Source organism: Achromobacter sp. 01N37, from assembly GCF_056399725.1.
Map to the genome: position 1 here is coordinate 1 of NZ_JBFTRX010000005.1, position 461,373 is coordinate 461,373.

Below are 461,373 nucleotides of genomic sequence, written 5' to 3' on the forward strand. Positions count from 1 at the left end.
CAAGACGGTATCTTCGGATTCCGTCGGGCGCATCGAGGTTGCGCGCCGTCAGGGCCACCGCGCCGACGGGCTGCCGCCGTCTTGGATCGGTACGCTGCTAGGGGGTGCCTTAGTGACGAGTGCTGCGGGGCCCGCCGAGTGCCGGCCGCACGGGCGGCCTTACTCGGCATACACGTTGGTGGTCGATTGGGCGGTGGTCGCTTTCGCGAATTTGTAGAGCTGTTTGCTAATGGTCCTCCCGCAGTTTTTTGGGGGGGGAGAAAGGTGGCGCGCAGCGCCCACTGTCTTGCGCATGCAGACCCATTGCGCGCCACGCACCGGGGTTCAAGTGCCGGCCATCATTCGTTGGATAGGAAATGCAGTCTGACTGCAGATCCACGTGAGGAACGGACTTTCGCCCTAGCTGCCAATAATTGCAGTCTGACACCGAAATTGAGATCCTCGAATAAATGCAGTCCGACACCAGAATTACGACGCTAAAAAACCCGAGCAACGCCGCCACACGCGAAGCGAACTCTGCGACGACGTGCCACTACGCGTAAGCTCCAAAAGGCCGCCCGCGCGGCCGGCATGGAGCGGGCCCCGCAAGATCTTTCACCCCCAAAAGTTCGTGGCGAGAACCCTAAGAAAACAAATCGCCCCAGCTGACGTCAGATTGCAACTGACGGAGCCCGTGGCGTCGGGGGCCTGGGGTGCGCGGGGCGTCGATAAGCCCGAGGGAATCTGAAGGAACCCGCCGCAGGCGGGTGACGAAGATGACGACGGGGCAGTCCGGAGCGAAGGCTCCGGACCGCAATCGTTGCCCCGCGCGCCCCAGGCCCCCGACGCCACGGGCGTCTCAAGAACCCACCACCACCGACAACAACAACAACAACAACAACAACAACAACAACAACAACAACAACAGAACCAAACCCTAAGCCGCCACCGCCCGAACCCAACTCACCGCATGGCACCGAACCTGCCGCCCCGCCACGACACTCACCTCTGGCACATCCGTGCGGCACTCATCTCTTGCGTCCGGACACCGGGGATGAAACGTGCATCCCGCTGGCGGTTGGATCGGATTTGGCACCTCTCCCCCCATCGGCTCCCGATCCCGTCTGGGATCTTCCAGATCGGGAATCGTATCCAGCAACATCCGCGTATACGGATGCTGCGGGGCATCGAATAGCTGATCAGCCGGCGCCTGCTCGACGATTCTTCCCAGGTACATCACCGCCACGTTATCCGACACGTGGCGCACCACCGACAGGTTGTGGCTGATGAACACATACGTCAGCCCGAACTCTTTCTGCAAGTCGCCCATCAGGTTCAGAATCTGCGCTTGCACCGACACGTCCAGCGCGGACGTGGGCTCGTCGCAGACCAGAAATTCCGCTTCCGTCGCCAACGCACGGGCAATCGAAATACGCTGTCGTTGACCGCCCGAGAACTCATGCGGAAAGCGCCCCGCGTCGCTGGCGGACAAGCCCACCAGTTCAAGCAGCTCGTCCACGCGGCGGCGCGTTTCGGCGGGCGTTGGCCGCAAGCCCAGCGTAATGATGGGCTCGGCCACGATGTTGCCCACACGCCAGCGCGGGTTCAGGCTGGCGTAGGGGTCCTGGAAAATCATCTGCGGGTGCAACACGCCGCCTGAACGGTTGCGGCCATACGCCAGCTTGCCGCGCGTGGGGGCAACCAGGCCCACCAGCAGCTTCGCAAGGGTCGACTTGCCGCAACCCGATTCGCCCACGATGCTTAGCGTCGTGCCTCTTGGCACGGCCAGCGATACGCCATCCACCGCCTTCAACGTTTGCGCCGGCTGCCGTGACAGCGTGCGTTCCAGCCAGGGCGGCGACACGTCGAACCAGCAGGCCAGGTCATCGGCCCGCAAGAGAAAATCATCGTTACGCGGCATGGGCGACTCCTCCTTGATGCAGCCAGCACGCGCTGACCGTCGCGCCGGTTGGCGATGGCGCGAGCGACGGGCGTGTCTGTGCGCAGCGCGGGCCCGCCAGCGTGCAGCGGGGATGAAACGCGCAGCCATCGGGCATGGCGTGCAAGCGCGGCATGGCGCCGTCGATCTGGTTCAGGCGCGCAGCGCGATGCCGCAAGCCCGGAATCGCATTCATCAAGCCCTGCGTGTAGGGATGACCGGGCCGGCGCAACACGTCCAGCACCGGGCCGATCTCCACAATGCGGCCCGCGTACATCACCGCCACGCGGTCAGCCGTTTCGGCAATCACGCCCATATCGTGCGTCACCAGCAGCACCGACGTGCCCTGCTCGCGGCACAGCCGGCGCAGCAGCGCGGTGATCTGCGCCTGCACCGACACGTCCAGCGCCGTCGTCGGTTCGTCCGCGACGATCAGCGCCGGCCGCGCGGCCAAGGCCAGCGCAATCACCACGCGCTGACGCATCCCGCCAGAGAACTGGTGCGGATAGTGATCAATGCGCTTGTCGGCAGCGGGAATGCCCACCGCCAGCAGCAGCTCCAGCGCACGCGCGCGTGCAGCCGCTGCGGATGACTTGTCGTGGTGGCGGATGGTTTCGACCAGTTGGTCGCCCACCGTGAACAAGGGGTGCAGGCTAGTCAGCGGGTCTTGAAAGATGGCGCCGATTTCCTTGCCGCGCAGCCGCTGGCGCGCCTTGGGCGGCAGGTTGTCGATGCGCTTGCCCGCCAGATGGATCTCGCCGCCGCCCAAGCGGCCGGGCGGCTCCAGCAGGCCGATCACCGCCATCCCGGTCAGGGACTTGCCCGCGCCGGACTCCCCCACCATGCCCAGGATTTCGCCGGGCTGGATATCGAAACTGATGTCGCGCGTGGCGACCAGCGTGCCGTGGCGCGTGGGAAATTCCACCGACAGGCCGCGCACGGACAACGTCGGAATACCTGCCGGGCCAGTCTGGGCCGGCGGCTGCGTGTTGTTGGGAACAATGGCCATCATGACGGGCTCCTTGCGGGACGCGGATAGCTTGAGGAAAAAATCTGCTCAACCGGGGGATGCCCCCAAGTGCGGTCGGGATAGCGTGCAACCAGGCCGTCGAACTGCGCCTGCGCCTGTTCTTGCGCCAGACGGGCGTCGAAGCCGGGGATATGGCCGTCGATCATGACGAAGCGTCCATCGATGATCACCTGCGACACATCACGGCCGCTGCCGCTGACCATCAAGGTCTGGATCGGGTCGATCATCTGGCCGTTGCGGTCGTGCGAGAAATCGAACACCACGATGTCGGCCTTGGCGCCTACGGCCAAGCGGCCCAGGTCCGGCCGCCCCAATGCATCGGCGCCGCCCACCGTGGCGGCGTCGTAATAGTCTTCGGAGCGCACGGCCTCGGTCGAACCGTCGGCCACGCGGCACAGCATCATTCCGACCTGCATGTTCAACACCATGTCGGGCGGCCAGGTGTCCGTGCCCATGCCGATGTTCACCCCTTGCTTGCGATACCGCGCGAAGGACTCCAACGTCGCGCCGTGGCGCGCCGACACCAACGGGCAATGCACGATGCTGGCGCCGGCGTCGCGGATGATGTCAAGATCACGCCCCGGGCGATCAATATGGCGCGACCCCGACACATACGTGCCATGCGGCAGCAGCGCGCGTTCGGACAAAAATCCCAGGCTTTGCAGCCATTCCGGCGGACTCATGCCGTGCTGCTCCACGACCAGGTCATATTCCAGGCGCGATTGGCAGCAATGCAGCCGGATCGGCATCTCCCGTTCACGCGCGGCGGCGGCTGACATGCGCAACAAGTCCGGCGTACAGGTTTCGATGCGGTCGGGAGACAGCATGGCGCGCACGCGGCCGTCGTGGCGCCCTTCGATTTCGTCGCAAAACGCCAAGGCGTCGGACAGGCCCGCCATGCCGCGCACCTCGTCGTAGTGGCAACGGATCTTGCCTTCGGCATCCACATACGTGTGCCCGCTGCGGTAGGCCGGCCCCAGATACACGCGCAAGCCCAGCTCGCCCGCGGCGTTGGCCGCTGACAGGAATTCTTCGCGGGTTTCACCCCATACGCGGTAGAACAGCGACGCAATCGGCAGCGCCGTGGTGATGCCGTTGCGGATCAGCTGCGCAAACGCGTAGCGCTTCTGAAACGCCAATTCGGCGGGGGTGTACATCTCATACGGCCCGCGCTTCATGTAGCTGTCGGGCCAAATCCGGCCCTTGCGCCACGCGGGCGAATTGTCAAAGCCCAGGATGGTGGTGTCCAGGTCAGACAGGGCGTCCAAGTCTACGAAGCCGGGCCCGATCACCGCGCGGCCGTAATCGTGGCGGCGCGCCACCGGCCCCCGATAGTGGTGGCCGACGTAGACGATGCGGTCGTCCTCGAACACGACTTCACCATTCTCATACAGGCAATGGCGGCCGTTCTCGTGGCCCACCACCCAACGGGCCGTCAGCAGGATGGGGCCTTCGGCGGCGGGCATCACGGCGCCTCCACCAAGGCGCGGCCATCGCGCGCGACCACGCGGCCGCGCTTGACGACCAGTTTTCTTACCGGACGCGACACGATGGCCTCGGCCACCGTCTCGGCTTGCACCAACACGAAGTCGGCATGGCAGCCGGGTGCCAGCCCGTAGTCGGCCAGCTTCATGACGCGCGCGTTGCCATAGGTGGCCACGTCCAGCGCCAGCGCCAGCTCGTCGTCGCGGCGGAAGTTGTTGCGCAGGCCCACCAGCATGGTGCGTTCCAGCATGTCGGGTTTGCCGTAAGGCCCCCAGGTATCGCGCATGCCATCATTGCCCGTACAGATCGTGACGCCCGCCGCACGCAGGCTGGCCACATGCGGCACCGGGCGCGACGCCGAGCCCGTTGTCATGATGTGCACGCCCGCCTTCAGCAAGCCCTCGGTCAGCGCCTGCACCGCCTGCGTGTCGGGCATGCCCAGACAGAACGAGTGCGACAAGGTGACCTTGCCCTGCATGCCCAGCGCCAGCACGCGGTCTATCGTCATCTGCATCGAAAACGCGCCCAGCTCGCCGGCCTCGTGCAGGTGGATGTCGATGGGCTTGCCATGCTTGTCGGCCAGCCCGAAGATGGCATCCAGATGGCCCTTGGGATCGCGGTCCATGCCGGCCGGGTCCAGCCCGCCCACCACTTCCGCGCCCATGCGCAGGGCCTCGTCCATCAGCTCCAGCGTGCCGGGGCGAATCAGCAACCCGCTTTGCGGAAAGGCGACGAGTTCCACGTCGATCTGGTCACGGTACTGTTCGCGGGCGCGCATCACGCCTTCGATGGCAGCCAGGCCGATATCCGTGTCCACATCCACATGGCTGCGGATATGGCTGGTGCCATCGGCGATCGACATCACGATCTGCCGCGCCGACTGCCTGTACGGATCAATACCCAGACGCTTCTTTTCAGCGCGCTCGTTGTCGATCTTGTCGATCAGCCGCGGCCCGACCTCGTTGCGATACCAGGGCATGCCGTACATCGTCTTGTCCAGATGCGCGTGGGCGTCGATCAGCCCCGGCAACATCAGCGCGCCGCCCCCATCCACCACCAGCGCGCCTTCCAGCGACGAGGCGCTCAGCGCCGGGTTGCCCTGCGCCGGGTTGACCATCGCCGGGTTGTCCCGCGCCGGGTTGCCCACCGCCGGGATGCCCCGCGCCGGGATGCCCCGCGCCAGAATGCGCCCGTCTCGCACCAGCACCGATGTCAGCTCGCCACCGGCCGGACGGACGTTCGTATACAGCGTTGCGTTTTCCATGCTTCAACCTTTATTCAACAGCGCGCCTCAGCGCAAACGGGGGTTCAGCGCATCGCGCAGCCAGTCGCCCAGCAAGTTCACCACCAGCACAATCAGGCTCAGATACAGGGCGGGAAACACCACCACCCACCATTGCCCCGAAAACAGGAACTGGTTGCCCAGACGAATCAAGGTGCCCAGCGACGGTTCAGTAGGCGGCATGCCCACGCCCAGAAAGCTCAGCGTGGCCTCGATCAAAATGGCCAGGCCCAGGTTCAGCGTGGCCGTCACCATCACGGGCGTCAGCGTGTTGGGCAGGATGTGCGTGAGCATGATGCGCATTGGGCTCACGCGGATCAGCCGCGCCGCCTGCACGTATTCCTTGCCGCGCTCAACCAGCGCCGACGCCCGCACCGTGCGCGCGTACTGCACCCAATTGGTCATCGAGATCGCCAGGATCAGGATCACCGCCGACAACGTTTCGCGCAGGCCCGGGGGCAGCAGCTGGCGGAACACCGCCGTCACCAGGATGGCGACCAGAATGGTCGGGATGCTGAGCAGCGTGTCGCCCAGGCGCATCAGCGCGTTATCGACCCAGCCGCCGAAGTAACCGGCCGCCAAGCCCACCATCAGCCCGATCGCCAATGACAACACCACCGTCGCCAATCCAATAACCAGCGACATGCGCGAGCCATACAAAATGGCCGACCACACATCGCGGCCCTGCGTGTCGGTGCCCAACAGGAACTGCGGGTCGGCGCCGTCCACCCAGAATGGCGGCAGCTCGGCATTCAGCAAGTCCAGCTGCGCCAGATCGTAGGGGTTCTGCGTCGCGATCCACGGCGCGAACACGGCCAGCAGCACCACCACCAGCAGCACGATGCTCGCGCCCATGGCCACGTAATCGTGCCGCAGGCTCCACCACAGATCGCTTTGCAGGAAGCGCGACAACCGGCTTTGCGCACCGCCCTTGAAGGGTTTGGTACCGGGCTTGGAGGCGGGTTTGGCGGCGGGTTTGGTAAAGGGATTAGTGAGCATTTGCGCCTCCTTTGACGTGCTGGCTGCGCAGGCGCGGGTCAACCACGCCGTACATCATGTCCACCAGCGTGTTCAGCGCCACGAAGATGAAGGACACGATCACCAGATAGGCGGCCATGACGGGAATGTCCACGAACATGACCGATTGGATGAACAACAGCCCCATGCCCGGCCACTGGAAGACGGTTTCCGTGATCAGCGCGAAGGCAATCAGGTTGCCGATCTGCATGCCCGTCACGGTGATGACGGGCATCAGACAGTTGCGCAGGGCCAGCCGGAAGTGAACGATGCGGTTCGGCAGACCGCGGGCGCGCGCGAACTTGATGAATTCCGTGCGCAGCGTTTCCAGCATTTCGGCGCGCACCAGCCGCATGATCAGCGTGATCTGGAACAACGCCAGGGTGATTGACGGCAGCACCAGCGCGGCCCGGCCCGATGGCGTCAACAGCCCCGTGGACCACCAGCCGATCTTCACCGTTTCGCCGCGGCCAAAGCCCGGCAGCCAGCCCAGCTGCACCGAAAAGATCAGGATCAGCATGATGCCGACCACGAAGCTGGGCAGCGAAATGCCCAGGATGGACACAAACTGCAAGGCCTGCGCCAAGCGGGATTTTCGGTAGATGGCCGTCAGCACGCCCAGCGGCACGCCGATCACCAGCGACAGCAGCGTCGCCATCATCACCAGTTCAAACGTGGCGGGAAAGCGTTCGGCCACCAGCGCGAACACGTCCTGTTGATTGCGGTACGAAATGCCGAACTCGCCTTGCGCGGCGTTCGTGACGAAGTGCACGAACTGCATGCCCACCGACGCGTTCAGCCCCAGGCGTTCGCGCAGTTCGTCGCGCTGCGTCTGCGAGGCCTGCTCGTTCAACATCATGTCGACGGGGTCGCCGACAAAGCGGAATATCACAAAGGCCAGCAACGCCACCGCCAGCATCACGCCAACCGCGTTGAAGACCCGTCTAACAATGAACGCCAGCATGTGTGGCTCCCTTCAAACCCGATGTCAGACTCTGGCGGCAGCGCCCGGCTTCAGACGCCGCCCCCGCTCATACGCCCATCACGGCGCGTTACTGCATACGCACCGTCCACAGGCGCGCCTTGTTGTCCGGCATTTGCAGCACGTCGCCCACCTTGTCGCCCACGGCCCAGGCCATCGGCTGTTGGTGCAGCGGCAGGAAACGCACATCGTCATGCAGGGTCTGCAACACCTCGGACATCATCTGGATGCGCTTCGGGCGATCCATCTCGGCGGCAGCCGCATCGATCTTGGCGTCAAGCGCGGCATCGCCCCACTGCCCCCAGTTGAAGACGCCGGCGGGGCCGGTGCGGCTGTGCATCACTTGCAGCAGAATCGACAAGGCATCAATCTGCGGCTCGTTGGCCCAGCCGTGAATGGTGATGTCGAACTCGCCGCGCGAACGCTTCGGGTTCTGCAACGAACGCGGCCCGCTGGCGAGCGACGCCTTCACCCCAATGCGCGCCCACATCGACGCGGCGGCCTGGCACAGTTCTTCTTCGTTCACGAACATGTCGTTCGAACACAGCAGCGACACCGTGAAGCCATCGGGATACCCGGCATCCGCCAGCAGCTTCTTGGCCTTCGCGGCGTCAAACGGCAAGCGCTCTTCCTGCTTGACCTCGTAGCCCGGAATCGACGGGGCCACCAGTGCGCCCGTGGTGCGCGACAAGCCGCGCATCACGCGCTTTTGCAACAGATCGGGCGACAGCGCCATGTACAGCGCCTGACGCACGCGCAGGTCTTTCAGCGGGTTCTTGTCGGTGATGTTCGAACCGACGAGCTTGTCGCCCAGGTTGAAACCGAAGTACAGCGTGCGCAGCTCGGTGGATGCCAGCACCTTCACGTTGGAAGCGGCGCGCAGGCGGTCCAGATCCTGCAACGGCGCGTTCTCGGTGAAGTTGATGTCGCCCGACAGCAGCGCGGCCACCCGGGTCGGCGCGGAGGCGATGGGCGTGAATTCGATGCGGTCCAGGTTGTGGCGGGGTTTGTCCCACCAGTCTTTGTTCACGACCAGCACGGTGCGCGTGTCGGGCCGGTACGACTCCACCTTGAACGGGCCGGTGCCGTTGGCGTTGTGCGTGGCGTAGCCCTCGATCTTCTTGGCGGCGTCCGTCGGCTTGGTGCTGTTGTTGTCCACTAGCCACTGGCGGTTGAAGATGAAGATGTTGGTCAGGTCGTTCAACATCAGCGGGTACGGGTGCGTCATTTCGATGTCGACGGTGAAGTCGTCCACCTTGCGCACGGCTTTGAAGGCGGGCAGGTTGCCCTTCAAGGGCGATGCGTCATCCGACACGCGGGTCATCGACGCCACGACGTCGTCCGCCGTGAACGGCGCGCCGTTGTGGAACTTCACGCCCTGGCGCAGCTTGAAGCGCAACACGGTGGGCGACGTGGTTTCCCAGGATTCGGCCAGCGCCGGGGTGATGTTGAATTTGTCGTCGTAGCGGATCAGCGCTTCGTACACATGGTTAAGAAACGCCAGGTTGAACGTGCTGCCGTAGGAATACGGGTCCAGCGAATCCAGGTCGCGCGCGGCGCCCCACTTCAGCGTGTTGGCGGCCGAAGCCCCCGAGATGGCCGACAACGCGATCACGGCGCCGGCTGTCCATTTGAGCAACGTCTTCATGGCTGCAACTCTCCCTTGTCTATCGGTTTTCAATACCGGTTTGATGTGGCCGGGGACAGGCCCGGCGCGGTGTGTGAAGTGATCGGTCCGGCTGGGCCGGGCTGGGCTGGGCTGGGCTGGGCTGGGCTGGGCTGGCCGTGCAGGTCTGGCCGGGCAGGTCTGGCCGGGTAGGTCCGGGGTTGGCCAGATCACGCCGGGGCGCACTGGCGTTGCGCGCGGTCCAGCGAGGCCAGCGCCAGCACTTGCGCAAGCGCCGCGCGGTAGGAATCGATGATGGGCACGGCGGGTTTGCGCGGCAGCACGGGCAGATAGCCCGCCAGCGCCGCGCCCGCCACGATCACCACGTCGGCGCCCTGCGCCACGGCGGCATCCAGCGCGCGGCTGACCTCGGCGGCGGACTCGGGCGTGCGCGACACGTAGTCCAGCGCGTTGCCCGGCAAGGCGATGATGCCGGCGCAGCGCGCGTCCAGGCCAAGCTGGCGGATCTGTTCGCGCAGCATGCCGGGCCAGCGCTGCCCGACGGTCACGATGGCGTAGCGGTCGCCGCGCTGCATGGCGGCCATGATCGACGCTTCGGCCATGCCCACCACCGGCACGCTCAAGGTTTCGCGCACGGCGCCAATGCCGGGCTCGCCAAAACAGGCCAGCAGGCAGGCATCGAACGGCGCCTCGGCCTGCGTCACTTCGCGCTCCACGGTTTCCAGCACGGCGTGGGCGGCCACGGCGGCTTCCACGCGGCTGGCGATATAGGCCGGGCCGAACACGGCGGTGACGGCATGCACGTGGGCGGCGCCGTCAAAGAACACGCGCGCCTGGTTGGCCAGACTGGTGGTCAGGTCGGACGTGGTGTTGCCGTTGACCACCAGCAGGYGGTAGGGCTGAAAGGCGGGCCGATTGATCGCGGGCGGATCAAGGACGATGGCGTCGTGCGTGGCTGGCATGAAACAAACCTCTGTCGGTATGTATACAAACACACGGCTCAACCCCGATAGATCTGAGCTATTTTGTATAAATGTTTGTATACGATTTATGCCGACAATGTACGCGCTTCAAATCTGCCTTCAAGCTATCGCTAACCCTTACCGTCAGCTGGTGTATGCTTGCCTACACCCCGCAGTGCGCGCCGGCAGCGAATGCCGGACCCCTCCCATTACAATGAAAATGCGCATGCACAGGAGCCAATAAGACGATGACAACCCTCGCGCCGCCGGCCAATGAGCCCGCCAAGAAAGACACAAATCGCAGCGAAATCGTATACATAAATTTGCGCCGCGCCATCATTGAGCAGGCGCTGCTGCCTGGCGACAAGCTGCCCGAAGACATCATCGGCGAGCGCTTTGGCGTCAGCCGGACCATCGTGCGGGGCGTGCTGACGCGCTTGTTCAGTGAAGGGCTGGTAGATTTACGGCCCAACCGCGGCGCGGCGGTAGCGCGCCCGAGCCTGGAAGAGGCGCACGACATTTTCGAAGCCCGCCGCTGCCTGGAACGCGACGTGGCGCGCCGGCTGCTGCAACACATCACCGAAGCCGGGCTGACGCGGCTGGCGCAGCATGTGAAAGAAGAGGAAGCGGCCCGCAAGCGCAACAGCACGAATGAATCCATCCGGCTGTCGGGCGAATTCCACATCCTGATGGCCGAGCTGTCGGGCAATGCGGTGTATGCCCGCTACGTGAACGAGATTGTGTCGCGCTGCTCGCTGATCCTGGCGCTTTACGGCCGGCCGCATTCAAGCGAATGCGCGGTCAGCGAACACATGGAAATCGTGGAAGGGTTGCGTGCGCGCGACGAGAAGCATGTGCTGCATCTGCTGGAGCACCATCTGGAATCCGTCACTGCGCGCGCGCTGCTCAGCACGGACGGCGCAGGCGTGCGTGATATCCGCAAGATCCTGGATCGATACGGCACGTAGGGCCGGGCCCGCCCGATGGGCGTGCCGGTTCCCCCGAGAATGAGAAAAGCGCCCGGTCGGGGCGCTTTTTCGTTCTTGGGCCTAGATTTCGCGTTCTTCCGTCTTGAGGTTGTTGTCGCGAGCGAAATCCACCACGAACTTGTACGCCAGCGGTTCCAGGTCGCGCAAACGCAAGTCGACCACGATTCCGCGCACGCCGTCGATAACGACGGGCAGCACATAAGGCGAATAGGTGAGGTGGTTACCAGCACAGCCGGCGGGCCGGAATTGTGCCATTACGCCAGCGAGCCGCTCCGCCCAATCGCTGGGGCGGAAGCGGCTACCGCTTTCGGTAACGCCATGAATTACGAATTGTCTGACGCGAGTTGCCATGAGTTCTTCACTACAGCGCGCCTTTCACGAAAGCCGGATCTTCGGCGTGATCAAACATGCGCCCTGCGCCGCGAATTGTATATGATTGATCCTTTGCCCTCTTTCAAAAGCCGTTTCCCCCAGGGAATCGCGTCTGAACCTATCGAAAAGAGGGCCGATTTTTTTGGTAATCCCCCAGGAGGATCCGCAATGACCTCGCCTCTGGCCAATATTTATGCCCGCCTGCCGGTTGCGTTCACGCACGGCCAGGGCGTCTGGTTGTGGGATGCCGAAGGCCGAAAATATCTGGACGCCCTCGCCGGCATCGGCGTGTCGTGCCTGGGCCACGCCCATCCGAAACTGGTTGCCGCCATCAGCGAGCAGGCCGCGCGCGTCATCCACACGTCGAACATCTACGAAGTGCCCCAGCAGACGGCCTTGGCCGCGCGCCTGACGGCCTTGTCCGGCATGCAGGAAGTTGCGTTCAACAACAGCGGCTCTGAAGCCAACGAGGCCGCCATCAAGCTGGCGCGCTACTACGCCTACCAGCGCGGCAACAAGCACGCCCACATCATCACCATGGACTCGTCCTGGCATGGCCGCACGCTGGCCACGCTGGCGGCCACCGGCAGCGACAAGGCGCGCAAGGGTTTCGAACCCCTGCCCTCGGGCTTCATCCAGGTGCCCTACAACCATCTTGACGCCGTGCGCGACGCGGGTGACGCCGAACCGCGCACCACGGCGGTGCTGCTGGAAGTGCTGCAAGGCGAAGGCGGCATTCGCCCGTCCGACATCGCCTATCTGCAAGCGCTGCGCCGTTTGTGCACCGAACGCGGCTGGCTGCTGATGATCGACGAAGTGCAGTCCGGCATCGGCCGCACCGGCAAGTGGTTCGCCCACCAGTGGGCAGACATCGTGCCGGACGTCATGACCTTGGCCAAGGGCCTGGCGGGCGGCGTACCCATCGGTGCGATGCTGGCCGCTGGCCCCGCCGCGGGCGTCTTCACGCCGGGCAGCCATGGCACAACCTTCGGCGGCGGCCCGCTGGTGTGCGCAGCCGGCCTTGCCGTGCTGGACACGCTCGAATCCGAAAATCTGCTGCCCAACGCCCTCACCGTGGGCGACTACCTGAAAGACAAGCTGGCCAGCGCCCTGTCAGGCACCCCAGGCGTGACCGAGGTGCGTGGCCGGGGCCTGATGCTGGGCATCGAGCTTGGGCGCCCCTGCGGCGTGCTGGCGCTGCGTGCGCTGGAAGCCGGCCTGCTCATCAACGTCACGCGCGACCGCGTCATCCGTATGCTGCCGCCCCTGATCCTGAACCATCAAGAGGCGGACCAGATCGTCAACACCCTGGTTCCGCTCATCCAACAGTTCCTGGCCGAAAAACCATAATCAACGTCCCGCCCGGGCCACGAGCCTGGCGAGACCCAATGACCTGCGACATCACCATGACTCCTCCCACGACTCAAAACGGCCCGTTGCGGCATTTCCTTCAGTTCAAAGATTTCTCGCCCGCCGAGATCGCCTACGTGCTGGACCGCGCGCGCCTGATCAAAGAAAAGTTCAAGCGCTACGAACCCCACATGCCGCTGCACGACCGCACGCTGGCGATGGTGTTTGAAAAGGCCAGCACCCGCACCCGCGTGTCGTTTGAAGCCGGCATGTACCAGATGGGCGGATCGGTCATCAACCTGACCTCGAACGATTCGCAGCTGGGCCGCTCGGAGCCCATCGAAGACACGGCGCGCGTCATCTCGCGCATGGTCGACATCGTCATGATCCGCACGTTCGAGCAGACCCGCATCGAGCGCTTCGCCTCGCATTCGCGCGTGCCGGTCATCAACGGCCTGACCAACGAATTCCACCCCTGCCAGATCCTGGCCGACATCTTCACCTACATCGAGCACCGCGGCCCCATCGCCGGCAAGACGGTGGCCTGGGTGGGCGACGCCAACAACATGGCCTACACGTGGCTGCACGCGGCCGAAATGCTGGGCTTCACGCTGCATGTGTCCACGCCGGCCGGCTACGAGCTCGAAGCCTCGCGCATCGGCACGCCGTCCGCCAAGGTGCTGCGCCAGTTCAAAGACCCCATGGAGGCGTGCAAGGGCGCGCACCTGGTCACGACCGACGTCTGGACCAGCATGGGCTACGAAGCTGAAAACGAAGAGCGCCGCGCGGCGTTTGCCGACTGGTGCGTGGACGCCGAAATGATGGCCGCGGCCGACGCCGAAGCCGTCTTCATGCACTGCCTGCCCGCCCACCGCGGCGAAGAAGTCACCGGTGAAGTCATCGACGGCCCGCAAAGCGTGGTCTGGGACGAAGCCGAAAACCGTTTGCACGTGCAAAAGGCGCTGATGGAATTCCTGCTGCTGGGCCAATTGAAGTAAGCCCGCTCGGCATGGAAAAGGGCCTGGATATCTTGCGATATCCAGGCCCTTTCTGTTTCTTTCGTTGCTTGGCGGCAGCGATCAGCGCAGCGTGCGTTCCCACGCGGCGATGGCGTCGGCCACCGCTTGCGGCTTCTCGGGCACCAATGCATGCCCTGCCCCATCAATCACCACTACCGACACCCGGCTACCGAACTCATCGCGGATTTCGTTGCGCGTGGCGGGCGGCTTGAACAAGTCCAGCTCGGCCTGCAAATCCAGCAGGGGTTTGTTGCCGCCCGACCACCAATCGGATTGCTGCGTCGCCTTGCCCGCCAGACGCTGGCTTTCGCTGACCTCGGGATACCAGCCATTGAGCCACACGCGCGCGTCGTTGGCCGGCGCGAAGAACGCGTACTGGATGGACTTCAAGCGTTCGGCGTCCGGCAGCGATAGCTCGGCGCTGCGGTCCACGTGTTCGCTCAAGCCCTTGGGATACTGCTTGGCTGCGGCGGCCACGATGACGACGCCGCGCACCAGTTCGGGGTGATCCACGCCCGTCGTGCGCGCCACCCAATTGCCAAAGGCATGGCCGACCATCACGACAGGCTGGCGCGCCACGTTGCGAATCACCGCCGCCTGATCTTCGGCCAGATCGTGCAGCGTGATGCCAGACATCGGCCCCGTGCTGCCGCCGATGCCGCGCGGTTGCGGACGCAAGACGCGGTAGCCGGCTTGCACGAAACGGTCGGCCAGCACATCGAAATCTTCCGCGCCACGGCCGCGCGACGGCAGCAACACCAGCGCCGGGCCCGTCCCCTGGTCCAGCACTTCGATGCTGGCGCCGTTGCCCACCACCACATTCACGCGCTTGGGCGCATCGGCCAACGCGGGGCTAGCGGCCACGGCCGCGCACGACAGCGTCAAGCCGCTTAGCAAGAACTTCATCATCATGTCTCCTCGGTTCGGGTCTGCGCCCGCTGCGTTTACAGGATTTTGCGGAACATCGTCCGGCGCGTATTGCGAAACGACGGGCGCACGCGGCTGCTCCAATCGGTGGCGCGCACCGCCAGCCACGGCGGGCTGCCGAAGGTTTCGCGCGTGTGCAGGTCGTAGCAGGCCAGATAGCGCGGCGCTTCGTCGCGGCATTCATACCGCATCGCGCGCACCGTGCCCGGCACGGATGCCAGACCCGGCAAATGCTCCTGGTCGTACCAGGCGTTCAGATCGGCTTCGGCCTCGGGCACGACATCGGTTTCAACGATGTAATGCCACGGCGCGTCCTGCCCGGCCGATGCGCCCGCCAAATCCAGCGTCTGATGCAGCACACGCGCCCGCGCACCGGGAAAGCTCTCGGCCAGACGCGCCTGAATCTCGGGCAACGCGTCCGGCGCGCCGCGCAGGTACACGTAGGTGTCTTCCTCTTCCAGCGCGGCGAACGCGCTGACGGACACGCCCGTCAGCCCCTGCGTCAAACGTTGGGCCATATCCGCCGCGCGCGCTTCGTCAAAGCGCTCGCCCAGCGACACCAGCAATACCGATTCCTGCACAGTCTTCTCCTTTCAGTGGCCGACGCGCAGCGCCACAAGGAAGCGCGACACCATGTTGTACGCCCCCACCGTGGCCGCCAGCTCGACCAATTGCGTGTCATCGTAGCGTGCGCGCAAGGGCGCGAACACAGCGTCCGGCACTTCAATGTCGCGCGTCATGGCGTCGGTCAGCGCCAGCACCTCGGCCTCGCCGGGCGCCAGCCCGTCGACGGCATCCGGCGCAGGGTTGCTGCGCAGCGCATCGATCACCTGCTGCGGCATGCCGCCCGCCAGCGCATGCGGCACGTGCGCATCGAATTCATAAGGCGCGTTGTTCAACGTCGCCACGCGCAGAATGATCAGCTCGCGCAAGCGCGGCGCCAGCGACGTCTTCTGGCGGATGGCGGTCAGCATGGCTTCCCAGCCTTCGACCACGGCGGGGCTGTTCAGCAGCACCTGATACAGCGGTGAAATCCGGCCGCGCGCGGCGCTGATGCGCGCCTCAAGCGTGGCCAGTTCCTGACGGGTGCCCGGTTCAACGGGCGCAACTCGGCTTGCGCTCATGTTTACTCCGGACGAATGTTCTTGCGCTGGATCAGCGCGGTCCACTTGTCGCGGTCGGACGCGATCAAAGCGGCCAGTTCTTGCGGCGAGCTGGGCGCAGCCTGCGCGCCGAATTTCTCAAGCTTGGCGCGCACGGCTTCGTTGCCCAATGCGGCGCGCACGGCCTGGTTCAGCTTGTCGACGGTGGCGGCCGGCGTGGACGCGGGCGCCACGATGCCATACCAGTTGTTCGACTCGACGCCCGCAATGCCCTGCTCGGCCAGCGTCTTCACGTCCGGCAACAGCGGGTGGCGCGTCGGCGCGGCAATGCCCAGCGGCTTCAGCTTGCCGCCCTGGATGTGGCCGATCAGGCCCGGCACATCGCCAAAGAAGCCGGCAACCTGATTGCCCATCACGTCGTTAATGACGGGCGCGGCGCCCTTGTACGGCACATGCAGCACGTTGGCCTTGCTGGCGTCGGCAAACATTTCCATCGTCAGATGCGGAATGCTGCCGATGCCCGACGACCCAATCGCCACCGACTGCGACGCGGCTTGCGACTTCTTCACGAAATCGGCGGCGTCGGTGGCCGGGTTGGACGGGTTCACGACGAACACGGTTGCGTTGTTCACGACCTTGGACACGGGCGCAAAGTCGCGCACCGGATCGTAAGGCAGGTCTTTGTACAGCGCCGGGCTGATCGCCACCGCGCCCACGCTCGTCAGAAACAGCACCGAACCGTCGCCCGGCGCCTTGGCCACGTAGGCCGCGGCGATGTTGCCGTTGGCGCCGGCCTTGTTTTCAACGATGACCTGCTGCTTGAGCTCCTTGCCCAATTGCTCGGCCAACACACGCCCCACCAGATCCACCGGCCCGCCGGGCGGGAACGCGATGATCAGGCGGACGGGGCCATCGGCGTGCGCCGCGCTGACCGCGGCCAGGCTCAGCACGGTGGCCGAGATGATTTTCTTGAACATGGTGTCTCCTCAATGAATGAATTTTTATGGCCTGACGAACAGGCGTCGCCGATTACAGAAATCCGTACAGCCGGGCCGGGTTGTCGACCAGCACGCGTTGGCGCAACGCGGCGTCGGGACACGCTTCGAAAAACGACTCCACCAATTCGCCGTCGTCGGGCATATCGCCCGCCACGTTCGGATGCGGCCAGTCGGTGCCCCACAAGGTGCGGTCGGGCATGGCGTCGATCAGGGCGCGCACAAACGGAATGCCTTCGGCGAAGGGCCGCTTGCCGGACGCGATGCGGTCAATGCCCGACACCTTGACCCACGCTTGCGGCACATCCGCCAAGCTGAGCAAGGCGCGCATCGCGGGGGAATCCAGATCATCGGCCGCCTTCAGCCGGCCCATGTGGTCCACGACGAACGGCACCGGCAACGCCAGCAGGCGCGGCAGCAAGTCGGGCAGCATGGCGCCGTCCACGTGCAGGCACAGATGCCAGCCCAGCGGCGCAATCAGCGACACCACATGGTCGAACACCGCCGGGTCAGGCGCGCCGCCCAGGTGCGGCACGAAATTGAATCGCGCAGCGCGCACGCCGCCGTCATGCAGCCGCTTGACGCTATCGGCCGAAGCGTCCGCGCCCAACAGCGCCACGCCCCGATAACGGCCGCCGCTTTGCGCCAGCGCATCCAGCAAGGCGCTGTGGTCCGACCCATGGCAATTGGCCTGCACCACCACCGCGCGCTCAATGCCCAGATGCGCATGCAAGGCCGCCATCTTTGCGTAGGGCGCATCAGGCGGCGTGTACGAGCGGCCCTCGGCATACGGGAACACGTCGCCCGGCCCGAAGACATGGCAATGGGCGTCGCACGCGCCAGGTGGCAAGGCGTGGCGGGGACGGGAAGGAGACGCAAGCGGAGGGCGGCAATCTGGCACGGGCGAATTCCTGCGGGGAAACCGACATCGTCCCGGATTGCGGGCTGACTAACAATGCTATATCTTTGATTTCAGATATAGAAAAACCACATATCAGATGGACCTCAAGCAAATCGAATACTTCGTCAGGGTCGCCGAGCGGCGCAGCTTCTCGCGCGCCGCCGAAATGCTGGACGTGGCCCAACCCACGCTCAGCCGGCAGGTGCGCCTGCTGGAACTCGAACTGGGCCAGCATCTGCTGTACCGCAACGGCCGCGGCGCGGAACCCACCGAGGCCGGCCTGCGCTTTCTGGAACACGCCCGCGCGTTGCTGACGCTGGCCGAACGCGCCAAGGAAGATTTGCAAACGCTGCGAGAAACGCCCACGGGCAAGGTCGTGGTGGGCCTGCCGCCGCGCATCGCGCGCGTGCTGACGCCGCCGCTGGTGCAGGCCTTTCGCCGCAGCTTTCCCGACGCCTCTATCGCGGTTGCCGAAGGCCTGAGCGCCCAGGTGCGCGAATGGCTGCTGGCGGGCCGTGTGGACCTGGCCCTGCTGTACGACCCCGCGCCCTCGCCCCAGCTGGCGTATGAATCGCTGTTTCGCGAAGACCTGGTGCTGGCCGCCGCGGCGGGGCATCAGCCGCCGCTGCCCGCGCGCGTGGCCGTGGCGCAGCTGGGCAATTACCCGCTGGTGCTGCCCAGCTTGCCGAACGCCATCCGCACCTTGGTGGAAAGCGTGTGCCGCGCGCAAGGCGTGCGGCTGAAGGTGGCAGCCGAGGTGGACGCGGTGCAAACCATTGTTGAGCTCGCGGCCCAAGGCGACGCCTATGCCATCTTGCCGCGCTCCGCCGCCCAAGGCCCGGCCGCCGAACACGCGCTGTCGCTGTGCGACATCGGGTCGCCCAAGATCACCAACAACCTGGTGCTGGCCAGCGCCCGCCATCGGCCGGCCACGCGGCTGGCCACCGCAACGGGCCAGATGATCCGGCAATTGAAGCTCGCGGAATTGTTCCAACCCGCGGGCCACGCGCGCCGGACGGGATAGCGACGACGGCTACGGCGGACACTGCGGTCGCTATGGTCACTGCGGTCACTGCGACCACTGCGGTCACTGCGGTCACTGCGGTCACTGCGGTCACTGCGACCACTGCGGCCACTGCGGTCACTGCGGCCACTGCGATTAATACGGCCGCTACGGCCGCGCCTCCACGCTGAACGCCACGCGCGTCGTGCCGCCTTCGCTGCTGGCGGACACCGCGCCCCCATGCATGAGCGCCACCGCCTTCACAATGGCCAGCCCCAGGCCGTGGCTGTGCTCCACGCCATCGCCCCGCCGCGCCGCATCCACGCGGTAAAAGCGCTGGAACAAGTGCGGCAGATGCGCCGGGTCGATCGCCGGCCCCGCATTGCTGACGGCCACTTCCAGGTGGTCGCCCTGGCGCTGAATGTCGATGCCGATTTCCGCGCCCGGCTGCGAATACTGGATGGCGTTTTGCAGCAGGTTTGTGACGGCGCGCCGGAACAAGGCGGTGTCGATCAGCGCGCTGGCGTCGCGGTCGCCGTCAATGCGCAGCCGCATGCCGGCCTCATCCAGCAGGAACTCAAAGAACTCCGCCGTCTTGCCGACTTCGTCCGCCAGCACCGCATGGACCCGTCCACTGGCGGCCTCGCCCTGATCAGCGCGCGCCAGGAACAGCATGTCGTTGATCATGGCGCGCAAGCGGTCCAGCTCTTCCAGATTCGATTGCAACACCTCTTGCAGATCGTCCGCGCTGCGCGGACGCGACAACGCCACCTGAGTCTGGCCGATCAGGTTCGTAAGCGGCGTGCGCAGCTCGTGGGCAACGTCCGCGTTGAACCCTTCCAGCTGGTTGTACGCGCCCTCCAGCCGCGCCAAAGCCCCATTGAACGACGTGGCCAGGTCTTCCAGTTCCACCGGCAGCTCGGCCATGCTGAGCCGCTGAGACAAGGCGCTGGGCCGCAGCGCGCGCGCCTCGGCCGACAGCCGGTTCAAGGGCCGCAGACCCAGGCGCGTCACCCAGAACCCCAACAGCGCCACCAGCAGAATGGCCGTCAGCGACAGGCCCGCCATCGCCCACAGCAGGTAGCGCAGCGTGTGCGCATAGGGCGCGGAATCCATGCCGACAATCAGCCGCACCGGCGGCCGCGCCAGATACGCGTCGACCGTCACCGTCAGCGTGCGCAGCGCGTAATCGCGCTCGGGCAAGGTGATCTTGCCAAAGCCGTCGGGGTGGCGTTCCAGGCTGCTGATGTCGGCCAGGCCCTTGCCATATTCGTAGGCGGGGTCGTCCGACAGCACCCAGAAGCGCAAGCTGCCATCGGCGGGCGTCAGGGTGTCGAGCTTGGTCTTGAAGCGGCCCCAGCGGTCAAGGTCGCCGCTGCGGGCCAGCGAATAACTGACCTCTTGCGCCGTCGTGCGCAGCGCGTCTTGCTGGATGCGGTCAAGCTGGCGGTCCAGCACGCCGTAGAGCGCCACCCCGGTCAGCGCAAACGTCACCGCCGCCGCTACCGCGTACAAGATGACCAGCCGGGATTTCAGTGACGTCTTCATGAAGGGCGCTTCATCGTTCACACCTGATCATTTGCCGATTCCGGTTCGCTCGTCCGGGTTCGTCCGGCTTGTCCGGTTCGTCCGGTTCGTCCGGTTCGTCCGCGTTCGTCCGCACCGCCCGCCCCTCATGGCGCGGCCGCTTCATCGCGCAGCTCCAGCACATAGCCCATGCCGCGTATCGTGTGCAGCAGGCGCCGGCCAAAGGGGGCATCCACCTTGCCGCGCAGCCGCTTGATGGCCACTTCCACCACGTTCACGTTGCTGTCGAAATTCATGTCCCAGACCAGTTCCGCTATCGCGGTCTTGGACAGGATTTCGCCCTGGCGGCGCGCCAGCACGGCCAGCAACGCGAATTCCTTGGCGGTCAGGTCCAGCCGGGTGCCGGCCCGCCAGGCTTTGCGGCTGATCAGGTCAATCTGCAAATCGCCAATGCGCAGTTGCACGGGTTCCTGCGCGCGGCCGCGCCGGGTCAGCGCCTGCAGGCGCGCCAGCAATTCAAGAAAGGAAAAAGGCTTGACCAGGTAATCGTCGGCCCCGTCGTGCAGGCCGCGAATGCGGTCTTCGACGCCATCGCGGGCGGTCAGCATGATGACGGGCGTCTGCCGCACCATGCGCAGCGATCGCAGCACCGCAAAGCCGTCCATGCCGGGCAGCATGGCGTCCAGCACGATCACGTCGTAATCGTGCTCCAGGGCCAGGTGCTGGCCGTCAATGCCGTTATGCGCAACATCGACCGTGCAGCCCTGCTCGCCCAAGCCTTTGCGCAGGTAATCCGCCGTCTTCAGTTCGTCTTCGACTATCAGGATTTTCATGTGCCGCCCCGCAAACGCTACGGTTGACCGCTATTTTGACTCAAGTCCGCCCGGCGCTGCGCGCCTTTGCCTGATTCGCCATCGTCACCTGCCCTGCCTTTCTTGCCGCCCGCGCCGCCTTGCGTTCCATGTACCAGTAGTGCGCCCGGTCCAGATACAGGTAGACGACCGGCGTCGTGAACAAGGTCAGCGCCTGCGACACGATCAGGCCGCCCACCATCGCATAGCCCAGCGGCCGGCGCAGTTCCGACCCTTGGCCGTGGCTCAGCATCAGCGGCAAGCCGCTAAGCAGCGCGCACATCGTCGTCATCATGATGGGCCGGAAGCGCAATACGCAAGCCTGGTAAATGGCCTCGGCCGGCGCCATGCCGTGCTCGCGCTCGGCGGTCAGCGCAAAGTCGATCATCATGATGCCGTTCTTCTTCACGATGCCAATCAGCAAGATGATGCCGATCAGCGCAATCACGCTCAGGTCATATCCGCCCAGCATCAGGATCAACAGCGCGCCTACCCCGGCAGATGGCAAGGTGGACAGAATCGTCAGCGGGTGGATATAGCTTTCGTACAGCAGGCCCAGCACGATGTAGACGGCGATCAGCGCCGCCGCAATCAGGTACGGCTGCGTCGACAACGAATCCCCAAACGCCTTGGCTGTGCCTTGGAACGCGCCCGTCAGGCTGGCCGGCGCCCCCATCTGGTTTTGCGCCTGCTGAATCGCCTGCACGGCGCTGCCCAGCGACGCGCCCGGCGCCAGGTTGAACGAAATGGTCACCGCCGGAAACTGCCCTTGGTGGCTGATCGACAGGTACGCCGTCTTGTTCGTGTCCAGCTTCACGAAGGTAGACAGCGGCACCTGCTGCCCGGTCAGCGGCGAGGTCAGGTAGAGCTTGGAAAACAGGCTTGGGTCTTGTTGCAGCTTGGGCGACACTTCCAGAATCACGTGATAGCTGTTGATCTGCGTGAAGTACTGCGCCACCTGGCGCTGGCCGATCGCGTCATAGATGGTGGCGTCGATCAGCGCGGGCGAAATGCCGAACGACGAGGCTCGCGCGCGGTCAATCGTCAGCGAAGCCGTGGCCGCGTTGTTCTGCTGGTCAGAGGCCACATCCGTCAATTGCGGCAACTTGCGAAACGCCGTCAACAGTTTCGGGGCCCAGACGTTCAGCTCGTCCAGATTGGAATCCGTCAGCGTGTACTGGTATTGCGTGCGCGACAGGCGCCCGCCCACGTTGATGTCTTGCCCCGCCTGCATGAACAGCGTCACGCCTTCGAGCTTGGCCAGTTGCGGGCGCAGCCGCCCGATTACCTCGTCGGCTGACGCCGTGCGGCCTTCGTCCTTGGGCTTTAGGCCGATATAGAAGTTGCCGGTGTTGTACGTGCTTTGACTGCCGTTGAAACCAAAGCTGGCGATGTCCGGGTCTTGCCGAATGACGTCGGCCATCTGGATCATGCGCTGGTTCATCAACGCGAAAGAAGAATCCTGCGCCGATTCCGCAAAGCCGAAGATAAAGCCCGTATCTTGCTGCGGAAAGAAGCCTTTCGGGATCACCAGGAACAGCGCCACCGTGCACGCCACCGTGGCCAGGAACACGCACAAGGTGGCGAACTGGTGGCGCAGCACCAGCTTCAGCCCGCGCTCGTAACCATGCAGCATGGCGTCAAAGCCGCGTTCAAACAGCTGGTACAGCCGGCCGTGGCGCTCGCCGTGATGGTTCTTCAAGTAGCGCGAGCACAGCATCGGCGTCAACGTCAGAGACACCAGCACCGACACCACGATGGCCAGCGTGACGGTCACGGCAAATTCGCGGAACAGGCGGCCGACGATGCCGCCCATCAGCAACAGCGGGATGAACACGGCAATCAGCGATACCGAGATCGACACGATGGTGAAGCCGATTTCGCCCGCCCCTTTGTACGCGGCTTCCAGCGGCGACATGCCGTCCTCGACGTGGCGGTACACGTTCTCCAGCATCACGATGGCGTCGTCCACCACGAAGCCCACCGAGATCGTCAGCGCCATCAACGACAGGTTGTCCAGGCTGAAGCCCACCACATACATCATGGCGGCGGTGCCCATCAGCGCCAGCGGCACCGTCACGCAGGGAATCAGCGTGGCAGGCACGTTGCGCAGGAACAGGAAGATCACCAGCACCACCAGCAAGATGGTCAGCGTCAGCGTGAACTCCACATCCGTGACGGAGGCACGGATGGTCTGCGTGCGGTCGATGATGGTGTTCACATGCACGGACGGCGGAATCGATGCTTCAAGCCTCGGCAACGCCGCGCGGATGCGGTCCACGGTTTCGATCACGTTGGCGCCCGGCTGCTTGCTGATCTGCAACACGATGGATCGGCCGTTGGTGATCGTGTTGTCAGGCGGCGAAGCCTTGCCCGCGTAGGCCCAGCCGGCCAGCTTGGTGTTCTCGGGCCCATCCACCGCCACGCCCACATCGCGCACGCGAATTGGCGCGCCATTGCGGTAGGCCAGCACCATGTCGTTCCACTGCGCGGCGGACAGCAACTGGTCATTGGTATAGGTCGTGAAGCTTTGGCGCGCGCCGTCGATGGTGCCCTTGGGCTGGTTGACGGTGGTGGTGGCGATTACGCCGCGTATGTCTTCCAGGCTCAAGCCCAGCGCCGACAGCTTGCCCGGGTCCACCTGTATGCGCACGGCAGGCTTTTGCTGCCCGCCAATGTTGACGAGCCCCACGCCGGATATCTGCGAAATCTGCTGCGCCAGGATGTTGTCGGCGTAGTCATTCACCTGGATCAGCGGCAGCGTGTCGGACTGCACCGCCATCACCATGATGGGCGCGTCCGCCGGGTTCACCTTGCGAAACGTGGGCGGGTTGGGCAGGTTGGCCGGCAACTGCCCGGTGGCGGCATTGATGGCCGCCTGCACATCCACCGCCGCCGAATCAATGCTGCGGTTCAAGTCGAACTGCAAGGTGATCTGCGTGTTGCCAATAGCGCTGACAGAGGTCATCTGCGACAAACCGGCGATCAGCGAAAACTGCCGTTCCAGCGGCTGCGCCACGTTTGACGCCATGGTCTCGGGGCTGCCGCCGGGCAAGTTGGCCTGCACCTGGATGGTAGGAAAATCCACCTGCGGCAACGGCGCCACGGGCAACAGCGGCCAGGCCGCGATGCCCACCAGCAAAATCGCCAGCGCCAGCAGCGAGGTGCCGATCGGCCGCTTGATGAAATTGGCCGAGATGCTCATTTCACATTCCCCACGGGGGCGGGGGTTGCGGCGGAGGTTGCAGCCGGGGTTGCGGCCGGGGTTACCGCCAGCTCACGCACCTTGCTGCCCGGTTTGATCTTGTACTGCCCGTCCACCACTACGCGCTGCCCGGCCGTCAAGCCGGTCTGGATAATCGCCAGGCCGTCCTGCATCCGCTCCACCGTTACCGCTTGCGGCTGCGCCACGCCGCTGCCGTCCACCGCGTACACAAAGGTGCCGGTCTGGCTGCGCTGCACGGCGGCCGCCGGCACGGTCAGCACGTTTTCATGCGCATCCAGCACCAGCCGGGCGTTCACATACAAGCCGGGCCACAGCCGATGACGCGGGTTGTCGAACCGGCCCTTCAACTGCACCGTGCCGGTGGTGGTGTCGATCTGGTTGTTCAGCAGCACCAGCGTGCCCGTTTCCAAGGGTTCATTACTGTCACGCGCATACGTCACGACCGGCAGAGGCTGGCCCCGATTCATAGCGGCGTTGATGGCGGGCACCGATTCTTCGGGCAGCGAGAACTGCACGGTGATCGGGTCAATCTGATTAATCACGACCAGCCCGTTCGCGTCCGCCGCGTGCACGATGTTGCCCGGGTCCACCAGCCGCGCGCCCACCCGGCCTGCAATCGGCGCCACGATGCGCGTGTAGTCCAGCTGCACGCGGGCATAGCTGATCTGCGCGTCGTCGGTCTGGGTTGCCGCCTCCAGCTGCGCGACCAGGGCGCGCTGCGCATCCAGCGTCTGCTGCGTGGCGGCGTCTTCGCGCTGCAAGCGGGTATAGCGTTGCAGATCAAGGCGGGCGTTCAGCAAGGTGGCCTGATCCTTCGCGCGCTGCGCCTGCGCCTGGGCCAGTTGCGCCTGCAACGCGCGCGGGTCGATGTTGGCCAGCACCTGGCCGGCCTTGACGTCCTGCCCTTCAACAAACCCAACGCTGTCCAGCTGCCCATCCACACGCGCCTTGACCGTGACACTGGCGGCCGCGGTTACGGTGCCGACCCCGGTCAGATAACGCGCGACGTCCTGCTGTTGCACCAGCACGGTCGCCACGGGCACGACGGGGTCCGGCGCGGCGGGCGGCGCGCCCCGATCGCGCAACAGCAGCCACACCGCCAGCGCGCACACCACGACGGCCAGCGCCGCAAGCCCGGCGCGCAACCCGGCGCGCCGATGGGGGGAAGTCAACACTTGATCCATGGACTCACTCGTTCTTGGTAGTTGTGCTTGCAGACTGCCCGGGGCCGGCCACCGCCAGCGCGGCGGCATCGGGCGTGTTCAAGGCGGCGGCGTTCCAGCCTCCGCCCACGGCCTTCACCAGCGCCACGCTGGCCACCAGTTGCCGGCCATGCAACTGCACGGCGGCGCGTTCGTTTGACAGGGTCAGCGCTTGGGCGACAGCCACGGTCAGAAAGGTCGTGGTGCCCGCGCGGTATTGCGCCAGGGCCAATTGCTCGCTCAAGCGCGAGGCGGCCACCGCGTCGTCCTGCACGCGCGCCTCATCGTCCAGCACGCGCAGCGTGGACAGGTTGTCTTCCACTTCCTGAAACGCGCCCAGCACCGTCTGCTTGTATTGCGCGGCGCTGGCCTCGAACACCGCCACGGCCTGCGCGTCACGCGCTTTGCGCAAGCCGCCGTCGAACACGGTTTCGGCCAACAGCGCGCCCAATGACCAGACCCGGCCCGGCGCGTTGAACCACTGCGCGAAACTGGCGGCGCCAAAGCCGCCGCTTGCCGACAACACCAGCGACGGGAAGTACGCCGCGCGCGCCACCCCGATGCCCGCATTGGCCGAGGCCACATTGCGCTCGGCCGCAGCGATGTCCGGCCGCCGTTCCAGCAACGCCGACGGCAGGCCCGTGGGCACCGGCGGCACCTGATACGTCCAGGGCTGGCCGGCCGGCAAGGCAGGCAGATCAAACTGCGCAGGCGTGCGCCCCGTCAGAATGGCGATGGCGTGTTCCAGCTGGCTGCGCGACGCGTCCAGGTCAATCGACTGCGCCTGTGCCGTCTTCAGTTGCGCTTCGGCCTGCGCTACATCCGAACGCAAGGCCACGCCCGCGTCGTACTGGCTCTGCGTCAGCTTCAGCGTGCGCGCATAGGCTTGCAGCGTGCGGGCGTAAAGCGCTTTTTCGCGATCCACGGCCCGCAATTGCAAATAGTCCTGCGCCAGCGCGGCCTGAATGCTGAGCCGGGCGGCGGCCAGGCTGGCCTCGCTGGCCTGGGTCGTGGCGTCGCTGGCTTCGACCTGGCGGCGCACCGCGCCCCACAGGTCGGGTTCCCACGACACGTCCAGCGCGGCGGCGTAGCCATTGGACACCGCCGTCACGCCATTGCTTTTCGCCCGCGCCCGCTGGGCAGAAGCGCTGACGCCCACCGTGGGCCAGAAGCCGGCCCGCGCAGCGTCAGCGGCCGCCCGCGCCTGACGGTACTGGGCCTGCGCCTGCTGAATCGTCTGATTGGCGGCGTTGGCCTGGTCGATCAGCGTGTTCAGCGTGGCGTCGCCATATGCTTCCCACCAGCGCATGTTGCCGTCGATCGCCCCGGGCTCGGCCGGCTTCCACGGGCCGGCTTCCTTGTAGGCGGCAGGCAGGTCCATCGCCGGGCGCGTGTAATCCGGCCCGGCCGCGCAGCCGGCCAATGCCAGCACGGCCGCCAACCCCGCCCCCGCCCAACGCGGCCCCATACGATTTCCCGTGTTCATGTCCCGAGCCGGGTCCCCGGCCACTTGTGGATAGGGTTCCACTGTAGAAAGGGGTCCCGGACCCCACGCTGTCCGCATCCTGACAAAACGGACAGGTTCGCGGGCGCGGGCGGCGGACAAGGCCCTCACGGGGACAGATGCGGCCGGCGGCCCAAGCCGCCCCGCCCGTCCCGGTCAAAAGAGTTAAAATGCCGGCTACCTTTCTTGTTTGGCGGCTTGCTGCTGTCAAAGCCTTTTGTCAAAGTCCTGTTGGCGTCTCACCTCAAACAATGACCACTATCCTCCCGAACCTTCCCACCGGCCAGAAGGTCGGCATCGCCTTTTCCGGCGGCCTCGACACCAGCGCAGCGCTTCTGTGGATGCGCAATAACGGCGCCATTCCGTACGCCTACACGGCGAACCTGGGCCAGCCCGACGAATCCGATTACGACGAAATCCCCCGCAAGGCCCTGGCCTACGGCGCCGAAAACGCCCGCCTGATCGACTGCCGCGCGCAGTTGGTGGCTGAAGGCATCGCCGCCCTGCAAGCGGGCGCGTTCCACATCTCGACCGCCGGCATCACGTACTTCAACACGACCCCCATCGGCCGCGCCGTCACCGGCACGATGCTGGTGGCCGCCATGAAGGAAGACGACGTCAACATCTGGGGCGACGGCAGCACCTTCAAGGGCAACGACATCGAGCGCTTCTACCGCTACGGTCTGTTGACCAACCCCGACCTGAAGATCTACAAGCCCTGGCTTGACCAGCGCTTCATCGACGAACTGGGCGGCCGTTCGGAAATGTCCGAATACATGCGCCAAGCCGGCTTCGACTACAAGATGTCGGCCGAAAAAGCCTACTCGACCGACTCCAACCTGCTGGGCGCCACCCACGAAGCCAAGGACCTGGAGCAACTGAACTCCGGCATCCGCATCGTCAAGCCCATCATGGGCGTGGCGTTCTGGCGCGACGACGTGGCCGTGAAGGCCGAAGAAGTCACCGTCCGCTTCGAGGAAGGCCAACCGGTCGCCCTGAACGGCGTGGAATACAGCGACCCGGTCGAACTGCTGCTGGAAGCCAACCGCATCGGCGGCCGCCACGGCCTGGGCATGAGCGACCAGATCGAAAACCGCATCATCGAAGCCAAGAGCCGCGGCATCTACGAAGCCCCGGGCCTGGCGCTGCTGTTCATCGCCTACGAACGCCTGGTCACCGGCATTCACAACGAAGACACCATCGAGCAGTACCGCGAAAACGGCCGCAAGCTGGGCCGCCTGCTGTACCAAGGCCGCTGGTTCGACCCGCAAGCCATCATGCTGCGCGAAACCGCCCAACGCTGGGTCGCCCGCGCCATCACCGGCGAAGTCACCATCGAACTGCGCCGCGGCAACGACTACTCGCTGCTGAACACGGAATCGGCCAACCTGACGTACGCGCCCGAGCGCCTGTCGATGGAAAAGGTCGAAAACGCCCCGTTCACGCCGGCAGACCGCATCGGCCAACTGACCATGCGCAACCTCGACATAGTCGACACCCGCGAAAAGCTCTTCACGTACGTGAAGACGGGTTTGCTGGCATCCAGCGGCACGTCGCTGCCCCAGCTGACGGACGCGGCGAAGAAGAAGTAATTCTTCAACGCCCAACAAAAAACCCCTCGACGATGTCGAGGGGTTTTTTTTGTGAGTCAGGGATTGATGGGTTGCGGCGATGGATCGCAGTCGTTCTTATGCGCGTATTCGCGCGCTTCACCCATCCTACGCGCGGCATTCGCAACGCCATATTGACCAGCGCATTAGCGAAGCGCCACCACCCCGACGCAAAACACCGCGCAAGCGCGAAGCGCCACCCCCCCAACGCAAAACACCGCATAAGCGCGAAGCGGCACCACCCCGACGCAAGACACCGCGTAAGCGCCAAAAGGCCGCCCGCGCGGCCGGCCTGGCGCGGGCCCCGCAAGATCTTCCCCCACCCACCACCGTAGGCGCGAACCCTAAGCAAACCATTCGCCCCAGCGCCCGTCAGGTTTCCACCACCCGAGCCCTGCGCGTCGGGGGCCTGGGGTGCGCGGGGCGTCGATAAGCCCGAGGGAATCTGAAGGAACCCGCCGAAGGCGGGTGACGAAGATGACAAAGGGGAAGTCCGGAGCGAAGGCTCCGGACCGCAATCGTTGCCCCGCGCACCCCAGGCCCCCGACGTGCAGGGCGTCTAAAGAACCCACCACCCCCGAAACACAAAAACCAAAGCGCCTACAACTCCACCTGCATTCCCATTTCCACCACCCGATTCGCCGGAATCTTGAAAAACTTCGTACTCCGCGTCGAATTCCGAGCCATGAACGAGAACACCGCCCGCCGCCATCGCCACAGCGCCGGCTTTCTCGCCGCCACCACGGTCTGCCGCGACAGGAAATAAGACGTCCGCATCGGTTCCAGATCCAGCTCGGGATACGCTTCAGCTACCAGCCGCAGCGCTTCCGGCACATCCGGATCTTCCTTGAAGCCGTAATTCACCGTCGCCGTCCAGCTCGACGCGCTCAGCTTCTTCACCACGAACCGCTCTTCCGGCGAGATATACGGCACGTCCGCCACCAGAATCGTCAGGAACAGCACGTGGTCGTGCAGCACCTTGTTGTGCTTCAGGTTATGCAGCAGCGCCGGCGGCACATTGCCCGAATTCATCGTCATGAAGATCGCCGTACCCGGCACCCGCGACGGGGGGTATTCCTCAAGCTGCTCCATGAATTCCTTGAGCGGCTGACGATCCCGATGCTGCATATCAGACAGCAGATGACGGCCACGGCGCCACGTCATCATCAGCGTGAACACCACGATCGCCACCAGCAGCGGCAACCAGCCGCCCTCATGAATCTTGAACACGTTGGCCGAAAACAGCAGCACGTCGAACAACAGCAACAGGCCCAGCACGCCAAACCACAGCATCCGCTTCACGCCCGTCGTGCCGCGCGGCAGCACCGCGAACGCCAGCACCGATGTCGTCAGCATCGTGCCCGTCACCGCAAAGCCGTAGGCTGCGGCCAGGTTGTCCGAATTGCGGAACAGCAGCACCAGCACCAGCACCGCGCACAACAGCAGCGCATTCACCTGCGGCAGATAGATCTGGCCCTTCTCAACGGCCGAGGTATGCAGAATCTGCATGCGCGGCCAGAAACCCAGTTGCACCGCTTGGCGCGTCACCGAATACGCGCCCGAAATCACCGCCTGCGACGCCACGATGGTTGCAATCGTCGCCAACGCCACCAGCGGCGCCAAACCCCACTCGGGCGCCATCATGAAGAACGGATTGCGGATTGCCGTCGGGTCGCGCAGCAGCAGCGCGCCCTGGCCGAAATAGCAAAGCGTCAACGCCGGCAACACCATGCTGAACCAGGCGCTGCGAATCGCCGGTCGGCCAAAGTGGCCCATGTCGGCGTAGAGCGCCTCGGCGCCTGTCAGCGCCAGCACCACCGCGCCCAGCAACACAAAGCTGATCAGCGGAAACTCGATGATGAAGCGCAAGCCCCACATCGGGTTCAGCGCCGCCAGCACTTCGGGCGTCTGCCAGATCTGCCACGCGCCCAGCGCCGCCAAGGTGCCGAACCACACCAGCATCACGGGGCCGAACAACTTACCCATCACGCTTGTTCCGTGCGACTGGATCGCAAACAGCGCCACCAGCACCACCAGCGCAATCGGCACCACCCAGGCATCCAAGGTGTGCGACACGATGCTGATCCCTTCCAGCGCCGATAGCACCGAAATGGCCGGCGTGATCATGCTGTCGCCATAAAAGAGCGCCGCGCCAAAAATGCCCAGCACGATCAGCACCCATCGCAATTTGCCGTCACGGTTGCGCACCGCCAGCTCCAGCAGCGCCAGCGTGCCGCCCTCGCCCCGGTTGTCGGCGCGCAGCACCAGCGTCACGTACTTCAAGGACACCACCACCATCAGCATCCAGAACAGGATGGACAGCACGCCCAGCAAATGCGCAGGTTCAAGGTCCGTGTGCACGCTCAGGCCGGTCAGGCAAGCGCGCAGCGTGTACAGCGGACTGGTGCCGATGTCGCCATACACCACACCCAATGCGCCCATGATCAGCGCCGCGCGCGACGATGGTGCATGCACCCCGCCTGCGTGAGCGCCTGACGGGGAAGGAACACCAGCCGAAGCTTGGCTCATGATGTCGGTTCTTGACGAGTAAGTTGAGCCCCTTTGCGGGGGCCGGGGAACACAACGGATAGCCGCGTTCCGGAAAAGTCGGGGCGGCTGGTGAGCTTCCACCAGGCGCCATGCGCGTGCGCAATCTCGCGCACGATCGCCAGGCCCAATCCCGAGCCGCCCGCCGTAGCGGTGGGCGACCGGTAAAAAGCTTCGAACACGCGGTCGCGTTCTTCGGCGGGAATGCCGGGGCCGTCGTCCTCAACCGTCAAGGACGGCGGGTTGGCGCCCACGATCAGCGTGATGCGCCCGGTTTCGTTACCGTAGCGCAAGGCGTTGTCGATCAGGTTGCCCAGCAGTTCGGCCAGCAGCAGGGGGTCGGCGTCGATCCAGATGGGCGCATCCGGCGCCACCAGATCCAGCTCATAGCGCGCCTCGCGCACACGCGGAAACCACTCGGCCCCATGCGCCCGCACCCATTCGCACAGGTCGATGCGCACAAAGCTGTCTTGCGGCCGTGCGTTCGGATCGGCGCGAGCCAGCACCAGCAACTGCTGGCCCAGGCGGATCATGCGGTCACTGACGGCCTTGATGCGTTCGGCACGCGCCCGCACATCGTCGGGCAAGGGGCGAGCCAGCATCAGTTCGGATTCCAGCCGCAGGCCAGACAAGGGGGTGCGCAGTTGATGCGCCGCATGGCCGATGAAACGGCGTTGCGCGGCAAGCGAGGCGTCCAGCCGCAGCAGCAGGTCGTTCGTGTGCGTCACCAGCGGCTCGATCTCGACCGGCACGCCCGCCACTTCCAGCGGCTGCATATCGTCGATGGAGCGCTGCCGGATTTCTTCCGACAAATGGTTCACCGACCGCAGCCCCGACCGCACGCCCTGCACCACCACCCAGGTGAACAGCGCGATCAGCGCCACCTGCCCCACCACCATCAGCCAGAAGAAGTCTTCCAGCATCCAGAGCGACATGTCGATCTTGTGCGTGATGACCCATGTGGCTGCAAGATCCAGCAGGACGAGCAGCAGAATCGGCGGCATCAGGCGTATCACCAGATGCCGCGCCAGCGAGCGTGAAGGGAGCAAGGGGCGTGAAGGAGTAAGAGCGGAAGGAGTGCGTTCGTGCGTCATGACGCGATACCCTCGCTGTGGCGGATGCAAGTGCGCAGCCGGAGCATGCCGGCCGCGCCCGGCCCGTCAGGCCGTTTCCACATCCAGCATGTAGCCGAAGCCGCGCACCGTCTGGATGCTGGCGCCCGTGCCTTCCAGGCGCTTGCGCAGACGGTACACATAGACTTCAACCGCGTTTTCGCTGAAATCGGCATCCCAGGCGGACAACGAGTTCACGATCTGGCGCTTGGTCACGACGCGGCCCACACGGGCCATCAGCATCTCAAGCACAGAGAGCTCGCGTACAGACAGCGACAGGCGTTGGCCATTGGCGCGCACTTCGCGGCCGACCGTATCGAACACCAGGGGGCCGACTTCGATCAGCGGCTGGGCCTGACCGGCGCGCCGCCGGCCAAAGGCGCGCACGCGCGCCGCCAGCTCGGGCAGTTCAAAGGGTTTGGTGACGTAGTCGTCAGCGCCGGCATCCAGGCCCGCAACGCGGTCTTCGATGCCATCACGCGCGGTGAGGATCAGCACGGGAACCTGATTGCCGTCTTGGCGCAATTGCCGCAGCACATCAAGCCCGCTCATGCCGGGAAGATTCAGGTCGAGCAGCATGAGGTCGTACGGCTGGCCTGCCAGAGCGCCCAGGACACGGTCGCCTTCTGTCAGCCAGTCGACCGCATAACCCTGGTCGGCCAGGAATTCCTGGAGCGCGTGGCCCAGGGTGGTGTCGTCTTCGATTACCAGTACTCGCATGCCGCGATTCTAGCGCGATCCGAAAAAAAAGGGGCGCGAAATGCGCCCCCTTCTAGCAGGATTCGTTCACCGGCCGGACGGTGCCCCGGCCGGAGCCGGCGTTGCGCCCCCCGGGGCACTGCCCGCGGCAGGCGCTTCAGCGGCGGCGGCCCCGCCTGTCGGCGGCGTCGTCACGAACCCGATGCGCGACATGCCCGAGCGGCGAGCCGAGGCCATGACCTTGGCCAGCGTTTCGTAGCGGGTGTTCTGATCGGCGCGGATGCGGATTTCCGGTTGCGGCTTGGTGCCGGCGATCGACTTGAAGCGATTGGGCAGGTCATCGATATTGACCGGCTTTTCGTCCCAGAACATTGCGCCGCTGGCGTCAATGGCCAGGTCCACCGTCTTGGGCTCTTCTTCGATCTGCTCGGCGGCCACCTGGGGCATGTTGATCTTGATCGAGTGCGCCAGAAGCGGCGCCGTGATGATGAAGATCACCAGCAGCACCAGCATGACGTCGATCAGCGGCACCATGTTGATCTCGGAAACCGCATGGCTTCCGGACCCTTTTCCCTCGAAGCTGCCAAAGGCCATTATTCGCTCCCGCGTTGAACCGCGGCGCCGTTACCATTCTGGCGACGCAGGGCGCGCACCTTGCCGTCGGACAGCGCAACTTGCTGGCCGGTGGTCAGGAACGCAAACAGGTCATGGGCAAAAGCATCCAGGCGCGACAGGAACACGCGGTTGTTGCGCACGAACGTGTTGTACGCCAGCACCGCGGGAATGGCCACTGCCAGGCCCAGGCCCGTCATGATCAGGGCTTCGCCCACCGGACCGGCGATACGGTTGATGGTGACGCCGTCGGACAGGCCGATACCCACCAGCGCGTGATACACGCCCCACACCGTACCGAACAGGCCGACGAACGGCGCGGTGGAACCCACCGAGGCCAGCACCGTCAGGCCGTTTTCCAGCTTGGCGGTTTCTTCGTCGATCACCTTGCGCATGGTGCGCGTGACGAAATCGGAGTTGCTGCCCGACTCTTCCAGCTTGGTGGCGCCAAACTTGTTGTGGTGCGCTTGCGCGTGCATGGCGTGGCTGGCCAGATGCGAGAACGGATCGCGCGCGCCGTGCGTGCTGATTTCGTGCTCAACCTGCTCCAGCGAGCTGGCGTTCCAGAACTTGTTCAGGAAGTCGGCCGAACGCTTGCGCATGCTGACGTTGCTGGCGGCCTTGACCAGGATCAGGTACCAGGTCACCAGCGACATCAGGATCAGGATGACGAACAGGGTCTTGCCGACGAAGTCGCTCTGGGCGACAAAGTGCAGAAAGCCCATGTCGGGAACCGCAGCCGGAGCCGGGGCTGCCGGCAGCGCAGCAGCGGCGCTGTGCAGCGCATCCGCCGATTGCTGGGCGACCGCGCCCGCGGTCGTCGCGGCTTGTTGGGCTGCGGGCGCAGCCGCGGCGGCGGCAGGCGCAGCGGCGCCCGCAGCGGCCGGCGCTGCCGGGCTGGTGGTCGCCTGCGCCACCAGGGTGGCGCTATGCAGTGCGTTGGACATCTCAGTTCCTCATTACGAAATCGAACGGAATTTTGGCTTTGGCGGCATAAGCCACGCCATTACGGGTATAGGGCTTGAACTTGGCCTTGCGGGCGGCGGTCAGCGCGGATTCGTCCAGCCTCGGGAATCCCGACGACGTGTCGATCGTGGCGCGGTCCACCAGCCCCTGCGTATTGATCTCCACCAGCACCAGCACCCGTCCCTCTTCCCGCATGCGGCGCGATGCCATCGGGTAGTTGGGCATGGGGCGTGCGCCCTGGAACTCAATACTCGACACCAGGACCGGCTGGTCAGGCGGAGGCCCTTGCTGCGGACTCTGCGAAGCCTGAGCCCCGTCCGTGGCGCCGGCGGGCGGCGTTTGCGGAGGCGGCGTTTCCGGCTTGGGTTCAGGTTTGACTTCCTGCTTGGGCTGGGGCTTGGGCTTCGGCTTGGGCTTAGGTTTGGGGGCCGGCATCGGCGGCTTTTCAACCACCGGTTCAGGCTCGGGTTCCGGCTCGGGCTTCAGTTCGGGTTCGGGCTCGGGTTCCGGCTCGATCTCGGGCTGGGGCTCGGGCGGCGGCTCCACCACGGGCTGCGGCACTTCCGGCGTGGGCTCGGCCTTAGCCACCTGCGGGATGGGCGCATCCACCAGACTGAYCATGACAGCCTCGGGTTCCTCCAGTTCAGGACGATTCGCAGGAGCCATGAAAATGGCGCCGATCACAGCCGCGTGAAGTGCGACAACCGCCAGGCCAGCGCCTGCGCGTATACCAAATGAAGACGGCGAAGAAGAATTCCAACCGCGTTGAAAACTAGGCATGAATCAGCCAGGGGTGCATTGACTTAGCCGGCCAGCCAGGGAAAGGACGCGCGCAAAAGGGGAACGTCGGCTGGCCGGTACAAGCCGAACATAATATCTTAAATGCGAATGATTCGCACGTCCTATTTCGTCTGGAGTAGCGTAACACTGCTGATTCTGGTCAAGCCAGGATGCACAAAACGCTTACGAAATTGCTTGCACACCGGCAAGAGCACGGGTAAGTGGGGGGGCGTGGCTGAGCGCCTAAGGAAGGTGCACGGGCGTCCCTGCGTGACGCGATGTGCAGCAGTGCGATGTGTCGCGATCTGCGCAGATAGGCACCGCTAAATATCAGCGCCCGAAAACAAAAAACCCGCCACGATGCCGTGTGCGGGTTTTGCATGGAACCTGCCGGTTCCGGACTTGCTGGGTGTATCGGCGGCCAGCGGAAAACCGATGGCGTCGATGGCTTTTGATGGTGGGTGCTACAGGGGTCGAACCTGTGACCTACGCCTTGTAAGGGCGCCGCTCTACCAACTGAGCTAAGCACCCGATCCTGACACTTCCGTTGCTGCCTCAATACGAGGTTTCGTGTGAAGCAACTGCCAACTCGGGGTACTCAAAAGCAATACGCGGGCCGGAGTATACCGGACCGCGTGATTGTCGGCAAATCGCGTGGGACCAGCCCCGCGACCGCCGTGCCGTCCATTAGTTGACGGCGTCCTTCAGGGCCTTGCCCGGACGGAACTTCGGCACCTTGGCCTTCTTGATCTTGATGGTCTCGCCCGTACGCGGGTTGCGGCCAGTGCGCGCAGCGCGTGCCGACACGGCAAACGTGCCAAAGCCAACCAGCGTGACCGTTCCGCCCTTCTTCAGCGTGGTCTTCACGGCACCGATCAGGGCGTCGAGCGAACGGCCGGCTGCAGCCTTGGAGATATCGGCCTTGCTGGCGATGTGATCGATGAGTTCGGTTTTGTTCATTCAGGTGTACCCCTCACAAGGTATTGAGTCTGGCGAGGCCGTGCGGTTCATGGCTGTCATGCAGGGACGCCACCAACTTACGCTAGGCCTGACAAACGACGAACAGACAGTGGATAAACTTTTTCTTGCGCTGCAAAGCACAACTTTTAAACTGCTGCGCCGCTTAGGATTTGATGGCATTGATGCCTTCAAACCGTCAGCGACGCAGAGATGTATTAGGCCTTGGCGTAGAGCGGCTGTCAAGCGAAAACCTCACCACAACCCGCGCCAATACTAGCTTTTAGCTGATTTCGCAATAAACAAAAACGCGCATTTCGGGGTTTGCACGACACCCCTTAACAACGCTTCAAGCCTGAATCAAACATCAGCCCAGCGGCGCAGCAAATTGTGATAAATGCCGGTCAGCTGCACGATCGATGCGTGCCCCGCGACGTCTTGATTCAAGCGCTGAATGGCCACATCCATATCCAGCAGCAAGGCGCGCTGACTGTCTTCGCGCACCAGGCTCTGCATCCAGAAGAACGAACTTACGCGAGCGCCACGCGTCACCGGATTCACCTTGTGCAGGCTCGTGCCCGGATACAGCACCATATGCCCCGCCGGCAGCTTCACGGCGCGCGGACCATAGGTGTCATCGATGACGAGCTCGCCGCCATCATAGGAATCAGGTTCGGAAAAGAACAGCGTGGCCGACAGGTCCGTGCGCACGCGCTCGGCCGTGCCTGCAATACCGCGCACCGCGTTGTCCACGTGATAGCCGAATGCCTCGCCACCTTCATAGCGGTTAAAGAGCGGCGGGAAGATCTTGCGCGGCAAGGCGGCGGACATGAACAGATTGTTCGCCGCCAGGCGTTGCAGGATCAGGTTGCCGAGTTCCTGCGCCAAGGGATGCTGTTCGGGCAGTTGCCGGTTGCGCTTGACCTCGGCCGACTGGTAGCCCGCCGTGACCTTGCCATCCACCCATTCGGACGCATCCAATCTGCGCCGGATATCAGCCGCCTCGTCGGGCGTGAATACTTCTGCGATCTGTATCAGCATGAATCTTGTCCTGGCGTCATCACAGCCGCACCCACGCGGCCTGCGTGCGCTTGTCGGATTATCCCTTCAGACACCCATTCAACGCCTGATCGAAATCAAACAGCAGATCGGCCTCGTCTTCGATGCCCACCGACACGCGGATCAGGCTGTCGGCAATGCCCATCTGCTTGCGGCGTTCGGCGCCCATCTCGTAATAGATGGTGTGCGCGGCCGGCAGCGCCAGGCTGCGCGTGTCGCCCAGGTGGGTGGCCATTAGCACGATGCGCAGGCGGTTCAGGAAATCAAAGCAATCCACGCCATCAGCAAGCTCTACGCCCAGCAGCCCGCCAAAGCGCGACCCGAACAGGGCTGCCGCGCGCGCGTGCTGCGCATGGCTGGCCAGACCGGGGTAATGCACCTTGGCAACGCCGGGGTGCTCTTCCAGAAAGCGCGCCAACGCCAGTGCGTTGGCGCAATGCTTGGCCATGCGCAGCGCGAGCGTTTCAGCGCCCACGGCAATGCGGTGCGCGGGTTCGGCGGCCAACGTGCCGCCCATGTCGCGCAGGCCCTTCTTCTTGATCTGCGTCAGGCCCCAGCTGGTGGACGCCCCCTTGCGATAGGCGTCGTAGATATTGGCGTAGTCCGCCCAGTCATACAGGCCGGTATCCGTCACCGCGCCGCCCAGCGCATTGCCATGGCCGCCGATGTACTTCGACAGCGAATTCATCACCAGCGACGCGCCCACCGTCGACGGGCGGAACATCCACGGCGAGGTCAGCGTGTTATCGACCACGTAGACCAGATGCTTTTCGCGGCAGATTTCGCCGATCACGGCCAGGTCAGCAACCTGCGTACCCGGGTTGGCGATGGTCTCGGTGAAGACCATGCGCGTGTTCGGCTGAATGGCCGCACGCACCTGCGCGGCGTCCGTCGCATCGACGAAGGTGATTTCAACGCCCAGCTCAAGCAGCGTGCCCAGCAGGCTGTTGGTGTTGCCGAAAACGAACTGGCTGGACACCAGGTGGTCGCCGCGGCGCAGCAGCGTCGTGAAGATGGCTGACAACGCCGCCATGCCTGTGGCGAAGCTGACCGTGCCCTTGCCGCCTTCCATATGGTTGATCTTCGCTTCCAGCGCCGTGGTGGTCGGCGTGCCTTGGCGCGCGTACGTAAAGCCCGCCTCGCCCTGGAACACAGCAGCCAGTTCGCGCGCGTCGTCGTAAGCGAATTCCGATGACGGATGCATCGGCTTGTGCACCGCTCCGTGCTCGACGGATTGTTGGCGGTCGGAATGGAGGATCGTGGTGGTAAAGCCGTTCTGGTGCATGATGGGCTGACGCGTAAAGGAAGATCTACAAACGAAGGGTTGAACCGGTCAGGCTTGGCGCTGACGCACGGTTTCGTACAGGCAGACGGCGCTGGCCACGCTGACGTTCAGGCTTTCCACCGAACCCAGCATGGGAATGTTCACGAGCTGGTCGCAGGTTTCACGCGTCAGGCGGCGCATGCCCTCGCCTTCCGCGCCCATGACCCACGCCATCGGCTGGCGCGCATCGATCTGGTGCATGCTGTCGGTGGCCTGGTCATCGGTGCCGACCAGCCACACGCCGCGGTCCTTCAGGCTGCGCATCGTGCGCGCCAGATTGGTCACCATCACATAGGGGACGGTGTCGGCCGCACCGCAAGCCACGCGCTGCACGGTGGCGTTCAGGCCCACGGCGCGGTCGCGCGGTGCGATCACCGCGTGCACGCCGGCAGCATCGGCGGTGCGCAGGCAGGCGCCCAGATTGTGGGGATCGGTCACGCCGTCAAGAATCAGCAGCAGCGGCGGGCCTTCAATGACGTCAAGCACTTCGTCCACGTCCACCGCCAACTGGCGTTCGTCAGCCAGCGCCACCACGCCTTGATGGCGGGTGCCGCGCGACAGGCCGTCAAGGCGCTCCATCGGGACCGGATGCAGGCGGCAACCCGCCTTTTCGGCCTGCTCGATGAGCGTCTGCATGCGCTTGTCGCGGCGCGACGCTTCTACATAGATTTCCTTGATCGACTCGGGCGCGTGGCGCAGCCGCGCGACAACCGCGTGAAACCCGGCTAGAACTTGGGTCGACGCCATAGATGCAATACCTTTAGATAAACGAATACCCGCCCCAGAGGGGGCGGGCCACCGGACCAAGCCGGCCATCAGCGCAATGTTACCCCTTATGGCCGCCCCGCCCTAAGACAGGGTGACCATAAAGCGCACACATCGGGCGGGATCAGTGCCGCTTGTGCGTGGCTTTTTTGGCCGGCGCGGCGCGCTTGGATGACCGAGGCGGCTTGCTGGCCTTCTTGGCGTCTGCCCGCCGCTCTTTGGCCGTTTGACCCTTGAGCGCAGCGGGCTTGGGCGCAGCCGCCTTCTTCACGCGGCGCACCGGCTCGTCCGGCCCACGGGCCGCCGCCTTGCGCAAGGCATCGAAACTCGTACCCTGCACCAAGCGGAATTCGATGCGGCGCGCTTCCAGATCGACGCGGGCCACTTGCACCTGCACCTTGTCGGTCAGGCGATAGCGCATGCCCGTGCGTTCGCCGCGCAACTCATGCAGCGCGTCGTTGAACTGGAAGTACTCGCCGCCCAGTTCGGACACATGCACCAGCCCTTCCACGTGCAGCGTATCCAGCGTGACGAAAATGCCGAAGCTGGCCACGCCGGTGACGGTGCCGCTGAAGTCTTCGCCCACGCGTTCCTTGACGAACCAGCACTTGAGCCAGGCTTCGACATCGCGTGAGGCTTCGTCGGCACGGCGTTCGCTGGCCGACAACACCAAGCCCATCTTTTCCCAGATGGCTTGCTCGTGTTCCTTTTGCGTGCGGCCGATGACCACCGCCTGGTGATCATCCAGGCTAGGCACATAACGCTGGCCAGCCAGCAACGCCTTGATCACCCGGTGCGTGAGCAGATCGGGGTAGCGGCGGATGGGCGACGTGAAGTGGCTGTAGCCGGGGTACGACAGGCCAAAGTGGCCCATGTTGTCCGGGCTGTACACGGCTTGCTGCATCGAGCGCAGGCACATGGTTTGCAGCAACTGGTAATCGGGGCGGCCGCGCACGGTGTCGAGGAAGTCGCCGTAGTCCTTGGCGGTGGGCGTTTCACCCCCGCCCAGGGACAAGCCCATCGTGCGCAGGAATTCACGCAGCGATTGCAGGCGTTCCGGCGTGGGCCCTTCATGGATACGGTACAGGCCAGGATGCTTGCTGCGCGTCATGAAGTCGGCCGCGCAGGTGTTGGCGGCCAGCATGCATTCTTCGATCAGCTTGTGGGCATCGTTACGCACCGACGCCACGATCTGTTCGATACGGCCGAGCTCGTTGCAGACGATCTTGGTTTCGACGGTGTCGAAGTCGATCGCGCCGCGCTTCTTGCGGCCCTGCACCAGCAACTGGAACAGCTCATACAGATGCTGAACCTGCGGCATCACGGCGCGCATCGCTGCGGCGGCGGGGCCGCCCGGCTGCTGCAATGCCGCCCAGACGTTCGTGTAGGTGGTGCGGGCATGCGAGTGCATCACCGCGTTATAGAACTGGTACGCCGTGACCGTGCCGGCCTTGGCGCCGGTTGCCGGAATGACCATGTCGCAGACCAGCACCAGGCGGTCGACATCAGGGTTCAGCGAACACAGGCCATTGGAGAGCGACTCCGGCAGCATCGGAATGACCCGGCGCGGGAAATACACGCTGGTGCCGCGTTCGATGGCGTCGTCGTCGATGGCGTCGCCCGGACGCACGTAATGGCTGACGTCGGCAATTGCTACCAGCAGGCGCCAGCCCGGGCGCTTGCGCTGTCCCGTGCCGAGTTCGACCGGCTCGCAATACACGGCGTCGTCGAAGTCGCGCGCGTCTTCACCGTCGATGGTGATCAGCGGCACATCACGAAGATCCACGCGGTCTTTGAGGTCGCTCTTGCGCACCACGTCAGGCAGGCGTGCAGCCTGCTTGCGGGCGGCTTCCGAGAATTCGACGGGCACATCAAACTTGCGCACCGCGATTTCGATTTCCATGCCGGGGTCATCAATTTCACCCAGCACTTCCGCCACGCGGCCCAGCGGCTGCGTGTGGCGAGTGGGCTGCTCCATGATTTCAACCGCGACCACCTGCCCATGCTGGGCGCCGTTGGTGTCGCTGGGCGGAATCAGGATGTCGTGCTTGATGCGCTGGTCTTCCGGCACAACGATGGACAGGCCATGCTCGTGCAGGAAGCGGCCCACCAGTTTGTTGGTGCGGCGTTCAATGACTTCAACGATGGTGCCTTCCGGCTTGCCCCGGTATTCGCCCGACGGCTTGACCAGCACGCGGTCGCCATGCAGCACCTTGAGCATTTCGCGCGGCGACAGGAACAAGTCCGGGCCGCCGTCATCGCGCAGCAGGAAGCCGAAACCGTCGCGATGCCCCAGCACCTTGCCGGCGACAAAGTCCAATTTGGTAGCGAGCAACAACACGCCTTTGCGGTTGGGCATCAATTGCCCGTCGCGTTCCATAGCGCCCAACCGGCGCTCGAAACCGACCATCGTCGCCGCGCGCTCGATGCCCATGCGCTCTGCCAACTCAACCGGAGACAGCGGCGAGCCTGCGGAACGCAGCGCCGTCAAAATGGCTTCACGGGACGGGACATCAGGGTCGAAGTCCGGCGGCGCTTCGGGCAAGGGTGTTGATCTGTTGTTTTTCGATTCGTTATTCGATCGTTTTGCCAAAGCTGAAATTTCCGTATATAATGCGCAGCTTCTGTGGTTCGCCCAAGGCTGAACACTGAAGCAGAAATGGTCAGAGGGGTCGAAAGACCCATTGTAAAACCAACTGCGCTCAGGACGCATGTTTTAGTTAAACGTTTTTAAGCTTTCAGGCTTTAAAAACACAAACTAAAGCAAAGCAACTAGAGCGGCAGCGTATCACATACTTCTGACACAGTATCTCTCAGTGCCCAGGTGGCGGAATTGGTAGACGCGCACGGTTCAGGTCCGTGTGCCGCAAGGTGTGGAGGTTCGAGTCCTCTCCTGGGCACCACGGAATTTAAGTCTGATTGGCTTTCGGGCGAGTCAGATAGTGAAAGGTAAAAAGTAAGAAGTCAGAGCCAACAGCTCTTTCTGTGCCCAGGTGGCGGAATTGGTAGACGCGCACGGTTCAGGTCCGTGTGCCGCAAGGTGTGGAGGTTCGAGTCCTCTCCTGGGCACCACCCGCATATAGGTCGAATCGGCACTTAGCTGATTGGATAGCAAGGCGAAAAGCCCCGAAGATCGAAAGATGTTCGGGGCTTTTGCTTTGCGCGCGCAATTCGTGAAACCTTCACGAGCCATTCACCTTCACGAGCCATTCATTTAAATGGCCCGCAGATTAATCACGCAGGATTATCTTCTGCGCGCCCTGCCCGACTGCAAACTCATCGCCATGGCACCTTGCGCTGCAAATGATGCCGCGCATAAAGGTCTTCACCCATCCCTTCTATCTGCCCGTCGATCAACGCTTCGAATGGCCGCAGCAAGGCATCGACATTCATCGGCGCCTCGATCGCATTCAACGCGTGCGTGACGGCTTCGATCGTGGACAGCGCACCCGGAATATCGGCATGACGCACGCGATAACGCGTGGTCAAGCCCGGCGACAACATCACGCGCGGCAACGCCGCCAGCTCGGGATTGATGTGCAGCAACTTGCGCGCATGCCCCCACGTGCCATCCGGCACTATCAATTGAATCGGCTGATCCAGATCCTGCCCATACCCCGGATGCAAGACCTCGGCGGCCGGCCCCGGAAACAACAAGCGAGGCGCGTAGCCAGGCGCGGCCCAATCGCTCGGCTCGAAGCGTTCACCCACCACCCGCCGCGCACCCGCCAGCCCCAGCACCGCCAACCGGGCGGTGTTCAAAGCGTGACGCGATTCACTGGGATGCTGCAACACCACGACGCGGGTGCGGCACGACAAGGACGGGATCAGCGCGCACAGGCAGTGCGATTCGGGGCGCAGGCAGCGCGTGCAAAGAGGGCGAGACATGGGGCGACACTATAGCGAAAGTGGGCCGCACGAAAAAATGCGGAAAGAGAGAAAAAAGATTCTCCGTCGCTTGCACACCTTCAAAAAAGTATGCATAATCTCGTTCCTCTGCTGCTGAACAAGAAACGAAGCGAAAGCGACGCAACAAGTGAAGCGACAGCGCCCAGGTGGCGGAATTGGTAGACGCGCACGGTTCAGGTCCGTGTGCCGCAAGGTGTGGAGGTTCGAGTCCTCTCCTGGGCACCAATTATTACATCACGAGGTACCTGCGTGATGCGCCAAGAAAAACCCCGTTCGTGAAAACGACCGGGGTTTTTTCTTTTGGCTTTTCGTGGTTTGCACGCGCCCTAGCCCTACTTCAGTTCGCGCGTCATCACCACATGCGGAATGCCCGCTTCCACGAACTCCTCGCCTTCCACCGCAAAGCCGTGCGCCTGATAGAAGCCGGCGGCGTGCGTTTGCGCGTGCAACACCAACATACGATGGCCATCGCCATGGCCTTGCTCGATCAGCGCATCCAGCAACTGCCCGCCCACGCCCATGCCGCGCGCTTTCTTGTGCACGGCCATGCGGCCGATATGGCCATCGGGCAGCAAGCGGYCGGTGCCCATCGGCGTGCCGTCCGGCCCATAAGCCACGGCGTGTACTGACACGGCATCGTCATCGTCCAGCTCAACCTCGGGCGGGACTTTTTGCTCGACGACAAAAACTTCGTATCGAACCGAGTAAGCGTCTTGGCGCAAGCGGTCCCACGTGCCGAGCGCAATACGCACTGCTGATTTTTTTGATGGTTTATTGGTCGACATTTCCATTCCCTCGCGTGCAACGGATCAACAATAAATATCCTACGCCGCATTCTCGCAAGGATGACACCGAGCCGAAAAGGGGTACGATCGCGGCTTGCCCACGTTGCCTGCACCCAACATGACGCCCGCCACACCCCCAACCTGGCTGAAAATCGCGCCCGCGCTTTTCCTGTTGTTGTGGTCCAGTGGATTCGTCGTGCTCAAGATCGGCCTGGCTTATGCCGACCCGATGACGTTTCTGGCGGTGCGCTACGCCTGCGTCGTGCTGATTCTGGCGCCCTTCATGCTGATCATGCGCCCGCCGCTGCCGCGTGGTGCTCGCGCCTGGGGCCATCTGGCGATGGTCGGGCTGTTGCTGCAAGCGGGCTATTTCTGTTGCACGTATCTGTCTTTGAAGCTGGGCATGTCCGCGGGCGGCCTGGCGCTGATCGCATCGCTGCAACCTATTCTGATCGGACTGCTGGCGCCGATGATCGCGCAGGAACGTGTCGACCTCCGGCGTTGGGCTGGCCTGGGCCTGGGCGTCTCGGGCGCCGCGCTCGTCATCGTCGCCAAGGCGTCGATTGATGTGCTGGCGCCGCTGGGGCTGCTGTTCGCCGTGGGCGCACTGCTGTGCATCACAAGCGGCACGCTGTACGAAAAGCGCTACGGCACCGCCACACATCCCGTCACGTCCAATCTGGTGCAGTACGCGGTTGGCCTCGCGGTCACCGCGCCGCTGGCGTTCTGGCTGGAACCCATGCATATCGAATGGACCGGCCCGCTGCTGGGCGCGCTGGCCTATCTGGTGGTGGGCAATTCGCTTATCGCCATCACCTTGCTGCTGACGATGATCCGGCACGGCGAAGCCTCGCGCGTATCCGCCCTGTTCTTCCTGGTGCCGCCCTGCACGGCGGTGTTCGCATTGATGGCGCTGGGCGAACCCATTCCCGCACTGGCTTGGCCAGGCATGGCGTTGGCCGCGTTGGGTATTCTGCTGGTCACCCGCAGCGCCCGCGCTCGCCAAGTAGAATGAGCGCCTTCCCGCGCCCTCGCCTTCGACCATGAATGCCGTCATCACCGCCGCCCTGCCGGTCTTTGCGCTGATCCTGACCGGATGGCTGGCCGCCCGCGCAAAGGTGCTTGGCCCCGGCGCGACCGACGCGTTGAACCGCTACGTGGTCTACCTGTCGCTGCCGGCGCTGCTGTTCCGGGCGATGACGCAGGTGGACTTGGCGCACATGGCGCACTGGGGTTTTGTCGGCGCATTTGCCGGCGGCATCGCCGTGACGTTTTTGGTGGCGTTTTTGCCGGGCCGGGGCGCTGACAAGAACACGCGGCGCGCCCTTACCGACCGCAGCATCGAAGGGCTGGCGGCGTCCTACGCGAATGCCGGCTACATGGGCATTCCGCTGTGCCTGGCGCTGCTGGGCGCGGACAGCCTTGCGCCCGCCACGTTCACCACACTGCTGACCGCCAGCGTGCTGTTCGGCTTCGCCATCGCACTGATTGAATTCGACCGCCAGCAAACCCCCAACGCCGCCGCCACGCTGATCAAAGTCGGCCGGGCGCTAACGCGCAACCCCTTGCTGGCCGCCCCCGTGCTGGGCCTGGCCTGGGCCTCGACGGGCGTCGCGCTGCCCGAAGGCATCGACCGCTACGTGGCCTTGCTGGGCGCGTCCGCCAGCCCGTGTGCGCTGGTCACGATCGGCCTGTTCCTGGCGCAGACGGAAACGGCCAGCGCAGGCCCAGGCGTACTACGCCTGGTGCTGGGCAAGCTGTTGCTGCAACCCGCCGTCACGGCAGTGCTGGCCTTCTATGTTTTTTCCATGCCCCCGCTCTGGGCCTGGACCGCCGTGCTGATGAGCGCGTTGCCCATCGGCACCGGGCCGTTCATGCTGGCCAATATGTACGGCCGCGATGCGCGCGTCACATCCCGCGCCATCCTCGTCTCGACCGTGGCCTCGGTGCTGACCGTCAGCCTGCTGGTGGCCTGGATCAGCGCCCATCCTGTTTCCTGACCGTCGTTGCTCGCCGCCGACTTCGCCGCAGCCTGGCGCATTGTCTGGAACGCCATCTGTGGCGGCGGCAAGAGACTCAGCTCTTAATAACTTTTAGTTATTATTCAAGCGGAATTTATTGGTTTGGGAGATTTGCGCTCCGCCTTAAACTTCCAACATTCCCACGGGCGCCCTCAATGCGCCCGTTTGCTTTGACGATACCCATCCCATCGGGATACCCATGAGCTCCAACGCCTCGACCCTGCCCCTGCCCTCTTCGGCCCTGCCGCCCATCCAGATCAACCGCAAGCCGCTTTGGATTGCACTGTTGCTGCTGCTGGCCGGCGCGCTCTATCTGAACCAGACCGTCAGCTGGCGCCAAGGCGCGCTGTGGGTGGTCGGTGCGCTGCTGGGCGTCACGCTGTATCACGCGTCGTTCGGCTTCACGCAAGCGTGGCGCGTGTTCGTGTCGGATCGCCGGAGCGCGGGGCTGCGCGCGCAAATGTTCATGCTGGGCGTGGGCGTGCTGCTGTTCTTCCCTTTCCTGGCATCGGGCTCGCTGTTCGGCCAGCCCGTCACGGGATTTGTCTCGCCGCCGGGGGTGTCCGTGGTGCTGGGCGCCTTCCTCTTTGGCATCGGCATGCAGTTGGGCGGCGGCTGCGCCTCGGGCACGCTGTTCGCAGTGGGCGGCGGCAATACCCGCATGCTGGTGACCTTGCTGTTCTTTATCATCGGTTCGGTGATTGCCACCGCCAACTTCGGCTGGTGGTCGGCGCTGCCCGCGCTGGCGCCCACGTCGCTGATCAAGACCTGGGGCCTGGCGCCAGCGCTTGCCGCCAACCTGGCCGTGTTCGCGCTGATCGCCTGGGTGGCCACCGCGCTTGAGAAGCGCCGCCACGGTCATGTGGTGTCGTTTGCATCGCGCACCGCGCGTCCGGTGTCGCTGCTGCAAGGCCCGTGGCCGCTGATCTGGGGCGGGGTGGCGCTGGTCGTTCTGAACTTTGCCACGTTGGCGCTGGCCGGCCGCCCGTGGGGCATCACGTCAGCCTTTGCGCTGTGGGGCGCCAAGGCCCTGAACGCCGTCAGCGGCGACGTGGCGACCTGGACCTACTGGAGCAAGCAGCCCTCGCTGGGCGCACCGCTGCGCCAAGACGTCACGACCGTCATGGACATCGGCCTGATGCTGGGCGCGCTGGCCGCGGCCAGCGCAGCGGGCAAGTTCGCCCCTGTGTGGAAAGTGCCCGCGCGTTCGCTGGCCGGCGCCGTCATTGGCGGCCTGCTGCTGGGCTATGGCTCACGCCTGGCTTTCGGCTGCAACATCGGCGCCTACTTCAGCGGCATCCTGTCGGGCAGCCTGCATGCCTGGCTGTGGCTGCCGGCCGCATTCGCTGGCAGCGCCCTGGGCGTGCATTTGCGCCCGGCTTTCGGGCTGGCGGTTGAGAAGACGCCGCCTGCGTCCAGCTGCTAAGCCACGCGGCTTAACCCCGGCACTGAAAAACAGTGTTCCAGAATCGGCCCCCTTAATTAAGGGGGTCTTTTTTTTCTGGGGGGTGAGCTGGTGTATGGTTGCTCCATTCCGCAATACGGAGAGGACTATGAGCTGGTTTGTCGGCCGCTACACGGCCTTTATATTGACCCTGGCAGGCGCGGCCATCACCGCCTTCCTGGCCATCACCAGTTCACTCTGGTGGCTATGGGCGGCGGTGCCGCTGGCGGCGTTGGGCGTGCTGGGTGTCTATGACCTGATCCAGACCCGCCACGCCATCCGGCGCAACTACCCCGTGCTGGGCAACCTGCGCTTCCTGTTCGAATTCATCCGCCCCGAGATCCGCCAGTACTTCCTGGAAGACGACACGCAAGCCGCGCCGTTCTCGCGCGCGCAACGCTCCATCGTGTATCAGCGCGCCAAGCGCGAGATCGACAAGCGCCCCTTCGGCACGCAGGAAGACGTCTACGGCGACCGCTACGAATGGATCAACCATTCCATGTCACCGTCGCACATCAACGATACGGATTTCCGCGTCACGGTGGGCGGGCCGGACTGCAAGCAGCCCTATTCGATGTCGGCGTTCAACGTGTCGGCGATGAGCTTTGGCGCCCTGTCCGCCAACGCGATTCTGGCGCTGAATGAAGGCGCACGCCAAGGCGACTTTGCGCATGACACGGGCGAAGGCGGCATCAGCCGCTACCACCGCCAACCCGGCGGCAGCCTGGTGTGGAACATTGGCTCGGGCTACTTCGGCTGTCGCGACGAGCACGGCGCCTTCTCGGAAGAAGCCTTTGTAAAGAACGCCTGTACGCCGCAGGTGAAGATGATCGAAATCAAGCTGTCGCAGGGCGCCAAGCCCGGGCATGGCGGCATCCTGCCTGCCGGCAAGGTCACGCCCGAGATCGCCGAAGCGCGCGGCGTGGCGGCCTGGCAAGACTGCAATTCGCCGGCCAGCCATTCGGCGTTTGACTCCCCCATCGGCCTGATGAAATTCGTGGCGCGCCTGCGCGAACTTTCAGGCGGCAAACCCGTGGGCTTCAAGTTCTGCGTGGGCCACCCATGGGAATGGTTCGCCATCGTGAAGGCCATGCTGGAAACCGGCATCACGCCGGACTTCATCGTGGTGGATGGCGCGGAAGGCGGCACGGGCGCGGCGCCCGTCGAATTTGTCGACCACGTCGGCACGCCGCTGCGCGAGGCGCTGCGCCTGGTGCACAACACGCTGATCGGCGTGAACCTGCGCGACCGCATCAAGCTGGGCGCGTCCGGCAAGATCATCACCGCTTTCGACATGGCGCGCGTCATGGCGATGGGCGCCGACTGGTGCAACGCCGCGCGCGGCTTCATGTTCGCCATTGGCTGTATTCAGGCGCAGGCCTGCCACACCGGCAAATGCCCCACTGGCGTCACCACGCAAGACCCGCTGCGCCAACGCGCGCTGGTCGTGCCAGACAAGGCGCAGCGCGTGACGTTCTTCCATCGCAACACGCTGCATGCGCTGGCCGAACTGCTGGCGGCAGCCGGCCTGACTCACCCTGGCCAATTGCGTCCGCACCATATCGCGCGCCGCATTTCGTCCAGCGAAATCCGCCTGCTGTCCGCGCTGTTCCCCGAACTGGCGCCGGGCGAATTGCTGCGCGGTGAATTCCGCCATCAAGTCTTCAGGGTGGGTTGGGCGATGGCGCAGGCAAGCTCGTTCCAACCCACGCAAGACATCACGACGGCGCTGGCGGAGCATCGCGCTTAAGTTTCAAGGCAACAGACAGCGGATGTTCAGCAGCGGATGTTCAGCAACGGCTAAGCGTACGACGGCCAACTGCGGCCAACGACGGCCCACTACAGCCCACTACAGCCAGCGCTCGAACATCCGCGAGAAGAACTCCATGAAGCGGTCGTCGGCGCCTCGGTTGCGCCAGGCTTCTGGCGTGATCTGCACCGAGTCCGCCACATCGCGCTGGAACAACGCTTCCATTTCGCCCGCGAATTCCGGCCCCAGCACCACTGCGTTGATCTCATAGTTCAACGCAAAGCTGCGCCAATCCATGTTGCTGGACCCGACCGTCGACCACACGCCGTCGACTACAGCCGTCTTTGCGTGCAGCAGGGCGTCGCGCCGTTCGTAGAGCTTCACGCCGGCGCGCAGCAAGTCGGTGTAATGCGAGCGCCCCGCGTTGAACACCAGCGACGAATCGCTGAACCCCGGCAGCACCAGCACCACGTCCACGCCACGCTGCGCGGCGCTGGACAAAGCATCGATGAAAGCCGGGTCCGGCACGAAGTACGCCATCGTGATGTGGATGGATTTTTGCGCGCTTTCGAACGCGGACATCAGCGTCAGGTAGACCGTGTAGCCGTCGCTGCGATCAGGCTGGTTGGCCAGGATGCGCACGCTGGTGGCGCCCACCGCCGGCGCAATGTTGGTGCCGCCGCCCTTGATCGGTTCGTCGGATTGCGACGCCCAACCCGCCTGAATCACCTGTTCCACCTGCGCCACCGCCGGGCCTTCAATGCGCAGATGCGTGTCGCGCCAGGGCGCAGCCTTGGCGTCGCCCTTTGCCTTGGTATCCGCGCCGCCGCCGCTTGCCCCGACCACTGAGCTCGATCCCGAGCCTGGCGATGATTCATACACGCTGCTGACGTTGATACCGCCCACGTAGCCGACCTTGCCGTCCACCACCAGCACCTTGCGGTGGTTGCGCTGATTCGGCGACCAGCCCGCACGGGCGCTTGCCGGATTCACAGGGTTGAACACGGCGACCTGCACGCCAGCATCGCGCAACCGCTGGAACAGCGCATCAGGCGTTTTGATGGTGCCCACGGCATCCACCATCAACGACACTTCGGCGCCCCGGTTGCGGGCGCCAATCAGCGCGTCGGCAAAGCGTGCGCCTTCCGCGTCGTCATCGAAAATATAGGTTTCCATGTGCACATACCGGCGCGCCTGCCGGATGGATTGCAGCATGGCTTGATAGGTGCTCGGGCCGTCGGCCAGCAGCCGCACGCGGTTGCCTGCCATGAGAGGTGTGCCGCTGACGGCTTGTTCAACGGCCAGGTGGCGCGCCAGAAAATCATCTTTGGGCGTCTTCGCATCCGCCGCAATGCCCTGCCCTTGGCGGTAACTGTCGCGGGCCGCATCGGCGGACAAGCCGGCTTGCGCCTTGCGCGCCTGACGCTCCTGCGCATCAGGCACGCTGGCGCAGGCGGCCAGCATGAGGGTGGCGCAGGCCAGCATCAGCGCCTGCGCCCAACGGCGTACGCCGGGCAGCGTGCCGGGCAACCCGCTGAGCGTGCCCGGCCCCGTTACTATCCGGCCCGCAGCCGGAGACGGCCTCATGGCAACGGCGGCTTAGCGCCGGCCGCTTGCCACCAGGCACCCCAGCAGGGCGCCAACCAGTGCCGCCACGCCAACCGACTTCCAGGCGTGCTCGTGCACATACTCATCGGCATAGGCCTTGGCGCGATACGCGCGTTCCCGCGCGGCGCCTTCCCAGTCGCGCGAGTGGTCGCGCGCTTCGGCCAACTGCTGCTTTAAACGCGCACGGGCCGATTCGATTTCGGAGCCGGTATAAGAAGCCGTCGAACGCAAAAGGTCTTCCGTGCCCGCAAGCAGCTCGTGAAAGCTGTCGTTGACCCGGTCGCGATGCAGAGCCATCTCGGCGCGTTGGTGCTTTCGATTCATAGTCGCTCCTTATGAAGTTGGGCCTTCTCAAGTGCCTGGCCGGACACATCGCTGTGTCCGGCCAGATGCTCGTTTGACCATGTCCCCATTGTGCCGATCATTCGGCGCTTTCGCCCGAGCTTTGGCAACCAGCCGTAATTCGATATTTCAGCGGAGCGAAACTTGCTAAGGGCAAGGCAAGACGTGCCGCCGCAACAAGCGTGACGACCGCCTCAATTTCGTAAAAGTCCATTGCATTCATTGGCTTAGCGCTTGACACCGCAACCCCCCTGGCCGCCACAATAGCCCCTTGCAATGCGCTTCAACCGCCTAAAAAAAGGAAATGAACGCATGGTTTCCCCTTCTGCAGTGCTTGCCCATGCCGCGCCGGCTTTCCTGGCGCGTGGTTCGCAGGCCCCGAGTCCCGAACAAGCTGAACTGCGGGACGGTCTGCTGGACGATCCCGCCCATATCGATCCCAAGTTCTTGTACGACGCGCTCGGTTCGTCGCTGTTCACCGCCATTACGCAGTTGCCTGAGTACTACCCGACTCGCTGCGAAGCCGAGATTTTCCAGCGACACGGCGCAGACATCGCCCGGCATGTGGGCGAGATCACGTCCATGATCGACCTGGGTGCGGGCGACTGCGTCAAAGCTGAAAACCTGTTCGCTCGTCTGCGTCCGCGGCATTACATTCCCATCGACATCTCGGCCGACTACCTGCAAGCCGCCGTGCGGCGGCTGCGCCTGGCGTATCCCGACCTGAGCGTGACCGCGATCGGCCAGGATTTTTCCCAGACGCTGGCGCTGCCTTCCAATGTGCCGGCCGACCACCGCCTGTTCTTTTACCCCGGCTCCAGCATCGGCAACCTGAGCCCCGACGACGCGCTAGCCATGCTGCAACGCATCCGCGCGCAATGCGACGGCGGCGGCTTGCTGGTGGGGGTGGACCGCGTCAAATCCAAGCAGGTGCTGGAACCCGCGTACGACGATGCCCTGCATCTGACCGCCGCCTTCAACCTGAACCTGCTACGCCACGTGAACACCGTGCTGGACACCGACTTCGACGTGGCCGACTGGCGTCACGTGGCGCTGTTCAACAGCCAGCGCTCGCGCATTGAAATGCACCTGGAAGCCCAACGCGCCGTCCGCGTGACATGGCCCGGCGGCGCACGCGACTTCACCGCTGGCGAACGCATCCACACCGAAAATTCCTACAAATTCACGCCAGACGCGTTTACCGATCTGCTGCAACGCGCGGGCTTTCGCGACGTGGTGCACTGGTCGGATGCCCGCGGCTGGTTCTCCGTTTTCAGCGCCCGCGCCTGACGCGGACCTGCCCTCAACGCCACTGGAGGATCGCCATGGAACCTGCCTGCCTGCTGACACACCCCGCCACCGGACCCTATGCCAGCGGGCAGGCCGGCCAGCACGATCGCTACGATGCCGTGCGCTCCACCAGCACGGCGCTTGCCGCGCCGCTCAGCCCCGAAGACTGCCAGGTGCAATCCATGCCGGATTGCAGCCCGGYCAAATGGCATCTGGCGCACACSACSTGGTTCTTCGAGACATTTCTGCTGACGCATTTCCACCCGCCGTACACGATGTTCCATCCGCAGTACCGCATGCTGTTCAACTCCTACTACAACGCCATCGGCGCCAAGCATCCGCGTCCGCACCGAGGCCTGCTGTCGCGGCCCGCGCTGTCTGATGTGCTGCAATACCGCCAGCATGTCGATGGCGCCATGCACGACCTGATTTCCCGGCTGGGCGGCAATGAACCGGCCTTTGACGCGTTGCTGGAACTGGGCTTGAACCATGAACAGCAACATCAGGAATTGATCCTGACCGACGTGAAGCACATGCTGTCCTGCAACCCGCTCAAGCCCGCTTACATCGCGCCGGGCTCAGCCGCCCTTCCCCCTGGCACGCCCGCCGGCTGGACCCGCTACGCAGGCGGCATCACCCGCATCGGTCACGATGGCCGCGGCTTTGGGTTCGACAACGAAGGCCCCGCGCATGAAGTGCTCGTCGCCCCGTTCCATCTGGCGGACCGGCTGGTCACGCAGCATGAGTTCCAGGCCTTCATTCGCGACGGTGGCTACAAGCGGCCCGAACTCTGGCTGTCCGCAGGCTGGGACCGCGTGTGCGCCGAAGGCTGGCGCGCACCGCTTTACTGGGAAGGACAGCGCGACGATTGGCGCATCTTCACATTGCGCGGCATGCAAGAGCTTGAGCTCCAGGCGCCCGTCACTCACGTCAGCTATTTCGAAGCCGACGCCTACGCGCGCTGGGCTCGCGTACGCCTGCCGCGTGAAGCCGAATGGGAATACGCCGCCCGCCAACTGGCCGACCCCGCATTTCCCGGCCGCGCCAACATGCTGGAAAACGGCCATCTGGACCCGCGCCCCGCCCCGGCCCGCAACGGCTCGGGCGGCCCCGTGCAGCTATTCGGCGACACATGGGAATGGACGTCCAGCGCCTACGACGCCTATCCCGGCTACCAGCCAGACGCCGGCGCGGTCGGCGAATACAACGGCAAGTTCATGTGCAATCAGTACGTGTTGCGCGGCGGCTCCTGCGCCACACCGCGCGACCATGTGCGCGCCAGCTATCGCAACTTTTTCCCGCCGGATGCGCGCTGGCAATTCTCGGGCATCCGGCTGGCGCGAGACGCATAAAACGCTTCTTAAATTTTTTGCGCCGCGCCCGCTTGCAAACGAAAAAAGTTTCATGCTAGAATTTCGTTCTTCGTTGCTCAGCACTACTAACAAGTAGCTACTAAACAGCGAACAAGGATTGGCGCATTAGCTCAGCCGGTTAGAGCGACGGAATCATAATCCGCAGGTCCCCTGTTCGAATCAGGGATGCGCCACCAAGAATTAAAAAGGCCCTCACTTCGGTGAGGGCCTTTTGCATTGCGGTGTGGGCAACATTGCGGCGCGGGCAACGACGCCACAAGGATCGGGGCGCCCCACCGAGGGGCACCCCATCACGGGACGCCCCATCACGGAACACCCCATCGTGGGACGCCCTTCACTACACATCCACAATTACAGACGGCGCAGCATATCCCGGCGCTTGCCGCCCCACGTAGCCGACAAGCTTGCCACGAAGGCGCCGATCAGCATCGAGGCGAAGCCCCACAGCGCGAATGCAGCGGCTGCCTTGCGCGCGGCATCGGCCGCTTCCTTGGCCTTTTGCTTGGCGTCTGCCGCCGCCTTCTTGGCGTTGGCGATGGTCTGCTCGACACGGCGTTGCGCCACGGCGGGGTCCAGGCCGGTTTGTGCAGCCACCACCTTCACGACGTAGTCGCGGTCTTCGGGCGTGATGTCGCCGCGCGCCAGGCTCATCGCCACGATGCGGCCCACTTCAGTCTTGGCCGCATTGCGGTCGCCGCCAGCATCGGGCCGGTCCGAACGCAGCAGCGTGTCGGTCAGGTATTCGGTTGCCCGATCCATGCCGCCGCCCCCTGCACCCGCAGCGCCGGCCGCCGCCGTGGCGGTAACCGCCGCGCCCGCACCTGCTGCAACCGTCGCGCCCGTTTTCGCGGCGCCGGAAGCCACCGTCGCAATCGCGGACCCCAACAGCGCGGCGCTGACCACCGCGCTCAGCGCCCACACCAGAAAGCCATGGGCAGTGTCGCGGAAATAGACTTCATCCGAATGCACGTCGACCCATTTCGTACGCAAGCGGCCAGCCACATAGCCGCCGATGCCGTAAGAAATGATCTGCGTGAACAGCATCCACACGATGATGCTGATGCCAACGGCGGGGGCCGACATGCCCTCGTCGCTCCACGGCGAGACCGACAGAAAACCCAGGCCCGTGCCGCCGGCGAATAACGCAAGCGACAGCGCGGCGGCAATCACCGCGCCCGCGAAAACGGCCGCCCAGGACACCGCCGACACCGCTGATTCTTGCGTAGGTACGCCAGCGACGTATGGCTGGCCTACTGATGATGCGTTTTCCATGGTGATTCCTTATTCATTGTTTTATCGCGCCGGCCTTCAGGCCAGCTTCAAGCCCAAACGCCGATGCGGGAAACGGCAGACACGTCAATGCCAGAAAAGCGCCAGCAAAATGATGATGGGAATGGGCACGCCAAGCAGCCACAGCAAGATGGAACGCATATCGGACTCCTCATGATTTGATGAATTGCGCGCGAGCAGGCAACCGCCGCTCAAGCCAGATCAATGGCGCCAGGCATACGCGGATCGGGCGCAGGCGGCGTGGGATCGTGCGACGGCGGATCGTCGGGCGGCTGATTCGGGTCCGGCAAGGGATCGTCGGGCGGCAAGTTGCCGGGTAGCGAAGGGTCGTCCGGCGACAGGTCGTCGGGCAAGCCAGGCTCTCGATGCGGGGTTGGGGTCATGTTCTGCTCCTCCGGCGCGTATTGCGCCGCTCAGGTGCACAGCAATTCGCGTTCCCGCCCCGCTTCGATATCGCACCGGCGCAAAAAAGCCCTCTGGCGAGGGCTTCATCTTGCGCAACATCAAGGGCGGAATCAGGGCTTGGGCTTCGCTTCCTTGGGGACGCTCGTGACATTTTTGCCATCGCTGCCCAGAAATTTCACAACGGCGGCCTTGCCCGCCGCAGAGGCCTCATCCTGGCTGCCATAGCGTCTTTCCGAATAATTGGTGCTGTGCACATTGCCGGTCTCAGGGTCGAGCAATGTGATGATCCATGCGAATTCGCCCGGCATGAGCTGCCTGACCTGAAGCGTGGCACGCGTGCCAGGGCGTAATTTCTGCGGCATGGGACCGCCTTTTTCTGTGATGGGATGCCGCCATCGTAGCGCAATCCCTACGCTGAAACGGCCTTATCGAACGCCGATTGAAATGCTGCGCGCGCACATGAAATTCATGCTGCATCCCCTGCGGCAAAACCGCCACATCGCAAGCGTTGCGCCTGGAAAACCCTAGGGTGCAGTCTGCCAATACAGGCGCACAATCAGATCAAACATCTAGACCGCAGCAGCGGCAGCCGCACCCCTTTAATCAGGCGAGGACGGAGACAACATGACTTACGTAGCAGTGGTAATCAGCTGTTTGATGGTTATGGGTATCGTCGCGTTGGTGATTCAAACGATTCAAAGTGCGGGGCCCGAGCCCTGGCTGAAGATATCGGCGGCGATTGTCAGTTCCACCTTTGCTTCGCTTCTGTTGATCCCGCTGGGCTACGCCGTGGCCCAAAGCATGTTGATCGACTAGGCGCGTTTTTCCCCCAAGCCATCCGCCCTGGGCTACCCGCCCCGGGCGGATTTGCCTCGCGTTGCCGCCCAGCACAACAACGAACCGGCGGTGACCATCGCCACGCCTTGCCAGAACGACACGGTCAGGTGGGTGGACAGCCACACGGCTGCGAAAAAGGTCGACAGCACCGGGGTGAAGTACGACGCCGTGGCCAGCAAGGTCAGGTTGCCTTTGAGTATCCCCACATTCCACAACGCATAGCCGGCCGCCATCGCGCCGCCGGTCACGCAGAGTTCCAGCGTGGCGGACGCGGAAAATGCCAGGGGCGGCTCGGGGCTCAGGAAGTATTTGATCCACAAGACCGCCGCGGTCAGCATGAAGAACAGCGCAACGCCATTTTTGCCGTCGGCGAAGCGCTTGGTCACGTTGCAATAAAGCGCCCAGATAATGGCGCCACTGAACGCCAATCCATAACTGAGGGGGTTGCTCGACACATTCGTGACGGTGCGCGCCCACGATAATCCGCCTGATCCGCCCACGACCCAGACGATGCCGCAGATGGAAAGCAATATCCCAGGAACGACCCAGGCGCTGGCCCGCTGCCCGTTGATGAAGATCGCCAGCACCACCGTCAGGCAAGGCCACAGGTAATTGACGATGCCCAGCTCAATGGCCTGCGCGCGATCATTGGCAAAGCCCAGCGAGAGCGACAAACAAATCTCGTAGGCGACGAACAACAGGCTGCCGACGACAAGATACTGCCGAGGAAATTGCCGTAATTTGGGAAACCCCAGCAAACCGACCAGGAAGATCGAACCCACCGTATAGATAAGCGCGGCGCCTCCAATGGCGCCGAAATTCTCACTGACTCCACGAATCAAACCCACGACCGTGCCCCACAGCACGATCGCCAGCAACCCAAGGATGGTGGCCGTGTTCCGGCCGGGAGAAATCTGCATTACTGTGTCTGCTTTTCTGTTGTCCTGCTGCCTGCACTTGAATCAGGCGCCGTGTAAGCGGGCGCCGTGCAAGCGGGCGCCGTGCAAGCGGGCGCCGTGCAGCCGGGCAGTGTAGCGAAAACCAAACGTTATCGTAGTGACCAGCCCGCACGGAGGAAAATCCGTGCCCGCAACCGCGACATACCCACCGAAACCGTGAAGAAGAGGGAGTAGCAGGCGCATGGCCATTTCAATACGCAGACTGAGTGATGTTCTTGCCAGCACGGAGTCTGGCCGGCTTTATCGGATAGAAGTCTTCCTGCAAGCGGACGGTCCGCCCACGCCGGACTCGCCGCCCCCGCCCGCCACGCGCTATATCCTTCGGACCTCCGAAGGGGAACAGGTGGACGCGCTGGGCGACAAGCAGTATCGGCTGAAATCAGGCGAAGTCCTGACGGCCCTCGCCCCTCAACAGCCGCCGCGCCCTGGTGTCTGAATCGCCCCCGCCACGAGGCGGGGCGGCGTGGCCACCCACATCACCGTTATAGGTCGGACGCCACGCGCCGCTTGCCCTGCCCCTTGGCCTGGTACAGCGCCACATCGGCCCGCTCCAGCAATTGCAGCATCGTGATGCCGGACTCCGGATACACCGCGATGCCGACGCTGGCAGACACCGATACGCGGATGCCCGGATAAGGCAAGGACAGGCTGTCGACCAAGGCCTCGGCCACGGGTTGCGCTTGCTCCTTGCCGACTCCCATCAGCAAGACGGCGAACTCATCACCCCCCAGCCGGGCCGCCACATCGGACACGCGGATGGCGCGGCCCATGCGGTCGGCGGCCTCTTTCAGCACGGTGTCGCCCGCGGCGTGGCCGTGCATGTCGTTGACCGCCTTGAACCCGTCCAGGTCGATCGCCAGAATGGCGAAGGGTTCGCCAGTGCGCTGCGCCACGGCCAATTCACGCAAGATCAGCTCGCCGAACAACACCCGGTTGCACAAGCCAGTAAGCGGGTCGTAGTGCGCCAGATGCTGTGCGTGCGCCAGCATGCGCGAGGCCTGCAACAACGCCGTACCGACTTCCTCGGCCTCTTTGACGCGGGTGCCGGCCAGTTCGACGGTACGGCCTTCGCCCAGCGCCAATGCCGGGCCGACCAGACCTTGCACCGCAGACGTCAGGCTGCTGGCCAATCGCAACGCCAGCCACAGCCCCAGGCCAAACGCGAACAAGGTGCCCAATGCCAGCCAGGCGATGGAACGGTACAAGTCCGTCGTCAATAAGGTCATCGGCGCACCGGCCGCGACGGTCCACCCAGACACGGCAGACCGGCTGAACGCGGTGTAGACGGGCGTGCCTTCCTTCGTGGTGGATTCCAATGCACCTTCGCCGTCCTGCATGACGGCGCGCGCCAGCGAAGGGACGGCCTTCTCGCCCACGAACTTGGACGCGTCGCGAGTGCGGGCCACGATGGTGCCGGAACTGTCCAGCACGGCGGCCACCCAGCCATCCGGCAAGGCGCGCCGGCCCAGCGCCGCCCCGATTCGGTCGGGCGAAATGCCCACGTTCAGGCTATAGGCGACCTCCCCCGCACGCAGAACGGGCACGCCGAGCGCAATGGTCGGCCTGCCGCTGACGCCGCCCGTGAACAAGCGGGTCAGCACAGGAGAGCGCGCGCGAAACACCTGCCTTAAATCTTCGGGCGCGCCGGAAAGCGGCAGGGGCGTGCCGTAAGGCACCAGCGTATTGAGGACCTGGCGGCCGTCTTTGTCGGTCAGCACATAGCTGTCAACGATCTGGAAACGCACTGACTCCCGCGCACGCTGATGAAAGCCCGCGAAATCACCGTTAAGAAGATCCGGGGATGACGCCAGCATCTGCACGCCCGCTTCCACGCCAGTCAGTTCGCGGTCGAGGATGGACGCCAGATTGCGGGCAAGGAAAATGGTGTCGCGAAAGATGCGTTCCTTTTGGACAACGTAGCTTTCGTACACCGCCACCGACGCCACGACCAGCGCCGGCGCAATACAGGTGACGACCAGGGCCAGCAAACCGGTCCGCATGGAATACCGGTGCTGCGGGCGCGTTCTCACGCCTGCCAGGCTTTCGCCGTCAGCCATTGATTACCTCTTTTGGACCCATGCGCCTCCCGATACGTCCGTCCCGATCATTGCGCCGGGTGGATCAAATTCAGAAATTATTGCAGAAGCCCGCAACCGCACAATCCGCGCACAACGGCCGGATTACGGGCTTAAGCCCTGATTAACCCCCATCATCGCGTCCCCAATTTACTCCGAAATATTGCGCTGCGCGATGACTTCCTGACAGACAGATACGGATGGCAACCCGTTGCATATACCGGCCAATGAGCGCGTTGTTACTATCGCCGCCATGAATAATCCGTCCCTTAAAGTACCCCCCGGCGGCGCTCTGAGCGCACCCGACAAAACCGTGCTGGTCTATGGCGTCATCGCGGCCCTGCTTGGGGTGGCCCTGCATGAACTCATGGCGCGCCAGGCGTGGCCATGGGGCCATCCCTTCGGCCTGTACTTTCTGCTGCAATGGCTGGCGTTGGCGCCGCTAGCCGGCGCTTTGCTGGCGGGGATGGCCAGCCCCAGGCGCTGGCTGATTGCGCTGGCCGTCTATGGACTGATCCTGCCCGCCCTCACCGCCTATGGGCTGACGGCCGCGTTTGGCGCGTTGCCGAATGAGCGCGGCGGCTGGCTTCGGGACAGCGAGATGGGCGTTGCCATGCTGCTGACCGGCACGGCGGGTTTCATCCTGCTGCCGGTGATTCAGGCGCTGGACGCCACGCGCGCGCAATGGCATTACCCGGCAGTATTTCGCGCCGCGTGGCGCAATGCCGTCCACCTGGCCCTGAGCTTTTTCCTGGCGGGGGCTGTGTGCCTGCTGCTGACGGCGGCGGGCGCCATGTTCAAGATGATCGGCATCGGCATCGTGCAGCGGATTGTCGAAAACTCAACGTTCCGCTACGCGGCATGGCCGATGATTCTGGCGGCATGCCTGGTCGGCGTGCGCCGCCGCCCCGCACTGACGGACACCATGCAACGTTCCTGGCTGACGCTCAATGCGTGGTTGCTGCCGCTGGTCACGCTGGTGGGCGTGGCTTTCACGCTGGCGCTCGCCGCCCGCATGGCGCTGGGCTTGCAGGCCGTGCAATTGTCGGCGGGCGCACTGATTGCGTTCTCGCTCGTGTGGATCAAGCTGATCAACGCGGCCTGGCAAGACCATGCGGACGCCGCGCCATTCGGCCCGCGCCTGGGCGCGCTGCTGCGTGCGGCCATGGTGTGCCTGCTGCCGCTGGCGGCCGTGGCCCTGTACGGCGCGATTGTCCGAGTCGACCAGTACGGCTGGACCGTGCTGCGCGCCTGGGGCGTGGCCGCAAGCGGCATCCTGGTGCTGTATGGGGCGGGTTACAGCTGGGCGGCCTTGCGCCCCAAGCATTACTACCCGATGTTGGCCGCTACCAACCTGATCACCGCCGCCGCCACGCTGGCGGTGCTGGCGGCGTTCATCACGCCCGTCGCCAACCCCTTGCGCCTGGCGGCCGAAAGCCAGTTGCAGCGCATGATCGACGGACGCCTCGATCCCCACGAGTTCACGTATTACCGTGTCGGTGAAGACTTTGGAAAGTGGGGCGTGGAAGCCGTACAAAAACTGGCCGATGGGGCGGCCAACGCACGAGACCCCCGCATTGCGGCCGTTGCCAAAGAAGCGTTGAAAAGTGGCTACTTCCGCTGGGCGGACAATGCACAGCAGCTAGCTCAGGACATGGCGAACGTGCCCGCCTTCACCACGATCCCCGCGAACACCAAGGTGCCGGCGTCATGGTGGGCGTACTTGATACAGACTTATCCCTCGCAAGCCAAAACGTGCGCCGCGCCAGCCAAGCCCGGCGCATCCACGGGGCTGTCCAGCCAAACCGCGGAACCCCGCTGCCAACTGGTCTTTGCCGATCTGACGGGCGACGGCCGTGATGACATCGTGCTGTACGTCACCCCGCCCAGCGATGTGCAGACCAGCACCGTTGAGCGCCTGCCCATCTATACGCCGGACGCAGCGGGCGAATGGAGCCTGCGCGGCCACCTGACCGCCATCAGCTTTTCGATGGACACCGCGGACGAGACGGGCGTCACGAATATCCAGCAGGCGCTCAAGCAAGGATTGGTGCGCACGCAGCCCCGCACCGACCGAGACCTGCGCATCGGCGACAACCTGTTCAGGCTGCGTTAGGCGTCAACGGCCAAGCGCGGCAGACGCCGCGCTATTTTTCTTCCAGGTCGGGCGTGCCCGCAAACTGACTCTTGAGCAAGGTCAGCGCGCCCTTCTCCGCCAAGGCCTCGGTGGGAAAGACGTTCTTGGTGTCTTCAAGAGGGGGGAATCCGATGATGCGTACCCGCGCATGAAACCCTTCGGGCACCTCGGCGAACTCAATATCGAAATTGCGTTCTTCGATCCAGCCTGATCGATGCAGTTTCCATTCCATTGCAACGCGCTCCTGTGTGGGCAAGCCAGCAAAGAAATTGCCGGCAGAGAAAATCGGCAATGCAAAAGGGCCGGCCTGTGAAGACCGGCCCTGCTACACGATACACCCGCACGGGCCTTACTTGGCGGACGGCGGCGCGTCTTCCGTGTTGCCGAGCAGCTCATCCGACGACGGCGAGAACAGGTCCCAGCAGGCCATGAACAGCGCGGCGATCAGCGGGCCGATCACAAAACCGTTCAGACCAAACAGCGCCATGCCGCCCAGTGTGGAAATCAGCACGACGTAGTCGGGCATCTTCGTGTCCTTGCCCACCAGAATCGGGCGCAGCACGTTGTCGACCATACCGATGACCAGCACGCCAAACGCGATCAGCACCGCGCCTTTGACGACGGCGCCCGTCAGCAGGAAGTAGATGGCCACGGGCGCCCAGATCAGGCCTGCGCCCACGGCGGGCAGCAGCGACAGGAAGCCCATGATCACGCCCCACAGCAGCGCGCCCTGAATCGACAGAATCGAAAAGATGATGCCGCCCAACGCGCCCTGCGCCGCCGCAACCGCGATGTTGCCCTTGACGGTGGCGCGGATCACGGTCGTGAACTTGCGAAACAAATGCTGCTTGTGCGCGTCGCTCAGCGGCATGGCGCGCTTGATGCGTGCCGACAACTGCGGCCCGTCACGCAACAGGAAGAACAGCAGGTACAGCATGATGCCGAAGCTGATCACGAACTGGAACGTGTCCTGCCCGATGCTCAAGGCCTGGGTCGCCAGGAACTGGCTGGCCTGCATGGCGCCCGCGCTGAGCTTTTCTTGCAGGCTCGGGATGTCGGCCAGATCAAAGCGCGCCAGCAGGTCGTGCACCGACGGAGGCAATGCCGCCATCGCCTGCTGAAAGTAGGCGCCGAAATTCAGCTCGCCCGACTTGATGCTCTGATACAGGTTCGCGCCTTCACGCACCAGCGACCCGCTGATGGCGACCAGCGGCAGAATGACCAGCAGCAAGACCCCCAACAGGGTGATCAGCGCGGCAAGATTGCGCCTGCCCCCCCACCGCTTGACCAGCCGGCGCTGCAAGGGCCCAAAGATAATGGCAAGAATGGCGCCCCAAAACACGGCGCCATAGAACGGCCACAATAACCAGCCGAATGCGATGGTGACGACGACAAGCAGGAGCAGAAAGGTCCTGAAGTGCAAGCTGGATGATTGACTCATATTCCGTTCCAGGCACGGCGAACGCCGCGAGACCCGCATTGTACAAAGCGCCTGCTACCGGACGCTTTCAAGACCCCCGGCCAGCCGCAAGCAGGATGGTTTCGCGCGCTTCGGCAAGGCCCGCCGACTGCGCATTCAGGCCCTGCAATCGCAAGTTCAGTTCCTGTTGGAGCGTGGGGGTGGCCACACGCGCCTGGCCATCCACAAGCTGAATTTCGGCGGCGTTGGCGGCGACGAAATCCGCGATACCTATTGCGTCGTGCGCCACGGAATCCATGCGCGTAGCAGCCTGCATCAGCTCGGCGGCGGGCGCGGTCACCGCATCGTCATAAACGCCGTCGTAGACAGGTGCCAAGTCGGCCGGCAGCGTCAGGCCGGCTCGCGCCTTGTCGGCTTTGGCGCGCGCGTCCTGAAGCTTGCCCGCGCTGTCGGCCAGGGTTTTGCGAGCCGCCTCGAACGCCGCTTTGCGTTCCACGATTTCGCCAACCGACCGCAGGGTCTCCACCGCCAGCACGTCGCGCAACGAGCCGGCCACCTTGGCCATTTCTTGCTGGAAATCGGTCATGACGCCGTACGCGTCGTCGTAGTCACCCACCGCTTCCTTCTCGGCCTTGGTCAAGGCGGCAAGCGGCAGCAGCGCGTCGCTGGTCACGCGAGATTGCAGCAACTGGATGAACGCCACGCGTTCCTGGGGTTCTTTATTGACGCAGGCCGTCATGAACAGCATTGAGGCCATTGCCAGGCCTGCCAGGCAGGCTCGCCACAGTGACATCCGTATCCTCTCCTTGCCCGCTGCGTGGATGGCGGGCGCATGGGGGCAGATTATCCCGAAGCGCTGGCCCACGGCCGCTTGCGGGCGGATTTTGTTGCGATCGAAGCGAGTTGACACAGGGACTAAGCCCGCAGCGGATAGGCCAGGGCGCAACGCCGTGCAGCATCGAAACCCGCATCCGCTTCTGATTGCAGACGGGCGTGCACGGCCGCCGAATACGGCGGCGCCAATTCCACAAAGCCCAGCCGTTGATAAAACGGCGCATTCCATGGCAGCTCGCGGTCGGTGGTCAGCACGACGGCCCGGTACCGGCCTGCGGCGTGCGCGTGCGCCAGTACGGCCTGCATCAACCCTCGCCCCAAGCCTTGGCCCTGCGCAGGCAAGGCCACGGACATTTCCACCAGGAACAGGTCGCCATCCATCGGTCTGGCCAGAGCAAAACCGCATACCTGCCCGTCACGCAACGCCACCCACAACAGGCCGCCCGCCTGGGCCGCGACCAGCTCGCCAAGCGGCAGCGGTTCCCCATCGGCGGCCCAGTCCATGGGCGTGCCGCGAAAGCGCTGCGCGGCGGAGCGTTCGATATCGGCCAGGCGGGCCAGGTCGCTTACTTGGGCAGGTCGGATCATGAGGTAAGACGGTCAGGGGGCAAGGAAGTATGCACGATGCGCCGTGCCGGCCAAACCGCTGCCGCGCCTTCCCGTAAAATGCCGGCTTATATTCAATGTCGGCCGCAACGGCCGCTAGTCACCCTGGCCTGGCTTCACCCATGACTCAACACGCTTCCCCGGCCCCTTGGGGCTTCACCCTGCCCGATTGCCGCGGCGCGGCCGCCCTGCTGTATTTCATGAATGATCTGGCGCGTGTCGTGAACCAGTATCTGGGTCAGGGCCAATTGTCGGACGACGCCTTGGCCGGCGCACAGAAGGCCGTGGACGCCTTGGTGGCGCGCTATGCCGACCTTGACGCCGCCCCCGAGGCATTCACGGACGAGCATATCGGCCTGGCGCTGGAAACCGAGCGCCAGCCGGACGGCTCGATGGGCGCGCAAGTGGCGCTGCGGATGTCGCCGCGTCTGGAAGGGCTGATCATCGAAGCCCAACGCCAAGCCCGCGGCGCGGAGCATTAAGCGCAAACGTGGGGTGCGTGGCCCCGGGCGCAAATCCGGCGCCCAGGCCCCAGGCCCAAAAAAGACTTGCAAAACCTGCCAACCAGCGATATCATCGTTAGTTGATGTGCCTTCACGCCGCCATATTTCCGAAAATAAATAGGCTGAAAGCACGGAAAGCACCCTGGAAGTACCCCTCCAGAGCTTGGCCGGCCCCACCCGCGAAAACCGCGAGCCGCCAGCCACCCGGAAATTCGATCCGGTTTGCGAAAACCCATAACGCGAAAACGCAAGCCGCCGACTTCCATCTGGAACACACGGCATTAGCCAAACACATCTTCACCATGCCGCCAGTCCGGTTTGGAAAGAAGCAACAAGACACGTTGCAGCCCGAGTCGTACCCACGACAAAGCTGCACAGCAACCGCCAGAGTCAACCCGCTCTGCGTGGCCCCCAGGCCTGAAGAGCGCATGCCCCAACATGCACGCCACTTGGCCTGAACCGATACCGTCCTGGACTGACTGACGACATCGGCCGCATCACCCCGTTACGCGCGCAAGCAAAAACATGAGAATGCGCAAACTGACGGCAACACTTGTGCGTTACTGTCATGCATGCCTGTCCGATATGTCTGAAAGACGTTACCCGGCCGGACATGGCAAACGCGAAGTCGCGAGGCGCTTTTGGTACGTCCGCCCCTTCGCGGCATGAACAAAACGCAGCTTTCTAATAACTAGAACTTAAGAGAACACACACCATGAATACTCGTTTCACTACCTCGGACCTGATCCGACGCCCGGCTCATACGACGCTGGACAACACGCCGATCCACATTGGCGACATCGTTTATCTGCAACCGGCCAACGGCCCGGCCATCCGCGCAACGGTCATCTTCAACGCGCCGATCAACGGCACCACGACCTACACGACGGAAGTCGTGCCTTGCGGCGTAACGTCGCAAAAAGCGCCCGGCCAGCGTATCCGCTTCCGTCACGAACACGTGCATCGCATCGAGTCCGTGCGCAGCAATACCACGCACTAAACGCAATACCCTGGCTCTTTGAGCCAGTTCAATCTCGCCGCGCATCATGCGCGGCGAGTGCTTTTTACGCGTGATAAAGTCGCAAGCACCTTAGTCCGGGCACGCTCACCATGCAGAACAACCGTCTCGCGATCCGCATCTGGGATCTTCCCACCCGCCTCTTTCACTGGGCGCTCGTCGTCTGTATCGTCGGCGCGTTCGTCAGCGTAAAGCTGGGCGGCCTGTATATGGATTGGCATGTGCGCTTCGGCTGTACGGCGCTGGGCCTGATCATCTTCCGCATCCTGTGGGGCATCATCGGCCCGCGCTACGTCCGCTTCACCCAGTTCGTGCGCGGCCCCGGCTCCATTGCCCGCTACCTGAAAGGCGCGGCCGCCCCCGCCGGCCACAACCCACTGGGTGCGCTGTCGGTTCTGGCGCTGCTGCTTGTCGTCGGCTTTCAAGCCGTCAGCGGGCTGTTCACCACCGACGACATCATGACGCAAGGCCCCTTGTTCGGCTATGTCAGCGAAGCCACCGCCGGCGCGTTGACCTCGTGGCACAAATTGAACGAGTGGGTGATCATTGCGCTGATCGCGCTGCACCTGGCCGCCGTCGCCTGGTACGCGGTGGTTCGCCGCAAGCGCCTGGTGCGCGCCATCATCACCGGCGATGTCGACGCCAAGGACCTGCCCGCCGGCACGCCGCCCGCACAAGACGGCATTGCCGTTTGGCTGCGCGCACTGTTGCTGGGCGCTTGCGTGACGGGATTGGTGTTGTGGATACGGTCGCTGGAAGTGGTGGCCGACATGTCCTTTTCCTGAACACGCTCGCGCAGGACAAAACAAAAAGCCCTTCGAATTTTCGAAGGGCTTTTTGTTTGCAGCGATCGAGGCCGTCCGCGAACGGCTCGCGCCTTACTTCTTCTTGCGGTAGGAATCGTGGCAGGCCTTGCAGCTGGCGCCAACATCACCGAAGGCAGCGCGCAGCTTGTCCAGATCGCCGGCGTCAGCGGCCGCCGACAGCTTCACGATGTTGTCCTGGAACGCTTGCTGCTTTTGCTTGAAACCTGCGGCGTCGCTCCAGATTTCGGGGCGGGCATCGCCGCCTTCCGTACCCGGACCGAAAGCCGTCCACGGCAGCGCCGACAACGTCTTCAACACTTCAACGTTGGCCTTGATCTGCGCGGCATCGTAGGGCGCCTGGCCCTTGACCACCGGCGTCATGCGCCCGAAATGCGAGGCCATCAGCGTCAGCGCCGATTGGCGGTACTTGACCGCATCTTCGGGCTTGGCGAACTGCGCCGACGCAGTCGTCGCCAACAGCGGCCCAACGGTCATACAGGCCAACGCGGCAAGCGTGGACAACTTCTTCATTGCAATCTCCCGTAAGAACAACAAGGATGCCGCGCGCATGACGCGCGCGGCATGGCGACTATACCGCCCGAGCCAGCTCGGCGGCCAGCCCGATGTACGAGCGCGGCGTCATCGCCAGCAGACGAGCCTTGGGTTCTTCAGGCAACGCCAGGCCCTGGATGAATTCTCGCAGGGCTTCTTCGGTGATGCCCTTGCCGCGCGTCAAGGCCTTGAGCTGTTCGTACGGTTGCGGCAGGCCATAGCGGCGCATCACGGTTTGAACCGGTTCGGCCAGCACTTCCCAGCACGCGTCGATATCGGCGTCGATGGCGGCCGTGTTGACTTCCAGCTTGCCCAGGCCGCGCATGCACGCGTCCCATGCCACCAGGCAATAGCCCAGGCCCACGCCCAGGTTGCGCAGCACGGTGGAGTCGGTCAGGTCGCGCTGCCAGCGGGAGATCGGCAGCTTGTCGGCCAGGTGGCGCAACACGGCGTTGGCCAGGCCCAGATTGCCTTCGGAGTTTTCGAAGTCGATCGGGTTGACTTTGTGCGGCATGGTCGACGAGCCAACCTCGCCTTCTTTCAGGCGCTGTTTGAAGTAGCCCAGGGCCACGTAGCCCCAGACGTCACGGTCCAGATCCAGGACGATGATGTTGGCGCGCGTGATGGCGTCAAACAATGCCGACATCCAGTCATGCGGTTCGATCTGGATGGTGTGGCGGTTCTGGGTCAGGCCCAGGCCGGCCAGCACGCGCTGGCTGAAGGCGGGCCAGTCGATTTCCGGATAGGCGGACAGATGGGCGTTGTAGTTGCCGGTGGCGCCGTTCAGCTTGGCCAGCGGTTCCACGGCTTCGACGGCGGCGATGGCGCGGTTCAGGCGCGCGGCCACGTTGGCGAATTCCTTGCCCAGCGTGGTCGGGCTGGCCGGCTGGCCGTGCGTGCGCGACAGCATCGGCTGGTCAGCTTGGGCCACAGCCATGTCGTTCAGCTTGGCGGCCAGTTCACGCAGGCGCGGCACCACGACCTGGTCGCGGGCGCGCGACAGCATCAGCGCGTGCGAGGTGTTGTTGATGTCTTCGGAGGTGCAGGCAAAGTGGATGAACTCGGCGGCGCGGGCCAGCTCGGCGTCATCAGCGACTTTTTCCTTCAGCCAGTACTCAACGGCCTTCACGTCATGGTTCGTGACGCGTTCGATGTCCTTGATGCGGCCAGCGTCGGATTCCGAAAAATCCTGCACCAGCTGTTGCAGGCGCTGGCGTGCGGCTTCAGAGAACGAGGGCAGTTCGGGCAGGCCGGCGTCGGACAGGGCGACGAGCCAAGCCACCTCGACTTCGACACGGTGCGCCATGAAGCCGGCTTCGGACAGCAGACCGCGCAGCGCGTCGCTCCGGGAAGCGTAACGGCCATCCAATGGCGAAAGGGCATTCAGTTGGCTCAATTGATCGGCGATTTGCATGGTCTGGAGAAGAAATGGCTACGGATGGGAAAACCCGACGATTTTATCATCCGAGGGCATGCAACATTGTGGCAAACTGGCGAAGATTCCGGCCGGCGGCCGGTTAGACCGTCATACGGCCTGCTATACTTCGGCCGCTTTTCGACTCCGCTTGTGACTCCATGAAACTGATCGGCTCGCTTACCAGTCCATACGTACGCAAAGTGCGTATCGTCATGGCCGAGAAAAAGCTGGACTACCGGCTTGAACTCGAAAACGTCTGGTCCGCCGACACGCAGATCCAAACGTACAACCCGCTGGGCAAGGTTCCCTGCCTGGTCATGGAAGACGGCGGCGCGCTGTTCGATTCGCGCGTCATCGTTGAATACGTGGACACCCTGTCTCCCGTTGCCCGCCTGATCCCGCAACAGGGCCGCGACCGCGCGGCTGTGAAGTGCTGGGAAGCCATCGCAGACGGCCTGCTGGATGCGTGCGTGGCCATCGTCAAGGAAAACCAGCGCCCCGAGGTGCAACGCAGCCCGGAATGGATTGAACGCCAGTTCAGCAAAATCCACGCCAGTCTCGACGCCATGAACAAGAGCCTGGGCGAAAACGCGCACTGTATGGGCATCAACTACAGCCTGGCCGACATCGCCGTCGGCTGCGCGCTGGGTTACCTGGACTTGCGCTTCGCCGAGCTTGACTGGCGTGCCAACCACCTGAACCTGGCCCGCCTGTACGACAAGCTGTCCCAACGGCAATCGTTCCTGGACACGGTTCCCAAGACCGCCTGACCGCCACAGACTGCCCATCCGCGATGGGCGCCTGAGAGACATCGGCCGCAAATGCGGCCGATTTTCATTGCTGCGGCCGGTAGATTCCGGCCGCGTATTGTCGAACCCGCTATTGGGCGGCGAACGTCTGCCAGGCCTTGAACAGCATGTAGGCGGCCAAGGCGAACAGCAGGCAGGCGAACACGCGCTTCAAGGTTTGCACCGGCAGGCGGTGCGCCATGCGCGCGCCCATCGGCGCCGTCAGCACGCTGGTGCACACCAGCGCCAGCAAGGCCGGCCAATAGATATAGCCCAGCATGCCGGGGCGCGACGCGCCCTCGTTCAGGCCCGACACCACATAGCCCACGCTGTTGGCCAGCGCGATGGGAAAGCCCAGCGCGGCCGACGTCGACACGGCGTTATGCAACGCCACATTGCACCAGACCATGAACGGCACGGACAGGAAACCGCCGCCCGCGCCGACCAGGCCCGACAGGAAACCGATGCCTGCCCCGGCTGCGCTGGTGCCGACCACGCCGGGCATCTGCCGCGCCGGCTTGGGCTTCTTGTTGCGCAGCATGCTCCAGCCCGAATAGCCCACGAACAGCGCGAAGAACAGCGACAGCCACAAGGTGCTGAGCGCGGCGAACACGGCGCCGCCCGACACCAGCCCGCCGATGATGATGCCCGGCGCCATCGCCCAAACGATGTTCCATTTGATGGTGCCCCGCTGCTGGTGCGCCCGGACGCTGGACACGGAGGTGAACAGGATGGAGGTCATCGACGTGGCGATGGCCGCATGCACGACCAGATCAGCCGGCATGCCCTGCCAGGCGAACAGCATTGTCAGGAAAGGCACCAGCAGCATCCCGCCGCCAATGCCCAGCAGCCCCGCGGCAAACCCCACCACCGCGCCCAACACCAGCAGGCAAATCAACATCGACACATCCACAACCGTCTCCTCTTGTTTTGTTTTGAATACTTGCTTCTCATGAACAAGGCCCCGCAGGGATCTCACCCGCGGGGCCTCGTCCGGACCCACACGCACCAGACGGCGTCCTTACAGGATGATGCCGCCGCCCAGGCAAACCTCGCCATCGTAAAGCACAGCCGACTGGCCGGGCGTGACGGCCCACTGCGGCTCGGTGAAATCCAGCGCAAAGGTATCGCCCTCGGCACGCTCCAGACGGCAAGCCGCGTCCGCCTGACGGTAGCGCGTCTTGGCGCCATAGCTGGCGATGGCAGGCGGATGCCCGGCCACCCAGCTGGCGTCTTGCGCCTGCAACTGGCCCGACAACAGCCACGGGTGGTCATGCCCTTGCACCACGTAGAGGATGTTGCGCTCCAGATCCTTGCGCGCCACGTACCAGGCTTCGGCCGTGCCATCTTCACGCTGGCGGCCCTTCACGCCGCCCACGCCCAGGCCCTTGCGCTGCCCCAGCGTATAGAACGACAGGCCCTCGTGGCGCCCGACCTTCTGGCCTTCGGGCGTCAGGATCGGGCCCGGCTCGGTCGGCAGGTAGCGGTTCAGGAATTCGCGGAACGGGCGTTCGCCGATGAAGCAGATCCCCGTGGAATCCTTCTTGGCCGCGTTGTGCAAACCGATCTCGTGCGCGATACGCCGCACCTCGGTCTTGTGGATCTCGCCCAGCGGAAACAGCGTGCGCGACAGCTGCGCCTGATTCAGCCGATGCAGGAAGTAGCTTTGGTCCTTGGAGGCGTCCAGCGCTTTCAACAGCTGGAACTGCGTGCCGCCCCCCTCGGCCGGCACCTCGCGCACCCGCGCGTAGTGACCGGTGGCGATGTGCTCGGCGCCCAAAGCCATGGCGTGGTCCAGGAATGCCTTGAACTTGATCTCGGCATTGCACAGCACATCCGGGTTGGGCGTGCGGCCCGCGGAATACTCGCGCAGGAAATCCGCGAACACGCGGTCTTTATATTCAGCAGCGAAGTTGACGAACTCGAAGTCCACGCCAACCAGGTCCGCGACGCTGGCGGCGTCAAGCAGATCCTGGCGGGTGGAACAGTATTCGGAATCGTCGTCGTCTTCCCAGTTCTTCATGAACAGGCCAACGACGTCATAGCCTTGCTGCTTGAGCAGCCACGCGGTGACCGAAGAATCGACCCCGCCCGACATGCCGACCACAACGCGGCCTTTCTTGGTGGATATTTGACTCATGATGGCGCTTATTTTAAATCGGACACGGCATCTTCCCGCGGCTGCGGCTCGGCCGCCCGCGAGACTTCCATCAGCCAGGCGCGAAAGGCCTGCAACGTAGGCAGGTTGGCCTTCTGCTCGGGATAGCACAGGTAATAGCCCATGCGCGCGCGAATGGGCAGCTTGATGGCGACGGCCAGCTTGCCGTCGCGCAATTCGTCTTCGATCAGGCAACGCGGAATCAGCGCAACGCCAAACCCCGCCGCGGCCGCCTGCGACAAGAGCGCGTACTGATCAAAGCGCGCCCCTTCCAGACTGCGCCGGGAATCGCATCCGGCCTGCTCGAACCAGTCGCGCCAGCCTTCCAGGGCCGACGTGTGGTGCAGCAGCGGATACGCCAGCAACGCTTCCGGCGTGGGGCAGCCGCCCGGGATCAGGCGCGGGCTACAGACCGGCACGATCTCCCGGCCAACGATGTAGTCAGACCCGCTGCCCGGCCACAGCCCTTCGCCAAAGCGCACCGCGGCATCCAGTTCCGGCGTCGAAAAATCGTAGCCCTGGCGATGCGGCAGAAACTCTACGTGGATGTCGGGGCGCAGGCGCATGAAGGCGGTAAGCCGCGGAATCAGCCAGCGCGCGCCGAAGGTCGGCATACAAGTCAGGTTGAGCGTGCCGCCCTGCCCCTGGTGCGCAATCAGCTCTACTGTCGCGGCCTCGATCTGGCCCAGCCCCGCCTGAATCTTGGTCAGATAGCTGCGGCCCGCTTCGGTCAGGACCAGGCCTTGCCTGATCCGCAGGAATAGTTCGACGCCGACGAACTCTTCCAGATGTTTCACCTGTTTACTGACGGCGCCCTGCGTCACACACAGTTCCTGCGCCGCGCGCGTAAAGCTGCTGTGCCTGGCGGCCACTTCGAAGGCCTGCAGATCGGTTAAAGAGGGACAGAAACGTCGCATGGTTCGCCCCCACGCATGGGTGGGGCTCCGGCCCGAAAGATCAGCGAACCGTGTCGGAAAAGTTACACAAAAGTAACGCCCGAACGGTACCGCCAACAGAGAGGCATGAAAAAAAGTCATAGCTTACGGAGAAACTTTCGTTTGCGCAAACCGCCCCGCCAGGAAAGAATCATTGCGTTTGCGTCTGCCTTTGCGCATCCGCTTTCCATTTATTAGGGGAATTCATGCAACGCCGTAATGTAGTCCTGGGCCTCTGTGTCGCTGCCGCGACCTTGGCCACGCCGCTGATCTCGGGTATCGCGCACGCTGAAGATGCGTATCCGAGCAAGCCCATCCGCCTGATCGTTCCCTTCCCGCCCGGCGGCACCACCGACATCGTCGGCCGCCTGTTCGCGGACAAGCTGGGCAAGGAACTGGGTCAGACCGTTGTGGTGGAAAACCGCGGCGGCGCCGGCGGCTCGATCGGCAGCGCATTTGTCGCCAGCAGCGCGCCGGACGGCTACGTGCTTGGCATCGCCACCGTCAGCACGCACGGCATCAACCCGGCCATCTACCCGAACCTGCCGTTCGATGGCGAGAAGGACTTCACGCCCATCTCGAACCTGGCAGCCGTGCCGAACATCATGACGATCAACCCGAAGGTGCAGGCCAAGAACATGGCCGAGTTCATCACGCTGGCCAAGAGCCAGCCGGGCAAGCTGACGTACGCATCGGCCGGCAACGGTTCGGTCTCGCACATGATGGGCGAACTGTTCAAGATGGCCTCGGGCACCGACCTGATGCACGTTCCCTACCGTGGCGTGGGCCCGGCGCTGAACGACGCACTGGCCGGCCAGGTCGACGTCATGTATGACAACCTGCCGTCCACGCTGCCGCACGTGCAGTCCGGCCGCCTGATCGCCATGGCCGTCGCTTCCCCGAAGCGCGTGGCCAGCCTGCCCAACGTGCCCACGTTCGCCGAAGCCGGCCTGCCGGCCGTGAACGACGCGTCCTGGTTCGGTCTGGTCGCCCCGGCCAAGCTGCCGGAGCCGATTCTGGCCAAGCTGAACGCCGCCGTGCAGAAGGTCAGCGCGGAAGCCGACGTCAAGTCGCGCCTGGAAGCGCTGGGTGCTGAACCCGCCGCCAACAGCTCGGCCGACTTCGGCAAGCAGATCGCCACTGAAATCGCCAAGAACAAGCGCATCGCCAAAGAAGCCAACGTGAAGATCGACTAAGCGATCTTCGGCCCCCGCCGCGCAAGCTTGTGCAGCGGGGGCCTCCGATTCACGAACGCAATACCTCCATATGCGAATTACCCAACCCCTGTCTTACCGGCTCGACCTTCCGCAGCAATATCCGGATTCGGAACCCTCGGCCCCGCTTGTGCTGGACTCTCCGCACAGCGGCACCGCCTACCCTCCCGATTTCGCGGCCGCGGTGGACTTTGGCGCACTGCGCACTGCCGAGGACACCTGGGTTGACGACCTGTGGGGCGACGCCATCGATATGGGCGTGCCGATGGTCGCCGCGGCGTTCCCGCGCGCCTACATCGACGCCAACCGCGCGCCCGACGAGATCGACGAACTGCTGCTGGACGAAGCCTGGCCCGATGCTATCAATGCATCGCCCAAGGTGAAGCTGGGCAAGGGCCTGATCTGGCGCATGCTGGATGACGGCACCCCGCTGTACAACCGCAAGCTGACGGTGGAAGAAGTGCGCCACCGCATCAACGCCTGCTGGAAGCCGTACCACGCCGCGCTTGGCCAAGTGCTGGATTCGGCACACAAGAAATTCGGCAAGGTCTGGCACATCAACTGCCACTCCATGCCCAGCGTCGCCGGCGCTTTCGCCACCGACCGTCCCGGCTTGGTCCACCCCGACTTCGTGCTGGGCGACCGCGACGGCAGCACCAGCGACCCGGCCTTCCGCGAATTCATCGCGGCCTGGCTGCGCGAACGCGGCTACAACGTGACGGTGAACGATCCCTACAAGGGCGTCGAACTGGTGCGCGCCTTTGGCCGCCCGGAAGAAGGCCGCCACAGCTTGCAGATCGAAATCAACCGCAACCTGTATATGGACGAAGTCACGCTGCGTCCGACGGAAAACTATGGCCGCCTGAAGGCCGATCTGCGCGACTTGACCGCTGCGCTGATCAACTGGACTCGCGCGCAAACGGCCTGACGCCGGACGTTTGCGTGCAGGTGCCGGCCAGCGGCGTGGTAAGACTGGCCGGAGCAAGTGGGGGTGCAAACCCCGAGCCCCATGGTTCGCCATGGGGCTTTTTTTTGGCCGACAACATCCCTCCTCCAAAAGAACCCACCAGCCCGCCACCGCTCCCCCCAAGGCGGGCTAGCCTCTTTGGGGGCAGCACGCGAATGCAATGAGCGCAGCTTGGGGACAGCATTAGCGTGTATAACTACGGCGAACCTTCTGAGGAGAGGCGTCGATGCACATCGGGATACCAAAAGAGACCCGAGACGGGGAAACCCGTGTCGCAGCAACACCGGAGACCGTCAAGAAGTACGTAGGCGGCAAACACACCGTTGTCGTGGAGCGTGGGGCCGGCACCGCCGCCCGCTATCTGGATGACGCCTATGAGGCCGCGGGCGCTACGCTCGGTTCCGCCCAGGATGCGCTGGGCGCGGAACTCGTCTTGAAGGTTCGCGCGCCCTCTCCCGCAGAATTGCCCCAGATGAAATCGGGCGCTGTCGTCATCGGCATGCTTGATCCCTTCGACGCCGAAGGCCTGGAACAGATGGCCGCGGCAGGCATCGTTGGGTTCGCGCTTGAGGCCGCGCCGCGCATTACGCGTGCGCAAAGTCTGGACGTGCTGTCGTCCCAGGCGAACCTGGCCGGCTACAAGGCCGTGCTGCTGGCCGCGCATCACTACGGCCGCCTGATCCCCATGATGATGACCGCCGCAGGCACCTTGAAAGCCGCGCGCGCCGTCGTGCTGGGCACCGGGGTGGCCGGCTTGCAGGCCATTGCCACGGCCAAGCGGCTGGGTGCGGTGGTCGAAGCCTCTGACGTGCGCCCCGCCGCGCGCGAACAGGTCGAATCGCTGGGCGCCAAGTTCATCGACGTGCCGTTCGAAACCGATGAAGAACGCGAGATCGCCCAAGGCACGGGCGGCTATGCCCGCGCCATGCCGCCCAGCTGGATGGCGCGGCAAGCGGCGCTGGTGTCCGAACGCTGCAAGCAGGCCGACCTCGTCATCACCACTGCGCTGATTCCCGGGCGGCCCGCCCCCACGCTTGTGTCCGCGGAGACGGTTGCGGCCATGAAGCCGGGTTCGGTGCTGGTGGACCTGGCGGTCGAGCGCGGCGGCAACTGCCCCTTGTCGGAAAAAGGCCTGGTGGTGGAAAAGCATGGCGTGACCATCATCGGGCTGACCAACCTGCCCGGCCTGGTCGCCACGGATGCGTCCGCGCTCTATGCGCGCAACATCCAGGATTTCCTGAAGCTCATCATCAATGCGGACGGCGCGCTGGCGATCCAGCGCGACGATGAAATCGTGGCGGCCTGCCTGGTGTGCGAAGGCGGCAATGTGTTGCGGAGAACCTGAACATGGAAGCGATCAACCCCACCCTGATGAACCTCATCATCTTCGTGCTGGCCATCTATGTCGGCTATCACGTCGTGTGGAACGTCACGCCCGCCTTGCACACGCCGCTGATGGCGGTCACCAACGCTATCTCGGCCATCATCATCGTGGGCGCCATGCTGGCGGCCGCGCTGACCGAAGGCGGCCTTGCGCGCGGCATGGGCGTGTTCGCCGTGGCGCTGGCTGCGGTGAATGTGTTCGGCGGCTTCCTCGTCACGCGCCGCATGCTTGAGATGTTCAAGAAAAAGGACAGAAAGCCGGCCAAGGAGGAAGCGAAATGATCTCGCTGAATCTGGTCACCCTGCTTTATCTGATTGCGTCCGTCTGCTTCATTCAGGCGCTCAAGGGGCTGTCGCATCCCACGACATCCCGGCTGGGCAACGCGTTCGGCATGGCCGGCATGGCGATTGCCGTGCTGACCACGGCGGCGCTGATTGTGGGGCTGGCGCGCGAAGGCACCGCCACGATCGGCCTGGGCTGGGTCGTGCTGGGCCTGCTGGTGGGCGGCACCGTCGGCACCGTGATGGCCCGCCGCGTCGAGATGACGAAGATGCCTGAACTGGTCGCGTTCATGCACAGCATGATCGGCTTGGCAGCCGTCGCCATCGCCGTCGCCGTGGTGGCGGAACCGCATGCGTTCGGCATCGTCGCGGCCGGCATGCTGATCCCCACCGGCAACCGCTTCGAGCTCTTCATCGGCACCTTCGTCGGCGCCATCACGTTCTCGGGTTCCGTCATCGCGTTTGGAAAACTGTCGGGCAAGTACAAGTTCCGGCTGTTCCAAGGCGCACCCGTCGTGTTTCCTGGCCAGCACATGCTGAATCTGGCGCTGGCGCTCGCGATGCTGGGTTGCGGCTTGTGGTTCATGCTGACGCAGGAATGGACGCCCTTCATCATCATGACGCTGGTGGCCTTCGTGCTGGGCGTGCTGATCATCATCCCGATTGGCGGCGCGGACATGCCCGTGGTGGTGTCCATGCTGAACAGCTATTCGGGATGGGCCGCGGCCGGCATCGGCTTTTCGCTGAATAACCCGATGCTGATCATCGCCGGTTCGCTGGTGGGTTCGTCGGGCGCGATTCTGTCCTACATCATGTGCAAGGCGATGAACCGGTCGTTCTTCAACGTGATCCTGGGCGGCTTTGGCGGTCAGGCGGGCGGCGCGGCGGATGCGGGCGATGGACAGCAGCGCAGCGTCAAGTCGGGCAGCGCAGACGACGCCGCTTTCCTGATGACCAATGCCGAAAGCGTGACCATCGTGCCGGGCTACGGCCTGGCGGTGGCGCGCGCCCAGCACGCGTTGAAGGAACTGGCCACCAAGCTCACCGAACGCGGCGTCACGGTCAAGTACGCCATCCACCCCGTTGCCGGCCGCATGCCCGGCCACATGAACGTGCTGCTGGCCGAGGCGGAAGTGCCGTACGACCAGGTCTTCGAAATGGAAGACATCAACAGCGAATTCGCGCAGACCGATGTGGTGCTGGTGCTGGGTGCGAACGACGTGGTCAACCCGGCCGCAAAGAACGACCCGAAGTCGCCCATTGCTGGCATGCCAATTCTGGAAGCCTACAAGGCGCGCACGGTCATCGTGAACAAGCGCTCGATGGCGTCCGGCTACGCGGGCCTGGACAACGAGCTCTTCTACATGGACCGGACGATGATGGTGTTCGGCGATGCGAAGAAGGTGCTGGAAGACATGGTCAAGGCGGTGGAATAAATTGCGCGGTCCACGAAGGCCTAGATCAGGCCTTCGTGGACTTGCCGTGTTTGAGACCTGACCCTAATCGCAACGCGGCGGCCTTACGCGACGACCGCCTTTTGCAGCTGCGCATCCACCACTTCCACCCAATGCCGCACCGGTGTGTCGGTGCCGCTTTGCAGATGGCCGATGCAGCCGATGTTGGCCGACAGAATCACATCCGGCCCGCTCGACGCGATGGCGCCCAGCTTGCGGTCGCGCAGCTCCAGCGCAATCTCCGGATTCAGCACCGAATACGCCCCCGCCGATCCGCAGCATAGATGCTGGTCGGCAAACGGCAGCAGCTCGAATCCCAAGTCCGCCAGCAAGCGCTCCGACAGCGGCCGCAGCCCCTGCCAATGCTGCAACGTGCACGGCGGATGAAACGCCGCGCGCGTCCCCGGCGCCAAGCGCGCACGCAGTTGTTCCGCATGCGGCGCGACAATTTCAGCCACATCCTTTACCAGCGCCACGATGTCCGCGGCCTTCTGCGCGTAGGCGGGATCATGCTTCAGATGATGCGCATATTCCTTCACCATGGCGCCGCAGCCCGACGCGTTCATGACAATGGCCTCAACCGCCCCGTCTTGCACCAGCGGCCACCACGCGTCGACGTTGGCGCGCATTTGCGCAAGCGCCTCGTCTTGCGCATCCAGGTGAAAACTGACCGCGCCGCAGCAGCCCGCCCCCGGCGCCAGCCGCGCGCCGATGCCCACGGCATCCAGCACGCGGATGGTGGCGGCGTCGATCGTCGGCATCATCGCTGGCTGCACGCACCCCGTCAGCATCAGCACTTGGCGCGGGTGAGCCGCCACGTCAGGCAACGCGCCCGCATCGCGGCGTTCCGGCACCTTGCGTTTGAGCGCATCGGGCAGCAAACCGCGCATGGCTTGGCCCACCCGCATCGCCGGCGCGAACAGCGGCGACAGCATGGTTCGGCGCAGCAGATTGCGCTTCGTTTTTTCCGCCCAGGAACGCGGCACGCGCTCGTCCACGATCTTGCGGCCAATATCAATCAAATGGCCGTACTCGACCCCCGACGGACATGTGGTTTCGCAATTGCGGCAGGTCAGGCACCGGTCCAAGTGTTGTTGCGTGGACTGCGTGGGCTCGGCGCCTTCCAGCACTTGCTTGATCAGATAGATGCGGCCGCGCGGGCTGTCCAGCTCGTCGCCCAATACCTGATACGTCGGACAGGTGGCCGTGCAGAAACCGCAATGCACGCATCGCCGCAGAATGGCGTCGGCCTCGTTGCCCAGTTCGGTGTCGCGGGCCCAGGATGCCAGGTTGGTTTGCATGATGCGCTATAGCTCCAGGACCAGGCGGCCGGGGTTGAACAAACTGGAGGGATCGAGTTCCTGCTTGAGCCGCCGCGTGATCAATGCAACGCCCGGCGCCAGCGGATGAAACACGCCATCGGCTGGCGGTTTGAGAGCGCCCGCCCGAAACAGCGTGGCATGGCCGCCCAAGCGCGCGGCGATCTCCCGCAGTTCCGTGGCGTCACGAGGACCGGTCAGCCAGCGCTGTCCACCGCCCCATTCGATAAGCGTGGGGCCCAACCCCAACGAGGCGGCCGTCGGCGGCAATGCCAGGCGCCACAAGGGCCGGTCTGGCGCAAAGAATTCGTGGGTCTGTTCACGCAGGCCACGCCACCAGGCTTGCGCGGCATCCGGGTCCATCGGGTCGCCGCCTACCACTTGCCGCGCGCTGGCGATGGCGGGCGGCGCGCCGGACAGGCGCACATGCATCGCGCCCTGGCCGTCGCCATCGTCGCCCGTCCAACTGGTGGCGGAAATGGGCAGCGGCTTGCCGCGCCACAAGGCAAAACTGGCCAGCGCTTGCGCCTGCGTGGCGGGCAGCACCAGCGTCAGTTCTTCCATCGGCCGCGGCACGACCTTCATCGACACATCAAGGATGGCGCCGAAGATGCCGTGCGATCCGGCCAGCAGCCGCGACACGTCATACCCCGCCACGTTCTTCATGACCTCGCCGCCAAACGACAGGATGCGCCCTTCCGAATCCAGCAAGCGCGTTCCTAAGACGAAGTCGCGCAAGGCACCGGCGCTCATGCGGCGCGGGCCGGACAGCCCTGCCGCCACACAACCGCCCACGGTCGCGGACTCGCCAAAATGCGGCGGTTCGAAAGCCAGCATCTGACCGTTCTCGGCCAAGGCCGCTTCCAGCTCGGCCAGCGGCGTGCCCGCGCGCACCGTCACCACCAGTTCAGAAGGGTGATAACTGACGATGCCGCGATACGGCGTCATGTCCAGCAGGCAGTGGCCATCTTGCGGCGTTACCGGGCGGTAATTGCCATAAAACGCCTTGCTGCCGCCACCCATCACAAACAACGGTTTGTGGCCGGCACGGGCTGTCATGACCTGGTCGCACAATTCCGACAGGACAAAATCCATAGGGGATACGTCCTAGAAACGGGCGAGATCGGGGAAGCGCATCTCACCCGCATGGACGTGCATCTTGCCGTATTCGGCGCAGCGGGCCAGCGTGGGAATGACTTTTTCAGGATTCAGCAGGCACGGCGGATCAAACGCCCGCTTGACCGCCAGGAACGCGTCGAGTTCTTCGCGAGAGAATTGCACGCACATTTGATTTATCTTCTCCATACCCACACCGTGCTCTCCGGTCACGGTTCCTCCTACCTGCACGCACAGCTCAAGAATGGCCGCACCGAATTTCTCGGCGCGCTCCACCTCGTCCGGCTTATTCGAATCGAACAGAATCAGCGGATGCAGATTGCCGTCGCCCGCATGGAACACGTTGGCGCAGCGCAATCCGAACTCGTCTTCCATCTGTTCAATGGCGCCCAGCACGCGCGCCAGATGGCGGCGCGGAATGGTGCCGTCCATGCAGTAATAATCGGGTGACACGCGCCCCGCAGCCGGAAACGCGTTCTTGCGGCCGGCCCAGAATTTCAGGCGCTCGGCCTCGGACGTGGACACCTGGCAGCGCGTGGCGCCGGCATCGCGAAACACCGCTTCCATGCGCGCGATTTCGTGCGCGACTTCTTCGGGCGTGCCATCGGACTCGCAAAGCAAAATGGCTTGCGCGTCCATGTCGTAGCCGGCGCACACAAACGGTTCGACCATGTGGGTCGCCCGGCGGTCCATCATTTCAAGGCCAGCTGGAATCATGCCCGCCGCAATCACTTGCGTGACCGCATTACCGGCCGCTTCCACGCTGGAAAAACTGGCCATGACGACCTGCGCACAGGCCGGCTTCGGAATCAGTTTGACGGTCACTTCAGTGACCACGCCCAGCATGCCTTCTGAGCCGATAAAGACAGACAGCAGATCCAGGCCCGGCGCATCCGGCGCTTCGGAACCCAGTTCAACGATGTCGCCATCGATCGTGACGACGCGCACGCGCAGCACGTTGTGTACGGTGAGCCCGTACTTCAGGCAATGCACGCCGCCGGAATTCTCGGCCACGTTGCCGCCGATGGAGCAGGCAATCTGGCTGGACGGGTCAGGTGCGTAGTACAGGCCATAAGGCGATGCGGCTTCGGAAATGGCCAGGTTTCGCACGCCCGGCTGCACAACCGCCGTGGCGCTGGCCAGATCGATATGTTTGATGCGGTTGAATTTGGACAGGCCCAACAGCACGCCTTGGCTGTGCGGCATGGCGCCGCCAGAAAGGCCGGTGCCTGCGCCGCGTGCGACGATAGGCGCGTTCAGCCGCTTGCAGATCCGCATGACGGCCTGCACCTGCTCTTCGGTTTCGGGTAATGCCACAACAGCCGGCAGCGCGCGATATAACGACAGCCCGTCGCACTCGTAGGGACGGGTATCTTCTTCGCGAAACAACACGCAGTGCGCGGGCAACGCGGCCGACAACGCCTCGATGAGCTGCTGCAACGAATAAGGCGCCTGCACTTGTGCCAGGCCGGTTTCGACCAGTGAATTCATGAGCGCAACAATAGCGCGAGCGCACTGTTAAAACAGGCCGGGATTTACCCGCATCCATGCAACGACCGGGGCGCAGCGACACGTAACCAGCCGTAATAGGTGCGATTTTTGTCGCTGAAAAGCCGCACGCAATCAGGCGGAATAATCCAGCAGCGCCAGTTTCCGGGAGATGGCCGCGCAGGTGTCGACCAGCGGCTGGATATAACTGTCCACGCGGTTTTCGCTCATGCGAAATGCCGGAATGCTCAAACTGACGCACGCCACCGGCTGACCCTGCTTGTCGGTAATGGCGCAACCGAAGCAGAAGATGTCCTTCTCGTTTTCTTCGCGGTCTTCCGCAAAGCCCTGGCGGCGGATCTGCTCAAGCTCTTGGCGCAACGCGTCCGGCGTGCGCAGCGTGGCCGCGGTGAACACCTTGAAATCCAGGGTTTGAATGATGGCGTCACGCGCATCCGGTTCCAACTGCGCCAGATACGCTTTGCCGACCGAACTGGAATACATCGTGACGCGGCTGCCCAGGCGCGAATTCATGCGCACCGCCTTCGGGCTTTCCAGCTTGTCGATGTAGGTCATTTCCGACCGGTCCGGCACCGCCAGATGCACGGTCTCTTGTGTGTGCTCTTTGAGATCGAACAGATGGTCTTTGCACAGTTGCCGGATGTCGGAACTTTCCAGCGCACGGCTCGCCAAGCTGACCAGCCGCGGCCCCAAACCAAAGGTCTGGCCGTTGCGCTGCTGCACGATCAACTGCTCGGCCAGCAGCGCATCGACAATGCGGTAAATGGTGGGCCGCGGGTAGCCCAGCCTGGCGCTCAGTTCGTTCACCGTCCATGCCGTTTCGCCGCTGGATGCAATCACATCCAGCACGCGCATGAACTTGGAAAACGAGGCCGTGCCGGCGACCGGTTTGGCGCCGGAGGCTGGGCTTGACGAAGGCTTGTCGCGAGCGATTTTCACGCGGGTCAGGTTACCATGTAGCCCCCGTCCACCGGCATCACCACCCCCGTCATGAACGCGGCCGCAGGCGAACACAAAAACACGACGGCTTGCGCCACATCCGCTGGCGTTCCCCACCGTTTCAGCGGCGTGCGTTCCAGAATGCGCGAGGCGCGTACGGGATCTCTTTGCAGCGCCTCGGTCAGCGGCGTGGCGATCCAGCCCGGTGCCACCGCATTCACGCGGATGCCCGCATCAGCATAAGCAATGGCCAGGGACTTGGTCAGTTGCGCCACCCCGCCCTTGCTGGCGCTATAGGCAGGCACCAGCCCACCCCCGAAGAAGCTCAGCATCGACGCCGTATTGACGATGCACCCTGCTGCGCGCGCCAGTTGCGGCTGCAAGGCTTCGCACATGCGCATGGTGCCCGTCAGGTTGATGTCCAGCACCCGCTCGAATACCGGCAGCTTGAACTCTTCTTGCCGGAAGATCACACCCGCGCAGTTGATGAGCATGTCCACGCGATCAAGCGTGGCGGCAAACGCCGCTACGTTTTCTGCGTGCGTGACGTCCACCGTCACCACCTCGACGCCAGCCGGCGGGGCTTCGGAAGAAGGCAAGCCCACCGCAATCACCCGCGCACCCAATCGCGCCAGCGCGTCGGCCACGCCATGCCCCAAGCCTTGCGTGCCGCCTGTCACCACGGCGGTCTTGCCCTTGAACAAGCCTGTCTGAAAACTCATGGCAATGCCCTCAGCGCACGAATTGATCGACGTAGTCCGCGCCCAGCCCCACGCTTTCGTAGTGCTTGCGGCACATGTCCAGCTTGGTGAACACGTCTTCGTATCCGGTATGGCGGCCTTCGCTGTCGCAGTAGTACATGACGCCGTTGACCTGGAACATGGTGATCATTTCTTCCACGTCGTCAGGCACATACAAGGTATGTGTTTCGCCGGGCGGCTCGAAGACATAACTGCCTTCGCGCGCAATCCAGTCATGTTCCAGATACCGCCACGATCCCTTGATGACGTAGCCGTGCACGGCTTGCGGATGGCGGTGGCAGCTCAGCACGCCCGACTTGCGCACGCGCAGCAGGTTCATCCAATAGCCCTGCGACACGTTCAGACAGAGCGGCCGGAACCAGACGTTGTCGGCTTGCGGCACCCAGACGCGCTCGTCATCCGGAATCACGCTTGGCACGACGATGTCGGGCAGCGCTTCCTTGGGATTGGGGTAACGGTATGGGGTGGGTACGGCGGATGTCGTCGTCATCGCGGCTCACTTGATGCTTAAGGTCTTCAGGACTTGGGCGTAATCAGCGGTCTCGGCCGCCATCTTCTTTTCGAAGGTGTCGCCATCGGCGTACACATAGCCCAGGTTCTGCGCCTTGATCGCCGAGATCAGTTGCGGGTCCTGCGCCACTTTTTCAAAGACTTCCTTCAGCTTGGCCACCGTGGCGGGCGGCATGCCTTTGGGGCCGGCGATGCCGCGCCAGGTGCCATAGGCCACATCCAGGCCCTTCTCTTTGGCGGTGGGCACGTCGGGGAATTCCGGCACGCGCTTGTCGCTCATCAAGACCAGCAGCCGCAGCTTGCCAGACCGCACGTATTCAGAGGCTTCGGCGGGGCTGGTCGCTACCGCATCCAGCTGGCCACCCAACAAGTTCAGCAACGCAGGCCCCGAACCGGGAAACGGAATATGCGTGAAGCGCGTGTCCGACTTCACTTCGAACGCGCTCAGCGCCACGTCGTAGATGGAGCCGGTGCCAGACGTACCCACATTCAAGGTGGCGGGCGCTTTCTTCGCGGCCGCCATGAATTCTTCGAGCGTCTTGTAGGGCGAATTGGCCGGCACCACGATGGCCGCCGGGTCGGCGTTCAACTGCACCAGCGGCGTGTAGTCCTTGTACGTGTGGTCGAACAGGCCAAGCAGCGGCAGGATCACGAATTCCGCGGTCACGACCGTCAGCGTGTGGCCGTCGTTCTTGCTGTTCAGCACATATTTCCAGCCCACCGCGCCGCCCGCGCCGGACTTGTTCAGCACCACCATGCCCTTCGGGAAATACTGCGCCGACACTTTGGCGAAGGTACGGGCCACGGCATCAGTGCCACCGCCCGGCTGAAACGGCACCACCAGCGTGACGGGCTGGTTCGGATAGGAATCCGCCGCCTGCGCATGCGCCGGCAACGATGCCGTCAAGCCCGCCGCAATCAGGCTGGCCACCATCAAGCCTTGTCTCATCAACATCCTTGTCTCCTTTGTCATGGCCGGGTTTTCTGTTGAAACCCGATCCGCTTTATGGAAGTCGCAGACGGTATTTTTATTTGTCCATATTATGGACAATTGTCTACGAAAATTCAGAATAAAGGATTTGGCTTGCCGTGTCACTGGAAAATTCGCGGTATCCGTTGCGATGCTCCGAGGGCAATCAGGCAAAAAAAAACCGACGGGCGATGCCGTCGGCTTTTCGGAAAAGCGTTGTAAGGCGCGCAGCATCATCCGCCACGCCCCTTGCCCTGGATGTTTACCAGGACACGATCTTGCCCGGGTTCAGGATGTTGTTCGGATCAAACGCGTGCTTCAGGCTGCGCATCAAATCCAACGCGTCTTCGCCGTGCTCTTCCGCCATGAATTGCATCTTGTGCAAGCCCACGCCGTGTTCGCCCGTGCAGGTGCCGTCGGCGGCAATCGCGCGACGCACCAGATTGTGGTTGATGGTTTCCGACTCTTCCCATTCCTGGGGATTGTCGGCGTCCAGCAGCATCAGCACGTGGAAGTTGCCGTCGCCCACGTGGCCAACGATGGTGTACGGGAAGCTGGCGCGGTCCAGTTCTTCGACCGTGTCGCGCACGCAATCCGCCAGGCGCGAGATCGGCACGCAGACGTCGGTGGTGCTGGCGCGGCAGCCGGGGCGCAGTTGCAGGCCGGCAAAGTAGGCGTTGTGACGCGCGGTCCACAGGCGGCTGCGGTCTTCGGGGCGTTCGGCCCATTCGAAGTCCATGCCGCCGTGTTCGGCGGTAATGGCTTGCACGGTTTCGGCCTGCTCTTGCACGCCGGCCGGGCTGCCGTGAAATTCGAACACCAGCAGCGGCGTCTCGCGCAGGGTCAGCTTGCTGTACTGGTTCACCGAACGCACGCTGGCCGCGTCCATGAACTCGACGCGCGCAATCGGCACGCCCATCTGGATGATTTCGATAACGCTTTGCACGGCGTCGTCCAGCGTGGGGAAGTTGCAGACGGCGGCCGACACGGCTTCGGGCTGCGGGTACAGGCGCACCGTCACTTCGGTGATGATGCCCAGCGTGCCTTCGCTGCCGATGAAGACGCGCGTCAGGTCGTAGCCCGCCGACGATTTACGCGCGCGCCCGGCGGTACGGACGATGCGGCCATCGGCGGTCACCACCGTCAGCGACATCACGTTTTCGCGCATGGTGCCGTAGCGCACGGCGTTCGTGCCCGATGCGCGCGTGGCGGCCATGCCGCCCAGGCTGGCGTCGGCGCCCGGATCAATCGGGAAGAACAAGCCGGTGCTGCGAATTTCTTCATTGAGCTGCTTGCGCAACACGCCTGCCTGCACGGTGGCGGTCAGGTCTTCGGCGTTGATCGCCAAGACCTTGTTCATCTGCGACAAGTCCAGGCTGATGCCCCCCTGGATCGCCAGGATGTGGCCTTCCAGCGACGAGCCCGCGCCGTACGGAATCAACGGAACGCGATGCTCATTGCACAGCTTGGCGACCTCGGCGACTTCTTCGGTGGTGTGCGCGAAGACAACGGCGTCCGGCAGCATGGGCGGATACGGCGACTCGTCGCGGCCGTGGTGTTCACGCACGGCGGAGGACTCGGACAGGCGGTCGCCAAAGCGCGCGCGCAGGGCATCCAGACAGGCGGCCGGCACCGCGCGGCGCAACGTTTCAGCGTGCAAGGGAGCGTTCATGATCAGCGTGTTCTCGGGTTCGTTAACCGGAATATTCTACGCCGCAACGCATGCTGCACCGCAAACCGCCCCAGGCAGGCGGCTTGCGGTGTGTCTTGCCTTACTTGCCAGAGGTCAGCGCGACCCGGCGGCGTTCACGCACCGCATGCGCCAGACGTTCCAGCACCGCCACCGACGCATCCCAATCGATGCAGCCATCGGTGATGCTTTGGCCGTATACCAACGGCTTGCCGGGCACCATGTCCTGGCGGCCGCCCAGCAGATGGCTTTCCACCATGACGCCCACCAGGCGCGCGTCGCCCGCTTCCATCTGGCGCGCCACGTCGTCGATCACGCGCGGCTGGTTTTCGGGGTCTTTGCTGCTGTTGGCGTGGCTGGCGTCAACCATGATGCGTTGCGCCAGACCGGCCTTGGACACGTCCTGGCAGGCCGCGTCGACACTGGCTGCGTCGTAGTTCGGCGTTTTGCCGCCGCGCAGGATGACGTGACAGTCTTCGTTGCCGGCCGTCGACACAATCGCCGAATGCCCGCCCTTGGTCACCGACAGGAAATGGTGCGGCTGCGACGCCGCCTTGATCGCGTCGACCGCGATCTTCACATTGCCATCCGTACCGTTCTTGAACCCCACCGGACACGACAGGCCGGAGGCCAGCTCGCGATGCACCTGGCTTTCCGTCGTCCGAGCCCCGATCGCCCCCCAGGAGACCAGATCCGCGATGTATTGCGGCGTAATCATGTCCAAGAACTCGCAACCCGCCGGCAGCCCCAGGCTGTTGATATCCAGCAGCAGTTCACGGGCCACGCGCACGCCCTTATTGATGTCGAAGCTGCCGTCCAGGTCGGGATCGTTGATCAGCCCCTTCCAACCGACGGTGGTGCGCGGCTTCTCGAAATACACGCGCATCACGATTTCCAGGTCAGCGCTCAGGCGGTCACGCACCGGCTTCAGACGCTTCGCATATTCGATGGCAGCCCGCGTGTCGTGGATCGAGCACGGCCCGATCACGACGATCATGCGGTCGTCCATGCCGTGCAGGATGCGGTGCATGCCTTGGCGGGCGGCGAAAACGGTATCGGACGCCTCTTTCGTGCACGCGAACTCGCGCATCACGTGCGCGGGCGGATTCAGTTCCTTGATTTCTCGAATACGAAGGTCGTCGGTATTGTGTGACACGGTACTGCTCCTGGGTTGCCCGCCAACGGGGTCCATCCCGATCGGTCTATTCCGATCCCGGCGGCACAAAAAAAGCCGCCAGTTCGCTGGCGGCTTTTTTGGGGGGGATTCTTTCCAAACTTCAGATTGAGCGCGTCCCTTCCTCCGCCAGCGGCTTCAGAAACTTATAAAAATAAAAGTAAAAGGCGGGGGACGCGAATTTCATGGGGATTGACTCTAGCACAAAACTTTTTGGCCGTCACATCGTTTTTTAAGGATGCGACGGCCTGAATTCACGCTCAGGCGGTGCCGCCCACGGTCAGGCCTTCCATGCGCACGGTCGGCATACCCACGCCCACCGGCACGCTCTGGCCGTCCTTGCCGCAAGTGCCCACACCCGAATCCAGCTGCAAGTCATTGCCGATCATGGTGACGCGGGTCATGGCGTCAGGGCCGTTGCCGATCAGGGTGGCGCCCTTGACGGGATAGGTCACCTTGCCGTCTTCGATCATGTAGGCCTCGGAGGCCGAGAACACGAACTTGCCGCTGGTGATGTCGACCTGGCCGCCGCCGAAATTCACCGCGTACAGGCCGCGCTTGACGGACGACACGATTTCTTCGGCAGGCTTGTCGCCGGCCAGCATGTAGGTGTTGGTCATGCGCGGCATCGGCAGATGCGCGAACGATTCGCGGCGGCCGTTGCCGGTGGCGGCGGTTTTCATCAGGCGCGCGTTCAACGTGTCTTGCATGTAGCCGCGCAGGATGCCGTCTTCGATCAGCACATTGCGTTGCGTGGCGTTGCCTTCGTCGTCAATGTTCAGCGAGCCGCGGCGGTCAGGCAGCGTGCCGTCATCCACCACCGTCACGCCCTTGGACGCCACACGCTCACCGATACGGCCCGAGAACACGCTGGAGCCCTTGCGGTTGAAGTCGCCTTCCAGCCCGTGGCCCACGGCCTCGTGCAGCAGGATGCCGGGCCAGCCCGAACCCAGCACCACCGTCATTTCACCGGCGGGTGCGGGGCGCGCTTCCAGGTTCACCATGGCTTCGTGCACGGCGCGTTCCACATAACCTTGCAGCATCTCGTCGGTGAAGTAGGCCAGACCCAGGCGGCCACCACCGCCGGCGTGACCCATTTCGCGGCGGCCGTTGCGCTCGGCGATCACGGTCAGCGACAGGCGCACCAGCGGGCGCACGTCGGCGGCCAGACGGCCATCGCTGCCGGCCACCAGCACCACATCGTATTCAGCGCCCAGGCCCGCCATGACTTGAATGATGTGCGGATCGCGGGCGCGCGCCATGCGTTCAATGCGTTCCAGCAGCGCAACCTTTTCAGGGGCGCTCAACGTGGCGACGGGATCAATGTCGGCATACAGGCTACGGCCCATTTCGGCTTCGACCTGCGCCGCCACCTTGACCTTGCCGGCGCCACGGCGCGCAATCCCGCGCACGGCATGCGCGGATGACAGCAACGCGTCTGCTGACAGCGAATCGGAATAGGCGAAGGCGGTTTTCTCGCCGCTCACCGCGCGCACGCCCACACCCTGGCTGATGGAAAAGCTGCCGGTTTTGACGATGCCCTCTTCCAGGCTCCACCCTTCGCTGCGCGTGTACTGGAAGTACAGGTCCGCGTAGTCGACCTTGTGGGTGAAGATTTCACCCAGTGCGCGCGCCATGTCGGCTTCGGTCAGACCCCAGGGGTCGAGCAGCAGCGATTTAGCGGTGGCAAGGGATGCAATGGCGGGATCAATGATTTTCATAGGCTCTATTCAGGGGGCATCGGCGCGGCACGGGTGCGCACATGCGTGGACGCTCAAGACCGTATCGTACCGCCGACCGGGGTCCGGCGTCCCGCTCAAGCGTCAAAAGAGACACACCTCGGTGGCAGAGGCCAGCGGCATCCTCAAGGCACGCGCTGGACGGCGATTGGCGGCAGCGGAAAATGCCGTCGATTATTCACAGGTGAATCAGATGGGGACGCAATACTGAGTATCAAGTTAAGCAATTACGACCAAAGATTGTTCGATCACATAACAGTTTTTTGCACGTGATTTGCTTACACATCGCTTACAAAGCCGCTTCCGCAATCTTGGCAGACAAGGGGCACCGCGTCCTGCCAGGTCGTCATACAAGTGGTAAGAAAATGCAGCCCCAATTTCCTGAGCACCACTTTTCCCTCCATATCATTCTCATAAACCAAGAATGCCAAAATGCATGACGGCGGCGCCCATCAGTACAAGTAGGGGCAGTTAGGTCGTCTGACCTCGCTTCTGAAAACGCGTTCTCCTCGTAGACTTTAAATCAGAGCAGCTTGCCCCCAAATCCGGTTCACGGCGCCTGCCCTCCTTCGATTCGCCCGCCGTATGAAACAAATATGCTCCGAAATGGGGCCTATGCACCGTCTTCGTCCGCCTTGTGAGCCGACGGCTGATTTGTTTCAATCCGTCCCAAATTTGGGAATATCCTTCCCAATACTTGTTCCAGAGGCATATCCGCGCGGCTAAAGGCTCTGCGTCTCTTTTGATACAAAGTAATTAGTCCGAAAATAGAGAAGTCAAGGCGTAACTTCTGTATTATGCGAAGCACAACAAATAAACATAACTTCGCCGGCGATTAAAGCAGTTCCATAATCAGGAATAAACCATGGCCCGAGAAACATACGCAGCACTGCAAGCAAAGATCGAGAAAGAAATCAACAAGCTTCAAAAGAAGGCAGAAGTCCTTCAAACGAAGCGCCGCAAGCCCGTGATCTCTTCCATCATTACCTCGATGCGTGAGTACGACATCACGCCCGAAGAAATCATCGCTGCCTATGGCGCCGGCAAGCCGGCTCGCGCGGCCACTGGCGGCCGACGCAAGGCTGGCGCGGCTGCCCGCCCCGCCACCGCCAAGCGCGCCGTAGCGCCGAAGTATCGCCACCCGCAAACTGGCGAAACCTGGAGCGGCCGCGGTAAAGCACCGCGCTGGCTCGCTGCTGAAGAAGCAACTGGCGCTACACGCGACAGTTTTCTCATCAAAGAATAAAAGCTATTCTGCAGTAAGAAATAAATCGGCGCACCAATTTGGTGCGCCGATTTTATTTATGAAACGTAGTCAGAAGGCAGTCAGACTTAGCGAAGCGGAAATTCAATCTCGCGTTCCGCTCCGTTATTTCCGGGAAAATTGTCAAATATTGCGCGCACCAGATAGGGCATTGTGCGCATGAAATCATCACCCTGGCTGAGTATGAAGGCCGTGGAACGATAAACCTCAGCCCCGCCCCGCTGGGTATCGCGGATCTTCAAGTTCAGCGTATTGCGCTGGACCGCCATGGGGACATCGACCCAATCCGGGCCCCAATAGCCGTAGCCCGGGCCCCAAGGCCGCCCACCGTAGTAGCCGCCATAGCCATAACCGCCATAGAAGTACGGGTCATAAGGGCGGCGCACCATGATCTGGGTTTGGCTGGTGCCGTACGTGAACGACACATCAAAGCGGCCCTTGGCCCCGGGTTGGGCTTCGATCAGCCCGGTTGCGCCGATGCCGGCGCGGACCATATCCTGATAAGACTGGTATTCCAGATTATTGACCTGGTTAGGGTCGGACGCGACGAATTGATAGGTCTGACCTTCAACGCCGGTTGGCCATTGCTGGAAAGAAGTGACCCGAGCCGACACCGTAGGGGCTGCGCAGCCCGTCAATGTCAGCGCCCCCGCCACGGCCAATAATCCGGCCCAACGGCCAACTTTGAACATGGACATTCTGGACATATTGCGACTCCTGTAGCGCGCGACGGCGCCATCATACTGAGCTTTGACTGGGGCCACGGCAAAAAGTTTGCCGTAGTCCGCACGCCCCAGCCTAGCGCTCGCGACCACCTACTACAATAGACTCCTCGTTCAACCAGGACTGCAACTCCATGCGCACCGACACGCCCATTACCGTTTATCGCAAGGACTACCAGCCCTACCCCTACGACATTCCCGAAGTCGCTCTGGCCTTCGATCTGGCGCCCGACGCCACCGAAGTGCGCTGCACGATGCACGTGCAGCGCAAGTCCGGCGCCAGCGCCGACGCCGCTCTGATCCTGGATGGAGAAGACCTGGAACTCGTCTCGGTAGGCGTCAACGGCAAGGCGCTGGCCGCCGACGGCTATCACCTGTCGGATCACAGCCTGGCCATTTACGGCCTGCCCCAAGACGCCACCGTGGAAATCGTCAGCCGCTGCAAGCCCTCGGCCAACTCCACGTTGATGGGTTTGTACGTATCGGGTGGCAATTTCTTCACGCAATGCGAAGCCGAAGGCTTTCGCCGCATCACCTGGTTTGCCGACCGCCCCGACGTGATGTCGCGCTACCGCGTGACGCTGCGGGCTCAGCCGCAATACCCGGTGCTGCTGAGTAACGGCAACCTGATGGCGTCGCGCCAGTTACCCGACGGCCGCAACGAGGTCGAATGGGAAGACCCGTTCCCCAAGCCCTGCTATCTGTTTGCGCTGGTTGCCGGCAACCTCACGCACCGCGAAACCACAGTCAAGACGGCCAGCGGCCGCGACGTGCTGCTGCAGGTATATAGCGACCCGGGCTCCGAAACCAAAACCGAATGGGCCTTGGATTCGCTGGTGCGCGCGCTGCGCTGGGACGAAACCCGCTTCGGCCTGGAGCTGGATCTGGACCGCTTCATGATCGTCGCCGTGCACGACTTCAATATGGGCGCGATGGAGAACAAGGGCCTGAACATCTTCAACGCCGCCTACGTGCTGGCGGACGCCGACAGCGCCACCGACGCCAACTACGAAGGCATCGAATCCGTTATCGGGCACGAATACTTCCACAACTGGACGGGCAACCGCGTCACCTGCCGCGACTGGTTCCAGCTGAGCCTGAAAGAAGGCCTGACCGTTTTCCGCGACCAGGAATTCAGCGCTGACATGATGGCGCACGGCATGGACGAGGCGGCAGCAGCCAGCGCTCGCGCCGTCAAGCGCATTGACGACGTGGTCGCCCTGCGCGCCGCTCAGTTCCCCGAAGACGCCGGCCCCATGGCTCACCCCATCCGGCCAGAGAGCTACCAGGAAATCGGCAACTTCTACACCGCTACCGTGTACGAGAAAGGCGCCGAAGTCATCCGCATGCAGCACACGCTGCTGGGCGAAGCCGGGTTCCGCGCCGGCATGGACGAGTATTTCCGCCGCCACGACGGCCAGGCTGTCACCTGCGACGACTTCGTTGCCGCCATGGAATCGGTCTACGTGCGCCAACACCCCGGCCGCGATTTGTCGGTGTTTCGCCGCTGGTATCGCCAGGCCGGCACGCCGCGCGTCACCGTCCGCCTGGACCATGACGCTGCCGCCCGCCGCTGCACCGTCACGCTGACGCAGGACTGCCAGCCAGTAGGCGTCGAAAGAAAAGCCGGCGCCGACTACGTCAAGGCGCCGTACCACATCCCGTTTGCCATTGGCCTGCTGGACAAAGACGGCCGAGCCCTGCCGCTGCGCCATGACGGCGCGGCCAAGGAAACCGCGCTGCTCGAGCTCACCACGCAAAGCCAGCAATGGGTGTTCGAAGACATCGCCGACCGCCCCGTGCCATCGCTGCTGCGCGACTTCTCGGCCCCGGTCATCGTCGACTACGACTGGACCGACGAAGAGCTTGCGCTGTTGTCCGCCCATGACACGAACCCGTTCGCCCGCTGGGAAGCCGGGCAGGAATTGGCCACGCGCCAGATCCTGGCGCTGGCCGAAGCCCGCCAAGCCGGCCGCACGCTGCACGCCGACGCCGCCTTCATCGAGGCCTGGCGCGCCCTGCTGACCGACCCGGTGATTGACGCCGCCTACCGCGCCCGCGCGCTGGCGCTGCCGTCCGAGAAGACGCTGGCCGAGCGCATGCAAGCGGTGGACCCGCCTGCGCTGGCCGTTGCCCGCGACTTCCTGCGCGCCGAACTCGGACGCCAACTGGCCGCCGAATTCCGTCAGGCATTCGAGCAGAACCAGACGCCGGGTGAATACAGCCCCGCCCCCGTGCCGGCCGGCATGCGTGCGCTGAAGAACCTGGCGCTCGGCCACCTGATGGCCGCTGGCGAGCATGATGCCCAGCGCCTGGCTGAACAGCAGTACGACCGCGCGGGCAACATGACGGACAGCATGGCAGCGCTGTCGGCCCTGATCAATTACGGCCAGGGCGACTTTCCGCAGGAAGCGCTGGCCGCGTTCTATGACAAGTGGCGCGACAATCCGCTGGTGGTCGACAAGTGGTTCGCCCTGCAGGCCGCCGCCCGTTCAACCACCGTGCAAACGGCGCGCGAGCTGATGACGCACCCCGCGTTCACGTTGCGCAACCCGAACCGCGCCCGCGCGCTGATTTTCCAGTTCTGCCTGAACAATGCGCGCGGCATGCATCACCCGGACGGCTCCGGCTACACGTTCTGGGCCGAGCAGGTGCTGGCGCTGGACGCACTGAATCCGGAAATCGCAGCGCGCCTTGCCCGCGCGCTGGACAACTGGTCGCGTTTTGTGCCGGCGCTGCGCACGCCCATGCAGGCCGCCCTGCAACAGGTGCGCGCGCATGAAGGCCTGTCGCGCAACGTGCAGGAAATCGTATCCAAGGCATTAGAATTCGCAGCATAGGGAGACCTTTTTGAAACGTAAAACTCTGACTCAATACCTGGTGGAGCAACAACGCTCCGCCCAAGCCCTTGCACCGGAAGTGCGTCTGCTCATCGAAGTGGTCGCGCGCGCCTGCAAGGCCATCAGTCACGCTGTCAGCAAGGGCGCCTTGGGCGGCGTCCTGGGCAGCCTGGAAAGCGAAAACGTCCAGGGCGAAGTGCAGAAGAAGCTGGACGTGCTGTCCAACGAAATCCTGCTCGAAGCCAACGAATGGGGCGGCCACCTGGCGGCCATGGCGTCGGAAGAAATGGAAACCATCCATCTCATCCCGAACCGCTACCCCAAGGGCGAATACCTGCTGCTGTTTGATCCCCTGGACGGCTCGTCGAACATCGACGTGAACGTGTCCATTGGCACCATTTTCTCGGTGCTGCACGCCCCCCATAACGTGTCGGGCGCCCCCGTCTGCGAGCAGGACTTCCTGCAACCGGGCGACAAGCAGGTGGTGGCCGGCTATGCCGTCTACGGCCCGCAGACCATGCTGGTGCTGACCATCGGCAACGGCGTGGTGGGCTTCACGCTGGATCGCGAAATGGGTTCGTGGGTGTTGACGCACGAGAACATCCAGGTGCCGCAAGATACCAAGGAATTCGCCATCAACATGTCGAACATGCGCCACTGGGCCCCGCCTGTGAAGCGCTACATCGACGATTGCCTGGCTGGGTCGACCGGCCCCTTGGGCAAGGATTTCAACATGCGCTGGATCGCCTCGATGGTGGCGGACGTGCATCGCATCCTGACCCGCGGCGGCATCTTCATGTACCCCTGGGACGCCCGCGAACCCGGCAAGGCCGGCAAGCTGCGCCTGATGTACGAAGCGAACCCCATGAGCTTCCTGATCGAACAGGCAGGCGGCGCGTCGATCACCGGCACGCAGCGCATCATGGAAATCCAGCCCGACACGCTGCACCAGCGCGTGAGCGTGATCCTGGGTTCGAAGAACGAAGTCGAGCGCGTCGGCCGCTACCACGCGGAAGAAGCGGCGAAGTAATCGTCGCCCCATTGAAAAGCCCCTTGATTTCTCAAGGGGCTTTTTTTATTGCGCGGGTTGCGCAGCAGGGGTTACTTGACCTCTTCAATGGACTTTACGTCGTCCTTGTTGACTTGGACTTTCTTGCCGTCCTTGTCGTATTCATACATGCCGGACTTTTTATCGTACGACGGCGTGTCGGGCGTTACGGTCGAGCTTCCGTCCCGATTCTGAATGACCGAGGGCGACGAGCATCCGGCCAGCACCCCAACTCCGGTCACCACCAGGGCCAACGTCATGGTCTTCAGGTTCATGGGCGTGTTCTCCAAGTGATTAGGTGGATTCACTGTATCGGTAATCCGGCCCCTAATCCGTGTCGGGTTGTGGTCAAAATGCATGAGAACGTAATCACGATGTCCCACATCGTAAAAAAACCCCACGCAGGACGGGCCTGGGGGGGGTTTTGCGCTTACAGAAACCGCAAGCGGTTACACGTTTTCGCCAGGCGGTTCACACCTTGGCGTTGGCTTCGATGAAACGGCGCACGGCGGCGACGCTGCATTCCATGACTTCCACGCGTTGCGGCAAGGATTCCAGATTCGCCAGATTGCCCGGCGGCGTGGCAGGACGGCCCAGCGCTTCTTCGATGGTCTCGGAGAACTTGGCCGGCAAGGCGGTTTCCAGGACCAGCATCGGCACGCCTGGCTCGACAAATTCGCGCGCAACCTTCACGCCGTCAGCCGTGTGCGGGTCAACCAGCACGCCGGTTTCTTCGTACACGGAACGAATGGTCGCCAGACGGTCTTCGTGCGAGCTCTGGCCCGACACGAAGCCGTAGCGCGATTCGAATTCCGGCAGCAGGTCGGACAGGTCGAACGAGCCATCCTTGGCCAGCGCGGTCCACAACGCCTTCACGCGGGCGGCGTCGCGGCCGACCAGGTCGAACACGAAACGCTCGAAGTTCGACGCGCGCGAGATGTCCATGGACGGGCTGGACGTGGCGTAGGTTTGCTCGGCCGGACGCGGACGGTAGATACCCGTGCGGAAGAATTCTTCCAGCACGTTGTTCTCGTTCGTGGCCAGCACCAGGCGGCGCACGGGCAGACCCATGCTGCGCGCAATATGGCCCGACAGGATGTTGCCGAAGTTGCCCGAGGGCACGGCGAACGACACCTGCTGGCCCGGCTTGTCGGTGGCGCGCAGCCAGCCGTGGAAGTAGTACACCACCTGGGCCGCAATGCGCGCCCAGTTGATGGAGTTCACCGCGCCCAGGCGGTACTTCGTCTTGAATTCCAGATCGCCCGCCAAGGCCTTGACGATGTCCTGCGCTTCATCGAACACGCCATGCACGGCAATGTTGTGGATGTTTTCGTCTTGCAGCGAATACATCTGCGCGCGCTGGAAAGCGCTCATGCGGCCGTGCGGCGACAGCATGAACACGGCCACGCCCTGCTTGCCGCGCAAGGCGTATTCCGCGGCCGAGCCCGTGTCGCCCGAGGTCGCGCCCACGATGTTCAGCGTGGTGCCGCGCTTGGCCAGCACGTACTCAAAGACCTGGCCCAGGAACTGCATGGCCATGTCTTTGAAAGCCAGCGTCGGCCCTTCGGACAAGCCCAGCAGCGACAGGCCGCCGTCCAGCGGACGCAGCGGGACGATGTCTTCGCTGTTGAAGATCTCTTGCGTGTAGGCCGCGCGCGTCAGGCGGCGCAGGTCTTCTGCGGGAATGTCGGTGGCGAACAGCGACAACACTTCGAACGCCAAGTCCGCGTAGGACAGGCCACGCCAGGATTCGAGCGTCTGCTCGGACACCTGCGGCAGCTGCTCCGGCATGGCCAGGCCGCCATCGGGCGCCAGGCCTTCCAGCAGGATGTCCGAGAATTCCAGGGCGTTCATGCCGCCACGGGTAGAGACGTATTTCATGTCAAGTTCTCCACGCGCAGTCGCGTGACCTTGGACCGCACGAACGGCAGGGACTCGATGCGCTCGATGGCTTGGTTGACGTTGCCTTCCACGGCTTCATGCGTCAGGAAGATGATGTCGGCGCCGCCGATGTGCGACGGCTGCTGAATCATCGACCCGATCGAGATGGAGCGGTCAGCCAGAATGCGGGCGATATCCGCCAGCACGCCGGGCTGATCATCCACGCGCAGGCGCAGGTAGTACGACGTGCTGACCAGTTCGATCGGCAGGATCGGGGTGTCAGACATGGCGTCCGGCTGGAACGCCAGATGCGGCACGCGGTTGCCCGGGTCGGCCGTGTGCAGGCGCGTCACGTCAACCAGGTCGGCAACCACGGCCGATGCGGTGGGCTCTTCGCCCGCGCCCTGGCCGTAGTACAGCGTGGGGCCGACGGCGTCGCCCTTGACCAGCACGGCGTTCATCGCGCCTTCCACGTTGGCCAGCAGGCGCTCGGACGGCACCAGCGCCGGGTGTACGCGCAGCTCGATGCCGTCAGGGCGGCGCTTGGTCACGCCCAGCAGCTTGATGCGATAGCCCAGGCGTTCGGCGTGTTCGATATCTTCGGCGGCCAAATTCGAGATGCCTTCGATGTAGGCGCGGTCGAACTGCACCGGCACGCCGAAGGCCAGCGAGGCCAGCAGCGTCAGCTTGTGCGCGGCGTCCACGCCTTCCACGTCGAACGTCGGGTCGGCTTCGGCGTAGCCCAGGCGCTGGGCTTCGGCCAGCACGTCGGCAAACGGCAGGCCGCGCGAACGCATTTCGGACAGGATGAAGTTGGTGGTGCCGTTGATGATGCCGGCCACCCACTGGATGCGGTTGGCGGTCAGGCCTTCACGGATCGCCTTGATGATCGGGATGCCGCCGGCAACCGCGGCTTCGAACGTGACCATGACGCCACGCTCGTAAGCGGCGGCGAAGATCTCGTTGCCGTGCTTGGCCAGCAGGGCCTTGTTGGCGGTGACGACATGCTTGCCGTTGGCGATGGCTTCCATCACCAGCTCCAGCGCCAGCGTGTCGCCGCCAATCAGCTCAACGACGATATCGATTTCGGGGTCGCGAACCAGCGCGTGCACGTCGGTGTCGACCAGAATCGAGTCGCCCACGCGGGCGCGCGCCTTGGCCACATCGCGCACAGCGGCGCGCGTGACTTCAATGCGGCGGCCAGCGCGGCGTGCAATTTCTTCCGCGTTGCGCGACAGCACGGTCCACGTGCCGCCGCCAACCACGCCGAGTCCGAGCAGGCCCACCTTCATGGGATTCATCGCGCTGCCCTCGGGGCCATGCGAGACGGGTGAGCGTAGGGGGGTATTCATTTCAGCAATCCGTCCTTGCGGAACATATCTTTGATGCCGCGCACCGCTTGGCGGGTGCGCTGCTCGTTTTCGATAAGAGCGAAGCGTACGTAGTCGTCGCCGTACTCGCCGAAGCCGATCCCGGGGGACACGGCTACTTTCGCATCCGACAGGACACGCTTGGCAAATTCCAAAGAGCCCATTGCCCGGTAGGGCTCGGGGATTTGCGCCCAGATATACATGGACGCCTTGGGAATTTCCACATTCCAACCTGCTTCGTGCAGACCGCGCACGAGCACGTCGCGGCGGCTTTGGTACTGGGCCACGATCTCGTTCACGCAATCTTGCGGGCCATCCAGCGCAGCGATGGACGCCACCTGGATCGGCGTGAAGGTACCGTAGTCGTGATAACTCTTGATGCGCGCAAGCGCGTTGACCAGCTCGCGGTTGCCGACCATATAGCCGACGCGCCAGCCCGCCATGTTGTAGCTCTTGCTCATCGTGAAGAACTCGACGGCGACATCGCGCGCGCCGGGCACCTGCATGATGGAAGGGGCCACATAGCCGTCGAACGTGATGTCGGCGTAGGCCAGATCATGCACGACAAGGATATCGTGTTCCTTGGCCAGCGCCACCACGCGTTCAAAGAATGACAGGTCCACGCATTGCGCGGTGGGGTTGCTGGGAAAGCCCAGCACCATCATCTTGGGCTTCGGGAAGGATTCGCGCACGGCGCGCTCCAGTTCCTCGAAGAAATCCACGCCCGGCGTCATGCGCACCGAACGGATGTTGGCGCCGGCGATGACAGCGCCGTAGATGTGAATGGGGTAGCTCGGGTTCGGCACCAGCACGGTGTCGCCGCGGTCCAGCGTGGCCAGCATCAAGTGGGCCAGGCCTTCCTTGGAGCCGATGGTGACAATGGCTTCGGAATCCGGGTCGAACTCTACCGCGTAACGGCGCTGATACCAGTCGCAGATCGCCTTGCGCAAACGCGGGATGCCCTTGGACACCGAGTAGCCGTGGGTGGTCGGACGCGAGGTCGCTTCCACCATCTTGTCGACAATGTGCTTGGGCGTTGCGCCATCCGGATTGCCCATGGACATGTCGATGATGTCCTCGCCCCGCCGACGCGCCGCCATCTTGAGCTCGCCGGTAATGTTGAAAACGTACGGAGGCAATCGCTCGATGCGAGAGAACTTCCTCATGGGGGATCCTTAGGGGTAAAACTCAAGGCTACACGCAGGGGTGACACGTAGGGGTGACAGGCAGGGATGACCCGCAGGGGCTGAACGCCGCGCCCGCACACGTTTGCAGCGCAACAAAACCCTGTAATCTAGCGCAACGACGCCTAGGCGGCAAATGGGGCGGAAAAACCCCCATTTCCCGAGTGGATACTGCGCAACATCAGGTCATCTTGATGCGCTATTATCAAGCCCATAAAGCCGGAGTTTTTATTGAAGCTGCATACCGATCCTGCGACGGCCGCTCTGAACACTGTCACCGCGTACGGTGAGGGTTATATCGAGGTCAACCAGGTACGTTTTTCCTCCTCGGTCGCTTTTGGCCCCGAAGGCGAAGTGTCCGAATGGCCCGTTGAGTCGCCGGCCGACATCACCTCTTCCCTGTTGCATCAGGCGGCCGGCTTAGTCGAGCCCGTCCGCGATCCCATGGCCTTTCTGGACGAACCGGAAGCCAGCCCCAGCCGCCCGGCCAATGCGCCCGAAGTGCTGCTGGTGGGCACGGGCGCCCGGCAACAGTTCCTGCGTCCTGAAGTGCTGCGTCCCCTGTTGACCATGGGCATCGGCGTCGAGATCATGGACACGCACGCCGCCTCTCGCACCTACAACATCCTGATGGCAGAGGGCCGACGCGTGGTCGTGGCCCTCATCCCCCCGAACGGAGAACCCCAGAAATGACGCCCAGTATCGGCAAGCCCGCCCCGATGTTCACCGCTGAAAGCACCATTGGTCCGATCAGCCTGGAACAATGCCAGGGCCGCGCCGTGATCCTGTATTTCTACCCCAAGGACAACACGCCTGGCTGCACCACCGAAAGCCAGGACTTCCGCGACCTGAACGCCGAATTTCTGGCGGCCAGCGCCGTGGTGATTGGAATCTCGCGCGACTCGCTGAAGTCGCATGAGAACTTCAAGGCCAAGTACGAACTTCCTTTCCCGCTCATCTCCGACGCCGACGAAACCGTGTGCAATCTGTTCGGCGTCATCAAGCAGAAGAATATGTACGGCAAGCAGGTGCGCGGTATTGAACGCAGCACCTTTTTGATCGACGCCTATGGCGTGCTGGTGCAGGAGTGGCGCGGGGTGAAGGTCCCGGGTCACGCCAAGGAAGTCCTGCAGGCCGCAAAAAGCATCGGTTAGCTGTACAGGAATACCCGTCAGGCGCTAAGCCGGCCCACCCTGGAGAGTGACGCATATGCCGCTTCCGAAGTTGCCCACCCGTCCCGCAGCCATCCTGACCTTCCCCTCGGGCGAAACCGCCCGGGCGCAGGCCCGCACCACCAAGACCGCCGCTGCGCGGTCCAACACCCAAGCCGTTCTTGCTGACGACGACGAGGACGAGCTTCTCGTCCAGCCCGAACTCGACGGCATGGCGTCTCCGGCCCGCAAGGCGCAGATTCCCGCGCCCGCGCGCCAGGTTCCACCCCCTGCTCCTGCTGCTGCCGCCCCCCGCACGGAAACGCGCCCGGCCAAGCCCGCCCCCGCCAAGCGCGCCAAGCCTCGTGCGCAGAACGAACCGCGCAAGCTGTTTGTTCTGGACACGAACGTGCTGCTGCACGATCCCAGCTCGCTGTTCCGGTTTGAAGAGCACGACATCTTCCTGCCGATGATGACGCTGGAAGAGCTCGACCACCAAAAGAAAGGCATGTCGGAAGTGGCGCGCAACGCGCGTCAGGTCAGCCGTTCGCTGGATGCGCTGGTGCAAGACACCACGCAGCTGGATGAAGGGCTGGAACTTGCCAAGCTGGGCAACAAGGACGCCACCGGCCGTCTGCTGTTCCAGACAACCGCCATCCACAGCACCCTGCCGTCCGACCTGCCCATGGGCAAGGCCGACAACCAGATTCTGGGCGTGGTGCGCGCTTTGCAGGAAAAGTACCCGCAGCGCGAGGTCGTGCTGGTGTCGAAAGACATCAACATGCGCCTGAAGGCGCGCGCGCTGGGTATGGCCGCGGAAGACTACTTCAACGACCACGTCCTGGAAGATTCCGACCTGATGTATTCGGGCGTGATGCAACTGCCCGAAGACTTCTGGAACAAGCACGGCAAGGATGTCGAATCCTGGCAGCAAGGCGGCACCACCTTCTACCGCATCCATGGCCCGCTGTGCTCGCAGTTTGTCGTCAACCAGTTCGTCTACTTTGAAGGCCAGATGCCGCTGTACGCGCAAGTGCGCGAAGTCAGCGGCAAGATGGCGGTGCTGGCGACCTTGCGCGACTACACCCACGGCAAGAACAATGTCTGGGGCATCACGGCGCGCAACCGCGAGCAAAACTTCGCCATGAACCTGCTGATGAACCCGGAGTGCGACTTCGTCTCGCTGCTGGGTCAGGCAGGCACCGGCAAGACACTGCTGGCGCTGGCGGCGGGCATCACGCAGGTGCTGGAAACCAAGCGCTATACCGAGATCATCATGACCCGCGTCACGGTGCCTGTCGGTGAAGACATCGGTTTCCTGCCCGGCACGGAAGAAGAAAAGATGCTGCCCTGGATGGGCGCGCTGGAAGACAACCTGGATGTGCTCAACATGGGCGAAGGCGAAGGCAACGGGGACTGGGGCCGCGCCGCCACCATGGACCTGATTCGTTCGCGCATCAAGGTCAAGTCGTTGAACTTCATGCGCGGCCGCACCTTCCTGAACAAGTACCTGATCATCGACGAAGCGCAGAACCTGACGCCCAAGCAGATGAAGACGCTGGTGACCCGCGCGGGCCCCGGCACCAAGGTGATCTGCCTGGGCAACGTCGCCCAGATCGATACGCCGTATCTGACCGAAGGCAGTTCGGGCCTGACGTTCGTCGTCGACCGCTTCAAGGGCTGGCCGCATTCGGGCCACGTCACCTTGCAGCGCGGCGAACGTTCGCGCCTGGCCGACTATGCGGGGGATGTGCTGTAAAGCACGGTTCTGCTTCGCATAAAAAAAGCCCCTTGATTGCTCAAGGGGCTTTTTCTTGCCTGAACACAACGACGCCGGGGATTACTTGTCGGCCGCGTTGGTGATGGCATTGCCGGCCCGGGACATATCCTTTCCCATGCCCGCAACGGTATTGCAACCGGCGAGCACGAATCCGAATACGACGAAGGCGGTCAGCACGATCTTGCCGCGCATGCTGTCAACTCCTGAACAAAATAGTGAAACGGGACTGTCTGGCGTCAGACGATCTGCACGCGCAGTTCGCCCAGGCCTTCGACACCACCCGTGATGACGTCACCCTGCACCACCGCGCCCACGCCTTCGGGGGTGCCGGTGAAGATGATGTCGCCCGGTTGCAGTTCGAACAGGCCCGACAGATAGGAAATGCTCTCCGGAATGTTCCACAGCATCTGCGAAATGTCGCTGGACTGCTTGCGCTGGCCGTTCACGTCGAGCCAGATCGCGCCCTTGTCGAGCGTGCCCACGACGCTGCGCGGGTGGATCGGGCCCATCGGCGCGGATTGATCGAACGCCTTGCCGATTTCCCAGGGGCGGCCCTGCTTCTTCATTTCGCCTTGCAGGTCGCGGCGGGTCATGTCCAGACCCAGCGCGTAGCCCCACACGCAGTCGTTGGCTTCTTCGACGGGAATGTCGCGGCCGCCCTTGCCCAGCACCACGACCAGTTCCATCTCGTAGTGCAGATTGGAGGTCTTGGGCGGATAGGCCATCTTGCCGGTTTCACCGTCGGCCACGCTCAGCACGGCGTCCGCCGGCTTGCAGAAAAAGAACGGATCTTCACGGCCGGTGAAGCCCATTTCCTTGGCGTGCTCGGCGTAGTTGCGGCCGACGCAGTACACGCGGCGCACCGGGAACAGCGCGGCGCTACCGGCAACAGGGGCCGCCACGGGCGGCTGGGGAGGCAATACGTAGTCCATGAGTGATCAACCTATGACAGATACGTGAAAAATCATCCGCGAGTTTATCCCTTTCCGGGAGGAACGCGCTGCGCTGTTTTGTTCAGGAAAACGTAGGGATATCCCCGTCAAAAACCACCAGGCGTTCGATGAAGTTTGCCATATAGGCCTTCATTTCCTGGTGCGCGGGCGAGACCTGGTAGCGGTCATGCGCCGGGCCGTCAGCAAAGGCCGCTACCACGGCGTGGGTCAGCCCGTCGGCGCGGCTGGCCTGGTTGGGCCGGAACGCGTAGCCCGCCACCCCCTCGCATTCGGCAAGGATGCGGTCGCAATAACCTTGGACGCGCGCATGGAATTGGGCGTCGGCGGCGGCCGACAGTTGCAACATCACGACATGCAGAAACATCAGGACTCCTTTTTCACGCGGGTCGCGGCAAGCCAGGCACGCGACACCAACCCCATCATGCCGTCTCGAAACAGCAGCACGCACAAGACGAAGATCACGCCCTGGACAATCAGTACCCAGGAACCCAGCGGCGCCAGATAGTTCTGCAGCGACACAAAGGTGAATGCCCCCACCAGCGGGCCGAACACCGTGCCGATACCCCCCAGCAGCGCCATCAGCACTACCTCGCCATTGGCGTGCCAGTGCACGTCCGTCAGCGAGGCCACGCCGAACACCAGCACCTTCAGCCCGCCCGCCAGACCCGCCACCGAGGCCGACAGCGTGAACGCCAGCAGCTTGTAGCGCGACGTCGAATACCCCAACGAGCGCGCGCGCTGCTCGTTATCGCGCACAGACCGGATCACTTCGCCAAAGGGAGAATTCAGCACACGCAGCACGAAGGCGTAGCCCAGCGCAAAGACGGCCAGCGTGAAGTAGTACATCGGCATCACGCCTTCCAGGTCGATCAGGCCAAACAGCTTGCCGCGCGGCACGCTCTGCAAGCCGTCTTCGCCGCCCGTGAACCCAGCCTGCACGGCAATGAAGTAAACCAGCTGCGACAGCGCCAGCGTGATCATCGCGAAGTAGATGCCCTGGCGCCGGATGGCGATGGCGCCGAACAGCAGCCCCAGCAGTCCGCCCGTCAACACGCCCGCCAACAGCCCCAGTTCGGGCGTGGCGCCCAGCAGCTTCATCACGATGCCCGTGGCGTAGGCGGCCGCGCCAAAGAACGCCGCATGGCCAAACGACAGCAGGCCCACATACCCCACCAGCAGGTTGAACGCCGCCGCAAAAAGCGCGAAGCACAGCACCTTCATCAGGAACGTCGGGTACACGAACCACGGCGCGGCCAACGCCACGACGGCCAGCACCGCCATGGCGATACGCATCGCGCGCCGGCTCAGTTGCACGGGCTCGCGCGTGGCTTCGGCGGCCAGCACGTTCTGCACTTGCAGTGGCTTGCCGAACAGGCCCGCCGGCTTGCACAGCAGCACCAGCACCATGATGATGAAGATCGCCAGATTCGCGGCCTCGGGATAGAACACCTTGGTCAGGCCTTCGATGATGCCCAGCCCGAAGCCGCTGACGATGGCCCCCATGATGGAGCCCATGCCGCCGATCACAACCACGGCGAACACCACCACCACCAGGTTCGACCCCATCATCGGGCTGACCTGATAGATGGGCGCCGCGATCACGCCCGCCACCGAGGCCAGCGCCACGCCCAGCGCGTAGGTCAGCGTGATCAGCAGCGGCACGTTGATGCCGAAGGAACGCACGATGGTCGGGTTCTCGGTCGCCGCGCGCAGCATGGCGCCCACGCGCGTTTTCTCGATCAGCACCCACACCGCCAGGCACAGCACCAGCGACACCGCCACCGCCCAACCGCGATACCAGGGCAGGAACATGAAGCCCAGGTTCACGCCACCGCTCAGCGCCTTGGGAATGATGTACGGCAGGCCCGACACGCCATAGGCCTGCCGCAACGCGCCCTCGATCAACAAGGCGATGCCAAACGTCAGCAGCAAGCCGTACAGGTGATCCATGCGATACGTGCGCGAGATCAGCAAACGCTCGACCACCACCGCGAACACCGCCATGATCAGCGGCACCAGCACCAGTGCGGCCCAGTAGTTCACGCCCAGATAGTTCAGCAGCATCCAGGCAAGAAACGCGCCCGCCGTGTACTGCGCGCCATGGGCGAAGTTGATGATGTTCAACAGGCCGAAAATCACCGCCAGCCCGATCGAGAGCAAGGCGTAGAACGAACCGTTGATCAGGCCAAGCAGGAGCTGGCCGAACAGTGCCGTGGACGGCACACCGAAAATTTCGAACACAGGCCTTCTCCTCTCAGACGCCCAGACGGCGCGCGATCCGGGCAGGATCGCGGCGCGCCTCATCCGCCGACAACTGGTCGACCACGCAACCGTGCTCCATGACGTAATGGCGGTCCGCCACCTTGGTCGCGAAGCGGAAGTTCTGCTCGACCAGCACGATGGTGAAGCCCCGCTCTTTGAGCGTGCGGATGGCCTGCCCGATCTGCTGCACGATGACCGGCGCCAGGCCTTCGGTGGGTTCGTCCAGCAAGATCAGTTGGGCGCCCGTGCGCAGGATGCGCGCAATCGCCAGCATCTGCTGTTCGCCGCCCGACAGGTTGCCGCCCGAGCTGTCGCTGCGTTCGCGCAGGTTCGGAAACAGCGTGTAGATCTCGTCCAGCGACATGCCGCCTGCCGCCAGGCGCGGCGGCAGCATCAGGTTTTCGGTCACGCTCAGGCTGCGGAACACCGCCCGTTCTTCGGGGCAATACACCACGCCCAGACGCGGGATACGATGCGGCGCCATGCCCACGGTTTCCTGTCCGTTCAGCCGGATCGAGCCGCGCCGTTTGTCCAGGATGCCCATGATGGCGCGCAGCGTCGTCGTCTTGCCCGCGCCGTTGCGGCCCAGGATGGTGACGAGTTCGCCCCGGTTCACATCAATGTCCACGCCATGCAGCACATGGGATTCGCCATACCAGGCGTTGAGGTCTTTGATTGCCAGCATCTCAGTGCGCCTCCTCGTCCGAGCCCATGTAGGCGGTGATGACGCGCTCATCGCGCGACACCGCGGCGTAGTCGCCTTGCGCCAGCACGGCGCCGCGCGCCAATACGGTGATGGTGTCGGACAGATCGGCCACAACGGACAGGTTGTGCTCCACCATCAGGATGCTGCGATTCACCGACACCCGCCGGATCAGCGCGGCGATACGAGCGACGTCTTCCTGCCCCAGGCCCGCCATGGGTTCATCCAGCAGCATGATTTCGGGTTCCAGCGCCAGCGTCATCGCAATTTCCAGCGCGCGCTTGCGCCCATACGGCAACAGCGCCGCCGTGGTGCTGGCCAGGTTCGCCAGGCCCACCGCGTCCAGCAGTTCCATGGCGCGATCGTTCAGGCGATCCACGCTGCGCCGGCTGCGCCAGAAGCGCAGCCCGTCGCCATGCTGGCGCATCAGCGCCACGCGCATGTTCTGCAGCACGGTCAGGCCCAGGAACACGGCCGAAATCTGGAACGAGCGGACGATGCCCAGCCGCGCGATCTCTTCCGGCGCCAACGCCGTGATGTCGCGTCCGCGGTAGTGAATGACGCCCGCGTCCGGCGTCAGAAATTTGGTCAGCAGATTGAAGCAGGTGGTTTTGCCCGCGCCATTGGGGCCAATCAGCGCATGGATAGAGCCTTCCTGCAGGGCAAGGGTCACGCCGTCGACGGCATTGAAGCCGCCGAACCGCTTGACCAGCCCCTGTGCGGATAAAACCGCTTGGGTGCTTGAGGTCATGGCGGGGTTCCTTACATGCGGGCCAGCAGGCCGCCGTCGATCGCCAGGACATGCCCGTTGACGAACGACGCGCCCGGCGACGCCAGGTAGACCACAGCGGGGGCAATGTCTTCGGGTGTCGCCCAGCGGCCGACCGGCACGGACGTCGACAGGAACGACTGGAACTGCGGATTGTCCTGCAAGCCCTGCGTGAAATCCGTGCGCACGAATCCCGGCGCCAGGGCATTGCACGTGACGCCGCTGGCACCGTATTCAACGGCCAGCGCACGCGTGAACGCGGCAATCGCGCCCTTGGCGGTCGCGTAAGCGGCGATGTTCGGCATGGTGGCCTGACCCGCCACGGACGACATCAGCACAATGCGGCCGAAGCCCCGCTTGCCCATGCCGGGCAAGACGGCGCGCGCGCAATGGAACGCGCCGTTCACGTGAACGTTTTGCAGCGCCTGCCATTCGGCGGGCGTCATGTCGACCACCGCTTTGCGATTCTGATTGCCGGCGTTGCTGACCAGCACGTCGATGAACAGGCCGGCCTCTTCCAGCTGGCTCACGGCTGCGGCCACGGCGGCGGCATCGGCCACATCAAAAGGCGATGCATGCGCCGTGATGCCGTCACCCGCCAGCCGCGCGCAAGCAGCATCGCAAGCGTCCTGCGACAGGTCGTTGACCACCACCTGCGCCCCCGCGCGGCCCAAGGCCTGCGCAATGGCGTAACCCAATCCCCTGGCCGCGCCCGTCACCAGCGCGACGCGTCCCGCCAGACCAAATGTCTGATCCAGATAGTCGTGTTTCAAGCTTGTCTCCTTGTCTTATATGCACCGGATCTCTAGGCCCGGCCTGTGTCGTCCCTGCTTTCCAGATGCAAAAACAAAGTTGACATCAATCTCAATATACGCGACTATTTTTAAACACTCAATAACAAGATTTTTGCTTTTTCTTCCATAACGAGTTCTGGCTAGGAGACATTCATGGCCCTCGAAACCCCCGGCTGCCCTGCGGCCAACGCGCTGCCGCCGCTGGCCTCACGCTTCCTGAAAGTGGCTGATCTGCCCTGGAAACCCACGCAGGTGGAAGGCATCGACATGAAGGTGCTGATGCAGGACAAGGAATCCGGCCTGCTCACCGCGCTGTTTCGCTGGCAGCCCGGCACGGAACTGCCTTTGCATGAACACGTTGAAGTCGAACAGACCTACGTCCTGGAAGGCTCCATCGTGGACGCCGAAGGCGAGGTCTGCGCGGGCGACTACGTTTGGCGCCCCCGCGGCAATCAACACGTGGCGCGCGCGCCCAACGGCGCGCTGGTGCTCAGCTTTTTCCTGAAACCCAATCTGTTTATCGACGCTTACGCCGGCCAGACGCTGGAGTAAGTCCGCCTGCCCCGGCAGGATTCGGCTTGAATCCGCAAGACCGCATGACCGCCCGGCACAGGGCGGCGCGCAAAAGAACCAAGACCCCCAAGGAGACACCCCCATGAAGACCCGTTTCAAGAACAGCCTTGCCGCCTGCGTGCTGGGCGCCGTATCCCYGCCCGCCATGGCGCAGGTGTCCGATGATGTCGTGAAGATCGGCGTGCTTGGCGATCAGTCCGGCATGATGGCGGACCTGTCCGGCAAGTTTGGCGTGGAAGCCGTGAAGATGGCCGTCGAAGATTTCGGCGGCACCGTACTGGGCAAGCCCATTGAAGTGATCTCGGCCGACCACCAGAACAAGGTGGACATCGGGGTATCCATTGCGCGCCGCTGGTACGAGAACGACAAAGTGGACCTGATTCTGGACGTGCCCAATTCGGCTATCGCCCTGGCCGTGCAGGACCTGACCCGCCAGATGAAGCGTGTCGTCATCTTCACCAGCGCGGGTTCGGCCGACCTGACGGGCAAAGCGTGTTCGCCCAACGGCATGCACTGGACGTACGACACCTACGCCTATGCCACCGGGGTGGCCAACGGCGTGATGGAAGACGGCGGCAAGAGCTGGTACTTCATCACGTCCGATTACGCCTTCGGCCACTCGCTGGAACGCGACGCGATGGCGGTGGTGAAAGCCAAGGGCGGGCAAGTGGTGGGCAGTGTGCGCCACCCCATCGCCAGCTCGGACTTCTCGTCGTTCCTGTTGCAGGCGCAAGCTTCCAAGGCGCAGGTGATCGGCCTGGCCAACGGCAGCGGCGACACCATCAACAGCATCAAACAGGCATTTGAATTCGGCATCATGGGCAGCAAGCAGCGCGTGGCCGCGCTCTTCATGAGCATCGTCGATGTGCGCAGCGTGGGGCTGGAATACGCGCAGGGGCTGAATCTGGTCGAACCGTTCTATTGGGACCAGGACGACCGCGCGCGGCAATGGTCCGAACGCTACTTCAAGCGCACGGGGCGCATGCCGTCGATGGTGCAGGCCAGCAACTACAGCGCCGCCATGCACTACCTGAACGCGGTCAAGGCTGCCGGCACGGACGCGTCCGAACCCGTGTTGAAGAAAATGCACGAGACGCCCATCAACGATTTCATGACCGAAAACGGCCGTATCCGTGAAGATGGCCGCGTCATGCGCGACCTGTATCTGTTCCAGGTCAAGAAGCCATCGGAGTCCAAGCGCGACTGGGACTACTACAACCTGGTGCGCAAGATTCCCGCCGAACAGGCGTTCCGCCCGCTGAAGGACGGCGGCTGCTCGCTGGTGAAGTCGTGATGGACGGCGCGCTTGCACTGCTGGCCGGCAAGCGCGCCGTTGTCACCGGGGGCGCAAACCCCCGGGGCATCGGCGCGGCGGTGGTGGACCTGTTTTTGGCGCACGGCGCCACGGTGGCGGTTCTGGACTACGCCTACCCCGAGGGCGGCGCGGGCGTGCTTGCCAACGGCCGTGTCGACCTGCACTGCGACGTGTCGCGCGGTGTCTCTTGCGAGGCCGCGATCGAGCAAGCCCGCTTGGCGCTGGGCGGSATCGATGTGCTGGTCAATAACGCGGGCATCGTTGCCGCCACGCGCATCTGGGACCTGCCCGAAGACGAGTTCCGCCGCATGATCGACGTCAACCTGACCGGCACCTACAACGTCACGCACGCGGCGCTGCCCGCCCTGCTGGAAAGCACGCGGCGCCCGGCCATCGTGAACCTGGGCTCCACCGCGGCGCTGCGCGGCGGCGGGCTGCTGGGCGGTTCGCACTACGCGGCATCCAAGGGCGGCGTCATCAGTTTCACCAAGGCCCTGGCGCGCGAATTGGGCCCCCGAGGCATCCGCGCCAACTGCGTCGCCCCCGGCATTATCGAAACGGACATGACGCTGGGGAAATTCGGCGAAAATTGGGAACAAGAACTCAAACAGGGCATTCCACTGCAACGTTTCGGCTCGCCCGCCGAGGTTGCCCAGGCCATCGTTTTCCTGGCCTCGGACCTGTCCTCTTATTCAACCGGCATCGTGGTCGACGTCAACGGCGGCTTCCACATTCACTAGGCACACCCAGAAGCAATGAGCACTCCCGATCGCATGCTGTCCATACTCGACCTCTTTCGCGACGACACCACCGCCGCGTTCCAGGAGGACGTCATGGCGCATCTGGAGTGCTCGCGCGCCACGGCCTACCGCTATCTGAAGTCGCTGACCGAAAGCGGCCTGCTGGCGCCAACCGCCGGCGGCGCCTATGTGCTGGGTTCCCGCATCATCGAACTGGACCGCCACCTGCGCCAGCACGATCCGCTGATGCGCGCCGCGCGCGAGGTCATGCGCGCAACCGGCGACGAACTCCATGCCAACCTGATGCTGTGCAGCTATTACGGCGACAAGGTCATGTGCGTGGACCGCTACTGGACCGACCATTCCATCGAATCCAGCTACGCTCGCGGCCGTCCGTTCCCGATGTTTCGCGGCGCCACGGCCAAGCCCATCCTGGCCAACCTGCCGCCTTACCAGTTGCGCAACCTGATGCTGTGGCACGCGGCCGAAATCCGCGAAGCCGGCCTGGGCGATGACTGGGATGCGTTCCGCGCCAACCTGAAACGGCTGCGCACGGCGGGGGTGTGCGTCTCGCATGGCGAGGTCGACCGCGGCTTGATGGGCATCGGCGCGGCGATTTTCAGCCCCGAACAAAAGGTGGTCGGCAGTTTGGTGTTCATTGCGGCCCAAGCGCACACGTCGCCTGAACGGCTGGACGTGCTGCAAGCCCGCATCCAGGTCGCCGCCGCCGAGGTCTCGCAAAACTTGCAGGCCCCACAAAGCAACGGCGCGGCGGCGATCGGCATCATGCCGTCGCGGCCGCGCCGCATCAAGGCGCCGGCCGGTTCGACACCGGCGCGGCCCAAAGCCTGATCAGGCCTTGTTGTAGCGTTCGACGCTGCTCACGATTTCTGCGTGAGCGGCATCAACGCCCTTCCAGCCCTTGACCTTGACCCACTTGCCCTTTTCCAGGTCCTTGTAGTGCTSGAAGAAGTGCTGGATACGCGCGACGTCTTCGGTCGGCAGATCTTCGTAGGACTTGATGTTGCGGTAGGGGGGGTACAGCTTTTCGATCGGCACGGCCAACAGCTTGGCGTCGCCGCCCGACTCGTCGTCCATTTCCAGCACGCCGATGGCGCGGCAGCGCACGACGGCGCCGATCTGGATCGGGAACGGGGTCAGGACCAGCACGTCGGCGGGGTCACCGTCGTCCGACAGGGTTTGCGGGATGTAGCCGTAGTTGCACGGGTAGTGCATGGCGGTCAGCATGAAGCGGTCAACGAAAATCGCGCCCGTGTCCTTGTCGACCTCGTACTTGACCGGGTCGGCGTTCATGGGGATTTCGATGATGACGTTGAAGTCTTCCGGCAGCTTCTTGCCAGGGGAGACGCGATCAAGACTCATGATTCAACCTTGTTGTTTGTCTGAAGAAATGTTCAAAGCGAGCCGTCGTCCTTGAACGGCGGCTTGGTCGCCGGCACCGGCGCCGCGGCAGGCGCGGGCTTCGGGCTGGCGGCAGGCGCCGGCGAGTACGTGGGCACGGGCTCATCGAAAGCGGCCGCCGGGATCGGGGCGCTGTCGAAGTACTCGTCGATATCGGACGTGCCGCCGGCAAGCGGCGCATCTTCCGGCGCCAACGCGCGAGCATGCTGATCCTTGCTGACGCGCGCATCGGGGTCCAGCACATAGTCGGAAGCCGATGCCGCCACCGAAGGCGGCAGCGCCGGATAATCGCCGCCAACGTCGGCGTCGCCGTCCGTGTCCGACAGACCCACCGCATAGCCGCCTTCGGCGTCCACGCGATAGGGATCGGAACCGGTGTCGGCCGCGGGCAAAGCCGCATCCACCGCCAGCACCGGCAAGGCCATGCTGGCCGCCGTGGCCAGACGCCAGTGGCGCACCGCGTCGGCCGGGCGATCCAGGCGGTCATACAGGCTGCCCAACAACGCATGCGTTTGGGCATCGCTGCGGCGGCTGAGACTGCGCAGCAGATAGCGCTCGGCCTGCCCCCACAACTGGCCGTTCAGGCACAGCATGCCCAGCGCGGTCAGCAGATCGGGATCGGTGGGGCGCTGTTGCAGCCACGTCTCGGCCTTGGCCAGACGGCGCGACACCTGTTCGGCTTCGCAGCGGGCATAGGCCGCTACCAGCGTCGGGTTGAACTTCACGGCAATGGCGGCTTCCAGCACGCGGGCCGCCTCATTGGCTTCGCCGGCCGCATCAAAGGCCGCAGCGCCCGCCAGCGCCACATCGGGCAGCAGGCGCTCTTCGGCCTTCAGGTCTTTCCAGATGGCGCGCCAGGCATCGCTGTTGGCCGAGCTGGCCGCCGCACGCAAGCGTGCCGCGCCCGAGGCGTCGATCAGCAGATCGGCTTCGCTGCGGGCCAGCGCATTGCGGCGGACCAGCCCGCGCGCCAGCGTGAAGACTTGCTCGTGGTGATGCAGCGCGGTGTGGGCGCGCAGCAGCAGGCGCATCGTGTGCAGGTGGCGAGCGCCGCCGTCAGCCAGCGGCGCCAGCACGGCCAGTGCGCGTTCGGCACGGCCTTGGTCCAGCAGCATGTCGGCCGAAACCGTGGCCGTGGCTTCCACCAGACCCGGGTCGGTGCCGGCGTGTTCCTGTGCGGTGGCCAGCAGGCGGTCGCGGCGGTCGAACTCGCCCAAGCCATGGGCAGCGCGCGCAGCCGACAGCGCGGCCAGCACACGGCGGGTCTGCACTTTGGTCTGCTCAAGCAGCTTGGTCAGATCTTTTTCGGCGTGGGTGTAGCGGCCTTCCAGCAAGCCGATCCAACCGCGTTCGAGCAATTCGTGATCGCGCGCTTGCGCACGCTTGCCACGCCAGACGCGGACTCGATCAGGAATGGCCAACAGCCACGCCAGCACGCGCAAGCCCACGTACAGCACGATGAAAGCCGCAACAATCAGCAGTACGGCGAGCGTGAGCGACATTCCGATGCGCCACGGCCAGACCAGCAACAGCACGTTGCCGGAATGCGAGCGCAGCACCACCGCCAGGGCGACGGCGATGACGGCGAGCAGCAGGGTCCAGAACCAGGTACGCATAAGGCTCAGTCCTGCCCGCTAGTCTTGAAACCCGCAGCCCGCAAAGCGGCGACAGCGTTCAGGCTGTCGGACACGTCCGGCATGCGCACGGCGATGTCGGTCTGCGCCAGTTCGCGCGCCAGCGTCTGGGCGGCGACGGTATCGGGGGAACGGTTATCGAAATACTTGGCGAGCGTGACGCCGACGTTGTCGAGCTCGCTCTTCCACACGGCGGGCTGACGCATCAGCATGGCCAGTTGAACGGTCAGCAGGCGTTGGCGCAGCGTGGCGCGCACCTGATCGGCCTGTTCGGGCGACAGCAGCAACGCGGCGGGTTCGTCCACACGCTGGATCGTGATCAAGCCACCCAGTTCCTGCGCCAGCGCCGAACCGGCGCGGCCAGGCCACGAGACCACCTCGGCGCGCCAGCGCTGCCACCAGGGCGCGTCGGCGGGCAAGCCGGCCTGCGGGTCCACGGCGGGCGCGGGGGCCACGGCGGGGCGCGGCTCACCGGCGGCGACCACACCCGGCGCGGCGGCGTCAGGCACCAGCAAGGGCGCCTTGCCCACCATTGCCACCAAGCGTTCGATACGGGCGGATTGCGCGGGGATGTCGACGGTGGAAACGGCGCGCAGACGGTCCAGGTCGCCGTTGATGGCTTGCTGCAAGCTGGAGAAGCGCGGGCGGTCGGCTCGCGCCAAACGGGATTGCGCGGTTTCCAGCGCGACGATGGCGTTGGAAACGTTGCCGGCCAGACGCAGTTGCTGGTTGGCGATGGTCAGCAGGCGTTCGACGTCGTTGGCCAGCAGTTCGTCGCTGGCGCTGTCGTTGAAGTTCTGCCACGCCTGTTGCAGCGCGTTGTATTGGCTTTGGGTTTCGCGCACGGTGTCTTCAAGCTCGCCCACGCGGCCGGCCTGCGCTTGCGCCAGGGCCAGCGCTTCACGCGTGTCCTTGCGGGCCTGCGCCACGTCGGAGGTCAGCGTGTCGATACGCGACGCGACCTCGCGTCCGGCGGACACGAATTGCGTGCGCTGCTTCCACAGGGCATAACCTAAGCCCACGGCTAGCAGGATGACGATTATCAGGGCGGTGACCAATGGGCCATTGCCGCGCTTGGCCGGACGGGCCTTGACGGGATCGGCCGGGGCCGATGCGGGCGCGCTTGCGCCCGGGGCGGCCGTGTTAACGACCGGATCGGTAGCGGGAGTCTTGTCTGTCATGACGCGATTGTATTCGGTGTCAGTCCGATGCAACGAATCAAGCAGCAACAAAAGCCTGGAATATCGACTCGTCGTTGGGCAAGCAGATTTTTACCATTTCTGTCGCGCCACTGTCATGACAGCCTGGCGGCACGCGGCGCGCGAGCGAGGGATGCGTCAGCACGAAGCGGCAGCGCGCCCACCAGGAAGACAGGCCGGCGGCGTCCACACAGGCCCGCACGGCATCGGCGCCTTCGCCGCTGGTGATGAGCCAGGTGGCCGGCACGCCCGCATCTGCCCATTGCCGCAAGGCGGCAAGCGCGGCATCGTCCCAGAGGGCCGGGCTCCGCAGATACGCCGCGTGGCGCGTGACGGCCGCGCCCTGCGCTTCGAGCGTGTCGCCCAGCCAATCCCTGCCCTGCGTGCCTCGCACCAGCAGCACGCGGGCGGGCAATTGCGGCAGGCCGCAAAGCACGTTCCACAAGGCTTCGGAATCGTGGCTGGGCGCATCATCGCCAGGATGCAGGACTGTTGTATTCGCGCCAAAAGCGGGCGCCTCGCGCAGCGCCTGTGCGCTGGCGGGGCCGACGGTTGCGGCGATCACGCCCGCCGGCCAAGCGGCTTGGCCATCGGCGTGCGCGAGCTGATCCAGATACTGTTTGGCCGCATTGCCGCTGACGAACACCACCATGTCGAAGTCGGCCGGCCGAGGCAAGTCCGCTGCGGCCACTTGCAGCGGATGGATTGCCAGCGCCGGCAGGATGCAGGCGGACCAGCCGGCGTCGGTCAGACGGCCGGCCAGCGCCTCGTTGCGGCCCGCGGGCCGCGTCAGGATGGCGACTCGCGGCGCGGTGGACATCAGTCCGGCCGCGGGTCGGCTTGCAGCAGTTCCTGGAGGATGGCGGCAGCGCCACCGTCCAGCAATTCCTGCGCGGCCGCCACACCCAGCGCGTCAGCATCGGCCGCGGGGCCGTTGCGCGTCGTGCGGACGATGCGGACACCGTCGGTTGACGCCACCAGGGCGCGCAACGACAAGGTGTCGCCCGAGAGTTCGGCAAAGGCCGCCAGCGGCACCTGACAGGAACCGCCCAGCGTGCGGGACACGGCGCGTTCAGCTTGCACGCAAGCCGTCGTGGCGCTGCTGATCAACGGCGCGAGCCAGGCCCGCATGTCGTCGCGGTCGTCGCGGATCTCGATGCCCAAAGCGCCCTGCCCGGCTGCCGGCAAACTATCGGCGGGGTCCAGCAAGCTGCGGATACGCGCGCCCAGGCCCAGCCGATCCAGACCGGCCGCGGCAAGCACAATGGCGTCATATTCACCTTTGTCCAGCTTGCCCAGGCGGGTGTCCAGGTTGCCGCGCAGCGGCTTGACCACCAGTTCCGGGTAGCGCGCGCGAATCTGGGATTCACGGCGCAGGCTGGACGTGCCCACGACGGCGCCCGCTGGCAGTTCTGCCAGCGTTGCATAGCGGTTGGACACGAAGGCATCGCGCGGGTCCGCGCGATCCAGAACGGCGCAAAGCTCGAACGGGGCTTGCAGATCCACCGGCACGTCTTTCAACGAATGCACGGCAAGATCGGCACGCCCGTCGAGCAGCGCGTTTTCGAGTTCCTTGACGAACAGTCCTTTGCCGCCAACCTTGGACAAGGTGCGGTCGAGGATCTGGTCGCCTCGGGTCGTCAGGGTAAGGAGCTCAACCGCGCACGCTGGGTACAGCGTGCGCAGCCGGTCGCGCACATGCTCAGCTTGCCAAAGGGCAAGCCGGCTGGCGCGGGTCGCAATGACCAGGCGTTGCGGTAGAGGCACGAGCGGTCATCAAACGAAATTAGAGACGATGACCGTCGCGACTATCCCGAGGATGGCCAGGACGAAAAGGCCCTGAAGGAGGCTCAGGCCCGATTCGGATTGCTGGGGATCGACGGATCTACGCAGACTCATGTGCTGATTCCTTGGAAGCGGTTTTGCGGCTTGCCAGCCACCGTCCAAGGACAACAACGAGCAAGGCGCCAATAATTTCTGCACCGATTTTAACCGTAGTGGGCTGAACACCGAATTGACGTTCGACAACCACATCGGTAATCAGCATGCCACCGGCGATCCAGCCTAACAGCGCAGCGCCCAGCGTAATCACCAGCGGGTACTTGTCGATCAGCTTCAGAACCAGCGTGCTGCCCCAGATGATGATCGGCACACTGACGATCAGGCCAAAGGCGACCAGACCGATCTGATGGTCGGCGTGGGCGTTCTGGGCCGCGCCGGCGATAGCGATCACGTTGTCCAGGCTCATCACGAAGTCAGCAATGATGATGGTTTTGATGGCCGCGGCGATGGAGGTTCCCCCCTTCACGTTGCCATGCGCATCGTCTTCGGGGATCAGGAGCTTGACGCCGATCCAGACCAGCAGCAGGCCGCCAACGACCTTCAGGAACGGAATCGACAGGAGCGTCAGCGCGAAAGCAATCAGCACGACACGCAGAATGATGGCGCCTGCGGTGCCCCACAGGATGCCCTGCATGCGCTGCTTGGGCGCCAGGTTGCGACAAGCCAGCGCGATGACCACAGCGTTGTCGCCGCCGAGCAGGATATCGATGAGGATGATCTGGAATACCGCTGCCCAACTCAGCGTCTGGAAAAACTCAAGCACTTTTAACCCCCGAAGGCATTTATGAAAAGAAAGGCCGGTCCCGAGCCGGCCATCCTGCCGCGCCATGCGCGGCAGGATCATTCGAACAACTAATTATTGTAATTCAGCTTTCATTCAGCTTTCTGGCGCATCAGCAAAACTTTACCAATTGCCAGCACCAGCAGTGCGCCGAGCACGCCCGTCATGAGCTCGAACGTGTGGTGAGTCACACCCAATGCCGCGTCAATACGCGCCACCGGTTCCTGCAAGGCGGGATCTCCCACCAGCAATTCACCTGCAATAAAGCCCAACAACGCAGCTCCGACCCAGACAATGACCGGGAAGCGCTCGATGACCTTCAGAAGCAGCGTGCTGCCGAAGATGACCAAGGGGATGCTGATGGCCAGACCCAAAACCAGCAAGGTCGTGTCGCCCATCGCCGCAGCGGCAACCGCCACCACGTTGTCCAGGCTCATGACCAAGTCGGCAATCATGATAGTGCGAATTGCGGTCAGCAGATTACCTTGCGTCTTGCCCGCGCCGTCGTCTTCGCCTTCCGGCAACAGCAGCGTCACGCCGATGTAGACCAGGAGCAGCGCGCCGATCAGCTTCAAATACGGCAGCAGCAACAGCTTTGCCGCCACCAAGGTCAGCACGATACGCATGATGATCGCGGCGGCGGAGCCGATCGTGATCGCTTTCTTCTGTTGCGCCGGCGGCAACGAACGCGCTGCCAGCGCAATAACCACGGCGTTGTCGCCTGATAGCAGAATGTTGACCCAAATGATCTGGAGCAACGCTATCCAGAATGCCGCTGAACTAAGTTCCATGCCTCTCTTTCCCAGGTGATGATCCCCCTAGGACAAACCAAATGAATGGATGATGAAAACGAAAATCGTACTGACCGTCTTGGTGCGAGCCCGACGGCATTCTTGCTGGGTACGTGCGAAATTTCTTTCATTATAGTTTCGTTCAGCTTTCCGTATGTTTTGACGACCGCGTTATGGACACGGGATTTCCCTAGGAAAGCCGTAGAAATTTCTGCCTGCCGTGTCACAAGCACGCAAAAAAAAAGCCCGCCGAAGCGGGCTTTTTTGCGCAATGCTGAAAGACTTACAGCACCGACTTGAGCAGCTTGCCCATTTCGGAGGGGTTGCGCGTGGTGCGGATGCCGCAAGCTTCCATGACTTCCAGCTTGGCGTCGGCCGTGTCGGCGCCACCGGAGATCAGGGCGCCAGCGTGGCCCATGCGCTTTCCAGGAGGAGCGGTGACACCAGCGATGAAGCCGACGACCGGCTTCTTCATGTTGTCCTTCGCCCACTCAGCGGCGTTGACTTCGTCCGGACCGCCGATTTCGCCGATCATGATGACGGCGTCGGTGTCGGGATCGTCATTGAACATCTTCAGGACGTCGACGTGCTTCAGGCCGTTGATGGGGTCACCACCGATGCCGACGGCGCTGGATTGACCCAGGCCCAGCTCGGTGACTTGCGCCACGGCTTCGTACGTCAAGGTGCCCGAACGGCTGACGATGCCGATGCGGCCCTTGCGGTGGATGTGACCGGGCATGATGCCAATCTTGATTTCGTCCGGCGTGATCAGACCCGGGCAGTTCGGGCCCAGCAGCAGCGTCTTGCTGCCCTTGGCCTTCATGCGGTTCTTCACTTCCAGCATGTCGCGGACGGGGATGCCTTCGGTGATGCAGATCACCAGATCCAGTTCGGCTTCAACAGCTTCCCAGATCGCAGCAGCGGCGCCAGCCGGCGGCACGTAAATGACGGACACGGTCGCGCCGGTGTCAGCCTTGGCGTCTTTCACCGTAGCGAAAATCGGCACGCCTTCGAAGTCTTCACCCGCCTTCTTGGGGTTCACGCCGGCCACGAAGGCGGCTTTGCCATTGGCATACTCACGGCACATACGGGTGTGGAACTGGCCCGTCTTGCCCGTGATGCCCTGGGTGATGACTTTGGTGTCCTTGTTGATCAGAATCGACATTTGTGAATCCTTGGCAATTTCTTTTACCGCCGAGCCGTCCCAAGGTGGAAAGCGCCCCCTTGGGGGGCAGCAAGCCACAACGGGGCGCGGCGAGGGGGCATATTTACTTGACGGCGGCTACGACGCGGGTGGCCGCTTCGGCCATCGTGTCAGCGCTGATGATCGGCAGACCGGAGTCGGCCAGCATCTTCTTGCCGAGTTCTTCGTTGGTGCCCTTCATGCGCACGACCAGCGGCACGTTCAGGTTGACGGCCTTGCAAGCAGCGATCACGCCTTCGGCGATGACGTCGCAGCGCATGATGCCGCCGAAGATGTTGACCAGAATGGCCTTCACGCTCTTGTTCGCGAGCATGATCTTGAACGCTTCGGTGACCTTCTCGGCCGTAGCGCCGCCGCCGACGTCCAGGAAGTTGGCCGGCTCGCCGCCGAACAGCTTGATGGTGTCCATCGTGGCCATGGCCAGACCGGCGCCGTTCACCAGGCAGCCGATGTTGCCGTCGAGCTGGATGTAGGCCAGGTCGAACTTGCTGGCTTCGATTTCAGCGGGATCTTCTTCGTCCAGGTCGCGGTAGGCGACGATTTCCGGGTGACGGAACAGGGCGTTGGGGTCAAAGTTGAACTTGGCGTCCAGGGCGATGATGTTGCCCTTGCCGTCGCGGTTCAGCGGATTGATTTCAACCAGCGACGCGTCGGTTTCCATGTAGCACTGATACAGCTTCTGGAAAACGTCCACGGCTTGGGCGGTGGAGTCGGCGGGCAGGCCGATCGCGTTGGCGATCTTGGTGGCTTGCTCAGCGGACAGGCCGGTCAGCGGGTCGATGTATTCGGTGATGATCTTTTCGGGAGTGGAGTGAGCCACTTCCTCGATGTCCATGCCGCCTTCGCTGGAAGCGATGAAGGCAACCTTTTGCGTGGCGCGGTCAGTGACCAGCGACACGTAGTATTCCTTCTGGATGTCGGCGCCGTCTTCGATGTACAGGCGGCGAACCTTCTGGCCTTCCGGGCCAGTCTGGTGCGTGATCAGCTGCATGCCCAGGATTTCCGAGGCCAGCTTGCGGACGTCGTCCAGCGAGCGCGCCAGCTTGACGCCACCGCCCTTGCCGCGGCCACCCGCGTGGATTTGTGCCTTGACGACCCACACCGGTCCACCCAGCTTTTCAGCGGCAGCCACGGCCTCGTCGACGGAAAGAGCGGGAATCCCGCGCGGCACCGGGATGCCAAATTGCTTCAGCAGTTCCTTGCCTTGATACTCGTGGATTTTCATGTGTTACCTGTCAGGACGTATGAGAAAGAGAAGGTGAATCGGAGGACGAATCGGCCGATGCCTCAGCGCTACCCCCGGTGTACCACTTGGGATAGTGCTCAGCCACCACCGGGCCGTCGGTGCTTAGCGCATGACAGCCATCCAATTGGAATGGACGCCGGTTCGGGTTGGTTTCCTGCCGCCGGCGGTTAGCCATGGTCTGGACCGCCGCGGTGGGAAGCACCTGCGACAGCTCGGTCATGTGCGTACAGCCCTCTACATGCCCGAACCGCTCCTTGACCTGGCGGCGGAATCCCTTAAGCAGATTCATGCCGATCAAATCAGTGTAAGCCGGCTCGATGGCCATGCAATGACGACCGTAAGGGGCCGCATCATAGACAGCCTGCGCCGCCAGGATCGAGTAGTTCTCGTCGATGGTGATGCGCAGATGCATATGGTGAATGGGCTGCCCGGCCTTGAACATCTCGCCGTCGCTCTTGGGGAAATCGTACGCCTTGACGTCGATCAGCTCGGCTTCCAGATCCCAGTTGCCGTCTTCGCGCGCATACGACTGCACGCGTATGGAACGCGTGTGCAGAGGTTGGCGAGGGTAATCCGGCGGTGGCAAGGGCATGCTGGGGGCCTGCGGGGCGAAGATGGCCTGCGCATGGTGCGCGGCAACAAAACCTTCAAAGTATAGCGCAGGCGGCCCGCGATCAACCGTCTTGATGGAGCCGCCTGCAAGGGGACGCAACGTCAGCGCAGGCGATCATGCCGTCCACGGTGTGGCCGGACTGCCCATCCAGGCCTGCCCTGCCGGGATGCTTTCCCCCTTGAGCACCAGCGTCAGCGGCCCCAGCCGCGCCCCGTCCTCGACGTGGGTGTCATACAGGATGGTGCTGCGCGGCCCAACATTGACGCCGTTGCCGATCCGGACCTGGCCGATCTTCATGACGCGGTCCTCGAACAGATGGGTCTGCGGGCCAGAGCCTGCGTGCAGCACCGCGTCGTCGCCGATCGACACGCAGTCGTATTCGGTGATGTCGGTGGTGTCCATGAAGACGCGCTTGCCGATCCGCGCGCCCATGCAGCGCAGGGCCAGCGGCAGCCAGGGCGTCGCCCGCAGGAAGTTGAAGAAGTTCGGCACGGCGATCGACTCGTACAAGCTGGTGACGGCTTCGCTTTTCCAGACAAACGGCGTCCACATCGGTTCGGCGCGCGGCTGGTAGCGGCCCACCAGGGCCCACTTCAAGAGCACCAGGAACAGGAAAGTGCCAATGCCGTAGAGCACGCCCGCCAGCATCAGTTCATCGAACGCGCCCAGAAAGCCTTGGGCCACGGCGATCGGGATCACTTTCATCACCGTCAGATAGCCCACTGCAATCACGACCGCCAGCGGCAAGATCATGCGCATGCCTTCCACCGCGCCCCGGGCGATCTTGCGGGCGAAGCTGGGCCGGAACGTCAGATGCGCGGGGAAGCCCGCCGTCTGCTCGCGCGCGGGCAAGGCCAGCGGCGGATTGCCCAGCCACGTCTGCCCGCTGGCCATGCGGGCGTTTGAGGGCGCGCGGCTCTGCACGCCGATCAGCACATCGTCGGGCAGCACCGAGCCATCGGGCACATACGCGCCGTTGCCAACGAAGCTACGGTTGCCGATGATGGTGGGCCGCATCGTCATCCAGCCCCGGTCGATTTCTTCGTCGCCCAGCATGACGCCGTCGGCAATGAAGCTGTCGCGGCCAAGCGTCAGCATGTCGGGCACGATGCCCATCGCCGTGGAAATTTCAGTGCCGCGCCCCACCTTCGCGCCCAGCAGCCGATACCAGGTGCCAGCGTAGATGGACGCATACAGGCCGTGCAGCACGCTCAGGCTGGATTCCTGGATCTGGTTGGTCAGCCAGCGGCGCAGGTAGATCTGCCCGTACACCGGCCAGCGCCCGCTCGACAGCCGGGGCAGCAGCGCCCAGCGCAGCATGGCCGAGACCAGCACCGTCAAGAACAACAGCAACGCGCTGGCGGGCAACGCCAACAGCAGATAGCAAAGAAAGGCGTAAGGCCAGGGCGTGCGGGCGCTCATCAGGTCGAGCCAGCGCGCATCGATCCAATCAATCAGCACAAAGCTCGGGAACACCGGCATGAAGAACAAGGCGGCGATCAGCGTCCCGCCCGTGGCGTAGGCCAGCACATCCAGCCGGCGCCAGCGGCTCGCACGCTCGGGCCGCGGCGGCAGATCAGCCGCCCGCGCGTCAGGGTCATGCTTGGCCGGTGCGCCGGTCCAGACCTGCCCGGCCGGCACGCGCGCGCCCGATGCCAATGACGACAAGCCTTCCAGCCGCGCGCCCTCGCCCATCGACACATCGCCTTGCAGCACCGCATACGAACCCACATAGGCGTTGTCGGACAGCGTGATCGGCGCCACGTCCCACACGCCGCCCTTCACCGAGAAATTCTCCAGGTTGACGGCGGCGCCAACGCTGACGCCATCGCCTATCGTCAAGAGGTCGGGCGCGCGAACGGAAACGCGGCTGATGGCGGCATTGCGGCCGATGCGTGCGCCCAGTGCGCGCAAATACCAGACTTGCAATGGCGAACCCGCCAGCAGATGCGCCGGCGGAATATCCAGCACGCGATCCACCAGCCACCACCGGTAAAACAGCCAGCCATACAGCGGATAACGGCCGGGTTTGAGCCGGCCCAGAATGCCCCACTTGCACGCCACAGCGACGCCGAAGCTCAACAGGTTGCAAGCCAGATAGGCGGCGATCGACATCGCCACCGCGCGCCAGACCGAATCGCCCTCGTCGCCCGTCCAGTAGTGATACGTGAAAAACGGCGTCAGCCAGATCAGCATGCGCACGCCAATCAACAGCGGCAGCGCGGCCAACTGCGCCAAGCCACAAGTCCAGCGCCGCCATTCAGGCGCACGTTCGATGGCGGCATCGGGTGGGCAGGCGCCCCCGCCTCGCGCGTCACCGTGTTGACCGCCTTGCCGGCTGGCTGACTCGTTGACGCGGTCCGGCGTGCTGGCCACAGCCAGCGCATCCAGGCGCGCCGCCAACGCTCCCACACCGGGATGCTGATAAAGCTCGTGCATCGTCAGTGCGGAAAAATGCGGATGCTTGCGCAGCGACGACACCAGCCGCGCGGCCAACAGGGAATGGCCGCCCAGGTCGCGAAAGAAATCGCTGGCCAGCCGCAGCGGCTGTCCGGGGAACAGCGGGCGCAGCGCGTCGAACAATGCCCGCTCACCCAGCGTGACGGGTTCGTCGTCTTCGCCACTGGGCTCGGACACCGTCTCTAATGGTTGCGCCTTCAGCGTCTTGCGGTCGATCTTGCCCGAGGTCAAACGCGGCACGTCGCTCACGCGTTCAAAGCGGGCGGGAATCATGTAGGCCGGCAAGTCCTGCGCCAGCGCTGCACGCAATGTGTGGAGATCCAGCCGGGCCTCGCCTTCCGGTTTCAGAAAGGCCACCAGTTGCTCGATGCCAGCAAGGTCGCGCAAGACGACTGCCGCGGCCCCCACGCCGGGCTGCCGGTACAGCGCAGCTTCGATTTCGCCCAACTCAACGCGAAAGCCACGCACCTTGACCTGATCGTCGCTGCGGCCCAGGCACTGGATCTGCCCCTGCTCGTCGATGCGGGCAAGGTCGCCACTGCGGTACATGCGCGTGTCGTGCTCGCCGCTGGGCCGGGGGTTGGCCAGAAACTTGTCGGCAGTGAGTTCGGGACGGCCCAGGTAGCCGCCCGCGACGCCAGGGCCGGTAATACAGAGCTCGCCCACCTGCCCTTGCGGCAGCACCGCGCCATCGTCGCCACGGATCAACATGCCGTAATTGGGCAACGGCGTGCCGATCGTGACGGGCTGGCCCGGCAGCAATTCGGCCAAGCTGGCCGACACCGTCGTTTCCGTCGGCCCGTAACTGTTGAACAAGCGCCGGCCAGGCGTGGCCCAGCGCGGCACCAGGAAGTCCGGGCACACTTCGCCGCCCAGATTCACAATGCGCAGGCCGGGCACGTCGTGCGCGAACAGCGCCAGCAGCGTCGGCACCGCGTGCAGCACCGTGACGCCTTCGCGCACCAGCGCGTCGGGCAGGCCCTCCGGGTCCGTCGTCAACATCTTGGGCGCCACCCACAAACTCGCGCCCACCAGGTAGCTGATCCATATCTCTTCGAACGACATGTCGAAGGCCACCGAGAACCCCTGGTAGACCTTGTCGCCATGGCGCACGCCCAGCACTTCATTTTCGCTACGCAGAAAATGGCAGATGCTGGCCTGGCTGATGGGCACGCCCTTGGGCTTGCCCGTGGAGCCGGACGTGTAGATGACGTAAGCGGGATGCTCGGGCAACAGCCCTTCCCGCTTGCGCAATGGGCCGTCCGCAGGCGCCGACAGCGCCCACGTCGTCCACGTGATCATTCCGTCTAACCGGACTTCCGCGCCCGCAATCAACCCATTCGCGCCCGCGTCTTGCAAACAGACCAACATGCGGTCAGGCGGCGTGTCAGATTCAAACGGCAGCCAGGCGGCCCCGGCCTTGGCGATGGCCGCTTGCATCACCAACAGGTCGGCGCCGCGCGGCAAACACAGGCCCACGATATCGCCAGGCCGCACGCCAGCTTCGATCAGATGGTGCGCGGCCACGTCGGCGCGTGCGCCAAGCGTGTCGTAGGTGAGGGATTGATCCAGCCAGTGAATGGCGATGGCGGCGGGATGCCGCAGGATCGTGGCTTCCAGAATATCGGGCAGCGTTTCCGCGCGAAGCAGATCTGGCCGATAAGGGCCTTGGAGAATCATAGGAACGGCAACAATCCGGCTGTGAGGATTTTTGCTTATGGACCGGCGCCGCAAGAATTCGTTCAAGACTTCAATAAAAAAAGCCCTCGTGATGGGCATCGCTTGCACACCACGAGGGCTTTTGATGAAGCCCTTTTATGCGGACTGGCGCAACGCGCGAGCGGCTTGCACCATGCCGATCAACGCGGCTTCGGTTTCCGGCCAGGCGCGCGTTTTCAGACCGCAGTCAGGATTCACCCACAGCCGTTCCTTGGGCAGGCGGGCAGCCGCCTTTTGCATCAAGCCCACCATCCAATCCACGTCCGGCACGTTGGGCGAGTGAATGTCGTACACGCCCGGGCCAATGTCGTTCGGGTAATCGAAGTCTTCAAACGCCTTGAGCAGCTCCATGTTGGAACGTGACGTTTCAATCGTGATCACGTCGGCATCCATCGCCGCAATCGATTCGATGATGTCGTTGAATTCCGAATAGCACATGTGGGTGTGAATCTGCGTTTCGTCGCGCACGCCAGCGGTCGACAAGCGGAAGCAGTCCACCGCCCAATCCAGATACGCCTTCCAATCGGCACGGCGCAGTGGCAAGCCTTCGCGGATGGCGGGTTCGTCGATCTGGATGACGTTGATGCCCGCCGTCTCCAAGTCCACGACTTCATCGCGCAACGCCAACGCCAGTTGGCGGCACGTCTGTTCACGCGGCTGATCGTCACGCACGAACGACCACTGCAGAATCGTCACGGGTCCGGTCAACATGCCCTTGACCGGCTTGTCAGTGAGCGACTGCGCGTATGACGACCAGCCCACCGTCATCGGCGCGGGGCGCGCCACATCTCCAAAGATGATCGGCGGTTTGACGCAACGCGAGCCATAGCTTTGCACCCAGCCGTGCTTGGTGAACGCGAAGCCGKCCAGCWGCTCGCCGAAGTAYTCCACCATGTCGTTGCGTTCGRRYTCGCCGTGCACCAGCACGTCCAGGCCCACCTTTTCCTGGAAGCGGATGACTTCCTCAATTTCCTTGCGAATGGCGGACTCATAACCGGAATCCGTCAGCGCGCCGACCTTCCAGTCGCGACGCAGCGCACGAATTTCAGCCGTCTGCGGGAAGGAGCCGATGGTGGTGGTTGGGTAAGCGGGCAAGCCCAACTGTTCTTGCTGGCGCACAATACGGCCGGCAAACGGCGCACGGTCGCGCGACACCGACTCGGCGGCGGCCATGCGGCGGCCCACCGCCGGGTTGTGAATACGGCGCGACGCTCGGCGGGCGGCCAAGGCGGCGCGCTGCCTGATCAGGCCATCTTGCAGGGACGGCTCGGTTGCGCTTTCCAGCGCGCGGCCCAGCAGGCTCAGTTCTTCGAGCTTTTGCGCGGCGAACGACAGCCAGCTGATCAGTTCACCATCCAGTTCGGTTTCGTTGGCCAGGTCCACCGGCACGTGCAACAACGAGCACGACGGCGCCAACCACAGGCGATCGCCCAGTTGCTGCTTGACCGGCGCCAGCGTGGCGATGGCGGCGTCCAGGTCGGTACGCCAGATGTTGCGGCCGTTGATGATGCCGGCGGACAACACCTGGCCAGCACGCAGGCCGGCCACGACGTCAGCCAGTTGCTCCGGCGCGCGAACCAGATCCACGTGCAAGCCTGCTACCGGCAGCGCTTGCGCGGTGGCCAGGTTGTCTTTCAAGCCGTCGAAGTAGGTGGCGACCAACAGCTTGACGGGGCTGGCGGCCAGCGTGCCGTAGACCTGCTTGAACGCATCGCGCCAGGCTTCTGGCAGGTCCAGCGCCAGGATCGGTTCGTCGATCTGCACCCATTGCACGCCCTGTTTGGCGAAGCGGGCCAGCACGTCTTGGTACACCGGCAGCAACGCTGCCAGCAATTGCAGCTTGCCTGCGTCGGCAGCGCCGCCGGCAAAGGCGTCGCCCTTGCCCAGGTACAGCCAGGTCAACGGACCCGGGATCACGGGCTTGGCGGCGTGGCCCAGCGCTTGCGCTTCCTGCACCTGCTGAAACAGCGATTCACGGGCGATGCGGAAGGTTTGGCCCGGAACCAGTTCCGGCACGATGTAGTGATAGTTGGTGTCGAACCACTTGGTCATTTCGCAAGCGGCGGCGGGCTTGCCCGTAGGCGCGCGGCCACGGCCCATGCGAAACAGCGTGTCCAGCGAGACCGGCTCGCTGTCCTTCTGGCCGAAGCGGACCGGCACGGCGCCCAGCAACGTGGACCATTCCAGAATCTGGTCGTACCAGGCGAAGTCGCCCACAGGCACGAATTTGAGGCCGGCGGCGGCTTGCAGTTTCCAGTGTTTGGCGCGCAGTTCACGGCCGGTTTCTTCCAGCGCTTCGGCGGTCAGCTTGCCAGCCCAATACGCTTCCACCGCGCGCTTGAGTTCGCGCTGCGCGCCAATGCGAGGGAACCCAAGATTATGAATAGTCGTCATGACAATGCCACCGTAAGACAAATTTTGTTCAAGTGATGGCTATTGTGCAGGCTAATTTATATGAATCAAAATCAATGTCTACATTTATAAGATGAGGAAATCTCATACAATAATTCCTCATCCAGACCGCCCCTGAGCCACACCCCCCCCCGCCCCATGCTAGAAATTCGCCATCTTGAAACGCTGACCGCCATCCGCGAAGGCGGCAGCCTGCAAGAAGCCGCCGAGCGCCTGCACCTGACCCAATCCGCCCTGTCGCATCAGTTGCGCGACCTGGAAACCCGCCTGGGTACGCCGCTGTTGAACCGCCGTACCCGCCCCGCCCGCTTGACCACTGCCGGTTTGCGCGTGCTGGCGCTGGCGGACGAGGTGTTGCCGCGCATTCGCGCCACCGAACGCGAATTGCAGCGTCTGGCCGCGGGGCGCACGGGGCGCCTGCATCTGGCCATTGATTGCCATTCCTGCTTCCAATGGTTGATGCCGGCGCTAGACGCTTTCCGCGTGCAATGGCCGGACGTGGCGCTGGACTTGTCGGCGGCCTTCTCGTTTGCGCCGCTGCCCGCCCTGGTGCGCGGCGACCTCGATCTGGTGATCACGTCAGACCCGCAGCCGTTGGATTCCGTGGAGTATCTGCCGCTGTTCAAGTACGAGTTGGTGTTGGCCGTGTCGGAATCGAATCCGCTGGCGGGCAGCAAATTCATCATGCCGGACCAACTGGCCGATCAGACGCTCATTACCTATCCGGTGGACAAGCAGCGCCTGGACGTGTTCACCGCCTTCCTGGACCCGGCGGATGTTGAGCCCGCCGCCATCCGCAAGGCGGAACTCACGCCCATCATCGCGCAGCTGGTTGCCAGCAACCGCGGCGTGGCGGCGCTGCCGAACTGGGCGCTGACGGAATACATGAATCAAGGCTGGTTGCGGTTGTGCCGGCTGGGGCCGCAAGGGGTATGGCGCACGCTGTACGCCACGGTGCGCAGCGAAGACACCGACACGTCGTACATCGATGAATTCCTGACCATCACGCGCGACGTCTGCTTCAAGACGCTATCGGGCATCAAGTCGGCGAAGTGATGCGGGAAGGCTGAAGCAAGCAGGCCAAATACCGCAAGGCGGCCGGATCAGTCTTCGTCGCTGTCGCCCAAGATGCGGCGGATGACGTCGTGCGCAAAGCCGCGGCTGGCCAGAAAGCGGGCCTGCTTGGCGTAGGCGGCGCGGTCGGCCGGTTTGGCATCGAAGCGCTTCTTCCAGACTTCCAGCGCGCGGTCGTACTCCGTGGCGCGAAGCTGGTCGCGCAGTTCGGCGACCTGGTTATCGTCCACCCCATGCTGGCGCAATTCCTGCACGATGCGGGCCGTGCCTTGGCGCGATGCGCGGCGATGCACCAGGCTTTGCGCAAAGCGCTCGGTGGACAGCCAGCCTTCTTTTTCCAGCGCGTCCAACACCGCTTCGACCTCGTCCGCGTCGTCGGCATAGGCGGCAAGCTTGCGGGCGAGTTCTTCGCGGGCGTGTTCACGCCGCGACAAATACCCCACGGCGCGCATCTTCAGCGACGGCCCTTTGCGTTCGGGCTTGCCATCGGCCGTTGCGGCGCCTTCGATCGGGTCCGATCCTGTTTCTGATCCAGCCTCTACGCCCGCTCTTGCGTCGTTACGCGCCGTGCCACGGCCGCGCGCGGAGCCGCGTGTTGCCGCATTGCGTGTTTCCGAGCTGCGCTGCCATACGTCAGGCGCGGAGGCGGATGCGTCTGCGGCCGCGTCAGCTTCTTTTTCGCGGCGCGCGTCGGAAGTGCGCCGCAAGCCCTGGGGCTTGGCGACGGTTTCAAATTCGTCATCCAACTTGGCGCGAAGACGGTCGGCTGACGCGGGAGTCGATTTCCAGCTCATGCGCTTCCTGCTTTCTATGCAAAACGGCAGGCCCGTAGTGGCGCCTGCCGCATATATCGCCAGGCCGAAGCGCTGGCGGCGTCCGAATTGCGTTATTCGGCGGTGTCTTCCGCCGTGGGCACGAATTCGGCGGCGCGGCTGACGATGCCCTGGTTCTCGCGAACGCGGTTCTCGATCTCGATCGCGATTTCCTTGTGCTCTTTCAGGTATTCGCGAACATTGTCCTTGCCCTGGCCAATGCGATTGCCGTTGTAGCTGTACCACGCGCCGGACTTGTCCACCACGCTGGCGGCCACGCCCAAGTCAATGATTTCGCCTTCGCGCGAGATGCCGGCGCCGTACATGATGTCGAATTCAGCCTGCTTGAACGGCGGCGCGACCTTGTTCTTCACAACCTTGACGCGGGTTTCGTTGCCAACGACTTCATCGCCCTTCTTGATGGAGCCRATGCGGCGGATGTCCAGKCGCACCGAGGCGTAGAACTTCAGCGCGTTGCCGCCSGTSGTGGTTTCGGGGTTGCCGAACATSACGCCGATCTTCATGCGGATCTGGTTGATGAAGATSACCAKGCAGTTGGTGCGCTTGATCGTGGCGGTCAGCTTGCGCAGCGCCTGGCTCATCAGACGGGCTTGCAGGCCGGGCAGCGAGTCGCCCATTTCGCCTTCGATTTCRGCCTTGGGCACCAGSGCSGCMACCGAGTCGATSACGATCAGGTCRACCGARCCCGARCGCACCAGCGCATCGGTGATTTCCAGKGCCTGYTCGCCSGTGTCCGGCTGSGAGATCAGCAGGTCGGTCAGGTTCACGCCCAGCTTGTTGGCGTATTGCACGTCCAGCGCGTGTTCCGCGTCGACGAACGCGCAAGTGCCGCCGATTTTCTGCATTTCAGCAATGACTTGCAGCGTGAGGGTCGTCTTGCCCGACGATTCCGGGCCGTAGATTTCGACCACACGGCCGCGCGGCAGGCCGCCAACGCCCAGAGCGATGTCCAGACCCAACGAGCCCGTGGAAACCACCTGGATGTCGTGCGAGACCTCGTTGTCGCCGTAGCGCATGATCGAGCCCTTGCCGAACTGCTTTTCGATCTGCGAAAGCGCGGCGGCAAGCGCCTTGGCCTTTTCCGAAGCGGCGGCCTTGGAGGTTTTGTCGTCCATGTAATGTCCTGTCTGTAACGTATCTGGTATCTGGTGGTTGCGGCTGGGGCCTGAACCGCAGCATTGCTGTTTTGAATCAGGTTCAGATTATGGCATCGGATTGTACTGTACAAAAAACCAGTGTGCCAGAGTTTTGCACGTATTCCCTGAGTGGGCAAGCCCGGCCGCCTATGACAGAATCGAAGCCGACCCCGGCGTTTCGTCCCTTTTCCGCCGCCGGGCCGCCCACAAGGCGGATAGCCCCCCATAGAGGGGTGGCCAGCGCGCAAAGCGCCGGCGCCACAGGGACCCCTTCATTTGCAGCCCATGCGTATTCTGATCGCTGAAGACGACAGCATTCTGGCCGACGGTCTATCCCGGTCATTGCGCCACAACGGCTATGCCGTGGACGCCGTGCGCGACGGGCTGGCCGCCGATTCTGCCCTGGCGGCCCAAGCCTTTGACCTGCTCATCCTGGATCTCGGTCTGCCGCAACTGGCCGGGCTGGAAGTGCTGCGCCGCCTGCGCGCCCGCAACTCCGCCCTGCCCGTTCTGATCCTGACCGCGGCCGACAGCATCGAGCAGCGCGTCAAGGGCCTGGACCTGGGCGCCGACGATTACATGGCCAAGCCTTTCGCGCTGTCCGAGCTGGAAGCGCGCGTGCGCGCCCTGACCCGGCGCGGCGCGGGCGGCGGCGCCACGATGATCAAGCACGGCCGGCTGCTGTTCGACCAGACGGGCCGCGTGGCCATCGTTGATGACCAGACGCTGGACCTGTCCGCGCGCGAAGTCAGCCTGCTGGAAATTCTGCTGACTCGCAGCGGCCGCATGGTCAGCAAGACGCAGCTGGTGGACCACTTGTGCGAATGGGGTGAGGAAGTCAGCACCAACGCTATCGAAGTCTACGTGCACCGCTTGCGCAAGAAGCTGGAGCCCAGCGGCGTGAAGATCGTGACCGTGCGCGGCCTGGGCTACTGTCTGGAGCGGGACCAGGGTGCCGCGTACCTCGCCAGCTGAGCCTGCAGGACCTGAGCCGCTCAATCAGGAAGCGCTGGATATCATGCAAGCCGGGTCCAAGGGCCCGAGCTTCGCGCCGCCCCAGCGTTCGCTGCTGGGCGAAATTCTGGACTGGATGCTCGCGCCGCTGTTCCTGCTGTGGCCCATGAGCGTCGCCATCACGTATGTGGTCGCGCAGAACATCGCCAACGTGCCTTATGACCGGGCGCTGGCCAATAACCTGCATGTGCTGACGCGCCAGGTTCACGCGCAAGATGGCCGCGCGGTACTCAAGATGACGGACCCCGCACGCGATGTGCTGCGCGCCGATGAAACCGACAGCGTGTTCTGGCTGGCGCTGGGCAGCCGCGGCGAATACCTGGGCGGCGACCGCGCGTTGCCCCTACCCGCCACCGTGGGCCAGCCCCGCCCCGGCGAGGTCCAGTACGAAGACGACACCATGCGCGGCTTCGGCATCCGGCTGGCCTTCACGTGGGTGGACCTGAACCTGCCCAACACGCAGCCCGCGCTGCTGATCGTGGCCGAGACCGTCGAGAAGCGCACCCAGCTGGCCAACGACATCATCAAAGGCGTGATCATTCCGCAGTTTGTGGTGCTGCCGATTGCCGTGCTGCTCGTGTGGTTCGGGCTGTCGCGCGGCGTGGCGCCATTGAATGCGTTGCAGCAGCGCCTGCGCGCGCGCCGTCCTGATGATCTTTCGCCCATCGATGAGCGCGCCGCGCCGTCGGAAATCGCGCCGCTGGTGGCGGCTATGAATGACCTGCTGGACCGCTTGTCCGCCAACGTGCAGGCGCAGCGCCGTTTCGTGGCGGACGCGGCGCATCAATTGAAGACGCCGCTGGCCGGCTTGCGCACGCAGGCCGAGCTGGCGTTGCGCGATGCCAGCCCCGAAGAAATGCAGTCCAGCCTGCGCCAGCTGGTGACGGGTTCCGAACGCGCCACACGTCTGGTCAACCAGCTGCTGTTGCTGGCGCGCGCGGAAAATCCCAGTGCGATCGGATTGACCCGCACCGATCTCAACGCCATCGCCTACGAGCAAGCGATGCACTGGGTGCCGCAGGCGCTGTCGCTTGCCACCGATCTGGGTTTCGAAGGGTCGGACGACCCGGTTGAGATCAGCGGCAACCCGCTATTGCTTGCCGAGCTGCTGAACAACCTGGTCGACAACGCCTTGCGCTACACCCCCCGCGGCGGCCACATCACCGTGCGCGTGCAGCGGGTTGGCGACGAAGCCGTGCTGGAGGTCGAAGACTCTGGCCCGGGCATTCCCCCCGAAGAACGCGAACGCGTATTCGACCGCTTCTACCGCGTGCTGGGCACGGCGTCCGACGGCAGCGGCCTGGGGCTGGCCATCGTGCGCGAAATTGCGCAGAAGCATCAGGCCACGGTCCTGATCAGCGACCATCCCACCGCACATTCGGACCTGCCCGGCACCCGCATCCGCGTGGTGTTTCCGATGTACGCCGACCACCCGGATTTGCTGGAAAGCTGAGCGCAACCCTGCCCGCAGCGGGCTAAGGACTATCCCTAGCCCCGCACGCAACGCTTACATAATGTTTCAATTTTAAGATTCAGGTAAGGGTTACGTCAGAACCTCGTCAGCCTCGCGCCTCAATGTTGCGTATAGCTCGATGTCGGCTCGCCGGCAAAGGGCCCAGCACGGCGGACAACCGCTGGCCAAAAAAACGAGGAGACATCATGAGCACAACAACCATGGCAGGCCGCGGTCCTTCCGCGGAACCGCGCCCGATGACCAAGGATGAACGCCGCGTCATCTTCGCGTCGTCTTTGGGCACGGTTTTCGAGTGGTACGACTTTTATCTATATGGCTCGCTCGCAGCCATCATCGCGCAACACTTTTTCTCGGGCGTGAACCCCACCGCGGGCTTCATCTTCGCGCTGCTGGCGTTCGCCGCGGGCTTCGCCGTGCGCCCCTTCGGCGCCCTGGTGTTTGGCCGTTTGGGCGATCTGGTCGGCCGCAAATACACGTTCCTGGTCACGATCGTGATCATGGGCCTGTCGACGTTCCTGGTCGGCGTGCTGCCCAGCTACGCCAGCATCGGCCTGGCCGCTCCGGCCATCCTGATCGTGCTGCGCTTGCTGCAAGGCCTGGCGCTGGGCGGTGAATACGGTGGCGCGGCCACGTACGTCGCCGAACACGCTCCGCACGGCCGCCGTGGTTTCTACACCTCGTGGATTCAAACCACCGCTACCCTGGGCCTGTTCCTGTCGCTGCTCGTCATCCTGGGCATCCGCACGGTCATGGGCGAAGACGACTTCAAAGCCTGGGGCTGGCGCATTCCGTTCCTGATCTCGGTCGTGCTGCTGGGCATCTCGGTGTGGATTCGTCTGCAACTGAGCGAATCGCCGACCTTCAAGCGCATGAAGGAAGAAGGCAAGGGTTCGAAGGCGCCGATCGCTGAATCGTTCGGCCAGTGGAAGAACCTGAAGGTCGTGATCCTGGCGCTGCTGGGCCTGACCGCCGGCCAGGCCGTGGTCTGGTACACGGGCCAGTTCTACGCGCTGTTCTTCCTGACGCAGACGCTGAAGGTTGACGCCAATACCGCCAACATCATGATCGCCATCGCGCTCTTGATCGGCACCCCGTTCTTTGTGGTCTTCGGCGCGCTGTCGGACAAGATCGGCCGCAAGCCCATCATCATGGCGGGCTGCCTGATCGCTGCCGCGACCTACTTCCCGATCTTCCAAGGCATTACGCACTTTGCCAACCCGGCGCTGGAAAAGGCTCAGGCCACGGCCCCGGTCACGGTGATTGCCGACCCCAGCACCTGCTCGTTCCAGTTCAACCCGGTGGGCACGTCCGCGTTCACCAGCTCTTGCGACGTCGTGAAGTCCTTCATGGCCCGCAACTCGGTGAACTACAAGAACGAAACGGCGCCGGCAGGCTCGCTGGCCAAGGTCAAGATCGGCAACGACGAGTTCGCCTCGTTTGACGGCAAGGCCATGGCCCCCGCCGACTTCAAGGCCAAGGCCGCTGAACTGGACAAGGCGCTGACCACCGCGATCCGCAGCCACGGCTATCCGGCCAAGGCGGACCCGGCGCAAAGCAACAACGTCATGGTGGTCGTGCTGCTGGCGATCCTGGTGCTGTACGTGACCATGGTTTACGGCCCCATCGCCGCCATGCTGGTGGAGATGTTCCCGACCCGCATCCGCTACACCTCGATGAGCTTGCCGTATCACATCGGTAACGGCTGGTTCGGCGGCTTCCTGCCCCCGGTCGCCTTCGCGGTCGTGGCTGCCACCGGCAACATCTACGACGGCTTGTGGTACCCGATCATCATTGCAGTCATGACCCTGGTCATTGGCACGCTGTTCGTGCGCGAATCCAAGGACAACGACATCAACGAATAAACGGCCATCCCCCGCCGGGTGGGACTGCTGCGCCTGCCCGGCCTTTCAAAAGCTCCTTATGGAGCTTTTTTTTTGTCTGGCGCTTGCCCCCAGCCCGGCGCACTGCGCGAGGGCTTTGCCTTCTTCAGGCGCTTTCAGGACGATGTCAGACCCTCGCGCTTAGACTGGCGCCTCAGATTACGGCCTTGCGCCAGATCGGCTGACGATTGATCCCCCTGTCAGACGATTGCAGGGCTAGTGTTCTGACACCGATACCGCGTTCCCCGCGAGCCTTTTATGACGCGGTATTGTGTGCTCCCGTACCGGCCCGGCCTTTATTGAGCCGGGCCGCTTTTTTTTGCGCGCGCCATCTGCTGTCACCCTTCGCACCAATAAAAAAATGGCGACCGCTTGGCGGCCGCCATTTCTGTTCATCGCGCCGGACTTGCCGGCCAGCCGGGTTAGCGGCGCATGCCCACGCCGAAGGCCACCACGCCCGCCACGATGGCGGCAATGCCGGCCCACGTCGGGATCGGCACCGACTTCTCGGTTTCGGCGGTAGCCTTCACCGAACCGATCTGCAAAACGGTCTCTTCGGACTTGTAGTTGAAGCCCTTGTAGGCCAGGGCTGCGATGCCCAGGACGATCAGGATGGCGCCAATGATTTTCATGTATTCCTCTCCGATTCCATGTGGGTGCGCGGAAGTTAACGCATCGCCTGGAATGTGTCAGTGACAGAACGTGTCGTCTGTCGCTTGCGGTTTATCGCACTTCGGCAAACCGGCTGCGTCGTATAGAATCAACCCTTTTGGCCGACGCTCATGTGGTTCAAAAACCTCAAGATTTACCGCCTCTCCTCGCCGTGGACTCTCGTTGGCGATCAGCTTGAAGAAACGCTTGCGCGCCACGCCTATCAAGCGGGCAACAACCTTGAAATGCAAAGCCTGGGCTGGGTGCCGCCGCGCGAAAACGGCGGGCTTGCCCACGTTGTGAACGGCCAGATCCTGCTGTCGCTGCGTGCCGAGAAAAAGCTGCTGCCGGGCACGGTCGTGAACCAGGTCGCCAAGGCGCGCGCCCAGGAAATCGAAGAGCAGCAAGGCTACAAGCCGGGCCGCAAGCAGATGAAGGAAATCAAGGAACGCGTCACGGACGAGCTCCTGCCGCGCGCCTTCAGCGTGTACCGCGACACCCGCGTCTGGATCGACCCGCAGAATCACTGGCTGGTGATCGACGCCGCCGCGTCCGCCAAGGCCGACGAAGTCATTGGCCTGCTGGCCAAGTGCGTGGACCCTTTCCCGCTGGAAAACCTGTACGTGGCGCAATCGCCCGCGTCTGCCATGACGGGCTGGCTGGCTGAAGACGAAGCGCCGTCGAACTTCACCATCGACCAAGACACCGAGCTGCGTTCGTCCGGCGAAAGCGGCGCGGCCATCCGCTACGTGAAGCACTCCATCGACGCAGACGACGTGCGCCGCCACATCCAGTCGGGCAAGCAGTGCACCCGCCTGGCCATGACGTGGGCCGACCGCATCTCGTTCGTGCTGACCGAAGGCCTGGATGTGAAGCGCGTGTCGCCGCTGGACGTGCTGAAAGAAGGCAACGAAGGCGTCGCCACGAACGACGACGAGAAGTTTGATTCCGACATGATGCTGATGACGGGCGAACTGGCCAAGATGATAGCCGAGCTCGTCGACGCGCTGGGCGGCGAAAAGAAAATCTGATTGCTGACGCCATCACGCTGAACGCGACAGGCCGCTCTGGAACAGAGCGGCCTTTTTATTGGCGGGCGCGCAAATATCGCCGTCTTATCAAGCCGCTACACTCTGATCGCGCCCCGCCTGCTTGGCGCGATACAAGGCCTTGTCGGCGCGATCAATCAAATAGGCGTAATCCGGGTGCCCGTCAAAGGTCGCCACGCCAATACTCGCCGTAATTCGCAACGCCCCCACTTCGGGAATCGTGAAATCGTGCCGGCGGATCTCGTTGCCCAGCTTTTCAGCGGCGGCCAGCGCGGCCTCTTGGCCGGTGTCGACCAGCACCACCAGGAACTCTTCACCGCCATACCGGAAGACGAAATCGCTGGATCGGCACGACTGGTGCACCACCTCGGCAAACTGGCGCAACACCTGGTCGCCACCCGAATGCCCATGCGCGTCATTGATGGCCTTGAAATGGTCGATATCCAGCAGCAGCACCGAAAAGCGGCTTTCTTGCCGGCTGGCGATTGCGATCTCGCGCCCGATCACCGAAGGCAGGAAGCGGCGGTTCAACACATTCGTCAGCGGATCGCTGCCGCTTTCGATCTCGGCCACCATGTCGAACAGGCCGTTCAGCAAATGCTTAATGCGCGCCACCAATTCTTGCAGTTCACGCACCTGATCAGGCAAGGACATCTGCCGTTGGGCCTCGGCCATCATCAGCTGCGGCAGCACCACGTCATCCAATCGCGTCACAGCTTCGGTGATCTGGCGCAGGGCCGGTGCGCTTTCGAACAGCACGCCGCCCTTGTGTTGCAGCCACAGGCCGAATTCTGACGCCGCCAAACGGGGCAGCGCCTGTTCCGGCGCGCGGTAATGCAGGCCGATCAACACTGCCTGGCTCCACTCCAACAGGGCGGCGCGCTGGCGCTCGCGCTCAGTGGAAATGTTCTGCCCCAGGGCGAACAAGCGATAAGCCTCGTCATTGCGCGCGCCGCGGTTGATGTCGCGCATGAAGGCGCGGCTCATCTGCTCAATGGCCAGATCAAACAGATTACAGACGTACTGGGTGGCGATGGACGCGGCCATGCCGTCAAGATCGCTGGCGCGCAAACGGGCAGAGATTTCGTTTTTCAGAACGCGGGCGCCGGCCATCACCAGATGGATCGGAATATGCACGCGCGCATGCACTTCGCCCACCTTTTTCTGCGTGGCCATCAGCGCGACGATATCGCCCTGATCGCGCACACAGAGCAGGCCCTTCAGCCAATACTTCATGCCGTTGTGCAAGCGCGTCGCAACGATCTCGTGCGACAGGCGCGGCCCGGCCTCAACATCCGCCAGCAAGGTGGAATAGAAAGCGTCCACCAGTTCTTTGGCGCTATCGCCCACTACCGCTGCGACCTGGCCGCGCGTGTAGGCGTCAACCGATTGATAGACCGCTTCCCAGGCCTGCGCGTTTGACGCGCTCAGGTAGCACGCCTGACCGGCGCCACCCGACCACACCGGCATCGCGCTGTTGCTCGAAGACATAACTCATCCGCCCTAAAATCGCCGCCCGTGTCTTGGAACGACACGCGACAGAAAACCAGCGCGGATTATCCTTCAAAAGCACAAAGAGGCCGCCAGGGGCACGCGGCTTGCGTGTCACGTCGGCGCAGTAGCGCTGACCAGCGTGCTTGAGCTGCCCCGGCTTGCGTGTCACGCCACGTGATCAGGGCTCCCCGCCGCCGGGCCGCCCCAAGGCAGGGCGAGCCCCCTCGGGGGGCAGCCAGCGAGCTGCTGGCGAGTGCAGCGTGGGGGCACTTTACTTTGGGGACACCACTTATTCCAGACCGTGGAACACGGAGTCATCCGGACCCACGTGCGACGGGTGCTGCCACGTCACATCGCGCAGCGAGTGCTGCACCAAGCCTTCCACGCCCAACAGCACCGCGAAAATCGCCATGCGGATGGGGATACCGTTGTCGGTCTGGCGGAAGATGGCCAGACGCGGATCGTGGTTCAGGTCCACGCTCAGGTCGTTGGCGCCCGGACGGCTGTCGCGCGGCAGCGGGTGCATCACGATGGTTTCGGGGCTGCAATACGCGTCGATGATGGCGCGGCTGATCTGGAAGTCCGGCGTGTAGCCTTCGTTCTCTTCGTTGGCGAAGCGCTCTTTCTGCACGCGCGTCGCGTAGATCACGTCGGCGCCGGCCAGGCCTTCGGCCAGCGACGTCTTCTGTTCGATGACGTTGCCGTTGCGGCTGGCCTGCTCGATGATGTAGCTCGGCATCTCCAGACCCTTGGGCGACACCAGCGAGAACTTCACGTTCTTGTACAGCGCCATCAGCTTGATCAGCGAATGCACGGTACGGCCGTACTTCAGGTCGCCCACCATGGCGATGTGCGCGCCGTCCAGCAACTTACCCAGGCGCGAGAACTCGGTCAGGATCGTGTACAGGTCCAGCAAGGCCTGGCTGGGGTGCTCGCCGGGGCCGTCGCCGCCGTTGACCACCGGGATGTTCGTCGCGCGTGCAAATTCAGCCACGGAACCTTGGTCCGGATGGCGGATCACCATGGCGTCCACGTAGCCGCTCATGACGCGGCTGGTGTCATAAATGGATTCGCCCTTGGCCATCGACGAAAACGTGAAGCCCGTGGTGTCGCACACCGAGCCGCCCAGGCGGCAGAAGGCCGAGCCGAAGCTGACGCGGGTACGGGTGCTGGCTTCGAAGAACAGGTTGCCCAACACCGCGCCTTCCAGCACCCGCGACACCTTCTGGCGGCGTGCGATGGGCTGCATCATGTCAGCCACGCGGAACAAGTCTTCAACCGACTCGCGCGTGAATTGGTCCACCGACAACAGCTGATGCTTGCCTTCCACGGCGATGCGCTCACGCAGAGGGCCGTCTTGTACGCTTTGCGTATACTTTTCCAGCAGCACCCCGTTCTGCACGATTTCGCTGACGAAACGCTGCACGACTTCCGGCATGGCGCGGAATTCCTGCGAGCCTTCGGGCAACAGCCAGGTGTCCAGGGCGCGGCGTTTGACGCCGATCCGGGTCGCGAACACGTCGCGCGTCAGGTTCAGGCGGCGCATGGCGTCGCGCAGGAAGGCTTGCTGGGAGATGGTCATGACGGGCCTCGAGAAAGAGGATTTATATACGCACCGCGCATATTATTCTCAACGCAAGTGCAAGTCCAACACTTTTGCGTATAGGGGTTTACCCCTTATTTTCACCGGCTAGCGTACGACGTCATCTGCTGCGCATCATGCGCCGCCTGCCCCAGCGAGAACCAGCACGCCGCGCAGAATGTCAGCGCCGCGAGCAGATAGCAGATCATCGCCAGCAACTGGGCTGGCCAGTGGCCGCGCGTCATGTGCCCCGTGTAGCCCTGACGCAACAAACTCACTTGCGCCAGGTAGGCAAACAGCAGACCCAGGCAGGAAGCCACGAGACCGGCCAGGAACAAGGCCAGGGGTAATTGAAGATCAGGGGCGGCGATGTCGCCGCCAACAATGCCCAACGAAAACGCCACCAGCGCCAGCGCCGCGCCCCCGTTCAACCATCCCAGGAATCGAAACGCGCCCGCAAGCAGCGAGAACGACAGGCCTGAAGAACGTATCTGCTGGGCGCGGGGGTCCATGCGTCAGCTGCCGTTGCCGGTGCGGCACACGGGCGTGGCGCTTTGGATCGACGCGCGTGCGGCGGCGATTTCGGCCTCGTCCCAGCGCCCTTTACCCAGTACCGTCACCGTGACTTTGGACTTGGCCGGGCCGTCGGCCTCGGCGGAAATCAGTTCAAGCACAGTGGCCGGCTCGCCCACCTTGTACAGCTGGATCTCATCGGGCGCACCCTTCTCGCCCAGGCTGTGGCGCCAGGCGTAGGCCACGCCATAGGGGTGCTGCACATTCACATGGCATGAGCGGACATATTCACCACCGCGGCGGAAAGCGGCCTGATAGTTGGTGTCGACGCTGAAGGTTTCCTTACGCACGCTATCGGCCTCGTAGACCCCTTTGCTTGCGCAGCCGGCCAACAGCACCGCCAACGCCACACCTGCCCATACTGACTTGCTCATGATTCTTCCCGCATTGAAATTCGGACTTCCGCGATTATGCCAGCGGCTGCAAAAAGGCCACGCGGGAAATGCCTGGGACATTTCGCGCGTGGCCTTGAGCCAGCCTGACATTGGCCGAGGGGACCAACTACTTTTCCGCGGCGCCCTCGATCTTTTCGCCACCACGCTGGATATCTTTACCAGCGCCCGCAACGGTGTTGCAGCCCGCCGAAAGCGCGGCAATCGAAAGCAGCATGACGAGAACGACTTTGTTCTTCATAAACATCTCCTGTCTAGGCGTGGAAACCGAAGTCAGCATACCCCAAAGACCCTGGATTGCGCATCAATCGGATGAGGCGGATGGGGCTGCACGAGGCGGGTGATCCCGCTGTGACGACACCACGCCGCCCGCTGCGCCGGCGTCTTCAGATCTCTTGGATCTCTTGGGTCTCTTGGGGTTCTTGCGCTTCTTCGGCCAGCCAATCGATGAAGCGGCGCACATCGGGCCGCCGCGCCGCGTCAGGCAGGCTGACGGCGTAATAGGCAAAGCGCATCGGCCAGGGCAAATTCAGCACCACCTGCAATCGGCCGGACGCGATGTCGTCCCGCGCGTGGTCTTGCGGCACCAACGCAATGCCCTGCCCGGCTGCCGCCGCCCTCAGCAAAAGCAAGTCGTCGTCAAAGCTGGAGCCGCGCCGCGCGGCGTCGTCGGGCGGGACGCCGTGCGCTTGCAGCCACAGCGTCCAGTCAGCGCGATCAGAGTCCTGCAGCAAGGGATAGCGCAGGCAGTCCGACGGCTGGCGCAACGCGGGCCCATCGCGCAACAGCGCCGGGCTAGCCACCGGCAGCATCACCGGCGCCATCAGCGGCATAACGGCCAGACCCGGGTAGTCGCCCAGGCCATGGCGCAAGGCGACGTCGATCCGGTCGCGCTGGAAGTCGACCAGTTTGGACGTGGCCTCGACCCGCACTTCGATGCCGGGATGCTGCTCGGCAAATCGCCCCAGCCGCGGCACCAGCCAGCTGGCGGCAAACGCGGGCACGGTGCTGATGGTCAACGTACGGCGCGCTGCGCTGGATTCCAGCCGAGTCAGCGATTTCTCGATCAGCTCGAAGGCTTGCACCAAGCCGGGATGGGCTTGCGCGCCGGCTTCGGTCAGGTGCACGCCATGGCGCTCCCGCACAAACAAGGGCACGCCCACACGGTCCTCAAGCAACCGGATCTGCTGGCTGACCGCGCCTGGCGTCACCCCCATGCGCGCCGCCGCCGCTTTGAAGCTGCCCAGACGGCCGGCTTCCGCAAACGCCCGCAGCGCCAGCAATGGCATCACCGCTCCCATCATGCACCTTTGTTTAGAAAAACTAACTTCATGATCGACGATTCATCGTTTTACGACGCGAGCGTGACAAAGCAAGATTACCGCTCGGCCTATCGCCTAATGGCAATAGCTTAACTACTTTCTTGAAAACCGCATGCAACCACCCGCCCTGCACCTTTACACCGATAGCTCACCCAATGGCTTCAAGATCACCATCGCCCTTGAGGAACTGGGCCTGCCTTACCGCCTGCACCACGTGCGTATCGACCAAGGCGAGCACCGCCAGCCCGCCTTCCTGAAGCTGAACCCGCACGGCCGGATTCCCGCACTGGTCGACCACGACACAGGTGTCACGCTGTTTGAGTCCGCCGCCATCCTGCTGTATCTGGCCGAAAAATCCGGCCGCCTGCTTCCCACCGAACCCGGCCCGCGATGGGATGCCATCGTGTGGCTGATGTTCCACAGCGCCAGCATGGGCCCCGTGCTGGGCCAGCGCGTGCACTTTGAGTGCTCTGCCGACGAGCCGAATCTGGCCGCCATTGCGCGCTACCGGGAACTGAGCGAAGCCGCTTTCGCCACGCTGGACGGCCGCCTGGCCGACCGCCCGTGGCTGGCTGGAGATGCCTTTTCCATTGCGGATATCGCCACGTTCGGCTGGACGCATATCTCGGGCATCGCGGGCTTCGACTTCAGCCACTACCCACATCTGAGCGCCTGGCATCAACACACCGCGCGGCGCCCCGCCGTGCAACGCGGCATCTCTCTACCCCATCCGGCCACCCGCCCCTGATATCCGCCCCTGATATCCACGCCTGATATCCGCGCCTGATATCCGCGCCTGATATCCCCCCCCCTGATACCCGCCCCTGACACCCCGCCTTCGACAAACATGTCTCACACGCTTCCCGCCTCATCCTTACTCACCGGCGCCTCGGCGCCCGCGTTCGCCGGCCATCCCGGCTACCAACGCATGTTCGCCCCAGGCCAACTGACGCTGGGCATCTTCTTACCGCTGCGCTTCTATCAGGGAGACATGGCAGTGCTGGCCGGACAGGCCGACTTGGTTGCCAGCATTGACCGCGCCGGGTTTGCCGCGGTCTGGGTGCGCGATGTGCCGCTGTACGACCCGGGGTTCGGCGATGCCGGCCAAGTCTTTGACCCCTATACCTATCTGGCGTATCTGGCCGCGCGCACAGAACGCATCGCGCTGGCCACCGGCAGCGCCATATTTTCCCTGCGTCATCCGATTGATCTGGCCAAAGCCGCCACCACCATTGATCGCCTGTCAGGCGGGCGTCTGGTGCTGGGCATTGCGTCGGGCGACCGTCCCGTCGAATTCCCGGCCTATGGGTTGGATCACGCGCGGCGCGATGAACGCTTCGCACAAACCGTGTCTGACTTCCGTCGACTGATCCAGGCCCGCCACGGCGCCATTGAATCTCCGCTTGGCCGCTTCGATGGCCCGCAACTGCTGCCGAAACCGGCTACGGGGCGCATCCCGCTGCTGATTACGGGCTCGTGCCGCCAGACGCCGCAGTGGGTAGGTGAACACGCCGACGGCTGGCTGACCTATCCGGAAAGCACGCACGACACGAACGGGCCATTGCGGCTGGCGGACAAGATCAGCGCATGGCGGGCGCGCATTCCAGACGGCGGGTTCCGGCCTCATGTCACCAATGAATGGCTGGACCTGAGCGCTGACCCTGACCATCCGCGCACCCCGCTGCGCGGCGGTTACGTGTTGCGCACCGGGCGCAAGGGCCTGCTTGACCTGCTTGCCCGCTGGCGCGAGGCGGGCGTCAACCATGCCGCGTTGGGCATCCAGTTTTCAGATAGACCGGCCGCCGAAGTCATCCTGGAACTGGCGGAAGAAGTGCTGCCCCATTTCCCGCCCCATGAGGGCCCCGCCCCCGACTCAACCCGCTGGTAGATCAAAAAGCCGTACGCATTCCCGCCTACAATGCGGCCCGCCTGGCGCGCGACAGAAGACCTGCCCGCACTTTGTAACCCTGGCGACGAAACCCCGTAACCGCCCTTACGCGGCCGTGACAATACGGCCGGGGTACGGCTGTCGCGTATTTGCCGGCAATGGATTAGGATGCGCAAATGAATAAAAAACCTGTTTCGCAGATCGCTGGTTCCGCCCCTTCGGGTTGGGGCTGGGAACAGCCTCAATGCCGTGGACAAGCGGCTTTGGCGCTGTTCATCGACGATCTGCATCGAATTCTGCAAGCCCATGCCGCTGGCAAGCTCGCGGACAGCAGCACGCTGGCCGACGCGCAAGAACATGTAGATGAATTGCTTGCCCGCTACAACGAAATCAACGCCGCGCCGGAAATCTTTTTGGGGCAATCGGTCGAGCTCAAGGAAGGCGTGGATCGCAATGGCGTTTCCCATACGGTACCGATTTTCTCGGCGCGCCTGAAAAAATCACTGGTGTCGATGCTGGGCCAAGGCGCCGGCTGACTCACCCCGAACGACCGGCGGCATGCAATTGGCCCGGACCAGTACAGCTTTTACAGGGGACCCATAATGAATACTGACAACGTCGTAGAGTTTCTCCGCTTGCTGTCGCTGGACGTCTCGCTGGGCGCCGCCGCCCAACACGCCGCGAGCCAGGCGGATGCACCTCTGGCGCTGGCCCGTTTGGCCACCGCGCACGGCTTGCCTTGTAACGCGTCTGACTGGTCCTTCTTTGCCCGCAGTTGCCTTGACACGTCGGCAGATGCCGATGCAGAAGCCGTTCCCAGCGCCACCATCTGGCAACTGGTGCAAGACCCGGCTCAGGGCACCGCTATTCCCGCCAGCGCCATTACCCGCGTCATCGGCATCATCACGCAACCCGAAGGCGGTCCGCCCGTGGTGGGCCATGTCGTGGGAGACCTGGCGCCGCGCTCGCCACTGGGCGTGTCGCCGTACCCGTCGGTTTCCTGATCACGCGGGCTGGCGCGCCCCGAGCGGATGCGCGCCCCTGGCTGACATGCCCCGGCCTACCTGCTTAGGTAGTCCCCTACCCCGTTTGCAGCAACCACGCCGCTGGCCATGCAGGCCGTCAGCAGATAGCCGCCGGTGGGAGCTTCCCAATCCAGCATTTCGCCGGCGCAGAATACGCCCGGGGCCGCCCGCAGCATCAAGCCCGCATCAACCGCATCGAATGCCACGCCGCCCGCCGTGCTGATCGCCTCGTCAATGGGACGGGCACGCACGAGCGTCAGCGGCAGGGCCTTGATACGAACGGCAAGGCGCGCCGGTTCCTTGAAATCTTCCGCCGACGCGCATTCGCGCAGCAAGCCCGCCTTCACGCCCGTCAGGCCCATCCGGCTTTGCAGGTGACTGGACATGGACCGTGCGCCACGCGGATGCGTCACGGCCGCCGTGACCTTTTCCTGCGGCCAATCCGGCGCCAGATCCAGCACGGCGACAGCGTGTCCGCCGGCATCGATCTGGTCACGCAACGGCGCCGACAGCGCATACACCAGGCTGCCCTCGATGCCGGTTTCCGACACCACAAATTCACCTTGGCGGGCGGGCGTGATCCCGTCTTTTCGGACGCACGACATCGCCACGGATTTAACCGGCTGGCCCGCATAGCGCTGGCGGAAGTGCTCGGACCACGCCACCTCAAAACCGCAGTTGGCCGGACGCAGAGGCGCGACCGTAATGCCATGCGCCTGCAAGCCGTCGGCCCAGGCGCCGTCTGAACCCAACTTGGCCCAACTGCCGCCGCCCAAGGCCAGCACCACGGCGTCCGCCGTTTGCGTCTGCACGCCATCGGGCGTATCAAAGCGCAGCATCGCCGGCGATGGCGCCGCGCCTTCCGGCCACCCCAGCCAACGGTGCCGCATATGAAAGCGCACACCGCTTGCGCGCAGCCGCGCCAGCCAGGCCCGCAGCATCGGCGCCGCTTTCATCTCCTGCGGAAACACGCGGCCCGACGAACCCACGAACGTCTCGATGCCCAACGCATGCGCCCATTCACGCAACGCCGTAGCATCCATCGCCGCAAGCCACGGCGCGACCTGCGCCGCGCGCTCGCCATACCGCGCCACGAATGGCGCGGCCGCTTCGCTATGGGTCAGATTCAACCCACCCCGCCCCGCCATCAGGAACTTGCGGCCCACCGACGGCATGGCGTCAAACACGTCAACCTGCACGCCCTGCGCGGCCAGCCCTTCCGCCGCCATCAGGCCAGCCGGCCCCCCGCCGATCACGGCGACACGCTTGGAAGCGTTCAGCGTCATGGGGCTACCCCGTTCTGAGCGGGGACGAAAAGGAACGGAAGGCGAAACATGAAGAGAGGATCGAAGCCATCAATGACGAATACGACGCCGGGCGCGCCGCAAGGGGAAAGATTGTCGCATGGCGGCTCAGTGCGAATCCGGCTGGCGGACCGCTCCGCGCATCAAAGGCTTATCGGCAAGGGGCGCCAACAAGAAAAAGGCCCGGCGCCGGCCACTTATTGACCGCAGGCGCCAAGCCTTTGTTATGACAGGACAAATTGGACATGCACAGAGGCTATCCCAAGGCTTGTCCACAGTCGTTGTGGGTAACTTTCAACGCTTCAGGCGTTACCCGCCGCCTGCATGGGCCCGGACCAGGGTTCGGAATCCAACTCAAAACGCAGTTCCTGATATTCGCCATCCACCGCTACCGTCCGCAGCAGCCCCGCGCCCATTGCCTGCCCAAGCGCGCGGCGGCACAGGGTTTCAGGATCATCAGGCAGGGACTGGAATACGCCGTCGGGAATGCGCAAGCGCAGCAGCGCTTGGGGATCGCCGCGTTCCGCGGGGCGGCCGATGTGGATGTGGGCGGGATAGCCATGCGGGCACCAGATGCCCACGTGATACTTGCCTTCAGCGCCGGTGTCGGCGACGTAACCAGGATGATCGTATTTTGCGGTACCCATGGACCCTCCTCGAGTGCGGCGAACTAGCGCGCGTGACCCATGGTAGCTCAGCGTTCAAGGCCTGTGCGCGCAGGAACACCCGGGAAACTCCGGGTTGGAACAATCGATTGATCCAAGGCAAACGCCAGGCGAAAACATCAAACCAAATTCCAAACGAAAAAAGCCGCGATTTGCATCGCGGCTTTTTTCTTGAAACTGGTTGCGGGGGCAGGATTTGAACCTACGACCTTCGGGTTATGAGCCCGACGAGCTGCCAGACTGCTCCACCCCGCGTCTGATGTGATGAATCATACACCATTATGAAATCTTGTGCAGCGCACCCAGGCCTTTTTTCGCTAATTTGGCCCGATTCAGGCGAAATATTTTCGTTGCGACCCCAAAAAAACGGGTGAACGGGCTTGGAACGTCCACACAAATCACTTCGGCGCCTTTAATTGCCGTCACGCGCAGCACGCCGCCTGAGGCCACCCCATGCGCCTCGCCCGCATTGACGTGTGCGGAAACCGGCAGATGCAGGCTGCTCGCGGCTTCGGCGCCTGCGGCGGGTTCGTCGATGCGGATACTGCCTGAAAGACAAACGACGCTTGCGCCCGCGCGCAGCGCCAGGGTGCGGGACGCGCCAGAGGCGATTTCAAGGCGGCGGGCCAGGGGTTCAGGGCGGGTATCGGGGGTCATGAATATTCTCCAGTCGGACAATGACAGGCTACGCGCGCCCTGCTCTGCGCAACAGCCACACTCCCGGGCTTTCTGTACCGATGCAGACTCTCGATTTCGCCGCTGTTATGGTGTACTTTTCTGCAATCTGTGCCTTCCTTCCGTCCAACCTCGGGGAGCATGATCGGCGCATGGACCCACAACCGCTGTACCTTCGCTTGGCGAACCATTACCGGCGCGCCATTCAGACGGGCGTTCTGGCGCCCGCCCAGCGCATGCCCTCCGTGCGCACCTTGGTGCGAACCCACCACGTCAGTCTGTCCACCGCGCTGCAAGCTTGCCGCCAACTGGAAGACGACGGCCTGATCGAAGCCCGGCCGCGCTCGGGATACTTCGTGCTTTCCCCCCGGCGCAACAGCATCCCCCCCGTCAACGAGCCCGACATCCGCCAGACGCTTGGGGCGGCGCAGTATGTGGGCATCCACGACCGGGTGTCCGATTTCATCGCCAAATGCGAGGCGCACCCGGTCAGCGCCAACTTCGCGCTGGCGGCCGCGGTGCCCGAGGCTTATCCCATGGAAGCGCTGAAGCAAGCGATGACGCGCGCGTTGCGGATGACGCCGCACGTGCTGGTGAGCCCCGTTCCGCCGCAAGGCCACCCAGAGCTGCGCACGGTGCTCGCGCGGCGCGCGCTGGCCAATGGCATCAACGCCACGCCGGATGACGTCATCGTCACGCATGGCTGCATCGAAGCGTTGAACCTGGCTTTGCGTGCGGTAGCCCGCCCCGGCGACACGATTGCCGTCGAATCGCCCACCTACTTTGGTCTGCTGCAAATCTTGGAAAGCCTGGGGATGCGGGCGCTGGAGATTCCCACCAGCCCGCAGCACGGCTTGTCCATCGAAGCGCTGGACCTGGCCTTTCAGACGCACGGCAATATTCGCGCCGTAGTCGTCGTGCCGAACTTTCAGAACCCGCTGGGCTGCGTCATGCCGGACGCTGAAAAGGCGCGGCTGGTGGCGCTGTGCGAACGCCAGCAAGTGCCGCTGATCGAAGACGATACCTATGGCGCGCTGACCGATGAAGACACGCCGCTTGCCGCCGCCAAGTCGTGGGACGCGACCGGCAACGTTATCTATTGCTCGTCAATGCACAAGACGCTGGCGCCGGGCATGCGCCTTGGCTGGCTGCTGGGCGGCCGCTGGAAGGCGCGCATCGCCATGCTGAAGTATGCGCAAAGCCGCCCGAACGAACCACTGGCGCAGATTGCCGTTGCCGAATTCCTGGGGTCGCGCGCGTATGACCGGCACCTGGCGCGGCTGAGGCGGCAATTGAAGAGCCAACGCGACCAGACGGCCGAAGCGATTGCCGCGCACTTTCCCCGCGGCACCCGGCTGAGCGTGCCGCAAGGCGGCATGCTGCTATGGGTGGAAATGCCTGGCGGCCGCTCCGGCATGGACGTGTTCGAGGCCGCGCTGCAACAAGGCATACGCGTCGCCCCGGGCGCCATGTTTTCAAATGGCACGCGCTACAACCACTTCCTGCGGATCAGTTGCGGCCAGCGCACCACGCCCGAGATCTCGCGCGCGCTGTTGACGCTGGCGCGCATTGTTGGCGAAGGCGGCGCATGAATCCGTCGCTGCATCAGTTCATCGTTGACTACGGCCTCTGGGCCGTGCTGGGCGGCACGTTTCTGGAAGGCGAAAGCGTGGTGGTGTTCGCGGGCTTTCTCGCGCACCAGCATCTGATGCACTTGCCGTATGTGATGCTGTGCGCGTTCGCCGGGTCCTTCATCGCGGACCAGTTGCTGTTCTTTCTAGGCCGACGTTATCGCGACCATCGCTTTGTGCGGCGTATCCGCGAAAAGCCCGCGTTCGAAAAAGCGCTGGCCGCCATCGACCGCTATCCGCACGGCTTCATCTTGAGCCTGCGATTCCTGTATGGCCTGCGCACCGTGGGGCCCGTGGCGTTGGGCATGTCGCGCGTGCCGCCGCTGCGCTTTTTGGTGCTGAACGCCATCGCCGCCACCATCTGGGCGGTGTGCTTCAGCCTGGTCGGCTATGCATTCGGCCAGACCATCGAGACGTTACTTGGACGCCTGCACGGCGTGGAAACGAAACTGGCGGTGGCCGTGGCGATTGGTGTGGTGATCGGGCTGGCCTACCACCTGATCTCCCGGCGGCGGATGCGGCGCTAGGCGGCCGTCAGCAGACGATCCGGCCGCTTGCGCGCAGCACGTGGCGGCGCCGCGCATTGCGGTACCAGCCGCCAATGAATGGCAGCAGCGCCAAACGGCGCAAGATGGGGTGACGCTGGTCGAAGTCGTGCCAGGCCTTGAAGCCATGGCCCATGCGCTCCCAGCTCTGACGAGCCTCGGGCGTAAGTTTGCCGGGGTCGAACGCCGCCAGCTTTGCTGCTTCCGAAACGCGAGCCAACAAGGCTCCGCCCGGGTGTTCCAATCGATACTGATTCCGCATGGGGCCGCATATTACCCGGCTTGACGGGCCTGTGGAGGACATTGAAACGCGTGCGCAAAACACGCAAATGGAGCCACCTTTGACCGCCCCATCCAAGCCCTTGTAATTAAAGGAAAATGCGGAACTATGCCCGCACTATCCCAAGGCTTGTCCACAGAAGCTGTGGGTAACTTTCGCGCTTTACTTCAGCGCGGTCGTGATCATGTCGCGCACGCTTTCGAAGCCGGCCACGTATTGCGGGTTCTCGGAACGGGCCAACAGGCTGGAGTAGTTCTGCTCCAACTGGGCTTCGATTGCTTCACGCAACCCGGGCGACGCCTTCACCAGATGCAGCATCGACAGCAGCGTCGAATTCAGCGCGTCGATGCGGCCGCCCTGGTGCGAAATGGTGTGGACGATGACGGCGATTTGTTCTTGGATATCCATGGCTAAGCCTCCTGGCATTGATAGTCGGCGCAAATCCTAGCATGACGCTTGCGGCCGCCCCAACGCCGCTAGGCAAGCGCCACGCACCGCGCTAGCATCAAGCGTAGCCGCTGGGGCACCGCGGCGCACGCCACCGGCCGCCACCCGCGGCGCCGGGGCTATCGGAGCGCGCTCATGAAGACGATCCAAGACTATGCACCCCCGGACGCCCAATCCCTGCAGCGCTTGCAGGACAAACTGGGTTTCAGCGACGCGCGCATGGCGGAGCTGGCCGGGCTGGACGCCGCCACGCCATGGCCCAGTTACGTGGGCGGCCCTGAACCCCGTGGACTGGGCCGGCAGCGCCTGTTCTACATGATGGCCCGCCTGACGCTGGATGAAAGGCAATGGCAACAGGTGCTGGACGCCATGCGCGAAGCCGGCGCCCACTTCAGTTACGAAGATCCCTTGGCGGACGCCGCGCCGCCTGCGCCTGAGCCCGTGGCGGACGAAGAGCGCAAATTCGGCATGCTGCTGGTCAGCCGGAATGGCGCGTTCCACGAAATGGAGCAGTTGCGCGAGTTCGCGCACTTCGCCCACGAGGCCGACGTCAGCCGCTTCGTGAACTCGGTGTTCTACGACAGCGATATCGACCTGTGCCGCTTTCGCTTTGCCGACCACGACGGACTGGACGACGCCAGCCGCGACCGCATTTTCGACGCCGCGCACAAAACCATCACGCGCTTCGAATTTGATGGCCGCATCTATCACGGCGGCATCCCGCCCGAATCAGACGGTTAACGTGGCCCTGCCGCAGAAATGCGGCCGTATCGCATTGACGCCGTTGCATCGCACTGAAACGGCCGTCATGCAATGACGGGCCCGTATCGCATTGACGCGGGCTGGTCCGCGCCTGTACCGTCGGCACTCTGCTTTCGCCACCCGCCTTCCGCATGAACGAACGACTCGACGACATCGACCGGCAACTGCTCAGCCTGCTCTCGGCCAACGCGCGCGAGCCCGCGGCGATCCTTGCGCGCAAGCTTGGGCTGGCCCGCACAACCGTCGTTGCGCGCATCGCCCGCCTGGAGCGTGAGCACATCGTGTCGGGTTACGGCGTGCGCCTGGGCCGCCGCCTGGAAGAAGCCGCGGTACGCGCGTATTGCTTCATCAGCGTGCTGCCCAAGACGCCCGCGGCGGTGATCCGCGAACTGGAGCGCATGCCGGAAGTGGAAGAAGTGTCGTCCGTCAGCGGGCCGTATGACTACCTGATCTTCCTGCGTTGCGAAACGCATGAACAGCTGGATGACTTGCTCGACCGCATCGGCCTGATCGACGGCGTGAAGCAAACGCAGACGTCGATCGTGCTGAGCCGCAAGGTGGACCGCCGCAGCGCCGTCGCCGCCCCCTGAGGCGCAGTCGCCGCTGCTTAAGGCGCAGTCGCCGCAGCTTAAGGCGCGGCCTCCGCAGCTTAAGGCGCAGTCTCCGCAGCTTAAGGCGCGGCCTCCGCTCCCTAACGTGCCGTCGCCGCTCCTTCAAGCGCCATCTGCCCGGCTGCCCAGACGAACCCGCCTGAAGCGGCCCGTCTTTTCTCCCGGCCCGACATGGTGTTGTAATGGCGGATAACGTGATTTCTGGACGCCCCATGCTTGCACGCCTTGCCCCCGCCGCCGCCTTGCTCACCTTGCTAACTGCCTGTTCCAGCATGAGCGAGGTCACGCCCGTCGACAAGAACACGTACACCGTCACCTATAGCTCGGGCACGCAGTTGCTGACCTGGGTTGAGCTCAAGAACCAGACGCTGCAGCGCGCCGACCAGTACTGCACCTCCATCGGCCGCAAGATGCAAAAGCCGAAAGTGACGTCCAACCATGCGACGGGCCTGGGTTCCAAGCGCGCCACCGTGACGTTCGAATGCGGCGTCATCGACCCGCCCAAGGAACCCAAATCGTGAACGCTTCGTTGCCCGTGGGCATCACCATGGGCGATGCCGCCGGCATCGGCCCCGAAATTGTCGTCAAGGCCTATGCACAAGGGCTGAGCGCACCCTGCGTGGTGTATGGCGATGCGGGCGCATTGCGCCGCGCAGCCGCCCAGCTGGGCGCGCGTTTGGATATTGTGGAAATCAGCGATGTGGCTCAGGCAGAACCCGATGCCAGCCGCATTCACGTCGTAGCCTGTAGCCCCGCGCTGCCCGCCGACCTGCCTTTGGGACAGATCAGCGCCGCCGCCGGACGCGGCGCCTACGACTACGTGTGCGCCGCCATCGATGATGCGCAGGCCGGCCRCATCCGGGCGATTGTCACCGCTCCGCTGAACAAGAAGTCCATGCACGAGGCCGGTATCGACTACCCCGGCCACACCGAGATCCTGGCCGAGCGATCCGCCACGCAGGACTTCGCGATGATGCTGGCCAACGATGAGTTGCGCGTCTTGCTGGTGACCATCCACGTGGCGTTGGCCGACGTTATCGCCCGCATCACGCCCGAGGCCGAACTGACCGCCATGCGCCTGGCCGACCGCGCGTGCCGGCAGATGGGCATCGCGGCCCCGCGCGTGGCCGTGGCCGGCCTGAACCCGCATGCGGGCGAAGGCGGCAAGTTCGGCCGCGAAGACATCGACATCATCGAACCCGCCATCGCACGCGCCCGCGCCGAAGGTATCGACGCCAGCGGCCCCTGGCCCGGCGACACGATCTTCATGCGCGCCCGCCGCGGCGAATTCGACATCGTCGTGGCTCAGTACCACGACCAGGGCCTGATTCCGGTGAAATACCTGGGGCTGGACCACGGCGTGAATGTCACGGTGGGGCTGCCGTTTGTGCGCACCAGCGTCGACCACGGCACGGCCTTCGACATCGCCGGGCGCGGCATCGCCGATCAGGCGTCGCTGGTCGCGGCCTTTGATCTTGCGCTGGCGATGACGCCTTAGCCCGCGCAACGCCCGGCGGCTTCGGCTCCGGGCGATAGCGGGACTACAATACGCCCCGTTTCCGGCGCCTGCTGCGCGCCGCCGCTTTCCGTCTGCTCCCCTACCCCTTCCATGTCACGCCTTGTCCGCCTTCTGCCCGACCGCTTCACCCTCTACCTGATCTGCACCGTCATCATCGCCAGCATCGTGCCCGCGCACGGCCAAGGCGTGGTGATCTTCGGCTGGATCACCAATATTGCGGTCGGCCTGCTGTTCTTCCTGCACGGGGCGCGTTTGTCCCGCGAGGCCATCATTGCCGGCCTGACGCACTGGAAGCTGCACCTGACGATCTTCTCCGCCACGTTCCTGATGTTTCCGCTGCTGGGCCTGGCGCTCAAGCCGGTTTTGGAACCGCTGGTGACGCCCGAGCTGTACCTGGGCATCCTGTTCCTATGCTGCCTGCCCGCCACCGTGCAATCGGCCATCGCGTTCACGTCGATGGCGCGCGGCAACGTGCCCGCCGCCGTGTGCAGCGCGTCCGCCTCGAGCCTGCTGGGCATCTTCCTGACCCCGCTGCTCGTGGGCACGGTCGTGGCCAATGCGGGCAGCGCGCCGATCTCGTTCGATGCCGTCGGCAAGATCATGCTGCAACTGCTGCTGCCGTTCGTGCTGGGCCAGTTCGCCCGCCGCTGGATTGGCGCCTGGGTGCACAAGCGCAAGGCAATGCTGAAGTTTGTCGACCAGGGTTCGATCCTGCTGGTCGTCTACACGGCCTTCTCCGAAGCCATCAATGAAGGCCTGTGGAGCACCACGCCGATCCCGGCGCTGGTTGGCCTGGTGGTGTGCTGCGCCGTGATCCTGGCGTTGGCGCTGGGCCTGTCGGCATTGGCTGGCAAGATGTTTGGCTTCAGTATCGAAGACCGCATCACGCTGCTGTTCTGCGGTTCGAAGAAAAGCCTGGCCAGCGGCATTCCGATGGCGCAGGTGCTGTTTGCCGGCCACGCCGTGGGCGCCATCGTGCTGCCGCTGATGCTGTTCCATCAGATCCAGTTGATGGTGTGCGGCGTGCTGGCCGCGCGTTACGGCAAGCGTCCCGAAATCGAAGGCTGACGCCTGCCGCCACACAAAAAAAACCGCGCCATGAAGCGCGGTTTTTTTATGCCTGCCTGCGGCGGATCAGTACATATCGCGCGGCTGCGCACCCGAGAAGTTCAGGAAGCGCGTGCTGGAGCCCTGGAAGGTCAGGCGCACCGTGCCGATCGGCCCGTTACGCTGCTTGCCGATGATGATCTCGGCCGTGCCCTTGTCCGGGGAATCGGGGTTGTAGACCTCGTCGCGATAGATGAACAGGATCACGTCGGCGTCCTGTTCGATAGCGCCGGATTCGCGCAAGTCGCTCATCACGGGACGCTTGTTGGGGCGCTGTTCCAGGCTTCGGTTCAGCTGCGACAACGCGATCAGCGGGCAATTCAGTTCCTTCGCCAAGCCCTTTAGCGAACGGCTGATTTCCGACACTTCGGTCGCCCGGTTTTCACCCGAGCCGTTACCCGACATCAGTTGCAGGTAGTCGATGATGATCAGGCCCAGCTGGCCACATTGGCGCGCAAGGCGGCGGGTGCGCGCACGCACTTCCATCGGGCTCAGGGCGGGCGTTTCGTCAATGTAGACCTGCGCATCCTGCATGAGCTGCACGGCGTGCGTCACACGGGGCCAGTCATCTGCGATGAGCTTGCCGGTACGCATGCGGTGCTGGTCCAGCAACCCCACCGAACCCAACATACGCATGGCCAGCTGCACCGCGCCCATTTCCATCGAGAACACGGCAACCGGCAGGCCCTGTTCGATGGCCACGTGTTCGCCGATGTTCATCGAGAACGAGGTCTTGCCCATGGACGGGCGCCCGGCCACGATGATCAAGTCACCGCCCTGCATGCCGGATGTCATCTTGTCCAGGTCGGTGAAGCCCGTCGGCACCCCGGTCACGTCAGACGTGCCTTCGCGGTGATAGAGCTCGTCGATGCGTTCCACCACCTGGGTCAACAGCGGTTGAATTTCCTGGAAACCGGCGGCGCCGCGCGAGCCTTCCTGCGCGATCTTGAAGACCTTGGATTCTGCTTCGTCCAGCAGTTGGCGCGCTTCCTTGCCCTGCGGGTTCAAGGCGGCCGACGAGATCTCGTCGGCAATCGACACCAGCTTGCGCAGCATGGCGCGCTCGCGCACGATTTCGGCGTAGCGGCGAATGTTCGCGGCCGACGGCGTGTTGTGCGCCAGCGCGTTCAAATAGGCCAGGCCGCCGGAATCTTCGGCCTTGCCGGCACTGATCAGCGATTCATTGACGGTGATGACGTCGGCGGGACGCGCCAGCCCGATCAGGCGGGCAATGTGGTGCCAGATCAGACGGTGATCGTGGCGGTAGAAGTCTTCTTCGACCAGCACGTCGGCGATGCGGTCCCACGCGGTGTTGTCCAGCAGCAGGCCGCCCAACACCGATTGTTCCGCCTCAATGGAATGGGGAGGAACGCGCAGGTATTCAAGCTGGGGATCGGCAGGTGTGTTCATGACTTCAATAGTAATGGCTGCAGGATGTCCGCAACGCGGAAAAATCCTTGGACGTCGCGCGACGGCAGGCGGCGCAACAGGGGACGCAGGGGCGTCGCCAGACCGCAGAGGATACGCGCCAGGCGGGTCAGCCGCGCTTTGACCTCGGGGTCGGGGTTGCTCTCAAGATACACGTCGAGGGCCAGTGTACCCAGGGTCACGGACACGTCGGCCGGCAATTTACGCAGGGACGCAAGAGACGACAGCATCTGGAAAAGATCGTACGCCTGGGCCAGCGGGCGGGACAGCGTCGAGCCAATGTTTTCTTCGAAATCAATGCGCCACAACTCGCCGTCGCGCAAGGTGACGTTGCGGATCTGTGCACCACCGTGCCACATCCCGCGGGCGTGAAACGCCGCCAAGTCAGTGGCGGCAGCGCGCGTCAGCCACAGCTGCGACGTGGAATCTTCGTTGCGGATCAGGTCCGCCAGATCCTCGCCCACGTATTCCAGCACCAGCAGGCCCTGCTCTTGCCACCACACTTCCGGGACGCGGCAACCGGCCTGCAACAGCGTCGACAGGCGCGCGGCCTCGTGGGTCAGTCCATTCTTCAACAACACGCCAGGGCGCGGAAATTCGCCCAGGAACAGCTTGCAGCCCACGCCCAGCAAGAAGGCCCGCACGTAACGCAGCGCATAGCTGACGCCGCGGACAAAGCTTGGCCGGCGGCGCTTGATGATGCAGCGAACCCCATCGATCGTCACGTCGCGCACCGAAGGTTCACGCAACGCATCCACGCTGTCGAGCCAGGCGCGCAGGCCGGGCGGCGCATTGTGATGAACGGGCGGCTGAGTCAAGGGGTCCTCTGAGGAAAGCAAGGGAGTGCTTCAAGCGGGGCGCGCAAAGGCAATGCGCGATGGCGCCCGGGCAAAAAGAAAAAAAGCCGGCGCGCGGGCCGGCTTCTTTTTACTGCGGGTACCGGCTTAGGACAGTTCGCCTTCAACCAGAACCGTGACGTCGACGACTACGTCAGCGTGCAGGGCGACCTGGATCGGGAACTCGCCAACCGACTTCAGCTGGCCGTTGGGCAGACGCACTTGCGCCTTTTCAACGCCTTCGAAACCGGCCTTCTTCAGCGCTTCAGCGATGTCGGCGTTGGTGACCGAGCCGAACAGACGGCCGTCAACACCAGCCTTCTGAACGATCTTCAGTTGGTAACCAGCGACGCGTTCGCCCAGAGCTTGGGAAGCGGCCAGCTTTTCAGCTTGGGCCTTTTCCAGCTCGGCGCGGCGGGCTTCGAATTCCTTCAGAGCGGCGTCGGTAGCACGACGGGCCTTGCGCTGGGGGATCAGGAAGTTGCGGGCGTAACCATCACGCACGCGCACGACTTCACCCAGGTTGCCCAGGTTGACGACTTTTTCGAGCAGAATAACTTGCATTTTCAGTGCCCCGGATTAGTTGTGGTTGTCGGTGTAAGGCAACAGAGCCAGGAAGCGCGCGCGCTTGATGGCGGTGTCCAGCTGGCGCTGGTAGATTGCCTTGGTGCCGGTCAGACGAGCCGGGATGATCTTGCCGTTTTCTTGCACGAAGTCGCGCAGGGTGTCCAGATCCTTGTAGTCGATCTCTTCGACGCCGGCTGCGGTGAAGCGGCAGAACTTACGACGCTTGAAGAGCGGGTTCTGCTGCGTGAATTTGCGTTTTTCTTTGCGTTTTCCGAAGAAAGCCATGATATGTGCCTCTATGTTTGAGGGGACTGGGCGGTTATCGATAACCGGGTCCAACTCCCCATAACCTATCCGTATTCAGAAGGCGCTTTCGCACCTGTTGCTCAACCCTTTCAAGCCACCTGCGGATCGCGTCCTGCGCTACCGCTGACCTTGCGTGCCTGCTGCAAATGCAGCTTGATCTTCACCGAGTCTTTGCGCGCGGGAGCCAAAAACCCCTGCACCAGCAATTCAGACCCTAAAGCGGTGTTCTTCAACAGCAACGCCAGATCGCCCAGTGCCACAGCCGTAATCGTCAATTCGACACGGCGCGGGTGGCCGGCTTCGATGACTTCCGACTCATGCGCCAGCACCATTTCCAGTGCAGGCAGTCCGGCGGGAGTGTGGCGCAAAGGCTCGCATTCGAGAACGCGGGCGCTGAGTTCCAGCTGATTCATCCTGCCAGGCACCGAGGGGACTTCATGGGATGAGCTCTGCGTGAGCCCTGCTTACTCGGCCTGAGCCGGGGCAGCTTCTGCCGAAGCCTTACGGGCTTCTTCACGCTCGACCGACTTCATCATGATCGAGGGCGTGGTCTGGGCTTTCTTGGTCTTGATGACCAGGTGGCGCAGAACGGCGTCGTTGTAGCGGAACGAGTGTTCCAGCTCATCCAGCGTGGCTTGGCCGCACTCGATGTTCAGGCAAACGTAGTGAGCCTTGACGAGCTTCTGGATCGGGTAGGCCAGTTGGCGGCGACCCCAGTCTTCCAGGCGGTGAACCGAGCCGCCTTGGCCCGTGACCAGCGCTTGGTAACGTTCGACCATGGCGGGCACTTGCTCGCTTTGGTCGGGGTGAACGATAAACACTACTTCGTAGTGACGCATGAGTAAAACTCCTTGAGGATGTCTCGCTGGCCTGGCGTCCCGAACCCGTGCTTTCCATCATGGGTTTTTGCAATACGCTTAAAAAGCAGTGCCGCGCTTTTCAGCGCTTTGCTTTTTAGCTCGCCTTTCAGCGCGCTTTTAAGCTCGCTATTCAGCGCATTACATAGGATGCTCTAGGCCCGCAAGGGGCAGCCCGCTACCCAAAAACCATGGGCGGTCGAGCAAGAAAGCCCTCGATTATTACCGATTGAGTGTCAGGGCGCAAGCGAGCTGGGCGTCAGGAAATCAGGGACGGGCTATTTTCGCCGCCCTGCCCCGCCGGCTGCGGCTGATCGGCAACACCAATTTCCTGGGGCCGGTTCACCACGCTGACCATCACATAGCTGATGATCATCAGCAGGAACCACGAACCGAGCTTGGCGATCGACACCCATTGCCAGACATGCGTCTGGTTGGGATAGCGCCAGGCGTTGGCGAAGGTGCCGATGTTTTCGGCGAACCAGATGAACAAAGCCACCAGCACGAAGCCCAACAGCAAGGGCATGCGGCGATAAACGCGCCAGATCCGGAAATACACCCAGGTGCGCGCGAACAGCACCGCGGTCAGCGCGAACAGCACCCACCGGAAATCCATGATGAAGTGGTGCGCGAAGAAATTCACGTAGATCAGCACCGACAACGCCACCGTGGCAGCCATGGGGGGATGCGCGCGAAAACGGAAATCGAACAAGCGCCAGACGCGGGCCAGGTAGCTGCCCACCGCGGCGTACATGAAACCGGTAAAGAGCGGCACGCCGCCAATACGCAGCACGCTGGCTTCGGGGTAGATCCAGGAACCGGCCGCGGTTTTGAAGAGCTCCATGCCGGTGCCGACCACATGAAACATCAAAATCACGCGCGCTTCGCTCCAGGTTTCCATGCGCAGCGCCAGCAACAGGGCTTGAATGCCTAGCGCCGCAATTGTCAGGAAATCGTAGCGGGCCAGCAGCGCATCCTTGGGATACCACCAGTGCGTGCCCAACAGCAGCGCGCACATCAGCCCGCCGAACAGGCAGGCCCAGGCTTGCTTGACGCCAAAGCGGAAAAATTCGTAGAGCGCCACGCCAAAACGGCCGCGGCCGGCCAAATGATTGGCCAGCCGCGATTCCCACGTTTGCAGCGCCGCGATAAGCGGCCAGTCACTGGCCGCCGGATGGCTCACGGAACGCTCAGCCTTCCACGACGGCGTAGGCCGAGTGGTTGTGGATCGATTCGAAGTTTTCGGCCTCGACGCGATAACGGGCGATGCCGGGATGCGCATTCAGGCGGGCAGCCACGTCACGCACCAAGTCTTCGACGAACTTGGGATTGTCGTAAGCGCGTTCGGTGACGTACTTTTCGTCGGGGCGCTTGAGCAGGCCCCACAGTTCGCACGACCCTTCCTCTTCGATCAGGCGGATCACGCCGTCCATGCTGATGTCGCCGTCCAGAATGGCCGACACCGTGACGTGCGAACGCTGGTTATGCGCGCCGTATTCCGAGATGGCCTTCGAGCACGGACAGAGGCTGGTGACGGGCACCTGCACGACCAGCTCAAATTCCACGCCATCATTCTGCGCGCGGGCGATCCACTGAACTTCGTAGTCCAGCAGGCTTTGCACGCCGGAAATCGGGGCCGACTTGTTGATGAAGTACGGGAAGGCGGCCGTGATGTCGCCGCGTTCGGCGTGCAGCAGCGGCAGCATGTCAGCGGCCATGGCGCGGAACAGTGCCGGCGTCATGGGGGTGCTGCGGTACTTTTCCAGCAGCGCCACGAAGCGGGACATGTGCGTCCCCTTTTCTTCGGGCGGCAGCGCCACGGTCAGCGTCCAGTTGGCCACGGTGCCTTGGGGCGAGCCGTCGCCGCTTTCAATCAGCATGGGGTGGCGCACGCCACGGATGCCCACGCGCTGGATCGGGATGTGCCGGGTGTCCGCCGAACTCTGGACGTCGGGCATCACGATGGCGGGGTCGATCGGAGAATTCATTTCAGCGTACCTGTCTAGGCAATCAGTCGCTCGCGCTCGGCCTAGGAAACTTTGAGAGAGGGCCATTATCGCCCAAACCCCCGCCTGCGCCAGGGAAAACCCTTCTATTCGTAGGTTGGCGGGGCCGGAACAGTGTGTTTCAGATTCCGGACGAAAGCCGCGCCTTCGTCCGGGCTCGCGGTATGCGTTTACGCCAGCAGATCGGCGTAGCGCGTGCGAATCGATTGCTCGATACCGGCGGCGTCCAAGCCCACGCCGGCCAACAGGGCCGACTGCTCGCCGTGGTCAATGAAGACATCCGGCAGACCCAATTGCAGCACCGGAATCTGTACGCCGGCGGCGCTCAGCACTTCCAGCACGGCGCTACCCGCCCCCCCCATGATGGAGGCGTCTTCAATCGTGACCAGCGCGTCGTGGCGGCTGGCCAGGTCCAGAATCAATTCGCGGTCGATGGGCTTCACGAAGCGCATGTCCGCCACCGTGGCGTCCAGCTTGCCGGCTGCGGCCAACGCCGGCTGCACCAGCGTGCCGAAGCCCAGGATGGCAATCTTCTTGCCCTCGCGGCGCACGATGCCGCGGCCAAGCTCAACGGTACCCAGGCCAGCGTCTTCCACCGCGCCACAGCCCGCACCGCGCGGATAGCGCACCGATGCCGGGCCCGGGTACTGATAACAGGTCGACAACAGCAAGCGCGTTTCGCTTTCGTCGGACGGCGTGGCGACGACCATGTTCGGCACGCAACGCAAGAAAGCGGTGTCGTAGTTACCGGCATGCGTGGCGCCGTCAGCGCCGACGATGCCCGCGCGGTCCAGCGCGAAAGTCACATCCAGGTTCTGCAGGGCGACGTCATGGATGAACTGGTCATAGCCGCGCTGCATGAACGTGGAGTAGATGGCAACGACGGGCTTCTGCCCTTCGCAGGCAACGCCCGCGGCGAACGTCACGGCGTGCTGCTCGGCGATGCCCACGTCGAAATAACGCAGCGGGAAACGCTTTTCAAATTCCACCAGGCCGCTGCCTTCGCGCATGGCGGGGGTGATGGCGACCAGGCGCGAATCCGCTTCAGCCATGTCGCACAGCCACTTGCCGAACACCTGCGTGAAGGTGCGCTTGCCGGGCGCCTTGGACTGCTGGATGCCGACGGCGGGGTCGAACTTGCCGGGACCGTGATACAGCACCGGGTCGGCTTCGGCCAGCTTGTAGCCTTGGCCCTTCTTGGTCACCACATGCAGGAACTGCAAGCCTTGCAGCGCCTTCAGGTTTTGCAAGGTGGGCACCAGCGCGTCCAGGTCGTGGCCGTCGATGGGGCCGACGTAATTGAAGCCGAACTCTTCGAACAACGTGGCCGGCGTGACCATGCCCTTGGCGTGCTCTTCGAAGCGGCGAGCCAGTTCCAGCACCGGCGGCACGTGCTGCAGGACGGCGCGGCCCACGTTCTTGGCCGTAGCGTAGAAGCGGCCCGACATCAGGCGCGCCAGGTAGCGGTTCAGCGCCCCCACCGGCGGCGAGATCGACATGTCGTTGTCGTTCAGGATCACCAGCAGATTGATGTTGGGCGTGACACCCGCATTGTTCATGGCCTCGAACGCCATGCCGGCGGACATCGCGCCGTCGCCAATGATGGCGATGTGCTGGCGCTGCACGCCCGCATTGCGCGAGGCCACCGCCATGCCCAGCGCAGCCGAGATGGACGTTGACGAGTGCGCGGTGCCAAAGGCGTCGTATTCGGATTCGCTGCGCTTGGGAAAGCCCGAGATGCCGCCCTGCTGGCGCAGCTTGGCCATGCCGGCGCGGCGGCCCGTCAGGATCTTGTGCGGATAGGACTGGTGGCCCACGTCCCAGACGATGCGGTCATGCGGCGTGTCGAACACCTGATGCAAGGCCAGCGTGAGCTCGACCGTGCCCAGGTTGGACGACAGGTGCCCGCCCGTTTTGGATACCGACTCCAGCACGAAGCCGCGCAGCTCGTCAGCAAGCTTTTTCAGCTCGCGACGATCCAGGCGCTTGAGGTCTGCCGGGGATTGAATGCGGTCCAATAAATCAGTCGTCATGCTTTTATGGGGTTCGTTGGCCCGGCCTGGACTCAGGCCGGGCTAGTCACGGATCAGCGGTCTCGAAGGACGATGAAATCGGCCAGTTGCGCCAGGCGCAAGCCGGCGTCGCCCAGCGGTTCCAGCGCCGCCAGCGCGGCCACACGCAATTCTTCGGCAAACGCGCGCGCTTCGGACAGGCCCAGGAGCGACACGTATGTGGGCTTGTTCTCCGCCGCGTCCTTGCCCGGCGTCTTGCCCAGGCTGGCCGTATCGGCGGTGACGTCAAGAATATCGTCCACCACCTGGAACGCCAGACCCATGGCTTGCGCGTACGCGTCCAAGGCCTGACGCGAGGCCGAGCTGGCGCCGGCCACGATGCCGCCCAGCGCAACGCTGCACGCGAGCATAGCGCCGGTCTTCATGCTGTGCATGGTCTGGAGCTCATCGCGCGACAGCGAATGGCCGACGCTGAGCAGGTCAATTGCCTGACCGCCCGCCATACCCTGGCTGCCGGCGGCGCGCGCCAGCGATTGGGTGGCCTGCACGATCAGCGCGGGCGCAATCGGCATGGACGCCAACAGGTCAAACGCCAGCGGTTGCAAGGCGTCGCCCGCCAACATGGCGGTGGCTTCGTCGAATTGCACGTGCGTGGTGGGCCGGCCGCGGCGCAGCGTGTCGTCGTCCATGCAAGGCAGGTCGTCGTGCACCAGCGAATAGGCGTGAATCAGTTCCACCGCCGCCGCCGCACGGTCCAGCGAGGCCTCGATGGCCAGCACGCTGCCGCTGACGGGGCAGGCTTGCCCCGCGGCGTAAACCATGGCGGCGCGCACGCGCTTGCCACCGCCAAGCACGGCGTAGCGCATGGCTTCATGCAGACGGACGGGCAGCACATCCGCGGGGGGCATCAGGTCATCCAGCACGTCTTCGACATGCCGCACACGACCGTGCAACCACTCCGCGAAGGGGAGTTGAGTTTGCTTCATCGGATTCTTATTCGTCATCCAGCGCCGCCGGGTCCAGCGGGCGCAGCAGGTCGCCTTCCAGAACCTTGACCTGCTGTTCGGCCTGCGCCAGGCGTTCCTGGCAGACGCGCGTCAAGGCAACGCCGCGCCGGTAGGCAGTCAGCGATTGCTCAAGCGGCAACGAGCCGTCTTCCATGGCCGCAACCAACGATTCCAATTCGGCCAGGGCCGTTTCGAAATCCTGGGGCAAGGGACGGTCATCGATCTGCGGATCGGCTTGTGCGGGTGTGGCCAAACGGGTCTCCGAGGGCGCTAGGGGTGGATCAATTCGTGAATTGTACGAGATAGCCACGCCGGACCTTGATGCAGCGCAATGATCAGGCCGATGACCCCGCCAGTCCCGCAATGGCGGCCCGCAATGCCGGCCCCACGCGCGTGCGCAACTCGGCCTCGGGCAACAGGCTGGCGGGGCCGCCGCAGCTCATCACGAAGACCCCTTCGCCGGTAATGGAGGTGAACGGCACGGCGACGGCGTTGATGCCCGACTGCCACTCCCCCAGCGCGAAACAGCAGCCGGATTCCTGCAATTCGGCCCGCGCCCGCACGATGGCGTCGGCGGGCGGCGCGGCCGGGCCGAGCCTGGCCGTGACGTCATCGCAGGCGTCCACCGGCAGGCTGGCCAGATACGCGCGCCCCATGGCGCTATCCAGGCTGGCGCGATAGCCCACCGGCAGGCGCAGATACAGCGCCGACGAGCCGTGGATGGCTTCCACATAGGTCATGGCGTCGCCATCGAATGCGCCCAGCGCCACCGCGCCCCCGGTGTCACGCGCCAGGTCCGTCATGGACGACTTGGCCAGTTCGCGCACTTCCAGCCCAGCCAACAGGCCAAAGCCCAGCGCCAGCACGCCGTAGCCGGGCGAGTACTTGCCGGTGTCCGGGTGATAGCGCAGGTAGCCCAGCTCAGTCAGCGTGTACGTGATGCGGCTGATGGTGGGTTTGGGCAGGCCGGTCAGGCGCGCCAGATCCAGATTGCCCAGCGCGGTTACGCCATGGCGAAAGCAGCGCAAGACATCCAGCCCGCGCGCAAGCGCGGTGATGAAGTCGGGCGAATTGGCGCCTTCGCCCACGCCAGCCGTGCGTTTGCGGCGGGCGGGCTGGCTGAGTTCCAACGTTTCGTCGGGCTTGGCGGCGGCGTGAATGACGCGCTTGGAGTCAGAAAAAGATTGCATTTCTATTCGCTTCGTTTTTATAGTTTATTCCGAATAACAAAACTAAATTCCATATAACGGAATTTAAATCATCCAAGGAGACCTGGCAAGTTGGCGCGATGCCCCCAAAGCACCGCAGCGCAACCAAGCCAGGCCCGGCGATCCACTCATGCACGCGATTTCAAGGGGAAAAACATGATTCGCACAGGCATCAAACTGCTGGCCACCGTATTGCTCAGCGCCGCTGCATTGGGCGCGCAGGCCGACACCTACCCGGCCCGCCCGATCAAGGTCGTCTCGCCCTTCCCGGCGGGCGGCGCCACCGATGTGCTGACGCGCATCCTGGCCGAACGCATGGCCAAGACGCTGGGCCAGCCCATGATCGTCGAGAACAAGGCAGGCGCCGGCACGTCGATCGGCGCGGCATTCGTCTCGCGCGAGCAAGCGGACGGCTACACCATCCTGATGGCCACCAACTCCACGCTCGTCACGAACCGCTATCTGTATAAGGAACTGCCGTACGACCCGGACGCCTTCGCGCACATCGGCATGGTGGGCGTTGGCCCGCTAGTGCTGCTTTCCAGCCCCAAGCGCCCGTTCAACAGCACGCAGGACGTGGTCGCCTATGCCAAGCAGAACCCGGGCAAGCTGACCTTCGCCACGTTCGGCCCCGGCACCTCGTCGCACCTGGCGGGCGAACTGTTCAAGGAACGCGCCGGCATCGACATCCTGCACGTGCCCTTCAAGGGCGCAACCCAGGCTCTGCCCGCGCTGATCAGCGGCGACGTGGACCTGTTCTTCGACATGGTCGCCACCGGCATGCCGCAAGCGGACGCGGGCAAGGTCAAGGTGTTCGCCATCACCAGCCCCTCGCGCCTGGCCACGCTGCCCAAGCTGCAAACGCTGGCCGAAGAAGGCTACCCCGCCTTCGACATGACCGCCTGGTTCAGCTTCGTGGCACCCAAGGGCACGCCGGCCCCGGTACTGGAAAAGCTGCAAGCCGCGCTGACCGAAACGCTGAAGGATGAAGCCGTCAAAAAGCGCATGCTGGATATGGGGATCGATCCGCGTTCCGGCACGGCGGCTGAATTGGACAAGCAGATCAAGACCGAACAGCCCATCGTGTCGCAACTGATCAAACAGGCGAACATCGTTCTGCAATAAGCCCGCGGCGCGCTGCGCCAACGGGCAACCGGCAAACGGGCAAACGGTTTCGTGACAAATCGTTCGCGGCCTCGCCGGCCCGCGAGTTGGCGGCGTCCCACCGGGCACGCCGCCCTTTCCACCGACAGCGCCTTCACAGACCCTGTCGGTTTTTTACGCCTTGCCTAACCGCTGGATACAGAAGACGGGCGTGGGTCGCTGCTATGGTGAAGCAGCGAAACACCCAGCGGGAACCCGATGCATCAGACCGAAGACCGATACGCCCGCCTGGACGCCGCCCGCTGGCTGGCGGCCGTGGCCGTCGTGCTGCTCCATAGCGCCGCGCTGATCGTCAGCGATCCGGCCGCGTATGGCGGCGGCGCGTGGCTGGCCGCCAATCTGTACGACTCGGCGGCGCGCTGGTGCGTGCCGGTTTTCGTCATGGTCAGCGGCGCCCTGCTGCTCGACCCCCACAAGCCCCAAGACGCCCGCCAGTTCTACAGCCGCCGCATGGCGCGCATCTGCGCCCCGCTGGTGTTCTGGACCCTGTTCTATCTGGCCTGGCGCACCGGGCTCGACTGGTGGGATGACGGCCGCGTCGATTTCTCGTTCTGGCCGCGCAAGGTGGCCCAAGGCGAACCGTATTACCACCTTTGGTATCTGTACATGATCGTGGGGCTGTACCTGTTCGCCCCGCTGGCCCGCCTGCTCTACGCCCGCAGCACGCCGCGCGGCCGCGCGCTGTGGGTTGTGGGCATTCTGGGCGTGGCCATTCTGGATGCCCTGTACCGGCGCGCACTCGGCGCGCCGCACGGCTTCTTCCTGACGTGGTTCCTTCCGTACCTGGGTTACTTCGTGGCCGGCCGCCTGATTTTTGATGGCGATATGCGCATCCCCCGCCCCGGCCTGATGCTCACGGCCAGCGTCGCCGCCACCGCTTTGGGCGTCAGCCTTATGTCCAATGGCCACGCCCTGGACACTTATTTCTACGACTACTTCAGCCTGACCGTGCCATTCATGTCACTGGCGGCCTTCCAATGGATCGTGTCCTCGCCCCGTCTGCCGCGCTTGACCGCCTTGGCGCCGCTGACCTTTGGCGTCTATCTGATCCACCCCGTCTTCCTGGACATCGCGCACCGCGCGGGCGCTTTCACAGGCGGCCAACGCGACGCCTGGATAGTGCCGCTGCTGACCCTGGCGGTCTTCGCACTATCGGCCGCCAGCAGCTGGCTGATGCGCCGCCACCCCGCCACCCGAAGGCTCGTCTGAAAGACCTACGCCGCAAAGGGTTGATTCGCCTTTGTGGCGGGGCGATCATGCCCCTCTGGATCTTCACCAAGCTTCACCGATCTTCACGGGCGAGGGGGAATCCCTTGGGGTACAATTCACGGCTTATTTGATCGGCCAGACACCGATTTTTCTTCGCGCCAGCACGGATGTAGCCAAGCTCGACGTTGAGCTCAAGCGTTTGCAACGATGGTTTGCAATCACGCTGGGCTTGAACAAAAGCGCTTGGCAGAGCTCAAACCGTCCTGGCTTTTTTATCCGAGCGGAGGGAATCATGACCGACATCGGTCGGATGGCACATGTCGTGCCAGCTCGCACCCAGCTACCCGTCAGCGCTTATTTTGACGAAGCCCTCTTTGCCCGCGAGCAAGAACTCATTTTCAAGCAATCCTCACAGTACGTCGGCCATCAGAAATTGGTGCCCGACATCGGGGATTGGCGGTCGTTGGCCCAGGAAGGCGGAGGACGCGTGCTGGTTCGCAACCAGCAAGGCGTTGAACTCATCTCGAATGTCTGCCGTCATCGTCAGGCTTTGATGCTGGGCGGCGAAGCCGGCAACGTGACCGGCAACTGCAATACGCACGGCAATCTGAAGGCTACCGGCGGCAACATCGTTTGCCCGCTGCACCGTTGGACGTACAACAACCAAGGCGAGTTGTTGGGCGCGCCGCAGTTCGCCACCACGCCCTGCATGAATCTGCAGAAGTTCCGCCTGCGCGATTGCCACGGCCTGCTGTTCGAAGGCCCGCGCGATCCGGCCTCCGACATGGCCCCGCTGTTCTCGCGTCCGGAATTCAACTTCGGCGATTACGTGCTGGACCACGTTGAAGTGCATCAGTGCAACTACAACTGGAAGACGTTCATCGAGGTCTACCTCGAGGATTACCACGTGGGTCCGTTCCACCCGGGGCTGGGCCGCTTCGTCACGTGCGACGACCTGACCTGGGAATTCAACGACTGGTACAGCTTGCAGAAAGTGGGCGTGCACAATGCGCTGGCGCAGCCGGGTTCGGATGTGTACAAGCAATGGCACGACCGCCTCTTGTCGTTCCGCGATGGCGATGCACCGGACTTCGGCGCGGTCTGGGTCACGTACTTCCCGACCCACATGATCGAGCTCTATCCGCACGTGCTGGTGTTGTCCACGCTGTACCCGAAGAGCCCGCAGGAAACCATCAACGTTGTCGAGTTCTACTACCCCGAGGAAATCTCGGCGTTCGAACGCGAATTCGTTGAAGCCCAGCGCGCGGCTTACATGGAAACGGCCATCGAAGACGATGAAATCGCCGAACGCATGGACGCCGGCCGCAAGGCGCTGATGCTGCGCGGCGTGAACGAAACCGGCCCGTACCAATCACCCATGGAAGATGGCATGCAGCACTTCCACGAATGGTATCGGCGCATCATGCAAGACCTGTAATCCAGGCATTGCGGAAATAAAAAAAGGGCCTCGCTGGACAAGCGAGGCCCTTTTGCTTGGGCAAGGCTAAACGGACGATCAGTTCCGGGTCACATCCCGACCACGCCCGCCACCGTCCGTTCACCGATCGCCAGCCCCACCGTCATGCCGACGCCGGAGTGCATCACCGCAACCGTCGTGGCCGCGTCCACCGGCATCACCGAAAACGGCGCCGGCCCGTGCGCGCCATACACGCCCTGCCAGCGTTCAATCACCCGCAGGCGCGCGCCCAATGCCTGCGACGCCAAGTCCAGCATGGCGTTGTCGACCGCCTCGTCGTTGAACGGGAACGCGTCCTGCCCATAACGATGCGAGTCACCGATGATCAGTTCGCCCGTGGGCGTGGGGCTGATCAGCAGATGGATGCCGTTTTCCAGCAGCATCGGCGTGCGGGCCTGGATCACGTCACGCAGCGTCTGCGCCGTGGGCAAATCCGAAAACGCGCCGTAATGCACGCAGGACAAGCCCGTCAGCACGGGGCGGTCCAACGCGATGGGGTTCGTCTCGAACGCCGCACGCAACATCTGCAAACGCGTAACTTCCAGGTTCAGCGGCGCGAAGCGTTCGGGCAGCAGGGTCAGGTAATCGTGACCCGGGCAGACAAACACATGCTTGCCTTGGAATTCACCCGCGGTGGTGCCGACCAGGCCATTTTCCACGGCGCGCGCCAGCGTGCCCGTGATGAAAGTCACGCCCAACGATTCGGCCAGGTACGCCGTGATGGCGGGCAAGGCTTCGCGGGAATAGATTTGCAGGTCGTCATGGCCGCGCAGCGCCATGCAGTGATGCGCCAATTGCCCGCCGTACAGGCCTGCCACGTCACGCGCTGACAGCAGATCGGCGCGATAGCCTTCCTGCTTCAAACGCGTGTCCGCGAATTCCTGCAAGACAGCGGCTTCATCGGCATTGCGGGCCAGCACCAGTGCGCCATTGGCGCGCACATGAAAGCCCGCCTTGCCCGCCAGGTCCAGCCACAGTTCGCGGGCCTGCTGCGCGTGCGACAGCATCATGCCGGGCGCCTGGCCCGTCACGATGACCTGGCCGAAGTTGCGGATCGTGGCGCCGTGCGCTTGACGGCTGCGCTCGATCACCGCAACCGACAGGCCGCGCTTGGCGGCCGCCCAGGCGTGGGCGATGCCAAGCATGCCCGCGCCCACCACGATTACGTCATACGTTTTCATGGCTGGCCGCGCCTTACTTCTTCTTGGGTTCCGACTTGCCGTCGTAGCGCTTCGTCCACTCGGCGATGATGCGTTCGCGGTTCGTCGCGGCCCACACGAAGTCGTTCTTGATCATGCGCTTGGTCAGGTCGGCCGGCAGGTTGGGGTTGACCGTGGCGATGGACGGAATCGCCAGCACCGCGAAGTTGGCCTTGTACAGCTCGTTGGCTTCGCGGCTGGCCGAGAAGTCAGCCAGCTTGCGCGCGGCGTCCAGGTTCTTGGTGCCCTTCATGATGGCGGTGGCTTCCACTTCCCAGCCCAAGCCTTCCGACGGGAACACGGCTTCAACCGGTGCGCCATCGGCCTTCAGCTTGGCCGCGCGGTAGTCGAACGACACGCCGATCGGGAACTCGCCCGCGGCCGCCATGTTGCAAGGCTTCGAACCCGAGTGCGTGTACGAACCGATGTTCTTGTGCAGGGCGTCCATATAGGCCCAGCCCTTTTCTTCACCAAAGATTTGCAGCCAGGCGCTGACGTCCAGGAAGCCCGTGCCGGACGAAGCCGGGTTCGGCATGACGATCTTGCCGGCGTAGACCGGCTTGGTCAGGTCTTGCCACGACGTGGGCTTGGGCAGCTTTTGCTTTTCGGCTTCGATGGTGTTGAAGCAGATGGCGGCGGCGTAGCCGTCCATGCCCACCCACGACGGCTCGGCCTTGGCGTCGCGCATGTTGGCGGCGATCTGGCCCAGGCCCTTGGGGGCGTAGGGTTGCAGCATGCCTTCCTTGTCCATCAGGCCCAGCGCCGTGCCGGCCAGGCCCCAGATCACGTCGGCCTTGGGGTTGCTTTTTTCGGCCAGCAGCTTGGCGGCGATGATGCCGGTGGAATCACGCACCCACTGGATCTTGATGTCGGGGTTGGCCTTTTCGAATGCGGCTTGGTAGACCTTGATCTGGTCGGCTTCGAGCGCGGTGTAGACCGTCAGCGTGGTCTCGGCGGAGGCGGCGCCCATCACGCCCGTCAGGGCGGCGGCCAGTGCAAGCAGCTTGTAGCGATTCATGTGGAACTCCGTGGATGAGCGGAAAAATTGCGCAAAAAAAGGGTGAAGGTCGCCCCCACTGCCGGCGGCTGCCGGCTGCGGTGCAAGGTAAAAACAGAAAGGGAAACAGCGTCCGGCGTGGCCGGAAGAAAGCGCTAGCTCAGGGTCGTTGGCCTCGTGCCAGACGGGCTTCGATGTCGATGATGACGGCCGGCAGATCGGCCACCGTGTCGATCAGGTAATGCGGCGCAGCGGATGACAGCTCGCGGCTGGCGTCGGCGCGCACCCGATCACGGCCGGCCTCGTCCAGGCTCAGGTATTCGTCCAGCGTCAGGCCGGCGGCGTTGCCCGACAACAGCAAGCCCACCGACCACATGCCGGCGCGGCGGCCTTCTTCAATGCCGGGCGCGGTGTCGTCCACCTTGATGCAGGCGGCCACATCGGACAGCCCGAGTTCGACCACGTTCTTCAGCGCCATGGCGGGCGCGGGGCGCGCGCGCGGCACGTCGTCGCTGGCCACGATGCAATCGGGTTCCAGGCCTTCAGAGGCGGCGCGTTCAACCACGCGGCGCATCACGCTGTCCGGGTAGCCCGAGCACGAACCAATCTTCAAGCCCTTCTGGCGCAGCGCGCGCAGCAGCTCGGCCGCGCCGGGAATGGCCGCCGAATACTGCGCAACCTTCTCCATCTGCATCGGCAGAAAGCGTTCGTAGATGGCGGTCACGTCGTCGTCGGTGGGCAGGCGGCCAAACTGGGCCTGGTACTGGCTGGCGATGGCGGGCTGGTCGCAAAGCGCACGGATGTGATCCCACTTGCCCATGCCCATCGGGCCGCGGGCCTCTTTCAGCGACACCTCCATGCCGAACTGCGAAAACGCATCCACAAACACCTTGGTGGGGGCAAACGAACCGAAGTCGACCAGCGTGCCGGCCCAGTCGAAGATCACGGCTTCCAGCTGCACGGGCAAGGAAGAAACAGTCATGAGGGTCATCCTAGAAATAAGCGTTCAAAGAGCCACGGGACGGCGCCAGGCCTGGCTGCGCGCCACCAGCGCACGGCTGGCCAGATGCAACACCAGAGCCGCCGTGGCGGAACTGGCCATGATTACCGTGCACATGGCGGCGGCCGGACCGATGAAGCCAGCGTCGTCCATGTTAAGCACGGCAACGGCGGCCAGCACCGTGGACGGGCTGTACAGGAACACCACGGCCGACACGGTCGTCATGGCGGAAACAAACAAATAGCGGGCGACATCCAGCGCGGCGGGCAGGCACATCGGCAAGGTCACGCGCAGGAACGTCGTCATGCGCGGCACCTTCAGCGACGCGGATGCCGCTTCGAATTCCGGGTCCAGCGCGTTCAGCGCGGTGGCGGCCGTCAGATGCGCGCTGGTGTAGAAGTGGACAACCGTGCACAAGATCAGCAGCGGCATGGTTCCGTACAACATGTTCAGCGGATTCATCAGGCTGTTGAAGAAGAAGATGTAGCCCAGGCCCAGCACCAGGCCAGGCACGGCCATCGGCATCAACGCTAGCATGCTGACCACGCCGCGCAAACCGCGCGCCACCTGGCCGCGCGCCGGCACCTTTTCCATCATCCAGGCGCCCACGAAAACCACGGCCGTGCCGATCAGGGCCGTGCAAAACGCCAGCTGCAAGCTGTTGCGCCAGGCCAGCCAGCCGCCGCCGTCCATGTTGTCGAAGTCGTAGGACCGCAGCGACATCGACAGGTTGTACGGCCACATCTTCACGAACGACGCCCAGACGGCCACGCCGATGATCAGCAGCAGGAAGGCGGCCATCACGCCCGCCAGCGCCAGGAATGCAGCGTCACGGCGGCGGTTCTGGCCCGCCGCGTAGGCTTGGGCGCGGCCGCTCATCTGGGCGCCTTGGCGGGCACGCAGGCGGCGGTCCAGCACGAAGGTCAGCAAGGCCGGCAGCAGCAGCAAGATGCCGATCGCCGCGCCCTTGGGGAAGTTCTGTTGGCCGACCACCGCCTTGTAGGCTTCCATGGCCAGCACGTTGTAGTCACCGCCCACCACCTTGGGTACGCCGAAATCAGTGACCGTCAACGTGAACACCACGCAGCAGGCCGAGAACACGGCATAACGCGTGCCAGGCAAGGTGACGGTCATGAAGGTGCGCCACGGCCCTGCGCCCATGGCGCGCGCCGCGTCGTACAGGCGCCCATCGGCCAGCGTCAGGCCGGTCAGCAGAATCATCAGCGCGTGCGGGAAGGTGTAGAACGCCTCGCCCACGACGATGCCCCAGAATCCGTAGATGGTGGCGCCGCCCGTCAGCCCCTTGAGCAGGCCCTGGTTGCCTAACAGGTAGACCAGCGCAATGCCAGGCAACAGCGACGGGGCCAGCAGCGGCAGCAAGGCGATGGTGCGCAAGAGGCCCTTGCCCGGCAGACGCGTGCGCGTCAGGCCGTAGGCAAACGCGTAAGCGCAAGGCACGACCAGCAGCATGGTCACGATGCCTACCGTCAGGCTGCGCCCAACCATCGGCAGAAAGCCGTCAGCGCCGATGATGCTGCCGACGACCGACAAGCCCGCCCAGGCGCCGTCGTTATCCGTCACGGACTTGGCCAGGATGGCGATCAACGGCAGCGCCAGGAACAGCACCAGAAACAAGACCAGCGCGCCCTGCCCCATCGTCAAACCCAGCGCGCCGATCCAGGCGGGCATGGGACGGCGGCCCAAGGCCAGCGCGGGACTGTTGGCTGGCGTTTTAGCGGACACGGGGGTCGGCATTGCTGCCGGCATTCCCGCCGGCATGGCCGCAGACACAGTGGCAGCGGCCATCGGCGCGGAGGGGGTCTCGGCCACGGAAGGCGAACCAGTCATGACGGGCTCAAGCGTAGGCGCGAATCGCATGGCGCGGCAGCTCCACCCAGCAACGGCTGGCAGCGTGAGGGCCCAACAGGGCGTCTCCGATTTCGGGGGACACGATGGAATGCACGGTGGACCCGGGCACGCCTTCCAGCCGCAAGGCCAGGCGGTAACCGCGGCCCAGGAACACGCCATCCAGCACATCGGCCAACATCGAATTGGGTTCTTCCGGGCGCGCCATGGTGACGCGCACCGCTTCGGGGCGCACAAACAGCTTGCCCGACTGGCCGCCCAACGCCTCGTCCACCGCCAGTTCCTGACGGCCGACGCGCGCACGGTGAGCATCAACGCGTTCGAACGGCAGCCAGTTCGCTTCACCCACGAAGTCGGCAATGAAGGCCGAGCCCGGCTGACGATACAGTTCGCGCGGCGTGCCGTACTGTTCAATGACGCCGCCATTCATGACGGCGATGCGGTCGGCCATCACCATGGCCTCTTCCTGATCATGCGTCACCATCAGCGTCGTAATGGACAACCGCTTTTGCAACGCACGCAGCTCGATGCGCAGATGTTCACGCACGCGGGCGTCCAGCGCCGACATCGGTTCATCCAGCAACAGCAATGAGGGCGACGGGGCCAGCGCGCGCGCCAGGGCCACGCGCTGCTGCTGGCCACCCGAGATCTGTCCCGGATATTTATCCGCCGCGCCCGCCAGGCCAACCAGCGTCAGCATTTCCTCGACCCGGCTGGCGACATGCTTGCGATGCGCGCGCTTGCCGCTCAGGCCGTAKGCYACGTTCTGCGCCACGGWCAGGTTGGGAAACAGCGCATAGGACTGGAACAGGATGCCGTAGTCGCGCKCTTGCGGTTCGGCGTAAGAAATATCGCGGCCCGACAGCACGATCGCGCCGCTGTCCTGGCGCTCCAGCCCGGCAATGGCGCGCAAGAGCGTCGTCTTGCCGCACCCGGACGGGCCCAGCAGGCACACCAGCTCTCCGGCGCGGATATCCAGCGAGACGTCCGCCAGCGCCGTGTGGCTGCCGAATCGTTTCACTAAATTTCGTACTGAGAGAAAGGCGCTATCGGGTTGGGGCATGGTGCCTCCGGTCTGGGAACGAAGGCAGTATGGAAGGCGCGTATTGAGCGTTTATGACACTTCGCGCAAATGCAGTAATAAAAACATCAAATTATTTTGGTGTACTGGCGGTCTTGCGCATTGCGTCCCTTTCCCGCCCCCACCATCGTGCTTGTCGCCGAACTCAAATCCTTCTACGCCGTGGCTCGCTGCGGCACCGTCACCAAAGCCGCCGCCCAACTGGGTGTCAGCCAACCCACGGTGACGGGGCAACTGCGCCAGCTGGAGTCGCGTTACGGCGTTGAACTGTTCCACCGGCAAGGCCGCGGCATGCGGCTGTCTGACGCCGGCCACAGCCTGATGCCCATGGTGGAAAAGCTGGTGCAGCAGGAAACCGAAATCGATTTCCGGCTGCGCGACGCGAGCGACCTGCGTGAAGGCAACCTGCGCATTGGCGCAACAGGCCCCTTCTACATCATGGATACCGTGCGCCGGTACAACCAGCGCTATCCGGGCATCGACCTGACGGTGACGATCGGCAATTCGCAGTCGATGCTGCAAGCGCTGCACGACTACCGCATCGAGATTGCCACGTCTTCTTTTCTGATGGATGACAAGCATCTGTACCGCCGGATGATTGCCGCCGACCCGATCCGCGTTGTCACCCACCGCGACCATCCGCTGGCGCGGCGCGGCAAGGTGCGTCTGGCCGATCTGGCCGACCATGCGGTGCTGCTGCGCGAACCCGGCTCCATGACGCGTCAGCTGACCGAGGACGCGCTGGCGCAGGCCGGCGTCACGGTGCGCCGCACGCTGGAGATCGGCAGCCGCGAATCGATCCGGCAAGCCATTCTTTGCGACCTGGGGATCAGCCTGATCCCGTCGCGTGAAATCCCGTCCCATCCGGATCTGGCGGCCCTGGATATCCAGGGGGCCGAGATCATGATGAACGAATACCTGTACTGCCTGCGCGAGCGCCAACCGGTGCAATTGATCGCGCGCTTTCTGGAGATGGCGCCGGCAGCCGGCTGACCGTCAACGGTCACTGCCCGCCCCCTCCCCCTTGCGGCCACTCAGGAGACAACCATGGCCTTGACCTTGCAAGACATCGAGCAGATTTTCCTGGAACGGGGGCACCGTTCCTATCACGGCGAGTCCGTGAGCCATTTGCGGCATGCGCTGCAAACGGCATCGCTGGCCGAACGCAATGGCGCAAACGCGCAACTGATCACGGCCTGCCTGTTGCATGACCTGGGCCATCTGATTGCGGACCGGCCCGGCACGCCCACGCTGCGCGGCATCGACGACAAGCATCAATATTTCGTGCTGCCTTTCCTGCGCGGGCTGTTCAGTTCGGCGGTGCTGGACCCCATCCGGCTCCATGTCGAAGCCAAGCGCTATCTTTGCTACGTGGAGCCGCAATATGAAGCGTCGCTCTCGGAGGACTCCAAGCGCAGCCTGGCGCTGCAAGGGGGCAGTTTCGATGCGGGCCAGGCGGTGGATTTCGCCAGCATGCCGGGCGCGCCGGATGCGATTCGTCTAAGGCGTTGGGACGATATGGCCAAGGTGCCGGGGCTGGCCACGCCGCCCCTGGACCATTTCCTGGAGATCGCCGAAAGCGTCTCCGGGCGGGTCAAGCTGGCGGCGATCTGGTGATGCGCGGCTAGGGCGCGGCGGCGCTAGCTGAAGCCCGCGGCGGCCTCTGCCCTGGCTCGTCGGCTGCCTTGGCCCGGCAGCCACCTTCTTCAGCCCTTGGCCACCGGGCGGGATGGGTCGCTGCACCACTCGCTCCACGAGCCCGGGTACAGGCGCGATCCGGACAAGCCCGCGATCTCCATGGACAGCAGGTTGTGGCAGGCCGTAATGCCCGAGCCGCACTGATGAACAATTGCTGCCGGGTCGCGTCCCGCCAGCAGACCCGAGAATTCGGTGCGCAATTGCTCGGCGGATTTGAAGCGGCCGTCGGCTTGCAGGTTCTCGCCGTTGGGGCGGTTCAGGGCGCCGGGGATGTGCCCGGCCACCGGGTCCATCGGCTCGACCTCGCCGCGATAGCGGTTGGCGGCGCGTGCATCGATCACGGTGAAGGACGGCTGGGCGATGTTGTCCAGCACGGCGCGGGCGTCGACGGCACCCGCGAGCGATGCGCCGGGTTCCACCGGTTGCCCCGCCTTGACTGCCGGCGCGGCCTCGGTCGTGGTCGGCAGACCCGCAGCCACCCAGGCTTGCCAGCCGCCATCCAGCACCACTACGCGCTCATGGCCCAGCCAGCGCAACATCCACCACAAGTGCGCGCCGTACATGCCGCCGCTGCCGTCATACGCCACCACCAGCGTTTGCGGCGTGACGCCGTGCGCGGCCATCAAGGCGCCGAATTCGGCGCGCGACGGCAGCGGATGGCGGCCGTTCTTGCCGGTGCGCGGCGCGGCCAGCTCGGTTTCGTGATCCAGATAACGTGCGCCGGGAAGGTGGCCGGCGTCATAGGCCTGGCGGCCCGCGGCGTGGTTGGTCAGGTCATGGCGCACATCGAAGATGCGCACGTCAGGCGCATCGCTCGCGCCCAGGCGTGCGGCCAGGTCGGCGGCGGAAATCAGTGTCATCGTCATTCGGGGTGCTCCTGATCGAAAAGAGGCGGGTCAGGTCGGCTTGGGGTCGCGCATGGTGCGCCACACCGACAGCAGGCCCGCAGAAATGATCAAGCCCATGCCGGCCCAGGCCAGGGCGTCCAGATGGTCGCCCCAGAACCCCATGCCCAGCAAGGCCGCGAAAATAATGGTGCTGTACTGCAACGCCGCCGTCAGCAGGGCTGAGCCCATGCCGAAGGCCCGGGTCATGGCTAACTGGCCAAACATGCCCGCCACGCCCACGCCAAATAGCGACGCGTAGCCCTGCCAGTCGGCCTGGCCCCACCCTTCAAACCACAGCCCAGCCAGGCTCGACACGCAGACCGCCACCGAGAAAAACAGCACGGTGCGCCACTCGGGTTCACCGATGCGGCCCAATTGGCGGATCTGCATCATGGCGATGGCCGACATGGCGCCCGCGCCCATCCCCATCACCGCGGCCAGCCACTGGTCGTCGGTAATACTGGGACGCAGCACGGCGATCACGCCCAGAAAACCCAGCGCCACAGCAATGATGCGCACCGGGTCGCGCTGCGCGCCGCCCCAGCCCAACATCCAACAGGCGATGAACAGCGGCGCCGTGTAGTTCAGGCTGGTGGCGGTAGCCAGCGGTAAATGCGAGATCGCGAAAAACCCCAGCCACATCGACGTGACGCCAGACAAGTTGCGCCAGATGTGCAGCTTCCAACTGGTGGGGATGATGGATTGCCGGCCGGCTCGTGCATACAGCAGCAAGAGAATGACGGAGGGGAGCCCGCGGAAAAGCACGATCTGCGGCAACGACGCGCCGTGCTCGGTGCCGAGCTTCACGAACGACCCCATGATGGCGAACATGGCGGACGCCAGCAACATCCAAAGAGCCTGCATTGGGGGTCTGCGCTAAGGGAAAAGTGGGGGAGAAATAGGGGAAAGCGATACTATACTCTCCGTCACCGGGAGCGGTGCCGGCGAGTCGGGGAACTGGCGGGCCGCCGCCATGTCGAACCCCGGGTATTTCCCGCTCGCAGAGGAACACAAAAAACATGAAACGCATTGTCTTGTTCGTCATCACCAACCTGGCCGTCATGCTCGTGCTGTCGGCCACGCTGCGCATCCTGGGCGTAGACCGCTACATCACCGCCAATGGCCTGAACCTCAACGCGCTGCTGATCTTCTCGGTGGTCGTGGGCTTTACCGGCGCGATCATCTCGCTGCTGATCAGCAAGCCGATGGCCAAATGGAGCACCGGCGCACAAGTGCTGGACCCGAACGCGCCGCGCAGCCAGCGCGAAGCCTGGCTGGTCGACACCGTGCACCAGCTGGCCGACCGCGCCGGCATCGGCCGCCCGGAAGTCGCCATCTATGAAGGCGCCCCCAACGCATTCGCCACCGGCGCGTTCAAGAACGACTCGCTGGTTGCCGTGTCGACGGGCCTGCTTGAAAGCATGAGCGAAGAAGAAGTCGCGGCCGTGCTCGCGCACGAAGTGGCCCACATCGCCAACGGCGACATGGTCACGCTGACGCTGATCCAGGGCGTGGTGAACACGTTCGTCGTGTTCCTGGCGCGCGTGGTTGGCTACTTCATCGACCGCGTCGTGTTCAAGAACGAACGCGGCATCGGCCCGGGCTATTACATCACCGTGCTGGTCTGTGAAATCATTTTCGGCGTGCTGGCCTCGATCATCGTGGCCTGGTTCTCGCGCCAGCGCGAATACCGCGCCGACGCCGGTTCGGCCCACCTGATGGGCGCGCGCGAACCCATGATCCGCGCCCTGGCGCGCCTGGGCGGCCTGGAGCCGGGCGATTTGCCCAAGTCGTTTGAAGCTTCCGGCATCACCGGCAAGGGCGGCCTGGCAGCCATGTTCGCCTCGCACCCGCCGATCCCGTCCCGTATCGCCGCCCTGCAAAACGCACGCGTGGTCTGACCCCAGCACCACTTGCAGGCAGGCAGCAAAAAGCCCCTCGTCAGAGGGGCTTTTTCTTGGGCCGGCTGGTTGCCGGATCGATGTGCCGGGCGCCGGATCAAGGCCCGGTCACGCCGATGATAAAGGCCCGGGTCACGGCCAGAATGAAGGTCTACGCCACGCGCCCGGTCACGCCTGGATCAGCACTCGACGATGTTCACCGCCAAGCCGCCACGCGCGGTTTCCTTGTACTTCGTCTTCATGTCGGCGCCCGTTTCGCGCATCGTCTTGATGACCGAATCCAGCGACACATAGTGCTGCCCGTCGCCGCGCAGCGCCATCCGCGCCGCGTTCACGGCCTTGATGGAGGCCATGGCGTTGCGCTCGATACAGGGAATTTGCACCAGCCCGCCCACGGGGTCGCACGTCAGGCCCAGGTTGTGCTCCATGCCGATCTCGGCGGCGTTCTCAACCTGCTCGACCGTGCCGCCCAAGGCGGCCGCCAAGCCGCCCGCGGCCATCGAACACGCCACGCCCACTTCGCCCTGACAGCCCACTTCGGCTCCCGACAGCGACGCGTTGTACTTGTACAGTAGCCCCACCGCCGCAGCGGTCAGCAAGAAATTGCGCACGCCGTCGCTGTTGGCGCCCGGCACGAAGCGGTCGTAATAATGCAGCACGGCCGGAATGATGCCGGCTGCGCCGTTGGTCGGCGCCGTCACCACACGCCCACCGGCCGCGTTTTCTTCGTTGACGGCSATSGCGTACAGGTTGACCCAGTCCATCACCGACAAGGGGTCGGACAAGGTGCGCTCGGCGCGCTGCGTCAGGTTGCGGTAGAGCTCGGGGGCGCGGCGGCGCACGCGCAGCGGGCCGGGCAATTCGCCATCGGCTTCCGGGTAATTGATGCCACAGCCACGCGCCACGCAGTCCTGCATGACCTGCCAGATACGGTCCAGCCCGCTGTGCGTTTCCGACGCTTCGCGCCAGGTCAGCTCGTTTTGCATCATCAGCTGCGCCACGGTCATGCCGCTTTCGCGGCACATGGTCAGCAGCTCACGGCCCGAGCGGAACGGATACGGCAACTGGTTATGCGCGGCAATGACCTGGCTGTTCGACGCGCCGGCCGTCACGACAAAGCCGCCGCCTACCGACAGATAGCGCGATTCACGCAGCGACTCGCCATTGGCGCCCATGGCGTGAAACTTCATGCCATTGGGGTGTTCGGCCATCGCTTCGCGGCGGTAGAACACCATGTGTTCCTTCTCGATGAAGGGGACGGGGAAACGGCCAAGCAGGGGCAGTTGGCGGCTGGCGCGCACCGAGGCCAGCATGCCGGCAATCGCCGCCGGGTCAACCGTGTCGGGGGCTTCGCCCATCAGTCCGAGCAGCACGCCCTTGTCGGTGCCGTGGCCCTTGCCGGTGGCGCCCAGCGAGCCGTACATTTCGGCGCGCACATAGGCGACTTGGGGGATCAGGCCGTCGCGTTCAAGCCCCTGCGCAAATAGCAATGCGGCCCGCATCGGGCCCACCGTATGGGAGCTAGACGGGCCTATGCCTATCTTGAACAGATCGAATACGGAAACGGCCACGCGAAACTCCAGTACATCAAAGAATAGTCAGGCAATGATACGCGCAGCCACAGCCGCGCGCAGTAAAGGCCCGACGCGCGTAAGCTGTATTGCGCCGCCGGGTTTCGCCGCCCGGTCAGGCGTGCGATCATTACAGAATTATTTCATGTCATAAAAAGAACGGAACTACCCCTGGATGTCTGGACTTATTACCCTGCTTGACTTCGCCGGCTACGTCGCGCTCCTCCTTTGGGGGGTGCACATGGTCCAAACGGGCGTCCAGCGCGCTTTCGGCGCGGCCTTGGGCGCGGCGCTGGGCAAAGCGCTGGGTACGCGCTTGCGTGCCTTTGCCGCCGGGCTGGGCATCACCGCCGCCCTGCAAAGCAGCACCGCCACCGGCCTGATGATTACCGGCTTCGCCGCAGGCGGCGTGGTCGGCCTGGTGCCCGCCCTGGCCGCGATGCTGGGGGCCAACGTGGGCACCACGCTGATCGTTCAGCTGCTGTCGTTTGACCTGACCTCGCTGGCGCCCATCCTGATCCTGGCGGGCGTGTGGATGTTCCGGCGCTATCCGCCGGGCCGCACCCGCGATCTGGGCCGGGTGTTCATCGGGCTGGGGCTGTTGCTGCTGTCGCTGCATCAACTCGTTGAGCTTTTCGAGCCGTTCCAGACCGCCCCCATGCTGGGCATGATTCTTGACGCACTGTCCACCCAGCCGGTGGCTGCCGTGCTGCTGTCGGCCGCCTTCACCTGGGCCGCGCATTCCAGCGTGGCCGTTGTGGTGCTGGTGATGTCGCTGGCCAGCCATCACATGGTGGCGCCGCACGTGGCCTTTGCGCTGGTGCTGGGCGCCAACCTGGGCACCGCCATCAACCCGATGATCGAAGGCGTGACGGGCGACGACCCGGCCGCCCGCCGCCTGCCGCTGGGCAACCTGCTGACCCGCGTGCTGGGCGTGCTGGCCGGCCTGATTCTGCTGCCCGTGCTGCAACCGCTGATGAGCGACATGGCCAGCGACCCGGCGCGCGCCGTGGCCAACTTTCACACGCTGTTCAACGCGGTGATCGCCCTGGTATTCCTGCCGCTGCTCACGCCCTACGCCGCCCTGCTCACCCGCTGGCTGCCCAAGCGCGCCGACCCGAACGACCCTTCCCGTCCCCAATATCTGGACGAGTGGGCGCACGACGTGCCGGCCGTAGCGCTGGGCAACGCCGCACGCGAAGCGCTGCGCATGGCCGATATGGTGCAAACGCTGCTGCTGTACGCGCGCGCCGGTTTCAAGCGCGACAACCGTCACCGCATGGTCCAGGCGCGCCAGCTGGACGCCGCGCTGGACAAGCTGGAAAACGCCATCACGACGTACCTGGCCACGCTGGATCAGGAAAACATGACGCGCGACGACGTGCAGCGCATGGACGACATCCTGGCCTTCACCAGCAACATCGGCCATGCGGGCGACATCGCCCACCACGGCCTCTTGAGCCACGTCGCCAAGCTGCGCAAACAGGGCTGGACCTTCTCGCCCGAACAGCGCGCCAGCCTGGACGATACGCTGGGCCAGCTGATCGCCAACGAGCGCCAAGCCGCGGCCCTGTTCGTCAACGACGATCTGCGCCAGGCCCGGGCCCTTGCCGGCGAGAAGGCGCGTTTCCGCAACATCGAAATCCAGGCATCCGAGACGCACCTGCAAAAGATCAAGGCCGGTCAGGTCGACGCCGCCGAAGTCGGCGCGCTGTATCTGGATATCCTGCGCGACATGAAGGGCATCAACTCGCATCTGGTGGGCGCGGCGGCTTACCCGCTGCTGGCCCGGCACGGCGAGCTGCTGCCGAGCCGGCTGCGCGAAGCCGGGAACTGAACAAAAAGAAACCGGCCCTTGGGCCGGTTTCTTTATGGGCGCTCACTTATGGGCGCTTACTTATGGGCGTTTACTTATTGGCGCCCACGCTTATTGGCGCCTTCGCTCAAGGATGCCTGCGCCTCGTCCCTACAGATAGCGCTGGAACCAAGCGAGCATCCGGCTCCAGCCATCTTTCGCCGCTTCCGGCTTGTAGCTGGCGCGGTAGTCCGCCAGGAACGCGTGGTCGGCATCCGGGTAGACGACGAATTCCGACTGCTTGGCGGCAGCATTTCCCGCAGCCAGCTTTGTCTTCATGGTCTCGATGTCGGCCAGCGGAATGCTGGCATCCTTAGCCCCGTACAAGCCCAGCACGGGGCCGTGCAATTCGTTCACCACGTCGAAGGCCACACGCTTGATCAGCGGGCCATGGCCGACGCTCAGCTTGCCGTACCAGGCCACTCCCGCCTTCACATCGGGATTGTGCGCGGCATACATCCAGGTCAGGCGGCCGCCCCAGCAAAAACCCGTCACGGCCACACGCTTGGCGTCGCCGCCGTTCTGCGCGGCCCAGGCCACGCTGGCGTCCAGGTCTGCAAACACCTGCTCGTCCGGCACTTTGCTGACCAGTTCGGCGATGAGTTTGGGGATGTCGGTGTAGACCGAAGCGTCGCCCTGGCGCTCGTACAGGTTGGCGGCAACGGCCAGGTAGCCGGCCTTGGCCACGCGGCGGCACAGATCCTTGATGTGCTCGTGCACGCCGAAGATCTCTTGCACGACCAGCACGATGGGCAGGTCGCGGCGGCCTTCAGGGGCCGCGTAATAGGCGGCGATGGAACCATCGGCCACGGGCAGTTTGAAATCCCCGTGGACCAGTCCATCCGTGTCGGTATGGATGACGGTAGGCGCGACGTTACCGGCGGCGGCGGAAAAACTCATGGGCACACTCCTAGGGTGGAATCGAAGACGGCCGGGCATCCCGTCCGCGCGCGTCCTAGTGCGTGTGAGCGTGCTCCGCATGGGGCGCGCCGTGGCCGGCTTCGGCCCCGTGCTCGTGTCCATGGTGCATCAGGGTCGTCACGCTGTAGATCAGCACCACGCCCACGCCTACCAGCAGCAATTGCGGGACGGCATCCGAAAGGGATACCCGTTCGTGCATCTGCGGCATCAGATCGGCCACCGAGATATAGAGGAAGCTGCTGGCGGCAACCACCAAGACATACGGCACCCAGCCCTGCGCCTGCTGCAGCACGAAGTACCCTATTATGCCGCCCACGGCTGAACACAAGCTGGTGAAGAGAATCAGCGAAAACGCCCGGCGGCGCGCCAGGCCCGCGTTCAGCAGCACGACGAAATCGCTCAGCTTGTGCGGCACTTCATGCACGATGATCGACGCCGCCGTCAGCACGCCCAGCAGCGGGTCGGTCAGGAAGGCCGCCGCCACCAGCACGCCGTCGCACAGGTTGTGCAACGAGCTGCCGATCAGAATCAACATGCCGCCACGGCCCGCTTCGTGATGGTCGTGGCCCTTGTGATGGTGATGGCCGTCGCCTTCGTGGTGATGGCTGTGGCGCAGCAGCGCAATCTTCTCCAGCACGAAGAAGCCGATCAGCGAGGCCAGCATCAGCCCGAACAACGCATGGGCATCGCCCACCGCGCCTTCAAAGGCCTCGGGCAGCAGGTGCAACAGCGCCACCGACAACAGCACGCCCACCGACAGGCTGACCATGTGATGCAGGTATTGGGCAAACACTCTGTAGGCCAGCCAGCTGGCGACAAAGACGGCGATGAGCCCGCCGGTTACGGTGGCAAGCAAGACCCAGAGCAGCAACATTTGGGGGACGCAATAAAGGCGGGAGGGAAGCGCAACATTATATTGTTGCAATCCCAAAATCGGAAATGGGCCGTCCGAAGACGGCCCACCGATGTTCAAGCCAGCAAAACGGCGCGGAGCGCGGCCGCCCCAAATGGGCGCCCTTCGTTGCCGCCCTTCATTGCCGCCCTTCCTTGGCGCCCTTCCTAGCCGCCCCTAGTGCGCCTGCTCCCAGTTCTTGCCCATGCCCACTTCGGCCACCAGCGGCACGCGCAGCTCAGCCACTGCACACATCAAACGGGGCAACGCTTCCTTGACCACGTCGATCTCGGCGTCCGGTGCTTCCAGCACCAGTTCATCGTGCACCTGCATGATCATGCGCGTTTGCAGCTTTTCCGCTTCCAGCCAATCTTGCACGGCCACCATGGCCATCTTGATCAGGTCAGCCGCGGTGCCTTGCATGGGCGCGTTGATGGCGGCCCGTTCTGCGCCCTGCCGGCGCGGGCCCGACGCCCCGCGGATTTCCGGCAATTGCAGCCGGCGGCCGAATACGGTTTCCACATAGCCTTGTTCGCGCGCCAAGCGGCGGGTATTTTCCATGTACATCGCCACGCCGGGATAGCGGGCGAAGTAGCGGTCGATATACGCCTGCGCCGCGTCGCGCGTGATGCCCAGGTTGGACGCCAGGCCGAACACGCCCATGCCGTAGATCAAGCCAAAGTTGATGGCCTTGGCCGCGCGGCGCTGCTCGGTGGACACATCCGGCAAGGCCACGCCGAACACTTCCGAGGCCGTGGCGCGGTGGATGTCCTCGCCAGCGGCGAAGGCGCGTTGCAGGTTTTCGTCGTCGGACACATGCGCCATGATGCGCAATTCAATTTGCGAATAGTCCGCCGACAGCAACACGCCCTGTTCAGCGATGAACGCTTCGCGCACGCGGCGGCCAGCCTCGGTGCGCACCGGAATGTTCTGCAAGTTGGGATCAGACGACGCCAGACGGCCCGTGATCACCGCCGCCTGCGAATAGCGCGTATGCACGCGCCCGGTATTCGGGTTGATCATGCGCGGCAGCTTGTCCGTGTACGTGGACTTCAGCTTGGACAAGCCCCGATATTCCAGCAGCACCTGCGGCAGCGGATAGTCTTGCGCCAGCTTGGTCAGCACGTCTTCGTCGGTAGACGGCGCGCCGCTTGCGGTCTTGCGCACCACGGGCAGCTGCATGCGCTCAAACAGGATCTCGCCCAACTGCTTGGGCGAATTCAGGTTGAACGGCTGGCCGGCCAGTTCATAGGCCTTTTGCTCCAGCCGCAGCATTTCCTGGCCCAGCTTGTGGCTTTGGCGGCCGAGTTCAGCGGCATCCACCTTCACGCCATTGCGTTCGATGGTGGTCAGCACCGCCGACACCTGGATCTCAAGCTGGTAGATGCGGTTCAAGCCTTCGTCGGCCGCCACCATTGGGCGCAGCACCTGATGCAGTTGCAAGGTGAAGTCCGCGTCTTCGGCAGCGTAATGGCCGGCCTTGTCCACCGCCACTTCGTCAAAGCCGATCTGCTTGGCGCCCTTGCCGCACAGGTCTTCATACGACACGCCGCTGCGGCCCAGATAGCGCTGGGCCAGATCATTCAGCCCCACGCCGCGATGCGATTCCAGCACGTAGGCTTGCAGCATCGTGTCGTCGGTGATGCCCGCAAGCTTGATGCCTTCGTTGGCGAACACATGGGCGTCGTACTTGGCGTGATGCAGCAGCTTGGCGCGCGAGGCGTCTTCCAGCCACGGCTTCAAACGCGCCAGCACTTCGGCCTTGGGCAGTTGGGTGGCGCCGTCCGGGCCGCGATGGGCCACGGGGATGTAGCAGGCCACGCCCGGCTCCACCGCCAGCGACAGGCCAACTAGCCGCGCCTGCATCTGATCAAGCGAAGTCGTTTCGGTATCCAGCGCCACCAGCGACGCGCCTTGCAGCTTTTCAAACCAGGCGTCGAATTCAGCCCAGTCGGAAATGATGCGGTAGTCGATTTCAGTGGGCGCTGCCGGCGCCTCGGCTGCAACGCGCGCATCCCCAGTGGGCACGCGCTCGGCGTCGCCCGTCAGGTCGCGCAGCCAGGTGCGGAAACCATAGCGCTCGTACAGCTCGGTCAGCGTGGCGTCGTCGCGCGCGCGCGGCGTCAGGTCGTCCACGCTTTCGATATGGCCGGTCAAGTCACAGTCGTACTTGACCGTGAGCAGTTGGCGCGTCAGCGGAAAGTTCGGAATGGCTTCACGCAAGTTGTTGCCCGCCACGCCCTTGATGCCATCGGCGCCTTCGATCAGCTTGTCGATGGAACCGAATTCAGTCAGCCATTTGACGGCCGTCTTCGGGCCGACCTTGGTGACGCCCGGCACGTTGTCCACGGTGTCGCCTACCAGCATCAGGTAGTCAACGATGCGGTCTGCGGGCACGCCGAATTTATTGACGACGCCAGGTTCGTCCAGCACTTCGCCCGTCATGGTGTTGACCAGCGTGACGTGGCTGTTGACCAGCTGCGCCAGGTCTTTATCACCCGTAGAGACGATGGTGTGCACGTCGTGTTCGGTGGCACGCTTGGCCAGGGTGCCGATCACGTCATCGGCTTCCACCCCTTCAATGGCCAGCACCGGCCAGCCCAGCGCGCGCACGGCGCGGTGGATGGGTTCGATCTGCGCGGCCAAGTCCTCCGGCATGGGAGGACGGTGCGACTTGTATTCGGGATAGAGGTCGTCCCGGAAGGTCTTGCCGCGAGCATCGAAAATACATGCGGCATACTCTGCCTTGTGGTCAGATACAAGCTTGCGCAACATGTTCACCACGCCGTAGAGCGCACCCGTAGGTTCGCCTTGCGCATTGCGCAAATCAGGCATAGCGTGGAAAGCGCGGTACAAGTAACTTGAACCGTCGACCAGTAATAAGGTTTTTTTCATGGTTACAAAGGCAGATATGGAAACACCCGCCGGCAAACAAATTCCGCTGATTATGTCAGAGATACGGACGGCGGCAGACAAGCTCGCAAACATCGGGCCCGCAGTCAGCGTCTTCGGCAGCGCACGAGTCAGCCGCAATTCCCCCCACTATGAAACCACCGTTGCGATTTCGGCCGCCCTGGCCGGCGCCGGTTTTGCGGTGATCGCTGGGGGCGGCCCCGGCATCATGGAGGCCGCAAACAAGGGCGCATTCGAAGCAGGCGGCACCAGCATCGGGCTGAACATCAGCCTGCCGCACGAAGCGCACAACAACGAATACCAAACCATCAGCCTGTCGTTCGAATACTTCTTCTCGCGCAAGGCAACGTTCTTCATGCACAGCTTCGCCTACGTGGCGATGCCGGGCGGATTTGGCACGCTGGACGAGCTCTTCGAAGCGTTGACGCTGATCCAGACGGGCAAGGTTCCGCCGGCACCCATCGTGCTGGTGGGCAGCGAATACTGGTCTGGCCTGGTCGAATGGCTGGGCGACCAGGTGTTGAGCAACGGCATGATCGGCGCGCATGACCTGGATCTTTTCATCATCGAAGACGATCCCGTCAAGGTCGTGCGCCGTGTCGTGGAATTCCACGACAAAGTCACATCCGAAGCGCAGTACGCGCCGTCGCTGCCGGCCTGATTCCTGATCAGGAAAACAGACACGCCCCACCGCCTGGCGACGGGGCGTGTCGTGTCACATCCTGGATTTCGTGCCGGCTTCCCAAGCCAAGATTATTTGCGCATAAACGACGGCACGACATCGGCCGGGATCGGGCACACATACGGCTGACCGCGGCGCGCCTCAAGCAATTCTTCCTTGGCGCGCGCCAACGCTTCCGGCTGCGTATACAAATCTGCTGCGGTCGCCGCGATGATTTTCGCGGCATGCACCATGCCCTTGTGCGCCATCGACATCTTCCCCTGCGCCACCATCTGCCACGAATGGAACGGCGTGCCATAGGCGTAGCAAGCGCCCCAGCACTGCGCCGTGGGCGTCACCCAGCTGACGTCGCCCACGTCGGTAGAACCGTAACTGATCTCCGTCTTGGCCGGATCAAACGGCGCCACGCCCGCGAACAAGGGCGTGGGGTTGCGCAGCACGGCGCCCAGGTTTTTACCCGCGTTATCAATGTCGTCTTCGCTGATCGCATCCCACATGCGGCGCGCCGCCTGCTCTTCGCCCGGCGTGTAGGCCGGCCCTTGCAGCGCCTGCATGTTGGCGTACATCACGTCGTTCAGCACGCGGTTCGGCATGTAGTTTGAGCAGGCCTTGTCGAACACGATTTCCAGCTCGCAGCCGGTCATCAACGCCGCGCCGCGCGCCACGTTCTTCACCCGCTCATACAGGTCGGCCGCCTGCGAATTGATCGGTGCGCGCACCAGATAAAGCACTTCGGCACGCGCCTGCACCACGTTGGGTGAAATGCCGCCGCTGTTGGTCACGGCGTAATGCACGCGCGCATCCGGCACCATGTGCTCGCGCAGATAGTTCACACCCACGTTCATCAACTCCACCGCGTCCAGCGCGCTGCGGCCCAGATGCGGAGAATTCGCCGCGTGCGCCGCGATGCCCCGAAAGCGGAAGTAGGCCTGGATGTTGGCCAGTGACGACTGATAAAAAATGCCCGTGTGCGATGCCGGGTGCCACGTCAGCGCCGCATCCACATCATCAAACAACCCCGCGCGCGCCATGAAGGTCTTGCCCGACCCGCCCTCTTCCGCCGGACAGCCGTAAAACCGGATCGTGCCCGGCAACTGCTTGGCCTCCAGGAATTCCTTGACGGCTACGGCGGCGAAATGCGCGGCCGTACCCAGCAGATGATGGCCGCAACCGTGGCCGTTGCCATTGGGCGTCTCGGGCGACGGCGCACAGGCAAAGGCGCCGCTTTCCTGGCTTAAGCCCGACAGCGCGTCGTACTCGCCCAGAATGGCGATGACGGGGCCGCCCTGGCCGGCTTCCGCGACGAACGCAGTGGGAATGCCGGCGGCGTCGCGCGTGACGCGAAAGCCCGCTTCCTCAAGCATAGCGATGTGCAGCTCGGCCGACTTATGCTCGTCATAGCGCAGCTCGGCCAGGCTCCAGATGCGGTCGCTCAAGTCGGCATAACGGTCGCTGCGCGCGTCGATGAACGGCGCAAGTGTATCGATGGCACCCATTGCTTCTCCAGTGAAAGGGATGATCCTGTCTCGGTGAAAAAAGCCTGTGATTCGTCCAGCTTGGTTCCGGCAGTTTCAATCATTTCCAGGCGGGAAGCCAGAGCGAATCCGGGGCGCTCGCCGGATCAGGCCATCGCCTTGATGATGGCTTCGCGCGCAAGCCCGATAAATTCTGTCTCGCCGGGGCGTGCGGGCAACAGGCGGAATTCCACCATCGGCAAGGCCGGCAAACCCGGCGCGTGCAAGCGCGCAATGCCTGGCGCCAGCGCCGATTCATTCAGGCAGGCCACGCCCAACCCCGCCGAAATCGCCAACTGCAAACCGGCTACGCCAGAGGCCACATGCGACACGGTATAGGGCACGCCTCGCCGGGATAGCAAGCGCTCTACGTACTGACGCAGCGCACACGTTTCGGGCAACACCAGCAGCGGCAAGGGGTCATGTTGCGGCGCGCTTGCGCCTTCCGCCGCCATCCACAGCAACGGTTCGCGGCGCAGCAGCGCGCCTTGCGCACGGGCTCGGGGCGCGCCACGTTCCTGGATCGACATGGAGATGCCGACATCAATCTCGCCGCGTTCATAGGCGGCCTCGATCGCGCCGCTTTTCATGATGGTGACGTGCAGCCGCACTTGCGGATATTGCTCGTTCAGGCGGCGCAGCATGCGCGCCACGTCACCGGGGCGGAAGTAGTCAGTGATGAACAGCCGCAGCTCGCCTTGCAGCGCCACGCCGCGCAGATCGCGGTAGGCCTCGTCGCTCAAAGCCAGAATGGCGCGCGCGTGCGCCAACAGGCGTTCACCTGCGGGCGTGGCCGTCACGCCCGTCTTGCCGCGCACGAGCAGCGGCTGGCCAGCACGGTCTTCCAGTTTGCGCATCTGCTCGCTGACGGACGACTGCGACAGAAACACCTTGGGCGCGGCCGCCGTCAGGCTGCCTGCATCCAGCACGGCAACCAGTGTGCGCAACTGGTCCAGATCGAATCCCGACATGATTTATCCAACGGATTTATCGATGGATTGAATCGTAATTTCCCGCTTTTCCGATGCCAATCGGCTGCCTACACTGGCCCTGTCCCTTCCCCTTTCAGGAGCCAAAAATGCCCCACATCGTCGTTCATCTCTCGGGCCAGTCCGACCCCGCCATCAACCGCCGCGTGGTGCAATCCGTTGCCGGCCTGACCCAGTCCGTACTGGGGAAAAAGCTGCCCGTCATCGCGATCACGTTGCAGCATATTCCGCATGACCTGTGGTTCATCGGCGGCCAGCCGCTGTCAGAACTGGGCAAGAATGCCTTCCACCTGGACATCAGCGTCACCGACGAGACCAACACCAAGGGCGAAAAGGCGCGCTTCATCAAGGAGATCTACGCGGCGTTCCAAGAGATTCTGGGCGAGCTCCACGAATGCTCTTACGTGCATGCGATCGATGCGCGCGCCGCGGCATACGGCTACGGCGGCGCCACGCAGGAATACCGGCACCAGCAAAACGGCGTGTAATTCACCGGCCAGCGTTGAAGCTGAAAAAAAAGCCGCACACCCTAAGGTGTGCGGCTTTTCTTTTGCTGCCGAACCGCAAGGGGCCTTAGCCCCAGCGTGGCTTAGACAGCGGCGTCGCGCGCGGCGCGCTTGCGTTCGTTTTCCAGCAGGTGACGCTTACGCAGACGGATCGACTTCGGCGTGATTTCCACGAGTTCGTCGTCGTCGATGAATTCAACAGCGTATTCCAGCGACATCTGGATCGGCGGAACCAGGCGCACGGCTTCGTCGGTGCCCGAGGCGCGAACGTTGGTCAGCTGCTTGCCCTTGATCGGGTTCACGACCAGGTCGTTGTCGCGGCTGTGGATGCCGATGATCATGCCTTCGTACAGCGCATCGCCCGGGTTCACGAACATGCGGCCGCGGTCTTGCAGCTTCCACAGTGCGTAGGCCACGGCGTCGCCGTTGTCCTGGCTGATCAGCACACCATTACGGCGCTCGCCAATCGAACCTTCCTTGATCGGGGCGTATTCGTGGAAGATGTGGCTCATCAAGCCCGTGCCGCGCGTCAGCGTCAGGAACTCGTTCTGGAAACCGATCAGGCCACGGGCCGGGATCAGGTATTCCAGGCGGGTACGGCCACGGCCGTCCGGCTGCATGTCTTGCAGGTCGCCCTTGCGGCGGCCCAGCTCTTCCATGACGCCGCCCTGGTGAGCGTCTTCAACGTCAACCGTCAGCGATTCAAACGGCTCGCACTTCACGCCGTCGACTTCCTTGAACACCACGCGCGGGCGCGACACGGCCAGCTCGTAGCCTTCGCGGCGCATCGTTTCCAGCAGAATCGTCAGGTGCAGTTCACCACGGCCCGACACTTCRAACACSGTGTCGTCGCCSGTKTCGSSCACRCGCAGCGCCACGTTSGACTTCAGTTCGCGGTCCAGGCGSTCGCGCASYTGGCGGCTGGTCACGAACTTACCTTCGCGGCCGGCCAGCGGCGACGTGTTCACCATGAAGTTCATGGTCAGCGTCGGCTCGTCGATGCGCAGCATCGGCAGCGCTTCTTGCGTGGCCACGTCGGTGACGGTGCAGCCAATGCCCAGTTCTTCGATACCGTTGATCAGCACGATGTCGCCGGCTTCGGCTTCATCCACCACCACGCGTTCCAGACCGTGGAACTTCAGCACCTGGTTGATACGGCCGCGGCCGCCCTGGCCTTCCGGACCGAACTTGTAAGCCACTTCCATGCCGGGGCGCATACGGCCACGGTTGATGCGGCCCACGCCGATCTTGCCGACGTAGCTGTTGTAGTCCAGCGAGATGATTTGCATCTGCAGCGGGCCATTGGGGTCGTCGTCACGCTGCGGCACGTGCTGCAGAATGGCTTCGAACAACGGGCGCATGTTGCCTTCGCGCACGTCCGGGGTCAGACCGGCGTAGCCCGACAGACCCGAGGCGTACACCACCGGGAAGTCCAGCTGTTCTTCGGTCGCGCCCAGCTTGTCGAACAGGTCGAACGTGGCGTTGATGACGAAGTCGGTACGGGCGCCCGGGCGGTCAACCTTGTTGACGACCACGATCGGCTTCAGGCCCAGGGCCAGCGCCTTGCGCGTCACGAAGATGGTCTGCGGCATCGGGCCTTCAACGGCGTCCACCAGCAGCAGCACGCCGTCAACCATGGACAGCACGCGTTCGACTTCACCGCCGAAGTCCGCGTGTCCCGGGGTGTCGACGATGTTGATGTGCGTGCCTTCGTATTCAACGGCACAGTTCTTGGCCAGAATCGTAATGCCGCGTTCTTTTTCCAGATCGTTCGAGTCCATGACCCGTTCGGTCAGCGCCTGGTTTTCGCGGAAGGTGCCGGATTGGCGCAGCAGCTGGTCGACCAGGGTTGTTTTACCGTGGTCCACGTGGGCGATGATGGCGACGTTGCGCAAGGCGCGAGTCATAGCGAGTCCTTTAAGGTCAGGGTGGAGGGCAGCAAGCCCTCCGGCAATTCGTTCAGTGCAAGCAATGCCTGCTTCGGGTCTGGCATGGCCTGCAAGGCTTCCAGCTCAACGGCGCGTTCCAGAGAAAATGGCCCGACATGCGTGCGCCGCAGCGCCGTCAGGTGGGCGAAACAGCCCAGCACGCGCCCGATGTCCTGGGCCAGTGTTCGGATGTATGTGCCTTTACTGCAAGCCACATCGATCTCTGCCTGCGTCCCCGAAAGGGACAACAGCTCGATGCGGTGTATCGTGATTTGTCGCGGAGCGCGTTCCAGCTCGATGCCGGCGCGCGCGTACTCGTACAACGGTTTGCCGTCGCGCTTGAGCGCGGAGTACATCGGCGGAATCTGTTCGATCGTGCCCGAGAAACGTGACAGCGCGTCGCGCAATGCCTGTTCCTCTACGGCAAAACCCGGCTCGGCGGTCGACACGACATTGCCGGTCAGGTCGCCAGAATCGGTTTCGCTGCCAAATTGCAGCGTAGCGCGATAAGCCTTGTCGGCGTTCAGCATCGCGCCGGAAATTTTAGTTGCGCGACCCATGCAGCACACCAGCAAGCCGGTGGCAAAGGGGTCCAGCGTGCCTGTGTGACCGGCTTTCGCCGCGTCCATGGCGCGTTTGGCGCGTTGCAAAGCGTGGTTACTCGACAAACCTACGGGTTTGTCGAGCAACAGCACACCGTCGAGCGCAAGCCCGCGTCGTTTAGCCATCGTCGAAATCCGGTTGAAAAAGCAGTGACGACAGCCCGATCAGGACTGGTCTTCAGGTTCGTCGGGCACGCCCGAGTGCGGGCCGGGCCGGTTTGCGCGGTCGATGAGGATCGACATTTCGATACCACGGGCAATTTGCTCGTCGTGGAAGAAACGCAAAGTGGGGACAGTGTGAATGTGCAACAGCTTGTAGAGCTGAGAATGCAGCCAACCGGCTTTTTCGTTCAGCAAGGCAGTGGCGGCTTCGGGCTCAGCGCCCAAAACCGTGAACCACACCTTGGCATGCGCGTAGTCGGTCGACAATTCCACACCGGAGAGCGTGATCAGGCCAGCGCGAGACATATCGATTTCGCGCTGGATGATCTCGGCCAGATCCTTCTGGATCTGGTCGGCCAGCCGCAGATTGCGGCCGGGGATGGCTTTGGACTTGTGACGGCTCATTAGCAATAATGCCTCGCGACGCTTTACAGCGTACGCGCGATTTCCTTGATTTCAAAGACTTCCAGTTGGTCGCCCACCTGGATGTCATTGTTGCCGCGCAGCGTAAGACCGCAATCGAAGCCCGACTTGACTTCCTTGACGTCGTCCTTGAAGCGGCGCAGCGATTCGAGATGCCCCGTCCAGTGAACCACGTTGTTGCGCAGCAGGCGCACCTGGGAATCGCGGCGGACGATGCCGTCAAGCACCATACAACCGGCGATGTTGCCGAGACGCGAGATGCTGTAGACCTCACGGATTTCGACCAGGCCGATGATTTCTTCTTTCTTCTCGGGCGCCAGCATGCCCGACATGGCTGCCTTAACTTCATCCACGGCGTCATAGATGATGTTGTAGTAGCGCACATCGATGCCGTTGTTTTCGGCCAGCTTCTTAGCGCTTGCTTCCGCACGCACGTTAAAGCCAATCACGACAGCGTTCGAGGCGATAGCCAGGTTGATGTCGGTTTCCGAGATGCCGCCAACAGCCGCGTGCACCACTTGCACACGGACTTCGTCGGTCGACAGCTTGACCAGCGACTGCACCAGCGCTTCCTGCGAACCTTGCACGTCGGTCTTGACGATAAGCGTGAGCGTTTGCGTGCCCTCGCCCAGGTTGTCGAACATCGATTCCAGCTTGGCGGCCTGTTGGCGGGCCAGCTTGACGTCGCGGAACTTGCCTTGGCGGAACAGTGCAATTTCGCGCGCCTTGCGCTCGTCGGACAGGGCCATCAGTTCGTCACCAGCGGCCGGGACTTCGGTCAGACCCTGGATTTCCACCGGGATCGACGGGCCGGCCGACTGGATCGGCTTGCCGTTTTCGTCCAGCATGGCGCGCACGCGGCCAAAGCTTGCGCCGGCCAGCACGACGTCGCCGCGCTTGAGCGTACCGCTTTGCACCAGAATCGTCGCGACCGGGCCGCGGCCCTTGTCCAGACGGGCTTCGATGACCAGACCCTTGGCGGGTGCGTCTTCCGGTGCCTTCAGTTCCAGCACTTCGGCTTGCAGCAGCACGTTTTCGAGCAGATCGTCGATGCCTTCGCCGGTCTTGGCGGACACACCCACGAACGGCACGTCGCCGCCGTATTCTTCCGGCACAACCTGTTCGGCAACCAGTTCCTGCTTGACGCGCTCCGGGTTGGCCGACGGCTTGTCGATCTTGGTCACGGCCACGACCATGGGCACGCCCGCAGCCTTGGCATGGTGGATAGCTTCACGCGTTTGCGGCATCACGCCGTCGTCGGAAGCCACCACCAGAATGACGATGTCGGTGGCCTTGGCGCCGCGGGCACGCATGGCGGTGAACGCCTCGTGGCCCGGGGTGTCAAGGAAGGTCACCATGCCGCGTTCGGTCTGAACGTGGTAGGCGCCGATGTGCTGCGTAATGCCGCCGGCTTCGCCCGCGGCAACCTTGGCGCGGCGGATGTAATCCAGCAGCGAGGTCTTGCCGTGGTCGACGTGGCCCATGACGGTCACGACCGGGGCACGCGGCAGTTGTTCGGCTTCGGAAACCGTTGCGGAGATGTCCAGGAACGCTTCCGGGTCATCCAGCTTGGCGGCGATTGCCACGTGGCCCAGTTCCTCGACCACGATCATGGCCGTTTCCTGGTCCAGCACCTGGTTGATGGTGACCATCTGGCCCAGCTTCATCAACTGCTTGATGACTTCTGCGGCCTTGACGGACATCTTGTGCGCCAGGTCGGCCACGCTGATGGTTTCCGGCACGTGAACTTCACGTGCGATGAATTCGGCGGGTGCCGGCTCGTTGCGGCGGTCATTCTGCTGGTTGCGGCCACCACGGCCGCCGCCCTTGCCACCACCCTTGCCGCCTGCACGCCAGCCATCACGGCTGGCCGGGGCTGCCGGCTTGTCGGCGGGCTTCTTGCGCGAAGCGTCATCAGACCAGGTCGAAGCGACTTCGGCGGTCTTGATGGTCTTCTTCGTGCCAGGAGCGGCGGGCTTGGCGTCCTTCTTGGCGCCAGGAGTGGCACCCGGCTTGCCAGCCGGCTTGTGCAGCGTGCCCGAAATCGGAGCAGCGGCAGCAGCAGGCGCCTCCGGCTCGGGGGCGCGCAGCACCTTGCGCGGACGGTTCAGCATCTCGCGCAGGGCAGCGGCTTCGGCTTCTGCAGCGCGGCGGGCCTCATCGCGGCCACCCGACGTAGCGGAGGCGGCGAGCGGCGGGCCAGCGCGGCGGTTGTCGGCGCGATTGCCCACCCTGGCGGCGGGAGCCGGTGCGGCGGCCGCAGCAGGTGCGGCAGGCGTCGGCGCAGGCGCGGCGGCCTCGGGCTTGGCAGCGGGTTTCACGGATTCGGACTTCGCAGCAGGCTGAGCCTGGGCGATCGGCGCATTGGCCTGGGGGGAAGGTGTTTCGGACTTATTAGCTAGCACAACAGGTTCCGGCTTGGCTTCTTCAGCCTTGGGCTCGGTGGATTCAGTCTTAACTTCGGGCTTGGCCTCTTCGGCCACGGGCTCGGCAGGAGCAGGCGCCGGCGTCGGTTCGGGTTCAGGCTGAGCCTGAACTTCGGGGGCTTGCGCCTCGACGGTGGCGGGCACTTCGGCCGCGACGGATTCAACAGGCGCGGGCGCTTCAACCGGCGCGGGCGCTTCTACAGCAACAGGCTCTGCCGCTTCAACGGGGGCCGCAGCCTCCGCCTGCACGGGAGTGGTCTCGCGAGGCTCGACCACGGCAGGCGCCTCGGATGCAGCCGGCGCGGACACCTGCTGCTCTTCTTCGACGGAGACTTCTTCATCAGCACGCGCGGACGCGGCCTGCTCCAGGGCGATTTCGGAGGGATCACGCTTGACGAACACGCGCTTCTTGCGCACTTCGACCTGAATCGTGCGCGAGCGGCCGGTGGCGTCAGCCTGCCGGATCTCGGACGTTTGGCGGCGCGTCAGGGTGATCTTCTTGCCTTCGGTCGCGCCGTGGGCGCGACGCAGCGATTCGAGCAATTTCGCCTTGTCGCTGTCGGTGACGGAATCGTCAACCGATTTGAGGTCAACACCAGCCGAGCGCAGCTGATCCAGCAGCACATTGGCAGGCATTTTCAGCTCGGTAGCGAACTGGGCGACGGTGTTACTCGACATTAGGCTCTCTCTTCCCTATATGCAGCTATTACAAACAACGTGAACTTGCGGTGGATAAAACCAGCACTACCCACCGCAGACCCGTGTCCTTTTGGTTATTCTTCGTCGAACCAATGGGCACGGGCACGCATGATGAGGTCGCTGGCTTCCTGCTCGGTCAAGCCGGCGATTTCCGCCAGTTCGTCCGTTGCCAATTCGGCCAGATCATCACGCGTATGCACTTGACGCTCGGCCAGCTTGCCAGCCAGCTCTTGCGTCATGCCTTCGAGTTCAAGCAAATCCTGTGCGGTCTCAAGGCGCTCTTCCTGGGCAATTGCCTCAGTCAGCAACGCATTGCGAGCACGGGCGCGCAATTCATTGATGGTGTCTTCGTCAAACGCTTCGATTTCCAGCAGTTCCTGCATGGGCACGTAAGCGATTTCCTCGATACCGGTAAAACCTTCGTCGATCAGGATGTCAGCGACTTCCTCGTCAACGTCCAGCTTGCTCATGAACGTGGTGCGCAGACCCGACCGCTCGACTTCCTGGCGGTTCAGGCTTTCTTCCGGCGTCATGATGTTGATCTGCCAACCAGTCAGTTCGGACGCCAGGCGYACGTTCTGACCCTTGGCGCCGATCGCCTTGGGCAGGTTTTCTTCGTCGACGACGACGTCCATCGCATGCTTGTCTTCATCAACGACGATCGATTCGACGTTGGCCGGCGCCAGGGCGCCGATGACAAACTGCGCGGGGTCTTCCGACCACAGCACGATATCGACCTGCTCGCCGCCCAACTCATTGCGCACTGCAGTAACACGCGAACCACGCATGCCCACGCACGTGCCGATGGGATCGATCCGCTTATCGTATGCCACGACGGCGATCTTCGCACGCACACCCGCATCACGGGCAGCAGCCTTGATCTCGAGCAGACCCTGCTCGATTTCCGGAACTTCGTTCTCGAACAACTGGCGGATGAACTCGGGCGAGGTGCGCGACAGAATCACCTGCTGGCCACGCGCGGCGTGGTCAACACGCAACACATAGGCGCGGACGCGGTCGGCGACCCGGAGGTTTTCCTTCGGAATCATCTCGGAACGGGGCAGGCGCGCTTCGATCTTGCCGGTTTCGACAATGGCGTCACCCTTGTCCATGCGCTTGATCGTGCCGGACACAATGGTTTCGCCACGATCCAGGAAGTCGTTCAGCACCTGTTCGCGCTCGGCGTCACGGATCTTTTGCAGAATGGCCTGCTTGGCCGCCTGCGCGCCGATACGGCCGAATTCGATGGGTTCAAGCGGCTCTTCGATGTACTCGCCTTCCTGGATGCCAGGAACGATTTCCACCGCGTCCGACAGCATTTCCTGCTTGTCGGGTTCTTGCAGGCCGGCTTCGTCCGGCACCACCAGCCAGCGGCGGAAGCCTTCGTGATCGCCGGTTTCCCTATCGATGGCGACACGAATGTCCGCATCATCCTTGAAGCGCTTTTTCATGGCCGAGGCCAGCGCACTTTCCAGTGCACCGAACACGACGTCACGCGTGACGTTCTTTTCACGCGCCAAGGCATCGACCAACAGAAGAATTTCGCGACTCATCGCTTTTTGCCCTTGAAATCCAGAACGGGATCCAGTTTTGCACGCTCGATATCATCGACCGTGAAATTCAACACCTGGATGTCGTTCTTTTTTGCCTCAAATTCGAGACCGAACACGACGGTCTTGTGCATCCCAGCAGCAGCGTCCGAGGCGGCGGCGTCGTCTTCAGGCACGGTCAACGTGCCAGAGAAGACCTTACGTCCGTCTAATGCCTCGCGCAGCTTGATCTCGATGCGCTCGCCAGCAAAGCGCCGGAACTCGGCCTCGTTGCGCAACGGGCGGTCAATGCCCGGCGAGCCAACTTCCAGGCGCTTGTAGTCGACGTTTTCGACCTCAAACACCCGCGACAATTGGCGAGACACCTGTTCACAGTCTTCGATGCGCACACCGCCGACCCGATCGATCGTTACGCGCAAAAGGCCCAGGGCGGCACGCTCGACGTCCACGAGTTCGACGTCCATGCCGGCCAGAGCCTCTTCGGTCAATGCGAATAAATCAGCCATATACTCAAAAAAAATGGGCTGCACGCCCAGCCCACCGATATTGCGCAGAGCCCAGCCGCTTCCCTACTACACGTAAGGAGCAATGCTGGGCAGCGCCCTATATTGCGACCTAATTTGTGGTTTGCGCCACGAAACCCCCGCAGGGTTTCTCAACCTTGGCCGCCCCAGCCCGACCTGCGGACCCGACGGCACTTGGCGCAAATTCCGATGCCAACTGCTCTTGCTTAAAGCTACTAGCACTGCGTTCTTAGCGGGGCATATTCAGCCCTGCATTTTTAGCACTGCCCTAGCACCGCTTTTCCAGCATTGCCCTGCTTTTCCAGCGTTGCCCTGCCTCGCATTGCGATATTTGCACGCCACAGCAGAGCAATAAGCACCATGCCAACCGCCTTTGCCTGACAAAAAGCAATGACGCGAAGCCATGAAAACCATTGATTTTACCAGATAAACTGGAAAAACGCCTGATTCGTCACGGGCTTACCGTTATGCGGGACACATCGTGCCCGGCGGCGCAGCTAGCGCCGCCGCCAGCAACGCTCAGCGGCCCTGACGGCCACGTCCGCCCATCACACCCAGACGGGACTCGTGGGCCGATGCGCCACGCGGCTGCCAATCATCACCGCGAGCCGACGACGAAGGCGAAGACGACGAGGCGCTACGCGGAGCGCGCGGTTTGCCGCCTGCGCCCGGACCCTTGTTGGCTGCTGAATTGCCTGCACCGCGCGGGCCTTCAGCCTTGTTGCCACCCCGGCCGCCAGCACCCGCAGGCTTGCCATTGCGGCCGCCGGCGTTGCCGCCACGCGCACCCGCAGGCTTGCCACCCGGCTTGCCACCAGAAGGCTTGCGGCCGCCGCCCACAGGCGCCTCGGCCACATTACCCACGGCCACATCCGCCGAACCCACGTTACCCGACGGGCCATTGGCCGCCGCCGAACGCGGACCGCGCGGTTTGCCGCCAGGCTTGCCGCCTGCGTTGCCGCTAGGCTTACCACCCTGTTTGCCGCCCGGACGGCCACCGCCCGGCGCCGCCGAACGGCCACCTGGCTTGCCACCCTTGCGATTACCGCCTGCGCCTTCCGCAGCCAGCGGATGGCCATTGGCATAACCGCCAGCAATCATCAAACCCGTGCCGAACGGATCGGACGGACACGCGGCCGTTTGACCCGCGCTGCCCAAGCGACCGCCTTGCAGCTTGCCGCGACGGCCGATACGCGCGCCGTTCATCCCGTTGCGATCCATCGTGCCAAAGCCCGGAGGCAACGCGCTGTCATGCGATTGCGGCTGCTTCGAGCGGCGGCGATTACCGCCCGATTCGTCGTCTTCACGCAACAGTCCAAGCTGGACCATCAACGCGGTGACCAACGAACCATCCAACTCTTCCCAGCGGCCCCGGCGCAACGTGCGCGGCAGGACCACATCACCGAAACGGGTGCGGATCAGGCGGCTGACCGTAACGCCAACCGCTTCAAACATGCGGCGGACTTCGCGGTTGCGGCCTTCTTGCAAGGTCACGCGATACCAGCGGTTGCTGCCGTCGCCACCCAGATAATCCAGCGCGCCGAATGCCGCCAAGCCGTCTTCCAGCTCGATGCCATCCACGAGCGACTGGCGCTGCGCTTCGTCCATTTCACCCAGCACGCGCACCGCGTACTCGCGCTCGGTGCCATAACGGGGGTGCATGATGCGGTTGGCCATGTCACCGGAGGTCGTGAAGATCAGCAGGCCTTCAGTGTTCAAGTCCAGACGGCCGACCGACAGCCACTTGCCCGTGCGCAGCTTGGGCAAGCGCGCGAACACGCTGGCGCGGCCTGCCGGGTCGTCATGACTGACGATTTCGCCTGCCGGCTTGTGATACAGGATCACGCGCGGCGGCTTCTTGGTGTTCACGCGCATGATCGGCTTGCCGTTCACGCGAACCTGGTCGTTCGGAGCCACGCGCTGGCCAATATGGGCCGGCTCGCCGTTGACCGACACGCGGCCAGCAACAATCAGCTCTTCCATTTCGCGGCGCGAACCGATACCGGCATCCGCCAGCACCTTGTGCAGCTTGGGCATGACCGAATCACTGTTCAGGTACTTGCCCAGGCGCTGCTCCATGCGGTCCGCCGTCTCGAGGTACGACAGAGCCTGCTCGGCTTCCTGCTCACCACCGCGGGAGTCAGGCGACTCGACCGGGGCGGCGGCAGCCGCGGGCTGGCCTTCGACAGCGGGTGCTTGCTCGCCCGTTGCATCGCCACGACGGCGACGGAACGGCGTCCTCAGCTTGCGGCCGCGGCCACGGGCTGCGCCCTCGCCTTCGGCAGCCGGCTCGCGCGCGGCGGAGGATTCCGGCTGACCGTTGGAAACGGTGTCATCCGAACGGGGATTGTCGTCCTGCATTGCTGTATTCGTTGTCACTGGGACAGCTCCGAATTTCAAACTTGGGTAGGCCTGCCAGGGGCAGGCTCGTCATCATCAGGGGACGCCGAATCTCGGCTGGCGCCAGGCCGCGCCGGGTCCGTTTCATCCGAGGCCACAGAGGCGGCATCGGGGTCGGGCCGAACAGGATCATCAAGGCCGAAATCGGGCTCATGCCCAGCGGCGCCAGGCGCTGCGTGATCGGTCTCGTCAATCGGGTCGGTCGGTTCCGCGTGTTTTGCGTTCTCGACACTTTCCTTTGCAGCACCGTCCTCAGGGGATTCGGCGGCTATATCGGAAATGTCGTTACCGGCTCTGTCGTCGGGAAAACCGGACAGGGTCGGCGTATCGGACAAGCCTTCGGCTTGCTCCCGGACGGTGGGTTCGTCGGCGGGAATCGCGCCTTCTTCTGTGCGCGAAACGACGGATTCTACGCTATCGACCGGGGCTATGGGTGCATCGTCTTCCGAAACAGACAATTCCGCAACGGGGATAGTGTCATTTTCAGCACTTTCGACCGGTATTTCACCCGGCACTTCACCCGGCACTTCACCCATCACTTGCTGCACTTCTCCCAGATCCAGCCCCGCCAACGCGGCGGCAGCCTGTGCCGACTCCAGCGGCGGAAGCTCATCCAGCGCCCGCAGCCCGAGATCGTCCAGGAACTGGCGCGTGGTGCCGAACAGGGCCGGCCGGCCGGGCGCATCACGATGCCCGATCACTTCAATCCACCCCCGATCTTCCAGCGCCTTCACGATCTGCGAAGACACAGTGACGCCACGGATATCTTCAATATCGCCACGCGTTACCGGCTGACGCCAAGCAACAATCGCCAGCGTCTCCATCACGGCGCGCGAATACTTGGGCGGCTTTTCAGGACTCAGCCGCTCAAGGTAGCGCTGCATATGCGGGCGGCTTTGAAAGCGCCAACCGCTTGCCAGCTGCACCAGCTCAAGGCCGCCATCGGCCCAATTGGCCTGCAGCGTCTCCAACAGCGCACGCAGCTTACTGTTGTCGAATTGTTCATCGTCCCCGAATAGCTTGCGCATATCGGACAGTTGCATCGGCTGCACCGCACATAAAAGCGCGGTTTCCAGCACGAGTATTGCCTCGCTATCGTTCATCGACATTCAAATTCAAAAAGGGCTAACTTGCGCTAGGTTGGAAATAAGGTTAATATTCTTTTCTCAGACGCGGGGTGGAGCAGTCTGGCAGCTCGTCGGGCTCATAACCCGAAGGTCGTAGGTTCAAATCCTGCCCCCGCAACCAAATTTGATGAAGGCCTGGCGATTTCGCCGGGCCTTTTTCATTTGCGCGACGATTTTCATGCGTTCCGCGCTTTTCATTTGTGCAGCGCTCATTTGTGCAGTGCTTTGCTGGGCATTGTGTTCGGCGACTTCTTTTGCACCCGCTTTTGCAGCAGTTGCGCACGCCAACCACCCACGCACTTCCACAGCCATCCGCGCCTCGACACGAGCCAGCACTCGGACGGACCCGCTACAGACGGCGTTGATTTGCGTAGTGTTCACAAGTTTCCTGCGTTGACTGCCATGCATGACGGCGATGCGGCAAAACGGCCGCGCCGATCAAGATAGGGCGATAAGCCTGTCCGATTCGTGTCGCGACAGACGCCTTAAGCAAATTCTGGAAAGCTGGCATCACTTGCCAACAAGCCTGCGGGACACGCCGGCACCCCGCGTCATCATCCCGTGGCAATCAGTATCAAGACCTGGGCCATCAAAGCATGGATACGGTGTCGCGGCGAGCTGCCGCGCCCTGAACCCATGCGCCCCTTGTACATGCGAAGACTCCTTCGCGATGCAATAGCCTGATCCAGGCCGGACTTACGATTCTTAGATATTTTCGAAGACCACCGCTCGCAAACATGGGCTTGCCTAAGTTGCCAAAACTGCGGCTGCCAAATCTGCGCGAGCAATTCGCAAATTATACCGCCATAACCCTCACCCTCAAGCCCACGGGCCCGCAATACGCGCCGGGGAATTTATCCGGCAGGCTTGTCCCATGGCGCAGAACCGAGCCGATCTACCAGAAAATCCAGCATCGAACGCAGAATCAGCGGCATTTGGCGACGCGATGCATACACACCATAAATGCCTAATTCCTGAGGCTTGCACTGCGGCAAAATCGCCTTCAACCTGCCCGCAGCAAGATGCTCCCCCGCGTAGTAGGTTGGCAACATGGCAATGCCCGCCCCTTCCAGCGCGGCGCTACACAGCACCGACACTTCGTTGGCGCTGATATTTCCGCTGACAGGAACATCCACCGGCTGGCCATCGCGCTCAAAACGCCACAGGCTCTTGCCGAAGTAGGAATGGGTCAGGCAATTGCGCAAGGACAGATCCTCGACGCGCGCCGGCACGCCTTCGCGCGCCAGATAGTCCGGTGACGCACAGACCACCGAACGGCAGACGGCCAGCTTGCGAGCAATGAGATTCGGGTCCAGATCATTGGTGATGCGCACTGCCAGATCCACCCGCTCTTCGACCAGGTTCACAGCGCGCTCAACCAACATCAGATCCACCGACGTGCCTGGATGCTGTTTGACGTAATCCGTGACGGCGCCGGCCAGATGCTTGGCGCCAAACGACATGCTGGTCGTGATGCGCAACAAGCCGCGCGGCGTATCTTCAGGCGTGGAGACCGCATTGCGCAGATCTCCCACCATATCCAGCATCTGCCGGCAGCGCGGCAGGGTTTCCGCGCCTGCTGGCGTCAGACTCAGGCGGCGTGTCGTGCGGTGCAGCAAGCGCACCCCCACCCACTGCTCCATCTCGGCCAGATACCTCGACACCATCGCTCGCGACATGTCCAAATGGACAGCGGCCGCCGACAGGCTACCCCGGTCAGCGACCTCCACGAACACCTGCATGGCTTTCAGACGATCCATGATTGTCTCGATTCTTGCATCAGACCGTACCGGTTATACCGTATTTCTGTGCAACATCCGCGCCGAATATGAGACATTTTGCGCACAGAACCGACCGACCGGCCCTGCACCCACATCAGGCAGACGACTGGCCCAGCGCCTCGCAAACCGCAGCCCGCACCTCATCCGCACCCAAGCCACGGAAGATATAGACCAGATGCGAGGATCGATCATCCCCAGGCCATTGCGCGAGGCCGCGCAAGGGATACAACTCACCATGCACACCGTGCACCTCGCAGGGCAGCGCCTCGCCTTCGAAACACACCAGCCCCTTCATGCGCAACAGCCCCTGGCCGAAGCGTTCCTGAATTCGCGACACCCCCGCCAGGAAAGCAGCACGGCCCATCGGCGAAGACAAGGTCAGTGAAAAACTGGCGACTTGCGCATGCCGGCCAGCTGCCGGCTGGGCGAATGCCTGAAGCCAATTCGACAGCGCAACGCCATCCCGCCGCGCCAGCACATCCGGGCCGTCGCGCAACACACCCGCCAACGGCGAATCCTGACGTTGCACACACCGCTGCGCACCCGGGTTGATCGCAACAACCGCCTGCTCCACCCGCCGCAATTGCGCCGCATCCGCCAGGTCAGACTTGCTGAGCACAACCGTATCCGCCAAGGCCAGTTGCCGGGACGCCTCGGGCTGCGTGGCCAATTGCGCTTCACCATGGCGCACATCAACCAGCACGATCGCGCCGCGATACGCATAGCGCTCGGCCAAAAAATGGTCGTGTTTGAGCATGAACAGAATGGACGCTGGATCAGCCAACCCGCTGGTTTCGATCAGCACATGACGAAACGGCTTGATCCGGCGGCTGACCGCCAACATGAACAGATCGCGCAAGGTGTCGACCACCGCGCCGCTAACCACGCAACACAGGCAACCGCCTTCGATCAGAACCACATTTGCCGGCGCCAGGCGCACCAAGTGATGGTCCACGCCGATATCGCCGTACTCGTTGACGACGACAACCGCATCGGCATATGCCGGCTCGTGCAGCAAGCGGTTAAGCAGCGTGGTTTTGCCGCTGCCCAGAAACCCCGAAATCACGGTCACGCCAATGCGCTTATCGTCTTCCATTGCCTTCGACCCAACCCGTTTCATTGCGCCCACCCCACCATGGAAGCGGATCGCGCAGCGTACAACAGAGGGCGCCCGACCTGGGCCGCGGAAAACAAAAAGGCCACTCGCTTGCGTGAGTGGCCTTGATGTTCGGTATTTGTTTTGGCTCCCCGAGCTGGGCTCGAACCAGCGACCTGCGGATTAACAGTCCGTCGCTCTACCGACTGAGCTATCGGGGACCTGCCAAGAACGTAATTATGAACTAAATTTTTGGCGCATGCAAATCACAGAATTTTTAGATCTTTTTGCGTCGATTGTTTCCCATCGGGAAAAAACTCTGATATGATTTCGGTCTTTCCAGATCAGGCCCTAAAAACAGGCCAGTGAACGGGAAGAAACAAAGATGTTTTGCTTGTTGTTCAGCATCGCCGAATTCAACACCGGCACGCAGAAGTTGAAGCAAATGGTCTTGCCGGCATAGCTCAGTTGGTAGAGCAGCGCATTCGTAATGCGAAGGTCGTAGGTTCGACTCCTATTGCCGGCACCAAATTCAAAAAGCAGCCCTCTCGGGCTGCTTTTTTCATTTCCGCGCATCCTTCGCTCGAGCGCCCCTTCCCTTGGCGGCCCGCTCACGGGAACTCCATCCGCCCCACACGCGTCCAACTTGCTGGATTTTCCATCAGCCAAGCGAAGACCACCATGCGCATCCTTCTCGTCGAAGACGACATCATGATCGGTGAAAGCGTATTGGACTGCCTGCGCGCGGAGCATTACGCCGTCGACTGGGTCAAGGACGGCAACGCTGCCGAGCTGGCCTTGCGCACCGACACCTATGACTTGATTCTGCTGGACCTGGGCCTGCCCAAGCGCGACGGCCTGACGTTGTTGCGCGACCTGCGCACGCGCAAGGACCGCACGCCAGTCCTGATCGCCACCGCCCGCGACGCCGTCAGCGACCGCATCGCGGGGCTGGACGCCGGCGCGGACGACTACGTCGTCAAACCGTACGACGTAGACGAACTGCTGGCCCGCATGCGCGCGCTGATCCGGCGCAGCGCCGGGCGCGCCGAGCCCGTGTTTGAGCACGAAGGCATCACCATCGACCCGCAATCACATGCGGCGATGGTGGATGGCACGCCCGTTGCGCTGACCGCCCGCGAATGGGCCGTGCTGGAACCCCTGATCGCCCGCCCGGGCATGATCTTTTCCCGCGCCCAGCTGGAAGAAAAACTCTACAGCTGGAAAGACAGCGTCAGCAGCAACGCGGTTGAGGTTTATATTCATGGCCTGCGCAAGAAACTGGGTCCGAACCTGATCCAGAACGTCAGAGGCGTCGGCTATGTCATTCCCAAAACATGAGCATTCGGCTTAGCGACTCGCTACGAGCCCGTCTGCTGTTCTTCCTGCTGGCCGCCATCGTGGTCGGCGCGCTGGCGCAAGCCGCCATCGCCTATCGCAGCACGCTCGCGCAGGCCGACGACATCTTTGATTCGCTGCTGCAACGCACCGCCCTGTCACTCGGCACGGGCGATGGCTTGCTCAGCACGGGCCCGACGCACAACCGCGGCGCCGCCACGCCCATGGCCGACGACCTGATCATCCAGATCTGGACGCCTGACGGCCTGCGCGTCTTCAACTCGCGTTCGCGCCGCCCCCTGCCCGACCAGATCGTGCTGGGGTTTTCCGACGCCAAAATGGAAGGCACCACGTATCGCGTGTATTCACTGGCGACGCCCTTCCAGGTGATCCAAGTTGCGCAGGACATGGACGTGCGCAAGCACATGGCGCGCGCACTGGCTCTGCGCACCATCGCGCCCATTGCGGCGGCGGCGCCCGTCCTGATGCTGATCATCTGGTGCGTGGTGAGCTGGTCGCTGCGCCCCGTCAATCGCGCGCGCGAACAGGTTGCCGCGCGGCAACCCGAAGACTTGTCGCCGGTCAGCGTGACGGGGCTGCCCGATGAAATCCGCCCCCTTATCGTGGAACTGAATCTGCTGCTGGAACGCATGCGGGGCGCGTTCGCGCAACAAAAGCAATTCGTCGGAGACGCCGCCCATGAATTGCGATCTCCGCTGACGGCACTGCGCCTGCAACTGCAAGCGCTGCGACGCGCCAGCGACCCAGACGCCCGCCAGATTGCCGAACAGCGCCTGGCCGCCGGCATCGACCGCGCCACACGCTTGGTCGAACAGCTGCTGTCCATGGCCCGCCACGAAAGCACAGCCGAACAGACACCCGCCGCCCCCGTGGATCTGGCCGATGTGCTGCGTCAGGCCCTGTCTGAAAACCTGCCGCAGGCGAACACCAAGTCGATCACCATCGACATGGACGGCGCCGATGAAGCCGTCATGCAAGGGCACCGCGACGCGCTGGTGCTGCTGGCGCGCAACCTGCTGGACAACGCCATCAAGCACTCGCCGGAAGGCGGGCGCATCCGGCTGCATTTGGATCAAGCGAAAGACAAGGTGTCTTTCACAATTGACGACGAAGGCCCCGGCATTCCCCCCGCCGAACGTGAACGCGTCTTCGACCGCTTCTACCGCGCCGAAGGCAATACGCAGCACGGCAGCGGCCTGGGGCTGTCTATCGCCCGCGCCATCGCCGACCGCCATCACGCCGCAATTTTCCTGGAAGACGCCCCCGGCGGCCACGGGCTGCGCGCACGCGTGGAATTCCCCCTTCGCGGATGATTTCAGCGATTTAAGATTCACCTAAGTGTCAGGCCCGAAGATAGCGTCATGTCCTCAAACATGAACCCAGGAGCCGACATGAAGACCTCGCAAATGAAACCCTCGCGCCTGATGCTGGCGCTGCTGGCCGCTGGCGCCATTGGCGGCGCTGGCGCAACCGCCGTGATGGGCGGCGTGTCGATGGCGGCCAACGCGCCGGCCGTCGCCGCTGCGCCGCAATCGATCAATACCTCCAGCCCGCCGAACTTCGCGCAGATCACGCGCGACTTCGGGCCGGCCGTTGTCAATATCAGCGTCAGTGGCACCCGCAAGGTGTCGGCCGACGATGGTGATCCCTTCGCCCAGTTCTTTGGCCAGATCCCCGGCTCGCGCGGCCGCATGCCAGCGCGTGAAGTACCGATGCGCGGCGAAGGCTCGGGCTTCATCATCAGCAACGACGGCACCATCCTGACCAATGCACACGTGGTGCAAGACGCCAAGGAAGTGACCGTCAAGCTCACCGACCGCCGCGAATTCAAGGCCAAGGTGCTGGGCGCCGACCCGCAGACAGACGTGGCCGTGCTCAAGATCGACGCCAAGAACCTGCCCGTCGTGAAGGTGGGTGACGTCAACCAATTGCAAGTCGGCGAATGGGTGTTGGCCATAGGCTCGCCCTACGGCCTGGAGAACACCGCGACGGCCGGCATCGTCAGCGCCAAGGGGCGTTCACTGCCGGACGATACGTCGGTGCCGTTCATCCAGACGGACGTGGCCGTCAACCCGGGTAATTCGGGCGGCCCGCTGTTTAACGACCGCGGCGAAGTCGTGGGCATCAACTCGCAGATCTACAGCCGCACAGGCGGCTTCCAGGGCCTGTCGTTCTCGATCCCCATCGATGTGGCCTACAAGATCAAGGACCAGATCTTGCAGCACGGCAAGGTGCAGCATGCGCGGTTGGGCGTGACGGTGCAGGAAGTGAATCAAGACCTGGCCAACTCGTTCAAGCTGGAGTCGCCGTCCGGCGCACTGGTGTCCAGCGTCGAGAAAGGCAGCGCGGCTGAGAAGGCCGGCCTGCAACCGGGCGACGTGGTACGGCAGATCGACGGCAAGACCATCGTGTCTTCTGGTGACTTGGCATCCATGATCACGCTGGCCTCGCCCGGCGAGAAGATCAAGCTGGATGTATGGCGTGCCGGCGCGCCGAAGGAACTCGTCGCCACGCTGGGCGGCGTGCCGAAGGACAAGTCGCAAACGGCGTCAGGGGATCAGGACGTGCAGCGCGGCCAACTGGGCCTGGCCCTGCGCCCGCTGAGCCCACAAGAGCAACAGGCGTCCGGCACCGAAGGCCTGCTGATTGAGCGCTCGGCCGGTCCGGCCGCCAAAGCGGGCATCGAACCGGGTGACGTGCTGCTGTCCTTGAACGGCGTACCCGTGCGCGATATCGCGCAGGTGAAGGCGGAACTGTCGAAAGCTGGCAAGACGGTTGCGCTGCTGGTGCAGCGCGGCGAAGACAAGATCTTCGTGCCGGTGCAGATCGGCTAAGCGCATCCGCGCTTTACGAACGGCGCCTTACGAACGGCGCTTTACGAACCGCGCTTTACGATCGGCGCCTTACGATCAGCGCTTTACGAACGGCGCTTTACGATCGGCGCCGTATGACTTCGAGTCTCAGGACTTTGGGTCGTACGGCGTCGGCTCGTCCTACTCCGCGTCGGGCTGCTTGCCCGGTGCGGCGTTTGCAAAAGCCGGCAGTGCGCGGCAAGCGGCATCGATACGCACCACATTGGGCATCGACGACAGATCGCATTCGAAGCGCTGCGCATTGGCCACTTGCGGCACTAGACACAGGTCTGCAATGGTCGGCGTATCGCCGTGACAGAAGTTACCCGTGGCGCTGGAACGCGCCAGTTGCGATTCCAGGGCCTCAAGCCCCTGATGCACCCAATGCTTGTACCAGGCAGTCTTTGCGGCTTCATCCACACCCAGGGTGTGCTTCAGATACTTCAGCACGCGCAGGTTGTTCAACGGATGCGTGTCGCACGCAATGCCCAACGCCAGATCGCGCACGCGCGCGCGGCCGATTGCGTCAGCGGGCAATAGCGGCACGTTGGGGTGCGTTTCTTCCAGGTATTCAATGATGGCCAGCGACTGGCCAATGACCGCGTCGCCGTCAATCAGCGTAGGTACCAGCGCCGTCGGATTCAGCTTGCGATAGCCCTCCGACAACTGCTGGCCGCCATCCTTCAGCAGATGCACCGGCACTGTCTCGTACGGCAAGCCCTTGAGATTCAAGGCGATGCGCACGCGGTACGCGGCCGAGCTGCGGAAATAGCTATACAACTGCATGAAGTCTCCTTGAAGTCTTTTCTGGCGCCGCGCCGGGCGGCAGCCGCTTATTCCAGCGATTCCGTTTGCGCAGCCTTGCGCGACAAGCCCTTGGGCAGCGGGAACGCCACATTTTCTTCCAGGCCGGGCATCGTGCGAACCGATACCGCGCCCAATTCCTTCACGCGGTCGATCACCTGTTGCACCAGGATCTCGGGGGCGGAAGCGCCCGCCGTGACGCCGATGCGCTTGCGGCCCACCAGCCACGCCGGGTCGATCGATTGCGCGCCATCAATCAGATAAGACGCCACGCCCTTGCGCTCGGCCACTTCGCGCAAACGATTCGAGTTTGAGCTGTTGACGCTACCCACGACCAGCACCAGATCGCAATCCGGCGCCATCACCTTCACCGCGTCCTGACGGTTCTGGGTGGCGTAGCAGATGTCGCTTTTCTTGGGTTCGACGATGCTGGGGAAACGCGCCTTGAGCGCCTTGGACACCGCGTCCGCATCATCGACGGACAAGGTCGTCTGGGTGACGTAGGCCAGGTTTTCGGGGTCGGTCACTTCAAGGCCCGCCACGTCTTCCACGGTCTCGACCAGATACATGCCGCCCTGGGCCTGGCCCAGCGTGCCCTCGACCTCGGGGTGGCCCTTGTGACCGATCATGATGATCTCGCGGCCGGCCGCACGCATGCGCGCCACTTCAATATGCACCTTGGTGACCAGCGGGCAGGTGGCGTCAAACACCTGCAAGCCGCGCGATTCCGCTTCGGCCCGCACCGCCTTGGACACGCCATGCGCCGAGAACACGACGATGGCGCCCGCGGGCGCGTCGTCCAGCTCGTCAATGAAGATGGCGCCCTTGGCGCGCAGGTCTTCGACCACATAGCGGTTGTGCACGATCTCATGACGCACGTAGATCGGCGCGCCATGCAGTTCGATCGCGCGTTCGACGATATCGATCGCGCGGTCCACACCGGCACAGAAGCCGCGCGGCTGAGCCAGCAGGACTTCAGCGTCGACGGCGGTAACGGCCTTGCTCATCAGAGAACTCCCAGCAGCGCCACGTCGACGCGCAAGCTGATGCCCGCAAGCGGGTGGTTGAAGTCGAACAGCGCCGACTCATCGTTGATTTCTTTCAGAACGCCAGAATAACGCCCGCCGTTGGGCGCGGTGAATTCCACCAGGTCGCCCGGCTCGAACGTGGCGTCGGCGCCCGCGTGCTCGGCCAGCATGCCGCGCGTAACGCGCTGAATCAGCTCGGGGTTGCGGTCGCCATAGGCGTCCGCCGGCTCCAGCGTCACGCTGAACTTTTCGCCTTCGGCATGGCCGATCAGCGCGGCTTCCATGCCGGGCGCCCACTGGCCGCTGCCCATTTGCAGCGTGCCGGGACGGCCGTCGAAGGTGTCGGCGAAGACCGAATCCTTGCCAGGACCGGACGCGAGCGTGATGCGGTAATGCAGCGTTAGGTAGGAATCCTGACGGACAAAAACGTTCACTTCGTTAGAGGCGCTGCTCAAGATCTGCCACCGTATGGATATTGGATAAACCCCGATTTTAGAGCCTCTTATGAAATTGTCTGTCCGGCTGTCAAAACACGAGCGTCCCCGAGAGCGTCTGCTGCGCCACGGGGCCGCTGCGCTTCAGGATGCGGAACTGCTCGCCATCGCCCTGCGCACGGGCATTCCCGGGCTGAACGTGGTGGATCTTTCCAGCCGCCTGCTCGAGCGTTTTTCAGGGTTGCGGGGCTTATTAGGGGCCACACCCGACGAATTGATGACCGTTTCCGGGCTGGGCGCCGCCAAAGCCTGCACCCTGGCTGCGCTGCTGGAACTGGCCCGCCGGGCCGTCGAGGAAGACCTGACCCGCGCCGACGCCCTGCGCCACCCATCCCAGGTCAAACGCTATTGCATGACAGCGCTGGGACATCGCCAGGTGGAACATTGCATCGCGCTCTACCTGGACAACCAGTTGCGCGTGATCGCCACGGGCGAACTGGCGCGCGGCACGCTGTCGCAGGCCTCTGTCTACCCGCGCGAGGTCGTCCGCGAGGCGCTGCGCCACCACGCCGCCGCCCTGATCGTGGCGCACAACCACCCGTCGGGCCTGGCCGAACCCAGCGCCGCCGACCGCGGCTTCACGCAGCAGCTGAAACAGGCGCTGGCGCTGGTGGACATCAAACTGATCGACCACTTGATCGTCGCCGGGGCAGCCGTCATCTCCATGGCCGAACTGGGCGGCATGTAGCTCCCCGCGCGCCGCCGGAATTCGTTAGACTACCGCCCAGAATTGCTTTAGGCTTTAACCTATTCGCATGACCGATTGCCGTTTTTGCCGGCCCCGCTTTTGCCTGCCCCTTCCCTGCCAGACTTGAAACGCTTCTGATGAAACGCTTGTGGGACATTTCCCCGCCCGTCTCCACGGCGTCGCCTGTTTTTCCCGGCGACACGCCGTACCGCCAGCAATGGAAGTGGTCGCTTACGCCCGGCTGTCCGGTCAATGTCAGTGAAATCACGCTGTCGCCGCATATCGGCGCGCATGCGGATGCCCCGCTGCACTATCAGAACGGCGCCGCGGCCATCGGTGCGGTGTCGCTGGAACCCTTTCTAGGCCCCTGCCGCGTGATCCACGCGATCGACTGCGGCCCGCTGATCACCACCGACCACCTGGCCCATGCGGCCCTGAATCTTCCTCCGCGCGTGCTCGTGCGCACCGCCAAGCACGCGGCGCAAGACTGGTGGACCGACGATTTCTCCGCCTACGCGCCCCAGACCATCGAATGGCTGGCCGAACGCGGCGTCATACTGATCGGACTGGATACCGCCAGCATCGACCCCGCGTCCAGCAAGACCCTGGACAGCCATCACACGATCTTGCGGCACGACATGCGGGTGCTTGAAAACCTGGTGCTCGATGATGTGCCGGAAGGCGATTACGAATTGATCGCCCTGCCGTTGGCTTTGGTCCAGGCTGATGCCAGCCCGGTTCGCGCCGTCTTGCGCGAACTGTAGGCTGGTCCGCTGGCCTTCGAGCGGCCGCCTCACGCCGGCCGCTCGCTCTCGAAGACGCACGACCATGAACCTGTCTGACACCCTCTGTGCGGCGCTTGCCTGCGCCCGCCCCCGCGCGCCCGGCTGGCGCGCCCTGCCCGCGTCAGCCCGCCGCGCCGCCCCGCCCTGCCACGGAGGCCAAGCATGAGCTGCCCGCACCGCCCCGAAGACATCGTCCACCAGGAAAAAGCGCAGCTCGATTTCACGCGCGACATGACCTACGGCGATTACCTGCATCTGGACGAAGTGCTGGGCGCGCAGCATCCGCTGTCGCCCGAGCACAACGAGATGCTCTTCATCATTCAGCATCAGACGAGCGAACTCTGGATGAAGCTGATGCTGCACGAGCTGCGCGCCGCTATCGCCAACGTGGCGGCCGACCGCCTGCAACCCGCCTTCAAGATGCTGGCGCGCGTCAGCAAGATCATGGAGCAGCTGGTTCACGCCTGGGATGTGCTGGCGACGATGACGCCGCCCGAATATTCCGCGCTGCGCCCCTACCTGGCCCGTTCCAGCGGCTTTCAAAGCTATCAGTACCGCCAGATCGAATTCCTGCTGGGCAACAAGAACGCCGCAATGCTCAAACCCCATGCGCATCGCGAAGACCTGCTGGCTCAGGTGCAAAGCGCCTACGTCGCGCCTTCGCTGTACGACGAAGCGCTGCGCCTCTTGGCGCGTCAGGGCATCACGGTTCCCGCCGACCGGCTGGACCGCGACTGGACCCAGCCGTACGAATCCTCTGAAGGCGTGGAAGCCGCCTGGCTGACGGTTTACCGCGACACCGACCGCTATTGGGATCTGTATCAGTTGGGCGAAAAGCTGACTGATCTGGAAGACGCCTTCCGGCTGTGGCGATTCCGCCACGTCACGACGGTCGAACGCGTCATCGGCTTCAAACGCGGCACGGGCGGCACGTCGGGCGTGGATTACCTGCGGCGCATGCTGGACGTCGTGCTGTTCCCGGAAATCTGGAAACTGCGCACGGAACTTTGAAATCCGTCCCCTTATTCGGCACCGAAGGCAGCGCACGCCGCAGCCCCCTTTTGCCCTGGCGTAGCAGGATTTTCCCGTGCTAGAATTTGGGGTTACTTTTTGGATACGTGGCTAGAGTCCTCGCATAAGTGATTCAGTGATTCGGTATTTCGCAGCGGCAACCCCATCGTTGTCAGCCAAAATATCGAACCCCTGCAACCCGCTTTTCGCGTCCTGGCTGGCGACCCTAACTCTTGAGAAAGACTCCCTAGCGGGTCCAAGGATTAAGCACCATGAAAGAAGGCATTCACCCCGAATACCGCGAAGTCGTCTTCGCCGACCTGCAAACGGGCAACAAGTTCATCACCCGTTCGACGGTCCACACGCGCGAAACCGTTGAAATCGACGGCAAGACGTACCCGCTCTTCAAGTGCGACGTGACCTCCGAATCGCACCCGTTCTACACCGGCGCCCAAACGCGTATCGTCGAAACCGGCCGTGTGGAAAAGTTCCGCGCCCGCTTCGCCCGTACGGCCGGCACGGTCAAGTCCGCTTCCTGATCCTGTTGCTCCTACGGGAGTCACAGCAAAAAGGCAGCCTTCGGGCTGCTTTTTTTTCCCCCCTAGACGGCTTCTTGCATGCTGGGGGCTGGCGCAACCAGATCACTCGGTTACATTAACGCCCGTGTCCCCACTTTCTCTTTCCACTCCCGCCCGGCTCACCTCCGTGGCGACCGCGAAGCTCCCCAGACTGATTTTGCTGGGCTTGGCGCTGGCCTATGTCGTGGCCGGCCTGTTCATGCGCGACCCGTGGAAAACGGATGATGCGGTGGGTTTGGCGACGATGATCACGGCGATCCGCGAAGGCGGCATCACGTGGCTGCTGCCGCAAGTGGGGCACTTGGCGCACGCCGAAGAAGGCCCGCTGATCACCTGGGTGGGCGCCATCTGCATTTGGCTGTTTGGCCCCTACATTGGCGACATCACCGCCGGCCGCCTGCCCAACCTGCTGTGGTTTGGCATTACCGCGACCAGCGTCTGGTACGGCACCTATCTGCTGGGCCGCCGCGCCGAAGCCCAACCGCTGGCCCTGCCCTTTGGCGGCGAACCTGAACCACGCGACTACGGCCGCATGCTGGCCGACGCCGCTTTGCTGCTGCTGCTGGCCACCGTGGGCATCCTGCAGCGCACGCATGAAACCACGGTTGTGCCGGCGATCATGGCGTGCCAGGCACTGGCTTTCTATTCCTTGGCGCGCAGCGTCGACCGCCCCTTCACTGGCACCACGACGCTAGGCATCGCGCTGGCCGCCAGCTTCCTGACGCGCGGCTGGGTCGGCGCCGTGCCCATCATGATCGGCGCGTTGCTGGCCTTCTACCCGCGCAGCCAATTGTGGAAGTGCAAGCGCTGGCTGCCCTGGGCGGCCCTGCTGACCGTTGCGCTGATCCTGGCCTGGTGGATTCCTGCCAGCGAAACCAGCCAGTACTGGATACGCAACTGGAAGACCTGGAACCTGTCGTCCTTTGCGCTGCCGTCGTGGCATGACATCGGGCGCACGCTGCGCGACCTGCCCTGGTACTTGTGGCCCACCTGGCCGTTGGCGCTGTTGGCCGTCTGGCGCTGGCGCGCCTGGATCTACGCCCCCCACATCTGGCTGCCGCTGATGCTGCTGGTGTGCTCGGCGCTGGTGCTGTTCGGCCTGGAAGAAGCCACCGATTCCGAGTACGTCCTGTTGGCAGTGCCGTGCGCCGTGCTGGGTGCGTTCTCGCTGCCAACGCTGCGCCGCGGCGTGGTCAATACGCTGGATTGGTTTGCCGTCATGTGCTTCTCGCTGACGGCTGCAACCGCCTGGCTGGGCTGGGTGGCGCTGCACTTCCACTGGCCCGCCCAGATCTCCCGCAACATCGCCCGCCAGACGACCGGCTACGAGCCCGTCATTTCATGGGGCGCATTCACGCTCGCCGTGATTTTCACCGTGGCCTGGATCGCGCTGGTGGTGTGGCGGCTGCGCGTGCGTCCGCAAGCCCTGTGGCGCGGCACGGTGTTGTCCGCAGGCGGCCTGACGGTGACGTGGATTCTGCTGGTGCTGCTGTGGCAGCCTGCCGTTGACTACGCGCGCAGCTATCGCACGGTGTCGGGCCAATTGGCGCAGGCGCTGGAACAACACAAACGGCCCGGTGAATGCGTGCGGGGTTTGAGCCTGGGCAGCGGCCAACGCGCCTCGTTCCTGATCTTCAATAACTTGAGCTTCACGTTCGACGCCAAGTGCACGCTGATCCTGCAACAGACCAGCAATCAAAGCCTGCGCGACAACACCGCCGCGTATAGCGACGGCGCCGACGTGCTGTGGCAAGGCGGCCGCCGCGCCGACCGGCAGGAAGTCTTCCGCCTGCTGCGAGTCGGCCCCAACCGATGAATGCCGTGAACACGGCGCCGATGTCATTCGGCGCCACCCTGCGCGGCATTGCCAAGCAGGCCTGGCCGGTGCTGATCAGCCAGTGGGCCGGCATCTCGTTCGGCGTGCTGGACACCGCCATGACGGGCCACTCCAACGCCAGCGATCTGGCCGCGATGGCCTTATCGGCCTCGATCTACATCACCGTATTCGTGGGCCTGATGGGCGTAGTGCACGCCCTGATTCCCATCCTGGCCCAGCACTACGGCGCGGGCAACAATCACGAAGTGGGCCGCAGCTGGGGCCAGGGCGTCTGGCTGGCGCTTGGGCTTTCGGTGGTGGGCGCCATCCTGATGCTATTCCCGGATGTCTGGCTATCGATGTCGGGCAACGTCGCCCCTGGCGTGCGCGAGCGCATCGGCTCCTACCTGCAAGCGCTGGTGCTGGCGCTGCCCGCCGCGCTGGTGTTCCGCACCATCTACGCACTGGGCACGTCGGTATCGCGGCCCAAGCTCGTCATGGCGATCAACCTGTCGGCGATCGGTTTCAAGGCCTTCTTCAACTGGCTGTTGATCTACGGCAATTTCGGCCTGCCCGCCATGGGCGCGACCGGCGCCGGCCTGGCAACGGCCATCGTGTCGTGGATGAGCCTGGGGTTGGGATTGTGGGTGATCACGCATGACCGCTTCTACCGCCGCTTCCAGCTTCGCGTGGGCAAACCCGACTGGAAGACGCTGAAGGAACTGCTGCGCCTGGGCATTCCGATGGGCGGCTCGTACCTGGTGGAAGTGTCGGCCTTCACGTTCATGGCCCTGCTGGTGGCCCGCGAAGGCACCTTCGTCACGGGCGGCCACCAGATCATGTCGAACCTGGCGGCGCTGTGCTACATGATGCCGATGGCGCTGGGCGTGGCCACCGCCGCGCTGACCGCGCAAGCCATTGGCGCCGGCAATATGGCGCACGCGCATCGCACGGGCATGGCCGGCTTGGCGCTGGGCCTGATCGGCGCGTTGCTAACCGCGGCCGTGCTGCTGGCTGGCCGTCCGCTTATTCTTGCCGCCTATACCAACGACGCCGAAGTCGCCGCCGTGGCCACGACGCTGCTGGCGGTACTGCCGCTGTTTCACTTGTTCGATTCCATGCAGTGCATCAACTCCTACCTCTTGCGCGCCTACAAGGTGGCGGTGGTGCCGTTGCTGCTGCAAATGGTGGCGCTAGCGGGCGTTGGGCTCGTCGGCGGCTGGTGGTTTGGCTTCGGCCCGGGCCGTGGCGGGCTGGATGGCATCCGCAATGTGTTGGTGCCGGGTTCGCCCGAAGGCGCGGGCAGCATGTGGCTGATGGCGATGGTTGGGCTGGCCTTGTCTGCCGCCCTGCTCCACTTCTGGTACCGCCGCATCGTGCGGACGATGGCGCAACAGTAAGCTCTCAGCGTTTGAATCCAAAAAAATGGCAGCCCGAAAAGGCTGCCATTTTTATTCCCTGACTGAATTACGCCAGGAGCCTAGGGCCAAGGGCCCGGATTAGACCACTTTCGGACGCTTGTCGATCACACGACGCGCCTTGCCCGTCAACGTGCGCTCGACATGGCCAGCATCAGACACCTGGATGCGCGCGCTGACGCCGATGTGCGTCTTCACGGCATGTTGCAGCTGCTTGCCCAGGTTGTTGCGTTCGTCGTCCGACAGGCCCGAGAACTCGGCGCGCACTTCCGTCAGGATTTCAAGCTCGTCCATATTGCCCGTGCGCGACAGCACCAGCTGATAGTGCGGCGCCAGTTGCGCGATTTTCAGCACCAGCTCTTCGACCTGCGTCGGGAACATGTTCACGCCACGCACGATCAGCATGTCGTCACTGCGGCCCGTGATCTTGCCAATGCGGCGCATGCTGCGCGCGGTGGGCGGCAAGAGGCGGGTCAGGTCACGCGTGCGGTAGCGGATGATGGGCATCGCTTCCTTGGTCAACGACGTGAACACGAGCTCGCCGGGTTCGCCGTCGGCCACGGGTTCGCCGGTGTCCGGGTTGATGATCTCGGCGTAGAAATGGTCTTCCCACACCACCGGACCATCCTTGGTTTCCACGCATTCGCTGGCCACGCCCGGGCCCATCACTTCAGACAAGCCGTAGATGTCCACGGCGTCGATGCCGGCTTCGGCCTCGATGTCGGCGCGCATCTGGCCCGTCCACGGCTCAGCGCCGAAGATGCCGATACGCAGCGAGCTTTGACGCGGATCAATACCCTGGCGGCGCTGTTCTTCGAGAATATTGCAGAAGTAGGAAGGCGTGACCATGATGATGTCCGGACGGAAATCATTGATCAGCTGCACCTGCTTTTCGGTTTGGCCGCCCGACATCGGGATGACCGTGCAGCCCAGGCGTTCCGCACCGTAGTGCGCGCCCAGGCCACCCGTGAACAGCCCGTAGCCGTAGGCGATGTGCACGGTGTCGCCCGGCTTGCCGCCGGCTGCGCGGATCGACCGCGCCACCAGGTTGGCCCAGTTGTCCAGGTCGCTCTTGGTGTAGCCCACAACCGTCGGCTTGCCCGTCGTGCCGCTGGACGCATGAATGCGCGAAATGCGCTCGCGCGGCACCGCAAACATGCCGAACGGATAGTTGTCGCGCAGTTCCTTCTTCGTCGTGAAGGGGAACTTGGAAATATCGGACAGCTGCTTCAAATCGTCCGGATGCACGCCCGCTTCGTCGAAGGCCTTTTTGTAGTGCGCAACGTTCTCGTATGCGTGCTTGAGGCTCCACTTCAGACGCTCAAGCTGCAACGCGCGAAGCTCGTCCTCGCTGGCATGCTCGATGGGGTCCAGCCCCGGCTTGCTCATGGTGTTGGACATGGTTATCTCTCTCCTGAAATTCGCTCTACACCGGTCCGGGCCGCGCCGGGGGCAACACCCCCATGCGCGCGCCGCTTGGCCGGCGATCTTGTCTTTGGTTGGATGACGGGTTCAGCGTTGTGCCGCAGGCCTGCCACTCAGGCCTCGGCGGGGACCCCCACGATCTGGCCCTTGATGCGATAGGACCGCCCTCGGAACAGCGCGACGTTGCGCCCGTCTTGATTCGTGACGGTCACGTCGTATACACCCGTGCGGCCGGCCAGCGACCGCTCTTCTGCCACGGCGGTCAGCAGATCGCCTTCGAAGCCCGGGGCCAGATAGTCGATCGTGCAGCCGGACGCTACCGTGCTGACATTGCGCGAATTGCAAGAGAACGCGAACGCGCTGTCGGCCAGCGCGAAGATGAAGCCGCCATGGCAGGTCTTGTGCCCGTTGAGCATGTCGGCGCGCACGCGCATTGTCAGACGCGCATAGCCCGGCGCCATGTCTTCGACCTTCATGTCCAAGCCCTGCGATGCCGCGTCGCCCGCATACATCACGGTGCCAACGGCCTGCGCCAATTCCTGGGGATCGCTCGGCACCTCAACAGTGGGAACGTGCACGGTCATCATTGCCCCTTGAATTGCGGTTCGCGCTTGCCCAGGAACGCGGCCACGCCTTCAGCGTAATCGGCGCTGCGGCCCAGTTCGCGCATCATGTCGCGTTCCAGGTCCAGCTGCGTCGACAGGTCGTTCGCCAAGCTGGCCTGCAGGGCGCGCTTGGTGAACGCCAGGCCCTTGGTGGGCGCCGTCGAAAAATGTTGAGCCAGACGGTTCAGCGTGGCGTCGAATTCTTCGTCCGCCACGCATTGCCAGATCAAGCCCCATTCTTCGGCTTGCTTGGCGCTGAGCTTGTCGCCCAACATCGCCAAGCCCATGGCGCGCGCCCGGCCAACCAGGCGCGGCAGCACGAAGGTGCCGCCGGTGTCGGGGATCAGGCCCAGCCGGCAAAACGACTGGATGAAATTGGCCGAGGCCTTGGCGATGACGATATCGCCCGCAAACGCCAAGTTGGCGCCCGCGCCGGCCGCCACGCCATTCACGCCCACCACAACGGGCATGGGCAAGGCGTTCAGGCGGCGCACCAGCGGGCCGTAGAACTTGTCGACGGTTTCGCCCAGGTCGGGCGGCGTGCCGTCTTCGGCAGGCTTGCGCTCGCTTAAGTCCTGGCCTGCGCAAAAGCCGCGGCCAGCGCCCGTCAGCACCAGCACGCGCGCGCCTTCGGTTTCAACGCGCGTCAACGCGTCGGCCACTTCGCCGTGCATGTTGGCGGTGAAGCTGTTCAGTTTGTCCGGGCGGTTCAGCGTCAGACGCGCGATGCCGTTGGACAAATCAAATTGAATATCCTGATAGCTCATAAGCGTCGCCCTGTCAGACGTGACGGCGGGTTTGCACCACGCGGAAGCGGTTCGACACGAAGGCCGTGTCGGACAGCGCCGCGTTGGCGGCCGGGTTGGCGCCGGTGCCGTGGAAGTCGCTGAAGGCCGCGGTTTGGTTAACGAACACCGCGCCCGTCAGGTTCAACGACAAGGACACGCCCGACACTTCCGCCGCGTCCTGCACCTGATCGGCCACTTGCGGGTCGGTCGTGTAGGCGGACAGCGACAGCGCGCCGTGCTGGATGACGCTATCGCGCGCCAGCTGGACGCTGTGCGCGGTGGAGTCCGTCGCCACCACGAAGGCGATCGGGCCAAACCATTCCTGGCTGATGGCGGCGTTGCCGGCTTCCGTGCGCAGCAGCAGCGGCGTGCGGACGCGGGCATTTTCAAATTGCGGGTGCGTCAGCGTCTTGCTGTCGGCCACCACCGGCAAGCCCAGTGCGCGGGCCTTTTCGATGCGTTCGACGATGCCTTCGTTCTGGATGGCGCCCGTCAATTCGACGGCGCGTGCCGCGTCGGAGCCCAGCTTTTCCAGCGCCACGCCCAGGGCGGCGGCGACGTCATCAAAGCTGACGCGGCCTTCCGGCGTGTTGATGCCATCGCGCGGCACGTAGATGTTTTGCGGCGCGGTGCACATCTGGCCCGAATACAGCGCCAGCGAGAACGCCAGGTTGCGCGCCACGCCCTTCAGGTCGTCGGTGGAATCGATGATGACTTGGTTGACGCCGGCCTTCTCGGTGTAGACCAACGCTTGGCGGGCATTGTTTTCCAGCCAGTCGCCGTTGGCGGTGCTGCCGGTGAAGTCAACGATCTTGACGGCCGGGTCCAGCGCCAGCTTTTGCGCGGTGTCGTCGCCGGCTTCGTGTGCGGCCAGCAACACCACGTCGGGGTCAAAGCCTGCTTCTTGCAGCACTTCGCGCGCGACCTTCACGGTGATGGCCAGCGGCAGAATGGCGCCGGGGTGCGGTTTGACGATAACGGTGTTGCCGGTGGCCAGGCTGGCAAACAGACCCGGGTAGCCGTTCCAGGTGGGGAACGTCGAGCAGCCGATCACCAGCGCCACGCCACGCGGCACCACGGTGAATTGCTTTTCCATGCGGATGGGGTCGTTCTTGCCCTGCGGCTTTTCCCAGATGGACACGCCCGGAATACGCGACATTTCCTGCCACGCGTAGGTCACGGCTTCAAAGCCGCGGTCTTGCGCGTGCGGGCCGCCCGCCTGGAAGGCCATCATGAAACCTTGGCCGGTGGTGTGCTGAACCGCGTAGGCGATCTCGAAGCTGAGCTTGTTCAGACGGGCCAGAATTTCCAGCGACACGCCCACCCACGCTTGGGGGCCGGCACGGCGCCAGTCTTCCAGCGCGCGCTTGGAAGCGGCGATGAGCTTGTCGACGGGCACGTGCGGATACGTGATGCCCAGATCAAAACCATAAGGAGATTTTTCGCCGCCCACGGTGCCGTCGGCATCATGCAGGTTCAGCGGGAAAGGCTTACCCTTCAGCGCTTCAAACGCGGCGCGGCCGTCGTCGTTGGCGGTTTCGCCATAGTTGCGGGGGCTGGGCGATTCGGCAAACGGGCTCCAGTAGCCGCGCAGTGCGGCGGCAGCCAGGGATTGTTCCAGCAGGGGCTGATGGCGTTCGAAGAATTTCTGGGACACTGCGTCTCTCCAATGAATATGTTGTGTCTGACCGGCTGCGCCGTGTCAGGTTTCCTGGTCGAAGTCGATGACCAGGCGGTCGCTGACCGGAAAGCTCTGGCAGCTCAAGACGAAACCGCGCGCCACTTCGTAGTCTTCCAAGGCGAAGTTGGCATCCATGTCGACTTCTCCTTCGATCACCTTGCAGCGGCAGGTGGAACACACCCCACCCTTGCACGAATACGGCAGTTCGATCCCTTGCGCCAGCGCCGAATCCAGCACGCTGTCTTTGTTCTTATCAATCACGAATTTACGGCTGTGGCCGTCTTGCACCACCGTGACTTCGCACTGCCCCTTGCCGGGCGCCTGACGGGCGTCGTGGCCGGTGCGCAACGCGCGCGGGCCCTTGGGGGCGCCGAACAGCTCGAACTTGATGTTCGCCTTGGGAATGCCGCGCGCCTGTAGGTGCTCGACCACGCTTTCCGTCATGGTCTGCGGGCCACAGACAAAAGCGTAATCGATATCCTCGGGGCTCATCCAGGCCGACATCAACTGGTCAACCTTGTCACCATCCAGGCGGCCGTTGAAGAGTTCGATGTCCTGCGTTTCGCGGCTCATGACGTACACCAGCGAAAAACGCTCCATGTACTGGTTCTTCAGGTCTTCGATTTCTTCGCGAAACAGCACCGCCGACGATGCGCGGTTGCCGAAGAACAGCGTGAACTTGCTGTTCGGCTCGATGGACAGCGCGGTTTTCACCAGCGAGAACACCGGGGTGATGCCGCTGCCCACCGCAAAGGCCACGTAATGGCGCTGGTTCTCGGGCGAGAAATCCACGGTGAAGTTGCCGGCCGGGGCCATCACTTCCAGCGTCTGGCCCGGCTGCAATTCCTGGTTGGCCCAGCTTGAGAACGTGCCTTCGTCGACCTTCTTGATCGCCACGCGCAGCAGCTTGTCGTGCGGGGCGGAACAGATCGAATACGAACGGCGCAGCTCTTCGCCATTTAACTGCGTGCGCAGGGTCAGGTACTGCCCCGGCAGAAACGCGAACTCGTCCGCCAGCGTGTCGGGCAGATCGAAGGTCACGACGACGGCATCGCGCGTGTTGCGCGCCACCGAGGCCACCTTCAAGGAATGAAATTGGTTGCTCATCTTGAAACCGCTCTCAGTGAGTCTTGAAATAATCGAAGGGTTCGCGGCAAGACACGCAGCGATACAGCGCCTTGCATGACGTGGACCCGAAGTTGCTGACCATCCGCGTGTCGTGCGAACCGCAGCGCGGGCACGCAATGGCGGGGGCGGCGGCGCGGCGGCTGATGCCCGAGATGTCGATGGCGCGTTCAGCGGGCGCGGCGATGCCGTAGCCCTTGAGCGCTTCACGGCCCTTTTCGCTCATCCAGTCGGTCGTCCAGGCGGGCGCCAGGCGGGTGTCGACACGAACCTCGCCCACGCCATGGCGCGCCAGCGTCTGCTGAATGTCTTGCGTGATCTCGCGCATGGCCGGGCAGCCGGAGTACGTGGGCGTGATGACGACGACACAGGTGCCGCCGTCCCAGGTCACGTCCCGCACCACGCCCAGATCCACCACGGACAGCACGGGGATCTCCGGATCGGGGACCTCTTGCAGCCAGGTGTAGACCTGGTCGGCGGAAATGGGCGCCAGCGCGTTCACCACGTGGCTCCCGGATAGGCGCGCGGCAGGTACTGCATTTCGGCCAGCACGTAGCCCAGCGCTTCGGTGTGCCTGCCTTGGCGCCCACCGCGATAGGCCAGATGGTTGGCGGCAGCGTCATCCGGCACGGTCAGCGTGGCTTCTTCCAGCACTTCGCGCACGTGGGCGATCCAGGGTTCGCGAAGGGCAGACAGATCACAGCCGATGCCGCGCGCGGCCACGTCCTGATCCACGGCGTCGTCGGCGAACAGTTCGCCGGTGAAGCGCCAGGCGTCGTCGATGGCGGCCTGCATCTTGGCGTGGCTTTCATCGGTGCCGTCGCCCAGGCGCACGACCATGTCGGATGAGCGGCGCACGTGATACGTCACTTCCTTGATCGACTTGGCGGCGATGGCGGCAACGCGTTCGTCAGCGGACTGCTCCAGGCGTTGCAGCAGGAAGTAGTGCCAGACGTCGAACAGAAACTGGCGCGCCATGGTGTCGGCGTAGTTGCCGTTGTCGCGTTCAACCAGCAGCACGTTGTGGAACTGATGCGCGTCGCGGTGATAGGCCAGCGCGTCTTCATCGCGGCCGGCGCCTTCGACTTCGCCCGCAAGCGTCAGCCACATGCGGGCTTGGCCCAGCAAGTCCAGCGCGGTGTTGGTGAGCGCCAGGTCTTCTTCGAGGATCGGGCCGTGGCCCGTCCAGGCGCCCAGCCGCTGCGACAGGATGAGCGACGAGTCGCCCAGGCGCAGAAGATATTCAAACAGAGTCTTGTCCATGTCTCCCCCGCCGCCTTACATGTGCTTGATTTCGTCAGGCATCGGGAAAAACGTGGGATGCCGATAAACCTTGCTGTTGGCCGGTTCGAACAGGGGTTCCTTGTCGCCGGGGCTGCTTGCCGAGATATCGGAGGCGCGCACGACCCAGATGCTCAGGCCTTCATTGCGGCGCGTGTAGACGTCGCGGGCGTGGTTGATCGCCATTTCGGCGTCAGAGGCATGCAGGCTGCCGACGTGCTTATGCGCCAGGCCATGCTGGCTGCGGATGAACACTTCCCACAAAGGCCAGTCTTTGCTCATGATGAATATCCTTGAAATGCCGGGCGCGCGCGGCGCGCTCCGGACGGCAATGATGAGGTGATGTCGCGGGTGGCAAAGAGAAACGCAGTTGCGCGTGGGCCGGTTCGCTTCAAGCGGCCTTGCGCTGCGCCTTCTTGTCCGCGTAGGCGACCAGCGCGTCGCGCACCCAGGCCCCGTCCTCGTGCGCCTTGACGCGCGCGGCCAGGCGTTCCCGGTTGCAAGGGCCGTTGCCCTTGAGCACCGCGTAGAACTCGCTCCAGTCGATTTCGCCGAAGTCGTAGTGGCCGCGTTCGGCGTTCCACTTGAGATCAGGGTCCGGCACGGTCAGGCCCAGGTATTCGGCCTGCGGCACGGTCTGGTCCACCATCTTCTGGCGCAGCTCGTCGTTGGAGAAGAGCTTGATCTTCCAGGCCATTGATTGCGCGCTGTTGGGCGAATCGGCATCCGAGGGGCCGAACATCATCAGAGCGGGCCACCACCAGCGGTTCAGCGAATCTTGAACCATGGCTTTTTGCTCGGGCGTGCCGTGCAGGCACATCTGCATCAGCAGGTCGTAGCCCTGGCGCTGGTGGAAGGACTCTTCCTTACAGACGCGCACCATGGCACGCGCGTACGGGCCATAGGAACAGCGGCACAGGGGGATCTGGTTGATGATGGCCGAGCCGTCAACCAGCCAGCCAATCATGCCGATGTCGGCCCAGCTGAGCGTGGGGTAATTGAAGATGCTGGAGTACTTGGCGCGGCCCGCGTGCAGGTCGTCGATCAGGTCATCGCGCGACACGCCCAGCGTCTCGGCGGCGCTGTACAGGTACAGCCCGTGGCCGGCTTCGTCTTGCACCTTGGCCAACAGAATGGCCTTGCGCTTGAGCGACGGCGCGCGGGTGATCCAGTTGCCTTCCGGCAGCATCCCGACAATTTCCGAATGCGCGTGCTGCGAGATCTGGCGGACCAGCGTCTTGCGGTACGCATCCGGCATCCAGTCTTTGGCTTCGATGCGCACGCCGTCGTCAATGCGGCGCTGGAACGTCTGTTCGCGGCCTTCAAGCTGGTCCGCGGTCTTGACCTGCTTGACGCCGGTTTCGACGAGTTGAGCGTACATGTTTGTCTCCTTGAGACGGTTTGCGAAAACGCAAAGCAAACGTTCCGCAGCGCCGTCATGTCATAGGCGGATTATTTAATACAAAAAAACCATTGTCAAACTCAAATCTGTATCACATTGGATTTATGTATCATATTGCAGATCCTGATATCGGCCGCTTGCGGCCCACCCTATGGCAAACCCTACGTCGCCTTTGGACCGTTTCCTGTCCCGGTTGTTGAAAAGCGACCCGCCTCGCGCCAAATCGCTCTGCGTCAGCTTGCTGGGAGACGCGCTCGCGCCTCACGGCGGCGCTATCTGGCTGGGCGATCTCATCGAACTGCTGGCCCCGCTGGGCATCAATGAACGCCTGCTGCGCACAAGCGTCTTCCGGCTGGTTGCCCAGAACTGGCTGCAATCAGAACGGCACGGGCGGCGCAGCCTGTACCAGATTTCCGAACAAGGGCTGAGACACACCGCTCATGCTTCGCAGCGCATCTACGAAGGCGCGGCGCAAGACTGGAACGGCGAATGGACGCTGGTGGCGTTGCCGCGCACGGGCAATGGCCTGGCCGAACGTGCGGAGCTGCGCCGCGAGCTGGTGTGGGAAGGCTTCGGCATGATCGCGCCGGGGCTGTTCGCCCACCCGCACACCGAGGCGCGGGCTGCGCACGACATTCTGGAAAAGCTGGGCATTCCGGACCGGGCGCTGGTGCTGTCGGCTCGTGATCTGGCTGGCGCGGGCGGACTGCCGATCGCCAGCCTGGCCTCGCAATGCTGGAATCTGGACGACGTGGCCGAGCAGTACCGGCAATTCTCGCGAAATTTCGGCCCGCTGGAAAAGCTGCTGGAAGAGACGCCGGCGCCGGCTGACGCCTTCGTCATCCGCGTCATGCTGCTGCACAACTGGCGCCGGATCGTGCTGCATGACCCCCAATTGCCGGGGCCCATGCTGCCCGACAACTGGCCAGGGCATGCGGCGCGCGAGCTTTGCGGGCGGGTTTATTGGAAGGTATTCGATGCGTCGGAAACGCATCTGGATGTGCTGGCGGGAAAGGATAACGAGCGCTACGCGCCGTTGAAACCGGACGTGGATGCGCGCTTCGGCGGCCGGCCCGCCAACTGAGTCTGGCTACAGCGCGGTAGCCGGCCTGGTTTCCGTCGCGATCACTACGCAATCACTACGCAGTCACTACGCGGTCACTACGCGGTCACTACGCGATCACAACTCCGAGCGTGTCCACATACCGCTCGCCCGCGGCATCGCGGCCCGCACCAGGGACGTCCAGCCCGCGCGCCATACCGATGAACGACAACGTCCACCGTGCTTGCACCGGCCGGCCCAATGCCGCGCCGGTGTCGGCGTCAATTCCGCTGGGCACGTCCAGCGCCAACACGGGCAAGCGCCAGGCATTCACCTGATCCACCAGCGCCTGCCACGAATCGCTCAACGGCCGATTCAGCCCGATGCCAAACAGGCCATCAATCACCACATCGAACGCAGAATGAGCCGGTAATTCCGTCAGCACCGGCCCTTTTTTATCAGACCAAGCCTGCCACGCGGCGGCGGCATCCGGCGGCAATTTGCCGGGGCCAGATGGCAATAGGACGACAACCTCATCCCCGCGCTCACGCAGCAGGCTGGCTGCCGTCAGCGCGTCGCCCCCGTTATTGCCGGGGCCGGCCAAGACCAGGATGGAGATTGGATGGGGATAGCGGGCCGCGATGAACTCGGCGGCCGCCTTGCCCGCAAGCGGCATCAACTCCCGGCCTTCAGCCAGGGCAAGCTGCTCAGCGCGGCGGATTTGGGTGACAGAGTAGGACTCGAAGTCGGACGGCATGGCGGGGACGGCTAGCGCCCGGGGCTGAGGGGCTGCGAGCTGGGGGGGGCTGCGAGCCGGGGGCGAGCCTCTAGCCGCTGACGGCTGGCGGCTGACCGCAGGCGGCCGGGCCGTGGCCCGTTTACGCCCTCAGGCAGCCCCCCCCGATTTCTTACACTTTCAGGAAGTGCTCGCGGTAGTACTTGAGTTCGTCGATGGATTCGTAAATATCGGCCAGCGCTTCGTGGCGGCTCTTCTTTTCGAAGCCCTTGTAGACAGCCGGCGCCCAGCGGCGCGCCAATTCCTTCAGCGTGCTGACGTCCAGGTTGCGGTAGTGGAAGAACTGCTCCAGGCGCGGCATGTACGCAAACATGAAGCGGCGGTCCTGGCTGATGGTGTTACCGCACAGCGGCGACTTACCTGCCGGCACATGCTGCGCAAGAAACGCCAACAGCGTATCCTCTGCCTGCGCCTCGGTCACCGTCGACGCCTTGACCTTGTCGATCAGGCCGCTTTTGCCGTGCGTGGACTTGTTCCAGTTGTCCATGGCGTCAAGCAGGCTGTCGGGCTGGTGAATCACCAGCACGGGGCCTTCGGCGACCACGGTCAGATCGGGTTCCGTCACCACGACGGCCACCTCGATGATGCGTTCTTTCTCAGGTTCCAGCCCCGTCATTTCCATGTCGAGCCAGACCAGGCGATTTTCGTTCACAGCCATATAATTTGCCTATAAAACACGCGATTTTCGCACATCCCTACTTGAGCTCACCGCTTCGCCCATGTTCACACTGCTGTTCGTAGCTTTCCTGCTGGCCGACATGGCCGTGCGCCTGTGGCTGGCAACGCGCCAGATTCGGCACGTTGCACGCCATCGCGATGAAGTGCCTGCTGAATTCTCTCACCGTATCGGGTTGACCAGTCATCAGCGTGCGGCGGATTACACGGTTGCCCGCGTCAAGCTGGGCATGCTGGAACGCACCTATGACGCGATCCTGCTGGTGTGTCTGACCTTGATGGGCGGGCTGCAATTCATCGACCTGATGGTGGGCCAGCTTACCAGCAATGACTTCCTGCGCCAGATGCTGTTGCTGGTGGTGGTGGCGCTGCTGCTGGGCCTGCTGGGGCTGCCCTTTACGCTGTGGAGGCAGTTCAAGCTGGAGGCGCGCTTCGGTTTCAACCGGATGACGCCCGAGCTGTTCATTGCCGACACCGCCAAGGGCCTGCTCGTGGCCGCGGTGCTGGGCCTGCCGCTGGCAGCCGCCGTGTTGTGGCTGATGGGTAGCGCGGGCACGTACTGGTGGATCTGGGCGTGGGCGCTATGGACGGTATTCAACCTGGTGCTGCTGGTCGTCTACCCCATGTTCATCGCGCCGCTCTTCAACAAGTTCACGCCGCTGTCAGACCCCGACCTGGCGGGCCGCATCCAGCGCCTGGCGCAACGTTGCGGCTTCGCGCTGAATGGCCTGTTCGTGATGGACGGCTCGCGCCGCTCTGCGCATGGCAACGCCTACTTCACGGGCTTTGGCCGTTCGCGCCGCATCGTGTTCTTCGACACGCTGCTCGCCCGCTTGAACGGCGATGAAATTGAAGCCGTGCTGGCCCATGAACTGGGTCATTTCGCCAAGCGCCACATCATCAAGCGTGTCATCTTCAGCTTTGGCGGCGCGCTGGTTTTCTTCGCCATCCTGGGCTGGATCTCCCAGCAACCCTGGTTCTACGTGGACCTGGGCGTGCTGCCGCAACTGGGCGGGCGCAACGACGCCATGGCGCTGCTGCTGTTCTTCCTGGTCATTCCTGTTTTCACTTTCATGTTCACGCCGTTGGCCAGCTGGTACTCGCGCCGCGACGAATTCGAAGCGGACCGCTATGCGGCCGAACAGAGTTCGCCCGAACGCCTGGTTTCCGCCCTGGTCAAACTCTACGACGACAACGCCGCCACGCTGACTCCCGACCCTGTGCATTCCGCCTTCTACGATAGCCATCCCCCCGCCGCCGAGCGCATCCGCCACCTGATGGCGGCTGCCGCATGAGCGCCCCGCGCAAAACCAAAAATGCTCCCGCTGGCGCAGCGTCTGCCGCGCAGGCCGCAAGCACCTTGCTGGAAGGCCGCATCATCGCGGCCCACGGCCGCCACTACACGGTAGAGCTTGCCGACGGTTCGGTGCGCAAGTGCTTTCCGCGCGGCAAGAAAGCGGGCGCCGCCGTGGGCGACCGCGTGCAAATCGCGCCGCAAGGCAAGGACGAAGGCGCTATCGACGCCATCCTGCCGCGCAGCAACCTGCTGTATCGCTCTGACGAAATGCGGTCCAAACAGTTCGCCTCGAACGTTGACCAGCTGCTGATCGTGATTGCTGTGCAGCCGACGTTTTCAGACGACCTGACTGGCCGCGCACTGGCCGGCGCCTGGAGCGCTGGCATCTCGCCGCTGATCGTGTTGAACAAGACCGACCTGGTGGACGAATTGCCCGCCGCGCGAGCGCGTCTGGCGCCGATCGCCGCCTTGGGCGTGCCCGTCATTGAACTCAGCGCGCTGGAACCCGACAACGTCCACACACTGCTGGCTCCGCGTTTGGCCGGCCGCACAAACCTGCTGCTGGGCCAAAGCGGCATGGGCAAATCGACGCTGCTCAACGCGCTGATTCCCGATGCGCGCGCGGCCACCCGCGAGCACTCGACGGCGCTGGATATGGGCAAGCACACCACGACCAGCACGCGCCTGTATCACCTGCCCGAGCCGGGCGGCGACCTGATCGATTCCCCGGGATTCCAGGCGTTCGGCCTGCAACATCTGACCCGCGACGACATCATTCGCGGCTTCCCGGAATTCACCAAACCGATTGAGCAATGCCGCTTCTATAACTGCACGCACCGGCAAGAGCCGGGTTGCGGTGTCGTGGCAGCATTGGAGTCGGGGCAGATCAATCCGCTGCGGTACGCGCTGTACCAGCGCATCCTGGAAGAGAACCTGGCGGGGCAGCAGCGGTATTGACGCGGGGCTTCACAGCCCGCGCCACCCGCGTCTGAGCCATTACGCCGGACGCTACGCCTGAGCCCGAAGGCCTTAGCCGACACGCTTGATGCGTGCCGGTTTCAGCGCGGGTTTCAGCGTCGGTTTCAGCGTCGGTTTCAGCGCCGGTTTCAGCGCCGGTTTCAGCGCCAGTTTCAGCGCCAGTTTCAGCGCGGGGCCAGGCCGTGACGCAGCAGGTGATAGAGGTTGCGCAACATCCCGGCGGTGGCGCCCCAGATGAAATGCTTGCCGTAAGGCATGCCGTAATAGTTGCGTACGCGGCCATCATCCAGCCGCGCTTCGTACAACCGATGGTTGGCCGGGTCCATCAAGAAGGACAACGGCACCTCGAACACCTCGGCCACTTCGAACGCGTCGGGCGCCAGGTCAAAACCAGGGCGTACCAACGACACCACCGGAATGATTGAAAAGCCCGTCGCCGTCAGGTACGGCGGCATGCTGCCCAGCACTTCAACAAAATTGGCGGGCAGACCGGTTTCTTCTTGAGCTTCGCGTAGCGCGGCATCGACAGGCGTCGGGTCACTGATTTCAATGCGGCCGCCGGGAAAGCTGATCTGCCCCGCATGGTCATGCAGGTGCGCCGCGCGCTGCGTCAGCATGATGTGGACGCCGTTATCGCGCGTGACCAGCGGAATCAACACGGCGGCTGGCACAGGCGTGCCTTCGCGTCCGGGATAGCGCAGATCGTTGTCGCGCGAAAGCTCCAGCGTCCAGGTGGACGGCTGGGTCAGCGTGCCCCGCAAAGAATCCGGGGTCAACAGATTGGCAGGCACGGCCGGCAGAGAATCGTTGGCCACTACCCACGGTTGCGTCGCCGGATCGAAGCCGGGACGCACGAGCGGCCGTCGGGGCCGCGCGGAATACGAGGAATCAGACATACGGCTTTGCAAAAAGAAAAAGGCACCCTCGCAGGTGCCTTTTTAACCCGGAAACCTGTGCCGGACGGAAACGCTGAATGGCGCGAACGTCCGACACTGGTAGGGCCGTGTGCCGATAAGCGATCAAGCCGCCGGGGCTTGCTTGCTGACCAGCTTTTCCTTGATACGTGCCGACTTGCCCGAGCGGTTGCGCAGGTAGTACAGCTTGGCGCGGCGCACGTCGCCGCGGCGCTTGACTTCGATGCCGGCGATTTGCGGCGAGTACAGCTGGAACGTACGTTCCACGGCTTCACCCGACGAAATCTTGCGCACGGTGAACGCGGAGTTCAGGCCGCGGTTGCGCTTGGCGATGACAACGCCTTCGAAAGCCTGCACGCGCTTGCGGGTGCCTTCAACGACGTTCACGCTCACGATGACGGTGTCACCAGGAGCAAATTCAGGTTTGGCTTGACCGCCGGTCAGACGGGCAATTTCTTCCTGTTCCAGGATAGCGATAAGGTTCATTAGAACTCCTAGATCATCATGTCTTTGCGGACTAAAACTTTTGCCGATCGATGTTGTTGCTGATGCCGCAAGCAGAGGATGAGATTTGGCAAACCAATGATTCTACACCAAAAATTTCGTTAGGCGTCGGGTAGAATGGCGACCTTCCCGCGGCGTTGCTGTACCCTTGCTGCTTCTGTAACAAACACGTCATCTGACGCTGTTCCCTCATGTCGTATACGTCCCTGTTATTGGTCGTCCTGGCGGCGATGGCCCACGCAACGTGGAATCTGCTTGCCAAGCGCGCGGCCATGGTGGGCGCTCCCTTCGTCTTCGCCTACGGCCTGTGCGCCTCGGTGCTCTATGCACCCTGGGTGATCTGGGTGTTGCTGCACGACGGCATGACGTGGACCTGGCCCATCGTGGGCGCCATCCTGACCTCCAGCCTGTTGCATCTGGGCTACAGCCTGTGCCTGCAACGCGGATATCAGGTGGCGGATCTGTCGGTGGTGTATCCCATTGCTCGCGGTACCGGCCCCCTGCTTTCCACCACAGGCGCTTTTCTGCTGCTGGGCGAACCCGCCACCAGCACCGGCATCATCGGCATGCTGTGCGTGGTGATAGGCGTGCTGCTGATCGCGACCCAAGGGCGGCTGGCCATCTTCAAGCAGGCGCAGGCCTGGGTGGGCGTGCGCTGGGGCGTCGTGATCGGCCTGTTCATTGCGGCCTACACCGTGGTGGACGCCTATGGCGTCAAGGTGCTGCTGATCAGCCCCGTGCTGTTCGACTGGTTTACCTGTGTCACCCGCACCACCATGATGACGCCTCACATGCTGAGCCGGCGCGCTCAAGCCTGGGAGTCCATGCGCGGACACTGGCATCTGGCGCTGGCGGTTGGGCTGCTGTCGCCGTTGGGGTACATCCTGGTGCTGTACGCCTTGCGCAACGGTGCACCGCTGAGTCTGGTGGCCCCTGCCCGCGAGATGTCCATGATGTTGGGCACCCTGGCCGGCATGTTCCTGCTGCGCGAAAAGGTCGGACCGGGCCGCTTGGCCGGTTGCGTGTCGATCCTGATCGGCGTCGTGCTGCTGGGCTCCAGCTGAAAACCGGCCGGCCTTAGAACCCAGCGGCCGCGCCCAACCACATCAAGCCAGGGATGATCGCCCCCCAGGCCAACACCATCACCACATCCAGCACCATGGCTTTCATGGTGACCTGAGACGTCACGGGTTCCACCGTGGCGTTACCCAGGCTGCGCTCGCGCACAGCGGTTGCGGCGGGCAGGCTGGGCGAAGCCGGTGCAGCCACCAAGCCAGCGGTATCCGCCACGGGCCGAGCCACCGGCATCGGCATGCCGACGGAAACGTTGGCCGCTTGCCCTGACAGCGCGCCCTCTTCCACCGGCACGGGCGGGAAAGGCCAGCGTACAGGCCGCGTGCTTGAGCGTACGCGCTGACGCGGCTCGGCGTCTGCCGACGTGTTCCAGGGCATGGCCAGACCGGCCAGCTTGGCGCACACGGCGCGGGCGCGATAGGCGCCGCGACGCAGCGGGTTCAGCGACACGACGAGCTCGTCCGACAAAACGGAAATATCAGCGGTGTTCATAGGAACTCCTTGGAGAAACGATTCCACGCCGCCGCAGCGGCCGACGCGGCGGCAAGCCGCGATCAGTCAAACAACGACAACTGCCCGGCCGCCAATGCGCGCAACTGGCGCGCACCGCGGCCAACCGCGCCACTCAGTGCGGGCAGGCCATCAGAAAAAGGGACCCCTGAAGACGCTTGCGCGCCAACCGGGGATAGGAAATCGGTAGAGGAGGCGCCAGCGGCTTGGGCGAAACCGGCACCTTGGCCACGGCCAGCTTGGGCCGTTTGGGACGTTTGGGACGTTTGGGCCGTTTGGGACGTTTGGCCACCTTGGCCAACCTGGCCGGCTTGGCCTGCGGAAAACAGCGACGCCGTGGCGTTAGGCGCCAGCGGCGGCTGGAAGCGATCGCAGTCCAGCGCCAGACGCTGACGGTTCAACCCCAGCTTGCGCGTTGCCACGGCGAAACGCTGGCGCAGCAAATCGGCCCAGATGCCGGTACCGCGCATGCGGGAACCGAAGTTGGGATCATTGCGGCGGCCATTGCGCAGGTCTTCAATGCGGTGCAACACGCGCTGGGCGCGGTCGGGGTAATGCGTGTTGAGCCAGTCTTCAAACAGGGTCTTGACCTCCCAGGGCAGGCGCAAGACGGTGTAGCTGGCGTAATGCGCGCCGGCCGCCTTGGATTCCTGGAGGATGTGTTCCATGGACTCGTCGTTGATGAACGGAATGACCGGCGCCACCAGCACGCCCACCGGCACGCCGGCGTCGGTGAGGCTGCGCACGGCCTCCAGGCGGCGCCAGGGCGCGGCGGCGCGGGGTTCCAGCGTGCGGGCCATGCCGGCGTCCAGCGTGGTGATGCTCATGTAGACCACCACCAGCTTCTGTTCGGCCAATGCCGCCAACAGATCAAGGTCGCGGGCGACCAGCGCATTCTTCGTGACGATGGTGAGCGGATGCCGGGTTTCCAGCATCAGCTCGAGCATGCCCCGGGTCAGCCGCCAATCGCGTTCAATCGGCTGGTAAGCATCCGTGGCCGATCCGATGTTGATGGGCGACGGCTTGTAGCCCGGCTTCCCGAGCTCAGCGCGCAGCGCTTCCACGGCATTGGCCTTGGCGACCAGGCGGGTTTCGAAGTCGAGCCCGGGCGACATGCCCAGGTAGGAATGGGTGGGACGGGCGTAGCAGTACACGCAGCCGTGCTCGCAACCCCGGTAGGGATTGACGGCGACATCAAAGGGGATATCGGGCGAATCGTTGCGCGACAGCATCTTGCGCGCTTCTTCCGCCGTGACGGTGGTCTTGGGGAGGGGCGGCGCAATGCGGGTGTCGGGCAGGATTGGGATGATCGTCGAACCTGAACGCGAACCAGAACGCACGTCGGCCACATCAGAAGCCTGATCGGGGAATTCGGAGGGGAAGTCAGACGAAAAACTATCAGGGACGGACTCAACAAAATCCGCCGGCAGACCTGACGAGGACCAGCCATCGTCGACCTGCACGCGGTCATCGCGCTGAAAGCGATGCCGAACATTAGTAACCGCACCCCGACCGCGCAAGGCGGCGGGGGCGGCAGCCGGGGACCCAGAACCGGCGGGAAAAGAATGATCGGTGCGTGCCATAAAAACTACTGTACAAAAACACAGTGGTTTTGACAAGCACCAAAAGCCTTTTCGTAAGACAGCCCAACTTTACCGCAAGACGCGGACGCCGTCTGAACAAATCGATTTCATCAGGCGATATTGCCCGGAGAGCCGCACCAGCATTGAGTTTGGATGAAATACAACACCAAAAATCCGGGCCGGATTTTGTTGTTTTCCGGCCCGAACCCCACTTACCGCAACATGCCTGCGGCAGCCGTCTGGTGCGTGGCCTCGTCGATCAAAATAAAGGCCCCGGTGGCAGGCACATCGGCATAACGATCAACCGCCAATGCCTCGCGCGTGGTGAACGTCACGCGTCCGATATCGTTCATGCGCAACGTGCCCTCGGTGTTCTCCACTTCCTGCAATTCATGGATGTCACGATGCGACAACACCGCACGAATCTTCGCCGACGTGAGCCGCGTGCCCGACTTCAACAGATACTTGCGCGCCGGGTTCAACGCTTGCGAATCGAGCCAGCACAACTCGGCTTCGAACTCGCGCGTGACTTGCGCGGGTGCGGCGGTATGCACGATGACATCACCGCGCGACACATCCACATCACGGTCCAACACCAGCGTGACCGAATCACCCGCCACCGCTTCATCCAGCACGCGATCGAACACTCGCACTTCACGCACCACTGCGCTGACACCCGACGGTTGCACGGTGATGGCATCGCCCGGACGCAGCACGCCGCTGGCAACGCGCCCGGCATAACCGCGGAAATCTTCCTTGCGGTCTCCATCGTGACGCGCCACCCATTGCACCGGGAAGCGCAGCGGCAACGCGCGGCCATCGCTGGCCAGGTCCAGCGATTCCAGCAGCGCCAGCAATGGCTGGCCTTCGTACCACGGCGTCTTCGGCGACAGCGTGACCACGTTGTCACCATTCAACGCCGACAAGGGCAGCGCATCGAAGTGTTCGATGCCCAGCTTGCCCGCCAGATCCGCATACGCATCGCGGATGCGTTCGAACACAGCGCGGTCCCAATCAACCAGATCCATCTTGTTGACCGCGACCACAATGTGGCGGATGCCCAGCAAGCGCGCGATGGTGCTGTGACGCTTGGTTTGCGCCAACAGCTTGCCGTCGGCCGCGCGCGTGGCGTCGATGAGGATGACGGCCACGTCCGCCGTCGATGCGCCCGTGACCATGTTGCGCGTGTACTGCTCGTGCCCCGGTGCGTCGGCGATGATGAATTTGCGCGCGGGCGTCGAGAAGTAGCGGTAGGCCACGTCAATCGTGATGCCCTGCTCGCGCTCGGCTTCCAGGCCGTCGGTCAGCAGCGAAAAATCAATGCCGTCGCCCGCCACCCGTTTGTGTTTGGCGCGCGAGATCGCGTCCAGCTGATCCGCGAACACGCCCTTGCTGTCGTACAGCAAGCGTCCGATCAGGGTGGACTTGCCGTCGTCGACGGAACCCGCCGTGATCAGGCGCAGCACGCCCGTGCCGGCGCCGGAAAGGAAAGAATCATTCAGTGCGTTCATGTGCGTCCCCTGCCGCCGGCCGCAGCCGGCGTATCGTGCATTCAGAAATAGCCTTCCTTCTTGCGGCGCTCCATCGAGGCCTCGGAAGTCTGGTCGTCCATGCGCGTGGCGCCGCGCTCGGTGATATCCGTCACCGCCGTCTCGGCGATGATGGCGTAGGTGTCGGCGGCGTCAGACGCTACCGGGCACGTGCAGGAAATATCACCCACCGTGCGGAAACGCACCGGCAGGCGCTCGACCTGCTCGCCCTCTTGCGGCGGCGTCAAACGCGTCACCGGCACCAGCAGGCCCTTGCGGCGCACCACCTCGCGCTCGTGGCTGTAGTAGATCGACGGCAGCGCCAGCTGTTCGCGCTGGATGTATTGCCAGACGTCCAGTTCGGTCCAGTTCGAAATCGGGAAGACGCGCATGTTCTCGCCGCGATGCACGCGGGTGTTGAACAGGTTCCACAGTTCCGGGCGCTGCGCCTTGGGGTCCCATTGGCCGAATTCGTCGCGGAACGAAAAGATGCGTTCCTTGGCGCGCGCCTTTTCCTCATCGCGACGCGCGCCGCCAATGCAGGCGTCAAAGCCAAATTCTTCGATCGCTTCAAGCAAGGTGACCGCCTGCGCCGCGTTGCGCGAATCGGTCTCGCGGCGCAGCACCACGCTGCCGCGCTTGATCGAATCTTCCACGCTGCGCACGATCAGGGTTTCGCCCAGTTCGGCGGCGCGCTGGTCGCGAAACGCAATCACTTCATCGAAGTTGTGACCCGTATCGATGTGCATGAGCGGGAACGGAAAGCGTCCCGGGCGAAAGGCCTTTTCAGCCAGGCGCAGCAGCACCACGGAATCTTTACCACCCGAGAACAGCAGCACGGGCTTTTCGCTTTCAGCAGCCACCTCGCGCAGGATGAATATCGCTTCCGATTCCAGCCAATCCAGGTGGCTGCGTTGGATCACAGCAGACATAGGTATTCCCCTAAAACAGATTTCGAATTCATGGACGGCGTCAATCGCCGCGCGCCACAACACTGATGACCCGGTTGCCCGCGTGCAGGCCGCATTCCTTGGAGTCGGACGACTCCCACCACCAGCGCCCCGCCCGCAGGTCTTCGCCCGGGCGGATCGCGCGCGTACAGGGTTCGCATCCGATGGACGGGTAGCCCTGGTCGTGCAGCGGGTTGTACGGAATGCCCAGCGCCCGGATCAGATTCCAGACATCGTCTTCGCTCCACTCGGCCAGCGGGTTGAACTTGTATAGGCCGAACGTCGCGTCTTGCTCTTCCAGCGGCAGTTCGCCGCGCGTGGTGGACTGCTGACGGCGCTGGCCGGTGATCCACGCGCCGCGCCCGGCCAGAGCACGCTTGAGCGGCTCGACCTTGCGGATCTGGCAACAGGCTTTGCGCAAGTCCACGCTTTCGTAAAAGGCGTAGGCGCCATGCGCCGCCACGTGTTCCTCGACGGCGGAGGCAACAGGCCGGTAGACCGTCACATCACGCCCGTAACGCGCACGCACGGCTTCCAGCACGCCCAGCGTTTCGGCATGCAGGCGCCCGGTATCCAGCGTGAAGACTTCCAGGTCCAGGCCCGATTCGTAGATGGCGTGCGTCAGCACCATGTCTTCGGCCGCCAGCGACGAGGCCAGCGCGGCGTCCGGGTAGCGGCGCTGGACTTGCGCCAGGCGCTCGACCAGGTCGCGCCAGCGTTGGGCCAACGCGGGTTCCAGGTTGGCGAGAAGATCGGACGAGCGATCAACAGAACGCGCAGATACAGTCGTCATGGCTGCACCGCAAAAATACGGGCGCGCCGCGGACGCGCCAACAGAGTTTCGCCATCGCGCAGGTTCAGCTCCCGGTACTGGTACTCGGGCACTTCGGCTTCGATGATGGCGTCGGAATCCTGGCGGGTCAGTTCCAGATACGCGCTGGGTCCGGCCAGATACGCATGCGCCAGCCGCACTGGTATCCCCTCGCCGCCCGCGCGATAACGTTCGATGTCGAACTCGTGCGGGCGCACATAGGCGGTGGCGCGCTGCGCATCCGCTTGCGCCAGATCAGGCGCGGGCAGCGACAGCCCCGCGCCTTCCCAAACGCCACGCGTCGCCACGCCCTGCAATTGGTTGACGTCGCCCAGAAAGCCATAAACGAACGGCGTGGCCGGGCCTTCCCAGACTTCGCGCGGCGTGCCCACCTGCTCAATACGGCCGGCGTTCATCAGCACCACGCGGTCGGACACTTCCAGCGCTTCTTCCTGGTCATGGGTGACGAACACGCTGGCCACATTCAGTTCATCATGCAGCCGGCGCAGCCAGCGCCGCAGTTCCTTGCGCACCTTGGCGTCCAGCGCGCCGAACGGTTCGTCCAGCAACAGCACGCGCGGTTCAACGGCCAGCGCGCGGGCCAACGCAATGCGTTGACGCTGCCCGCCCGACAGTTGCGCCGGGTAGCGGTCGGCCAGCCAGTCCAATTGCACCAGCGTCAACAGCTCATGCACCTTGCGCTTGATCTGGTCTTCCGGCGGACGCTGCGAACGATGCTTCACACGCAGGCCGAAGGCCACGTTTTCAAACACCGTCATGTGCTTGAACAGCGCATAGTGCTGGAACACGAAACCCACCTGACGCTGGCGCACGTCCACCGCGGTTGCGTCTTCGCCCGCAAACAGCACGCTGCCGGAATCCGGCGCTTCAAGACCCGCGATGATGCGCAGCAGCGTCGTCTTGCCACAGCCCGATGGCCCCAGCAGCGCCACCAGCTCGCCGGTTTCGATGTGCAGCGATACGTCATTCAGCGCCCGGAACTGGCCGAACTGCTTGGATAGATTACGAACTTCGATACTCATGCTTGTCTCCGTCTGAACCGGGCGCGTCAGGCGACGGCCGGTTTGAGGGTTGCCGCCGGTTGGCCGGGGTATTCGACCGGCAGGTCGGCCGCCCGCAGGAAGCGCGCGTTGCGCCACTCGACTACGTTCTTCGCCACCAGCGTCACCAGCGCCAGCAAGGCCAGCAGCGATGCCACGGCAAACGCCGCGGAGTACTGGTATTCGTTGTAGAGAATCTCGACGTGCAGCGTCATCGTGTTGGTCAGCCCCCGGACTTGCCCGGACACCACCGACACCGCGCCGAATTCGCCCATGGCGCGCGCGTTGCACAGAATGGCGCCGTACAGCAGGCCCCACTTGATGTTCGGCAGCGTCACGCGCCAGAAGATCTGCCAGCCGCTGGCGCCGAGTGTCAGCGCCGCCTGCTCTTCTTCGCTGCCCTGCGCCTGCATCAGAGGAATCAATTCGCGCGCCACAAACGGAAAGGTGACAAAGAGCGTGGCCAGGATGATGCCCGGCACGGCGTAGACGATCTTGATGTCGTGGTCCTGCAACCAGCCGCCCAGCCAGCCTTGCGTGCCGAACAGCAAAATGAACACCAGCCCGGCCACCACGGGCGACACCGAGAACGGCAGGTCAATCAACGTGATCAGGAACTGCTTGCCGCGAAACTGGAACTTGGTAATGGCCCAGGCTGCCGCCACGCCGAACACCAGGTTCACCGGCAGCGCAATCGCAGCCACCAACAACGTGAGCTTGATGGCGGACCACGCGTCCGGTTCGACGATGGCGTCCAGATACAACTGCCAGCCTTTCTTGAACGCCTCGGCGAAAACAGCGGCCAGCGGCACCAGCAGAAACAGCGTCAAAAACGCCAGCGCGCTGAACAGCAGAATGCCGCGCACCCAGCGCGGCTCGGTCAGATGGGCGGGACGATCCGATGCGCTCATGCGAGCCTCCCCAGGTTGCGGCGCGCCTGCCAGCCTTGCAGCAGGTTGATGACCAGCAGCAGCACGAACGACAACACCAGCATCACGGTGGCGATGGCGGCAGCACCGGCGTAGTCGAACTGTTCAAGCTTGGAAATGATCAGCAGCGGCGTGATCTCGGACACCATGGGCATGTTGCCGGCGATGAACACCACCGAGCCGTACTCGCCCACCGCGCGCGCAAACGCCAGCGCAAAACCCGTCATCAGTGCAGGCGTGATGGTGGGCAGCAAGACGCGGCGGATGGTCTGCCAGCGGCTCGCGCCCAGGCTGGCCGCGGCCTCTTCGATTTCGCGTTCCACGTCTTCCAGCACCGGCTGCACGGTGCGCACCACGAACGGCACGCCGATGAAGATCAGCGCAATCACGATGCCCAGCGGCGTGAACGCGACCTTCAGGCCAAACCATTCAGACAGCGGCCCGCCCAACCAGCCCTTTTGGGAATACAGCGCGGTCAGCGCAATGCCCGCCACCGCCGTCGGCAGTGCGAACGGCAAGTCCACCAGCGCGTCCAGAATCTTCTTGCCGGGAAAGCGATAGCGCACCAGCACCCAGGCGACAACCGTGCCGAACACCAGATTCACCAGCGCCGCAATCAGCGATGCGCCGAACGTCAGCTGATAAGACGCCATCACCCGAGGCGCCGTCACGGCGTCCCAAAACCCTTGCCAGCCCAGTTCCGCGCTCTTGATGGGCAAGGCTGCCAGGGGGATCAACACGAGCACGCTCAGATACAGCACCGCGTAACCCATGGAAATGCCGAATCCGGGCAGCACGCCCGGGCTATTGCGCCGAACGGCAAAAGGCGCTTGCGCGCCGTTTGCCGTCGGGTTCGAGGCAGTCGTCATGGCCGTCGTCCGATCGTCGTCTGATTATTTCTTTTGCGGCAGGTAGATCTGGTCGAAGGTGCCGCCATCACTGAAGTGATCTTTCTGCGCCTTGCGCCAGCCGCCGAAGATCTTGTCGTCGATGGTGACGAGCTTGACCTTGGGGAACTTGCTTTCGTACTTGGCGGCGACCGTCTTGTCGATGGGCCGGTAATAGTTCTTCGCAATGATTTCCTGCGCGGCGGGCGTGTACAGAAATTCCAGATAGGCCTGCGCGGCGGCGCGGGTGCCCTTCTTGTCGACGATCTTGTCGACGATGGCCACCGGCGGTTCGGCCAGAATGGACAGCGACGGCACCACGATGTCGAACTTGTCCGGACCCAGCTCTTCCAAGGCCAGGAAGGCTTCGTTTTCCCAGGCCAGCAGCACGTCGCCCACACCGCGTTCGACGAAGGTGGTGGTGGCGCCGCGTGCGCCCGTATCCAGCACCGGCACATGCTTGAGCAGGTCGCCGACATACGCGCGGGCTTTCTCTTCGCTGCCGCCGTTCTTCTCCAGCGCATAGGCCCAGGCGGCCAGATAGTTCCAGCGCGCGCCGCCCGAGGTCTTCGGGTTCGGGGTGATGACTTGCACGCCGTCTTTCACCAGATCGTCCCAGTCCTTGATGGCCTTGGGGTTGCCCTTGCGCACCAGGAATACGATGGTGGACGTATAGGGCGAGCTGTTTTGCGGCAAACGGGTCTGCCAGTTCTCGGGCACCAGGCCGCGGTCGGCGATGGCGTCGATGTCATAAGCCAGCGCCAGCGTCACCACGTCGGCTTCCAGCCCGTCGATGACCGAGCGCGCCTGGCGGCCGGAACCGCCGTGGGATTGCCGGATCGTCAGGTCGACGTTGGCCTTTTCCTTGTACTGCTTGATGAAGGCGTCATCGATGGCGCGATAGAGCTCGCGCGTCGGGTCGTAGGACACGTTCAGCAAGGTCTGCTTTTGCTGCGCGTGAGCCGGGGCGATCGCCGCCAGCGAAACTGTCACCGCCGCCAACGCGGCCAACCAACCGGCTTTCCTGAAAGACATCCCTTGCTCCCTGTATTTGGCAATGTGGAAGCAAGTGTGCTGGCTGGACATTCTGAACGGAACGAATCATTTTTTGATTGCTCATCGCCTCCAGGCATATAGGACAAGTCTTACGCATAAAAAAAACCACCGCGTTTCCCTATGAGAAAGGCGGTGGTTCGGGCGGCTGAACGCCGCGTTCGGATGGGGAGGGCTACCCCCCAAATTCCGAATTTACTTATTCGGTTGCGGCGTAATGCGCAGGTACGGGCGCACGGCCTTGTAACCCTTGGGGAACTTCTGCTTGATCACGGCTTCGTCTTGCAGGGACGGAACGATGATCACATCGTCGCCATCTTCCCAGTTGACCGGCGTGGCCACGCTGTGGCTGTCGGTCAGTTGCAGCGAATCAATGACGCGCAGGATCTCGTTGAAGTTACGGCCCGTGCTGGCCGGATACGTGATGATCAGGCGCACCTTCTTGTTCGGATCGATGATGAACACCGAACGCACCGTCAGGGTGGCGTTGGCATTCGGGTGGATCATGTCGTAGAGCTCGGAAACCTTGCGGTCCTTGTCGGCCAGGATCGGGAAATTGACCTTGGTCGATTGCGTGTCGTTGATGTCTTCGATCCACTTCGAGTGGGAATCGGTGCCGTCCACCGACAAGGCCAGCACCTTCACGTTGCGCTTGGCGAACTCGTCAGCCAGCTTGGCCGTGTAGCCCAATTCGGTCGTGCACACCGGCGTGAAATCGGCCGGGTGCGAAAACAGCACGCCCCAACTATTGCCCAGATACTCGTGGAAGCGGATGGGGCCGGCCGAGGATTCCTGCTCGAAATCGGGGGCGGTATCGCCCAGACGTAGATGACTCATGGTGTCTCCTATGCAATGCAGTTGAGAGGGGCTCGTGTGAAACGATTCTTCCATCAAACCTTCGGTGGAGGAAATACGCAAGCCATATAACCTTATGCAATATCTGAAGCCGCTCCGCAAGCGTCTGCGATGACGCCAGCGCGCACCGCCGCGGACAGCGCCAATGCGCGCGGCAGGATGTGCGCAGCATAGAACAATCCGGTTGCGATCTTTGACGAATGGAACGGGTCGGTGGACCCCGCGGCAATGTGCTTGCGGCAGGCCAGCACCGCACGCGCCATCTGCCAGCCGCCATGCACCACGCCCGCCAGCATCAGGTACGGCACGCTGCTCGAATAGACGGCCCGGACGTTGGCGGCCGACTGCTCAAGAATAAAGCCCACGCCGGCTTCATAGGCCTGAATGGCGCTGTCCAGGTTGTCGCGCAGCAGGCGCAGCGCATCGCGCTCGTTCGCCGCCGCCCGGGTCGATTCCGCTTCCACCGCACGCAGCGTTTCGCGCATCGCCGCGATGGCCGCGTAGGCGGTGGCGCCGCCGTCACGCTGCGTCTTGCGGCCAACCAGATCATTGGCCTGAATGGCGGTGGTGCCTTCGTAGATGGGAAGAATGCGCGCGTCGCGGTAAAACTGAGCCGCGCCCGTTTCCTCGATGAAGCCCATGCCGCCATGCACCTGAATGCCCAGCGAGGCCACTTCCACGGCCATTTCGGTGGAATAGCCCTTCACCACCGGCACCATGTATTCGTAAAACGCGCGGTTGCGTGAACGCTGTTCCGGGTCAGGATGGTGCGTGCCCTTGTCGTGCGCCGCGGCCGTCACGTAGGACACCGCACGCGCCGCTTCCGTCAGCGCCTTCATCGTCAAGAGCATGCGCTGCACATCCGGGTGATGCACGATGGCCACCGGCCCTGGCGACCCTTCCACCGCGCGGCCCTGCACGCGTTCGCGCGCATAGGCAAGCGCATGCTGATACGCGCGTTCGGACACGCCTATGCCCTGCTGGCCCACCGAGTAGCGCGCCGCGTTCATCATGATGAACATATATTCCAGGCCGCGGTTCAGCTCGCCCACCTGATAGCCCACCGCGCCTTCGCCGACATCGCCCTTGCCCGAGCCGTACAGCAGCTCGGCCGTCGGGCTGCCATGGATGCCCAGCTTGTGTTCCAGCGATGCGCACCACACGTCGTTGCGCTTGCCCAGGCTGCCATCGGCATTGACCAGGAACTTCGGCACGATAAAGAGCGAGATACCCTTCACACCCGCCGGCGCATCCGGCGTGCGCGCCAACACCAGGTGGATGATGTTCTCAGCCAGGTCGTGTTCGCCAAACGTGATGAAGATCTTCTGCCCGAACAGGCGGAACGTGCCGTCGTCCTGGCGCACCGCGCGCGTGGCGACCTGGGCCAGATCCGACCCGGCCTGCGGCTCGGTCAGGTTCATCGTGCCCGTCCATTTGCCGGCGATCAGGTTCGGCACATATTGCTTGCGCTGCGCCTCCGACCCCACCGTCAGCACGGCTTCGATCACGCCGTCCGTCAGCATCGGGCACAAGGAAAACGCCAGACTGGCCGCCTGGATATTTTCGCCCGGCGCTGCCGCCACCAGCTTCGGCAGCCCTTGCCCTCCCCACATCTGCGGGTGCTGCAAGCCCTGCCAGCCGCCTGCCGCATAGTCCTTGAACCCTTGCGCATAGCCAGGCGTGGTCGTGACCTGCCCATCTTTCCAGACGGGCGGCTGCGTATCGCCTGGCACGTTAAGGGGCGCCACGGCCTGCTCAACGAAGCGGCCGTTCTCGTCCAGGATGGCGTCCACCAGGTCGGGGGTAACCTCTTCAAACCCGGGCAGTTTCAGGATGGCGTCCAGGCCGGCAAGCTCTTTCAGCGCGAAGCGGAAATCCTGTAGCGGGGTGACATAGGGCATTGCGTCTCCGTGGGCAAATGACAGCGAGGCGCCGGGCGCCTCGTGTCTACTGCGATTCTTGATGTGTGCGGTTTAACTCAGATGGTACGCCAATGACACAATGATCGGCCCCAGCACCGGCAGCAACACGTTGGCGATCGCGTAAGTAACGGTGTACCCCAACAGCGGCACGGAGCTGCCGCTGGCATTCAAGATGGCGCTGATTGCGGGTGTGCTGACGTGCTGGCCGGCAATGGCGCCCACCAGCAGGGGCCCTTCAATCTTCAGGATCTTGTGGCCCACCCATAGCGACAGGCAGGCAGGCCCCAGTGACACCAGCAAGCCAATCAACGGCAGCACGGCGCCATGCTCTCGGATCAGCGACACCGCCTCCGGCCCCGCCGACAATCCCACGCAGGCCACAAATACGGCCAGCCCCAAGTCTTTCAGCAACTGCACGGCGTGGCCGGGTATATGACCCAATGAAGGCCGCTTGGCGTTGATCCAACCGCAGACCAGGCCACTGACCAGCGCCCCGCCGCCACTGCCCAGGGACACCGGAATGCCCCACATGCGCGCGCTCAGGCTGCCGATCATCAGCCCGGCAAGAATGCCGAAGGCCAGAAACACCAGGTCCGTAATACCGCTGCGGCGCAGTTCGTTACCCAGCGCCGCACCGGCTTCCGACAATTCAGGCTCGGTGCCCACCAGCGTGACCAGATCGCCATACTGCACGACGGTGGACGGCGTCAGCGGCAACACATGGCCGGAACGCATGATGGATTGCACGAAGACGCCGCGCGCCCGGCGCGCGCCGGGCCGCTTGGACAGCTCGGCCACCGTGTGTCCGTTAATGGCCTTCTTGTTAACGATTACCGCCAGCTCGCTCAGTTGAAGGTCATCCACATGGCCTTCAGGCAGCTGGATCTCGGGGCCGACGACCGACCCCGCGCGCAGCGCGAATCGGCGCAAGCCCAGCACCACGACGATATCGCCCGTCTTCAGCGTGTCTTCGGGCGTGGCGTCCACCACTTCGCCATTGCGCAGAATACGGCTGATCACCGTGCGTCCGCCCAATTGCGCTTCAACGTCGCCCACGTGCATGCCGTCGGCGTCCTTGACCACATGGGCGCGCCCGACCAGGCGCGGCAAGGTGGGCAGGTTGGCTTCTTCGCTGTCGCCCGAGGCCACGCCCAGCTTCTCTTCCAACGCTTTGGACGCCTCGCGCAGGTTGATGCGCAACAGCGCGGGCGCGACCTGGCTGGTGAAGAAGACGATGCTGATCAGGCCCACCAGGTACGTCAGCGTGTAGGCCGTGGCGATGTTGGCCTCCATGCGCTGCACTTCGGCGTCGGCCAGCCCCAGATGCTTGAGCGCTTCGGCCGCCGTACCCACCACCGCCGATTCCGTCGCCGCCCCCGCCGCAAGACCCGCTGCCGTGCCGGCATCCAGGCCAAACAACGGCACCGCGGCCAGCACGATGGTCAGCACCAGCAGCGCCTCGATAATCGGCAACGCGATGTAGCGCAGGCTGGAACGGTTCAGGTTGGCGAAAAATTGCGGGCCACCGGAGTAGCCCATGGCGAAGATGAACAGGGCGAACGCAACCTCTTTCAAGTCGCCGCGCATCTGGCAGCCCGTCTGGCCGATCAGCAGGGCGACGATGAGTGTTCCGCACACTCCGCCCAGCTGAATCGGCCCGACCTTGAGCTTGCCGATCAGGTATCCCAAACCCACCGTCACGAACAACACAGCGATGGGGACGCTATTGAAAAACCCGATTGAGCACGTCATGAGGTCATGTCGCCCTGTGGTTGCCTGCGTCTGCTAGCGTGCGGTCGCCTTCTTGGCCGACTTGGCGGCGGTATCCGCCTTCTTCACTGCCTTTTTCACCGCCGTCTTGGCTACCTTCTTCGCCGCCGTCTTGGCGGCCTTCTTGGCGGCGCCGGCCTTGAGCGTCTGGCCCTTGCCTGCCGTCGGGCCCGAACGCACCAGCTCGGACGCCTTCCAGGCTTCGACGTACTCGGTCGCGCACTCGACCATGTACTTGCCGATCTTGGCGTAGTCACCGTCGTCCAGGTTCGCCAGCGAGATACGGATCGACCACGGCGGGCCGCCAAAACCGCCGCCATCCATCAGCACCACGCCTGACTTCTCGGCCAGACGGAACAGGAAGTCCACCGGTTCGTAGTTGCTCGTCATGTACTTGCAGAAGGCGTCGCCATACATGACCTTGGCCCAGACCATGAAGTCCAGTTCCACGTAATACCAGCCGCGCATCGGATCTTCGGGCGGCAGCGGAATGCCCAGCCCGCTCCACAGCGAATCGCGGCGGGCGCGCACGATCTGCATGGTCAGATGCTTGTAGGCGTCCTTCAGGTCGAGCAGGTGGGACAGCGCAAAAAAGCCCATCTGCACCTGCTGCGGCAGAGACAGGCCCGCCGTATGGTTCAGCGCCACGTTGCGGCTGTCGGCCACCATGCGGTCGATGAACTTGAGCTTCTCGGGTTCCATCGTCATGGCGCCGTAGCGCTTGTTCAGACGCTGTTTCCAGGACGCCGGCAATTCAGCGATGCGGCGGTCCATCGTGTTCTTCTCGTGCGTGGCAATAACGCCCAGGCGCCAGCCCGTGCACCCGAAGTTCTTCGAGAAGGAATACACGCAGATGGTGTTGTGCGGCACTTCGGCCATCAGCGAACGGAAGTTCGGCACGAAGGTGCCGTACACGTCATCGGTCACCAGCACCAAGTCAGGATTCTTGCGGATCAGGCGCACGATCTGCTTCATCTCGACCGGGCTGAACGCCACTGACGGCGGGTTGCTGGGGTTCACTGTCACGGCCAGCTTGATCTTCGGATTCTCAAGCTTGGCGATTTCGGACGCCGGATAGTGCCAATCGTGCGTGCCGTCGGCGCGCATGCTGTTGGCATTGATGGCCACAATCTTGAACTGGAAGCGCTCAAGGTGGGCAATTTCGATATACGGCGTAAACGTCGGCAGGAACAGCGCGATGGTGTCGCCCTGCTTCAGCAGGCCGTTCTGCATCAGCGAGTCAAAGATGTAGCACATGGCGGCGGTGCCGCCTTCAACCGGGAACAGATCGAACTTGCCCTTGGGCGGGCGGCCGTCGCACATTTCCTTGATCAGGTAGTCGTGCACGATCTGTTCGATATGCACCAGCGCGCGCGGCGGCACAGGGTAGTTGTCGCCGATGATGCTGTCGGTCAGCTCATGAATCCATTCATCGGGGTCGAAGTTCTTGATCTTCACGCCGTACTCAAGCACCCCGACCAGAAAGTCGTAGCCGTCTTCGCCCTTGTGCTTGGACAGGAATTTGCGCAGGCGGTCTGCGCAGCCCTTCTTGCCCGGCATGCCCGCCAGAATGGCGTCATCGCGCACGCGGCGGGCTTCCTTCATGGCGAACTGGCCCAACAGGAAGAAGGCGTCGCGCGGCTCGGTGGCGATCCAGTTCGGATTGCCGCGGCCAGCGTTCAACATGGTCAAGGCAGCCGTGTGCTGATTGTCCTTGGCCAGCGTAATCAGATAATCCTTCAGCTCAAAGGGAGACAACTGTTCAAGGTCGCGCTGGCGCGAACGGGTGGTTTTCAAGGCCGAGGCCAGGCTGACGGTAAGAGGCGCGGTGGAAGCCATTTTTCAGTACTCCTGGTTTGCGTTGTGATTAGCGCTTGCCGGGGTAGTGCGAGCGAGCATGCCCGCCGCCCCGATGTGCTGCCCGCAAGCCGCGAGGCTTGCGGGGCGTCCCACTAAGTCATGAGCATGACGATGACAATGCCCCAGATGATGAGCAGGGTATTGCCGATCGCATAAGGCACCGTGTAGCCCAGGGCGGGCACCTGGCTTTTCGCCGTTTCGGTGATTTGGCCGATCGCGGCCGTCGTGGTGCGAGCGCCTGCGCAGACGCCCAGCACGATGGCCGGATGGAATTTGAAGACATAGCGGGCGATGAACACGCCCAGAATCATTGGCACACTGGTGGCGATGATGCCGGCCACAAAAAGCTTGGCTCCCAATTGCTGGAAACCCTGGACAAAGCCTGGCCCGGATGTAATGCCGACCACGGCCACAAAGGCTGTCAGCCCGACTGAGGTCAGGAACCAGTGCACGGGCTCCGGCACGCGGCCGAAGGTTGGGTGCACAGAACGCAGATAGCCGAAAATCAGGCCGGAAATCAGCGCGCCGCCAGACGTCGACAAGGTGATGGGAATACCACTGACCGTCAGCACCAGCGAGCCGAACAGGCCACCCAGCAAGATGCCGAAGCCCACGAACACCATGTCGGTCTGCTCGGTGGCGCGGTCCACATACCCCAGCCTGCCCACCACGCGTTCAACGTCACGCTTGGCGCCCAGGATGAACAGGCGGTCACCGCGATCCAGCTTCAAGCCCCAATTGACGGGCATCTCATGGCCGCCACGCACCACCTTGCGCAGGAACACGCCGCGGCCCAGTTGGCGCACGGTCTCGTTTTCCGCGAGTTCCTTGAGCGTCTTGCCGGCCACATTCTTGTTGGTCAGCACCACTTCAACGATCTCGGCGGGCAGGTTGATCACGTCGCGGTCTTCAACCTCGTTGCCGATAATGCCGCCGGCCTGCAAGACCAGCGCGTCATGGCGCCCGGTCACGCCCAGCACATCGCCGGCCTGGAGCACGGTGGTGGAGTCGTTATCGATGATTTGATCGCCGCGCCGAATACGTTCGACGAACACACGCGCATCGACAAACTTCGCTTCCAGTTCGCCAACCGTCTTGCCGATGAGTTCGGCGTGATCCAGCTTGTAGGCGCGCGCGGTGAACTTGCGGTAGCCGGACAGCTCCATGGAGTCGCTGCTGCCGGACATCTTGGCTTCGTATTCCTTGCACTCTTTGACGATGTCCACGCCCATCAGCTTCGGGCCCAGCGAGGCCAGCAGCCACGCGCTGCCAACGGTGCCGAAGATGTAGCAGACCGCGTAGGCGACCGGGATGCTGTCGATCCACTGCTTCTTGGTTGCGGCATCGACGCTCAGGCCGTTGATCGTGTCCGTGGCCACGCCCATCACCGCAGAAATGGTTTGCGCGCCAGCCAGCAGCCCCGCACCGGTGCCGGCATCAAAGCCAAAGCCCACGGCGGTTGCCCACGTGACCAACAAGCAGATAACGCAAATGATGACCGCGAAGATAACCTGGGGAAGGCCATCGCTTTTCATGCCGCGGAAGAATTGTGGTCCGACGCCGTAGCCTAGACCGAAGAGGAAAAGCAGGAAGAACACCTGCTTGAGAATGGGGGCAATCGTGATGTCTAGTTGTCCGACCAGCACACCGACCAGCAAAGTACCTGTTACCGCGCCTAAATTAAAACCAAAAAGCTTTTTGGCTCCGATCCAATACCCCAAACCGAGGGTCAGAAAGATCGCTAATTCAGGGTACTTCCGCAATGTGTCAAAGAACCAATCCATCCCGAATCTCCTTCGTTCTGTACAGGCCAAGCACGTGCGCGAACAATCCCGATGCGCGCGGAACACATTATCAGAATCTTTCAGAAATTCAAAAGAAATACGACAGACGAATTAGATCGTCGCAAAATATCTGAGACGAAAAAAAGCCCGTGGACGTTAATCCACGGGCTCTTCAAACACCTTGAACAGGCGGCTTACAGCGCGCCAGTCAGTTCGGGCACAACCTGGAACAGATCGCCCACCAAACCATAATCGGCCACGCCGAAAATCGGGGCTTCGGGATCTTTGTTGATGGCCACAATGACCTTCGAATCCTTCATGCCGGCCAAGTGCTGGATGGCGCCCGAGATACCCACGGCCACGTACAGCTGCGGCGCAACAATCTTGCCCGTCTGGCCCACTTGCCAGTCGTTCGGCGCGTAGCCGGCGTCGACCGCAGCGCGCGAAGCGCCCAGCGCCGCGCCCAGCTTGTCAGCCAGCGGGTCCAGGATCTTGAAGTTTTCGGCGCTGCCCAGACCGCGGCCGCCCGACACCACCACGCGCGCACCGGCCAGTTCAGGACGGTCGCTCTTGGCGACTTCGCGGCCCACGAACGTGGACTTGCCCGAATCGGCAACGGCAGCGATTTCTTCCACCGCAGCCGAACCGCCTTGCGCCGCAACGGCGTCAAAGCCCGTCGTGCGCACGGTGATGACCTTCACGGCGTCGGCCGATTGCACGGTGGCAATGGCGTTACCCGCATAGATCGGGCGCTGGAACGTGTCGGCGGATTCCACGCCGATGATGTCCGAAATCTGCGCCACGTCGAGCTTGGCCGCAACGCGCGGCGCCACGTTCTTGCCCGAGGCGGTAGCCGGGAACAGGATGTGGCTGTAGTTCGATGCCACGGCCAGCACTTGGGCGGCGACGTTCTCGGCCAGGCCGTCGGCCAGTTGCGGCGCGTCGGCCAAGAGGACCTTGGCGACACCGGCGGCGGCGGCGGCCTGATCGGCCACGGCGCGCGCGTTGGCGCCAGCGACCAGCACGTGCACGTCGCCTCCGATCTTGGCGGCGGCGGCGACGGCGTTCAGGGTTGCGCCCTTCAACTGGGCGTTATCGTGTTCGGCAATAACCAGCGTCGTCATGTTCAGACCACCTTCGCTTCGTTCTTGAGTTTGTCCACCAGGGCAGCAACGTCAGCCACCTTGATGCCGGCCTTGCGGGCGGGCGGCTCGCTGACCTTCAGCGTCTTCAGGCGCGGCGCGGCATCAACACCCAACTCTTCGGGCGTGACGGTGTCCAACTGCTTCTTCTTGGCCTTCATGATGTTCGGCAGCGTGACGTAACGCGGCTCGTTCAGGCGCAAGTCGGTGGTGACGATAGCCGGCAGCGTGAGCGTCAGCGTTTCCAGGCCGCCGTCCACTTCGCGCGTGACCGTGACCTTGCCGTCGGCGAGTTCAACCTTGCTGGCGAACGTGGCTTGCGGCCAGTCCAGCAGCGCGGCCAGCATCTGGCCGGTTTGGTTGGCATCGTCGTCGATGGCTTGCTTGCCCAGGATGACCAGTTGCGGCTGCTCTTTGTCGACCAGCGCCTTCAACAGCTTGGCGACAGCCAGCGGCTGCAGTTCGGCATCGGTCTGGACCAGCACGCCGCGATCGGCGCCAATGGCCATGGCGGTGCGCAGCGTCTCCTGGCATTGCGCAACGCCGCAAGAAACCGCCACGACTTCAGCGACGGCACCCTTCTCTTTCAACCGGGTCGCTTCTTCGACGGCGATTTCGTCAAAGGGGTTCATGGACATCTTCACATTGGCGATATCCACGCCAGTCTGATCCGACTTGACGCGCACCTTGACGTTGTAGTCAACGACGCGCTTGACAGGTACCAACACCTTCATCCCGCAGCCTCCAAATGGAAATAATTACCCGGCATGCGCCGGGATCGCATTGCACAATTTTTTCCTGATTCTACAGCTTAGCCAGCGCTCGTATATGCGCAACCACGCTGCGACCCAGGGCAGATAAGTTGTAACCACCTTCCAGCGTACTGACGATCCGCCCCTGACTGTGGCGTTCGGCCACATCGACGAGCTGTTCCGTTATCCACGCATAGTCGGCTTCCACCAGGCCCATCTGGCCCATGTCGTCCTCGCGGTGCGCGTCAAAGCCCGCTGACACAAGGATCAGTTCCGGCCGGTGCGCGTCGAGCTTCGGCAGCCAGGTGTCGGTGACGATCGTCCTGACGGCGGCCCCGCCCGTATAGGCGGCCACCGGCACGTTGATCATGTTGTCGGCCGGGTGCTCGGCGCCGCTGTTGGGAAAGAACGGATGCTGGAAGAAGCTGCACATCAGCACGCGCTCATCGCCCGCGAAGACGTCTTCGGTGCCGTTGCCGTGGTGCACATCGAAGTCAACGATGGCCACGCGCGACAGGCCGTGAAACTCCAGCGCATGGCGCGCCGCAATGGCCACGTTGTTCAAGAAGCAGAACCCCATCGCCTGGGAACAGCAGGCGTGGTGCCCGGGCGGACGCACCGCGCAGAACGCCGTGCGGGCCTCACCGCCCATCACCGCATCCACCGCCGCCACGCCCGCGCCGGCGGCATACAGCGCGGCTTCATAGGTGTGGGGATTCATCAGGGTGTCCGGATCTATCGGGTAATACCCTTGGTCCGGCGTATGTTCTCGCAAACTGTCCAGATACTGGACGGTGTGCACGCGCAGCACGTCATGGCGCGACGCCTGAGGCGCCTGCCGGTCGTCCAGATAGGGCATCAAGCCGCTGGCTAATAGCTGGTCGGAAATGGCGTCCAGCCTCTGTGGGCTTTCGGGATGCCAACTGCCCATTTCATGCAAGCGGCATGCGGGGTGGGTAAGATACATGGTCTCCATAAGGAAGATTATGTTCATCTGTCGGCGATTACTGCAACTCGGAGCGCTTTCCGCCCTGTTGGCGGGCTGCTCCACCACCGCTCCCACTGCCCCGAATTCCCTTGCCACCCAACCGGTGGCCGCCTCTGGCAACACTGCTATCCGCATCGGACCTAGTACGCCGACACCAGGCTCCGAACTGCCGGACGACGCGCCCGCCACGCTGACCGCCACCGGCGCCTTGCGGCCGGAAGTGCGTGCGTTCGTGGAAGAACTGGCCGCCGAACGCAACCTGCCGCTGAACCCCATGGTGAAGGCGCTGGAAAGTTCGCGCTACAACGCCACGGTGTCGCGCCTGATTGCGCCCGCCCCGCCGGGCAAGAAGATCTGGCGCAGCTGGCTGACGTACCGCTCGCGCTTTGTCGAACCCAAGCGCATCGGCTGGGGCGTGGAGTTCTATAACGAAAACCGCGACCTGCTCAATCAGGCCGCGCAGCGCTTTGGCGTACCCGCGCCCATCATTGCGTCGATCATTGGCGTCGAAACGCTGTATGGCCGCAACATGGGCAACTTCCGGGTGCTGGACGCGCTGGCCACGCTGGCCTTTGACTACCCCGATCCCAACAAGCCCGAACGCGCCACGATGTTCCGCGGCCAGTTGGGCGACTTCCTGACGCTGGTCATGAAAGACAAGCTGGAACTGGAAACGCGCGGCTCGTACGCCGGCGCCATCGGCATGCCGCAATTCATGCCGACCAGCATCATGCATTACGCGGTGGACGGCGACGACAACGGCCATATCGACCTGACGAACAACACGCAGGACGCCATCATGTCGGTGGGCAGCTTCCTGGCCCAACATGGCTGGCAACGCGGTCTGCCGGTGTTCGCGCCCGTGGTGCTGCCGGCTGATCCGACAGCGCTTGTCGATGGCGGCCTGGAACCCAAGCAAAGCTGGAGCACCCTGTCAGCCGCAGGCGCTCGCCTGCAACCGGGCGCGTCGGCCACGGGTTGGGGAGGCCAGCCGCTGGGCGTGGTCGACTTGGTGGAAGAGGCCCGGGGCACCGCCCAGTACCGCGTAGGCACGCCCAACTTTTTCGCGCTGACGAAATACAACCGCAGCTACTTCTACGCCACGTCGGTCGCTGATCTGGCCGCTGAGATTGAAGCCCGCGTGAACCGCTGATCTTCTTGTCAGAAAAAAGCGGCGCCTGGGCGTGAGTCCAGGCGCCGCTTTTTCATGCTTACCGCCGAATGCCTCAGGCCGCCTCGCCCAAGTTTGCCGACGGCCTCACACGGTGGCCACCGGCGTGACGGGCGAGCCCACCGCGCCGGGCAGGTTCAGGGGCGGGGCTGTCAGCAAAAACCGGCTGCGTCCATTGGTTTGCAACCATCGCGCAAGCTGGCCCAAATACCACATCTCGCCAATCGGCATGCCCAGCTTGAAGATGCAATGATGATGCAGCGGCAACGCGGCGCAGCAGGCGTTGGGCTTTTGCGTGGGGTAGATCTCCAGCGCATGGTTGTCGGATGCCATCGCCGCCACTTTCGAATCCGAAATCCATTGCAGCAGCTTCTCATCGCTGCCATCCAGGCCCGCGCAGATCTCGTGCAGCGTATGCGCATCCGGCTCGCGGTTCTTCTCCAGCAAGGCGTCGCCGAACTCGGTGTGGAACAGGACGATATCGCCCCGCTCGATCTCGATCCGATCGCTTTCCAGAATACGCATCAGATCGTCATAGCCGACGGATTTCTGCGCCCGGCCATAGTGCTTGGCCAAGTCGACCATCACGCCGCGGCTTTGCAAGCAGGATTCAGCCAGCTGCGTGATGTCCAGCTTCTTGGCATTTGACGCCACGCCCTGCCCCAGATCGGTCTTGGCAAAACCGTTGTCTACGTCGTAGTCCACCGGGCCGACCACGTGATCATTGGGCCGGTAGCCGTTGTAGTAGACGCGTTCAGGCAGGCCGTCGCCATTCGCATCGAACAACGCGCCTACGTGCGCCAGGGAATCCCACTGCGTCGAGTACTGCAGGCTCATTTCGACAATATCGTCGCTCAGCACGTCCACGCAGCCCGGACGCAGGCGCCCCAGCGGGAAATTCATGTACTGGTCGCCGTCCCGTTCCGTGGGACGCAGCTTGGGCGGAAGACGCCTGACATTCACACCATTGCCGCCGGGATAGTCCAGCGGGAGCGACAGGCAGAAGCTCAGGCCCTGGCGGACTTCGCCTATGCCCATCAACACGTTCTCGGGAGTGATGTAATTCAGGCAACCGCGCTGATCGTCAGGCCCAAAGTCTCCCCAGTTCGATCCTTCGGGACGGTTCTTCCATCTCATGCGTCGCAACTCCTTGGCGTTGAAAGCGGATTGACATAAATTTATCACGTATAGGATACTAACATCATGGATGTGAAAACAGCTGCTCGAGTTCTGGATGTACTGAACCTCTTTGCCGAGGAGCAGAAGCCATTGCTGTACAGCGAAATCGCCGCCCAGATGCAGATCCCGCTGTCCAGTTGCCATGGCTTGCTCAAAACCATGGTGGCCCGCGGCTATCTCTATGAAATCGGCAAGAAGCACGGCTATTACCCGACCCAAAAGCTGATCCACGTCGCCACGCTGATTTGCCGCAGCGACCCCTTGAATGCGGTCATCGAACCCGTGCTGGAACGAGTCCGCGACCTGACCGGGGAAACCGCCCTGCTGGCCAAGCTGGCCGACGACAAAGTCGTCTACCTGATCGTGGCTGAATCCAAGCAGACGATCCGCTTCTCCCACCAGCCCGGCGGATTCAAAGCGGTGCACGCCACCAGCTCAGGCAAGGCGCTGTTGTCCGTACTGCCGCCGGAAGAACGCCAAAAATGGTTCAAGGCCTATAGCGGATTCACTGCGTTCACGGACAGCACTATCACCGCCCGCGATGCCTTTGATCGCGACCTGCAGGCAGGAGTCGCGCGGGGCTGGCAGCGTTCGGTCGGTGAAAACGTCGAAGACGTGATGTCCGTATCGCTCGGGTTCCGGGCCTATGAACAACCCTTTGCCATTGTGGTGGCCGGCCCCCTGGGCCGCATGCTCAAAAACGAAGCCACCACTGGAAAACAACTGGAAGAGGTCAAGGCGCTGCTGCATGCGGCCCTGCCCTCCGCCAACCTCACCTTTGTTGGAGAAGACAGTAGATGAACAAACGCAGCTTTCTTGCCGCGGCATGCACGATGATCACCACCGCCGGACTCCCCTTGGCCGGCGCGCAAGCGCAAGGCACTTATCCGGACAAACCGATACGCGTCATCATGCCGTGGGCGGCTGGCGGCCCGACCGATGTGGTGGGCCGTGTGGTCGCAGTGCAAATGGGGGAAATTCTGGGCCAGCCGCTGGTCATTGAAACCCGCGCAGGCGCCAGTGGCACAATCGGCGCGGCTCAGGTCGCCCGGGCCCCCGCCGACGGCTACACGCTGCTGATGAATCCGTCCGTTCAGGGTATCTACCCCGCCCAGTTCAAGAACCTGAGTTTTGACCCGATCAAGGACTTCAGGATGGTAGGCGTGTTGGGCACGGTGCCGATGGTGGCTGTCGTCCCGCCCACCTCCAAGTTCAAGACCTTTGCCGACCTGATCCAGCACGCCCGCGCGCAGCCGGGCACACTGACCTTCGCCTCCCCCGGGGTCGCCACGCTGCCGCATCTGGCCGGTGAACTGATCAATACGTCCACCAAGGCCTCCATCTCGCACGTTGGATACCGCGGCAGCAGCCCGGCCCTGACCGATGTCGCAGGCGGCCATGTCGATCTGATGTACGCCCCGCTGGCGCCTGCGCTTCCGCTGATCCAGAGCGGCAAGGTCGTTCCGCTTGCCGTCACCACCAAAACGCGGCTGGCCGATCTTCCCAACGTGCCCACCATCGCCGAAACCGTGCTGCCCGACTTCGATATCGTCACGTGGTACGGCATGTGGGTGCCCAAGGATACGCCCGAGCCCATCATCGCCAAGCTCAACAAAGCCATGGTCGAGGCGTCGAAATCATCGAAGGTCGTCGAAGCCCTGAAATCGCAGGGCACGCTGCCCAGCACGACGGGCTACCAGGAAGCGGAAGCCTTCAATATTGCGGAAAGCGCACGCTGGATCAAGGTCATGAAAGACGCGAATATTCAGCCTGAATAACGCAGGACTGCCACGTGGCGCTTACGGCCGCATGGCAGCCCCGCAATGGAAACAGCCCGGCCCAGGAAAGGCTATTCCTGGGCCGGGCTGTTTGCTTCGGCAGCCCGTCAGGCTGCCGAAAAACCAGATATCAGTTGAACACGCCGGTGGACAGATAGCGGTCGCCGCGGTCGCACACGATGAAGACGATGGTGGCGTCATTGACGCGTTCGGCCACGCGCAGCGCAGCGACCAGCGCGCCAGCGGACGAGATACCGCCAAAGATGCCCTCTTCCGCGGCCAGCCGGCGCGCCATGACTTCGGCTTCCGATTGCTCGATGGATTCATACGCATCGACGCGGCTGCGGTCGAAGATCTTCGGCAGATAGGCCTCGGGCCATTTACGGATGCCCGGAATCTGCGAGCCTTCTGCGGGTTGTGCGCCCACCACCTGCACCGCCGGATTGCGCGACTTCAGGTAAGTCGACACGCCCATGATCGTGCCCGTCGTACCCATCGCGCTGACGAAATGCGTGATGCGCCCATCGGTCTGGGTCCAGAGTTCAGGCCCCGTGGTTTCGACGTGCGCGCGCGGGTTGTCGGGGTTGGCGAATTGATCCAGCACCACGCCCCGGCCGTCTGCCTGCATTTCAGTGGCCAAGTCGCGCGCGTACTCCATGCCGCCCTTGTCGGCCGGCGTCAGGATCAATTCCGCGCCATAGGCCGCCATGGCCGCCCGGCGTTCCACCGACAGGTTGTCCGGCATGATCAAAATCATGCGGTAGCCCTTCATCGCAGCCGCCATGGCCAGGGCAATGCCCGTGTTGCCGCTGGTGGCTTCAATGAGGGTATCGCCCGGTTTGATGTCGCCGCGTGCTTCCGCGTGATTGATCATCGACAAGGCCGGGCGGTCTTTCACGGAACCGGCGGGATTATTGCCTTCCAGCTTGGCCAGGATGACGTTGCCACGCGCGGCGCCCGCGGCACCCGGAATGCGCTGCAATCGGACCAGCGGCGTGTTGCCGACGGTCTGCTCGATAGTGGGATAGGTAGTAGTCATGCGGTCGATCATAACTCCGCCCGGCGGCAGACGCGGCGAAAAGCCGCGCTCCCGCCAGGGGTTCCCGAGTGAATTTCCGAGTGGCTGGGAAGCTCAGGGCCGCACGGCGGCCGCAGAGCCGGACCCACCGGCTGGAACGCCAGCAGACTTGCCGGCGGCTCTGGACCCAGACTTGGCCGCAGCCCCGGCGCCAGCCCCCGTCGCCGGCTTGGCTTCACCCGGTTTGGCGACTTCCGTCGCGCTGCCCGCGGCCCCCTTGCCCACCGCGGATGACGGCTCCCCGTCGCCCACCTGCAAGCCTGCCGCTTGCAAGGCCTGCGCCTTTTTCTGACCGATACCGCGCACCCGTTCGGCCAGGTCTTCAAACGATTCGAACTTGCCGCCCCGGTCGCGCTCGGCAATGATGACTTCGGCCGTGCGCGGGCCGATGCCGCGAATCGTCTCCAATTGCTGGGCGTTGGCCTGATTGACGTCCAGCGCGTGGGCCTGGGGCGCGACAAAGCCTAGCCCGACCGTGACCAACAGTGCCCCCATTGCACGCCGCAACGCATGCCGGCCACGCTTTGCACGCATGGCCGCCATCGGCGAACGAAGCGCGTGGGTTGACGAGCATGGCAGCAATCCGGTGGGGGTGGACTCGATAAATGAATTCATGGGTGTCTCCTGAATGGATCTGTGCACAACGATTGTTGCGCCACCCCTGGATGATGGCCGCCCGCCCCGCGCTTGGGCCGCGCAGTGAACGGATTGATCCACCTCGGCAACTACGCAGACGAAAAAAAGCCACCAAATCGGTGGCTTCATTTTCACGACATGCGCCGCGCGAATTGCAGCACTCGTGCAGCACTGATGCAGCACTTATTGCAGCGCTCAATCAAGCATTTATCGACGCGCGCGCCAGTACCGCACGTACTCGGCCACGCCCGTCTGCACATCCCGCATCGGGGCGTAAAAGCCCGCCGTGCGCAGCTGCGTCACATCGGCTTGCGTGTAGCTTTGATAGCGCCCCTTCAGATCGTCCGGGAACGGGATGTAGCGGATGAGATCCAGCTCCACCAATTGCGCGAGCGTCAATTCGGCTTCGCCACGTTCCGCGCGCAAGGTGTTCACCACGGCCGCCGCCACGTCATTGAACGGTTGGGCGCGCCCCGTGCCGCAGTTGAAGATGCCCGACTGTTCCGGGTGATCCAGGAAGTGCAGGTTGACCGCCACCACGTCTTCCACCGAGATGAAATCGCGGCTCTGCCCGCCGTCCACGTAACCGTCCCAGCCCGCAAACAGGCGCACATGGCCGTGTTCCAGGAACTGGTTCATGTTGTGGAACGCCACCGAAGCCATGCGACCCTTGTGTTGCTCGTGCGGGCCGTAGACGTTGAAATAGCGCAGGCCCACGACCTGCGCGGTCAGGCTGTTCATGCGTTTGCGCAGGACCTGGTCGAACAGCAGCTTGGAATAGCCGTAGACGTTCAACGGGCCTTCGTTGGCAGGGTCTTCGACATAGATCGACGAGCCGCCATAGACGGCGGCGGACGACGCATACAGGAACGGAATGCGGCGCTCCTGACAGAACTCGAACAACTCCAGCGTGACGCGGTAGTTGTTGTCCATCATGTAGCGGCCGTTGCGCTCGGTCGTGTCCGAACACGCGCCCTGGTGCAGCACGGCGCGCACGGCGGGCAGGCTGCCGTCAACGACGCGGCGGCGGAAGTCGTCCTTGTCCATGTACTCGGCGATCTGGCAATCGACCAGATTGACGAACTTGTCGCCCTCGGTCAGATCGTCCACCGCGATGATGTCCGTGATGCCGCGGCGGTTCAGCCCGCGCACCAGATTGCTGCCAATGAAGCCTGCGGCTCCGGTTACGACGATCATGAGGGTTCTCCTGCCAATTCCGCGGCGGTGACGACGGACGTGCCCAGCTTGCCCACGGCAATGCCGCCGGCCTTGTTGGCCCAGCTCATCGCCTCGGCCCACGGCAAGCCGATGGCGCGCGAGACGGCCAGCGTGGCCAGCACGGTGTCGCCCGCGCCGGACACATCGAACACCTCGTGCGCTTGCGCATCGATGTGGTCACGTCCGGTATCGGTAAACAAAGTCATGCCCTGCTCGGAACGCGTCACAAGCAAGGCTTCCAGGTCCAGGTCAGCGCGCAGGCGCTGCGCGCGATCGGTCAGTTCAGCTTCGGAATTCCAGCGGCCCACCGCCTGCTGCATTTCCGAACGGTTCGGGGTGACAAGCGTTGCGCCACGATAGCGCGCGTAGTCATCGCCCTTGGGGTCCACAAGCACCGGGATGCCTGCATGGCGCGCCATGGCCACCAGTGACTCGACGCGGGTCAGCACGCCCTTGGCGTAGTCGGACAGCACAACGATGTCGTGGTTGGCCAGATGACGCGCCAGCGCGGCGTCAACACTGTCGAGTGCGGCCTGCTCCGGATGCTGTTCGAAGTCCACGCGCAGCAGCTGCTGCTGGCGGCCCAGCACGCGCATCTTCAGCGTGGTGTGCAAGGACGGGTCAGCGATCAGGTCAGCCTGGATGCCGGCTTCAGCGGACAAACGGCGGATGCTGTCGCCCGCCTCGTCCGCGCCCAGCACGCCCACCAGCGTCACATGGCCGCCCAAGGCCGCCACGTTGCGCGCCACGTTGGCGGCGCCGCCCAGGCGGTCTTCGCGGCGCGCCACGCGCACCACCGGCACCGGCGCTTCCGGAGAAATGCGTTCGACTTCACCGAACCAGTAGCGGTCCAGCATGATGTCGCCGACCACGAGAACGCGGCTATGCGAAATGGCTTCGGCGGGGAAAGGCTTCATTCAAGTTCTTCCAGACGGCGCGGCGCATAGGTTTCCCAGGCGTTGCAGCCGGGACATTGCCAGTAAAAACGACGCGCTTGAAAACCGCAACTACGGCACGCATAGCGGTCCAGCCGTTGCGTATGCTTGTGGATCAGGCTGCGCAACAGCGTCAAATCGGCGCCAGGCACCGGCCCTTGCTCGGCGCCCGCATCCGGGTTGGCCAGCTCGGCTTCCAGCAAGCGATCCAGGCCCAGCAGGGACGGGTGACTGCGCAGCGCACCCCGCGCAAACGCCCAAGCCACGACCGAGCCCTGTTGCACGCGCAGCTCGCGGAACACGACGTTGAAGAGATCCAGCGACGCATGGCGCTGATACTGCTTTTGCAGGAAGTCCAATCCCGCTTCCACCTGATTCGCGGCGCGGTAATTGGCCAGCAACTGCTCGGCGACGAGCCCCGCAAATTCGGGGGCGTCGGTCATGACCGACTCCAGGTACAGCCGTTCGCGCTTGGGATCTTGCTCCATCAGCGCCAGGCGGGCGCGCAGCATGGCAGTGCGCACCATCGCGCCCTTGCCCGCGGCCGGGTCGGTCGTGGACAAGGCGTGATCAGCGGCGTCCAGCGCCTTGTGCGCGGCATCCACATCCGCCGGCTTGGCGGACAGCGCCGTCTGCGCCTGTTCGCAGTAGTAGTGCACGATCTGCGGCACCGGCTCATCAACCAAACCTTGCAAGGTTTTGACGGCTTCAATGGCGCGCGGCCAGTCGTGTTCGGATTCAAAAATCCGGATCAGCGAACGCAAGGCGGGCAGCGCATAGCGCGTGTCCTTCAATTGCTCGAACCCGCTTTCGGCGCGGTCGAGCATGCCAGCCTTGAGGAAGTCTTGCGCCAATTCATGCTGCGCGTGCTCACGCTCGGCAGCCGGCAGGTCGGAGCGGCTTAGCAGGCTTTGATGCACGCGGATGGCGCGTTCCATCTCGCCACGGCGGCGGAACAGGCTGCCCAGCGCAAAGTGCAGCTCGGTCGTTTCCGGGTCCAGTTTGGCGACTTCGACAAAGGCGTCAATTGCGCGGTCGGGTTCCTCGTTGAGCAGGAAGTTCAGGCCCCGGAAATACGAGTCAGGCAGGCTGCGGGTTTCCCGAAGCATTTGCCGGATATCGAAGCGCGCGGCCAACCAGCCCAGCGCGAACAACACCGGCACGAAAATCAACCACCAAGGTTCAAAATCCACGTTTCGGGCTCTTGCGGTAATTCAGTGCGAAATTGACGGCGTGCAAGGATCGGCGCGCCATTACAGCGGCGACATCGGCGCAACGGCTTCGGGCGGCACGACAGGCATGGTGCCATTCACCGCAGCCTGCACGCGGTCCAGCTCGCGGCGCAAGCGAATGGCTTCGCGGCGGCGGCGCATGGCGGCGGGCACGGTCAGCAGCAGGCCAAACAAGGCGCCCGCCACAAACACCACCAGCATCACGACGATCAACGGCACGTCTTGCACGACGTAGTCCGCGTAGAACTTCACGGCAACCGGATCGGTGTTCTTCAAGGCGAACATCAATACCGCAATAAACACGAGCAATCGCAGGGCCCAGACTAGATAGCGCATGACGCATGCTCCAAAGAATTCAAGACTGTCAATTGTAAGCGACGTCTTAAAGGTCCCAAGAAAAAAAATCCCCGCATCACGGCTGCACGGCGGCGGCCGGAAAAAACAAAGCCCCTTGATTTCTCAAGGGGCCTGTTCTCGGTCCGATCTGCCCGTAGGCAGCCTTTACTAGCCGATACGTCAATGCATGGCGTGCAAACCTGCCATGGACGCCATCGGTTCACTCGATCCAGAAGATTGAGCGTCCTCGTCATTGCCGCCGACCAGGTCTACCCGTTCGCGCAATTCCTTGCCCGCCTTGAAGTGCGGCACCTGTTTACCAGGCACCAGCACTTGTTCGCCGGATTTCGGATTGCGACCGATGCGGGGAGACCGCTGCGACAACGAGAAGCTTCCAAAACCGCGGATCTCGATGCGCTGACCCGAGGCCAGGGCCTGGGTCATTGCATCCAGAACGGTCTTGACCGCGTAATCGGTGTCGCGGGCGGCCAGCTGAGGATAGCGGGCCGCCAAGGCGGCGATCAGCTCCGACTTGGTCACGAATTAACCGTCGTTGCGCTGTTGGTCCAGCTTGGCCTTCAGCAGCGCGCCGAGGTTGGTGGTGCCGGACGAAGCGCTGGCGTCGGACATGCGCTGGATCGTTTCGGCGGTCTCAGCGTTGTCGCGGGCCTTGATCGACAGTTGGATCGAACGCGTCTTGCGATCGATGTTGACGATCATGGCTTCGATGTTTTCACCAGCGTTCAGAACGGTGGTGGCATCTTCAACACGGCCCGAGGAGATCTCGGAAGCGCGCAGGTAGCCTTCAACGTCCACGGACAGCGTAACAACAGCGCCCTTGGCTTCGACGGACTTGATGGTGCCCGGAACAACCGCGCCCTTGTCAAACGTGGCGACGAAGTTGTTGAAGGGGTCGCCTTCCAGCTGCTTGATGCCCAGCGAGATGCGTTCCTTGTCGGTATCGATGCCCAGAACCACGGCTTCGATCTCGTCGCCCTTCTTGAAGTTGCGCACGGCTTCTTCGCCCGTTTCCGTCCACGACAGGTCGGACAGGTGAACCAGGCCGTCGATGCCGCCAGGCAGACCCACGAACACGCCGAAGTCGGTGATCGACTTGATGGCGCCGCGGACCTTGTCGCCGCGCTTGAAGTTCGTAGCGAACTCTTCCCACGGGTTTTGACGGCACTGCTTCATGCCCAGCGAGATACGACGACGGTCTTCGTCGATTTCCAGGACCATGACTTCGACTTCTTCGCCCAGGGTAACAACCTTGCGCGGGTCGACGTTCTTGTTGGTCCAGTCCATTTCGGAGACGTGAACCAGGCCTTCGATGCCGGCTTCGACTTCGACGAAGGCGCCGTAGTCGGTCAGGTTCGTGACCTTACCGAACAGGCGGGTGCCTTGCGGGTAGCGGCGAGCCAGGCCCACCCACGGATCTTCGCCCAGCTGCTTGACGCCCAGCGAGACGCGGCTCTTTTCCTGGTCGAACTTGAGGACCTTGGCTTCGACTTCTTGACCCACTTGCAGGACTTCGGACGGGTGACGCACACGACGCCATGCCATGTCGGTGATGTGGAGCAGGCCATCGATGCCGCCCAGGTCAACGAACGCGCCGTAGTCGGTGATGTTCTTGACCACGCCCTTGACCACAGCACCTTCGTGCAGGGTTTCGAGCAGCTTTTGACGCTCTTCGCCCATGCTGGCTTCCAGCACTTGGCGACGCGACAGCACAACGTTGTTGCGCTTGCGGTCGAGCTTGATGACCTTGAATTCGAGGGTCTTGCCTTCGTACGGGGTGGTGTCCTTGACCGGACGCAGATCCACCAGCGAACCCGGCAGGAACGCGCGGATGCCGTTGGTCATGACGGTCAGGCCGCCCTTCACCTTGCCGGTGATGGTGCCGGTAACCAGTTCGCCGTTTTCCAGGGCCTTTTCCAGCTGCAGCCAGGCCGACAGGCGCTTGGCGCGGTCACGCGACAGGATGGTGTCGCCGTAGCCGTTTTCCAGGGAATCGATGGCCACCGAGACGAAATCGCCGGGTTGCACTTCGAGCTCGCCCTGGTCGTTCAGGAACTCTTCCAGGGGGATCAGCGCTTCGGACTTCAGGCCGGCGTTGACGACGACGAAATTATGGTCGACGCGCACGACTTCGGCGCTGATGACCTCGCCGGACTTCATGTCCTGGCTCTTGAGGCTTTGTGCGAAAAGGTCGGCGAAACTTTCGCCGCCGGTGGCGGTAGTGGAAACGGAAGACATGGGGTTGAAATCCATTGGGCCGAAATGGCCGTTAAGAACACACCGCAGCGGATTGCCCGCCACAGTGGAGTCAAAATACCTGTTTGCCGGTTCGCCCCTGCGGGGTGGCCCGTGGGGGGTTGCGCCTGGCTAGAACAGGGCCTAATAAAATTTTCTGGCTGTCTGCGCTATCGCCTTTCAGCTACTGCCTTTCAGCTACTGCCTTTCAGCTACTGCCTTTCAGCTACTGCCTTTCAGCTACTGCCTTTCAGCTATCGCTTTTCAGCCATAGCGGTTGGACTATTTTTGCGCTTGTTGCCAGAAATCCAGTATTGCCTGCACTGTTTCTGCAATCGTCAAATTGGACGAATCCAGCACATGTGCGTCTGCTGCGGGAGCAAGCGGCGCCGTGGCGCGCTGGGTGTCGCGGGCATCTCGCTCGCGCATATCTCGCAGAAGGTCGTCTAGATTAGCAGAAATTCCCTTTTCGATCAACTGCTTACGCCGCCTCTCCGCCCGGGCGACCACGTCGGCAACCAGGAACACCTTCAGGGACGCATCGGGAAAGACCACCGTGCCCATATCCCGGCCATCCGCCACCAGCCCGGGAGGCAGGCGGAAAGCGCGTTGACGTTCGAGCAGCGCTTGGCGCACACCCGGAAAAGCCGCCACCCGGGAGGCAAAATTACCCACTTCCTCGCGGCGGATGTCGTGGCCGACGTCGGCGCCTTCCAGGTAGACGTGGGGACCGTCAAAGCGCACATCCAGCGTCTCGGCCACGCGGGCCACGCCCGGCTCGTCGTCCGCGGCCACGCCCTGCTTGATGGCGGCCAGCGCCGTCAGGCGGTACAACGCGCCGCTGTCCAGCACGTCCCAGCCCAGCGCCTTGGCGACCCGATGCGCCACGGTGCCCTTGCCCGACGCGGTGGGCCCGTCAATCGTGATGACCGCAGCCACGGGAGAATCAATCGAAGAAGTCAAAGTCATGTAGGTTTTTCGCTAGGCCGATACCAGGCTCGCGTAGACATCAAAGTAACCCGGGAACGTCTTGCTAACGCAACCCGGGTCCAGAATTCTGACCGCCGCCGGGCCGAAGGCCGCCAGCGAAAAGCACATCGCCATGCGGTGGTCGTCCCAGGTGCCAATGTGCGCATCGCGCCAGGCGTCCTGCGCCGGGGGAATGACGCGCAGCCAATCCGGCCCCGATTCCACCTGCGCGCCCAGCTTTTCAAGCTCGGTCTGCATGGCGTGGATGCGGTCGGTTTCCTTCACGCGCCAGCTGCCGATGTTGCGCAGGCGGCACGGGCCGTCGGCATACAGGGCCAGCGCCGCTGCGGTCATGGCCGCGTCGGGGATCAGATTGAAATCGGTGTCGAAGGCCTTCAGGCGCGCACCGTCGGCAACGCGCACGCCCGACACTTCGATCCAGTCGGGGCCATACGTGACCGTGGCGCCCATCTGCGCCAGGGTGTCGGCAAACGCAACGTCGCCCTGGATGCTGTCCGCGCCCACGCCCGTCACGCGCAACGGGCCGCCGCCAATGGCGCCCAGCGCCAGAAAGTAGGAGGCCGTCGACGCATCGCCTTCCACCGCGATCTGACCCGGGCTGCGATAACCCGCGCCGCCTTCAATCACGAAACGGCTCCATCCATCACGCTGCACCTGCACGCCAAAACGCGCCATCAGATTCAGCGTGATTTCGATGTAGGGCTTGGAGATCAGCTCGCCCACCACTTCGATCGTGACGGGCTTGCCGCTGCGGCCCGCCTGCAAGGGCGCGGCCAGCAACAATGCCGTCAGGAACTGGCTGGACACGGAACCCTGCACGCGCGTGACAGCGTCCTCGGCGATGTCGCCGCGGCCGATGTGCAGCGGCGGATAGCCCGGCTGGCCCAAGTAATCAATGCGGGCGCCCAGTGCATTCAAGGCATCCGCCAGATCACCAATGGGGCGTTCATGCATGCGCGGCACGCCCGACAAGCGGTAGTCGCCACCCATCAAGGCTAGCGCGGCCGTCAGCGGACGAATCGCGGTGCCGGCATTACCCATGAAGAGGTCCGCGCTTTCCACGGGAAAACGCCGGACGCCCTCGACGGTGACGCGGCCGGCATCCAGGTCAGACACCTGCACGCCCAATTGGCGCAAGGCGCCCAGCATGACGCGGGTGTCGTCAGAATCCAGCAGGCCGGTGATGACCGTCGTGCCCTCGGCAATGGCCGACAGCAGCAGCACGCGGTTGGAAATGCTTTTGGAACCGGGCAAGGCCATCACGCCCTGCGCTTGCCGCACGCGCGGCAGATCCAGATAAGCCATAGCGTTCATGTCAGCTACTCCTTGCGCCAATGACGGCGCGCCTGGGCTGCCGTGTCCAGCAGGGCCAGCAAAGCGGCGTCATCGCCATCGGCAATGGCGCGTTCAGCGCGATCCAGCACGGCGCGCACATCGGCAAGCTCGGCCAGCATCGCGTCGCGATTAGACAGAAAAATGTCGCGCCACATCTCTGGCGACCCCGCCGCGATGCGCGTGAAATCACGAAAGCCGCTGCCAGCCAGCGCCAGCCGGGTCGGGGCATCAGCGGCGGTCGCCACCTGCTCCATGTACACCGACGACAACAAGTGCGGCAGATGGCTGACCGAGGCCAGCACGCGGTCGTGCGCATCGGCATCCATGTCGATCACACTGGCCCCGCAGGCTTGCCACGCGCGGCGCACCAGGTCGATGGAAGCGGCGGCGTTCTCGGCAAGCGGCGTCAGAATGACGGTTCGCTGGCCGTACAGATCAGCATCGGCGGCATCCGGCCCCGTGCGCTCGGCGCCCGCAATGGGGTGGCCCGGCACGAAGCGCCCGATGTGTTCGCCCAGCGCGTCGCGCGCGGCTTCGACAACCTCGGCCTTGGTGCTGCCTGCATCGGTCAATACCGTGCCTGCGCCCAAGTGCGGCAGCATCCGCGCCAGCACGTTCTTCAAGCCGCCAACCGGCGTGGACAGCAGCACCAGGTCCGCCCGAGCGGCTGCGTCTTCCGCGCTGACCGCTTCATCAATCAGCCCCAGCTCAACGGCGCGCGCAAGCGATGACGCATTGCGCCCCACGCCTAACACGCGGCCAACCTGGCCTGCCCGGCGCAACGCCGCAGCAAATGAACCGCCGATCAGGCCCACACCCACCACGGCCAATACAGGAATCAGGGGGCCAGCGGCCCCCTGATTCGTAGAAGGTAACGCGTCGTTCATGCGGACAAAATGGCGGTCAGGGCATCAATGAAGCGGGCGTTTTCTTCCGGCAAGCCGATCGACACACGCAGCCATTCCGGCAGGCCATCGCCCGCCACCGGGCGCACGATCACGCCACGCTTGAGCAATTCCAGATTGATGCGGGGCGCGTCGCCCACATGCACCAGCACGAAGTTGCCGTAGCTGGGCACGTAGCGCAGCTTCAGCTGGTCGAACGCCGCGCAAAGCTGCGCCTTGCCCGATTTGTTCGAGGCATAGGCTTCTTCCAGATAGGCCGCATCGCCCAACGCAGCAATCGCCGCGGCCTGCGCCAGCGTGTTGACGTTGAACGGCTGGCGCACACGATTCAGCAGGTCAGTCAGCGGAGGCTGCGCCACCGAGAAGCCCACCCGCAAGCCCGCCAGACCATAGGCCTTGGAGAATGTGCGCGAGATGATCAGGTTCGGGAACCGGCGCGCCAGCGCGGTGCTGTCGAAGCGGTGTTCCGGGTCCAGGTATTCGTTATAGGCCTCGTCCAGCACCACCGTAACGCGGTCGCCATGGGCAGCTTGCACGCGTTCCAGGAAGGACGCGACCTTGTCGCCCGGCACGAAGGTGCCCGTCGGGTTATTGGGGTTGGCGATGAACAGCAGGCGCGTGTCGTCGGCAATGGCGTCAAACATTGCATCCAGATCATGGCCATAGTCTTGCGCCGGCACCACGATGTGGCGCGCGCCGCGCGCTTGCGTGGCCAGGCGGTAGACGGCGAACGAATGCTGCGCATACACCGCGGACGAACCCGGCTCCAGCAGCGCCAGTGCCGCGATTTCCAGAATGTCGTTGGAGCCGTTGCCCAGCGTGATCCAGTTCATCGGCACGCCATAACGCTCGGCCAGCGCCGCCTTCAGGTCAAAGCCATTGGGATCGGGATAGCGGGCCAGCGACTCAGCGGCGGCCAACATGGCGGCACGCGCCGACTTCGGCATGCCCAGCGGGTTTTCGTTCGACGCCAGCTTGACGATGCCCGCCGGGTCCAGCCCGAACTCACGGGCCAGTTCTTCAATGGGCTTGCCCGCCTGATAAGGCGCGATGGCGCTGACGTGCGCGGGAGCAACGAGGGGCTTGGATGCGGTGGTCATGGTGTGGAGGCTCACGGCGCCGGGTAAGAACCCAGCACTTTCAGATAGGCAACCTGCGCCTGCAGGGTAGCAAGGGCGCGCTCGACGTTCGGATCATTACGATGACCCAGGACATCAACGTAAAAGTAGTATTCCCACTGGCCGGTGCGCGCCGGGCGCGACTCAAAGCGCGTCATCGACACGCCGTTTGCCGCCAGCGGCGCCAGCATTTCGTAGACCGCGCCCGCACGGTTCGGCACCGCCAGGATCAGGCTGGTCTTGTCCTTGCCACTGACCAGCGGCTGGATATTGCCGATGGCCAAAAAGCGCGTGCGGTTGTGCGGATCGTCCTGGATGCCGGCCGCGACGACCTGCAAATTCCAGGCAGGCGCCGCCACTTCGCCGGCGATTGCCGCGATGGTGGGATCGCCCGCGGCGGCGCGGGCCGCTTCGGAATTGCTGGACGCAGCAACGCGGTCCACATCGGGATAGTTGCGCGTCAGCCAGCCCTGGCACTGCGCCAGCGCTTGCGGATGCGCGGAGATGGTCTTGATGCCGTCCATGCTGCCCGACTGCGACATCAGGCAATGGCGGATCACCAGCGAGCGCTCGCCCAGAATCGTCAGCGGTGTGTTCAGCAGCAAGTCCAGGCTGCGGTTGACGGCGCCTTCGGTGGAATTTTCCACCGGCACCATGCCCACATCGGCCTGGCCGCCTTCGACGGCACGAAAGACTTCATCAAACGACGCACACGGCAGCTTTTGCACGGCGTGGCCGAAATGCTCCAGCGCGGCTTGCTCGGAAAACGAGCCTTGCGGCCCCAGATACGCCACGGTCATGCCGCGCTCCAGGCCACGGCAAGCCGAGATGATCTCGGTCCATACCGACGCCACGCCCGCATTCGGGAACGGGCCGGGGTTGATCTGCTGCAAGCGGCGGATGACTTCGGCTTCGCGCTCGGGGCGCAGCACCGGGCCGTCCGCTTGCGCGGCATGCTTGGCCTCGCCCACTTCCAACGCGGCGCGCGCGCGCTGCGAGAGCAGGTCGAGGATCTGCGCGTCCAACGCATCAATGCGTTCACGCAAGGGACGCAGCTTGCGCTGCAGATCTTCATCCATAGCGGCGCTCGAATTCCTTCAGGTACTCGACCAGCGCCGACACCCCGGCAAGGGGAACGGCGTTGTAGATGGAGGCACGCATGCCGCCCACGCTCTTGTGGCCCTTCAGTTGCGTCAAACCCGCCGCATCGGCGCCTTGCAGGAAGGCGTCATTCAGCGATTCATCGCGCAACACGAACGGCACGTTCATGCGCGAACGCACGGGAGCGTGAATAGGATTGCGATAGAAATTGGTGCTATCCAGATAGCCGTACAGCAGGTCGGCCTTGGCCTTGTTGGCGGCTTCCATGCCCGCCACGCCGCCATTGGCCTTGACCCACTTGAACACCAGGCCCGCGACGTAGATCGCGAAGGTCGGCGGCGTGTTGTAGCGCGAATGATCCGCGGCCACATTGGCGTAATCGAAGGCGGACGGGCAGATCGGCAAGGCGTGGCCGATCAGGTCGCGGCGGGCGATGACCATGGTCACGCCAGCCGGGCCCGCGTTCTTCTGCGCGCCGGCATACATCATGCCGCAGCGCGTCACGTCCATCGGACGCGACAGGAAATGCGAAGACGCATCGACGACCAACGGCACGTCGGGTGCGCCCAGCGCGGCGGTGTCGGGCCAGTCCATGAACTCGACGCCGCCGATGGTTTCATTGCTGCACAGGTGCAGGTAGGCCGATTCCTTGCGCACATTCCAGGTATCGACCGGCGGCACCCAGGTCAGCGGCGCCTGCTCGCGGCCATCCAGCTGGATGGCTTGCTCGCTGCTTGCCGCGACATGGGTGCTGCCATAGCGCCCGGCTTCCTTGTACGACCGCTTGGACCAATGGCCCGTCACGACGAAGTCGGCAGCCGGCGTGCTGCGGCGTCCCATGAGATTCATGGGAACGATGGCGTTCTCCCCGGAACCTCCGCCTTGCATGAACATGACCGCGTAATCCGCGGGCAAGCCCAGCAGCTCGCGCAGGTCGGATTCGGCTTCGTCGCAGATCTGCACGAAGTGCTTGCCGCGATGAGACATTTCCATCACCGACATGCCACTGCCATGCCAATCCAGCATCTCAGCTGCTGCTTGCTGCAATACCACCTCGGGCAAGGCCGAGGGGCCTGCCGAGAAGTTCCAGGGGCGGGCCATTATTGCTCCGTAGGTTCCGTCGAATCCGTCGAGTCTGCTGCACCGTTGCTGTCGTCGCCGCCGTCAGCCTGGACGTCTTCGTCCAGTTCGCCGTCGTCGTCAGCATCGCTCTCCACGACACGGCGCACACCGGACAGCGTGCTGCCGTCATCCACGTTGATCAGCGTGACGCCTTGCGTGGCGCGGCCCATTTCGCGGATTTCCGCGACACGGGTACGCACCAGCACGCCGCCAGTGGTGATCAGCATGATTTCGTCGGTCGGGTTGACGAGCACCGCGCCCACCACCTTGCCGTTACGCGAGCTGGTCTGGATGGCGATCATGCCCTTCGTGCCGCGGCCGTGGCGCGTGTATTCGCCAATCGGGGTGCGCTTGCCGTAACCGTTTTCGGTGGCGGTCAGCACGGTCTGCGTTTCGTCGCCGGCAACCAGCAGCGCGATGACGGTCTGCGTTTCTTCCAGCATCATGCCGCGCACGCCGCGGGCATTGCGGCCCATCGGACGCACGTCGTTTTCGTCGAAACGCACGGCCTTGCCGGAGTCCGAGAACAGCATGACGTCGTGCTTGCCGTCGGTGAGGTCGGCGCCGATCAGGTAGTCGCCATCGTCAAGGTCAACGGCGATGATGCCGGCCTTGCGCGGGTTGGAGAAGTCGGACAGCGGGGTCTTCTTGACCGTACCGCGCGACGTCGCCATGAAGACGTAGTGATCTTCGCTGAATTCCTTGACCGGCAACACCACCGTGACCTTCTCGCCGTCAGCCAGCGGGAACATGTTGACGATGGGCTTGCCGCGCGAGTTGCGCGTGCCTTGGGGCACTTCCCAGACCTTCAGCCAGTACACGCGGCCGCGGTTCGAGAAGCACAGCAGGTAATCGTGCGTATTGGCGATGAACAGCTGGTCGATCCAGTCGTTTTCCTTCATCGCCGTGGCTTGCTTGCCGCGTCCGCCGCGCTTTTGCGAGCGGTACTCGGACAGCGGCTGGCTCTTGATGTAGCCGCCATGCGACAAGGTCACGACCATGTCGGTCGGCGTGATCAGATCTTCGGTGTCGAGCTCGGTCGCGTTCATCTCGATTTCCGAGCGGCGCGTGTCCTTCGTGCCGGTCGAGAATTCGGCCTTGATGGCTTGCAGCTCGTCGCTGATGATCGTCGTGATGCGCTCGGGGCGCGCCAGGATGTCGAGCAAGTCGGCGATGGTGGACATGATGTCCTTGTATTCGCCAACGATCTTGTCCTGCTCAAGCCCGGTCAGGCGTTGCAGGCGCATGTTCAGGATTTCCTGAGCCTGCGTGTCGCTCAGACGGTACAGGCCGTCGCCTTGAAGACCGAACTCAACGCCCAGATCGTCGGGGCGGAATGCTGCGCGGCCGCCCGGGGTGTCGCCGTCGGCGCGCGACAGCATGTCGCGAACCAGGGACGAATCCCACGACTTCGCCATCAATTCCTGGCGGGCGACGGGAGGCGTCGGCGCGGCCTTGATGATCGCGATGAAATCGTCGATGTTGGCCAGTGCAACGGCCAGGCCTTCCAGCACATGGCCGCGTTCGCGGGCCTTGCGCAGCTGGAACACCGTGCGGCGCGTGACCACTTCGCGGCGATGCTGCAGGAAGTAGTCGATCATCTGCTTCAGGTTGAGCAGGCGGGGCTGGCCGTCGACCAGCGCCACCAGGTTCATCCCGAAGGTGTCTTGCAGCTGCGTGTTCTTGTACAGGTTGTTCAGAACAACCTCGGGAACCTCGCCGCGCTTGAGCTCGATGACCAGGCGCATGCCGTCCTTGTCGGACTCGTCACGAATATCGGAGATGCCTTCGATCTTCTTGTCGTTGACGAGTTCGGCAATGCGTTCCTGCAGCGTCTTCTTGTTGACCTGGTAGGGAATCGCGTCGATGACGATGGCTTGGCGGTTGCCCTTTTCCATGTCTTCGAAGTGGGTCTTGGCGCGCATGATGACGCGGCCGCGGCCGGTGCGATAGCCTTCGCGCACGCCGGACATGCCGTAGATGATGCCGCCCGTGGGGAAGTCCGGCGCCGGGATGAGCTCGATCAGCTCGTCAACCGTGCAGGCCGGATTGCGCAGGCAGTACAGGCAGCCGTCGACCACTTCCTGAAGGTTGTGGGGCGGAATGTTGGTGGCCATGCCCACCGCGATACCCGAGCTGCCGTTGACCAGCAGGTTGGGCAGCCGCGACGGCAACAGCAGCGGTTCTTGTTCGCTGCCGTCGTAGTTGGGGCCGAAGTCCACCGTCTCCTGGTCGATATCGGCCAGCAGCTCGTGCGCAATCTTGGCCAGACGGATTTCGGTGTAACGCATCGCCGCGGCGTTATCGCCGTCGATCGAGCCGAAGTTACCCTGACCGTCAACCAACATGTAGCGCATTGAGAAATCTTGCGCCATGCGGACGATGGTGTCATAGACGGACTGGTCGCCGTGGGGGTGGTACTTACCGATGACGTCCCCGACGATACGCGCCGACTTCTTGTAGGCGCGATTCCAATCGTTGTTCAGCTCATGCATCGCGTAGAGCACGCGCCGGTGGACGGGTTTGAGCCCGTCCCGCACATCCGGTAGCGCCCGCCCAACGATCACGCTCATCGCGTAATCGAGGTAACTGCGGCGCATCTCTTCTTCCAGCGAAACCGGAAGCGTCTCCTTGGCAAAGGAATCCATATATATAACGACAGAATCGTGTAAGGAGGAACCCGGGCCGGGTAAACAGGAAATTCTATCATTCGATTCCATTCCAGGCCGGCAGGGTCGTGGCAAGCTGCCTGGAAGGCGCTTGCCGCGGTCGCCGATCAGGCCAACGACCCGCCCGCCCGACCGCGCCCGGCGGCCCTGTTGTCAAAAACCAACAGGGAAAACCGATGGAGTGCCGAAAACGTCGTATCCAGCGTTAATGCGCCTCTCCAGGGAAGCCAAAGGCCCCCAAATGCCTTAAGATTGTTTCCAGCACGCAGGAAACCCAGTAGCTATTCCTTTGAACCAGCTCTTGGCGTTGCTATACTGGCCCCGTTTTCCTGATATGCGGCGGGGGTTCGCTGCGAGTCACTTATCCAGCTTCAAGCTCAACGAGGAGAAACATGAACAAACCCTCCAAATTCGCTCTGGCGCTCGCCTTCGCCGCCGTCACGGCCTCTGGTGTAGCTTCCGCGCAAACCGTGGACAACTGGCGCAACCCGTTCGGTAACGTTTGGAAAAACGGTACGAACGAACTGTGCTGGCGCGATGCTTTCTGGACCCCTGCCACCGGTATCCCCGGTTGCGACGGTGTCCCGGTTGCACAACAGAAGGCGAAGCCGGCCCCGATGGCGGCAAAGGTCGTGTTCAATGCTGACACGTTCTTCGACTTCGACAAGTCGACCCTGAAGCCCGAAGGCCGTCAATTGCTGGACCAAGTCGCCCAGCAAGCTCGCGGTATCGAGCTGGAAACCATCATTGCTGTTGGCCACACCGACTCGATCGGCACGGAAGCCTACAACCAGAAGTTGTCCGAGCGCCGCGCCGCTTCGGTCAAGACCTACCTGGTCAGCAAGGGCATCGACCCGAACCGTATCTACACGGAAGGCAAGGGTGAGCTGAACCCGATCGCTTCCAACAAGACGAAAGAGGGCCGTGCCCAAAACCGTCGCGTTGAAATCGAAATCGTGGGTAGCCGCAAGTAATTGCCGGACTAGCTACAATAAGGGGCCTCGCATAGCGAGGCCCTTTTTTTCGTCCGTCATGCACCAATGCGGTGCCATGGCGCGTAGCCTCCCCGCCCTCGCGCGGACGGGCCCCTCTATATATATAGCGTCGCCTTTCGCTGGACCTTCCCATGACCACGCAAATTCACGACTCCGATCGCCCTGCCGTCAACGCCGATCAGGCAGAACTCGACAAGTTCAGCGCTCTGGCCAGCCGCTGGTGGGACCCCGAGAGCGAGTTCAAGCCCCTGCATGCGATCAATCCGCTGCGCCTGGAATGGATTCAGGAATGCGCGGGCAGCCTCGCCGGCAAAAAGGTGCTGGATGTGGGCTGCGGTGGCGGCATCCTGTCCGAGGCGATGGCGCGCGGCGGCGCAGACGTGACCGGCATCGATCTGGCCGACAAATCCCTGAAAGTGGCGCGCCTGCATGGCCTGGAATCGGGCGTGAAGGTCGAATACCGCAAGGTGCCCGTCGAAGAACTGGCCACGGAGCAGCCCGGCCAGTATGACGTGGTCACGTGCATGGAAATGCTGGAACACGTGCCCGACCCGGCCTCGATCGTGCGCGCTTGCTCAACGCTGGTGAAACCGGGCGGCTGGGTGTTCTTTTCGACACTGAACCGCAACGCCAAGTCGTTTTTGTTCGCCATCGTGGGCGCCGAGTACGTGCTGCGCCTGCTGCCGCGCGGCACGCATAGCTACGACCAGTTCATCAAACCCAGCGAACTGTCCGCTGCGGCCCGCGCCGCCAGCCTGGAGCCCATCAGCATGCGCGGCATGGAATACAACCCCATTACCCAGATCTACACCTTGTCGTCCGACACGTCGGTTAACTACCTGATGGCTACCCGCAAATGAGCGCCCTGATTCTGTTCGACTTCGACGGCACCCTGGCCGACACCGCCCCCGACCTGGCCGCCGCCGCCAACCAGCAGCGCACGCGCCGCGGCCTGGAACCCATGGCCTACGAAGCGCTGCGCCCCGTGGCCTCGCAAGGCGCGCGCGGTCTGCTGCGCGTGGCGCTGGATTTGAAACCCGGCGACCCGGATTACGAGCCGACGCGCCTGCAGTTCCTGGAAGACTACGCCGCGAATTCGACCGTACACAGCAAACTGTTCCCGGGTATCGAATCGCTGCTGGCAGACATCCGCCGCCGCGGCCTGTCGTGGGGCATCGTCACCAATAAGGTCACGTACCTGACCTTGCCGATCGTTGAATTCCTGGACCTGACACGCGACAGCGCCGTGCTGGTCTGCGGCGACACCACCGCCCACGCCAAGCCGCACCCGCTGCCGCTGCAGCACGCTGCGCGTGAAGCCGGTTTCGCCACCGACCGCTGCGTCTATGTGGGCGACGATCTGCGCGACATCCAGGCCGCCCATGCGGCAGGCATGCCGGCCGTGGCCGCTGCCTACGGTTACGTGGGTGAAGACGACAACATCACGGCGTGGGAAGCGGAAACCTGCGCCTACACGCCCGAAGAACTCTGGGCCGCCATCGAGCCGCTGTTGCCTGCCGACGTGCGCTGATCGCCCAAAGCCGGGGGGGCCTTGTCTGGCCCCGCCCGCTTTCTGACACCGGTTCGCGCATATTGGTTGCCCTGCGCGAACAATCTATCCGGACTCGGCCCCTTTATCCGGATTCCGAACTCCCCTAAAGTGTGAACCATGCATGGCATTCGGGCGCTTACCGATTGCCATTCCGGCTGACGCCGGTGTTGCGCAAGCCCGCTTTCGCAACGACATCCCTCCCCGCCGACGGCTTACTCCCGACGTGCACCGTGCTCTGGCCATACCGTGCCGCGCACCTTTGACCTTTTAGTCCGCCTACAACGCCCTGCCCCCGCGCGACGCCATCCGGCATCGCGCCAGAGGAATGCCTATGCTTTTGCCCATCCTGCTACTTTCTGCCGCCGGTTTCACCATTCTGACCACCGAATTTCTGATCGTCGGGCTGCTGCCCGGTCTCGCCCGTGACCTGGACGTCACCGTATCGCAGGCAGGATTGCTGGTATCACTGTTCGCGTTCACCGTCGCGGCGACCGGCCCCCTGCTGACCGCCTTGATGGCCAACATGGAACGCAAGCGCCTGTTCATCGGCGTGCTGGCCTTGTTTGGCGTGTCCAACGCCGTGGCGGCCATGGCGCCGAACATCTGGGTCATGGCGGCGGCCCGTTTCGTGCCCGCGCTGGCGCTGCCGGTGTTCTGGTCGCTGGCCAGCGCCACGGCCGTGGAACTGGTGGGCCCGGCCCGTGCTGGGCGTGCGATTTCCATGGTCGCGTTCGGCATCGTCGCCGCCACCGTGTTCGGCATTCCCATTGGCGTGCTGATTTCGGACGCATTCGGTTGGCGCGCCGCGTTCTGGGTGCTGTCGGGCGTTGCCTTCGCCAAGGCGCTGTTGCTGCTGCTGGCCTTCCCCAGCACCCGCATTCGCGCCGACAGCGTCAAATTGGTCACGCAGCTGCGCATTCTGCGCAACCCGATCGTGCTGGGCCACGTGATGCTGTCGCTACTGGTGTTCACCGGCATGTTCACGGCCTATACGTATCTGGCCGACATGCTCGAACGCCTGGCCGGGTTCAATGGACAGATCGTCGGCTGGACGATGATGGCGTTTGGCGGCGTGGGGCTCATCGGCAATACGTTGGGCGGGCGCATGGTCGACCGCAGCCCGCTGGGCGCCACCGCGTTGTTTTCATCCATGATGGCGGCCGGTCTGGCCTTCGTGGCGCCCGTGATGCAATCGCATGGGCTACTGGCAATCGCCCTGGGCATCTGGGGCATCGCGCAGGCGGCGTTGTTCATCGTGTGCCATGTGCGTCTGATGAAGGCAGCGCCGGAAGCGCCCGCCTTTGCCGCATCCTTGAACATTTCGGGCGCCAACATCGGCATTGGCCTGGGCGCCGTGGTGGGTGGCAACGTCATCGACCACTACGGGCTGGCGTCGCTGGGTTGGGCCGCCTCTGTCATCGTAGCGATTTCGGTGGGATTGGCCCTTGTGCTGATGGCCGCGTCACGCCCCCGCGCGCCAGCCAAGACAGCCTGCGCCAACGCCGCCTGAACCCCTGCGCGTGCGCGCCGCGCCACGCCATGACGGGTGGCGCGCGGAAATGCAGCAGGCTATGACGTTTACCAGTACAATAGAAAGTTCTTGGGGCCGATCCGGATTCGACGTGGGTCGCGAAACAACTCAGGGCATGCCGAGCACCAGTTCGCTCGTTAAACCACTGGAAACACTACAAACGCCAACGACGAGCGTTTCGCTCTCGCCGCTTAAGCGGTGAGCCGCTGCACTGATCTGTCCTTGGGTCAGGTGGAGGAAGGCAACTTCCTAGGGGGGTAACCCTCGAACCACAGCAGCGACATTCACAAGGAATCGGTCTGCGCTGGGGTCACACGGCTCAGATTTAAATTACGTGAATCGCTTTGGTCCGGCCTGTCGGTTGGCTAAGTCCAAAGTTAAAACTAAATAAATCGACTACGCATGTAGAACTGATTGCAGAGGGCTTGCGGACGGGGGTTCAATTCCCCCCGGCTCCACCAAATTCCGCTTTATTGCACAGTGCTTTAGCAAATGGCCAACTCTTCGGAGTTGGCCATTTTTTTTGTGCGCGGCAAATGAAATATTCCAACCAAACGCCACGCAGAAGCTTTGCAATCCTTGACGCAGCTAGCCCCGAACAAGGCGCTTAAGCGCGTTATCTTCTAGGCCCTTGTTGCCCGACCACGACATTTGCCCACGCAACTGTCGGTAACGCCGAGGCATGAAGAACGGAAATTCAAAACGATTCGCCATCAAGCCTGACCCTATTTTGTCTATGAGGCATTTCTTGCCTCCTCGCAATACGTGACTGAAAGTGCCGTTGATCTTGCTCAGATCCGAAATAATCCGTCACATATTACGAATACTTTCAAGACATAATCAAACAAGGAAAAGCCGCCGGCGTCTGTGAGGTCACTCTTGCGATGAAAGTCCTTTCCATTTTCGGCACCCGCCCCGAGGCCATCAAGATGGCGCCGTTGGTGACCGCGCTTCAGCAGGAGCCGCAAATCCAGAGCGTGGTTTGCGTGACGGGGCAGCACCGGGAAATGCTGGACCAGGTGTTGGCGCTGTTTGATCTGCGCGCCCAGCATGACCTGGACATCATGGTTCCCAATCAAACATTGAACGGACTGTATGCGCGGCTGATCAGCCGGGTGGACAGCGTGCTTGAGGCCGAACAGCCTGACTGCGTGCTGGTGCACGGAGATACGAGCACCGCGTCCGCCTGCGCGTTGGCCTCATTCCACCGCCGTGTGCGCATTGGCCACGTCGAAGCCGGCTTGCGCACGGGCAATCTGGCGATGCCCTTTCCCGAAGAAATGAACCGGCGCGTCGTGGACGCGGTGGGCGACTGGCTGTTCGCCCCCACGGCGGAGTCACGCGCCAATCTGATGCGCGAAAACCTGGCGGGCCGGATCACCATTACCGGCAACACCGTGATCGACGCGCTGGCGATGACTTGCGCCAAGCTTGAGCCGCAAGGCGCGCTGGCGCAGCAGCTCGAAGCCCGATACCACTGGATCGACCCGTCGCGGCGCCTGCTGCTGGTCACGGGCCATCGGCGCGAGAGCTTTGGCGATGGCTTCAAGCACATCTGCGCGGCGCTGGCTGAACTGGCGACGCGCGAAGACCTGCAAATCGTTTATCCCGTGCATTTGAATCCGCAGGTGCGCAATGTGGTGATGACGGAACTGGCCGGCTTGTCGAACGTGCATCTGATTGATCCCCTGGATTACCTGGACTTCGTCTGGTTCATGCAGCGCGCCTATCTCATCCTGACCGACTCGGGCGGGGTGCAGGAAGAAGCGCCGTACCTGGGCAAGCCCGTGCTGGTGATGCGCGACGTCACCGAGCGCCCCGAGGCCGTGCAAGCCGGAACGGTGGCGTTGGTCGGCACCGACACGCGGCGCATCGTCACCGAAGTGACCCGCTTGCTGAACAACCCTGACCTTCATTCGTCGTTCTCACGACGTATCAATCCTTATGGCGACGGCCGCGCCAGCCAACGCATCGTGGACGCGCTGTGCGGCCGCGCCGTGTCGGAGTTTGATCCTTACGGATCAGCTGCCGCCCCATCCGCCTGACGCCCCCTGCGACGTAATTCTGCCCGGAGCCCCCATGCCCCACCCTGCCCTGCCCAACCCCGTTGCCCGTACCTTATGCCGCGCCTTGATGGCCGCCGGCCTGCTGCTTCCGTTGACGGCGATGGCCAGCCCCGCTGGAGACGCGTTGCGCCGCCTGCAAAGCGACGATTGGGTGACGCGCAACACCACGCTGCAAGATCTGGGTATCAGTGAACCCGTCGTGCTTAGCAATAGCGACGCCCGGCAAGACTTCTACTTGCCCGTGCCGCGTGGCGTGCCCATTTCGGACGCCACCGTGAACTTTGACGCCAAGTACACCAAGGGCGAGCCGGGGCGGACCAGCATGGTGCTGTGGCTGGACGGCGTGCCGCAATCGGCCCAGCGCATTGCCGATGGCGACGGCACCGTTGCGCGTAATCTGGCGGTTGAGCGCCGCAGCCGCGAGTCGGGCTTCCTGCGCCTGGGGGTGGATTGGCAATCGGAAATCGCATTGCGGCACTGCGAAAGCAATCGCGCCACGGCAAACGCCCTGACCATTTCGCCCCAAACCCGGCTGAGCTACCGCTACGACGCCTCGGCCATCGGCAACCTGGACGACGCGTGGGGCACGCTGCCGGGCAAGCCCGTGCTGATGGTCGCCAGCAACAAACTGGACCAGCAGGCTTTCGATAGCGCATGGCGCATCGGCGTGGCCATGGAGCGCACGGGCAAGCGCGTGTCGGTGCGTGCATTCCCGTCCGTGGGAGACGAGGTCGATACGCGCGGTCTGCAAACGCCGGCGGGCCTGGAACAGGTCTCCGCATTTGCAGCCGTGGCGAATCAAGAGAAGCACAAGCTCGCCAGCCCCGCCGAGATCGGTGCGCTGCTGGTGCTGGGCGCGCCCGCCGTCAGTGGCGACGTGGTGATCGCCGACGCCTCGCTGCGCACCCGCTACAACGAAGCGCTGGACGCCTTGCAGGCGCAGCTGGCGTCCGACGCCGATGCCGCCGACGCGTTCAAGGCATGGCGCCAGCAGCGGATGCCGCTGGCCGGCGCAGACCTGCCGTCCAAAGACATTCGGCTGCTGGCCCTGGGCCGGCAGGCCGTCATCGCTATCGCCGCCGATGCGGGCGCGCAAGGCGCGGGCGCCTTCGACACGGCCTGGCGTCGCATCCTGGTCACGCGCCAGGTCAACGTGAAGACCGCCACGCCGCCGCAGACTTTCGCGGATGGCGGTCTGCGCCTGACGGCGCTGGGCGGTTCCGCCGACAGCTTCGATGTGGTCGCGCGTGGAGACTGGAACACGACGTTCCCGCTGGCGGCCGTGTCCGCCGACGGCCGCATGCCCGGCGAGCTGGTGCTGGACCTGGCCGCCGCGCCCGGCGCATCGTCGACCCGGCCCGTGGCGTCGGTGTTCTGGAACGGCATTTTGTTGTCGGCCAAGCAATTGGACGCGGACGGCAAGCCCGAACGGTTGACGGCGCGCGTGCCTGGCTATGCGCTGGGTGTCACCAACGCCGTGCGCGTGACGTTCCAGCGCCAGCCGGTGTCCGTGGACTGCAACGAGATTCCCCAAGGCTACCCGGTCAACGTATTGCCGACGAGCTACGTGAAGCCCGAGCGCGCCGAACCCGACGGCACTTTCGTCGGCCTCTTGCCGCTGCTGGCAGGCTCGCCGCAACTGATCATCCCCGACAGCTATCTGGCCGACGCGCCCGACAACATCAAGCGCGTGATCGGCATCGCGTCCGCCAGCGGCATGTCGGTGACGCGCGCGGAATTGTCGGTGGCGCCGGCAGGCCAAGCCGTCAAACCGACCCGCCCGTTCCTGGCGATGGAAGTGGCCGTCGACGGCGCCAAGCCCATGGTCCAGGTCACCGACCGCAAGCAACTGAAGGTGGACGGCAAGGCCGCAACCTGGCTCGACATCTCTGGCCTGGATCACCTGAGCACCGCTGAAGTCGTCCGCGGCAGCGGGCAAGACGGCTTGTTGTGGCACACGCTGGGCCAGCATCCGGGCATGCTGGATGCGCCCTTCGTGCTGAACCGCGGCAATGTTGCCATCATCGGCGCAACGGGGCCGGTGGCGTGGATCGACAGCGCCAACCCCGACGCCAGCCACCCGCCCGGCGCAGGCGAAAGCGCCTTCTTTGAATGGCGCCGTTATATCTCGTGGAGCGTGCCGGCCATCAGCATCAGCATGCTGGTGCTGATCCTGATCCTGATCGTCGCCTTGCGGGTGAACCGCAGGAAGAACAAGGACAACAAGTAAACCGGAAGCGCCATGTCTTCGCTTTACTGGCCCTACTTCATCGCGGATTACTACCGCGGGCTGGAAGTCGTGACCGCCGTCGTGGGCGTGATCATCCTGCTCTCAAGCCTGGATGATCTGTTCATCGACGGCTGGTTCTGGCTGCGCGAGCTGAAGCGTTCCCTGACGGTCAAGCGCCGTTACGCGCCGCTTACCGCCGAGCAACTGCGCCAAAAGCCGGAGCAGCCGCTGGCCATCATGGTGCCAGCGTGGCTGGAGTACGACGTGATCTCGTCGATGCTCGAAACCATGGTGTCGACGCTGGAATACAAGAACTACATGATCTTCGTGGGCACGTATCGGAACGACCAGCGCACGATTGACGAAGTGGAGCGGATGCGGCGGCGCTATCGCCAGCTGGTGCGCGTGGAAGTGCCGCACGACGGGCCGACGTGCAAGGCGGATTGCCTGAACTGGATCGTGCAGGCCATCTTTGCGCAAAACGAAAAGCAGCCCGAGCCGTTTGCCGGCGTCATCCTGCATGACAGCGAAGACGTGCTGCACCCGCTGGAACTCAAGTACTACAACTACCTGCTGCCGCGTATCGACTTCATCCAGCTGCCGGTGACGTCGCTGGAGCGCCATTGGTATGAGCTGGTGGCGGGCACCTATATGGATGAGTTCGCCGAGTGGCACACGAAAGACCTGGTGGTGCGCGAAAGCCTGTCCAGGATGGTGCCATCGGCGGGCGTGGGCACATGCTTTTCTCGCCATGCATTGGAATCGCTGGCCGCCGAAACCAACAACCAGCCCTTCAACACCGATACGCTGACGGAAGACTACGACATCGGCGCGCGCCTGGCCCAGCGCGGCATGAAGCAGATCTTCGGCAAGTTCCGCGTGGAATACGTCACGCGCCGGGACTCCTGGTTTGGTCTCGGGCCTGAAAAAATATCGACCATCCGCATGCCGCTGGGCGTGCGTGAGTATTTTCCCAACACCTTCCGCACGGCCTATCGCCAGAAGGCGCGCTGGACCTTGGGCATTGGCTTGCAAGGTTGGCAGCAAGTGGGCTGGACGGGATCATTTGCCACCAAGTACCTGCTGTTTCGGGATCGCAAGGGGCTGGTCACGTCGTTCATCGCCATCCTTGCGTACGTGTTGCTGGCCAATTTCTTTCTGTTCTTCCTGGCCGATAAATTCGGCTGGTGGACGGTGTATTACCCGTCCTACTTCAAGCCGGGCGGCTGGCTGGTGACGCTGATGTGGATCAACGCCGTCGCGCTGCTGCTGCGCGTGGTGCAGCGCGCGTACTTCGTCGGCCACATGTATGGGTGGGAACACGCCATGCTGTCGATCCCGCGGATGATCGTGGGCAACTTCATCAACGCGATGGCGGCGGCACGCGCCTGGCGGCTGTTCATCGTGCATCTGATCACCGGCAAGCGTCTGGCCTGGGACAAGACCATGCATGACTTCCCCAGCACAGATCAGCTGTCGCAGCAGCGCAAGCGGCTGGGGGAATTGCTGCTGTCCTGGCAGGCTATCGATCAGGACACGCTGGCGCGGGCGCTTGAGATTCAAGCCCGCGAGAAAAAGCCGTTGGGCAAGATCCTGATGGAACAAGGCTGGCTGGATGAACGCACATTGAACGAAGCCATCGATTTTCAACAAGCGGGTGAAGCCGATGCGCCGCCCTCGCACTCCGAAGACAAACCCGCGACGACATGACTCCGCTGACCCGTACGCTCCTGTTGTCTGCCGCGCTGGCTAGCGTGTGGACCGCCGCGCCCGTGCCCGCGCTAGCGCAAACCCCATCGCAACCCCCAGCGCAAACCCACGCGCCCGCCAACGCGGCCAAAGCGGAAGCGCCGCTGGAAGGCGCTGCCTGGCAGTTTGCCGACGAGGGCTACAAGAACTACGACGCAGGCAAATACGAGCTGGCGCAGCAGCAGGCGGAGTCCGCCATCGCGTTGCGGCCCGACGTTGAGCGGTTGCGCCTGCTGCTGATTTACTCGCTGCAAAAACAAGGCAAGCTGAAAGAGGCGGATCAGGCGGCGGCCGACGCCATCAAGAATGGGCTGGACACGCCGGCTTTGCGTCAGGCGCGCGCCAACCTGCGCCCGCAAACCACCGCGCGTCCCGCGGCACGCGCTGCCGGTGGTGCTGCGGGTAGTGCCGCCACCTCGTCGGCCTACCAACGCGGCTTTCCCATCGCCACCCGCGCGTATGCCGACTACAACCGCGCCGACTACCAGGCGGCGGCGCGTGGCGCGGAACAAGCGTTCCGCATCGACCCCAAGCAAGGCGCGTGGGCCATGCTGTGGCTGGACGCCCTGGAAGCCCAGAACCTGTATGCCGAAGCCGAGGCCGCAGCGGACAAGGCCATTACGCTGGGCGCGCCCAACAAGAACGACCTGACCGCACGGCGCCAGACGATGAAGCGGCGCATGGCGGTGAAGCCGGCTGAAGAAGGCTATCAGGCGCTGATCGCCAACCGGCCGGGCGATGCCGTGCCGCTGGCGCGTCAGGCCGTAGCGTTGGCGCCCGACACCGCCAGCCATCGCTTGCTGCTGATGACGGCGCTGATGCTGGACAACCAGCTGGCCGCCGCCGAAGACGCCGCCACCGACGCCATGAAGCAGGACGACGAGAACACCGTGGCGCTCGTCATGCGCGGCTATCTGCGCCAACGCCAGGGCAAGACCGATCTCGCAAACCAGGACTTCGACGCCGCGCTCAAACAAGATTGGCTGGACGACGACCAGAAGCGCAACATCCGCCTGATTGCCGCCGACGCGTCGTTGGCGGCGGGCGAGAACGCGCGCGCACTCGCGCTGGTTCAGCCCTTGGGCGCCAAGGGCGAGGCCGCCGACTCACGCATCAAACGCGCGCGTTCCAAACCCGCCGTGCCCGCCACCTTGACGCTGGCGAACTACCCGGCCCCCGTGCAAGATTGCCGCGACACGCCTTACGGCACCTCGTGCGAGCTGCTGCCGTCGGATGCGGCCGGCAGCGGCGGCCCTGCCGCGCTGGCCTATGCGGCCTACGCGCGCGAGGACTATCAAGAAGCCATCACCCAGGCGCGCAAAGCCGTCGAGCAAGACCCCGCCAACAAAGAACTGCAACGCCTGCTGACCACCACCCTGGCGGCAGGCAACCGCCAGCAATTGGCCGAAGCCAATCAACGCATGAGCGACGCGCTGGCGGCGCAACCCGATGACCCCACGCTGTTGATGCAACGCGGCTATCTGCATCAACGCATGAAGCAGCCCAAGCTGGCGCTGCAAGATTTTCAGGCGGCCCGCGCTACCGGCAAGGCTCCGCCCACGGTCATTCTGGACGAGGGCTATGCGTTGTCTGGCGTCGGCGACAAGCGCGGCGCGGTCGAAAAACTGAAGGAAGCCATCGACGAAGCGGATGCCGGAAAACTGGAACTGACGCCGCAGCAGCGCTTTGACACGCGCAACGGCATCGGGGGCTTGTCGCGCGAATGGGGCGGCTATTTCTCGGCCGGCTATCGCGGCGCGCGGCCCGCGTCGTCGGGGCTGGGCGGCGCGGCGGTCACCGTACCGGGTGACGCCGTGTTCAGCACCGCCGAAATTTTCTGGCGCCCGTCGGATTTCCTGAACTCGTCCACACAGACCTTCGAGCTGTACGGCCGCTTGTCCAACACGCTGTATGACAAGGGCGGCAAGACGACGAGCCAGACGGTGTCTGATCCTTGCGGCGGCAGCATCGACATCAACGAAGCCACCAACCAGGGGCTGGCGGGCATTCCCACCACGGTGGGCTCGCTGGGCATGCGCTTCACGCCGTCTACCGAAGTGGGCCTGACCTTTGGCCTGGAACGCCAGTTCAATCTGGGCACCGCCACCCGGCGCGGCACGTTCAGCCCCGACCCATCCCGCTTGCGCTGCGCGCTGAACCGCGACAACGAAACGGCTCACTACCAAACCGATGCCGGCAGCGGCGGCTGGCTGGCGTATGTCACGTATGGCTTTTACGAAGGCACCACGCTGCGCATCGACCGCCCCGACTGGTTCACGATGGAAGGCTATGTGCAAGCCGGCTATTCGTGGCAGGACATGAATGCCAAGCTCTGGCTGCGCGACAACGCCACGGGCGTAGACGGGGAAAAATCCTCGGGCAAGCTCAAGCGTGACCAGGCCTTCGGCGCCGGCGAATTACGCGTGGGCCGCAGCTACCGCGTGGACGCCATCAGCGACCGCCTGGTGTTCTTCCCGTACGCCGTGATCGGCGCGGACTGGCTGTCGAACCGCAACCGCGTATCGGGGTTGGACATCGACGGCACCGATTCCTACAACCTGCTGGGCAACGGCTCATCGTGGTCCATGGGCGCGGGCCCCGGCTTCAACATCCGTTACTGGTTCCGCGAAGACCACTACAACGCGCCCCGGTCGTATCTGGACCTGACCACGCAGTATCGATTCAACATTGGCGGCGGCGCGGCTGACCGGGCCCGGGGCCTGTTCATCAACCTAACTCTGTCGTACTGACGACACGCCAAACCGCAGCGAAAGGAGCTTCATGAAAATCACCTTACCTTTTTACCGCCGCATGGCGCTTGGGTTTTCCGCCGCGCTGCTGGCCGTGGCCGCCCACGCGCAAGAAGGCTCGTCCATCGTGATCCAGGGCAAGGATAACTGGCTGTTCCCGGGCTGGGGCAGCCTGACCCAAGTCGATACGCGCGGCATCGACGCCGCGACGCAACTGGTGCGCGAGACCCGCGATGCGCTGGCGGCCAAGGGCATTCAGCTGGAAGTGCTGGTGCTGCCCGACAAGACGCTCTTCTATCAAGACAAGCTGCCCGATGGAAAGTCGCTGAGCGCTGACGTGAAGAAGCGCTATCAAACCATTCAAGACAAGCTCAAGCAGGCGGGCGTGTCAACATTTGATGACGAAGCCGTGCTCAAGCGGGTGAAGGACGGCGGACAAGACGTGTTCTATCGCACCGACCAGCATTGGACGCAGGCAGCGGCCGACGCCACCGCCGAGGCGCTCGCGCAGCGCATCAAGCAAGATGTGAAGGCACTGGCGGGCAAACCGGGCACCGGCATGCCGCTGGGCAGCGTCGTGAATGAACGCCGCTATGGCGATCTGGCCGAACTGTTCCTGACGCCGGACCAGCGCAAACAAGCGGGCCGCGAAACCTTCACCGTGCGCCGCCAGGCCGACAACCAAAGTCTGCTGGACGATGCGCCCGCCCCCGTCCACGTGACGGGACACAGCATGGTGCAGCCGTACTTCGGTTTTCCGCAAAAGCTGTCCAACGCACTGGACCGCCCCGTGTCCGTGAACTGGAAGCCCGGCAACGTTGGCCACTGGATCATGCTGCTGGAATACCTGGAGTCGCCCGCGTTCAAGCAGAACAAGCCGCAGGTGCTGGTCTGGCAGATGTTTGAGCCGACGTATTCGCAAGGGCCCGACGCCAAGGGGCTGTGGGACAACGCGTCCATCATGAGCGCCGACACGTGGCGCAGCCGCATGAAGGCGGCCGTCGGGCAGGCTGCCTCTCAATAACGCCGTGGAACCGTCCGACATCAAGCCTGCCCCGCCCAGCCATCGGCTGCACGCGGCCGTCGTCGCCGTGTTGCTGGTGCTGGGCATGGGCTGGGGCGCGTGGTGCCTCGTCAAAGCCAAGATCGGCCCGGCCGAGGTCGCCCCGCCCGCGTGGGTGGATGGGTCAGCGGGCAGCGTCTTGAACAAGGCGCTGCACATGCCCATGCAGACGGAGCTCGACACGTGGAACGCGTCGTTGCGGTATCGCGCGCTTGGCGACTTGGGCGATCAAGTCTCCATGGGTTGCCCGCAGTGGCTGTTCTACCGCGACGGGCTGCGTCCGCCGCCAGGCGTTCATGTCTTCAATGAACGCCTGCGGCTGATGCGGCATTGGGTGGATGAACTGCGTCAGAAGCAGGTGCAGGTGCTGGTGGTGGCGGTGCCGGATAAATCGCGCATCGAAGCCGACCGGCTCTGCGGCCTGCCGGTATCGCTGCCGATGCGCCAGACGCTGGACGCCTGGCAGAACGCGCTGCGCGAGCAAGGCGTGCCTTTCGTGGACTTGCGAGACGCGCTGCAAGCCGCGCCCGCCCCCCGCTTTTTCCGCACCGACGTCCACATGAACGCGCAAGGCGCACAAGCCGCCGCCACACGCGTGGCCGAAGCGGCCTTGCCCCTGCTGCAAGGCCCTGGCAATCAAGCATTCAAGACCGACCCGCCCGCCCCGCCCGCGCCACGCATGGGCGACTTGATCGTGCTGGCCGGCCTGGAACATGCGCGGCCCGGCTGGCGTCCCGAGCTGGAAGTGGTGTCGGAACAAAAGATCGAACCCGTGCGCGCAGGCGGCCTGCTGGATGAAGCGCCGCCGGTGCAAGTGCTGCTGGCGGGCACCTCGAACGGCCGCCGCAGCCAGTTTGCCGAAAGGCTGGGCATGGGCCTGGGCCGCGAGGTCTGGAACATGAGCCTGGATGGCGGGCAGTTCTCGGGCGCGTTGCAGATTGCCTTGCAGCAGCGTGAGCGATGGCCCAAGAGCCTGAAGCTGCTGATCTGGGAGTTCTCGGAAAACGCCTTGTCCCTGCCGCTGACCGCGGACGAAAAAGCCGTGCTGGCCCGCCTGCCGTAGCGAACCAAGATGCTATTCAATTCCTACCTGTTCCTGCTGATCTTCCTGCCCGTCACGCTGGCCGTGTACTACGCGGTAGGCCCGCTGAACGTGCGCCTGGCCGCGCTGTGGCTGTGCCTGACATCCCTGGTGTTCTATGGCTGGTGGAACCCGCAGTTCGTGGTGCTGCTGGCCGGGTCCATTGCGTTCAACTACCTCATCAGCCAGCTGATCCTGCACAACACGGGGCGGCCGAAGTTGCAGGGGATGATCGTCGCGTTCGGCGTGGGCGCCGACCTGGTGCTGTTGTTCCACTACAAGTACTTCGCCACGCTGCTGAACTTCCTGACCGACTTGGGCGTCACCAGCACGACGATGGACGACATCATCCTGCCGCTGGGCATTTCCTTCTTCACGTTCACGCAGATCGGCTACCTGCTCGACTGCAAAGCGGGCGTGGTGAAGGAACGCAGCCTGCTCAGCTATGTATTGTTCGTGACGTTCTTTCCGCACCTGATCGCCGGCCCGATCCTGCATCACAAAGAAATGATGCCGCAGTTCGCGCAGCCGGAAAACTACCGCTTCAAGGCCGAAAACCTGTCGGTGGGCGCGATGCTGTTCGTCATCGGCCTGGCCAAGAAAGTGCTGTTGGCCGACGGCATCGCGCCCTATGCCGACGCGGGTTTCGCCGCACCGGGCGAACTGATGTTCTGGGGCTCGTGGGGCGCCAGCGTCTGCTACGCCTTGCAGTTGTATTTTGATTTCTCGGGCTATTCGGACATGGCGCTGGGCCTGGCCAAAATGTTTGGCATCCGCTTCCCGCTGAATTTCAATTCGCCCTACAAAGCCAGCAGCATCATCGACTTCTGGGCGCGCTGGCACATCACGCTGACGCGCTACATCACGGCTTACCTGTACTACCCGGTGGCGATGGCGGTGTCGACATGGCGCACAGACCGCAACCTGCCCGTGGGCTCCGCAGGCATCCGCACCCCCGGCGGATTCGCCAGCAGCATCGTGGTGCCCACGCTGTTCACGATGACGCTGGCCGGCGTGTGGCACGGCGCGGGCTTTCAGTTCATTGTGTTCGGCCTGCTGCACGCCATGTACCTGTCGGTGAACCATGCGTGGCGCATTTTCGTGGTGGGCCGCAAGCCGGCCGCGGCGCGCCAGGTGGGCGTGATCAAACGCGCAACCTGCATTCTGCTGACGTTCGTGGCCGTGCTGGTGGCGCAGGCGTTTTTCCGCGCGCATGGCGTGGGCGACGCGATGCTGCTGATGCAGGGCATGGTGGGCGCACGCGGCATGGAATCACTGGACCTGTCCACGCATGTGGCGGGCCTGGCCTGGGGCGACGCGTGGCGCGTGATCGTAGGCCATCACATGCAATTGCTGTACACGATTGTGCTGCTGGGCATTGCCTGGTTCACGCCCAACGCGCACCAGATTCTGGGCCGCTATTCACCCGCGCTGTTCAAGCCGCAGGAAGCGCCGCGCGCGTTCATGCGGTGGCGCCCCAACACAGCGTGGCTTGTCGCCATGCTGGTGCTGCTGTTTCTTTGCCTGGTAAACCTGCACAAAGAAACCCGTTTCCTCTATTTCCAATTCTGACCGCCGCGCGGTCCCGGAGCATGCAATGGACATCAAGACCATCGAAACCAAGGTTGCCGACATGATCGAAGGCATCATCCTGACCAAGGTCGACCCCGACACCCTGCTGATCGATTCCGGTCTGGTGGATTCGCTGGCCGCCGTCGACTTGGCGCTGGCCGTCGAACGTGAATTCGGCTGCAAGATTCCGCCGACTGAAATCGACGTGCATCTGGAATCGGTGCACACGCTTGCCGCTTTCATCGCGGAGAACGGCCGCGCCTGAAGGCGCCCACACGCAGTCAGGAGAACGGCAGATGCGTTTCGATTTCAGCACCTACGACTTCACCGACATCACCACAAACGCCGACGCCGTGGCGGTGGTGGACGCGCAAGGCGCCATGACGTGGAGCGAATTGAAAGCCGCTACCCACGCCTGGATACTGGCGGCGGGCCATGCTGGCCTGGCGGGCGGCCACGACGCCGCGCCGCTGGCAATATCCGGCCACAAGGAAGCGGCGTTTCTGGTAGCGATATTGGGATGCTTGCGGCTGGGCGTGCCGTTCGTGCCGGTGGACGTGATCAACCCGCCCGAGCGCATTGCGCGCATCGGCCAACTGGTCAACGCCGGGCTGCGCTATGACGCGCAAGCCGACATCTTCCTGCCCGCCAGCGACGCGCCTGCGCCGCTGGCCGAAAAAGACCTGGCCTACGTCATGTTCACATCGGGCAGCACGGGCGACCCAAAAGGCGTGCAGATCGGCCGCGAAAGCGTCACGCTGTTTGCCGGCTGGATTCGCGATTGCCTGAACCTGGGCGCAGCGCCCGCGTTCATGGACCAGATGCTGTTCAGTTTCGATTTCTCGCTGTTCAACTGGGTCGGGGCGCTAGCGCTTGGCGGCACCTGCGTGCTGTGCCCGCGCGAGGTCATCGCCGAGCGTGACGCGTTCATCAAGTATCTAGCGGACACGCGCATCAACGTCTGGGCGTCTACGCCGTCGTTCGTGCGCCAACAGTTGTTCAACCCCGATTTCAATCACGTTCACCTGCCCGGCCTGCGCGTCTTCGTCTTCGGCGCCGAATCGCTGACGCCACCGATGGCGGAAGAATTGTGGCAGCGTTTTCCGAATGTGCGCATCATCAATTCCTACGGGCCGACCGAAGCCACGTGCTCCACGACGTGGGTCGAAATCGACGCTGCCCTGCGCGCCGCCGCGCCGAATCCGTTTCCCATCGGCCGCGCCAAGCCCTATGCCGACGTGTTCATCGAGAACGGTGAAATCAGCATCGCAGGCGACCACGTCATGCGCGGCTACCTGAACCGCCCCGACCTGAACGCCACCCGCATGTTCACGCGCAATGGCAAACGCGGCTATCGCAGCGGGGATTTGGGCGAGATCGATAATCAAGGCCTAGTCACCTTCCGTGGCCGTATCGACGACCAGATCAAGCTGCACGGCTATCGCATCGAACTCGCCGAAATTGATGCCGCCATCGCCACACTGCCCGGCGTGCGCGCAGGCGCCACCGTTGCGCTGCGCCGCCCCGACGGCGCCATTGTGCGGCTGATCGGCTTTGTTGAACCGGCGGCTTCCGGCCCTGACGGCGTGCAGCCGCTGCCGCCAGACCTGCACGAGTGGAAAGCCGTGCTGGGCCGGCGTCTGCCGCCCTACATGATCCCGTCAGAACTCGTCGCTTGCCATCGCTTCCCGACGACCAGCACGGACAAGGCAGATCGCAAACAGCTGGCGCGCCTGTACCTGGACGCCCGCCTCAGCAAAAAACCGGAGTCTTGAATCATGTTCATTCCTTCCCGCCTGGCGGTGGCCGTTGCGCTGACTGCACTTGCCGGCAACGCAGCCGCTGAAGGCGCGTTCGCGCAGTTGTATGCCGCCCGTCCGCCCGCCGGCTCGTCATTCGTGCGCATCGTGAACCCTGACGCAACGCCGTTGCGCGTGCAGATCGCCAACGGCCCGGCGCAGGAACCCGGCGCGGCCAAGCCCGCCACCACCTACGCCATCGTCAAAGGCAATCAGCCCTTCACCGTGCAGGTGGATGGCAAGCCCGCCGCCACATTGCAGGTCGCGCCTGACACCTTCAGCACGCTGATTCCGAAGCGCGATGGCGGCACGCTGACGTTCGCCGTTATCGATGACAGCAACGGCGCGCAGGACGCGCTGAAGGCGGAACTGCGCTTCTACAACCTGGCGGCCGATTGCGCGGCTGGGCAATTGAGCGTGAGCCCCTCCGGCCCCGTGCTGTTCCAGGACGTCAAACCCGGCGCCGCCGCCGCCCGCGCCATCAACCCGGTCAGCGCCACTTTGGCCACGGGCTGCGGCGCGGCGGTCTCGCCCCCGCAACCGCTGCCCGCGCTGCAACCCGGCGACCACTACAGCCTGTTCCTGACCGGCACCGCCGCCGCGCCCGTCCTGCGCGGGCAGGTCAGCGCCACGGACCCGTACAGCCGCTAAGGAGGCATCATGCGACGCGTATTCCGGGATGACCACGAACTGTTCCGCGACCAAGTGCGGCGCTTTGTCGCCAGCGAAATCGCGCCCCACTACGCCGAATGGGAAAAGGCCGGCGTCACGCCGCGTGCGCTGTGGAAGCGTGCCGGCGACGAAGGCCTGCTCAACTGCGCCCTGCCCGACCCTTACGGACTGGGCGGTGACTTCGGCCATTCCGCCGTCGTGATCGAGGAGCTGGCGCATGCCAATTTCCTGGGCATCGGCTTTTCGATTCATTCGGACATGGTGTCGCCCTATCTGCTGAACTTTGGCACCGATGCGCAGAAAGACCGCTGGCTRCCCGCCATGACGCGGGGTGACGTCATCGGCGCCATTGCGCTGACCGAACCCGGCGCGGGCAGCGATCTCAAAGCTATCCGCACGCGCGCGCGCCGCGATGGCGACAGCTACGTGCTGAGCGGCCAGAAAACGTTCATCACCAATGGCGTGAACGCCGGCCTGGCGATCGTGTTGGCCAGCACTGACCCTGACCTGGGAGCGCGCGGCTTGTCGTTGTTCTGCGTTGAGGAAAACCTGCCCGGCTACACCAAGGGCACCGCGCTGAACAAAATCGGCCAGCACAGCCAGGACACGTGCGAGCTGTACTTTGACGATGTCCGCGTGCCGGCCGATTGCCTGCTGGGCCAAGAGAACGCCGCCTTCGAATATATGACGCGTGAACTCGCCCGCGAACGGCTGGCAATTGCCTTGCGCGCGGCGGCCTCGGTCGAAGGCATGCTGGATGAAGCCGCGCAGTACACGCGCGACCGCAAGGTCTTCAGCCGCCGCGTCATCGACTACCAGAACACCCGCTTCAAACTGGCCAACGCGCGTGCGCAAACGACGATGCTGCGCGTGTTCCTGGACGATTGCCTGGCGCGGCAAATGGAAGGCGAACTGGACCCCACCACCGCCGCCATCGCCAAACTGAATGCCACCGAAATCCAGGGGCGCGTGCTGGACGACCTGCTGCAAATGTACGGCGGCTATGGGTATATGGCGGAGTACGGCATTGGCCGCGCCTGGGTGGACGCGCGCGCGTTGCGCATCTTTGGCGGCACCAGTGAAGTCATGCTGGAAATTATCGGCCGCAGCTTCAACTGAGCCGGGCGGGCGCGCTTAGACGCGCGCCGCCAGCCAGGCACGCATCAGCGCGCGCGCTTCGGGAGTGTTGTCGATCACCCAAGGTTCCATGGCGAACGCCACGACGCGCTTGGCGCCGTAGCCGCGAGCCACTTCCCACTGCTGCTTCACGCGGTCAAAGTCAGCCGAACGCGCCTTGAAGGTAGACCCATCGGTGCTGCCCGAAGGCAGCTCTTCGAACAGTTCCAGGATCAGGTCGAACGAGGCGCGGCGCGCCAGCAGCATGTCATGCAGCGGCGCCAGCGCCTGATAGTTCGCCAGGCCCGCCACGCCCACGCCATCCTGAATCATCGGATGGATGCGCACGCGATCCAGAATGCCGCTCCACAGCTTCATCAGCGAGCCCTCGGTGGGCAGGCGGCTGTGATAAGTGGAGATGCAAGGCACGCCGCGGCTGGTTGCCTGCGCCGTGCGCGAAAACGCGTCCAGCCACGGGATCAGCTGCGCCTGCCTTTCTTCAGACGCCCAGTTGTATTGCTCAAGTTCGTAGGGCAGATACCAGCCGCGAAACGCGCGGCGCTTGGGCCAGGGCGCGGACTCCATATACGCCACGCCACGGGCGCGCGTCTGGTCCAGATAACCGGTAAACGCCGCCTTGTCCTTGCCGGCCAGCACATCCCACCAGCGCTGGTCATAAGGCAGGCCCACATGCACGCCCAGCCCCTGGTGTTCGGCTTCGTCGAAGATCATGCGCAGCACGGCGTCGGGCGCCATCCAGTCATCCGGACGGCCGCCTTCCAGGCCCACCCATTGCAGGAAGATCTCGCGGCAGCCCAGCCGGCGATACGCCGACAAGCGCACGCGCCAGTCTTCAGGCTTCAGCTCCAGGTGGCTGCGCCACAGTTGCAGGAACGTGGCGTTCAAGGACAGGGGCGGCGCGCAAGCGGCCAGCGGGGCCAAGGCGCCCAGCGCCAGTGCCTGAAACAGGCGCCGGCGGGTGGGGGATGCAAGCAGACAGCGTGTCAGGAGAAGATCCTGTACCGTCTTTAACCGCGGTTACCGAACAAGCCGCCCAGCGAGGCCAGCAGGTCGGTCGGGTTGAAGGGCTGGCCGGGTTGCACCTCGCCTTGCGGCGTGGCCTTGTCGACCAGTTGCGGCAACAACGACGACAGCGAACCCAAGACGGAATCCGTGTCCTGGCCGGTTTTGGCGGCCAGTTCATTGACGACGCCAGGGTCCAGCACCGCGCCAAGCTGGTCGGGGCTGACCGGCAGGTTCTGGCCTGTGCCGACCCAGGACGCCACGATTTCGCTTAAACCGCCCTTCTGGAAGCTGGCGATCAGGCCGCTCAGCCCACCCGGGTACTTGTTCAATTGTTCGATCAGGGCAGGCAGCAATGACGCGGAGCCCCCTTGCTGACCGCCACCGGCCATCGAGGCCAAGGTATCCAACAGACTCATCATCGTGCTCCTGAAAAATCGGAAAACCAGTATAGGGCGGTGGCTGGCGTAACGCATGTCAGCCCCGTTACCGGGGGCCGGATCTTTGCAAAACTTGTAAATCTGGCGGGGTTCAGCCCGGTGCTTTACTGGCGGCGGACGCTTTCAGTGCCTTCAATGCCTTCTGCCCCGCGCGGCCGTCCGGGGGCAAACCCAGTTCGCGCTGCGCGGCCTGCAAGGCTTGACGCGTCCGGGCGCCGATCATGCCATCGGGTTCGCCGACGTCATAGCCTTTGGCAATCAGCAGCCGTTGCAGCTCGCGCCGTTCCGCCCGCGACAGGCCGGGGTCATCGGTTGGCCAGGCTTGAACTAGCGGCCCACCGCCACGCAGCCGATCCGAAAGATGCGCGATGGCCAGCGCATAGCTTTCCGCGGCGTTGTACGAATACAGCGCATCGAAATTGCGCGTGACCAGGAAGGCGGGGCCGTTGCGTCCAGCGGGCAGCAACAGGCCTGCGGGGGTGTCGCCGACCGGCAAGGCTTGCCCATCCACGCGCGTCACCCCTTGCTTGGCCCACGACGACATCGGACGCTTGTTCTTGCGCCCGGCGCCCGATGTGTCCAGCCCAGCAGGCAGTTTGACCTCGTAGCCCCAGGCCAGCGACGGATTCCAGCCGGCGCGCTTCAAGAAATTGGCAGTAGACGCCAGTGCATCGGGCACGCTGTCGACCAGATCGCGGCGGCCATCGCCATCAAAATCCACGGCTAGCCGCAAGTAGGTGGACGGCATGAACTGCGTCTGGCCGAACGCGCCCGCCCAGGAGCCCACCAGCCGGTCGGGCGCGATGTGCTCGTCCTGGATGATCTTCAGCGTCGAGAAGAACTCACCCCGGAAATACGCCTGGCGGCGGCCAAAGCACGACAGCGTCGACAGCGAGGTCAGCAGCGGCCGGCCACCCAGCGTACGGCCGAAATTGCTTTCCACGCCCCACACCGCCGCAATGGTGGCCGGGTCTACGCCATAGCGCGACGCGGCGCGGTCCAGGTCGGACTGCCAGCGCGCCATGCCCGCCTTGCCATCCGCCACGCGCTCGTCATCGACCAGCCCGGCCATGTAATCCCAGATGGGCGTCTTGAATTCGGGCTGGGCGTCCAGCAGGTCAATCACCGCCATGTCGGGCGTCAGGCCCGCGGTGTGCGTATCGAAGGTGGCGCCGGACACACCCGCTTTCAGCGCAGGGCCGCGCAATTGCGCGAGGCAGGTGGCGAATGGGTCAGCGGCGTGGGCGGTCGCGATGCAAAGCGCCCCCGCCAAGGTCACGGCGGCGCGGGGTAGCACGGAGGCCAATCGGATGGTCATGCGAAGAATTCCTTTGGGGTCGAATCAACCCGCTTGCAGCGCGGCGAGTTCGGCGTCGTCGAAGCCGGCCGCACGGCGGGCCTCCAGGTTGAAGGGGCCGCGCAAGCGGGGGGCGTCATAGCGCTGCGCCAGATCGGCATAGCAGGCCACGGGTTCGTGGCCCGCTTGCGAGCAAAGCAGTTTGAACCAGTGGTTGCCGATGGCGACGTGGCCGATCTCATCGCGCAGGATGATGTCCACAATGGCGGCGCTATCCGCATCCCCCGCCCCGGCCAATTTGTTGCGGATCATCGGCGACGCATCCAGGCCGCGCGCCTCCAGCGTGCGGGGCACCAGCGCCAGCCGGGCCAGCAGGTCGCCGCGCGTGCGTTCGGCCATGTCCCACAAGCCGTTGTGCGCCGGAAAATCCCCATAGGCATAGCCCAAGGTGTCCAGCCGCTGGCGCAGCAGATCGAAGTGATAGGCCTCTTCGCGGGCGACACGCAGCCAATCCCGGTAGAACGCATCGGGCATACCGGCGAAGCGCCAGAGGATGTCCAGCGCCAGATTGACCGCGTTGAATTCAATATGGGCCAGCGCGTGCAGCAACGCCGCGCGCCCTTCCAGCGTGGCCATGGAGCGGTGCTTGACCAGCGCGGGCGCAACCAGCTCCGGCCTCGCGGGCCGGCCGGGCAAGCCTTCCGGCGCCGAGAATTCGCGCTGGCAGTCCATCACGGCGCTATCGCTGATTGCGCGTACCGCCGCCATTTTCTCGGGCCACTCGCGCGCGGCAAGCGCGGCGAGAGCCTGGCCGCGAAGGCAGTTCGAGCCTGACCCTTCCTTGGCGGAAGGGGTCGTGTTGCTATCCATGATGTCTGCGAATCCCAAGCGGCGCGAAGCCGCTGCAAAACCTGAAAAAACGAACGGTTTCAAGACCGTGCGTTGACGAAGACTTTATCATTCACGAATGGATTCCCTGCGCTTGACCATTGAAACCGACCTGTCCCGCATCGACGCCCAAGCCTGGGACGCGTTGGCCGGGGACCAGCCCTTTCTGCGGCACGCGTTTTTGTGCGCGCTGCACGAAACGGGCTGCGCCGCGCCCGAGACGGGTTGGGCGCCGCATTATCTGGCGCTGTGGCGCGATGGTGGGCTGGTCGCAGCCACCCCGCTCTATCTGAAATCCCATTCTCGTGGCGAATACGTATTCGACTACGCCTGGGCCGACGCCTTCCAGCGCCACGGCATGCGCTACTACCCCAAGCTGCTGTCGGCCATCCCCTTCACGCCGGTGACGGGTCCGCGCCTGCTGGCATCTAACGATGAAGACCGCGCCACGCTCGTGCGGGGTTTGGTGGCCTTTGCCGAAGAGGTCAAAGTGTCGTCGCTGCATCTGCTGTTTCCGTCTGACGCCGATATGCGCGTGCTGCGCGAAGCCGGTTTCATGATTCGCGAGAGCGTGCAGTTTCATTGGACCAACGACGGCTTTGCGGACTTTGATGCGTTCCTGGCGCGAATGAGCCACGACAAGCGCAAGAAAATCCGGCAAGACAGAAAGAAGGTGGCCGCGGCCGGGCTGGCGTTCCGGTGGCTGCGCGGCAGCGATATTCAAGAGGCCGATCTGGCCTTCTTCTATGACTGCTATTGCCGCACGTATTTTCAGCACGGCAACCCGCCCTATCTGAATCGCGACTTCTTTCTGCGCGCCTACCGCGATCAACCCGATGCCTTTGTGCTGATCATGGCCGAGCGCGAGGGCGAGCCGGTGGCGGCGGCGTTAAATCTGGCGGGCGGCGATGCGCTTTACGGGCGCTATTGGGGCGCGACGGAATACGTGCCGGGGCTGCATTTCGAGACCTGCTACATGCAGTCCATCGCGTATTGCATCGCGCACGGCATTGCACGTTTCGAAGGTGGCGCGCAGGGCGAACACAAAATGGCGCGCGGCCTGTTGCCCACGCCAACGTGGTCGGCGCATTGGGTCGCCCACCCCGGTTTCGCCGAGGCGATCCAGAACTTCCTGAACGAAGAGACCTCGGCGGTGACGGACTATTTGGGTGAATTGGAAGCGCACACGCCGTTCAAGGGCAGCGCGTAGGCAACGCGTTTACAGGAACCGGTCCAGCAGTTTGCGGCTGTGCTTGTCCAGCGACAGGATGTCGCGCACCAGATAGAAGATGCCGTGGCTGTCGGCGATCAGCAGCGTCTGCGGGCTGAGCCGGCGGATGTCTTCTTCGCCGCGCAGCGTGAACGACGTCGGGCCGCGATCGGTTTCCACCTTCCAGGTGCTGGGCGTGGCAAACGTGGACACGCTGGCCAGCTTGCGGATTTCGGGCATGAATTCACGGCCCGCCAACTCTTCCTCGATCAGCGCGCGCGGCTCAGCCGGAACGTCGGACAGGTGTTCGATCCACACCAGCTCGTGGCCGTCGGCAGTCACCAGCGACAGGCCGCGGCCCGCTTCACTGATCGGAAAGGCGCGCACGGGCAAAACGCCTTCGTGCATTTCGCCATCGGCGGATTGGTATTCCAGGCGCCCGAAGGCATTGCGGCGCAATTGAAAGGTGGGCAACGTCATGACGATAATCCTGGGTCCGCGTCAGGCCACGGCGGCGATGTTTTCGCCGTCCGACGCTTGGGCGTCGGCTTCCGCCTGGCGCGCCTGCGCCTGGTAGAGACGATAGTAGGCGCCCTCGCGGGCCATCAATTCTTCGTGCGGCCCTTGCTCCACGATCTGGCCACGATCCAGCACAACCAGGCGATCTGCTTTGCGCAGCGTGCTCAGGCGGTGCGCGATGGCGATGGTGGTGCGGCCGCGCACCAGATTGTCCAGCGCCTTCTGGATTTCCTTTTCCGTGGTGGTATCCACCGACGACGTGGCTTCGTCCAGGATCAGGATGCGCGGGTCGATCAGCAAGGCGCGCGCAATCGAAATACGCTGGCGTTCACCGCCCGACAAGGCCTGGCCGCGCTCACCCACCAGCGAATCGTAGCCATGCGGCAGGCGCAGAATGAACTCGTGCGCATGCGCCGCGCGGGCGGCGGCCACGATTTCATCGCGCGTGGCGTCAGGCTTGCCGTAGGCGATGTTCTCGGCAATGGTGCCGAAGAACAGGAACGGCTCTTGCAGCACCAAACCAATATTGCGGCGGTAATCGGCCACACGCACCGAACGGATGTCGGCGCCATCCACCAGCACCGCGCCTTCGGACACGTCGTAGAAGCGGCAGATCAGGTTGATCAGCGTGCTCTTGCCCGACCCGCTATGGCCTACCAAGCCGATCATCTCGCCCGGGGCGATGGTCAGGTCCAGCCCGCGAATCACTTGGCGATTACCGTAGCGGAACCCCACATCGCGCAGTTCGATGCGGCCGTTGATGTGCGGCAGCTTGGCCGGATTCTGCGGTTCGGGAACGCTGGAAACGTGGTCGAGAATATCGAAGATGCGCTTGGCGCCCGCGGCTGCTTTCTGCGTCACCGAGACGATGCGGCTCATGGAATCCAGGCGCAAATAAAAGCGCCCGATATACGCCAGGAACGCGGCCAGCACGCCCACCGTAATCTGCTTCTGCGACACCTGCCAGATACCGAAAATCCACACCACCAGCAGGCCCACTTCCGTCAGCAACGTGACCGTGGGCGAGAACAGCGACCACGTCGTGTTCACACGGTCGTTCACTTCCAGGTTGCGGTTATTGGCTTCGCGAAAGCGCGCCACTTCGCGCTTTTCCTGTGCAAACGCCTTGACCACGCGGATGCCCGGAATGGTGTCCGCCAGCACGTTGGTGATCTCGGACCAGATGCGGTCGACCTTTTCAAAGCCGTGGCGCAAGCGGTCGCGCACCGCGTGGATCATCCAGATAATGAACGGCAGCGGCACCAGCGTAACCAGCGCCAGCCAGGGGTTGATGGACACCAGAATTACCGCCGTCATGACGATCATCAGGATGTCGGTGGCGAAGTCCAGCAGATGCAAAGACAGGAACACGCAAATGCGGTCGGTCTCGCTACCGATACGGGAAATCAGATCGCCCGTGCGCTTGCCGCCGAAATACTCCAGCGACAGCTGCTGCAAGTGTTCATAGGTGGTGGTGCGCAAGTCGGCGCCGATACGCTCACTGACCCACGCCAGAATGTAGGTGCGCGCCCAGCCCAGCCCCCAGGCCAGGATGGCGGACGCCAAGAGGCCGCTCAGGTAGAGGCGGACCTTGCTGTAATCAATGGGCGCGCCGTTCTGGAACGGAATCAGCACGTCGTCCATCAGCGGCATCGTCAGGTACGGCGGCACCAGGGTCGCAGCCGTGCCCAACAACGTCAGCACAAAACCGGCCAGCAAAGCGCCGCGATACGGCCGGGCAAAACGCCACAGGCGCAACAGCGCCCAGGTGGAAGACGGCGCCGCCTGCTCTTGATTGCAGGTGGGGCATTCTTCCTCGCCCGCGGGAATAACGTTATTACAGATGGTGCAGTTGCGTTCCTGCGGCGCCTCTTCCTGATGGCCGGACAGGCGGATCGCCTGTTGCGACTCGAAGTGCGACAAGAGGCGCAGCGCGGCCGGATTGCGGGCCAGCGTGAAACGCCAGATTGCCAGACGCGCGGTGTCGTCGTGCAATTCCAGCACGGCGGCGCCCGCGTGATCGGTAAGATTCAGCGTTAATTGGGGGCCATAGACCCACGATTCCCAGCCGTTATCGGCAGCATTACGAGCCAATAGGCGACGGTCGGTAGCTGCAATCAGCCCCGGCTGGAACTTCAGCCGCTGGTCCAGGTCTATTTCAACCCAGGCCAGCAAGGTTTCGCCGTCCGCTAATTCAGCGCGGATTTCATCCCGCCAGGCGGCAGGAAAGGCATCGGCAAGGCCAGAAAGCAGGTGTGGTTTTTTCATTGGAACGCATACCGGGCCAGGACTCTGCCCTACTAGGCGGCAACCGGTTTACCACCAACGGCGGCAAACGTGTCCCTTCCTTACAACACAACGAGTTCACGCCTTGAAGGCGTCGTATAGTAGCAGCCGATTTTTCTAATTAGGAATATCTGGGATCCCCCACTCGTTGGCATTATTCTTAAAGCGCAACCCCATAAATTTGCCAGTAAATTCGCGGTCTTACATAGGGGCGTCCGCGCGTGCCAACCTGCTTCTCAAGTAAATTAAAACATGAAAAAGAAAGACATTGAATTTCTCGATGTCGTGGCTTTGCGCGGCCCGAACATTTGGACGTATCGCCCGGTCCTTGAAGCGTGGGTGGATATTGGTGAGTTGGAGGACTATCCGTCCAACACCATTCCCGGGTTTTACGAGCGCCTGTCTGAATGGTTGCCGTCGCTGATCGAGCACCGTTGCAGCCCCGGCGTCCGCGGCGGCTTCCTGGCCCGCCTGAAAGAAGGCACCTGGCCCGGCCACATTCTTGAACATGTCACGCTGGAATTGCAGAACCTGGCCGGCTTGCGCGGCGGTTTCGGCAAAGCCCGCGAAACGTCGACCCGCGGCGTCTACAAAGTGGTGGTGCGCGCCTGGCAGGAACAGGTCACCCGCACGGCGCTGAACGAAGCCCGCGACCTGGTCATGGCGGCCATTGAAGACCGCCCGTTCGACGTACCCGCCACGATTGCCAAGCTGCGCACGCTGGTGGACCGGCACTGCCTGGGCCCCAGCACCGCCTGCATCGTGGACGCGGCCGATGACCGCGACATTCCCTACATCCGCCTGTTCGAGGGCAACCTTGTGCAGTTCGGCTACGGATCGGCCCAGCGCCGCATCTGGACGGCCGAAACCGACCGCACCAGCGCCATCGCCGAAGGCATTTCGCGCGACAAGGACCTGACCAAGGAACTGCTGTCGACCTGCGGCGTGCCGGTGCCGGAAGGCCGCCTGGTGCGCAGCGAAGACGACGCCTGGGAAGCGGCCGAAGACATCGGCCTGCCCGTCGTGGTCAAGCCGTACGACGGCAACCACGGCCGTGGCGTATTCACCAACCTGACGACCCGCGAAGAGGTGGTGTCCGCCTACCGCGTGGCGGTGGACGAAGGCAGCGGCGTGATCGTCGAGCGCTTCGTGTTGGGCAACGAACACCGTTTGCTGGTGGTGGGCAACCGCATGGTGGCCGCCGCCGCCGGCGAACCGGCCTGGGTGACGGGCGACGGCAAGTCCACCATTACCGAACTGATCGACAACCAGATCAATATCGACCCGCGCCGTGGCCGCACTGAAAACCATCCGCTGAACTTTGTGCGCCTGGATTCCGCCGCCCGGCTGGAAATTGCGCGCCAGGGCATGTCGGAAGACAGCGTGCCGGCCGACGGCCAGCGCGTGTTGGTGCAGCGCAGCGGCAACGTCGCCTTCGACGTGACCGACCGCGTGCACCCGAGCATTGCCGCCACCGTGACGCTGGCCGCCCGCGTGGTGGGCCTGGATATCGCGGGCGTGGACCTGGTGGCCGAAGACATCACCCGGCCGCTGGCTGAGCAGCGCGGCGCCATCGTGGAAGTCAACGCCGGCCCCGGTCTGCTGATGCACCTGAAGCCCGCTGACGGCACGCCGCGCCCGGTGGGCCGCGCCATCGTCGACCATCTGTTCCCCGAAGGCGATGCGGGCCGCATCCCCATCGTGGGCGTCACCGGCACCAACGGCAAAACCGTGGTCGCGCGACTGGTTGCCCGCCTGCTGCATCTGTCGGGCAAGCGCACGGGCCTGGCTTGCAGCGAAGGCCTGTACCTGGACCGCCGCCTGGTGCAAAAGGGCGACCGCGCCGACTTCGCGTCGGGCACCCGCCTGCTGATGAACCGCAACGTGGATGCCGCCGTCATCGAAAACGACAGCGGCGTCATTCTGGGCCAAGGCCTGGCTTATGACCGCTGCCAAGTTGGCGTCGTCACCAACATCGACGACGCCGACCATCTGGGCGACTTCGACATCAACGAAACGGAGCGCATGTTCAATGTGTTCCGCACGCAGGTTGACGTGGTGCTGCCGACGGGCGCCGCCGTGCTCAACGCACGCGACCCGCGCGTGGTGGAAATGGCCGAGCTGTGCGACGGCGCCGTGATCTTCTTCGGCATCGACCCCGCCCTGCCCGCCATCGCCGCGCATCTGCAACAAGATGGCCGCGCCGTATTCGTGCGCGACGGCAGCATCATCCTGGCGCAAGGCGCCCGCGAAGAACGGCTGGCCGATGTGGCCGCGATTCCGCTGACGCACGGCGGACGCGTGGCCTTCCAGGTGGAAAACGTGCTGGCCGCCGTGGGCTCCGCCTGGGCGCTGGACATCCCCGTGGAACTGATCCGCGCCGGCATCGAAACCTTCGATATCGACCAGGCCGACGCGCCGTGGCAGTTCACGCTGTTTGAGCGTAACGGCGGCACCGTGGTGGTTGACGACGTGCACAACGCCTCGGCGTTGCGCCCGCTGATCGCCGCCATCGACCAGTTCCCGTCGACGACGCGCGCCGCGGTTTACTCCGCCGGCGCCGACCGCCGCGATGCCGATCTGATCGAACAGGGCCGCCTGCTGGGCGACGCCTTTGACCGCGTCGTGCTCTATGACGACAAGACGGTCAAGAGCAAGCGCCCCGACGGCGAGGCGCGCGCGCTGCTGCGCCAGGGCTTGTCGCAAGGCAGCCGCGTGAAAGACATCCAGGACGAGCCAGACCATGGCAAAGCCATCGAGAGCGTGCTGAACGGCATCGCGGCGGGCGACTTCGCGCTGCTGCAATCCGACGAAGCCTTCTCTGGCCCCACCATCGATCTGGTGCGCCGCTGGATTCAACAATACTGACAGGAATACCTGCCATGGAAGTTTCCCGTATCCGGGCCCTGCGCGGCCCCAATCTGTGGAGCAAGAACACCGCGATCGAGGCCATTGTTTCGTGCGCCGACGCCGAGTGCTCCATCGACAACCTGCCCGAGTTCGAAGCCCGCCTGCGCGCACGCCTGCCACAGATGGGGCTGATGCGCCCGGAAGGCCATCAAGACGCCGTGTCGATTGCCCACGTTTTGCAGATCGTAGCGTTGACGATGCAGGCGCACGCCGGCTGCCCCGTCACCTTCGGCCGCACGCACTCGACCATCGAGCCCGGCGTGTTCCAGGTCGTTGTCGAATACAGCGAAGAAGAAGTCGGCCTGCTGGCGATGGACCTGGCGCAGCAGCTCGTGCGCGCCGCGTTGGATGACACGCCGTTCGACCTGGCTGACGCGCTCAAGCGCCTGCGTGAACTGGACGAAGACGTGCGCCTGGGACCCAGCACCGGGGCCATCGTGAACGCGGCCGTCGTGCGCAATATTCCGTTCCGCCGCCTGACGCAAGGCAGCATGGTGCAGTTTGGCTGGGGCAGCAAGCAGCGCCGCATCCAGGCCGCCGAAACCGACCTGACCAGCGCCATCTCGGAATCGATCGCGCAAGACAAAGACCTGACCAAGATGCTGCTGGACGCCGCCGGCGTGCCGGTGCCGATGGGCCGTTCCGTGACCACGGCTGAAGAAGCCTGGGAAGCCGCGCAGGAATTGAACGGCCCCGTGGTCGTCAAGCCGCGCGACGGCAGTCAGGGGCGCGGCGTGGCGGTCAACATCGAGACGCGCGAGCGTGTGATCCAGGCCTTTGAAGTGGCCGAAGAAATCAGCTCGGAAGTCATCGTTGAACGCTATATTCCCGGCCACGATTTCCGCTTGCTGGTGGTGGGCGGCGCGCTGGTGGCGGCATCGCGCCGTGACCCGCCGCAAGTCACGGGCGACGGCCAGCAGACCATCCGCCAACTGGTGGACCAGGTCAACGCCGACCCCTTGCGCGGCGATGGCCACGCAACGTCACTGACCAAGATCCGCTTTGACGACATTGCGTTGGCCACGCTGAAAAAGCAGGGCTTCGACGCCGATTCCGTGCCGCCTCCCGGCACGCTGATCTTCCTGCGCAATAACGCCAACCTGAGCACGGGCGGCTCGGCCACTGACGTGACCGACGAAGTGCACCCCGAGATGGCCGCGCGCGCCGTCTCGGCTGCCCGCATGATCGGCCTGGATATCTGCGGTGTGGACGTGGTGGCGCAAAGCGTGCACTACCCGCTTGAAGAGCAGCACGGCGGCGTGGTGGAAGTGAACGCCGCGCCCGGCCTGCGCATGCACTTGAACCCCTCGTTCGGCAAGGGCCGCCCGGTGGGCGAGGCCATCATCGCCAACATGTACGCCGACGGCGACGACGGCCGGATTCCCGTCGTGGCCGTGGCCGGCACCAACGGCAAAACGACCACGGTGCGCCTGACCGCCCACATTCTGGGCGCGGCCGGCAACCGCGTTGGCATGACGAATTCCGACGGCGTCTACGTAGACAACCTGCGTATCGACACGGGTGATTGCAGCGGCCCGCGCAGCGCCCGCAGCGTGCTCATGCACCCCGACGTCGACGCCGCCGTGTTCGAAACGGCGCGCGGCGGCATCCTGCGCGAAGGCTTGGCGTTTGACCGCTGCAACGTGGCTATCGTCACCAACATCGGCATGGGCGACCACCTGGGCCTGGGCTATATCAGCACGGTGGAAGACCTGGCGGTCGTCAAGCGCGTCATCGTCCAGCATGTGCATCCGTCTGGCACGGCGGTGTTGAATGCCGCCGACCCGATCGTGGCCGAGATGGCGTCCAGCTGCCCGGGTTCGATCACCTACTTCGCCGAAGACCGCAATCACCCCGTGTTGGCCACGCATCGCGCGCAGGGCCTGCGTTCGGTGTATCGCGATGGCGACGCCATCGTGGCGGCCCAGGGTGCGGAAGAAACCCGCTTTCCGCTTGCCGAGATTCCGCTGACGCGCAACGGCACGATCACGTTCCAGGTCGAAAACGCCATGGCGTCGATTGCCGCTGCTTGGGCGTTGAACCTGGATTGGGACATCGTCCGCCGTGGCCTGGCCACCTTCGTCAACGACGCGCAGACGGCCCCCGGCCGCTTCAACGTGTTCGACTACCGCGGGGCCACGGTGATTGCGGACTACGGCCACAACCCCGACGCCATTCTGGCCCTGGTGCGCGCGGTGGACGCCATGCCCGCCAAGCGCCGGTCGGTGGTCATCAGCGGGGCGGGCGACCGCCGCGATGAAGACATCCGCATGCAGACCGAAATCCTTGGCGCGGCGTTTGACGACGTGCTGCTGTATCAGGACCAATGCCAACGTGGCCGCGCCGATGGCGAAGTGCTGGCGTTGCTGCAAGAAGGCCTGGTCGGCGCGCCGCGCACCCAGCATATCGAAGAGATCCATGGCGAGTTCCTGGCCATCGATACCGCGCTGGGTCGGCTGTCGGCCGGCGATCTGTGCCTGATCCTGGTGGACCAGGTGGAAGAGGCGCTGGAGCACATTGCGCAGCGTATCGCGCAGGGCTGACCCCGCGGCCGCAGCCTGACTGCGGCAACGGCAATGCAAACGGGGCGCTCAGGCGCCCCGTTTGCATGATTGGCCCAATCTTTCAGCCCCTACCTGGCAGCACACCTATCTGGCAGCGCCCTTACGTGCTTGGCGTCACCACTGCGGGCGCCGTGGCCTGATACCGATCCGTCACGTGCGTGCACCCTACTGCCGCCATGGCGGCCAGCGCCAGCAAGATTGCGCTGCAAAGTCGTTGCGTCATGCGTACCCTCTCCCTTTCCTGTTGATGAACCTCGACGAGTTCCGTCACGACTATACCGGGGCGCACCCCCATCGGCCAGGGCGAATATCGCGCAAAAACCCCGTATCTCCCGTTACTAGCCCCGCTCAAAAGGGGACAAAACATTGCGGGAATGTAACTCTTGAGCGGCATTTCTTGGCTGCCGATTTCCGTCGAAAAACCGGGCTGCGGGGGGCCAATTCGGCAGTTACATTTACCCACAGCCAGGTTTGACAGCCCCTATGGCCGACTCGTACGGTAGGGGCTAGCTGATCAGTGTCCAACTCAACCGCGAATGCAGGACTTATAGGCCATAAGCCTTGTGTCGCACGCAGACAAAGAGAGGTCACCATGAATAACGACATCATCGCCGGCAAGTGGAAGCAACTGACCGGCAAGGCCAAAGCGGCCTGGGGTGAACTCACCGACGACGAGTTGACCCGTACGGAAGGCAACGCCGAACGCCTGGCTGGCTTGATCCAGGAGCGTTATGGCAAGACCAAGGAAGATGCTCAGAAGGAAGTCCGGGATTTCTTCGACCGCAATCCCTGATTCCTGCCCCGCCTTGATCGGTCGAAACTTCTGGAGAAGCTGACATGTTGCATTACGCCGTAGTTTTCTTCGTCATCGCGATCATCGCGGCGGTTCTCGGCTTTGGCGGCATTGCCGCCGGGGCCGCGGGTATCGCCAAGATCCTGTTCTTTGTCTTCCTGGTGCTGGCGCTCTTGTCCATCTTGAGCGGCGCCCTTCGAAAGAAATAGAACACGCAGATAGCACGGATACCCAACACGAATATTGAACGTCTGGCGCATGAACCATCACCGCGCCAGACAATACGAAAATAAGGAGCACGACTATGGAAATTCGCAAGCTGATCGCCGCCGCCGCACTGGGTACGGGCGCTGTCTTCACTTCCATGGCATTTGCGGCCGATGACGGCAAGCCGAAGCAGTCCGTGGGCGAGTACGCCTCTGACGCGACGGTCACGACGAAGGTCAAGGCCGCCTTCGTTGCCGACAAGCAATTGAGCGCGCTGGACATTGCAGTGGAAACCAACAACGGCGTCGCCACCCTGACGGGTACCGTCGGCACCGCAGCCGAAGCCGATCACGCAGCCACCGTCACCCGTGGCGTGGAAGGCGTGAAGCAAGTGATGAACAACATCAAGGTCGACCCGGCCAAGAACAAGAAGTAAGCAAGGCCGCATTCCATACTGAGGCCTAGAGAGCCAAACGGCGCCCGTGTCTGACACGGGCGCCGTTTTTTTTGGCTGACCGGAATCGTTGATGGGCTTAGAGGGTGACGGTGCCCCGCCCGATCTCCAATGCGCGGCCGCCAACCTGGATGCGGCCATCAGCCAGCACATCAAGCAGCAAGCGGCAGGGCCGGCCCATCTGATCGCCCTGCTCGACCAGGATGCGGGCGGGCAAGGGACGCTTCTGGTGAATCAGCCAGCCGCCCAGATTCGCGCAGGCCGAACCCGTGCCGGCATCTTCGTCCACGCCGCCCCCCGCCTTGGCGAAGAAGTAGCGGGCCACGACGACCTGGCGTTCGTCTTGCACATTGCCTTCGTCGAAGGCGAACACATATAGCGTCTTGCGGCCCAGGCTGCTGACTTGCCAGCGGCTCAGCTTTGACGAATCGGGAGCAGCACGGCGCACGGCGTCAACGCTGGCCAGCGGCACCAGCAATTGGTCAGCGCCGGTATCGACTCAGATGGGATCGCCCAGCAGGTCATCGGCGTTCAGGCCGATCAGGCCGGCGATCTCGGCACGGTCCATTTCAGGCGGCGCGGTGCGCACGCCACCGGGGCATGGAGCCGTGAAGGTCCAGGTATCGCCACTGGCTTGCACGGGCACGACGCCGGCCTTGAATTCGAGCGTCAGCGCATCGCCGGTTTGGCGCAGATCGCGCACCACTTGCGAGGTGCCGATGGTGGGGTGCCCCGCGAACTTCATTTCGTAGCCGGGCGTGAAGATGCGCACGTGCGCATCCGCCTGTTCGGACGGCAGGATGAAGGTGGTTTCGGAAAGATTGAACTGGGCCGCCAGATTCAGCATGGTGGCGTCGTCCAAGCCGCGCGCGTCTTCGAACACGCACAGCTGGTTGCCGCTGAAGGGGGTAGACGCGAAAACGTTGAGCAGGCGAAACGCGTAAGAAGTCATGAAGAGGCGTGTAGAAGAAGGCCGCCGGCCAGTCCGGCGCAGCCTTCCACTGTATCGCAGCGCCCGGCCTCAGGCTATCAAGCGGCTCTTACCAGATTGCAAAGAAAAACACCCAGGCCATGCAGAACGGCGCCAGGCCCGCCACCAGCACCAGCCAGGCCGCAGCCTTGCGCCAGCCGCGGGTTTGACGCTGCGTGAGCAGGCGCGCGAAGAGACGCAAGGTCCACAACACGGCAAGCGTCAGCAAGGTGAAACGCACGGGGCCGGCCCACGCGGCTTGCACCCCTTCGTGCTTGAGCAGGTTGACGGTGGTGGCCGACAAGCCCAGGAACACGCCGATGCCAGCCGACGGAATCAGCGCCTGCGCAAGCTTGTGCACGCCGGGGCGAATCCAGCCAGTCGCCCGGGCGTCTGCTTCCATTGCGGCGGGCGCCAGGCGGTCGGCGATCCACAGCGACAGGAAGCTTGAGCCGCCCACGACGATGGTTGCGCCGACGACGAACATCAGAATGCCTGCACCGTCCAGCCACGAGAAGCTGTCGTTCACGTCCGGGTAGTGGGTCAAGATGAACCAGGGCGCGTTGTCCATCAACGGCCACATGATGTCGTGCTCGACCAGCCAGGTTGCGGCCCATTGCTTGGCCGTCACGAACCAGGGGCTGGCGCTCCAGAGGAAGGCGCCGATGGCAATGCCCATCAGGCCGAAGCACAGCAAGGCGGTCTGCCAGCCGTCGCCGTCGGCCACGTTCACGATTTCTTCTTCGGGCGAACGCGCGGTCAGCTCGATGGCGCCGCGGTAGCCGCTGCAACGCCCGCACATGTGGCATTCGCCGGCGCCCTTCATGTGACGAAGGGGCACCAGCGGCGCACAGTTGATGGGTTCAATGCGGATGACCGGGTGACGCCACTTTTCTTCGTCAACCTTGAAGTGCCAGGGCGCCAGCTTGGCCAGCAGATTGAACACGCCGTTGACCGGGCAAAGGTACTTGCACCACACGCGCTTGCTGCGGCCATAGCGCCAGCCGACGATCATGGCGGCGACGGTCGAGCCGCCCAGCACCGCCAGCACGGCCAGCGGATATTGGTAGACGCTGACAAGCTGGCCATAGATCGTAGTCAGCGCAAAGGCCACGAACGGCCAGCCGCCCCACCGCATCCATTTGGGAATGGCGCGGCCCTGGCCCCGCTCGCTGGCCCATTCGGTCAGCATGCCTTCGGGACACAGCCAGCCACACCAGGCGCGGCCCAGAATTGGCATGGAGATCAGCACGAACGGCCACCAGACTCCCCAAAAAGCGAACTGCGCAATGATCGTCAGATTGTTGAACACCGATGCCGTGTTGTCCGGCAACGGCAGGAGCACAGGCACGATCAACAGGAACGCGTACATCGCGACAATGCCCCACTGCAGCTTGCGCAACAGCGGGGCATGGTCACGAAGAAAGTCGGCGATCCGGGAGGTCACCCTCCCGAGTACAGCTGCCATGGTCAAACCTTCATTGTTCAGTCCGGCATCAAACCGGAATCAGGACGCGCTCCGGGCGGCGGCCGGCGCGCGGACGGGCTTGTTGCCCACCCAGCGCAACAGCGCCCAGACCACAATCCAGTAAGCCACCCACAACAACACCGAGATCAGGGCGGGCAACGCGCGGTAGCCGGCGAAGTCGGCCAGGACCTTGCCCACGCCAGTGCTGTCGCTCAAGAGCCACGAGCTGTCCCACACGGGGTCGATGATGGTGGGCAAGACATCCAGCGAAATCAGATGGTCCAGGCCGCCCACAAGCAGCGAGCCGGCCAGCAGCAACAGCAGAATTTCGGTCACGCGGAAGAACCGGCGCCACGTAATCAGCTTGCCGCCCAGCTGCAACAGCCAGAACGTCAGCAGCGCCACGGCAAAGCCCGCCACACCGGCCAGCGCCAGCTTCAGCATGTCGCTGCCGCCTTCGCCCGCCGACACGGTGCCGTACAGGAACACCACGGTTTCGCTGCCTTCGCGGGCAACCGCAATGGCGACCAGCACAAACAGGCCCCACCAGTTGTCATTGGCAACCGAACTGCGCGCCCCGCTTTCAAGCTCGCCTTTCAGCGTGCGCCCGTGCTTCTTCATCCATACAACCATCTGCACGACCAGTGCGCATGCCGCCAGCGACATGATGGCCTGGAACCATTCCTGCCCTTCGTCGCTGAGCCAGGACGACACGCCCAGCAGCACCAGCGCCAAGGCCACGGCCAGCGCCAGACCCGCCGCAACGCCGCCCCACAGATAGTTCAGCCCCCGCTTGCCTTCGGGCGTAGAACGCAGCCAGGTGTACAAAATACCCACCACGAGCAAGGCTTCGACGCTTTCACGCCAGACGATAAAGAGGACTTGTTCCATGTATAGCTACCGCTTATTCCTTGGGCTTGACGACCAGGGTGCCTTTCACGCTTTGGTGAAAGTCATCAAAGAAGGGATACTCGCCGGGACGCGAAATGGTGATCACCACAAAGGATTTCACCCCGGGTCCCAGGACTTTTTCCTTGCGCAGCGGAATGCTCTCGAATTCCACCGGCTCGTTGCTTTCGTTGATGAGTTCAATCTTGAAACGGCCGGCGGGCACTTCCAGGGTGGCCGGCTCGAACGTGCCGTCCGGCTTGAACCTGAGTGTGAACGTCGGCAGTTCATCCGCCTGCGCAGGCGCCATGCCGGCAACACCGGCCAGGCCGATCAGCAGCGCGGCAACTCCGTTAAGCAGGCGGCGCACGATCAGTAACCGCCCTTCTTGCCGGTACCGGCGTAGACGAATTCATATTCCAGTTCGAACGGCTCGAACCACGGACCCACACCGGTTTCCTTGTCGATGTGGCGGCCGAAGTGGGCCATTTTGTTTTCGGACGGCGGCAGGATCGTGTACTTCAGCTTGTACTTGCCCGGGCCTTCCAGCTTGACGTTGTCACCATAGTGCGGGCCGTCGTTGGCGACCATGGGCATGAAGGTGCCCTTCTGCACGTTCTGGCTGCCGACTTTCTGGATCTCGAAGTTCACGACCAGGTACGGCACCCATTCGCCTTCCGGAAAGCCCGTCTTGTTGCCGGCGGTGGCGTGGATGTCGGCCTCAAGGTGCACATCGGAATCCTTGGCGGCGCGCATCATGCCGGGCGGGTCCATTTCGATCGGCTGCAGATACACCGCGCCAATTTCCATGCCGCCCTTTTCAACCGGCTTGCCGATGGGGTATTCGGCCGCGTTGGCGGCAGACACGCTCAGAGCGACGATGGCCAGCGCCAAGGCTTTCTTGATCATGTGCATAATCCTTGAGACACAAATGAATGGCGGTTCTAAGAAGCTAAACAAGAACCGTTTTCATTAATGTAACGAAAAAAACTGACATATCCCTGAACCACGGGACCCCAAAAGGGGCGGATTATTGCGTTTGCTCAAACGGCGGCAGGCCACAAAAAAGCCGGCGGGGCTGTTGCCACACCGGCTTTTGAACGAACGGATGTCGGGCTTTACTTGCGGCCCGTACCCGTACCCGTGCCCGGCGTGCTGCCGGGCGTGAACGGGAAGGTCGAGAACATCGCGCGCGTTTGGTCCTGCATCTGATCCTGCATCTGCACGAACAGGTTTTTGCTCTGATCGATGTAGTTGTTCATCATGTTCTGCAGCATGGGCGTCTGCACGTTCATGAACTGCGTCCAGGCCTCGGGCCCGAACTGGCTGCCGTACAGGCCCTTGGACTGCTCGGCCATGCGCGTCTGGATTTCCATGAAGGCCTGGATGTTCTTCTCAAGATAAGAACCCATGATGCCCTGCATGGCATGACCATAGAAACGGATGATCTGCGACAGCATGTTCGACGAGAACATGGGCATGCCGCCGCTTTCCTCTTCCAGAATGATCTGCAAGAGAATGCTGCGGGTCAGGTCTTCGCCGCTCTTGGCGTCGACAACCTGGAATTCTTCATTGGCCAGAACCAGTTGCTTGACATCTGCCAGAGTGATGTAGGTGCTGGTCCGGGTGTCGTATAGGCGACGGTTGGGGTACTTTTTAATCAGGCGCAGGCTGGCGCCGGTTTGTGCTTGCGTCATGTGTGTCCCCGGATCGGGCGATCTCTTAGACTTCGAATAAGGTGGAGTGTAATGCCGGAAGGCCCTCTCCCCGAGGCCTTCCGGCGCCTGAGGCCGCCCACGGCGGCCCCGCTTGCCAGCATCAGCCCATGTGCAGGCCGCCGTTGAGCGAGAAGTCTGCGCCCGTCGAAAAACCCGACTCATCAGAAGCCAGCCACGACGTCATGGAAGCGATTTCCTCGGGCGTGCCCAAGCGGCGCACCGGAATGGTGGCCACAATCTTTTCCAGCACTTCGGGACGGATGGCGCGAACCATGTCCGTGCCGATGTAGCCCGGCGAGATCGTATTGACCGTGACGCCCTTGCTAGCCACTTCCTGCGCCAGCGCCATGGTGAAACCATGGATGCCGGCCTTAGCCGTGGAATAGTTGGTCTGGCCGAACTGGCCCTTCTGACCATTCACCGAGCTGATGTTGACGATGCGGCCCCACTGCCGTTCAACCATGCCTTCAATGACCTGCTTGGTCACGTTGAAGAGGCTGTTCAGGTTGGTGTCGATCACAGCGCGCCAATCATCGGCGCTCATTTTGCGGAACAGCCCATCGCGGGTGATGCCCGCGTTGTTGACCAGCACATCGACCGGGCCGAGGTCCGCGGTGACTTTCTCGAAAGCCTTTACCGTGGAATCCCAATCCGACACGTTGCCCACCGATGCGTAGAACGTGTAGCCCTGTGCTGCCTGCTCATCCAGCCATTGCTGGTAATTGCGGCTGGGGCCGCAACCTGCCACCACGCGAAAGCCATCCTTGGCCAAGCGCTGGCAAATAGAGGTGCCGATACCGCCCATCCCGCCTGTTACGTAAGCCAGTTTTCCGCTCATTGGACTTCCTCCTGTGTGCGACGGACGCCTCGTTGATTAACTTTCTTATTGGCCTGGGCCAACCGCGCAGGGCGGTTTCAGGCTGCCCGGACCTTCACATACCTGCCAGGCGCCGGCTCGATCGGCTGGTGCTTGGCATTGCCTAATTTTGTACGCGCCTTGACCTGCTTGCCCGAATGCTGCGACAGCCAGTCTGTCCAATCGGGCCACCAGCTGCCCGCGTGCTCGGCCGCTTGTGCGAACCAGGCATTGGGGTCGCCGGGCATGTCGTCGTGCCCCTGCTTGCCCAGCCCGTCCGCCACCCAATAGCTGCGGCGTTTCTTGGCCGGCGGATTGACCACGCCCGCGATGTGGCCCGAGGCCCCCAGCACGAAGCGTTGCGGTCCGCGCAGCAGCTGCGTGGACGCGTAGGCCGACACCCACGGCACGATATGGTCTTCGCGTGACCCGAAGATGTACGCCGGCATCGTCAGGCGCGTCAGGTCCAGCGGCATGCCGGCGGCTTGCGCGCGGCCCGGCACCTTCAGATTGTTTTCAAGATAGGTATTGCGGAAGTACCAGGAAAAGAACGGACCCGGCAGATTGGTGCTGTCGCCATTCCAGAACAGCAGATCGAACGGGGGCGGCTTCTGGCCCTTCAGATAGTTGCCGACCACGTAGTTCCAGACCAGCTCATTGGGCCGCAGGAACGAGAACGTGGTGGCCAGGTCGCGGCCGGGCATCAACCCGCCGTTGCCTAATTGATGATCGCGCAGCAACGCGTGCGCTTCGTCCACGAAGACATTCAGGATGCCCGTGTCGTGGAAATCAAGCAGCGACGTCAGCAACGTCAGCGAGGCCACCGGATGCTCGCCGCGCGCTTCCGCCAACGCCAGCGCGGAAGCCAGCATCGTGCCGCCCACGCAGAAGCCCAGCGCATTGACCTTGGGTTGCTTGGTGATGTCGCTGGCCACCCGCAGCGCTTGCAGCACGGCGTTGTCCAGGTAGTCGGACCAGGTGGCGCGGTCGATCCCGTCGGTGTCGCTTGCCACCGGGTTGCGCCACGACACCAGGAACACCGTAAAGCCCTGCTCCACCGCGTGACGCACGAAGGAATTCTCGGGCTGCAGATCCAGGATGTAGAACTTGTTGATGTTCGGCGGCACGATCACCAGCGGGCGTTCGTGCACCGTGGCGGTCGACGGCGTGTACTGGATCAGCTGGAACAGCGTGTTCTCGTAGACCACTTCGCCCGGCGTCACCGCCACGTTGCGGCCGATCTCGAACTGCGATTCGTCGGTTTGCGTGATGCGGCCTTTCTTGACGTCGCCCAGCAGGTTCGCCAGCCCTTCGTTCAGCGCGCGGCCCGCGCTTTCCACGATGGATTGCTGGGCGTCCGGATTCAGCGCCAGGAAGTTCGACGGCGACAGCGCATCCACCCATTGCATGATGGAAAAGCGCAGGCGGTTGCGCATGGGTTCGCTGACCTGGGCGGCGTCAACCATGCGCTGCATGGCGCGCGCCGACAGCAGATACGTGTGCGCCATCAGCAGATGCGAACTATTGGCGGACCACGCGTCGCCGGCGAAGCGGCGGTCAGCCAGGGGCGCAAGCGCGCCGCGTCGGGCATCGTCGCAAAGGCGCTGCCACTCGCGAGAGAATTCGGCCTGAATGTCGGCCAGGATTTCCGGTGCCACGCTCACCGGAATGGGTCCTGCGGAGAGATTGGCGTTCACTTCGACACCTTGTTATCGACACTGCTCGATTGATGTTGCATTCCGGGTCCAGGACTGTCAATGCGGGTATACAAGGAGGCAATCAGGGTAGGACTCAACCCCGCCTGCCGGCCTTGCGCAAGATCAAACCGGGTCGAGCCAGGCCAGCAATGCCATGCGTCCGGTTTCGCCGTCGCGCCGATAAGAGAAGAAGCGATCCGAGGCCGATACGGTACACAAGCCGCTTAACGCCACCTCTTGTACCCCGGCGCGGCGCAGGCGGAAATCGGCCAATCCGGCGAGGTCGGCCAGCCACTTTCCCGATAGCCCCGGGCGCGGCGTGAAGTAACGCGCCGTGGCGGGATCATCGGCCGTGAACGCATCCAGCACGTCTTGGCCCACTTCGAAATGTTGCGGGCCGATGCCGGGGCCCACCCAGGCGCGCCAGCCTTCGGCCTGCGGCGCCTTGGCCCGCATGGCGGCCAATGTGTTTTCCAGCACGCCGCCCGACAGGCCACGCCAGCCGGCGTGCGCCGCGCCCAGCACCAGGCCTTTGGAATCGGTAATAACGACGGGCAGGCAATCAGCCACCATGACGGCCAGCACGCGGCCCGGCTGCGTCGTGACGCTGGCGTCCACGGCAGGTTCATCCTGCGCGGGCGCGCCCGTCGTGGATTCGCCTGCCGCGGGTTCGCCTGCCGCGGGTTCACTTGCCGCAGGTTCGCCTGCCGCGGGTTCGCCCGCCGCAGGTTCGCCTGCCGCAGGTTCGCCTGCCGCATCCATCGCGTCCGCGTCCACGACTTCGCTGCCATGGACTTGGCGCAACCACAGCGGCTCGGCCGGCACGGCGGCGCGCACGCGGCGGCGGTTCTCGGCCACGGTGTCGGGGTTGTCGCCCGCGCGGCGCCCCAGGTTCAGGGTGTCATGCGGGGCCACGCCCACGCCGCCCGCGCGTGTCGTGCAGAAATAATTCACACCGGCCCACTGGGGGCCGGTTACGACAGGCAGGCTGGCGATCACGCGTTCCATGCAATGCTTTCCTGGACCAGGGTCATGTCAGCGGGCACGGCGGCGGCGAATTGGACTTCACCGTTGCCGCCCGGATCATCGAAATGCAGGGCGCGGGCGTGCAGCATCTGGCGCTGCGCCCCCGCGATGTTCTTGCCGCCATAGATGGTGTCGGCCAGCAGCGGGTGGCCCAGGCTGGCCATGTGCACGCGAATCTGGTGGGTGCGCCCCGTTTCCAGGCGGCACACCACTTCCGTGACGCGGCCGCCGGGGTCAACCTGGCCACGGCGGACCGGTGCGTAATTGGTAATGGCGGGCTTGGGCGCCACGGGGCGCTCGACGCTCATGCGGATGGGCACGCGGGAATCGCGGCCAATGGCGCGCTCAACACGGCCACCGTTTGCGACCCAGCCATGAGCCAGGGCCACGTATTCGCGGCCCATGCTGCGTGCCTGCAACTGGCGCACCAGATGCGTCTGGGCCTTCTCGTTGCGGGCCACGACCATGAGTCCGGAGGTGTCCTTGTCCAGCCTGTGAACAATGCCGGCACGCGCCACGGCCGCCAATTCCGGGTAGCGGTAAAGCAGGCCGTTGAGCAGCGTACCGCTCCAGTTGCCCGCGCCCGGATGCGTGACCAGGCCGGCAGGCTTGTTCACGACGATCCAGTCGGGGCTTTCGCCCACCACGGTGAATTCAACGGGTTCGGGCGTGAAGGCGCGGGCGTCGGGGGCGGGCTGGGCCCATACCAGCAGCTCGTCGCCGGGGCCCACCGTCTGGCGGATCTTGCCGGGAGCACCGTTCACGTGCACATTGCCGGATTCGATCCAGCCTTGCAGGCGGCTGCGGGAATGGTCGGGCATCAGCCCGGCCAGAACCTTGTCGAGCCGATCGGCCTTGGTGCTGGAAGGAACCGTTACAAGTTGCGGTTCACCCCGGTTTTCCCCGGGATTTCCGTCCGCATTTTCGTCAGGAAGGCCCAGGAGTTCGTCGTCGGAAACGAGATCTGTGCCGGCGGCTGTATCAGACATGGAGACAAATCATATAATCAGCCTGCCATGCTAACACCAAGGATACGATTCTCGTGATTCACCACTCCGCAGCTCCCTCGAACCCCGCATCCCGAAGCGGGCCGGTTTTGCGCGTGGTTATCGCGCTATTTGCCGTCATCGTCATCGCCGGTTGCGGCTCGACCAACAGCAAGTACGACAAGACCACCAACTGGAGCGCCGAACAGCTTTACGCTGACGCCAAGTCCGAAATGTCCTCGGGCGGTTGGAAAGAAGCGCGCGAGCGCCTGACCGCCATTGAAAGCCGCTACCCCTTCGGCGTCTATGCCCAGCAAGCCCTGCTTGAACTGGCCTACGTCAACTGGAAAGACGGCGAAAACGAACAAGCCCTGGCCGCCATTGACCGCTTCCAGCAGCTCTACCCCAACCACCCCGGCACCGACTACGCGCTGTACCTGAAGGGCCTGATCAACTTCACGCCGGCCAGCGCCTTCATGACCAACATCACGGGCCAGGACCCGGCCGAACGCGACCCCAAGGGCTTGCGCGCGTCTTACGATGCGTTCAACGAGCTGATCAAGCGCTACCCGGATAGCAAGTACAGCGTAGATGCCGAAAAGCGCGTGGCGTGGCTGGTCAACACCATCGCCATGAACGAAGTGCACGTCGCCCGTTATTACTACGAGCGCGGCGCCTACGTGGCCGCCGCCAACCGTGCGCAAACCGTCATCACCGACTTCGAAGGCGCCCCCGCCACCGAAGAAGCGCTGTACTTGATGGTCTCGTCCTACGACAAGCTGGGCATGACCGAACTGAAGAACGATGCGCAGCGCGTGTACGACAAGAACTACCCCAACAGCGACTTCAAGACCAAGGGTCTGCAGGCGGATCGCAGCTGGTGGAACCCGTTCGACTGATTCGTCAGCTGCTCGGCCTTCCCCGCATGGGAAAAGAAAAAGCTCCTCGAATAATTCGAGGAGCTTTTTTTTTAACCGGGTGGGCATAGGCCTTGGTCTTAGCCTTGGTCTTAGCCGTGGCCTTAGCCTTGGTCTTAGCCTTAGCCTTGGTCTTGGTCTTGGTCTTGGTCTTCCCCGCCCTCTTGCTTGCGGCGGTAGAACGCCAGCACCTCTTCCAGTTCGCGCGTTCGCGCAAAGGGCGGCAACCCGCGCCACAGGCGTTTGCCGTAAGGCTTTTCCACCAGACGCGCATCGCCCACCATCAGTACGCCCCAATCCGACTCGGTACGAATCAGCCGGCCCGCGCCCTGCTTGAGCGAAATGGCGGCTTCGGGCAATTGGTATTCCGAAAACGGATTGCCGCCTTGGGCCCGGCAAGCCCGCAGCCGGGCTTCGATGACAGGATCATCGGGCGGCGCGAATGGCAGCTTATCAATGGCCACCAACGTCAGCACATCGCCGGGCAGGTCGATGCCTTCCCAGAAGCTGGCGCTACCCACCAGCACCGGATGCTTGAGCTTGCAGAAGCGGTCAAGCAGGTCCCGGCGGGTGCCTTCGCCTTGCTTGAGCAGCGGCCAATCATGGCCAGCATCGTCAAAGGCATCGGCTAGCAAGGTCGCCACCTTCTCCACGGCGCGCAAGGTCGTGCACAGCACCAGCGTGCCGCCGGGGCTGGCTTCCAGCAACGGCATCAGCGTGTCGACGAAGCGGTCAAGAAACTGCGGCGACTGCGGCTCGGGCATGCCGCGCGGCACGAACAGCAGAGCCTGTTCCGGGTAATTGAACGGCGACTCCCACTTGCCCGTGCGCGCCTTTTCCAACCCCAGCTGACTGGTGAAATGATGGAACTCGCCATTCACCGACAGCGTGGCCGACGTCATGATCCAGGCCTGACCCGGCTTGCGGTATTTCGAGAAAGCCTGCGCCACCGACAACGGCGCCGAATGCAGGCGGACATGGTGCTGGCCGTGTTCGACCCAGCGCACCGCGGGCCCCGTCCATTGTTCAGCTGCGGCGGCCACGCCTTCCAGAATGGCCGCAGGCGTGGACGCCCCGTCGCCCAGCGCGGCGATGGCGTCAGCGGCGGCCGGCTCGGGGGCTTGATCGTCCCGGCCCCACCCTTCGTCGGCAAACCCGGCATCCGCACGGCCGGGCGTGGCCCAGCGCTTGAGCCGCACCGAGATCTCGGCGCCGATGCGCGCGGCCGCCATCAGGTCAGGGTGTTTTTCCGCGACCACGCCCAAGGCCTTGGTGGCCGTATCCACGGCTTCGCGCAAGGCCAATAGGGCCTCGTCGAATTCCTCGGGGTTGGGAATGGCGTCGAACGTGGCCTTGCGGCCCGGCATGCGGTCAAGCGGCGCACAGACCAGGCGCAGTTCGCGCGCGGCGGTTTCCAGATGCCGGCTGACGTCGCTCCATTTGGCGGCCTCGCGGGCATACGCCAACCCCGCCACTTCCAGCGCGCGGCCAAAGTCCATCAGTTGGTGGGTGGACACGCTGCTGCCCAGAAAGCGCGTGGCCGTGTCGGGCAACTGATGCGCTTCGTCGAAGATGACGGTGTCGGCTTCGGGCAGCAGATCGGTCACGCCCTCTTCGCGCAACACCAGGTCGGCCATGAAGAGCGCATGGTTGACGACCACGACGTCAGCTTCCTGCGCCTGCCGGCGCGCCTTCACGACGAAACAGTCGCGGATGCGCGGGCATTCCTGGCCCAGACAGTTTTCGCGCGTGGACGTCACGCGCTGCCAGATGTCGGCGTCTTCAGGCACCTGCGCAAGATCGCTGCGGTCGCCCGTTTTGGTGATGCCGGCGAACACCTGAATCTGGCGCAATTGCTGGATTTCGGTGCGCGACTTCAAGGCGCGTTCGTCGCCCTGCAAGCGTTCCAGGTGATAGTGGCAGACGTAATTGCCGCGGCCCTTGAGCAGCGCGGCCGTGACCGGTGCGGCCAACGCCGCGCGCACGCGCGGCAGGTCTCGCGCAAATAACTGGTCTTGCAGCGTGCGGGTACCGGTGGAAATCAGCACCTTGCCGCCCTGAATGAAGGCGGGTACAAGGTAAGCCCAGGTTTTGCCAATACCGGTGCCGGCTTCGGCCACCAGCGTGGCGCGGTCTTGAATGGCGTCGCCAATCGCCTGCGACAATTCCACCTGCGAAGGGCGTGGCTTGTAGCCGGGCATGGCCGTGGCCAGCGGCCCGTCCTCGTCAAAAAATTCGGATATATCCAGGTCCAGCATTACGGCAGCCTAGTGTCAGTCGGCGTCTTCGGAGATACCGGTACCCATACGGTACGGCCGCCAGACACTGATGTGGGAAAGGACCAAATGATACTCGGTGCAGCCGCCTGATCCGGCTCGCGCAGGGACAGATCGGTCCACCCTCACACGTTCTGTAACAGTGGCTTATGGCACAATCCGCCCCTTGTTTTTCCTTTTTGTCGTCGTATAGAGATGTCTGAAACTTCCGCTATCACGAACGTCGCCGCCGGCGTCGACAACGCCCGCATCGTCGCGCAGCTCGCCACCGAGCTCGGCGCGCGCGCCTCCCAGATCGCTTCGGCGGTGGAACTGCTGGATGACGGCGCCACCGTGCCGTTTATCTCTCGCTATCGCAAGGAAGCCACTGGCGGCCTGGACGATACCGTGCTGCGCAATCTGGAAGTGCGCCTGGGTTACCTGCGCGAACTCGAAGAGCGCCGCGGCTCGATCCTTGAATCCATCTCGCAGCAGGGCAAGCTCACGCCCGAGCTGCACCAGGAAATCGCCACGGCTGACACCAAGCAGCGCCTGGAAGACTTGTACGCGCCGTACAAGCCCAAGCGCCGCACCCGCGCCCAGATCGCCCGCGAGGCCGGTCTGGAACCGCTGGCCGACGCCATCCTGGCGGACCTTGCCTGCGACCCCGCCGTGCTGGCCGCGCAGTACCTGAACCCCGAAGCGTCGATCAACGACGCCAAGGCGGCGCTGGACGGCGCGCGCGACATCCTGGCCGAGCGCTACGCGGAAAACGCGGACCTGCTGGCCGACATGCGCGAGCACCTGTGGTCCACCGGCCTGATCTACTCCAAGATGATCGACGGCAAGGAAACCGAGGGCGCCAACTTCCGCGACTGGTTCGACTTCAACGAGCCGCTGCGCACGCTGCCCTCGCACCGCATCCTGGCGCTGCTGCGCGGCCGCCAGCAAGGCGTGCTGGAACTGCGTCTGGGCCTGGAAGCCGAACTGGAAGCGCAACTGCCGCACCCGTGCGTGGCGCGCATCGCCAACTTCCTGAAGCTGGGCAACGGCCTGTTCGCGCTGGACGCTACGCCGCGCGCCCGCTGGCTGGGCGAAGTCTGCCGCTGGACCTGGCGCGTGAAGCTGCTGACGGCATTCGAAAGCGAACTGATCGGCCGCCTGCGCGAAAGCGGCGAAGCCGAAGCCATTCGCGTGTTCGCCGCCAACTTGAAAGACTTGCTGCTGGCCGCGCCTGCCGGCCCCAAGGCCGTGCTGGGCCTGGACCCGGGCATCCGCACGGGCTGCAAGATTGCCGTGATCGACCAGACCGGCAAGGTCGTCGACACCACCACCGTCTACCCCTTCGAACCGCGCCGCGACCGTGAAGGCACGATCAACACGCTGGCCGCGCTGGTGGCGCGCCACAAGGTGGACCTGATCGCCATCGGTAACGGCACCGCATCGCGCGAAAGCGAGAAGCTGGTGGGCGACATGATGGAACGCTTCCCCGACCTGAAGGTCACCCGCGTGGTGGTCTCCGAGGCCGGCGCGTCGGTGTATTCCGCATCGGAAACCGCCGCCCTGGAATTCCCCGACCTGGACGTGACGCTGCGCGGCGCCGTGTCCATCGCCCGCCGCTTGCAAGACCCGCTGGCCGAATTGGTCAAGATCGATCCCAAGGCGATCGGCGTGGGTCAGTACCAGCACGACGTCAACCAGCGCGAGCTGGCGCGTTCGCTGGACGCCGTGGTCGAAGATTGCGTGAACGCGGTGGGTGTGGACGTCAACACGGCATCGGCTGCGTTGCTGGCTCGCGTGTCCGGGTTGAACTCGCTGCTGGCCAAGAACATCGTGGCCTGGCGCGACGAGAACGGCGCGTTCCCCACGCGTGAAATCCTGCGCAAAGTGCCGCGCTTTGGCGAAAAGGCCTTCGAACAGGCCGCCGGCTTCCTGCGCATTCCCAACGGCGACAACCCGCTGGATGCGTCGTCGGTTCACCCCGAAGCCTATCCCGTGGTCGAGCGCATCGTCGCCAAGATCAAGGCGGAAGTGAAGCAGATCATCGGCCAGCGCGAAGCCCTGAAAGGCGTGTCGCCGTCCGACTTCACCGACGAGCGTTTCGGCTTGCCCACGGTGCGCGACATCTTCGCCGAACTGGAAAAGCCCGGCCGCGATCCGCGCCCCGAGTTCAAGACCGCGCAGTTCAAGGAAGGCGTGGAAACGCTGAACGACCTGTACCCGGGCATGATCCTGGAAGGCGTCGTGACCAACGTGGCCAACTTCGGCGCGTTCGTTGACATCGGCGTGCACCAGGACGGCCTGGTCCACATCTCGGCGCTGGCCGAAAAGTTCGTGAAGGACCCGCGTGATGTGGTGCGCGTGGGCCAGACGGTCAGCGTGAAGGTGCTGGAAGTGGACGCCGCGCGCAAACGCGTCGCGCTGACCATGCGCCTGAACGACACCGCTGCCCCGGCTCGCCGCAGCGGCGACGCGCCCAAGGGCGGTGACCGCCCGCGCCGTTCGCAAAGCGATGGCGGCCGCGGCAACGCAGGCGCTGCCGCAGGCGGCATGAACAGCGCGATGGCCGACGCCTTCGCCAAGCTCAAGCGCTGATTCCCGAAGATTCACCGCTCATCAAAAAGCCCGGCGCATCGCATGCGCCGGGCTTTTTCTTTAGCTTAGGACTTTCCCTTAGATTGGCGATTTCCTTGCGCTCCCTCAATCAAGCAATCTAAAAATAAGGGAAAATATCGAATTGTGTCCAAATAATAAAAGCCGGTGGCGTTGGGGAACTCGGCAGGCACAAACATCCATGATCAGGCGAACCGCGGCGCGAACCGTCTATCAGGCAAGAAATCCAAAAAAAGCGCCCCTACCCTGAAAGCCCGGAGAGCGATTCGTCATGCGCAATACCATTACGCTTGCCGCCAATGAAGCGGCAACGATCACCGAAAAAGAAGCCGGCGCGGGCGGCGCCTACAACGAAGTCACGCTGGGCCAATATGCGCACCTGATCGTTGATGGCGCGGAAGTCACCTTCAAGCACATCACGTTGGAACGCCTGGGCACCCGCATCATCGAATTGCAGAACGGCGCGCAGCTGCATGTGGGCGCGCTGGGTTTCGCCAGCATGGGCGCCAGCATCGTGTACCGCATCGGCGCGGGCTGCGCGCTGGTATTCGACGCCAGCCAATGGGACCCCGAAGTGGTCGCCAACACGACCTTCGACTTCGTCAGCCAGGGAAGCGGCACGCTGAAGTACTTTCCGTTCATCAACCCGGAATGGCTCGACTGCCCGAACGTCACGGGCTATTCGGAAGGCGACATGCTGGAGATCGCGGGCCAGGGCAACGCCCAGCGTTTCCAGGTGCGCGATGGCCGCATCGTCGCCAACGCGAACGCGCGCGCAGCCTGAATGTGAAACGACGCGGATGGGACCGTATCCCATACCGCGTCGTAATCTGGCCTGAGCGGGCGGCGCGTGCAGCGGCGCATGATGCCGCAACACTGCCCCGCTATCCCTTTTATTCCTGAGACATCGACACCAGCGCGTCGCGCACGCGGCCCAACAGGACGGGGTCCACATCCCCGGCCGCGGCCGTGTCGGCCCCTTGCAGCAGGCCCGTCAGCACCGCGTCCGAGGGATCGGACTTCAGCGTTTGCATCAAGCCGCCCGCGTCCTTCGGATTGGCAAAGCCCGGCGACAACAGCAGCTCTTCGCCATCGGCAGCCAGAAGGCGGAAGCGGAAAGCGCCGTCTTCATCGCGGAAGCTGACGAAGCGCGCGCCCTTGCCCTTTTCCTTTTTGCCCTGCGCCTTGCCCGTCGTGGCGCCCGCGTTCAGGTTGCGCAGGCCCACGGCCTCGCGCAGTTCCTGCATCAGCGGCAGCGCCAGCGTGCGCGCCTTGGCGGCGCCGGCTTGCAGAATGTCTTCGATGCGGCCGGGGTTGGCGATCAGGTCAACGTACTTCTCGCGCATCGGCGCAAGCAGGTTTTCCAGATGCTCGTACAGCGCCTGTTTGGCGTCGCCCCAACCCATGCCCTCTTCCAACTGCTTGCGGAACGCCGCCGATTGCTCGTGCGTGGCGAATGCGCGGTACAGCGTGTACAGGTGCGAGCTCTCGGCGTCCTTGGGTTCGCCGGGTTCACGCGAATCGGTCACGATGCGCATCACCGACGCGCGCAGCGCCTTTGCGCCGCCTTCGAACAACGGAATGGTGTTGTTGTAGCTCTTGGACATCTTGCGGCCATCCAGGCCGGGCAAGGTCGCCACGTCTTCCTCGATCACCACTTCGGGCAGCGTGAAGTAATCACGGCCGTACAGGTGGTTGAAGCGCTGGGCGATGTCGCGCGCCATTTCCAGATGCTGGATCTGATCGCGGCCGACCGGCACGCGGTTCGCGTTGAACATCAGGATGTCCGCGGCCATCAGGATCGGATACGAGAACAAGCCCATCGTGACGCCGTCGTCGGGCTCCACGCCCTTGGCCACGTTCTGGTCCACCGACGCCTTGTAGGCGTGCGCGCGGTTCATCAGGCCCTTGGCCGTGACGCAGGTCAGGAGCCAGCTGAGTTCGGGAATTTCAGGAATGTCGGACTGGCGATAGAACGTGACACGATCGTGGTCCAGGCCCACGGCCAGCCAGGTCGCCGCGATTTCCAGGCGGGAACGCGCGACGCGCGCCGGATCATCGCACTTGATCAGCGCGTGATAGTCCGCCAGAAAAAAGAATGCGTCCACGCCGGGCTGCGTACTGGCCTGCACGGCGGGCCGGATAGCGCCCGCATAGTTGCCAAGGTGGGGGGTGCCAGTGGTGGTAATGCCAGTAAGGACGCGGGTATTCATGGGGCGAAGAGGCGTTTGCTAGGGGAAACGAGCAGTGTAACGTGCCGGAGCGCCCAGCCGTCGGGCGGGCGTCTTCGTCGCCGGGATGCGTGGAATGGCTCAGCTCGGCTCCGCTCGGCTCAGCCCGGCTCGGTCAGGCCTGGCTCGGCGCAACCCGAGCCGGCCGGCGAACTTACAGCACCGCCAAGAGCGGCGCCGCCAGGGCGCACACCCCGCCCGTGGTCAGCGCGGCGCGCGGGCGGAAGGTCAGGAACCAGATCAGCAGCAGGCCGGCAATGCTGAGGATGCCGATCCACTCGACCGTGCCGTAGCTCCAGCCCCACACCGCGGCGGACGCGCATAGCGATAAGGCCAGCGCGATCCAGCCGAACGCGCGCAACGGCACCCGATGACGCCGGGGCATGGCCCGGTCGAACAGATCTTCGTAGTGGCGGTCCATGCCCAGGCACAGGGCGGAAAACCCCGCGTAGGCCAGGCAGAAGGCGGCAAGCGTCATGGCGTATCACCTCGCGGTTCATAAACGACGGCACTGGGGGCGGACTTCGTCACGGGCGCCTCGGCAACGGGGGAAGACGGGTGCCGGGTGGAGGCGGCGGGCGCGGCGGCAGCGGCAGCGGCAGGCGCAGCGGCAGCCCCTTTTTCCGCGTGCGGCTTGGCGGCAGCGCGCGGCTTGGCGGCAGCGCGTGCCGGCTGCGTCGCAGGCGCCTTGCGGGCCCGCGCCGCCTTGCGCGCCATCCAGGCGAACAACAGCGCCGTGGCCAGGCAGGTCAGGTCAAAACCGGCCATCACCCAATCGCCCTGCGGCAGCGACACGCCCAGGTGACGCGACGTGGTCAACGCATTGACGACCGGCACCAAGGCCATCGCGGCAGCCGCCACGGCCAGCAGGTCTTGCCATTTGCGGCGTTGGAACACGAAGGCATAGACCAGCGACAGCCCCCACGCCGAAAAGAACGCGCGCACTTCCCAGAGTTGGCGGCCGGGCATCTCAGCGGGCAGCAGGCGGTTGGCCAGGAAAAATGCAGCCACGCCAAAGACCACGCCCGCGATCGTGCCTGCGTTCAGGCCATCGACCAGACGCAGCGAAAAAGCTTCGCGGGCATCGCCCGGACGCGCCTTCTGACGGCGCTTGGCGATCCAGAGCACCAGCCCCGTGCCGACCATGCCGGTGCCAGCAAGGCTGACCACAAAGTAGAACCAGCGCAACAGCGGTTCAGCGAACAAGCCCAGATGCAGGCCGATGATGGTGCCGGCCGTCTGCACGGTGCCGCTAAGGTCATCCTCGCCTTCCAGGTACTTCCCAGTCACGCCATCAAAACGCATGTACGGCGCCAAGCGCCCATAGGACACGCCATCGGCGGCGTCGCGCACCATCGTCACGGTGGCGCCGGCGTCGCCCGGGTTATTGACGGTGACGCGGCCGACGCGGCCCTGCCAGTGTTGCTGCGCCTGCTCAAGCAGCGGCGCAATCGGCAGCAGCGGGGCGGGCTGATTCAGCGGCGGCGTGACCTTGAACGATTTGAAAACGTCGTCCGTGTATTGGCGCGGATTCTCGTAGACGGCGTTGATGCCGGCCGGCATCAGCATCACCATGAACAGCATCAGGCCGCTGAAGGTGATCATCAGATGAAACGGCAGCCCCAATACCGACAGCACGTTATGGCCGTCCATCCAGGCGCGCTGCCCACCCTTTTTAGGGCGGAAGGTAAAGAAATCGGTGAATATCTTTTTGTGCGTGATGATGCCGCTGATGATCGCCACCAGCATGAACATGCCCGCGATGCTGGCCAGCCAGCGCCCCCACGGGTACGCGGTTTCCAATTCGAAATGGAAGCGGTAGAAGAACTCGCCGCCGCGTGTTTCCCGGCCTTTGACTTCCTGCCCGTTCTGATCCAGCTTCACGCGCACGAAACCGCGCTCGCCCGGCTTGGGCTTGGCAACCTGGTACAGCAGCAGCGTCAAAGGTTCGCGAGCGGTGGGCGGCGTGATGAACCAGCGCTTGGCGTCCGGCGCATTGTCATTCAGATAGCGTTGCGCCATCTCCACGGCTTGCACGGCAGGCAGGGCCTGCACCTGAATTTCCGGCTGCATCCAGCGCGTGATCTCGGGCCGGAAAAACGCGAGCGAACCCGTCAGGAACATCGCGAACAACACCCAGCCAAAAATAAGCCCCGCCCAGGTATGCAACCAGGACATGGACTGGCGCAGGCCTTCTTCGCCTTGCGCGCGGGCTTTGCCTGCCTTCATGCCACCCCCATCGTGCGGCCGGCCAGGAACAAGCCGCCCAGCACGGCGGCAGGGATCAGGATGCCCGCCCAGGCGCGCCAGGCGTTGCGCGTGGCGAACACCCAGATCACGCCACAGGCGTAGACCACGAAGGACAACATCTGCGCCGTGGTGACGGCGTCCGCCCGCCCCATGGGCAGCCAGACGGCCAGGCAAGCCGCAGCCGCCGAGGCGAGGCCATAGCCGCCCAGGATGGCCGCAGCCGCCCTGGAAAATACGGCCATTCGATAGCGCATCATGCCTGCGCCGGCTGCGGGAGCTTTCACTTGGACACGTTGAAGGTCAGGGTGGAAACGTAGCGGATCTTGGCGTAGGACTTGCCATCAGCCTCGCCCGCCTTCTCTTCGACGTGCGCGGCTTCCAGCACGTACTGGCCGGGCCACGGCGTCGTGATTTCGATGCGGCCATTTTCATCACTGTAGAAACGCTTTTCCCACTTCGGCGGGCCGAACACGGTGACTTCGGTCTTGGCCAGCGGCTTGCCTTGGAATTGCAGCACGAAGGTGTTGGCGTCTGCGGCGGTGGGGACGAGTTCCAGATCCAGCTTGCCTTGCGTATCCGCACGGCCGGCCTTGGCGCCGTACTTCACCAGCGTGTCTTTGAATTGGATGGGCTGAGCCAGGCGGACGTCGCCCTTGCCAGCGGCTGCGAATTCAACGAAGTCGGCGCCTTCGGCCGATGCCTTCAGCGTCTTGCCATCGGCTGCCGTCACCACCGGCGACACCAGGACTTTGCCCAACAAGCCATCGCGCTTTTCGCGCAGGTCATCGGCCCACTCACCAAAGTACGCCTTGGCCGGACCCTCGGCGGTGCGTTCCAACCAAACAAAGTGCGCTTGCGCGGCGCCTGCCGAGCCCAACAGGGCAATAGCGGCCAAAGTCCTTGCGAATTTCATTGTCGATTTTTCCTCATTGTGGATCTTGTGGGTCTTGTGGGTCTTGTGGGTCTTGTGGGTCTTGTCTTCAGTCCGATCACCACAACAGGCAAGCCCCGCGGCCAATGCCTGTTTGACAGGGCCTGAATTATAACCATTCTCACTAAGATCCACAGCTAAAAATTGGGGCCTGACACTTTGCGCTGGTTAACCCTCATGGCTTACCCCCTTCTCTTTAAATATATTTAACGTATATTTTGAGTTCCTAACGCCCCTTCAACCAGGAGTCCGTCATGACCCACCCTCGCTGGACTGGCATCTTTCCCGCCATCACCACCAAGTTCCACGCCGATGAACGCATCGACGCCGAAGGCACGGCCAAGCACATCGACTTCCAGATTCGCAACGGTATTCACGGCGTCGTCACCTGCGGCTCTCTGGGCGAGGCCAGCACGCTGACGCTGGAAGAAAAGCTGGAAGTCACCAAGATTGCGCTGGACGCCGCCGGCGGCCGCATCCCGGTTCTGGCCAACGTGTCCGAGACCAGCACCCGTGAAGCCCTGCGATTTATCGACGGCGCCAACAAGCTGGGCGTGGCCGGATTCATGGTCATGCCCTCGCTGATCTACGTCGCTGACGCCCGCGAAGCCATGCAGAACGTGCGCACCATGGCGGATGCCGCCCAGCAGCCCGTGATGGTCTACAACAACCCGATCGCCTATCGCGTGGACTTGAGCCCCGCGCACATGGCCGAGCTTGCCGACTGCAAATGGCTTGCGGCCGTCAAAGACAGCTCGGGCGATACCCGCCGCGTGACCGACCTGCGCAACGCCGTCGGCGACCGCTACCAGATCTTCCTGGGCGTGGACGATCTGGCCTACGAAGGGCTGGCGCTGGGATGCGATGGCCTGCTGGCCGGCGTGGGCTGCGCCTTCCCGCGCGAAACCGTGGCGCTCTATGACTTGATGAAAGCCGGCAAGCACGCGGAAGCCCTGGCGCTCTATCAATGGATGACGCCGCTGCTGCATCTGGACGTGTCCACCAAGCTCGTGCAAAACCTGAAGCTGATCGACGTGCTGGTTGGCGTCGGCACCGAACACGTTCGCCGCCCGCGCCTGCCCGTCATCGGCGAAGAGCGCGCACTGATCGAACGCGTGGTGGCACAGGCGCTGGCCACGCGTCCGGCTCAATACCAATCCGTTCCGTAAGGCATATGCGTGACATCGCCATCACGCTTCGGCCGACGTCACGCAGCTAATTGCCTAGACTGAGCCGGTCAAAGGTTGGCCGTGGCGGCTTGCCCTAGTGGTTGGCCGTGACGGCTCCCCCTGGCGGCTGACAGTCGTGGCTGGCCGTAGTCGTTGGCCATCACGGTTGGCCGTTCACTCCCTTGCAGATGAGGCGCGTCAATGAAACAGATCCGTGTCGTCGATTCCCACACGGGCGGTGAGCCCACCCGGCTGGTCGTGGCCGGTTTTCCTGCGCTGGGCGCGGGCAGCATGGCTGACCGGCAACGCCGACTGGCATCCGATCACGATGCGTGGCGCGCCGCCACCGTGCAGGAGCCCCGGGGCAGCGATGTCATCGTGGGCGCCTTGCTGTGCGAACCCGCAGACCCGGCCAACGCCGCTGGCGTCATCTTCTTCAACAACGCCGGCTACCTGGGCATGTGCGGCCACGGCACCATCGGCCTGGTCGCCACGCTTGCCTATCTGAAGCGCATCGGCCCGGGTGAACACGGCATCGAAACGCCCGTTGGCGTTGTCCGCGCCACGCTGCACGACGACGGCGCGGTCAGCGTGCGCAATGTGCCCGCGTACCGCAGGCATCACGCCGTGCGCGTCAACGTGCCGGGTTACGGCGAGGTCGTCGGCGATGTCGCCTGGGGCGGCAACTGGTTCTTCCTGATCGGCGAACACGATCAACGCGTCGCGCCCGACAACCTCGACGCCCTGACTCATTACGCACGGGCCGTACGGCTGGCCCTGGCGGCAGCGGGCATTACGGGCGCGGATGGGGCCGAAATCGACCACATCGAACTGTTCGCACCCGACCCGGCAGCCGACAGCCGCAACTTCGTGCTGTGCCCCGGCAACGCCTATGACCGCTCGCCCTGCGGCACGGGCACCAGCGCCAAGCTGGCCTGCCTGGCGGCCGATGGCAAGCTCGCTCCTGGGCAAGTCTGGCGCCAGGCCAGCGTGATTGGCAGCGTGTTCGAAGCCAGCTACGTACGCGACGGCGACCACATCATCCCCACCATTCGAGGCCGCGCCTATGTCTGCGCGGAATCCACCTTGCTGATTCCGCCGGACGATCCTTTCGGCTGGGGCATCCGGCTGTAATTCCACGACGGGGGCTTTATATGTCTCACGGTCATACAGACGTGCTGGTCATCGGCGCCGGCATCATCGGCGCGGCCTGCGCGCACGAACTGGCGCTGGCCGGCTTGTCGGTACGCGTGGTGGATGCCCGGCTGGGGGGCGCCACGCAAACCGGCATGGGGCATTTGGTCGCCATGGATGCCCACCCTGCCGAACTGGCGTTAAGCGCCGCCTCATTGGAAATCTGGCGCGAATGGGGCGCCCGCATGAACCACACGGACCCGGCATGCGCCTATACCGGTTGCGGCACGATGTGGGTGGCCGAAAGCGATCACGACATGGCAGAGGCCGAGTGCAAGCAGCGCCGCTTGCTGGAGCACGGGGTGTCCTCCACGCTGTTGAACGCACAACAACTGGCACAAGCCGAACCGGCCTTGCGCGCCGGACTCGCCGGCGCATTGCAAGTGTCCGGCGACGCGCTGATCTATGCGCCCAGTGCCGCCCGCTGGCTGCTCACGCATGCCCCTCCGTGTCTGTCTTTCGAAGCCGTTGAAGTCTGCAAGATCGACGCGCAAGGCGTGGTCCTGTCCGACGGTTCCCGGCGCACCGCCGAAGCCATCGTGCTGGCAGCGGGCATGTTGGCAAGCCGGCTGTGTGACGACCTGCCTCTGCATCCCAAGAAAGGCCATCTGGCCATCACCGACCGTTACCCCACCGGTATCCGCCATCAATTAGTTGAGCTCGGCTACACGGCCAGTACCCAGCAGCGCGAAGGCGCCGCAGTGGCCTTCAACGTGCAGCCCCGCCCCACCGGCCAATTGCTGATCGGGTCATCCCGGCAAATCGGTGAACCGCAATACGCGGCGGGGTCTGCGGTGGGTTCTGCCGTGGGGTCTGCGGCGGGTTCCGCCGCGGGTTCCGCCTCCGACACCGCCCTCACCCCCGCCGTCGAACCCGCCGTGTTGGCCAGCATGCTCCGGCGCGCGATCGGCTATCTGCCGGGCCTGTCCGGTTTGAACCTCATCCGCACCTGGACGGGCGTGCGCGCCGCCACCCCGGATGGGCTTCCGCTGATCGGCCGCCACCCTTCGCGCGACAAGCTGTGGCTGGCGGTCGGCCATGAAGGCCTGGGTGTGACCACGGCCCCCGCCACCGGCCGCCTGCTGGCCGCGCTGATGACCGGCGCGGCCACGCCGCTGGACCCCACTCCATTTGCCGCATCCCGCTCCTTCGACGAGGTCACGCCATGACGAAGACTCCGCCCGACTGCGCACGCTTGCGCATCCAGCTCGACGGCCAATCCTTGCGCGTCGCCGCGGGCAGCAGCGTCGCCGCCGCGCTCGCCCTGCGCGCACCCGGCAATTCCCGCATCTCTGTCTCGGGCGAAAAGCGTGCAGCGTTTTGCGGGATGGGCATCTGCCATGAATGCCGAGTGCTGGTCGACGGCCACTTGCGCCTGGCCTGCCAAACCCCTTGCCACGACGGTATGCGCGTCGACACCGTTCTCGACCCAACGCCCTGGGCCGGCGTACCGGATCGGGCAGCCGGCCAACACCGTACCTGCGACCTGCTCATTGTGGGCGCCGGCCCAGCCGGCATGGCGGCGGCGTTGGCGGCGGCCCCCAGCGGACGCGCCATCGTGCTGGTGGATGACAACCCCGCCGCAGGCGGACAAATCTGGCGCGACGGCCCCGCTGCCGCCCTGCCTGCCCAGGCGCAGCGCCTGCGCGAACAGCTGGCACGCCACGCCAACATCACGCTGCTATGCGGCACGCGCGTCGTGGGCCTGGCCGGCCAACCCGGACAGGCCGCGCTGCTGCTTGAAGATGCGCGCGAGGGTTGGACCCAGCATTACGACTCGCTGATTCTCTGCACCGGCGCGCGCGAATTGCTGCTGCCGTTTCCCGGCTGGACGCTGCCCGGCGTCACCGGTGCCGGTGGGTTGCAGGCGCTGGTCAAGGCCGGCACCTCGCTGCGCGGCCAGCGCATCGTCATCGCGGGGACCGGGCCGCTGCTGCTGGCCGCCGCCCGCACCGCACGCGAAGCCGGGGCCACGGTTGTACGCATTGCCGAACAGGCCGACTGGCGCGCACTCCTGCGCTTTGCAAGCGGCCTGCCGCGCTGGCCGGGCAAAGCCTTGCAAGCCATCACTCTGTTGCACCCGCAATACCGCAGCGCCAGCCATGTGCTTGAGGCCAGCGGCAACGGCCGGCTTCAGCGCGTGCGCCTGCGTCGCGCCGATGGCGAAGAACAGATCGCCTGCCACCGCCTGGCCTGCGGCTTCGGCCTGATCCCCAATACCCAACTGGGCCAGATGCTGGGATGCGAACTGGATGCGCATCAGGCGTTGCAAGTGGACGATCTGCTTCAAACCTCTGTCCCCGGCGTCTTCGCGGCGGGCGAATGCACCGGCATTGGCGGCGGCGAACGGTCGCAAATCCAGGGGGCCATCGCGGGCCACGCGGCGATTGGCGAATTGGCGCAGGCCGCACACCTTGCGCCCGACCTCGCGCGATGGCAAGGCTTTGCCAACACCGTGCGCCGGCATTTCGCGCTGCGCTCGCCCCTCTTGACGCTGGCTCGCCCCGACACGCTGATCTGCCGCTGCGAAGACGTCCCGCAATCCGCCCTGGCCGCTTGCAAGAACTGGATCGACGCCAAGCTGCACACCCGCTGCGGCATGGGCGCCTGTCAGGGGCGCGTGTGTGGCGCCGCCACGCAAGCCCTGTACGGCTGGACGCCCGCGCCGCCCAAGCACCTGCTTGCGCCCGCCCGCATCGGCACGCTGGCGGGCGTGGGCGCCAGCCTCGCTCCAGATGGCCGCCCGCCGCCTTCAAGCAGCAGCTCAACCGAATAAGGAAACCTCATGACAGACCGCCTGGCTCCCTTCATCGTCTTCGCTGAATGCCTGGCCCAAGAGGCCCGCGAACGCTTCGCGCCCTACTTGGCGACGGGGCAACACAGCGTGCCGCGCCCCGACATCAAGCCAGACCGCAGCCTTGTCACCGCGTTGGACCACGCCATTGAAGCGCATCTGCGCGCCCGCATCGAACACGCCTATCCCGACCACGGCATTTACGGCGAAGAAGGCGGCGTTGTCAGATCGGACGCCGAATACGTCTGGGTGCTTGACCCCATCGACGGCACCGCGCCCTTCCTGGCTGGCGTACCGGTATTCGGCACGCTGATCGCCCTGCTGCATCGCGGCGAACCCGTGATCGGCGTCATGGACTTCCCCTCGACCGCAGACCGCTGGGTTGGCGCCGCCGGCCAGCCCACCCGGCACCGGGGCCAGCCCTGCCACACGCGCCCGTGCGACGCCATGGGCGACGCCATGCTCAGCACCAGCAACCCCGACTTCTACGCCGCCGATGAACTGCCCGCTTTCCAAGCGCTGCGCGAGCGCACCCGCTGGCGCATCTACGGCGGCTGCTGCCTGGCATACGGGCTGCTGGCGTCCGGGCGCACCGATGTCGCCATCGACGCCAAGCTGGCGCTTTACGACTACGCGCCTTTCGTGCCGGTCATTCAAGGGGCGGGGGGCGTCATCACCGATTGGCACGGCCGCGCGCTCAGCCTGGACAACCCCGCCACGCAGATTCTGGCCGCGGGGGACCCTGCCCGTCACCGCGAAGCGCTGGGCCTGCTACGACCCGCCATGCCCTGACTCCCGCTGCTTGCCTGCTGTTGTTCGTTGATGTGCCTACTCTTGAGCCAGGAGCCGCCTGCCATGGATATCCGCATTGAAAATCTCTGCATCTCATATAGCAAACAACGCGTTATCGACGGCCTGAACCTGGCCATTCCTCCGGGTTGCTTCTTCACGTTGCTCGGCCCCAGCGGCTGCGGCAAGACCACCTTGCTGCGCACGCTGGCAGGCTTCATCCCCGTCGAATCCGGCCGCTTGTCGTTCGGCGGCAACGACGTCACGCGCGTGCCGGCGCATCAGCGCAACATCGGCATGGTGTTTCAGGACTACGCGCTCTTTCCCAACCGCAGCGTCTTTGACAACGCCGCCTACGGCCTGCGTGCCCGCAAAGTGCCGCTGGCCTTGATCAAACAAAGAGTGGCGGCCGCGCTGGACCGCGTGGGGCTGGCGCAATATGCATCGCGCTTGCCTGCCGAGCTGTCGGGCGGACAGCGTCAACGCGTGGCGCTTGCCCGCGCGCTGGTGATCCAGCCCCAAGTGCTGCTGATGGACGAGCCCCTGTCCAACCTGGACGCCAAGCTGCGCATCCAGGTGCGGCAGACCATTTCCGAGCTTCAGCGCGAAGCGGGCATCACCACCGTCTTTGTCACCCATGACCAGGAAGAAGCACTCGCCCTGTCTGACCAGATCGCCGTCATGGAGCAGGGCCGCGTGGCGCAATTAGGCACGCCGCGCGACGTCTATGGCCAGCCTGCCAGCGGCTATGTCGCCGACTTCATTGGCGCGGCCAACTTGCTCCCAGTGCAATGCGTGGCATCGGCATCAGGGTCCGTCCGCCTGGAGCTTGACGGCCACCCCGTGGCCGCCCACGCGCCCGCGCCGCTGTCCGGGCAAGCCGTGTTGGTCGCACGCCCCGAAGACATCGGCGTATCCACGCAACCCGAAGCCGGCGTGCCCGCCCGCATCCTGGCCGAACAATACCTGGGCATCAAGATGCATTACCGGGTGGAACTGCCCAGCGGGCGCGTCATGAACGTGGATGTGCATGGCGGCCAAACGTCGCCGTTGGGCCGGGGCATGCAGATCGGCTTGATGTTTGATCCGCAGAAGACACTGGTGCTTGCATCATGAAGCGCCTGATCGCCCTGCTCCGCTCGCCATGGACGTGGCTGTCCGTGGCCGTTCTGGCGATGCTGCTGGTCTTTCTGGTGTGGCCAGTGCTGAACATTCTGTCGGCCAGTGTGCTCGCCCGCGATGACGCCGGCCAGTCAGGCTGGCACATTCTGATATCCGATCCGCGATACCTGCGCGCCATCGGCAACACCTTGCTGCTGGGCGCCGGCGTCACGGTGCTTGCCGCCGGCATCGGCGTGCCGCTCGCGTATCTGACCGCGCGCCACCATTACCCTGGCAAGGCCCTGGTATCGATCTTGCCGCTCATCACGCTGGTCATCCCCGAGGTCATCGGCGCGCAAACCTGGCTGATGATTCTGGGCAACAACGGCGTGCTCACGCGTGCGCTGCGCGATGGGCTGGGGCTGGACCCGCCGTCGTTCTACGGCTGGCCGGGCCTGCTGACCGTCATGACCTTCACGTATTACGCCTACATCTACATCGGCACGCTGGCAGCCATACGCGGCTTCGATTCGCAATTGGAAGAAGCCGCGCAAAGCCTGGGAACGTCGCCGCCCGTGTCGCGGTTCAAGGTGATGGCGCCCGTCGTCATGCCCGCCATTCTGGCCAGCGCGCTGCTGGTCTTCACCATGGTCGTAGGCAACTTCGCCACGTCAATGATCCTGGGTCATCGTGTAGAGCTGCTATCGGTGCTGACGTATCAGGCGTCGGTCTCGGAAACCGGCAGCGACCCCGTCATGCAAAGCACGCTGGCGACGACATCGATCTCGCTGGTCATGCTGGCGCTGTTCCTGCAACGCTGGATCGTCTCGCGCGGGCGCTACGAAATCACGCAAGGACGCGGCGCGCCAGAGACCCCGATGCGCGGCCCGCGTGGTGCGGCCATGGCATGCGCCGCGCTGGTTGTGATGGGGATGTCGATGCTGCCGCTAGGCACGCTTGCGGTCGGCGCATTCACCCGCGCGCACGGTCCCGTGATGCGTTGGGGAGAATGGACCATCGCCCATCTGGAACGCGTGCTGGTCAATGCGCCCGCGCCTGTCGTGAACTCCATCGGCTACGCGGGCGCGGCCACCTTGATCGCCATCGCGTTCAGCACGCTGGCCAGCTATCTGATCGTCAAGAAGCGCAACTTGCTGACGCCCTGGCTGGACTACCTGAGCGCCATTCCGCTGGCGTTGTCTGGCACGGTCATCGGCATCGGCCTGCTGATGACCTTCGGCCACGGCGCGTTCGACTTGTCTGGCACGGCGTCGCTGATCGTGCTGGCCTACATCGTGCGGCGTTTGCCTTTCGGCGTACGCAATGCCTCGTCCACGCTGTTCAACCTGCCCGACTCCATTGAAGAAGCCTCGGTCAGCTTGGGGGTGCCGCCCTTCACGTCCTTTCTAAAGGTGGTGCTGCCGTTGATGGCGCCCGCCATCGCGGCCGCCGCCGTGCTGACCTGGACCACCACCGTGTCCGAACTCAGCGCATCGGTGATCGTGTATTCGCCGGGACACGAGACCTTGCCCATTCAGATTTTCCGGCTGATCGACAGCGGCCTCATGGCCCAGGCGTCGGCCTACGGGCTGGTGCTGATCACGGTGATCCTGGCGCCTGTGCTGCTGGCGACCCGGGCATTTCGCATCCGGCTCTTCGCCTGAGCCTTTCTTTCACACTCGTCTCAAGGGGAACCCCATGATCCAGCTTCCTTCTCTCAACCGCCGCCAGGTGCTCAAACTGCTGGCCGTCACGGGCGGCATCTCGGCGCTGCCCACGCGCGCCAAGGCTCAACGCAGCGAAAAGGTCGTGCTCTACACGACGCTGAACTCACAATCTGTCGACACCGCCAGCGACATCGCGCGCGACGTGCTGCCCCACGTCAAACCCAGCGCCGTCGTGGGTGGCAGCAGCCAGTTGCTCAGGCGGATTGAGGCCGAAGCCGGCCAACCCAAAGGTGACGTGTTCTGGACGTCCAGCGCCAACGTCATGCACGGTTATCGCAGCCTGTTCGAACCCTACCGTTCGCCGGAAGCCGAAGCCATACCCAGCCACCTGCACGGCCCCGATGACTTATGGACGGCGGCCAACCTGCACATCGTGGTCGGCATGGTCAACGCGCGGCAGCTCTCCGGCCCCGCCCCCGTCCGTTGGGCCGACCTGACCGACCGCCGCTTCAAGGGCAAGATCATCATCGGCGACCCGGGCAACAGCTCCACCGCCTTCACCGCGCTGTGGGGGATAGAACGCGTGCTGGGCGAAGACGGCCTGAAGGCGTTGGCGCGCAACGTCAGCGTCTCCAGCGCCGCCTCGCATGTGGTGCGCAGCGTGGGGCAAGGCGAATACGCCGTCGGCATCACCTTCGAATCCACCGCCTATCCGTATGTAGCGGGCGGCCAGAAGGAAATCAGCATCCTGTACCCCGAGGACGGCACGTTCACCGTGGCGGACAACATGGCGCTGGTGAAGAATTCCCCGAACCCGGCCGCCGCCAAACGCATGTACGACTTGCTGCTGTCGCGCGACATGCAAGTGGCGCTGCTGCAAAACGCCTACCGCCGCCCCAGCCGCAGCGACATCGACGTCAGCAAGCATCTGGACATGCCCGCGCTGGATGACGTGAAGATCGTGCCAGTGGACGAAGCCGCCGCCGCCGCCGACCGCGACGCGTTCCTGGCGCGGTGGCGGGCGCATGTGGCGGCGGCGCGCAGCGCGTAACGTTTAGCGCCAGGGCCAGCAGGCGGCCACAAATAGCACCCATAAAAAAAGCGGCCACAATGGCCGCTTTCCCGTTCCCGCGCTTTCCGTTTACCAGCGGTACCGCAGGCTGGCCTTGATAGAACGCTGATACCCGTACCAGCACCACGACTCGCCCGAGCAAGACGCGATGTATTCCTTGTCGAACAGGTTCTGTACGTTCAGCGCGACCTGCATGCCCTTCAACGTGGGCGACACGCGGCCCATGTCGTAGTCCAGCATCAGGTCAAACAGCGTTACCGACGGCACCTTCAGGGTGTTGGTTTCGTTCGCGTACGACGAGCCGATGTAGCGCACGCCACCGCCCACGCCCATGCCGGCCAGCGGGCCTTCCTGCAACTGGTAACGCGCCCACGCCGACGCTTGCTGCGACGGCACGGCGGCGGGCGTCTTGCCCTTCAGGTCCAGCCCGGCCACGCTGGGATAGGCCTTGGAGTATTCGTTGTCCATCAACGAATACGCCGCCACCAGCGTCAGGCCGCGCATCGGCTCCGTCTTGGCTTCCAGTTCAATACCCTGCGTGCGCAATTCACCAGCCTGGATCGAGCACCGCCCGGCTGCCGTACCGCACACGTGCGTCGGGTCGGGATCGGTGGTCGTCATGTTTTCGCGGCGAATATCAAAGGCCGCAAACGACAGCATCGTGGCGGTGCCAGGCGGCTGGTACTTGATGCCCACTTCATACTGCTTGCCTTCGATCGGCTTGAACGGCACGTTCTGCCAGCCCGTGCCGGATTGCGGCTCGAACGATTCCGAATAGCTGAAGTACGGCGCCACACCATTGTCGAAGTTGTAGATCACGCCCATGCGGCCCGTGAACGCTTCCGCATTCAACGACGACGGCGCGACGCGCCCTGTGGAGATGGTGGTGGTTTCACCCACCGTGCGCGACCAGTCATAGCGCCCGCCCAGCAGCACCGACAAGCGATCGATCTTGATCTGGTCCTGGAAGTACAGGCCGGTCTGATATTGCTTGGAGGTCGCATCCGACGAGAACGCCGGCACCGGAATGTTCTGATGATTATTCGGGTTCAGCACCGACAGCGCCGGGGCCGAGCCAAAGCCCGACAAGGTATCGGTCTTGACGTGCTGATAGTCAAAGCCCAGCAGCACCGTGTGTCCGAACACGCCAGTGTTGAAACGCGCCTGCATGTTGTTGTCGATCGTGAGCGCGCCCACATCCACATCGGTCGCGATCGACGCGCGCTGATGGTACAGGTACGTGTTGTCCGTGTAGCCGTAGTTGTTCGTCATCGCGCCGTAGATACTGCGGTACTTGGCCTCGGACCGCGTCCAGCGCAGGCTTTGCGTCGCCTTGAACGTGTCGTTGAAGCGGTGGTCCAGCACGTAGCCCAGCGAATAGCTCTTGCGATCGCTCTTCTCGAAATTCGCGTCGCCATCGTAATAATCAGCCGGCAGACGGATGCCGTCCGGCGCCGACAACAGCGTGCGCATTGCGGGCGCCGCGCCATACGAACCCATGTCGGGGTCGCGCTGGAAGTTCGTCAGCACCGTCAGCGACGTGTCGCCATTGGGCTTCCACGTGAACGCCGGCGACACGAAGTAGCGGCGTTCTTTCGTGTCCTTGATCTGGCCGTCGGACATATAGCCCGAGCCCACCAGGCGGTACAGGTACTTGCCCTCTTCATCCACGGGGCCGCCGAAATCGAAGTTGGCGCGGCCGTAGTCGTAGTTACCGACCTGCACTTCCACTTCGCGCAGCGTCTCGGCCAAGGGGCGCTTGCTGACCTGGTTCACCACGCCGCCCGGGCCGCCTTGCCCGTACATGACGGACGCCGGGCCCTTCAGCACATCCACGCGCTCAAGGCGGTAGGTGTCCACTTGCGGCAAGGCATCGCGCCCGCCAAATACCCGCAGGCCGTCCAGGTAGCTTGACGCGGAAAAGCCGCGCACGCTGAACTGGTCCAGACGCGTGGCGGTGGCGCCGCGCGACTCCGTCGCCACGCCCGCCGTGTAGCGCAGCACCTGGTTCAAGGTCTGCGCGCCCTGCTCCGTGATCTGTTCACGCGTCACAACGGACACCGACTGCGGCGTTTCAATCAACGGCGTATCCGTCTTGGTGGCGCTGACGCTGGCCGTGGCCACATAGCCCACCGTGGGCGCCAACGCGCTGTCCGCCATGCCGGACACCGTCACCGGCGCCAGCACATGCGTGTCACCAGACGACGTGGGCGCAGGCACGAGCGTCCAGGTGTTGCCCGACTGCCCGCGTGCTTGCAGACCGCTGCCCGACAGCAGGCGGGCAAAACCGGCGCCCACCGAGTACGCGCCATTCAGCCCGTCCGAACGCAAGCCCCGCACCATCGCGGGGTCAAACGACAGGACCACGCCCGCGCTGCGCGCGAATTGCGTCAAGGCGTCGGCCAACTGGCCAGCGGGAATTTGATACGTGCGCGACGCATTGGCGGCGGCGGCCGGTGCGGACTGCGCCCAGGCGGCGGGCATGCCCGCGGCAAGCGCGCCCGCGCACGTGGCGGCCAGCACGGCCATGCGGCCGGCGGTCAATGTGGCGCGCAGGCGCGATTGAGATGAAGCAGACACAAAACTCTCCCTGTACGGTGGTCTATCTCTGCCTTTCCGTATGGGGATCAAAAACCTGCAATGCGTCGGGCAAAAAAGTTGTAACGGTCAAATCTGACGCGGGCTCACTTGCAGCCAATATTGCGTGTGCCGCGTTACGGTGACGGCCAGCGCGGGTTCCAGCGCCTTCAGCGCGCGTTCGGCGTCGTCCAGCGGGAACACGCCTGACAACTGCAACGCGGCCACGGCCGGGTCCACGCGAATCACGCCCATGCGTTGGCGCGCCAGATACTGCGCGAAATAATCCAGCCGCCATTCCTTGGCCACCACCAGGCCGTCGACCCAGGCCAGCCGGTCGGGGTCCGACGCGTTGCGGTGAAGCAGACCGTCATCTGCAAAGGCCAGCCGTTCGCCCGCGGCGGCATGCGTCCACACGCCGTCGCGCAGCAAGGCCACGCTGCCTTCATACACGCCCAAGCGCGATCCGGTATCGGTACGGCGCAAGTCAAAGCGGGCGTGTTCCGCCCGCAACTCGCCATACCCCGTGTCCACGCGCAAGGCGTCCACGCCGGGACGCATGGCGGTGTCGACCAGCATTTCGCCGCGCAGCAGATCGATGCCGCGCGCGCTGCCGCTCAGCCGCAAGCGCACGGCGCTGTCGCTATTCAAGGTAATGCTCAAGCCATCGGCAACCGCCACCGTGCGCCGCTCGCCAATGCTTGTGCTCACGTCGGCCGCCAGGCGCTGCCAGGGCGTGTGCCGGTATCCCGCCCAGCCCGTTGCGGCAAGCGCCGTCACCCCCAGCAAGCTGCGCAGCGCCGCCCGCCGGCCGTGTGACGGCGGCGCATTCAAGGCCGCGTGCGCCAGGGCCGCTGGCACGCGGCGGGCGTCACGGCCAATGGCCTGCAAGCGGTCCCAGGCCTGCTGGTGCGCGGCGTCCGCGGCCAGCCAGGCCCGACAGGATTCCCGGTCGTGCGCGTCAGCCAAGCCGGATTGCAGCTTGGCCCACCAGGCAATCGCCTGGCGCACGACCGGGTCCGGCGGCATGCGGCCTGCGGCGTTACTCATAGAACGCCGTGTAGCACGCGGACATCGCGCGCACCATGTACTGCTGGACGGAACTCAGGGATACGTTCAGGCGCTGGGCGATTTCGGGATACGTCAGCCCGTCCAGTTGCGACATCAGAAATGCCGCGCGCGCCTTGGGCGGCAAGCCATCCAGCAGGCGGTCCAGTTGCTTTAACGATTGCAGCTGTTCTGTCTGCGTTTCGGGCGACGGCGCATACGCTTCGGGCAACGTGGCCAGATAGCTCAGGTAGGCGTTTTCCAGCGCGGCATGGCGCTGGTGGTCCACGACCAGCCCCTTCGCAATCGTGGTCAGCAAGGCGCGGGCCTCGTTGGCGCGCACGGCCTTGCGCCCTTGGATCACGCGCACGAAAACATCCTGCGCCAGATCTTCGGCGCGATGCTCGCAACCGAGCTTGCGGCGCAGCCAGCCGAACAGCCAGGGACGATGATCGCGGTACAGGCCATCGACAGGCGCGACAGCGTCAGCGCACGGTGCCGATGAGGAAAGGACGGAGGAGGACACAGTTGAGACAGCGGTACGGGACCAAAAGTCTCAAAATCTTAAGTGATAATGACTTGCATTACCAATCTTATGCACGCCGGCCCCGTGTAACAGGGGCCGGATGCGGCATTACTACAACGTCGCGGTCAGGCGGCGTTCCGATTCCAAGTATTCGCGCGACTGCATTTCAAGAATGCGCGACACGGTGCGATGGAATTCATTGGCCAGCGCGCCTTCGGTGTAGAGCTCTTCCGGCTCGCACTCGGCCGACATGATGAGCTTCACGCGGTGGTCGTAGAACACGTCGATCAGCCACGTGAAGCGGCGCGCTTCGGAAGCCTGGCGCGGCCCCATCTTCGGCACGCCAGACAGGATCACGGCGTGGAAGCGGTTGGCCAGTTCCAGATAGTCGTTCTGCGAACGCGGGCCGCCGCAAAGCGTTGCGAAATCAAACCACACCACGGCCCCCGCCAAGGCCAGCGCGCGAATCTCGCGATGCTCGATATGCAGCACCGGGTCTTGCGGCGGCGTGTCGGCCAGGCTGTCGAACGCCTTTTGCAACGCGGCCTGCGCGTGCTCGTCCAGCGGCGTGTGAAAGCACTGCACTTGCTCAAGCGAACGGCGGCGGTAATCCACGCCGGCATCCACGTTCATGACGTCCATGCGCGACTGGATCAGCGCAATGGCGGGCAGCACGCGGTCGCGGTGCAGGCCATCGGTGTAGAGCGTGGACGGCTCGTAGTTGGACGTCATCACAAACGACGTGCCGTATTCGAACAGCTTGAGCAGCAAGCGGTGCAGGATCATCGCGTCGGCCACATCCGACACGTGGAATTCGTCAAAGCAGATCAGGCGGTAGCGCTTGGCGACCCGCTTGGCCACTTCGTCCAGCGGATCTTGCATGCCCTTCACTTCTTCCAGCTCGCGATGCACGCCGCGCATGAATTCGTGAAAGTGCAGACGCGTCTTGCGCACCACCGGCACGGTCGCGTAGAAGGCATCCATCAGGAAGCTCTTGCCGCGCCCCACCCCGCCCCACAGATACACGCCGCGCGGCACGTCGGGCCGATTCAGCAGCTTCTTCAGCGCGTTCGAGCGCATCGACTTGAACTTGACCCATTCGTCGTAATAGCGCTGCAAGCGGTCGATGGCCAGCTTTTGCGCGGCATCGGGCTTGTAGCCACGTTCGGCCAGGGCGTGTTCGTAGTATTCGCGGACGTTCATGGGGCTTAGCTCAACCAACCAAAATGAAAAAAGGGCGGGTCCTTGAACCCGCCCCCTGTCTAGCTCAGGTCAAGGACGCTTAGAAGTTCAGCGCGCGCTTGTCCACGGCCAGAGCGGCTTCCTTCACGGCTTCCGACAGCGTCGGGTGCGCGTGGCAGATGCGGGCGATGTCTTCAGCGGCGCCACGGAATTCCATGATGGTCACGGCTTCCGAGATCAGCTCCGAGGCCATCGGGCCCACAATGTGCACGCCCAACACTTCGTCGGTCTTGGCGTCAGCGATCACCTTGGCAAAGCCCGTGGTGTCGCCCAGCGCGCGAGCGCGGCCGTTGGCCAGGAACGGGAAGCTGCCAGCCTTGTACTCGCGGCCTTCGGCCTTGAGCTGCTGTTCGGTCTTGCCGACCCAGGCGATTTCCGGCGACGTGTAGATGACCCACGGCACGGTGTCGAAGTTGACGTGGCCATGCTGGCCGGCGATGCGCTCGGCAACCGCCACACCTTCTTCTTCGGCCTTGTGCGCCAGCATCGGGCCGCGCACCACGTCACCCACTGCCCAGACGTTCGGCAGGTTGGTCTTGCAATCGCCGTCCACGGCCACGAAGCCGCGTTCGTCCAGCTTCAGGCCCACGGCGTCGGCGTTCAGGCCGCCGGTGTAAGGCACGCGGCCGATCGAGACGATCAGCTTGTCGACCACCAGCTTCTGCTCGGCGCCCTTGGCGTCGACGTAGGGCACGGTCACCGACTTGGCGGTGGCCTTGATCTCGCCGATCTTCACACCCATCTGGATGTTCAGGCCTTGCTTGGTGAACGCCTTCAGCGCTTCCTTGGCCACTTGGCCGTCGGCAGCAGCCAGGAATTCCGGCATGGCTTCCAGGATCGTGACTTCCGAACCCAGGCGGCGCCACACGCTGCCCATTTCCAGGCCGATCACGCCAGCGCCGATCACGCCCAGCGTCTTCGGCACGGCGCCGATGTTCAGTGCGCCGTCGTTGGACAGCACGACCTTTTCGTCAAACGGCAGGCCGGGCAATTCACGCGCCGACGAACCCGTTGCCACCACGACGTGCTTGGCAACCAGGTCTTCTTCGGCGGTGCCGGTGACCTTGATGGCCCAGCCGCCTTCCACTTGGCCGCTGAACTGGCCCTTGCCGTGGAAGAACGTGACCTTGTTCTTCTTGAACAGGTACAGGATGCCGTCGTTGTTTTGCTTGACCACCGTGTTCTTGCGGCCGATCAGCGTATCGAGCTTCAGGCTCACGCCCTTGACTTCGATGCCGTGCTCGGCGAAGTGGTGGTTGGCTTGTTCGAAGTGCTCGGACGATTGCAGCAGCGCCTTGGACGGGATGCAACCGACGTTGGTGCACGTACCGCCAGGAGCCGGGCCGCCTTGGCCGTTCTGCCAGGCGTCGATGCAAGCGACCGACATGCCGAGTTGCGCTGCGCGAATGGCGGCGATGTAGCCGCCAGGGCCTGCGCCGATCACGACGACGTCAAATTGTTTGGACATAGTGTTCTCGCGAATGAGTGTGGGGTGGAACACGCCCCGCCCGGTGTTTGCGAGCCGGAGGCCAGCCGTGGGCCGGCCGGGGCGCCGCGATCCGGAAGGCCCGGTGCGGCGCCGCGCGGAGCGTCGAGATTACAGGTCCAGCAACAGGCGCTGCGGATCTTCCAGGGCGTCCTTCATGGCGACCAGGCCCAGCACGGCTTCGCGGCCGTCGATGATGCGGTGGTCGTAGGACAGCGCCAGGTAGTTCATCGGGCGGATGACGATCTGGCCGTTTTCGACAACAGCGCGATCCTTGGTGGCGTGCACGCCCAGGATGGCCGATTGCGGCGGGTTGATGATCGGGGTCGACAGCATCGAACCGAACACGCCACCGTTGGAGATCGAGAACGTGCCGCCGGTCATTTCTTCAATGCCCAGCTTGCCGTCAGCGGCGCGGCGGCCGAAGTCAGCGATGGTCTTTTCGATTTCAGCGATGGACAGCTGGTCGGCGTTGCGCAGGATCGGCACCACCAGGCCACGCGGGCTGCCGACAGCGATACCGATGTCGAAGTAGCCGTGATAGATGATGTCCTTGCCGTCGATCGACGCGTTGATCAGCGGGTACTTCTTCAGGGCGGCAACGGCGGCCTTGACGAAGAACGACATGAAACCCAGCTTGATGCCGTGTTCCTTTTCGAACTTGTCCTTGTACTTGCTGCGCAGATCGATGACCGCTTGCATGTTCACTTCGTTGAACGTGGTCAGGATTGCGTTTTCTTGCTGCGATTGCAGCAGGCGTTCGGCGATGCGGGCGCGCAGGCGGCTCATCGGCACGCGCTGTTCCGGACGGCCGTCCAGCGACAGCGTGGTCGGGGCCGGAGCAGCCGGGGCCTTGGCAGGCGCAGCCTTGGCGGCGGGTGCGCTGGCGGCCAGGGCGTCGCCCTTGGTCACGCGGCCGTCACGGCCGGTGCCCGACACGGAAGCGGCGTCAACGCCCTTCTCGGCCAGGATCTTGGCAGCGGCGGGCGAGGCCACGCCAGCAGCGGCGGACGAGGCCGGGGCTGCAGCGGCCGGAGCGGCAGCGGCTTGTTCAGCGGCCTTGGGGGCAGCGGCGGGAGCGGTCGCGGCGGAGGCAGCCTTGGCGGCGGTGTCGATACGGGCCAGCACTTCGCCCGAGGTCACGGTGCTGCCATCGCCCTTGACGATTTCAGCCAGCACGCCCGAAGCGGGAGCCGGCACTTCCAGCACAACCTTGTCGGTTTCGACTTCGATCAGGATTTCGTCCGCTTCAACGGCAGCGCCCGGCTGCTTCTTCCAGGTCAGCAGGGTCGCTTCGGAAACGGATTCGGAAAGTTGGGGGACGACGACGTCGGTAATAGCCATTTTGTTTGTTCCGTAAAGTTTGTGTTCTGGTCACGCGGCGCGGCAAGGTTCGAAATCGAGTTCCAAAACGCTTGCCGCGCGCGGCGCATGCATCAAGTCAGGGTTACTTCGTCAACATGACCTTGAACTTGGGCGCGAAAGCCGTTTCGATCAGGGCCTTCTGCTGCTCCTGGTGCTTGGCCAGGTAGCCCACGGCCGGCGATGCCGACGCGGCGCGGCCGGCGTAGCCCAGCTTCTGGCCTTCCACCATGTTCTCGTACACGTGATGCTGAACGTAGAACCAGGCGCCTTGGTTCTGCGGTTCGTCCTGAACCCAGATCACTTCGGTGGCCTTCGGGTACTTGCGCAGTTCCGTTTCAAACGACTTGTGCGCAAACGGGTACAGCTGCTCGACGCGGACGATGGCGACGTTGTCGGCGCCACGCTCACGGCGGGCGTTGACCAAGTCGTAATACACCTTGCCCGAGCAAGCCAGAACGCGCTTGACCTTGCTGGCGTCGATGGTGTCGTCGACTTCGCCGATCACCGGCTGGAAGCTGCCGCCTGCCAGATCGGTCAGGGGGGAGCCGGCGTCCTTGTTACGCAGCAGCGACTTCGGCGTGAACAGCACCAGCGGCTTGCGGAACGGGCGGATCATCTGGCGGCGCAGAACGTGGAAGATCTGCGAGGCAGAGGTCGGCTGGACCACTTGCATGTTGTTGTCGGCGCACAGTTGCAGGAAGCGCTCGATGCGGCCCGACGAGTGCTCGGGGCCTTGGCCTTCGTAGCCGTGCGGCAGCATCAGGGTCAGGCCCGACTGGCGGCCCCACTTGGCTTCGCCGGAGCTGATGAACTGATCGATCACGACCTGGGCGCCGTTGACGAAGTCGCCAAACTGGCCTTCCCAGATGGTCAGCGTGTTCGGTTCAGCGCTGGAGTAACCGTATTCAAAGGCCAGCACCGCCTCTTCGGACAGCACGGAGTCGATGACGGTGAACGGGGCCTGGCCTTCCGACACGTTCTGCAGCGGAATGTAGGTGCCGTCGTTCCAGCGTTCGCGGTTCTGGTCGTGCAGCACGGCGTGGCGGTGCGTGAACGTGCCACGGCCCGAGTCCTGGCCGGTGATGCGGATGGCGTAGCCCGAGGACACCAGGGTCGCAAAAGCGAGGTGTTCGCCCATGCCCCAGTCCAGGTTCAATTCGCCCTTGGCCATCGTGCGGCGGTCGTTCAGCAGCTTGGCGACCAGCGGGTGCACCGTGAAGCCTTCCGGAACCGTCGTGATGCGTTCGCCGATGCGCTTCAACTCAGCCAGCGGCACAGCCGTGTCGGCCTGGTCGGTCCACTTGGCGCCCAGGAACGGGGACCAGTCGATTGCGTACTTGCTCTTGTAGTCGGTCAGCACGGGTTCGATCGTGCGCTGGCCGTCTTCCATCAGCTGACGGTAGTCCTTGACCAGTTGATCGGCTTCGCCTTCAGCCAGCACGCCTTGCGTGGTCAGCTTGTCGGCATACAGCTTGCGCGTGCCGGGGTGATGGCCGATACGCTTGTACATCAGGGGCTGCGTCAGCGACGGGGTGTCTTGCTCGTTGTGGCCCAGCTTGCGGAAGCAAACGATGTCCACGACGATGTCGTGACGGAATTGCAGACGGTAGTCCAGCGCCAGCTTGGTGACGAACACCACGGCTTCGGGGTCGTCGCCGTTGACGTGGAACACCGGGGCTTCGATCATCTTGACGACGTCGGTGCAATACAGCGTCGAACGCGAGTCACGCGGGTCAGACGTCGTGAAGCCGATCTGGTTGTTGATGACGATGTGCAGCGTGCCGCCCGTACCGTAGCCGCGCGTCTGGGCCAGGTTCAGGGTTTCCATGACCACGCCTTGGCCGGCGAAAGCCGCGTCGCCGTGCACCAGCACCGGCAGCACGGACTTGCCTTCGGCGTCACCGCGGCGTTCCTGGCGAGCGCGCACGCTGCCTTCGACCACGGGGTTGACGATTTCAAGGTGAGACGGGTTGAACGCCAACGACAGGTGGACCGGGCCGCCACGGGTGGACAGGTCGGAGGAGAAGCCGTTGTGGTACTTCACGTCGCCGTCGGTCAGGCCTTCGGCGTGCTTGCCTTCGAACTCGGCGAACAGGTCGCCAGGCATCTTGCCCATGATGTTCACGAGCAGGTTCAGGCGGCCGCGGTGGGCCATGCCGACCACGATTTCCTGGACGCCGTTTTCACCGGCGTGGTTCACCACTTCGTCCATCGAGGCGATGAAGCTTTCGCCGCCTTCCAGCGAGAAACGCTTCTGGCCGACGTACTTGGTGTGCAGGAAGCGCTCGAGGCCTTCGGACTCGGTCAGCTGCTGCAGGATGTGGCGCTTTTCTTCGACCGAGTAGGTCGGCGCACCCAACGTGGTTTCCAGGCGTTCCTGAATCCAGCGCTTGGCGGCGGGGTCGGAGATGTGCGTGAATTCAGCACCGATGCTGCGGCAATACGTGTCGCGCAGCGCCTTCAGGATGTCGCGCAGCGTCATGGTGCTGGCGGTCGTGAAGTAGGTGTTGGTGGCCGAGTAGGTTTGATCCAGATCGGCTTCGGTCAGGCCGTAGAAGGCGGGATCGAGTTCCGGGATCGGCGGGCGCTCTTGGCGCTTGAGCGGGTCCAGATCGGCCCAGCGCGAACCCAGCGAACGGTAGGCGGCAATCAGCGATTGCACCGACACTTGCTTGCTGGCGACGCTCAGATCGGGTTCGGCCGTACGTTGCACAAAGGCATTGGCCTTGGCGCGCTGGGCGAACGATTCGACGATGGGAGCGTGGGCCTGGTCGCGAGTGGATTCCTGGCCGTCGGTAGCGGGAGCGTGCTGCAACTGGTCGAAATATTCGCGCCAGTTATCAGGAACCGAACCGGGATTGTCGAGGTAGGCTTCGTAAAGCTCCTCAACATACGGGGCGTTACCCCCAAAGAGATAAGACGTGGATAGAGATTCTATTTCCGAAGACATATCGCTTCACCTTTACGAGTGCTTCACTCGACACGATGCAGGAAAACCTTCCGCAGCACGGGCTTCCCGTTAAGCGGATAGCAGGGGCAGAAGGCGCGTACAAGCCTTGAAAGCCGTATGCCGAGCAGTATAACCCTTTGAGTTTACGGCCGTCTTCCTGCATTTCTGTGATGCAAAAGCCGATTCGGAATGCCGCCATGCGGCTTTGGAATGTCCTGGCAACCCCTGACATTGCGCCGTCTACGCACCATCAAATTCTGTTAATCCAAAATGCCGCAGCGCGTCATTTTTTAGCCGCTAAAAGAAGAGTGTTGCGCATTAGCCGCGTCACACCGGCAACGCGGTCGTCGACAAGATCTCTTTCAGCACGAAAAAAGTACGAATCTGGCGCACGCCAGGCAGCTTGATGATCTCGCCCGCATGCAGCTTGTTGAAGCGTTCAAGATCCCGTATGCGCAGCATCAGAAAGTAGTCGAACTCGCCGGCCACCAAGTGGCATTCCAGGCAGCCGCTGATGCCGCGCGCCGCTTCTTCAAAGTCGGTGAAGGACTCGGGCGTGGAGCGGTCCAGCACCACGCCCACGATGACGAGCGTGGCCATGTCGACGTCAGCCGGTTCCAACAACGCGACCGTCTTTTTGATGACGCCTTCGGCCTTCAATTTTTCAACGCGCCGCAGGCACGCGGCCGGACTCAAATGCACGCGCGTGCTCAGATCCAGATTGGTGATCTGCGCATCGTCTTGCAAGACGCGCAAGATGTGGCGGTCGATGCGGTCCAGACTTGCGAGCGCGGCCATTTGATACGTCCCTAAAAATTTAATTTCGTATTTGTTTTTATATTCGAAATATTTATTCTCAGGCAACGATTATTAAAACCCTTAAATGACGGAACGGATAAAAATACGCAATTGACCGCATATCGCTGCGATTCCTATGATTTTTCCATCCGCGCCACCCCGCCGGCCGGAACGTCACCCTCAGGAGTCCGCATGGATCTGCAACGCTTTCCCCGTCATCGCCTGACCTTTGGCGACACCCCCATCGAAAAGCTCAACCGCCTGTCCGCGCACTTAGGCGGCAAGGTCGAGATCTACGCCAAGCGCGAAGACTGCAACAGCGGCCTGGCGTTCGGCGGCAACAAGCTGCGCAAGCTGGAATACCTGATTCCGCAGGCGCTTGAGCAAGGCTGCGACACGCTGGTGACGATCGGCGGCATCCAGTCCAACCACACCCGCATGGTGGCCGCGGTGGCCGCCAAGCTGGGGCTGGCCTGCGTGCTGGTTCAGGAAAACTGGGTGGACTATTCGGATGCGGTCTACGACCGCGTCGGCAACATCATGATGAGCCGCCTGATGGGCGCCGATGTGCGGCTGGTGGACCAGGGCTTTGATATCGGCTTTCGGCGCAGCTGGGAAGAAGCGCTGGAAGACGTCAGAAAGCGCGGCGGCAAGCCCTACGCCATTCCGGCCGGCGCGTCCGACCACGAACTGGGCGGGCTGGGCTATGTGGGCTTCGCCGAGGAAGTGCGGCGTCAGGAAGCCGAGCTGGGTTTCAAGTTCGACTACATCGTCGTGTGCGCCGTCACTGGCAGCACGCAAGCGGGCATGGTGGTGGGCTTTGCGGCTGATGGCCGCGCCGACCGCGTGATTGGCATCGATGCGTCCGCCACGCCGGATCAAACGCGTGCGCAGATTCTGCGTATTGCGCGGCGCACCGCCGACATGGTCGGGCTGGAACAAGGCATTGCCGACAGCGACGTGGTGCTGGACACGCGCTATGCCTATCCCGCCTATGGCCTGCCATCCGCAGAAACCAACGAAGCCATCCGCACCTGCGCGCGGCTGGAAGGCATGATGACCGACCCGGTGTACGAGGGGAAGTCCATGCAGGGGATGATGGACATCATCCGCCGCGGCGAAATTCCCGCCGGGTCGAAGGTTCTGTATGCGCACCTGGGAGGGGTGCCGGCGATCAACGCCTATAGCTTTCTGTACCGCAACGGCTGAAGACGGCTACCCGGCGCAAGGCTTCGGTTCCATGGGCTGGCCGGCGGGCGACTTGCGCTGAACCGGCCCGCCCTGCCCGCTTCAGTTCGTCTTGGCTCCCGCCTGGAACCAGGCGCCGATCAACGCGCGTTCGTCGTCGGTCATGCCGGTGGAATTGGCCATTGGCATGATTTTCGACACGACCACTTGCTGGTAGACGGCTTGCGCGTGGGTGGCGATCTGCTCCACGGAATCCAGCCGCACGTTCTTCATCTGCACCTGCGCGCCGTGGCAGAGCAGGCAGCGCTGGTCGAACACCTGGCGCACTTGCGTGAACGCGACGTCGGCGGGCGGCGCCACGGCCGCAGACGCCGCCACCGGCGCGGGCCGCATCCAGATGATGGTCAGGCCCAGCACCGCGATACCCAGCAACACATACGGCAGCGGATTGCGCGCATTGCCCAGCTTGAAACGATGGCGCACCACGAAGAACTGGCGTATCGCCGCGCCGCCCAGCATGATCAGCAGCAGCACGATCCAGTTGTACTGATGGGTGTAGGTAAAGCTGTAGTGGTTGCTCATCATCGTGAACACCACCGGCAGCGTGAAGTAGGTGTTGTGCACGCTACGCTGCTTGCCGCGCTGGCCGTTGACCGGGTCGACGGGCTTGCCCGCCCGCATCGCCGCCACGTTCTTCCTTTGACCGGGAATGATCCAGAAGAACACGTTGCCGCTCATGGTGGTGGCCATCATGGCGCCCACCAGCAGGAACGCCGCGCGGCCCGCAAACCAATGGCAGGCCAGCCACGACGCCAACGCAATAAACACCGCGATCAACACACCGACAATGGTGTCGCCATGTTTGCCACGGCCGAACAGCCGGCAGATGCCGTCGTAGACAATCCAGAACACGACAAAGAAGGCCAGCGCCACCGCCACGGCGGTCGAGGGCTGCCAGTCCATTTTTGAACGATCAATGAGATAGGTGCTGGCGTTCCACAGGTACGACATGGTGAACAGCGCAAAGCCGGTCAGCCATGTGCTGTAGCTTTCCCAGAACGACCAATGCAGATGATCGGGCAGCTTCTTGGGTTGCACCGCGTACTTCTGCATGTTGTAGAAGCCGCCGCCGTGCACCGCCCATTGCTCGCCGCCTACGCCTTTGTCCAGCGATTCCGCGTCGCGCGGTTTTTCCAGGCTGTTGTCCAGCATCACGAAGTAGAACGACGTGCCGATCCACGCGATGCCGGTAATGATGTGGGCCCAACGCAGCAGCAGATTGACCCAATCCAGGTAGTAGCTTTCCATTCACGCCCCCGCAGCGGGCGGGCCTGTAAGGCTCCGCCACACTGCTCACCACCGCGGGCGCTGTAAGCAGAAGACGATCGCGCACAAGGCTTGGGGCCATGCACCGCTGCGATCAAGATCCGCGAAATTGTATGCAGGTTTTGTTCACAAGGCTATGCGGCAGCGCCCGTTTCGGCATCAGGAATACCCTAGGCCGGGCAAGCGGAACGTCGCGCGATGCAAACTGAAGCGCTGCCTGTTGTGCGCGGTGAGCGGTGAGCGGTGAGCCGTGAGCGGTGAGCGAGTTGCGTGCCAGCCTATGAGCCGCGATACGTCGAATAGCTCCAGGGGCTGACAAGCAGCGGCACGTGATAGTGCTGGTCTGCGTGGGCCACGCCGAAATCCAGGCTGACCTGATTCAGGAAGTTGGGCTCGGGCAAGGCCACGCCGCGCGCCTTGAAATAGCCGGCCACATCGAACACCAGTCGGTACGTGCCTACCTTCAGGTCTTGATCGGTGAATAACGGTTTGGCGCTGCGGCCGTCGTCATTCAGCGTGAATTGGTTAAGCAGCGTGGCGCTCGCGCCCTCGGTGGCGTAAAGCGCAACGGCCATCCCCGCTGCGGGGCAGCCGTGCATGGTGTCGAGTACGTGTGTGGTCAGGCCCAATCTTGTCTCCTCATGCCCTCGTACCGCCGGGCGATATTATGGTTATCCTTAATGATGTACATAAATTGTATACAGCTAATTGCTTTCCAGCTATTGTTTAGCCCATCATGAAACTCCCCGTTATCGTGCTTCTGCCCGGGGTTTCAAGTTCAGGGTCATCAACGTCCGCGCTTTCAGGCTATCCGCCCGTCCATTCATGAACACCTACGATTCCACGCTTCCGTATCCCCGCGACCTGGTCGGTTATGGCCGCAATCCGCCGCACGCGCAATGGCCGGGCCGCGCCCGAATCGCCGTGCAATTCGTGCTGAATTACGAAGAAGGCGGCGAGAACTCCRTGCTGCACGGGGATGCCGGCTCCGAACAATTCCTGTCCGAGATGTTCAACCCCGCCAGCTACCCGGACCGCCATCTCAGCATGGAAGGCATCTATGAATACGGGTCGCGCACGGGCGTCTGGCGCATCTTGCGCGAATTCGAAAAGCGGCAACTGCCGCTGACCGTCTTCGGCGTGGGCATGGCCTTGCAGCGTCACCCGGAACTGACGGCGGCGTTCACCGAACTGGGCCATGAAATTGCTTGCCACGGCTGGCGCTGGGTGCACTACCAGAACGTGGATGAAGCCACCGAACGCGAGCACATGCGACTGGGCATGGACGCCATCACGCAACTGACCGGCAGCCGCCCGCTGGGCTGGTACACCGGCCGCGACAGCCCGCGCACGCGCCGGCTTGTTGCCGACTACGGCGGCTTCGAATACGACAGCGATTATTACGGCGACGACCTGCCCTTCTGGATGCAGGTGCAAAAGACGGACGGCGCCGTCGTGCCGCAATTGATCGTGCCCTACACGCTGGACTGCAACGACATGCGCTTCGCGCTGCCCCAGGGGTACTCGCACGCCGACCCGTTCTTCCAATATCTGAAAGACAGCTTCGATGTGCTGTACGCCGAAGGCGAGGACGCGCCCAAGATGCTCAGCATCGGCATGCACTGCCGGCTGCTCGGCCGGCCCGGGCGCATCACGGCGCTGCAACGCTTTCTGGATCACATCGCCAGCCATGACCGCGTCTGGGTGTGCCGCCGGCTGGACATCGCCCGGCACTGGAAAGCCACCCACCCCTACCTTCCCAACCGCTAAGCGCTCCGACCATGGCCTACACGCTGGAACAACTCAACGCCGCCACGCCCGATGACGCCGTGGCCATGCTCGACGGCTTGTACGAGCATTCGCCCTGGATCGCCCGGCAGGCGCTGGCCGCCCGCCCGTTCCGGTCGCTGGCCCATTTGCAGGACCAGATGCGCCGGGTGCTGGACGATGCCGATATCGAAGCCCGGCTGGCGCTGATCCGCGCCCACCCGGAGCTGGCCGGCCGCGCCATGCTGCGCAACAGCCTCACCGCCGAATCCACGCAAGAACAGGATCAGGCAGGGCTCACGCATTGTTCGCCCGAAGAGCTTGCGCAGTTGCAGCAACTGAACACCGACTACAACGCCCGCTTCGGCTTTCCCTTCATCCTGGCTGTGCGCGGCGCGCGCGGCACGGGGTTGAACCGCCAGCAGATCATTGATGAATTCACCCGCCGGCTCGACAACCCGCCGGACGTAGAAATCAGCGAAGCGCTGCGCAACATTCACCGCATCGTCGAAATCCGCATGGCCGACAAATTCGGTGTCGACCTGACGCTAGGCAACGATATCTGGGACTGGCAGGAACGGCTCAGCATTCACAGCGACCCGGGCTACGCCGAAAAAGGCCAGCTCACCGTCACGTATCTGACCGAGGCGCACCGCGCCTGCGCGCAACGCATTTCGCACTGGATGCGAGACTGCGGCTTCGATGAAGTCGAGATCGACGCCGTCGGCAACGTGGTCGGCCGCTACCGCGCCAGCCGCGACGACGCCCCCACACTAATGACCGGCAGCCACTACGACACCGTCCGCAACGGCGGCAAGTACGACGGCCGGCTGGGCATCTTCGTGCCGATGGCCTGCGTGCGCGAACTGCATCGCCAGGGGCGCCGCCTGCCCTATCACCTAGAGGTCATCGGCTTTGCCGAAGAAGAAGGCCAGCGTTACCGCGCCACCTTCCTGGGTTCCGGCGCCTTGATCGGCGACTTCAAACCCGAATGGCTGGACCAGAAAGACGCGCAAGGCATCACGATGCGCGACGCCATGTTGCACGCCGGCCTGTGCATTGACGACATCCCCAAGCTGCGCCGCGATCCCACCCGCTATCTGGGCTTTATCGAAGTGCACATCGAACAAGGCCCCGTGCTGTTCGAAATGGGCCTGCCGCTGGGCATCGTCACGTCCATCAACGGCAGCGTCCGCTACCAGGCGCAGATCTTCGGCATGGCCTGCCACGCTGGCACCACGCCCATGAACCGCCGCCGCGATGCGGCCACCGCCACCGCCGAACTGGCGTTGTATGTGGAGCAGCGCGCCGCGCGCGACGGCGATTCGGTCGGCACGATCGGCATGCTGGAAGTGCCCAACGGTTCAATCAACGTCGTGCCGGGCGAATGCCGTTTCAGCCTGGATTTGCGCGCCCCCAGCGACCCGCAACGCGACGCCTTGGTGAACGACGTGCTGGCCGAGCTTACCGCCATCTGCCAACGCCGCGGCCTGCGCTACGCGCTTGAAGAAACCATGCGCGCCGCTGCCGCGCCCAGCGACCCGGTCTGGCAACAGCGCTGGGAACGCGCCGTTGACGCGCTGGGCGTGCCGCTGCACCGCATGCCTAGCGGCGCAGGCCACGACGCCATGAAGCTGCACGAAGTCATGCCTCAGGCCATGTTGTTCGTGCGCGGCCAGAATTCCGGCATCAGCCACAACCCCCGCGAATCCACCACCCGCGACGACATCCAGCTGGCCGCGCTTGCCATGCAGCGCTTGCTGGACGACGTTGCCAACGACATCACACGCTAAAACCATGACCGACTACGCCCGACTCGACGCCTGGGTAGACGCCCACTTTGATGAGGAAGTGCGCTTCCTGCAATCGCTAGTGCGCGTGCCCACCGACACGCCTCCCGGCAACAACGCCCCCCACGCCGTCCGCACCGCCGAACTGCTGCAAGACTTTGGCTTCGACGCCGAAGCGCACACCGTGCCCGCCGAGCAGGTCAAGGACTACGGCATGGAGTCCATCACCAACCTGATCGTGCGGCGCGAGTACGGCCCCGGCCGCCGCGTGGCGCTGAACGCGCACGGCGACGTGGTGCCTCCGGGCGACGGCTGGCAGCACGACCCTTACGGCGCCGAGATCGATAACGGCAGCCTGTACGGCCGCGCCGCCGCCGTCAGCAAGAGCGACTTCGCCAGCTTCACCTTCGCCGTGCGCGCGCTGGAAGCCGTGGCGCGCCCCACGCACGGCGCGGTCGAACTGCACTTCACCTATGACGAAGAATTTGGCGGATTGCTGGGCCCCGGCTGGCTGCTGTCGCAAGGCCTGACCAAGCCCGACCTGATGATTGCCGCGGGCTTCAGCTATGAAGTAGTGACCGCCCACAACGGCTGCCTGCAGATGGAAGTGACCGTGCACGGCAAGATGGCGCACGCCGCCATTCCGTCCACCGGCGTGGACGCGCTGCAAGGCGCGGTCAAAATCCTGAACGCGCTGTATGCGCAGAACGAGCAATACCAGCACATCACGTCCGACGTTCCCGGCATCAGCCACCCCTACCTGAATGTCGGACGCATTGAAGGCGGCACCAACACCAACGTGGTTCCTGGCAAGGTCAGCTTCAAGCTCGACCGCCGCATGATCCCCGAAGAAAATGCGGCGGAAGTCGAAGCGAACATTCGTCAGATCATCCAGGACGCGGCCGCCTCCATGCCCGGCATCAGCATCGACATCAAACGCCTGTTGCTGGCCAATTCCATGCGCCCGCTGCCGGGTAACCAGCCGCTGGTTGCCGCCATCCAGAAGCATGGCGAAGCCCTCTTTGGGGAACCCATTCCCGCCATGGGCACGCCGCTGTACACGGATGTGCGCCTGTATGCAGAAGCCGGCATTCCCGGCGTGATCTACGGTGCGGGGCCGCGCACGGTGCTGGAATCGCACGCCAAGCGCAACGATGAACGCGTGGTGCTGGAAGACCTGCGCCGCGCCACCAAGGTCATTGCCCGCACGCTGGCGGACCTGCTTCATCCCGTCTGATAAATCGTCTGACTGAACCGGGCACGGCGCCACCCGATGCGCGTCGTGCCCGCGCATCCCCCCTTCCTCTTAAGTCCGGCGGCAACCCTGTCCGGCCTGGCGGCAACCCTGTCCGCGGCATCCCCACGTTCGTACAATTCCTTCATTAAGTAACTTTTCATGTCAATTTAATGCGGGTTTTCCTCTATTTCGAACCTTAACCCTGCCTGTATACATTCCTCGTACACAAGAAAGGCTTTTCAGGATTTTCCCGACCGACATTCCACTCCGCCAGGAGACTTCCCATGCAGGCTGCATCGTCCGCGCCATCCAGCGCGTCGCAAGACATCCATCCCGTTGACCAGCGCCTGCCCAATGGCAAGCTCGCGGCGCTAGGCCTGCAACACGTACTGGTGATGTATGCCGGCGCCGTGGCCGTGCCGCTGATCGTGGGCCGGGCGCTTAACCTCACGCCTGACGAAGTGGCCATGCTGATCTCGGCCGACCTGTTCTGTTGCGGGCTGGTGACCCTGGTGCAAACGCTGGGCGCCACGCAATGGTTCGGCATCAAGCTGCCCGTCATGATGGGCGTCACCTTTGCGGCGGTTGCGCCGATGGTGGCGATGGCCAACGCCAACCCCGGGCAGGCGGGCGCCCAACTGCTGTTCGGAACCATCATCGGGGCGGGCATCGTGTCGATACTCATCGCCCCCTTGATCAGCCGCATGCTGCGCTACTTTCCGCCCGTCGTAACAGGCACCATCATCACCGTCATCGGCATCACGCTGATGCGCGTGGGCATCAACTGGATCTTCGGCAATCCGTCCGGCCCCACCGCCCCCGTCATCGTTGACCCCATCTATGCCAAATGGCTGGCCGACGTCACCTCCCCGGGCAGCGCAATTCCGCCCGTGCCGCAAGGCTTCGCCATCATGCCGTCCATGCCCAACCCCAAGTACGCCGACCTGACCGGCCTGGGCATTGCAGCGCTGGTGCTGGTGGCGATACTGCTGATCGTGAAGTACACGCGCGGCTTCATCGCCAACATTTCGGTGCTGCTAGGCATCGTCATCGGCGCCGTCGTGGCGTCCGCAACCGGCATCATGACGTTCGAAAAAATCGGCCAGGCCGACTGGTTCGATATCGTGCTGCCCTTTCACTTCGGCATGCCGCAATTCGACCCCATGCTGATTTTGAGCATGTCACTGATCATGGTTGTGGTGATGATCGAATCCACCGGCATGTTCCTGGCGCTGGGCGAAATGACGGATCGCGAAATCACTCAGCAAGCCATGGCGCGCGGCCTGCGCACCGATGGCCTGGGCACCTTGCTCGGCGGCATTTTCAATACGTTCCCCTACACCAGCTTTTCGCAAAACGTCGGGCTGGTTGCGGTAACGGGCGTGAAGAGCCGCTTCGTCTGCGTGGCGGGCGGCATCATTCTGCTGGTGCTGGGTTTGCTGCCCAAGATGGCGGCGCTGGTGGAATCGTTGCCTACCGTAGTGCTGGGTGGCGCGGGCATCGTCATGTTCGGCATGGTGACGGCCACGGGCATCCGCATCCTGTCCGGCGTGGACTTCAAGGGCAACCGCCACAACGCGATGATCGTGGCGGTGTCGATCGGGGTCGGCATGGTGCCGCTGATCGCGCCCAACTTCAAGCAATGGATGCCGCACTCGCTGCATACGCTGATTGAGTCGGGCATTTTGCTGGCGTCGCTGTCGGCCGTGCTGCTCAACCTGTTCCTGAACGGCGCCACGCACGACGAGCGCGCCATCATCACGGCCGCCTTGCAAGCCGAAGAACACTGACCGTCGCCGCCGCGGCCCTGGGCCGCGGCGTTTCAAGCCCATCAGGCCAGGCGCATCACCCGGCGCCAAAACAGCACGGCCACCATCACAAAGACCGCCAGGCCCAGGTAGGACGCAGGCTTCGCGAATGCCTCGCCAGCGATCGCCAGCGGCGCGTCCGTACCCGCCCCGCCAATAATGGCCGCCATCAACACCCCCACCAGACTTTCACCAACGATCAAGCCAGACGCAATCAGCACGCCACGGCGGTTGGCCGCGTCTGCAAACTGTTCGTAAGGCTTGCCCGCGGCGGCGGCACGGCGGCGCAACGCGCGCTCAAGCAGCCACGCCAGCACCGCCCCTGCCACGATGGGCGCGGCCACGGTGGGCGGCAGATAAATGCCGATGCCCACCGCCAGCACGGGAATGCGCGCGACGCGGCAAGTGCGCTTGAGGATTTCATCCACCACAATCAGCGCCACGCCCACGGCCATGCCGATCAGGATCATCGTCCAGTTCAATTGATGCGTGAAGATGCCGCGCGCAATCGCCAGCATCAACGTCGCCTGCGGGGCCGACAAGGCTTGGGCGGGGTCCATGCCGTCGCGCGGCATCGCGTCCGCAAAACCGTAGGCGTTGTAGAGCAGTTCCAGCACCGGGGAAATGACTGCCGCGCCCACCACGCAACCAATCAACAGCGCCACCTGCTGACGCCACGGCGTGGCGCCGACAAGCCAGCCCGTCTTCAAGTCTTGCAGGTTGTCGTTGGAAATCGAGGCCACGGCCACCACCGCCGATGTGCTGAAGATGGCCAACGCAATCGCCATCTGCACGCCGTTCTGCACCGCCAGCAACTCGCCGCCCAGCGCCAACATCAACAGCGACACCAGCACGATGGCGACGATGCCCACGCCTGAAATCGGGCTCGTCGACGAACCCACCAAGCCCGCCATGTAGCCGCAAGCCGCGGCCACCAGAAAGCCGAATACGAATGCAAACAGCACGGCATAGGCCACCAGCTTCCAGATGGCGGCGGCCGACAAGGGCGCGCCCGCCAGGAACACCTGGAAGGTAATCACCAGAACGACCACCAGCACCAGCGTCACTACCGAGATCCAGCCTGCAGACAAGTCGCGTTCGGTGCGCGGCGCCTTACCGGCCCGCGCCGCGCCCGCCTTCGTCAACGCCGAGAACGACGCTTTGACGCCACGCGCCATCGGCATGAACAAGGTGGCCAATGTCCAGATTGCCCCCACGCCGATCACGCCCGCGCCGATGAAGCGCACCTGCGACGACCACAGTCCGGTGGCGTACTGGGCCAGTGACATATCAGCGGGCATGTCGCCCATGGCGGTCAGCACCGGCACGGCAATGCCCCACGAGATGATCAGGCCGGTCAGCATGGCCAAGCCCGCGACGATGCCGATCAGGTAGCCGGCGCCGAGCAACGCCAAGGAAAATCCCATCGGCAGACGGAACACCGCGCCGCCCCACGCGAACCAGCCGCTGACGCTGTCGCCCAGCACCCGCAGGCCGCTGGCGGCAAAGCTGACGACCGCAGCCACCGCGCCACCCGCCACGATGTCGCCCATGCCGGTCGCAGCCGGTTTGGCCGAAGCGCCGCCGCTGCCTTCCGCGGCATCTTGCGCCCGCTCGGCGCTACCCACGCGCAGGATCTCTGCGGCGGCCACGCCTTCGGGGTACGGCAGGTCGCTTTGCACCACCATCACGTGGCGCAGCGGAATCGTGAACATCACGCCCAGCATGCCGCCGGCCGCGCAAATGCCCAGCGTCTGCCAGAACGGAAAGCCCTGCCAGTGGCCCATCATGACCAGCGCAGGCAGGATGAAAATGATGGAAGACAAGGTGCCCGCGGCCGAGGCCTGCGTCTGCACCATATTGTTTTCAAGGATGTTCGCGTCTTTGAACAGACGCAGCACCGACATCGAAATCACCGCAGCGGGGATGGCGGATGAGAACGTCAGGCCCACCTTCAGCCCCAGGAAGACGTTAGAGGCCGTGAAGATCACGGTGATCAGTGCGCCGAGCAAGACGCCGCGGAACGTAAGCTCCGGAAGGGTGACGTTTGCCGGGACGCTGACGGGTTGAGTCATTGAAGTCTCCCGTTTGGAATTCTGCTAAACCGCGCATTCTAGCGCTTCAGCGTCCACCCAGTGGTCACCACGCGTAAGCGTCGCCTGGCGGCAGAAGCTGTCGGCAATGGAAAGGCTGGCAAAAGATTATGCTGAAAGCCGGTACATCCGCCCTGGAATTTGATCACTCATGCCATCGACACAGGTCTAGCATGGAGCGATAACAGGAGACATATTCACGATGCGCGACCAGAGCCACCCCGCCCCCGACGCCGATCACCCGCACGACGCCGACCCCGCCGAAACCGCCGAATGGCGCGACGCTTTGCAGTCACTGGTTGACGCGGAAGGCGCTGGCCGCGCCGGCTATGTGCTGGATAACCTGCTGGGGCATGCCGCCTCGCTGGGGCTGCGCGCCAACAGCCAGACGCGCACCGCCTACCTGAACACGATTCCGGCCGACCAGGAACCGCCCTTTCCCGGCAACCTGGCGGTAGAAGAACGCATCGCCCGCATCAACCGCTGGAACGCGCTGGTCATGGTGGTGCGCGCCAACCAGGCGCACGGTGAATTGGGCGGCCACATTGCCAGCTACGCATCGGCCGCCGATTTGTTTGAAGTGGGCTTCAACCACTTCTTCCGCGCGCAGTCGGAAGATGGCCCGGGCGACCTGGTCTACATGCAGCCGCACTCGGCGCCCGGCGTCTACGCCCGCGCTTATCTGGAAGGCTTTCTGAATGAGGCCGACCTGGCGCACTTCCGCCAGGAAATCACGGCCACGTCGCGCGGCTTGCGCGGCTTGTCGTCCTATCCGCACCCATGGCTGATGCCGGACTTCTGGCAATTCCCGACCGGTTCAATGGGCATCGGCCCCATCAACGCCATCTATCAAGCCCGCTTCATGCGCTACCTGGAACACCGCTCGCTGGTGCCGGGCGGCGACCGCAAAGTCTGGGGCATTTTTGGCGACGGCGAAATGGACGAACCCGAATCCATCGCCGCTCTGACGCTCGCCGCACGTGAAAAGCTCGACAACCTGGTCTTCGTCGTCAACTGCAACCTGCAACGGCTGGACGGCCCGGTGCGCGGCAACGGCCGCATCATCGACGAACTGGAAACGCTGTACGCGGGCGCGGGCTGGAACGTGATCAAGCTGGTCTGGGGCAGCGACTGGGACGCTCTGCTCAGGCGCGACACCAGCGGCGCGCTGGCCCGCGCATTCGCCAACACCGTTGACGGCCAATTCCAAACCTTTGCCGCCAACGACGGCGCGTTCAACCGCGCCCACTTCTTCAACCAGAACCCCGAACTGGCCGCGCTGGTTGCTGACTGGACCGACGAGGCCATCGACCGCCTGCATCGCGGCGGCCACGACATGGTGAAGATTCACGCCGCCTATCTCCGCGCGGCGCAGCACCGTGGGCAGCCCACGGTGATTCTGGCGCAGACGAAGAAAGGCTTCGGCATGGGCGCCGCCGGCCAGGGCAAGATGACCACGCACCAGCAAAAGAAGCTGGACGACGAGGCCCTGCTGGCGTTTCGCGACCGCTTCGCGCTGCCGATTTCGGACGCCGATTGTCTGGCGCTCAAGTTCTATCGGCCCGCTGAAGACAGCGCCGAACTGCGCCATCTGCAAGCGCGCCGCGCTGCGCTGGGCGGCCACATCCCACGCCGCCGCACCGAAGCGCCGCGCCTGACGCCGCCGGATGCCGAACACTGGGCACGCTTCGCGCTGGCCGCCGACGGCAAGGAAATGTCGTCCACGATGGCCATCGTGCGCATGCTGACCGCGTTGCTCAAGGACAGCACCGTGGGCTCGCGCATCGTGCCCATCGTGGCCGACGAAGCCCGCACCTTCGGCATGGCCAACCTGTTCCGCCAGATCGGCATCTACTCGGCTCAAGGCCAGTTGTACGAACCCGAAGACATCGGCTCGGTGCTGTACTACCGCGAAGCGCGCGACGGCCAGATTCTTGAGGAAGGCATCACCGAAGCCGGCGCGATCTCGTCATGGACGGCGGCCGGCACCAGCTACTCGGTGAACGGCCTGCCGATGCTGCCCTTCTATATCTATTACTCGATGTTCGGCTTTCAGCGCATCGGTGACCTGATCTGGGCCGCCGCCGACCAACGCACGCGCGGCTTTCTGGTGGGCGCCACATCGGGCCGCACCACGCTGGGCGGCGAAGGGCTGCAACACCAGGACGGTTCCAGCCACATCATGGCCGCCGCCGTGCCCAACTGCCGCGCCTACGACCCGGCCTACGCGTACGAGGTCGCCGTCATCGTCGAACACGGCATGCGGCGCATGCTGGACGAGCAGCGCGACGAATTCTTCTACCTGACGGTCACGAACGAAAACCTGGCGCAGCCCGACATGCCCGCCGACGCCGGGGTGCGCGAAGGCATTCTGCGCGGGCTGTATCGCCTGCGCGCCGCACGCGGCAAGGCGCAAGTGCGGCTGCTGGGCGCAGGCCCGATGCTGCGCGAAGCCGAAATGGCCGCCGACCGTTTGCGCGATCAGCATGGCGTGGACGCCGAAGTCTGGAGCGTCACCAGCTTTTCCGAGCTGGCCCGCGACGGCCGCGAAGCCGAACGCGCCCGCGTGTTGGGCCTGGACGCAGCGCCCGGCGCCGACTGGGTCCGCACGTGCCTGGGCGGCAGCGACGCCCCCGTCATCGCCGCCACCGATTACGTGCGCGCCGTGCCTGACCAGATCCGCGCCTGGGTGCCCGCCCCCTACCGCACGCTGGGCACCGATGGCTTCGGCCGCAGCGACACGCGCGCCCAACTGCGCGACTTCTTCGAAGTCAGCGCCGACTGGATCATGCTGTACGCGCTGGACAGCCTGGGCCGCCAGGAAGACGCCAACACGCTGCGCAAGAAACTGAACGCCCATACGCGAGGAACGCCTCCCTGGGAATCGTAAAAAATCCGACTCGTTCTTGATCAAAAGCGTCCGCTCGCTGCACTGCAACAACCAATCGTGCGCGCTTTCTGGTGAAATACGGGCGTTCCCTAAGCATTTCGCAAAGAAACCGGCGGGCCGCGAGCCCGCCGTTTGTCATCCCGTTTTCTTTTTCAGTTAGTGCCTCAGAGGCCCCGATCCCATGGACGACACTCTTACCAAAATGGCGTTGGATTACCACGCCTATCCCACCCCCGGCAAAATCTCGGTCGTGCCGACCAAGACCTTGGCCAACCAGGACGACTTGTCCCTGGCCTACTCGCCCGGCGTGGCTGCAGCTTGCATGGCCATCTTCGACCAAGGTGAAGACGCCGCCTCGAAGTACACCTCGCGCGGCAACCTGGTGGGCGTGATCACCAACGGCACCGCCGTCCTCGGCCTGGGCAACATCGGCCCGCTGGCCGCCAAGCCGGTCATGGAAGGCAAGGGCTGCCTGTTCAAGAAGTTTGCCGGCATCGACGTGTTCGACATTGAACTGGCCGAGAACGATCCGGACAAGCTGGTCGACATCATCGCAGCGCTGGAGCCCACGCTGGGCGGCGTCAACCTGGAAGACATCAAGGCGCCCGAGTGCTTCTACATCGAGAAGAAGCTGCGCGAGCGCATGAAGATTCCCGTCTTCCATGACGATCAGCACGGCACCGCCATCATCTCGTCGGCCGCCATCCTGAACGGCCTGAAGGTCGTGAACAAGGACATCGGTTCGGTCAAGCTGGCTTGCTCCGGCGCCGGCGCCGCCGCCATCGCTTGCCTGGACCTGCTGGTCCACCTGGGCGTCAAGCGCGAGAACATCTTCGTGGTGGATTCCCGCGGCGTCATCTGGGAAGGGCGCGATGAAAACATGGAACCCAACAAGAAGCGCTATGCGCAGAAGACCGACGCGCGCACGCTGGCCGATGTGGTCAACGGCGCCGACGTGTTCCTGGGCTGCTCGACTGCTGGCGTCATGACGGGTGACATGGTCAAGACCATGGCCGACCGCCCGCTGATCCTGGCCCTGGCCAACCCGGAACCGGAAATCCGCCCCGAAGTGGCCAAGGCCGCCCGCCCGGATTGCATCATCGCCACCGGCCGTTCGGACTACCCGAACCAGGTCAACAACGTGCTGTGCTTCCCCTTCATCTTCCGCGGCGCCATGGATGCCGGCGCTTCGCGCATTACGGAAGAAATGAAGCTGGCTTGCGTGAAGGCCATTGCCGATCTGGCGCAAGCCGAGCAGAACGATGAAGTGGCCCGCGCCTACGCCGGCCAGGAACTGTCGTTCGGCCCCGACTACATCATCCCGAAGCCCTTCGACCCGCGCCTGATTTTCCAGATCGCGCCGGCCGTGGCCCAAGCTGCCGCCGACTCCGGCGTGGCCGCCCGCCCCATCGAAGACATCGAAGCCTACCGCCAAAAGCTGATGGGCTTTGTGTACCACTCCGGCCAGCTGATGCGTCCGCTGTTCGCCCAAGCCAAGAAGGCGCCCAAGCGCGTCATCTACGCTGACGGCGAAGACGAACGCGTCCTGCGCGCCGTGCAAACGGTGGCCGACGAAAAGCTGGCCCGCCCGATCCTGATCGGCCGTCCGTCGGTCATCGAAATGCGCATCAACAAGGCCGGCCTGCGCCTGGTGGCCGGTGAGCACTTCGAAATCGTTGACCCGGAAGACGACGAGCGCTTCAACGAAACCTGGAACGCGTACTACCAGTTGAAGGGCCGTGAAGGCGTGACGCCGGCCATCGCCAAGGCGATGATCCGCAAGCACAACACGCTTATCGGCGCGATGCTGCTGCGCCGTGGCGATGCCGACGCGCTGCTGTGCGGCGTGGCCAGCAAGTACGACAACCAGCTCAAGTACATCGACGAAATCATCGGCAAGAAGGAAGGCCAGACGTACGCCGCCCTGAACGTGCTGATGCTGCCTGACCAGACGCTGTTCGTCACCGACACCCACGTCAACGAAAACCCGACGTCGGAAGAAGTGGCCAACATCACGATCCAGGCTGCCGACGAAATGCTGCGCTTTGGCGTGGTGCCGAAGATTGCTCTGCTGTCGCACTCGAACTTTGGCAGCCGCGTGACGGAGTCGTCGAAGAAGATGGCCGCCGCCAGCAAGCTCGTGCAAGAGCGCGCGCCTGACCTGGAAGTGGACGGCGAAATGCACGCCGACGCTGCCCTGTCGGAAAAGATCCGCGTTCTGGCCTACCCGGACAGCACGCTGAAGGGCCGCGCCAACCTGCTGGTCATGCCGAACCTGGACACCGGCAACATCACGTACAACATGCTGAAGATGACGGGCAGCAATGGTGTCGCGATGGGCCCGATCCTGCTGGGCGCGGCACGCCCGGTGCACATCCTGACGACCAGCGCCACCGTGCGCCGCATCGTCAACATGACGGCGCTGGCCGTTGTGGATGCGCAGCAGGAAGCCGCTGACGCCGCCAAGAAGCGCCGTTGATCACCAACGCGCTTTAGCCGCACGGGCGCCCCACGGGGCGCCCGTTTTCATTGGGCGGCATCGCACAGCCGCATCCCACAGCCGCATCCCACAGCCGCGCCCCACAGCGGCATCCCACCCGCCATCGTGTCGCGATAGTTCACGCGCGAAGATAGTCTGCGGCCCCAGGCGGATGGTAAAACCGAGCTTGTCACTTTTCTGGAGACGACATGCTGGCCGATGCCCTCTATGCCTGGTTCCACTACCTGGCTATCTTCGTCATGGTGGTGGTGCTGACCGCCGAAGCCGTGCTGCTGCGCCCCGACCTTACCGCCAATGGCGTGAAGCGGCTGATCATCTATGACCGCCTCTATGGCGTCAGCGCCATCCTGGTGCTGGTCACCGGCCTGCTGCGCCTGACCTTGGGTGCGAAAGGCGCGGCGTTCTACATGAGCTCTCCGTGGTTCCACGCCAAGATCACGCTGTTCGTCATCATTGCGCTCTGTTCGATCCCGCCCACGCTGAAGATCCTGCGCTGGGCGAAACAATCCCGTCAGCAGGCGGGCTTCGTGCCGGCCGCGCCAGAGATCAAAAGCGTACGGCGCTGGGTGATGATTGAGTCGCACCTGTTCATCTTCCTGCCGCTGTTCGCTGTGCTGATGGCGCGCCACATCAGCGTGTAGCCGCTGACGCCGGCCAGCCTTTGGCCAGGCAGGCGATCAGGTAATCGACGAATGCCCGGGCCCGGGCTGGCAGCAAGCGGGTTTCCGTGACGACGTGCACGGGAAACGGGCCCAGGCTCCATTCAGGCAGCACGCGCCGCAAACCGCCGGATGATTCAAGCTCGGTCTGGTCGCCGCCTAGCGCGGCGATACCCGCGCCCAGCATCGCCAGCCGGCGCGCCATGCCCGCTTCATTCACCGAAAACCGGCTGCCGGGCATGACGCTGACCTGCTCGTTGCCGCGGACAAGCTGCCAACGCGTCGACGCCCCGTTGTCTTGCGCCCGAAATCCGATGCATTCATGCGCCGTCAATTCCGACGGATGCGTGGGCGCGCCGTGAGTCAACAGATAGTCTTCCGATGCGTAAAGATGCACGCGCAGCGCACCCAGCGTTCTGGCGATGCGCGAAGAGTCGGGCAACTCGCCAATCTTGATCGTCAAATCGCAGGGCTCGGCCACGCGATCTGCATGTTCCAGGCTGGCCAGATTCACATGAAACGCCACCTCCGGGTGACGGCGCGAGAACCCCAGGAAAATTTCCGCCATCACATCGGTCGCGAAGGTGGCCGGCATGTTGATGCGCAACAGGCCCGAGGGCGTGGCGGTCAGCGCCTGCAATTCCTCGTGCGCAACCTGCGCCTCTTCCACGATGCGCAGGCAGCGTTCCAGATAAATCTCGCCCGCGCCGGTCAGTTCAACCTTGCGGGTGCTGCGGGTCAGCAGGCTCAAGCCCACCGAGCGCTCCAGTTCCGCCACCCGGCGCGATAGTGTCGATTTCGGCAGCCCCAGCACGACGGCGGCGCGGCTGAAGCTGCGCGCCTTGGCTACCTCTGCAAACAGCTCCATGCTGTGCAGGCTTCTCACGGCAGTCTCATCCGGCGTGTCTCCGTTACGGTTTAGCCGGCGTGTCACCACCGGCGGCAAGCCGCATTGTCGGACCAGACTTTTAAGAATTTCTTAATGGGTGCTGCAAACGCGGACACCTCATGCCGCTACGGGCAGCGTGCGCGCGCAGGGGGCTTTGGCTCCTCGTCGCCGACGACGAAGGTCGCGAACTTAAAGACGCCGACTTCATCGTTCGTCACAATGCCGGCGAGCGTTCCGTCGAACGCTTGCATGACTGACATGCCTTCTGGCACGTCGGCATGGCCCTCGCGCCTGGCCACCCGCCCTTCCCCCGGGCTGAACACCAGTACGCCGGGAAAAGGCTCGCGCTGCCCATCGATCACGCGCCTGATGGTCTTGACCTGCGTGCCCTCGGCATAGTCAAAGCCCCCCCGCTGCACGCGGCAGGCAAGCTCCGCGTCGCTGACTCGCAGCAAGCGCCGGTCAATATCCAGATATATCCGGGGCTCGCTCAACATCAGGCCGAACACCTTCACCGCCACGGGATCTTTTACTTCGATGCGCCAGCGGTCAGGGTCGCTCGAGCCGTCCACATATACCGTGCCGGTCGAGCCATACAACACCGAACCCGCATGGATCGCAATTCCCTCGACCTCGTTGCCGCTACCCAGCGTGCATTGGTTCAGGGCCTTCATGGCGCCGTCGGATTCGGTGTCAAATTCGATGTCCTGCGTGCTGTCGCAACGCCACCCCTGCACCAGTTGGTCGCCCTGGCCTTTCAGGACGATATTTCGCGGATACCGGCGAATCAGCTCGTACGTGTCTTTTTCGTATTCGGTGTCCAGATATCGGCGCGCAAGCAGGGTGTGCACGCCGAAGATGGGCGTGGGCGCAGGAAATTCGGCCTCGACGTACGTTTCCAGCTGCCCTTCGTCTTGCAACTTCAGCCGGGTGCCGGCGGGCATTGCCACGCCGCCCACGGTAGCCGCTTGTTCCAGCGTCACGTTGCGCGCGGCCTCGGCCCGCTCACTCTCGCGCTCAATCTGCCAGACGATGGTGTGTACCCAGGCGAAGAAGGCAAAGGGCACCGCCAACACCACGAAGAGCACGGCCGACTTCTTCCAGTGCTTACGGACGGTTCGGCGATGGCTGGCGCTGACGGCCAGCACCACGCCCCAAATGGCCAGCACGACCCCGGCAAGCAGGCCCAGGGAAAGCAGCAGGTAAAAATTGGCTGATGGAAGCGAGACAGGAATCATGGCCAGCATGATATCCGCTTCTTCCCGCCGGAGAAGCACCCAAGCGGCAGGCAACAAAAAACCGCCCGAAGGCGGCTTTTTGTCAGTGTCCTGCCGAAGGGTAAGCGGATTAACGCTTGTCCATCGGGGGCACGTCGCGGGTCACGGAGCCCGTGAACAGCTGGCGCGGGCGGCCGATCTTGTAATCGGGGTCCGACAGCATTTCGTTCCACTGGGCAATCCAGCCCACCGTGCGGGCCAGCGCGAAGATGGCCGTGAACAGCGAGGTCGGGATGCCGATGGCGCGCTGGACGATACCCGAGTAGAAGTCCACGTTCGGGTACAGCTTGCGCTGCACGAAGTACGGGTCCGACAGGGCGATGCGTTCCAGTTCCATGGCCAGCTTGAACAGCGGGTCGTTTTCCAGGCCCAGGGCCGAGAGCACTTCCTTGCACGTTTCTTGCATCAGCTTGGCGCGCGGGTCGTAGTTCTTGTAGACGCGGTGGCCAAAGCCCATCAGGCGCACGCCCGAGTTCTTGTCCTTGACCTTCTCCATGAACTCGCCAACCTTGGCGATGCCGCCGTTGGCTTGCAGCTCTTCCAGCATTTGCAGGCAAGCTTCGTTGGCGCCGCCGTGAGCCGGGCCCCACAGGCAAGCCACGCCAGCCGAGATGGCGGCAAACGGGTTGGTGCCCGACGAACCGCACAGGCGCACGGTGGAGGTCGACGCGTTTTGCTCGTGATCAGCGTGCAGGATGAAGATGCGGTCCAGCGCGCGCTCGACGACTTCGTTGACCTTGTAGTCTTCGCACGGCGTGGCGAACATCATGCGCAGGAAGTTGCCCGTGTAGGACAGGTCGTTCTGCGGGTAGATGAACGGTTGGCCTTGCGAGTACTTGTACGCCATCGCAACCAGCGTCGGCATCTTGGCGATCAGGCGGATGGCCGAGATGTGGCGATGCTGCGGGTTCGTGATGTCGGTGGAGTCGTGGTAGAACGCGGACAGCGCGCCAACCAGACCCGTCAGCACGGCCATCGGGTGAGCGTCACGGCGGAAGCCGCGCAGGAAGAAGTGCAGCTGCTCGTTGACCATCGTGTGATGGGTCACTTGCGAATCAAAGTCAGCCTTCTGTTCCTGGTTCGGCAGTTCGCCGTTCAGGATCAGGTAGCAGATGTCCATGAAGTCGCAATTGACGGCCAATTGCTCGATGGGGAAACCGCGGTACAGCAGTTCGCCCTTGTCGCCGTCGATGTACGTGATGCCCGATTCGCAAGCGGCCGTGGACATGAAGCCCGGGTCAAACGTAAACATGCCCGTCTGGCCATACAGCTTGCGGATGTCGATCACATCCGGACCGACCGTGCCCTTGTAGACAGGGAACTCAATGGGTGCGCTGCCATCCGAGAAGGATAGAGTGGCTTTTTTGTCAGACAGGTTCATGTTATTTCCTCTCACATTAATCAGAGTGCGCGCATCTGGCCAATAATGCCCCGAAGCCTGGGGGTGTCCAGGTCGCCTTCGAGTTCCTTACGGGCCAGCAGCAGGTCGAGAAGATCGTTGTCTCCCATCTCGAACAGCTGGGTCAATGCGGCCACATCATCATCGGTAAGTTCAGCCTCGTAAGCGTCAAGATACCGAGTGATGATCAAGTCGTTTTCGAGCAGGCCGCGGCGCGCCCGCCAACGCAGACGCGCCCGCTCCAGTTCAGTTAGCCTGCTCATCGTTACACCATAAATACAAAAGTCTTCACGCTAGATAGACACTAGACCGTACGGCGAACCATCAGTTCCTTGATCTTGCCGATGGCCTTCGTCGGGTTCAGGCCCTTCGGACAGACGTCGACGCAGTTCATGATGGTGTGGCAACGGAACAGGCGGTACGGATCTTCCAGGTTGTCCAGACGCTCGCCGGTGGCTTCGTCGCGGCTATCGGCGATGAAGCGGTAGGCTTGCAGCAGGCCGGCCGGGCCGACGAACTTGTCCGGGTTCCACCAGAACGACGGGCAGGAAGTGGAACAGCACGCGCACAGRATGCACTCRTACAGGCCATCCAGCTCKTCGCGYKCCTCGGGCGACTGCAGGCGCTCTTTYTCGGGCGGCGGCKCGTCGTTGATGAGGTACGGACGAATCGAGTGGTACTGGTTGAAGAAGTGCGTCATGTCCACGATCAGGTCGCGGATGACGGGCAGGCCCGGCAGCGGACGCAGAACGATGGGTTCCTTCAATTCGCGCAGGTTCGTCGTGCAGGCCAGACCGTTCTTGCCGTTGATGTTCATGGCGTCCGAACCGCACACGCCTTCACGGCACGAGCGGCGCAGGGCCAGGCTGTCATCGACGTCGTTCTTGATGCGCACCAGCGCATCAAGCAGCATCTTGTCGGTGGGCTGGAGTTCAACGTCCAGCTTCTGCATGTACGGGCGCTCGTCCTTGTCCGGATCGTAGCGGTAGATTTCGAACTTGACGATTCTCTTGGTGCTCATAATGGGCTCTATCCGGACTTAGAAGGTACGCGCCTTGGGCGGGAAGGACTCAACGGTGAGCGGCTTCATCTGCACAGGCTTGTAATCCAGGCGGCTGCCTTCGGAGTACCACAGCGTGTGCTTCAGCCAGTTCTCGTCGTCGCGCGTCGGGTGGTCGTCCAGCGCGTGAGCGCCACGGCTTTCCGTACGGGCAGCGGCCGACTTGATCGTGGCGCGGGCCACTTCGGTCATGTTGGCCAGTTCCAGCGCTTCGACGCGCGCGGTGTTGAACACCTTGGACTTGTCCTTGAAGTAGATATTGTCGGCTTGCTTGGCCAGATCTTCGATCTGCGTCACGCCTTCGTTCAGCAGTTCCAGCGTGCGGAACACGCCGCAGTGGCGCTGCATCGAGAAGCGGATGGCGTTGCCGATGTCTTGCGTCTTTTCGCCCGAGGTGCGCGATTCCAGCTTGTTCACGCGGTCCAGCGAGAATTCCACAGCTTCCTTCGGCAGGTCCTGGTGCGCACGCTGGCGCTCCGGGTGCGAATTCACGATGTGGTTGCCGGTGGCGCGGCCGAAGACGATCAGGTCCAGCAGCGAGTTCGTGCCCAGACGGTTGGCGCCGTGCACCGACACCGCGGCGCATTCGCCGATGGCGTACAGGCCGTTGACGACCTTGTTCTCGCCGTTTTCGCGCGACAGCACCTGGCCGTGGTAGTTGGCCGGAATGCCGCCCATCTGGTAGTGGATGGTCGGAACGACGGGGATCGGTTCCTTGATCGGGTCGACGTTGCCGAACTTGATGGCGATTTCGCGGATCGAGGGCAGACGCTTGTTGATGACGTCGGCGCCCAGGTGATCCAGCTTCAGCACAACGTAGCTGCCGTCCGGACCGCAACCGCGGCCTTCCTTGATTTCCTGGTCCATCGAACGCGACACGAAGTCACGCGGAGCCAAGTCCTTCAGCGTGGGCGCATAGCGCTCCATGAAGCGTTCGCCATCCTTGTTCAACAGGATGCCGCCTTCGCCACGCACGCCTTCGGTGATCAGCACGCCCGCGCCGGCCACGCCGGTCGGGTGGAATTGCCAGAATTCCATGTCTTGCAGCGGGATGCCTGCGCGCGCAGCCATGCCCAGGCCGTCACCGGTGTTGATGAAGGCGTTGGTSGAAGCGGCMYAGATMCGGCCRGCGCCGCCGGTGGCSARCASCGTGGTCTTGGCTTCSAGGATGTAGAYTTCGCCSGTTTCCATTTCCAGAGCGGTGACGCCGACGACGTCGCCCGCCTCGTTGCGCAGCAGGTCCAGCGCCATCCATTCGACGAAGAACTGGGTGCGCGCGGCAACGTTGCGCTGGTAGAGCGTGTGCAACAGCGCGTGGCCGGTGCGGTCGGCGGCGGCACAGGCGCGCTGCACCGGCTTTTCACCGAAGTTGGCGGTGTGACCGCCGAACGGACGCTGGTAGATCGTGCCGTCGGGGTTGCGGTCAAACGGCATGCCGAAGTGCTCGAGCTCGTACACGGCGTTCGGCGCTTCACGGCACATGAATTCGATGGCGTCCTGGTCGCCCAGCCAATCCGACCCCTTGACGGTGTCGTACATGTGCCAGTACCAGTTGTCTTCGCTCATGTTGCCCAGCGAGGCGCTCACGCCGCCTTGTGCGGCAACGGTGTGCGAACGCGTGGGGAACACTTTGGACAGCACTGCAACGGACAGGCCCGCTTGGGACAGTTGCAGCGAACAACGCATGCCGGCTCCACCGGCGCCAACGACCACCACATCAAACTGGCGGCGCGGCAAGGATTTCATGACAGAGACCACGGCTTAAATGCTCCAGAGGATTTGCGCGAAGTAAACGACCGTACCGACCAGCCAGAGGATCGTCAGCACTTGCAGCAGCAGGCGCAGGCCCACCGGCTTGACGTAGTCCATCCAGATGTCGCGCACGCCAATCCAGGCATGCCAGGCCAACGCAATGAATGCAAGGGAGGCCAGGATCTGGCCAACCGGAATGAAGCCCACGTAGAAATTGAACAGCTTGACCCAGTGTTCATACGTGAAGGCAGGCATCGTCAAGATGCCGACGAGCAGCACCAGCGTATACACGGCCATGATGACGGCGGTGATGCGCTGGATGATGAAATCCATGACCCCATAGTGGGCGCCAACGACCAGGCGCTTGGGTCCGTAGTTTTTAGCGGCGGCCATTTACAGCACTCCGAACAGTTTGAGACCGAACACCAGCGTCAGCGCCAGGCTGACACCGAAAACCACGCCGGCGCTTTTCTTGGCCGACAGCTTGTCGATACCGATGTGCAAGTCCAGCAGCAGGTAGCGGATGCCAGCACAGAAGTGATGCAGGTAGCCCCAGATCAGGACCAGGAAGACAAGCTTGACGATCGGGTTTGCCGCGATGGAGGCGATCCAGGCGAACGATTGCGGTGCGGCCACGCTAGCTGCGAACAGCGGCACGATGACCAAGGGCAAACAGAGGAACAGCAAAATGCCGCTGATGCGGTGCAGGATGGACAGCTTGCCGGCCAGGGGCAGGCGATAGGAGAACGCAACTTGGGCAAGCCCAATATTGCGAAACTGCGGACGTGGCTTGGCAGCGGTGTCGGACATGACGGCCTCGGTGTTTCGGAACTAGGGAATCGTGACGGCGAAAGTGCCGTGGCCCTTTCGGGCAAACACAGTATTTTCGCCCAGAGATTGGGTTGGTATCAAATCGTAGTTAAAAAGCTCATCAATTCAGACTATTGCGGTAGTGGTATCGATCGGTCAAGTACAAACCCCGGCGAATTTCCATGGGGCGGTCACCATAGGTGTAAGACACCCGATCCACCTGCAACAACGGCGTGCCGGCCGGAACATTAAGCAGGGGACAGACTTCGGCCGGCGCAATCACTGCGCGCAGCTTCTCGTCCGCGCGCACCATGCTGACGCCGAACTCGGATTCGAACAGACCATAGAGCGGCGCCTTGTTGGCGGTCAGCAGCTCCAGGGTCAGTCCACGGAAAATGGAACCGGGCAGCCAGATGTCGTCCACGACGGTGGGCGTCTGCCCCATGGACAGCAGGCGGCGGATCATGACAACGGTTTCGCCAGCACGCAGGTCAAGGGCGCGCGCGATTTCAGCGGGCGCACGCAGGCGGCGGCATTCCAGGATACGACTTTCCGCTCGGCCGGGCTCGCCTTCTTCATCGGCGGCCAGGCGCAGGAAACGGTAGCGCACGCGGGCTTCGTGATGGGTGGCAACAAACGTGCCCTTGCCCTGGCGGCGCAGCAGCATGTGCTCGGCGGCCAACTCATCAACCGCCTTGCGCACCGTGCCCTGGCTCACCTGAAAACGGGCGGCCAGATCGATTTCGCTGGGGATGAGTTCACCGGGCTTCCATTCACCGCGCTCAAGGCTTTGAACGAGCAGATCCTTGATCTGGCGATAGAGCGGACTGAAAGCGGCCCCCTCGCCCGTTGAACGGGCGGCGCGTGTGCGTAAGGAGGTTTCGGGCCGAGGCTCTGCCATGGATCTTCTTGAAAGTGTCATGTTCATCCGGATGATGGGAGGGCAGCGCAAAAAACGATGCGAAACACAATGCAAACGTACGATGCCGATGCACGGTGTAAACCCACATCCAAAATGCGCTGGAAAGAGCACAGCGGGCCGTGCTGCAACGCATTCGAATAAACGCTCTATTGTGGCATATCGGGCGGGACGCTGTCCAACGTCTTATGTCTTATATAAGATAGAAGAGCGTTTGACGCCCCCTGGAAATCGTTCTAGGATTCACGGCTGTCAGGGCCCCGCGCTGGCTTGTTCGTGCGCGCTGTTTTTGATGCCCCAACGATTACACTGATTGGTGAGATTTTTCTCGCCAAACCATTACGGAGAACGTCCATGTCCAAGCCTGCCTTGCGTGTCGCCGTCACCGGCGCCGCCGGCCAAATCGGTTACGCACTGCTATTCCGCATCGCCTCTGGCGAAATGCTGGGTAAAGATCAACCCGTCATCCTGCAACTGCTGGAAATCCCCGACGAGAAAGCGCAAAAGGCCCTGAAGGGCGTCATCATGGAATTGGATGACTGCGCCTTCCCGCTGCTGCAGGAAGTGACCGCCCACAGCGACCCGCGCACCGCCTTCAAGGATGCCGACGTGGCCCTGCTGGTTGGCGCCCGTCCGCGCGGCCCCGGCATGGAGCGCAAGGACCTGCTGTCCGTCAACGCCCAGATCTTCACGGCGCAGGGCAAGGCCCTGAACGACGTGGCCAGCCGCAACGTCAAGGTCCTGGTCGTCGGCAACCCCGCCAACACCAACGCCTACATCGCCATGAAGTCGGCGCCGGACCTGCCGGCAAAGAACTTCACCGCCATGCTGCGCCTGGACCACAACCGCGCCCTGTCGCAGTTGTCGGCCAAGTCGGGCAAGCCGGTTGCCGCCATTGAAAAGCTGGTCGTGTGGGGCAACCACTCGCCCACGATGTACCCGGACTTCCGCTTCGCCACCGTCGGCGGCGAGTCGCTCACCAAGCTCATCAATGACGACGCCTGGAACCGCGACACGTTCATCCCGACCGTGGGCAAGCGTGGCGCCGCCATCATCGAAGCCCGTGGCCTGTCCTCGGCCGCTTCGGCCGCCAACGCCGCCATCGACCACGTCCGTGACTGGGTCCTGGGCAGCAACGGCAAGTGGGTCACGATGGGTATCCCGTCGGATGGCTCCTACGGCATCCCCGAAGGCATCATCTACGGCGTGCCGGTCACGACCGAAAACGGCGAATACAAGCGTGTTGAAGGCCTGGAAATCGACGCCTTCTCGCGTGAGCGCCTGGACTTCACGCTGAAAGAGCTCCTGGAAGAGCGCGACGGCGTCAAGGACCTGCTGAAGTAAGCAGCGCTTGAATCAGAATTGGGCCCGCTCACGCGGGCCCAATTCCTAAGCAAGACCGAAACATCCATCCGAAACATACATCTGTCTCGCTGCCCCGCCGCCGGCGATTGTCGCGTAGGGGACAGATTTATATTCCGGACCCGCGATAAGGTCGTGGGCTAGTCATAAAAGAAACGGAGACTTCCATGTCCAGACCCGAATCGCCCGGCGCCCTCTTCCGTCGCGCCCTCGCCGAAGAAAGCCCGCTGCAAATCATTGGCGCCATCAACGCCAACCACGCACTGTTGGCCAAGCGTGCCGGCTATCGCGCCATCTACCTGTCTGGCGGCGGTGTGGCTGCGGGGTCACTGGGCCTGCCCGATCTGGGCATCAACACCATGGACGACGTGCTGACCGACGTGCGCCGCATCACCGATGTGTGCGACGTGCCGCTGGTGGTGGACATCGATACCGGCTTTGGCCCGTCGGCGTTCAACATCGGCCGCACCGTCAAAAGCCTGATCAAGTTCGGCGCGGCCGCCTGCCACATCGAAGACCAGGTCGGCGCCAAGCGCTGCGGCCATCGCCCGGGCAAGGAAATCGTCACCACCGAAGAAATGGCCGACCGCGTCAAGGCAGCGGCCGACGCGCGCACCGACTCCGATTTCTACCTGATCGCCCGCACCGACGCCATTGCGTCCCACGGCGTGGACGCCGCCATCGAACGCGCGCTGGCCTGCGTGGAAGCCGGCGCTGACGCGATCTTCGCCGAAGCCGCCTACGACCTGCCCACCTATGACCGCTTCGTCAAAGCCGTCAAAGTGCCCGTACTGGCCAACATCACCGAATTCGGCAAGACGCCGCTGTTCACCGTTGAAGAACTCAAGAGCGTGGGCGTGGGCATGGTGCTCTACCCGCTGTCGGCCTTCCGCGCCATGAACAAGGCCGCCGAAGCCGTCTACACCGCCATCCGCCGCGACGGCCACCAGAAAAATGTGGTGGACCTGATGCAAACGCGCGAAGAGCTGTACGACCGCATCGGCTATCACGAATTCGAATCCAAACTGGATGCGCTCTTCCAGAAGGGCAAAGCGTAATCCCGCCATGCCTTTGGTATCCGGCGCCGCGCCACCCGCGCGACGCCACGAGTATCCCCATTGCATCGACCACAGCGAAAGGAAAGGAGTAGAGACATGAGCACGGCTGCCAAAAAGCAAGAAGCCAAGCCGGACGCGAAGCCGGAAGAGAAAGCCGGTTTCAAACCCAAGAAATCCGTCGCCCTGTCGGGCGTGGTCGCAGGCAACACCGCGCTGTGCACGGTGGGCCGCAGCGGCAACGACCTGCACTACCGCGGCTACGACATTCTGGACATCGCCCACACCAGCGAGTTCGAGGAAATTGCTCACCTGCTGGTCCACGGCAAGCTGCCCAACAAGGCCGAACTGACCGCGTACAAGCAGAAGCTGAAGAGCCTGCGCGGCCTGCCCGCCCAGCTGCAAGTAGCGCTGGAAGCGCTGCCCGCATCCAGTCACCCGATGGACGTGATGCGCACCGCCGTGTCCGTGCTGGGCTGCGTGCTGCCTGAGAAAGACGACCACAACACCCCAGGCGCGCGCGACATCGCCGACCGCCTGATGGCCAACCTGGGTTCGGCGCTGCTGTACTGGTATCACTACAGCCACAACGGCCACATGATCGACGTGCAAACCGACGACGACAGCATCGGCGGCCACTTCCTGCACTTGCTCCACGGCGAAAAGCCCAGCGACGAATGGGTCAAGGCGATGCACATCTCCTTGAACCTGTACGCCGAGCACGAATTCAATGCGTCGACCTTCACCGCACGCGTCATCGCGGGCACGGGTTCGGACATGTTCTCGTCGATCGCCGGCGCCATTGGCGCGCTGCGCGGCCCCAAGCACGGCGGCGCCAACGAAGTGGCGTTTGATGTACAAAAGCGCTATGAAACGCCGGACGAGGCCGAAGCCGACATCCGCCGCCGCGTCGAAGCCAAGGAAGTCATCATCGGCTTTGGCCACCCGGTCTATACCGTGTCCGACCCGCGCAACAAGGTCATCAAGGAAGTGGCGAAGAAGCTGTCCAAGAAGGCCGGCAGCACCAAGATGTTCGACATCGCCGAACGCCTGGAAACCGTCATGTGGGACATCAAGAAGATGTTCCCGAACCTGGACTGGTTCTCGGCCGTCAGCTATCACATGATGGGCGTGCCCACCGCCATGTTCACCCCGCTGTTCGTCATCGCGCGCACGGCAGGCTGGTCGGCCCACATCATTGAACAGCGCATCGACAACAAGATCATCCGCCCCACCGCCAACTACGTCGGCCCGGAAGATCAGAAGTTCGTGCCGCTGGACAAGCGCAAGTAAGGCGAGCCCACCACAACGAGAGCGGCGCGGCATGGCCACCTGTATTGACTTCTTCGCTAAGGAGGGTTCGCAATGTCCGCCCCAATCTCTAACGTACGCCCCGAGCCCGACCAGGTCCTGGTTGATATCGCGGACTACGTTCTTAACTACGAGATCAAAAGCAGCCTGGCGTATGAGACCGCCCGTAACTGCTTGATCGACACGCTGGGCTGCGGCCTGGAAGCGCTGGAATATCCGGCGTGCAAAAAGCTGCTGGGGCCGGTCGTGCCTGGCACGGTGGTGCCCAACGGCGCCAAAGTGCCGGGCACCTCTTTCCAGCTTGATCCTATCCAGGCCGCCTTCAATATCGGCACCGCCATCCGCTGGCTGGATTTCAACGACACCTGGCTTGCCGCCGAATGGGGCCACCCGTCGGACAATCTGGGCGGCATTCTTGCCACGGCCGATTGGCTGTCGCGCACGGCGGTCGCTGCCGGCAAAGCACCCCTGCTGATGCGCGACGTGCTGACAGGCATGATCAAAGCGCACGAAATCCAGGGCTGCATCGCGCTGGAGAATTCCTTCAACAAGGTCGGTCTGGACCACGTCGTGCTGGTCAAGGTGGCGTCCACCGCCGTCGTSGCGCAGATGCTGGGSCTGGRCCGCGAYGARRTSATCAACGCCGTGTCSCTSGCCTGGGTCGAYGGCCARWSSCTGCGCACCTAYCGCCAYGCYCCYAACACCGGCAGCCGCAAAAGCTGGGCCGCGGGCGACGCCACCAGCCGCGCCGTGCGCCTTGCGCTGATCGCCAAGACGGGCGAAATGGGGTATCCGTCGGTGCTCAGCGCCAAGACCTGGGGCTTTTACGATGTGCTCTTCAAGGGCCAGCCGTTCAAATTCCAGCGGCCCTATGGCAGTTACGTGATGGAGAACGTGCTGTTCAAGATTTCGTTCCCGGCGGAGTTCCACTCGCAGACCGCCGTGGAATGCGCGATGGAAATCCACGACAAGCTGAAGTCAGCGGGCAAGACCGCCGACGACATCAAGGCCATCAAGATACGCACGCATGAGGCGTGCATCCGCATCATCGACAAGAAGGGGCCGTTGAACAATCCGGCTGACCGCGACCATTGCATCCAGTACATGGTGGCTGTGCCGGTGCTGTTCGGCCGGCTGACAGCTGCCGACTACGAAGACGACGTGGCCCGCGATCCGCGCATAGATGCGCTGCGCGACAAGATCGTCTGCGTGGAAGACCCGGCCTACACCCGCGATTACCACGATCCCGACAAGCGCTCGATTGCCAACGCGCTGACGGTAGAATTCAACGATGGCACGCGGCTCAATGAAGTCGTCTGCGAATACCCCATCGGCCACAAGCGCCGCCGCGCCGACGGCATTCCGCTGCTGGAAGCCAAGTTCCGCACCAACCTGGCCCGCATGTTCCCCACCAAGCAGCAGCGCCGCATCCTGACCGTATCGCTGAACCAGCAAGCGCTTGAGGCCATGCCGGTGCATGAATACGTAGACCTGTACGTGATTTAGGGTGCGCCGTTTGATGGGTTGCGCGCGTTCTGCATTCAATTTCTTAGAACAGCCGCACCGCGCGCCACCCATCCTACGACGCCCTCCCGCAGCCACTACCCACCGGCCTTACAATGCGGCTTTCCTCGATCGGACACCGCCATGGCCATGCTTTGGGTCAAGACCTTTCATATCGTCTTCATCGCGTCCTGGTTCGCCGGACTGTTCTATCTGCCGCGCATTTTCGTGAATCTGGCGCAGCAATCGGACGCTTCCGTGCAGGCCACCCTGCTGGGCATGGCCCGCCGCCTGTACCGTTTCACCACCATTCTGGCCGTCGTCGCCATCGTGTTCGGCATGTGGCTGTATCTGGGTTATCGCATCGGCGTGGGCCCGGGTAACGGCTGGATGCACGCCAAACTCTTTTTCGTCTTGCTCGTCATCGGCTACCATCACGCCTGTGGCTTGATGCTGCGTAAATTCGAACAGGGCAAAAACACCCGTTCGCACAAGTTCTATCGCTGGTTCAACGAAGTTCCCGTCTTGCTGCTCTTGGTGGTGGTGGCGCTGGTCGTCGTCAAACCCTTCTGATTCCCCCTACCTTTGCACATTCGCCAGGATTCGTATGTCCTCTGATGAACAGGACCGCCCGCGCAAGACGCTGTCGATCAAAAAAACGGCGCGCGACGCCCACGCCGAAGAGGCGCCCAAGCGTGTCCGCGCTGGCGCACGCGCCCGGCTGGTCGCGCAGATTTCGCGCACCAAAGAAAACGTAGAACGCCAGAAAGACCCGGAAGGCTATCAACGCCGCCAGGAAGAAGAGGCGCGCCGCAAGCCCGGAGCGGGTGCGCGGGGACAGGCGCCTCGCGGCGGTCATTCCGAACGAGGTCATTCCGAACGTGGCCAGTACGAACGCGGGCCGTCTGAGCGAGGTCAATCTGACCGCCGTTCGTCCGAACGCGGCCAGTACGATCGCAACCAGCCCAGTCGTGGCCCCAGCCGTGGCGCCGCTGACCGCAGCCCGGCCGATCGCAGCCCGAGCGATCGCCGCTCTGCGGATCGCGGCCCGTCCACGCGCAGCCGTTCCGACGACTCGCGCCGCGAGGCCCCCTCCAGCGCCCCCAGCGCGCGCTCGGGACGCCCGCCGCAACGCGCACCGCGCCTGCGCGACGACCAATACATCGCCCCCGCCACGCCCGACGGCCGCTTCTACGATCCGTTCGAAGAAGATGGCCCCGCGCCGGAATTCATGGCCGAGCCGGAACACCAGCACGAACCGGAAGCGCACGCCGCCGACGAACGGGATTATTCCCGCGAGCGCTCGCCCACGGTCGAGACCCGCAGCCGCCGCCCGCGCGAACCGCGCCAGGCGGAAGTGTTCACGGTGTTCGCCCCCTGCCCCCAAGGGCTGGAAGAGGCCTTGACCGCCGAAATGCAGGCGCTGGGCTATGACGACGCCAAGGCCGGCCGCGCGGGCTGCTCGTTTACCGCCGACTGGGCGGGCGTGCAGCGCGCGAATCTGTATTCGCGCCTGGCCACCCGCATCCTGGTGCAAGTCGCCCACGCCGAGATTTCGCACGAAGACGACATCCTGGACCTGGCTCGCGACACGCCCTGGGAACGCTGGTTTGGCGCGGAACAAACACTGCGCGTGGACACCTCGGCCATCAAGAGCCCGGTGCAAAGCCTGCAGTACTGCAATCTGCGCGCCAAAGACGGCATTTGCGACCGCCTGCGCGAACTGGAAGGCGAACGCCCCAGCATCGACACGGTGCGCCCCGACGCTCGCGTCCACCTGTTCCTGACGGGCCATACGGCCACGCTGTATCTGGACACGTCGGGCGAATCGCTGTTCAAGCGCGGCTGGCGTCTGGACAAGGGCGAGGCCCCGCTGCGCGAAAACCTGGCGGCCGGCATGCTGGCCCTGGCGGGCTGGGACCCGGCGGCGCCGCTCTTGGACCCGTTCTGCGGCTCGGGCACCATCCTGATCGAAGCGGCCTGGATTGCGCTGGGCGTGCCCCCGGGCATTTCGCGCCCGTTCGGCTTTGAGCGCCTGCGCGATCACGACGCCTACCGCTGGCGCGACCTGAAGGACGATGCCCGCTCGCGCATCCTGCCCCAGCTGGACGCCCCGCTGGTGGGTTACGACCTGGACCCGCAAGCTATCGAATTCGCCCAGAACAACGCCGAACGCGCGTGGCTGACGGCCGATTCGATCCGCTTTGAAGTGGGCGACGCCCGCGAGATCACGGCGCCCGCCGACCACGGCTGGATTGTCACCAATCCGCCCTATGGCGAACGCATGCTGACCGAGCAGGACGCCGAGCTGTGGCGTGATTGGGCCGCGTGCCTGAAGCGCAATTTCGCCGGCTGGCAGTTGCATGTCATCACCAGCGACCTGACCCTGCCCAATCAGATGCGCTTGAAGCCCAAGCGCCGCGTGCCGCTGCACAACGGCGCGCTGGACTGCCGCCTGTTCGGCTTCGAACTGGTCGCCGCCGGCTACCGCGACGCCTGATCGCACGCGCCCGGGGCGGTTTCTCCCCGGGCGCAGTCTCGACAAGCCTGTCCGCCCCCACGTTGTAAAAGCGCCGCAACATGGCGCCTGTATCTTTGCTTATGGTGCCCCGCCGCTCGGTTTTGGGGCATTATCAGCACCAAGGTGTTGCCAAGTTGCACTTCCTTGCACCTCCCTCTTGCACAGTTTCAGGGTAAACCCTATAATTCGGGTTATCCCTAGTAGCAAACAACTGTGCAAGCCCGTGGAGGCTAACGTGATCAACCCGAACAACACCATCCGCCTGACCGACGAACTCGAGCGCCAACTGATGCTCCAGGCTATCGAAGAACAATTCCGTCCGCATCCGATGCGGGCTCTGGCCGCAGGCCTGCGTAAGCTGGCCCACGGCGTCAAGGCCCTGGCTGGCAAGACGAGCGCCAAGAACGCGCACTCCGCAGCCTAAAGACAGGCCTGGACCTTAAGCGCTAAGGTCCGAACGATTTTCCCCTTGGGGGCTGCATAGCCCCTTTTATAGACCCGCCCTTACCGGCGGGTTTTTTTTCGCCCCTCGGAAGCCGCGTAGGGGCGCACCGTGGGGCGCCCTTTTCCCCGCCGGGCCGCCCCAAGGGGAAAAAGCCCCCTCGGGGGGCAGGAAGCCGCGTAGCGGCGCACCGTGGGGGCCCCCTTTTATTGGATAATGGCGTCCCATGACGACAGACGCCCTCGACCAGACCCCCAATCGGCTGCGCCGATTTGCCTGCATGATGTACGAAGCCGTGCTGCTGTTTGGCGTGGTGTTTCTTGCGGGCTATCTGTTGGATACGCTCACGCAGAGCAAAAACGCGCTGGAACTGCGCTCGGCCCGGCAGGCGTGGCTGTTCGTGGCAATTGGCGCCTACTTCGTGCTGTGCTGGCGCCGGCGCGGGCAGACGCTGCCCATGAAGACCTGGAACATCCGGCTCGTTGACCGCGACGGCAACACCCCCGGCATCCCCCGCCTGATCCTGCGCTATGTGCTGGTCTGGCCGTTGGTGCTGGCAGGCGCTGCCGTGGTCTGGGGCGCCGCCAGCCTCACCGGCTGGGCGTCAATGGACATGTTCATCGTGGCCGCGCCCTTCACCATCTTCATCTGGTCGTGGTTCGACCCCGACGGCCAATTCCTGCACGACCGCTTGCTAGGCACCCGCCTGCGCAATGCGCCACAGCGCCAGAAAGCGCGCTGATCGGCCAATCTTACACAGCGCGTTACATCCCGAAAAAACCTGCGGCGAATTCGCTGGGGGCTTTCAGAAAGTTGAAAGTCGACCGCAAAGACAATGAGGCCCCTTTAAAACAGACGCCTCCAGACTCTCATGCGCGCTTTCCTTTCACGCCTGTCGCTGGCCGCCGCCAGCGCACTTCTCTTTCTGCCCAATGGGGCCTGGGCGCAGAATGCGTCCGCCCAGCAGGAAATCGAATCCGCCATGAAAGCCGCTTTCGCCGCCGCCCAGCAAGGGCCGGCCGATGTGAAGCTGGGCGAGCAGGCGGTCGTGCACCTGCCGCAGAACATGTTCTTCGTGCCGCGCTTGCAGGCCGAGCGGCTGATGCAAGCCTATGGCAATGGCAAAGACCCGTCGCTGCTGGGCGTCGTCATGCCCAAGAGCGACGATGATGACTGGGTCGTCACCGTCAATTTCGACAAGGCCGGCTACATCAAGGACGACGACGCCCGCAATTGGAACGTCAGCGAATTGCTGGACAGCCTGCGCGAAGGCACCGAGCAATCCAACGAAGAACGCAAGAAGCGCGGCTTCCCGGAGCTGAGCGTGGACGGCTGGGTCGAAGCGCCCAAGTACGACAGCAACACCCAGCGCCTGGTCTGGTCGGTGGCGGCCAAGCATAAGGGCGCGGGCGCGGAAGAAGACCCGACCGTGAACTACAACACCTACGCGCTCGGGCGCGACGGCTACATCACGCTGGACCTCATTACCCAGCAAAGCCTGGTGCCCAAGGACAAGACCGCGGTGCTGGCGCTGCTGGACAACCTGAACTACGTGGACGGCAAACGCTACGCGGACTTCGATTCGTCCACCGACAAGGTCGCGGAATATGGGCTGGCCGCGCTGGTGGCGGGGGTGGCCGCCAAGAAGCTCGGCCTGTTTGCGGTGATCGCCGCGTTCCTGGCGAAGTTCGCCAAGGTTGGCATTCTGGCCGCGGCCGCGCTGGGCGGCGGGCTGTGGAAGCGTCTGCGCGGCAAGAAGTCCGACCCGCAGCAACCCGGCTGATTCCAGCCCGTGACGGTAGCGGGGCAGGTTGGCTCCCCACCGTCACAACTGCGTCACGGAAGCTTCACACGCCCGTCATCGCCGGATGATTTCATCCTGAAGCATGACGACAGCCCACATGGAAGCGACCGTGAACGAAATCCGACCCGCGCACTGGCGTGCTCTCTGGATTTCCGATATTCACCTGGGCACTGCCGGGTGCAAGGCGGAATTCCTGCTCGATTTCCTGGACCACAACGATTCGGACACCCTGTATCTGGTGGGCGACATTGTGGACGGCTGGCAATTGCGCAAGCACTGGCACTGGCCGCGGGCGCATAACGACGTCATCCAGCGCATTCTGCGCAAGGCGCGCAATGGAACACGGGTGGTGTTCATCCCCGGCAACCACGACGAATTCGCACGCGAGTTCGCGGGGTTTGCGTTTGGCGACATTGAAATCCTGGATGAAGACGTGCACGTCACCGCGAAAGGCCTGCGGCTGCTCGTGCTGCACGGGGATCAATTCGACGGCGTGATTCAGCACAGCCGCTGGCTGGCGCATCTGGGCGATGGGCTCTACCAGTTGGCTCTGTGGATCAACCACCATTTCAACCGGCTGCGCCACCGGCTGGGCATGCATTATTGGTCGCTGTCGCAATACCTGAAGCACAAGGTGAAGAACGCGGTGTCGTTCATTACCGACTTCGAAGAAGCCCTGGCGGGCGAGGCGCGCCGGCGCGGGCTGGACGGCGTTGTGTGCGGCCACATTCACAAAGCTGAGCTCCGCGACGTGGGCGGCATCCTCTATTGCAATGATGGCGATTGGGTGGAAAGCCTGTCGGCCCTGGCCGAAACCCACGACGGCCAGTTGCAGTTGCTGGACTGGGCCGCCATTCAGGCCGAACGGCAGACGGAACCCTCGGTCCGGCCGCCGCGTTCGCTGTCGTTGCCCGCCCTGCCCTCAGCGCTGCGCCGCCAAAGCAAACACCCGTGATAACCCGTATGCGTCCCCATTACGCAACGGGGATATTGCAGTTCACGGCCCTCTAGGTCATGCTTGCATCTGAGGCAACGGGCGAGCCGCCCCGTTCACGCAGCTGCAACATGCTTACAACATAGGGCCATGAACGACCAATATCAGGCGCTCTACCAATCATTCCGCTGGCTGGTTCCCACCCAGTTCAACATCGCGGATGCGTGCTGCCACCGCTGGGCATCCAGTAGTCCGGATGCGCGGCGCATTGCCATCTACTACGAAGATGAATCCGGCAACCGCGAGGTCTGGACCTATGCCCGCTTGGCGGAGGCCGTGAATCAGCTGGCCAACGGCCTGGTGAAGATGGGCGTGGGCCGCGGCGATCGGGTCGGTGTCGTTTTGGGGCAACGCCCTGAAACCGTCGTCGCCCACATGGCCATCTACACCGTCGGCGGCGTCGTGCTGCCCTTGTCGGCCTTGTTCGGGCCTGAGGCATTGGAAAGCCGCTTGCGAGACTCGGAAACACGCGTCGCCATCGTGGACCATGCCTCAAGCGCCAACCTGCTGGCCGTGAGCGACAACTGCCCCAATCTTCAGCAAGTGATCGGCATTGGTTTCGCGGACGAGCGCGTGTTGCCCTGGCGCAGCCTGCTTGCCCGTCAGCCCAGCGAATTCAAGGCCATCCCGACGCGTTCGTCCGATCCCGCCATCCTGCTCTATACCTCTGGCACAACGGGCGCCCCGAAAGGCGCCTTGTTGCCGCACAGCGTACTGATCGGCAACCTGCCCGGCTTCGTCGCTTCGCAAGACTGGTTCCCCAAGCCCGCTGACGTGTTCTGGTCGCCGGCCGACTGGGCCTGGACGGGCGGCATGATGGACGCGCTCTTGCCCACGCTGTATTTCGGCCATCCCATCGTCGGCACGCGCGGGCGCTTTTCTGCCGAGCGCGCCTTTGAGCTGATGGAGCGCTATCAGGTCACCAACACCTTCCTGTTCCCCACCGCGCTGAAGATGATGATGAAGGCGGTGCCGGAACCCCGCGGCCGCTACCAGCTGGCGCTGCGCTCCATCATGAGCGCGGGCGAAAGCGTGGGTGAAACCGTCTTTGAATGGTGCCAGTCGGCGCTCGGCGTGACGCCCAACGAGATGTTCGGCCAGACGGAAATGAACTACGTGGTGGGCAACAGCCAACGGCGCTGGCCCGCCCGGCCCGGCAGCATGGGCCGGCCCTATCCTGGCCACCAGGTGGCCGTGCTCAATGATGACGGCCAGCCTGTCGCCCCCGGAGAAATCGGCGAGATCGCCGTCAACCGGCTCGACATTCACGGCTTTCCCGACCCGGTGATGTTCCTGGGCTACTGGCGCAACGAAGCCGCCACCCAGGCCAAGTTCAAGGGCGATTGGTGCCTGACCGGTGATCTGGCCTCGGTGGATGCCGACGGCTACCTCTGGTACGCCGGCCGCGCCGACGACGTGTTCAAGTCGGCGGGCTACCGGATCGGCCCCGGAGAAATCGAAAGCTGCCTGATCGGGCATCCGGCGGTTGCCAACGCCGCGGTCGTGCCCAAGCCGGATGCCGAACGCGGCGCGCTGGTCAAAGCCTATGTGGTGCTGACGCCGGAGTTCGCCCATCGAGACCGGTCCGATGTGATCGAAAACTTGCAGGAACATGTGCGCGAGCGCCTGGCGCCGTACGAGTACCCGAAAGAGATCGAGTTCGTCGACGCGTTGCCGATGACCACCACCGGCAAGATCCAGCGCCACATTCTGCGCCTGCGCGAAGAAGAACGCGCCCGCGCCATCGCGGCGGCGGCCCCGCCGCCCGTGTCCGAGCCGATGACGGCCGCGCCGGCGGCACCTTCCGGGCCCACTTCGGCGCCCACGCAGGGAGCCGCGCCGGGGGCCACGCCCCAGCCGGAACCTGCGGCGGCCCCCGCCCCGCCTGCGGTGGCCGCCGTGGCCGACGACAACATTGAACCGGCCCCCAGAGGCCCTGAGCAGCAATCGGAGACGTAATGCCCATTTACCAGCTTGACGACCTGATCCCCCGCATCGACCCCGCCGCTTACGTGGCGGACAGTGCCGACATCATCGGCAATGTCACGCTGGAGGCAGGCGTCAGCATCTGGTCGCACGTGTCGATTCGGGGCGACAACGACGCCATCGTGATCCGCCATGGCACCAATATCCAGGAATCCAGCGTGCTGCATGTGGACAGCGGCTGTCCCATGACGATCGGCCCCAACGTCACCGTGGGCCACCAGGCCATGCTGCACGGCTGTACGATCCACGAAGGTGCGCTGGTAGGCATGCAGGCCATCGTGCTGAACAATGCGGTCATCGGCCGCAACTGCCTGATCGGCGCGGGCGCAATCATTCCCGAAGACCGGGTCATTCCCGACAACTCGCTGGTGATCGGCATTGGCAAGATCGTGCGCGAACTCTCGGAAGAAGAAATCGCCAATCTGCACAAGAACACCGCGCATTACGTGGCGCGGGGCCAACACTACAAGACGGCCCTGAAACGGCTGGCCTGATCCCCCCGGGCAATCGCCGAACCCCCTGCTGCCAGCAGGGGGAATAGGCGGCCTGATCGGCTAACATTCCGCTATGACCGATCAGCTTAAAAAATACCTCACCGAAGACCGCAGCGTCCGCATTCAGGCCGTGCGCCTTGACGCAACCTGGAAAGCCGTTCAGGCCAATCACGACTACCCGCCTGCCATCACCCACCTGCTGGGCGAACTGGTGGCCGCGTCCACGCTGCTGGCCGCCAACATCAAGTTTGATGGCTCGCTGGTGCTTCAGATCCAGGGCGACGGCCCCATCGCTTTGCTGGTGGTGGAATGCCGCTCTGACCTGAGCCTGCGCGCCACCGTCAAGGTGCGCGAAGGCCAGGACGTGCCGGCCGACGGCACCATGCAAAGCCTGCTGAACCCGGGCGGCAACGGCCGCTTCATCGTGGTGCTGGACCCGCAGCGCAAGCTGCCGGGCCAGACGACCTATCAAGGCATCGTGCCGCTGGAAGGCGACACGGTGGCTGAGGCCCTGCAACACTACATGAAAGCGTCCGAGCAACTGGACACGCGCCTGTGGCTGGCGGCCGATGCCGACCATGCCGCCGGCATGCTGATCCAGCGCCTGCCCTTCCATGGCGGCACGGACGCCCCGCTGCTGACCGAACAGTCGGCCGCTGAAACCTGGGACCGCACCAACGCGCTGGCCAGCACCTTGAAGCGCGACGAACTGCTGGAAGCTGATATCGACACGCTGATTCACCGCCTGTACTGGGAAGACACGCTGGTGGCCTTCGAGCCCGCGTCGGTGCGTTGGCACTGCCCGTGCACCCGCGAACGCGTGGCCAGCATGCTGCGCTCGCTGGGCGAAGAAGAAGTCAACAGCGTCCTGGCTGAACGCGGCCAGGTCGATGTGTCTTGCGACTTCTGTGGCAAGCCGTACAAGTTCGATGCCGTTGACTGCGCCGCCCTGTTCACGCCGAACCAGCCGCCGCCGGACGACGCGCCCCCGACGGTGCACTGATTCCCCGCGCCCCGCCTCCTGGCGGGACGTTTTCATCCCTTCGGCTTATCCGTATCGACAGGCGGTCATGCCCGCGCCACACTGCGCAGCCATGACCGCCTTTTTCTTTGCCCGTTCCCGGCAGCGCGGCGCCGCCGCCATCGAATTTGCCGTCGCCGGGGCCATGGTGCTACTGCTGGGATTGCTCGGCATCGAGGCCGCCCGCTGGCAAACCGTGCGTCAGATGGCACATCTGGCGCTGATCGAAGCCGGCCGCGCGGGCGCCACCGCGCACGGGCATCCGGCACCTATGCGCGATGCATTTCTACAAGGATTGCTGCCGCTCTATGTCGGCCCGCAAGGGGAAGACGGGGCGCGCGCCCGGCTGAAGCACGGCCACGCCGCATTGTCCGCAACAAGCGGCCTGACGCCGTGGCGAATCGAAATCCTTCAGCCCGACGCCCGCGCGTTTCGCGAACACGGCCGGGCCGATTTACGCGTACAAGCGGCGCCCGGCCGACGCGCCATCGACAATGACTACCAAGACTTGCAGCACGCGCGCCGGCCGGCCAGGCCGGGCAGCGCGACCATCTTCGACGCTAACACGCTGACACTGCGGCTGACCTATCTGCACAAACCGTTGCTGCCGCCGATGCAAGCCGTGCTGGCCCTGCTCGCGCGAGCAGACGCCGCCAGCTATGCCGGCCAGGCGCAGGCCAGGGGCTTATTGCCGATACAGCTGGAACTGGAAATGGAGATGCACACGCACCCGGTCGATTGGGCGGGGCTCAAGCCCATGCCACCGGGCATGGTGATCGGCGCCTGCCGCAAGATGCATTGCGGCGCAGGCCGAGGCTGACACCGAGGTCAGCTTTAGCGCTAGGGCTATGGCTAGTGCTAGGGCTAGGGCTAGGGCTAGGGCTAGGGCTAGGGCTAGTGCAAGTGCAAGTGCAAGTGCAAGTGCAAGTGCAAGTGCTAGGGCAAGCGCAAGTGCAAGCGCTAGTGCCGGGTCGTGGCGTTGTTTGCCGAGTTGGCAGGGGGCTTGGGCGCCGTCGCCGCCGCGCGGCTGGCGGGTGGCTTGGCAGCCGGTGCGCTGGCACGCGCAGGCGTGGCAGGCGGCTTGGCGCCGGCATCGGTCGACAGCGTGGCGCCGGCTGCGGGCGGCTGCGTGTTTTGCGGCAGGATATGAACGAACACTTCACCGTCGCGCATCATGCCCAGCTCGCCACGGGCGCGCTCTTCAACCGCGCCAGAACCGCCTTCAAGGTCGCGCACTTCGGCTTCCAGCGCCGCATTGCGCGCGCGCAGGCCTTCGTTGGTCTCGCGCTGCTCGGCCACTTGGCGTTGCAGATCCCAGACCTTGAACCAGCCGCCCTTACCCAGCCACAGCGGGTATTGGATCAAGCCTACCAGCACGAACAGCACCAGGAACAACAGGCGCATACGCGAGAACCCTCAGAGCAGTCGTGGCGCGGATGCGGCCGCGGCGCCAGGCGCCGCAACCGCGCTTCCCATCAACGCAGGTTGTAGAAAGCTTCCAAGCCAGGATACGACGCCACTTCAGCCAGCTCTTCCTCGATACGCAGAAGCTGGTTGTACTTGGCCATACGATCCGAACGGGACAGCGAACCCGTCTTGATCTGCATGGCGTTGGTCGCCACGGCGATGTCGGCGATGGTGGAATCTTCGGTTTCGCCCGAACGGTGCGACACGACGGCGGTGTAGCCGGCGCGCTTGGCCATTTCGATGGCGGCGAAGGTTTCGGTCAGCGTGCCGATCTGGTTGATCTTGATCAGGATCGAGTTGGCGACGCCCTTCTGGATGCCTTCGCGCAGGATCTTGGTGTTGGTGACGAACAGGTCGTCGCCCACCAATTGCACCTTCTTGCCCAGTTGGTCGGTCAGCAGCTTCCAGCCGTCCCAATCGTTTTCGGCCATGCCGTCTTCGATGGAGATGATCGGGTACTTGTCGCACCACGTGGCCAGCAGGTTGGTGAACTCTTGCGAGGACAGCGAGATGCCGCCTTCGCCAGCCAGCGTGTACTTGCCGTCGCGGTAGAACTCCGAGCTGGCGCAATCCAGGCCCAGGGCGATCTGCGTGCCCGGCTCGTAGCCGGCTTCGGTGATGGCCTTCAGGATCAGCTGGATAGCCGCTTCATGGCTGGGCACGTTGGGGGCAAAGCCGCCTTCGTCGCCAACGGCCGTGGACATGCCCTGGCCGTGGATCAGCTTCTTCAGCATGTGGAAGACTTCAGCGCCCCAACGCAGGGCTTCGCGGAAGCTGCCTGCGCCCACCGGCAGAATCATCAGTTCTTGCAGGTCGAGCGTGTTGTTGGCGTGCGCACCGCCGTTGATGACGTTCATCATCGGCACGGGCATGCTCATGGGGCCGCTGCCGCCGAAATAGCGGTACAGCGACAGGCCGGATTCATCGGCGGCGGCGCGGGCCACGGCCATGCTGGCGGCCAGGATCGCGTTGGCGCCCAGGCGTTCCTTGGACTCGGTGCCATCCAGCTCGATCAGGGTGCGATCGACGAAGGTCTGTTCCTGGGCGTCCAGGCCCATCAGCGCTTCGGAGATTTCCGTGTTCAGGTTTTCAACGGCGCGCAGCACGCCCTTGCCCAGATAACGGTTCTTGTCACCGTCGCGCAGCTCGATGGCTTCGCGGGCGCCCGTGGATGCGCCGGACGGCACAGCCGCACGGCCCATGGCGCCGGATTCCAGCAGCACATCACATTCCACGGTGGGGTTGCCGCGCGAATCCAGAATCTCGCGGCCGATGATATCGACGATTGCACTCATGACTTTACATTCCCTGAACGATAAACATATTCATGACGGCCGCACCCTCGCGGGCATTGCGGGCGCGGCGGTACTGCCAGGAGTCGTAGAAGGCCTGGGCGGCGGCCATGGACGGAAACTCCATGACGACGGTGCGGCCAGGCTCACGGCCCTCAAGGTGCTTGGACTCTCCGCCTCGCACCAGGATCTTGGCATCGTACGCGCGCATGGCGAGCGTGGACAGACGCTTGTAGTCCTCGTATTGCGCGGGCTTGGTCACCGTGACGTCGGCGATGAGATAAGCACTCATGGGGTTCCTTCAGAGCAGTTGCGTTGGTTGGTATCTGATGCGTGATACGGCACGCCGGATACGGCAAAGCCGCCAGTGTCGCTCAAGGCGGCACGGCGACGCATATCCGATGCTAATTGGTTGTATCCGAAAGAAGCGCCGCCGTATAGGGCGGCGCTGGGCGAACGGCCCGCGGCCCCGAAGATCCGCTTACGGAACTCGAGACCGCAGACGGGCATTACGCCTCCTGACCGCGGCGAGACTTCTGCTCGATGGCGGCGCGGATATAGCTGGAGAACAACGGGTGGCCATCACGCGGCGTGGACGTGAACTCCGGGTGGAACTGCACACCCACAAACCACGGGTGGTCGGGCAGTTCCATCATTTCCGGCAGGTTCTCGGACGGCGTACGGGCGCTGATCACCATGCCGGCCTCTTCCAGGCGCGGCACGTAGACGTTGTTGACCTCGTAGCGGTGACGGTGACGCTCGTTCACTTCGTCGCCGTAGATGGTCTGCGCACGGGTGCCCGGCTTGATCGGCACGCGTTGCGCGCCCTTGCGCATGGTGCCGCCCAGGTCGGACGAGTTGTCGCGCTTCTCGACCTTGCCTTCGCGGTCCATCCATTCGGTGATCAGGGCCACCACGGGGTGCGGCGCCGACGGATCGAATTCCGTGCTGTTGGCGCCACCCAGACCGGCGACGTGGCGSGCGAATTCGATSACGGCCAGCTGCATGCCCAGGCAGATGCCCAGGTACGGCACGCCGTTTTCACGGGCGTAGCGGATGGCGGCGATCTTGCCCTCGGTGCCGCGCTTGCCGAAGCCGCCCGGAACCAGAATGGCGTCCAGGTGCTTCAGTTGGTCGGTGCCGCGGGTTTCGATGTCTTCCGAATCGATGTACTCGATGTTGATCTTCGAGCGCGTATGGATGCCGGCGTGGACCAGGGCTTCCGTCAGCGACTTGTACGATTCGGTCAGGTCGACGTACTTGCCGACCATGCCGATCGTCAGCTGGTGCTGCGGGTGCTCCAGGGCTTCGACCAGGTTGTCCCACATGGACAGATCAGCCGGCGGCGGGGTCAGGCCCAGCGCTTCGCAGACGATGTTGTCCACGCCTTGCTTGTGCAGCATGGCGGGAATCTTGTAGATCGAGTCGGCGTCCCAGACGGAAATGACCGCGTCCAGGGGCACGTTGGAGAACATCGAGATCTTGGCGCGCTCGTCGTCCGGGATGGGACGGTCGGCACGGCACAAGAGCGCGTTCGGATAGATACCGATTTCRCGCAGCTTCTGCACCGAGTGCTGSGTSGGCTTGGTCTTCAGTTCGCCGGCGGAGGCGATGAAGGGCACCAGCGTCAGATGCACAAAGGCAGCATTGTTGCGGCCCATGCGCAGGCTCATCTGGCGAGCAGCTTCCAGGAAAGGCAGGGATTCGATGTCACCCACGGTGCCGCCGATTTCAACAATCGCGACGTCCGTGTTGCCGTTCCAGCCGGCTTCGGCGCCACGGGCGATGAAGTCCTGGATTTCGTTGGTGATGTGCGGAATCACCTGGACAGTTTTGCCCAGGTAGTCGCCACGGCGCTCTTTGCGCAGCACCGATTCGTAAATCTGGCCGGTGGTGAAGTTGTTCACCTTGTGCATGCGAGCGGAAATGAAACGCTCGTAGTGGCCCAAGTCCAGATCGGTTTCGGCGCCGTCTTCCGTGACGAACACTTCACCGTGCTGGAAGGGGCTCATCGTGCCCGGATCGACGTTGATGTACGGGTCGAGCTTCAGCATGGTGACCTGCAAACCACGCGACTCGAGAATGGCGGCGAGCGACGCAGCGGCGATGCCCTTGCCCAGGGAAGACACCACTCCGCCGGTGACAAATACGTATTTGGTCATCGTAATGAGCACCCGGGACGAGCGGGCGCGTGCGGGAAATTTGGATTATAGCCGGGAGGCGAAGGTTATTTGGGTTTTCCCCTAGCGATGACGCGTAACATTTGGCAGCACTAGAAACGCAAGCACGGCCAGCCTGTTGCATGGCGCGCCCCAGCGCCGTGCTATGTTCGATCCCTATTTTTTTCGACTGCTGTTTTTTCTCAACACGCTTCGGACAATGTTGATGATCAATCCCGCCCGCTCCCCCTCCTCGCTTGCCTGGCGTCTGGCATTGACGGCAGTCATCGTGCGCGTGGCCTACGCCGCGCTGGTGCAAAGCTACTCGGTGTTCGGGCTGCCCCAGTCCGAGCTCCTGCGCGACATGTACAGCCAGCCGCAATTCCTGTTGCCGCTGCTGACCACCATTGCCGCGTCGACCGTCTTTGTCGGCTTGACCGTGTGGGGCGCCATGCACCGCTGGCTGCGGCAGCACAACACGCAGGCCGTGGACGAACCCCGCAAGCTCTTCGGCACCTTCATCGCCTTGCTGTTGCTCTATTCGTTGATCGTGTCGGCCGCCTCGGCGTACCTGCACAATGTGATGATGCAGTACGTCATGGAGCGCGCTGGCGGGGTGGGCAACTTCATTGCCATGGGGCTGTTCATCCGAGCCTTGACCATCGTCCTGGAAATTCTTGGCGCGTATCTCGTCGTGCGCATCGCCACGTGGACCGTGCAGCCGGCCGGCCCCGCCGGGGGTCCGGCATACGAACAGCGCCACGCGGCCTGGAGCTCTGGGCTGACGGTACTGGGCTGGCAATTGAGTGTGTCGCTCGCCTTGGGCGGCTACCTGCAAATGCAGATGCTCAGCGCGGGCTGGCTGGAATACGCGCTGGGCTACCTGGCGCTGCCCGCCATCATCCTGGTGCTGTGCACGCAGGTCTGCCTGAAAATCCTGCCGCGCCCGATCGGCGCCGCGCGCCAAGCGCGTGCGGTGGTCCACGGCACGCTGGCCTTCTGGCTGGCGCAGGTGCTGGGTGTCGGCATGGGCTTTTTGGCCATTCGAGCCATGAGCTTGGGCCAATTGATGCGCGTGGCGGAATCCAATGTGACGGCCGCCGTGACGCTGCTGGTATATGCCGCGCTGCTGGTGTTGGGCTGCATGGTTGGAAAGCTGGCGCTTTACACCCCTTCCACCCGGCCCTCTGCGGACCACTGAACACCGCACACAAAAAGCCGCGCGCAAAACACAAAGGCCGCAGGCAAAACAAAAAGGCCGCGGGCAAAATGCCAGCGGCCTTTTTTCATGCATTCACGCGCGTGATCAGATCGCTGCCGTGCGGCGCGCAAGCCAGGCCAGGGCCTCGCCTTCAACCAACGGCGACAGGCGTTCGAACACCGTCTTGTGATAGTCGTTCAGCCACGCGATTTCATCGGCGCGCATCAGCGACGGTTCAATGCAGCGCGTGTCGATCGGGCACAGCGTCAGCGTTTCGAAGCACAGGAATTCGCCCAGTTCGGACGTCAGCCAGCTGCGGTTGGCCACCAGGTTTTCGATACGCACGCCCCAACGGCCCGGACGATAGATGCCCGGTTCGTTCGACGTGATCATGCCCGGCTCCATCGCCGTGTGCGGGCCCGGCATCGCGCGATACGAAATGACTTGCGGGCCTTCGTGCACGTTCAGGAAGTAGCCCACGCCATGGCCCGTGCCGTGGCCATATTCCGCACCGCCTTCCCAGATGGGCGCACGCGCAATGGCGTCCAGCATCGGCGACGGCGTGCCGCGCGGGAACGACGCGCGCGACAGCGCGATCATGCCCTTGAGCACCAGCGTGAAGTCCACCTTCTGGTCGGCGCTGGGCGTGCCCACGGCGACGACGCGGGTGATGTCGGTGGTGCCGCCCTGGTACTGGCCGCCCGAATCGATCAGCAGCAGGCCATCGCCTTCAATCGTCGAATGGGATTCCGGCGTGGCGCGGTAATGCGGCATGGCGCCGTTGGCGTTGAAACCGGCGATGGTGGCAAAGCTGGGGCAGACATAGGCCGGACGGCGGGCGCGGGCGGCGGTGATCTGCTCGTCGATCGTCAGTTCGGTAATGGTCTCGTTGCCCAGCGCGCCTTCGAACCACGAAAAGAATTCACAGAGGGCCGCGCCGTCTTGCGCCATGGCCTGGCGCACGTGGGCCAGTTCCGCGTCGGTCTTGCGCGACTTGAACAAGGTAGACGGGTTGATGGCTTCAATGCGCGGCACCGCCGGGTCCATGGCATGGAACACGCCGCAGGTCACACGCGCCGGATCAATCAGCAGCTTCTGATCCAGCTCCAGCGAAGCCAGGGCATCGGCAGCCTGTGCATAGGCAGCCACTTCAACGCCATCGGCGGCCAGCGTGGCGCGCAAGGCGTCATCGATCTTGCCGTCGGCGACGAACAGCGTGGCGTGATCCAGGCCGATCAGCGCATGGCCGACGAACACCGGGTTGTAGTCCACATCCGCGCCGCGCAGGTTCAGCAGCCAGGCGATGTCGTCCACCGTGCAGATGAAATGCACGTCGGCGCCCTGGGCGCGCATCGCGTCGCGCACTTGCGCCAGCTTGTCGGCACGCGTGACGCAGGCTTCGGGCGCAACGTGTTCGTAGATCTTCGCGTCAGGCAAGCCGGCGCGGTCGGTCCAGACTTCATCCAGCAAGTCTTCGCGGATTTCCAGCGTGGCGCCCGACTTGGCGGCCGCCGCCGACAAGGCGCGGAACGCGCCCAGGCCCAATACCTGGCCGTCGACGCCGATGACGTCGCCCGCGCGGGTGTTGGCAGCCAGCCAGTCGACATGGCCGGGGGTGGAGGCCAGCGCAATCTTCATCAGCTGCACGCCGGTGCCGGCCAGTTGCGCCTCGGCCTGCACCCAGTAGCGGCTATCCACCCACAAGCCGGCGAAATCAGCGGTGACGACCAGCGTGCCCACGGACCCCGTGAAGCCCGACAGCCAGCGCCGCCCTTGCCAGCGCGCCGGCAGATACTCGGACAGATGGGGGTCCGAAGACGGAACGATATAGGCGGACAGGCCGCGGCGGCTCATGGCCTGCCGCAATTGGGCAATACGGGCGTCGGTGCTAGACATGGGGGATGGAATCCTTAGCGCAACATGAAAGACATGGCGGCCAGGCTGTTCAGCGTGCGGACGGCCGACTGCATGCTATCCACGGTGAATCGCAAGGTGACGCCGTCCACGCGTTCCAGCGTGGGCCACATGCAGAACAGGTCGGCGAGCGCCGCACTCTGCGTCTGCAACCGGCATTCTATAGGGGCGGGAATGCGGAAAGGAATGGCTTTTCCGCCACTGGACTTGCCCGAGGCCGCTTTCAGGTTGCGGACGGCCGTTTCGGCGGCAGCGGCAATGGCGCGACGCGACGCAGCGGGCGACAAGGTCACGCCGCTGCCTTGGCCATGGGCCACTTTGGTCTGCACCCATTCGGCGCCCGGGAACGTGTCGCGGGTTTCCGAGATGAATACGTCGTCGCCCGTCGCCAAGATCACCGGCACGCCCATTTCACCCGCCAGCGCGCCGTACAGGCCCGCTTCGCCCAGCTCCATGCCGTTGATGAACACGCGCGCGAACGCGAAGCTGTTGATGGTGTGCGCCAGAATGCCGCGGCCTTGCGAGCGCGAGTGGTAGCCGATCATGAAGACGGCGTCGCAGCCCTCTTCCAGGCCGCCCATCATGCCCAGGTAGCGCGGCTTGCCCAGCACCAGGCGTGCGCGTTCATCCAGGCCGTCGGGCAGCAGGTTGCGAAAGCCGCCGTGCGAGTCGTTGACCAGGATGTCTTCGGCGCCGCCGGCAATGGCGCCTTGCACGGCCGCGTTGGCCTCGGCGGTCATCCAGGCGCGGGCGCGCTCGTATTCGCCGTTGCCGGCGCGGACTTGTTCGGGGTGGAAGACGCCGGCGACGCCTTCGATATCGGTGGAAATCAGGATCTTCATGGGATCAGCCTTCGAGAGATTCAAAATGCGGTGTCGGACAGCCACTGGCGCCATTGCGGCGCGGCGTCGCGGATGGCGGCGCGGTGATGGCCGTCTCGCCCCGTCACGCCATCGGCATGCCAGAGCGCGGAAATGATGGCCTGCTCGCAGGCCTCGGCGGCCGCTTCGAACAGGGGGTCGATACGGGTTTCGTGCAGCATCGCCAGCGCCGGCATGGGTTGCTCGGCCAATTGCGGCACGGTGTAGGCCGTGGAAAACGCCAGGGCGATGTCGCCGCTGCCGTGGCCGAACACGGAACCGGTGCGCGCCAGCCCTGCCCCGGCACGCAGCGACAGCCGGCGCAGTTGGCGCGCATCCAGCGGCGCGTCGGTAGCCAGCAGCAAGATGATGGAGCCCTTCTCGGGCACGATCACCGCGTTCTCACCTTGCTGCGCCAGGCTTTGGTCCAGCTTGCTGGCCAGCCGGCGTCCGAACGGGCGGCCCGCCACGGTCAGGTTGGGCAAGCGGCCGAAGTTGGCCAGCACCAGCGCGCCGACGGTGTATGCCAAGCCGGGCTGGATCGACGCCACGCGAGACGCCGAACCGATACCGCCCTTGAATGAAAAGCACGACATGCCGCGCCCCGCCCCCACCGCGCCCTGCGCGAAGGGTTTGGCCGCATCGGCATAAGCGTCGGCGTAGTGCGATTCCTGCACCGCCAGCGCCTGGATGTCATTCAGATAGCCGTCATTGCATTCAAAGACCAGCGGGTTCACCGTCGCCATGCCGCGGCCGATGCCGGGGTTGGCCGCAAGCGCCTGGCGGATTTGCGCGTTGGCCACGGTGCCCACGCCAAACGTGTTGGTCAGTGCGATGGGCGTTTCCAGCACGCCCAATTCCTGTACCTGAATCAGGCCGGTGCTTTTGCCGAAACCGTTCAACACGGTTGCGGCGGCGGGCACCTTGTCCATATACGGGTCGCCAGCGTGCGGGCGCACGACGGTGACGCCCGTCTGCTGCGCGCCGTCGGCCAGCGTGCTGTGCCCGACAGTGACATCGCCCACGTCGCAAATCGAATCCAGCGGACCCGACGGCAGCACACCGATGCGGGGAAGGTCCAGCGCTTGTTTGTCCATGGTTTTCGCCAAGGTCCTTAATGCAAAAGTCCTTAATGCAAAACGCCGCCGCCCTGCGTCCGGTTCACGCGCCCCCAGCGGGGCGCATGATCTGAACGAGGACGGCGGCGAGAAGAGACTGCCCCCAATGCCGCCGCCCCTTTCGGAATGGGTGCCCCCAAAAGGGGCGGCCCGGCGGCGGGGCACTCATTTACTTGCGATCGATCTTGGGATCGAGCGCGTCGCGCAAGCCGTCGCCCAACAGGTTGAATGCCAACACCGTCAGGAAGATCGCCAGCGCCGGGAAGATCGCCACGTGCGGGGCGATGACCATGTCGGCGCGCGCTTCGTTCAGCATCGCGCCCCACTCCGGCGTGGGAGGCGATGCGCCCATGCCCAGGAACGACAGGCTGGCGGCGGTGATGATCGACGTGCCGATACGCATCGTGCCGTACACCACGATCGGCGAGATCGTGCCGGGCAGGATGTGGCGCATGATGATGGTCCAGTCGGACGCGCCCACGCTCTTGACCGCTTCGACATACGTCATCTGCTTGATCGACAGCGTGTTGCCGCGAACCAGGCGGGCGAACGCCGGCACGCTGAAAACGGCCACGGCCACGATCACGTTGATCATGCTCGAGCCCAGGATGGCGACGACGCCAATGGCCAGCAGCATGCCCGGGAAGGCCAGCAGCACGTCCGAGACGCGCATCGTGATGCGTTCCCACCAGCCTTCGTAGTAACCGGCCATCAAGCCCATGAAGGTGCCGACGATGGCGCCCATGGCCACCGACAGGAAGCCCGCAGCCAGCGAGATCCGCGCGCCCATCACGATGCGGCTGAAGATGTCGCGGCCCAGCGAGTCCACGCCAAGCCAGTGCGTCAGCGACGGCCCGGCATTCAGCGCGTCGTAGTCAAAGAAGTTCTCGGCGTCGAACGGCACGATCCAGGGCGCGAAGACCGCGACCACGACCAGCAGCAGGACGAAGAGGCCAGCGCCCACGGCCAGCTTCTGCTTCTTGAATTTGCGCCAGAACTCGGTGGCGGGCGTGCGCACATCGTTCTTCGGAACGGCGGCGATGGTCGTGGCGGGTGTCGTATTGCTCATGGCCGCCTCACTTATAACGGATGCTGGGATTGATGACGCCATAGAGCACGTCGACAATCAGGTTGATCAGGATGAATTCCAGCGAGAACAGCAGCACCAGGCCCTGAATCACCGGATAGTCGCGCTGGGTCACGGCGTCCACCAGCAGGCGGCCAAGGCCGGGCCAGTTGAACACGGTCTCGACCACGATCGAGCCGCCCAGCAGGAAGCCAAACTGCAAGCCCATCATGGTCACGACGGGAATCAGCGCGTTGCGCAACGCGTGCTTGATGATGACGCGGCGTTCAGTCAGGCCCTTGGCGCGCGCTGTGCGCACGAAGTCTTCCTGAATGACTTCCACAAACGATGCCCGCGTGAATCGCGCCATCACGGCGGCCACCGCGGCGCCCAGGGTGATGGACGGCAGTATGTAGTGTTGCCAGGTCGAGGCGCCCACCGTGGGCAACCAGCCCAGGTTCACGGAGAACACCTGCATCAGCATCATGCCCAGCGCGAATGCGGGGAAAGAAATACCTGACACCGCCAGGGTCATGCCAAGCCGGTCGGGCCAGCGATTGCGCCAGACCGCCGACACGATCCCGATGATCATGCCGAACGACACGGACCACACCATACTGGCGAGCGTCAGCCACAAGGTGGGCATGAAGCGGTCGGAAATCTCGGTCGAGACGGGGCGCTTGGTACGCAAGGACGTACCCAGGTCGCCTTGCAGCATGTGGCTGAAGTAGCGCACGAACTGCTGCGGCAGGGGCAGATCCAGCCCAAGTTCCTTGCGCACGAGCTCAACGGTTTGCTGGTCGGCTTCCTGGCCCGCGGCCAGTCGCGCCGGGTCGCCCGGAAGCATGTGCACAAACAGGAACACGACCACGGCTACCAGCAGCAGCGTGGGGATCATGCCCAGAAGACGTTTGACGATGTAGGTCAGCATTGAAATTCCTGCAACATCGGCGGGGACACCGCGCCCCCGCCGTATGTGGCCTTACAAGGGCCCGAAGGCCCTGAGAGTGACTGCTAGGTTTACTGCTTCAGGTCGATGTCGCCGAACCAGAACGAGGTGTCCGGTTCCACATACACGCCCGACAGGTTCTTCGACTTCACGTACAGGTTGTTCTGGGTCACCAGGAAGGCCCACGGGGCGTCCTTCCAGATGGTTTCCTGAACGGTCTTGTAGATTTCAGTCTTCTTGGCGCGATCGGTCGTGGCCAGGGCTTCCTGGATGCCGTCGTCCACCGACTTGTTCGAGTAGTACGACACGTTGTTCAGCACCGGCGGGAAAGCGGCGGTGGTCAGCAACGGACGCAGGCCCCAGTCGGCTTCACCGGTCGAGGACGACCAGCCGGCGTAGTACATGCGGACCTTGGCGTCTTCAGGCTTTTGCACCTGTTGAACGCGCTGCACGCGTTGGCCCGATTCCAGCACTTCCACTTGGACCTTGATGCCGACTTGCGACAGCTGCTGTTGCAGGAACTGAACCACCTTCACCGAGGTGCCGTCGTTATAGGCGGACCACAGTTGGCTTTCGAAGCCGTTCGGGTAGCCGGCTTCAGCCAGCAGGGCCTTGGCCTTCTTGATGTCGTACGGCCACGGGCCGGTCTTGTGTGCGAAGTCCACGCCGGTCGGCACGACGCCGTCAACGACGGTGGCGTAGCCCGAGAAAGCGACCTTGGCCAGSGCTTCCTTGTTGATGGCGTAGTTGATGGCTTCACGCACCTTAGGGTTGTCGAACGGCTTTTGCTGCGTGTTCATCGACAGGTAGCGGGCCATGATCGAGTTCTTGTGATCGACCACGTCCAGCTTGTCGTTCTTGGACAGCACGGCGGCTTGTTCGAACGGCACCGGGAAAGCGAACTGCGCTTCGCCCGTTTGCACCACGGCGGCGCGCGTGTTGTTGTCGGTCACGGTACGGAAGGTCAGCGTGTCGACCTTCGGGTAGCCCTTCTTCCAGTAGCCGTCGAACTTCTTGACCTTCAGGTATTCAGCCGGCTTCCATTCGACGAATTCGAACGGGCCCGTACCCACCGGGTGGAAACCGATTTCCTTGCCGTACTTGGCCAGGGCTGCCGGCGAGATCATCATGGCGGCCGGGTGGGCCAGCGCGTTGATGAAGGCCGAGAACGGCTTCTTCAGCGTGATCTTGATGGTCATCGGGTCGACCACTTCGGTCTTGTCGATGACGCTGAACTGGATGTAGCGCGACAGGCGGTTTTCCGGGTTGGCCGGACGATCGAAGTTGATCTTGACCGCTTCAGCGTTGAAGTCGGTGCCGTCGTGGAACTTCACGCCGGGACGCAGCTTGAACGTGTAGACCAGGCCGTCTTCGCTGACGGTGTAGTCGGTGGCCAGCACCTTCTGAACCTTCAGGTCCTTGTCGAATTCGAACAGGCCTTCGTAGTAGGCCTTGCCCGCGGCTTGGTTCAGCGTGCTGTTGGTGTTGTACGGATCGAGCGTTTCCAGTGCGATGGAGACGGCAAACGTCACGTCCTTGGCAGCATGCGCCAGCGGCGAAGTGAGCACGCCGAAGGCCACCGCAGCGGCGGCCATCAGCTTGGTGGGGCGCAGAACTTTCATCATTGCAACTCCTGGTTCCAGAATGGAATTAGGGGGTTTGGTGGAAGAAAAACAAGTACGACAACGGACTCAATACGCGCCGCCGACCGGATGACGGGCGACGAAGTGATCGGTTCCAACCTGCACCAGCGGCTGCACCACCGGCTCGTCGCCGAGCTTGCGGATCGGGCTGGGGATTTCATCGGACAACAAGGTGCGCTTCAGATGGCGGCGTGCCGGATCGGCGATCGGCACGGCCGACATCAGCTTCTTGGTGTACGGGTGCTGCGGGTTCTCAAAGATGGCGCGGCGCGGGCCGATCTCAACGATCTGGCCCAGGTACATCACGGCCACGCGATGGCTGACGCGTTCAACCACGGCCATATCGTGCGAGATGAACAGGAACGAAATGCCCATGTCGCGTTGCAGGTCGATCAGCAGGTTCACGATCTGCGCCTGAATCGACACGTCCAGCGCCGACACGGATTCGTCCGCGATCACCACCTTCGGGTTCAGGGCAAGCGCGCGCGCGATGCAGATGCGCTGGCGCTGGCCGCCCGAGAATTCATGCGGGTAGCGCTGCGCCATTTCCGGCGGCAGGCCCACGCGCTCCAGCAATTCAGCCACGCGGCGTTCGGCATCGCGGCCCTTGGCCACGCCGTGCACCAGCAGCGGCTCCATGATGGAGAAGCCAACGGTGACGCGCGGGTCCAGCGATGCAAACGGGTCCTGGAACACGAATTGAATATCGCGGCGCAGGGATTGCAGTTCATTGTTCTTCAGGCGCACGATGTCGCGGCCGCCGAACTTGATCTCGCCGCCCTGGCTGTTCACCAGACGCAGCAGCGAACGGCCGGTCGTGGACTTGCCGCAACCCGATTCGCCCACCAGCGACAGCGTTTCGCCCGGGTACAGATCAAAGCTGACCTGCTCCACGGCGTGCACGCGGCGCTGCACGCGGCTCAGAATGCCGCCGCGCAGATCAAAACGGGTCACCAGATTACGCACGCTCAGGATCGGTTCGCGCTTGGCGGCCGGCACTTCCTGCGTGCTGGTGATGCCGGGTTCCGCCACGGGCTGAACCTGGCCTTCCACTTGCAGCAGCGGGAAGCGCGCGGGCAGATCGGTGCCTTCCATGGCGCCCAGCTTCGGCACGGCCGACAGCAGCGCCTTGGTGTAGGTGTGCTGCGGCGCCGAGAACACTTGTTCAGACGGGCCTTCTTCAACCTTGTCGCCGCGGTACATGACCAGCACGCGGTCGGCCACTTCAGCCACCACGCCCATGTCGTGGGTGATGAACACCACGCCCATGTGCATTTCTTCTTGCAGCTGACGGATCAGTTGCAGAATCTGCGCCTGGATGGTGACGTCGAGCGCGGTGGTGGGTTCGTCAGCGATCAGCAGCGCCGGCTTGCAGGCCAGCGCCATCGCGATCATCACGCGCTGGCGCATGCCGCCCGACAGTTGATGCGGGTAGCGGTCCAGCACCGACTTGGCTTCCGGGATGCGCACTTGTTCCAGCATGCGCAGCGCTTCGGCGCGCGCGGCGGCGGCATCCTTGCCCTGGTGCTGACGGATCGATTCGGCGATCTGGTCGCCGGCCGTGAACACCGGGTTCAAGGAGGTCATCGGCTCCTGGAAAATCATGGCCATGTCGGCGCCGCGCACATTGCGCATGACGCGTTGGCTGGAACCGACCAGGTCGATCACGGAGCCGTTGCGCCGGCGCAGAGCCATGCGGCCCTGGGCGATGCGGCCGCCGCCATGTTCCACCAGACGCATGAGAGCCAGGGACGTCACCGACTTGCCCGAACCCGATTCGCCCACGATGGCCAGGGTTTCACCCCGGTCCACATGGAACGACAGGTTGCGCACGGCTTCGACCGTACGCTCCGACCCTACGAAGCGCACCGTCAGGTCGTCGACCTGGACCACGCGGTTTTCCGGCAGCGCCAGGCTGTTTGCGCGATCAACCATCTCTTTTCATTCCCCAAATACTGAAAAAACGAACCTGCCGCCGCTTAACGATAAATCGCGGTGACGGGCTTCTCGCCTACGCGGGCGTAACCCCGATACATGCCTTCCGTGTTGAACGGCAAAGCCACATTGCCCTGGGCGTCAACGGCGATGAGACCGCCCTTGCCGCCGATGGTGGGCAGCTTTTCCATCACGACACGATTGGCCGCCGCTTCCAGCGACGCGCCGCAATATTCCATCTGCGCCGCGACGTCATAAGCCGCGACCATGCGGATGAACATTTCGCCCGTGCCCGTCGTGGACACGGCGCAGGTCTTGTTGCTGGCATAGGTGCCGGCGCCGATCATCGGCGCGTCGCCGACGCGGCCAACCTGCTTGTTGGTGATACCGCCGGTCGAGGTTGCGGCGGCCACGTTGCCCTGGGCGTCCACGGCTACGGCGCCCACTGTGCCGAACTTCTTGTCGGCGTCCAGCGGGTCGGCCGGCGCGGGTTGGCCGCGGGCGACCATGGCTTGACCGTCGTGGTCCAGCACAGCGGCATCCGGCGTCTCGCGCTGCACGCGCAGCAATTGTTCGCGGCGGGCTTCGGTCGAGAAATACGACGGGTCAACGATGTCCAGGCCCTCTTCCTTGGCGAAGGCTTCAGCGCCCTCGCCCACGAAGAACACGTGCTTGCTGTTTTCCATGACACGGCGCGCGGCGAAAATCGGGTTGCGCACGCAGTTCACGTTGGCAATCGCGCCCGAACGCAGCGTCGCGCCGTCCATGATGGAGGCGTCCAGCTCGTGGGTGCCGGCGCTGGTGAACACTGCGCCGTGGCCAGCGTTGAACAACGGGCAGTCTTCCAGCAGGCGGACGGCTTCAGTGACGGCGTCCAGCGCGCTGCCGCCATTGGCCAGCACGGCTTGGCCGGCGGTCAGGATGGACTCCAGGGCGGCCAGATATTCCTGTTCTTTCTCGGGCGACATGGCCGCGCGGGACATCGCGCCGGCGCCACCGTGAATGGCAATCACGGGTTGAATCATCGTTTACCTACTCCATGGATGAGCCACGGCATCACGGACTGGGTCACCCCAGCGGCGGCCGCGACGGAATTCTTGGCTCGATAAGCCACCGCGGCGGACAGGGCTTCGATCAAGCCCAGCGCGGCGGTTTCGGAATTGGGGATCAGCTGGCGCGCGGACAACGCGTACAACACGACAGATGCCGTGGGCGCCAGCGGAGACGTGGGTTTGTCGGTTAGCACCAGCACCGGCACGCCGGCCTGCTTGGCGGCTGCGGCCAGCGTGACGGTGTCGGCCAGGTAACGGGGAAAGCCTATCGCAATCACCAGATCTTTAGCGGTCATGCGCGACATCTGGCGTGCCGCATGCGACACGCCGCCGGGACCGGCCAGCGATTCAACCGAATGCAGGTGCATGCACAGACCGCGTTGCAGCAGGCCAGCCAGGAAACCGCTGGCGCCAAAGCCGATGATGAACACGCGGTCGGCGGCCAGAATGGCGTCCACCGCCTGCTCACAGGCCGCGGAATCCAGCGATTGCAGGTTGCGCTGCGCGTTGCGGATGTCTTCTTCCAGCGTGGCGGCGAAGATCTGCACAGCGCTGGCGGAATGCGCCAGTTCCGTGCGCAGCTTTTCAACAGGTTCCAGCGCGGCTTCGAATCCGCGCGCCAGTTCGGCGCGGAATTGCGGGTAGCCGGGCAAGTCCAGGGCGCGCGCAAAGCGGTTCGCCGTGGCCACCGATACGCCCACCGCCGCCGCGAATTCGTCGATGGTCATCGTGGCGGCGCGGAACTGATGCGCCAGCACGTACTCGGCCATCTTGTGCTGCGTCCGGCTCAGCGCGGGCTGAGCCCGGGCGATCCGATCAGCGATCGTAAGTGCGGCCTTGTTCATCGATTCCGGGGGGTGAGTCGTAGCGGATGTTTGTGTAAATCTGTTTACACACAAATTTTAAATAAGAAAATTCCTTTTCATACTAAGGGTATACCCGTGAATATATGTAACAGTGCATCAAAAGAAACGGGGCCGGTTTGAGGTACGCTATCCGCGCTCCACTTTCACCCCTTGCCGACTTGGATTGACGCAATGCCCGATTGGATCTGTAAGCCCCACCAGGAACTCACCGTGCCCGAGATCTACGCGATCCTTCGGCTGCGTTCGGAAGTGTTTGTCATTGAGCAGAACTGCATCTTCCAGGACATGGATGGCAAGGATCTGATGGGCCAGACGTCGCACTTGATGGCGTGGCAAGACGGCCAGTTGGCGGCTTACTGCCGCATCCTGGACCCGTCGCTGAAAGACGGGCAGATTGAAATCGGCCGCGTGATCACCGCGCCGTGGACGCGCGGCCAGGGCCTGGGCCACGAGCTGATCCGCCACGCCATGGCGGAAGTGCGCCAGCGCTGGCCCGGCCGCGCCATGTACCTGGGCGCGCAAGCCCGCTTGCGCAATTACTACGGCGGCCATGGCTTTGTGCAGGTCACCGAGGAATACATCGAAGATGGCATCCCGCATGTGGGGATGCGGCTGAACGAGACGGCCTAGCGCCCAAAAGAAAACGCCCCTTGCGGGGCGTTTTCATTGGAACTTCGGCAGCGGGTTTACCGGTTTACCGAGTTACGCGTTTACCGGTCACTTAACCGCCGACACGTCCAGCTTCGCAGCCGTCTTGGACTGGATTTCATCCACCGTCACGCCCGGCGCCGTTTCCAGCAGCTTCAGGCCGTTTTCGGTGACTTCCATCACGCCCAGGTCGGTGATGATCAGGTCGACCACGCCCACGCCCGTCAGCGGCAGATTGCATTCGGGCAGCAGTTTGATGTCTTCCGTGCCGTCCTTCTTCTTGGCCACGTGCTCCATCAGGACCACGACACGGCCTACGCCGGCCACCAAGTCCATTGCGCCGCCCATGCCCTTGACCATCTTGCCCGGGATCATCCAGTTGGCCAGATCGCCCTTTTCGGACACCTGCATCGCGCCCAGGATGGCCAGGTTGATCTTGCCGCCGCGGATCATCGCGAACGAGTCGGCGGACGAGAAGATCGACGAGCCCGGCAGCGTCGTCACCGTTTGCTTGCCGGCGTTGATCAGATCAGCATCGACTTCATCATCGGTGGGGAACGGGCCAATGCCCAGCAGGCCGTTTTCGGATTGCAGCCACACCTCAACGCCCTTGGGCACGTGGTTGGCCACCAGGGTCGGCAGGCCGATACCCAGGTTCACATAAAAACCGTCTTGCAGCTCGCGCGCGGCGCGCGCCGCCATTTCATCGCGGGACCATGCCATGTCGTTTTCTCCTTAGGCCGGGCGAGTGGTGCGTTGTTCGATGCGCTTTTCCGGCGTCGTGTTCAGCACGATCCGTTGCACATAGATGCCGGGCAGATGAATCTGGTCGGGGTCCAGGCTGCCGGTGTCAACGATCTCTTCGACTTCGACCACCGTGAACTTGCCAGCCATGGCCACGTTCGGGTTGAAGTTGCGAGCCGTCTTGCGGAACACCAGGTTGCCGCTGCGGTCGGCGATGTGCGCCTTGACGAGCGACACGTCCGGCACCAGCGAACGCTCCATCACGTATTGCTGGCCGTCGAACTCGCGGATTTCCTTGCCGTCGGCCACGATGGTGCCCACACCGGTACGCGTGAAGAACGCGGGAATGCCCGCGCCGCCGGCGCGCAGCTTCTCGGCCAGCGTGCCTTGCGGGGTGAACTCAAGCTCGAGCTCGCCCGACAGGAACTGGCGTTCGAATTCCTTGTTCTCGCCCACGTAGGACGCGATCATCTTGCGGACCTGGCGCGTGTTGAGCAGCTGGCCCAGGCCAAAACCGTCAACACCTGCGTTATTGCTGATGCAAGTCAGGTCCTTCACGCCTGAATCGCGCAGCGCGGCGATCAGGGCTTCGGGAATACCGCAAAGGCCGAAACCGCCCACGGCGATCATCTGACCGTCCTTGACGATGCCTGCCAGCGCCTCCTGGGCGCTTGCAAAAACCTTGTCCATCGCTCCAACTCCTAGTTAAGGTCTAACCGAAGAGAGCCCGCCCCGCCGCTTGCACGGTGTTCCCGCCTGGGGATCAAGAAATTCGGGGAGAGCCCTGTTTTTCCTTGGAGCGCGGCTGCCGGCGTCGGCCCCGGATGGCATCGAAAAACGGCCCGATGTCTCTGGGTGACGGCGCCGAGGGTGGCGCGCCCCTTTATTTCTTTTGTGATTTTGCGCTTGATTTTAACGGCATGACGGGCAATGCGTCGTGGGCTTTTATGGAGGAGCCCGCCCCGCCCGCACGCACCGCCATCAAGCGGCTGCCTGGAACTGCGTGGCCATCTGCGCCAGCACCTCGGGCGGCCACGGGGCGGACGTATTGGCCACGTAGTCCATCCAGACCAGCACATTGCGGCCGCGCGCATAGGGGCCGGCGTCGTCGCCCACCTTCTCCAGCAGCAGCTCGAATTCCGCGCTGGAACGACCGATACGCGTCACCTTGTGCGTCACGCGGACGGTGGCGGGATAGGTCAGCGGACGCAGGAAATCGCACGAGGCATGGGCCAGGATGGCGCCGTTATCGGCGGGCAACTCGAAGCCCGCGTCGTACAGAATCTGCATGCGAGCCTCTTCCATGAGGCGGAAATACAGCGTGTTGTTCAGATGATTCAAGGCGTCAGAGTCGCCCCAACGCAAAGGCAATTCCACTTGATGGGTATCGCCCACCGCCAGAATCCGCGCAGACAGATTGTCCGGGTTCACCAATTACTCCTGAAGGCTAAAAGAAATACGAAGGCGTGCACGGCCTCCGCCTGCAATACAATCGCCGATAATACTTCCAGCCAAATATGGAATACATACGGGGAGCTTTGCAAATGTCTGAACGCGAGTCGATGGAATATGACGTGGTCGTGGTTGGCGGTGGACCCGCCGGCCTGGCCACCGCAATCCGTCTAAAGCAGCTGGCCGCTGAAAAGAATCAGGAAATCGGTGTCTGCGTCCTTGAGAAGGGTGCGGAGCTGGGTGCGCACATCCTGTCTGGCGCCGTGATGGACCCGCTGGCCCTGACCGAGCTTATCCCCGACTGGAAGGAAAAAGGCGCGCCGTTGAACGTGCCCGTCACGCAGGACAAGTTCCTGTTCCTGTCCCAGAACGGCGCACGCGCCACGCCGAACTGGCTGCTGCCCCCCTGTTTCCACAACGAAGGCAACTACATCGTCCGCCTGGGCGACGTCGTCAAGTGGATGGGCGAGCAGGCCGAAGCGCTGGGCGTGGAMATCTTCCCSGGCTTTGCCGCGGTTGAGGTGCTGTACGACGAAAACGGCGCTGTCCGCGGCGTGGCCACCGGCGACATGGGTGTCGCCCGCGACGGCTCGCACACCGACCACTACCAGCCTGGCATGGAGCTGCATGCGCGCTACACCGTCTTCGGCGAAGGCGCGCGCGGCCAGTTGGGCCGCCAGCTGATCGAACGCTTCAAGCTCGACGACGGCCGCGACCCGCAAGCCTACGGCATCGGCATCAAGGAAATGTGGGAAGTCGACCCGGCGCAATCCAAGCCGGGCCTCGTCATCCACACAGCCGGCTGGCCGCTGGATTCCGACACCTACGGCGGTTCGTTCCTGTACCACCTGGACAACAACATCGTGGCCGTCGGCATGATCGTCGGCCTGGACTACGCCAACCCCTGGCTGTCGCCGTTCGACGAATTCCAACGCTACAAGACGCACCCCGCCATCCGCGGCACGTTCGAAGGCGGCAAGCGCATTGCCTACGGCGCGCGCGCCATTACGGCAGGCGGCCTGCTGTCCTTGCCCAAGCTGACGTTCCCGGGCGGCGCGCTGGTTGGCTGCGAAGCCGGCTTCCTGAACGCGTCCCGCATCAAGGGCAGCCACGCCGCCATCAAGTCCGGCAAGCTGGCCGCCGAAGCCGCGTTCGACGCGCTCGTCGCCGACCGCCGCCAGGATGAGCTCACCGCCTACCCGAAGGCCTTCGAAGCCTCGTGGCTGCACGCCGAATTGAACAAGGCGCGCAATTTCAAGCAGTGGTTCAAGAAGGGCCGCACCATCGCCACGGTGATGACCGGCGTTGAGCAACTGCTGCTCAAGGGCAAGATGCCCTGGACGTTGCGCCACAGCAAGCCCGACCACGCCTGTCTGCAACCGGCATCGCAATGCGCCCGCATTGACTACCCGAAGCCAGACGGCAAGCTCACCTTCGACAAGCTCAGCTCGGTGTTCATCTCGAACACCAACCACGAAGAAAACGAGCCTATCCACCTGACCTTGAAAGACCCATCTGTACCGGTGCAGGTCAACCTGGCCAAGTACGGCGGCCCGGAAGCGCGTTACTGCCCCGCTGGCGTGTACGAGTTCATCAAGGACGACCACGGCGCCGACCGCTTGCAGATCAACGCGCAGAACTGCGTGCACTGCAAGACCTGCGACATCAAGGACCCCACGCAGAACATCGTCTGGGTGGCGCCGCAAGGCGGCGAAGGGCCGGTGTACAGCGGCATGTAATCAGGGCTAGGGCGCCCCCGGCTAGGCGCCCCCGGCTAAGCACCCCCGGCCAGGGGCGCCCGGCTAGGGGGGCATCCCCTGCCACAAGGCACCTCTTGGGGTGCCTTTTTTTTCAGGCGGCACATCATGACTGAACGCATATTGCTCATTGGCTGCGGCGATCTTGGCCAGCGCGTGGCCCGGCGTTTCCTGGCGCGCGGCGACCACGTGCACGCGCTGCGGCGCCACCCGCCCGCCGACGACAGCGGCATCCAATGGCTGCAAGGCGACATCACGCGCGCCGACACCCTGCCCACGTTGCCGCAAGGCGTGACGCGGCTGATCCACCTGCCCGCCCCCGGCGGGCGCGACGAGGCCTTGTATCGCGGCGTTTTCATCGACGGCTTGCAGAACGTGCTGAACGCGTTGGATACGTCCGAACTCAAACGCGTGGTGTTCGTGTCATCCAGCGCGGTGTACGGCGAACACCAAGGCGACTGGGTCACCGAAGACACGCCGCCCGCGCCGCAAGGCTTCAACGGCAAGGTGCTGCTTGAAGCGGAAGCCGCGCTGGCCGCGCGCGGCCTGTCGTCCACCGCGCTGCGGCTGGCGGGGCTGTACGGACCAGGCCGGCTGCAATTGATCGAGCGGCTGCGCAGCGGCGCGGCAGGCGCGCCGACACAGCCTGAACATTGGGCCAACCGCATCCACATCGACGACGCGGCCGCCGCCGTGGTGCATCTGGCGCTGTTGCCCAAGGTTGATCCGGTTTACATCGGCTGCGACGACACGCCGCTGCCGCTGCACACGCTCTACGCCGAGCTTGCAGCCATGATCGGCGCACCCGCGCCGCGTATCGCCCCGGCCCCTGCCAATGTGGGCAGCAAGAAGCTCAGCAACGCGCGGCTGCGCGCCAGCGGCTTCACGCTGCAATGGCCAGATTCCCGCCAGGGGTACGCGGCGCTGCTGGCGGACACGGGCTGACACCGGCACAGTTCGGCGTGCATCGAATCGTTGATGGCAAAGGTGGCGAATACTGTCCCGATCTGATTTGCTCAAGGAACCCACCCCATGATCGCCGTGATATTCGAAGTTGAACCCGCCAACGGCAACCCCGATCCCTATCTGCACATTGCCGCCAGTTTGATCGACGAGCTCAAGACCATCGACGGCTTCATCTCAGTGGAACGTTTTCAAAGCCTGAGCACGCCGGGCAAGCTGTTGTCCCTGTCGTTCTGGCGCGATGAAGACGCCGTCAAGCGCTGGCGCTCGCTGGAGTCGCACCGCCGCGCCCAGGAAGCGGGACGCGGCGGCGTGTTCCAGAACTATCGGCTGCGCGTGGCGCAGGTGCTGCGCGACTACGGCATGAACGCCCGCGACGAAGCGCCCGCCGACAGCCGCAGCCGGCACGGTTGATGCGTCAGGCGGCTACCGTTTCGGCCAACGCCACGCTGGCAGCCAGCGCAACGCGATGCGTGGCGCCGGATGCCGCCACCGCCGTCATGGCAGGCGCGGCCACGTCCGCGTTGTGGGACGGATCAAAGTAGTCCGCATCGGCGCGGCGCGCGCCAGCAGGCAGGTCGCGCACTTCCACACGGAATCCTTCCGCCGCATTGCCGCGCAATTCGGGCACGGCCTGCAACAGCCGGCGCGTGTACGGATGCGTCGGATGATCGAACACTTCGTCGCGCGATCCTTCCTCGACGATATGCCCGCGCAACATAACGACCACGCGGTCGGCGATCTGCTCAACCACGCCCAGGTCGTGCGAGATCAGCAGGCAGGCAAAGCCATAGGAACGCTGCAAAGACATCAGCGTTTCCAGCACCTGCTTCTGCACGGTCACGTCCAGCGCCGACACGGGTTCATCCGCGATGATCACTTCCGGCCGCATCACCAGCGCCCGCGCAATCGCAACGCGCTGGCGTTGCCCGCCCGACAGCTCATGCGCATAGCGCTCGGCATAGCCGTCGCCCAGCCCCACATCGCGCAACGCCTGATCCACGCGCTGTTTCCGGGCATCTGGCGTGATGCCCGCCTCCAGCCGCAGCCCCTCGCCCACCAGCGCGCCGATGGTCATGCGCGGATCGAGCGACGAGTACGGGTCCTGGAACACCATCTGGATGCGGCGGCGCGCCGTGCGCCAGATGCTGCCCTCGCCGCCAGGCGGCAACGCTTGGCCATCCAGCGCAATACGCCCCTGCGCCTGCGGCACCAGACCCAGAATCGACATCATGACAGTGGTCTTGCCGCTGCCCGATTCGCCAACAATGGCCAGCGTTTCGCCCGGGGCCACCTGAAAGCTCGCCTGATGCACGGCGCGCACGGTGCGCTTGCGGCGCCAGCCGCCACGCACGGCGTAGTCGATCGCCAAGCGCTCCACTTGCAGAATCGGCGCAGCGGTTACGGGCGCACGCGCCGGGCCGCGCTTGGGCAACGCATCCAGCAGGCTCAAGGTGTACGGGTCCGCCGGACGCGACAGCACTTGCGACACCTCGCCCATTTCCACCGCGCGGCCCCGGCACATCACCAGCACGCGCTGCGTGTAAGCGGCCACCAGCGCCAGGTTGTGGCTGATGAAGATCAGCGCCGTGCCTTGCTCGCGCGTCAGCTCGACCATCAGGTCCAGTACTTCCTTTTGCACGACGCAATCCAACGCCGTGGTGGGCTCATCGGCAATCAGCAAGCGGGGTTTCAACAGCATCACACCGGCCAGCAGAATGCGCTGCCGCATGCCGCCCGAGAACTCGTGGGGATACCGCTTCATGCAATCGCGCGCATCGCGCACCCGCACGCGTTCAAGCATCTGGATGGCTGCATCCCACGCCGCGCGGCGCGTCATGCCTCGGCGCAAGACCAGCGCTTCGATCAATTGTTCGCCCACGCGAAACGCCGGGTTCAAGGACACCATCGGTTCCTGGAACACCATGCCGATCCCGGTGCCGCGCGTAGCCTGCCAATCGCGCGCGCTTTGCGGCAGCACGTCTTTTCCGTCGAACAATGCCCGGCCGTGGGTGATGCGCGCGGCGTCCGGCAACAAGCCCAACAGCGCCTTGCCGATCAGCGTCTTGCCGCTGCCGGATTCGCCCACGATGGACAACGATTCGCCCGCATGCAGATCGAACGACACGCGGTTGACGACGGGCGCGGCGTCGCGCTTGCCGGGAAAGCGGATTTCAAGATCGCGGACGGCCAGCAGGGGCTCGGTGGTCGCGCCAGGGTTCAAGCCACGAGCGTTCATACCATCACCCCCCGCATGCGGGGGTCCAGCCGGTCGCGCACGGCATCGCCCAGCAAGTTGATGCCCAGCAAGCTCAACGAAATCATCGCGCCGGGAAACAGCGCCAGCCAGATCGCCTGGTCCATGGCGTTGCGGCTTTCGGACAGCATGCCGCCCCAAGTGGCCAGCGGCGGCGGCACGCCCAGGCCCAGAAAGGACAGCGCGCTTTCCGCCAGCAGCGCCGAGCCGAAAATCGACGTCGCAAAAATCAGCAAAGGCGCCACGCAGTTGGGCAGAACGTGGCGAAACACCGTCCACAAGCCGCTATGCCCCGTGGCTCGCGACGCGATGACGAAGTCGCGCTGCCGCAGTGACAACGCCGCGCCGCGTGCAATGCGCGACACCGACGGCGAATACGCCAGGCCCAGCGCCAGGACGACGCCCCACTTCGACGGGCCGAGCACCGTCATGATGCCCAGCGCCAACAGCAAGCCGGGAAACGCCATCATCGACTCGACCAGCACGCTGATGCCGCGATCCACCCAGCCGCCCGCATAGCCCGCCGCAACGCCAATCGTCGTGCCCAGCACCAGCGCCAGCAACACCGAAAACACGCTGACCGCCACGCTGACACCCGCGCCCGCCATCAGCCGCGACAGCACATCACGGCCGAACTCGTCGGTGCCCAGCCAATACTCTGCCGATGGCGGCGAAAAGCGCGCCAGCAGATCGCCTTCAAGCGGATCGTGCGGCGTGTACACCAGCCCAACCAGCGCCAGCAGCACCACGCCCCCGACCAACACGCCGCCCAGGACGGCGTTGGTGTGTTTGAAACCCGGTTTGATACCCGTCATGACGGTTCCTATTGAAGCTTCACGCGCGGGTCGAACAGCGGATACAGCAGATCCACCACCAGATTCACCGCCACGTACAACAACGCAATAAACAGCAGGCAGCCCTGCACCACGGGGTAGTCCCGCGCGTAGATGCTTTCCACCAGCAGCCGGCCGATGCCGGGCAAGGTGAACACGGTTTCGATGACCGCCGCGCCCGACAGCAGATGGCCCAGCATCAAGCCGATGACCGTCAGCGTGGGGCCGAAAGAATTCGGCAGCACGTGGCGCAGCATCACGCGCTTCTCAGGCAGGCCCTTGGCGCGCGCATGCGCCACGTATTCCAGCCGCAGCGTCTCGATGGTGCTGGCGCGCATCATCCGCGTGATGGCCGCAATTTCCGTCAACACAATCGCGCATACGGGCAGCACCAGATACTTCAGCGCGCCCAAGCCTCCTTGCGCCAGTGATTCAAAGCCATACACCGGCAGCCAATTCAGCTTTACGCCGAACAGCCAGATCAAGAGGATGCCCACCCAGAAGCTGGGCATGGACACGAACAGAATCGAGGTGGACACGATGGCCGTATCGGCGCGCCGGTTCTGCCGCCACGCCGCGATCATGCCGGCGGGAATGGCCACCAGGCAGGCCAGCAAAGTGGCCGTCAACACCACCTGTGCCGTCACCGCAAAATGCGTCAACACCAGATGCATGACCGGTTCGCGCCGGGCGATCGACATGCCCAGATCCCCCTGGAACGCGTTCGTGACCCAGATCAGGAACTGCTTGGCCACCGGCTGGTCCAGCCCCAGCGCGTGGCGCATTTCGGCCAGCAGCGCGGGGTTGTCGATGTCGCCCAGCATCAGCGACGCCGGGTCTCCGGGAATGGCGCGGATCATCGCGAACACCAGCACCGTCACCACGATGACCGTGGGCACCGCCGCCGCGATGCGCTTCGTTAGATAGCCCAGCACGGCGCCTCAGTTCTTGGTGACGTTGAAAAAACGCGGCTTGCGCAGCGGCCAGCCGGTAAAGCCCTGCAACTGGCTCGACACAACGACATAGCCCGGCTTGTTGTAGTACATCAAAAGCGGCGTATCGCGCAGCATCAGCGTGTGCAGCTTGTCGAACGCCTGCTTGCGCACAGCCGGGTCGGATTCGGCTTCGATGCCTTCCAGAATGGCGGCGGCTTCGGGGCTTTCCCATTGCGCCATGGGCGTCTTCGCCTTGTCGCCGATCACGTCGCGGAACATCAGCGCGGGCTCGGTGCGCGCGGAATAGGCGAACGCCATCAACTGAAATTTGCCTTCGCGAAAATTCGTCACCTGCGTGCCCCACTCCAACATGTCCAGCTCGGTCTTGATGCCGGCCTTGTTCAGCAATTGCTGCGTCACGACCGCCACGCGGTACAGGTACGGGTAGCGCTTATTGGCTTGCAACTTCAACGGTTCGCCGCGGTAGCCGGCGGCCTCCAGCAGGCGCTTGACCTCTTTCAGATTCTTTTCGTAGCCCGCGCGGTCAGCGTCCGAGTAATAGAGGCTTGCCGCCGGCACCAGCGACGGGTTGTAGGCGGCCTGGCCGTTGTTCAACGCGCGGGCGATGGCCGGAAAATCCAGCGCCAGCGCAATCGCGCGGCGCATGTTCGCATCCGACAGCAACGGCGCGCGCGTCTGCATCAGCAGGTTGACGGTGTCCAGCCCTTGCTCGGTGACGATGTTCCAGCGCGGGTCTTTCGCGGGCAGATTGTCTTCGTCGGCGTTGTAGGCATCGACCTGGCCCGCCATCAGCGCCGCCTTCTGCGCGGCCGCGTCGGGAATCACCACGAAGCGCACATTCGCCGATGCCGTCTTCTTGCCGGCCATGCCGCTGGCCGCTTCGCTGCGCGGTGTATAGCCCGCATACGGCGTCAACAGGACGTATTGCTCTTTCTTCCATTCGGCCAGCACGTACGGGCCGGTGCCGACCGGCTTGACCCAGTTGCCGTCGGCGCCCACGCTTTTCGGGCTGAGCACGGGCATCGGGCATTGCACACTGGCCATCTGATCCAGGAACAGCGCGTAGGGCTGATCCAGTTTGAACACGACGGTGGCCGCGTCAGGCGTTTCCACGCCGACGACCTTGGCGCCCTTGGTGCCGTCGTACAGGTTCTTGCAGCTGTACTCGGACTTTGCGCCAGTCAGGTAGTCGTAGCTCCATTTGACGTCGGCCGAGGTCATGGGAGAGCCGTCATGGAACGTCACGCCGGGGCGCAACGTGAAGGTGTAGCTGCGCTTGTCGGCGGACAGCGTCCAGCTGTCGGCCAGCATCGGCGCCACGCTCATGTCGGCACGCAACGCGACCAGCGCTTCAACCACATGCGCCAGCACGTTGTCGGTGGAGGTGTTGCGCGAGCGGCCGCCCGGCACGGACGTCGGCGTGCCCGAGCCTTCCGCATAGCGGATCTCGGGCATGGGGGCCGGGGTTTGCGCTTGGGGTTGCGCTGGGGTTTGGGTCAGCCCCGGCAGGCCCGTGAAGGCGCCGGCCAGGGCTGCGGATAACATCAGCACGCGCTTTACGCGCAAGGCTTGCAGAGTCATGGAATGTCCTTAAAGCGCGGCTCAGAACAGCCGGTACTCAACGAAGTTGCGGCCTTCATAGGGCTTGCGGGCGATCCACATCACGCCACTTTCCGGCTCCATGAGGGTGGTGGCCACCGTGGCCGAAATGCTGTCGAAGCTGGCGGCCTTGGGCGAACGCAGCACGCCATCGGGCGCGGCGAAGTCGTCCGCCAGAATGCGTTTGACGGTGTCCCAGTCAACGCTGCCTTGGGCGCGGGCCAGCATGGCTTGCACGCGCCGCTGGCGGTAGATGGAATCGGGGTTGGCGGCCAGCCCCTTGTCGAACAGCTTGGCGCGCGCGGGCGGGCTCACCCAATGGTTGGCGTGCACCAGCAGGCCGTCTTCGGGCGTGATCCAGAAGATTTCGTCGGGCGCGCACTCCAGGTCCACGGCCTCGCCTTGAGCCTGCGCAAGCATCAGATTGTTGGAGCAGAAGCGGCGCGACGCCCACAGCACTTTCATGGCGTTGCAAATGTTGGTGGATTCCAGCATCTTGCGGCGCACCAGCACCAGCGGCACGTCGGCCGGGCGCTGGTAGTCCTGCTCGCAGGACAGGAAATTGCCCGATAGCGACACGCCCGCGCTGTTGAAGCCGTGGCGCGCCAGGCTGCCTGCTTCGGTGAACATCAGCAGGTCGGGGCCGTCTTCGCGGCGCATGCGCAGCACGATGCCGGTGTCGACGCATTCTTCACGCCAGTCCCAGTTATGCGCGTGCATCAGCTTGCCGCCCGCCGCGGCTTCGGGCAGCACGACGAGGCCAGTGCAACCATCGTCCAGCCCTTTTCTGGCACGGCCCAGCTCGGCGTGGCCGAACATCATTTCCGTGCGGCAGTTGATCACCACCACGTCTTCCAACGTCTGGCCCGCCCCGTCGGCAATGCCGCGCAGCTCTTCCAGATAGGCGGCGTCGTAGTCCCCCACCACCGGCACCATCGCGGCGGCCAGTTCCTTCAGACGGGCCGCGCTCACGCCACGGCGCTCCAGCTGGCCCCGGTACAAGGCCACGCTGCGCGCCACGCGCTCCGGCACCGCGGCGCCATGCTGGCGGCCACGTTCATAAGGACTGCCCTGGACGTCGACCAGGGGAAACGGGGTAGGCATTGTCACGCTCGCAACACTCCGAGTAAGGCCGGCCAAGCGGCCTGCAAGAAAACGGTCAGAATCGACGGCCAGATTTTGTACTAATATAGATGAAAGTTCAATATTAGGGTTTGCCCAGCCTGACCGAAAAAGAGCGGTATCCACTACGGTTCCCAAGTGCGGGTCTCAAGTAACATTCTTCCTTTGCTGCCCACGCCACCTCCCCACGCGCCATGTCCACCGCCGCCCCTGCTCGCCCCACGCCGCTGCAAGTCGACCTGGCTCGCCATATTGCGGAAGACATCGTGGCGCGGCGGCACCAGCCGGGCGACCACCTGTCTGAAGAAACCCTGGCCGCGGCCTATGAGGTATCGCGCACGCCGGTGCGCGGCGCGCTGCGGCTGCTGGCCGCCCAGGGCCTGATCACGCACCGGCCGAACAGCGGCTACACGGTGGCGGAACACGCGGCGGGATCGGCGCCCGCCATCGAAGGCGCAGGCCCGTCGCAAGACGAGCTGACCCGCCGGCTGATCGATGACCGCGCCGCGCGCGAGCTGCCCGAAACCTTTACCGAACGCGATCTGCTCCAACGCTATGACGTGCCGCGCAGCGTGCTCGCCAAAACCTTGCTGCAACTGTCGGCAGATGGGCTGATCGAAAAACGCAAAGGGCACGGATGGCAGTTCGCGCCATCGCTGGAAAGCGCCGAAGCGCTTAGCGAGAGCTACCGTTTCCGCATGACGATTGAATGCGCAGGCCTGCTGGAACCCACGTTCCGCGTAGACAAGGCGGCGCTTGCGCGCATGCGCGCCGCGCACGAAGCCCTGATTCAGCGCGACGATGCCGGCATCTCGGCCACCGAGTTCTTCGGCCTGAATGCGTCGTTCCATGAATTGCTGGCGCGCTTCTCGGGCAACCGCTACATCCTGCAAGCGGTGCAGCAGCAGAACCAATTGCGCCGTCTGGAAGAACACGCGGCGTTCTATCGCGACGCCCGCTTCGTGAACTCCAGCAACGAACACCTGCAAATCATCGAAGCGCTGGAAGCCGGCGACCAGGAATGGGCGGCGCAACTGATGCGGCGCCACCTGAAGACGTCGCTCCAAGCCTCCTGATTCCCCTGCGATTTGACCTGCCCGCCCGCCTGGCCGGGCAGGATGGCGCACGCCTGTATGCAGCGGATGCCTGACTGCCAGTATTGTATTTATAGTTTCTTTAATACAAAATAGCCGAACCTGAACTTACTCCAAAGCAGGATCGTCATGTCTTCAACCCCCACCCTTCCCTCTCATTCCGACGCCTACTGGATGCCGTTCACTGCCAACCGGCGGGTCAAGCGCAATCCGGTTCTGTTTGCCGCCGCCGAAGGCATGCACTACATCCGCCCTGACGGCCGCCGCGTGCTGGATGGCATTGCGGGCCTGTGGTGCGTGAACGCGGGCCATCGGCGCCCGGAGATCGTGGAGGCCATTTCGCGCACGGCGTATGAACTGGATTACGCGCCCTCGTTCCAGATGAGCCACCCGCTGGCCTTCGAACTGGCCGATGCGTTGTGCGAGGAAGCGCCAGCCGGCTTTTCGAACGTCTTCTTTTCCAATTCCGGATCAGAAGCGGTGGACACCGCCCTGAAGATTGCGCTGGGCTATCACCGCGCACGCGGCCAGAGCCAGCGCGTGCGGCTGATCGGGCGCGAACGGTCGTATCACGGCGTGGGCTTCGGCGGCTTGTCGGTGTCGGGTATTGCCGGGCATCGCAAGCCCTTCGGCAATCTGCTGCCTTATGTGGACCACCTGCCGCACACCTATGACCGCCAGCAGATGGCTTACACGCGCGGTCAGCCGGACTGGGGCGCCCACCTGGCCGACACGCTGGAACGCATCGTGGCCCTGCATGACGCATCGACCATCGCCGCCGTCATCGTTGAACCGGTAGCGGGTTCCACGGGCGTCATCGTGCCGCCGCGCGGCTATCTGCAACGGCTGCGCGAAATCTGCGACGCGCACGGCATCCTGCTGATTTTCGATGAAGTGATTTGCGCGTTTGGCCGTATTGACGGCGCCTTCGCGTCGCCGTACTTCGGCGTCACGCCAGACATCATCACCAGCGCCAAGGGTCTGACCAACGGCGCCATTCCGATGGGCGCCACGCTGGTGCGCCAGCACGTGTACGACGCCTTCATGCAAGGGCCGGAAAGCGCCATCGAGCTATCGCACGGCTATACGTATTCGGGCCATCCGGTGGCCTGCGCCGCCGGGCTGGCCACGCTGGAGATCTGCCGCCGCGAAGGCTTGTTCCAACGCAGCCAGGAGTTGTCGCGGTACTGGGAGGACGCGGCGCACAGCCTGAAGGGGCTGCCGCATGTGGTCGACATCCGCAACATCGGCCTGCTGGCCGCCATCGAGCTTGCACCGCTGGAAGGCCAGCCCGGCCAGCGCGCCTATGCCGTGCACAACGCCTGCCTGGAACGCGGCTGCCTGATCCGGTCGGCGGGCGACACCATGCTGCTGTCGCCGCCGCTGATCATCGAGCGCACTCAGATCGACGAGCTGTTCTCGGTGCTGGCGGACGTGTTGCGCGCCAGCGCCTGAAGGGCCGGCCGCCGTTCAGCGAAGGTGCTTCGCCACCGCCTGGATGACCCGCTGCACATCGTCAGCGGACACATCCAGGTGCGTGACCAGGCGCGTCGGGCCGTCATAAACGGCGCGCAACAGGATGTCTTCATTGGCCAGCGCGGCCGTCAAGGCATCACAGCGGGCCGGTTCGAATTGCACGAACAGCATGTTCGTGTCCTGGCTCAGCACCTTGACGCCACGAATGCCGCGCAAGCCCTCGGCCAAGGCACGGGCATTGGCGTGGTCGTCGGCCAGCCGGTCCACGTTGTACTCCAGCGCATACAGGCACGCCGCCGCCAGCACGCCCGACTGGCGCAGGCCACCGCCCAGCATCTTGCGCCAGCGGCGCGCGCGCGAAATCAGCCCCTGGCTGCCCACCAGCACCGAGCCTACCGGGGCGCCCAACCCTTTCGAAAAACAGATGGAGACCGAGTCGAACGGCTCGCACATATCAGCCAAGGGCTTGCCGCTGGCCACGGCCGCGTTGAACACGCGCGCGCCATCCAGGTGCGTGCCCAGGCCCACCGAACGCGCCCAGTCTGTTGCGGCCTGAATGTAGCTGGCCGGAATCAGCTTGCCGTGGAAGGTGTTCTCCAAGGCCAGCAAACGCGTACGGGCGAAGTGCGGGTCACCTTCGGGCTTGACGGCCGCGGCCAACTTTTCCAGCGGCAGCGAGCCGTCTTCCGCGTGTTCGATCGGCTGGGGCTGAATGCTGCCCAACACTGCCGCGCCGCCGCCTTCGTACTTGTAGGTGTGCGCCAGCTGGCCCACCAGGTATTCGTCGCCCCGGTCGCAATGCGCCATCAGCGCCGCCAGATTGCTTTGCGTGCCAGACGGGAAGAACAGGCCGGCCGCCTTGCCGGCACGCTCAGCCACCGCCGACTGCAAGCGGATCACGGTGGGGTCGTCGCCCATCACGTCGTCACCCAACGGGGCGGAAACCATCGCCTGCAACATGGCCGCGGATGGCCGGGTGACAGTGTCGCTACGCAGATCAATCATGGGAAGTCCTTGGGGAAATAGAAGAGGATTCAGAGGCGGAATGCAATGGCGGAATGCAGAGGCGCAATCAGGGTGCAGAATCAGGATGCGAAATCAGGATGAACGCGCGGCAGGCGCGGCACGGCTCACAACAAATATGCCGGCCAGGATCAGCACCATGCCGCCCAGCTCCCCCATCGAGGGGCGTTCGGACAGGACCACCCACGCCAGCAGCATGGCCACAACCGGCACGCCAAGACTCGACAGCCCGGCAATCGACGCGGGCACGCGGCGCACCACCTGCAACCACAGCAGCCAGCCCRCCGCCGTGGCGATCAGCACGATATAGGTCATGCCCGTCCACAGCTGCCAGCCCCACTGCGCCGTTATCTGCGGAACCAGATAGGCCACAGGCACCATGACCAGCCCGCCAAACAACATCTGCCAGGCGGTAAACGTCATCACGTCCGGCGCGTGGCGCTCGAACATGCGCTTGGACAGCACCGTGCCAATACCCCAGCACAAGCCGCTGCCCAGGCCCAAGAGTACGGGCCGGATATCGCCCAGCCCATTCCAGGGTTCCACAAAGCAGACCAGTCCGATGGCGGCCAGGCCGATGCCCAGGCCGTGACGAATCGACGGGCGCTCGCCCAGCAGCCACCATGCAAACAGCACCACCCAGAACGGCATCGTGTACGCCATCAACGACACCTTGCCCACGCCGCCCGACACCAGCGCGGTCTGGACGAAACCCTGAAAGCCCGCTGTCTGCGTCAGGCCGATCAGCAGGGTCAGCTTCCAGGGCGGCATGCCCAGCGGACGCCGGGTGACGATGGCCATCGCGAACAGCACCAGGCTGCCCACCACGTAGCGCAACGCCACGAAGTCGAAGGGGCCGATGTAAGGCACGATCAGTTTCATCGCGATCCAACTGCCCGCCCAGACCACGATGGTGCTGAACATCAGGGCTAGCCCTGCGCGATCGAAACTGCTGCGGCTCACTTCCATGGCTCCGTCTTGTAAGGGGGGAAAAGAAAAGACGCCCGGACCAGCGATTAACCGGTGCGGGCGTCTGACATTATGCTCCTGTCATAAAGAGCGTAACGGGCCATTCATGGCCAGATGCGATTACAAGGGCTTGGCCAACTGCTCCAGAATGGCCGGATTTTCAAGCGTGGACACGTCTTGCGTGACTTCCTCGCCCTTGGCCACGACACGCAGCAGGCGGCGCATGATCTTGCCCGAACGCGTCTTGGGCAGGTTGTCGCCAAAGCGGATGTCCTTGGGCTTGGCGATGGGGCCGATTTCCTTGGCCACCCAGTCGCGCAGCAGTTTGGCGATGGCTTGCGCCTCTTCGCCTTCCGGGCGCGCCTGCTTGAGCACCACAAACGCCACCACGGCTTCGCCGGTCGTGTCGTCGGGGCGGCCGACCACGGCGGCTTCAGCCACCAGCTCGTGCGACACCAGCGCCGATTCCACTTCCATCGTGCCCAGACGGTGGCCCGACACGTTCAGCACGTCGTCGATGCGGCCCATGATCCAGAAATAGCCGTCCGCGTCGCGTTGCGCGCCGTCGCCGGCCAGGTAGTAACCGCGCAGTTCCGACGGGAAATAGCTCTTCTTGAAGCGCTCCGGGTCGCCCCAGATGTTGCGGATCATCGCGGGCCACGGGCGCTTGATGACCAGGAACCCGCCATTGCCCTTTTCGACGTCGCCCCCGGTTTCATCGACGATGGCGGCGGCGATGCCCGGCAGCGGCAGCGTGCACGAGCCCGGCTTGGTCGGCGTGGCGCCCGGCAGCGGCGTGATCATGTGGCCGCCGGTTTCGGTCTGCCACCACGTATCGACGATCGGGCAGCGTTCGCGGCCGACGTTCTTGTGATACCAGATCCAGGCTTCGGGGTTGATCGGTTCGCCCACCGTGCCGATGATGCGCAGGCTGTCCAGATCGTAATTCTTGGGATGCGCGTCGGGCGTGGCTTCGGACGCCTTGATCAGCGAACGAATGGCGGTCGGCGCAGTGTAGAAGGTGGTGACCTTGTGGCGCGCGATCATGTCCCAGAAGCGGCCGGCGTTGGGATACGTGGGCACGCCTTCGAACACCACCTGCGTCAGGCCGGCGGCCAGCGGGCCGTAGGTGATGTAGGTGTGGCCGGTCACCCAGCCCACGTCGGCCGTGCACCAGTAGACGTCGTCCTTGCGGGCGTCGAAGGTCCACTTCACCGTCAGCAGCGCCCACAGCAGATAGCCTGCCGACGAATGCTGCACGCCCTTGGGTTTGCCCGTGGAGCCGGAGGTGTAAAGAATGAAGAGCGGGTGCTCGGCGTTGACCGGCACGGGCTCGCAGGTGTCGGGCTGGTTGGCCTCGACGTCATGCATCCAGAGATCGCGGCCTTCGTTCCATGCCACCTTGCCGCCGGTGCGGCGGTACACGATGACCTTGGAGATGGCCTCGCAACCGCCCATGGCGATGGCGTCTTCCACGGCGGGTTTCAGCGGAATGGTCTTGCCGCCGCGCACCTGTTCATCAGCCGTGATGACCAGCGACGCGCCCACGTCCACGATGCGTTCTTGCAGGCTCTTGGCCGAAAAGCCGCCGAACACCACCGAGTGCGTCACGCCCAAGCGCGCGCAGGCCTGCATGGCCACGACGGCTTCAATCGACATGGGCATGTAGATGATGGCGCGGTCGCCCTTCTTGTAGCCCAATGCCTTCAAGCCATTGGCGAAGCGGCACACGCGCGCCAGCAGTTCGCGGTAGCTGACCTTGTTCACCGTGCCGTCATCGCCTTCGAAGATGATGGCGGTCTTGTCGGCGTTGCCGTTGGTCAGGTGCACGTCCAGGCAGTTGGCGGAGACGTTCAGTTCGCCATCGCCGAACCAGCGGTAGAACGGGGCGTCGGATTCGTCCAGCACCTGCGTGAACGGCTTGGTCCATTGCAGGTTGTCGCGGGCCTGGCCAGCCCAGAAGCCGTCGAAATCGTTCTCGACCTGGGCGCACAGCGCGTTATAGGCGTCCATGCTGGGAATCGCCGCGCCCTGCGCCGCACGCTCGGGCGGCGGGAAGACGCGGGTTTCTACCAGTACGGACTCAATAGCATTCGACATGATTTTGTCTCCAATCGGTGATTTTGTTGTTGATGCCGCTGTTTTGCATTTTTCTTATTCACCCACCACCGTATCGCCACGCTCTTACGGGCACCTTACGCAAAATGCGGGCCGGAGCCCGCAAACCCGCCTGAACGCAGCAACCTGACGATGCGGACTTAAGGCAAACACGCCGAAACGGCGTTGACTCAAGCGGCACAACAAGCAAACAACGCACCTGCATAGCAGTGCAAAGCAAACAGCTTGAGGCATCGCGTGCTGCACGCGATGCCTCGAAGGCAGTTCATAAGGATAGCAGCCCGATCAGGCGCGCGGCACTGGGCGCGCGTGAAGATCAGATGAAGATCACATCAAGATCAAATGACAATCAGATCGCGGCGCGGCGGGCCAAGCCGCGCTTCATGTCTACGCGCGACAAGAGGATGAGTCCGCCCACGAAGAACAGGCCCGTCACCAGGATGGCCAGGCGATGATCGCCGTGCGTCAGCCACGTCACCATGCCGTAGGTCAGCGGACCAATGACAGCGGCCAATTGCACCGCAAAGGTCCACAGCGAGAAGAACTCGGCCAGGCGTCCGGCAGGCGCCAGCGCGCCGGTCATGGCGCGGCCCGCGCTTTGGGTCGTGCCCATGCACAGCCCGGCCAAGGTGGCGGCCACCCAGAACACGGGCGCGGTCGTGGCCGCGTACGCCACCAGCACCATCACGATCCAGCCACACAAGGTAATGGCCAGCGCGGGCTTATGGCCGATGCGGTCTTGCACATAGCCGAATGAAAACGCGCCCACCGCTGCGCCGATGTTCACCGTGAACACCAGCAGCATGATCTGCGGCGTGGTGAACCCCATGACCTCGGACGCGTAGACCGCAGCCAGCGTGATCACCACCGCAATGCCCGCCTGATAGCAGGCGATGCACATCAGCAGCCGGCGGAATTCGGGATAGTGCTGCCCGGTCTCGCGCCACGCATAAGCCAGTCGTTTGAGCATGTGCAGCGCTTCGGGCTTGTCTGCCTGCGGGCGCGTGCGTTCCTTCAGCATGAAGAAAGACGGCAGCGCGGCCAGCGCAAAGACGGTGGCCGTGACGACGATGACCCACGGCACGAAATGTTCCGCCGTCATGCCACGCGCTTCGGCCTGCGTCACCACAACCAGCGACAGCCCCAGCGTGAGCATGCCGCCGAAATAACCGAAGCTCCAGCCCCAGCCCGACACCCGCCCCAGCGCTTGCGGCCGGGCCAGTTCAGGCAGGAAGGCGGCCACCACGGATTCCCCCACGCAGTAGCAATAGTTGGAGACGACGATGGCGGCCAATGCCAGCCAGACATCGCCTGGCCCCGCTTGCGTCAACACCAGCGTGGCCGCCACGCAGCCGATGGTGCTGGTGTAAAGCAGGCGGCGCTTGCTGCCGTTTGCGTCCGCGCGCGCACCCAGCGTGGGCATCGTCAGCATGATGAGCAGATAGGACAGCGACAACGCCGCGGTCCAGGCCAGCGTGGCCCATGGGGCACGCCCACCGACCACGCCAACGAAATAGGTGCTGAACACCGCCGTGAGGATCACGGTGGTGTAGCCGGAATTCGCGAAGTCGTACATGGCCCAGGCCCAGACTTCGCGTTTTTTCACGCCAGGGTTCAACGGGCTTGCGCCCGTGTCCCCGGCGTTCGGCGCGAAACCGTCAGGCGACGGCTCCGGCAGGTTCGTCTGACTCACAGGCCCAGCGCGGCGATGCCAGCTTGCGCGATCWGCRCGTCTTCGGTCGACTTCACGCCCGACACGCCGACTGCGCCCACGACATGGCCGTTGACGGTAACCGGCACGCCGCCTTCCAGCATGCCTTCGATCAGCGGCGCCGACAGGAACGACACGCGGCCGTTGTTGATCATTTCTTCGTAGATGCGCGATTCACGGCGGCCCAGCGCGGCGGTCTTCGCCTTGGCGGGTGCAATGTGCGCCGAGATCGGGGCGGCGTCGTCCAGACGCAGCATGCCGAGCAGGTGGCCACCGTCATCGACCACCGAAATGGTCACGGCCCACTTGTTTTGCACGGCGTGTGCTTCGGCCGCGGCGAGGATCTTCTTGACGTCTTCGGCGCTCAGCACGGGTTTGGTATTCATTGCAGCGACTCCTTGATCTGTTCCAGGGCGGTTGGGTCTTCAATGGTCGTCAGGTCTCCGGGATCGCGGCCTTCGCACACGGCGACGATCGCACGGCGCAAGACTTTGCCGGATCGGGTCTTGGGCAACGCGCCCACAAATCGGATCCGGGCGGGTCTAGCCACCGCTCCCAGCTGATCTTCCACCAGCCGCATGATATCGCCTTCCAGCTGCTTTGCCCCTTCGGCGGTCTCGGCCCCGGCGGGATTCTTCAACACCGCGAAGGCCATGGTCACCTGGCCCTTCAACGCATCGGCCACGCCCACCACCGCGCATTCCGCAATTCCGCTATGGCTGTTGACCGATTCTTCGATCTCGCGGGTGCCCAGCCGGTGGCCCGCCACGTTGATCACATCATCGGTGCGGCCCAGGATGAACCAGTAGCCGTCGGCATCCACCCGCCCCCAATCAAAGGTCGAATACACCTGGCGCCCGGGGATGGACGTGAAATAGGTCTGCACAAACCGTTCGTCATCGCCCCAGATGGTGGACATGGCGCCTGGCGGCAGGGGCGGCACGATGGCCACGACGCCCTTTTCGTCCGGCCCCAGGTCTTCGCCGGTGGACTCGCTGACAATGCGCGCGTCGAATCCATAGACGGGAAACGAGGGGCTGCCAAAGCGGGTGGGCACGTTCTCCACGCCGGGCTGGGCCGACAGAATGGGCCAGCCGGATTCGGTCTGCCAGTAGTTGTCGATGATGGGCTTGCCCAAGCCGTCGGCAATCCAGTGCGCGGTCGGCTCATCCAGCGGCTCGCCCGCCAGGTACACAGCGCGCAGGCTGGAGACGTCGTGGCGCTTGAGCAGCGCCGGGTCCTGACGTTTAAGCACCCGCACGGCCGTTGGCGCCGAAAACAGCGTGTTCACGCCAAACTGTTCCACCAGCTTCCACAGAATGGCGCCGTCGGGGCGCACGGGCGTGCCTTCGTACAGCACGGTCGCCTGCCCGGCGATCAAGGGGCCATACACAATATAAGAGTGGCCAACCACCCAGCCGATATCGCTGGTGCAGAAAAAAGTGTCGCCCGCACGGCCGTTGAACAGGTATTCCATGGACGACGCCAGCGCCACGGCATAACCGCCCGTGTCGCGCTGCACGCCCTTGGGCTTGCCGGTGGTGCCAGACGTATAGAGGATGTAGCTGGGCTCGGACGATTCCAGCCATTGCACCGGCACCCGCGCACCGCGATGGCGCGCACGCAGCGTCGCGTAGTCCAGGTCACGGCCCGCCACGGGTTCAAACGGCGCCAGGCCGCGGTCAAACACGACGACGGCGGCAGGCGGCGACTTTGCCAGCCCCAGCGCCCGGTCAAGCAAGGGCTTGTACGGCACGACCTTGCCCCCGCGCGACCCGCCATCCGTGCACACCACCACCTTGGGCGCCGCGTCGTCGATGCGCTGGGCCAGGTTGACTGACGCAAAGCCGCCGAACACCACCGAGTGCACCGCGCCAATGCGGGCGCAGGCCAGCATCGTGAACACCGCTTCCGGCACCATCGGCATGTACAGCAGCACCCGGTCGCCCCGCCCCACGCCCAGCTCCTTGAGCATGGCGGCTGCGGCGTTGACCTCTTCGTAGATGTCCTGGCGCGTGTAGATCTGTTCGCGATCCACCTCGGTGGACACCCAGATCAAGGCGGGCTTGTCAGCCTGCGTGGGCAGCCAGCGGTCAACGGCGTTGTAGCAAAGATTGGTCTTGCCGCCTACAAACCACTTGGCGAATGGCGGTTTGGAGAAATCCAGGACAGACTGAAACGGCGTCTCCCAATGCACGCGCCCGGCCTCCTCGCGCCAGAACGCATCGCGGTCATGCAATGATCTGTAATGGAAATCCCGGGTTTTTTGCATTTGTGTCTCCTGGTATTGTTCATACGCCTTAAGGCTGATTGATTTCTTCTCGAATCTTTTGGTCATTCTGGTAGGCGAACCTTGCACGAGGCTTGCCACAAGTCAAAAAGTTCCGCCAAATGTCCACGCTGCATGGAATCATTGCCGATCTGTCCAAGAACGGTAGTGAAAGTTTGGTAGAATCCCCGCGAAGTTGTAGATAATTGTTGATTTTGCTGACATTTCGGCCCGATCCACGGCTAATCCCGTGGTTTTTGCTGTCATCCGGCAAGTCATCCCAGGCGAATGCATCGACACTCCATAATCGCGCGACTCAATTCATCCACTGGCCAGGCAAAGCGCGGGCTGCGTACGCTCGCGTTGATGGCATGTGTGGCCGGCCTGGCAGGTTGTGCTGGCACTAACCAGAAGTCAACCGCCCATACGTCCGAGATTGATCCGTACGAAATGGAATGGGTAGCCACCGCCGATGACCCCATCGGCATGCTGGTGGTGCAAAAATTCAAGCGCGAACGTCAACGCCAAGCCCAATCGGGCGTCAACAGCGACAACGCCATGGTCAGCGAAGCCCTGAACTACCTGGGCATCCGCTACCGCTTCGGCGGCAGTACCCCCGACACCGGTTTCGATTGCAGCGGCCTCGTCGCCTACTCGGCCGAACGTTCGCTGGGCCTGAAGCTGCCGCGCAACGCTGCCGAAATCGCCCAGCAAGGCGTGTCGGTCGCCAAGAACGAACTCAAGGCCGGCGACCTCGTCTTCTTCAACACGATGGGCCGCCGCTACTCGCACGTGGGCATCTACCTGGGCGACGACCGCTTCGTGCACTCGCCCAGCGCCGGTGGCGTCGTGCGTGTCGAAAGCATGACCATGGCCTACTGGACCAAGCGCTACAACGGCGCCCGCCGCCTGGACAACAGCCTGATGGCTTCCGCCCGCGCCGCAAACTGATTCGGTTCCTGGCATCGTCGCACAAGCGATGCGCCAGGCGCCATCCCCCAAAAACAAAACGCCGTCAGACATCAGTCTGACGGCGTTTTGCTTTTGCTCTTCGCGGTCCAGGGCCTATCGCCCTTTCAGCCGCAGGCCGTTTCGGCCTCCCCAGTGTTTTTGTGTTCCAGCGGCAAAACAGGCATTCAGTGGACGGTACCAGCGCGCGGGCACAGGCCGCACTGCTGCAACGCTTGCTGCATGCTGCATACCGAACGGCGACAAGCCACGACCCGGATGCCGCCACGCTGCGCGGCGTTGCGGAAGGTCTTCATGACGTTGTGTCCAAGGAAGTCGGTCAGCAAGATGACCAGTTGCGTGCCGGAAGGCAGTTGAAGCGTCTTCTTCTGGTGCGAAGGATCGCGGCCACTGATGTGGTGCGTGATCGAAATATTGTGTCCTTTCAGCAGATCCGGAATATTGCCCAGTCGATCTGCGCCAACTACTACTGCACTGAGTCCTGCCGTCATGATGAACCTCACTGGTCGTTGAGCCTGGATGTAATGATAATGATTCCTATTTTTTAGTCAACTTAAATGAGATCGGTTCTTATTTAATTATATTTATGAGCTTATCAAAAGGGATAGTGAGATTTGCTATCAGCCAGGGAACTCGCGGCTCTCCAGCCGGTCGCCCCCGTTTCAGGGGCAAAAAAAAGCGCGGCATCTCAAGACGCCGCGCTTCTTTTTGCCGGGCAAGCCAGCCGTCCAATTCGCTTACTTCGGCGCGCCCTGCACCGCCTCGGTCACGACGGCGCGAGTCAACGACGGCGCCAGCATTTCCAGGAAGGTGTAGACGTAGTCGCGCAGGAACACGCCCGACTTCACGCCCACGCGGGTGGTGTGCGTGCCGAACAGGTGACCCACGGGCAGGCCAACCAGATTGGAGTCGCGGCGCGGGTCATAGGCCACGCCGGCGATGATGCCAATGCCCAGGCCCACGTCGACATAGGTCTTGATGACGTCGGCATCAATGGCTTCCAGCACGATGTCCGGGTGGATGCCCTGGTTGGCGAACACTTCGTCGATTGTGCTGCGGCCCGTGAAGGCGCGGTCATAGGTCACGATGGGGAATTCGGCAAGTTGCGCCAGCGACAGGCGCTTGGCGGCGCTGGAGGTCAGCTCGGCCAAAGGATGATCCGGGCGCACCACCACGGTGTGCTCCCAGGCGTAGACGGGCAAGGTGGCCAAGCCGGGCGTCAAGGCCAAGGACTCGGTTGCCAGCGCCAGGTCGGCCTGCTCGTGCAGCACCATTTCCGCCAACTGCGCGGGGCTGCCTTCAGCCAACGACAAGTGCACCTTGGGGAATTGCTTGCGGAAGGCAGGAATCACGCGGGGCAGCAGATAGCGCGCCTGCGTGTGCGTGCACGCAATCACCAAACCGCCTTCATCGCGGCGGGCGAATTCGTCGCTGACCTTCTTCAGATTGTCGACTTCACGCATGATGCGGTCGATCACCTGCGACACCGCCAGACCCGGCTTGGTCAGGCCTTTGATGCGCTTGCCATGGCGTTCGAAAATCTTGATGCCGAGCTCATCTTCGAACTCGATGATGGCCTTGGACACTCCGGGCTGCGAGGTATAGAGCATCCGGGCGGCTTCGGTCAGGTTGAAGTCGCGCCGGATGGTTTCGCGCACAAAGCGAAATTGCTGGAGGTTCATAAAATTGGCCCCTGATAGATGGGCCAATTATAAGTAATAAGGACGCCTCGTTATATAACTTATTAATATAAGCTTAGGAGCAAGGCGTCCCCCTTTCAGCGCATCGAGATCGTGGTGTTCACGGTCTTGGCGTGTGCGGACCAGCGCGCCGTCACGGTCTTGGTCTGCGTCCAGAACTGAACCGCCTGCTTGCCGTTGGGGCCCAGGTCGCCCAGCTTGGAACCGCGCGAACCCGTGAAGCTGAACCACGCCACCGGCACGGGAATCGGCACGTTGATGCCTACCTGGCCCACGTCGATGTTGTTCTGGAAGTAGCGCGCCGCGCCGCCGTCCTGGGTGAACAGCGCCACGCCGTTGCCGTTGGGGTTGCGGTTGATGAACGCCACCGCGTCTTCCAGCGTTTCGACGCCGACGCAGCACAGGACCGGTCCGAAGATTTCTTCGGTATAGATGGTCATGTCTTCGTTCACGCCGTCGAAAATCGTCGGGCCCACGAAGTTGCCCTGCTCAAAGCCCGACACCTTCAGGTTGCGGCCATCCAGCAGCAGTTTGGCGCCTTCGTCCACGCCCTTTTGAATCAGGCTTTCGACGCGCTTCTTGGCATTGGGCGACACCAGCGGGCCCAGATCGGCTTCACGATCGGTGCCCGAGTTGACCTTCAGCTTCTTCGAACGCTCAACGAAGTCGGGCAGCCAGTTGCGGGCATCGCCCACCAACACGGCAACCGAGGACGCCATGCAGCGCTGGCCGGCTGCGCCAAATGCCGCGCCCACCAGCTGGTTCAGCGCCACTTCGGGATCGGCGTCCGGCAGAATCACGCAGTGGTTCTTGGCGCCCATCATCGACTGGCAACGCTTGCCGGCCGCCGATGCGCGGTTGTAGATTTCCGTGCCGACACGGGTCGAACCGATGAACGATACGGCCTTGATGTCCGGGTGTTCGCACAGGCCGTTGGCCGTATCCGGGCCGCCATGCACCACGTTCAGCACGCCCGGGGGCAGGCCGGCTTCCAGCGCCAGCTGGGCCAGGAACAGGGACGCGGTCGGGTCCTGTTCAGAGGGTTTCAGCACGAAGCTGTTGCCGCAGGCCACGGCGATGGGGAACATGAAGCACGGCAGCATCACCGGGAAGTTGAACGCGGTGATGCCCGCGCACACGCCCAGCGGCTGGATCAGGGTGTAGACGTCGATGCCGGACGCGGCGTTCTCGGCGTACTCGCCCAATTGCAGGTTGGCGATCGAGCACGCGTGCTCCACCACTTCCAGGCCACGGCCGATCTCGCCCTCGGCGTCCGGCAGCGTCTTGCCGTGTTCGCGCGTGATCATCTCGGCCAGCTTGCCGGTGTTGGCGCGCAGCAGCTCCTGGAACTTCAGCATGACGCGCATGCGCGTGCCCTGCCCGCTGTTGCGCCAGGTCTTGAATGCTTCCTTGGCGTTGGAGACGGCCAGGTCCAGTTCTTCGCGGGTCGCGAAGGGCACCTTGGCAACGACCTCCTGGGTGGCGGGGTTGATCACGTCTCGCCATTCGGTGGTTTGGGACTGCACAAGCTTGCCGCCGATCAATAGCGGAACGCGGGGGACTTCACTCATTTGATGCTCCTCACACTGCGTAGTCGATGCGGATGAATCCGCGTTCATGAATCGTCAAACACGCCGGCCGGACAATGGCCCGGCCAGCGCGCCAGGCTTATTTCTTCACCAGCGGGCAGCTCGAATCGGCCAGGGGCTGGAAGGCTTCGGCCGCCGGAATGGTGGCCACCAGCTTCGAATAGTCCCAGCCGCCCTTGGAGTCCGCGGGCTTCTTCACTTCGTACAGGTACATGTCGTGGATGACGCGGCCATCGGGGCGGATCGATGCGTTGCGCATGATCGGGTCCTTGATGGGCAGTTCACGCATCTTGTCGGCCACGACCTTGCCGTCGGTGCTGCTGGCGGCGGCTGTCGCGCGCAGGTAATGCAACACGCTGGAATACACGCCGGCCTGCGTCATCGTGGGCTTCAGGCCACGGAAGGCTTTTTCGAAGCGCGCGGACCAGGCGCGCGAGGCGTCGTCGTAATCCCAATAAAAGCCGTCCACATATGACAAGCCTTGTGCGCTTTCCAGCCCAAGGGCGCGCAGGTCCGACAGGAAGATCAGCAGCGACACCAGCCGCTGCCCGCCCGCCACGATGCCAAATTCGCGCGCCTGCTTGACGGCGTTGACCGTGTCCTGCCCGCCGTTGGCCAGCGCCACGACCTGTGCCTTGGAGCTTTGCGCCTGCAACAGATAGGACGCGAAGTCAGGCGCGTTCAAGGGATGGCGCACGCTGCCGGCGACGGTGCCGCCCAGCGCCTTCACGGCCTTGACCGTGTCCGCTTCCAGCGAATGGCCAAAGGCGTAATCGACCGTAATGAAGTACCAGGACTTGCCGCCAGCACGCACGGTGGCCTTGGCGCCGCCCGCGGATTGCGAATAGGTGTCGAACATCCAATGGAAGCCAACGGGTGAGCATTCCTTGTTGGTTAGCGCCGTCGTGGCCGGGCCGGAGAACATCACGACCTTGTTCTTTTCGCGCGCGATGCCTTGCACGGCAAGCGCCACGGCAGAGTTCGTCAGGTCGGCAATCGCCGTCACGCCGTCGCGGTCAAACCATTCGCGCGCTTTGGCCGCGCCCACGTCCGCCTTGTTCTGATTGTCGGCGGAGACCAGTTCGATCTTCATTCCCTTGCACTCGGCGGCCAGGCAATCGTCAATGGCCAATTGCGCCGCCGCGACCGAACCCGCCCCGCCCATCCCGGCGTAGGTGCCGGACATGTCCGTCAGAATGCCGATCTTCACTGGCGGCTTGTCGGCCGCCTGCGCCTGGCTCACCAACAATGCGCCCAGACACAAGCCTGCGGCCAGCCCGCGTGCGTGCAATTTCATGGATTTGTCTCCTGAGTGTTATGCGCTGATGTGTAGCGTTATGCGCCGTCTTTGCGGCCTGCGACTCTCAGGGCAATGCCCCGAGGCCTGCCGGCCCAGTGTAGATGTGTGAAAATCAACAAGCAACACTAGAAATGCACATTCCTTGTGCATTCATGCACAAGCAGTATTGGGTTCGGCGCCGCGCGCCATAAGGATGAAATCGTGTTGGATTGGGACAGCCTGCGGTACTTTCTGGAAGTGGCCCGCACCCAGCGGGTGAGCGCCGCCGCACGCAAATTGGGGGTGGAGCACACGACCGTGTCGCGCCGCATCCGGGCCCTGGAAACCGAGCTCGACACCCTGCTGTTCGAAAAATCACGCAGCGCGGGTTTTGTGCTGACGGACGACGGCCAGCGCTTGTTCGTCCACGCCGAACAGATGGAAAGCACGGTGCATACCGCGCGCGAAAACTTGTCGGGAATCGGCCAGGCCTTGTCGGGCCATTTACGCATTGGCGCCACCGAAGGCTTCGGCAGCTATGTGCTGACACCGCTTGCGGCCGACTTCCAGCGCCGCTATCCGCACATCACGCTGGACATCCTGCCGGTGCCGCGCTTTGTCAGCCTGTCAAAGCGCGAAGCAGACCTGGCCATCACCATCGAACGTCCCCAGCGTGGCCCCTATGTGTGCAGCAAGCTATGCGATTACACCCTGCGCCTGTACGGCACGCCCGGTTACCTGGCGCGCCACAAACCGATCGCAACCCGTGCGGATCTGGCCGAGCACACGTTCATCGGCTATGTCGACGAACTGCTGTTCAGCGAGCGCCTGCGCTATCTGGAAGATTTGCTGCCGGCCAGCAAGGTGGTGCTGCGTAGCACCAGCGTGGTGGCGCAGTATCACGCCGCGCTGCAAGGGCAGTCGCTGGCCATCCTGCCGTGTTTCATCGCCGCGCAAGACCCGCGGCTGAAACCGGTGCTGGAAAATGAAGTAGAGATCACGCGATCGTTTTGGATGTACTGCCACGAAGACCTGCGCAAGCTCAAGCGCGTGACAGTCTTGTGGGAGTTCATCCGCAAGTCGGTGCTGAAGAATGCCGACCTGCTGGCCGGCAAGCGCGGCACGATGAAATACCTGCCTTGAGGCAAGAACGGCAGGAAAGGCAGGGGCGGCAGGAACAGCAGAACGGCAAGATAGGCGCGAGGGCCGCAGCCCCCCGCATCAGCCGCTCGCCTGATCGTTACGTGGGGGCCGCGCTGTTGGCGCCGTTCTTGGGCGCCTTCACTCGCAAGCGTCGCATGAGCAGGAACACGGTCAGCAGCGCCACCGCGCCATGGATGGCCCACACGCCCACGCCAAAACTGAGCTTGCCGTTGGAAATCCAGGCGCGCGACAGGTTGATCAGGTTCATATAGAGCAAACCGACCAGACCCGCGATCAGCAAATCGCCCGACCGGCCCAGGCGCGGGTTCACCGCTCCCAGCGGAATGGCCAGCAACGCCAGATTCAGCGCCGCCAGCGGCAACGAGATCCGCCACATCACTTGCGACCAGCTGCTGTCGGTGTTGTCCGCCACCAGCTGCATCGTGGTGCGCGCTTTGGACGAACGCTCGGCCGCAGCCCGCGCTTCGCCGATCGGGTCGCCCCCCGCCTTGCTTTCCAAGCGCAGCCCGTATTTATCGAAGTGCACCAGCCGGATCTCAGGCGTGCCGGGCTTCAGGTCATAGCGGTGGCCCTCGCCCAGCACCAGGAAACGGTCGCCATTGGGCAAGGTTTCGCTGTGGGCGCTGCTTGCGGTCAACACGCTCAACCATTCAGGGCCGGTCTCGCGCGCGAACACGTTACCCAGTTCGTCAGAGGGCGTAATGGGGTCTTCGGAGAAGAACACGCGGTTGCCGCCGGACGATTCCGCGAACTGCCCAGCCGTGACCTTGGACAAGTCGGAACGTTGTTCAAAGCGCTCGTGGTATTCGCCGATCTGGCGGTACGCCCAAGGCGCGGCCACAAGCGTCAGGCCCGCCACCGCCAAGGCAACGGGAACGGCCACGCGCAGCACGGGCTTGAGCCAATCCGCCAGCGACAGGCCGCTGGCGAACCACACCACCATTTCGGATTCACGGTAGTTGCGCGTGACGGTCGTGAGCACCGCGATGAAGATCGAGACGGCCAGGATGGTCGGCAACGCGGTGATGGTCGACAACGCGGCCAGCACGAGAACGACGTCGGCTCCGATGTTGCCGCCCGCGGCTTCACCGAGCAGGCGCACAAGGAGCACGCTGAGCCACACGATGAGCAACGTGGAAAAGACAACGCCAGCGTGACTGGTGATCTCGCTGACGACAGAGCGTTTAAATAGAGACATGGGAGAATATGCGGGATAATCGACCGCATCATACACAGACGCACACGGGAAACCCTCATGGAATTTAGCACACAGACCACTGCTTCCCTGCACCAAGTTAAAACCGCCGCCCTGGCTGTCGGGGTGTTCGCGGATGGCGTGTTGAGCCCCGCCGCCGACATCATCGACCGTGCATCCAACGGCGCCGTGCGCGCCGTGGTCAAGGCCGAGTTCCGCGGACGCGCCGGCTCCACCCTGACGTTGCGCGCATTGCCCGGCGTTACCGCGCAACGCGTGGTGCTGGTGGGCCTGGGCAAGCAAGATGAATACTCCGCCCGCGCGCACGCGTCGGCCGAGCAGGCATTCGCCTCGGTCTGCGTTGCCGCCCAACTGACCGAAGGCGTGTCCACGCTGGTCGCCAATGCGATCGCGGACGTGCCCGTCATTGCTCGCGCCCGCAGCGCCGCCATCGCAGCCGGCAACGCCACCTATCACTACGACGCCAGCTTCGGCAAACCCGACCGCGACGCCCGCCCCAAGCTGAAGAAGATCGTTCAGATCGTCGAGCGCGCCGAGTCAGCCCAAGCCCAGAAGGGCTTGCGTGAAGGCAACGCCATCGCCAACGGCATGGAGCTGACCCGCACCCTGGGCAACCTGCCCGGCAACATCTGCACCCCGACCTACCTGGGCGACACGGCCAAGCGCCTGGCCCGCGAGTTCAAGTCGGTGAAGGTGGAAGTGCTGGACAAGAAACAGGTCGAAGCGCTGGGCATGGGCTCGTTCCTGTCCGTCGCACGCGGTTCCGCTGAACCGCTGCGCTTCATCGTGTTGCGCCACGCGGGCGCCAAGGCGGCTGCCAAGAAGGCCGCCAAGTCGGCGCAAGGCCCGATCGTGCTGGTGGGCAAGGGCATCACGTTCGACGCCGGCGGCATCTCGCTCAAACCCGCCGCCACCATGGACGAAATGAAGTACGACATGTGCGGCGCCGCCAGCGTGCTGGGTTCGTTCCGCGCACTGGCCGAGCTTGAGCTCCCGCTGGACGTCGTCGGCATCATCCCCGCTTGCGAAAACCTGCCGAGCGGCACGGCCAACAAGCCGGGTGATGTCGTCACCAGCATGGCCGGCCTGACCATCGAAATCCTGAACACCGACGCCGAAGGCCGCCTGGTCCTGTGCGACGCCCTGACCTACGCCGAACGCTTCAAGCCGGCCGCCGTCATCGACATCGCCACGCTGACCGGCGCTTGCGTCGTGGCGCTGGGTAACGTCAACACCGGCCTGTTCTCCAAGGACGACGCTCTGGCCGAGGCCCTGGCCTCTGCCGGCCGCCAGTCGCTGGACACCGCCTGGCGCATGCCGATGGACGACGCTTATCAAGAACAGCTGAAGTCCAACTTCGCCGACCTGGCCAACATCGGCGGCCCCCCGGCCGGTGCCGTGACCGCAGCGTGCTTCCTGTCGCGTTTCACCAAGGCCTATCCGTGGGCCCACCTGGACATCGCCGGCACCGCGTGGCGCGGCGGCAAGGACAAGGGCGCCACCGGCCGCCCCGTGCCCCTGCTGATGCAATACCTGCTGGACCAGGTTTGAAGCCCTTGCAACGGAACCGGGCATGACGCGGATCGACTTCGCCTTCGGCGCGCCCGACCGCTTGCGTACCGCCTGCCAGGTGGTGCGCAAGCGCTTCCTGGCTGGGCAGCGGCTGGTGGTGTACTGTAAAGACGGCTCACGCTTGGCCGCGTTTGACCGCATGCTGTGGGCGTTCGACGACACGGCTTTCGTGCCGCACGTGCTGGCCAATGACCCGCTGGCGTCCGAAACGCCCGTGGTGCTGACGGCAGGCGATCCGCAACAAGCGGCGCTGGCCGCCCGGCCCGCAGACCGTGGCGACACGTCCCCGCTCTGGCTGCTGAATCTGGACAACGACTGCCCGCCCGGCTTTGACGCCTTCGAGCGCCTGCTTGAAATCGTGTCGGATGACCCGGACGACAAGCAGGCCGCCCGTCAGCGCTGGCGCGTCTACCAGAACGCCGGCCACACGCCGCAAAGCCACGATCTCAGCCGCCAGCCCCCTGGCGCCTGATTGCCCCATCCGGCACGGCGGGCCATCGCCCCGCCCGCCACGCCATTTGAAAACTTCGGGAGTTCCCATGCCCGCTCGCCCCACTGATCCCGGCATCCCTACCTTGACCCAACGGGCCGAGCCGACGCTGCACGCGCCTCTGGGTCCGGCGGAGCCCGACGCCCCCCTGCTGACGGATCTGGCCGATGACACGGACGCCGACGACGCATTTCCGCTGCTGACCGATGTCGCCGATGGGCAAGGCCATGATTGGGATGTGGACGAGGCGCCGGCCGTCTACGCCGCCGCGCTGCAAACGCCCGCCCCCGCCGCTCTACCCGACGCCTCGGTGCTGTCCGCCCGCCTGCAAGCCGAGGTGGAACAGCTGATGCGCCGCGCCCTGGCCGACGCCATCGACCACATGCAAACGCGCATGGATGCTGAATTACCGGGTATCGTTGCCCGTGTGCTTAGCGAGGTAAAACCCGGCTAACGCCCGGCGCGAAAAGCGCGTCCGACAGCCGGTCTAAATCTTCCAAAAACTGGATTCTTCAGGGAACTGTAAGGTATCCTTCCCATCTAAGCCTTCTAGGCAATCACCATTTTTGCCGTACACAGGAGTTCTCCATGAACGAATATCGTCCGTCCCCTTTTAATCGTTCCGGCTCGGTTGCCGGCGCGCCGGGCGAGGTCGCTCGCAACCAGGTCCTGCGCAACACCTACTGGCTCTTGGCGCTTTCGCTGATCCCCACGGTGCTGGGCGCCGCGGTCGGCCTCTACACCGGCATCAACCGTGTCATGGGCGCAAGCCCCGGTTTGTCCGCCATCGTGTTTCTGGTCGGCGCATTCGGCATGATGTTCGCCATCGAGAAAAACAAGAACAACTCGATGGGCGTTGTCCTGCTGCTGGCCTTCACGTTCTTCATGGGCATCATGCTGTCGCGCTTGCTCGGCTTCGTGATGGGCTTCAGCAACGGCTCGCAGCTGGTCATGACGGCCTTCGGCGGCACGGCAATCGTGTTTGGCACGATGGCCACGCTGGCCACCACCATCAAGCGCGACTTGTCGGGAATGCAGAAATTCCTGTTCATTGGCGCCGTCGTGATTCTGGTCGCAGCCCTGGCCAACATCTTCCTGCAACTGCCGGCCCTGATGCTGACCATCTCGGTGATGGCCATCGTCATCTTCTCGGCCTTCATGCTGGTTGACCTGCAGCGTGTCGTGAACGGTGGCGAAACCAACTACGTGTCCGCCACGCTGGCCATCTACCTGGACGTCTACAACGTCTTCTCGAACCTGCTGATGCTGCTGGGCATCTTCGGCGGCAACCGCGAGTAATCGCCGGTCGCAAGACTCAGCAAAAGGCCTACATTCGCATGTAGGCCTTTTTTTATTTCGGCTTTTCACCAGGAGCGCTTTCCATGCCCGACCGCCGCCGATTCCTTAAGACCGCTACCTGCGCCGCGCTGCTGGGACCCGCCGGCGCCGCGCGTGCGCTTAGCGTCAAACAGGCCATGCTCAGCCGGGCGATACCCGCGTCCGGCGAGCAAATTCCCGTCATCGGTCTAGGCACGGCCGACACCTTCAACGCACCGCCCGACGACGCCGCAGCGATGGCGCCGCTGGCCCAGGTGCTAGACACCTTCCTGAAGGAAGGCGGCTTCCTGATCGACACCGCCCCCAGCTACGGCCAGGCCGAAGCCGTCGTGGGCGCCTTGCTGGCGCGTCACGGCGGCCTGCGCCAACAGGTGTTTCTAGCGACGAAGATCGGCACGACCGGCCGCGAATCCGCCATGGAACAGGTGCGCCAGTCCCAGAAGCGGCTGCGCAGCGATAAGCTTGACCTCATCCAGGTCCACAATCTGATCGACACCCGCAACCAGCTGGCGCTGCTGCGAGAGCTCAAGCAGCAAGGCGTCACCCGCTACGTCGGCATCACGCACTACACCGACTACGCGCATGACGAACTGACCCAACTGGTTGAAAGCGAGAAGCCCGACTTCCTTCAGATCAATCTGTCCGTGGGTGCGCGCAGCGCCGAAAAGCGCCTGCTGCCTGCCTGCCAGGCTAACGGCGTGGCGGTGCTGATCAACCGTCCGTTCCAAGACGGCGCGCTATTTCGCCAGGTAAAGGGCCGCGCCCTGCCTGCCCTGGCCGCGGAAATCGGCTGCACCTCGTGGGCGCAGCTGTTCCTGAAATTCATCATCGGACACCCCGCCGTCACCGCCGTCATTCCCGCCACGTCCAAGCCAGCCAACATGGCCGACAACGTGCTCGCCGGGTTTGGCCGGCAGCCCGACGCCGCCATGCGCGAACGCATCGCCGCCCTGCTGGCTTAAGCGATGGCTGACGCCCTCTACTCCCTGCGCCAACGCGCGGCGCGGGCGCTGGGCATCCATGAAGACGAAATCGCGCCCGCCGCGTGCGGCTTCGCGTTCTTCTTCTTTCTGTTCTGCGGCTATTTCATGCTGCGCCCCATCCGCGAGACGATGGGCATCCAAGCCGGCGTGAATCAATTGCAATGGCTGTTCACGGCAACCTTCGTGGCGACGCTGGCAGTGGTGCCGTTGTTCGGCTGGCTGTCCGCCCGGGTGCCGCGCGCCACGTTGTTGACCTGGGTCTACAGCCTGTTCGCCCTGACCATGGCGGGGTTTGCGGCCTTGCTCTATCTTCGGCCCGACAGCGTGTGGGCTGCGCGTGCGTTCTATGTGTGGCTGTCGGTGTTCAACCTGTTCGTGGTCTCTATCGCGTGGAGCCTGATGGCCGACGTGTTCCGCATGGAATCAGCCAAGCGCCTGTTCGCGCTGATCGCTGCGGGCGCCAGCGCGGGCGGGCTGTGCGGGCCGTTACTTGGCGCGTTGTTGGCGGGCGCGCTGGGACCGGCCGGTCTGCTCTTGTTATCGGCCCTGTTGCTGACGGCCACGTTGCCCCTGAAGCAGTGGCTGCTGCGCTGGCGCACCGAAACGCGCATGGAGATTGGCCCAGAGGATATGCAGCAACCCATCCAGGGCGCCATCCTGGCTGGCATTTCCCGCATTTTCCGGTCGCGCTTCCTGTTGGGCATTTCGCTGTTGGTGATTTTGCTGGCCACGCTGAATACCTTTCTGTACATGGAGCAGGCGCGGCTTGTTGCGGACACGTTCCCCACCACGGCCGAACGCCTGCGCGTGTTCAGCGCGCTGGACTTCACCGTGCAGACGCTGGCACTGCTATCGCAACTCTTTCTGTCTGGCCGGATTGCCGCGCGCCTGGGGCTGCGCTTCCTGTTGACGGCGGTGCCGCTCGCCGTAGGGGTGTCATTTCTGGCGCTTGCCGCCTTTCCTGTCTTTGGCGTTCTGGCTGCCGCGATGATCCTGCGCCGCGCGGGTGAATACGCCCTGATCCGGCCGGGGCGCGAAATGCTGTTCACCGCGGTGCCTGCCGAAGATAAATACAAAACCAAGAGCGTCATCGACACCGTGGTGTACCGGGGCGGGGATGCCGCCAGTGGATGGGTCAAGGCTGGCGTGGACACGCTTGGCTACGGCGCCGCGCTGATTGCGCTGCTGGGCGCAGCCGTTGCCCTGGCCGCCGCGGCAGTGGGCTACGGCTTGGGGGCCAAGGCCGACGCAAAGCAGAAATACAACCGTTAGATTTTTCCAAACATCCATCTTATAAAAACAAACGGCATACACGGATGACGACCGCACAATGGCGCAGCTCTCAACGCCTCGGGAATCGTCATGAAACGCACTGCCTGTCTTGCCGCTGTGTTGCTTTGCCTTGCCGGAACGGCCGCGCACGCCGACTATCCGGCCCGCGCGATCACGCTGATCGTGCCCGCCGCCGCAGGCGGTAATGCGGATATCACCGCCCGGCTGATTGGCCAGGAAATGAGCCGGCAGCTGGGTCAACCCGTCGTTGTGGAAAATCGCGTGGGCGCGGGTGGCCGCATCGGCACGCAGGCCGTCGTGCGAGCCGCCGCCGACGGCTACACCATCGGCTACGCCCACGTTGGCACGCTGGTGCTGCATCGCTTTTTGTTCAAGCAGCAGCTCTATGACCTGGACCGCGACATCACGCCGATCGGCCTGGTGGCTGAAACGCCGAACGTCATCGTGGTGAACGCCGCGTCGCCGTACCGCGACTTGAAAAGCTTCATCGAAGCCAGCCGCGCCCAGCCCGACCGCCTGACCATGACGTCGGCAGACCCGGGCACGACCAGCGAAGTCGGCGTGAAGCTATTCATTGCGCAGACTGGCGCCGCCGTGCGCCAGATTCCCTACAAGGCAACAGCGGCGCAACTGTCCGACCTGCTTGGCGGCCACGTCGATTCCATGATGGAAAACCTGCCTCCCCTGATCGGCAATCTGAAGGACGGCCGACTGCGTGCGCTGGCGGTAACGACCAAGTCGCGCGCCGCGTCCAACCCCGATGTGCCGACGGTGGCCGAACAGGGCTACCCCAACTACGAGCAATCGGCCTGGAGCGCATTGATTGCACCGGCCGGCACGCCGCCCGCCGTCGTCGCCAAATTGAATGCCGCCATGAACCAGGCGTTGCGATCAGAGAGCGTCGAAAAAGAACTGCGCAGCCGTTCGCAAGAACCCCTGGGAGGCACGCCCCAGGATGTACAAACCCAGATTCGCAAGGAGCTGCCCAAATGGGAAAGCATCATCAAGGCCGCTACGCTGGATTGAACCGGATGTGCAGCCCCGCCGGAGGCGCCGCATGGTCCGCGTAAGCCGCGAAGATTTTTCCGTTGCCGCCGCCACCAACGAGTCGGCGTACCGCCGCGTCACCATTCCCATGCTGCGCGTTGAGGCAGGCCCCGGCCCGGCCGTTGCCCTGATTGCCGGCGTGCATGGCGATGAATGGGAAGGCCAGGCGGCCATCCTGGACTTGTGGCACCACCTGCCCACGGTTCTGCAACGCGGCACCGTCTATCTGCTGCCCGCCGTCAATGCCGAAGCCTCGCTGGCTGGCACCCGGCTATCACCCAATGACGGCGGCAATTTGAACCGCGCCTTCCTGGGCGCGCCGGCGCGTGGCTATACCGAAAGCGTGGCCGCCGCCCTGGAAGCGAAGCTGTTGCCGCACATCCAGGCCATGGTCGACGTGCACAGCGGCGGCGCGTCACTGCGCTATGTGCCGTCGTCCGTCATCACGCGATACGGCGACGACGCCTTCGACGAACGCCTGCCGGCGCTGGCGCGCGCCTTCGGCTTGCCGCACTGCATGTTCTTTCGCGGCAATGAAGCCGGCTCGATGCCTGCGGCCGCCAGCCGCCACGGCGTGTTGCGCCTGAGCGCGGAAATTGGAGGCGGCCGGGAAACCCGCAGCAGCCTTGCCGATGGGTGCCGGGATGGGCTGTTGGGTTGCCTGAGCGAACTGGGCCTGTTGCCGAACGCGCCGCGCCCGACGTATCCCGCCGTTCAGACTTACGACCTGGACGTGCCTGCCGCCACCCTGCGGGCAAGCGATGCCGGTGTGTTCGTGCCCAGCGTCGAGCTGGGGCAGATCATCACGGCGGGCCAACGCATTGGCCGTTTGATTGAGCCTGCCCGGCCCGATAAGCCCATGCAGGGCTTGCTTAGCCCGCAGACGGGCACCGTGGTCTGCCTACGCGCCATCGCCCGAAGCGACCCGGGCGATTGCCTGATCCAAGTTGCGCCCGCCCGTCCCCTGGACTCCCTTGCTTCACAATACTGACCCATGCAGATGAACCCTAGATTGTCCGGCCTGCGTTGTATCCGGTGCGCCAGCCTGTGGCCCCCCGGTGACTATCCCGAAGGCTGCCCCACTTGCCTGGCAGCGGGCCACCCCGCCACCTTGGAATGCCGCTACACGTCCACGGACACGGACGATGCGATTCCCTTGCCGGTGCTGGCGCCGGTGACGCTGGGCGAAGGCGCCACGCCCTGCCTGAACGCCGCGGACCTTGCACAAGCCGAAGGCGTTGGCCAGCTTTGGCTCAAGTGCGAAGGCGCCAACCCCACCGGCAGCCACAAGGATCGGATGGCAGCCCAGTTGGTGTCGCGCGCGGCCTTAAGCGGCGTTACCCGCGTGGCGGCCGCGTCCAGCGGGAACGCTGGCGTTTCGATCGCCGCGTATTGCGCCGCTGCCGGTTTGCACGCCGATATCGCCATCACCCGCAACTGCCCGCCCCTGCAACGGGAGGCCATGGAACGCTTCGGCGCCACGCTCAGCGCCTTTGACGACAGCCTGGCGCGCTGGCCCTATGTGGAAGACCTGTGCCGCAACCACGGGGCGTTTGCCGGCACCAACTACCTGAATCCGCCGGTCGGCACGCATCCCTATGGCGTCGAAGGCTATAAGCCCATCGCGCAGGAAATCTTCGATCAGTGCGGCGCGCCCACGGACATCATCGTTCCCACGGCACGCGGGGATCTGCTCTGGGGAATTTTTCTGGGGTGGCAGCACCTGTTCGACACCGGGCGCATCGCTCGCCTGCCCCGCCTGCACGCCGTCGAGCCGTATGCGCGCTTGTCGCAGGCCCTGGCTACGGGCGATGCGCGCGGCCTGTGGGAAGGCGCAACGGAGCAGTATTCGATTGCAGGTGGCACCTGCACGCTGCAATCGCTGGCCGCGTTGGAACGGTCGGGGGGGACGCCGGTAGACGTGTCTGACGCAGCAGCCACCCAGGCGCAGCAGCGTCTGGCACGCAAGGGGATCAGCGCCGAGCTGTCGTCCGCCGCCGCGCTGGCGGCCGTGTCCCAGCTGCGCCGCGCGGGCGTGTTGGATGCCGAGTCTTCGGTCGTACTGATGGTGACTTCCGACGGACGTCGCGGCTGATCGCTTGTCTGCCGCTGGTTCCTGCAACAGCGCAGGAACCGGCGCTAGACACCGAAGCGATCCACCAGCGGAGCCAGCACGCCGCGCAGGCAGGTGGCCCAGAATTTACCCGCCTCGGACAAGGGCCGGCTGCCATGCAGAATCATGTGGCATTCAAAATGCACCAAGGCGGTAAGCGGTCGATAGGAAAGCCCTGCGGCCTCCATGCCCACCGCCGTCGCCGGGTTGGCGATGCCCACACCGTGCCCGGCCAGCGCCAGTTGGCACACGGTGCTGGAATACGGGGTCTCGATCGCCACGCGCAGGCTGTGTCCCGCTTGACGCAACAACGCATCCAATCGTTTGCGCGAGCCATCCTCGGCGTTCAACGCAATCACATCTTCGTCGGCAAGGTGGGCAAAATCGACACGCTCCACGCGCGATAACGCATGCCCCGCCGGAAAGACGGCCACGGCGCGCAAGCTGGCCAGCCGATGCCCCCGCAGCCCTTCCAGCTCGGACTCATCGGCCACCATGGCCAGGTCGAGTTCGCCCGACACCACCATGTCGCGCAGGGTATTGGAGTCGCGAATTTGCAGGTACAGCGGCGTATCGGGATAGCGGTCGCGGAAACGCGAGATGGCGTCGCTGACGATGGCCCCGCTATAGGCGTGGATACAGCCGATGCGCAATCGCGGTTGGGCAGCGCCACGGATCGCGCGGATTTTGCGCCCCAGGCTTTCCAGGCCCACATTCAGGCGGCGGATTTCCTCGTACAGCAGTGTGGCTTCCGGCGTGCGCTGCATGCGCTGGCGCACGCGTTCGAACAGGCGCAATTCAATGCTGGCTTCCAGTGCCGCCAAGGTGGCGCTGACCGTCGCGGGCGACACGTCCAGCCGGCGCGCCGCCGCGGTCACGCTTTCCGTTTCATAGACGGTGCGAAACGTCTCGACCTGTTTTAGCGTGAAGGTCATAGGCGGGGCGACACGCGCTCAGATGCGTTGCAGATCCATCAGCACGCGCCGCGTGGACAGCGGACGGCCGGCAAGAATCTCGGACAATCGCTCACGCAGATCGCGCCGCAATGCGGGCTCGATCGTGGTGTCTTCGAAATCGGGGGCGGCCTCATCGACGCCATAGCCGGTTTCGCGCAGCAGCGTCCATTCAAAGCGGCGCAAGGCCCCAGCGGCGCGCGTGCCATTGGACAACTGCTGCAAGGCCATGTCGTAGGCATCGAACAGCAAGGGGTGGGCGTCTTCGCGTGGCAGCAAACGCAGCAGCAGCTCGTTCATGTACCAGGCGGACATCAGCGCGGTGCCCGTCAGCGGACGGATGCCGGCGATCTCGGCGCGCGTCAGCGTCTTGACGTCGCCATTGCCGGTCCAGGACAGCAGCAAGGGCTGAAAGGCCGACAAGACGGGGCGCAGCACGGAGTACGGGCGCTTGGCGCCCTTGGCGACCATGGCCACACAGCCATGATCGCGGGAGAACGTTTGAACAATAAGGGAAGTTTCACGCCACGCAGTGGCGTGCAACATAAATCCCGGGCGGTCCTGGACGCGAGGCGCCCGTCTACTCATAGCCCAGATCGCGGAGCGCACCCTCGCGGTCGGACCAGCCCTTGCGCACCTTGATATAGACCTCCAGGTGCACGGGCTTGTCCAGCAGCTTGGCGATGTCTTGCCGCGCCTCCGAGGCGATGCGCTTCATGTGCATGCCGCCCGTGCCCAGCAGGATGGGCTTGTGGCTGTCGCGCTCGACCACCACGCAGGCGTTGATGCTGGCGCCCTTGTCGGTTTCTTCCCATTGCTCGATGACGACGGTACAGCCGTACGGCAGTTCGTCGCCGACCAGGCGGAAGATCTTCTCGCGCACCAGTTCGGCGGCGATGAAGCGCATGGGGCGATCGGTCAGCGTGTCTTCTTCGAACATCGCCTCGCCTTCCGGCAGGCGGGTCGCGATTTCTTCCAGCAGCTGATCCAGCTGCTGCTTCTTCGTGGCGCTGACGGGCACCACGGCGCCGAACGGATGCAGCGCCATGATCTTGGACACGAAGGCGAAGAGATCATCGCGATTCTTCATTTGGTCAATCTTCGAGACGACCAGAATCGTGCGCTCGGGGTTGGGCAACAGCGGCAGCAGCTTCGCGTCGCCTTCCGACCACTTGCCGGCTTCGACCACATGCACCACCACGTCAACGTCGGCCAAAGCCTGCGTCACCACGCGGTTCATCATGCGGTTCATGGCGCCGCCATGGCGCGTCTGGAAACCCGGGGTGTCAACGAAAACGAACTGCTCGTGCTCGCGCGTCAGCACGCCATGAATGCGGTGGCGCGTGGTCTGCGCCTTGCGCGACACGATGGAAATCTTGGAACCGATCAGGGCGTTCGTCAGCGTGGACTTGCCCACATTGGGGCGGCCAACGATGGCAATAAAGCCGGTACGAAAAGGGGTATCGCTCATTTAGTCTCTTGAGCCACTGCCACAGGCAGCGACAATTGCGCGGTTTTGCGCGCCTTGCCCGACTTGCGGGCAGCCTTGGTGGCCGGGCTGATGGCCAGCGCGGCCTCCAAAGCCAGCTTGGCCGCCGATTGCTCGGCGGCACGGCGGCTGGCGCCGGGCGCCGTAACCTTGATCTCGAGCGCCGGAATGGCACACTCGACTTCGAACTGCTGGCTGTGAGCCGCGCCATGCGTGGCCACCACCGTGTACAACGGCAGCGCCAGCTTGCGGCCTTGCAAGAATTCTTGCAGCAAGGTCTTGGCGTCCTTGCCCAGCGTTTTGGGGTCGACCGAGGCCAGTACCGGCTGGTACTGGCGCACGATCACGCGACGCGCGGCATCAAAGCCCGCATCCAGGAAGACGGCGCCGAACAGCGCCTCGACGGTATCGGCAAGAATCGACGGACGGCGGAACCCGCCGCTTTTCAATTCGCCTTCGCCCAGGCGCAGATACTGCGACAGCTCCAGGCGTTGGGCGATGTCGGCCAGCGAGGCCTGCTTGACCAGATTGGCCCGCAGCCGCGACAAGTCGCCTTCGTCGATTTTGGAATAGCGTTCAAACAGCATGGCGGCCACAACGAAGTTCAGCACGGAATCCCCAAGGAATTCCAAACGCTCGTTGTGACGCGCACCATGACTGCGATGCGTCAGTGCCTGTTCAAGCAAGGCTGGATCACCGAAGTGGTGATCCAGGCGGTTTTCTAGCGTGGCTAGCGACATAATCAGTTGAACCGGCCAATGCGGCTGAGATCGCTGAAATTCATCCAGATGAAGAAGGCGCGTCCGACGATATTGGATTCCGGAACGAAGCCCCAGTATCGGCTGTCTGCGCTGTTATCCCGATTATCGCCCATGGCGAAATAACTGCCTTCGGGTACTTTGCAGCGTACCCCATTGCGGCTGTATTGGCAGTTCTCGCGGTGAGGAAATTGCCACATCGGCGAATAATCTTGCGGCTTGCCTTCATCTAGCAGGATCTTGTGCTCAACGTCGCCCAACTTCTCTTTATATTGTGCGATATACGACACACGATCCGGCTCGAAGTAGTCGCCGTCGCGCACATGCGGCACCAATTCGCCGTTTACGTACAGTTTTTTGTCCAGATAAGCGATCTCGTCGCCAGGCAGGCCGACCACGCGCTTGATGTAATCCACGTCCGGATCAACCGGATAGCGGAACACAAACACATCGCCGCGCGCGGGCTTGCCGATGTCGACGACCTTCTTGTCGATGACGGGCAAGCGCAAGCCATAGCTGAACTTGTTCACCAGGATCAGATCGCCAGACTGCAAGGTCGGCAACATCGAGCCCGACGGAATCCGGAACGGCTCGACCACGAACGAACGCAGCATGAACACGAACAGGATGACGGGAAAGAAGCTGACGGCATATTCGATCCACCACGGCACGCGGCGGGCGGCGTCACCGGCTTCGCGGCGCAGCCGCTCGGCTTCGTGCGCGTCGCCGATCAGGGCCGCATCGTACTGCGCCATTGCCGCTTGCGCCCGTGCTTCACGGCCACGCCGTAGCACTGCCAGATCAAGCACCCAGATAATGCCGGTCAAGACCAGCAGAACAAACAGGATCAGGGCAAAGTTCCAACTCATCAGCTAACCGCCTTCTTTTGGTTCTACTTGTCTTCCACTTGCAGGATGGCCAGGAACGCCTCCTGCGGAATCTCAACGCTACCCACCTGCTTCATGCGCTTCTTGCCGGCCTTCTGCTTTTCAAGCAGCTTCTTCTTGCGCGAGATGTCGCCGCCATAACACTTGGCCAACACGTTCTTGCGCAGCGCCTTCACGTTTTCACGCGCAATGATTTCAGCGCCGATGGCTGCCTGGATCACCACGTCGAACATCTGGCGCGGGATCAGGCCACGCATGCGGGTCACGACATCACGGGCGCGATGGCGCGCATTGCTGCGGTGGACGATCACGGCCAGCGCATCAACGCGGTCGTTGTTGATCAGCAAGTCCACGCGCACCACATCAGCCGAGCGGTACTCAAGGAACTCGTAGTCCATCGAGGCATAGCCGCGCGACACCGACTTCAGCTTGTCGAAGAAGTCCAGCACGATTTCCGCCAGCGGGATCTCGTACACCAGGTGAACCTGAYGGCCGTGATAGCTCATGTTGACCTGCGAGCCGCGCTTGTTATTGCACAGCGTCATCACGGGGCCGACATAGTCCTGCGGCATGAACAGCGTGACCTTCACGATGGGCTCGCGAATGTCCTGGATCTTGCCCACTTCCGGCATGCGCGACGGGCTTTCCACCGTGATGACGGAGCCATCGCGCTGCTCGACTTCATACACCACCGACGGCGCGGTGGTGATGATGTCCATATCGAATTCGCGCTCCAGGCGCTCTTGCACGATTTCCATGTGCAACAGGCCCAGGAAGCCGCAGCGGAAACCGAAGCCCAGCGCTTGCGAGACTTCCGGCTCGAACATCAGCGCGGCGTCGTTCAGCTTGAGCTTGTCGAGCGAATCGCGCAGTTGGTCGTATTCAGAGCTTTCCACCGGGTACAGGCCGGCGAACACCTGCGGCTTCACTTCCTTGAAGCCCGGCAGCGCAGCGGCGGCCGGCTTGTTGGCCAGGGTGACCGTATCGCCCACCTTGGCGTCTTCCAGCTGCTTGATGCCGGCGATGATGAAGCCAACCTCGCCCGCCGACAGATGCGGGCGCTGCTGCGACTTCGGCGTGAACACACCGGTCTGCTCGCACAGGTGGGTGGCGCCGGAGGCCATCAAGAGGATCTTGTCCTTGGGCTTGAGCACGCCGTTGATGATGCGCACCAGCATGACCACGCCCACGTAGTTGTCGAACCACGAGTCGATGACCAGCGCTTGCAGCGGCGCGTCGGGGTCGCCCTTGGGCGCCGGCACGCGGGCCACAATGGTTTCCAGAATTTCGTCGATGCCCATGCCCGTCTTGGCGCTGGCCAGCACGGCTTCAGAGGCGTCGATGCCGATGACGTCTTCGACTTCCTGGCGGGCGCCTTCGGGATCGGCCTGCGGCAGATCCATCTTGTTCAACACGGGCACCACTTCCACACCCAGCTCGATGGCGGTGTAGCAGTTGGCGACGGTTTGCGCTTCCACGCCTTGCGACGCGTCCACCACCAGCAGCGCGCCTTCGCAGGCCGACAGCGAGCGGCTGACTTCATACGAGAAGTCAACGTGCCCCGGGGTGTCGATCAGGTTCAGGTTGTAGATCTTGCCGTCCTGCGCCTTGTAGTGCAGAGCGGCCGTCTGGGCCTTGATGGTAATGCCGCGCTCGCGCTCGATTTCCATGGAATCGAGCACCTGCGCCGACATTTCGCGATCCGCCAATCCGCCGCAGCGCTGGATCAGGCGATCGGCCAAGGTCGATTTGCCATGATCGATGTGGGCAATGATGGAGAAGTTGCGAATATGCTGCATGCTTGAAATTATAAGGGACGGAACACTCGGCACTAAGCCGGAAGACACCGCCGCCGGAGTACGCACGGCTGACGAGAGGGGCGCTGGCGGGCAAAGCCCGGGCAAAACGAGGGGGCGCCAAGCGCCCCCTCTTGCGGCAACCAGCCATTTTAGCTGGTCTTGGGCAATTTTTTTTGCCTAGGGACCAGCCCCTGGCAAAAAGCCCCTGTCAGGGGCCTGTCGCCCTGTTACTTCGAGGCGGGCACTGCGACCCACTGCGTCTGATCGCCTCGGCGAACCAGCAACCCTGCGGCGCGCGTCTTATCCAGCTTGCCCACGAGCTCGGCGAACTGTTTGGCGCCGGTGACGTCAGTGTCGTTCAGAGCCAACACAATGTCGCCTTCCTGCAAGCCGGCCTTGCCTGCTGCGCCTTCAGCCACCTTGACCTGAACCCCGCCCTTGATGCGCAATTTCTTCTGCACATCGGCCGGCACATCCACCACGCCCAGACCCAGAGCGTTGGTCACTTCCGGCACCGGTGCGGGCTTCTTGCCAGCGGCGGCGGTCTTCTCGGTCGGGATTTCACCGACCTTGACCGACAGCGTCATGCTCTTGCCCTTGCGCCACACTTCCATGTCGGCTTTGGTGCCCGGCTTGGTCTCGCCCACGATACGCGGCAGGTCAGACCAGCGCTTGATCGGTTCATTGTTGAACTTGAGGATGACGTCGCCCGGCTGCACGCCAGCTTGCTCGGCGGGGCCTTCGGCTTCCACGCTGCTGACCAGCGCGCCTTCGGCCTTGGGCAGGCCAATGGCTTCGGCCACATCCTTGCCCACTTCACCGATCTGCACGCCCACACGGCCGCGCGTCACCTTGCCCGTGGCGCGCAATTGGTCCACCACACGCATGGCTTCGTCGATCGGGATTGCCAGCGAAATGCCCATGAAGCCGCCGCTGCGCGAGATGATCTGGGAATTGATGCCCACGACCTCGCCATCCAGGTTGATCAGCGGGCCGCCGGAGTTACCGGGGTTGACCGCTACGTCCGTCTGGATGAACGGCAGGTATTCACCGGTATCGCGGCCGATGGCGCTGACGATGCCCGACGTGACCGTGGAATCCAGGCCAAACGGCGAACCGATGGCCAGCACCCATTGGCCCTTCTTCAGCTTCTTGGGGTCGCCAATGACCAGCGGAATCATGTCCTTGGCTTCGATCTTGATCAGCGCCACATCCGTGCGCTCGTCCGTGCCGATGACCTTGGCCTTGAACTCGCGGCCGTCGGTCAGCGTGACGTAAATATCCGTGGCGTCGACCACCACGTGGTTGTTCGTCAGGATGTAGCCATCGTCGGACACGAAAAAGCCGGAACCCACGCCGCGCGGTACGGTGCGCTCTTCAGGTTGTGAAGGCTGCGGGCGCTGGCGGGGAGTGGGCGACTGGCCCGGGGGCTGCATGTCGGGGCCGAAGAACCAGCGGAACAGTTCATACGGGTCGGTGCCGTTGCCGCCAGGACCAGGGCCGCGCACGGGCACGGTGGCCGTCGTGCGGATGTTCACGACCGCGGGATCGGCCTTTTCAACAATGCCCGTGAAATCGGGCAACGCCACGGTCGGCGTCTGCGCGACCGAAGCGGGCACGTAGGCCGTGGACAGGAAAACCCCTGCCGCCACAGCCGCCAGAAAGCGCCGGAAAAAAGCGTTCGACACCGTCATTGCTTTCATAAGTAACTCCGAAATTGCTGCTTGCTGGCCGAGCCGCAGGTCACTTGGACCCCGCAGCCCCGGCCGCCGGCGCTGCTGCCGCAGGTGCGGCGGGCACATATTCTGTCGCTTCCGCCAACTGTTCCAGCGTCGCCACGGGCACTTCGCCCACGGCCGTCAACCAGAAGTCTGCGATGCGCGTGCCATAGACCGTAATGGAGCCGCGTTGGGCGGCGCCGTGCGGCGGATGATGACCGCGCTGGCTGTCGTAAGGCTCGATGAACACCGAGATTGCCGCCAACCCGTCGGACAAGACCATCTGGCTGACCGTTGCGCCGCGCCCCATCGAACGCGCCACCTGCATGATCACCTTGAAGCCCTTGGGCGCAGGAATGCGCCAGCCCTGGGCCATCAGGTCGACCGGCGTCATCGAAGGCTCAAGCACCTTCCAGTCGCGCGTGCTCCAGCGCGAGGTCAACAACTGCGGATCAACTTCCGAGCCCAGGCGCAACGACGTGAACGACACCTGCTCCACCACGCCACGCGCGGCGTTCAGCGTCTGCGCTTTCAGCAAGAGATTGGTTTCGACGTCGGCACAAAGGCGATAACCGTAGCGCAGCTTATCCAGCGGCTCGATCGTGATCAAGCGGCATTCGCGGCCTGCCACACGATGTAGCGCGGGTTCCGTACGGATCTTGTAGTGCTCGGAAAGATTGGCCGGATCGCCCAACAGCAAGCCGGGAAAGCGATCGCCGCGGCGACGCTCGATCAGCACGGTCTTGCGCTCGGGGATCAGGCACTGAACGTCTTCGTTATGACGCAGGTACTCGCGCGGCTGGCCGTCCAGAATCTCCAGACGCTCGCGCTCGCCGGTACCGTCCAAAACGTGCACCAGGCGCGACGATTGGATCATCTCGCCTTGCTGATACATGAACACGCCCGCGTAGTCCTGCTTGCGGGCGGCCTGTTGAATACGCGACAAGAGCTGAACGACGTCGTCCGTGGCCGGCGCCGGGTCAGCCGCGCGCGCAGGTTCGTGCGCGGCCAGAAAGGCGGTCAGCAGGGTTGCGGCGAACCAGCCAGCGCGGTGTGCGTGCCAGGAGGCGACGCGCGGCCAACGAGTTGGTAACACCACCGCCATCAACGCCCCGCTCCGACGTCGAACGAGACCTGACGCACGGCGCTGGGACCCGCCATCTGACGATGGGCCTCCAGGTAGTCGCGCAGACCCGAATCATCGGCGGAGGCAGAGGCGGGAGTGCCGCTGGCATCGGCCAGCACGCGCACTTCCGTGGCGGGCGTGCCCGTCAGGTAGGGCTGCGCGACCCAGGCGACCGTGGCAACGGCTGCCGCCACCGCCAGGCCGGACAGGCCAACGCGCAATGGCGAACGGCGCCGAGGCGCCGCCACGATAGGCAATTCAGCGTCGAGCGCTCGCGCCAGGCGCGACTGGAAAGCCGCGCTGGGCGTCAATGCCAGATCAGAATTACGTAGGGAATCACCGATCAAATGATAGGCGTCCCAGGTCTGACGTCCTTCCTTGGACAACAGACTGGGAAATATATCGTCGGAATCTTCTCCGTCCATCCAGGCGGAAACCGATTCCTCCCAGGAGGATTCGGTGATTTCAACGGACTTGGCTGCGGTTTGCATGACTGCCACTCCTTACCAGCGACGCTCGGCATCGGTGCCAAGCAATGGACGCAATTTGGTCGCAATGGCTTCTCGCGCACGAAAAATGCGGGAGCGCACCGTACCGATCGGGCAATCCATGCTCTGGGCGATGTCTTCGTAACTCATACCTTCGATTTCACGCAGGACAATTGCGGTGCGCAACTCTTCGGGCAATTCCTCGATCGCCGCGTTCACCGTCTCGGCGATTTCGCGGCTGGCAACCATGGATTCCGGCGTGCTTATATCGGTTAGGTTGTCGGTTTCGTTAAAAGTTTCACCGTCTTCCGTTTCTATCGCGTTGGGCGCGCTGGGACGCCGGCCTTGCGAGGCCAGCCAGTTGCGCGCCGTATTGATGGCGATACGGTACAGCCAGGTGTAGAAGGCGCTATCCCCCCGGAACTGGGGTAAGGCCCGATAGGCCTTGATGAACGCTTCCTGGGCCACGTCCTCGATTTCCGAGGGGTCGCGGATCATTCTGGCCAGCAGTCGGAGAATCTTGCGCTGGTACTTCAGCACCAGCAGATCGAATGCCTTTTTGTCGCCCCGCTGAACGCGCGCGACCAATTCTGCGTCGACTTCGCGTTCGCTCATGACGCCTCCTGCAGGCGTGCCGCCGTGCGCGCGCGCCGCGCCGTGCCCGTCAGCAGGCACAGACGCCGCCAGGACTCAGGTCGCAACGTCCGCTGCCAGACGGTGAGGGTAATGGTGCTATTTGTAAAGGCCGTACTCCCGGTGGGCAAAGGCTGCAAAGTGAGCGTCAGCCAGCGCGAGCCGCGCTGCTGATGCCGCAGCTCGGCATCTTGCCAGCCTTGCGGCAAACATACCTGCCAGCGTCCCGCTCCGGTCGCCGTGCGTAATGCCGATACCGGGGACGGGCCACTTCGTGCCGAGTGTAACAGCCCGGCGGGCATAAGCAGCAGCGCGATTATCGC

Annotated in this window: 409 protein-coding genes, 9 tRNA genes, 1 other RNA gene and 3 pseudogenes; 152 read left to right on the top strand and 270 right to left on the bottom strand. The window is 63.8% G+C overall.

The features are described from left to right. Window positions 1-916 precede the first annotated feature (916 nt). From AC1DSJ_RS11505 to AC1DSJ_RS11540, 8 genes are all read right to left on the bottom strand, one after another. Window positions 917-1,900 carry an ABC transporter ATP-binding protein gene (locus tag AC1DSJ_RS11505; RefSeq protein ID WP_175172005.1) on the bottom strand — a complete coding sequence of 328 codons (984 nt, stop codon included), beginning with the start codon at window positions 1,898-1,900 and terminating at the stop codon, window positions 917-919. Continuing rightward, entirely contained in the window at window positions 1,890-2,930 is a 1,041-nt protein-coding gene (locus AC1DSJ_RS11510) for an ABC transporter ATP-binding protein (protein ID WP_441372717.1), read from the bottom strand. Before AC1DSJ_RS11510 ends, AC1DSJ_RS11505 begins: the two co-directional genes overlap by 11 nt. Beyond that, window positions 2,927-4,414 carry an amidohydrolase family protein gene (locus AC1DSJ_RS11515; protein WP_441372718.1) on the bottom strand — a complete coding sequence of 496 codons (1,488 nt, stop codon included), beginning with the start codon at window positions 4,412-4,414 and terminating at the stop codon, window positions 2,927-2,929. The genes AC1DSJ_RS11510 and AC1DSJ_RS11515 overlap by 4 nt, the downstream gene beginning before the upstream one ends. Further along, window positions 4,414-5,697 (bottom strand): amidohydrolase family protein, encoded by a 1,284-nt coding sequence (locus AC1DSJ_RS11520; RefSeq protein ID WP_441372719.1) that lies wholly within the window; start codon window positions 5,695-5,697, stop codon window positions 4,414-4,416. Before AC1DSJ_RS11520 ends, AC1DSJ_RS11515 begins: the two co-directional genes overlap by 1 nt. A gap of 27 nt (window positions 5,698-5,724) precedes the next feature. Further along, window positions 5,725-6,714 (bottom strand): ABC transporter permease, encoded by a 990-nt coding sequence (locus tag AC1DSJ_RS11525; protein WP_175172009.1) that lies wholly within the window; start codon window positions 6,712-6,714, stop codon window positions 5,725-5,727. Beyond that, window positions 6,704-7,696, bottom strand: a complete 993-nt coding sequence (locus AC1DSJ_RS11530) for an ABC transporter permease (RefSeq protein WP_054423380.1) — start codon at window positions 7,694-7,696, stop codon at window positions 6,704-6,706. The genes AC1DSJ_RS11525 and AC1DSJ_RS11530 overlap by 11 nt, the downstream gene beginning before the upstream one ends. A gap of 88 nt (window positions 7,697-7,784) precedes the next feature. Then, window positions 7,785-9,362, bottom strand: coding sequence for an ABC transporter substrate-binding protein (locus AC1DSJ_RS11535; RefSeq protein WP_342067707.1), 1,578 nt, complete (start codon window positions 9,360-9,362; stop codon window positions 7,785-7,787). A 188-nt stretch (window positions 9,363-9,550) separates the two neighbouring features. Next, a complete protein-coding gene (locus AC1DSJ_RS11540; protein ID WP_476760306.1) occupies window positions 9,551-10,303 on the bottom strand; it encodes an aspartate/glutamate racemase family protein in 753 nt (250 codons plus the stop codon). A 248-nt stretch (window positions 10,304-10,551) separates the two neighbouring features. Between AC1DSJ_RS11540 and AC1DSJ_RS11545 the strand changes: the two genes are divergently transcribed. Continuing rightward, entirely contained in the window at window positions 10,552-11,271 is a 720-nt protein-coding gene (locus AC1DSJ_RS11545) for a GntR family transcriptional regulator (protein WP_054423383.1), read from the top strand. An 81-nt stretch (window positions 11,272-11,352) separates the two neighbouring features. Here AC1DSJ_RS11545 and AC1DSJ_RS11550 read toward each other — a convergent pair whose 3' ends face one another. Further along, window positions 11,353-11,643, bottom strand: coding sequence for a DUF3579 domain-containing protein (locus AC1DSJ_RS11550; protein WP_013392635.1), 291 nt, complete (start codon window positions 11,641-11,643; stop codon window positions 11,353-11,355). 189 nt (window positions 11,644-11,832) lie between these two features. Here AC1DSJ_RS11550 and AC1DSJ_RS11555 point away from each other — a divergent pair, with 189 nt between their 5' ends. After that, a complete protein-coding gene (locus AC1DSJ_RS11555) occupies window positions 11,833-13,014 on the top strand; it encodes an aspartate aminotransferase family protein (RefSeq protein ID WP_441372721.1) in 1,182 nt (393 codons plus the stop codon). Window positions 13,015-13,070: 56 nt separating this feature from the next. After that, window positions 13,071-14,012: an ornithine carbamoyltransferase gene (gene argF / locus AC1DSJ_RS11560; protein WP_054424607.1), complete on the top strand. Its 942-nt coding sequence runs from the start codon at window positions 13,071-13,073 to the stop codon at window positions 14,010-14,012. 81 nt (window positions 14,013-14,093) lie between these two features. Here argF and AC1DSJ_RS11565 read toward each other — a convergent pair whose 3' ends face one another. Genes AC1DSJ_RS11565 through AC1DSJ_RS11585 form a run of 5 tightly spaced genes read right to left on the bottom strand, consistent with a single transcriptional unit; the run spans window position 14,094 to window position 17,959 of the window. Continuing rightward, window positions 14,094-14,945: an alpha/beta fold hydrolase gene (locus AC1DSJ_RS11565; protein WP_082387087.1), complete on the bottom strand. Its 852-nt coding sequence runs from the start codon at window positions 14,943-14,945 to the stop codon at window positions 14,094-14,096. 32 nt (window positions 14,946-14,977) lie between these two features. Beyond that, the gene (locus AC1DSJ_RS11570) at window positions 14,978-15,541 is read right to left on the bottom strand and encodes a hypothetical protein (RefSeq protein ID WP_441372722.1); all 564 of its coding nucleotides are present in this window, start codon (window positions 15,539-15,541) and stop codon (window positions 14,978-14,980) included. A 12-nt stretch (window positions 15,542-15,553) separates the two neighbouring features. Beyond that, the gene (locus tag AC1DSJ_RS11575) at window positions 15,554-16,084 is read right to left on the bottom strand and encodes a carboxymuconolactone decarboxylase family protein (protein WP_054423386.1); all 531 of its coding nucleotides are present in this window, start codon (window positions 16,082-16,084) and stop codon (window positions 15,554-15,556) included. A gap of 2 nt (window positions 16,085-16,086) precedes the next feature. Further along, the gene (locus tag AC1DSJ_RS11580) at window positions 16,087-17,040 is read right to left on the bottom strand and encodes a Bug family tripartite tricarboxylate transporter substrate binding protein (protein WP_054423387.1); all 954 of its coding nucleotides are present in this window, start codon (window positions 17,038-17,040) and stop codon (window positions 16,087-16,089) included. Between the two features lie 52 nt (window positions 17,041-17,092). Beyond that, window positions 17,093-17,959, bottom strand: coding sequence for an amidohydrolase family protein (locus AC1DSJ_RS11585; protein ID WP_441372723.1), 867 nt, complete (start codon window positions 17,957-17,959; stop codon window positions 17,093-17,095). A 97-nt stretch (window positions 17,960-18,056) separates the two neighbouring features. On the opposite strand from AC1DSJ_RS11585, the gene AC1DSJ_RS11590 reads away from it, so the two are divergent. Then, window positions 18,057-18,983 carry a LysR substrate-binding domain-containing protein gene (locus AC1DSJ_RS11590; RefSeq protein ID WP_441372724.1) on the top strand — a complete coding sequence of 309 codons (927 nt, stop codon included), beginning with the start codon at window positions 18,057-18,059 and terminating at the stop codon, window positions 18,981-18,983. Window positions 18,984-19,130: 147 nt separating this feature from the next. Here AC1DSJ_RS11590 and AC1DSJ_RS11595 read toward each other — a convergent pair whose 3' ends face one another. The 5 genes from AC1DSJ_RS11595 to AC1DSJ_RS11615 all read right to left on the bottom strand — a co-directional run bounded on the left by AC1DSJ_RS11595 (window position 19,131) and on the right by AC1DSJ_RS11615 (window position 27,254). Continuing rightward, entirely contained in the window at window positions 19,131-20,510 is a 1,380-nt protein-coding gene (locus AC1DSJ_RS11595) for a heavy metal sensor histidine kinase (protein WP_054424615.1), read from the bottom strand. Window positions 20,511-20,635: 125 nt separating this feature from the next. Further along, window positions 20,636-21,322 (bottom strand): heavy metal response regulator transcription factor, encoded by a 687-nt coding sequence (locus AC1DSJ_RS11600; protein WP_441372725.1) that lies wholly within the window; start codon window positions 21,320-21,322, stop codon window positions 20,636-20,638. Between the two features lie 40 nt (window positions 21,323-21,362). Continuing rightward, window positions 21,363-24,545, bottom strand: coding sequence for an efflux RND transporter permease subunit (locus tag AC1DSJ_RS11605; protein ID WP_441372726.1), 3,183 nt, complete (start codon window positions 24,543-24,545; stop codon window positions 21,363-21,365). Beyond that, complete coding sequence (locus tag AC1DSJ_RS11610; RefSeq protein ID WP_441372727.1) at window positions 24,542-25,750, bottom strand: efflux RND transporter periplasmic adaptor subunit; 1,209 nt, start codon at window positions 25,748-25,750, stop codon at window positions 24,542-24,544. The genes AC1DSJ_RS11605 and AC1DSJ_RS11610 overlap by 4 nt, the downstream gene beginning before the upstream one ends. 4 nt (window positions 25,751-25,754) lie before the next feature. Then, on the bottom strand, window positions 25,755-27,254 hold the full coding sequence (locus AC1DSJ_RS11615) for an efflux transporter outer membrane subunit (protein ID WP_441372728.1): 1,500 nt from the start codon (window positions 27,252-27,254) through the stop codon (window positions 25,755-25,757). Window positions 27,255-27,523: 269 nt separating this feature from the next. Here AC1DSJ_RS11615 and argG point away from each other — a divergent pair, with 269 nt between their 5' ends. Then, window positions 27,524-28,864: an argininosuccinate synthase gene (gene argG / locus AC1DSJ_RS11620; RefSeq protein ID WP_054423394.1), complete on the top strand. Its 1,341-nt coding sequence runs from the start codon at window positions 27,524-27,526 to the stop codon at window positions 28,862-28,864. A gap of 618 nt (window positions 28,865-29,482) precedes the next feature. On the opposite strand, the gene AC1DSJ_RS11625 is transcribed toward argG, so the two are convergent. The 12 genes from AC1DSJ_RS11625 to rnr all read right to left on the bottom strand — a co-directional run bounded on the left by AC1DSJ_RS11625 (window position 29,483) and on the right by rnr (window position 42,296). Next, window positions 29,483-31,411 (bottom strand): potassium transporter Kup, encoded by a 1,929-nt coding sequence (locus AC1DSJ_RS11625; protein ID WP_054423395.1) that lies wholly within the window; start codon window positions 31,409-31,411, stop codon window positions 29,483-29,485. Next, on the bottom strand, window positions 31,408-32,523 hold the full coding sequence (locus AC1DSJ_RS11630; RefSeq protein WP_245636339.1) for a sensor histidine kinase: 1,116 nt from the start codon (window positions 32,521-32,523) through the stop codon (window positions 31,408-31,410). Before AC1DSJ_RS11630 ends, AC1DSJ_RS11625 begins: the two co-directional genes overlap by 4 nt. Window positions 32,524-32,589: 66 nt before the next feature. Next, complete coding sequence (locus AC1DSJ_RS11635) at window positions 32,590-33,261, bottom strand: response regulator transcription factor (RefSeq protein WP_006218435.1); 672 nt, start codon at window positions 33,259-33,261, stop codon at window positions 32,590-32,592. Between the two features lie 66 nt (window positions 33,262-33,327). Beyond that, window positions 33,328-33,834 carry an ExbD/TolR family protein gene (locus tag AC1DSJ_RS11640; protein ID WP_054423397.1) on the bottom strand — a complete coding sequence of 169 codons (507 nt, stop codon included), beginning with the start codon at window positions 33,832-33,834 and terminating at the stop codon, window positions 33,328-33,330. Further along, window positions 33,834-34,799 (bottom strand): MotA/TolQ/ExbB proton channel family protein, encoded by a 966-nt coding sequence (locus tag AC1DSJ_RS11645; RefSeq protein WP_082387088.1) that lies wholly within the window; start codon window positions 34,797-34,799, stop codon window positions 33,834-33,836. The genes AC1DSJ_RS11640 and AC1DSJ_RS11645 overlap by 1 nt, the downstream gene beginning before the upstream one ends. A 1-nt stretch (window position 34,800) precedes the next feature. Continuing rightward, entirely contained in the window at window positions 34,801-35,598 is a 798-nt protein-coding gene (locus tag AC1DSJ_RS11650) for an energy transducer TonB (protein ID WP_476760307.1), read from the bottom strand. 455 nt (window positions 35,599-36,053) lie between these two features. Beyond that, a tRNA-Val gene (locus tag AC1DSJ_RS11655) sits at window positions 36,054-36,129 on the bottom strand. 156 nt (window positions 36,130-36,285) lie between these two features. After that, window positions 36,286-36,558 (bottom strand): HU family DNA-binding protein, encoded by a 273-nt coding sequence (locus AC1DSJ_RS11660; protein WP_003812968.1) that lies wholly within the window; start codon window positions 36,556-36,558, stop codon window positions 36,286-36,288. 357 nt (window positions 36,559-36,915) lie between these two features. Continuing rightward, window positions 36,916-37,596 carry a Fe2+-dependent dioxygenase gene (locus AC1DSJ_RS11665; protein WP_441370717.1) on the bottom strand — a complete coding sequence of 227 codons (681 nt, stop codon included), beginning with the start codon at window positions 37,594-37,596 and terminating at the stop codon, window positions 36,916-36,918. A gap of 58 nt (window positions 37,597-37,654) precedes the next feature. Then, a complete protein-coding gene (locus tag AC1DSJ_RS11670; RefSeq protein WP_441370716.1) occupies window positions 37,655-38,899 on the bottom strand; it encodes a cystathionine gamma-synthase family protein in 1,245 nt (414 codons plus the stop codon). Between the two features lie 48 nt (window positions 38,900-38,947). Further along, window positions 38,948-39,685: a 23S rRNA (guanosine(2251)-2'-O)-methyltransferase RlmB gene (rlmB, locus tag AC1DSJ_RS11675; RefSeq protein ID WP_054423401.1), complete on the bottom strand. Its 738-nt coding sequence runs from the start codon at window positions 39,683-39,685 to the stop codon at window positions 38,948-38,950. A gap of 142 nt (window positions 39,686-39,827) precedes the next feature. Next, window positions 39,828-42,296, bottom strand: a complete 2,469-nt coding sequence (gene rnr / locus AC1DSJ_RS11680) for a ribonuclease R (RefSeq protein WP_054423402.1) — start codon at window positions 42,294-42,296, stop codon at window positions 39,828-39,830. Between the two features lie 225 nt (window positions 42,297-42,521). Between rnr and AC1DSJ_RS11685 the strand changes: the two genes are divergently transcribed. Together AC1DSJ_RS11685 and AC1DSJ_RS11690 are read left to right on the top strand one after the other, a co-directional pair. Further along, a tRNA-Leu gene (locus AC1DSJ_RS11685) sits at window positions 42,522-42,606 on the top strand. 84 nt (window positions 42,607-42,690) lie between these two features. Then, window positions 42,691-42,775, top strand: a tRNA-Leu gene (locus AC1DSJ_RS11690). A 204-nt stretch (window positions 42,776-42,979) separates the two neighbouring features. On the opposite strand, the gene AC1DSJ_RS11695 is transcribed toward AC1DSJ_RS11690, so the two are convergent. Next, a complete protein-coding gene (locus AC1DSJ_RS11695) occupies window positions 42,980-43,591 on the bottom strand; it encodes a tRNA-uridine aminocarboxypropyltransferase (RefSeq protein WP_441370715.1) in 612 nt (203 codons plus the stop codon). 161 nt (window positions 43,592-43,752) lie between these two features. Here AC1DSJ_RS11695 and AC1DSJ_RS11700 point away from each other — a divergent pair. Further along, window positions 43,753-43,837: transfer RNA gene (locus AC1DSJ_RS11700), tRNA-Leu, on the top strand. 107 nt (window positions 43,838-43,944) lie between these two features. On the opposite strand, the gene AC1DSJ_RS11705 is transcribed toward AC1DSJ_RS11700, so the two are convergent. Continuing rightward, window positions 43,945-44,403 (bottom strand): GNAT family N-acetyltransferase, encoded by a 459-nt coding sequence (locus AC1DSJ_RS11705; protein ID WP_476760308.1) that lies wholly within the window; start codon window positions 44,401-44,403, stop codon window positions 43,945-43,947. Window positions 44,404-44,515: 112 nt separating this feature from the next. Between AC1DSJ_RS11705 and AC1DSJ_RS11710 the strand changes: the two genes are divergently transcribed. The 4 genes from AC1DSJ_RS11710 (at window position 44,516) to AC1DSJ_RS11725 (ending at window position 49,612) form a co-directional block, all read left to right on the top strand. Then, window positions 44,516-45,412, top strand: coding sequence for a DMT family transporter (locus tag AC1DSJ_RS11710; protein WP_054423404.1), 897 nt, complete (start codon window positions 44,516-44,518; stop codon window positions 45,410-45,412). A 28-nt stretch (window positions 45,413-45,440) separates the two neighbouring features. After that, on the top strand, window positions 45,441-46,397 hold the full coding sequence (locus tag AC1DSJ_RS11715; protein WP_054423405.1) for an AEC family transporter: 957 nt from the start codon (window positions 45,441-45,443) through the stop codon (window positions 46,395-46,397). Window positions 46,398-46,617: 220 nt separating this feature from the next. After that, the gene (locus AC1DSJ_RS11720) at window positions 46,618-47,844 is read left to right on the top strand and encodes a YeeE/YedE family protein (protein WP_054423406.1); all 1,227 of its coding nucleotides are present in this window, start codon (window positions 46,618-46,620) and stop codon (window positions 47,842-47,844) included. Window positions 47,845-47,971: 127 nt separating this feature from the next. After that, window positions 47,972-49,612: an FMN-binding glutamate synthase family protein gene (locus AC1DSJ_RS11725; RefSeq protein ID WP_054423407.1), complete on the top strand. Its 1,641-nt coding sequence runs from the start codon at window positions 47,972-47,974 to the stop codon at window positions 49,610-49,612. Window positions 49,613-49,711: 99 nt separating this feature from the next. Here the strand turns inward: AC1DSJ_RS11725 and AC1DSJ_RS11730 are convergent, their stop codons facing one another. Together AC1DSJ_RS11730 and AC1DSJ_RS11735 are read right to left on the bottom strand one after the other, a co-directional pair. Next, entirely contained in the window at window positions 49,712-51,076 is a 1,365-nt protein-coding gene (locus tag AC1DSJ_RS11730) for a phospholipase D-like domain-containing protein (RefSeq protein WP_175169769.1), read from the bottom strand. 135 nt (window positions 51,077-51,211) lie between these two features. Next, window positions 51,212-51,544, bottom strand: a complete 333-nt coding sequence (locus AC1DSJ_RS11735) for an ElaB/YgaM/YqjD family protein (RefSeq protein WP_054423408.1) — start codon at window positions 51,542-51,544, stop codon at window positions 51,212-51,214. Between the two features lie 330 nt (window positions 51,545-51,874). Here AC1DSJ_RS11735 and egtD point away from each other — a divergent pair, with 330 nt between their 5' ends. The 3 genes from egtD (at window position 51,875) to AC1DSJ_RS11750 (ending at window position 54,401) form a co-directional block, all read left to right on the top strand. Continuing rightward, a complete protein-coding gene (egtD, locus tag AC1DSJ_RS11740) occupies window positions 51,875-52,852 on the top strand; it encodes an L-histidine N(alpha)-methyltransferase (RefSeq protein WP_441370714.1) in 978 nt (325 codons plus the stop codon). Between the two features lie 35 nt (window positions 52,853-52,887). Next, window positions 52,888-54,204, top strand: a complete 1,317-nt coding sequence (gene egtB, locus AC1DSJ_RS11745) for an ergothioneine biosynthesis protein EgtB (protein ID WP_476760309.1) — start codon at window positions 52,888-52,890, stop codon at window positions 54,202-54,204. 120 nt (window positions 54,205-54,324) lie between these two features. Then, window positions 54,325-54,401 (top strand) — tRNA-Met (locus AC1DSJ_RS11750). A gap of 175 nt (window positions 54,402-54,576) precedes the next feature. On the opposite strand, the gene AC1DSJ_RS11755 is transcribed toward AC1DSJ_RS11750, so the two are convergent. The 3 genes from AC1DSJ_RS11755 to AC1DSJ_RS11765 all read right to left on the bottom strand — a co-directional run bounded on the left by AC1DSJ_RS11755 (window position 54,577) and on the right by AC1DSJ_RS11765 (window position 56,282). Next, window positions 54,577-55,497, bottom strand: coding sequence for a hypothetical protein (locus tag AC1DSJ_RS11755; RefSeq protein WP_054423411.1), 921 nt, complete (start codon window positions 55,495-55,497; stop codon window positions 54,577-54,579). Between the two features lie 209 nt (window positions 55,498-55,706). Next, the gene (locus AC1DSJ_RS11760) at window positions 55,707-55,898 is read right to left on the bottom strand and encodes a hypothetical protein (RefSeq protein ID WP_175169748.1); all 192 of its coding nucleotides are present in this window, start codon (window positions 55,896-55,898) and stop codon (window positions 55,707-55,709) included. Window positions 55,899-56,030: 132 nt separating this feature from the next. Then, a complete protein-coding gene (locus tag AC1DSJ_RS11765; RefSeq protein ID WP_427946547.1) occupies window positions 56,031-56,282 on the bottom strand; it encodes a hypothetical protein in 252 nt (83 codons plus the stop codon). Between the two features lie 262 nt (window positions 56,283-56,544). Between AC1DSJ_RS11765 and AC1DSJ_RS11770 the strand changes: the two genes are divergently transcribed. Further along, complete coding sequence (locus tag AC1DSJ_RS11770; protein WP_054423414.1) at window positions 56,545-56,736, top strand: hypothetical protein; 192 nt, start codon at window positions 56,545-56,547, stop codon at window positions 56,734-56,736. A 32-nt stretch (window positions 56,737-56,768) separates the two neighbouring features. On the opposite strand, the gene yddG is transcribed toward AC1DSJ_RS11770, so the two are convergent. From yddG to AC1DSJ_RS11785, 3 genes are all read right to left on the bottom strand, one after another. Continuing rightward, entirely contained in the window at window positions 56,769-57,677 is a 909-nt protein-coding gene (gene yddG / locus AC1DSJ_RS11775) for an aromatic amino acid DMT transporter YddG (RefSeq protein WP_054423415.1), read from the bottom strand. Between the two features lie 42 nt (window positions 57,678-57,719). Then, window positions 57,720-57,905: a pentapeptide repeat-containing protein gene (locus AC1DSJ_RS11780; protein ID WP_476760338.1), complete on the bottom strand. Its 186-nt coding sequence runs from the start codon at window positions 57,903-57,905 to the stop codon at window positions 57,720-57,722. A 293-nt stretch (window positions 57,906-58,198) separates the two neighbouring features. Then, the gene (locus tag AC1DSJ_RS11785) at window positions 58,199-59,773 is read right to left on the bottom strand and encodes a diguanylate cyclase (protein WP_441370713.1); all 1,575 of its coding nucleotides are present in this window, start codon (window positions 59,771-59,773) and stop codon (window positions 58,199-58,201) included. A 271-nt stretch (window positions 59,774-60,044) separates the two neighbouring features. Between AC1DSJ_RS11785 and AC1DSJ_RS11790 the strand changes: the two genes are divergently transcribed. Next, complete coding sequence (locus AC1DSJ_RS11790) at window positions 60,045-61,907, top strand: DUF4153 domain-containing protein (protein WP_441370712.1); 1,863 nt, start codon at window positions 60,045-60,047, stop codon at window positions 61,905-61,907. Between the two features lie 31 nt (window positions 61,908-61,938). On the opposite strand, the gene AC1DSJ_RS11795 is transcribed toward AC1DSJ_RS11790, so the two are convergent. From AC1DSJ_RS11795 to AC1DSJ_RS11810, 4 genes are all read right to left on the bottom strand, one after another. Further along, window positions 61,939-62,160, bottom strand: coding sequence for a hypothetical protein (locus tag AC1DSJ_RS11795; RefSeq protein ID WP_054423419.1), 222 nt, complete (start codon window positions 62,158-62,160; stop codon window positions 61,939-61,941). A gap of 117 nt (window positions 62,161-62,277) precedes the next feature. Next, window positions 62,278-63,369: an AI-2E family transporter gene (locus AC1DSJ_RS11800; RefSeq protein WP_175169745.1), complete on the bottom strand. Its 1,092-nt coding sequence runs from the start codon at window positions 63,367-63,369 to the stop codon at window positions 62,278-62,280. 67 nt (window positions 63,370-63,436) lie between these two features. Further along, window positions 63,437-64,141: a DUF3053 family protein gene (locus AC1DSJ_RS11805; RefSeq protein ID WP_342067563.1), complete on the bottom strand. Its 705-nt coding sequence runs from the start codon at window positions 64,139-64,141 to the stop codon at window positions 63,437-63,439. 122 nt (window positions 64,142-64,263) lie between these two features. Beyond that, window positions 64,264-64,770 carry a GNAT family N-acetyltransferase gene (locus AC1DSJ_RS11810; RefSeq protein ID WP_427946535.1) on the bottom strand — a complete coding sequence of 169 codons (507 nt, stop codon included), beginning with the start codon at window positions 64,768-64,770 and terminating at the stop codon, window positions 64,264-64,266. A 140-nt stretch (window positions 64,771-64,910) separates the two neighbouring features. On the opposite strand from AC1DSJ_RS11810, the gene AC1DSJ_RS11815 reads away from it, so the two are divergent. The 3 genes from AC1DSJ_RS11815 to AC1DSJ_RS11825 all read left to right on the top strand — a co-directional run bounded on the left by AC1DSJ_RS11815 (window position 64,911) and on the right by AC1DSJ_RS11825 (window position 67,094). Next, window positions 64,911-65,270 (top strand): hypothetical protein, encoded by a 360-nt coding sequence (locus AC1DSJ_RS11815; protein ID WP_054423423.1) that lies wholly within the window; start codon window positions 64,911-64,913, stop codon window positions 65,268-65,270. A 736-nt stretch (window positions 65,271-66,006) separates the two neighbouring features. Beyond that, complete coding sequence (locus AC1DSJ_RS11820) at window positions 66,007-66,291, top strand: hypothetical protein (protein ID WP_054423425.1); 285 nt, start codon at window positions 66,007-66,009, stop codon at window positions 66,289-66,291. 110 nt (window positions 66,292-66,401) lie between these two features. Next, window positions 66,402-67,094, top strand: a complete 693-nt coding sequence (locus AC1DSJ_RS11825) for a cytochrome b/b6 domain-containing protein (RefSeq protein ID WP_175169741.1) — start codon at window positions 66,402-66,404, stop codon at window positions 67,092-67,094. A gap of 93 nt (window positions 67,095-67,187) precedes the next feature. On the opposite strand, the gene AC1DSJ_RS11830 is transcribed toward AC1DSJ_RS11825, so the two are convergent. Together AC1DSJ_RS11830 and purB are read right to left on the bottom strand one after the other, a co-directional pair. Beyond that, complete coding sequence (locus AC1DSJ_RS11830; protein WP_175169740.1) at window positions 67,188-67,646, bottom strand: c-type cytochrome; 459 nt, start codon at window positions 67,644-67,646, stop codon at window positions 67,188-67,190. A gap of 58 nt (window positions 67,647-67,704) precedes the next feature. Continuing rightward, entirely contained in the window at window positions 67,705-69,081 is a 1,377-nt protein-coding gene (purB, locus tag AC1DSJ_RS11835) for an adenylosuccinate lyase (RefSeq protein WP_054423428.1), read from the bottom strand. A gap of 161 nt (window positions 69,082-69,242) precedes the next feature. On the opposite strand from purB, the gene AC1DSJ_RS11840 reads away from it, so the two are divergent. Next, window positions 69,243-69,854, top strand: coding sequence for a glutathione S-transferase (locus AC1DSJ_RS11840; RefSeq protein ID WP_054423429.1), 612 nt, complete (start codon window positions 69,243-69,245; stop codon window positions 69,852-69,854). A 109-nt stretch (window positions 69,855-69,963) separates the two neighbouring features. Here AC1DSJ_RS11840 and AC1DSJ_RS11845 read toward each other — a convergent pair whose 3' ends face one another. The 3 genes from AC1DSJ_RS11845 to AC1DSJ_RS11855 form a co-directional block, all read right to left on the bottom strand. Next, complete coding sequence (locus tag AC1DSJ_RS11845; protein WP_054423430.1) at window positions 69,964-70,785, bottom strand: sulfite exporter TauE/SafE family protein; 822 nt, start codon at window positions 70,783-70,785, stop codon at window positions 69,964-69,966. A gap of 108 nt (window positions 70,786-70,893) precedes the next feature. Then, window positions 70,894-72,012, bottom strand: coding sequence for a tRNA 2-thiouridine(34) synthase MnmA (gene mnmA, locus AC1DSJ_RS11850; protein ID WP_175169739.1), 1,119 nt, complete (start codon window positions 72,010-72,012; stop codon window positions 70,894-70,896). Between the two features lie 8 nt (window positions 72,013-72,020). Then, the gene (locus tag AC1DSJ_RS11855) at window positions 72,021-72,947 is read right to left on the bottom strand and encodes a LysR substrate-binding domain-containing protein (protein WP_054423432.1); all 927 of its coding nucleotides are present in this window, start codon (window positions 72,945-72,947) and stop codon (window positions 72,021-72,023) included. 224 nt (window positions 72,948-73,171) lie between these two features. Here AC1DSJ_RS11855 and AC1DSJ_RS11860 point away from each other — a divergent pair, with 224 nt between their 5' ends. The 5 genes from AC1DSJ_RS11860 to AC1DSJ_RS11880 all read left to right on the top strand — a co-directional run bounded on the left by AC1DSJ_RS11860 (window position 73,172) and on the right by AC1DSJ_RS11880 (window position 78,247). Beyond that, a complete protein-coding gene (locus AC1DSJ_RS11860; protein WP_054423433.1) occupies window positions 73,172-74,161 on the top strand; it encodes a Bug family tripartite tricarboxylate transporter substrate binding protein in 990 nt (329 codons plus the stop codon). 70 nt (window positions 74,162-74,231) lie between these two features. Continuing rightward, window positions 74,232-75,107, top strand: coding sequence for an N-formylglutamate amidohydrolase (locus AC1DSJ_RS11865; protein WP_175169737.1), 876 nt, complete (start codon window positions 74,232-74,234; stop codon window positions 75,105-75,107). A 265-nt stretch (window positions 75,108-75,372) separates the two neighbouring features. Next, the gene (locus AC1DSJ_RS11870) at window positions 75,373-76,491 is read left to right on the top strand and encodes a Re/Si-specific NAD(P)(+) transhydrogenase subunit alpha (RefSeq protein WP_441370711.1); all 1,119 of its coding nucleotides are present in this window, start codon (window positions 75,373-75,375) and stop codon (window positions 76,489-76,491) included. A gap of 2 nt (window positions 76,492-76,493) precedes the next feature. Continuing rightward, entirely contained in the window at window positions 76,494-76,811 is a 318-nt protein-coding gene (locus AC1DSJ_RS11875) for an NAD(P) transhydrogenase subunit alpha part 2 (RefSeq protein WP_006388447.1), read from the top strand. Then, window positions 76,808-78,247, top strand: coding sequence for an NAD(P)(+) transhydrogenase (Re/Si-specific) subunit beta (locus AC1DSJ_RS11880; protein ID WP_054423436.1), 1,440 nt, complete (start codon window positions 76,808-76,810; stop codon window positions 78,245-78,247). The genes AC1DSJ_RS11875 and AC1DSJ_RS11880 overlap by 4 nt, the downstream gene beginning before the upstream one ends. A gap of 83 nt (window positions 78,248-78,330) precedes the next feature. Here AC1DSJ_RS11880 and glcF read toward each other — a convergent pair whose 3' ends face one another. From glcF to tldD, 10 genes are all read right to left on the bottom strand, one after another. Beyond that, complete coding sequence (gene glcF, locus AC1DSJ_RS11885; protein WP_054423437.1) at window positions 78,331-79,566, bottom strand: glycolate oxidase subunit GlcF; 1,236 nt, start codon at window positions 79,564-79,566, stop codon at window positions 78,331-78,333. Window positions 79,567-79,572: 6 nt separating this feature from the next. Beyond that, entirely contained in the window at window positions 79,573-80,679 is a 1,107-nt protein-coding gene (gene glcE, locus AC1DSJ_RS11890) for a glycolate oxidase subunit GlcE (protein ID WP_427948383.1), read from the bottom strand. A gap of 12 nt (window positions 80,680-80,691) precedes the next feature. Further along, on the bottom strand, window positions 80,692-82,191 hold the full coding sequence (locus AC1DSJ_RS11895; protein WP_054423441.1) for an FAD-linked oxidase C-terminal domain-containing protein: 1,500 nt from the start codon (window positions 82,189-82,191) through the stop codon (window positions 80,692-80,694). Between the two features lie 132 nt (window positions 82,192-82,323). Continuing rightward, window positions 82,324-83,064 (bottom strand): IclR family transcriptional regulator, encoded by a 741-nt coding sequence (locus tag AC1DSJ_RS11900; RefSeq protein WP_175169767.1) that lies wholly within the window; start codon window positions 83,062-83,064, stop codon window positions 82,324-82,326. Between the two features lie 89 nt (window positions 83,065-83,153). Further along, window positions 83,154-83,870, bottom strand: coding sequence for an SDR family NAD(P)-dependent oxidoreductase (locus AC1DSJ_RS11905; RefSeq protein WP_441370710.1), 717 nt, complete (start codon window positions 83,868-83,870; stop codon window positions 83,154-83,156). A 10-nt stretch (window positions 83,871-83,880) separates the two neighbouring features. Further along, entirely contained in the window at window positions 83,881-84,399 is a 519-nt protein-coding gene (locus AC1DSJ_RS11910; protein WP_427948377.1) for a 2,4'-dihydroxyacetophenone dioxygenase family protein, read from the bottom strand. 6 nt (window positions 84,400-84,405) lie between these two features. Next, window positions 84,406-85,374 carry a Bug family tripartite tricarboxylate transporter substrate binding protein gene (locus AC1DSJ_RS11915; RefSeq protein ID WP_054423448.1) on the bottom strand — a complete coding sequence of 323 codons (969 nt, stop codon included), beginning with the start codon at window positions 85,372-85,374 and terminating at the stop codon, window positions 84,406-84,408. A 277-nt stretch (window positions 85,375-85,651) separates the two neighbouring features. Beyond that, window positions 85,652-87,061, bottom strand: coding sequence for an FAD-binding oxidoreductase (locus tag AC1DSJ_RS11920; protein ID WP_342067558.1), 1,410 nt, complete (start codon window positions 87,059-87,061; stop codon window positions 85,652-85,654). A gap of 100 nt (window positions 87,062-87,161) precedes the next feature. Beyond that, the gene (aroG, locus tag AC1DSJ_RS11925) at window positions 87,162-88,235 is read right to left on the bottom strand and encodes a 3-deoxy-7-phosphoheptulonate synthase AroG (protein ID WP_006224982.1); all 1,074 of its coding nucleotides are present in this window, start codon (window positions 88,233-88,235) and stop codon (window positions 87,162-87,164) included. Window positions 88,236-88,513: 278 nt separating this feature from the next. After that, window positions 88,514-89,974, bottom strand: a complete 1,461-nt coding sequence (gene tldD / locus AC1DSJ_RS11930) for a metalloprotease TldD (RefSeq protein WP_175169731.1) — start codon at window positions 89,972-89,974, stop codon at window positions 88,514-88,516. Window positions 89,975-90,857: 883 nt separating this feature from the next. Between tldD and AC1DSJ_RS11935 the strand changes: the two genes are divergently transcribed. Next, on the top strand, window positions 90,858-91,238 hold the full coding sequence (locus AC1DSJ_RS11935) for an H-NS histone family protein (protein ID WP_054423454.1): 381 nt from the start codon (window positions 90,858-90,860) through the stop codon (window positions 91,236-91,238). Window positions 91,239-91,324: 86 nt separating this feature from the next. On the opposite strand, the gene AC1DSJ_RS11940 is transcribed toward AC1DSJ_RS11935, so the two are convergent. Continuing rightward, window positions 91,325-91,963 carry a DUF4136 domain-containing protein gene (locus tag AC1DSJ_RS11940; protein WP_342067557.1) on the bottom strand — a complete coding sequence of 213 codons (639 nt, stop codon included), beginning with the start codon at window positions 91,961-91,963 and terminating at the stop codon, window positions 91,325-91,327. 149 nt (window positions 91,964-92,112) lie between these two features. Here AC1DSJ_RS11940 and pepN point away from each other — a divergent pair, with 149 nt between their 5' ends. Next, entirely contained in the window at window positions 92,113-94,818 is a 2,706-nt protein-coding gene (gene pepN / locus AC1DSJ_RS11945) for an aminopeptidase N (RefSeq protein ID WP_441370709.1), read from the top strand. Window positions 94,819-94,828: 10 nt separating this feature from the next. Beyond that, on the top strand, window positions 94,829-95,848 hold the full coding sequence (locus tag AC1DSJ_RS11950; protein ID WP_054423457.1) for a class 1 fructose-bisphosphatase: 1,020 nt from the start codon (window positions 94,829-94,831) through the stop codon (window positions 95,846-95,848). A 71-nt stretch (window positions 95,849-95,919) separates the two neighbouring features. Here the strand turns inward: AC1DSJ_RS11950 and AC1DSJ_RS11955 are convergent, their stop codons facing one another. From AC1DSJ_RS11955 to alaC, 4 genes are all read right to left on the bottom strand, one after another. Then, the gene (locus tag AC1DSJ_RS11955) at window positions 95,920-96,141 is read right to left on the bottom strand and encodes a YgdI/YgdR family lipoprotein (protein WP_054423458.1); all 222 of its coding nucleotides are present in this window, start codon (window positions 96,139-96,141) and stop codon (window positions 95,920-95,922) included. Between the two features lie 196 nt (window positions 96,142-96,337). Then, window positions 96,338-97,747, bottom strand: coding sequence for a threonine synthase (thrC, locus tag AC1DSJ_RS11960; RefSeq protein WP_054423459.1), 1,410 nt, complete (start codon window positions 97,745-97,747; stop codon window positions 96,338-96,340). Continuing rightward, a complete protein-coding gene (locus AC1DSJ_RS11965; protein ID WP_054423463.1) occupies window positions 97,744-99,048 on the bottom strand; it encodes a homoserine dehydrogenase in 1,305 nt (434 codons plus the stop codon). The genes thrC and AC1DSJ_RS11965 overlap by 4 nt, the downstream gene beginning before the upstream one ends. A gap of 47 nt (window positions 99,049-99,095) precedes the next feature. Next, on the bottom strand, window positions 99,096-100,283 hold the full coding sequence (alaC, locus tag AC1DSJ_RS11970) for an alanine transaminase (protein WP_175169728.1): 1,188 nt from the start codon (window positions 100,281-100,283) through the stop codon (window positions 99,096-99,098). A 249-nt stretch (window positions 100,284-100,532) separates the two neighbouring features. On the opposite strand from alaC, the gene AC1DSJ_RS11975 reads away from it, so the two are divergent. Genes AC1DSJ_RS11975 through AC1DSJ_RS11985 form a run of 3 tightly spaced genes read left to right on the top strand, consistent with a single transcriptional unit; the run spans window position 100,533 to window position 103,211 of the window. Further along, window positions 100,533-100,994: an Mth938-like domain-containing protein gene (locus tag AC1DSJ_RS11975; RefSeq protein ID WP_054423467.1), complete on the top strand. Its 462-nt coding sequence runs from the start codon at window positions 100,533-100,535 to the stop codon at window positions 100,992-100,994. Beyond that, on the top strand, window positions 100,991-101,455 hold the full coding sequence (locus AC1DSJ_RS11980) for a peroxiredoxin (RefSeq protein WP_054423469.1): 465 nt from the start codon (window positions 100,991-100,993) through the stop codon (window positions 101,453-101,455). The genes AC1DSJ_RS11975 and AC1DSJ_RS11980 overlap by 4 nt, the downstream gene beginning before the upstream one ends. A gap of 55 nt (window positions 101,456-101,510) precedes the next feature. After that, a complete protein-coding gene (locus AC1DSJ_RS11985; protein WP_054423471.1) occupies window positions 101,511-103,211 on the top strand; it encodes a PhoH family protein in 1,701 nt (566 codons plus the stop codon). An 81-nt stretch (window positions 103,212-103,292) separates the two neighbouring features. Here the strand turns inward: AC1DSJ_RS11985 and AC1DSJ_RS11990 are convergent, their stop codons facing one another. The 7 genes from AC1DSJ_RS11990 to AC1DSJ_RS12020 form a co-directional block, all read right to left on the bottom strand. Next, entirely contained in the window at window positions 103,293-103,424 is a 132-nt protein-coding gene (locus AC1DSJ_RS11990) for an entericidin A/B family lipoprotein (RefSeq protein ID WP_008164311.1), read from the bottom strand. Between the two features lie 44 nt (window positions 103,425-103,468). Then, the gene (locus AC1DSJ_RS11995) at window positions 103,469-104,164 is read right to left on the bottom strand and encodes a fumarylacetoacetate hydrolase family protein (protein ID WP_054423472.1); all 696 of its coding nucleotides are present in this window, start codon (window positions 104,162-104,164) and stop codon (window positions 103,469-103,471) included. An 82-nt stretch (window positions 104,165-104,246) separates the two neighbouring features. Continuing rightward, a complete protein-coding gene (locus tag AC1DSJ_RS12000; RefSeq protein ID WP_175169727.1) occupies window positions 104,247-104,549 on the bottom strand; it encodes a Dabb family protein in 303 nt (100 codons plus the stop codon). Further along, window positions 104,549-106,426, bottom strand: a complete 1,878-nt coding sequence (locus AC1DSJ_RS12005) for an ABC transporter permease (protein WP_441370708.1) — start codon at window positions 106,424-106,426, stop codon at window positions 104,549-104,551. The genes AC1DSJ_RS12000 and AC1DSJ_RS12005 overlap by 1 nt, the downstream gene beginning before the upstream one ends. Before the next feature lie 13 nt (window positions 106,427-106,439). Next, window positions 106,440-107,132, bottom strand: coding sequence for an ABC transporter ATP-binding protein (locus AC1DSJ_RS12010; RefSeq protein WP_054423479.1), 693 nt, complete (start codon window positions 107,130-107,132; stop codon window positions 106,440-106,442). A 1-nt stretch (window position 107,133) separates the two neighbouring features. Further along, window positions 107,134-107,901 carry an ABC transporter ATP-binding protein gene (locus tag AC1DSJ_RS12015; RefSeq protein ID WP_342067497.1) on the bottom strand — a complete coding sequence of 256 codons (768 nt, stop codon included), beginning with the start codon at window positions 107,899-107,901 and terminating at the stop codon, window positions 107,134-107,136. An 11-nt stretch (window positions 107,902-107,912) separates the two neighbouring features. Continuing rightward, on the bottom strand, window positions 107,913-108,692 hold the full coding sequence (locus AC1DSJ_RS12020) for an SDR family NAD(P)-dependent oxidoreductase (RefSeq protein WP_054423483.1): 780 nt from the start codon (window positions 108,690-108,692) through the stop codon (window positions 107,913-107,915). Window positions 108,693-108,866: 174 nt separating this feature from the next. Here AC1DSJ_RS12020 and AC1DSJ_RS12025 point away from each other — a divergent pair, with 174 nt between their 5' ends. From AC1DSJ_RS12025 to AC1DSJ_RS12040, 4 genes are all read left to right on the top strand, one after another. After that, window positions 108,867-109,265 carry a cupin domain-containing protein gene (locus tag AC1DSJ_RS12025; RefSeq protein WP_054423485.1) on the top strand — a complete coding sequence of 133 codons (399 nt, stop codon included), beginning with the start codon at window positions 108,867-108,869 and terminating at the stop codon, window positions 109,263-109,265. 103 nt (window positions 109,266-109,368) lie between these two features. Further along, window positions 109,369-110,580, top strand: coding sequence for an ABC transporter substrate-binding protein (locus AC1DSJ_RS12030; RefSeq protein WP_476760310.1), 1,212 nt, complete (start codon window positions 109,369-109,371; stop codon window positions 110,578-110,580). Continuing rightward, on the top strand, window positions 110,580-111,341 hold the full coding sequence (locus tag AC1DSJ_RS12035; protein WP_441370706.1) for an SDR family NAD(P)-dependent oxidoreductase: 762 nt from the start codon (window positions 110,580-110,582) through the stop codon (window positions 111,339-111,341). Before AC1DSJ_RS12030 ends, AC1DSJ_RS12035 begins: the two co-directional genes overlap by 1 nt. Before the next feature lie 15 nt (window positions 111,342-111,356). Continuing rightward, on the top strand, window positions 111,357-112,193 hold the full coding sequence (locus AC1DSJ_RS12040) for an IclR family transcriptional regulator (RefSeq protein WP_441370705.1): 837 nt from the start codon (window positions 111,357-111,359) through the stop codon (window positions 112,191-112,193). Here AC1DSJ_RS12040 and ppa read toward each other — a convergent pair whose 3' ends face one another. The 12 genes from ppa to metE all read right to left on the bottom strand — a co-directional run bounded on the left by ppa (window position 112,194) and on the right by metE (window position 128,646). After that, window positions 112,194-112,724 (bottom strand): inorganic diphosphatase, encoded by a 531-nt coding sequence (ppa, locus tag AC1DSJ_RS12045; protein WP_476760311.1) that lies wholly within the window; start codon window positions 112,722-112,724, stop codon window positions 112,194-112,196. 32 nt (window positions 112,725-112,756) lie between these two features. Next, window positions 112,757-114,379, bottom strand: coding sequence for a heme biosynthesis HemY N-terminal domain-containing protein (locus tag AC1DSJ_RS12050; RefSeq protein ID WP_175169722.1), 1,623 nt, complete (start codon window positions 114,377-114,379; stop codon window positions 112,757-112,759). Window positions 114,380-114,384: 5 nt separating this feature from the next. Continuing rightward, a complete protein-coding gene (locus AC1DSJ_RS12055; RefSeq protein WP_346552373.1) occupies window positions 114,385-115,578 on the bottom strand; it encodes a uroporphyrinogen-III C-methyltransferase in 1,194 nt (397 codons plus the stop codon). 37 nt (window positions 115,579-115,615) lie between these two features. Continuing rightward, window positions 115,616-116,416: a uroporphyrinogen-III synthase gene (locus AC1DSJ_RS12060; protein WP_441370703.1), complete on the bottom strand. Its 801-nt coding sequence runs from the start codon at window positions 116,414-116,416 to the stop codon at window positions 115,616-115,618. After that, complete coding sequence (gene hemC / locus AC1DSJ_RS12065) at window positions 116,416-117,363, bottom strand: hydroxymethylbilane synthase (protein ID WP_346552371.1); 948 nt, start codon at window positions 117,361-117,363, stop codon at window positions 116,416-116,418. The genes AC1DSJ_RS12060 and hemC overlap by 1 nt, the downstream gene beginning before the upstream one ends. A 118-nt stretch (window positions 117,364-117,481) precedes the next feature. Then, window positions 117,482-118,201, bottom strand: coding sequence for a TerC family protein (locus tag AC1DSJ_RS12070; protein ID WP_054424631.1), 720 nt, complete (start codon window positions 118,199-118,201; stop codon window positions 117,482-117,484). Between the two features lie 110 nt (window positions 118,202-118,311). Next, a complete protein-coding gene (locus AC1DSJ_RS12075; protein ID WP_175169720.1) occupies window positions 118,312-119,010 on the bottom strand; it encodes a TerC family protein in 699 nt (232 codons plus the stop codon). A gap of 283 nt (window positions 119,011-119,293) precedes the next feature. Beyond that, window positions 119,294-120,175, bottom strand: a complete 882-nt coding sequence (gene sucD / locus AC1DSJ_RS12080) for a succinate--CoA ligase subunit alpha (RefSeq protein WP_054423501.1) — start codon at window positions 120,173-120,175, stop codon at window positions 119,294-119,296. 103 nt (window positions 120,176-120,278) lie between these two features. Next, a complete protein-coding gene (sucC, locus tag AC1DSJ_RS12085; RefSeq protein ID WP_054423503.1) occupies window positions 120,279-121,439 on the bottom strand; it encodes an ADP-forming succinate--CoA ligase subunit beta in 1,161 nt (386 codons plus the stop codon). A gap of 10 nt (window positions 121,440-121,449) precedes the next feature. Then, window positions 121,450-122,052 carry a DUF2889 domain-containing protein gene (locus AC1DSJ_RS12090; RefSeq protein WP_175169766.1) on the bottom strand — a complete coding sequence of 201 codons (603 nt, stop codon included), beginning with the start codon at window positions 122,050-122,052 and terminating at the stop codon, window positions 121,450-121,452. 135 nt (window positions 122,053-122,187) lie between these two features. Beyond that, on the bottom strand, window positions 122,188-126,213 hold the full coding sequence (locus AC1DSJ_RS12095; protein ID WP_441370702.1) for a Pls/PosA family non-ribosomal peptide synthetase: 4,026 nt from the start codon (window positions 126,211-126,213) through the stop codon (window positions 122,188-122,190). A gap of 135 nt (window positions 126,214-126,348) precedes the next feature. Continuing rightward, the gene (metE, locus tag AC1DSJ_RS12100; protein WP_476760312.1) at window positions 126,349-128,646 is read right to left on the bottom strand and encodes a 5-methyltetrahydropteroyltriglutamate--homocysteine S-methyltransferase; all 2,298 of its coding nucleotides are present in this window, start codon (window positions 128,644-128,646) and stop codon (window positions 126,349-126,351) included. 156 nt (window positions 128,647-128,802) lie between these two features. On the opposite strand from metE, the gene AC1DSJ_RS12105 reads away from it, so the two are divergent. Continuing rightward, on the top strand, window positions 128,803-129,720 hold the full coding sequence (locus AC1DSJ_RS12105; RefSeq protein ID WP_054423509.1) for a LysR family transcriptional regulator: 918 nt from the start codon (window positions 128,803-128,805) through the stop codon (window positions 129,718-129,720). Between the two features lie 47 nt (window positions 129,721-129,767). Here the strand turns inward: AC1DSJ_RS12105 and recX are convergent, their stop codons facing one another. Both recX and recA read right to left on the bottom strand, forming a co-directional pair. Then, window positions 129,768-130,532 (bottom strand): recombination regulator RecX, encoded by a 765-nt coding sequence (gene recX / locus AC1DSJ_RS12110; RefSeq protein WP_441370700.1) that lies wholly within the window; start codon window positions 130,530-130,532, stop codon window positions 129,768-129,770. 92 nt (window positions 130,533-130,624) lie between these two features. After that, window positions 130,625-131,686, bottom strand: a complete 1,062-nt coding sequence (gene recA / locus AC1DSJ_RS12115) for a recombinase RecA (protein ID WP_476760313.1) — start codon at window positions 131,684-131,686, stop codon at window positions 130,625-130,627. Between the two features lie 306 nt (window positions 131,687-131,992). On the opposite strand from recA, the gene AC1DSJ_RS12120 reads away from it, so the two are divergent. From AC1DSJ_RS12120 to AC1DSJ_RS12130, 3 genes are all read left to right on the top strand, one after another. Beyond that, a complete protein-coding gene (locus tag AC1DSJ_RS12120) occupies window positions 131,993-132,682 on the top strand; it encodes a response regulator transcription factor (RefSeq protein ID WP_006225021.1) in 690 nt (229 codons plus the stop codon). A 115-nt stretch (window positions 132,683-132,797) separates the two neighbouring features. Beyond that, complete coding sequence (locus tag AC1DSJ_RS12125) at window positions 132,798-134,174, top strand: sensor histidine kinase (RefSeq protein WP_156336667.1); 1,377 nt, start codon at window positions 132,798-132,800, stop codon at window positions 134,172-134,174. A gap of 221 nt (window positions 134,175-134,395) precedes the next feature. Next, window positions 134,396-136,057, top strand: a complete 1,662-nt coding sequence (locus AC1DSJ_RS12130; protein ID WP_054423515.1) for an MFS transporter — start codon at window positions 134,396-134,398, stop codon at window positions 136,055-136,057. A gap of 440 nt (window positions 136,058-136,497) precedes the next feature. On the opposite strand, the gene AC1DSJ_RS12135 is transcribed toward AC1DSJ_RS12130, so the two are convergent. Then, window positions 136,498-136,707 (bottom strand): hypothetical protein, encoded by a 210-nt coding sequence (locus tag AC1DSJ_RS12135; protein WP_054423516.1) that lies wholly within the window; start codon window positions 136,705-136,707, stop codon window positions 136,498-136,500. A 150-nt stretch (window positions 136,708-136,857) separates the two neighbouring features. On the opposite strand from AC1DSJ_RS12135, the gene AC1DSJ_RS12140 reads away from it, so the two are divergent. Further along, window positions 136,858-137,757 (top strand): recombination-associated protein RdgC, encoded by a 900-nt coding sequence (locus AC1DSJ_RS12140; RefSeq protein WP_441370699.1) that lies wholly within the window; start codon window positions 136,858-136,860, stop codon window positions 137,755-137,757. 87 nt (window positions 137,758-137,844) lie between these two features. On the opposite strand, the gene AC1DSJ_RS12145 is transcribed toward AC1DSJ_RS12140, so the two are convergent. From AC1DSJ_RS12145 to gcvA, 6 genes are all read right to left on the bottom strand, one after another. Beyond that, window positions 137,845-139,266, bottom strand: coding sequence for a diguanylate cyclase (locus tag AC1DSJ_RS12145; protein WP_175169715.1), 1,422 nt, complete (start codon window positions 139,264-139,266; stop codon window positions 137,845-137,847). Between the two features lie 292 nt (window positions 139,267-139,558). Then, window positions 139,559-140,851 (bottom strand): aspartate carbamoyltransferase, encoded by a 1,293-nt coding sequence (locus tag AC1DSJ_RS12150; RefSeq protein ID WP_175177745.1) that lies wholly within the window; start codon window positions 140,849-140,851, stop codon window positions 139,559-139,561. Between the two features lie 101 nt (window positions 140,852-140,952). Continuing rightward, window positions 140,953-141,363, bottom strand: coding sequence for a hypothetical protein (locus tag AC1DSJ_RS12155; RefSeq protein WP_054423519.1), 411 nt, complete (start codon window positions 141,361-141,363; stop codon window positions 140,953-140,955). A gap of 3 nt (window positions 141,364-141,366) precedes the next feature. Next, window positions 141,367-141,798 carry a BPTD_2524 family lipoprotein gene (locus AC1DSJ_RS12160; RefSeq protein WP_054423520.1) on the bottom strand — a complete coding sequence of 144 codons (432 nt, stop codon included), beginning with the start codon at window positions 141,796-141,798 and terminating at the stop codon, window positions 141,367-141,369. Window positions 141,799-141,925: 127 nt separating this feature from the next. After that, window positions 141,926-142,057 carry an entericidin A/B family lipoprotein gene (locus AC1DSJ_RS12165; RefSeq protein WP_054423521.1) on the bottom strand — a complete coding sequence of 44 codons (132 nt, stop codon included), beginning with the start codon at window positions 142,055-142,057 and terminating at the stop codon, window positions 141,926-141,928. A gap of 145 nt (window positions 142,058-142,202) precedes the next feature. Further along, the gene (gcvA, locus tag AC1DSJ_RS12170; protein ID WP_441370728.1) at window positions 142,203-143,117 is read right to left on the bottom strand and encodes a transcriptional regulator GcvA; all 915 of its coding nucleotides are present in this window, start codon (window positions 143,115-143,117) and stop codon (window positions 142,203-142,205) included. A 133-nt stretch (window positions 143,118-143,250) separates the two neighbouring features. On the opposite strand from gcvA, the gene AC1DSJ_RS12175 reads away from it, so the two are divergent. The 4 genes from AC1DSJ_RS12175 to AC1DSJ_RS12190 all read left to right on the top strand — a co-directional run bounded on the left by AC1DSJ_RS12175 (window position 143,251) and on the right by AC1DSJ_RS12190 (window position 146,030). Beyond that, on the top strand, window positions 143,251-143,886 hold the full coding sequence (locus AC1DSJ_RS12175) for a glutathione S-transferase family protein (protein ID WP_441370698.1): 636 nt from the start codon (window positions 143,251-143,253) through the stop codon (window positions 143,884-143,886). 99 nt (window positions 143,887-143,985) lie between these two features. Then, window positions 143,986-145,026, top strand: a complete 1,041-nt coding sequence (locus AC1DSJ_RS12180; RefSeq protein ID WP_441370697.1) for an LLM class oxidoreductase — start codon at window positions 143,986-143,988, stop codon at window positions 145,024-145,026. Window positions 145,027-145,202: 176 nt separating this feature from the next. After that, on the top strand, window positions 145,203-145,562 hold the full coding sequence (locus AC1DSJ_RS12185; protein ID WP_054423524.1) for a hypothetical protein: 360 nt from the start codon (window positions 145,203-145,205) through the stop codon (window positions 145,560-145,562). A 66-nt stretch (window positions 145,563-145,628) separates the two neighbouring features. Further along, complete coding sequence (locus AC1DSJ_RS12190; protein WP_054423525.1) at window positions 145,629-146,030, top strand: hypothetical protein; 402 nt, start codon at window positions 145,629-145,631, stop codon at window positions 146,028-146,030. Between the two features lie 56 nt (window positions 146,031-146,086). Here the strand turns inward: AC1DSJ_RS12190 and AC1DSJ_RS12195 are convergent, their stop codons facing one another. From AC1DSJ_RS12195 to AC1DSJ_RS12210, 4 genes are all read right to left on the bottom strand, one after another. Further along, window positions 146,087-147,337: a TIGR03862 family flavoprotein gene (locus tag AC1DSJ_RS12195; RefSeq protein WP_441370696.1), complete on the bottom strand. Its 1,251-nt coding sequence runs from the start codon at window positions 147,335-147,337 to the stop codon at window positions 146,087-146,089. A gap of 320 nt (window positions 147,338-147,657) precedes the next feature. Next, window positions 147,658-148,002: a hypothetical protein gene (locus tag AC1DSJ_RS12200; protein ID WP_054423528.1), complete on the bottom strand. Its 345-nt coding sequence runs from the start codon at window positions 148,000-148,002 to the stop codon at window positions 147,658-147,660. A gap of 196 nt (window positions 148,003-148,198) precedes the next feature. Next, window positions 148,199-148,275: transfer RNA gene (locus AC1DSJ_RS12205), tRNA-Met, on the bottom strand. A 24-nt stretch (window positions 148,276-148,299) separates the two neighbouring features. After that, window positions 148,300-148,677, bottom strand: a complete 378-nt coding sequence (locus AC1DSJ_RS12210; RefSeq protein ID WP_054423530.1) for a hypothetical protein — start codon at window positions 148,675-148,677, stop codon at window positions 148,300-148,302. A gap of 170 nt (window positions 148,678-148,847) precedes the next feature. Here AC1DSJ_RS12210 and AC1DSJ_RS12215 point away from each other — a divergent pair, with 170 nt between their 5' ends. Together AC1DSJ_RS12215 and AC1DSJ_RS12220 are read left to right on the top strand one after the other, a co-directional pair. Next, on the top strand, window positions 148,848-150,287 hold the full coding sequence (locus AC1DSJ_RS12215) for an aminotransferase-like domain-containing protein (protein ID WP_175169711.1): 1,440 nt from the start codon (window positions 148,848-148,850) through the stop codon (window positions 150,285-150,287). Beyond that, window positions 150,284-150,853 (top strand): DedA family protein, encoded by a 570-nt coding sequence (locus tag AC1DSJ_RS12220; protein ID WP_441370695.1) that lies wholly within the window; start codon window positions 150,284-150,286, stop codon window positions 150,851-150,853. The genes AC1DSJ_RS12215 and AC1DSJ_RS12220 overlap by 4 nt, the downstream gene beginning before the upstream one ends. Before the next feature lie 7 nt (window positions 150,854-150,860). Here the strand turns inward: AC1DSJ_RS12220 and AC1DSJ_RS12225 are convergent, their stop codons facing one another. After that, window positions 150,861-151,091, bottom strand: coding sequence for a hypothetical protein (locus AC1DSJ_RS12225; RefSeq protein ID WP_245636340.1), 231 nt, complete (start codon window positions 151,089-151,091; stop codon window positions 150,861-150,863). 222 nt (window positions 151,092-151,313) lie between these two features. Continuing rightward, window positions 151,314-151,559, bottom strand: coding sequence for a hypothetical protein (locus AC1DSJ_RS12230; RefSeq protein WP_054423536.1), 246 nt, complete (start codon window positions 151,557-151,559; stop codon window positions 151,314-151,316). A gap of 174 nt (window positions 151,560-151,733) precedes the next feature. On the opposite strand from AC1DSJ_RS12230, the gene AC1DSJ_RS12235 reads away from it, so the two are divergent. From AC1DSJ_RS12235 to AC1DSJ_RS12255, 5 genes are all read left to right on the top strand, one after another. Further along, window positions 151,734-152,339, top strand: coding sequence for a hypothetical protein (locus AC1DSJ_RS12235; RefSeq protein WP_441370694.1), 606 nt, complete (start codon window positions 151,734-151,736; stop codon window positions 152,337-152,339). Between the two features lie 152 nt (window positions 152,340-152,491). Next, on the top strand, window positions 152,492-152,950 hold the full coding sequence (locus AC1DSJ_RS12240; RefSeq protein WP_050446088.1) for an Lrp/AsnC family transcriptional regulator: 459 nt from the start codon (window positions 152,492-152,494) through the stop codon (window positions 152,948-152,950). Window positions 152,951-153,183: 233 nt separating this feature from the next. After that, window positions 153,184-153,492: a hypothetical protein gene (locus AC1DSJ_RS12245; protein WP_054423541.1), complete on the top strand. Its 309-nt coding sequence runs from the start codon at window positions 153,184-153,186 to the stop codon at window positions 153,490-153,492. Further along, window positions 153,489-154,469 carry a 4-hydroxythreonine-4-phosphate dehydrogenase PdxA gene (gene pdxA, locus AC1DSJ_RS12250; RefSeq protein WP_476760314.1) on the top strand — a complete coding sequence of 327 codons (981 nt, stop codon included), beginning with the start codon at window positions 153,489-153,491 and terminating at the stop codon, window positions 154,467-154,469. Before AC1DSJ_RS12245 ends, pdxA begins: the two co-directional genes overlap by 4 nt. Window positions 154,470-154,580: 111 nt before the next feature. Next, complete coding sequence (locus AC1DSJ_RS12255) at window positions 154,581-155,558, top strand: bile acid:sodium symporter family protein (RefSeq protein WP_054423545.1); 978 nt, start codon at window positions 154,581-154,583, stop codon at window positions 155,556-155,558. Window positions 155,559-155,624: 66 nt separating this feature from the next. On the opposite strand, the gene AC1DSJ_RS12260 is transcribed toward AC1DSJ_RS12255, so the two are convergent. The 12 genes from AC1DSJ_RS12260 to AC1DSJ_RS12315 form a co-directional block, all read right to left on the bottom strand. Further along, on the bottom strand, window positions 155,625-157,007 hold the full coding sequence (locus AC1DSJ_RS12260; RefSeq protein WP_054423547.1) for a replicative DNA helicase: 1,383 nt from the start codon (window positions 157,005-157,007) through the stop codon (window positions 155,625-155,627). Continuing rightward, window positions 157,004-157,843, bottom strand: coding sequence for a BUD32 family EKC/KEOPS complex subunit (locus AC1DSJ_RS12265; RefSeq protein ID WP_441370692.1), 840 nt, complete (start codon window positions 157,841-157,843; stop codon window positions 157,004-157,006). The genes AC1DSJ_RS12260 and AC1DSJ_RS12265 overlap by 4 nt, the downstream gene beginning before the upstream one ends. A 126-nt stretch (window positions 157,844-157,969) precedes the next feature. Then, a complete protein-coding gene (gene rplI, locus AC1DSJ_RS12270; protein WP_054423552.1) occupies window positions 157,970-158,425 on the bottom strand; it encodes a 50S ribosomal protein L9 in 456 nt (151 codons plus the stop codon). A gap of 15 nt (window positions 158,426-158,440) precedes the next feature. Continuing rightward, entirely contained in the window at window positions 158,441-158,713 is a 273-nt protein-coding gene (rpsR, locus tag AC1DSJ_RS12275; RefSeq protein WP_006218308.1) for a 30S ribosomal protein S18, read from the bottom strand. A 110-nt stretch (window positions 158,714-158,823) separates the two neighbouring features. Beyond that, window positions 158,824-159,147, bottom strand: a complete 324-nt coding sequence (gene priB / locus AC1DSJ_RS12280; protein ID WP_054423554.1) for a primosomal replication protein N — start codon at window positions 159,145-159,147, stop codon at window positions 158,824-158,826. 51 nt (window positions 159,148-159,198) lie between these two features. Beyond that, the gene (gene rpsF, locus AC1DSJ_RS12285; RefSeq protein ID WP_054423556.1) at window positions 159,199-159,573 is read right to left on the bottom strand and encodes a 30S ribosomal protein S6; all 375 of its coding nucleotides are present in this window, start codon (window positions 159,571-159,573) and stop codon (window positions 159,199-159,201) included. 277 nt (window positions 159,574-159,850) lie between these two features. Next, on the bottom strand, window positions 159,851-160,774 hold the full coding sequence (locus AC1DSJ_RS12290; RefSeq protein ID WP_441370691.1) for a DUF817 domain-containing protein: 924 nt from the start codon (window positions 160,772-160,774) through the stop codon (window positions 159,851-159,853). A 7-nt stretch (window positions 160,775-160,781) separates the two neighbouring features. After that, window positions 160,782-161,579 (bottom strand): GTP cyclohydrolase FolE2, encoded by a 798-nt coding sequence (gene folE2, locus AC1DSJ_RS12295; RefSeq protein WP_054423559.1) that lies wholly within the window; start codon window positions 161,577-161,579, stop codon window positions 160,782-160,784. A 188-nt stretch (window positions 161,580-161,767) separates the two neighbouring features. Beyond that, window positions 161,768-163,630, bottom strand: coding sequence for a 1-deoxy-D-xylulose-5-phosphate synthase (gene dxs, locus AC1DSJ_RS12300; protein ID WP_054423560.1), 1,863 nt, complete (start codon window positions 163,628-163,630; stop codon window positions 161,768-161,770). A gap of 53 nt (window positions 163,631-163,683) precedes the next feature. Continuing rightward, window positions 163,684-164,595 carry a polyprenyl synthetase family protein gene (locus tag AC1DSJ_RS12305; RefSeq protein WP_054424643.1) on the bottom strand — a complete coding sequence of 304 codons (912 nt, stop codon included), beginning with the start codon at window positions 164,593-164,595 and terminating at the stop codon, window positions 163,684-163,686. A gap of 7 nt (window positions 164,596-164,602) precedes the next feature. Next, window positions 164,603-164,869, bottom strand: coding sequence for an exodeoxyribonuclease VII small subunit (locus AC1DSJ_RS12310; RefSeq protein ID WP_054423561.1), 267 nt, complete (start codon window positions 164,867-164,869; stop codon window positions 164,603-164,605). Between the two features lie 82 nt (window positions 164,870-164,951). Further along, window positions 164,952-165,806 carry an IclR family transcriptional regulator gene (locus AC1DSJ_RS12315; protein ID WP_441370690.1) on the bottom strand — a complete coding sequence of 285 codons (855 nt, stop codon included), beginning with the start codon at window positions 165,804-165,806 and terminating at the stop codon, window positions 164,952-164,954. A gap of 174 nt (window positions 165,807-165,980) precedes the next feature. On the opposite strand from AC1DSJ_RS12315, the gene AC1DSJ_RS12320 reads away from it, so the two are divergent. From AC1DSJ_RS12320 to AC1DSJ_RS12330, 3 genes are all read left to right on the top strand, one after another. Beyond that, window positions 165,981-166,949 carry a Bug family tripartite tricarboxylate transporter substrate binding protein gene (locus AC1DSJ_RS12320; protein ID WP_054423569.1) on the top strand — a complete coding sequence of 323 codons (969 nt, stop codon included), beginning with the start codon at window positions 165,981-165,983 and terminating at the stop codon, window positions 166,947-166,949. A gap of 237 nt (window positions 166,950-167,186) precedes the next feature. Further along, window positions 167,187-168,197, top strand: coding sequence for an acyltransferase (locus tag AC1DSJ_RS12325; RefSeq protein WP_054423571.1), 1,011 nt, complete (start codon window positions 167,187-167,189; stop codon window positions 168,195-168,197). 292 nt (window positions 168,198-168,489) lie between these two features. Continuing rightward, window positions 168,490-169,635 carry an aromatic ring-hydroxylating oxygenase subunit alpha gene (locus AC1DSJ_RS12330; protein ID WP_175169704.1) on the top strand — a complete coding sequence of 382 codons (1,146 nt, stop codon included), beginning with the start codon at window positions 168,490-168,492 and terminating at the stop codon, window positions 169,633-169,635. 89 nt (window positions 169,636-169,724) lie between these two features. Here the strand turns inward: AC1DSJ_RS12330 and AC1DSJ_RS12335 are convergent, their stop codons facing one another. From AC1DSJ_RS12335 to AC1DSJ_RS12355, 5 genes are all read right to left on the bottom strand, one after another. Further along, window positions 169,725-170,855 (bottom strand): TIGR03364 family FAD-dependent oxidoreductase, encoded by a 1,131-nt coding sequence (locus AC1DSJ_RS12335; RefSeq protein ID WP_175169703.1) that lies wholly within the window; start codon window positions 170,853-170,855, stop codon window positions 169,725-169,727. Window positions 170,856-170,868: 13 nt separating this feature from the next. Further along, a complete protein-coding gene (locus AC1DSJ_RS12340) occupies window positions 170,869-171,891 on the bottom strand; it encodes a putative 2-aminoethylphosphonate ABC transporter substrate-binding protein (RefSeq protein ID WP_441370689.1) in 1,023 nt (340 codons plus the stop codon). A 139-nt stretch (window positions 171,892-172,030) separates the two neighbouring features. Then, window positions 172,031-172,861 (bottom strand): phosphonoacetaldehyde hydrolase, encoded by an 831-nt coding sequence (gene phnX / locus AC1DSJ_RS12345; RefSeq protein ID WP_175169701.1) that lies wholly within the window; start codon window positions 172,859-172,861, stop codon window positions 172,031-172,033. Between the two features lie 15 nt (window positions 172,862-172,876). Continuing rightward, window positions 172,877-174,625 carry a putative 2-aminoethylphosphonate ABC transporter permease subunit gene (locus AC1DSJ_RS12350; RefSeq protein WP_427949827.1) on the bottom strand — a complete coding sequence of 583 codons (1,749 nt, stop codon included), beginning with the start codon at window positions 174,623-174,625 and terminating at the stop codon, window positions 172,877-172,879. A gap of 100 nt (window positions 174,626-174,725) precedes the next feature. Then, entirely contained in the window at window positions 174,726-175,799 is a 1,074-nt protein-coding gene (locus AC1DSJ_RS12355) for a putative 2-aminoethylphosphonate ABC transporter ATP-binding protein (RefSeq protein ID WP_476760315.1), read from the bottom strand. A 147-nt stretch (window positions 175,800-175,946) separates the two neighbouring features. On the opposite strand from AC1DSJ_RS12355, the gene AC1DSJ_RS12360 reads away from it, so the two are divergent. Both AC1DSJ_RS12360 and AC1DSJ_RS12365 read left to right on the top strand, forming a co-directional pair. Beyond that, window positions 175,947-176,810, top strand: a complete 864-nt coding sequence (locus AC1DSJ_RS12360; RefSeq protein WP_054424647.1) for a LysR family transcriptional regulator — start codon at window positions 175,947-175,949, stop codon at window positions 176,808-176,810. Between the two features lie 54 nt (window positions 176,811-176,864). Further along, a complete protein-coding gene (locus AC1DSJ_RS12365) occupies window positions 176,865-177,434 on the top strand; it encodes a phosphonate degradation HD-domain oxygenase (RefSeq protein WP_054423586.1) in 570 nt (189 codons plus the stop codon). Between the two features lie 89 nt (window positions 177,435-177,523). Here AC1DSJ_RS12365 and AC1DSJ_RS12370 read toward each other — a convergent pair whose 3' ends face one another. Both AC1DSJ_RS12370 and AC1DSJ_RS12375 read right to left on the bottom strand, forming a co-directional pair. Continuing rightward, window positions 177,524-178,381, bottom strand: a complete 858-nt coding sequence (locus AC1DSJ_RS12370) for a sulfurtransferase (protein WP_054423589.1) — start codon at window positions 178,379-178,381, stop codon at window positions 177,524-177,526. Between the two features lie 30 nt (window positions 178,382-178,411). After that, the gene (locus tag AC1DSJ_RS12375) at window positions 178,412-179,266 is read right to left on the bottom strand and encodes a DMT family transporter (RefSeq protein WP_054423591.1); all 855 of its coding nucleotides are present in this window, start codon (window positions 179,264-179,266) and stop codon (window positions 178,412-178,414) included. A gap of 155 nt (window positions 179,267-179,421) precedes the next feature. On the opposite strand from AC1DSJ_RS12375, the gene htpX reads away from it, so the two are divergent. Then, the gene (gene htpX, locus AC1DSJ_RS12380; RefSeq protein ID WP_054423593.1) at window positions 179,422-180,303 is read left to right on the top strand and encodes a protease HtpX; all 882 of its coding nucleotides are present in this window, start codon (window positions 179,422-179,424) and stop codon (window positions 180,301-180,303) included. Between the two features lie 179 nt (window positions 180,304-180,482). Here the strand turns inward: htpX and AC1DSJ_RS12385 are convergent, their stop codons facing one another. Next, complete coding sequence (locus AC1DSJ_RS12385; RefSeq protein ID WP_476760316.1) at window positions 180,483-181,874, bottom strand: L-serine ammonia-lyase; 1,392 nt, start codon at window positions 181,872-181,874, stop codon at window positions 180,483-180,485. Window positions 181,875-182,049: 175 nt separating this feature from the next. On the opposite strand from AC1DSJ_RS12385, the gene AC1DSJ_RS12390 reads away from it, so the two are divergent. Continuing rightward, window positions 182,050-183,711, top strand: coding sequence for a Na/Pi cotransporter family protein (locus AC1DSJ_RS12390; RefSeq protein ID WP_054423597.1), 1,662 nt, complete (start codon window positions 182,050-182,052; stop codon window positions 183,709-183,711). 129 nt (window positions 183,712-183,840) lie between these two features. Here AC1DSJ_RS12390 and AC1DSJ_RS12395 read toward each other — a convergent pair whose 3' ends face one another. From AC1DSJ_RS12395 to polA, 3 genes are all read right to left on the bottom strand, one after another. After that, window positions 183,841-184,629 (bottom strand): dienelactone hydrolase family protein, encoded by a 789-nt coding sequence (locus AC1DSJ_RS12395; RefSeq protein WP_054423599.1) that lies wholly within the window; start codon window positions 184,627-184,629, stop codon window positions 183,841-183,843. A gap of 55 nt (window positions 184,630-184,684) precedes the next feature. After that, window positions 184,685-185,524 (bottom strand): ZIP family metal transporter, encoded by an 840-nt coding sequence (locus tag AC1DSJ_RS12400; RefSeq protein WP_175169697.1) that lies wholly within the window; start codon window positions 185,522-185,524, stop codon window positions 184,685-184,687. Window positions 185,525-185,719: 195 nt separating this feature from the next. Continuing rightward, window positions 185,720-188,437 (bottom strand): DNA polymerase I, encoded by a 2,718-nt coding sequence (polA, locus tag AC1DSJ_RS12405; RefSeq protein ID WP_054423605.1) that lies wholly within the window; start codon window positions 188,435-188,437, stop codon window positions 185,720-185,722. On the opposite strand from polA, the gene AC1DSJ_RS12410 reads away from it, so the two are divergent. Continuing rightward, window positions 188,436-189,116, top strand: a complete 681-nt coding sequence (locus AC1DSJ_RS12410) for an LOG family protein (RefSeq protein WP_447577317.1) — start codon at window positions 188,436-188,438, stop codon at window positions 189,114-189,116. The two genes, polA and AC1DSJ_RS12410, sit on opposite strands and share 2 nt — an antisense overlap. Before the next feature lie 92 nt (window positions 189,117-189,208). Here AC1DSJ_RS12410 and AC1DSJ_RS12415 read toward each other — a convergent pair whose 3' ends face one another. Then, on the bottom strand, window positions 189,209-190,633 hold the full coding sequence (locus AC1DSJ_RS12415) for a M20 family metallopeptidase (RefSeq protein ID WP_054423608.1): 1,425 nt from the start codon (window positions 190,631-190,633) through the stop codon (window positions 189,209-189,211). A 125-nt stretch (window positions 190,634-190,758) separates the two neighbouring features. Further along, the gene (locus AC1DSJ_RS12420; RefSeq protein WP_441370688.1) at window positions 190,759-191,622 is read right to left on the bottom strand and encodes a LysR family transcriptional regulator; all 864 of its coding nucleotides are present in this window, start codon (window positions 191,620-191,622) and stop codon (window positions 190,759-190,761) included. A gap of 107 nt (window positions 191,623-191,729) precedes the next feature. Between AC1DSJ_RS12420 and AC1DSJ_RS12425 the strand changes: the two genes are divergently transcribed. Continuing rightward, entirely contained in the window at window positions 191,730-192,128 is a 399-nt protein-coding gene (locus AC1DSJ_RS12425; RefSeq protein WP_441370687.1) for a tautomerase family protein, read from the top strand. A gap of 101 nt (window positions 192,129-192,229) precedes the next feature. Here AC1DSJ_RS12425 and typA read toward each other — a convergent pair whose 3' ends face one another. From typA to scpB, 8 genes are all read right to left on the bottom strand, one after another. After that, window positions 192,230-194,053 (bottom strand): translational GTPase TypA, encoded by a 1,824-nt coding sequence (typA, locus tag AC1DSJ_RS12430; protein ID WP_476760317.1) that lies wholly within the window; start codon window positions 194,051-194,053, stop codon window positions 192,230-192,232. Then, entirely contained in the window at window positions 194,050-194,802 is a 753-nt protein-coding gene (gene truB / locus AC1DSJ_RS12435) for a tRNA pseudouridine(55) synthase TruB (RefSeq protein WP_054423615.1), read from the bottom strand. The genes typA and truB overlap by 4 nt, the downstream gene beginning before the upstream one ends. 39 nt (window positions 194,803-194,841) lie before the next feature. Then, on the bottom strand, window positions 194,842-195,243 hold the full coding sequence (gene rbfA, locus AC1DSJ_RS12440) for a 30S ribosome-binding factor RbfA (protein ID WP_006218273.1): 402 nt from the start codon (window positions 195,241-195,243) through the stop codon (window positions 194,842-194,844). A 23-nt stretch (window positions 195,244-195,266) separates the two neighbouring features. Continuing rightward, window positions 195,267-198,365, bottom strand: coding sequence for a translation initiation factor IF-2 (gene infB / locus AC1DSJ_RS12445; RefSeq protein ID WP_054423617.1), 3,099 nt, complete (start codon window positions 198,363-198,365; stop codon window positions 195,267-195,269). 95 nt (window positions 198,366-198,460) lie between these two features. After that, window positions 198,461-199,939: a transcription termination factor NusA gene (gene nusA / locus AC1DSJ_RS12450; RefSeq protein WP_054423619.1), complete on the bottom strand. Its 1,479-nt coding sequence runs from the start codon at window positions 199,937-199,939 to the stop codon at window positions 198,461-198,463. Further along, on the bottom strand, window positions 199,936-200,442 hold the full coding sequence (gene rimP / locus AC1DSJ_RS12455) for a ribosome maturation factor RimP (RefSeq protein ID WP_054423621.1): 507 nt from the start codon (window positions 200,440-200,442) through the stop codon (window positions 199,936-199,938). Before rimP ends, nusA begins: the two co-directional genes overlap by 4 nt. A gap of 537 nt (window positions 200,443-200,979) precedes the next feature. After that, window positions 200,980-202,821 (bottom strand): pseudouridine synthase, encoded by a 1,842-nt coding sequence (locus tag AC1DSJ_RS12460; RefSeq protein WP_054423623.1) that lies wholly within the window; start codon window positions 202,819-202,821, stop codon window positions 200,980-200,982. Window positions 202,822-202,856: 35 nt separating this feature from the next. Further along, a complete protein-coding gene (scpB, locus tag AC1DSJ_RS12465) occupies window positions 202,857-203,969 on the bottom strand; it encodes an SMC-Scp complex subunit ScpB (RefSeq protein WP_054423625.1) in 1,113 nt (370 codons plus the stop codon). Window positions 203,970-204,031: 62 nt separating this feature from the next. On the opposite strand from scpB, the gene AC1DSJ_RS12470 reads away from it, so the two are divergent. Next, a tRNA-Met gene (locus AC1DSJ_RS12470) sits at window positions 204,032-204,108 on the top strand. Here the strand turns inward: AC1DSJ_RS12470 and AC1DSJ_RS12475 are convergent. The 4 genes from AC1DSJ_RS12475 to AC1DSJ_RS12490 all read right to left on the bottom strand — a co-directional run bounded on the left by AC1DSJ_RS12475 (window position 204,087) and on the right by AC1DSJ_RS12490 (window position 207,085). Further along, the gene (locus AC1DSJ_RS12475) at window positions 204,087-204,368 is read right to left on the bottom strand and encodes a hypothetical protein (protein ID WP_175169695.1); all 282 of its coding nucleotides are present in this window, start codon (window positions 204,366-204,368) and stop codon (window positions 204,087-204,089) included. The two genes, AC1DSJ_RS12470 and AC1DSJ_RS12475, sit on opposite strands and share 22 nt — an antisense overlap. A 473-nt stretch (window positions 204,369-204,841) precedes the next feature. Further along, window positions 204,842-205,747 (bottom strand): LysR family transcriptional regulator, encoded by a 906-nt coding sequence (locus AC1DSJ_RS12480; RefSeq protein WP_441370686.1) that lies wholly within the window; start codon window positions 205,745-205,747, stop codon window positions 204,842-204,844. 115 nt (window positions 205,748-205,862) lie between these two features. Next, window positions 205,863-206,864, bottom strand: coding sequence for a CobW family GTP-binding protein (locus AC1DSJ_RS12485; RefSeq protein WP_441370685.1), 1,002 nt, complete (start codon window positions 206,862-206,864; stop codon window positions 205,863-205,865). Window positions 206,865-207,009: 145 nt separating this feature from the next. After that, window positions 207,010-207,085 (bottom strand) — tRNA-Asn (locus AC1DSJ_RS12490). Between the two features lie 232 nt (window positions 207,086-207,317). Between AC1DSJ_RS12490 and AC1DSJ_RS12495 the strand changes: the two genes are divergently transcribed. From AC1DSJ_RS12495 to AC1DSJ_RS12510, 4 genes are all read left to right on the top strand, one after another. Then, a tRNA-Thr gene (locus AC1DSJ_RS12495) sits at window positions 207,318-207,393 on the top strand. Window positions 207,394-207,545: 152 nt separating this feature from the next. After that, window positions 207,546-208,205 (top strand): response regulator, encoded by a 660-nt coding sequence (locus AC1DSJ_RS12500; RefSeq protein ID WP_054423629.1) that lies wholly within the window; start codon window positions 207,546-207,548, stop codon window positions 208,203-208,205. After that, a complete protein-coding gene (locus tag AC1DSJ_RS12505) occupies window positions 208,202-209,536 on the top strand; it encodes an ATP-binding protein (RefSeq protein ID WP_054423631.1) in 1,335 nt (444 codons plus the stop codon). Before AC1DSJ_RS12500 ends, AC1DSJ_RS12505 begins: the two co-directional genes overlap by 4 nt. A 78-nt stretch (window positions 209,537-209,614) precedes the next feature. Continuing rightward, complete coding sequence (locus tag AC1DSJ_RS12510; RefSeq protein WP_054423634.1) at window positions 209,615-211,057, top strand: DegQ family serine endoprotease; 1,443 nt, start codon at window positions 209,615-209,617, stop codon at window positions 211,055-211,057. 159 nt (window positions 211,058-211,216) lie between these two features. Here the strand turns inward: AC1DSJ_RS12510 and maiA are convergent, their stop codons facing one another. The 3 genes from maiA to AC1DSJ_RS12525 are packed head-to-tail and all read right to left on the bottom strand — an operon-like array spanning window position 211,217 to window position 213,362. Next, a complete protein-coding gene (maiA, locus tag AC1DSJ_RS12515) occupies window positions 211,217-211,861 on the bottom strand; it encodes a maleylacetoacetate isomerase (RefSeq protein ID WP_441370684.1) in 645 nt (214 codons plus the stop codon). A gap of 47 nt (window positions 211,862-211,908) precedes the next feature. Continuing rightward, complete coding sequence (ispH, locus tag AC1DSJ_RS12520) at window positions 211,909-212,886, bottom strand: 4-hydroxy-3-methylbut-2-enyl diphosphate reductase (protein ID WP_175169692.1); 978 nt, start codon at window positions 212,884-212,886, stop codon at window positions 211,909-211,911. After that, the gene (locus AC1DSJ_RS12525) at window positions 212,886-213,362 is read right to left on the bottom strand and encodes an FKBP-type peptidyl-prolyl cis-trans isomerase (protein ID WP_156336599.1); all 477 of its coding nucleotides are present in this window, start codon (window positions 213,360-213,362) and stop codon (window positions 212,886-212,888) included. Before AC1DSJ_RS12525 ends, ispH begins: the two co-directional genes overlap by 1 nt. Window positions 213,363-213,411: 49 nt before the next feature. Between AC1DSJ_RS12525 and radC the strand changes: the two genes are divergently transcribed. From radC to AC1DSJ_RS12555, 6 genes are all read left to right on the top strand, one after another. After that, the gene (gene radC / locus AC1DSJ_RS12530; RefSeq protein ID WP_175169690.1) at window positions 213,412-214,089 is read left to right on the top strand and encodes a RadC family protein; all 678 of its coding nucleotides are present in this window, start codon (window positions 213,412-213,414) and stop codon (window positions 214,087-214,089) included. Window positions 214,090-214,226: 137 nt separating this feature from the next. Continuing rightward, on the top strand, window positions 214,227-214,853 hold the full coding sequence (gene kynB / locus AC1DSJ_RS12535) for an arylformamidase (RefSeq protein ID WP_050727757.1): 627 nt from the start codon (window positions 214,227-214,229) through the stop codon (window positions 214,851-214,853). A 183-nt stretch (window positions 214,854-215,036) separates the two neighbouring features. Next, window positions 215,037-215,885 (top strand): tryptophan 2,3-dioxygenase, encoded by an 849-nt coding sequence (gene kynA / locus AC1DSJ_RS12540; RefSeq protein WP_054423651.1) that lies wholly within the window; start codon window positions 215,037-215,039, stop codon window positions 215,883-215,885. A gap of 272 nt (window positions 215,886-216,157) precedes the next feature. Then, window positions 216,158-216,424 (top strand): type B 50S ribosomal protein L31, encoded by a 267-nt coding sequence (locus AC1DSJ_RS12545; RefSeq protein WP_006218255.1) that lies wholly within the window; start codon window positions 216,158-216,160, stop codon window positions 216,422-216,424. 124 nt (window positions 216,425-216,548) lie between these two features. After that, entirely contained in the window at window positions 216,549-218,279 is a 1,731-nt protein-coding gene (locus AC1DSJ_RS12550) for an ArnT family glycosyltransferase (protein ID WP_441370683.1), read from the top strand. Continuing rightward, a complete protein-coding gene (locus AC1DSJ_RS12555) occupies window positions 218,276-219,679 on the top strand; it encodes an MATE family efflux transporter (RefSeq protein ID WP_175169688.1) in 1,404 nt (467 codons plus the stop codon). Before AC1DSJ_RS12550 ends, AC1DSJ_RS12555 begins: the two co-directional genes overlap by 4 nt. 99 nt (window positions 219,680-219,778) lie before the next feature. On the opposite strand, the gene paaK is transcribed toward AC1DSJ_RS12555, so the two are convergent. From paaK to paaA, 9 genes are all read right to left on the bottom strand, one after another. Then, window positions 219,779-221,098, bottom strand: a complete 1,320-nt coding sequence (gene paaK, locus AC1DSJ_RS12560) for a phenylacetate--CoA ligase PaaK (protein ID WP_441370682.1) — start codon at window positions 221,096-221,098, stop codon at window positions 219,779-219,781. 137 nt (window positions 221,099-221,235) lie between these two features. Then, a complete protein-coding gene (paaI, locus tag AC1DSJ_RS12565) occupies window positions 221,236-221,706 on the bottom strand; it encodes a hydroxyphenylacetyl-CoA thioesterase PaaI (RefSeq protein ID WP_175169687.1) in 471 nt (156 codons plus the stop codon). Next, a complete protein-coding gene (gene paaG, locus AC1DSJ_RS12570; protein ID WP_054423669.1) occupies window positions 221,706-222,494 on the bottom strand; it encodes a 2-(1,2-epoxy-1,2-dihydrophenyl)acetyl-CoA isomerase PaaG in 789 nt (262 codons plus the stop codon). The genes paaI and paaG overlap by 1 nt, the downstream gene beginning before the upstream one ends. 13 nt (window positions 222,495-222,507) lie before the next feature. Beyond that, a complete protein-coding gene (gene paaN / locus AC1DSJ_RS12575; RefSeq protein ID WP_054423670.1) occupies window positions 222,508-224,172 on the bottom strand; it encodes a phenylacetic acid degradation protein PaaN in 1,665 nt (554 codons plus the stop codon). A gap of 45 nt (window positions 224,173-224,217) precedes the next feature. Next, entirely contained in the window at window positions 224,218-225,303 is a 1,086-nt protein-coding gene (paaE, locus tag AC1DSJ_RS12580; protein ID WP_342066466.1) for a 1,2-phenylacetyl-CoA epoxidase subunit PaaE, read from the bottom strand. Between the two features lie 13 nt (window positions 225,304-225,316). After that, on the bottom strand, window positions 225,317-225,823 hold the full coding sequence (gene paaD / locus AC1DSJ_RS12585; RefSeq protein ID WP_054424656.1) for a 1,2-phenylacetyl-CoA epoxidase subunit PaaD: 507 nt from the start codon (window positions 225,821-225,823) through the stop codon (window positions 225,317-225,319). Then, window positions 225,820-226,584 carry a 1,2-phenylacetyl-CoA epoxidase subunit PaaC gene (gene paaC, locus AC1DSJ_RS12590; protein ID WP_054423674.1) on the bottom strand — a complete coding sequence of 255 codons (765 nt, stop codon included), beginning with the start codon at window positions 226,582-226,584 and terminating at the stop codon, window positions 225,820-225,822. The genes paaD and paaC overlap by 4 nt, the downstream gene beginning before the upstream one ends. A 15-nt stretch (window positions 226,585-226,599) precedes the next feature. Continuing rightward, window positions 226,600-226,884 (bottom strand): 1,2-phenylacetyl-CoA epoxidase subunit PaaB, encoded by a 285-nt coding sequence (paaB, locus tag AC1DSJ_RS12595; protein WP_050447891.1) that lies wholly within the window; start codon window positions 226,882-226,884, stop codon window positions 226,600-226,602. 109 nt (window positions 226,885-226,993) lie between these two features. Beyond that, window positions 226,994-227,983 (bottom strand): 1,2-phenylacetyl-CoA epoxidase subunit PaaA, encoded by a 990-nt coding sequence (paaA, locus tag AC1DSJ_RS12600; protein ID WP_441370681.1) that lies wholly within the window; start codon window positions 227,981-227,983, stop codon window positions 226,994-226,996. Window positions 227,984-228,155: 172 nt separating this feature from the next. Between paaA and paaX the strand changes: the two genes are divergently transcribed. Continuing rightward, window positions 228,156-229,088, top strand: coding sequence for a phenylacetic acid degradation operon negative regulatory protein PaaX (paaX, locus tag AC1DSJ_RS12605; RefSeq protein WP_441370680.1), 933 nt, complete (start codon window positions 228,156-228,158; stop codon window positions 229,086-229,088). A gap of 88 nt (window positions 229,089-229,176) precedes the next feature. On the opposite strand, the gene AC1DSJ_RS12610 is transcribed toward paaX, so the two are convergent. Together AC1DSJ_RS12610 and orn are read right to left on the bottom strand one after the other, a co-directional pair. Further along, window positions 229,177-229,803, bottom strand: coding sequence for an NAD(P)H-hydrate epimerase (locus AC1DSJ_RS12610; RefSeq protein WP_427946617.1), 627 nt, complete (start codon window positions 229,801-229,803; stop codon window positions 229,177-229,179). 151 nt (window positions 229,804-229,954) lie between these two features. Then, the gene (orn, locus tag AC1DSJ_RS12615) at window positions 229,955-230,500 is read right to left on the bottom strand and encodes an oligoribonuclease (protein ID WP_054423681.1); all 546 of its coding nucleotides are present in this window, start codon (window positions 230,498-230,500) and stop codon (window positions 229,955-229,957) included. A 61-nt stretch (window positions 230,501-230,561) separates the two neighbouring features. Here orn and AC1DSJ_RS12620 point away from each other — a divergent pair, with 61 nt between their 5' ends. After that, on the top strand, window positions 230,562-231,812 hold the full coding sequence (locus tag AC1DSJ_RS12620) for a M48 family metallopeptidase (protein ID WP_054423682.1): 1,251 nt from the start codon (window positions 230,562-230,564) through the stop codon (window positions 231,810-231,812). Further along, window positions 231,809-232,771 carry a ribosome small subunit-dependent GTPase A gene (gene rsgA, locus AC1DSJ_RS12625; protein ID WP_245636341.1) on the top strand — a complete coding sequence of 321 codons (963 nt, stop codon included), beginning with the start codon at window positions 231,809-231,811 and terminating at the stop codon, window positions 232,769-232,771. Before AC1DSJ_RS12620 ends, rsgA begins: the two co-directional genes overlap by 4 nt. Window positions 232,772-232,956: 185 nt before the next feature. Here rsgA and AC1DSJ_RS12630 read toward each other — a convergent pair whose 3' ends face one another. Continuing rightward, a complete protein-coding gene (locus tag AC1DSJ_RS12630) occupies window positions 232,957-233,688 on the bottom strand; it encodes a CoA pyrophosphatase (RefSeq protein ID WP_054423683.1) in 732 nt (243 codons plus the stop codon). Window positions 233,689-233,811: 123 nt separating this feature from the next. After that, window positions 233,812-234,192, bottom strand: coding sequence for a 50S ribosomal protein L19 (gene rplS, locus AC1DSJ_RS12635; protein WP_054423686.1), 381 nt, complete (start codon window positions 234,190-234,192; stop codon window positions 233,812-233,814). Between the two features lie 209 nt (window positions 234,193-234,401). Here rplS and AC1DSJ_RS12640 point away from each other — a divergent pair, with 209 nt between their 5' ends. Then, window positions 234,402-235,274, top strand: coding sequence for a DMT family transporter (locus AC1DSJ_RS12640; protein ID WP_054423687.1), 873 nt, complete (start codon window positions 234,402-234,404; stop codon window positions 235,272-235,274). Between the two features lie 13 nt (window positions 235,275-235,287). Here the strand turns inward: AC1DSJ_RS12640 and AC1DSJ_RS12645 are convergent, their stop codons facing one another. The 17 genes and pseudogenes from AC1DSJ_RS12645 to AC1DSJ_RS12725 form a co-directional block, all read right to left on the bottom strand. Next, window positions 235,288-235,776, bottom strand: a complete 489-nt coding sequence (locus AC1DSJ_RS12645) for a hypothetical protein (protein ID WP_441370679.1) — start codon at window positions 235,774-235,776, stop codon at window positions 235,288-235,290. A 317-nt stretch (window positions 235,777-236,093) separates the two neighbouring features. Further along, window positions 236,094-237,377 (bottom strand): annotated as a pseudogene (locus AC1DSJ_RS12650) (PA0069 family radical SAM protein); the annotation flags it as partial. Window positions 237,378-237,589: 212 nt separating this feature from the next. Then, complete coding sequence (locus tag AC1DSJ_RS12655; RefSeq protein ID WP_342066462.1) at window positions 237,590-238,888, bottom strand: sulfate adenylyltransferase subunit 1; 1,299 nt, start codon at window positions 238,886-238,888, stop codon at window positions 237,590-237,592. Window positions 238,889-238,929: 41 nt separating this feature from the next. Further along, window positions 238,930-239,838 carry a sulfate adenylyltransferase subunit CysD gene (gene cysD, locus AC1DSJ_RS12660; protein ID WP_054423693.1) on the bottom strand — a complete coding sequence of 303 codons (909 nt, stop codon included), beginning with the start codon at window positions 239,836-239,838 and terminating at the stop codon, window positions 238,930-238,932. 40 nt (window positions 239,839-239,878) lie between these two features. Further along, on the bottom strand, window positions 239,879-240,649 hold the full coding sequence (locus tag AC1DSJ_RS12665; RefSeq protein ID WP_441370678.1) for a phosphoadenylyl-sulfate reductase: 771 nt from the start codon (window positions 240,647-240,649) through the stop codon (window positions 239,879-239,881). Further along, window positions 240,646-241,710, bottom strand: a complete 1,065-nt coding sequence (locus tag AC1DSJ_RS12670; protein WP_054423694.1) for a sulfate/molybdate ABC transporter ATP-binding protein — start codon at window positions 241,708-241,710, stop codon at window positions 240,646-240,648. Before AC1DSJ_RS12670 ends, AC1DSJ_RS12665 begins: the two co-directional genes overlap by 4 nt. A gap of 26 nt (window positions 241,711-241,736) precedes the next feature. Beyond that, complete coding sequence (gene cysW / locus AC1DSJ_RS12675; protein ID WP_441370677.1) at window positions 241,737-242,639, bottom strand: sulfate ABC transporter permease subunit CysW; 903 nt, start codon at window positions 242,637-242,639, stop codon at window positions 241,737-241,739. Beyond that, window positions 242,636-243,526, bottom strand: a complete 891-nt coding sequence (gene cysT / locus AC1DSJ_RS12680) for a sulfate ABC transporter permease subunit CysT (protein WP_054423698.1) — start codon at window positions 243,524-243,526, stop codon at window positions 242,636-242,638. Before cysT ends, cysW begins: the two co-directional genes overlap by 4 nt. Window positions 243,527-243,550: 24 nt before the next feature. Then, window positions 243,551-244,579, bottom strand: a complete 1,029-nt coding sequence (locus tag AC1DSJ_RS12685) for a sulfate ABC transporter substrate-binding protein (protein ID WP_054423699.1) — start codon at window positions 244,577-244,579, stop codon at window positions 243,551-243,553. A gap of 213 nt (window positions 244,580-244,792) precedes the next feature. Beyond that, a complete protein-coding gene (locus tag AC1DSJ_RS12690; RefSeq protein WP_054423700.1) occupies window positions 244,793-245,434 on the bottom strand; it encodes a peroxiredoxin in 642 nt (213 codons plus the stop codon). Window positions 245,435-245,526: 92 nt separating this feature from the next. Then, window positions 245,527-247,353, bottom strand: a complete 1,827-nt coding sequence (locus AC1DSJ_RS12695; protein ID WP_346552336.1) for an acyl-CoA dehydrogenase — start codon at window positions 247,351-247,353, stop codon at window positions 245,527-245,529. 72 nt (window positions 247,354-247,425) lie between these two features. Then, on the bottom strand, window positions 247,426-249,126 hold the full coding sequence (aspT, locus tag AC1DSJ_RS12700; RefSeq protein ID WP_441370676.1) for an aspartate-alanine antiporter: 1,701 nt from the start codon (window positions 249,124-249,126) through the stop codon (window positions 247,426-247,428). Between the two features lie 33 nt (window positions 249,127-249,159). Then, window positions 249,160-250,983, bottom strand: coding sequence for a bifunctional aspartate transaminase/aspartate 4-decarboxylase (locus AC1DSJ_RS12705; RefSeq protein ID WP_054423704.1), 1,824 nt, complete (start codon window positions 250,981-250,983; stop codon window positions 249,160-249,162). A 113-nt stretch (window positions 250,984-251,096) separates the two neighbouring features. Continuing rightward, window positions 251,097-252,788 (bottom strand): aspartate-alanine antiporter, encoded by a 1,692-nt coding sequence (aspT, locus tag AC1DSJ_RS12710; RefSeq protein ID WP_054423706.1) that lies wholly within the window; start codon window positions 252,786-252,788, stop codon window positions 251,097-251,099. Window positions 252,789-252,982: 194 nt separating this feature from the next. After that, window positions 252,983-253,912 carry an electron transfer flavoprotein subunit alpha/FixB family protein gene (locus AC1DSJ_RS12715; protein ID WP_054423708.1) on the bottom strand — a complete coding sequence of 310 codons (930 nt, stop codon included), beginning with the start codon at window positions 253,910-253,912 and terminating at the stop codon, window positions 252,983-252,985. Window positions 253,913-253,914: 2 nt separating this feature from the next. Continuing rightward, complete coding sequence (locus tag AC1DSJ_RS12720; RefSeq protein ID WP_054423710.1) at window positions 253,915-254,664, bottom strand: electron transfer flavoprotein subunit beta/FixA family protein; 750 nt, start codon at window positions 254,662-254,664, stop codon at window positions 253,915-253,917. Between the two features lie 70 nt (window positions 254,665-254,734). Next, window positions 254,735-255,658: a histone deacetylase family protein gene (locus AC1DSJ_RS12725; protein WP_441370675.1), complete on the bottom strand. Its 924-nt coding sequence runs from the start codon at window positions 255,656-255,658 to the stop codon at window positions 254,735-254,737. Between the two features lie 10 nt (window positions 255,659-255,668). Between AC1DSJ_RS12725 and mltB the strand changes: the two genes are divergently transcribed. After that, window positions 255,669-256,823 carry a lytic murein transglycosylase B gene (gene mltB, locus AC1DSJ_RS12730; protein ID WP_054423712.1) on the top strand — a complete coding sequence of 385 codons (1,155 nt, stop codon included), beginning with the start codon at window positions 255,669-255,671 and terminating at the stop codon, window positions 256,821-256,823. 105 nt (window positions 256,824-256,928) lie between these two features. Here the strand turns inward: mltB and AC1DSJ_RS12735 are convergent, their stop codons facing one another. Continuing rightward, window positions 256,929-257,978, bottom strand: a complete 1,050-nt coding sequence (locus tag AC1DSJ_RS12735; protein WP_175169675.1) for a cyclase family protein — start codon at window positions 257,976-257,978, stop codon at window positions 256,929-256,931. 66 nt (window positions 257,979-258,044) lie between these two features. Between AC1DSJ_RS12735 and AC1DSJ_RS12740 the strand changes: the two genes are divergently transcribed. Both AC1DSJ_RS12740 and AC1DSJ_RS12745 read left to right on the top strand, forming a co-directional pair. Beyond that, entirely contained in the window at window positions 258,045-258,821 is a 777-nt protein-coding gene (locus AC1DSJ_RS12740) for an IclR family transcriptional regulator (protein WP_054423723.1), read from the top strand. Next, on the top strand, window positions 258,818-259,798 hold the full coding sequence (locus AC1DSJ_RS12745) for a Bug family tripartite tricarboxylate transporter substrate binding protein (protein WP_441370674.1): 981 nt from the start codon (window positions 258,818-258,820) through the stop codon (window positions 259,796-259,798). The genes AC1DSJ_RS12740 and AC1DSJ_RS12745 overlap by 4 nt, the downstream gene beginning before the upstream one ends. 130 nt (window positions 259,799-259,928) lie before the next feature. Here AC1DSJ_RS12745 and cysM read toward each other — a convergent pair whose 3' ends face one another. From cysM to gyrA, 15 genes are all read right to left on the bottom strand, one after another. Next, window positions 259,929-260,837, bottom strand: coding sequence for a cysteine synthase CysM (gene cysM / locus AC1DSJ_RS12750; RefSeq protein ID WP_054424663.1), 909 nt, complete (start codon window positions 260,835-260,837; stop codon window positions 259,929-259,931). Between the two features lie 93 nt (window positions 260,838-260,930). After that, entirely contained in the window at window positions 260,931-261,491 is a 561-nt protein-coding gene (locus tag AC1DSJ_RS12755) for a ComEA family DNA-binding protein (RefSeq protein WP_441370673.1), read from the bottom strand. 228 nt (window positions 261,492-261,719) lie between these two features. Then, window positions 261,720-262,709, bottom strand: coding sequence for an ADP-glyceromanno-heptose 6-epimerase (rfaD, locus tag AC1DSJ_RS12760; protein ID WP_054423726.1), 990 nt, complete (start codon window positions 262,707-262,709; stop codon window positions 261,720-261,722). After that, entirely contained in the window at window positions 262,706-263,647 is a 942-nt protein-coding gene (gene rfaE1 / locus AC1DSJ_RS12765) for a D-glycero-beta-D-manno-heptose-7-phosphate kinase (protein ID WP_054423730.1), read from the bottom strand. The genes rfaD and rfaE1 overlap by 4 nt, the downstream gene beginning before the upstream one ends. Then, on the bottom strand, window positions 263,644-264,858 hold the full coding sequence (gene lapB / locus AC1DSJ_RS12770) for a lipopolysaccharide assembly protein LapB (RefSeq protein WP_054423732.1): 1,215 nt from the start codon (window positions 264,856-264,858) through the stop codon (window positions 263,644-263,646). Before lapB ends, rfaE1 begins: the two co-directional genes overlap by 4 nt. 60 nt (window positions 264,859-264,918) lie before the next feature. Further along, window positions 264,919-265,233 (bottom strand): LapA family protein, encoded by a 315-nt coding sequence (locus AC1DSJ_RS12775; RefSeq protein ID WP_441370672.1) that lies wholly within the window; start codon window positions 265,231-265,233, stop codon window positions 264,919-264,921. A gap of 180 nt (window positions 265,234-265,413) precedes the next feature. Next, complete coding sequence (locus AC1DSJ_RS12780; RefSeq protein WP_054423734.1) at window positions 265,414-265,773, bottom strand: integration host factor subunit beta; 360 nt, start codon at window positions 265,771-265,773, stop codon at window positions 265,414-265,416. Between the two features lie 3 nt (window positions 265,774-265,776). After that, the gene (gene rpsA, locus AC1DSJ_RS12785; RefSeq protein WP_006393619.1) at window positions 265,777-267,489 is read right to left on the bottom strand and encodes a 30S ribosomal protein S1; all 1,713 of its coding nucleotides are present in this window, start codon (window positions 267,487-267,489) and stop codon (window positions 265,777-265,779) included. A 279-nt stretch (window positions 267,490-267,768) separates the two neighbouring features. Further along, a complete protein-coding gene (cmk, locus tag AC1DSJ_RS12790; RefSeq protein ID WP_054423736.1) occupies window positions 267,769-268,455 on the bottom strand; it encodes a (d)CMP kinase in 687 nt (228 codons plus the stop codon). 12 nt (window positions 268,456-268,467) lie between these two features. Next, window positions 268,468-269,790, bottom strand: coding sequence for a 3-phosphoshikimate 1-carboxyvinyltransferase (gene aroA, locus AC1DSJ_RS12795; protein WP_175169670.1), 1,323 nt, complete (start codon window positions 269,788-269,790; stop codon window positions 268,468-268,470). 5 nt (window positions 269,791-269,795) lie between these two features. Continuing rightward, window positions 269,796-270,698, bottom strand: coding sequence for a prephenate dehydrogenase (locus AC1DSJ_RS12800; protein WP_342066457.1), 903 nt, complete (start codon window positions 270,696-270,698; stop codon window positions 269,796-269,798). Beyond that, on the bottom strand, window positions 270,695-271,816 hold the full coding sequence (hisC, locus tag AC1DSJ_RS12805; protein WP_175169668.1) for a histidinol-phosphate transaminase: 1,122 nt from the start codon (window positions 271,814-271,816) through the stop codon (window positions 270,695-270,697). The genes AC1DSJ_RS12800 and hisC overlap by 4 nt, the downstream gene beginning before the upstream one ends. Before the next feature lie 11 nt (window positions 271,817-271,827). Then, window positions 271,828-272,913 (bottom strand): prephenate dehydratase, encoded by a 1,086-nt coding sequence (gene pheA, locus AC1DSJ_RS12810; RefSeq protein WP_054423743.1) that lies wholly within the window; start codon window positions 272,911-272,913, stop codon window positions 271,828-271,830. Next, the gene (serC, locus tag AC1DSJ_RS12815) at window positions 272,906-274,036 is read right to left on the bottom strand and encodes a 3-phosphoserine/phosphohydroxythreonine transaminase (protein ID WP_167390130.1); all 1,131 of its coding nucleotides are present in this window, start codon (window positions 274,034-274,036) and stop codon (window positions 272,906-272,908) included. Before serC ends, pheA begins: the two co-directional genes overlap by 8 nt. Next, the gene (gene gyrA, locus AC1DSJ_RS12820) at window positions 274,036-276,705 is read right to left on the bottom strand and encodes a DNA gyrase subunit A (protein ID WP_054423747.1); all 2,670 of its coding nucleotides are present in this window, start codon (window positions 276,703-276,705) and stop codon (window positions 274,036-274,038) included. The genes serC and gyrA overlap by 1 nt, the downstream gene beginning before the upstream one ends. Before the next feature lie 413 nt (window positions 276,706-277,118). Between gyrA and ompA the strand changes: the two genes are divergently transcribed. The 16 genes from ompA (at window position 277,119) to AC1DSJ_RS12900 (ending at window position 296,905) form a co-directional block, all read left to right on the top strand. Further along, window positions 277,119-277,700 carry an outer membrane protein OmpA gene (gene ompA / locus AC1DSJ_RS12825; RefSeq protein ID WP_006218200.1) on the top strand — a complete coding sequence of 194 codons (582 nt, stop codon included), beginning with the start codon at window positions 277,119-277,121 and terminating at the stop codon, window positions 277,698-277,700. Between the two features lie 152 nt (window positions 277,701-277,852). After that, window positions 277,853-278,581 carry a bifunctional 2-polyprenyl-6-hydroxyphenol methylase/3-demethylubiquinol 3-O-methyltransferase UbiG gene (gene ubiG / locus AC1DSJ_RS12830; RefSeq protein ID WP_054423749.1) on the top strand — a complete coding sequence of 243 codons (729 nt, stop codon included), beginning with the start codon at window positions 277,853-277,855 and terminating at the stop codon, window positions 278,579-278,581. Next, a complete protein-coding gene (locus tag AC1DSJ_RS12835; protein ID WP_054423750.1) occupies window positions 278,578-279,252 on the top strand; it encodes an HAD-IA family hydrolase in 675 nt (224 codons plus the stop codon). Before ubiG ends, AC1DSJ_RS12835 begins: the two co-directional genes overlap by 4 nt. Before the next feature lie 352 nt (window positions 279,253-279,604). Beyond that, a complete protein-coding gene (locus tag AC1DSJ_RS12840; protein ID WP_054423753.1) occupies window positions 279,605-280,783 on the top strand; it encodes an MFS transporter in 1,179 nt (392 codons plus the stop codon). 92 nt (window positions 280,784-280,875) lie between these two features. Continuing rightward, window positions 280,876-281,265: a transfer-messenger RNA gene (gene ssrA, locus AC1DSJ_RS12845) on the top strand. Window positions 281,266-281,688: 423 nt separating this feature from the next. Further along, complete coding sequence (gene wecB, locus AC1DSJ_RS12850; RefSeq protein ID WP_441370671.1) at window positions 281,689-282,849, top strand: non-hydrolyzing UDP-N-acetylglucosamine 2-epimerase; 1,161 nt, start codon at window positions 281,689-281,691, stop codon at window positions 282,847-282,849. 34 nt (window positions 282,850-282,883) lie between these two features. Continuing rightward, the gene (locus AC1DSJ_RS12855; protein ID WP_346552330.1) at window positions 282,884-285,100 is read left to right on the top strand and encodes a hypothetical protein; all 2,217 of its coding nucleotides are present in this window, start codon (window positions 282,884-282,886) and stop codon (window positions 285,098-285,100) included. 12 nt (window positions 285,101-285,112) lie between these two features. After that, on the top strand, window positions 285,113-286,810 hold the full coding sequence (locus tag AC1DSJ_RS12860; RefSeq protein ID WP_441370670.1) for a glycosyl transferase family protein: 1,698 nt from the start codon (window positions 285,113-285,115) through the stop codon (window positions 286,808-286,810). Beyond that, window positions 286,807-289,599, top strand: a complete 2,793-nt coding sequence (locus AC1DSJ_RS12865) for an NfrA family protein (protein WP_441370669.1) — start codon at window positions 286,807-286,809, stop codon at window positions 289,597-289,599. Before AC1DSJ_RS12860 ends, AC1DSJ_RS12865 begins: the two co-directional genes overlap by 4 nt. A gap of 31 nt (window positions 289,600-289,630) precedes the next feature. Further along, on the top strand, window positions 289,631-290,623 hold the full coding sequence (locus AC1DSJ_RS12870; protein ID WP_441370668.1) for an alginate O-acetyltransferase AlgX-related protein: 993 nt from the start codon (window positions 289,631-289,633) through the stop codon (window positions 290,621-290,623). A 4-nt stretch (window positions 290,624-290,627) separates the two neighbouring features. Further along, window positions 290,628-291,725, top strand: a complete 1,098-nt coding sequence (locus tag AC1DSJ_RS12875; RefSeq protein WP_441370667.1) for an alginate O-acetyltransferase AlgX-related protein — start codon at window positions 290,628-290,630, stop codon at window positions 291,723-291,725. Window positions 291,726-291,734: 9 nt separating this feature from the next. After that, window positions 291,735-293,315: an MBOAT family O-acyltransferase gene (locus AC1DSJ_RS12880; protein ID WP_427950919.1), complete on the top strand. Its 1,581-nt coding sequence runs from the start codon at window positions 291,735-291,737 to the stop codon at window positions 293,313-293,315. 25 nt (window positions 293,316-293,340) lie between these two features. After that, complete coding sequence (locus AC1DSJ_RS12885) at window positions 293,341-293,580, top strand: acyl carrier protein (RefSeq protein WP_054423768.1); 240 nt, start codon at window positions 293,341-293,343, stop codon at window positions 293,578-293,580. 31 nt (window positions 293,581-293,611) lie between these two features. Further along, entirely contained in the window at window positions 293,612-295,090 is a 1,479-nt protein-coding gene (locus AC1DSJ_RS12890; protein WP_441370666.1) for an AMP-binding protein, read from the top strand. Between the two features lie 3 nt (window positions 295,091-295,093). After that, complete coding sequence (locus AC1DSJ_RS12895) at window positions 295,094-295,765, top strand: alginate O-acetyltransferase AlgF (protein ID WP_346552324.1); 672 nt, start codon at window positions 295,094-295,096, stop codon at window positions 295,763-295,765. Window positions 295,766-295,774: 9 nt separating this feature from the next. Next, on the top strand, window positions 295,775-296,905 hold the full coding sequence (locus tag AC1DSJ_RS12900) for an acyl-CoA dehydrogenase family protein (protein WP_175169661.1): 1,131 nt from the start codon (window positions 295,775-295,777) through the stop codon (window positions 296,903-296,905). A gap of 15 nt (window positions 296,906-296,920) precedes the next feature. Here the strand turns inward: AC1DSJ_RS12900 and AC1DSJ_RS12905 are convergent, their stop codons facing one another. The 4 genes from AC1DSJ_RS12905 to AC1DSJ_RS12920 form a co-directional block, all read right to left on the bottom strand. Next, window positions 296,921-297,844: a DUF4434 domain-containing protein gene (locus tag AC1DSJ_RS12905; protein WP_441370665.1), complete on the bottom strand. Its 924-nt coding sequence runs from the start codon at window positions 297,842-297,844 to the stop codon at window positions 296,921-296,923. A gap of 86 nt (window positions 297,845-297,930) precedes the next feature. Beyond that, window positions 297,931-298,344, bottom strand: a complete 414-nt coding sequence (locus AC1DSJ_RS12910) for a YidB family protein (protein ID WP_054423777.1) — start codon at window positions 298,342-298,344, stop codon at window positions 297,931-297,933. 112 nt (window positions 298,345-298,456) lie between these two features. Next, window positions 298,457-299,683, bottom strand: a complete 1,227-nt coding sequence (locus AC1DSJ_RS12915) for a lytic murein transglycosylase (protein ID WP_441370664.1) — start codon at window positions 299,681-299,683, stop codon at window positions 298,457-298,459. 24 nt (window positions 299,684-299,707) lie between these two features. Continuing rightward, the gene (locus AC1DSJ_RS12920; RefSeq protein WP_441370663.1) at window positions 299,708-300,532 is read right to left on the bottom strand and encodes a ferritin-like domain-containing protein; all 825 of its coding nucleotides are present in this window, start codon (window positions 300,530-300,532) and stop codon (window positions 299,708-299,710) included. A gap of 97 nt (window positions 300,533-300,629) precedes the next feature. Between AC1DSJ_RS12920 and AC1DSJ_RS12925 the strand changes: the two genes are divergently transcribed. Beyond that, the gene (locus AC1DSJ_RS12925) at window positions 300,630-301,760 is read left to right on the top strand and encodes a GNAT family N-acetyltransferase (RefSeq protein ID WP_441370662.1); all 1,131 of its coding nucleotides are present in this window, start codon (window positions 300,630-300,632) and stop codon (window positions 301,758-301,760) included. Between the two features lie 9 nt (window positions 301,761-301,769). On the opposite strand, the gene AC1DSJ_RS12930 is transcribed toward AC1DSJ_RS12925, so the two are convergent. After that, a complete protein-coding gene (locus AC1DSJ_RS12930; protein ID WP_175169657.1) occupies window positions 301,770-302,240 on the bottom strand; it encodes a cyanophycin metabolism-associated DUF1854 family protein in 471 nt (156 codons plus the stop codon). A gap of 21 nt (window positions 302,241-302,261) precedes the next feature. Next, window positions 302,262-304,547, bottom strand: coding sequence for a cyanophycin metabolism-associated ABC transporter (locus AC1DSJ_RS12935; RefSeq protein ID WP_054423783.1), 2,286 nt, complete (start codon window positions 304,545-304,547; stop codon window positions 302,262-302,264). A 270-nt stretch (window positions 304,548-304,817) separates the two neighbouring features. Here AC1DSJ_RS12935 and cphA (AC1DSJ_RS12940) point away from each other — a divergent pair, with 270 nt between their 5' ends. Both cphA (AC1DSJ_RS12940) and cphA (AC1DSJ_RS12945) read left to right on the top strand, forming a co-directional pair. Next, window positions 304,818-307,433, top strand: coding sequence for a cyanophycin synthetase (gene cphA / locus AC1DSJ_RS12940; RefSeq protein WP_175169656.1), 2,616 nt, complete (start codon window positions 304,818-304,820; stop codon window positions 307,431-307,433). Between the two features lie 14 nt (window positions 307,434-307,447). After that, entirely contained in the window at window positions 307,448-310,018 is a 2,571-nt protein-coding gene (gene cphA / locus AC1DSJ_RS12945; protein ID WP_441370661.1) for a cyanophycin synthetase, read from the top strand. A gap of 121 nt (window positions 310,019-310,139) precedes the next feature. On the opposite strand, the gene AC1DSJ_RS12950 is transcribed toward cphA (AC1DSJ_RS12945), so the two are convergent. After that, the gene (locus AC1DSJ_RS12950) at window positions 310,140-310,262 is read right to left on the bottom strand and encodes a hypothetical protein (RefSeq protein ID WP_276325541.1); all 123 of its coding nucleotides are present in this window, start codon (window positions 310,260-310,262) and stop codon (window positions 310,140-310,142) included. Between the two features lie 369 nt (window positions 310,263-310,631). On the opposite strand from AC1DSJ_RS12950, the gene AC1DSJ_RS12955 reads away from it, so the two are divergent. From AC1DSJ_RS12955 to AC1DSJ_RS12965, 3 genes are all read left to right on the top strand, one after another. Beyond that, complete coding sequence (locus tag AC1DSJ_RS12955; RefSeq protein ID WP_054423793.1) at window positions 310,632-310,832, top strand: CsbD family protein; 201 nt, start codon at window positions 310,632-310,634, stop codon at window positions 310,830-310,832. A 44-nt stretch (window positions 310,833-310,876) separates the two neighbouring features. Beyond that, window positions 310,877-311,041, top strand: a complete 165-nt coding sequence (locus tag AC1DSJ_RS12960) for a DUF1328 domain-containing protein (RefSeq protein WP_006218179.1) — start codon at window positions 310,877-310,879, stop codon at window positions 311,039-311,041. Between the two features lie 95 nt (window positions 311,042-311,136). After that, on the top strand, window positions 311,137-311,475 hold the full coding sequence (locus tag AC1DSJ_RS12965; protein WP_054423796.1) for a BON domain-containing protein: 339 nt from the start codon (window positions 311,137-311,139) through the stop codon (window positions 311,473-311,475). Window positions 311,476-311,572: 97 nt separating this feature from the next. On the opposite strand, the pseudogene AC1DSJ_RS12970 reads toward AC1DSJ_RS12965, so the two are convergent. From AC1DSJ_RS12970 to AC1DSJ_RS13015, 10 genes and pseudogenes are all read right to left on the bottom strand, one after another. Then, window positions 311,573-312,445 (bottom strand): annotated as a pseudogene (locus AC1DSJ_RS12970) (PhzF family phenazine biosynthesis protein). Between the two features lie 88 nt (window positions 312,446-312,533). Next, a complete protein-coding gene (locus AC1DSJ_RS12975) occupies window positions 312,534-313,931 on the bottom strand; it encodes a 4Fe-4S binding protein (RefSeq protein WP_441370660.1) in 1,398 nt (465 codons plus the stop codon). A 39-nt stretch (window positions 313,932-313,970) separates the two neighbouring features. Then, entirely contained in the window at window positions 313,971-314,822 is an 852-nt protein-coding gene (locus tag AC1DSJ_RS12980) for an FTR1 family iron permease (protein ID WP_054423804.1), read from the bottom strand. Between the two features lie 13 nt (window positions 314,823-314,835). Next, entirely contained in the window at window positions 314,836-315,159 is a 324-nt protein-coding gene (locus AC1DSJ_RS12985) for a cupredoxin domain-containing protein (protein WP_056322182.1), read from the bottom strand. Window positions 315,160-315,191: 32 nt separating this feature from the next. Continuing rightward, window positions 315,192-315,728 carry an iron transporter gene (locus AC1DSJ_RS12990; RefSeq protein WP_054423806.1) on the bottom strand — a complete coding sequence of 179 codons (537 nt, stop codon included), beginning with the start codon at window positions 315,726-315,728 and terminating at the stop codon, window positions 315,192-315,194. A gap of 209 nt (window positions 315,729-315,937) precedes the next feature. Continuing rightward, window positions 315,938-316,516 carry a polyhydroxyalkanoate synthesis repressor PhaR gene (phaR, locus tag AC1DSJ_RS12995; RefSeq protein WP_054423809.1) on the bottom strand — a complete coding sequence of 193 codons (579 nt, stop codon included), beginning with the start codon at window positions 316,514-316,516 and terminating at the stop codon, window positions 315,938-315,940. 121 nt (window positions 316,517-316,637) lie between these two features. Next, entirely contained in the window at window positions 316,638-317,375 is a 738-nt protein-coding gene (gene phbB / locus AC1DSJ_RS13000) for an acetoacetyl-CoA reductase (protein ID WP_054423812.1), read from the bottom strand. 77 nt (window positions 317,376-317,452) lie between these two features. Beyond that, complete coding sequence (locus AC1DSJ_RS13005) at window positions 317,453-319,090, bottom strand: PHA/PHB synthase family protein (protein WP_054423814.1); 1,638 nt, start codon at window positions 319,088-319,090, stop codon at window positions 317,453-317,455. A gap of 123 nt (window positions 319,091-319,213) precedes the next feature. Continuing rightward, complete coding sequence (pgeF, locus tag AC1DSJ_RS13010) at window positions 319,214-320,098, bottom strand: peptidoglycan editing factor PgeF (protein WP_441370659.1); 885 nt, start codon at window positions 320,096-320,098, stop codon at window positions 319,214-319,216. Continuing rightward, on the bottom strand, window positions 320,086-321,105 hold the full coding sequence (locus AC1DSJ_RS13015; protein WP_082387097.1) for an RluA family pseudouridine synthase: 1,020 nt from the start codon (window positions 321,103-321,105) through the stop codon (window positions 320,086-320,088). Before AC1DSJ_RS13015 ends, pgeF begins: the two co-directional genes overlap by 13 nt. A 107-nt stretch (window positions 321,106-321,212) precedes the next feature. Between AC1DSJ_RS13015 and AC1DSJ_RS13020 the strand changes: the two genes are divergently transcribed. Continuing rightward, window positions 321,213-322,001, top strand: coding sequence for an outer membrane protein assembly factor BamD (locus AC1DSJ_RS13020; RefSeq protein ID WP_054423821.1), 789 nt, complete (start codon window positions 321,213-321,215; stop codon window positions 321,999-322,001). Window positions 322,002-322,141: 140 nt separating this feature from the next. Here the strand turns inward: AC1DSJ_RS13020 and AC1DSJ_RS13025 are convergent, their stop codons facing one another. After that, window positions 322,142-324,277: a DNA repair helicase YoaA gene (locus AC1DSJ_RS13025; RefSeq protein WP_441370658.1), complete on the bottom strand. Its 2,136-nt coding sequence runs from the start codon at window positions 324,275-324,277 to the stop codon at window positions 322,142-322,144. 213 nt (window positions 324,278-324,490) lie between these two features. On the opposite strand from AC1DSJ_RS13025, the gene tex reads away from it, so the two are divergent. Further along, window positions 324,491-326,869 (top strand): RNA-binding transcriptional accessory protein Tex, encoded by a 2,379-nt coding sequence (gene tex, locus AC1DSJ_RS13030; protein WP_441370657.1) that lies wholly within the window; start codon window positions 324,491-324,493, stop codon window positions 326,867-326,869. A gap of 289 nt (window positions 326,870-327,158) precedes the next feature. Further along, window positions 327,159-327,671 carry a hypothetical protein gene (locus AC1DSJ_RS13035; RefSeq protein ID WP_054423826.1) on the top strand — a complete coding sequence of 171 codons (513 nt, stop codon included), beginning with the start codon at window positions 327,159-327,161 and terminating at the stop codon, window positions 327,669-327,671. A gap of 109 nt (window positions 327,672-327,780) precedes the next feature. Here the strand turns inward: AC1DSJ_RS13035 and AC1DSJ_RS13040 are convergent, their stop codons facing one another. The 5 genes from AC1DSJ_RS13040 to AC1DSJ_RS13060 form a co-directional block, all read right to left on the bottom strand. Then, window positions 327,781-329,100, bottom strand: a complete 1,320-nt coding sequence (locus tag AC1DSJ_RS13040; protein WP_346552315.1) for a tryptophan--tRNA ligase — start codon at window positions 329,098-329,100, stop codon at window positions 327,781-327,783. A 172-nt stretch (window positions 329,101-329,272) separates the two neighbouring features. Further along, the gene (locus AC1DSJ_RS13045) at window positions 329,273-329,596 is read right to left on the bottom strand and encodes a DUF3325 domain-containing protein (protein ID WP_054423829.1); all 324 of its coding nucleotides are present in this window, start codon (window positions 329,594-329,596) and stop codon (window positions 329,273-329,275) included. Beyond that, a complete protein-coding gene (locus AC1DSJ_RS13050; protein WP_346552314.1) occupies window positions 329,593-331,347 on the bottom strand; it encodes a PepSY-associated TM helix domain-containing protein in 1,755 nt (584 codons plus the stop codon). Before AC1DSJ_RS13050 ends, AC1DSJ_RS13045 begins: the two co-directional genes overlap by 4 nt. After that, a complete protein-coding gene (locus AC1DSJ_RS13055; protein ID WP_346552313.1) occupies window positions 331,344-331,625 on the bottom strand; it encodes a DUF3649 domain-containing protein in 282 nt (93 codons plus the stop codon). Before AC1DSJ_RS13055 ends, AC1DSJ_RS13050 begins: the two co-directional genes overlap by 4 nt. A gap of 23 nt (window positions 331,626-331,648) precedes the next feature. Continuing rightward, window positions 331,649-332,281 (bottom strand): DUF4198 domain-containing protein, encoded by a 633-nt coding sequence (locus AC1DSJ_RS13060; protein WP_054423835.1) that lies wholly within the window; start codon window positions 332,279-332,281, stop codon window positions 331,649-331,651. A 272-nt stretch (window positions 332,282-332,553) separates the two neighbouring features. Between AC1DSJ_RS13060 and AC1DSJ_RS13065 the strand changes: the two genes are divergently transcribed. The 8 genes from AC1DSJ_RS13065 to AC1DSJ_RS13100 all read left to right on the top strand — a co-directional run bounded on the left by AC1DSJ_RS13065 (window position 332,554) and on the right by AC1DSJ_RS13100 (window position 342,064). Further along, window positions 332,554-333,468, top strand: coding sequence for a dihydrodipicolinate synthase family protein (locus AC1DSJ_RS13065; protein ID WP_054423837.1), 915 nt, complete (start codon window positions 332,554-332,556; stop codon window positions 333,466-333,468). 201 nt (window positions 333,469-333,669) lie between these two features. Further along, a complete protein-coding gene (locus AC1DSJ_RS13070) occupies window positions 333,670-334,602 on the top strand; it encodes a 4-hydroxyproline epimerase (protein WP_342066440.1) in 933 nt (310 codons plus the stop codon). Between the two features lie 20 nt (window positions 334,603-334,622). Next, window positions 334,623-335,831: an NAD(P)/FAD-dependent oxidoreductase gene (locus AC1DSJ_RS13075; protein ID WP_346552312.1), complete on the top strand. Its 1,209-nt coding sequence runs from the start codon at window positions 334,623-334,625 to the stop codon at window positions 335,829-335,831. After that, complete coding sequence (locus tag AC1DSJ_RS13080; RefSeq protein ID WP_346552311.1) at window positions 335,828-337,438, top strand: FAD-dependent oxidoreductase; 1,611 nt, start codon at window positions 335,828-335,830, stop codon at window positions 337,436-337,438. The genes AC1DSJ_RS13075 and AC1DSJ_RS13080 overlap by 4 nt, the downstream gene beginning before the upstream one ends. 9 nt (window positions 337,439-337,447) lie before the next feature. Next, on the top strand, window positions 337,448-338,248 hold the full coding sequence (locus AC1DSJ_RS13085; protein WP_346552310.1) for an inositol monophosphatase family protein: 801 nt from the start codon (window positions 337,448-337,450) through the stop codon (window positions 338,246-338,248). A 63-nt stretch (window positions 338,249-338,311) separates the two neighbouring features. Further along, a complete protein-coding gene (locus tag AC1DSJ_RS13090) occupies window positions 338,312-339,361 on the top strand; it encodes an ABC transporter ATP-binding protein (protein WP_054423850.1) in 1,050 nt (349 codons plus the stop codon). Continuing rightward, entirely contained in the window at window positions 339,358-341,010 is a 1,653-nt protein-coding gene (locus tag AC1DSJ_RS13095; protein WP_441370655.1) for an ABC transporter permease, read from the top strand. The genes AC1DSJ_RS13090 and AC1DSJ_RS13095 overlap by 4 nt, the downstream gene beginning before the upstream one ends. Before the next feature lie 34 nt (window positions 341,011-341,044). After that, on the top strand, window positions 341,045-342,064 hold the full coding sequence (locus AC1DSJ_RS13100) for an extracellular solute-binding protein (RefSeq protein ID WP_346552309.1): 1,020 nt from the start codon (window positions 341,045-341,047) through the stop codon (window positions 342,062-342,064). 90 nt (window positions 342,065-342,154) lie between these two features. Here the strand turns inward: AC1DSJ_RS13100 and AC1DSJ_RS13105 are convergent, their stop codons facing one another. From AC1DSJ_RS13105 to AC1DSJ_RS13140, 8 genes are all read right to left on the bottom strand, one after another. Next, window positions 342,155-344,614 (bottom strand): TonB-dependent siderophore receptor, encoded by a 2,460-nt coding sequence (locus AC1DSJ_RS13105; protein WP_441370727.1) that lies wholly within the window; start codon window positions 344,612-344,614, stop codon window positions 342,155-342,157. 138 nt (window positions 344,615-344,752) lie between these two features. Further along, window positions 344,753-345,712 carry a FecR domain-containing protein gene (locus AC1DSJ_RS13110; protein ID WP_441370654.1) on the bottom strand — a complete coding sequence of 320 codons (960 nt, stop codon included), beginning with the start codon at window positions 345,710-345,712 and terminating at the stop codon, window positions 344,753-344,755. Beyond that, window positions 345,705-346,235 carry a sigma-70 family RNA polymerase sigma factor gene (locus tag AC1DSJ_RS13115; protein ID WP_054423860.1) on the bottom strand — a complete coding sequence of 177 codons (531 nt, stop codon included), beginning with the start codon at window positions 346,233-346,235 and terminating at the stop codon, window positions 345,705-345,707. The genes AC1DSJ_RS13110 and AC1DSJ_RS13115 overlap by 8 nt, the downstream gene beginning before the upstream one ends. 111 nt (window positions 346,236-346,346) lie before the next feature. Continuing rightward, entirely contained in the window at window positions 346,347-347,438 is a 1,092-nt protein-coding gene (zapE, locus tag AC1DSJ_RS13120) for a cell division protein ZapE (RefSeq protein ID WP_054423862.1), read from the bottom strand. Between the two features lie 79 nt (window positions 347,439-347,517). Further along, window positions 347,518-348,945, bottom strand: coding sequence for a dihydrolipoyl dehydrogenase (gene lpdA, locus AC1DSJ_RS13125; protein ID WP_054423864.1), 1,428 nt, complete (start codon window positions 348,943-348,945; stop codon window positions 347,518-347,520). A gap of 129 nt (window positions 348,946-349,074) precedes the next feature. Further along, window positions 349,075-350,307, bottom strand: coding sequence for a 2-oxoglutarate dehydrogenase complex dihydrolipoyllysine-residue succinyltransferase (gene odhB, locus AC1DSJ_RS13130; RefSeq protein ID WP_054423866.1), 1,233 nt, complete (start codon window positions 350,305-350,307; stop codon window positions 349,075-349,077). A 103-nt stretch (window positions 350,308-350,410) separates the two neighbouring features. Further along, entirely contained in the window at window positions 350,411-353,278 is a 2,868-nt protein-coding gene (locus AC1DSJ_RS13135; RefSeq protein WP_054423868.1) for a 2-oxoglutarate dehydrogenase E1 component, read from the bottom strand. Window positions 353,279-353,605: 327 nt separating this feature from the next. After that, window positions 353,606-354,076 carry an Lrp/AsnC family transcriptional regulator gene (locus tag AC1DSJ_RS13140; protein ID WP_054423870.1) on the bottom strand — a complete coding sequence of 157 codons (471 nt, stop codon included), beginning with the start codon at window positions 354,074-354,076 and terminating at the stop codon, window positions 353,606-353,608. A 192-nt stretch (window positions 354,077-354,268) separates the two neighbouring features. Here AC1DSJ_RS13140 and AC1DSJ_RS13145 point away from each other — a divergent pair, with 192 nt between their 5' ends. Further along, window positions 354,269-355,285 carry a 1-aminocyclopropane-1-carboxylate deaminase gene (locus AC1DSJ_RS13145; RefSeq protein ID WP_346552305.1) on the top strand — a complete coding sequence of 339 codons (1,017 nt, stop codon included), beginning with the start codon at window positions 354,269-354,271 and terminating at the stop codon, window positions 355,283-355,285. Window positions 355,286-355,366: 81 nt separating this feature from the next. Here the strand turns inward: AC1DSJ_RS13145 and AC1DSJ_RS13150 are convergent, their stop codons facing one another. Both AC1DSJ_RS13150 and uraH read right to left on the bottom strand, forming a co-directional pair. Next, window positions 355,367-356,572, bottom strand: a complete 1,206-nt coding sequence (locus tag AC1DSJ_RS13150) for a urate hydroxylase PuuD (protein ID WP_175169640.1) — start codon at window positions 356,570-356,572, stop codon at window positions 355,367-355,369. A 296-nt stretch (window positions 356,573-356,868) separates the two neighbouring features. Next, window positions 356,869-357,219 (bottom strand): hydroxyisourate hydrolase, encoded by a 351-nt coding sequence (gene uraH / locus AC1DSJ_RS13155; RefSeq protein ID WP_054423877.1) that lies wholly within the window; start codon window positions 357,217-357,219, stop codon window positions 356,869-356,871. 196 nt (window positions 357,220-357,415) lie between these two features. Between uraH and puuE the strand changes: the two genes are divergently transcribed. From puuE to AC1DSJ_RS13175, 4 genes are all read left to right on the top strand, one after another. After that, window positions 357,416-358,360 (top strand): allantoinase PuuE, encoded by a 945-nt coding sequence (puuE, locus tag AC1DSJ_RS13160; protein WP_476760318.1) that lies wholly within the window; start codon window positions 357,416-357,418, stop codon window positions 358,358-358,360. An 11-nt stretch (window positions 358,361-358,371) separates the two neighbouring features. After that, window positions 358,372-360,150, top strand: coding sequence for a 2-oxo-4-hydroxy-4-carboxy-5-ureidoimidazoline decarboxylase (gene uraD / locus AC1DSJ_RS13165; RefSeq protein WP_441370653.1), 1,779 nt, complete (start codon window positions 358,372-358,374; stop codon window positions 360,148-360,150). A gap of 4 nt (window positions 360,151-360,154) precedes the next feature. After that, complete coding sequence (locus tag AC1DSJ_RS13170; RefSeq protein WP_342066431.1) at window positions 360,155-361,384, top strand: M20 family metallopeptidase; 1,230 nt, start codon at window positions 360,155-360,157, stop codon at window positions 361,382-361,384. A gap of 284 nt (window positions 361,385-361,668) precedes the next feature. Beyond that, window positions 361,669-363,174 carry a nucleobase:cation symporter-2 family protein gene (locus AC1DSJ_RS13175; RefSeq protein ID WP_175169636.1) on the top strand — a complete coding sequence of 502 codons (1,506 nt, stop codon included), beginning with the start codon at window positions 361,669-361,671 and terminating at the stop codon, window positions 363,172-363,174. A 41-nt stretch (window positions 363,175-363,215) separates the two neighbouring features. On the opposite strand, the gene AC1DSJ_RS13180 is transcribed toward AC1DSJ_RS13175, so the two are convergent. Further along, window positions 363,216-365,267, bottom strand: coding sequence for an OPT family oligopeptide transporter (locus AC1DSJ_RS13180; RefSeq protein WP_441370652.1), 2,052 nt, complete (start codon window positions 365,265-365,267; stop codon window positions 363,216-363,218). 220 nt (window positions 365,268-365,487) lie between these two features. Here AC1DSJ_RS13180 and mdeB point away from each other — a divergent pair, with 220 nt between their 5' ends. The 3 genes from mdeB to AC1DSJ_RS13195 all read left to right on the top strand — a co-directional run bounded on the left by mdeB (window position 365,488) and on the right by AC1DSJ_RS13195 (window position 371,316). Continuing rightward, complete coding sequence (mdeB, locus tag AC1DSJ_RS13185; RefSeq protein ID WP_441370651.1) at window positions 365,488-368,175, top strand: alpha-ketoglutarate dehydrogenase; 2,688 nt, start codon at window positions 365,488-365,490, stop codon at window positions 368,173-368,175. A 181-nt stretch (window positions 368,176-368,356) separates the two neighbouring features. Continuing rightward, entirely contained in the window at window positions 368,357-370,654 is a 2,298-nt protein-coding gene (locus tag AC1DSJ_RS13190; protein ID WP_054423891.1) for an NADP-dependent malic enzyme, read from the top strand. Window positions 370,655-370,863: 209 nt separating this feature from the next. Then, window positions 370,864-371,316: a DUF2214 family protein gene (locus tag AC1DSJ_RS13195; protein WP_054423893.1), complete on the top strand. Its 453-nt coding sequence runs from the start codon at window positions 370,864-370,866 to the stop codon at window positions 371,314-371,316. Here AC1DSJ_RS13195 and AC1DSJ_RS13200 read toward each other — a convergent pair. From AC1DSJ_RS13200 to AC1DSJ_RS13240, 9 genes are all read right to left on the bottom strand, one after another. Then, window positions 371,306-372,202: a LysR family transcriptional regulator gene (locus AC1DSJ_RS13200; RefSeq protein WP_054423895.1), complete on the bottom strand. Its 897-nt coding sequence runs from the start codon at window positions 372,200-372,202 to the stop codon at window positions 371,306-371,308. The genes AC1DSJ_RS13195 and AC1DSJ_RS13200 overlap by 11 nt on opposite strands. 146 nt (window positions 372,203-372,348) lie before the next feature. Continuing rightward, a complete protein-coding gene (locus AC1DSJ_RS13205; RefSeq protein WP_441370650.1) occupies window positions 372,349-373,470 on the bottom strand; it encodes a hypothetical protein in 1,122 nt (373 codons plus the stop codon). A gap of 100 nt (window positions 373,471-373,570) precedes the next feature. Further along, entirely contained in the window at window positions 373,571-374,881 is a 1,311-nt protein-coding gene (locus tag AC1DSJ_RS13210; RefSeq protein ID WP_025141293.1) for a citrate synthase, read from the bottom strand. A gap of 20 nt (window positions 374,882-374,901) precedes the next feature. Next, window positions 374,902-375,162, bottom strand: coding sequence for a succinate dehydrogenase assembly factor 2 (locus AC1DSJ_RS13215; protein ID WP_006218128.1), 261 nt, complete (start codon window positions 375,160-375,162; stop codon window positions 374,902-374,904). A gap of 41 nt (window positions 375,163-375,203) precedes the next feature. After that, the gene (locus AC1DSJ_RS13220) at window positions 375,204-375,920 is read right to left on the bottom strand and encodes a succinate dehydrogenase iron-sulfur subunit (RefSeq protein ID WP_476760319.1); all 717 of its coding nucleotides are present in this window, start codon (window positions 375,918-375,920) and stop codon (window positions 375,204-375,206) included. Window positions 375,921-375,938: 18 nt separating this feature from the next. Continuing rightward, the gene (gene sdhA / locus AC1DSJ_RS13225; protein ID WP_476760320.1) at window positions 375,939-377,717 is read right to left on the bottom strand and encodes a succinate dehydrogenase flavoprotein subunit; all 1,779 of its coding nucleotides are present in this window, start codon (window positions 377,715-377,717) and stop codon (window positions 375,939-375,941) included. Between the two features lie 3 nt (window positions 377,718-377,720). Next, window positions 377,721-378,104, bottom strand: coding sequence for a succinate dehydrogenase, hydrophobic membrane anchor protein (gene sdhD / locus AC1DSJ_RS13230; RefSeq protein WP_054423899.1), 384 nt, complete (start codon window positions 378,102-378,104; stop codon window positions 377,721-377,723). Then, window positions 378,105-378,521 carry a succinate dehydrogenase, cytochrome b556 subunit gene (gene sdhC, locus AC1DSJ_RS13235; protein ID WP_006223904.1) on the bottom strand — a complete coding sequence of 139 codons (417 nt, stop codon included), beginning with the start codon at window positions 378,519-378,521 and terminating at the stop codon, window positions 378,105-378,107. Window positions 378,522-378,642: 121 nt separating this feature from the next. Next, window positions 378,643-379,422: a GntR family transcriptional regulator gene (locus tag AC1DSJ_RS13240; protein ID WP_054423901.1), complete on the bottom strand. Its 780-nt coding sequence runs from the start codon at window positions 379,420-379,422 to the stop codon at window positions 378,643-378,645. A 372-nt stretch (window positions 379,423-379,794) separates the two neighbouring features. Here AC1DSJ_RS13240 and AC1DSJ_RS13245 point away from each other — a divergent pair, with 372 nt between their 5' ends. The 14 genes and pseudogenes from AC1DSJ_RS13245 to AC1DSJ_RS13310 all read left to right on the top strand — a co-directional run bounded on the left by AC1DSJ_RS13245 (window position 379,795) and on the right by AC1DSJ_RS13310 (window position 394,753). Further along, window positions 379,795-380,784 (top strand): malate dehydrogenase, encoded by a 990-nt coding sequence (locus tag AC1DSJ_RS13245; protein WP_054423904.1) that lies wholly within the window; start codon window positions 379,795-379,797, stop codon window positions 380,782-380,784. Window positions 380,785-380,969: 185 nt separating this feature from the next. Then, window positions 380,970-381,860: a methylisocitrate lyase gene (prpB, locus tag AC1DSJ_RS13250; RefSeq protein WP_054423906.1), complete on the top strand. Its 891-nt coding sequence runs from the start codon at window positions 380,970-380,972 to the stop codon at window positions 381,858-381,860. Window positions 381,861-381,956: 96 nt separating this feature from the next. Further along, window positions 381,957-383,150 (top strand): bifunctional 2-methylcitrate synthase/citrate synthase, encoded by a 1,194-nt coding sequence (gene prpC / locus AC1DSJ_RS13255; protein ID WP_441370649.1) that lies wholly within the window; start codon window positions 381,957-381,959, stop codon window positions 383,148-383,150. Between the two features lie 72 nt (window positions 383,151-383,222). Then, a complete protein-coding gene (locus tag AC1DSJ_RS13260; RefSeq protein WP_476760321.1) occupies window positions 383,223-384,674 on the top strand; it encodes a bifunctional 2-methylcitrate dehydratase/aconitate hydratase in 1,452 nt (483 codons plus the stop codon). Between the two features lie 141 nt (window positions 384,675-384,815). After that, window positions 384,816-385,244 (top strand): CopD family protein, encoded by a 429-nt coding sequence (locus AC1DSJ_RS13265; RefSeq protein WP_006218118.1) that lies wholly within the window; start codon window positions 384,816-384,818, stop codon window positions 385,242-385,244. 571 nt (window positions 385,245-385,815) lie between these two features. Continuing rightward, entirely contained in the window at window positions 385,816-387,171 is a 1,356-nt protein-coding gene (locus tag AC1DSJ_RS13270; RefSeq protein WP_427950060.1) for a THUMP domain-containing class I SAM-dependent RNA methyltransferase, read from the top strand. Window positions 387,172-387,427: 256 nt separating this feature from the next. Beyond that, window positions 387,428-387,616, top strand: a complete 189-nt coding sequence (locus AC1DSJ_RS13275) for a hypothetical protein (RefSeq protein WP_035212795.1) — start codon at window positions 387,428-387,430, stop codon at window positions 387,614-387,616. A 244-nt stretch (window positions 387,617-387,860) separates the two neighbouring features. Then, the gene (locus AC1DSJ_RS13280; RefSeq protein ID WP_054423913.1) at window positions 387,861-388,376 is read left to right on the top strand and encodes an RDD family protein; all 516 of its coding nucleotides are present in this window, start codon (window positions 387,861-387,863) and stop codon (window positions 388,374-388,376) included. A gap of 129 nt (window positions 388,377-388,505) precedes the next feature. Further along, a complete protein-coding gene (locus AC1DSJ_RS13285) occupies window positions 388,506-389,417 on the top strand; it encodes a DUF2167 domain-containing protein (protein ID WP_054423915.1) in 912 nt (303 codons plus the stop codon). 103 nt (window positions 389,418-389,520) lie between these two features. Further along, the gene (locus AC1DSJ_RS13290; RefSeq protein ID WP_156336610.1) at window positions 389,521-390,393 is read left to right on the top strand and encodes a UDP-2,3-diacylglucosamine diphosphatase; all 873 of its coding nucleotides are present in this window, start codon (window positions 389,521-389,523) and stop codon (window positions 390,391-390,393) included. 129 nt (window positions 390,394-390,522) lie between these two features. Continuing rightward, a pseudogene (locus tag AC1DSJ_RS13295) lies at window positions 390,523-392,169 on the top strand (acetate--CoA ligase); the annotation flags it as partial. 221 nt (window positions 392,170-392,390) lie between these two features. Next, window positions 392,391-392,912 carry a gamma carbonic anhydrase family protein gene (locus AC1DSJ_RS13300; RefSeq protein ID WP_054423916.1) on the top strand — a complete coding sequence of 174 codons (522 nt, stop codon included), beginning with the start codon at window positions 392,391-392,393 and terminating at the stop codon, window positions 392,910-392,912. Window positions 392,913-392,985: 73 nt separating this feature from the next. Further along, the gene (gene hslO / locus AC1DSJ_RS13305; RefSeq protein WP_054423917.1) at window positions 392,986-393,915 is read left to right on the top strand and encodes an Hsp33 family molecular chaperone HslO; all 930 of its coding nucleotides are present in this window, start codon (window positions 392,986-392,988) and stop codon (window positions 393,913-393,915) included. Between the two features lie 91 nt (window positions 393,916-394,006). Beyond that, a complete protein-coding gene (locus tag AC1DSJ_RS13310; protein ID WP_054423920.1) occupies window positions 394,007-394,753 on the top strand; it encodes a TadE/TadG family type IV pilus assembly protein in 747 nt (248 codons plus the stop codon). Between the two features lie 140 nt (window positions 394,754-394,893). Here the strand turns inward: AC1DSJ_RS13310 and ftsB are convergent, their stop codons facing one another. The 4 genes from ftsB to AC1DSJ_RS13330 all read right to left on the bottom strand — a co-directional run bounded on the left by ftsB (window position 394,894) and on the right by AC1DSJ_RS13330 (window position 398,854). Further along, window positions 394,894-395,337, bottom strand: a complete 444-nt coding sequence (gene ftsB, locus AC1DSJ_RS13315) for a cell division protein FtsB (RefSeq protein ID WP_175169628.1) — start codon at window positions 395,335-395,337, stop codon at window positions 394,894-394,896. Window positions 395,338-395,408: 71 nt separating this feature from the next. Further along, window positions 395,409-396,695 (bottom strand): phosphopyruvate hydratase, encoded by a 1,287-nt coding sequence (gene eno, locus AC1DSJ_RS13320; protein ID WP_054423924.1) that lies wholly within the window; start codon window positions 396,693-396,695, stop codon window positions 395,409-395,411. Window positions 396,696-396,699: 4 nt separating this feature from the next. Further along, entirely contained in the window at window positions 396,700-396,984 is a 285-nt protein-coding gene (locus tag AC1DSJ_RS13325; RefSeq protein WP_006223888.1) for a DUF1330 domain-containing protein, read from the bottom strand. Window positions 396,985-397,201: 217 nt separating this feature from the next. After that, window positions 397,202-398,854 carry a CTP synthase gene (locus AC1DSJ_RS13330; RefSeq protein WP_175169627.1) on the bottom strand — a complete coding sequence of 551 codons (1,653 nt, stop codon included), beginning with the start codon at window positions 398,852-398,854 and terminating at the stop codon, window positions 397,202-397,204. 223 nt (window positions 398,855-399,077) lie between these two features. Here AC1DSJ_RS13330 and AC1DSJ_RS13335 point away from each other — a divergent pair, with 223 nt between their 5' ends. Beyond that, entirely contained in the window at window positions 399,078-400,052 is a 975-nt protein-coding gene (locus tag AC1DSJ_RS13335; RefSeq protein WP_441370648.1) for a hypothetical protein, read from the top strand. Window positions 400,053-400,157: 105 nt separating this feature from the next. Here the strand turns inward: AC1DSJ_RS13335 and AC1DSJ_RS13340 are convergent, their stop codons facing one another. The 9 genes from AC1DSJ_RS13340 to AC1DSJ_RS13380 form a co-directional block, all read right to left on the bottom strand. Further along, window positions 400,158-401,948, bottom strand: a complete 1,791-nt coding sequence (locus AC1DSJ_RS13340; protein ID WP_441370647.1) for an aminopeptidase P family protein — start codon at window positions 401,946-401,948, stop codon at window positions 400,158-400,160. Between the two features lie 14 nt (window positions 401,949-401,962). Further along, the gene (locus AC1DSJ_RS13345) at window positions 401,963-402,808 is read right to left on the bottom strand and encodes a M55 family metallopeptidase (RefSeq protein WP_175169624.1); all 846 of its coding nucleotides are present in this window, start codon (window positions 402,806-402,808) and stop codon (window positions 401,963-401,965) included. A gap of 20 nt (window positions 402,809-402,828) precedes the next feature. Further along, window positions 402,829-403,923 (bottom strand): DmpA family aminopeptidase, encoded by a 1,095-nt coding sequence (locus AC1DSJ_RS13350; protein ID WP_175169623.1) that lies wholly within the window; start codon window positions 403,921-403,923, stop codon window positions 402,829-402,831. 190 nt (window positions 403,924-404,113) lie between these two features. Then, window positions 404,114-405,013 (bottom strand): glutathione ABC transporter permease GsiD, encoded by a 900-nt coding sequence (gene gsiD, locus AC1DSJ_RS13355; protein ID WP_054423934.1) that lies wholly within the window; start codon window positions 405,011-405,013, stop codon window positions 404,114-404,116. A gap of 7 nt (window positions 405,014-405,020) precedes the next feature. Next, entirely contained in the window at window positions 405,021-405,941 is a 921-nt protein-coding gene (gene gsiC, locus AC1DSJ_RS13360; RefSeq protein ID WP_054423936.1) for a glutathione ABC transporter permease GsiC, read from the bottom strand. An 89-nt stretch (window positions 405,942-406,030) separates the two neighbouring features. Further along, a complete protein-coding gene (gene gsiB / locus AC1DSJ_RS13365) occupies window positions 406,031-407,584 on the bottom strand; it encodes a glutathione ABC transporter substrate-binding protein GsiB (RefSeq protein WP_054423938.1) in 1,554 nt (517 codons plus the stop codon). A gap of 66 nt (window positions 407,585-407,650) precedes the next feature. Continuing rightward, window positions 407,651-409,537, bottom strand: a complete 1,887-nt coding sequence (locus AC1DSJ_RS13370; RefSeq protein WP_054423940.1) for a dipeptide ABC transporter ATP-binding protein — start codon at window positions 409,535-409,537, stop codon at window positions 407,651-407,653. A gap of 44 nt (window positions 409,538-409,581) precedes the next feature. Then, window positions 409,582-410,562 (bottom strand): isoaspartyl peptidase/L-asparaginase family protein, encoded by a 981-nt coding sequence (locus tag AC1DSJ_RS13375; protein WP_054423942.1) that lies wholly within the window; start codon window positions 410,560-410,562, stop codon window positions 409,582-409,584. Then, the gene (locus AC1DSJ_RS13380; RefSeq protein ID WP_441370646.1) at window positions 410,559-411,434 is read right to left on the bottom strand and encodes a MurR/RpiR family transcriptional regulator; all 876 of its coding nucleotides are present in this window, start codon (window positions 411,432-411,434) and stop codon (window positions 410,559-410,561) included. Before AC1DSJ_RS13380 ends, AC1DSJ_RS13375 begins: the two co-directional genes overlap by 4 nt. 192 nt (window positions 411,435-411,626) lie before the next feature. On the opposite strand from AC1DSJ_RS13380, the gene AC1DSJ_RS13385 reads away from it, so the two are divergent. Beyond that, the gene (locus AC1DSJ_RS13385; protein WP_175169622.1) at window positions 411,627-412,085 is read left to right on the top strand and encodes a GNAT family N-acetyltransferase; all 459 of its coding nucleotides are present in this window, start codon (window positions 411,627-411,629) and stop codon (window positions 412,083-412,085) included. Window positions 412,086-412,172: 87 nt separating this feature from the next. On the opposite strand, the gene AC1DSJ_RS13390 is transcribed toward AC1DSJ_RS13385, so the two are convergent. From AC1DSJ_RS13390 to AC1DSJ_RS13400, 3 genes are all read right to left on the bottom strand, one after another. After that, the gene (locus tag AC1DSJ_RS13390; protein ID WP_054423948.1) at window positions 412,173-412,826 is read right to left on the bottom strand and encodes a CoA transferase subunit B; all 654 of its coding nucleotides are present in this window, start codon (window positions 412,824-412,826) and stop codon (window positions 412,173-412,175) included. 12 nt (window positions 412,827-412,838) lie between these two features. Then, window positions 412,839-413,537 (bottom strand): CoA transferase subunit A, encoded by a 699-nt coding sequence (locus AC1DSJ_RS13395; RefSeq protein WP_054423951.1) that lies wholly within the window; start codon window positions 413,535-413,537, stop codon window positions 412,839-412,841. Window positions 413,538-413,828: 291 nt separating this feature from the next. Continuing rightward, a complete protein-coding gene (locus AC1DSJ_RS13400) occupies window positions 413,829-414,278 on the bottom strand; it encodes an acyl-CoA thioesterase (protein ID WP_054423953.1) in 450 nt (149 codons plus the stop codon). A 113-nt stretch (window positions 414,279-414,391) separates the two neighbouring features. On the opposite strand from AC1DSJ_RS13400, the gene AC1DSJ_RS13405 reads away from it, so the two are divergent. The 3 genes from AC1DSJ_RS13405 (at window position 414,392) to AC1DSJ_RS13415 (ending at window position 417,433) form a co-directional block, all read left to right on the top strand. Then, on the top strand, window positions 414,392-416,038 hold the full coding sequence (locus AC1DSJ_RS13405) for an electron transfer flavoprotein-ubiquinone oxidoreductase (RefSeq protein WP_476760322.1): 1,647 nt from the start codon (window positions 414,392-414,394) through the stop codon (window positions 416,036-416,038). A gap of 126 nt (window positions 416,039-416,164) precedes the next feature. Then, a complete protein-coding gene (locus AC1DSJ_RS13410) occupies window positions 416,165-417,001 on the top strand; it encodes an NAD-dependent epimerase/dehydratase family protein (RefSeq protein ID WP_342067103.1) in 837 nt (278 codons plus the stop codon). 87 nt (window positions 417,002-417,088) lie between these two features. Further along, window positions 417,089-417,433, top strand: coding sequence for an antibiotic biosynthesis monooxygenase family protein (locus AC1DSJ_RS13415; RefSeq protein ID WP_054423959.1), 345 nt, complete (start codon window positions 417,089-417,091; stop codon window positions 417,431-417,433). A gap of 4 nt (window positions 417,434-417,437) precedes the next feature. On the opposite strand, the gene AC1DSJ_RS13420 is transcribed toward AC1DSJ_RS13415, so the two are convergent. From AC1DSJ_RS13420 to AC1DSJ_RS13440, 5 genes are read right to left on the bottom strand one after another with little or no spacing between them, the layout of a single operon-like run. Continuing rightward, complete coding sequence (locus tag AC1DSJ_RS13420) at window positions 417,438-419,258, bottom strand: dipeptide ABC transporter ATP-binding protein (RefSeq protein ID WP_441370645.1); 1,821 nt, start codon at window positions 419,256-419,258, stop codon at window positions 417,438-417,440. Next, entirely contained in the window at window positions 419,255-420,091 is an 837-nt protein-coding gene (locus AC1DSJ_RS13425) for an ABC transporter permease (protein ID WP_441370644.1), read from the bottom strand. Before AC1DSJ_RS13425 ends, AC1DSJ_RS13420 begins: the two co-directional genes overlap by 4 nt. Window positions 420,092-420,099: 8 nt before the next feature. Further along, window positions 420,100-421,044, bottom strand: a complete 945-nt coding sequence (locus tag AC1DSJ_RS13430; protein ID WP_427948787.1) for an ABC transporter permease — start codon at window positions 421,042-421,044, stop codon at window positions 420,100-420,102. A 6-nt stretch (window positions 421,045-421,050) separates the two neighbouring features. Further along, complete coding sequence (locus AC1DSJ_RS13435) at window positions 421,051-422,646, bottom strand: ABC transporter substrate-binding protein (protein ID WP_441370643.1); 1,596 nt, start codon at window positions 422,644-422,646, stop codon at window positions 421,051-421,053. Between the two features lie 21 nt (window positions 422,647-422,667). Then, entirely contained in the window at window positions 422,668-423,768 is a 1,101-nt protein-coding gene (locus AC1DSJ_RS13440; protein WP_441370726.1) for a C45 family autoproteolytic acyltransferase/hydolase, read from the bottom strand. Between the two features lie 212 nt (window positions 423,769-423,980). Here AC1DSJ_RS13440 and AC1DSJ_RS13445 point away from each other — a divergent pair, with 212 nt between their 5' ends. Both AC1DSJ_RS13445 and aptA read left to right on the top strand, forming a co-directional pair. Continuing rightward, window positions 423,981-424,862, top strand: coding sequence for a GntR family transcriptional regulator (locus tag AC1DSJ_RS13445; RefSeq protein ID WP_054423972.1), 882 nt, complete (start codon window positions 423,981-423,983; stop codon window positions 424,860-424,862). 147 nt (window positions 424,863-425,009) lie between these two features. Then, a complete protein-coding gene (aptA, locus tag AC1DSJ_RS13450; protein ID WP_054423973.1) occupies window positions 425,010-426,335 on the top strand; it encodes an omega-aminotransferase AptA in 1,326 nt (441 codons plus the stop codon). A 15-nt stretch (window positions 426,336-426,350) separates the two neighbouring features. Here the strand turns inward: aptA and ltaE are convergent, their stop codons facing one another. From ltaE to AC1DSJ_RS13480, 6 genes are all read right to left on the bottom strand, one after another. Continuing rightward, entirely contained in the window at window positions 426,351-427,361 is a 1,011-nt protein-coding gene (gene ltaE / locus AC1DSJ_RS13455) for a low-specificity L-threonine aldolase (protein WP_441370642.1), read from the bottom strand. A 93-nt stretch (window positions 427,362-427,454) separates the two neighbouring features. Continuing rightward, window positions 427,455-428,342 carry a DMT family transporter gene (locus AC1DSJ_RS13460; RefSeq protein ID WP_476760323.1) on the bottom strand — a complete coding sequence of 296 codons (888 nt, stop codon included), beginning with the start codon at window positions 428,340-428,342 and terminating at the stop codon, window positions 427,455-427,457. Window positions 428,343-428,468: 126 nt separating this feature from the next. Continuing rightward, window positions 428,469-430,448 (bottom strand): acetate--CoA ligase, encoded by a 1,980-nt coding sequence (acs, locus tag AC1DSJ_RS13465; protein ID WP_054423977.1) that lies wholly within the window; start codon window positions 430,446-430,448, stop codon window positions 428,469-428,471. Between the two features lie 367 nt (window positions 430,449-430,815). Further along, window positions 430,816-432,159 carry an MFS transporter gene (locus tag AC1DSJ_RS13470; RefSeq protein ID WP_428980484.1) on the bottom strand — a complete coding sequence of 448 codons (1,344 nt, stop codon included), beginning with the start codon at window positions 432,157-432,159 and terminating at the stop codon, window positions 430,816-430,818. Further along, a complete protein-coding gene (locus AC1DSJ_RS13475) occupies window positions 432,156-432,563 on the bottom strand; it encodes a heme-binding protein (protein ID WP_476760324.1) in 408 nt (135 codons plus the stop codon). The genes AC1DSJ_RS13470 and AC1DSJ_RS13475 overlap by 4 nt, the downstream gene beginning before the upstream one ends. Beyond that, entirely contained in the window at window positions 432,560-434,515 is a 1,956-nt protein-coding gene (locus tag AC1DSJ_RS13480; protein WP_441370641.1) for a propionate--CoA ligase, read from the bottom strand. Before AC1DSJ_RS13480 ends, AC1DSJ_RS13475 begins: the two co-directional genes overlap by 4 nt. A gap of 219 nt (window positions 434,516-434,734) precedes the next feature. On the opposite strand from AC1DSJ_RS13480, the gene AC1DSJ_RS13485 reads away from it, so the two are divergent. Continuing rightward, on the top strand, window positions 434,735-435,397 hold the full coding sequence (locus AC1DSJ_RS13485) for a C40 family peptidase (RefSeq protein ID WP_441370640.1): 663 nt from the start codon (window positions 434,735-434,737) through the stop codon (window positions 435,395-435,397). A gap of 185 nt (window positions 435,398-435,582) precedes the next feature. Here the strand turns inward: AC1DSJ_RS13485 and AC1DSJ_RS13490 are convergent, their stop codons facing one another. The 4 genes from AC1DSJ_RS13490 to AC1DSJ_RS13505 form a co-directional block, all read right to left on the bottom strand. Beyond that, window positions 435,583-435,906, bottom strand: coding sequence for a DUF2325 domain-containing protein (locus AC1DSJ_RS13490; protein ID WP_035212827.1), 324 nt, complete (start codon window positions 435,904-435,906; stop codon window positions 435,583-435,585). Window positions 435,907-436,152: 246 nt separating this feature from the next. Next, window positions 436,153-437,097 carry a CysB family HTH-type transcriptional regulator gene (locus AC1DSJ_RS13495; protein ID WP_054423985.1) on the bottom strand — a complete coding sequence of 315 codons (945 nt, stop codon included), beginning with the start codon at window positions 437,095-437,097 and terminating at the stop codon, window positions 436,153-436,155. Window positions 437,098-437,192: 95 nt separating this feature from the next. Next, complete coding sequence (locus AC1DSJ_RS13500) at window positions 437,193-438,686, bottom strand: CoA-acylating methylmalonate-semialdehyde dehydrogenase (RefSeq protein WP_054423987.1); 1,494 nt, start codon at window positions 438,684-438,686, stop codon at window positions 437,193-437,195. A gap of 97 nt (window positions 438,687-438,783) precedes the next feature. Then, window positions 438,784-440,001 carry an ABC transporter substrate-binding protein gene (locus AC1DSJ_RS13505; protein ID WP_054423989.1) on the bottom strand — a complete coding sequence of 406 codons (1,218 nt, stop codon included), beginning with the start codon at window positions 439,999-440,001 and terminating at the stop codon, window positions 438,784-438,786. Window positions 440,002-440,205: 204 nt separating this feature from the next. Between AC1DSJ_RS13505 and AC1DSJ_RS13510 the strand changes: the two genes are divergently transcribed. Then, window positions 440,206-441,126 (top strand): LysR family transcriptional regulator, encoded by a 921-nt coding sequence (locus AC1DSJ_RS13510; RefSeq protein ID WP_054424692.1) that lies wholly within the window; start codon window positions 440,206-440,208, stop codon window positions 441,124-441,126. Between the two features lie 97 nt (window positions 441,127-441,223). Here AC1DSJ_RS13510 and lptF read toward each other — a convergent pair whose 3' ends face one another. Next, window positions 441,224-442,345 carry an LPS export ABC transporter permease LptF gene (gene lptF / locus AC1DSJ_RS13515; protein ID WP_054423991.1) on the bottom strand — a complete coding sequence of 374 codons (1,122 nt, stop codon included), beginning with the start codon at window positions 442,343-442,345 and terminating at the stop codon, window positions 441,224-441,226. A 57-nt stretch (window positions 442,346-442,402) separates the two neighbouring features. Between lptF and AC1DSJ_RS13520 the strand changes: the two genes are divergently transcribed. The 9 genes from AC1DSJ_RS13520 to AC1DSJ_RS13560 all read left to right on the top strand — a co-directional run bounded on the left by AC1DSJ_RS13520 (window position 442,403) and on the right by AC1DSJ_RS13560 (window position 451,181). After that, window positions 442,403-443,914, top strand: a complete 1,512-nt coding sequence (locus AC1DSJ_RS13520; protein WP_342067110.1) for a leucyl aminopeptidase — start codon at window positions 442,403-442,405, stop codon at window positions 443,912-443,914. 22 nt (window positions 443,915-443,936) lie between these two features. Continuing rightward, complete coding sequence (locus tag AC1DSJ_RS13525; protein WP_346552285.1) at window positions 443,937-444,407, top strand: DNA polymerase III subunit chi; 471 nt, start codon at window positions 443,937-443,939, stop codon at window positions 444,405-444,407. A 67-nt stretch (window positions 444,408-444,474) separates the two neighbouring features. Then, window positions 444,475-444,879: a hypothetical protein gene (locus tag AC1DSJ_RS13530; protein ID WP_054423997.1), complete on the top strand. Its 405-nt coding sequence runs from the start codon at window positions 444,475-444,477 to the stop codon at window positions 444,877-444,879. A 134-nt stretch (window positions 444,880-445,013) separates the two neighbouring features. Next, a complete protein-coding gene (locus AC1DSJ_RS13535) occupies window positions 445,014-445,724 on the top strand; it encodes a Bax inhibitor-1/YccA family protein (RefSeq protein WP_054423999.1) in 711 nt (236 codons plus the stop codon). 83 nt (window positions 445,725-445,807) lie between these two features. Further along, on the top strand, window positions 445,808-446,725 hold the full coding sequence (locus AC1DSJ_RS13540; protein ID WP_441370639.1) for an aldo/keto reductase: 918 nt from the start codon (window positions 445,808-445,810) through the stop codon (window positions 446,723-446,725). Window positions 446,726-446,728: 3 nt separating this feature from the next. Continuing rightward, window positions 446,729-448,018, top strand: a complete 1,290-nt coding sequence (locus AC1DSJ_RS13545) for an NTP/NDP exchange transporter (protein WP_054424003.1) — start codon at window positions 446,729-446,731, stop codon at window positions 448,016-448,018. 90 nt (window positions 448,019-448,108) lie between these two features. Further along, complete coding sequence (locus AC1DSJ_RS13550; protein ID WP_342067113.1) at window positions 448,109-449,065, top strand: Bug family tripartite tricarboxylate transporter substrate binding protein; 957 nt, start codon at window positions 448,109-448,111, stop codon at window positions 449,063-449,065. Between the two features lie 31 nt (window positions 449,066-449,096). Then, a complete protein-coding gene (locus AC1DSJ_RS13555; protein WP_342067114.1) occupies window positions 449,097-450,077 on the top strand; it encodes a M14 family metallopeptidase in 981 nt (326 codons plus the stop codon). Window positions 450,078-450,080: 3 nt separating this feature from the next. Then, window positions 450,081-451,181, top strand: coding sequence for a pyridoxal-phosphate dependent enzyme (locus AC1DSJ_RS13560; protein WP_441370638.1), 1,101 nt, complete (start codon window positions 450,081-450,083; stop codon window positions 451,179-451,181). A gap of 44 nt (window positions 451,182-451,225) precedes the next feature. On the opposite strand, the gene AC1DSJ_RS13565 is transcribed toward AC1DSJ_RS13560, so the two are convergent. The 10 genes from AC1DSJ_RS13565 to rpoE all read right to left on the bottom strand — a co-directional run bounded on the left by AC1DSJ_RS13565 (window position 451,226) and on the right by rpoE (window position 461,032). Beyond that, a complete protein-coding gene (locus tag AC1DSJ_RS13565) occupies window positions 451,226-452,134 on the bottom strand; it encodes a LysR substrate-binding domain-containing protein (RefSeq protein ID WP_441370637.1) in 909 nt (302 codons plus the stop codon). Between the two features lie 18 nt (window positions 452,135-452,152). After that, entirely contained in the window at window positions 452,153-452,740 is a 588-nt protein-coding gene (gene recO, locus AC1DSJ_RS13570) for a DNA repair protein RecO (RefSeq protein WP_054424013.1), read from the bottom strand. Beyond that, window positions 452,733-453,623 carry a GTPase Era gene (gene era / locus AC1DSJ_RS13575; protein ID WP_054424015.1) on the bottom strand — a complete coding sequence of 297 codons (891 nt, stop codon included), beginning with the start codon at window positions 453,621-453,623 and terminating at the stop codon, window positions 452,733-452,735. Before era ends, recO begins: the two co-directional genes overlap by 8 nt. Beyond that, entirely contained in the window at window positions 453,620-454,381 is a 762-nt protein-coding gene (gene rnc / locus AC1DSJ_RS13580; protein ID WP_006218051.1) for a ribonuclease III, read from the bottom strand. The genes era and rnc overlap by 4 nt, the downstream gene beginning before the upstream one ends. A gap of 2 nt (window positions 454,382-454,383) precedes the next feature. Further along, on the bottom strand, window positions 454,384-455,268 hold the full coding sequence (gene lepB / locus AC1DSJ_RS13585) for a signal peptidase I (protein WP_054424016.1): 885 nt from the start codon (window positions 455,266-455,268) through the stop codon (window positions 454,384-454,386). Window positions 455,269-455,291: 23 nt separating this feature from the next. After that, window positions 455,292-457,085, bottom strand: coding sequence for a translation elongation factor 4 (gene lepA, locus AC1DSJ_RS13590; RefSeq protein WP_476760325.1), 1,794 nt, complete (start codon window positions 457,083-457,085; stop codon window positions 455,292-455,294). A gap of 227 nt (window positions 457,086-457,312) precedes the next feature. Then, window positions 457,313-458,788, bottom strand: coding sequence for a DegQ family serine endoprotease (locus AC1DSJ_RS13595; RefSeq protein ID WP_175169608.1), 1,476 nt, complete (start codon window positions 458,786-458,788; stop codon window positions 457,313-457,315). Between the two features lie 40 nt (window positions 458,789-458,828). Continuing rightward, window positions 458,829-459,908 (bottom strand): MucB/RseB C-terminal domain-containing protein, encoded by a 1,080-nt coding sequence (locus AC1DSJ_RS13600; RefSeq protein ID WP_054424022.1) that lies wholly within the window; start codon window positions 459,906-459,908, stop codon window positions 458,829-458,831. Continuing rightward, entirely contained in the window at window positions 459,908-460,420 is a 513-nt protein-coding gene (locus AC1DSJ_RS13605) for a sigma-E factor negative regulatory protein (RefSeq protein ID WP_054424024.1), read from the bottom strand. The genes AC1DSJ_RS13600 and AC1DSJ_RS13605 overlap by 1 nt, the downstream gene beginning before the upstream one ends. A gap of 12 nt (window positions 460,421-460,432) precedes the next feature. Beyond that, complete coding sequence (gene rpoE / locus AC1DSJ_RS13610) at window positions 460,433-461,032, bottom strand: RNA polymerase sigma factor RpoE (RefSeq protein WP_006218045.1); 600 nt, start codon at window positions 461,030-461,032, stop codon at window positions 460,433-460,435. Between the last annotated feature and the right edge of the window lie 341 nt (window positions 461,033-461,373).

Coding starts and splice junctions, on each gene's coding strand:
- AC1DSJ_RS11505 (WP_175172005.1), bottom strand. CDS start 1,900: ATGCCGCGTAACGATGATTTTCTCTTGCGGGCCGATGACCTGGCCTGC.
- AC1DSJ_RS11510 (WP_441372717.1), bottom strand. CDS start 2,930: ATGATGGCCATTGTTCCCAACAACACGCAGCCGCCGGCCCAGACTGGC.
- AC1DSJ_RS11515 (WP_441372718.1), bottom strand. CDS start 4,414: ATGCCCGCCGCCGAAGGCCCCATCCTGCTGACGGCCCGTTGGGTGGTG.
- AC1DSJ_RS11520 (WP_441372719.1), bottom strand. CDS start 5,697: ATGGAAAACGCAACGCTGTATACGAACGTCCGTCCGGCCGGTGGCGAG.
- AC1DSJ_RS11525 (WP_175172009.1), bottom strand. CDS start 6,714: ATGCTCACTAATCCCTTTACCAAACCCGCCGCCAAACCCGCCTCCAAG.
- AC1DSJ_RS11530 (WP_054423380.1), bottom strand. CDS start 7,696: ATGCTGGCGTTCATTGTTAGACGGGTCTTCAACGCGGTTGGCGTGATG.
- AC1DSJ_RS11535 (WP_342067707.1), bottom strand. CDS start 9,362: ATGAAGACGTTGCTCAAATGGACAGCCGGCGCCGTGATCGCGTTGTCG.
- AC1DSJ_RS11545 (WP_054423383.1), top strand. CDS start 10,552: ATGACAACCCTCGCGCCGCCGGCCAATGAGCCCGCCAAGAAAGACACA.
- AC1DSJ_RS11550 (WP_013392635.1), bottom strand. CDS start 11,643: ATGGCAACTCGCGTCAGACAATTCGTAATTCATGGCGTTACCGAAAGC.
- AC1DSJ_RS11555 (WP_441372721.1), top strand. CDS start 11,833: ATGACCTCGCCTCTGGCCAATATTTATGCCCGCCTGCCGGTTGCGTTC.
- argF (WP_054424607.1), top strand. CDS start 13,071: ATGACTCCTCCCACGACTCAAAACGGCCCGTTGCGGCATTTCCTTCAG.
- AC1DSJ_RS11565 (WP_082387087.1), bottom strand. CDS start 14,945: ATGATGATGAAGTTCTTGCTAAGCGGCTTGACGCTGTCGTGCGCGGCC.
- AC1DSJ_RS11575 (WP_054423386.1), bottom strand. CDS start 16,084: ATGAGCGCAAGCCGAGTTGCGCCCGTTGAACCGGGCACCCGTCAGGAA.
- AC1DSJ_RS11580 (WP_054423387.1), bottom strand. CDS start 17,040: ATGTTCAAGAAAATCATCTCGGCCACCGTGCTGAGCCTGGCCGCGGTC.
- AC1DSJ_RS11590 (WP_441372724.1), top strand. CDS start 18,057: ATGGACCTCAAGCAAATCGAATACTTCGTCAGGGTCGCCGAGCGGCGC.
- AC1DSJ_RS11595 (WP_054424615.1), bottom strand. CDS start 20,510: ATGAAGACGTCACTGAAATCCCGGCTGGTCATCTTGTACGCGGTAGCG.
- AC1DSJ_RS11600 (WP_441372725.1), bottom strand. CDS start 21,322: ATGAAAATCCTGATAGTCGAAGACGAACTGAAGACGGCGGATTACCTG.
- AC1DSJ_RS11605 (WP_441372726.1), bottom strand. CDS start 24,545: ATGAGCATCTCGGCCAATTTCATCAAGCGGCCGATCGGCACCTCGCTG.
- AC1DSJ_RS11610 (WP_441372727.1), bottom strand. CDS start 25,750: ATGGATCAAGTGTTGACTTCCCCCCATCGGCGCGCCGGGTTGCGCGCC.
- AC1DSJ_RS11615 (WP_441372728.1), bottom strand. CDS start 27,254: ATGAACACGGGAAATCGTATGGGGCCGCGTTGGGCGGGGGCGGGGTTG.
- argG (WP_054423394.1), top strand. CDS start 27,524: ATGACCACTATCCTCCCGAACCTTCCCACCGGCCAGAAGGTCGGCATC.
- AC1DSJ_RS11625 (WP_054423395.1), bottom strand. CDS start 31,411: ATGAGCCAAGCTTCGGCTGGTGTTCCTTCCCCGTCAGGCGCTCACGCA.
- AC1DSJ_RS11630 (WP_245636339.1), bottom strand. CDS start 32,523: ATGACGCACGAACGCACTCCTTCCGCTCTTACTCCTTCACGCCCCTTG.
- AC1DSJ_RS11635 (WP_006218435.1), bottom strand. CDS start 33,261: ATGCGAGTACTGGTAATCGAAGACGACACCACCCTGGGCCACGCGCTC.
- AC1DSJ_RS11640 (WP_054423397.1), bottom strand. CDS start 33,834: ATGGCCTTTGGCAGCTTCGAGGGAAAAGGGTCCGGAAGCCATGCGGTT.
- AC1DSJ_RS11645 (WP_082387088.1), bottom strand. CDS start 34,799: ATGTCCAACGCACTGCATAGCGCCACCCTGGTGGCGCAGGCGACCACC.
- AC1DSJ_RS11660 (WP_003812968.1), bottom strand. CDS start 36,558: ATGAACAAAACCGAACTCATCGATCACATCGCCAGCAAGGCCGATATC.
- AC1DSJ_RS11665 (WP_441370717.1), bottom strand. CDS start 37,596: ATGCTGATACAGATCGCAGAAGTATTCACGCCCGACGAGGCGGCTGAT.
- AC1DSJ_RS11670 (WP_441370716.1), bottom strand. CDS start 38,899: ATGCACCAGAACGGCTTTACCACCACGATCCTCCATTCCGACCGCCAA.
- rlmB (WP_054423401.1), bottom strand. CDS start 39,685: ATGGCGTCGACCCAAGTTCTAGCCGGGTTTCACGCGGTTGTCGCGCGG.
- AC1DSJ_RS11695 (WP_441370715.1), bottom strand. CDS start 43,591: ATGTCTCGCCCTCTTTGCACGCGCTGCCTGCGCCCCGAATCGCACTGC.
- AC1DSJ_RS11710 (WP_054423404.1), top strand. CDS start 44,516: ATGACGCCCGCCACACCCCCAACCTGGCTGAAAATCGCGCCCGCGCTT.
- AC1DSJ_RS11715 (WP_054423405.1), top strand. CDS start 45,441: ATGAATGCCGTCATCACCGCCGCCCTGCCGGTCTTTGCGCTGATCCTG.
- AC1DSJ_RS11720 (WP_054423406.1), top strand. CDS start 46,618: ATGAGCTCCAACGCCTCGACCCTGCCCCTGCCCTCTTCGGCCCTGCCG.
- AC1DSJ_RS11725 (WP_054423407.1), top strand. CDS start 47,972: ATGAGCTGGTTTGTCGGCCGCTACACGGCCTTTATATTGACCCTGGCA.
- AC1DSJ_RS11730 (WP_175169769.1), bottom strand. CDS start 51,076: ATGCTGGCCGCCTGCGCCAGCGTGCCTGATGCGCAGGAGCGTCAGGCG.
- AC1DSJ_RS11735 (WP_054423408.1), bottom strand. CDS start 51,544: ATGAATCGAAAGCACCAACGCGCCGAGATGGCTCTGCATCGCGACCGG.
- egtD (WP_441370714.1), top strand. CDS start 51,875: ATGGTTTCCCCTTCTGCAGTGCTTGCCCATGCCGCGCCGGCTTTCCTG.
- AC1DSJ_RS11755 (WP_054423411.1), bottom strand. CDS start 55,497: ATGGAAAACGCATCATCAGTAGGCCAGCCATACGTCGCTGGCGTACCT.
- AC1DSJ_RS11760 (WP_175169748.1), bottom strand. CDS start 55,898: ATGACCCCAACCCCGCATCGAGAGCCTGGCTTGCCCGACGACCTGTCG.
- AC1DSJ_RS11765 (WP_427946547.1), bottom strand. CDS start 56,282: ATGCCGCAGAAATTACGCCCTGGCACGCGTGCCACGCTTCAGGTCAGG.
- AC1DSJ_RS11770 (WP_054423414.1), top strand. CDS start 56,545: ATGACTTACGTAGCAGTGGTAATCAGCTGTTTGATGGTTATGGGTATC.
- yddG (WP_054423415.1), bottom strand. CDS start 57,677: ATGCAGATTTCTCCCGGCCGGAACACGGCCACCATCCTTGGGTTGCTG.
- AC1DSJ_RS11780 (WP_476760338.1), bottom strand. CDS start 57,905: ATGGCCATGCGCCTGCTACTCCCTCTTCTTCACGGTTTCGGTGGGTAT.
- AC1DSJ_RS11785 (WP_441370713.1), bottom strand. CDS start 59,773: ATGGCTGACGGCGAAAGCCTGGCAGGCGTGAGAACGCGCCCGCAGCAC.
- AC1DSJ_RS11790 (WP_441370712.1), top strand. CDS start 60,045: ATGAATAATCCGTCCCTTAAAGTACCCCCCGGCGGCGCTCTGAGCGCA.
- AC1DSJ_RS11795 (WP_054423419.1), bottom strand. CDS start 62,160: ATGGAATGGAAACTGCATCGATCAGGCTGGATCGAAGAACGCAATTTC.
- AC1DSJ_RS11800 (WP_175169745.1), bottom strand. CDS start 63,369: ATGAGTCAATCATCCAGCTTGCACTTCAGGACCTTTCTGCTCCTGCTT.
- AC1DSJ_RS11805 (WP_342067563.1), bottom strand. CDS start 64,141: ATGTCACTGTGGCGAGCCTGCCTGGCAGGCCTGGCAATGGCCTCAATG.
- AC1DSJ_RS11810 (WP_427946535.1), bottom strand. CDS start 64,770: ATGATCCGACCTGCCCAAGTAAGCGACCTGGCCCGCCTGGCCGATATC.
- AC1DSJ_RS11815 (WP_054423423.1), top strand. CDS start 64,911: ATGACTCAACACGCTTCCCCGGCCCCTTGGGGCTTCACCCTGCCCGAT.
- AC1DSJ_RS11820 (WP_054423425.1), top strand. CDS start 66,007: ATGAATACTCGTTTCACTACCTCGGACCTGATCCGACGCCCGGCTCAT.
- AC1DSJ_RS11825 (WP_175169741.1), top strand. CDS start 66,402: ATGCAGAACAACCGTCTCGCGATCCGCATCTGGGATCTTCCCACCCGC.
- AC1DSJ_RS11830 (WP_175169740.1), bottom strand. CDS start 67,646: ATGAAGAAGTTGTCCACGCTTGCCGCGTTGGCCTGTATGACCGTTGGG.
- purB (WP_054423428.1), bottom strand. CDS start 69,081: ATGCAAATCGCCGATCAATTGAGCCAACTGAATGCCCTTTCGCCATTG.
- AC1DSJ_RS11840 (WP_054423429.1), top strand. CDS start 69,243: ATGAAACTGATCGGCTCGCTTACCAGTCCATACGTACGCAAAGTGCGT.
- mnmA (WP_175169739.1), bottom strand. CDS start 72,012: ATGAGTCAAATATCCACCAAGAAAGGCCGCGTTGTGGTCGGCATGTCG.
- AC1DSJ_RS11855 (WP_054423432.1), bottom strand. CDS start 72,947: ATGCGACGTTTCTGTCCCTCTTTAACCGATCTGCAGGCCTTCGAAGTG.
- AC1DSJ_RS11860 (WP_054423433.1), top strand. CDS start 73,172: ATGCAACGCCGTAATGTAGTCCTGGGCCTCTGTGTCGCTGCCGCGACC.
- AC1DSJ_RS11865 (WP_175169737.1), top strand. CDS start 74,232: ATGCGAATTACCCAACCCCTGTCTTACCGGCTCGACCTTCCGCAGCAA.
- AC1DSJ_RS11870 (WP_441370711.1), top strand. CDS start 75,373: ATGCACATCGGGATACCAAAAGAGACCCGAGACGGGGAAACCCGTGTC.
- AC1DSJ_RS11875 (WP_006388447.1), top strand. CDS start 76,494: ATGGAAGCGATCAACCCCACCCTGATGAACCTCATCATCTTCGTGCTG.
- AC1DSJ_RS11880 (WP_054423436.1), top strand. CDS start 76,808: ATGATCTCGCTGAATCTGGTCACCCTGCTTTATCTGATTGCGTCCGTC.
- glcF (WP_054423437.1), bottom strand. CDS start 79,566: ATGCAAACCAACCTGGCATCCTGGGCCCGCGACACCGAACTGGGCAAC.
- glcE (WP_427948383.1), bottom strand. CDS start 80,679: ATGGATTTTGTCCTGTCGGAATTGTGCGACCAGGTCATGACAGCCCGT.
- AC1DSJ_RS11895 (WP_054423441.1), bottom strand. CDS start 82,191: ATGAATTCACTGGTCGAAACCGGCCTGGCACAAGTGCAGGCGCCTTAT.
- AC1DSJ_RS11900 (WP_175169767.1), bottom strand. CDS start 83,064: ATGCGCGTGCTGGATGTGATTGCATCCAGCGGCGAAACGGCATGGACG.
- AC1DSJ_RS11905 (WP_441370710.1), bottom strand. CDS start 83,870: ATGAGTTTTCAGACAGGCTTGTTCAAGGGCAAGACCGCCGTGGTGACA.
- AC1DSJ_RS11910 (WP_427948377.1), bottom strand. CDS start 84,399: ATGACGACGACATCCGCCGTACCCACCCCATACCGTTACCCCAATCCC.
- AC1DSJ_RS11915 (WP_054423448.1), bottom strand. CDS start 85,374: ATGTTGATGAGACAAGGCTTGATGGTGGCCAGCCTGATTGCGGCGGGC.
- AC1DSJ_RS11920 (WP_342067558.1), bottom strand. CDS start 87,061: ATGAACGCTCCCTTGCACGCTGAAACGTTGCGCCGCGCGGTGCCGGCC.
- tldD (WP_175169731.1), bottom strand. CDS start 89,974: ATGAAAATCATTGATCCCGCCATTGCATCCCTTGCCACCGCTAAATCG.
- AC1DSJ_RS11935 (WP_054423454.1), top strand. CDS start 90,858: ATGGCCCGAGAAACATACGCAGCACTGCAAGCAAAGATCGAGAAAGAA.
- AC1DSJ_RS11940 (WP_342067557.1), bottom strand. CDS start 91,963: ATGTCCAGAATGTCCATGTTCAAAGTTGGCCGTTGGGCCGGATTATTG.
- pepN (WP_441370709.1), top strand. CDS start 92,113: ATGCGCACCGACACGCCCATTACCGTTTATCGCAAGGACTACCAGCCC.
- AC1DSJ_RS11955 (WP_054423458.1), bottom strand. CDS start 96,141: ATGAACCTGAAGACCATGACGTTGGCCCTGGTGGTGACCGGAGTTGGG.
- thrC (WP_054423459.1), bottom strand. CDS start 97,747: ATGAAATACGTCTCTACCCGTGGCGGCATGAACGCCCTGGAATTCTCG.
- AC1DSJ_RS11965 (WP_054423463.1), bottom strand. CDS start 99,048: ATGAATCCCATGAAGGTGGGCCTGCTCGGACTCGGCGTGGTTGGCGGC.
- alaC (WP_175169728.1), bottom strand. CDS start 100,283: ATGAGGAAGTTCTCTCGCATCGAGCGATTGCCTCCGTACGTTTTCAAC.
- AC1DSJ_RS11980 (WP_054423469.1), top strand. CDS start 100,991: ATGACGCCCAGTATCGGCAAGCCCGCCCCGATGTTCACCGCTGAAAGC.
- AC1DSJ_RS11985 (WP_054423471.1), top strand. CDS start 101,511: ATGCCGCTTCCGAAGTTGCCCACCCGTCCCGCAGCCATCCTGACCTTC.
- AC1DSJ_RS11990 (WP_008164311.1), bottom strand. CDS start 103,424: ATGCGCGGCAAGATCGTGCTGACCGCCTTCGTCGTATTCGGATTCGTG.
- AC1DSJ_RS11995 (WP_054423472.1), bottom strand. CDS start 104,164: ATGGACTACGTATTGCCTCCCCAGCCGCCCGTGGCGGCCCCTGTTGCC.
- AC1DSJ_RS12000 (WP_175169727.1), bottom strand. CDS start 104,549: ATGTTTCTGCATGTCGTGATGTTGCAACTGTCGGCCGCCGCCGACGCC.
- AC1DSJ_RS12010 (WP_054423479.1), bottom strand. CDS start 107,132: ATGCTGGCAATCAAAGACCTCAACGCCTGGTATGGCGAATCCCATGTG.
- AC1DSJ_RS12015 (WP_342067497.1), bottom strand. CDS start 107,901: ATGACCTCAAGCACCCAAGCGGTTTTATCCGCACAGGGGCTGGTCAAG.
- AC1DSJ_RS12025 (WP_054423485.1), top strand. CDS start 108,867: ATGGCCCTCGAAACCCCCGGCTGCCCTGCGGCCAACGCGCTGCCGCCG.
- AC1DSJ_RS12040 (WP_441370705.1), top strand. CDS start 111,357: ATGAGCACTCCCGATCGCATGCTGTCCATACTCGACCTCTTTCGCGAC.
- AC1DSJ_RS12050 (WP_175169722.1), bottom strand. CDS start 114,379: ATGCGTACCTGGTTCTGGACCCTGCTGCTCGCCGTCATCGCCGTCGCC.
- AC1DSJ_RS12055 (WP_346552373.1), bottom strand. CDS start 115,578: ATGACAGACAAGACTCCCGCTACCGATCCGGTCGTTAACACGGCCGCC.
- AC1DSJ_RS12060 (WP_441370703.1), bottom strand. CDS start 116,416: ATGTCCACCGCGCCGCGAGTCGCCATCCTGACGCGGCCCGCGGGCCGC.
- AC1DSJ_RS12075 (WP_175169720.1), bottom strand. CDS start 119,010: ATGGAACTTAGTTCAGCGGCATTCTGGATAGCGTTGCTCCAGATCATT.
- sucD (WP_054423501.1), bottom strand. CDS start 120,175: ATGTCGATTCTGATCAACAAGGACACCAAAGTCATCACCCAGGGCATC.
- sucC (WP_054423503.1), bottom strand. CDS start 121,439: ATGAAAATCCACGAGTATCAAGGCAAGGAACTGCTGAAGCAATTTGGC.
- AC1DSJ_RS12090 (WP_175169766.1), bottom strand. CDS start 122,052: ATGCCCTTGCCACCGCCGGATTACCCTCGCCAACCTCTGCACACGCGT.
- AC1DSJ_RS12095 (WP_441370702.1), bottom strand. CDS start 126,213: ATGATTCTCCAAGGCCCTTATCGGCCAGATCTGCTTCGCGCGGAAACG.
- AC1DSJ_RS12105 (WP_054423509.1), top strand. CDS start 128,803: ATGCTAGAAATTCGCCATCTTGAAACGCTGACCGCCATCCGCGAAGGC.
- recX (WP_441370700.1), bottom strand. CDS start 130,532: ATGAGCTGGAAATCGACTCCCGCGTCAGCCGACCGTCTTCGCGCCAAG.
- AC1DSJ_RS12120 (WP_006225021.1), top strand. CDS start 131,993: ATGCGTATTCTGATCGCTGAAGACGACAGCATTCTGGCCGACGGTCTA.
- AC1DSJ_RS12125 (WP_156336667.1), top strand. CDS start 132,798: ATGCTCGCGCCGCTGTTCCTGCTGTGGCCCATGAGCGTCGCCATCACG.
- AC1DSJ_RS12130 (WP_054423515.1), top strand. CDS start 134,396: ATGGCAGGCCGCGGTCCTTCCGCGGAACCGCGCCCGATGACCAAGGAT.
- AC1DSJ_RS12135 (WP_054423516.1), bottom strand. CDS start 136,707: ATGAAAATCATTGGCGCCATCCTGATCGTCCTGGGCATCGCAGCCCTG.
- AC1DSJ_RS12140 (WP_441370699.1), top strand. CDS start 136,858: ATGTGGTTCAAAAACCTCAAGATTTACCGCCTCTCCTCGCCGTGGACT.
- AC1DSJ_RS12145 (WP_175169715.1), bottom strand. CDS start 139,266: ATGTCTTCGAGCAACAGCGCGATGCCGGTGTGGTCGGGTGGCGCCGGT.
- AC1DSJ_RS12150 (WP_175177745.1), bottom strand. CDS start 140,851: ATGACCATCTCCCAGCAAGCCTTCCTGCGCGACGCCATGCGCCGCCTG.
- AC1DSJ_RS12155 (WP_054423519.1), bottom strand. CDS start 141,363: ATGGACCCCCGCGCCCAGCAGATACGTTCTTCAGGCCTGTCGTTCTCG.
- AC1DSJ_RS12160 (WP_054423520.1), bottom strand. CDS start 141,798: ATGAGCAAGTCAGTATGGGCAGGTGTGGCGTTGGCGGTGCTGTTGGCC.
- AC1DSJ_RS12165 (WP_054423521.1), bottom strand. CDS start 142,057: ATGAAGAACAAAGTCGTTCTCGTCATGCTGCTTTCGATTGCCGCGCTT.
- gcvA (WP_441370728.1), bottom strand. CDS start 143,117: ATGGGAGCGGTGATGCCATTGCTGGCGCTGCGGGCGTTTGCGGAAGCC.
- AC1DSJ_RS12175 (WP_441370698.1), top strand. CDS start 143,251: ATGCAACCACCCGCCCTGCACCTTTACACCGATAGCTCACCCAATGGC.
- AC1DSJ_RS12180 (WP_441370697.1), top strand. CDS start 143,986: ATGTCTCACACGCTTCCCGCCTCATCCTTACTCACCGGCGCCTCGGCG.
- AC1DSJ_RS12185 (WP_054423524.1), top strand. CDS start 145,203: ATGAATAAAAAACCTGTTTCGCAGATCGCTGGTTCCGCCCCTTCGGGT.
- AC1DSJ_RS12190 (WP_054423525.1), top strand. CDS start 145,629: ATGAATACTGACAACGTCGTAGAGTTTCTCCGCTTGCTGTCGCTGGAC.
- AC1DSJ_RS12195 (WP_441370696.1), bottom strand. CDS start 147,337: ATGACGCTGAACGCTTCCAAGCGTGTCGCCGTGATCGGCGGGGGGCCG.
- AC1DSJ_RS12200 (WP_054423528.1), bottom strand. CDS start 148,002: ATGGGTACCGCAAAATACGATCATCCTGGTTACGTCGCCGACACCGGC.
- AC1DSJ_RS12210 (WP_054423530.1), bottom strand. CDS start 148,677: ATGACCCCCGATACCCGCCCTGAACCCCTGGCCCGCCGCCTTGAAATC.
- AC1DSJ_RS12215 (WP_175169711.1), top strand. CDS start 148,848: ATGGACCCACAACCGCTGTACCTTCGCTTGGCGAACCATTACCGGCGC.
- AC1DSJ_RS12220 (WP_441370695.1), top strand. CDS start 150,284: ATGAATCCGTCGCTGCATCAGTTCATCGTTGACTACGGCCTCTGGGCC.
- AC1DSJ_RS12230 (WP_054423536.1), bottom strand. CDS start 151,559: ATGGATATCCAAGAACAAATCGCCGTCATCGTCCACACCATTTCGCAC.
- AC1DSJ_RS12235 (WP_441370694.1), top strand. CDS start 151,734: ATGAAGACGATCCAAGACTATGCACCCCCGGACGCCCAATCCCTGCAG.
- AC1DSJ_RS12240 (WP_050446088.1), top strand. CDS start 152,492: ATGAACGAACGACTCGACGACATCGACCGGCAACTGCTCAGCCTGCTC.
- AC1DSJ_RS12245 (WP_054423541.1), top strand. CDS start 153,184: ATGCTTGCACGCCTTGCCCCCGCCGCCGCCTTGCTCACCTTGCTAACT.
- AC1DSJ_RS12255 (WP_054423545.1), top strand. CDS start 154,581: ATGTCACGCCTTGTCCGCCTTCTGCCCGACCGCTTCACCCTCTACCTG.
- AC1DSJ_RS12260 (WP_054423547.1), bottom strand. CDS start 157,007: ATGAACACACCTGCCGATCCCCAGCTTGAATACCTGCGCGTTCCTCCC.
- rplI (WP_054423552.1), bottom strand. CDS start 158,425: ATGCAAGTTATTCTGCTCGAAAAAGTCGTCAACCTGGGCAACCTGGGT.
- rpsR (WP_006218308.1), bottom strand. CDS start 158,713: ATGGCTTTCTTCGGAAAACGCAAAGAAAAACGCAAATTCACGCAGCAG.
- priB (WP_054423554.1), bottom strand. CDS start 159,147: ATGAATCAGCTGGAACTCAGCGCCCGCGTTCTCGAATGCGAGCCTTTG.
- rpsF (WP_054423556.1), bottom strand. CDS start 159,573: ATGCGTCACTACGAAGTAGTGTTTATCGTTCACCCCGACCAAAGCGAG.
- folE2 (WP_054423559.1), bottom strand. CDS start 161,579: ATGAATTCTCCGATCGACCCCGCCATCGTGATGCCCGACGTCCAGAGT.
- dxs (WP_054423560.1), bottom strand. CDS start 163,630: ATGACGACTGATTTATTGGACCGCATTCAATCCCCGGCAGACCTCAAG.
- AC1DSJ_RS12305 (WP_054424643.1), bottom strand. CDS start 164,595: ATGAAGCAAACTCAACTCCCCTTCGCGGAGTGGTTGCACGGTCGTGTG.
- AC1DSJ_RS12315 (WP_441370690.1), bottom strand. CDS start 165,806: ATGCAATCTTTTTCTGACTCCAAGCGCGTCATTCACGCCGCCGCCAAG.
- AC1DSJ_RS12320 (WP_054423569.1), top strand. CDS start 165,981: ATGATTCGCACAGGCATCAAACTGCTGGCCACCGTATTGCTCAGCGCC.
- AC1DSJ_RS12325 (WP_054423571.1), top strand. CDS start 167,187: ATGCATCAGACCGAAGACCGATACGCCCGCCTGGACGCCGCCCGCTGG.
- AC1DSJ_RS12330 (WP_175169704.1), top strand. CDS start 168,490: ATGACCGACATCGGTCGGATGGCACATGTCGTGCCAGCTCGCACCCAG.
- AC1DSJ_RS12335 (WP_175169703.1), bottom strand. CDS start 170,855: ATGAAAACGTATGACGTAATCGTGGTGGGCGCGGGCATGCTTGGCATC.
- AC1DSJ_RS12340 (WP_441370689.1), bottom strand. CDS start 171,891: ATGAATCGCTACAAGCTGCTTGCACTGGCCGCCGCCCTGACGGGCGTG.
- phnX (WP_175169701.1), bottom strand. CDS start 172,861: ATGACCCTCATGACTGTTTCTTCCTTGCCCGTGCAGCTGGAAGCCGTG.
- AC1DSJ_RS12350 (WP_427949827.1), bottom strand. CDS start 174,625: ATGCCGACCCCCGTGTCCGCTAAAACGCCAGCCAACAGTCCCGCGCTG.
- AC1DSJ_RS12365 (WP_054423586.1), top strand. CDS start 176,865: ATGGCCTTGACCTTGCAAGACATCGAGCAGATTTTCCTGGAACGGGGG.
- AC1DSJ_RS12370 (WP_054423589.1), bottom strand. CDS start 178,381: ATGACGATGACACTGATTTCCGCCGCCGACCTGGCCGCACGCCTGGGC.
- AC1DSJ_RS12375 (WP_054423591.1), bottom strand. CDS start 179,266: ATGCAGGCTCTTTGGATGTTGCTGGCGTCCGCCATGTTCGCCATCATG.
- htpX (WP_054423593.1), top strand. CDS start 179,422: ATGAAACGCATTGTCTTGTTCGTCATCACCAACCTGGCCGTCATGCTC.
- AC1DSJ_RS12390 (WP_054423597.1), top strand. CDS start 182,050: ATGTCTGGACTTATTACCCTGCTTGACTTCGCCGGCTACGTCGCGCTC.
- AC1DSJ_RS12395 (WP_054423599.1), bottom strand. CDS start 184,629: ATGAGTTTTTCCGCCGCCGCCGGTAACGTCGCGCCTACCGTCATCCAT.
- AC1DSJ_RS12400 (WP_175169697.1), bottom strand. CDS start 185,524: ATGTTGCTGCTCTGGGTCTTGCTTGCCACCGTAACCGGCGGGCTCATC.
- AC1DSJ_RS12410 (WP_447577317.1), top strand. CDS start 188,436: ATGGTTACAAAGGCAGATATGGAAACACCCGCCGGCAAACAAATTCCG.
- polA (WP_054423605.1), bottom strand. CDS start 188,437: ATGAAAAAAACCTTATTACTGGTCGACGGTTCAAGTTACTTGTACCGC.
- AC1DSJ_RS12415 (WP_054423608.1), bottom strand. CDS start 190,633: ATGGGTGCCATCGATACACTTGCGCCGTTCATCGACGCGCGCAGCGAC.
- AC1DSJ_RS12420 (WP_441370688.1), bottom strand. CDS start 191,622: ATGTCGGGATTCGATCTGGACCAGTTGCGCACACTGGTTGCCGTGCTG.
- AC1DSJ_RS12425 (WP_441370687.1), top strand. CDS start 191,730: ATGCCCCACATCGTCGTTCATCTCTCGGGCCAGTCCGACCCCGCCATC.
- truB (WP_054423615.1), bottom strand. CDS start 194,802: ATGGCTAAACGACGCGGGCTTGCGCTCGACGGTGTGCTGTTGCTCGAC.
- rbfA (WP_006218273.1), bottom strand. CDS start 195,243: ATGAGCCGTCACAAGTCCAAAGCCATCCCCGGCCGCAATCTGCGGCTG.
- infB (WP_054423617.1), bottom strand. CDS start 198,365: ATGTCGAGTAACACCGTCGCCCAGTTCGCTACCGAGCTGAAAATGCCT.
- rimP (WP_054423621.1), bottom strand. CDS start 200,442: ATGGCTGATTTATTCGCATTGACCGAAGAGGCTCTGGCCGGCATGGAC.
- AC1DSJ_RS12460 (WP_054423623.1), bottom strand. CDS start 202,821: ATGCAGGACGACAATCCCCGTTCGGATGACACCGTTTCCAACGGTCAG.
- scpB (WP_054423625.1), bottom strand. CDS start 203,969: ATGTCGATGAACGATAGCGAGGCAATACTCGTGCTGGAAACCGCGCTT.
- AC1DSJ_RS12480 (WP_441370686.1), bottom strand. CDS start 205,747: ATGGATCGTCTGAAAGCCATGCAGGTGTTCGTGGAGGTCGCTGACCGG.
- AC1DSJ_RS12485 (WP_441370685.1), bottom strand. CDS start 206,864: ATGGAAGACGATAAGCGCATTGGCGTGACCGTGATTTCGGGGTTTCTG.
- AC1DSJ_RS12500 (WP_054423629.1), top strand. CDS start 207,546: ATGCGCATCCTTCTCGTCGAAGACGACATCATGATCGGTGAAAGCGTA.
- AC1DSJ_RS12505 (WP_054423631.1), top strand. CDS start 208,202: ATGAGCATTCGGCTTAGCGACTCGCTACGAGCCCGTCTGCTGTTCTTC.
- AC1DSJ_RS12510 (WP_054423634.1), top strand. CDS start 209,615: ATGAAGACCTCGCAAATGAAACCCTCGCGCCTGATGCTGGCGCTGCTG.
- maiA (WP_441370684.1), bottom strand. CDS start 211,861: ATGCAGTTGTATAGCTATTTCCGCAGCTCGGCCGCGTACCGCGTGCGC.
- ispH (WP_175169692.1), bottom strand. CDS start 212,886: ATGAGCAAGGCCGTTACCGCCGTCGACGCTGAAGTCCTGCTGGCTCAG.
- radC (WP_175169690.1), top strand. CDS start 213,412: ATGAAATTGTCTGTCCGGCTGTCAAAACACGAGCGTCCCCGAGAGCGT.
- kynB (WP_050727757.1), top strand. CDS start 214,227: ATGAAACGCTTGTGGGACATTTCCCCGCCCGTCTCCACGGCGTCGCCT.
- kynA (WP_054423651.1), top strand. CDS start 215,037: ATGAGCTGCCCGCACCGCCCCGAAGACATCGTCCACCAGGAAAAAGCG.
- AC1DSJ_RS12545 (WP_006218255.1), top strand. CDS start 216,158: ATGAAAGAAGGCATTCACCCCGAATACCGCGAAGTCGTCTTCGCCGAC.
- AC1DSJ_RS12555 (WP_175169688.1), top strand. CDS start 218,276: ATGAATGCCGTGAACACGGCGCCGATGTCATTCGGCGCCACCCTGCGC.
- paaK (WP_441370682.1), bottom strand. CDS start 221,098: ATGTCCAACACCATGAGCAAGCCGGGGCTGGACCCCATCGAGCATGCC.
- paaI (WP_175169687.1), bottom strand. CDS start 221,706: ATGACCGTGCACGTTCCCACTGTTGAGGTGCCGAGCGATCCCCAGGAA.
- paaG (WP_054423669.1), bottom strand. CDS start 222,494: ATGAGCTATCAGGATATTCAATTTGATTTGTCCAACGGCATCGCGCGT.
- paaE (WP_342066466.1), bottom strand. CDS start 225,303: ATGAGCAACCAATTTCATTCCTTGAAGGTGGCCTCGGTGGCGCGCAAC.
- paaC (WP_054423674.1), bottom strand. CDS start 226,584: ATGGACAAGACTCTGTTTGAATATCTTCTGCGCCTGGGCGACTCGTCG.
- paaB (WP_050447891.1), bottom strand. CDS start 226,884: ATGAGCAAAGACTGGCCTTTGTGGGAAGTGTTCATCCGCAGCCAGCAT.
- paaA (WP_441370681.1), bottom strand. CDS start 227,983: ATGTACGCTCAACTCGTCGAAACCGGCGTCAAGCAGGTCAAGACCGCG.
- paaX (WP_441370680.1), top strand. CDS start 228,156: ATGGCAAACCCTACGTCGCCTTTGGACCGTTTCCTGTCCCGGTTGTTG.
- AC1DSJ_RS12610 (WP_427946617.1), bottom strand. CDS start 229,803: ATGCCGTCCGACTTCGAGTCCTACTCTGTCACCCAAATCCGCCGCGCT.
- orn (WP_054423681.1), bottom strand. CDS start 230,500: ATGGCTGTGAACGAAAATCGCCTGGTCTGGCTCGACATGGAAATGACG.
- AC1DSJ_RS12620 (WP_054423682.1), top strand. CDS start 230,562: ATGTTCACACTGCTGTTCGTAGCTTTCCTGCTGGCCGACATGGCCGTG.
- rsgA (WP_245636341.1), top strand. CDS start 231,809: ATGAGCGCCCCGCGCAAAACCAAAAATGCTCCCGCTGGCGCAGCGTCT.
- AC1DSJ_RS12630 (WP_054423683.1), bottom strand. CDS start 233,688: ATGTCTGATTCCTCGTATTCCGCGCGGCCCCGACGGCCGCTCGTGCGT.
- rplS (WP_054423686.1), bottom strand. CDS start 234,192: ATGAACCTTATCGCTATCCTGGAACAGGAAGAAATTGCCCGTCTGACC.
- AC1DSJ_RS12640 (WP_054423687.1), top strand. CDS start 234,402: ATGTCGTATACGTCCCTGTTATTGGTCGTCCTGGCGGCGATGGCCCAC.
- AC1DSJ_RS12645 (WP_441370679.1), bottom strand. CDS start 235,776: ATGAACACCGCTGATATTTCCGTTTTGTCGGACGAGCTCGTCGTGTCG.
- AC1DSJ_RS12655 (WP_342066462.1), bottom strand. CDS start 238,888: ATGAACGCACTGAATGATTCTTTCCTTTCCGGCGCCGGCACGGGCGTG.
- cysD (WP_054423693.1), bottom strand. CDS start 239,838: ATGTCTGCTGTGATCCAACGCAGCCACCTGGATTGGCTGGAATCGGAA.
- AC1DSJ_RS12665 (WP_441370678.1), bottom strand. CDS start 240,649: ATGACGACTGTATCTGCGCGTTCTGTTGATCGCTCGTCCGATCTTCTC.
- AC1DSJ_RS12670 (WP_054423694.1), bottom strand. CDS start 241,710: ATGAGTATCGAAGTTCGTAATCTATCCAAGCAGTTCGGCCAGTTCCGG.
- cysW (WP_441370677.1), bottom strand. CDS start 242,639: ATGAGCGCATCGGATCGTCCCGCCCATCTGACCGAGCCGCGCTGGGTG.
- cysT (WP_054423698.1), bottom strand. CDS start 243,526: ATGACGACTGCCTCGAACCCGACGGCAAACGGCGCGCAAGCGCCTTTT.
- AC1DSJ_RS12685 (WP_054423699.1), bottom strand. CDS start 244,579: ATGTCTTTCAGGAAAGCCGGTTGGTTGGCCGCGTTGGCGGCGGTGACA.
- AC1DSJ_RS12690 (WP_054423700.1), bottom strand. CDS start 245,434: ATGAGTCATCTACGTCTGGGCGATACCGCCCCCGATTTCGAGCAGGAA.
- AC1DSJ_RS12695 (WP_346552336.1), bottom strand. CDS start 247,353: ATGCCCTATGTCACCCCGCTACAGGATTTCCGCTTCGCGCTGAAAGAG.
- aspT (WP_441370676.1), bottom strand. CDS start 249,126: ATGACGTGCTCAATCGGGTTTTTCAATAGCGTCCCCATCGCTGTGTTG.
- AC1DSJ_RS12705 (WP_054423704.1), bottom strand. CDS start 250,983: ATGGCTTCCACCGCGCCTCTTACCGTCAGCCTGGCCTCGGCCTTGAAA.
- aspT (WP_054423706.1), bottom strand. CDS start 252,788: ATGGATTGGTTCTTTGACACATTGCGGAAGTACCCTGAATTAGCGATC.
- AC1DSJ_RS12715 (WP_054423708.1), bottom strand. CDS start 253,912: ATGACGACGCTGGTTATTGCCGAACACGATAACGCCCAGTTGAAGGGC.
- AC1DSJ_RS12720 (WP_054423710.1), bottom strand. CDS start 254,664: ATGAAGGTGTTGGTACCTGTCAAGCGCGTCGTTGACTACAACGTCAAG.
- AC1DSJ_RS12725 (WP_441370675.1), bottom strand. CDS start 255,658: ATGGAGACCATGTATCTTACCCACCCCGCATGCCGCTTGCATGAAATG.
- mltB (WP_054423712.1), top strand. CDS start 255,669: ATGTTCATCTGTCGGCGATTACTGCAACTCGGAGCGCTTTCCGCCCTG.
- AC1DSJ_RS12735 (WP_175169675.1), bottom strand. CDS start 257,978: ATGAGATGGAAGAACCGTCCCGAAGGATCGAACTGGGGAGACTTTGGG.
- AC1DSJ_RS12740 (WP_054423723.1), top strand. CDS start 258,045: ATGGATGTGAAAACAGCTGCTCGAGTTCTGGATGTACTGAACCTCTTT.
- AC1DSJ_RS12745 (WP_441370674.1), top strand. CDS start 258,818: ATGAACAAACGCAGCTTTCTTGCCGCGGCATGCACGATGATCACCACC.
- cysM (WP_054424663.1), bottom strand. CDS start 260,837: ATGACTACTACCTATCCCACTATCGAGCAGACCGTCGGCAACACGCCG.
- AC1DSJ_RS12755 (WP_441370673.1), bottom strand. CDS start 261,491: ATGAATTCATTTATCGAGTCCACCCCCACCGGATTGCTGCCATGCTCG.
- rfaD (WP_054423726.1), bottom strand. CDS start 262,709: ATGATCGTCGTAACCGGAGCCGCAGGCTTCATTGGCAGCAATCTGGTG.
- rfaE1 (WP_054423730.1), bottom strand. CDS start 263,647: ATGAAGCCTTTCCCCGCCGAAGCCATTTCGCATAGCCGCGTTCTCGTG.
- AC1DSJ_RS12775 (WP_441370672.1), bottom strand. CDS start 265,233: ATGCGCTATCTAGTCTGGGCCCTGCGATTGCTCGTGTTTATTGCGGTA.
- rpsA (WP_006393619.1), bottom strand. CDS start 267,489: ATGTCTTCCGTTTCCACTACCGCCACCGGCGGCGAAAGTTTCGCCGAC.
- cmk (WP_054423736.1), bottom strand. CDS start 268,455: ATGACTTTGACTTCTTCGATTGATTCTCCCGTGGCTGCGGTCATCACG.
- aroA (WP_175169670.1), bottom strand. CDS start 269,790: ATGAACGCTATGGCTTATCTGGATCTGCCGCGCGTGCGGCAAGCGCAG.
- AC1DSJ_RS12800 (WP_342066457.1), bottom strand. CDS start 270,698: ATGAACGACGCGTTACCTTCTACGAATCAGGGGGCCGCTGGCCCCCTG.
- hisC (WP_175169668.1), bottom strand. CDS start 271,816: ATGACCACCGCATCCAAGCCCCTCGTTGCTCCCGCGCACGTCAGCGCC.
- pheA (WP_054423743.1), bottom strand. CDS start 272,913: ATGGATGAAGATCTGCAGCGCAAGCTGCGTCCCTTGCGTGAACGCATT.
- serC (WP_167390130.1), bottom strand. CDS start 274,036: ATGGCCCGCCCCTGGAACTTCTCGGCAGGCCCCTCGGCCTTGCCCGAG.
- gyrA (WP_054423747.1), bottom strand. CDS start 276,705: ATGGATTCCTTTGCCAAGGAGACGCTTCCGGTTTCGCTGGAAGAAGAG.
- ompA (WP_006218200.1), top strand. CDS start 277,119: ATGAACAAACCCTCCAAATTCGCTCTGGCGCTCGCCTTCGCCGCCGTC.
- ubiG (WP_054423749.1), top strand. CDS start 277,853: ATGACCACGCAAATTCACGACTCCGATCGCCCTGCCGTCAACGCCGAT.
- AC1DSJ_RS12835 (WP_054423750.1), top strand. CDS start 278,578: ATGAGCGCCCTGATTCTGTTCGACTTCGACGGCACCCTGGCCGACACC.
- AC1DSJ_RS12840 (WP_054423753.1), top strand. CDS start 279,605: ATGCTTTTGCCCATCCTGCTACTTTCTGCCGCCGGTTTCACCATTCTG.
- wecB (WP_441370671.1), top strand. CDS start 281,689: ATGAAAGTCCTTTCCATTTTCGGCACCCGCCCCGAGGCCATCAAGATG.
- AC1DSJ_RS12855 (WP_346552330.1), top strand. CDS start 282,884: ATGCCCCACCCTGCCCTGCCCAACCCCGTTGCCCGTACCTTATGCCGC.
- AC1DSJ_RS12860 (WP_441370670.1), top strand. CDS start 285,113: ATGTCTTCGCTTTACTGGCCCTACTTCATCGCGGATTACTACCGCGGG.
- AC1DSJ_RS12865 (WP_441370669.1), top strand. CDS start 286,807: ATGACTCCGCTGACCCGTACGCTCCTGTTGTCTGCCGCGCTGGCTAGC.
- AC1DSJ_RS12870 (WP_441370668.1), top strand. CDS start 289,631: ATGAAAATCACCTTACCTTTTTACCGCCGCATGGCGCTTGGGTTTTCC.
- AC1DSJ_RS12880 (WP_427950919.1), top strand. CDS start 291,735: ATGCTATTCAATTCCTACCTGTTCCTGCTGATCTTCCTGCCCGTCACG.
- AC1DSJ_RS12885 (WP_054423768.1), top strand. CDS start 293,341: ATGGACATCAAGACCATCGAAACCAAGGTTGCCGACATGATCGAAGGC.
- AC1DSJ_RS12890 (WP_441370666.1), top strand. CDS start 293,612: ATGCGTTTCGATTTCAGCACCTACGACTTCACCGACATCACCACAAAC.
- AC1DSJ_RS12895 (WP_346552324.1), top strand. CDS start 295,094: ATGTTCATTCCTTCCCGCCTGGCGGTGGCCGTTGCGCTGACTGCACTT.
- AC1DSJ_RS12910 (WP_054423777.1), bottom strand. CDS start 298,344: ATGAGTCTGTTGGATACCTTGGCCTCGATGGCCGGTGGCGGTCAGCAA.
- AC1DSJ_RS12915 (WP_441370664.1), bottom strand. CDS start 299,683: ATGACCATCCGATTGGCCTCCGTGCTACCCCGCGCCGCCGTGACCTTG.
- AC1DSJ_RS12920 (WP_441370663.1), bottom strand. CDS start 300,532: ATGGATAGCAACACGACCCCTTCCGCCAAGGAAGGGTCAGGCTCGAAC.
- AC1DSJ_RS12925 (WP_441370662.1), top strand. CDS start 300,630: ATGGATTCCCTGCGCTTGACCATTGAAACCGACCTGTCCCGCATCGAC.
- AC1DSJ_RS12930 (WP_175169657.1), bottom strand. CDS start 302,240: ATGACGTTGCCCACCTTTCAATTGCGCCGCAATGCCTTCGGGCGCCTG.
- AC1DSJ_RS12935 (WP_054423783.1), bottom strand. CDS start 304,547: ATGAAAAAACCACACCTGCTTTCTGGCCTTGCCGATGCCTTTCCTGCC.
- cphA (WP_175169656.1), top strand. CDS start 304,818: ATGAAAAAGAAAGACATTGAATTTCTCGATGTCGTGGCTTTGCGCGGC.
- cphA (WP_441370661.1), top strand. CDS start 307,448: ATGGAAGTTTCCCGTATCCGGGCCCTGCGCGGCCCCAATCTGTGGAGC.
- AC1DSJ_RS12950 (WP_276325541.1), bottom strand. CDS start 310,262: ATGACGCAACGACTTTGCAGCGCAATCTTGCTGGCGCTGGCCGCCATG.
- AC1DSJ_RS12955 (WP_054423793.1), top strand. CDS start 310,632: ATGAATAACGACATCATCGCCGGCAAGTGGAAGCAACTGACCGGCAAG.
- AC1DSJ_RS12960 (WP_006218179.1), top strand. CDS start 310,877: ATGTTGCATTACGCCGTAGTTTTCTTCGTCATCGCGATCATCGCGGCG.
- AC1DSJ_RS12965 (WP_054423796.1), top strand. CDS start 311,137: ATGGAAATTCGCAAGCTGATCGCCGCCGCCGCACTGGGTACGGGCGCT.
- AC1DSJ_RS12975 (WP_441370660.1), bottom strand. CDS start 313,931: ATGGCAGCTGTACTCGGGAGGGTGACCTCCCGGATCGCCGACTTTCTT.
- AC1DSJ_RS12980 (WP_054423804.1), bottom strand. CDS start 314,822: ATGGAACAAGTCCTCTTTATCGTCTGGCGTGAAAGCGTCGAAGCCTTG.
- AC1DSJ_RS12990 (WP_054423806.1), bottom strand. CDS start 315,728: ATGATCAAGAAAGCCTTGGCGCTGGCCATCGTCGCTCTGAGCGTGTCT.
- phaR (WP_054423809.1), bottom strand. CDS start 316,516: ATGACGCAAGCACAAACCGGCGCCAGCCTGCGCCTGATTAAAAAGTAC.
- phbB (WP_054423812.1), bottom strand. CDS start 317,375: ATGAGCGGAAAACTGGCTTACGTAACAGGCGGGATGGGCGGTATCGGC.
- pgeF (WP_441370659.1), bottom strand. CDS start 320,098: ATGGAACGCGTGATCGCCAGCCTGCCTGTCGTAACCGGCCCCCAGTGG.
- AC1DSJ_RS13015 (WP_082387097.1), bottom strand. CDS start 321,105: ATGTCTGATACAGCCGCCGGCACAGATCTCGTTTCCGACGACGAACTC.
- AC1DSJ_RS13025 (WP_441370658.1), bottom strand. CDS start 324,277: ATGCTGGACCTGGATATATCCGAATTTTTTGACGAGGACGGGCCGCTG.
- tex (WP_441370657.1), top strand. CDS start 324,491: ATGTCTGAAACTTCCGCTATCACGAACGTCGCCGCCGGCGTCGACAAC.
- AC1DSJ_RS13035 (WP_054423826.1), top strand. CDS start 327,159: ATGCGCAATACCATTACGCTTGCCGCCAATGAAGCGGCAACGATCACC.
- AC1DSJ_RS13040 (WP_346552315.1), bottom strand. CDS start 329,100: ATGAATACCCGCGTCCTTACTGGCATTACCACCACTGGCACCCCCCAC.
- AC1DSJ_RS13045 (WP_054423829.1), bottom strand. CDS start 329,596: ATGACGCTTGCCGCCTTCTGCCTGGCCTACGCGGGGTTTTCCGCCCTG.
- AC1DSJ_RS13050 (WP_346552314.1), bottom strand. CDS start 331,347: ATGAAGGCAGGCAAAGCCCGCGCGCAAGGCGAAGAAGGCCTGCGCCAG.
- AC1DSJ_RS13055 (WP_346552313.1), bottom strand. CDS start 331,625: ATGATGCGCTATCGAATGGCCGTATTTTCCAGGGCGGCTGCGGCCATC.
- AC1DSJ_RS13060 (WP_054423835.1), bottom strand. CDS start 332,281: ATGAAATTCGCAAGGACTTTGGCCGCTATTGCCCTGTTGGGCTCGGCA.
- AC1DSJ_RS13065 (WP_054423837.1), top strand. CDS start 332,554: ATGACCCACCCTCGCTGGACTGGCATCTTTCCCGCCATCACCACCAAG.
- AC1DSJ_RS13070 (WP_342066440.1), top strand. CDS start 333,670: ATGAAACAGATCCGTGTCGTCGATTCCCACACGGGCGGTGAGCCCACC.
- AC1DSJ_RS13075 (WP_346552312.1), top strand. CDS start 334,623: ATGTCTCACGGTCATACAGACGTGCTGGTCATCGGCGCCGGCATCATC.
- AC1DSJ_RS13080 (WP_346552311.1), top strand. CDS start 335,828: ATGACGAAGACTCCGCCCGACTGCGCACGCTTGCGCATCCAGCTCGAC.
- AC1DSJ_RS13085 (WP_346552310.1), top strand. CDS start 337,448: ATGACAGACCGCCTGGCTCCCTTCATCGTCTTCGCTGAATGCCTGGCC.
- AC1DSJ_RS13090 (WP_054423850.1), top strand. CDS start 338,312: ATGGATATCCGCATTGAAAATCTCTGCATCTCATATAGCAAACAACGC.
- AC1DSJ_RS13095 (WP_441370655.1), top strand. CDS start 339,358: ATGAAGCGCCTGATCGCCCTGCTCCGCTCGCCATGGACGTGGCTGTCC.
- AC1DSJ_RS13100 (WP_346552309.1), top strand. CDS start 341,045: ATGATCCAGCTTCCTTCTCTCAACCGCCGCCAGGTGCTCAAACTGCTG.
- AC1DSJ_RS13105 (WP_441370727.1), bottom strand. CDS start 344,614: ATGGCCGTGCTGGCCGCCACGTGCGCGGGCGCGCTTGCCGCGGGCATG.
- AC1DSJ_RS13110 (WP_441370654.1), bottom strand. CDS start 345,712: ATGAGTAACGCCGCAGGCCGCATGCCGCCGGACCCGGTCGTGCGCCAG.
- zapE (WP_054423862.1), bottom strand. CDS start 347,438: ATGAACGTCCGCGAATACTACGAACACGCCCTGGCCGAACGTGGCTAC.
- lpdA (WP_054423864.1), bottom strand. CDS start 348,945: ATGTCCAAACAATTTGACGTCGTCGTGATCGGCGCAGGCCCTGGCGGC.
- odhB (WP_054423866.1), bottom strand. CDS start 350,307: ATGGCTATTACCGACGTCGTCGTCCCCCAACTTTCCGAATCCGTTTCC.
- AC1DSJ_RS13135 (WP_054423868.1), bottom strand. CDS start 353,278: ATGTCTTCGGAAATAGAATCTCTATCCACGTCTTATCTCTTTGGGGGT.
- AC1DSJ_RS13140 (WP_054423870.1), bottom strand. CDS start 354,076: ATGGCCGCGCTCGCAAGTCTGGACCGCATCGACCGCCACATCTTGCGC.
- AC1DSJ_RS13145 (WP_346552305.1), top strand. CDS start 354,269: ATGGATCTGCAACGCTTTCCCCGTCATCGCCTGACCTTTGGCGACACC.
- AC1DSJ_RS13150 (WP_175169640.1), bottom strand. CDS start 356,572: ATGGAAAGCTACTACCTGGATTGGGTCAATCTGCTGCTGCGTTGGGCC.
- uraD (WP_441370653.1), top strand. CDS start 358,372: ATGGCCTACACGCTGGAACAACTCAACGCCGCCACGCCCGATGACGCC.
- AC1DSJ_RS13170 (WP_342066431.1), top strand. CDS start 360,155: ATGACCGACTACGCCCGACTCGACGCCTGGGTAGACGCCCACTTTGAT.
- AC1DSJ_RS13175 (WP_175169636.1), top strand. CDS start 361,669: ATGCAGGCTGCATCGTCCGCGCCATCCAGCGCGTCGCAAGACATCCAT.
- AC1DSJ_RS13180 (WP_441370652.1), bottom strand. CDS start 365,267: ATGACTCAACCCGTCAGCGTCCCGGCAAACGTCACCCTTCCGGAGCTT.
- mdeB (WP_441370651.1), top strand. CDS start 365,488: ATGCGCGACCAGAGCCACCCCGCCCCCGACGCCGATCACCCGCACGAC.
- AC1DSJ_RS13190 (WP_054423891.1), top strand. CDS start 368,357: ATGGACGACACTCTTACCAAAATGGCGTTGGATTACCACGCCTATCCC.
- AC1DSJ_RS13195 (WP_054423893.1), top strand. CDS start 370,864: ATGCTGGCCGATGCCCTCTATGCCTGGTTCCACTACCTGGCTATCTTC.
- AC1DSJ_RS13200 (WP_054423895.1), bottom strand. CDS start 372,202: ATGGAGCTGTTTGCAGAGGTAGCCAAGGCGCGCAGCTTCAGCCGCGCC.
- AC1DSJ_RS13205 (WP_441370650.1), bottom strand. CDS start 373,470: ATGCTGGCCATGATTCCTGTCTCGCTTCCATCAGCCAATTTTTACCTG.
- AC1DSJ_RS13210 (WP_025141293.1), bottom strand. CDS start 374,881: ATGAACCTGTCTGACAAAAAAGCCACTCTATCCTTCTCGGATGGCAGC.
- AC1DSJ_RS13215 (WP_006218128.1), bottom strand. CDS start 375,162: ATGAGCAGGCTAACTGAACTGGAGCGGGCGCGTCTGCGTTGGCGGGCG.
- sdhD (WP_054423899.1), bottom strand. CDS start 378,104: ATGGCCGCCGCTAAAAACTACGGACCCAAGCGCCTGGTCGTTGGCGCC.
- sdhC (WP_006223904.1), bottom strand. CDS start 378,521: ATGTCCGACACCGCTGCCAAGCCACGTCCGCAGTTTCGCAATATTGGG.
- AC1DSJ_RS13240 (WP_054423901.1), bottom strand. CDS start 379,422: ATGGCAGAGCCTCGGCCCGAAACCTCCTTACGCACACGCGCCGCCCGT.
- AC1DSJ_RS13245 (WP_054423904.1), top strand. CDS start 379,795: ATGTCCAAGCCTGCCTTGCGTGTCGCCGTCACCGGCGCCGCCGGCCAA.
- prpB (WP_054423906.1), top strand. CDS start 380,970: ATGTCCAGACCCGAATCGCCCGGCGCCCTCTTCCGTCGCGCCCTCGCC.
- prpC (WP_441370649.1), top strand. CDS start 381,957: ATGAGCACGGCTGCCAAAAAGCAAGAAGCCAAGCCGGACGCGAAGCCG.
- AC1DSJ_RS13265 (WP_006218118.1), top strand. CDS start 384,816: ATGGCCATGCTTTGGGTCAAGACCTTTCATATCGTCTTCATCGCGTCC.
- AC1DSJ_RS13280 (WP_054423913.1), top strand. CDS start 387,861: ATGACGACAGACGCCCTCGACCAGACCCCCAATCGGCTGCGCCGATTT.
- AC1DSJ_RS13285 (WP_054423915.1), top strand. CDS start 388,506: ATGCGCGCTTTCCTTTCACGCCTGTCGCTGGCCGCCGCCAGCGCACTT.
- AC1DSJ_RS13290 (WP_156336610.1), top strand. CDS start 389,521: ATGACGACAGCCCACATGGAAGCGACCGTGAACGAAATCCGACCCGCG.
- AC1DSJ_RS13300 (WP_054423916.1), top strand. CDS start 392,391: ATGCCCATTTACCAGCTTGACGACCTGATCCCCCGCATCGACCCCGCC.
- hslO (WP_054423917.1), top strand. CDS start 392,986: ATGACCGATCAGCTTAAAAAATACCTCACCGAAGACCGCAGCGTCCGC.
- AC1DSJ_RS13310 (WP_054423920.1), top strand. CDS start 394,007: ATGACCGCCTTTTTCTTTGCCCGTTCCCGGCAGCGCGGCGCCGCCGCC.
- ftsB (WP_175169628.1), bottom strand. CDS start 395,337: ATGCGCCTGTTGTTCCTGGTGCTGTTCGTGCTGGTAGGCTTGATCCAA.
- eno (WP_054423924.1), bottom strand. CDS start 396,695: ATGAGTGCAATCGTCGATATCATCGGCCGCGAGATTCTGGATTCGCGC.
- AC1DSJ_RS13325 (WP_006223888.1), bottom strand. CDS start 396,984: ATGAGTGCTTATCTCATCGCCGACGTCACGGTGACCAAGCCCGCGCAA.
- AC1DSJ_RS13335 (WP_441370648.1), top strand. CDS start 399,078: ATGATCAATCCCGCCCGCTCCCCCTCCTCGCTTGCCTGGCGTCTGGCA.
- AC1DSJ_RS13340 (WP_441370647.1), bottom strand. CDS start 401,948: ATGTCTAGCACCGACGCCCGTATTGCCCAATTGCGGCAGGCCATGAGC.
- AC1DSJ_RS13345 (WP_175169624.1), bottom strand. CDS start 402,808: ATGAAGATCCTGATTTCCACCGATATCGAAGGCGTCGCCGGCGTCTTC.
- AC1DSJ_RS13350 (WP_175169623.1), bottom strand. CDS start 403,923: ATGGACAAACAAGCGCTGGACCTTCCCCGCATCGGTGTGCTGCCGTCG.
- gsiD (WP_054423934.1), bottom strand. CDS start 405,013: ATGAGCAATACGACACCCGCCACGACCATCGCCGCCGTTCCGAAGAAC.
- gsiC (WP_054423936.1), bottom strand. CDS start 405,941: ATGCTGACCTACATCGTCAAACGTCTTCTGGGCATGATCCCCACGCTG.
- AC1DSJ_RS13370 (WP_054423940.1), bottom strand. CDS start 409,537: ATGGTTGATCGCGCAAACAGCCTGGCGCTGCCGGAAAACCGCGTGGTC.
- AC1DSJ_RS13375 (WP_054423942.1), bottom strand. CDS start 410,562: ATGATTCAACCCGTGATTGCCATTCACGGTGGCGCCGGCGCGATGTCC.
- AC1DSJ_RS13380 (WP_441370646.1), bottom strand. CDS start 411,434: ATGAACAAGGCCGCACTTACGATCGCTGATCGGATCGCCCGGGCTCAG.
- AC1DSJ_RS13385 (WP_175169622.1), top strand. CDS start 411,627: ATGCCCGATTGGATCTGTAAGCCCCACCAGGAACTCACCGTGCCCGAG.
- AC1DSJ_RS13390 (WP_054423948.1), bottom strand. CDS start 412,826: ATGGCATGGTCCCGCGATGAAATGGCGGCGCGCGCCGCGCGCGAGCTG.
- AC1DSJ_RS13395 (WP_054423951.1), bottom strand. CDS start 413,537: ATGGACAAGGTTTTTGCAAGCGCCCAGGAGGCGCTGGCAGGCATCGTC.
- AC1DSJ_RS13410 (WP_342067103.1), top strand. CDS start 416,165: ATGACTGAACGCATATTGCTCATTGGCTGCGGCGATCTTGGCCAGCGC.
- AC1DSJ_RS13415 (WP_054423959.1), top strand. CDS start 417,089: ATGATCGCCGTGATATTCGAAGTTGAACCCGCCAACGGCAACCCCGAT.
- AC1DSJ_RS13420 (WP_441370645.1), bottom strand. CDS start 419,258: ATGAACGCTCGTGGCTTGAACCCTGGCGCGACCACCGAGCCCCTGCTG.
- AC1DSJ_RS13425 (WP_441370644.1), bottom strand. CDS start 420,091: ATGACGGGTATCAAACCGGGTTTCAAACACACCAACGCCGTCCTGGGC.
- AC1DSJ_RS13435 (WP_441370643.1), bottom strand. CDS start 422,646: ATGACTCTGCAAGCCTTGCGCGTAAAGCGCGTGCTGATGTTATCCGCA.
- AC1DSJ_RS13440 (WP_441370726.1), bottom strand. CDS start 423,768: ATGCCTACCCCGTTTCCCCTGGTCGACGTCCAGGGCAGTCCTTATGAA.
- AC1DSJ_RS13445 (WP_054423972.1), top strand. CDS start 423,981: ATGTCCACCGCCGCCCCTGCTCGCCCCACGCCGCTGCAAGTCGACCTG.
- aptA (WP_054423973.1), top strand. CDS start 425,010: ATGTCTTCAACCCCCACCCTTCCCTCTCATTCCGACGCCTACTGGATG.
- ltaE (WP_441370642.1), bottom strand. CDS start 427,361: ATGATTGATCTGCGTAGCGACACTGTCACCCGGCCATCCGCGGCCATG.
- acs (WP_054423977.1), bottom strand. CDS start 430,448: ATGTCGAATGCTATTGAGTCCGTACTGGTAGAAACCCGCGTCTTCCCG.
- AC1DSJ_RS13480 (WP_441370641.1), bottom strand. CDS start 434,515: ATGACCAAAAGATTCGAGAAGAAATCAATCAGCCTTAAGGCGTATGAA.
- AC1DSJ_RS13485 (WP_441370640.1), top strand. CDS start 434,735: ATGCATCGACACTCCATAATCGCGCGACTCAATTCATCCACTGGCCAG.
- AC1DSJ_RS13490 (WP_035212827.1), bottom strand. CDS start 435,906: ATGACGGCAGGACTCAGTGCAGTAGTAGTTGGCGCAGATCGACTGGGC.
- AC1DSJ_RS13495 (WP_054423985.1), bottom strand. CDS start 437,097: ATGAACCTCCAGCAATTTCGCTTTGTGCGCGAAACCATCCGGCGCGAC.
- AC1DSJ_RS13500 (WP_054423987.1), bottom strand. CDS start 438,686: ATGAGTGAAGTCCCCCGCGTTCCGCTATTGATCGGCGGCAAGCTTGTG.
- AC1DSJ_RS13505 (WP_054423989.1), bottom strand. CDS start 440,001: ATGAAATTGCACGCACGCGGGCTGGCCGCAGGCTTGTGTCTGGGCGCA.
- lptF (WP_054423991.1), bottom strand. CDS start 442,345: ATGTCTCTATTTAAACGCTCTGTCGTCAGCGAGATCACCAGTCACGCT.
- AC1DSJ_RS13520 (WP_342067110.1), top strand. CDS start 442,403: ATGGAATTTAGCACACAGACCACTGCTTCCCTGCACCAAGTTAAAACC.
- AC1DSJ_RS13525 (WP_346552285.1), top strand. CDS start 443,937: ATGACGCGGATCGACTTCGCCTTCGGCGCGCCCGACCGCTTGCGTACC.
- AC1DSJ_RS13530 (WP_054423997.1), top strand. CDS start 444,475: ATGCCCGCTCGCCCCACTGATCCCGGCATCCCTACCTTGACCCAACGG.
- AC1DSJ_RS13535 (WP_054423999.1), top strand. CDS start 445,014: ATGAACGAATATCGTCCGTCCCCTTTTAATCGTTCCGGCTCGGTTGCC.
- AC1DSJ_RS13540 (WP_441370639.1), top strand. CDS start 445,808: ATGCCCGACCGCCGCCGATTCCTTAAGACCGCTACCTGCGCCGCGCTG.
- AC1DSJ_RS13545 (WP_054424003.1), top strand. CDS start 446,729: ATGGCTGACGCCCTCTACTCCCTGCGCCAACGCGCGGCGCGGGCGCTG.
- AC1DSJ_RS13550 (WP_342067113.1), top strand. CDS start 448,109: ATGAAACGCACTGCCTGTCTTGCCGCTGTGTTGCTTTGCCTTGCCGGA.
- AC1DSJ_RS13555 (WP_342067114.1), top strand. CDS start 449,097: ATGGTCCGCGTAAGCCGCGAAGATTTTTCCGTTGCCGCCGCCACCAAC.
- AC1DSJ_RS13560 (WP_441370638.1), top strand. CDS start 450,081: ATGCAGATGAACCCTAGATTGTCCGGCCTGCGTTGTATCCGGTGCGCC.
- AC1DSJ_RS13565 (WP_441370637.1), bottom strand. CDS start 452,134: ATGACCTTCACGCTAAAACAGGTCGAGACGTTTCGCACCGTCTATGAA.
- recO (WP_054424013.1), bottom strand. CDS start 452,740: ATGAGTAGACGGGCGCCTCGCGTCCAGGACCGCCCGGGATTTATGTTG.
- era (WP_054424015.1), bottom strand. CDS start 453,623: ATGAGCGATACCCCTTTTCGTACCGGCTTTATTGCCATCGTTGGCCGC.
- rnc (WP_006218051.1), bottom strand. CDS start 454,381: ATGTCGCTAGCCACGCTAGAAAACCGCCTGGATCACCACTTCGGTGAT.
- lepB (WP_054424016.1), bottom strand. CDS start 455,268: ATGAGTTGGAACTTTGCCCTGATCCTGTTTGTTCTGCTGGTCTTGACC.
- AC1DSJ_RS13595 (WP_175169608.1), bottom strand. CDS start 458,788: ATGAAAGCAATGACGGTGTCGAACGCTTTTTTCCGGCGCTTTCTGGCG.
- AC1DSJ_RS13600 (WP_054424022.1), bottom strand. CDS start 459,908: ATGGCGGTGGTGTTACCAACTCGTTGGCCGCGCGTCGCCTCCTGGCAC.
- AC1DSJ_RS13605 (WP_054424024.1), bottom strand. CDS start 460,420: ATGCAAACCGCAGCCAAGTCCGTTGAAATCACCGAATCCTCCTGGGAG.
- rpoE (WP_006218045.1), bottom strand. CDS start 461,032: ATGAGCGAACGCGAAGTCGACGCAGAATTGGTCGCGCGCGTTCAGCGG.